This is a genomic window from Flavobacterium fryxellicola, from assembly GCF_900143245.1.
Taxonomy (GTDB): Bacteria; Bacteroidota; Bacteroidia; order Flavobacteriales; family Flavobacteriaceae; genus Flavobacterium; species Flavobacterium fryxellicola.
Genome location: NZ_FRDK01000001.1, coordinates 230,685 through 692,057 on the forward strand (window position 1 = coordinate 230,685; position 461,373 = coordinate 692,057).

At 35.1% G+C, this 461,373-nt stretch carries 407 protein-coding genes, 4 tRNA genes and 6 pseudogenes (2 of these 417 running past the window's edge); 223 read left to right on the plus strand and 194 right to left on the minus strand.

Features of this window, described 5'->3' with window-relative positions; genetic code table 11:
• A protein-coding gene (locus tag BUA03_RS01010; protein WP_082854317.1) for a M13 family metallopeptidase crosses the window boundary here: on the plus strand, positions 1-1,267 show its 3' portion. It extends 779 nt beyond the left edge of the window; the window shows 1,267 of its 2,046 coding nt (coding positions 780-2,046); its start codon lies off the left edge, out of view; its stop codon occupies positions 1,265-1,267.
• A gap of 121 nt (positions 1,268-1,388) precedes the next feature.
• On the opposite strand, the gene BUA03_RS01015 is transcribed toward BUA03_RS01010, so the two are convergent.
• Both BUA03_RS01015 and BUA03_RS01020 read right to left on the minus strand, forming a co-directional pair.
• Positions 1,389-1,898 (minus strand): nuclear transport factor 2 family protein, encoded by a 510-nt coding sequence (locus BUA03_RS01015; protein WP_066079504.1) that lies wholly within the window; start codon positions 1,896-1,898, stop codon positions 1,389-1,391.
• A gap of 13 nt (positions 1,899-1,911) precedes the next feature.
• A complete protein-coding gene (locus tag BUA03_RS01020; RefSeq protein WP_245792543.1) occupies positions 1,912-4,431 on the minus strand; it encodes an AsmA family protein in 2,520 nt (839 codons plus the stop codon).
• A gap of 440 nt (positions 4,432-4,871) precedes the next feature.
• Here BUA03_RS01020 and BUA03_RS01030 point away from each other — a divergent pair, with 440 nt between their 5' ends.
• The gene (locus BUA03_RS01030; RefSeq protein ID WP_066079496.1) at positions 4,872-6,449 is read left to right on the plus strand and encodes a L,D-transpeptidase family protein; all 1,578 of its coding nucleotides are present in this window, start codon (positions 4,872-4,874) and stop codon (positions 6,447-6,449) included.
• A gap of 95 nt (positions 6,450-6,544) precedes the next feature.
• On the opposite strand, the gene BUA03_RS01035 is transcribed toward BUA03_RS01030, so the two are convergent.
• The 8 genes from BUA03_RS01035 to BUA03_RS01070 form a co-directional block, all read right to left on the minus strand.
• Entirely contained in the window at positions 6,545-6,859 is a 315-nt protein-coding gene (locus BUA03_RS01035) for an HPF/RaiA family ribosome-associated protein (RefSeq protein WP_066079491.1), read from the minus strand.
• 552 nt (positions 6,860-7,411) lie between these two features.
• Positions 7,412-9,514: a prolyl oligopeptidase family serine peptidase gene (locus BUA03_RS01040; protein ID WP_394333624.1), complete on the minus strand. Its 2,103-nt coding sequence runs from the start codon at positions 9,512-9,514 to the stop codon at positions 7,412-7,414.
• Between the two features lie 158 nt (positions 9,515-9,672).
• Positions 9,673-10,230 (minus strand): type 1 periplasmic binding fold superfamily protein, encoded by a 558-nt coding sequence (locus BUA03_RS01045; protein ID WP_066079485.1) that lies wholly within the window; start codon positions 10,228-10,230, stop codon positions 9,673-9,675.
• Positions 10,231-10,247: 17 nt separating this feature from the next.
• A complete protein-coding gene (locus BUA03_RS01050; protein WP_066079482.1) occupies positions 10,248-12,632 on the minus strand; it encodes a TonB-dependent receptor in 2,385 nt (794 codons plus the stop codon).
• 75 nt (positions 12,633-12,707) lie between these two features.
• Positions 12,708-13,052, minus strand: coding sequence for a hypothetical protein (locus tag BUA03_RS01055; RefSeq protein WP_066079479.1), 345 nt, complete (start codon positions 13,050-13,052; stop codon positions 12,708-12,710).
• Between the two features lie 155 nt (positions 13,053-13,207).
• A complete protein-coding gene (locus BUA03_RS01060; protein ID WP_066079476.1) occupies positions 13,208-14,203 on the minus strand; it encodes an aspartate-semialdehyde dehydrogenase in 996 nt (331 codons plus the stop codon).
• A gap of 385 nt (positions 14,204-14,588) precedes the next feature.
• Complete coding sequence (gene mscL / locus BUA03_RS01065) at positions 14,589-15,005, minus strand: large conductance mechanosensitive channel protein MscL (RefSeq protein ID WP_066079616.1); 417 nt, start codon at positions 15,003-15,005, stop codon at positions 14,589-14,591.
• A 93-nt stretch (positions 15,006-15,098) separates the two neighbouring features.
• Positions 15,099-17,540: a bifunctional UDP-N-acetylmuramoyl-tripeptide:D-alanyl-D-alanine ligase/alanine racemase gene (locus BUA03_RS01070; RefSeq protein ID WP_066079473.1), complete on the minus strand. Its 2,442-nt coding sequence runs from the start codon at positions 17,538-17,540 to the stop codon at positions 15,099-15,101.
• A gap of 224 nt (positions 17,541-17,764) precedes the next feature.
• On the opposite strand from BUA03_RS01070, the gene BUA03_RS01075 reads away from it, so the two are divergent.
• Positions 17,765-18,370, plus strand: coding sequence for a hypothetical protein (locus tag BUA03_RS01075; RefSeq protein ID WP_066079470.1), 606 nt, complete (start codon positions 17,765-17,767; stop codon positions 18,368-18,370).
• Here BUA03_RS01075 and BUA03_RS01080 read toward each other — a convergent pair.
• The 5 genes from BUA03_RS01080 to BUA03_RS01100 form a co-directional block, all read right to left on the minus strand.
• Positions 18,365-19,066 (minus strand): porin family protein, encoded by a 702-nt coding sequence (locus BUA03_RS01080; RefSeq protein WP_066079467.1) that lies wholly within the window; start codon positions 19,064-19,066, stop codon positions 18,365-18,367. The genes BUA03_RS01075 and BUA03_RS01080 overlap by 6 nt on opposite strands.
• 600 nt (positions 19,067-19,666) lie before the next feature.
• Positions 19,667-19,751 (minus strand) — tRNA-Ser (locus BUA03_RS01085).
• Between the two features lie 60 nt (positions 19,752-19,811).
• On the minus strand, positions 19,812-20,840 hold the full coding sequence (locus tag BUA03_RS01090; RefSeq protein ID WP_066079464.1) for an asparaginase: 1,029 nt from the start codon (positions 20,838-20,840) through the stop codon (positions 19,812-19,814).
• Positions 20,830-21,966: a 1-acyl-sn-glycerol-3-phosphate acyltransferase gene (locus BUA03_RS01095; RefSeq protein WP_066079461.1), complete on the minus strand. Its 1,137-nt coding sequence runs from the start codon at positions 21,964-21,966 to the stop codon at positions 20,830-20,832. The genes BUA03_RS01090 and BUA03_RS01095 overlap by 11 nt, the downstream gene beginning before the upstream one ends.
• 65 nt (positions 21,967-22,031) lie before the next feature.
• Positions 22,032-22,811 carry a TatD family hydrolase gene (locus BUA03_RS01100; RefSeq protein WP_066079458.1) on the minus strand — a complete coding sequence of 260 codons (780 nt, stop codon included), beginning with the start codon at positions 22,809-22,811 and terminating at the stop codon, positions 22,032-22,034.
• 138 nt (positions 22,812-22,949) lie between these two features.
• Here BUA03_RS01100 and BUA03_RS01105 point away from each other — a divergent pair, with 138 nt between their 5' ends.
• The gene (locus BUA03_RS01105; RefSeq protein ID WP_066079455.1) at positions 22,950-23,393 is read left to right on the plus strand and encodes a retropepsin-like aspartic protease; all 444 of its coding nucleotides are present in this window, start codon (positions 22,950-22,952) and stop codon (positions 23,391-23,393) included.
• 106 nt (positions 23,394-23,499) lie between these two features.
• Here the strand turns inward: BUA03_RS01105 and odhB are convergent, their stop codons facing one another.
• Both odhB and BUA03_RS01115 read right to left on the minus strand, forming a co-directional pair.
• The gene (odhB, locus tag BUA03_RS01110; protein ID WP_066079450.1) at positions 23,500-24,729 is read right to left on the minus strand and encodes a 2-oxoglutarate dehydrogenase complex dihydrolipoyllysine-residue succinyltransferase; all 1,230 of its coding nucleotides are present in this window, start codon (positions 24,727-24,729) and stop codon (positions 23,500-23,502) included.
• Between the two features lie 204 nt (positions 24,730-24,933).
• The gene (locus BUA03_RS01115) at positions 24,934-27,708 is read right to left on the minus strand and encodes a 2-oxoglutarate dehydrogenase E1 component (protein WP_066079448.1); all 2,775 of its coding nucleotides are present in this window, start codon (positions 27,706-27,708) and stop codon (positions 24,934-24,936) included.
• A 120-nt stretch (positions 27,709-27,828) separates the two neighbouring features.
• Here BUA03_RS01115 and BUA03_RS01120 point away from each other — a divergent pair, with 120 nt between their 5' ends.
• On the plus strand, positions 27,829-28,371 hold the full coding sequence (locus BUA03_RS01120) for a hypothetical protein (protein WP_066079445.1): 543 nt from the start codon (positions 27,829-27,831) through the stop codon (positions 28,369-28,371).
• Between the two features lie 9 nt (positions 28,372-28,380).
• Complete coding sequence (locus BUA03_RS01125) at positions 28,381-29,712, plus strand: alkaline phosphatase D family protein (protein WP_066079442.1); 1,332 nt, start codon at positions 28,381-28,383, stop codon at positions 29,710-29,712.
• Here BUA03_RS01125 and BUA03_RS01130 read toward each other — a convergent pair whose 3' ends face one another.
• Together BUA03_RS01130 and BUA03_RS01135 are read right to left on the minus strand one after the other, a co-directional pair.
• Positions 29,713-30,063: a hypothetical protein gene (locus tag BUA03_RS01130; protein WP_066079438.1), complete on the minus strand. Its 351-nt coding sequence runs from the start codon at positions 30,061-30,063 to the stop codon at positions 29,713-29,715.
• 189 nt (positions 30,064-30,252) lie between these two features.
• A complete protein-coding gene (locus BUA03_RS01135; RefSeq protein ID WP_066079435.1) occupies positions 30,253-31,227 on the minus strand; it encodes a polyprenyl synthetase family protein in 975 nt (324 codons plus the stop codon).
• Between the two features lie 212 nt (positions 31,228-31,439).
• Here BUA03_RS01135 and BUA03_RS01140 point away from each other — a divergent pair, with 212 nt between their 5' ends.
• The 6 genes from BUA03_RS01140 to BUA03_RS01165 all read left to right on the plus strand — a co-directional run bounded on the left by BUA03_RS01140 (position 31,440) and on the right by BUA03_RS01165 (position 39,408).
• Positions 31,440-31,961: a YceI family protein gene (locus BUA03_RS01140; RefSeq protein ID WP_066079433.1), complete on the plus strand. Its 522-nt coding sequence runs from the start codon at positions 31,440-31,442 to the stop codon at positions 31,959-31,961.
• Between the two features lie 157 nt (positions 31,962-32,118).
• Positions 32,119-32,715, plus strand: a complete 597-nt coding sequence (locus BUA03_RS01145; RefSeq protein ID WP_066079430.1) for a TetR/AcrR family transcriptional regulator — start codon at positions 32,119-32,121, stop codon at positions 32,713-32,715.
• 2 nt (positions 32,716-32,717) lie between these two features.
• Complete coding sequence (locus BUA03_RS01150; protein WP_066079427.1) at positions 32,718-34,058, plus strand: TolC family protein; 1,341 nt, start codon at positions 32,718-32,720, stop codon at positions 34,056-34,058.
• Between the two features lie 4 nt (positions 34,059-34,062).
• Positions 34,063-35,124 (plus strand): efflux RND transporter periplasmic adaptor subunit, encoded by a 1,062-nt coding sequence (locus BUA03_RS01155; protein ID WP_066079424.1) that lies wholly within the window; start codon positions 34,063-34,065, stop codon positions 35,122-35,124.
• 77 nt (positions 35,125-35,201) lie between these two features.
• Positions 35,202-38,369: an efflux RND transporter permease subunit gene (locus BUA03_RS01160; RefSeq protein ID WP_066079421.1), complete on the plus strand. Its 3,168-nt coding sequence runs from the start codon at positions 35,202-35,204 to the stop codon at positions 38,367-38,369.
• Between the two features lie 370 nt (positions 38,370-38,739).
• On the plus strand, positions 38,740-39,408 hold the full coding sequence (locus BUA03_RS01165; protein ID WP_066079418.1) for a hypothetical protein: 669 nt from the start codon (positions 38,740-38,742) through the stop codon (positions 39,406-39,408).
• A gap of 200 nt (positions 39,409-39,608) precedes the next feature.
• Here BUA03_RS01165 and BUA03_RS01170 read toward each other — a convergent pair whose 3' ends face one another.
• The 17 genes from BUA03_RS01170 to aspS form a co-directional block, all read right to left on the minus strand.
• Entirely contained in the window at positions 39,609-40,325 is a 717-nt protein-coding gene (locus BUA03_RS01170; RefSeq protein WP_066079415.1) for a DsbA family oxidoreductase, read from the minus strand.
• A 180-nt stretch (positions 40,326-40,505) separates the two neighbouring features.
• Positions 40,506-41,876 (minus strand): NADH-quinone oxidoreductase subunit N, encoded by a 1,371-nt coding sequence (locus BUA03_RS01175; protein WP_066079413.1) that lies wholly within the window; start codon positions 41,874-41,876, stop codon positions 40,506-40,508.
• Positions 41,877-41,889: 13 nt separating this feature from the next.
• Entirely contained in the window at positions 41,890-43,332 is a 1,443-nt protein-coding gene (locus BUA03_RS01180) for a complex I subunit 4 family protein (protein WP_066079410.1), read from the minus strand.
• A 9-nt stretch (positions 43,333-43,341) separates the two neighbouring features.
• Positions 43,342-45,225 carry an NADH-quinone oxidoreductase subunit L gene (nuoL, locus tag BUA03_RS01185; RefSeq protein ID WP_066079405.1) on the minus strand — a complete coding sequence of 628 codons (1,884 nt, stop codon included), beginning with the start codon at positions 45,223-45,225 and terminating at the stop codon, positions 43,342-43,344.
• Positions 45,226-45,231: 6 nt separating this feature from the next.
• Entirely contained in the window at positions 45,232-45,552 is a 321-nt protein-coding gene (gene nuoK / locus BUA03_RS01190; protein WP_066079401.1) for an NADH-quinone oxidoreductase subunit NuoK, read from the minus strand.
• 1 nt (position 45,553) lies between these two features.
• Positions 45,554-46,066 (minus strand): NADH-quinone oxidoreductase subunit J family protein, encoded by a 513-nt coding sequence (locus tag BUA03_RS01195; protein WP_066079398.1) that lies wholly within the window; start codon positions 46,064-46,066, stop codon positions 45,554-45,556.
• Positions 46,066-46,611 carry a NuoI/complex I 23 kDa subunit family protein gene (locus tag BUA03_RS01200; RefSeq protein ID WP_066079395.1) on the minus strand — a complete coding sequence of 182 codons (546 nt, stop codon included), beginning with the start codon at positions 46,609-46,611 and terminating at the stop codon, positions 46,066-46,068. Before BUA03_RS01200 ends, BUA03_RS01195 begins: the two co-directional genes overlap by 1 nt.
• A 148-nt stretch (positions 46,612-46,759) precedes the next feature.
• Positions 46,760-47,812, minus strand: coding sequence for an NADH-quinone oxidoreductase subunit NuoH (nuoH, locus tag BUA03_RS01205; RefSeq protein ID WP_066079392.1), 1,053 nt, complete (start codon positions 47,810-47,812; stop codon positions 46,760-46,762).
• Positions 47,805-48,854 carry an NADH-quinone oxidoreductase subunit G gene (locus tag BUA03_RS01210; protein WP_066079389.1) on the minus strand — a complete coding sequence of 350 codons (1,050 nt, stop codon included), beginning with the start codon at positions 48,852-48,854 and terminating at the stop codon, positions 47,805-47,807. Before BUA03_RS01210 ends, nuoH begins: the two co-directional genes overlap by 8 nt.
• A 67-nt stretch (positions 48,855-48,921) precedes the next feature.
• Positions 48,922-50,289: an NADH-quinone oxidoreductase subunit NuoF gene (gene nuoF / locus BUA03_RS01215; protein WP_066079386.1), complete on the minus strand. Its 1,368-nt coding sequence runs from the start codon at positions 50,287-50,289 to the stop codon at positions 48,922-48,924.
• A gap of 1 nt (position 50,290) precedes the next feature.
• Complete coding sequence (locus BUA03_RS01220) at positions 50,291-50,821, minus strand: complex I 24 kDa subunit family protein (RefSeq protein ID WP_066079382.1); 531 nt, start codon at positions 50,819-50,821, stop codon at positions 50,291-50,293.
• A 50-nt stretch (positions 50,822-50,871) separates the two neighbouring features.
• Positions 50,872-52,110, minus strand: coding sequence for an NADH-quinone oxidoreductase subunit D (locus BUA03_RS01225; protein ID WP_066079380.1), 1,239 nt, complete (start codon positions 52,108-52,110; stop codon positions 50,872-50,874).
• Between the two features lie 35 nt (positions 52,111-52,145).
• Positions 52,146-52,667, minus strand: a complete 522-nt coding sequence (locus tag BUA03_RS01230; protein ID WP_066079377.1) for an NADH-quinone oxidoreductase subunit C — start codon at positions 52,665-52,667, stop codon at positions 52,146-52,148.
• Positions 52,668-52,670: 3 nt separating this feature from the next.
• On the minus strand, positions 52,671-53,219 hold the full coding sequence (locus tag BUA03_RS01235) for an NADH-quinone oxidoreductase subunit B (protein ID WP_066079375.1): 549 nt from the start codon (positions 53,217-53,219) through the stop codon (positions 52,671-52,673).
• 120 nt (positions 53,220-53,339) lie between these two features.
• Positions 53,340-53,705 (minus strand): NADH-quinone oxidoreductase subunit A, encoded by a 366-nt coding sequence (locus BUA03_RS01240; RefSeq protein ID WP_066079373.1) that lies wholly within the window; start codon positions 53,703-53,705, stop codon positions 53,340-53,342.
• Positions 53,706-53,995: 290 nt separating this feature from the next.
• A complete protein-coding gene (locus BUA03_RS01245) occupies positions 53,996-54,190 on the minus strand; it encodes a cold-shock protein (protein WP_007137066.1) in 195 nt (64 codons plus the stop codon).
• Between the two features lie 132 nt (positions 54,191-54,322).
• On the minus strand, positions 54,323-56,068 hold the full coding sequence (gene aspS, locus BUA03_RS01250; protein ID WP_066079370.1) for an aspartate--tRNA ligase: 1,746 nt from the start codon (positions 56,066-56,068) through the stop codon (positions 54,323-54,325).
• A gap of 227 nt (positions 56,069-56,295) precedes the next feature.
• Between aspS and BUA03_RS01255 the strand changes: the two genes are divergently transcribed.
• The 3 genes from BUA03_RS01255 (at position 56,296) to BUA03_RS01265 (ending at position 58,675) form a co-directional block, all read left to right on the plus strand.
• A complete protein-coding gene (locus BUA03_RS01255) occupies positions 56,296-56,640 on the plus strand; it encodes a toxin-antitoxin system YwqK family antitoxin (protein ID WP_066079368.1) in 345 nt (114 codons plus the stop codon).
• Between the two features lie 901 nt (positions 56,641-57,541).
• Entirely contained in the window at positions 57,542-57,721 is a 180-nt protein-coding gene (locus BUA03_RS01260) for a hypothetical protein (RefSeq protein WP_066079365.1), read from the plus strand.
• An 81-nt stretch (positions 57,722-57,802) separates the two neighbouring features.
• On the plus strand, positions 57,803-58,675 hold the full coding sequence (locus tag BUA03_RS01265; RefSeq protein WP_066079363.1) for an Abi family protein: 873 nt from the start codon (positions 57,803-57,805) through the stop codon (positions 58,673-58,675).
• A 291-nt stretch (positions 58,676-58,966) separates the two neighbouring features.
• Here BUA03_RS01265 and BUA03_RS01270 read toward each other — a convergent pair.
• Positions 58,967-59,046, minus strand: a tRNA-Leu gene (locus BUA03_RS01270).
• A 290-nt stretch (positions 59,047-59,336) separates the two neighbouring features.
• Between BUA03_RS01270 and BUA03_RS01275 the strand changes: the two genes are divergently transcribed.
• The 7 genes from BUA03_RS01275 (at position 59,337) to bioB (ending at position 67,112) form a co-directional block, all read left to right on the plus strand.
• Positions 59,337-60,278: a ribose-phosphate pyrophosphokinase gene (locus BUA03_RS01275; protein ID WP_066079360.1), complete on the plus strand. Its 942-nt coding sequence runs from the start codon at positions 59,337-59,339 to the stop codon at positions 60,276-60,278.
• A 104-nt stretch (positions 60,279-60,382) separates the two neighbouring features.
• Entirely contained in the window at positions 60,383-60,994 is a 612-nt protein-coding gene (locus BUA03_RS01280) for a 50S ribosomal protein L25/general stress protein Ctc (protein WP_066079356.1), read from the plus strand.
• Positions 60,995-61,294: 300 nt separating this feature from the next.
• On the plus strand, positions 61,295-61,969 hold the full coding sequence (gene pth / locus BUA03_RS01285; RefSeq protein ID WP_066079354.1) for an aminoacyl-tRNA hydrolase: 675 nt from the start codon (positions 61,295-61,297) through the stop codon (positions 61,967-61,969).
• Between the two features lie 168 nt (positions 61,970-62,137).
• Positions 62,138-64,174 carry a M43 family zinc metalloprotease gene (locus BUA03_RS01290; RefSeq protein ID WP_169807439.1) on the plus strand — a complete coding sequence of 679 codons (2,037 nt, stop codon included), beginning with the start codon at positions 62,138-62,140 and terminating at the stop codon, positions 64,172-64,174.
• Positions 64,175-64,272: 98 nt separating this feature from the next.
• Positions 64,273-65,202: a bifunctional riboflavin kinase/FAD synthetase gene (locus BUA03_RS01295; protein ID WP_066079612.1), complete on the plus strand. Its 930-nt coding sequence runs from the start codon at positions 64,273-64,275 to the stop codon at positions 65,200-65,202.
• 115 nt (positions 65,203-65,317) lie between these two features.
• On the plus strand, positions 65,318-65,773 hold the full coding sequence (locus BUA03_RS01300; RefSeq protein WP_066079607.1) for a hypothetical protein: 456 nt from the start codon (positions 65,318-65,320) through the stop codon (positions 65,771-65,773).
• Positions 65,774-66,026: 253 nt separating this feature from the next.
• Positions 66,027-67,112 (plus strand): biotin synthase BioB, encoded by a 1,086-nt coding sequence (gene bioB, locus BUA03_RS01305; protein ID WP_066079348.1) that lies wholly within the window; start codon positions 66,027-66,029, stop codon positions 67,110-67,112.
• Positions 67,113-67,174: 62 nt separating this feature from the next.
• Here bioB and BUA03_RS01310 read toward each other — a convergent pair whose 3' ends face one another.
• The 3 genes from BUA03_RS01310 to BUA03_RS01320 all read right to left on the minus strand — a co-directional run bounded on the left by BUA03_RS01310 (position 67,175) and on the right by BUA03_RS01320 (position 80,846).
• The gene (locus BUA03_RS01310; RefSeq protein WP_245792544.1) at positions 67,175-71,032 is read right to left on the minus strand and encodes a calcium-binding protein; all 3,858 of its coding nucleotides are present in this window, start codon (positions 71,030-71,032) and stop codon (positions 67,175-67,177) included.
• A 207-nt stretch (positions 71,033-71,239) separates the two neighbouring features.
• Complete coding sequence (locus BUA03_RS01315) at positions 71,240-76,156, minus strand: T9SS sorting signal type C domain-containing protein (protein WP_066079344.1); 4,917 nt, start codon at positions 76,154-76,156, stop codon at positions 71,240-71,242.
• Between the two features lie 256 nt (positions 76,157-76,412).
• Positions 76,413-80,846 (minus strand): T9SS sorting signal type C domain-containing protein, encoded by a 4,434-nt coding sequence (locus BUA03_RS01320; RefSeq protein ID WP_066079339.1) that lies wholly within the window; start codon positions 80,844-80,846, stop codon positions 76,413-76,415.
• 396 nt (positions 80,847-81,242) lie between these two features.
• Here BUA03_RS01320 and BUA03_RS01325 point away from each other — a divergent pair, with 396 nt between their 5' ends.
• On the plus strand, positions 81,243-81,722 hold the full coding sequence (locus BUA03_RS01325) for a regulatory protein RecX (RefSeq protein WP_066079335.1): 480 nt from the start codon (positions 81,243-81,245) through the stop codon (positions 81,720-81,722).
• A gap of 170 nt (positions 81,723-81,892) precedes the next feature.
• On the opposite strand, the gene BUA03_RS01330 is transcribed toward BUA03_RS01325, so the two are convergent.
• The 4 genes from BUA03_RS01330 to BUA03_RS01345 all read right to left on the minus strand — a co-directional run bounded on the left by BUA03_RS01330 (position 81,893) and on the right by BUA03_RS01345 (position 86,343).
• The gene (locus BUA03_RS01330) at positions 81,893-83,065 is read right to left on the minus strand and encodes a beta-ketoacyl synthase N-terminal-like domain-containing protein (protein WP_066079332.1); all 1,173 of its coding nucleotides are present in this window, start codon (positions 83,063-83,065) and stop codon (positions 81,893-81,895) included.
• A gap of 148 nt (positions 83,066-83,213) precedes the next feature.
• Complete coding sequence (gene bioA / locus BUA03_RS01335) at positions 83,214-84,485, minus strand: adenosylmethionine--8-amino-7-oxononanoate transaminase (protein ID WP_066079330.1); 1,272 nt, start codon at positions 84,483-84,485, stop codon at positions 83,214-83,216.
• A 91-nt stretch (positions 84,486-84,576) separates the two neighbouring features.
• Complete coding sequence (bioD, locus tag BUA03_RS01340; RefSeq protein ID WP_066079328.1) at positions 84,577-85,194, minus strand: dethiobiotin synthase; 618 nt, start codon at positions 85,192-85,194, stop codon at positions 84,577-84,579.
• A 9-nt stretch (positions 85,195-85,203) separates the two neighbouring features.
• On the minus strand, positions 85,204-86,343 hold the full coding sequence (locus BUA03_RS01345) for an aminotransferase class I/II-fold pyridoxal phosphate-dependent enzyme (RefSeq protein WP_066079325.1): 1,140 nt from the start codon (positions 86,341-86,343) through the stop codon (positions 85,204-85,206).
• A 213-nt stretch (positions 86,344-86,556) separates the two neighbouring features.
• Here BUA03_RS01345 and BUA03_RS01350 point away from each other — a divergent pair, with 213 nt between their 5' ends.
• Positions 86,557-87,099 carry a GNAT family N-acetyltransferase gene (locus BUA03_RS01350; RefSeq protein ID WP_066079322.1) on the plus strand — a complete coding sequence of 181 codons (543 nt, stop codon included), beginning with the start codon at positions 86,557-86,559 and terminating at the stop codon, positions 87,097-87,099.
• Positions 87,100-87,144: 45 nt separating this feature from the next.
• On the opposite strand, the gene BUA03_RS01355 is transcribed toward BUA03_RS01350, so the two are convergent.
• From BUA03_RS01355 to BUA03_RS01385, 7 genes are all read right to left on the minus strand, one after another.
• Positions 87,145-87,426: a FoF1 ATP synthase subunit delta/epsilon gene (locus BUA03_RS01355; protein ID WP_066079318.1), complete on the minus strand. Its 282-nt coding sequence runs from the start codon at positions 87,424-87,426 to the stop codon at positions 87,145-87,147.
• A gap of 79 nt (positions 87,427-87,505) precedes the next feature.
• On the minus strand, positions 87,506-89,017 hold the full coding sequence (gene atpD, locus BUA03_RS01360) for a F0F1 ATP synthase subunit beta (protein ID WP_066079315.1): 1,512 nt from the start codon (positions 89,015-89,017) through the stop codon (positions 87,506-87,508).
• A gap of 260 nt (positions 89,018-89,277) precedes the next feature.
• Positions 89,278-90,771, minus strand: coding sequence for an SGNH/GDSL hydrolase family protein (locus BUA03_RS01365; RefSeq protein WP_066079310.1), 1,494 nt, complete (start codon positions 90,769-90,771; stop codon positions 89,278-89,280).
• Positions 90,772-90,805: 34 nt separating this feature from the next.
• The gene (locus tag BUA03_RS01370) at positions 90,806-93,631 is read right to left on the minus strand and encodes a TonB-dependent receptor (RefSeq protein ID WP_066079308.1); all 2,826 of its coding nucleotides are present in this window, start codon (positions 93,629-93,631) and stop codon (positions 90,806-90,808) included.
• A 377-nt stretch (positions 93,632-94,008) separates the two neighbouring features.
• Positions 94,009-95,856: a glutamine--fructose-6-phosphate transaminase (isomerizing) gene (gene glmS / locus BUA03_RS01375; RefSeq protein ID WP_066079304.1), complete on the minus strand. Its 1,848-nt coding sequence runs from the start codon at positions 95,854-95,856 to the stop codon at positions 94,009-94,011.
• A gap of 9 nt (positions 95,857-95,865) precedes the next feature.
• Entirely contained in the window at positions 95,866-97,533 is a 1,668-nt protein-coding gene (locus BUA03_RS01380) for a BamH family beta-barrel-assembly machinery protein (protein WP_066079301.1), read from the minus strand.
• 20 nt (positions 97,534-97,553) lie between these two features.
• Positions 97,554-98,360, minus strand: a complete 807-nt coding sequence (locus BUA03_RS01385; protein ID WP_066079298.1) for a glycogen/starch synthase — start codon at positions 98,358-98,360, stop codon at positions 97,554-97,556.
• A 108-nt stretch (positions 98,361-98,468) separates the two neighbouring features.
• Between BUA03_RS01385 and panC the strand changes: the two genes are divergently transcribed.
• The 6 genes from panC (at position 98,469) to BUA03_RS01415 (ending at position 105,349) form a co-directional block, all read left to right on the plus strand.
• Positions 98,469-99,317: a pantoate--beta-alanine ligase gene (gene panC / locus BUA03_RS01390; protein WP_066079294.1), complete on the plus strand. Its 849-nt coding sequence runs from the start codon at positions 98,469-98,471 to the stop codon at positions 99,315-99,317.
• Between the two features lie 14 nt (positions 99,318-99,331).
• Positions 99,332-99,682 (plus strand): aspartate 1-decarboxylase, encoded by a 351-nt coding sequence (gene panD / locus BUA03_RS01395; protein WP_066079291.1) that lies wholly within the window; start codon positions 99,332-99,334, stop codon positions 99,680-99,682.
• A gap of 223 nt (positions 99,683-99,905) precedes the next feature.
• Complete coding sequence (locus BUA03_RS01400; RefSeq protein ID WP_066079603.1) at positions 99,906-101,054, plus strand: alpha/beta hydrolase; 1,149 nt, start codon at positions 99,906-99,908, stop codon at positions 101,052-101,054.
• Complete coding sequence (gene radA, locus BUA03_RS01405; RefSeq protein WP_066079289.1) at positions 101,054-102,415, plus strand: DNA repair protein RadA; 1,362 nt, start codon at positions 101,054-101,056, stop codon at positions 102,413-102,415. Before BUA03_RS01400 ends, radA begins: the two co-directional genes overlap by 1 nt.
• 337 nt (positions 102,416-102,752) lie before the next feature.
• A complete protein-coding gene (locus tag BUA03_RS01410; RefSeq protein WP_066079286.1) occupies positions 102,753-103,187 on the plus strand; it encodes a hypothetical protein in 435 nt (144 codons plus the stop codon).
• Between the two features lie 194 nt (positions 103,188-103,381).
• Positions 103,382-105,349 (plus strand): transglycosylase domain-containing protein, encoded by a 1,968-nt coding sequence (locus BUA03_RS01415; protein ID WP_066079283.1) that lies wholly within the window; start codon positions 103,382-103,384, stop codon positions 105,347-105,349.
• A gap of 146 nt (positions 105,350-105,495) precedes the next feature.
• Here the strand turns inward: BUA03_RS01415 and BUA03_RS01420 are convergent, their stop codons facing one another.
• The 3 genes from BUA03_RS01420 to BUA03_RS01430 form a co-directional block, all read right to left on the minus strand.
• Complete coding sequence (locus BUA03_RS01420; RefSeq protein ID WP_066079280.1) at positions 105,496-106,533, minus strand: aldo/keto reductase; 1,038 nt, start codon at positions 106,531-106,533, stop codon at positions 105,496-105,498.
• Positions 106,534-106,776: 243 nt separating this feature from the next.
• Positions 106,777-107,718 (minus strand): OmpA/MotB family protein, encoded by a 942-nt coding sequence (locus BUA03_RS01425; RefSeq protein ID WP_066079600.1) that lies wholly within the window; start codon positions 107,716-107,718, stop codon positions 106,777-106,779.
• A 158-nt stretch (positions 107,719-107,876) separates the two neighbouring features.
• Positions 107,877-108,638: an exodeoxyribonuclease III gene (locus tag BUA03_RS01430; RefSeq protein WP_066079277.1), complete on the minus strand. Its 762-nt coding sequence runs from the start codon at positions 108,636-108,638 to the stop codon at positions 107,877-107,879.
• Positions 108,639-108,842: 204 nt separating this feature from the next.
• On the opposite strand from BUA03_RS01430, the gene BUA03_RS01435 reads away from it, so the two are divergent.
• Positions 108,843-110,645: a GNAT family N-acyltransferase gene (locus BUA03_RS01435; RefSeq protein WP_066079274.1), complete on the plus strand. Its 1,803-nt coding sequence runs from the start codon at positions 108,843-108,845 to the stop codon at positions 110,643-110,645.
• A 154-nt stretch (positions 110,646-110,799) separates the two neighbouring features.
• On the opposite strand, the gene BUA03_RS01440 is transcribed toward BUA03_RS01435, so the two are convergent.
• Both BUA03_RS01440 and BUA03_RS01445 read right to left on the minus strand, forming a co-directional pair.
• Positions 110,800-111,081: a TM2 domain-containing protein gene (locus tag BUA03_RS01440; protein ID WP_066079271.1), complete on the minus strand. Its 282-nt coding sequence runs from the start codon at positions 111,079-111,081 to the stop codon at positions 110,800-110,802.
• A gap of 456 nt (positions 111,082-111,537) precedes the next feature.
• A pseudogene (locus tag BUA03_RS01445) lies at positions 111,538-112,476 on the minus strand (2-hydroxyacid dehydrogenase); the annotation flags it as partial.
• A 147-nt stretch (positions 112,477-112,623) separates the two neighbouring features.
• Here BUA03_RS01445 and nhaA point away from each other — a divergent pair.
• Positions 112,624-113,784: a Na+/H+ antiporter NhaA gene (nhaA, locus tag BUA03_RS01450; protein WP_066079597.1), complete on the plus strand. Its 1,161-nt coding sequence runs from the start codon at positions 112,624-112,626 to the stop codon at positions 113,782-113,784.
• Positions 113,785-113,857: 73 nt separating this feature from the next.
• Here nhaA and BUA03_RS01455 read toward each other — a convergent pair whose 3' ends face one another.
• The 10 genes and pseudogenes from BUA03_RS01455 to BUA03_RS01500 all read right to left on the minus strand — a co-directional run bounded on the left by BUA03_RS01455 (position 113,858) and on the right by BUA03_RS01500 (position 123,116).
• A complete protein-coding gene (locus BUA03_RS01455; RefSeq protein WP_066079268.1) occupies positions 113,858-114,247 on the minus strand; it encodes a hypothetical protein in 390 nt (129 codons plus the stop codon).
• 104 nt (positions 114,248-114,351) lie between these two features.
• Positions 114,352-114,948, minus strand: coding sequence for a hypothetical protein (locus BUA03_RS01460; protein WP_066079265.1), 597 nt, complete (start codon positions 114,946-114,948; stop codon positions 114,352-114,354).
• Positions 114,949-114,997: 49 nt separating this feature from the next.
• Positions 114,998-115,174: pseudogene (locus BUA03_RS16820) on the minus strand (Dabb family protein); the annotation flags it as partial.
• A gap of 458 nt (positions 115,175-115,632) precedes the next feature.
• Positions 115,633-116,409, minus strand: coding sequence for a pyrroline-5-carboxylate reductase (proC, locus tag BUA03_RS01470; RefSeq protein ID WP_066079262.1), 777 nt, complete (start codon positions 116,407-116,409; stop codon positions 115,633-115,635).
• A gap of 145 nt (positions 116,410-116,554) precedes the next feature.
• Positions 116,555-117,907 (minus strand): magnesium transporter, encoded by a 1,353-nt coding sequence (mgtE, locus tag BUA03_RS01475; protein ID WP_066079260.1) that lies wholly within the window; start codon positions 117,905-117,907, stop codon positions 116,555-116,557.
• Positions 117,897-118,676, minus strand: a complete 780-nt coding sequence (gene rsmA, locus BUA03_RS01480) for a 16S rRNA (adenine(1518)-N(6)/adenine(1519)-N(6))-dimethyltransferase RsmA (protein ID WP_066079257.1) — start codon at positions 118,674-118,676, stop codon at positions 117,897-117,899. Before rsmA ends, mgtE begins: the two co-directional genes overlap by 11 nt.
• Before the next feature lie 86 nt (positions 118,677-118,762).
• On the minus strand, positions 118,763-119,074 hold the full coding sequence (locus BUA03_RS01485; RefSeq protein ID WP_066079255.1) for a DUF4286 family protein: 312 nt from the start codon (positions 119,072-119,074) through the stop codon (positions 118,763-118,765).
• A gap of 94 nt (positions 119,075-119,168) precedes the next feature.
• Positions 119,169-120,944 carry a tetratricopeptide repeat protein gene (locus BUA03_RS01490; protein WP_066079251.1) on the minus strand — a complete coding sequence of 592 codons (1,776 nt, stop codon included), beginning with the start codon at positions 120,942-120,944 and terminating at the stop codon, positions 119,169-119,171.
• A 126-nt stretch (positions 120,945-121,070) separates the two neighbouring features.
• The gene (gene serS / locus BUA03_RS01495) at positions 121,071-122,342 is read right to left on the minus strand and encodes a serine--tRNA ligase (protein WP_066079248.1); all 1,272 of its coding nucleotides are present in this window, start codon (positions 122,340-122,342) and stop codon (positions 121,071-121,073) included.
• Positions 122,343-122,576: 234 nt separating this feature from the next.
• Positions 122,577-123,116 carry a DMP19 family protein gene (locus BUA03_RS01500; RefSeq protein WP_066079594.1) on the minus strand — a complete coding sequence of 180 codons (540 nt, stop codon included), beginning with the start codon at positions 123,114-123,116 and terminating at the stop codon, positions 122,577-122,579.
• 221 nt (positions 123,117-123,337) lie between these two features.
• On the opposite strand from BUA03_RS01500, the gene BUA03_RS16825 reads away from it, so the two are divergent.
• Together BUA03_RS16825 and BUA03_RS01510 are read left to right on the plus strand one after the other, a co-directional pair.
• Positions 123,338-123,535: a nucleotidyltransferase family protein gene (locus BUA03_RS16825; RefSeq protein ID WP_245792545.1), complete on the plus strand. Its 198-nt coding sequence runs from the start codon at positions 123,338-123,340 to the stop codon at positions 123,533-123,535.
• A 145-nt stretch (positions 123,536-123,680) separates the two neighbouring features.
• Positions 123,681-123,974 (plus strand): annotated as a pseudogene (locus BUA03_RS01510) (HepT-like ribonuclease domain-containing protein).
• A 49-nt stretch (positions 123,975-124,023) separates the two neighbouring features.
• Here the strand turns inward: BUA03_RS01510 and BUA03_RS16585 are convergent.
• From BUA03_RS16585 to BUA03_RS01525, 5 genes are all read right to left on the minus strand, one after another.
• Complete coding sequence (locus BUA03_RS16585; RefSeq protein WP_169807438.1) at positions 124,024-124,194, minus strand: hypothetical protein; 171 nt, start codon at positions 124,192-124,194, stop codon at positions 124,024-124,026.
• A gap of 53 nt (positions 124,195-124,247) precedes the next feature.
• Positions 124,248-124,628 carry a hypothetical protein gene (locus BUA03_RS01515; RefSeq protein ID WP_066079245.1) on the minus strand — a complete coding sequence of 127 codons (381 nt, stop codon included), beginning with the start codon at positions 124,626-124,628 and terminating at the stop codon, positions 124,248-124,250.
• Positions 124,621-124,785 carry a hypothetical protein gene (locus tag BUA03_RS16590; RefSeq protein ID WP_157492196.1) on the minus strand — a complete coding sequence of 55 codons (165 nt, stop codon included), beginning with the start codon at positions 124,783-124,785 and terminating at the stop codon, positions 124,621-124,623. The genes BUA03_RS01515 and BUA03_RS16590 overlap by 8 nt, the downstream gene beginning before the upstream one ends.
• A gap of 13 nt (positions 124,786-124,798) precedes the next feature.
• Positions 124,799-125,110 (minus strand): hypothetical protein, encoded by a 312-nt coding sequence (locus BUA03_RS01520; protein WP_066079242.1) that lies wholly within the window; start codon positions 125,108-125,110, stop codon positions 124,799-124,801.
• A gap of 384 nt (positions 125,111-125,494) precedes the next feature.
• Positions 125,495-125,986, minus strand: coding sequence for a hypothetical protein (locus tag BUA03_RS01525; protein WP_066079239.1), 492 nt, complete (start codon positions 125,984-125,986; stop codon positions 125,495-125,497).
• A gap of 356 nt (positions 125,987-126,342) precedes the next feature.
• On the opposite strand from BUA03_RS01525, the gene metG reads away from it, so the two are divergent.
• From metG to BUA03_RS01555, 6 genes are all read left to right on the plus strand, one after another.
• On the plus strand, positions 126,343-128,400 hold the full coding sequence (gene metG / locus BUA03_RS01530; RefSeq protein WP_066079236.1) for a methionine--tRNA ligase: 2,058 nt from the start codon (positions 126,343-126,345) through the stop codon (positions 128,398-128,400).
• A 288-nt stretch (positions 128,401-128,688) separates the two neighbouring features.
• On the plus strand, positions 128,689-129,591 hold the full coding sequence (locus tag BUA03_RS01535; protein WP_066079233.1) for a DMT family transporter: 903 nt from the start codon (positions 128,689-128,691) through the stop codon (positions 129,589-129,591).
• A 15-nt stretch (positions 129,592-129,606) separates the two neighbouring features.
• On the plus strand, positions 129,607-130,296 hold the full coding sequence (locus tag BUA03_RS01540; protein WP_066079231.1) for an HAD family hydrolase: 690 nt from the start codon (positions 129,607-129,609) through the stop codon (positions 130,294-130,296).
• A 284-nt stretch (positions 130,297-130,580) separates the two neighbouring features.
• On the plus strand, positions 130,581-131,840 hold the full coding sequence (locus BUA03_RS01545; RefSeq protein ID WP_066079227.1) for an OmpA family protein: 1,260 nt from the start codon (positions 130,581-130,583) through the stop codon (positions 131,838-131,840).
• 177 nt (positions 131,841-132,017) lie between these two features.
• Entirely contained in the window at positions 132,018-132,647 is a 630-nt protein-coding gene (locus BUA03_RS01550) for a chloramphenicol acetyltransferase (RefSeq protein ID WP_066079224.1), read from the plus strand.
• A gap of 105 nt (positions 132,648-132,752) precedes the next feature.
• Positions 132,753-133,652: a histone deacetylase family protein gene (locus BUA03_RS01555; protein ID WP_066079222.1), complete on the plus strand. Its 900-nt coding sequence runs from the start codon at positions 132,753-132,755 to the stop codon at positions 133,650-133,652.
• 112 nt (positions 133,653-133,764) lie between these two features.
• On the opposite strand, the gene BUA03_RS01560 is transcribed toward BUA03_RS01555, so the two are convergent.
• Entirely contained in the window at positions 133,765-134,088 is a 324-nt protein-coding gene (locus BUA03_RS01560; protein ID WP_066079219.1) for a single-stranded DNA-binding protein, read from the minus strand.
• A gap of 185 nt (positions 134,089-134,273) precedes the next feature.
• Here BUA03_RS01560 and BUA03_RS01565 point away from each other — a divergent pair, with 185 nt between their 5' ends.
• The 5 genes from BUA03_RS01565 to BUA03_RS01585 all read left to right on the plus strand — a co-directional run bounded on the left by BUA03_RS01565 (position 134,274) and on the right by BUA03_RS01585 (position 140,319).
• Complete coding sequence (locus tag BUA03_RS01565) at positions 134,274-135,803, plus strand: bifunctional GNAT family N-acetyltransferase/carbon-nitrogen hydrolase family protein (protein WP_066079217.1); 1,530 nt, start codon at positions 134,274-134,276, stop codon at positions 135,801-135,803.
• A complete protein-coding gene (locus tag BUA03_RS01570; protein ID WP_066079213.1) occupies positions 135,800-136,147 on the plus strand; it encodes a hypothetical protein in 348 nt (115 codons plus the stop codon). Before BUA03_RS01565 ends, BUA03_RS01570 begins: the two co-directional genes overlap by 4 nt.
• Positions 136,148-136,250: 103 nt before the next feature.
• On the plus strand, positions 136,251-138,560 hold the full coding sequence (locus tag BUA03_RS01575) for a M28 family peptidase (protein WP_066079211.1): 2,310 nt from the start codon (positions 136,251-136,253) through the stop codon (positions 138,558-138,560).
• Between the two features lie 12 nt (positions 138,561-138,572).
• Entirely contained in the window at positions 138,573-139,376 is an 804-nt protein-coding gene (locus BUA03_RS01580) for a Rossmann-fold NAD(P)-binding domain-containing protein (protein ID WP_066079208.1), read from the plus strand.
• A gap of 1 nt (position 139,377) precedes the next feature.
• Positions 139,378-140,319, plus strand: coding sequence for a DMT family transporter (locus BUA03_RS01585; protein WP_245792546.1), 942 nt, complete (start codon positions 139,378-139,380; stop codon positions 140,317-140,319).
• Between the two features lie 54 nt (positions 140,320-140,373).
• Here BUA03_RS01585 and BUA03_RS01590 read toward each other — a convergent pair whose 3' ends face one another.
• Positions 140,374-142,437 (minus strand): M13 family metallopeptidase, encoded by a 2,064-nt coding sequence (locus BUA03_RS01590; protein WP_066079205.1) that lies wholly within the window; start codon positions 142,435-142,437, stop codon positions 140,374-140,376.
• Positions 142,438-142,596: 159 nt separating this feature from the next.
• Positions 142,597-144,660 carry a M13 family metallopeptidase gene (locus BUA03_RS01595; RefSeq protein ID WP_066079202.1) on the minus strand — a complete coding sequence of 688 codons (2,064 nt, stop codon included), beginning with the start codon at positions 144,658-144,660 and terminating at the stop codon, positions 142,597-142,599.
• Between the two features lie 136 nt (positions 144,661-144,796).
• On the opposite strand from BUA03_RS01595, the gene BUA03_RS01600 reads away from it, so the two are divergent.
• From BUA03_RS01600 to BUA03_RS01620, 5 genes are all read left to right on the plus strand, one after another.
• A complete protein-coding gene (locus BUA03_RS01600) occupies positions 144,797-145,462 on the plus strand; it encodes an SCO family protein (RefSeq protein ID WP_066076394.1) in 666 nt (221 codons plus the stop codon).
• 163 nt (positions 145,463-145,625) lie between these two features.
• Positions 145,626-145,868 carry a FeoA family protein gene (locus BUA03_RS01605; protein WP_066076391.1) on the plus strand — a complete coding sequence of 81 codons (243 nt, stop codon included), beginning with the start codon at positions 145,626-145,628 and terminating at the stop codon, positions 145,866-145,868.
• A complete protein-coding gene (gene feoB, locus BUA03_RS01610) occupies positions 145,862-147,964 on the plus strand; it encodes a ferrous iron transport protein B (RefSeq protein ID WP_066076389.1) in 2,103 nt (700 codons plus the stop codon). The genes BUA03_RS01605 and feoB overlap by 7 nt, the downstream gene beginning before the upstream one ends.
• A 122-nt stretch (positions 147,965-148,086) precedes the next feature.
• A complete protein-coding gene (locus BUA03_RS01615) occupies positions 148,087-150,345 on the plus strand; it encodes a TonB-dependent receptor family protein (RefSeq protein WP_066079199.1) in 2,259 nt (752 codons plus the stop codon).
• 236 nt (positions 150,346-150,581) lie between these two features.
• Entirely contained in the window at positions 150,582-152,810 is a 2,229-nt protein-coding gene (locus BUA03_RS01620) for a TonB-dependent receptor family protein (RefSeq protein ID WP_066079196.1), read from the plus strand.
• A gap of 190 nt (positions 152,811-153,000) precedes the next feature.
• Here the strand turns inward: BUA03_RS01620 and BUA03_RS01630 are convergent, their stop codons facing one another.
• The 4 genes from BUA03_RS01630 to BUA03_RS01645 all read right to left on the minus strand — a co-directional run bounded on the left by BUA03_RS01630 (position 153,001) and on the right by BUA03_RS01645 (position 155,501).
• Positions 153,001-153,423 (minus strand): hypothetical protein, encoded by a 423-nt coding sequence (locus BUA03_RS01630; protein ID WP_066079191.1) that lies wholly within the window; start codon positions 153,421-153,423, stop codon positions 153,001-153,003.
• 60 nt (positions 153,424-153,483) lie between these two features.
• The gene (locus BUA03_RS01635) at positions 153,484-154,302 is read right to left on the minus strand and encodes a ZIP family metal transporter (RefSeq protein WP_066079187.1); all 819 of its coding nucleotides are present in this window, start codon (positions 154,300-154,302) and stop codon (positions 153,484-153,486) included.
• A 2-nt stretch (positions 154,303-154,304) separates the two neighbouring features.
• Positions 154,305-154,952 (minus strand): metal-dependent transcriptional regulator, encoded by a 648-nt coding sequence (locus BUA03_RS01640; RefSeq protein ID WP_066079588.1) that lies wholly within the window; start codon positions 154,950-154,952, stop codon positions 154,305-154,307.
• Between the two features lie 165 nt (positions 154,953-155,117).
• Positions 155,118-155,501, minus strand: a complete 384-nt coding sequence (locus BUA03_RS01645) for a Fur family transcriptional regulator (RefSeq protein WP_066079184.1) — start codon at positions 155,499-155,501, stop codon at positions 155,118-155,120.
• 89 nt (positions 155,502-155,590) lie between these two features.
• Here BUA03_RS01645 and BUA03_RS01650 point away from each other — a divergent pair, with 89 nt between their 5' ends.
• From BUA03_RS01650 to BUA03_RS01740, 19 genes are all read left to right on the plus strand, one after another.
• Positions 155,591-155,947, plus strand: a complete 357-nt coding sequence (locus BUA03_RS01650; protein ID WP_066079181.1) for a MerC domain-containing protein — start codon at positions 155,591-155,593, stop codon at positions 155,945-155,947.
• A complete protein-coding gene (locus tag BUA03_RS01655) occupies positions 155,944-157,185 on the plus strand; it encodes a GTP-binding protein (RefSeq protein ID WP_066079179.1) in 1,242 nt (413 codons plus the stop codon). The genes BUA03_RS01650 and BUA03_RS01655 overlap by 4 nt, the downstream gene beginning before the upstream one ends.
• A 285-nt stretch (positions 157,186-157,470) precedes the next feature.
• Positions 157,471-158,088 carry a hypothetical protein gene (locus BUA03_RS01660; protein ID WP_066079176.1) on the plus strand — a complete coding sequence of 206 codons (618 nt, stop codon included), beginning with the start codon at positions 157,471-157,473 and terminating at the stop codon, positions 158,086-158,088.
• A gap of 31 nt (positions 158,089-158,119) precedes the next feature.
• Positions 158,120-159,331, plus strand: a complete 1,212-nt coding sequence (locus tag BUA03_RS01665; protein WP_066079172.1) for a hypothetical protein — start codon at positions 158,120-158,122, stop codon at positions 159,329-159,331.
• A 155-nt stretch (positions 159,332-159,486) separates the two neighbouring features.
• A complete protein-coding gene (locus BUA03_RS01670) occupies positions 159,487-161,748 on the plus strand; it encodes a TonB-dependent receptor (RefSeq protein ID WP_317041080.1) in 2,262 nt (753 codons plus the stop codon).
• Positions 161,749-162,087: 339 nt separating this feature from the next.
• Positions 162,088-162,573, plus strand: a complete 486-nt coding sequence (locus BUA03_RS01675) for a fasciclin domain-containing protein (protein WP_066079162.1) — start codon at positions 162,088-162,090, stop codon at positions 162,571-162,573.
• 61 nt (positions 162,574-162,634) lie between these two features.
• The gene (locus tag BUA03_RS01680) at positions 162,635-163,816 is read left to right on the plus strand and encodes a lycopene cyclase family protein (protein WP_066079159.1); all 1,182 of its coding nucleotides are present in this window, start codon (positions 162,635-162,637) and stop codon (positions 163,814-163,816) included.
• 87 nt (positions 163,817-163,903) lie between these two features.
• Positions 163,904-164,314 carry a BrxA/BrxB family bacilliredoxin gene (locus BUA03_RS01685; protein ID WP_066079156.1) on the plus strand — a complete coding sequence of 137 codons (411 nt, stop codon included), beginning with the start codon at positions 163,904-163,906 and terminating at the stop codon, positions 164,312-164,314.
• Between the two features lie 667 nt (positions 164,315-164,981).
• Positions 164,982-165,962, plus strand: a complete 981-nt coding sequence (locus BUA03_RS01690) for a phosphatidylserine decarboxylase (protein ID WP_082854312.1) — start codon at positions 164,982-164,984, stop codon at positions 165,960-165,962.
• A 182-nt stretch (positions 165,963-166,144) separates the two neighbouring features.
• The gene (locus BUA03_RS01695; protein WP_066079582.1) at positions 166,145-166,657 is read left to right on the plus strand and encodes a hypothetical protein; all 513 of its coding nucleotides are present in this window, start codon (positions 166,145-166,147) and stop codon (positions 166,655-166,657) included.
• 179 nt (positions 166,658-166,836) lie between these two features.
• A complete protein-coding gene (locus tag BUA03_RS01700; protein WP_066079152.1) occupies positions 166,837-167,628 on the plus strand; it encodes a DUF6503 family protein in 792 nt (263 codons plus the stop codon).
• 371 nt (positions 167,629-167,999) lie between these two features.
• The gene (gene trhO / locus BUA03_RS01705) at positions 168,000-169,367 is read left to right on the plus strand and encodes an oxygen-dependent tRNA uridine(34) hydroxylase TrhO (protein WP_066079149.1); all 1,368 of its coding nucleotides are present in this window, start codon (positions 168,000-168,002) and stop codon (positions 169,365-169,367) included.
• Between the two features lie 68 nt (positions 169,368-169,435).
• Complete coding sequence (locus BUA03_RS01710; protein WP_066079146.1) at positions 169,436-170,671, plus strand: peptidase U32 family protein; 1,236 nt, start codon at positions 169,436-169,438, stop codon at positions 170,669-170,671.
• Complete coding sequence (locus BUA03_RS01715) at positions 170,671-170,901, plus strand: ferredoxin (protein WP_066079143.1); 231 nt, start codon at positions 170,671-170,673, stop codon at positions 170,899-170,901. Before BUA03_RS01710 ends, BUA03_RS01715 begins: the two co-directional genes overlap by 1 nt.
• Before the next feature lie 185 nt (positions 170,902-171,086).
• Positions 171,087-172,343 (plus strand): PSP1 domain-containing protein, encoded by a 1,257-nt coding sequence (locus tag BUA03_RS01720; protein WP_066079136.1) that lies wholly within the window; start codon positions 171,087-171,089, stop codon positions 172,341-172,343.
• Positions 172,327-172,806, plus strand: a complete 480-nt coding sequence (locus BUA03_RS01725) for a gliding motility lipoprotein GldH (RefSeq protein WP_066079133.1) — start codon at positions 172,327-172,329, stop codon at positions 172,804-172,806. The genes BUA03_RS01720 and BUA03_RS01725 overlap by 17 nt, the downstream gene beginning before the upstream one ends.
• 9 nt (positions 172,807-172,815) lie before the next feature.
• The gene (locus tag BUA03_RS01730; protein WP_066079130.1) at positions 172,816-175,125 is read left to right on the plus strand and encodes a penicillin-binding protein 1A; all 2,310 of its coding nucleotides are present in this window, start codon (positions 172,816-172,818) and stop codon (positions 175,123-175,125) included.
• A gap of 91 nt (positions 175,126-175,216) precedes the next feature.
• The gene (locus tag BUA03_RS01735; protein WP_066079128.1) at positions 175,217-175,918 is read left to right on the plus strand and encodes a CoA transferase subunit A; all 702 of its coding nucleotides are present in this window, start codon (positions 175,217-175,219) and stop codon (positions 175,916-175,918) included.
• Positions 175,919-175,920: 2 nt separating this feature from the next.
• Positions 175,921-176,580: a CoA transferase subunit B gene (locus BUA03_RS01740; RefSeq protein ID WP_066079125.1), complete on the plus strand. Its 660-nt coding sequence runs from the start codon at positions 175,921-175,923 to the stop codon at positions 176,578-176,580.
• Between the two features lie 241 nt (positions 176,581-176,821).
• Here BUA03_RS01740 and BUA03_RS01745 read toward each other — a convergent pair whose 3' ends face one another.
• The 12 genes from BUA03_RS01745 to hemA form a co-directional block, all read right to left on the minus strand.
• Positions 176,822-178,261, minus strand: a complete 1,440-nt coding sequence (locus tag BUA03_RS01745) for a nucleoside recognition domain-containing protein (RefSeq protein ID WP_066079122.1) — start codon at positions 178,259-178,261, stop codon at positions 176,822-176,824.
• Positions 178,262-178,332: 71 nt separating this feature from the next.
• On the minus strand, positions 178,333-179,046 hold the full coding sequence (locus BUA03_RS01750) for a 3'-5' exonuclease (protein WP_066079119.1): 714 nt from the start codon (positions 179,044-179,046) through the stop codon (positions 178,333-178,335).
• A gap of 94 nt (positions 179,047-179,140) precedes the next feature.
• The gene (locus BUA03_RS01755; RefSeq protein WP_245792547.1) at positions 179,141-179,650 is read right to left on the minus strand and encodes a methylated-DNA--[protein]-cysteine S-methyltransferase; all 510 of its coding nucleotides are present in this window, start codon (positions 179,648-179,650) and stop codon (positions 179,141-179,143) included.
• Positions 179,651-179,828: 178 nt separating this feature from the next.
• The gene (locus tag BUA03_RS01760; protein WP_066079577.1) at positions 179,829-180,215 is read right to left on the minus strand and encodes a c-type cytochrome; all 387 of its coding nucleotides are present in this window, start codon (positions 180,213-180,215) and stop codon (positions 179,829-179,831) included.
• A gap of 40 nt (positions 180,216-180,255) precedes the next feature.
• Positions 180,256-180,765, minus strand: coding sequence for a DinB family protein (locus tag BUA03_RS01765; RefSeq protein ID WP_066079116.1), 510 nt, complete (start codon positions 180,763-180,765; stop codon positions 180,256-180,258).
• Positions 180,766-180,767: 2 nt separating this feature from the next.
• On the minus strand, positions 180,768-181,760 hold the full coding sequence (gene hemB, locus BUA03_RS01770; protein WP_066079113.1) for a porphobilinogen synthase: 993 nt from the start codon (positions 181,758-181,760) through the stop codon (positions 180,768-180,770).
• Positions 181,761-181,853: 93 nt separating this feature from the next.
• Complete coding sequence (gene hemF / locus BUA03_RS01775) at positions 181,854-182,762, minus strand: oxygen-dependent coproporphyrinogen oxidase (RefSeq protein ID WP_066079108.1); 909 nt, start codon at positions 182,760-182,762, stop codon at positions 181,854-181,856.
• Positions 182,759-183,289, minus strand: coding sequence for a GNAT family N-acetyltransferase (locus BUA03_RS01780; protein WP_066079106.1), 531 nt, complete (start codon positions 183,287-183,289; stop codon positions 182,759-182,761). The genes hemF and BUA03_RS01780 overlap by 4 nt, the downstream gene beginning before the upstream one ends.
• Positions 183,290-183,841: 552 nt before the next feature.
• Positions 183,842-184,867 (minus strand): uroporphyrinogen decarboxylase, encoded by a 1,026-nt coding sequence (gene hemE / locus BUA03_RS01785; protein WP_066079103.1) that lies wholly within the window; start codon positions 184,865-184,867, stop codon positions 183,842-183,844.
• A gap of 22 nt (positions 184,868-184,889) precedes the next feature.
• The gene (locus BUA03_RS01790) at positions 184,890-185,573 is read right to left on the minus strand and encodes a uroporphyrinogen-III synthase (RefSeq protein ID WP_066079100.1); all 684 of its coding nucleotides are present in this window, start codon (positions 185,571-185,573) and stop codon (positions 184,890-184,892) included.
• A complete protein-coding gene (gene hemC / locus BUA03_RS01795) occupies positions 185,573-186,499 on the minus strand; it encodes a hydroxymethylbilane synthase (RefSeq protein ID WP_066079098.1) in 927 nt (308 codons plus the stop codon). The genes BUA03_RS01790 and hemC overlap by 1 nt, the downstream gene beginning before the upstream one ends.
• Before the next feature lie 79 nt (positions 186,500-186,578).
• A complete protein-coding gene (gene hemA, locus BUA03_RS01800) occupies positions 186,579-187,835 on the minus strand; it encodes a glutamyl-tRNA reductase (RefSeq protein ID WP_066079095.1) in 1,257 nt (418 codons plus the stop codon).
• Between the two features lie 228 nt (positions 187,836-188,063).
• On the opposite strand from hemA, the gene BUA03_RS01805 reads away from it, so the two are divergent.
• From BUA03_RS01805 to BUA03_RS01845, 9 genes are all read left to right on the plus strand, one after another.
• Positions 188,064-188,939: a helix-turn-helix domain-containing protein gene (locus BUA03_RS01805; protein ID WP_066079092.1), complete on the plus strand. Its 876-nt coding sequence runs from the start codon at positions 188,064-188,066 to the stop codon at positions 188,937-188,939.
• Between the two features lie 130 nt (positions 188,940-189,069).
• The gene (gene hemH / locus BUA03_RS01810) at positions 189,070-190,125 is read left to right on the plus strand and encodes a ferrochelatase (protein WP_066079574.1); all 1,056 of its coding nucleotides are present in this window, start codon (positions 189,070-189,072) and stop codon (positions 190,123-190,125) included.
• Complete coding sequence (locus BUA03_RS01815) at positions 190,126-191,481, plus strand: MATE family efflux transporter (protein ID WP_066079087.1); 1,356 nt, start codon at positions 190,126-190,128, stop codon at positions 191,479-191,481.
• A complete protein-coding gene (locus BUA03_RS01820; protein ID WP_066079084.1) occupies positions 191,468-192,022 on the plus strand; it encodes a CopD family protein in 555 nt (184 codons plus the stop codon). The genes BUA03_RS01815 and BUA03_RS01820 overlap by 14 nt, the downstream gene beginning before the upstream one ends.
• Before the next feature lies 1 nt (position 192,023).
• A complete protein-coding gene (locus BUA03_RS01825; RefSeq protein WP_066079571.1) occupies positions 192,024-193,496 on the plus strand; it encodes an ATP-binding protein in 1,473 nt (490 codons plus the stop codon).
• Positions 193,497-193,506: 10 nt separating this feature from the next.
• Complete coding sequence (locus tag BUA03_RS01830) at positions 193,507-194,289, plus strand: enoyl-CoA hydratase/isomerase family protein (RefSeq protein WP_066079081.1); 783 nt, start codon at positions 193,507-193,509, stop codon at positions 194,287-194,289.
• Positions 194,290-194,719: 430 nt separating this feature from the next.
• Positions 194,720-195,436: a GLPGLI family protein gene (locus BUA03_RS01835; protein WP_066079078.1), complete on the plus strand. Its 717-nt coding sequence runs from the start codon at positions 194,720-194,722 to the stop codon at positions 195,434-195,436.
• A gap of 3 nt (positions 195,437-195,439) precedes the next feature.
• On the plus strand, positions 195,440-198,091 hold the full coding sequence (locus tag BUA03_RS01840; protein WP_066079076.1) for a TonB-dependent receptor: 2,652 nt from the start codon (positions 195,440-195,442) through the stop codon (positions 198,089-198,091).
• Between the two features lie 163 nt (positions 198,092-198,254).
• The gene (locus BUA03_RS01845; RefSeq protein ID WP_066079074.1) at positions 198,255-198,659 is read left to right on the plus strand and encodes a hypothetical protein; all 405 of its coding nucleotides are present in this window, start codon (positions 198,255-198,257) and stop codon (positions 198,657-198,659) included.
• Between the two features lie 349 nt (positions 198,660-199,008).
• On the opposite strand, the gene BUA03_RS01850 is transcribed toward BUA03_RS01845, so the two are convergent.
• The 4 genes from BUA03_RS01850 to BUA03_RS01865 form a co-directional block, all read right to left on the minus strand.
• Positions 199,009-199,320: a GIY-YIG nuclease family protein gene (locus tag BUA03_RS01850; RefSeq protein WP_066079071.1), complete on the minus strand. Its 312-nt coding sequence runs from the start codon at positions 199,318-199,320 to the stop codon at positions 199,009-199,011.
• Between the two features lie 1,004 nt (positions 199,321-200,324).
• Entirely contained in the window at positions 200,325-200,978 is a 654-nt protein-coding gene (locus BUA03_RS01855; RefSeq protein WP_066079068.1) for an HD domain-containing protein, read from the minus strand.
• Positions 200,979-201,059: 81 nt separating this feature from the next.
• Positions 201,060-202,049 carry an acyl-ACP desaturase gene (locus tag BUA03_RS01860; protein WP_066079065.1) on the minus strand — a complete coding sequence of 330 codons (990 nt, stop codon included), beginning with the start codon at positions 202,047-202,049 and terminating at the stop codon, positions 201,060-201,062.
• Positions 202,050-202,059: 10 nt separating this feature from the next.
• Positions 202,060-202,794: a lysophospholipid acyltransferase family protein gene (locus BUA03_RS01865; RefSeq protein ID WP_066079062.1), complete on the minus strand. Its 735-nt coding sequence runs from the start codon at positions 202,792-202,794 to the stop codon at positions 202,060-202,062.
• 124 nt (positions 202,795-202,918) lie between these two features.
• Between BUA03_RS01865 and BUA03_RS01870 the strand changes: the two genes are divergently transcribed.
• From BUA03_RS01870 to BUA03_RS01880, 3 genes are all read left to right on the plus strand, one after another.
• Positions 202,919-203,365 carry a ribonuclease P protein component gene (locus BUA03_RS01870; RefSeq protein WP_066079059.1) on the plus strand — a complete coding sequence of 149 codons (447 nt, stop codon included), beginning with the start codon at positions 202,919-202,921 and terminating at the stop codon, positions 203,363-203,365.
• Positions 203,366-203,472: 107 nt separating this feature from the next.
• The gene (locus BUA03_RS01875) at positions 203,473-205,107 is read left to right on the plus strand and encodes a S41 family peptidase (protein WP_066079056.1); all 1,635 of its coding nucleotides are present in this window, start codon (positions 203,473-203,475) and stop codon (positions 205,105-205,107) included.
• Positions 205,107-205,913, plus strand: coding sequence for an OmpA family protein (locus BUA03_RS01880; RefSeq protein WP_066079053.1), 807 nt, complete (start codon positions 205,107-205,109; stop codon positions 205,911-205,913). Before BUA03_RS01875 ends, BUA03_RS01880 begins: the two co-directional genes overlap by 1 nt.
• Here BUA03_RS01880 and BUA03_RS01885 read toward each other — a convergent pair.
• The 4 genes from BUA03_RS01885 to BUA03_RS01900 all read right to left on the minus strand — a co-directional run bounded on the left by BUA03_RS01885 (position 205,896) and on the right by BUA03_RS01900 (position 210,956).
• Positions 205,896-206,360 carry a GNAT family N-acetyltransferase gene (locus tag BUA03_RS01885; protein WP_066079050.1) on the minus strand — a complete coding sequence of 155 codons (465 nt, stop codon included), beginning with the start codon at positions 206,358-206,360 and terminating at the stop codon, positions 205,896-205,898. The two genes, BUA03_RS01880 and BUA03_RS01885, sit on opposite strands and share 18 nt — an antisense overlap.
• A 35-nt stretch (positions 206,361-206,395) precedes the next feature.
• Positions 206,396-207,307, minus strand: coding sequence for a DUF4837 family protein (locus BUA03_RS01890; RefSeq protein WP_317041081.1), 912 nt, complete (start codon positions 207,305-207,307; stop codon positions 206,396-206,398).
• Between the two features lie 120 nt (positions 207,308-207,427).
• Positions 207,428-209,470 (minus strand): LysM peptidoglycan-binding domain-containing protein, encoded by a 2,043-nt coding sequence (locus BUA03_RS01895; protein WP_066079044.1) that lies wholly within the window; start codon positions 209,468-209,470, stop codon positions 207,428-207,430.
• Positions 209,471-209,768: 298 nt separating this feature from the next.
• Positions 209,769-210,956, minus strand: a complete 1,188-nt coding sequence (locus BUA03_RS01900; protein ID WP_066079041.1) for a phosphoglycerate kinase — start codon at positions 210,954-210,956, stop codon at positions 209,769-209,771.
• 283 nt (positions 210,957-211,239) lie between these two features.
• On the opposite strand from BUA03_RS01900, the gene BUA03_RS01905 reads away from it, so the two are divergent.
• The 4 genes from BUA03_RS01905 (at position 211,240) to recA (ending at position 214,535) form a co-directional block, all read left to right on the plus strand.
• Entirely contained in the window at positions 211,240-212,388 is a 1,149-nt protein-coding gene (locus BUA03_RS01905; protein WP_066079038.1) for a DNA polymerase III subunit, read from the plus strand.
• 4 nt (positions 212,389-212,392) lie between these two features.
• Entirely contained in the window at positions 212,393-212,776 is a 384-nt protein-coding gene (locus BUA03_RS01910) for a DoxX family membrane protein (protein ID WP_066079036.1), read from the plus strand.
• A gap of 51 nt (positions 212,777-212,827) precedes the next feature.
• Positions 212,828-213,337 (plus strand): acyl-CoA thioesterase, encoded by a 510-nt coding sequence (locus tag BUA03_RS01915; RefSeq protein ID WP_066079033.1) that lies wholly within the window; start codon positions 212,828-212,830, stop codon positions 213,335-213,337.
• 190 nt (positions 213,338-213,527) lie between these two features.
• Entirely contained in the window at positions 213,528-214,535 is a 1,008-nt protein-coding gene (gene recA, locus BUA03_RS01920) for a recombinase RecA (RefSeq protein WP_066079569.1), read from the plus strand.
• A 46-nt stretch (positions 214,536-214,581) separates the two neighbouring features.
• Here the strand turns inward: recA and BUA03_RS01925 are convergent, their stop codons facing one another.
• Positions 214,582-215,349: a lysophospholipid acyltransferase family protein gene (locus tag BUA03_RS01925; RefSeq protein WP_066079028.1), complete on the minus strand. Its 768-nt coding sequence runs from the start codon at positions 215,347-215,349 to the stop codon at positions 214,582-214,584.
• A gap of 137 nt (positions 215,350-215,486) precedes the next feature.
• Between BUA03_RS01925 and trpS the strand changes: the two genes are divergently transcribed.
• From trpS to BUA03_RS01965, 7 genes are all read left to right on the plus strand, one after another.
• Positions 215,487-216,464, plus strand: coding sequence for a tryptophan--tRNA ligase (gene trpS, locus BUA03_RS01930; RefSeq protein ID WP_066079024.1), 978 nt, complete (start codon positions 215,487-215,489; stop codon positions 216,462-216,464).
• Between the two features lie 236 nt (positions 216,465-216,700).
• Positions 216,701-218,482, plus strand: a complete 1,782-nt coding sequence (locus BUA03_RS01935) for a hypothetical protein (protein ID WP_066079021.1) — start codon at positions 216,701-216,703, stop codon at positions 218,480-218,482.
• A gap of 16 nt (positions 218,483-218,498) precedes the next feature.
• Positions 218,499-218,900 (plus strand): hypothetical protein, encoded by a 402-nt coding sequence (locus BUA03_RS01940; RefSeq protein ID WP_139255593.1) that lies wholly within the window; start codon positions 218,499-218,501, stop codon positions 218,898-218,900.
• Between the two features lie 1,084 nt (positions 218,901-219,984).
• Positions 219,985-222,714, plus strand: coding sequence for a PAS domain S-box protein (locus tag BUA03_RS01950; protein ID WP_066079010.1), 2,730 nt, complete (start codon positions 219,985-219,987; stop codon positions 222,712-222,714).
• A complete protein-coding gene (locus BUA03_RS01955) occupies positions 222,711-223,109 on the plus strand; it encodes a response regulator (protein ID WP_066079007.1) in 399 nt (132 codons plus the stop codon). The genes BUA03_RS01950 and BUA03_RS01955 overlap by 4 nt, the downstream gene beginning before the upstream one ends.
• A gap of 106 nt (positions 223,110-223,215) precedes the next feature.
• Complete coding sequence (locus tag BUA03_RS01960; protein ID WP_066079004.1) at positions 223,216-223,977, plus strand: LytR/AlgR family response regulator transcription factor; 762 nt, start codon at positions 223,216-223,218, stop codon at positions 223,975-223,977.
• A 96-nt stretch (positions 223,978-224,073) separates the two neighbouring features.
• Entirely contained in the window at positions 224,074-224,484 is a 411-nt protein-coding gene (locus BUA03_RS01965; protein WP_066078999.1) for a response regulator, read from the plus strand.
• A gap of 325 nt (positions 224,485-224,809) precedes the next feature.
• Here the strand turns inward: BUA03_RS01965 and BUA03_RS01970 are convergent, their stop codons facing one another.
• Both BUA03_RS01970 and BUA03_RS17150 read right to left on the minus strand, forming a co-directional pair.
• Complete coding sequence (locus BUA03_RS01970) at positions 224,810-225,052, minus strand: hypothetical protein (protein ID WP_066078994.1); 243 nt, start codon at positions 225,050-225,052, stop codon at positions 224,810-224,812.
• Between the two features lie 55 nt (positions 225,053-225,107).
• Positions 225,108-225,419, minus strand: a pseudogene (locus BUA03_RS17150) (helix-turn-helix domain-containing protein); the annotation flags it as partial.
• Positions 225,420-225,900: 481 nt separating this feature from the next.
• Here BUA03_RS17150 and BUA03_RS01980 point away from each other — a divergent pair.
• Positions 225,901-226,125 (plus strand): hypothetical protein, encoded by a 225-nt coding sequence (locus tag BUA03_RS01980; RefSeq protein ID WP_066078988.1) that lies wholly within the window; start codon positions 225,901-225,903, stop codon positions 226,123-226,125.
• 351 nt (positions 226,126-226,476) lie between these two features.
• Here the strand turns inward: BUA03_RS01980 and dprA are convergent, their stop codons facing one another.
• Positions 226,477-227,577, minus strand: a complete 1,101-nt coding sequence (gene dprA / locus BUA03_RS01985; protein WP_066078985.1) for a DNA-processing protein DprA — start codon at positions 227,575-227,577, stop codon at positions 226,477-226,479.
• 102 nt (positions 227,578-227,679) lie between these two features.
• On the opposite strand from dprA, the gene BUA03_RS01990 reads away from it, so the two are divergent.
• Positions 227,680-228,627: an HU domain-containing protein gene (locus BUA03_RS01990; RefSeq protein ID WP_066078982.1), complete on the plus strand. Its 948-nt coding sequence runs from the start codon at positions 227,680-227,682 to the stop codon at positions 228,625-228,627.
• 518 nt (positions 228,628-229,145) lie between these two features.
• On the opposite strand, the gene chrA is transcribed toward BUA03_RS01990, so the two are convergent.
• The 8 genes from chrA to BUA03_RS02035 all read right to left on the minus strand — a co-directional run bounded on the left by chrA (position 229,146) and on the right by BUA03_RS02035 (position 241,576).
• Positions 229,146-230,276 (minus strand): chromate efflux transporter, encoded by a 1,131-nt coding sequence (chrA, locus tag BUA03_RS01995; protein WP_066078979.1) that lies wholly within the window; start codon positions 230,274-230,276, stop codon positions 229,146-229,148.
• Positions 230,266-230,697 carry a DoxX family protein gene (locus tag BUA03_RS02000; protein ID WP_066078975.1) on the minus strand — a complete coding sequence of 144 codons (432 nt, stop codon included), beginning with the start codon at positions 230,695-230,697 and terminating at the stop codon, positions 230,266-230,268. Before BUA03_RS02000 ends, chrA begins: the two co-directional genes overlap by 11 nt.
• A gap of 734 nt (positions 230,698-231,431) precedes the next feature.
• On the minus strand, positions 231,432-233,699 hold the full coding sequence (locus BUA03_RS02010; protein WP_066078972.1) for a helix-turn-helix domain-containing protein: 2,268 nt from the start codon (positions 233,697-233,699) through the stop codon (positions 231,432-231,434).
• A 297-nt stretch (positions 233,700-233,996) separates the two neighbouring features.
• Positions 233,997-234,611, minus strand: a complete 615-nt coding sequence (locus BUA03_RS02015) for an OmpH/Skp family outer membrane protein (protein WP_394333623.1) — start codon at positions 234,609-234,611, stop codon at positions 233,997-233,999.
• A 245-nt stretch (positions 234,612-234,856) separates the two neighbouring features.
• A complete protein-coding gene (locus tag BUA03_RS02020; protein WP_066078968.1) occupies positions 234,857-235,705 on the minus strand; it encodes a class I SAM-dependent methyltransferase in 849 nt (282 codons plus the stop codon).
• A gap of 141 nt (positions 235,706-235,846) precedes the next feature.
• On the minus strand, positions 235,847-237,718 hold the full coding sequence (mnmG, locus tag BUA03_RS02025; RefSeq protein ID WP_066078965.1) for a tRNA uridine-5-carboxymethylaminomethyl(34) synthesis enzyme MnmG: 1,872 nt from the start codon (positions 237,716-237,718) through the stop codon (positions 235,847-235,849).
• A 142-nt stretch (positions 237,719-237,860) separates the two neighbouring features.
• A complete protein-coding gene (gene ybeY, locus BUA03_RS02030; RefSeq protein ID WP_066078961.1) occupies positions 237,861-238,280 on the minus strand; it encodes an rRNA maturation RNase YbeY in 420 nt (139 codons plus the stop codon).
• Positions 238,277-241,576: a DUF4175 family protein gene (locus BUA03_RS02035; protein ID WP_072675703.1), complete on the minus strand. Its 3,300-nt coding sequence runs from the start codon at positions 241,574-241,576 to the stop codon at positions 238,277-238,279. The genes ybeY and BUA03_RS02035 overlap by 4 nt, the downstream gene beginning before the upstream one ends.
• A 130-nt stretch (positions 241,577-241,706) precedes the next feature.
• Between BUA03_RS02035 and BUA03_RS02040 the strand changes: the two genes are divergently transcribed.
• Positions 241,707-242,735 carry an alkane 1-monooxygenase gene (locus tag BUA03_RS02040; RefSeq protein WP_066078958.1) on the plus strand — a complete coding sequence of 343 codons (1,029 nt, stop codon included), beginning with the start codon at positions 241,707-241,709 and terminating at the stop codon, positions 242,733-242,735.
• Positions 242,736-242,775: 40 nt separating this feature from the next.
• On the plus strand, positions 242,776-244,281 hold the full coding sequence (gene gltX, locus BUA03_RS02045) for a glutamate--tRNA ligase (protein WP_066078956.1): 1,506 nt from the start codon (positions 242,776-242,778) through the stop codon (positions 244,279-244,281).
• A gap of 89 nt (positions 244,282-244,370) precedes the next feature.
• Here gltX and BUA03_RS02050 read toward each other — a convergent pair whose 3' ends face one another.
• On the minus strand, positions 244,371-245,012 hold the full coding sequence (locus BUA03_RS02050) for a hypothetical protein (RefSeq protein ID WP_066078954.1): 642 nt from the start codon (positions 245,010-245,012) through the stop codon (positions 244,371-244,373).
• Between the two features lie 78 nt (positions 245,013-245,090).
• Here BUA03_RS02050 and BUA03_RS02055 point away from each other — a divergent pair, with 78 nt between their 5' ends.
• Entirely contained in the window at positions 245,091-246,077 is a 987-nt protein-coding gene (locus BUA03_RS02055) for an SPFH domain-containing protein (protein WP_066078952.1), read from the plus strand.
• A gap of 28 nt (positions 246,078-246,105) precedes the next feature.
• On the opposite strand, the gene BUA03_RS02060 is transcribed toward BUA03_RS02055, so the two are convergent.
• The 4 genes from BUA03_RS02060 to BUA03_RS02075 form a co-directional block, all read right to left on the minus strand.
• Positions 246,106-246,378, minus strand: coding sequence for a DUF6327 family protein (locus tag BUA03_RS02060; RefSeq protein WP_066078948.1), 273 nt, complete (start codon positions 246,376-246,378; stop codon positions 246,106-246,108).
• A gap of 3 nt (positions 246,379-246,381) precedes the next feature.
• A complete protein-coding gene (locus BUA03_RS02065) occupies positions 246,382-246,732 on the minus strand; it encodes a competence protein (protein ID WP_066079562.1) in 351 nt (116 codons plus the stop codon).
• A gap of 37 nt (positions 246,733-246,769) precedes the next feature.
• Positions 246,770-247,099: a YtxH domain-containing protein gene (locus BUA03_RS02070; protein WP_066078947.1), complete on the minus strand. Its 330-nt coding sequence runs from the start codon at positions 247,097-247,099 to the stop codon at positions 246,770-246,772.
• Positions 247,100-247,403: 304 nt separating this feature from the next.
• Entirely contained in the window at positions 247,404-249,506 is a 2,103-nt protein-coding gene (locus BUA03_RS02075; protein WP_066078945.1) for a glutamine--tRNA ligase/YqeY domain fusion protein, read from the minus strand.
• Between the two features lie 114 nt (positions 249,507-249,620).
• Here BUA03_RS02075 and folB point away from each other — a divergent pair, with 114 nt between their 5' ends.
• Complete coding sequence (gene folB, locus BUA03_RS02080) at positions 249,621-249,980, plus strand: dihydroneopterin aldolase (protein ID WP_066078942.1); 360 nt, start codon at positions 249,621-249,623, stop codon at positions 249,978-249,980.
• A gap of 83 nt (positions 249,981-250,063) precedes the next feature.
• Positions 250,064-250,134 (plus strand) — tRNA-Cys (locus BUA03_RS02085).
• 1,853 nt (positions 250,135-251,987) lie between these two features.
• On the opposite strand, the gene BUA03_RS02090 is transcribed toward BUA03_RS02085, so the two are convergent.
• From BUA03_RS02090 to rnr, 3 genes are read right to left on the minus strand one after another with little or no spacing between them, the layout of a single operon-like run.
• Positions 251,988-252,665 (minus strand): LysE family translocator, encoded by a 678-nt coding sequence (locus BUA03_RS02090; protein WP_066075981.1) that lies wholly within the window; start codon positions 252,663-252,665, stop codon positions 251,988-251,990.
• Between the two features lie 41 nt (positions 252,666-252,706).
• The gene (locus BUA03_RS02095) at positions 252,707-253,375 is read right to left on the minus strand and encodes a head GIN domain-containing protein (RefSeq protein ID WP_066075978.1); all 669 of its coding nucleotides are present in this window, start codon (positions 253,373-253,375) and stop codon (positions 252,707-252,709) included.
• A 5-nt stretch (positions 253,376-253,380) separates the two neighbouring features.
• Positions 253,381-255,570 (minus strand): ribonuclease R, encoded by a 2,190-nt coding sequence (gene rnr, locus BUA03_RS02100; protein ID WP_066075975.1) that lies wholly within the window; start codon positions 255,568-255,570, stop codon positions 253,381-253,383.
• Positions 255,571-255,688: 118 nt separating this feature from the next.
• On the opposite strand from rnr, the gene BUA03_RS02105 reads away from it, so the two are divergent.
• Both BUA03_RS02105 and rpiB read left to right on the plus strand, forming a co-directional pair.
• Positions 255,689-255,922 (plus strand): hypothetical protein, encoded by a 234-nt coding sequence (locus BUA03_RS02105; RefSeq protein WP_066075972.1) that lies wholly within the window; start codon positions 255,689-255,691, stop codon positions 255,920-255,922.
• 742 nt (positions 255,923-256,664) lie between these two features.
• Positions 256,665-257,093, plus strand: coding sequence for a ribose 5-phosphate isomerase B (gene rpiB / locus BUA03_RS02115; RefSeq protein WP_066075966.1), 429 nt, complete (start codon positions 256,665-256,667; stop codon positions 257,091-257,093).
• A gap of 122 nt (positions 257,094-257,215) precedes the next feature.
• Here the strand turns inward: rpiB and BUA03_RS02120 are convergent, their stop codons facing one another.
• Positions 257,216-257,800, minus strand: a complete 585-nt coding sequence (locus BUA03_RS02120; RefSeq protein ID WP_066075963.1) for a hypothetical protein — start codon at positions 257,798-257,800, stop codon at positions 257,216-257,218.
• 203 nt (positions 257,801-258,003) lie between these two features.
• On the opposite strand from BUA03_RS02120, the gene BUA03_RS02125 reads away from it, so the two are divergent.
• The 3 genes from BUA03_RS02125 to BUA03_RS16345 all read left to right on the plus strand — a co-directional run bounded on the left by BUA03_RS02125 (position 258,004) and on the right by BUA03_RS16345 (position 260,618).
• On the plus strand, positions 258,004-260,127 hold the full coding sequence (locus BUA03_RS02125; protein WP_066076062.1) for a Tex family protein: 2,124 nt from the start codon (positions 258,004-258,006) through the stop codon (positions 260,125-260,127).
• Positions 260,128-260,202: 75 nt separating this feature from the next.
• Complete coding sequence (locus BUA03_RS02130; RefSeq protein WP_066075960.1) at positions 260,203-260,406, plus strand: DUF433 domain-containing protein; 204 nt, start codon at positions 260,203-260,205, stop codon at positions 260,404-260,406.
• Entirely contained in the window at positions 260,403-260,618 is a 216-nt protein-coding gene (locus BUA03_RS16345) for a DUF5615 family PIN-like protein (RefSeq protein ID WP_082854258.1), read from the plus strand. Before BUA03_RS02130 ends, BUA03_RS16345 begins: the two co-directional genes overlap by 4 nt.
• A 200-nt stretch (positions 260,619-260,818) precedes the next feature.
• On the opposite strand, the gene tatA is transcribed toward BUA03_RS16345, so the two are convergent.
• A complete protein-coding gene (gene tatA, locus BUA03_RS02140) occupies positions 260,819-260,992 on the minus strand; it encodes a twin-arginine translocase TatA/TatE family subunit (protein ID WP_066075957.1) in 174 nt (57 codons plus the stop codon).
• A gap of 213 nt (positions 260,993-261,205) precedes the next feature.
• Between tatA and BUA03_RS02145 the strand changes: the two genes are divergently transcribed.
• From BUA03_RS02145 to BUA03_RS02235, 19 genes are all read left to right on the plus strand, one after another.
• The gene (locus BUA03_RS02145) at positions 261,206-261,718 is read left to right on the plus strand and encodes a peptidase (protein ID WP_066075954.1); all 513 of its coding nucleotides are present in this window, start codon (positions 261,206-261,208) and stop codon (positions 261,716-261,718) included.
• Between the two features lie 34 nt (positions 261,719-261,752).
• Positions 261,753-263,252: a GH3 family acyl-acid amido synthetase gene (locus tag BUA03_RS02150; protein ID WP_066075952.1), complete on the plus strand. Its 1,500-nt coding sequence runs from the start codon at positions 261,753-261,755 to the stop codon at positions 263,250-263,252.
• Positions 263,249-264,115, plus strand: coding sequence for a carboxypeptidase-like regulatory domain-containing protein (locus BUA03_RS02155; RefSeq protein WP_066075946.1), 867 nt, complete (start codon positions 263,249-263,251; stop codon positions 264,113-264,115). The genes BUA03_RS02150 and BUA03_RS02155 overlap by 4 nt, the downstream gene beginning before the upstream one ends.
• 43 nt (positions 264,116-264,158) lie before the next feature.
• The gene (locus BUA03_RS02160; RefSeq protein WP_066075943.1) at positions 264,159-265,838 is read left to right on the plus strand and encodes a DUF6909 family protein; all 1,680 of its coding nucleotides are present in this window, start codon (positions 264,159-264,161) and stop codon (positions 265,836-265,838) included.
• 8 nt (positions 265,839-265,846) lie between these two features.
• Complete coding sequence (locus BUA03_RS02165; protein ID WP_066075940.1) at positions 265,847-266,839, plus strand: hypothetical protein; 993 nt, start codon at positions 265,847-265,849, stop codon at positions 266,837-266,839.
• 21 nt (positions 266,840-266,860) lie between these two features.
• A complete protein-coding gene (gene rfbA, locus BUA03_RS02170) occupies positions 266,861-267,718 on the plus strand; it encodes a glucose-1-phosphate thymidylyltransferase RfbA (protein ID WP_066075938.1) in 858 nt (285 codons plus the stop codon).
• 8 nt (positions 267,719-267,726) lie between these two features.
• Entirely contained in the window at positions 267,727-268,278 is a 552-nt protein-coding gene (gene rfbC, locus BUA03_RS02175) for a dTDP-4-dehydrorhamnose 3,5-epimerase (RefSeq protein WP_066075936.1), read from the plus strand.
• A complete protein-coding gene (rfbD, locus tag BUA03_RS02180; protein WP_066075933.1) occupies positions 268,266-269,114 on the plus strand; it encodes a dTDP-4-dehydrorhamnose reductase in 849 nt (282 codons plus the stop codon). Before rfbC ends, rfbD begins: the two co-directional genes overlap by 13 nt.
• A 30-nt stretch (positions 269,115-269,144) precedes the next feature.
• Positions 269,145-270,389 carry an oligosaccharide flippase family protein gene (locus BUA03_RS02185; protein ID WP_072675704.1) on the plus strand — a complete coding sequence of 415 codons (1,245 nt, stop codon included), beginning with the start codon at positions 269,145-269,147 and terminating at the stop codon, positions 270,387-270,389.
• 124 nt (positions 270,390-270,513) lie between these two features.
• Complete coding sequence (locus tag BUA03_RS02190) at positions 270,514-270,924, plus strand: hypothetical protein (protein WP_066075926.1); 411 nt, start codon at positions 270,514-270,516, stop codon at positions 270,922-270,924.
• A gap of 20 nt (positions 270,925-270,944) precedes the next feature.
• Entirely contained in the window at positions 270,945-272,231 is a 1,287-nt protein-coding gene (locus BUA03_RS02195) for a hypothetical protein (protein ID WP_066075923.1), read from the plus strand.
• A 2-nt stretch (positions 272,232-272,233) separates the two neighbouring features.
• Entirely contained in the window at positions 272,234-273,442 is a 1,209-nt protein-coding gene (locus BUA03_RS02200) for an O-antigen ligase family protein (protein ID WP_066075919.1), read from the plus strand.
• Positions 273,439-274,530 carry a glycosyltransferase family 4 protein gene (locus BUA03_RS02205; protein WP_066075916.1) on the plus strand — a complete coding sequence of 364 codons (1,092 nt, stop codon included), beginning with the start codon at positions 273,439-273,441 and terminating at the stop codon, positions 274,528-274,530. The genes BUA03_RS02200 and BUA03_RS02205 overlap by 4 nt, the downstream gene beginning before the upstream one ends.
• A gap of 9 nt (positions 274,531-274,539) precedes the next feature.
• Positions 274,540-275,748: a WcaI family glycosyltransferase gene (locus tag BUA03_RS02210; protein ID WP_066075914.1), complete on the plus strand. Its 1,209-nt coding sequence runs from the start codon at positions 274,540-274,542 to the stop codon at positions 275,746-275,748.
• 302 nt (positions 275,749-276,050) lie between these two features.
• Positions 276,051-276,797, plus strand: a complete 747-nt coding sequence (locus tag BUA03_RS02215; protein WP_066075911.1) for an FkbM family methyltransferase — start codon at positions 276,051-276,053, stop codon at positions 276,795-276,797.
• 5 nt (positions 276,798-276,802) lie between these two features.
• Positions 276,803-277,765: an NAD-dependent epimerase/dehydratase family protein gene (locus BUA03_RS02220; RefSeq protein WP_066075908.1), complete on the plus strand. Its 963-nt coding sequence runs from the start codon at positions 276,803-276,805 to the stop codon at positions 277,763-277,765.
• Positions 277,766-278,035: 270 nt separating this feature from the next.
• Entirely contained in the window at positions 278,036-279,019 is a 984-nt protein-coding gene (locus tag BUA03_RS02225; RefSeq protein ID WP_066075904.1) for a UDP-glucuronic acid decarboxylase family protein, read from the plus strand.
• 289 nt (positions 279,020-279,308) lie between these two features.
• Positions 279,309-280,661, plus strand: a complete 1,353-nt coding sequence (locus BUA03_RS02230; protein WP_066076059.1) for an exopolysaccharide biosynthesis polyprenyl glycosylphosphotransferase — start codon at positions 279,309-279,311, stop codon at positions 280,659-280,661.
• A 2-nt stretch (positions 280,662-280,663) separates the two neighbouring features.
• The gene (locus BUA03_RS02235) at positions 280,664-281,437 is read left to right on the plus strand and encodes a glycosyltransferase family 2 protein (protein WP_066075899.1); all 774 of its coding nucleotides are present in this window, start codon (positions 280,664-280,666) and stop codon (positions 281,435-281,437) included.
• Here the strand turns inward: BUA03_RS02235 and BUA03_RS02240 are convergent.
• From BUA03_RS02240 to BUA03_RS02250, 3 genes are read right to left on the minus strand one after another with little or no spacing between them, the layout of a single operon-like run.
• Positions 281,429-282,751, minus strand: coding sequence for a phenylacetate--CoA ligase family protein (locus BUA03_RS02240; RefSeq protein WP_066075896.1), 1,323 nt, complete (start codon positions 282,749-282,751; stop codon positions 281,429-281,431). The genes BUA03_RS02235 and BUA03_RS02240 overlap by 9 nt on opposite strands.
• The gene (locus BUA03_RS02245; protein ID WP_066075893.1) at positions 282,752-283,054 is read right to left on the minus strand and encodes a HigA family addiction module antitoxin; all 303 of its coding nucleotides are present in this window, start codon (positions 283,052-283,054) and stop codon (positions 282,752-282,754) included.
• An 11-nt stretch (positions 283,055-283,065) separates the two neighbouring features.
• On the minus strand, positions 283,066-283,347 hold the full coding sequence (locus tag BUA03_RS02250) for a type II toxin-antitoxin system RelE/ParE family toxin (protein ID WP_066075890.1): 282 nt from the start codon (positions 283,345-283,347) through the stop codon (positions 283,066-283,068).
• A 115-nt stretch (positions 283,348-283,462) separates the two neighbouring features.
• Here BUA03_RS02250 and purD point away from each other — a divergent pair, with 115 nt between their 5' ends.
• Entirely contained in the window at positions 283,463-284,737 is a 1,275-nt protein-coding gene (gene purD, locus BUA03_RS02255; RefSeq protein ID WP_066075886.1) for a phosphoribosylamine--glycine ligase, read from the plus strand.
• 40 nt (positions 284,738-284,777) lie between these two features.
• Here the strand turns inward: purD and BUA03_RS02260 are convergent, their stop codons facing one another.
• Complete coding sequence (locus tag BUA03_RS02260) at positions 284,778-285,008, minus strand: DUF6341 family protein (RefSeq protein WP_066075884.1); 231 nt, start codon at positions 285,006-285,008, stop codon at positions 284,778-284,780.
• 143 nt (positions 285,009-285,151) lie between these two features.
• On the opposite strand from BUA03_RS02260, the gene BUA03_RS02265 reads away from it, so the two are divergent.
• The gene (locus BUA03_RS02265; protein ID WP_066075881.1) at positions 285,152-286,081 is read left to right on the plus strand and encodes a DUF6427 family protein; all 930 of its coding nucleotides are present in this window, start codon (positions 285,152-285,154) and stop codon (positions 286,079-286,081) included.
• Here the strand turns inward: BUA03_RS02265 and upp are convergent.
• Positions 286,076-286,729: a uracil phosphoribosyltransferase gene (gene upp / locus BUA03_RS02270; protein ID WP_066075878.1), complete on the minus strand. Its 654-nt coding sequence runs from the start codon at positions 286,727-286,729 to the stop codon at positions 286,076-286,078. The two genes, BUA03_RS02265 and upp, sit on opposite strands and share 6 nt — an antisense overlap.
• An 86-nt stretch (positions 286,730-286,815) precedes the next feature.
• On the opposite strand from upp, the gene BUA03_RS02275 reads away from it, so the two are divergent.
• From BUA03_RS02275 to BUA03_RS02285, 3 genes are all read left to right on the plus strand, one after another.
• A complete protein-coding gene (locus tag BUA03_RS02275; protein ID WP_066075875.1) occupies positions 286,816-287,421 on the plus strand; it encodes a DUF4254 domain-containing protein in 606 nt (201 codons plus the stop codon).
• A gap of 21 nt (positions 287,422-287,442) precedes the next feature.
• Positions 287,443-289,221 (plus strand): ATP-binding protein, encoded by a 1,779-nt coding sequence (locus tag BUA03_RS02280; protein WP_211266373.1) that lies wholly within the window; start codon positions 287,443-287,445, stop codon positions 289,219-289,221.
• Positions 289,222-289,402: 181 nt separating this feature from the next.
• Positions 289,403-290,410 (plus strand): glycosyltransferase family 9 protein, encoded by a 1,008-nt coding sequence (locus BUA03_RS02285; RefSeq protein ID WP_066075872.1) that lies wholly within the window; start codon positions 289,403-289,405, stop codon positions 290,408-290,410.
• 48 nt (positions 290,411-290,458) lie between these two features.
• Here BUA03_RS02285 and BUA03_RS02290 read toward each other — a convergent pair whose 3' ends face one another.
• Complete coding sequence (locus BUA03_RS02290) at positions 290,459-290,782, minus strand: hypothetical protein (protein WP_245792548.1); 324 nt, start codon at positions 290,780-290,782, stop codon at positions 290,459-290,461.
• Positions 290,783-290,869: 87 nt separating this feature from the next.
• A complete protein-coding gene (locus BUA03_RS02295; RefSeq protein ID WP_066075870.1) occupies positions 290,870-291,922 on the minus strand; it encodes a ferredoxin--NADP reductase in 1,053 nt (350 codons plus the stop codon).
• A 152-nt stretch (positions 291,923-292,074) separates the two neighbouring features.
• Here BUA03_RS02295 and BUA03_RS02300 point away from each other — a divergent pair, with 152 nt between their 5' ends.
• The 18 genes from BUA03_RS02300 to atpG all read left to right on the plus strand — a co-directional run bounded on the left by BUA03_RS02300 (position 292,075) and on the right by atpG (position 307,781).
• Positions 292,075-292,416, plus strand: a complete 342-nt coding sequence (locus BUA03_RS02300; protein WP_066076050.1) for a PadR family transcriptional regulator — start codon at positions 292,075-292,077, stop codon at positions 292,414-292,416.
• Positions 292,417-292,426: 10 nt separating this feature from the next.
• Positions 292,427-293,086: a hypothetical protein gene (locus BUA03_RS02305; protein WP_066075867.1), complete on the plus strand. Its 660-nt coding sequence runs from the start codon at positions 292,427-292,429 to the stop codon at positions 293,084-293,086.
• Positions 293,087-293,088: 2 nt separating this feature from the next.
• On the plus strand, positions 293,089-293,754 hold the full coding sequence (locus BUA03_RS02310) for a hypothetical protein (protein ID WP_066075864.1): 666 nt from the start codon (positions 293,089-293,091) through the stop codon (positions 293,752-293,754).
• Between the two features lie 2 nt (positions 293,755-293,756).
• Positions 293,757-294,428 (plus strand): hypothetical protein, encoded by a 672-nt coding sequence (locus tag BUA03_RS02315; RefSeq protein WP_066075860.1) that lies wholly within the window; start codon positions 293,757-293,759, stop codon positions 294,426-294,428.
• Positions 294,429-294,437: 9 nt separating this feature from the next.
• The gene (locus BUA03_RS02320; RefSeq protein WP_066075857.1) at positions 294,438-295,109 is read left to right on the plus strand and encodes a hypothetical protein; all 672 of its coding nucleotides are present in this window, start codon (positions 294,438-294,440) and stop codon (positions 295,107-295,109) included.
• Positions 295,110-295,434: 325 nt separating this feature from the next.
• Positions 295,435-296,142 carry a hypothetical protein gene (locus BUA03_RS02330; protein WP_066075849.1) on the plus strand — a complete coding sequence of 236 codons (708 nt, stop codon included), beginning with the start codon at positions 295,435-295,437 and terminating at the stop codon, positions 296,140-296,142.
• Between the two features lie 48 nt (positions 296,143-296,190).
• Positions 296,191-297,660, plus strand: coding sequence for a DUF5687 family protein (locus BUA03_RS02335; RefSeq protein WP_066075846.1), 1,470 nt, complete (start codon positions 296,191-296,193; stop codon positions 297,658-297,660).
• Positions 297,661-297,855: 195 nt separating this feature from the next.
• Complete coding sequence (locus BUA03_RS02340) at positions 297,856-298,551, plus strand: ABC transporter ATP-binding protein (protein ID WP_066075843.1); 696 nt, start codon at positions 297,856-297,858, stop codon at positions 298,549-298,551.
• Between the two features lie 427 nt (positions 298,552-298,978).
• Positions 298,979-301,606 carry a type IX secretion system periplasmic lipoprotein PorW/SprE gene (gene porW, locus BUA03_RS02345; protein ID WP_066075840.1) on the plus strand — a complete coding sequence of 876 codons (2,628 nt, stop codon included), beginning with the start codon at positions 298,979-298,981 and terminating at the stop codon, positions 301,604-301,606.
• A gap of 2 nt (positions 301,607-301,608) precedes the next feature.
• On the plus strand, positions 301,609-302,001 hold the full coding sequence (locus tag BUA03_RS02350) for a bactofilin family protein (RefSeq protein ID WP_066075837.1): 393 nt from the start codon (positions 301,609-301,611) through the stop codon (positions 301,999-302,001).
• 31 nt (positions 302,002-302,032) lie between these two features.
• Positions 302,033-302,209, plus strand: coding sequence for an AtpZ/AtpI family protein (locus BUA03_RS02355; RefSeq protein WP_317041085.1), 177 nt, complete (start codon positions 302,033-302,035; stop codon positions 302,207-302,209).
• Positions 302,209-302,589: a hypothetical protein gene (locus BUA03_RS02360; protein ID WP_066075831.1), complete on the plus strand. Its 381-nt coding sequence runs from the start codon at positions 302,209-302,211 to the stop codon at positions 302,587-302,589. Before BUA03_RS02355 ends, BUA03_RS02360 begins: the two co-directional genes overlap by 1 nt.
• Before the next feature lie 136 nt (positions 302,590-302,725).
• Positions 302,726-303,868 carry a F0F1 ATP synthase subunit A gene (atpB, locus tag BUA03_RS02365; RefSeq protein WP_066075828.1) on the plus strand — a complete coding sequence of 381 codons (1,143 nt, stop codon included), beginning with the start codon at positions 302,726-302,728 and terminating at the stop codon, positions 303,866-303,868.
• Between the two features lie 40 nt (positions 303,869-303,908).
• On the plus strand, positions 303,909-304,109 hold the full coding sequence (atpE, locus tag BUA03_RS02370) for an ATP synthase F0 subunit C (RefSeq protein ID WP_031453874.1): 201 nt from the start codon (positions 303,909-303,911) through the stop codon (positions 304,107-304,109).
• An 82-nt stretch (positions 304,110-304,191) separates the two neighbouring features.
• The gene (locus BUA03_RS02375; RefSeq protein ID WP_066075825.1) at positions 304,192-304,683 is read left to right on the plus strand and encodes a F0F1 ATP synthase subunit B; all 492 of its coding nucleotides are present in this window, start codon (positions 304,192-304,194) and stop codon (positions 304,681-304,683) included.
• A 4-nt stretch (positions 304,684-304,687) separates the two neighbouring features.
• On the plus strand, positions 304,688-305,221 hold the full coding sequence (gene atpH, locus BUA03_RS02380; protein WP_066075822.1) for an ATP synthase F1 subunit delta: 534 nt from the start codon (positions 304,688-304,690) through the stop codon (positions 305,219-305,221).
• A 38-nt stretch (positions 305,222-305,259) separates the two neighbouring features.
• A complete protein-coding gene (gene atpA, locus BUA03_RS02385; RefSeq protein ID WP_066075818.1) occupies positions 305,260-306,837 on the plus strand; it encodes a F0F1 ATP synthase subunit alpha in 1,578 nt (525 codons plus the stop codon).
• Positions 306,838-306,920: 83 nt separating this feature from the next.
• On the plus strand, positions 306,921-307,781 hold the full coding sequence (gene atpG / locus BUA03_RS02390) for an ATP synthase F1 subunit gamma (protein WP_066075815.1): 861 nt from the start codon (positions 306,921-306,923) through the stop codon (positions 307,779-307,781).
• Between the two features lie 428 nt (positions 307,782-308,209).
• Here the strand turns inward: atpG and BUA03_RS02395 are convergent, their stop codons facing one another.
• The 8 genes from BUA03_RS02395 to BUA03_RS02420 all read right to left on the minus strand — a co-directional run bounded on the left by BUA03_RS02395 (position 308,210) and on the right by BUA03_RS02420 (position 312,659).
• A complete protein-coding gene (locus BUA03_RS02395; protein WP_066075811.1) occupies positions 308,210-308,491 on the minus strand; it encodes an HlyD family secretion protein in 282 nt (93 codons plus the stop codon).
• Between the two features lie 173 nt (positions 308,492-308,664).
• Complete coding sequence (locus tag BUA03_RS02400; RefSeq protein ID WP_066075808.1) at positions 308,665-309,309, minus strand: CPBP family glutamic-type intramembrane protease; 645 nt, start codon at positions 309,307-309,309, stop codon at positions 308,665-308,667.
• 116 nt (positions 309,310-309,425) lie between these two features.
• A complete protein-coding gene (locus tag BUA03_RS16595; RefSeq protein ID WP_157492182.1) occupies positions 309,426-309,581 on the minus strand; it encodes a hypothetical protein in 156 nt (51 codons plus the stop codon).
• 19 nt (positions 309,582-309,600) lie between these two features.
• The gene (locus tag BUA03_RS16600; RefSeq protein ID WP_175542093.1) at positions 309,601-309,777 is read right to left on the minus strand and encodes a hypothetical protein; all 177 of its coding nucleotides are present in this window, start codon (positions 309,775-309,777) and stop codon (positions 309,601-309,603) included.
• Positions 309,778-310,556: 779 nt separating this feature from the next.
• Positions 310,557-311,318: an HlyD family secretion protein gene (locus BUA03_RS02405; RefSeq protein WP_245792549.1), complete on the minus strand. Its 762-nt coding sequence runs from the start codon at positions 311,316-311,318 to the stop codon at positions 310,557-310,559.
• An 87-nt stretch (positions 311,319-311,405) separates the two neighbouring features.
• Positions 311,406-311,627 (minus strand): putative signal transducing protein, encoded by a 222-nt coding sequence (locus BUA03_RS17155; protein WP_066075805.1) that lies wholly within the window; start codon positions 311,625-311,627, stop codon positions 311,406-311,408.
• Entirely contained in the window at positions 311,624-312,355 is a 732-nt protein-coding gene (locus tag BUA03_RS02415) for a CPBP family intramembrane glutamic endopeptidase (RefSeq protein ID WP_066075802.1), read from the minus strand. The genes BUA03_RS17155 and BUA03_RS02415 overlap by 4 nt, the downstream gene beginning before the upstream one ends.
• 106 nt (positions 312,356-312,461) lie before the next feature.
• Positions 312,462-312,659 (minus strand): hypothetical protein, encoded by a 198-nt coding sequence (locus BUA03_RS02420; protein WP_066075799.1) that lies wholly within the window; start codon positions 312,657-312,659, stop codon positions 312,462-312,464.
• 475 nt (positions 312,660-313,134) lie between these two features.
• Between BUA03_RS02420 and BUA03_RS02425 the strand changes: the two genes are divergently transcribed.
• From BUA03_RS02425 to BUA03_RS02435, 4 genes are all read left to right on the plus strand, one after another.
• Complete coding sequence (locus BUA03_RS02425) at positions 313,135-314,175, plus strand: tetratricopeptide repeat protein (protein WP_066075797.1); 1,041 nt, start codon at positions 313,135-313,137, stop codon at positions 314,173-314,175.
• 87 nt (positions 314,176-314,262) lie between these two features.
• The gene (locus BUA03_RS02430; protein ID WP_066075794.1) at positions 314,263-314,838 is read left to right on the plus strand and encodes a helix-turn-helix domain-containing protein; all 576 of its coding nucleotides are present in this window, start codon (positions 314,263-314,265) and stop codon (positions 314,836-314,838) included.
• A gap of 141 nt (positions 314,839-314,979) precedes the next feature.
• A complete protein-coding gene (locus BUA03_RS16605) occupies positions 314,980-315,156 on the plus strand; it encodes a hypothetical protein (protein ID WP_157492181.1) in 177 nt (58 codons plus the stop codon).
• A gap of 14 nt (positions 315,157-315,170) precedes the next feature.
• On the plus strand, positions 315,171-316,844 hold the full coding sequence (locus BUA03_RS02435) for a S8 family serine peptidase (protein WP_066075792.1): 1,674 nt from the start codon (positions 315,171-315,173) through the stop codon (positions 316,842-316,844).
• A 180-nt stretch (positions 316,845-317,024) separates the two neighbouring features.
• Here the strand turns inward: BUA03_RS02435 and BUA03_RS02440 are convergent, their stop codons facing one another.
• Both BUA03_RS02440 and BUA03_RS02445 read right to left on the minus strand, forming a co-directional pair.
• Complete coding sequence (locus BUA03_RS02440) at positions 317,025-318,002, minus strand: hypothetical protein (protein ID WP_139255595.1); 978 nt, start codon at positions 318,000-318,002, stop codon at positions 317,025-317,027.
• Positions 318,003-318,021: 19 nt separating this feature from the next.
• Entirely contained in the window at positions 318,022-319,002 is a 981-nt protein-coding gene (locus BUA03_RS02445) for a hypothetical protein (protein ID WP_066075786.1), read from the minus strand.
• Between the two features lie 279 nt (positions 319,003-319,281).
• Between BUA03_RS02445 and BUA03_RS02450 the strand changes: the two genes are divergently transcribed.
• The 8 genes from BUA03_RS02450 (at position 319,282) to BUA03_RS02485 (ending at position 327,170) form a co-directional block, all read left to right on the plus strand.
• Positions 319,282-319,725 (plus strand): GNAT family N-acetyltransferase, encoded by a 444-nt coding sequence (locus BUA03_RS02450; RefSeq protein ID WP_066075783.1) that lies wholly within the window; start codon positions 319,282-319,284, stop codon positions 319,723-319,725.
• 10 nt (positions 319,726-319,735) lie between these two features.
• Entirely contained in the window at positions 319,736-320,197 is a 462-nt protein-coding gene (locus tag BUA03_RS02455) for a hypothetical protein (RefSeq protein WP_139255596.1), read from the plus strand.
• 121 nt (positions 320,198-320,318) lie between these two features.
• Positions 320,319-321,785: a lipopolysaccharide biosynthesis protein gene (locus BUA03_RS02460; RefSeq protein WP_066075778.1), complete on the plus strand. Its 1,467-nt coding sequence runs from the start codon at positions 320,319-320,321 to the stop codon at positions 321,783-321,785.
• Positions 321,786-322,010: 225 nt separating this feature from the next.
• Positions 322,011-322,445, plus strand: a complete 435-nt coding sequence (dut, locus tag BUA03_RS02465; protein ID WP_066075775.1) for a dUTP diphosphatase — start codon at positions 322,011-322,013, stop codon at positions 322,443-322,445.
• A 191-nt stretch (positions 322,446-322,636) separates the two neighbouring features.
• Positions 322,637-323,647: a sugar phosphate nucleotidyltransferase gene (locus BUA03_RS02470; protein ID WP_066075772.1), complete on the plus strand. Its 1,011-nt coding sequence runs from the start codon at positions 322,637-322,639 to the stop codon at positions 323,645-323,647.
• 111 nt (positions 323,648-323,758) lie between these two features.
• Complete coding sequence (locus BUA03_RS02475; protein ID WP_066075769.1) at positions 323,759-325,111, plus strand: tetratricopeptide repeat protein; 1,353 nt, start codon at positions 323,759-323,761, stop codon at positions 325,109-325,111.
• On the plus strand, positions 325,108-325,893 hold the full coding sequence (locus BUA03_RS02480) for a lipoprotein insertase outer membrane protein LolB1 (RefSeq protein ID WP_066075766.1): 786 nt from the start codon (positions 325,108-325,110) through the stop codon (positions 325,891-325,893). The genes BUA03_RS02475 and BUA03_RS02480 overlap by 4 nt, the downstream gene beginning before the upstream one ends.
• 59 nt (positions 325,894-325,952) lie before the next feature.
• Positions 325,953-327,170 carry a murein hydrolase activator EnvC family protein gene (locus BUA03_RS02485; protein WP_245792550.1) on the plus strand — a complete coding sequence of 406 codons (1,218 nt, stop codon included), beginning with the start codon at positions 325,953-325,955 and terminating at the stop codon, positions 327,168-327,170.
• A 530-nt stretch (positions 327,171-327,700) separates the two neighbouring features.
• On the opposite strand, the gene BUA03_RS02490 is transcribed toward BUA03_RS02485, so the two are convergent.
• The 3 genes from BUA03_RS02490 to BUA03_RS02500 form a co-directional block, all read right to left on the minus strand.
• On the minus strand, positions 327,701-329,947 hold the full coding sequence (locus BUA03_RS02490; RefSeq protein WP_066075760.1) for an inorganic phosphate transporter: 2,247 nt from the start codon (positions 329,945-329,947) through the stop codon (positions 327,701-327,703).
• A 538-nt stretch (positions 329,948-330,485) separates the two neighbouring features.
• Positions 330,486-331,325, minus strand: a complete 840-nt coding sequence (locus BUA03_RS02495; RefSeq protein ID WP_066075757.1) for a polysaccharide deacetylase family protein — start codon at positions 331,323-331,325, stop codon at positions 330,486-330,488.
• Between the two features lie 8 nt (positions 331,326-331,333).
• Positions 331,334-332,365: a hypothetical protein gene (locus BUA03_RS02500; RefSeq protein ID WP_066075754.1), complete on the minus strand. Its 1,032-nt coding sequence runs from the start codon at positions 332,363-332,365 to the stop codon at positions 331,334-331,336.
• A gap of 732 nt (positions 332,366-333,097) precedes the next feature.
• Here BUA03_RS02500 and BUA03_RS02505 point away from each other — a divergent pair.
• Positions 333,098-335,173: a TonB-dependent receptor family protein gene (locus BUA03_RS02505; RefSeq protein ID WP_066075751.1), complete on the plus strand. Its 2,076-nt coding sequence runs from the start codon at positions 333,098-333,100 to the stop codon at positions 335,171-335,173.
• 22 nt (positions 335,174-335,195) lie between these two features.
• On the opposite strand, the gene BUA03_RS02510 is transcribed toward BUA03_RS02505, so the two are convergent.
• Positions 335,196-335,642 (minus strand): c-type cytochrome, encoded by a 447-nt coding sequence (locus BUA03_RS02510; RefSeq protein WP_245792551.1) that lies wholly within the window; start codon positions 335,640-335,642, stop codon positions 335,196-335,198.
• Between the two features lies 1 nt (position 335,643).
• Positions 335,644-336,768 (minus strand): PQQ-dependent sugar dehydrogenase, encoded by a 1,125-nt coding sequence (locus tag BUA03_RS02515; RefSeq protein WP_066075747.1) that lies wholly within the window; start codon positions 336,766-336,768, stop codon positions 335,644-335,646.
• A gap of 647 nt (positions 336,769-337,415) precedes the next feature.
• Here BUA03_RS02515 and BUA03_RS02525 point away from each other — a divergent pair.
• Together BUA03_RS02525 and BUA03_RS02530 are read left to right on the plus strand one after the other, a co-directional pair.
• The gene (locus tag BUA03_RS02525; RefSeq protein WP_066075741.1) at positions 337,416-337,835 is read left to right on the plus strand and encodes a DUF2452 domain-containing protein; all 420 of its coding nucleotides are present in this window, start codon (positions 337,416-337,418) and stop codon (positions 337,833-337,835) included.
• Positions 337,836-338,838: 1,003 nt separating this feature from the next.
• Positions 338,839-339,939: an alpha/beta hydrolase gene (locus BUA03_RS02530; RefSeq protein ID WP_082854256.1), complete on the plus strand. Its 1,101-nt coding sequence runs from the start codon at positions 338,839-338,841 to the stop codon at positions 339,937-339,939.
• Between the two features lie 232 nt (positions 339,940-340,171).
• Here BUA03_RS02530 and BUA03_RS02535 read toward each other — a convergent pair whose 3' ends face one another.
• The 6 genes from BUA03_RS02535 to rseP form a co-directional block, all read right to left on the minus strand.
• Positions 340,172-340,441 carry a hypothetical protein gene (locus tag BUA03_RS02535; protein WP_066075738.1) on the minus strand — a complete coding sequence of 90 codons (270 nt, stop codon included), beginning with the start codon at positions 340,439-340,441 and terminating at the stop codon, positions 340,172-340,174.
• Between the two features lie 267 nt (positions 340,442-340,708).
• Positions 340,709-341,497, minus strand: coding sequence for an HpaII family restriction endonuclease (locus BUA03_RS02545; RefSeq protein ID WP_066075733.1), 789 nt, complete (start codon positions 341,495-341,497; stop codon positions 340,709-340,711).
• Between the two features lie 3 nt (positions 341,498-341,500).
• Positions 341,501-341,758: a hypothetical protein gene (locus BUA03_RS02550; protein ID WP_066075730.1), complete on the minus strand. Its 258-nt coding sequence runs from the start codon at positions 341,756-341,758 to the stop codon at positions 341,501-341,503.
• Complete coding sequence (locus BUA03_RS02555) at positions 341,755-342,519, minus strand: HNH endonuclease (RefSeq protein WP_066075727.1); 765 nt, start codon at positions 342,517-342,519, stop codon at positions 341,755-341,757. Before BUA03_RS02555 ends, BUA03_RS02550 begins: the two co-directional genes overlap by 4 nt.
• An 823-nt stretch (positions 342,520-343,342) precedes the next feature.
• Positions 343,343-343,416: transfer RNA gene (locus tag BUA03_RS02560), tRNA-Asn, on the minus strand.
• Positions 343,417-343,519: 103 nt separating this feature from the next.
• Positions 343,520-344,863, minus strand: a complete 1,344-nt coding sequence (rseP, locus tag BUA03_RS02565; RefSeq protein ID WP_066075725.1) for an RIP metalloprotease RseP — start codon at positions 344,861-344,863, stop codon at positions 343,520-343,522.
• A gap of 189 nt (positions 344,864-345,052) precedes the next feature.
• Here rseP and BUA03_RS02570 point away from each other — a divergent pair, with 189 nt between their 5' ends.
• The 6 genes from BUA03_RS02570 (at position 345,053) to BUA03_RS02595 (ending at position 354,219) form a co-directional block, all read left to right on the plus strand.
• Positions 345,053-346,120 carry an NADH:flavin oxidoreductase/NADH oxidase gene (locus BUA03_RS02570; RefSeq protein ID WP_066076042.1) on the plus strand — a complete coding sequence of 356 codons (1,068 nt, stop codon included), beginning with the start codon at positions 345,053-345,055 and terminating at the stop codon, positions 346,118-346,120.
• Between the two features lie 365 nt (positions 346,121-346,485).
• On the plus strand, positions 346,486-347,526 hold the full coding sequence (locus tag BUA03_RS02575) for a Gfo/Idh/MocA family oxidoreductase (protein ID WP_066075722.1): 1,041 nt from the start codon (positions 346,486-346,488) through the stop codon (positions 347,524-347,526).
• Positions 347,527-347,744: 218 nt separating this feature from the next.
• Positions 347,745-348,956, plus strand: coding sequence for an MFS transporter (locus BUA03_RS02580; protein ID WP_066075719.1), 1,212 nt, complete (start codon positions 347,745-347,747; stop codon positions 348,954-348,956).
• Between the two features lie 538 nt (positions 348,957-349,494).
• Positions 349,495-352,332: a carboxypeptidase-like regulatory domain-containing protein gene (locus tag BUA03_RS02585; protein WP_066075716.1), complete on the plus strand. Its 2,838-nt coding sequence runs from the start codon at positions 349,495-349,497 to the stop codon at positions 352,330-352,332.
• 10 nt (positions 352,333-352,342) lie between these two features.
• Positions 352,343-353,695 carry a DUF5689 domain-containing protein gene (locus BUA03_RS02590; RefSeq protein WP_066075713.1) on the plus strand — a complete coding sequence of 451 codons (1,353 nt, stop codon included), beginning with the start codon at positions 352,343-352,345 and terminating at the stop codon, positions 353,693-353,695.
• A 62-nt stretch (positions 353,696-353,757) separates the two neighbouring features.
• On the plus strand, positions 353,758-354,219 hold the full coding sequence (locus BUA03_RS02595) for an FKBP-type peptidyl-prolyl cis-trans isomerase (protein WP_066075711.1): 462 nt from the start codon (positions 353,758-353,760) through the stop codon (positions 354,217-354,219).
• A 58-nt stretch (positions 354,220-354,277) separates the two neighbouring features.
• Here the strand turns inward: BUA03_RS02595 and BUA03_RS02600 are convergent, their stop codons facing one another.
• The gene (locus tag BUA03_RS02600) at positions 354,278-356,395 is read right to left on the minus strand and encodes a glycoside hydrolase family 97 protein (protein ID WP_066075709.1); all 2,118 of its coding nucleotides are present in this window, start codon (positions 356,393-356,395) and stop codon (positions 354,278-354,280) included.
• 524 nt (positions 356,396-356,919) lie between these two features.
• Entirely contained in the window at positions 356,920-358,566 is a 1,647-nt protein-coding gene (locus BUA03_RS02605) for a DUF6377 domain-containing protein (protein ID WP_066075706.1), read from the minus strand.
• Positions 358,567-359,442: 876 nt separating this feature from the next.
• On the opposite strand from BUA03_RS02605, the gene hflX reads away from it, so the two are divergent.
• The 4 genes from hflX (at position 359,443) to BUA03_RS02625 (ending at position 365,098) form a co-directional block, all read left to right on the plus strand.
• A complete protein-coding gene (hflX, locus tag BUA03_RS02610) occupies positions 359,443-360,693 on the plus strand; it encodes a GTPase HflX (RefSeq protein ID WP_066075703.1) in 1,251 nt (416 codons plus the stop codon).
• A gap of 379 nt (positions 360,694-361,072) precedes the next feature.
• Entirely contained in the window at positions 361,073-361,705 is a 633-nt protein-coding gene (locus BUA03_RS02615; RefSeq protein WP_139255597.1) for a hypothetical protein, read from the plus strand.
• Between the two features lie 345 nt (positions 361,706-362,050).
• Positions 362,051-362,950: an alpha/beta hydrolase family protein gene (locus tag BUA03_RS02620; protein WP_066075695.1), complete on the plus strand. Its 900-nt coding sequence runs from the start codon at positions 362,051-362,053 to the stop codon at positions 362,948-362,950.
• Positions 362,951-363,940: 990 nt separating this feature from the next.
• A complete protein-coding gene (locus BUA03_RS02625; RefSeq protein WP_157492180.1) occupies positions 363,941-365,098 on the plus strand; it encodes a Gfo/Idh/MocA family protein in 1,158 nt (385 codons plus the stop codon).
• 235 nt (positions 365,099-365,333) lie between these two features.
• Here BUA03_RS02625 and BUA03_RS02630 read toward each other — a convergent pair whose 3' ends face one another.
• The 8 genes from BUA03_RS02630 to BUA03_RS02665 form a co-directional block, all read right to left on the minus strand.
• Positions 365,334-366,443 (minus strand): NAD(P)-dependent alcohol dehydrogenase, encoded by a 1,110-nt coding sequence (locus BUA03_RS02630; protein WP_066075690.1) that lies wholly within the window; start codon positions 366,441-366,443, stop codon positions 365,334-365,336.
• Between the two features lie 390 nt (positions 366,444-366,833).
• Positions 366,834-367,682 carry a DUF3078 domain-containing protein gene (locus tag BUA03_RS02635; RefSeq protein WP_066075687.1) on the minus strand — a complete coding sequence of 283 codons (849 nt, stop codon included), beginning with the start codon at positions 367,680-367,682 and terminating at the stop codon, positions 366,834-366,836.
• Positions 367,683-367,732: 50 nt separating this feature from the next.
• Entirely contained in the window at positions 367,733-368,245 is a 513-nt protein-coding gene (locus BUA03_RS02640; RefSeq protein WP_066075684.1) for a DUF2480 family protein, read from the minus strand.
• 80 nt (positions 368,246-368,325) lie between these two features.
• Positions 368,326-368,649: an SUF system Fe-S cluster assembly protein gene (locus tag BUA03_RS02645; protein ID WP_066075681.1), complete on the minus strand. Its 324-nt coding sequence runs from the start codon at positions 368,647-368,649 to the stop codon at positions 368,326-368,328.
• A 216-nt stretch (positions 368,650-368,865) separates the two neighbouring features.
• Positions 368,866-369,222 carry a GxxExxY protein gene (locus BUA03_RS02650; protein WP_262489195.1) on the minus strand — a complete coding sequence of 119 codons (357 nt, stop codon included), beginning with the start codon at positions 369,220-369,222 and terminating at the stop codon, positions 368,866-368,868.
• 150 nt (positions 369,223-369,372) lie between these two features.
• Complete coding sequence (locus tag BUA03_RS02655) at positions 369,373-369,792, minus strand: SufE family protein (RefSeq protein WP_066075678.1); 420 nt, start codon at positions 369,790-369,792, stop codon at positions 369,373-369,375.
• Positions 369,793-369,815: 23 nt separating this feature from the next.
• Positions 369,816-370,250, minus strand: coding sequence for a hypothetical protein (locus BUA03_RS02660; protein WP_066075675.1), 435 nt, complete (start codon positions 370,248-370,250; stop codon positions 369,816-369,818).
• Positions 370,251-370,269: 19 nt separating this feature from the next.
• A complete protein-coding gene (locus BUA03_RS02665; RefSeq protein ID WP_066075672.1) occupies positions 370,270-371,484 on the minus strand; it encodes an aminotransferase class V-fold PLP-dependent enzyme in 1,215 nt (404 codons plus the stop codon).
• Between the two features lie 201 nt (positions 371,485-371,685).
• On the opposite strand from BUA03_RS02665, the gene BUA03_RS02670 reads away from it, so the two are divergent.
• The gene (locus BUA03_RS02670) at positions 371,686-373,038 is read left to right on the plus strand and encodes a serine hydrolase domain-containing protein (RefSeq protein ID WP_066075670.1); all 1,353 of its coding nucleotides are present in this window, start codon (positions 371,686-371,688) and stop codon (positions 373,036-373,038) included.
• A 73-nt stretch (positions 373,039-373,111) separates the two neighbouring features.
• Here BUA03_RS02670 and sufD read toward each other — a convergent pair whose 3' ends face one another.
• From sufD to BUA03_RS02700, 6 genes are all read right to left on the minus strand, one after another.
• Positions 373,112-374,428, minus strand: a complete 1,317-nt coding sequence (gene sufD, locus BUA03_RS02675) for a Fe-S cluster assembly protein SufD (protein ID WP_066075667.1) — start codon at positions 374,426-374,428, stop codon at positions 373,112-373,114.
• Between the two features lie 81 nt (positions 374,429-374,509).
• The gene (sufC, locus tag BUA03_RS02680; protein ID WP_066075665.1) at positions 374,510-375,262 is read right to left on the minus strand and encodes a Fe-S cluster assembly ATPase SufC; all 753 of its coding nucleotides are present in this window, start codon (positions 375,260-375,262) and stop codon (positions 374,510-374,512) included.
• Between the two features lie 36 nt (positions 375,263-375,298).
• Positions 375,299-375,772, minus strand: coding sequence for a flavodoxin family protein (locus BUA03_RS02685; protein ID WP_066075662.1), 474 nt, complete (start codon positions 375,770-375,772; stop codon positions 375,299-375,301).
• 7 nt (positions 375,773-375,779) lie between these two features.
• Entirely contained in the window at positions 375,780-377,228 is a 1,449-nt protein-coding gene (gene sufB, locus BUA03_RS02690) for a Fe-S cluster assembly protein SufB (protein ID WP_066075658.1), read from the minus strand.
• A 60-nt stretch (positions 377,229-377,288) separates the two neighbouring features.
• Complete coding sequence (locus BUA03_RS02695; protein WP_245792553.1) at positions 377,289-377,537, minus strand: four helix bundle protein; 249 nt, start codon at positions 377,535-377,537, stop codon at positions 377,289-377,291.
• A gap of 224 nt (positions 377,538-377,761) precedes the next feature.
• On the minus strand, positions 377,762-378,091 hold the full coding sequence (locus BUA03_RS02700) for a HesB/IscA family protein (protein ID WP_066075655.1): 330 nt from the start codon (positions 378,089-378,091) through the stop codon (positions 377,762-377,764).
• 168 nt (positions 378,092-378,259) lie between these two features.
• Between BUA03_RS02700 and BUA03_RS02705 the strand changes: the two genes are divergently transcribed.
• The 5 genes from BUA03_RS02705 (at position 378,260) to BUA03_RS16610 (ending at position 383,165) form a co-directional block, all read left to right on the plus strand.
• Entirely contained in the window at positions 378,260-379,120 is an 861-nt protein-coding gene (locus BUA03_RS02705) for an MBL fold metallo-hydrolase (RefSeq protein WP_066075652.1), read from the plus strand.
• 73 nt (positions 379,121-379,193) lie between these two features.
• Positions 379,194-380,816 carry a S8 family peptidase gene (locus BUA03_RS02710; RefSeq protein WP_066075649.1) on the plus strand — a complete coding sequence of 541 codons (1,623 nt, stop codon included), beginning with the start codon at positions 379,194-379,196 and terminating at the stop codon, positions 380,814-380,816.
• 61 nt (positions 380,817-380,877) lie between these two features.
• Entirely contained in the window at positions 380,878-382,749 is a 1,872-nt protein-coding gene (locus BUA03_RS02715) for a M1 family metallopeptidase (RefSeq protein ID WP_066076040.1), read from the plus strand.
• A 23-nt stretch (positions 382,750-382,772) separates the two neighbouring features.
• Positions 382,773-382,985, plus strand: coding sequence for a hypothetical protein (locus tag BUA03_RS02720; RefSeq protein WP_066075645.1), 213 nt, complete (start codon positions 382,773-382,775; stop codon positions 382,983-382,985).
• A 9-nt stretch (positions 382,986-382,994) separates the two neighbouring features.
• Positions 382,995-383,165, plus strand: coding sequence for a hypothetical protein (locus BUA03_RS16610; protein WP_157492179.1), 171 nt, complete (start codon positions 382,995-382,997; stop codon positions 383,163-383,165).
• A gap of 65 nt (positions 383,166-383,230) precedes the next feature.
• On the opposite strand, the gene BUA03_RS02725 is transcribed toward BUA03_RS16610, so the two are convergent.
• From BUA03_RS02725 to BUA03_RS16830, 3 genes and pseudogenes are all read right to left on the minus strand, one after another.
• On the minus strand, positions 383,231-384,436 hold the full coding sequence (locus tag BUA03_RS02725) for an NAD(P)/FAD-dependent oxidoreductase (protein ID WP_066075642.1): 1,206 nt from the start codon (positions 384,434-384,436) through the stop codon (positions 383,231-383,233).
• Between the two features lie 88 nt (positions 384,437-384,524).
• Positions 384,525-385,412: a CPBP family intramembrane glutamic endopeptidase gene (locus BUA03_RS02730; RefSeq protein ID WP_066075639.1), complete on the minus strand. Its 888-nt coding sequence runs from the start codon at positions 385,410-385,412 to the stop codon at positions 384,525-384,527.
• 272 nt (positions 385,413-385,684) lie between these two features.
• Positions 385,685-385,816: pseudogene (locus tag BUA03_RS16830) on the minus strand (NAD-dependent epimerase); the annotation flags it as partial.
• 309 nt (positions 385,817-386,125) lie between these two features.
• On the opposite strand from BUA03_RS16830, the gene BUA03_RS02735 reads away from it, so the two are divergent.
• Both BUA03_RS02735 and BUA03_RS02740 read left to right on the plus strand, forming a co-directional pair.
• Entirely contained in the window at positions 386,126-387,259 is a 1,134-nt protein-coding gene (locus BUA03_RS02735; RefSeq protein WP_157492178.1) for a hypothetical protein, read from the plus strand.
• Positions 387,260-387,279: 20 nt separating this feature from the next.
• A complete protein-coding gene (locus tag BUA03_RS02740) occupies positions 387,280-387,846 on the plus strand; it encodes a DUF6705 family protein (RefSeq protein WP_139255599.1) in 567 nt (188 codons plus the stop codon).
• Positions 387,847-387,949: 103 nt separating this feature from the next.
• Here the strand turns inward: BUA03_RS02740 and BUA03_RS02745 are convergent, their stop codons facing one another.
• Positions 387,950-388,888, minus strand: coding sequence for an L-threonine 3-dehydrogenase (locus BUA03_RS02745; protein WP_066075631.1), 939 nt, complete (start codon positions 388,886-388,888; stop codon positions 387,950-387,952).
• 406 nt (positions 388,889-389,294) lie between these two features.
• Here BUA03_RS02745 and BUA03_RS02750 point away from each other — a divergent pair, with 406 nt between their 5' ends.
• The gene (locus BUA03_RS02750; RefSeq protein WP_066076038.1) at positions 389,295-389,900 is read left to right on the plus strand and encodes a hypothetical protein; all 606 of its coding nucleotides are present in this window, start codon (positions 389,295-389,297) and stop codon (positions 389,898-389,900) included.
• Positions 389,893-393,261, plus strand: a complete 3,369-nt coding sequence (mfd, locus tag BUA03_RS02755; RefSeq protein ID WP_066075628.1) for a transcription-repair coupling factor — start codon at positions 389,893-389,895, stop codon at positions 393,259-393,261. Before BUA03_RS02750 ends, mfd begins: the two co-directional genes overlap by 8 nt.
• 49 nt (positions 393,262-393,310) lie before the next feature.
• Here the strand turns inward: mfd and BUA03_RS02760 are convergent, their stop codons facing one another.
• The 4 genes from BUA03_RS02760 to BUA03_RS02775 form a co-directional block, all read right to left on the minus strand.
• Positions 393,311-393,919: a hypothetical protein gene (locus BUA03_RS02760; RefSeq protein ID WP_066075625.1), complete on the minus strand. Its 609-nt coding sequence runs from the start codon at positions 393,917-393,919 to the stop codon at positions 393,311-393,313.
• 105 nt (positions 393,920-394,024) lie between these two features.
• Positions 394,025-394,681: an aspartate kinase gene (locus BUA03_RS02765; RefSeq protein ID WP_066075622.1), complete on the minus strand. Its 657-nt coding sequence runs from the start codon at positions 394,679-394,681 to the stop codon at positions 394,025-394,027.
• A 106-nt stretch (positions 394,682-394,787) separates the two neighbouring features.
• Complete coding sequence (locus tag BUA03_RS02770; RefSeq protein ID WP_066075620.1) at positions 394,788-395,147, minus strand: YraN family protein; 360 nt, start codon at positions 395,145-395,147, stop codon at positions 394,788-394,790.
• 166 nt (positions 395,148-395,313) lie between these two features.
• The gene (locus BUA03_RS02775) at positions 395,314-396,210 is read right to left on the minus strand and encodes a S66 peptidase family protein (protein ID WP_066076035.1); all 897 of its coding nucleotides are present in this window, start codon (positions 396,208-396,210) and stop codon (positions 395,314-395,316) included.
• Between the two features lie 267 nt (positions 396,211-396,477).
• Between BUA03_RS02775 and BUA03_RS02780 the strand changes: the two genes are divergently transcribed.
• The 3 genes from BUA03_RS02780 to amaB all read left to right on the plus strand — a co-directional run bounded on the left by BUA03_RS02780 (position 396,478) and on the right by amaB (position 400,029).
• Positions 396,478-397,587, plus strand: coding sequence for an endonuclease/exonuclease/phosphatase family protein (locus tag BUA03_RS02780; protein ID WP_066076032.1), 1,110 nt, complete (start codon positions 396,478-396,480; stop codon positions 397,585-397,587).
• Between the two features lie 39 nt (positions 397,588-397,626).
• On the plus strand, positions 397,627-398,157 hold the full coding sequence (locus BUA03_RS02785; RefSeq protein WP_066075618.1) for a 3-hydroxyanthranilate 3,4-dioxygenase: 531 nt from the start codon (positions 397,627-397,629) through the stop codon (positions 398,155-398,157).
• Positions 398,158-398,481: 324 nt separating this feature from the next.
• Entirely contained in the window at positions 398,482-400,029 is a 1,548-nt protein-coding gene (gene amaB / locus BUA03_RS02790; RefSeq protein WP_066075615.1) for an L-piperidine-6-carboxylate dehydrogenase, read from the plus strand.
• An 84-nt stretch (positions 400,030-400,113) separates the two neighbouring features.
• Here amaB and BUA03_RS02795 read toward each other — a convergent pair whose 3' ends face one another.
• Positions 400,114-400,611, minus strand: coding sequence for a DUF6646 family protein (locus BUA03_RS02795; protein WP_066075613.1), 498 nt, complete (start codon positions 400,609-400,611; stop codon positions 400,114-400,116).
• A gap of 42 nt (positions 400,612-400,653) precedes the next feature.
• Entirely contained in the window at positions 400,654-401,379 is a 726-nt protein-coding gene (locus BUA03_RS02800) for a metallophosphoesterase family protein (RefSeq protein ID WP_066075608.1), read from the minus strand.
• A 478-nt stretch (positions 401,380-401,857) separates the two neighbouring features.
• On the opposite strand from BUA03_RS02800, the gene BUA03_RS02805 reads away from it, so the two are divergent.
• Both BUA03_RS02805 and BUA03_RS17160 read left to right on the plus strand, forming a co-directional pair.
• On the plus strand, positions 401,858-402,166 hold the full coding sequence (locus tag BUA03_RS02805; RefSeq protein WP_211266372.1) for a hypothetical protein: 309 nt from the start codon (positions 401,858-401,860) through the stop codon (positions 402,164-402,166).
• Positions 402,163-402,246 (plus strand): Bor/Iss family lipoprotein, encoded by an 84-nt coding sequence (locus BUA03_RS17160; protein WP_211266374.1) that lies wholly within the window; start codon positions 402,163-402,165, stop codon positions 402,244-402,246. Before BUA03_RS02805 ends, BUA03_RS17160 begins: the two co-directional genes overlap by 4 nt.
• 234 nt (positions 402,247-402,480) lie before the next feature.
• Here the strand turns inward: BUA03_RS17160 and BUA03_RS02810 are convergent, their stop codons facing one another.
• The 3 genes from BUA03_RS02810 to BUA03_RS02820 form a co-directional block, all read right to left on the minus strand.
• Positions 402,481-403,620 carry an ATP-binding protein gene (locus BUA03_RS02810; protein ID WP_066075605.1) on the minus strand — a complete coding sequence of 380 codons (1,140 nt, stop codon included), beginning with the start codon at positions 403,618-403,620 and terminating at the stop codon, positions 402,481-402,483.
• 229 nt (positions 403,621-403,849) lie between these two features.
• A complete protein-coding gene (locus tag BUA03_RS02815; RefSeq protein WP_066075602.1) occupies positions 403,850-404,602 on the minus strand; it encodes an SDR family NAD(P)-dependent oxidoreductase in 753 nt (250 codons plus the stop codon).
• Between the two features lie 48 nt (positions 404,603-404,650).
• A complete protein-coding gene (locus BUA03_RS02820; protein ID WP_066075599.1) occupies positions 404,651-405,523 on the minus strand; it encodes an aldo/keto reductase in 873 nt (290 codons plus the stop codon).
• 212 nt (positions 405,524-405,735) lie between these two features.
• On the opposite strand from BUA03_RS02820, the gene BUA03_RS02825 reads away from it, so the two are divergent.
• The 11 genes and pseudogenes from BUA03_RS02825 to BUA03_RS02875 all read left to right on the plus strand — a co-directional run bounded on the left by BUA03_RS02825 (position 405,736) and on the right by BUA03_RS02875 (position 416,214).
• Complete coding sequence (locus BUA03_RS02825; protein ID WP_066075597.1) at positions 405,736-406,740, plus strand: AAA family ATPase; 1,005 nt, start codon at positions 405,736-405,738, stop codon at positions 406,738-406,740.
• A 79-nt stretch (positions 406,741-406,819) separates the two neighbouring features.
• Positions 406,820-407,683, plus strand: a complete 864-nt coding sequence (locus BUA03_RS02830) for a DUF58 domain-containing protein (protein WP_066075594.1) — start codon at positions 406,820-406,822, stop codon at positions 407,681-407,683.
• A gap of 105 nt (positions 407,684-407,788) precedes the next feature.
• On the plus strand, positions 407,789-408,148 hold the full coding sequence (locus BUA03_RS02835; protein ID WP_066075591.1) for a four helix bundle protein: 360 nt from the start codon (positions 407,789-407,791) through the stop codon (positions 408,146-408,148).
• A 100-nt stretch (positions 408,149-408,248) separates the two neighbouring features.
• Positions 408,249-409,880, plus strand: coding sequence for a hypothetical protein (locus tag BUA03_RS02840; protein ID WP_066075589.1), 1,632 nt, complete (start codon positions 408,249-408,251; stop codon positions 409,878-409,880).
• Positions 409,880-410,881, plus strand: coding sequence for a vWA domain-containing protein (locus BUA03_RS02845; RefSeq protein WP_066075586.1), 1,002 nt, complete (start codon positions 409,880-409,882; stop codon positions 410,879-410,881). Before BUA03_RS02840 ends, BUA03_RS02845 begins: the two co-directional genes overlap by 1 nt.
• Before the next feature lie 65 nt (positions 410,882-410,946).
• Positions 410,947-411,327, plus strand: coding sequence for a GxxExxY protein (locus tag BUA03_RS02850; RefSeq protein WP_066075583.1), 381 nt, complete (start codon positions 410,947-410,949; stop codon positions 411,325-411,327).
• Positions 411,328-411,386: 59 nt separating this feature from the next.
• Positions 411,387-412,421, plus strand: a complete 1,035-nt coding sequence (locus BUA03_RS02855; RefSeq protein ID WP_066075580.1) for a VWA domain-containing protein — start codon at positions 411,387-411,389, stop codon at positions 412,419-412,421.
• Between the two features lie 47 nt (positions 412,422-412,468).
• A complete protein-coding gene (locus BUA03_RS02860; protein ID WP_066075577.1) occupies positions 412,469-413,218 on the plus strand; it encodes a tetratricopeptide repeat protein in 750 nt (249 codons plus the stop codon).
• A 20-nt stretch (positions 413,219-413,238) separates the two neighbouring features.
• Positions 413,239-414,987 (plus strand): BatD family protein, encoded by a 1,749-nt coding sequence (locus BUA03_RS02865; protein ID WP_066075574.1) that lies wholly within the window; start codon positions 413,239-413,241, stop codon positions 414,985-414,987.
• A gap of 57 nt (positions 414,988-415,044) precedes the next feature.
• Positions 415,045-415,424: pseudogene (locus tag BUA03_RS02870) on the plus strand (GxxExxY protein).
• A 46-nt stretch (positions 415,425-415,470) separates the two neighbouring features.
• Positions 415,471-416,214: a tetratricopeptide repeat protein gene (locus BUA03_RS02875; RefSeq protein WP_066075571.1), complete on the plus strand. Its 744-nt coding sequence runs from the start codon at positions 415,471-415,473 to the stop codon at positions 416,212-416,214.
• A gap of 31 nt (positions 416,215-416,245) precedes the next feature.
• Here the strand turns inward: BUA03_RS02875 and BUA03_RS02880 are convergent, their stop codons facing one another.
• Positions 416,246-416,749: a CvpA family protein gene (locus BUA03_RS02880; RefSeq protein ID WP_066075568.1), complete on the minus strand. Its 504-nt coding sequence runs from the start codon at positions 416,747-416,749 to the stop codon at positions 416,246-416,248.
• A 143-nt stretch (positions 416,750-416,892) separates the two neighbouring features.
• Here BUA03_RS02880 and BUA03_RS02885 point away from each other — a divergent pair, with 143 nt between their 5' ends.
• The 3 genes from BUA03_RS02885 to BUA03_RS02895 all read left to right on the plus strand — a co-directional run bounded on the left by BUA03_RS02885 (position 416,893) and on the right by BUA03_RS02895 (position 418,979).
• The gene (locus tag BUA03_RS02885) at positions 416,893-417,249 is read left to right on the plus strand and encodes a hypothetical protein (RefSeq protein WP_066075565.1); all 357 of its coding nucleotides are present in this window, start codon (positions 416,893-416,895) and stop codon (positions 417,247-417,249) included.
• Positions 417,250-417,360: 111 nt separating this feature from the next.
• Complete coding sequence (gene pheS, locus BUA03_RS02890) at positions 417,361-418,380, plus strand: phenylalanine--tRNA ligase subunit alpha (RefSeq protein ID WP_066076029.1); 1,020 nt, start codon at positions 417,361-417,363, stop codon at positions 418,378-418,380.
• Between the two features lie 191 nt (positions 418,381-418,571).
• The gene (locus tag BUA03_RS02895; protein ID WP_066075560.1) at positions 418,572-418,979 is read left to right on the plus strand and encodes a hypothetical protein; all 408 of its coding nucleotides are present in this window, start codon (positions 418,572-418,574) and stop codon (positions 418,977-418,979) included.
• Here the strand turns inward: BUA03_RS02895 and BUA03_RS16440 are convergent.
• The 5 genes from BUA03_RS16440 to BUA03_RS02915 all read right to left on the minus strand — a co-directional run bounded on the left by BUA03_RS16440 (position 418,950) and on the right by BUA03_RS02915 (position 422,701).
• Positions 418,950-419,198, minus strand: coding sequence for a hypothetical protein (locus BUA03_RS16440; protein WP_066075557.1), 249 nt, complete (start codon positions 419,196-419,198; stop codon positions 418,950-418,952). The two genes, BUA03_RS02895 and BUA03_RS16440, sit on opposite strands and share 30 nt — an antisense overlap.
• A gap of 6 nt (positions 419,199-419,204) precedes the next feature.
• A complete protein-coding gene (locus BUA03_RS02900; protein WP_066075554.1) occupies positions 419,205-419,420 on the minus strand; it encodes a hypothetical protein in 216 nt (71 codons plus the stop codon).
• A 44-nt stretch (positions 419,421-419,464) separates the two neighbouring features.
• Positions 419,465-420,460 carry an NAD(P)H-dependent glycerol-3-phosphate dehydrogenase gene (locus BUA03_RS02905; RefSeq protein WP_066075551.1) on the minus strand — a complete coding sequence of 332 codons (996 nt, stop codon included), beginning with the start codon at positions 420,458-420,460 and terminating at the stop codon, positions 419,465-419,467.
• 311 nt (positions 420,461-420,771) lie between these two features.
• Complete coding sequence (locus tag BUA03_RS02910) at positions 420,772-421,935, minus strand: iron-containing alcohol dehydrogenase (RefSeq protein ID WP_066075547.1); 1,164 nt, start codon at positions 421,933-421,935, stop codon at positions 420,772-420,774.
• Between the two features lies 1 nt (position 421,936).
• Positions 421,937-422,701, minus strand: a complete 765-nt coding sequence (locus BUA03_RS02915) for a type 1 glutamine amidotransferase domain-containing protein (protein WP_082854255.1) — start codon at positions 422,699-422,701, stop codon at positions 421,937-421,939.
• 86 nt (positions 422,702-422,787) lie between these two features.
• Here BUA03_RS02915 and BUA03_RS02920 point away from each other — a divergent pair, with 86 nt between their 5' ends.
• Positions 422,788-423,684, plus strand: a complete 897-nt coding sequence (locus BUA03_RS02920) for a LysR family transcriptional regulator (RefSeq protein WP_066075544.1) — start codon at positions 422,788-422,790, stop codon at positions 423,682-423,684.
• On the opposite strand, the gene nadD is transcribed toward BUA03_RS02920, so the two are convergent.
• From nadD to BUA03_RS02945, 5 genes are all read right to left on the minus strand, one after another.
• Positions 423,685-424,296 carry a nicotinate (nicotinamide) nucleotide adenylyltransferase gene (gene nadD, locus BUA03_RS02925; protein WP_066075541.1) on the minus strand — a complete coding sequence of 204 codons (612 nt, stop codon included), beginning with the start codon at positions 424,294-424,296 and terminating at the stop codon, positions 423,685-423,687.
• Between the two features lie 110 nt (positions 424,297-424,406).
• Complete coding sequence (gene gmk / locus BUA03_RS02930) at positions 424,407-424,982, minus strand: guanylate kinase (RefSeq protein WP_066075538.1); 576 nt, start codon at positions 424,980-424,982, stop codon at positions 424,407-424,409.
• A 103-nt stretch (positions 424,983-425,085) separates the two neighbouring features.
• Positions 425,086-425,946, minus strand: a complete 861-nt coding sequence (locus BUA03_RS02935; protein WP_066075535.1) for a YicC/YloC family endoribonuclease — start codon at positions 425,944-425,946, stop codon at positions 425,086-425,088.
• Between the two features lie 177 nt (positions 425,947-426,123).
• Entirely contained in the window at positions 426,124-427,011 is an 888-nt protein-coding gene (locus BUA03_RS02940) for a DMT family transporter (protein WP_066075531.1), read from the minus strand.
• Positions 427,004-427,360, minus strand: a complete 357-nt coding sequence (locus BUA03_RS02945) for an arsenate reductase family protein (RefSeq protein ID WP_066075528.1) — start codon at positions 427,358-427,360, stop codon at positions 427,004-427,006. Before BUA03_RS02945 ends, BUA03_RS02940 begins: the two co-directional genes overlap by 8 nt.
• A 76-nt stretch (positions 427,361-427,436) precedes the next feature.
• Here BUA03_RS02945 and BUA03_RS02950 point away from each other — a divergent pair, with 76 nt between their 5' ends.
• A complete protein-coding gene (locus BUA03_RS02950) occupies positions 427,437-427,895 on the plus strand; it encodes a DinB family protein (protein WP_066075525.1) in 459 nt (152 codons plus the stop codon).
• Positions 427,896-428,138: 243 nt separating this feature from the next.
• Here BUA03_RS02950 and BUA03_RS02955 read toward each other — a convergent pair whose 3' ends face one another.
• Complete coding sequence (locus BUA03_RS02955; protein ID WP_066075522.1) at positions 428,139-428,882, minus strand: DUF3298 and DUF4163 domain-containing protein; 744 nt, start codon at positions 428,880-428,882, stop codon at positions 428,139-428,141.
• A gap of 192 nt (positions 428,883-429,074) precedes the next feature.
• Here BUA03_RS02955 and BUA03_RS02960 point away from each other — a divergent pair, with 192 nt between their 5' ends.
• Positions 429,075-430,220: a cystathionine gamma-synthase gene (locus tag BUA03_RS02960; protein WP_066076023.1), complete on the plus strand. Its 1,146-nt coding sequence runs from the start codon at positions 429,075-429,077 to the stop codon at positions 430,218-430,220.
• A 108-nt stretch (positions 430,221-430,328) separates the two neighbouring features.
• Here the strand turns inward: BUA03_RS02960 and BUA03_RS02965 are convergent, their stop codons facing one another.
• The gene (locus BUA03_RS02965) at positions 430,329-431,129 is read right to left on the minus strand and encodes a THC0290_0291 family protein (RefSeq protein WP_066075519.1); all 801 of its coding nucleotides are present in this window, start codon (positions 431,127-431,129) and stop codon (positions 430,329-430,331) included.
• A 276-nt stretch (positions 431,130-431,405) separates the two neighbouring features.
• On the opposite strand from BUA03_RS02965, the gene gdhA reads away from it, so the two are divergent.
• The 8 genes from gdhA (at position 431,406) to BUA03_RS03005 (ending at position 441,388) form a co-directional block, all read left to right on the plus strand.
• The gene (gene gdhA / locus BUA03_RS02970) at positions 431,406-432,749 is read left to right on the plus strand and encodes an NADP-specific glutamate dehydrogenase (RefSeq protein ID WP_066075516.1); all 1,344 of its coding nucleotides are present in this window, start codon (positions 431,406-431,408) and stop codon (positions 432,747-432,749) included.
• Between the two features lie 125 nt (positions 432,750-432,874).
• Positions 432,875-435,163 carry a type IX secretion system anionic LPS delivery protein PorZ gene (porZ, locus tag BUA03_RS02975; RefSeq protein ID WP_066075514.1) on the plus strand — a complete coding sequence of 763 codons (2,289 nt, stop codon included), beginning with the start codon at positions 432,875-432,877 and terminating at the stop codon, positions 435,161-435,163.
• Positions 435,164-435,222: 59 nt separating this feature from the next.
• On the plus strand, positions 435,223-435,936 hold the full coding sequence (recO, locus tag BUA03_RS02980) for a DNA repair protein RecO (protein WP_066075511.1): 714 nt from the start codon (positions 435,223-435,225) through the stop codon (positions 435,934-435,936).
• A gap of 109 nt (positions 435,937-436,045) precedes the next feature.
• The gene (locus BUA03_RS02985; protein WP_066075509.1) at positions 436,046-436,507 is read left to right on the plus strand and encodes a hypothetical protein; all 462 of its coding nucleotides are present in this window, start codon (positions 436,046-436,048) and stop codon (positions 436,505-436,507) included.
• The gene (locus BUA03_RS02990; protein ID WP_066075506.1) at positions 436,497-436,700 is read left to right on the plus strand and encodes a helix-turn-helix transcriptional regulator; all 204 of its coding nucleotides are present in this window, start codon (positions 436,497-436,499) and stop codon (positions 436,698-436,700) included. The genes BUA03_RS02985 and BUA03_RS02990 overlap by 11 nt, the downstream gene beginning before the upstream one ends.
• A gap of 157 nt (positions 436,701-436,857) precedes the next feature.
• Positions 436,858-440,316 (plus strand): isoleucine--tRNA ligase, encoded by a 3,459-nt coding sequence (gene ileS, locus BUA03_RS02995; RefSeq protein WP_066075503.1) that lies wholly within the window; start codon positions 436,858-436,860, stop codon positions 440,314-440,316.
• A 6-nt stretch (positions 440,317-440,322) separates the two neighbouring features.
• Positions 440,323-440,703, plus strand: coding sequence for a TraR/DksA family transcriptional regulator (locus BUA03_RS03000; protein WP_066075498.1), 381 nt, complete (start codon positions 440,323-440,325; stop codon positions 440,701-440,703).
• Between the two features lie 85 nt (positions 440,704-440,788).
• The gene (locus BUA03_RS03005; protein WP_066075495.1) at positions 440,789-441,388 is read left to right on the plus strand and encodes a lipoprotein signal peptidase; all 600 of its coding nucleotides are present in this window, start codon (positions 440,789-440,791) and stop codon (positions 441,386-441,388) included.
• A gap of 62 nt (positions 441,389-441,450) precedes the next feature.
• Here the strand turns inward: BUA03_RS03005 and BUA03_RS03010 are convergent, their stop codons facing one another.
• Genes BUA03_RS03010 through BUA03_RS03020 form a run of 3 tightly spaced genes read right to left on the minus strand, consistent with a single transcriptional unit; the run spans position 441,451 to position 443,225 of the window.
• Entirely contained in the window at positions 441,451-441,648 is a 198-nt protein-coding gene (locus BUA03_RS03010; RefSeq protein WP_066075492.1) for a hypothetical protein, read from the minus strand.
• A 43-nt stretch (positions 441,649-441,691) separates the two neighbouring features.
• Complete coding sequence (locus BUA03_RS03015; protein ID WP_066075489.1) at positions 441,692-442,261, minus strand: 5-formyltetrahydrofolate cyclo-ligase; 570 nt, start codon at positions 442,259-442,261, stop codon at positions 441,692-441,694.
• Positions 442,248-443,225: a succinylglutamate desuccinylase/aspartoacylase family protein gene (locus tag BUA03_RS03020; RefSeq protein WP_082854254.1), complete on the minus strand. Its 978-nt coding sequence runs from the start codon at positions 443,223-443,225 to the stop codon at positions 442,248-442,250. Before BUA03_RS03020 ends, BUA03_RS03015 begins: the two co-directional genes overlap by 14 nt.
• A gap of 137 nt (positions 443,226-443,362) precedes the next feature.
• Here BUA03_RS03020 and uvrC point away from each other — a divergent pair, with 137 nt between their 5' ends.
• From uvrC to BUA03_RS03075, 11 genes are all read left to right on the plus strand, one after another.
• Positions 443,363-445,165 (plus strand): excinuclease ABC subunit UvrC, encoded by a 1,803-nt coding sequence (gene uvrC, locus BUA03_RS03025; RefSeq protein ID WP_066075487.1) that lies wholly within the window; start codon positions 443,363-443,365, stop codon positions 445,163-445,165.
• A 36-nt stretch (positions 445,166-445,201) separates the two neighbouring features.
• Positions 445,202-447,400 (plus strand): patatin-like phospholipase family protein, encoded by a 2,199-nt coding sequence (locus tag BUA03_RS03030; protein ID WP_066075484.1) that lies wholly within the window; start codon positions 445,202-445,204, stop codon positions 447,398-447,400.
• A 183-nt stretch (positions 447,401-447,583) separates the two neighbouring features.
• The gene (locus tag BUA03_RS03035) at positions 447,584-448,747 is read left to right on the plus strand and encodes a homogentisate 1,2-dioxygenase (RefSeq protein ID WP_066075482.1); all 1,164 of its coding nucleotides are present in this window, start codon (positions 447,584-447,586) and stop codon (positions 448,745-448,747) included.
• A gap of 121 nt (positions 448,748-448,868) precedes the next feature.
• Positions 448,869-450,029 carry a 4-hydroxyphenylpyruvate dioxygenase gene (gene hppD, locus BUA03_RS03040; RefSeq protein ID WP_066075479.1) on the plus strand — a complete coding sequence of 387 codons (1,161 nt, stop codon included), beginning with the start codon at positions 448,869-448,871 and terminating at the stop codon, positions 450,027-450,029.
• 292 nt (positions 450,030-450,321) lie between these two features.
• On the plus strand, positions 450,322-451,092 hold the full coding sequence (locus BUA03_RS03045) for a DUF3108 domain-containing protein (protein ID WP_066075476.1): 771 nt from the start codon (positions 450,322-450,324) through the stop codon (positions 451,090-451,092).
• A 2-nt stretch (positions 451,093-451,094) separates the two neighbouring features.
• Positions 451,095-452,030 (plus strand): tryptophan 2,3-dioxygenase family protein, encoded by a 936-nt coding sequence (locus tag BUA03_RS03050; RefSeq protein WP_066075474.1) that lies wholly within the window; start codon positions 451,095-451,097, stop codon positions 452,028-452,030.
• Positions 452,031-452,050: 20 nt separating this feature from the next.
• Positions 452,051-453,271: a M23 family metallopeptidase gene (locus tag BUA03_RS03055; protein ID WP_066075472.1), complete on the plus strand. Its 1,221-nt coding sequence runs from the start codon at positions 452,051-452,053 to the stop codon at positions 453,269-453,271.
• A 184-nt stretch (positions 453,272-453,455) separates the two neighbouring features.
• On the plus strand, positions 453,456-455,114 hold the full coding sequence (gene pgi / locus BUA03_RS03060) for a glucose-6-phosphate isomerase (RefSeq protein ID WP_066075469.1): 1,659 nt from the start codon (positions 453,456-453,458) through the stop codon (positions 455,112-455,114).
• 373 nt (positions 455,115-455,487) lie between these two features.
• Positions 455,488-458,781 (plus strand): TonB-dependent receptor, encoded by a 3,294-nt coding sequence (locus BUA03_RS03065; RefSeq protein ID WP_066075467.1) that lies wholly within the window; start codon positions 455,488-455,490, stop codon positions 458,779-458,781.
• Positions 458,782-458,876: 95 nt separating this feature from the next.
• Positions 458,877-459,311 carry a hypothetical protein gene (locus tag BUA03_RS03070; RefSeq protein ID WP_066076017.1) on the plus strand — a complete coding sequence of 145 codons (435 nt, stop codon included), beginning with the start codon at positions 458,877-458,879 and terminating at the stop codon, positions 459,309-459,311.
• 84 nt (positions 459,312-459,395) lie between these two features.
• Positions 459,396-459,872: a septal ring lytic transglycosylase RlpA family protein gene (locus BUA03_RS03075; protein WP_066075465.1), complete on the plus strand. Its 477-nt coding sequence runs from the start codon at positions 459,396-459,398 to the stop codon at positions 459,870-459,872.
• On the opposite strand, the gene BUA03_RS03080 is transcribed toward BUA03_RS03075, so the two are convergent.
• Positions 459,873-460,340 carry a CYTH domain-containing protein gene (locus BUA03_RS03080; RefSeq protein ID WP_066075463.1) on the minus strand — a complete coding sequence of 156 codons (468 nt, stop codon included), beginning with the start codon at positions 460,338-460,340 and terminating at the stop codon, positions 459,873-459,875. It abuts the gene before it with no gap.
• A gap of 422 nt (positions 460,341-460,762) precedes the next feature.
• Between BUA03_RS03080 and BUA03_RS03085 the strand changes: the two genes are divergently transcribed.
• Positions 460,763-461,373, plus strand: the beginning of a protein-coding gene (locus BUA03_RS03085) for a recombinase (RefSeq protein WP_066075461.1). It continues 1,477 nt past the right edge of the window; the window shows 611 of its 2,088 coding nt (coding positions 1-611); the start codon lies at positions 460,763-460,765; the stop codon falls past the right edge of the window.

Sequence of the window (461,373 nt, forward strand, 5' to 3'; positions counted from 1 at the left end):
TTTAAGCCAACTAATGCCTGATTTTAATTGGACTGCAATGCTTAAAAATGCCGGAATCCTGAATCAAAAAAACATTGTCATCGCACAAGTTGAATACCTAAAATCGCTTAACACAATCATAAAAACAACACCGTTGAGTACTTGGAAAGCCTATTTGAAATGGAGTGTCCTTCATGGAGCCGCAAAATCACTAAATACTGCTCTTGACAATGAAAACTTTGACTTTTATGGCAAAAGCCTTTATGGCATACAAGTACAACAGCCTTTGTGGCGCAGAGGTGTCGACAAAGTAAATAATAACCTGGGAGAGATTGTTGGAAAGGTCTATGTGAAAAAACATTTCTCGCCTGAAGCTAAAGAGCAGGTAACTGTGTTAGTTAAAAACCTTCTAAAAGCCTACGGACAAAGTATTGAAAATCTGGATTGGATGAGCGCTGAGACAAAAAAACAAGCGCTGGACAAACTCTCTAAATTCACTCCAAAGATTGGTTATCCAGATCAATGGAGAAACTACGCCGATTTAAAAGTCGTGAAAGGAGACTTGTACGGAAACCAACAAAAAGCAACAGCTTTTGAATACAACCGACAAATTGGGAAATTGGGAAAACCTGTGGACAGATCAGAGTGGGGAATGACTCCACAAACCGTAAACGCTTATTACAATCCCCCACTTAATGAAATCGTATTTCCCGCCGCCATATTACAGCCCCCTTACTTTGATTTAAAAGTTGAAAATGCCGCAAACTATGGTGGAATTGGCGCAATCATCGGACACGAAATCGGACATGGATTCGATGACCAAGGAAGTACTTTTGATGGCAACGGTGTGATGCGCAATTGGTGGACGCCTGAAGATTTGGCCGCTTTCAAACAAAAAACAAATGCCTTAGTTGCACAGTATAATAGTTTTAAAGTATTTCCTGACCTCAATGTAAATGGCGAATTTACCCAAGGAGAAAACATTGGGGATTTAGGAGGACTTTCTATTGCCTTAAAAGCCTATAAGATGAGTCTTAACGGTAAAGAATCTAGCGTTTTAGAGGGCTTTACCGGAGAACAACGCGTATTCCTAGGTTGGGGACAATCGTGGTTGAACAAATCACGGGAAGAAGCCTTGCGAAACCAAGTCGCAACCGATCCACATTCACCGGCAAAATTCAGGGTGAACGGTGTTGTGCGCAACATTCCTGAGTTTTACACGGCTTTCAATATAAAACCTACCGATTCTCTCTATCTTGCACCCGAGAAAAGAGTGAAAATCTGGTAATGTTGCTTTAAATTATAAAACCCTCTTCTTTTCGAATGAGGGTTTTTCATGTAAAGAAACGCTAAGAATTAATTTTAAACTTTAGACCATTCCACTGCTGATTAGCCTTCGATTAGGTACATTATTGTTTGGATTGCAACTTTCTGATGATTACATCTTCTATGGGAGCCTTCCGTTTGACAACTTCGTTTGAGTTGTCATTTGGTATTGTCATTGATAACACATAATGCTGAATTTTCCACGTTTGGCCTATTTTTACCAAAACTCCTGAACCTCGACAAATTTTCATTTGGGTGTTTAACAACTCATCGAACCACGCGATTTTACCAGTTGCATCAAAATAAATATGACGCTCTAAAGCAGTAAAATTCCACGCTTTCCCCTTATCGAAATGAGGCTTTGCATACGTTTGAAAAGCTCCTTTATTCCAGTTTTCGGTTGCATCTGTACCAATGAAAACTGCATCACCAGTCATTAGATCAAAATAGGCATTGTAATCAGCATCTGCGGCAGCCTTGTGCCAAGCATCAAGTGTAGCATTGATGTTTACTCTTACGCTTGCTTGATTCCCCATCGTGCTTTTGCAACCTGACAAAGCCATAACAATCAGTAAAGTCACTATTTGTTTCATACGTTTTTGCTTTTTATTTATGGTTTTTATTCCATCGGATTTTTATTTTTCCCTCTTCGTCAACTGCAAGTAAATGCAATACAATTCCTTTATTGCGTTTTTCAGCTCTTTCAATTTTGTCGGTGATCATCTCATCTTTTTTAGGATTTCTAAGTGGTATCGTTATAGCCAAATTTGTTCCTCTCCCAAAGGAATAAACACCATTCACATCTAAATTCAAAACGTTAGAGCTTACTTTCAAATCTTTTATCCCTACTAAAGCACCATTTATTTCAAAATTACCAGACAAGTTTCTAAATACGATATTCTTAACGTCTCTAAACGGAAAAGCATATTTACCAATATTGGTGATGGGTTCAAAATCAATCAGCGCTCCTTGGTCTATTTTAAATTTAGCACTTCCAGAAAGTGAATTTGTTTTCAATTGTCCCCCAGAAAGAAGCATCCCTTGTACCGAGGTGGAAGCGGAGAGAAACCCTTTTATATTTTTGGGTTGAAAGGATTGAATTCCAAAATTATTCAACGAAGTCAAAAATCGGGAAATATCTACACGATTAATTTTTGTATTTGACTCTAAAAAGAAAGCGTCGTCTTTTGGGATTAATTTCCCGTCAAAGGAGATTGTGCCGCCAGCACTCTGCACCCAGCCGTTCTTGACGATTAACTGATTATTGACCAATAAAATAGTGGCTTTGGCATTAGTCGCCTCCAGTTTACTATACAGCATCTTATCTGCTTTCAAATTCAGCACCACTTGGCATTTATCAATTACAGCATACAATTCAGATGAAAAATCATCTTTTGTATTTTTCTTTTTCGATGCTTTTTGACCTGAACTAGTAATAATACCCACAAATTGTTTTATATCCAGAAAAGGAGCATAAATATCCCAATTGACAATCATTTTTTCAGGGTTTTCATAATACAACGTCAGAAAATTGTCAATCTTACCCTCCATAAAAACTTTATTCTTACGTTCTTTAAAATTAATTTTTTTTATCAAAAGCGCTTCTTCTGTAAAATCCAGCTCAATATCTGTTTTTACGAAAGTCAAATTTCTTGGGCCGTAATTTACGGTTGCATTTATAACGTCTACATTTCCTGTGAACAATGGTTTTTGTATTTTTAAATCCAAGATGTCAAACTTAAATTCCAGATTCACTTTGGCTTGACCACCAGTAAAATGAATAAAATCTTTAGTCACAATCTCATTCAATCGGGACACATTAAAATCAGATTTAAAACTTCCTGCTGCAGTTGTTTTTTCAAAATTAGAAATAATTCCGATGGGAATAGTAAAAGGAATCGTTTTGTATTGCCCTGAAAAATCGGTCAAGGTAATAGTAGAATTAACATCATTACAACCCGCTCCTTTTTTATATTGGTTGGTGAACGTCGCGTCAAAAGTACAATCTGTAATAATCCCGTCCGGTATTTTGAGTTCATTATCCCTAATGTTTGTCTTTACTATAATTTCCGGATCTCCCTTAGCATTCATATCCCCAATAATAGAGCAGCTCACATTTATAGGGTTTTTCAAGTCAAATTGGTCGATTTTAGAACTGATATTAGCACTCAATAAAGCAGAAGCTTCACGCCACAATATGGAGGTTTTTATGGCAATGTCAAAAGGAGATTTGTTTGCATCCAAACTAAAATGAGCCTTGATATCAAAAAACTCGGGTCCGATTCCAAAATTAGTTGTGGCAATACTAATCTGGTTTTTAGAGTTGGAATAAACAACTGTCAAAACTCCTTCCACTAAACTATTCTTAATAAAACTCCCTCTTTTAGTATTGAAAGCCATGCTTTTAGCTACTGTTTTCAGATACAGGTTCGTATGCCAATTTCCGTCACTAAATGCAATTTTACTTCGTAAAGCAAGAATGTCGAAATCAAACAACTTGTTTCCCAATTGATTTTCAGAAATGAAATGAACTTGATCCATTATGATCTCATCAAAGGCGGACGTTGTAGCGCTTTTTGATTTTTTGCCTTTTGGCTTAGCCTTAAATATATGTGTGTTTACAATTCCATTTCTTCCTTTAAACAAATGCAAAGTTGCTTGCTGAATTTCGATTTTGTTGATGTTAATCTCATTTGAAAGCAAGTCCCAAAGATCAATTCTGATCTCAATTTGTTGTGCTTTAAGCAATGTACGTTTGTGAAAGACCCACAAACTGTCCTTTAATTCAACTTGGCTTAACGACAAGGTCATGTTGGGAAACCCCTTTAAGAATTTATATTTAATTGCTCCAATGTGGATTGTGCCGGTAATATTTTCGTTGATCTTAGCATTGATTTGGGTTACAATTTCTGCTTTATTAGTATTAAAATAAAGTGCCACAACCGCTGAAGATATAAAAATAAGCACAACTAATCCCGCAAAGAAATAACCAATTCTTTTGCTTACTTTCCTGAAACTTGCAGTTTTAAAATAAGTTCTTGTGCCCTGCCAAAATTGATTCATGCGTACTCCTTTACTGTTTAAAATACAAGATACTATAAAAACTAATGCTCCAATTGATTTCAAACTACAAATTACAATTCAAATTTTTACGCAGCAGTTCGAGTGCAGGACTATTAATGATGAAAAACTTGGAAAAATACCTTATTTATTAGCGAATAACAGTTGCTTTAAAAAAGGTAGTATACTCTAAAGTAAGGCTTTACCCTGCAGCCATAAAAGATAAAAACAGCCAAAAATTCACAAAAACGAATACTATTTTTTTCATAATTTTTGGATTAATAAAAAAATTTTTGACGAAAACAATCTGCTTACTTACAAATTTTAAATCGTAAATGTTTTATTATTAACTACTTATACATTTTTTTAAATTATTTGTACTCCTTAATAATAAGTACGTTTCCAATCTTAAATAATACAGCTCCTTTACAACTGATACTACCGTACTTGATTTGATGTATTTTTGTACTGCCAACAATCCATTCTTCACGAATTAAAATTGACTCATGAAAAAATTATTTTCCCTATTATTATTTATTGTTTTTACACTACTGTTTACTCTTGTTTCTTGCAAAAAGAAAAACAAAGAAATTGTGATGGCACCAACGCGTTTAAACGAAATCGAAATACCATTTGACAGTACTCAAATTGGGACTTTCTTTGGTAAATATCCAAAGCTAAAAAACTATCGAGGCGATGTTGAGCAATTGTACCGCAAACATGAATTTCATTATATCTGGTTTGATAAGGACGGCCTAAATGAATTTGCCGGTTTGCTTTACAGCAAAGTGAATAGCATGAATCTGGAAGGAATTGAAACTGCCATTCCGTATAAAGAAAAATTAGACGACATCTACGATAATCCGGATGACAATCAAAAGGCTAGTATTGAAACGGAGTTGCTGAGCTCTGCCCTGTACTTTTTTTATGCTGATAAAGTATATGACGGAATCGACATTCAGAAAACAAAAGATTTAGGATGGTTTTTACCTCGAAAAAGACAATCTTATGTGAGTTACTTAGATTCATTGTTAATCAATCCTGCATTAATTAACAAAGAAGAAAAAGGTGTTTTGAAGCAATATTTCCTTTTAAAAGATGTTTTACAGGAATACCGCAAAATAGAAAAAAAAGGCGGATGGAAAGCAATTGCTCTTGATCCAAATGTTAAATCCTATAAACCTGGAGACAGCGCTGCTGCTGTTGCACAAATCAGAACACGTTTGTTTATCACCGATGATATGTCTAGTGATTCCAAAAGTGCCGTGTATGATTCCGAATTAGCTACTGGAATTTTGAAATTTAAAAAGAGAAGTGGTAATACCCTCAACAAAACGATTTTGCCGGAACATATTAAATATATGAACGTGTCTGTTGCGGAACGCATCAAAACCATTATGGTCAATATGGAACGTTGTCGATGGATATCCAATGATATTACTAAATCTAAAGAATTGATTGTGGTCAACATTCCTGCCTATGAACTGACTTTTTTTAGAGATGGCGAACCAGAGTTGCGTTCTAAGGTTGTAGTAGGAAAAGCAATGCACAAAACCGTAATTTTTAGTGCACCAATGAAATACATCGTGTTCCGACCTTATTGGAATGTACCAACAAGCATTCTGAAAAAAGAAATCCTTCCTGCCATTGAGAAAAATCCAAATTATTTAGAAGAACATGACATGGAATGGAAAGATAGTTATGTTAGACAGCGACCTGGACCCGAAAACTCATTGGGATTAGTAAAATTTTTATTTCCCAATTCGAATGCAATTTATTTGCACGACACCCCATCCAAAAGTTTATTTGGAAAAGAAGACCGTGCTTTCAGCCACGGATGTATTCGTGTAGCCAAGCCAAAAGAACTTGCAGCCATAATTATGAAAAATGATCCAAAATGGAATCCAGAGAAGATAGAGACCGCGATGCATGATGGAGAGGAATATTGGTACACGCTTAAAAACAAAATCCCAGTCTATATTGGTTATTTTACCGCTTGGGTAGATACGGAAGGCGTCATTCATTTTTATGAGGATGTCTATAAAAGGGATGAAACGTTAGCAACATTATTGTTTGACAAATAAGTGTTTGATTTGCTCACAAATGATAACCAAAAAAAATGACACTGCCTTATTTAAAAGTCAGTGTCATTTCTTTTTATTTACCTAAAGGTACTTGTTTAATATGTTTTCTTTTTTTCGAAAGTCGTTTCCAACACTTTTTTAATTTTGTCCAAGGCTCCGTGAAATGCTTTCTCGGTAGTATCGGCGTAATTTGTAACGGCTAAGGGCTGCATATTAATTGGTCTGGCTTCGATAAGACATCGTTTGTCATCGAGTCCAGACTTGGCACTATTTTCGTCTCCAAGATGCACTTCTAAACGGGTAATTTTATCTTCAAAACGTGCTAAAGCAGTTCCTAATTCATCCGAAATATACGCTTTCAATCGTGCGTTCCCTTCTACGTTATTGTCTGTGTTGATTTGTACTGTCATGTTTTTATTTATTTAATGATTGTCTTTCAAATTTAACGAACGAAGAACCAAAAAACGACTGCATTAATAAAACATTGTGAAAATTAAGGACAAAGGAAGTGGATCTAAGGCAGGTTTGGAATTAGGGGATTTGCTTTATTCTATTTTGCAGATACCCCTTTATGATCGCGGAAAAAACATCAGTTGTAACAAGGGCCTCTCTGATATTTGCTATAGTATGGTTTATTTATCTACTCGATTTTTTTAGAAACAGCGCACAAAAAAACACCAATCTTTCGACTGGTGTTTTTGAAAATTAGTGCTGTTATTGAAGAGATATCCTAGCCCTGATGGCAGTGAAACCCCTTATGAATTAGCGTTGTGTTTTTTCTTGGGTTAAAAGAGCGACCAAAGGAAGCTCCTTTTTAGCCTTAGAAAAAACAACGCTAAAAGTAAGGGTGGAGCGTACAGCAGGAAATAGCTCCTCCTAGCCTAATACCCTTTGACTTTCTACTCAGACATTTATCAAAATAGGGTACATCCTGCTATTCCCGAACCTACAGACAGAATGCTCTAGTCCAGCTCAGGCAATAGGACCACTCCCATATTGAATAGCGTGAATGCCTGAATATCGACGTTTTCCTGAATAGTTGCGGCTACAGATTTTCCTGCACCATGTCCTGCATTGATGTCAATACGAATTAGGACTGGATTTGTTCCTGTTTGTTTTTGTTGTAATTCGGCTGCAAATTTAAAACTGTGTGCTGGCACTACTCTATCATCGTGATCGCCCGTTGTAACCATCGTGGCGGGATATTGTATTCCTTTTTGAATGTTGTGTACGGGAGAATACCCTTTAATATACGCAAACATTTCCTTGCTGTCTTGTGCTGTTCCGTAGTCATACGCCCACCCTGCTCCTGCAGTAAAAGTATGGTAACGCAACATGTCCATCACTCCTACCGCCGGCAAAGCGACTTTCATCAACTCTGGACGCTGTGTCATGGTGGCACCTACAAGCAATCCTCCGTTAGAACCACCACGAATAGCAAGGTACTGAGGAGCTGTATATTTTTGAGCAATTAAATATTCTGCTGCTGCAATGAAATCATCAAATACATTTTGTTTTTGCATCTTGGTTCCTGCATCATGCCATTTTTTACCGTATTCTCCGCCGCCGCGTAAATTTGGCACCGCGTAAACGCCCCCGTTTTCCATCCAAACGGCGTTAGCAATACTGAAACTTGGCGTTAAACTCACGTTGAACCCTCCATAACCGTATAGCATTGTTGGATTTGTCCCATCCAGTTTCAAACCTTTTTTATGGGTAATGATCATTGGAATTTTTGTTCCGTCTTTGGAAGTATAAAACACTTGTTTGGACTCGTATTGTTCACTATTGAAATCTACTTTTGGTTTTTGGTACACCGCAGACGTTCCTGCTTTTGGCTCATAGGAGAACGTAGAACCCGGAGTAACATAATTTGTAAACGAGTAATAAAGCGTTTTCTCTTTTTTCTTTCCGCCAAAACCACCAGCAGTTCCTATCCCTGGTAATTGTATTTCACGTACCAATTTTCCAGAGTAATCGTATTGTTTAACTACCGAAACGGCATCTTTCATGTAGTTAGCAAAGAAATATCCTCCACCTGTTGAAGGAGATAAAACGTTCTCGGTTTCTGCGATGAAATCTTTCCAGTTTTCTGGTTTTGGATTGTTCACATCAACAGTAATGATTCGTTTGTTAGGCGCATTGAGGTCGGTTTCTATAAATAATTTAACTCCCTCATTTTCAATTATACTGTTATCGCTTTTGAAATTATCCACAATAGTTACAATAGGACTGTTTGGCTTTGTCAAATCCTTGATATACAATTCGTTTCCATAGGTAGAATTTGCTGCTGTGATCACTAGAAAACAATCATCCTCTGTAACTCCACCCCCTACATAACGTCTTTTTTGATCGGCACCAAAAATAACTTTATCTACTTTTTGTGCAGTTCCTACCTTGTGAAAATACAGTTTGTGTTGATCTGTTTTTGCTGACAACTCGCTTCCTTTTGGTTTGTCATAACTGGAGTAATAGAATCCTTCATTTCCTTTCCAAGAAACGCCGCTGAATTTTACATCGACGATGGTGTCTTCCATAATTTTTTGAGAAACGGCATCCATAATAATGACTTTTCTCCAGTCGCTTCCGCCTTCTGAAATGGAGTAGGCCACTTTAGAGCCGTCTTTAGAAAAGTTTAATCCGCCAAGCGATGTCGTTCCATCTTTAGAGAACGTATTGGGATCGAGGAAAACAGTTTCCGTTCCTTTAGCATCTTTTCGATACAACACCGATTGGTTTTGCAAACCGTTATTTTTGTAATAATAGGTAAAATCGCCCTCTGTGAAAGGAGCCCCTATTTTTTCATAATTCCACAGTTTTTCCATTCTTGCTTTTAGCAAATCCCGAAATGGAATCTGAGCTAAATAGTCATACGTCACTTCGTTTTGCGCTTTTACCCAAGCACCCGTTTCAGCAGATTTGTCGTCTTCGAGCCAGCGGTACGGATCTGGAAGTTTCGTGTCGAAATACACATCAACGGTTTCGCCTTTACTGGTCGTGGGATACGTTAGCGTTTTCGGTTTTTGGTTTTGGCCAAAAGTTGCCAGTGCAGATGATACAGCCATTATTAAAAAAGTTTTTTTCATTAGATTCTGTTTTAGGTTGTTACAAAAATAGGGAATTAGTTAGTCTAGTAGTAGTGGGGATGTCTTAAATAAAACTAAAAAAAGCGCTATTCTTTCGAATGGCGCTTTTTAGAATGGTTGACAAAGAATTGAAGTTCTTATTTAACCTGAACAGGATATGTAATTTGCGCATCTGTTGCTCCACCTGCATTTGTAATAGAACCGGATGAAACTCCATCAGCACTTTTAAGCGGTTCGTGTCTTAAGATTACTACTATATTTCCAGTTGCTGCTGCTGTCCCAGTTTTTAAGGTAAAAGCTAATCCAATAGGTTTATTGTTACTATCTGCATCTGCATAAGTAAATGTTCCTATTGCTGCTGGAGCCTGAAAGAAAAGCTGATGCTCTACACCTTCTGCCTTTATTTCATCTGTGATATTATCAACAGGTGTTACTGATTCGTTTAAAAAACTAACAGCTCCACTATAAGTTGTGTTTACTAACAAATCCCCAGAAACAGTTACCACTGGGGCATTTGGTCCGTCTCCGTCTAAATCTCTTGAAGTCATGGTAACTGTTTGATTTCCAGAAATCAAAGTAGTTGTTACCGTTGTAATTACTTCTTCCTCATTTACTGCAATAGGATCGTCATTGTTACAAGATGAAAACGTGAATACCGATAATAATGCTAGTGCTAAAATTTTTGAATTTTTCATTTTTTTGTGTTTACTTTTTAATAATTGAATTTTAATTGAATTTGAAAGTTTCTACCCATTTCATCAGCAAAAAAACGTTGCCTATTGAGGTAGTCCCTGTAATTAGTGTTTAAAATATTCTGAACAGAAAATGCGATTGTTGTATTAGATTTACCGAAAGTCTTGAATTTCATCTCCGAATAGAAATGCAACAACTGATAGGCTGGCGGAGGAGTACTAATGTCTACTAGAACCTCAGTCAATTCATTATTCACAATAATATTGGTTATGAAATTGTTATCTGGAAACTGATTTTGACGCATTATCATTTCGCTTTTTAATTCGAGTTTGAGATCATTCCACTCCGTTTTTGCAAATTGAATTTTGTTACTCAGATTTAATGGTGGAATATCAATCAAGAATTCGTTGTTAGTCAAATCTCTCCCATTTACATAAGCCAAAGCAAAATCATGCTGCCATTGATTGTTTATTTTCCAATGTGTTTGCACGTCAACTCCTGCTAACCTTGCATTAGTTTGCTGGTATTCCCAAACTGGAAACGAACCGCGATTGTTTTTTTCAAAACCAACAGGCCGTAAGAACATGAAATTGCGAATGCTGTTTATAAAAGGATTAACCTCAACTGAGAAAGCTGTCCATTTTTTTTGCAAGGTGGTCGATAATTTTACCGCTTGTTCTTTGTCTAAAGCTATATCACCGAGCTCGATGACCCCAGTTGAATGATGCAAACCGTCACTAAAAAACTCGGACGGATTTGGGTTTCTGGTTGCCAAACTAACATTAGTGTACCAGTGTAAGTCTTGACCAAATTCCTTGTGAAATCCTGTACTAGCTGAAATATTATGAAAAGTAAAACTAGGCTTTGCCAACCATTGATTGCCTTGCTCGCCCACAATAAAATCAGCAAATTCAGAGTTATAGCCTCTTTCATCCCATCTGGATTTAAAGTAAAACTTAGTGGCTTGTACTTGTGAAAAATCATATCGTAATCCAGCATCTACAGAAAAACTATCTGAAATATCATAGTTTACAATACCATAACTACCAAATTCTATTCTATCGAAATTAGGAATCAATGGTCTTATTTCTGTAGCTGGATTTGCAAAATTGTTTTGAAAAGAGCCATTAAATCCAGACTTTAAAGACCAATCATGCACCGTTTTTTTATAATCTATATTTATGGCATGAGTGGTTAGCGCCAAGTCTAAGGCAGCTAGGTTATTAAAATTTCCTCTACGAACGTCAAACTCGAGACGCTTATTAAACTGAAAAGAATACTGTACCGCCAATGACGCTGTTTGATCAAAATAATAGTTGTAATTCAGTTTTGCTAAATGATGTTGCACTTTTTGTTTAGGATTATTTATGTCATACGTGAAATCATAGACAGCCCAAGGAACTTTATTCTTAATAGCATTGTATAAATCATTGACATTACCTATGTGCGAAGCACTCAAAATTCCAATAGTGGTATTGTAGAAACTGTAATATCCAGAGACATCATATTTTTTTCCAGTAAATTTTATATCGCCAGAAAAATTAGCTTCCCGATTCCCTGAATTAGACAACACATAATCAGGAGCTTCTCTATCGCCTGAATACTTGAATGTTCCTAGTGCGTTCCAACTCCATCCTTTGTCGTTTCCTTTGTGCAAACTAGAACTGATAGAACCGCCTCTTCCATTTGACGCTAGATTCAGGATTGTTTTCCCAAAAAGCGTGTCTCTTTTTACAGAAATAGGCTCGATCACAACTAATCCACCTACCGCGTCACCACCGTATTGCAACCCAGACGCTCCTTTGATAACCGTAATTTTGCCCGCTGCGTTTACATCAAAATTAGGCGCGTGCTCCGTTCCCCATTGCTGATCTTCTAAACGGACATTGTTATTGATGACCGGAATTCTACTTCCAAACAAACCATTGATAACCGGCTTTACCACAGAACTTCCTGTTTTCATACTAGAAACACCTGCAATTTCCTTCAAAATATCACCAAGGGTTTGATTACTGAACTTCTCAATCGTTTCCGTTTTAATCTTTTGTTCTAAAAGAGATTTGTTCAGCGTATTGGCTTTTTGTCTGATGATCACCTCCTGCAACTGTGCAGCATTTTCCTTTAAGGCAAAGTTCAAAACTTGGTCACCCGCTAAATTTACTAAGGTATCAATAGCCTGAAAACCAATAAAAGACACATATACTTTTACGTTCCCTTTTGGCAATCTTTTTATAAGATAGTTACCCGAAACATCTGAGGATACTGTTTTTGTCCCAATGTGTACATGACTTCCTGAAAGAGGTAATCCTTGCTGAGTAGTAATTTTTCCACTAACTGTATTTTGCGAAAAACCAATGGTGCAAAACAAACAGAAGCAGAAAAAAATATAGATTTTTGTTTGCATTTTCTTTGTTCAAAATAGATAAACATGTGAATCATTTCCAAGATTTGAAAATGATATATTGTTTTAAAAAACTATTTAGACTGCTGGTGGAGCACGAAGCGCAAAAAGGCTTCCTTTAAAGAATTGCGTGATTTCTTTGGAATCAAAATCAGCGTTGTTTGGGTATAATTCTAATGATTTTAATTCAAAAGTAGGAAAAACTAAAAATGTAAAGCTGCCTAATTTATAAGCACAGATTCCACAAAAATCAAAATTGTGATGCTGATGCGTTATTTCTGCAGTAGAATTTTTCTCATGAACGCATTGAATTTCAGAAAGTTGTTTTGCTATATGCTCGTATTTATGCACCGACTGAAACAGCATCGAAAGCAATACTGTCAGCGTTAGCACGAGACTAAATATAGAAAATTTCTTTTTCATCTTTGGCAAATATAGCGATACTGAAATAAAAATCCATTTGTTTTTACAAAATATGCATTTCATAAAAACAAATGGATTTAAAAAATTATGCCCAAAAACCAAATTCTAGTTTCTTAAAGAGCAACAAAATAAGGCTGTTTTCAACCTCAAAAGCACTACGCCAATCCCTTTGCAATCAAATATTCAGCAATTTGTATGGTGTTTGTCGCCGCTCCTTTTCTTAAGTTATCCGCTACAATCCACATATTCAAGGTGTTTTCTTGGCTTTCATCCCGACGAATTCTACCTACAAAAACAGCATCTTTTCCTTGTGCATACATTGGCATTGGATACGTATAGGTGTCGTTATTGTCCTGAACTACCACACCATCAGTATGATGCAAAATATTCCTTACCTCATCTACGTCAAAATCATTCGAGAATTCTACGTTTACCGCTTCACTATGTCCGCCTACAATGGGCACACGAACCGCAGTCGCGGTCACAGCAATGGTATTGTCGCTCAATATTTTTTTAGTTTCACGAACCAGTTTCATCTCTTCCTTAGTGTATCCATTTTCTTCGAAAGAATCACATTGTGGAATCGCATTTCTATGAATTGGGTATTTATAAGCCATTTCTCCTGCAACACCTGCGTATTCATTTTCCAATTGTTGCACTGCTTTTACACCTGTTCCAGTAATGGATTGGTAGGTGGAAACAATGACACGTTTGATATTGTATTTTTTGTGCAAAGGAGCCAAAACCAGTACCATTTGGATCGTAGAACAGTTTGGATTTGCAATGATTTTATCTTCTTTTGTTAATTCGCTAGCATTGATTTCTGGCACAATTAATTTTTTAGTTGGATCCATTCTCCAAGCTGATGAGTTATCAATAACCGTTGTTCCTGCTGCTGCAAACTTTGGAGCCCATTCTAATGAAGTTTCCCCGCCTGCAGAGAACAAAGCAATATCTGCTTTCATATCTACTGCTGTTTGCAAACCCACAACTGTAAGCATATCTCCATTATAATCTATTTGCTTGCCAACAGATCTTTCTGATGCAACAAGAATCAATTCGTCATTTTTACCAATGAAATTTCTTTCTGCTAAAACTTTCAACATTACTTCGCCGACCATTCCGGTAGCACCAACAACTGCTATTTTCATAGTATATTTTTAGTATTGAATATTAAATTTGAATCACAAAAGTAACTAATATTGAAATTAAAACAATCAGCTTCACAAAAAATAACAAAATGTTATATTTATAACGTTTAGTAAAAGAAATGAAAATCAGGAGTGAAATTTTTTCAAGGAATTATTTCTTTTTAATTTCAAAATCTTGTTAAATACCGTTTTATATAGATTTTGGAACCATTAAGAAATTAAGAAAATTAAATTTTAAAGTGCCTCTTACTGTATCTTAATTTCTTAATGGTAATAAAGCCGCTACTGTTCTAGAAGAACTTTTAAAGAAAAACCGCCTCAATTAAGAAGCGGTTTAGTCCTGAAACACATTCAGGATAAATTAGAATATATAATGTCACGGCAATTACTTTTTCAATAAATCTCTAATCTGAGTCAACAACTCTTCTTGTGTTGGTCCAGCAACTGCAGCAACCACAACCACTTCTTTTTTCTTCGCTTTTTCAGCAGCTCTTAAAACCACAAAAATGAAGAAAGCAATAATCACGAAATTAATAATGGCTTGTACCAGATTTCCATAAGTGATCACTGCCGCCCCTGCTGCTTTTGCTGCAGGTAAATCAGCATAACTATTACCGTCTAAAGTGATGAATTTCTGGGTAAAATCGATTCCACCAGTTATCAAACCTACAATTGGCATAATGATATCATCCACAGCGGATCCAACAATTTTACCAAATGCACCCGCTATAACAACTGCTGTTGCCAAACTTAAAACGTCTCCTTTCATTAAAGAAGCTTTAAAATCACTGAAAAATTTCATAATTTTCATTTTTGCTTATCCCTATTTTCATTAGTTATTCGCTAAAATAAATAAAAAATTAACATTTGTGTCTTTTATACTGAAAAAATAATGCTATCGAAAGAACACCCGTTTCACCCGTTGCGATATACTAGTAAGAATTTCATACGATATAGTGTTTAATTTTTGAGCCATATATGCCACCGTGGGGCTTTGACCAAAAACTATTACCGCATCGCCCTCTTTACAATCTATTCCAGTAACATCTACCATAAGCATGTCCATACATATACTGCCCAGAATACTTGCTTTCTCATTTTTGATGGTTACAAATCCTACGCCATTTCCCCAGCCTCTGGAAATCCCATCGGCATATCCAATAGGAATGGTAGCTACTTTTGTTGGCTTTTCAGCCATAAACTTCCTTCCATAACCCACACTTTCTCCCGCAGCAATAGTTCTTATTTGCGAGATAACGGATTTCAATGTACCTACATCTTCCAATTGTTTTTGTTCTTCGGGATCATTTGAAATTCCGTAAAGACCAATTCCCAACCGAACCATATCGTACTGTGATTCCTGAAAATTGCTAATACCCGAGGTATTCAAAATGTGTCGTAATGGTTTTATTTGTAATTCAGACATCAATCTAGAAGACAATTTTTCGAATAAAGCAATTTGTGAATGTGCAAAATCCATGTGTTCGAGAGCATCACTCGTCGCCAAATGTGACAAAATACTTTTTATTTGAACTGTATTATTTCCTTTGAGCGTTGCGATAAGCTCTTCTATAGTATTTTCTTCAAAGCCTAAGCGATGCATTCCCGTATCAAATTTAATATGAATTGGAAACTGCTCTAAGTTTTTTTGTTTCGCTATTTTCAAAAAAGCATGCAACCCTTTCAAGCAGTAAATTTCTGGCTCTAACTGATGTTGAATAATGGCTGCAAAACTGGTATTCTCTGGATTGAGAACCATAATAGGTACATTTACACCGCCGTTTTTTAACGAAATTCCTTCATCGGCGAAAGCCACTCCTAAATAATCTACTTTATGATGTTGCAGCAATTTGGCAATCTCTAGTCCGCCGTTTCCATATCCAAAAGCCTTCACCATAACCATAATTTTGACCTTTGGCTTGAGCTTTGATTTAAAAAAATTTAAGTTATAACTGATGGCATTCAGGTTAATTTCCAGAACAGTTTCATGCGTTTTCTCTTCAAGTAAATAAACGATTTCTTCAAACTGGAAAGATCGCGCTCCTTTTATCAAAATAGTTTCATTACTGAAATCCAAGTTTTCAAAATCAGCAATAAATGCAGCAGTATTTTTAAAAGTGATACAGTTCGTAAATTTATCTTTGAACTCCGAAATTGTTTCTCCAATACCAATAACGCGATCTATTTTATTCGAGACAATTAACTGAGAAACTTTGGTATACAATTCGTTTTTAGACAATCCACTTTGGAAAATATCAGACAAAATAATTGTTTTCTTTTCATACTGCTTCTGACTTTCAAGAAAATCCAACGCAATCTTTAGCGATTGAAAATCGGAGCTGTAACTGTCATCGATAATACTGCAATTATTGATTCCGTTCTTGACTTTTAATCGCATTTCGACTGGATACAATAGTTGCATTCGGTTTTGAATGGTACTTATATCGTATTTAAAATACAATAATACCATAAGACACGAGCTTGCATTTTCTACTGATGCCGCATCTTGAAACGGAATTTTTACATCAAAATTTTCTTCTCCGAATTGAACATTCAAAATAGTATCGTCCAAAACCCTATTTTTAACAATAAAAACATCTGCCTCTTTGCTGACAAAACTCCAGGTAAATGCCTTAGTTTTTGGAAAAACAAAAGAATCCACCCTGTTATCGATTTGGAAAATGATGACCTTCGAATTTTTAAAAAGCGACATTTTCTCCTTTATTTTCTCTTCCACATTTAAAAAACCTTGGTCATGTGCTGAACCTATATTGGTAAGAACTCCAACGGTAGGTTTGATAATTTCCTCTAATTTGGCCATTTCTGAACTAGTTGAAATACCTGCTTCGAAAATCCCTAAATTGTGTTTCTCATTGATTGCAATAACAGATAAGGGAACTCCAATTTGGGAATTATAACTTTTTGGACTCCGAATAACATTATAATCAGGACTTAATAAAAAATTTAGCCATTCCTTTACTATTGTTTTGCCGTTACTTCCTGTGAGTCCAATAATAGGAAAATCGAAAAAATCGCGGTAGTTTGCTGCAAATTGTTGCAAGGCTACTAAGGTATCGTCGACAATATAAAAATTAGCTTTAGTTTCACATTCGCTTGGGATGTGCGTCACTACAAAATTGTGAACACCAGTCACAATTAGATTCTTAATATAAAGGTGTGCATCAGTATTGGCTCCTACTAAGGCAAAAAATAAGGTTTGAGGACCATTTTGCAAAGACCGACTGTCAATAGAAACTGCATCTAATGCACTATTGTCTTGGCTTCCTAGGAATGTTGCAGGAATTTTTTGGATGCTATTTAGGATTTTCTGTCTCATGAAATTAGAAGAGATTGTGGTAAATTTCTTTTCTGGAAAGCAAGGGATTTACCGTTTATGCGTTTATAAAAATTTCTCAAAAATACCACTTCTTTTCAAAACGTAGGCTTAGATATACTTTAAATATAAGCAATCGCGTTTGTTTATGAAAAAGAAACAGTGGCAATAGCTTTACTAATTTTAGCAGATTACTTATATTTGTTTTTAGATAAAAATGAGTCCTTTTGAAAAAAATTCTCCCATCGTTTTCCTATATTTTCCACCCGATATTTATACCGGCAATGGCGACGCTGTTTTATCTTTTTTATAATGATGCTGATTTTGTAAGTCATGAAAAAATATTTGTTTTTTTTCAAGTTGTCATCGTCACAGTATTCATTCCCATCCTTGCATTTTTACTATTGCGAGCAACAGGGAACATAGATTCTGTAATGATTTCAAAAATATCGCAACGCAAAATCCCATTAATCATTCACTGTTTTTTGATTATTTTATTGGTTCGCAAGAGCATTACCATTGATCGCTATACCGAATTGCATTTTTTTTTATTGGGAGGACTTTTAAGTACTTTGTTAGCCTTGATTCTATTATTTGCTAATATTAAGGCGAGTCTTCACCTGATCGCCATTAGTTCTTTGACCGTTTTTATTATTGGCTTAAGCCTGCACCTTCGTATTCAGAGTATCTTCACGATTACAATTTTAATTCTCCTCAACGGGTTCATAGCTTCTTCACGGTTAGAAATGAAAGCGCATACCTATAAAGAACTGGTTATCGGTTTTTGTCTGGGCGCTATACCACAATTACTTTTGTTGGTTCTGTGGTTATAAAATGTAAAAAATAATTCCGAAATTTAATGACTTCATGTTAATGGATTCGCCATTTACCTTAGCAGATTGAAACAATGGGTTCAAACCATAATACAAATAAAGATTTATCGTGTTGTATCCTGATGAAACATACGCTCCATACTGAAATTTATTAAAATCTTTATTTCCAGTAACTTCGACTTTACCCGCATTGCTATCAAAAATAGACTTGTCATACAACAAATAACTGAACTTTATTCCGGTGTAAATTCTCCAGAATTTATGACTTTCATAAGTCGAGGTTCGCCACCTGAATTCAATAGGAACATCAATAGAAAGCATGGAAAACTTATTTTTCTTATACTTTGTTTCCTGATCAATAAGGGCATAAAACGGGGTTTCGGCTGTTGAAGAAATAGCCAAGTTCTGATTGTGATTCATGTAAGTAAAACCTATGCCGGAAGCAACAGCTATGGTTCTTTTCTTATTGATAGGCATGTCTCTTAAAAAACCTCCTGAAAATCCTGAAGAAAATTTACTTTGCGACAACCCTGCTGGTTTATCGGTAAGCGTATTGTATGTTATGGCAAAATAAAACTGATCTTCTCGGTACAAGGAATCGACTTTCAAAACAAGTGTATCTTGAGTTATTGTGTTTTCTTGGGAAAAAACAGGAGCAGCTAAAAGCAGCAGAAAACAACTAAGAAAAATTCGCATATTTTGATTGATTTAAATTGCTAAATGATTATTCCAAACACGGTCCGATTCTAATTCACATTATAACAATACAAATATAGGATTTTGACGGTTTTTTAAAGTGGTTTATAGACAAATAAACTTTTACTTTTATACTTTAAAAAAAATCTGATATAAAATGATGGAGATAACTTCTATTAGCACTGGGCAAGGCATTACCTCCGTTGATCCCACATAGGTAGTTTCATAACGAAATCGCTGCTTGGCATTGCATGCCAGATCCTTTTTTGTTTTATAGCGTAGTCAAACTAAAAAGTTTGTAACGCTATTTTAATTTTAAAGTAGGGATTAACTCCGTTGATCCCAGAGTGGGTGTCTCACAATGAAATAAATGCTTATCCTTTCATGCCAGATCCTTTTTTATAGCGTTGTCAAAATAAAACGTTTGCCCTGCTTAAATTAGGGATTAACTCCGTTGATCCCACAGAGGGCGTCCCACAAAGAAATAATGCTTGGCTTTGCAAGCCTGACCCTTTTTTGTTTTAAAGCATAGTCAAACTAAAACGTTTGTCCCGCTTTAAAACAAAAAATGCTCCCCTTTCAGGAAGCATTTTTTCTTTGCAGAGAGGAAGGGATTCGAACCCTCGATATGTTGCCATATACACGCTTTCCAAGCGTGCGCCTTCAGCCACTCGGCCACCTCTCTATTTTATTAAGGCTGCAAAGAACAAGAAAAAAAATGAGTTTCGAAAGTAAAAAATCAATATTATGCGATTTCACCTCGTAAAGAAGTTTCAAAGACGTCTTTAAAGTCTTTTGCTTCTGTTTTTTGACCCAATAAAAACATTAATTTTGTTATTGCTGCTTCGGTAGTGATGTCTTTTCCAGAAATCACTCCTATTTCTTTCATTCCGGTGCTGGTTTCATATTGTCCCATGTTCACACTTCCGCCGGAACATTGTGTCACATTGATTATATGTAAACCTTCGGAGATTGCTTTTTTTAATACGTGTAAAAACCAATCTTCGGTAGGGGCATTTCCAGCTCCATAGGTTTCTAAAACAATTCCTTTAAGACCCGGAATACCTAGAATAGCGGATAAAACGGCTTCGCTGATACCTGGAAACATTTTTATAATAGCCACATTAGTATCTAAGGTTTTATGTACAATAAATTCCCTATTTATATTTTTAGGCAAAAACAATTCTGGATTCAAATTTAAATGCACTCCAGATTCGACCAATTCAGGATAATTTGGAGATGTAAATGCTTTGAAATGTTCCGCATTTATCTTTGTAGTTCGATTGCCTCTGTATAATTTATATTCAAAATAGAGACATACTTCGTTGATAACAGGCCCTTCATTATCTCGTAACGAAGCGATTTGAATTGCAGTGATTAGGTTTTCTTTAGCATCAGTACGCAAGTCTCCAATTGGCAATTGAGAACCCGTAAAAATAACTGGCTTTGCTAAATTTTCGAGCATAAAACTTAATGCTGATGCGGAATAAGACATGGTATCTGACCCGTGCAATACAACAAACCCATCAAATTCTACATAATTATCGGCAATAATAGCAGCTATTTTAGACCATTCTTCAGGATTCATATTGGAAGAGTCGATGGGATTTTCGAACGAAATAGTTTCTATTTCACAGTCCAATTGTTTCAATTCTGGAATTCGCTGTAATAATTTACTAAAATTAAATGCTTTCAGCGCTCCTGTTTCAAAATCTTTCCTCATCCCAATGGTTCCACCGGTGTAGATCAAAAGTATTTTAGCTTTATACAACATCGTGGTATTTTAACTTGTTCACAACTGGATTGGCATACATGGCCAGAAAACCATCCAAAGCCACTGGATTATCATGGTCAATGCGCATTTCTAGTCGGCGTTCGAATAATGATTTTTCATTTTCAGTGTATAAATGCGAACAGCGGTTCGTTTTATGTACGATATCATACGCAATAAAATTGGTAGGCCACAACTCGTAATTCCCTAATATGGCATCATCAATTACTTGTGCTACGGCAACTATCTGCTTATTTGTACTGTCATTTTCGGCTTTAATTCCATCTATTTCAGTATCGAGAACTTTCCCTACATGAATGTGAATTCGTTTCTTTTGCCCTAAGGCACCACTAAGAATAGTCATGAAATCTTCATTTTTTTCTTTGATGTATACTTCATTATTGGCTTCAGCCATTAGTTGTGGCATTTTCAAAGCATCAGTAGGATCATATTCGTATGAAATAGAGACGGGTACAATTTTTATTTTTCTGAAATAATCCATCAAATTCTTTTCATCTGAGCCCATTCCTAGCATTTTTAAAATACCAGGATTGGTTTCGTCTTTGCCATCTTTCGTTCTACCTTCGCGTTGTGCGATCCAAACCGAACGATTTTCGTGAAGTAATAAATCACCAATATATTCGGAGAGCAGCTTTGAACTTTGCAACATTTCCCTTGGCGTTAAGCCCCGCTGCACCAGAAAGTTCCGATTTAGTTTCGCTAATGTATTCAAAAATGATTTTTTGACTAAATTATCTCCAATTGCTGAAGCAGTCATCACTAAACCATGCTCAAAGAGTGCCGTGTTCAATAATGTGGTATCCAAAAGAATATCACGATGGTTCGAAATGAACAAATAAGAGGTGTTTGGCTGTAAGTTTTCAAAACCAGAAGTCGTCAAACCATCAGAGCTTTTTTCCAATACTCTTTGCACGGATTGATAAATGAAATTACACTGAAAATCTCGAATAGAATGTGTTTTTCGAAGTTGCTCTTTCCAAACTTCGTCTGCTACGCCAGGAAAAGTAAAATTCATCAATGCTTTCATCATTGGATGATTAACAACATTCTGAAGTGCTTCGTTTATCTCGGAATTATAAAATGGCCGAATAGCGTCAAATTTCTGCATTGGGGTTCTCAATTTTTATGATGGCAAATGAACAAAAAAAATATCAAAATAATGTGAATTCTGTTTTAAATCCCAAAAATAGCTTTAGAATTCTCCGTAGTTATACTAGCGATTTCATTTTCCGACAGATCATAAATCTGGGATAACTTGGCCACCACTTTCACAATATAACTACTTTCATTTCTTTTGCCTCGATACGGAATAGGAGCTAAATAAGGAGAATCCGTCTCTAGAACAATGTGCTGTAAATCAATTTGCTTCAAGAACTGGTCGATCTTTCCATTTTTAAAAGTTACTACACCGCCTATTCCTAGCTTCATATTATACGAAATCGCCTGTAATGCCTGTTCATGCGTACCCGAAAAACAATGAAAAATACCAAATAATTCAGGTGATTTTTCTTCCTCTAAAATTTCAAATATTTCATCAAATGCGTCTCGACAATGGATAACAATGGGTAATTTATAGTCTTTCGCTAGTTGTATTTGCCTTTTGAAAGCAATTTGCTGCTCCTTAAGATGGGTTTTATCCCAATATAAATCGATTCCGATTTCGCCTATCGCATAAAATTTTCTTTTGGCCAATTCGTTTTCCACATGCTGTACCTCTTCAAGATAGTTATCTTTAACATAAGTGGGATGCAAACCCATCATCAAGAATACAGTATCAGGATGCTTTTTTTCCAAATCATACATCAATTCAGTACAGGTAGAATCGATTGCGGGAATAAAAAAACGCGAAACACCAGCATCAAGCGCACGCTGTATCATTTCATCTCGGTCTTGATCAAATTCTTCGCTGTACAGGTGTGTGTGGGTATCGGTAAGTATTACTTTTGTTTCCAAGTGTATCGTTTAAGGACACAAAATTACAAGAATAAAAGTTGGCGAAAAAATGGTTTTAAAAAGATTCGTTGGATTCCTTCACAAACTCCATGTATCTTTGCGAAACATAAAAAAGTTACTGAAATAAATTCAGCTTAAATGAAAAACCTCCACACTGTCCTTAAAAAGGAAAATTATAAAAAAGTAAAATTTAAAATCACTAAAACACAGCATCTTTTAATAAGAGCAAAAATTAATGGTGTGGTTGGTAATTTTATTTTGGACACTGGAGCGTCAAACAGTTGTGTGGGATTTGAGAGTGTTGATTTATTTCTCTTAGAAGCTAAAAAATCTAAGACTAAAGCTTCAGGAGCAGGTGCAACTGGAATGACCACGCAACTCGCTTTAAAAAATCAATTACAACTTGGTTCATGGAAAGATACAAACTTTGAACTTGTAATTTTTGATTTGTCTCACGTCAATGAAGCGTTAGTGCAACATAAGTCCAAACCAGTGCATGGAATTATAGGAGCTGACATTTTGATGAAAGGCAAAGCGATTGTAGACTATTACAACCATTGTTTGTATTTGTTGAAACAATAGAAATCTCAAAAAATAAAAATCCCAAATTCCAATTTAAGGAGTTTGGGATTTTTATTTGTAAAAAACCTATGAGGTTTCGAAAACCTCATAGGTTTATAATATAAAATTACAATTCGAATGCTTTTTTAGGGTTGTTATCTAACAGCAATTCCATAGGATTCTCTAAAGCTTCTTTCACAGCCACTAAGAAACCTACAGACTCACGACCGTCAATAATTCGGTGATCATAAGAGAGCGCTACGTACATCATTGGGTGAATTTCCACTTTTCCGTTTACGGCAATTGGACGTTCAATAATATTGTGCATTCCCAAAATTCCTGATTGCGGCGGATTGATAATTGGAGTAGACAACATACTTCCAAAAACACCACCATTGGTAATCGTAAAAGTTCCACCTGTCATATCATCAACTGTGATTTGGCCATCACGTGCTTTGATCGCTAATCTTTTAATATCAGCTTCAACGCCACGGAAAGTAAGGTTTTCAGCATTACGAACTACAGGAACCATTAAACCTTTAGGTCCGGAAACCGCAATGGAAATGTCGCAAAAATCGAACGCAATTTTGTGATCACCATCCATCATAGAGTTTACATCTGGAAATAATTTTAAGGCTCTGGTTACTGCTTTGGTAAAGAAAGACATGTATCCTAAACCTACTCCACCATGCTTTGCTTTAAACGCATCTTTGTATTCATTACGAATCAAATTGATTGGGGTCATGTTCACTTCGTTGAACGTAGTCAACATGGCCGTTTCGTTTTTAGCAGCAACCAATCGCTCCGCTACTTTACGACGCAACATAGATAATTTAGTACGCTCCGTTCCACGAGAACCACCTGTAGGAGTTCCCATTGAAGGCACTGCATTTACAGCATCATCTTTAGTTATTCGTCCGTCTTTTCCAGTTCCTGAAAGGGAAGCTGGCGTTATGTTTTTTTCCTCTAATATTTTTCTTGCTGCTGGAGAAGGTGTTCCTGCGGCATAAGTTGCTGCTGGAGCTACTGGAGCCGCTTTCGGTGCTTCAACTTTAGCTTCTGTTTTTGGGGCTTCTGCTTTTGGGGCTTCTGCAACGGCTGCGTCACCTGCGGGTTTAGCTGCGTCGGTATCAATATGACAAACGACTGCTCCTACTGCTACAGCATCGCCTTCTTCTGCTTTCAAAGTAATGATTCCGCTGGCTTCTGCAGGCAATTCTAATGTTGCTTTATCAGAATCAACCTCAGCAATGGCTTGGTCTTTCTCTACATAATCTCCATCTTTTACCAACCAAGTTGCAATTTCAACTTCCTTTATAGATTCCCCCGGTGATGGGACTTTCATTTCTAAAATCATGTTCTATTATTTTAAATTATGAATTTTAAGTTTTAAATTGTTCTGAAACAATCTATGTTTGTTATATGTGCTATTTTTTAGCCCTGATGGCAACGGCATCCTTTTTCTTCCGCTTTTTTCAGCGGAGAAAAAGATATAGTGAACAGCAGGAAATAGCTCCTAAAAATATCTATTTTGATGCGATTGCTTCGTTTACCGCAATGACTATCTGTACAAATTTTTATCAAAAATCATTCGTAAAGCATCTGCCTGACGGCGTTTTGCTCTTGTATAACTTCCTGAGGCAGGAGCTGCGTATGCTTTTAACGATGCTAATCTCCATTTTACTAAATCGAAATTCATCAACATGAAACTATAGGCTCCCATATTTTTAGGCTCTTCTTGTGCCCAAACATAATCGTCAGCATTTGGATATTTAGCAATAATATCTTTTAATTGCTCCACAGGCAATGGAAATAATTGTTCGATTCTGACTACCGCTACATCATTTCTACCAAGATTTTCTCTTTCAGCGGTAATGTCGTAGTAGAATTTTCCGGTACAGAAAACTAGTGTTTTTACCTCCTCTTTATTCACCGTACTGTCATCAAAAGTTTCTTGAAAAGTACCCGTTGCAAACTCTTCAACTGTAGAAACCACTCTTGGATCACGCAACAAACTTTTTGGTGTAAATACAATAAGTGGTTTACGGAAAGTTGTTTTCATTTGTCTTCTTAGCAAGTGATAGAAGTTGGCTGGTGTTGTACAATCGGCAACATACATATTATGTCTGGCACAAAGTTGTAAAAAGCGCTCCATTCTAGCAGAAGAATGCTCTGCTCCCTGTCCTTCATATCCATGAGGCAACAACAAAACAATTCCGTTCTGGTTGTTCCATTTATCTTCTCCACAAGAGATGTATTGGTCAATCATGATTTGGGCTCCATTACCAAAATCTCCAAACTGAGCTTCCCAAATGGTAAGGGTATTTGGATTGGCCAAGGCATAACCATAATCAAATCCTAAAACACCATATTCAGATAAAAGTGAATTGAATATATTAAATTTACCCGTTGCACCTTCTAGGCTACTGATCAATGTTACTTCCTCTTCTGAATCTTCTACTTTAACAACCGCATGACGGTGAGAGAAGGTCCCGCGCTCCACATCTTGTCCGGAAATACGAACATCATATCCCTCTTTTAACAAGGAACCATAAGCTAAATGTTCGGCCATAGCCCAATCCAACTTGTTCGTTTCGAAAAACATTGTTTTTCTATCATTGATCAGTTTTTGAATTTTGCTGATGAATTTTTTATCTGCAGGTAGGTTACAAATAGCATTTGCCACCTCCGTAAGACCAGCTATGGGGAACGTAGTATCTACTTTTTTTAGCATTTCAACATCAGAAACTTGCTCGAAACCTTTCCATTCATTTTTCATGAATGGCGTAATTATGGTTACATCCTTCTTGCGAGATTCTTCTAAATTCACCTCTAATTTTGATTTGTATTCGTGCTCTAATCCTTTTACAAAAGTGTTGTCAATTACTCCATCTGCAAGTAATTTTTCCATGTAAATATCTCTTGGATTTTTGTGTTTAGCAATGATTTTATACAATACGGGTTGTGTAAAACGAGGTTCATCCCCTTCGTTGTGCCCGTATTTTCTATACCCTAATAAATCAATAAACACATCGCGACCAAATTCCATTCTAAAATCCAATGCAAATGACATGGCGTGTACTACGGCTTCAGCGTCATCTGCATTTACGTGCAGCACTGGAGAAAGCGTTACTTTAGCAATATCCGTGCAATAGGTAGATGACCGTGCATCAAGGTAATTAGTGGTAAATCCTACTTGATTATTAATTACAATATGAATGGTACCACCTGTTTTATAACCGTCCAGTTGCGCCATTTGTACAATTTCATACAAAATTCCCTGACCTGCAATTGCGGCATCCCCGTGAACGGCGATTGGCAATACTTTAGAGAAATCATTTGGGAAGTATTTGTCTTGTTTTGCCCTTGTGATTCCTTCGATTACAGCACCTACTGTTTCAAGGTGCGAAGGGTTAGGAGCCAAATTAATATTGATTTTTTTACCTGTACTACTTACTTTATCAGCCGTTAGCCCCAAGTGGTACTTTACATCCCCATCAAAATATTCTTGATCGTAATCTTTACCGTCAAACTCGCCGAAAATGTCTTGCGTTGACTTGCCAAAAATATTGGCCAAAACATTCAACCGACCACGGTGTGCCATTCCCATTACAAATTGTTCTACCCCTTTTTCAGCTGCTTTTTCTATTAAAGCATCCAAAGCTGGAATAATTGATTCTCCACCTTCAAGTGAAAAACGTTTTTGACCTACATATTTTGTGTGCAAAAAGTTTTCAAAAGAAACAGCTTGGTTCAATTTATTCAGAATTGATTTTTTTTCATCTGAAGAAAAATTAGGCTGATTGTCGTTGACCCCTAATTTTTTCTGAATCCATTCTACAATTTCTGGCTTGCGGATGTACATGTACTCCACCCCAATATGCTGACAATATATAGTTTCAAGGTGAGCTATAATTTCCTGAAGGGTACACGGTTGTCTATTAATGGCCTTTGCGGCGTCAAACACAGTGTTCAAATCTGTGGAGGAAAGTCCAAAATTAGTGATTTCAAGTGTTGGCGATGTAGTACGTCTTTCTCGAACCGGATTTGTTTTAGTAAACAAATGGCCGCGGGAACGATATCCATCAATCAATTTCAATACATTGAACTCTTTTTGAAGTTTATCAGAGACCAAGCTTACATCTGTATTATTAGAGGCAAAATTTGCTATTTGTTCGACCGGATTTTCCTCATTGTAAGTCGTCATCCCAAAGTCAAAACCTTGAAAAAAACTTCTCCAACTTGGCTCTACGCTATCTGGATTCTCTAAATATTGATCGTATAATTGTGCGAAAAATTCTGTGTGTGCTGCGTTTAAAAATGAAAACCTATCCATAATGTTTAGTGAATATACCTTTTTTGTTAAAATAGTTTCGCAAAAGTACGATAATACAATAAATTTCTAATTTATTTTAAGATACTTTTACATTGAATATTGTTAAAAAACTAGAAACTTATGACAAAGAATTGCTTTTTGAATTATTCCAAATCATTTTTGGTGATAATCACTGTGTTTTTTTCAAGTTGTCTCTTTGCACAACAAAATGATGTGCCTGTGCAATTGGAAAATCAGTTTTGGAGAAATGTACAATTTGGAGGTGGTATCGGCTTAGGTTTTGGCTCAGGCTATACCGATATTTCAGTGGCGCCAAGTGTCATTTATAATTTCAATGAATATGTCGCTTTAGGTGTTGGGTTACAGTACAAATATTTAAAACAAAAGGATTTTTACGCTTCGCATTTATATGGAGGAAGTGTAATAGGTCTTTTTAATCCCCTACCTGAAATCCAACTTTCGGCTGAACTAGAACAATTAAGAGTGAATGTAAATTTAGATGGATCCAATAGCAATTCAGAAAATTACTGGAATACAGCATTATTTATAGGCGCTGGTTATCGATCTGGAAATGCCACAATTGGCGCCCGTTACAATGTTTTGACGGATAAAAACAATATATACGGCAGCGCATTTATGCCTTTTATCAGATTCTACTTTTAAATACATCCCATGAAAAAAATCATATTTTTACTTTCAATTTTATTTATAAATTTAAGTTTTGCGCAAAACTCTATTTTACAATCTGGCCCTATGGTAGGCTATTGTGAAATGAAAGAAGCTGTCATTTGGCTTCAAACCAATAAAAACGCTACTATCAAAGTAGAATACTCTACAACTGACAATCCGTCTAAAGTCTTTCATTCTGAGAATTACACTAGTTCAAAGGAGGTTGGATATACCTATCATATTATTTTAGACCAATTACAACCTGGCAAAAAATACAAGTACACTGTTTTCATAGATAACAAAAAAATAATCTTGCCTTACGAAACTTCTTTTTCATCAAAAAAATTATGGGAATGGCGCAAGGACGCTCCTGATTTTACAATTGCTTTTGGCAGTTGCATGTATATTAACGAACCCGAACTCGATAGGCCAGGAAAACCTTATGGTAGCGGATACACCATCTTTGAAAGCATTGCTAAAAAAAATCCAGATATCATGATTTGGGGCGGAGACAACACCTATTTAAGAGAATCGGATTGGGACAGTAAAACGGGGATTTATCACAGAAATACACACTCTAGATCGATTAAGGAAATTCAGCCTTTACTAGCAAAAACTCAAAATTTTGCTATTTGGGACGATCATGATTATGGACCAGACAACAGTGACCGTAGCTTTTATAACAAACAAAGTACTCAAAAAGCTTTTAAAGATTTTTGGGCGAATAAATACTACGGAATGAATCCAAATCAAAACGAAGGTGTTTTCTCTACTTTTACATGGGGAGACGCACAGTTTTTTCTAATCGACGGACGGTTTTTCAGGTCACCGGAAGCCCGAATTACAGGAGCTAAAACAATGTTAGGCACCACGCAGTTTGAATGGTTAATTGACGCATTAAGCGCATCGGAGGCGAGTTTTAAAATAGTGGTTATTGGTGGCCAAATTTTAAACACCGTACTCGATAGTGAAAACTACAGCCATTTTCCAGAAGAAAAAGAAAAACTACTCCAAGAAATTACAGCGAATAAGATTAAAGGTATTTTCTTTTTAAGTGGGGACAGGCATTTTGCTGAAATGTCAATGCTACCTAGAAATAACAGTTATCCCATTTATGACTGGACCGTTTCTCCATTAACATCTGGTGTTGCCTCTCAAAAGGTTTTAAGTGAAGATAATAAATACAAAGTTCCCGGAAGTGCCTTTGTACAGCATAATTTTGGTACCATCTCCTTTTTGGGTAACCAAGAAAACCGACAAATGAAACTTACTTTATTTGATGCAAACGGAAGTGAATTGTGGAACAAAACAATCTTAAAAAAGGAATTGCAATAACTAATACTTATTTCTAAACCATACTTTTTGCCATTCTCTTTTCAAAATTAAAAAGGCAACTTGCTCAGCGAGGATAACTAAATCAGAACCGTCTAGTTTTTTTATTTCCTCTTCGGATACATCTATGATATAAAGCAAATTGAGATATTCGGCAAACTTGTACTGAATAAGTCGGTAAATTTTTTCATGCAACTGCATTTTCAATTCCTCTGGAGTACTGCTCAAGGCAAGGTCGATTGCTTCATTAGCCAAATTGAAATCCTTGTTTATTTGTTCAATTAATTTCAAATATAAATTTTCACCTTCAGCTTCGGTAAGCAATAAATCGGTATTTTTTGGAACTATAAACATTTGATTTCAGATTGTAGATTAACGATTGTAGATTTCAGATTTGCATAAATAGCCTTAATTTTTGATTACAGAAACAAGACTATCTATTTAAGTAATGGCTCTTTTTATTAGTGGACTTTTCGATTTGCAGAAATTATTTCTAAATAACAAATGTACTATTGCTGAAATCTAAAGTCAAAAGTCTACAATTTATACTTTTCTTCCCATCAATCTTTGTCCAAACGCTTTTAGCATTTCCTTTTTATCGGCACTAATATTCATTTGATCCAAAGTTTGAAAAGCCTTCAACGTAAAATCTTGTATCGCATCCTGTGTTGCTTTTGAAGCACCCGATGTATCAAACAACGTTTTTACACGTGCTATTTTTTCGGTACTGTCCTCAGGCTGGATAGAAAATAAGTTTTTCAATTCCTCTGCTTCCTCTTGTTTTGAAAAAGCAACTGCTTTAAGATACAAATATGTTTTCTTGTTTTCTATAATATCGCCACCCACTTGCTTTCCAAAGGTTTCTGGATTGCCAAAAGCGTCCAGAAAATCATCCTGCAATTGAAAAGCCAAACCTAAATTCAGACCGAAGTCATATATTAAATTAGCGTTTTCAACAGAAGTTTCAGCAATAATAGCTCCCATTTTCATGGCTGCAGCAACGAGAACGGCTGTTTTATATTGAATCATTTTTAGGTATTCCGCAATAGTAACATCATTTCGTTTTTCAAAATCAACGTCCCATTGTTGTCCTTCGCAAACTTCAAGTGCTGTTTTACTAAATAATTTTGCTAAATCTCTAAAAACAGTTGGTTCATATTGCTCGAAATATTGGTATGCCAAGATTAGCATCGCATCTCCAGATAAAATCCCAGTATTTAAATTCCATTTTTCATGTACCGTTTCTTGTCCTCTTCGCAAAGGCGCATCATCCATAATATCATCATGAACTAAGGAGAAATTATGAAAAACTTCCACGGCCAATGCTGCCGGAAGTGCTTCCTTATAATCTGCATCAAAAATCTCCGCGGTCATTAATGTGAGGACTGGACGAATTCTTTTGCCGCCGAGATCCAAGATATAATGAATGGGCTCGTATAAATTTCTAGGCTCTTTGGTTTCATATTGTGATTGTAAATACGCTGAAAGAAACTCCTGATACTGATAAATGGTATGCATAGAACAAATTTTTCGGCTAATTTACAGTATTCAATTTGCATTACAAACTCCGTTTCAGTATCAAATGTTAAATAAATCAAAATACATTGGAAACTATTTTGGTATTCAAAGTTTCCATCTTACATTTGCATCCGAACTTTACCATTCAAAACCCTAATATTATCTTTTAAGCAAGTGTAAGCATCGTTTACCTTTACTACACCCAACGAATTATGAAAACCAAGTGGACCATTGACTCCAATCAATCTGATGTTTTGATTAAAATGAGACATTCGATAATTGCTTATTTAGCAGGATCAATAAACAAATTTAACGGCCACATTGATATTGAAAACAATGAAATCAAAGATGCCTCGATTGAATTTTTTTTGGATGTCAATACTAAAGATGCTAAACTAGAGCAGATTGACTCTCATTTAAAAATGAAAGATTTGTTTGATGTCACTGCATATCCCATCATTAGCTTTAAATCTACTTCATTCGAAAAAGTAACAAAAAACATAAATTTTTTAAAAGGAAATTTAACGATTAAGAACATTACTAAAGCAGTTGAATTAGACGCAGAATTTATTGGGATAAATGCATACAACGGTGATAAAAAAGCAGCATTTGAAATAACTGGAAAAATTAACCGTAAGGATTTTGACCTAACCTTTAATTCCTTCAATCAAAATAGCGGCTTGGCTTTGGGTCAGGACATTAAACTGATTGCTAACTTGGAATTTACAGTGTAAAGTGACAAGCTTAAGAAAAAGTTAAATAATTACAAATTTATCGGAAACTATTTTAGTGTCTAAAGTTTCCTTTGTACATTTGTACTCTATTTTAAAATTTTAAAGCGTTGAATTTTAACCTAATGAAAAAACACTGAATTTATTTCAGCACAAAAAAATGAAAGAGAAAATTATATTCAAAGCAAAAGAGATGTTTTTGAAATTAGGTTTCAAGAGTATTACTATGGATGATATTGCTAGTGAAATGTGTATTTCAAAAAAAACAATCTATAAATACTTTGCCAATAAAGAATTGTTGATTGAGGAAAGTGTTCAAGTCATTCACAAAGAAGTGCATGAACTTATAGATGAAGTAATTTCTAAAAACTACAATGCTATTGAGGAAAATTTTGAATTCAGGCGCATGTTTGATAACATGTTTAAATCATCGGAAAGCTCCCCAATTTATCAACTAAAGAAGCATTACCCAGAAGTTTACAAAAACAACATTAAGTTTCAAATCGACGAATGTGAGTTTTGTTTTAGACAAAACATCGAAAAAGGAATTGCACAAGGATTGTACAGAGAAGGGCTAAATGTAGAAGCGTATGTAAAGTTTTATTATTACTTAATTTTCAGTATTAACGAAAACACGCCGTCAGAAAGGGAAGCTTACGTACTTGAATATGACGCACTAGAATACCATACAAGGGCAATGGCTACAGAAAAAGGAATTACCGAATTAGAAAAAAACTTACTTAATCCAATTACATAACAATGAAAAAAACAATTCTTTTAATAATTCTTTCATTTGCGCTGGGTGCCAATGCACAAGAAGTAAAATCGCTTACACTGAAAGAAGCCATAAACTACGCCTTAGAGAACAAAGCCGATGCTAAAAAAGCAAAACTCAAAGTAGAGAACAGCGAATATCAAATTCAAGAGGTACGTTCTAGAGCTTTACCTCAAATCTCGGCAAATGGCAATTTGACGTACAACCCTGTACTACAAACAACCGTTATTGATGGAGCAGGATTTGGACAGCCAGGAACTACGATTCAAGCTGCTTTTGGCCAACCTTGGATTTCTACCGCTGGTGTTTCATTGACACAAGCCCTATTTGACCAAACGGTTTTTACGGGTTTGAAAGCGGCTAAATCGACTAGAGAGTTTTACCAAATCAATGAACAATTAACAGAGGAACAAGTAATTGAGCGTGTGGCGAATAACTACTATCAAGTATATGTACAACGACAAAAACTTACGGTTATTGACAGCACGTTTAAAAATACCAACAAAGTAAAAAACATCATCAAAGGGCAATACGATAATGGTCTGGCCAAAAAAATTGATCTAGATCGAATTCTAGTAAAAATTTCAAACATCAGCACGCAACGCCAGCAAGTATTGAATGCCGTACAAATTCAAGAAAACGCGCTGAAATTTTACATGGGAATGCCCATAGAAACTCAAATCGTGATCCCACAAACGGAATTTGAAGTGAGTCCACAATCGTTATCAGAAACTCCCAATACAGCGAACAGATCGGAATTTTTACTTTTGAAAAAGCAAGAACAACTTTTGACCTATCAAAAAAAGGCAATCGAAGCCGGTTATTATCCTACTTTATCATTGAGCGCTGGATACAATTACATTGGTCAAGGGCCTAAAATGCCTATTGGTGGAAAACCAGCTGACGGCGTATATTGGTCTGATTTCTCTTCCATTGGTTTGAATTTAAAAGTACCCATTTTTACAGGATTTGGAACTCGTGCCAAAGTGAGACAAGCTGATGTTGATTTGCGTTCGATAAAAGAAGACTTGGTAGATACTAAATTATCGCTAGACTTGGCTTTCGCCAATGCAAAAACTCAAATTGACAACAGCTTAACGACAATTACTAATCAAAAAGAAAATGCGCAATTAGCCAAGCAAGTTTTGGATAATACAAGAAATAATTATGTACAAGGATTAGCCTCATTGACTGATTTGCTAGACGCAGAAAACGCCTTGACTGAAGCACAAAACAACTATACATCAGCGATATTAGACTACAAACTAGCAGAAATACAATTAATCAAATCAAAAGGAGAATTAAAAACACTTATAAATAACTAACAAAATGAAAAAAAGCATACTAACCATAGTATTAATTGTAGCCACTTTAGGCATCATCGCATACGTTTTAACGAATAACAAAAAGGAAAACGAGGCAAAAACGGCTATCGTTGCAGAGAAAAACGCTAGTATTTCTGTTAAAGTAGCTACGGTAAAAACGGAAGAAGTTTCACTTGATTTTTTAGCAAACGGAAATTTTGCACCGTTACAAGAATTGAGTTTTTCTGCTGAGAAATCAGGAAGAGTAGTCCGTGTTCTCGTTGATGAAGGCGACAGAGTGCGAGTAGGTCAAACTTTAGCGATTGTAAGAAGTGAGCAAATATCAGCTGACTTACAAACGGCACAAGCTTCGTATCAAAATGCGTTGACGGATTTTGGTCGCTTTGAAAATGCCTTCAAAACAGGCGGAGTTACTAAACAACAATTAGACCAAGCTAAATTGAGCTTAGTAACTTCAAAATCAAGATTACAGCAAGCAAAAATAAACATTGGGGATACCAATATCAAAGCCACAATCAACGGAATTGTGAATAAAAAATATGTGGAACCAGGATCCGTTCTTGGCGCTGGAACTCCTTTATTTGACATTGTAAATGTTTCCAAATTGAAACTGCAAGTAAATGTCAATGAAAATCAAGTGGCAGGTTTAAAATTAGGCAATTCAATTCGCGTTACCGCTAGTGTGTATCCAGATGCTCAATTCTCTGGAAAAATTACCTTTATTGCTCCAAAATCAGATTCCAATTTAAACTTTCCTGTAGAGATTGAAATTGCTAATACTGCTTCCAATGACCTAAAAGCTGGAATGTATGGAACAGCTGCTTTTACCGCTAGTCAACAAAGACAATTGTTAATGGTTGTTCCTAGAAATGCTTTTGTGGGAAGTGTAAGCAGCAACGAAATATTTGTAATCGAAAATGGAACTGCTAAACTTAAGTCAGTAACAGCTGGGAGAATTCTTGGTGACAAAGTTGAAATTCTAAACGGCCTTTCAGATGGCGAAACGGTAATTGTTACCGGTCAAATCAACCTTCAAGAGGGATCTAAAGTGGATGTTATAAAATAAGTCTTAAAGCCGAAAGTCTTAAAGTCATAAAGAAACAGCTCAAAGCCTAAAGCTTAAAGCATAAGCCAGATAAAAACATGAAATTAGCAGAAATATCCATAAAACGTCCCTCATTGGTCATCGTGTTATTTACGATACTAACTTTAGGAGGACTGTTCAGTTACAGCCAATTGGGCTACGAATTGATTCCTAAATTTGAAACAAACGTAATTTCGATTGCAACCGTTTATCCCGGTGCATCGCCAAGCGAAGTCGAAAATACCGTTACTAAGAAAATCGAAGACGCGATTTCTTCGTTAGAAAACATAAAGAAAATTGACTCCAAGTCATTTGAAAGTTTGTCAACAGTTGCTATTACATTAACCTCTAATGCTGATGTTAACATTTCGATGAACGATGCACAACGCAAAATCAATGCGATCATAAATGATTTACCAGATGATGCGCAAGCCCCTTCTTTAAATAAATTCTCTTTGAGCGATTTACCAATTATGACTATTGGTGCCAACGGCAAAATGGACGAAGTTGAGTTTTACGACTTAGTAGATAAAAAATTAGCACCCGTACTTTCAAGAGTTCAAGGTGTGGCACAAGTAACTATTACGGGTGGACAAGAAAGAGAAATTCAAGTCAATCTTGATGCGGTAAAAATGCAGGCTTATGGCCTTTCGGTTCCACAGGTACAACAAAATATTTTATCCTCGAACTTGGATTTCCCAACAGGAAATATTCAAACGAGAGAGCAAAAAATATTAATCCGTTTGGCTGGAAAATACAAGAATGTTGAGGAGCTAAGAAATCTAATTGTATCTTCAAAAAACGGAATTCAAGTTCGTTTACGTGAGATTGCCGATGTTCAAGATACGCAGAAAATCACTGAAAAAGTGGCACGTGTCAATCAGAAAAGTGCGATTATATTACAAATCATAAAACAATCAGATGCCAATGCCGTTGCGGTAAGCGAAGAATTGGTAAAAACAATTGCTAAACTAGAAACGGACTATAAAGCCGATGGGTTAAAATTAGAAATAGCAAAAGACAGTACCGTTTTCACTCTTGAAGCTGCAGATGCGGTAGTACACGATTTACTTATAGCCGTACTTTTAGTGGCCTTAGTGATGTTATTTTTCTTGCACAGCATTAGAAACTCGCTGATTGTAATGGTGTCGATTCCAGCTTCATTAATTGCCACTTTTATTGGAATTTATTTAATGGGATATACCCTGAACTTAATGAGTTTATTAGGATTGTCCCTCGTTGTAGGTATTCTTGTGGATGATGCCATCGTGGTTCTTGAAAATATTTACAGGCACATGGAAATGGGTAAAAACAAAGTGCGTGCGGCCTATGATGGTACAGCCGAAATAGGTGGAACTGTAGTATCGATTACACTTGTAATTGTGGTGGTATTTTTACCCATTGCATTGAGTTCTGGTCTGGTTTCTAATATCATTACGCAATTTTGTGTAACTGTAATTATATCTACTTTATTATCGTTGGTTGCTTCGTTTACTATTATTCCTTGGTTGTCATCGCGATACGGAAAACTAGAACATATTGAAGGTAAAAACTTTTTCGGAAGAGTTATTCTTGGATTTGAAAGTTACTTAACCCGTTTCATCAACTGGATTTCTGGATTGTTAACGTGGTCCTTGGATCATTATAAAACAACACTTGCCATTGTTTTAGTTTTATTTTTTAGTTCGGTTGCCTTAGTCCCTGCCGGATTTATTGGTGGCGAATTCTTTGCAGCCTCAGACAGTGGAGAGTTTTTAGTTCAAATCGAAATGCCAAAAGATGCTTCGCTGGAACAAACCAACTTTATGACGCAAAAAGCAGAAGCGTTTTTAGAAAAAGAAGCTTTTATTCATAGCCAGTTTACTATTGTAGGTCAAATCAGTGGTGGGCTTGGCGCTTCGCAAGCAACAGCCTACAAATCAGAAATCAACGTGAAAATGGTTGGATTAGACCAGCGCGATGAACCTGCAAATGTATATGCCGCAAAAACAAAACGAAAATTAGAGAAATTATTAGTTGGTGCAAAAGTTAAAACGGTTCCAGTAGGTATTTTAGGAACGGCTGAAGATGCGACTTTGAATTTGATTGTAACCGGTCCAGATGTAGCCAGTGCAATGCAATTCGCTATTGCTGCTGAAAAAGAATTGCGTACCATTCCAGGAGCGACAGAGATTGAATTATCTGTAGAAGACGGAAATCCTGAGGTAAACGTAAGAGTAGACCGCGATAAAATGGCTGCACTTGGTTTAAGCTTACAAACTGTAGGGATGACTATGCAAACGGCTTTTAGTGGAAACACAGATGGACGTTACAGAGCTGGGGAATACGAATACGACATCAACATAAAATACAATGCATTCGATAGAAAAAGTATTGCTGATGTAAGCAACTTGATTTTCATCAACGACTCTGGTCAACAAATCAAGTTAAATCAATTTGCAACCGTTACGGAAGGTTCTGGTCCAAGCCAATTGGAACGTAGAGACAAAACGGCATCGGTAACGGTAAAAGGGCAAAACGTAGGAGTTGCTGCTGGAACAATTGTTTCACAATGGCAAGAAAAATTAGATCAACTGAAAAAACCAACGGGTGTAAACTACATTTTTGGTGGTGATCAAGAAAACCAGTCAGAAGGTTTTGGAACCTTAGGAATTGCTTTATTGGCTGCTATTATCTTGGTTTACCTTGTGATGGTTTCCTTGTATGACAGTTTTGTGCATCCATTCGTAGTATTATTTGCTATTCCGCTTTCGTTTATTGGAGCATTACTGGCATTAGCCCTAACAAATAACACCTTGAATATCTTTACTATTCTTGGGGTGATCATGCTAATTGGTCTGGTGTGTAAGAACGCGATTATGCTTGTGGATTATACCAATCAACGTAGAGCCGCCGGCGAAACAATTAGAACGGCTTTAATTCAAGCGAATCATGCGCGTCTTCGTCCAATTTTAATGACAACAATTGCAATGGTTTTTGGTATGTTCCCAATTGCATTAGCCGCTGGAGCTGGAGCCGAATGGAAAAATGGTTTGGCATGGGTAATTATTGGTGGATTAATAAGTTCCTTGTTCCTAACCTTGATTGTCGTTCCAGTAATTTACGAAATCATGGAGAAACTAATTGCTAAATTCTCTAAAGGTGAGAAAGTAGATTATGAAGCCGAAATGGTTGCTGATTATGAGCATCGAGAATTGAGTGAAGATGGTTTTACACCAAAGCACTAAGTCCTATTTTTAATAAAGAAACGACCTGTTCATTAGTTTGAGCAGGTTTTTTTATGCCCACTTTTATCACAATTTATTTTGATCTACGCCTTGTAGTTTTCCAAAAATCAGGAAAACGAAACCAAATTCCCATTCCCACTTTATTAAAAAAGTCTTAAAGTCACATTTTAACTAATATTTTTAAATCTTTTTCTAAATTAATAAACGACTGATTTAAAAACAATTAGACGCAAGAACGGAATTCACTATTTAGAAACGCAACATCTTGTTTTACATTTCTGGCATGCTACTTGAATATACCTAATCAAATAAGTAAAAAAAGCGAACGCCGAAACGCTCAAGAGTAGGCAAAATTCAAAATAGAAGTATCATGAAAAAAATTACCTTTTTAGTTGCTAGCATCTTCGTATTAGGAGGTAGCATAGCCAACGCAACAGAAAAAACAGTTTTTTCTGTAACAACAAAATCGCTAGTAGATTTTAGAAATGATGATCCAATTGTGTTCACAGAACGAGGAATTGAGTTTTATGTATTTCCTGACGGACTATTGGATTTTAATACACGTCCAACAAGCAATGGTGACCTGTATTATAGATCAAAAGGAAAAAACGGTTTCAACAAAACGCACGGCGCACCAGGTCAAAACCGCAAAGGAAATTATGGTGTACGAGTGGAGCACGACAACTTAGGTAGAGTAAGACAAGTAGGAAATGTGTTCATTAACTACGATGCTAATGACCGTGTAAAAAGAATTGGCTCTGTTTACATGACGTACAACCGTTATGCTTTAGAGCGCGTAGGAGGCCTAGAGATTATATACAACCGTCGTGGTCAAATTGTGGATATTGTTGGATCAGTAAAAGGAGGCAGAGTTTACGCCTACAACCAAAACAATGATGGACGTAACGATTATGGTTATGGTAACAATCAAAACGACACTGATGATGATTATTACTATTACAGAACAAACGGTACAAAAGCAAAGATTGAAGATGCCAAAGTATCTGGAAATGGTGCCATACGAATAGATAGGAAATAGTTTGTAAGTTTAAGTGGTTTGTTTGAAATTCCTGCTGGTATTCGTATCAGCGGGAATTTTTGTTTGAACTAAATGGCAAAGCCAGTTTAATTTACTTTCTTTCCCGGTTTCAAAAGCGTTATAAACAATGCAAAAAGGCTGCCTTTCTTGGACAGCCTTGCTACATACTAAAAGATTAAAAATATTAAAATAATATTATTTTAATTACAGCCATCAACTCCACAACTGTCACCATCAGTCGTATTTAGCGAAATGGGATTTATTTGAAATTTACCTTCTTCCCAAACTTTCTCTAACGTATTTACAAATGTCTCAACATGTTGTGCGCCAGAAACTGAATATTTATTATCGAACACAAAAAAGGGAACTCCTTGAACACCGATAGACTGTGCTTGAGTGATGTCCTGTTGCACCTCTTTTGCATAAGCATCAGAATGTAATACTTCGTCTATGACTTCAGTTGGAAGTCCTACTTCCATTCCCAACTCTTTCAAAGTACTTAAATCATTAATATTTTTGCCATCAGTTAAGTACGCTTTGAACAATAATTCTTCTAAGTCATTTGCCAAGTTGTGTTTTTTAGCCAAATGCAACAAGCGATGTGCGTTCAATGAATTAGCCATAACTGCCTTTTCAAAATGAAAATCCAAACCTGCCGATTTCGCATTTTGCGTCATATCATCAAGCATTCCTTGCGCCCAGTCACTGTCTTTTCTATATTTCTCTGCTAAATGAGTTACCATATTGTCATCCGGAGAAGCAACAAAACTTGCATCCAACTGAAAACTTTTCCACTCAATTTCAACCGCTTTCTTGTGTTCAAAGTTCTCTAATGCAGCTTCTATTCTTCTTTTGCCAATATAACAAAACGGACACATAATATCCGACCAGATCTGTATTTTCAATTTATTCTCCATCTTCTTTTTTTTAGTACTAATTATATCATTTGTATATACAAATTTACAAAAAACAAACGGAAAAAGAGTAGGTATTGTATTTATATTATGAATTGACAATTTGGATTTGGTTTACATTAGAACATAAAAAAACCATCAACATTGCTATTGATGGTTTTTGGAATATCTTGAAAATTTGGCTTAAACCAATAAATCCAACACTAAAGAAGGAAACAATCCTAATGCGATATTCAAAACAATAGCAACGACAGCCACTGCATAAATTACGAATGGAGTTGGTTTTTTTTCTTCATTTGGCTCTTTGGAATACATGGCCAAAATCAGTTTAAAGTAGTAACCCACACTTATAATAGAGTTAACCACGGCTACGATTACTAACGCTAGATAACCGGCCTGAATCGTTTGGCTAAATAAAACCAACTTAGCGAAGAATCCAGCAAAAATAGGAATACCAGCCATAGAAAGTAAAGAAGCAGTGAGAATGGCCGCTAACAAAGGATTCGTTTTTCCTAAACCATGAAAGTTTACAACATCTTCATTATCTCTATTTTTACAAACGTATAAGATTACACTGAAAGCAGCAATTCCAGATAGCGAATACGCTGAAGCGTAATACAACAAACTTCCTGCTGAAGTAGATAGACTAAGTAATGTCATTAACATGAATCCTGCATGTGAAATACCCGAGAAAGCCAACATCCTTTTTACATTTGTTTGTCTCAATGCCATAATATTTCCTACGGTCATCGAGGCCATAGAAATTACAACTATTACAATTTTGAATGACTCTGAAACATCAGCATTCATTATGGATAATAATTTGTATAAAGTCGCCATAGCAACTACTTTGGCCAACGTACTCATTAGAGCAGTTGTCAAGGCTGGAGACCCTTCATATACGTCAGGAGCCCAAAAGTGGAATGGCACTGCAGCCACTTTAAACAACATTCCTATCGTTACTAACACAATTCCAATAGGAAACCATACCGGCAATTCCGCTGATTGTGACAACTCACTGATTTCAGTCACATCAAAACTTCCCATGGCTCCATAAATCAAACAGATACCAAAAAGAATGATTCCAGAAGCAAAAGATCCCATTAAGAAATACTTCATTCCCGCTTCATTACTTTTAAGATTCATACGATCACTAGCGGCAAGAACATAAAGAGAAATAGACAATACTTCGATTCCTAAAAAGAACATGGCTAGATTTCCAAAAGAAACCATTGCCACCGCCCCAGCCAATAAAAATATTTTTATGGCAATATAATCAGAGATTTTAGATTGGTGATTTTCGTAAAAATTATGTCCTAAAGTCACTAAGAAAATGGTAAGCACAATAAACAAGGACGAAAAAGTACTCGAAAATTTACTCACAACAATCATATTGTTATAGTAACTTTCTGTTGAATTAAATTCAGAGATGGTCAGGCCAAGGACTCCCAACAATCCAATAATTGTAAGTGGTACAATGGCTTTTCTTAAATTAAAAATTTCAAATAAAAGGCATAAAACACCTAATCCTATTATAGCTATTAATGTATTCATTTTTTTACTTGACTTAGTTTATTCGGTTTATTTGAATTAAAATTTCTTCAAGACTTGGTGTGATCAAATCTATAATCGGTTTTGGATACATTCCAAAAAAGAATAACACGGCGATTATTAGTATCAAAGTTATCCCTTCATTACTCGTTACATCCGTAAATATTCGTGTATTGGTCTCTCCTAACATGGCCTGTTGAAACATTTTCAGCATATAATAAGCTCCTAAAATTATAGTGGTTCCGCCTAAAATGGCAAACCAAATATTAATTTGAGAAAGACTGTACAAAACGGTGAATTCTCCAACAAAGTTAAAAGTAGATGGCAACGCAACCGAAGCCACAACCAAGATTAAAAATAGGGAAGTGAATTTTGGAGTCCGTGCACGAATACCGCCCATTTCAGCAAGTACTCTAGTTTCATATCTTCTGAAAATAATCTCCGCAGTATAAAACAATCCAACAACTACAAATCCATGAGCAATCATTTGTAAAACTGCACCACGCAAGCCGTCTAACGTCAAGGTGTAGCTACCTGCAGCAATTAAACCCACGTGAGCTAAGGAAGAATAGGCTAATAATTTCTTTAAATCTTTTTGTTTTAGTGCAACGATTGAACCGTAGATCACACCTGCAATACCAAGCCCGATGAAAATATACATATATTCTTTAGCAGCCAATGGCGCCAGAGGCAATTGCCAACGAATAACGCTATACAATCCCATTTTTAACATGATACCAGATAAAAGCATGGTTCCAACGGTCGGCGCTTTTTGATACACATTAGCCTGCCAAGTGTGAAAGGGAATTAACGGAATCTTTATGGCGTACGCCAAGAAAAAAGCAAGGAATACCCATAATTGCTCTGCAGCAGATAAATTTAGTTTGTACAAGTCCTCTATTAAAAAGCTACCCGCTTTTTGATACAAATAAACAAAGGCAACTAGCATGAACAAGGAACCTGCTAGGGTATAAATAAAAAATTTAACAACTGCTTTTTTACGTTCTTCTGCATCTCCGTTACCCCAGACTAGGGCGATGAAGTAAATAGGTATCAAAGATAATTCCCAAAAGATATAATACAACAAACCGTCTGATGCCAAGAATGTTCCCGCCATGGCAAAAGCCATAAACAAAATCAAAGCATAAAATGACTTGGAATTTTTATATTGGTTCCCAAAAGAAGAAAATATAATGATAGGAGTTAAAACAGTAGTCAATAAAAGCATAGCCATGGACAATCCATCTGCTTTAAGCGCAAAAGATATATTAGGCTGTGTGATCCACTGATTGATGAAACTAATATTTTCACCTAAATTATAATGATTTAATAATACAATAGAAGCGCCTGCAGCAGCTAAGCTAAAGAACAATGCTACTTTTGAAGCTAGTTTATCACCCGCAAGAAAGGTTGCAAAAGCACCAACTAAAAGAATAATTAAAATAAGAGATACGTTCATAATGAAAAATTATTGAGCTAAAAATAAATAAGAAACCATGGCACAAAGGCCTAAAACAAAGGCAAAAAGATACAGACCTATACTTCCGTTTTGAACTTTCTTTCCTTGATAACTTATTTCGTTGGTCAGTTTTCCGAATCCAAATACCAAAGCTGACAAGCCCGTTTCTACAGTATCTCTGAAAAAACGAGACAGTATATTAATCGGTCTTACAAAAATAGCATCGTAAAATTCATCAACATAATATTTATTGTAAAGCACTTTAGAAAAACCTGTAATCGCTGCATCTTCACTAGGAACAGCATTTTGTTTAATGTATTTGGCGTAAGCAATACCAATTCCCACTAATCCACCCACGACAGCAATAGCCATCAAGATATATTCAGTAGTTCCTAAGTGATGTTCTGCGGTGGCTAATTTGGGTAAAATAGGAGTTAAATACTCATTCAACCAACTATTCCCTGGCAAACTGATCAACCCACCGACAGTAGCCAAGAACGCTAAAACAATCAAGGGAATCGTTATTAAAGACGAACTTTCGTGCAAATGATGTTTTTGTTCTGCAGTTCCTCTAAATTCTTGGAAAAACGTTAAAAACAGTAATCGGAACATATAAAAAGCAGTCATAATAGAAGCAACAGACGCCACAATCCATAACGGAATATTGTGATGAAAAGCTACTAATAAGATTTCATCCTTAGAGAAAAAACCGGAGAATAATGGAACTCCTGAAATAGCCAATGAAGCTATTAACATCGTCGCAAATGTAATTGGCATCGCTTTTTTCAAACCACCCATATTACGCATGTCTTGTTCTCCATGCAAAGCGTGAATAACAGAACCGGATCCTAAGAACAAACACGCTTTGAAAAAAGCATGAGTGATAACGTGAAACACGGCTACTTCATACGCACCCAATCCCAAGGCTAGGAACATTAATCCCAATTGCGAAACGGTTGAATAAGCCAATACTTTTTTGATGTCATTTTGGACCAAACCAATCGTTGCAGCTACTAAAGCCGTAACCGCTCCAACTATGGCAATTATATTTTGAACACCGGGAGTCAAATCAAATAAGAAATTTAATCTCGTAATCATAAAGATCCCCGCCGTCACCATGGTCGCTGCGTGAATCAATGCCGAAACTGGCGTTGGACCTGCCATCGCATCCGGTAACCACGTATATAATGGTATTTGTGCTGACTTACCACAAGCTCCAATAAACAAAGCAAAAGCAGCTACAGAAAGCCAATACATATTTAGATCAGTTGCACCAGAAATAGCCGTTTTCAATGTGGCAAAATCTAAAGTAGAAAATAACATCCCTAAAATAAAAATCCCAATCAACAAGCCTAAATCACCAATACGGTTCATAATGAATGCCTTTTTTGCCGCATCATTAAATTCTTGGTTTTTATGCCAGAATCCAATTAACAAATACGAACAAAGACCAACGCCTTCCCATCCTATAAACATTACTAATAAATTGCTTCCAATTACTAGTGTAATCATGAAAAATACAAATAAATTCAAATAAGCAAAATATTTATGCATATTCTCATCATCATGCATGTAACTAATCGAATACAAGTGAATCAACGAACCAATTCCAGTAACGAATAGCAACCATAAAACGGACAATTGGTCCAATTGAAATCCAAAATCAACTTTAAAATTACTGATTTGAATCCATTCAAAAAGTGAAATATGAATCCCTTCTGGTTTTGCAGCAATTGCTCCAAAAAAGTAAAATGTGGTAGCAAACGAAACAGCAACAGCCATTGTCCCGATTATGCCGGAAAGTGTTTTTCCTACACGCAATCCAAAGAAAATATTAAATAAAAATCCTAAAAAAGGAGCTAATAATAAGAGTAAAGCTAAATTCGTATTCATTATAGTTTATCCTTTTAAGTTTTTTAAATTATCGATAGTAATGGAGCCTAAGTTTCTAAAAATAGAAACCAGAATTGCCAATCCTACGGCAACTTCTGCCGCAGCAACTGCCATCGAGAAAAACACAAAAACTTGTCCTTGCGCATCTTGATGATAAGTAGAAAATGCTACAAACAAAAGATTCACGGCATTCAGCATAATTTCTATCGACATAAATACGATAATGGCATTTCGTCTGTACAATACTCCGAAAACACCAATACAAAAAAGTATTACGCTTAGGAATATATAATTTTCAATACCAATGTGGTTTAAAATATTGTTCATCTTATTTTTGCAATTTTTCTTTTTTAGACAATAATACCGTTCCAATCATAGCCACTAAAAGTAGAATAGAAGCAAATTCAAAAGGAACCATATATTCATTCAATAGTACTTTACCCAATACTTTTATAGACTGATAATCTTCGCCAGTAGTTACATATTCTCCAACAATCGGTTTTGAGTTGATGAAGATAGCGATCAATATTAAACAAATTAAGCAAAAAGAAACAATCGCTCCTAACCGCGTAATCCTTGGCCGGTGCACTTCTTTTTCTTCATTCAAATTCATCAACATAATGGTAAAGAGGAACAAAATCATAATGGCTCCAGAATACACAATAACATGAACAATCGCTAAAAACTGGGAATTTAACAAAAGATAATGACCTGCTATCGAAAAGAAACAAATGACTAAATAGATAGCACTATGAATTGGATTTCTACTAAAGATTGTCAAAAAAGCGGTTGCTAAAGTAACAGCGGATAGTACGCAAAAAATTATAAGTATCGTAGACATTAATTAGCGTTTTTAAGTTGAGCATTTTTCATTGCGATATCTAAAGGCATGACTAATTTATCTTTTCCAAAAATAAAATCTTCTCTTTCGTAACTCGAAGGAACTAATACTTTGGAAGTAGTCAAGTAAATCGCATCTTTAGGACAAGCCTCTTCACACAATCCACAAAAAATACAACGCAACATATTAATTTCATAGATAGACGCATATTTCTCTTCTCTATACAAATGTTTTTCGTCGGCTTTGCGCTCTTCTGCCTTCATCGTAATTGCTTCCGCTGGACACGACAAGGCGCACAGGCCACAAGCTGTACAGTTTTCCCGACCTTCTTCATCACGTTTCAACATGTGTTGACCGCGGTAAACCGGACTCATTTCACGTACCTGCTCTGGATATTGAATCGTTACTTTTCTAGTAAACAAATGCTGAATCGTAATTATCAACCCTTTGACAATCGCTATCAAATACATTCTCTCCCAAAAAGTCATCTCCTTGTTAGAGACAAGCTTTTTTCTTCCCGATAAGGATATACTTTCTATACTCATTTTTTATTTTATTTGAAGCTGTTTCCTGCTATCCGTTTCAATCTTTTATTCGCTGCGGCGATTAAAAGGATTTACACTACTATCAGGGCTAGGGCTTTTTCTATCTCAATCTTATTTTACCTTAATACTTAATTCTCCAATTAGGTGGTTAAAAACCAAAATAGGCTGCAATATCCGCTCTTAACATTACAATTCCAGTAATCATAATATTTACAATGGATAATGGAATTAGTATTCGCCAACCCAAATGCATCAACTGATCGTATCTGAATCTTGGAATGGTCCAACGAACCCACATAAAGAAAAATATAAACCCACATAATTTGATAAACAAAGCGCCAAATCCCATCACATTGGCAATATTTACACCCCAATTTTCAACTACCCAACTCATTCCCGGATAATTATACCCTCCAAAGAATAAAACTGCTAAAATAGTAGAGGAGATAAACATATTGGCATATTCAGCAAATAAATAGAATCCCATTTTCATCGACGAATATTCTGTGTGGTATCCTCCAATTAATTCTGTTTCACATTCCGCTAAATCAAAAGGAGTTCTATTGGCTTCTGCGAAAGCACAAATTAAAAAGATAATAAAAGATAATGGTTGGTAAAAAACATTCCAATCCATCCCAGCTTGTTGCGCCGAAATTTCTCTTAAACTTAAAGTCCCAGTCATCATCAATAAGGCAATCAAGGAAAGTCCCATGGCCACTTCATAAGAAACCATTTGAGAAGCAGCACGAACCGCACCAATCAAGGAGAATTTATTATTTGAAGCCCAACCCCCAATCATAATTCCATAAACCCCCACGGACACAACTCCAATAAAGTATAATAACCCAATATTCAAGTCGGTAGCTTGTAATAAAATATCTCGTCCAAACAAGTGCAATCTGTCTCCCCAAGGAATCACCGCGCTTGTCATCAAAGCCGTACTCATTGCAATGGCAGGTCCTACAAAAAACAAAAAACGATTTGGTGTATTCGGTTCAAATTCCTCTTTCGAAAATAATTTTAAACCATCAGCAAGGGGTTGAAACAATCCAAAAGGACCCGCTCTGTTAGGACCAACACGATCTTGAAGCCAAGCGGCAACTTTTCGTTCTGCCCAAGTGGAATACATCGCCATCAACATTGTTAAAGCAAAAACTGCTACAATAATAACACTTTTTTCTATGATAATAGTACTATCCATTATTGCCCAGACTTTTTTGATTTATAATATCTTCTTCGGTCAATGGAAATTCAGCCATGCTTATTTTTTTTCGGTCTTCTTTTCTACCAAGAAGAATATGCGCTTCAGTAGCTATTTCGACTTTTTCTAACTTTCTGTTGTATTTATTTTGGTTGATAACCGAATCTTTTTCAAAAGCTCTCGGTCCTTCAATAATCCAATCTTTAACATCTTTGTGATCAAAGCGACAACCATTACAAATAAACTCATCTACTTCATGGTATTCGTCTTTTCTTCCTGTAACGCGTTGAATTTCATCTCCAAACATCCAAACAGTAGTTTTTCCAGAACATGTAGGGCAATCTCTGTGTGCATTATAAGGCTTACTAAACCAAACTCTCGATTTGAATCGAAACGTCTTATCTGTCAATGCTCCTACCGGACACACATCAATCATATTACCAGAGAATTCATTATCAACCGCTTTTGAAATACAGGTCGAAATATTAGAATGATCTCCTCGATCCATAACACCGTGTACACGATCATCCGTCAATTGATCTGCAACCATCACACAACGGTAGCAAAGAATACAACGGTTCATGTGCAACTGAATATTTGGACCAATGTTTTCTGGTTCAAATGTTCTTTTCTCTTCTACAAAACGAGTTTCTGATTTTCCGTGTTCAAAGCTTAAGTTTTGCAAATCACATTCTCCTGCCTGATCACAAACGGGACAATCTAACGGGTGATTAATCAACAAAAATTCAGTTACTGATTTCCTTGCTTCTTGAACTCGTGGCGATGACTTACTATTCACTTCCATTCCGTCCATACAACCTGTTACGCAAGACGCCATTAATTTTGGCATTGGTCTTGGATCAGCTTCACTTCCTTTAGCAACTTCAACTAAACAGCAACGGCATTTTCCACCGCTTCCTTTTAGTTTAGAATAATAACACATTGCTGGCGGAACTACTTCTCCACCAATCATGCGTGCTGCCTGCAGGATTGTTGTTCCTGGTTCAACTTCTATTGACTGTCCGTCTATTGTTACTTTCATTATTTAACTCTATTTAACTCCTATGGAGTATCTTAATTCTGAAATCAAAAATCGTTAATCAGCACTCTTAAATCAATTCTTTAGCTACTAAATGCTTTACTTTTTCAAAAGGTTCCGCAACAAAATGAGCTCTATTTTTTATTTTTTCTGGAAAACGAATATGGTATTCAAATTCTTCTCTAAAATGACGGATCGCCGCTGCCACTGGCCAAGCTGCTGCGTCACCCAAAGGACAAATTGTATTTCCTTCAATTTTACTTTGAATACTCAAAAGCAAATCAATATCTTCTTCCCGACCGTGACCATTTTCTATGCGATGCAATACTTTTTCCATCCAACCTGTTCCTTCACGACAAGGGGAACATTGTCCACAGCTTTCATGGTGGTAAAAACGAGAGAAATTCCAAGTATTACGAACAATGCAAGACGTATCGTTATAAACAATAAATCCTCCTGAACCTAACATCGAACCCGTTGCAAATCCGCCATCACTCAATGATTCATAAGACATTAAACGATCTTCACCGTTTGCTGTTTTATAAATTAAATGTGCCGGTAAAACAGGAACAGAACTTCCTCCCGGTACAAAGGCTTTTAATGGTCTATCAGAACTCATTCCGCCTAAATACTCATCAGAATTCATGAATTCATACACACTTAAACCCAACTCAATTTCGTAAACACCCGGGTTTTTAATATGTCCTGATGCCGAAATTAACTTAGTCCCCGTAGAACGACCGATACCAATTTTAGCATATTCTGCCCCCGAATTGTTAACAATCCACGGCACAGCGGCTATAGTCTCTACGTTATTTACCACTGTTGGATTAGCCCAAAGTCCTGAAATTGCAGGAAATGGTGGTTTGATACGAGGATTTCCTCTTTTTCCTTCTAAAGATTCAATCAGAGCCGTTTCTTCTCCACAAATGTAAGCTCCAGCACCACAATGAACATAAAGTTCTAAATCGTAACCTGAACCTAGTATATTTTTTCCCAAAAATCCCGCAGCTTTTGCTTCGTTGATGGCTCTTTCTAATATTTTATAAACCCACATATATTCTCCACGAATGTAGATATACGATAGGTTTGCTCCTAATGCATAACTAGAAGTAATCATTCCCTCAATCAATAAATGAGGAATAAATTCCATCAAATACCGATCCTTGAAAGTTCCTGGCTCTGATTCATCCGCATTACAAACTAAATGCCGTGGTTTACCTGATTTTTTATCAATAAAACTCCATTTCATTCCTGCTGGAAATCCAGCACCACCACGACCACGCAACCCCGAAGTTTTCACTTCTTCGACTACCTCGTCAGGTGTTAATGTTTTTAAGGCTTTTTCTACTGAAGCATAACCTCCGTTGGCACGGTACACTTCATAGGTTTTAATTCCCGGAATAGTTACTTTGTCTAATAATATTTTATGTGACATATTATATATCGTGTAGTATTATTGTATCGTTCTTGCAATCTTCAATTAACTGATCTACTTTTTCCTTTGTCAAGTGTTCTTTGTAAAAATCACCTAATTGCATCATAGGCGCATAGCCACAAGCTCCTAAACATTCTACGCCTCTTACTTCAAAAAGACCATCTGGAGTAGGCTCACCTACTTTTACACCTAGCTTTTCGCAAGTATAATCCATTAAATCTTCTACTCCATTCAAACAACATGGTGAAGTTTGGCAAAATTCAAACATGTATTTCCCAATTGGTCTTTGATTGTACATGGTGTAAAATGAAACTACTTCATAAACCTCGATTGGTTTTATTTGAATAATTTCAGCTACTTTATCCATCAATTCGATACTCAACCAGTTTTCATGAGCATCTTGCACTTCATGCAAAACCGGCAATAAAGCCGATTTTCTTTTGTCTTCAGGATAATGACTGATTAACTCATTGATGCGAGACATCAACGCTTCAGTCATGTTTATTTCTTGTTTGTAATGTGTTCTTTCCATTTTTCTTTTAAATCTGAAATCTAAAATCGTTAATCAGCAATCTTAATTCGTTAAGCGTCTAACTCTCCTGCAATAACATTTAAACTCGACAAAATAACAATCGCATCTGAGAGCAAAGCTCCTTTAATCATTTCTGGATACGCTTGATAGTAAATAAAACAAGGTCTACGGAAGTGCAATCGATAAGGAGTACGGCTTCCATCAGTTACCAGATAAAAACCCAGCTCTCCATTGCCACCTTCTACAGGATGATAAACTTCGGCGACAGGGACAGGAACCTCTCCCATTACAATTTTAAAATGATAAATCAAGGATTCCATATTATGGTAAACATCTTCTTTTGGAGGAAGGTAATAATCGGGTACATCAGCATGGAAATCATTTCCTTCCGGCATTTTAGCTAGTGCTTGTCGGATGATGCTTAAACTCTCCCAAACTTCGGCATTACGAACACAAAAACGATCGTACGTATCTCCCGATTTCCCCACAGGAATAATAAAGTCAAAATCTTCGTAAGAGGAATACGGTTGCGATACTCGAACATCATAATCAACTCCTGCAGCACGTAAATTTGGACCTGTAAAACCATAAGCCATAGCTTGTTCAGCAGTTATTGCTCCCACATTTACCGTTCTATCAATAAATATTCTATTTCTTTCGAATAAGTTTTCAAATTCCTTCCAAGCTGCTGGAAATTCTTCTAAAAACGTGTTTAGTAATTCAAATGCCTTCGGTGACCAATCTCTTTCGAAACCACCAATTCTTCCCATATTGGTTGTCAAACGAGCTCCACAAATTTCTTCATAGATTTCGTAGACTTTTTCTCTAAATTGAAACACGTATAAAAACCCCGTGTAAGCACCTGTATCCACACCAAGGATCGAATTACAGATAATATGATCCGTGATTCTTGCCAATTCCATTACTATAACTCTTAAATACTGCGCTCGTTTAGGAACTTCAATATCCAACAATTTTTCTAACGTCATCCACCAACCCATATTGTTTATAGGTGAAGAACAATAATTCATTCTGTCCGTAAGTGGCGTGATTTGGTAAAAAGGACGATTTTCAGCAATTTTTTCGAAAGCTCTATGAATGTACCCAATAGTTGGCTCTGCTTCCAGAATTCTTTCTCCATCCATCAACAAGATATTTTGAAAGATACCATGTGTAGCTGGGTGTGTTGGCCCTAAATTCAAGATCGAAAGCTCGCTTCCATCTTCATTTAGTTGGGCTGCAATTCTTTTAGCATAGCGATGCTCTGGTGGTAATAATAGTTCTGACATTTATTTAATGTGAAAAATTATAATAGTGTGTGTTTTTAATAATTGTCGGTTGTTCTTCCAAAGAAACGATCATCTTTATCCGTTCTTCCGCTATCTTCCATCGGGAATTCTTTTCGCATCGGAAAAGAAATCATTTCATCCATATTCAAAATACGTTTCAACTGTGGATGTCCTATGAAGTTTATTCCGTAAAAATCGTACGTTTCTCTTTCCATCCAATTAGTACTCAAGAAAATATTTGATATTGTTTTTATTTCTGGGTTTTCGCCGTTGATATATGCCTTGATTTTAATCCTTTTGTTTTCGTACCAATTGTGCAAATGATATACGACCGCAAATTGATGATCTACATCATTATCAGGATAGTGAATACCACACAAATCAGTCAAAAAATGAAAACGCAATAGCGGGTCGTTTTTCAAAAAAAGGATTACTGCAGTGATGTTATCAGCTGCTACTTCAAATGAAAAAATGTCTTTTTCCTGATTGAAATCCGAAACAGTTGAACCAAATGTTTCCGTTAGTTTATCTTGAATTTGTATTGTTTCTAAAGCCATTATTTATTTGATGTTATAAGAAGCTAATAATTCTTGGTATTCAGGTGAACTTCTTCTTCTTACAGATTCAGTTCTCACTAATTCCTGTAATTTCATAACACCATCGACTATTTGTTCTGGTCTTGGAGGACATCCAGGGACATACACATCTACTGGAATTACCTTGTCTATACCTTGTAAAACGGAGTAAGTATCAAAAATTCCACCAGATGAAGCACAAGCTCCCACGGCAATAACCCACCGAGGCTCTGACATTTGCTCATAAACCTGACGTAAAATTGGCGCCATTTTTTTCGAAATTGTCCCCATTACCATTAACATATCCGCTTGACGAGGAGAAAAACTTACACGCTCCGAACCAAATCGTGCCAAATCGTAATGTGAAGCCATTGTTGCCATAAATTCAATGCCACAACAAGATGTTGCAAACGGTAATGGCCACAATGAATTTGCACGAGCCATTCCCACAACATCATTTAGTTTAGTAGCGAAAAAACCTTCACCAACAACACCTTCTGGAGGGGCAACCATATTTATATTTGAATCACTCATATTACTTTTAGATTTAAGATTATACATTTTAGCTTGAAAATACTAAAATCGAAATCATTACTTATCTTTTTTACTGCCGATTTGAGAAATCTGAAATTCAAACACTCAAATCATAATTTACTACTCCCACTCTAAGGCTTTCTTCTTGATGATGTAGAAAAAACCCACCAAAAGCAAAAGCATAAAAATTACCATTTTTACCATTCCTTCCATTCCCAACTCCTTGAAATTTATTGCCCATGGATAAAGAAAAATCACCTCAACATCAAACAAGACAAATAAAATCGCAACAAGAAAATATTTCACTGAAAATGGTATTCTAGCATTTCCAACAGACTCAATACCGCATTCGAAGTTTTTATCTTTGTTTTCAGAAGAACGTTTAGGACCTAATTTTCCTGAAACTATTATCGTTCCCACAACAAATCCTACAGCTAAAATAAACTGCATTAAAATAGGAATATAATTTAATTGATCGGATTGCATATAATGGTTTTTTTTGAATAAGAATAAGCGGCAAAGATACCCTTCAAATTATTAAATAACAATTAAAACTGAGAAATACATAGCCACTACATCGATGTAAATTTACAATTTTTATTTATTATAAATAAGAAACGACGGTTCTATTAAGATGTGTTTAACGTTTGTAGAATTTAACAACACTAATAAATTGCAAGATTTTAGACCTTTTAGGATCGAAATAAAACAAAAAAAACGTTTCGAAATAAATCGAAACGTTTTACACATTCTTAGACAAAAAATAAATTTTCTGCTTAGATAACTGCTACTTTCGCAGCAACTTTTCCTTTTCTTCCTTCTTCTTCTTCATAGCTAACTCTATCACCTTCGCGCAATTCTTCCGCGTTGATTCCTGATGCATGAACAAAAATGTCTTTTCCTGTTTCTTCGTCTGTAATGAATCCGTAACCTTTAGATTCATTGAAAAATTTAACTGTACCTGTACGCATTGTAATTGTAATAATAATTTATAATGAGGCAAATGTAATATTTAATATAATACGAAATACTATCTTATGTTTTTATTTTGCAAAAATATTGATATTCAACGTTTTCTAACAAATTTTACCGATAAACAACCATTAAACTAATTTAATATGAAGCTCTTTCAGCTGCGATTCATCAATTTTAGATGGAGCATCAATCATAACATCTCTTCCAGAATTATTTTTTGGAAAGGCAATAAAATCACGAATGGTTTCCTGTCCACCCAAAATTGCGACCAATCTGTCCAGTCCAAAAGCCAAACCACCGTGAGGTGGCGCGCCAAACTGAAAAGCATCCATCAGGAATCCAAATTGTGCTTTGGCCTCTTCCTCGGTGAAGCCTAGATATTTAAACATTAATTGCTGTGTAGCCTTATCGTGAATACGAATAGAACCTCCGCCTATTTCATTTCCATTCAAAACCATATCATAGGCATTCGCACGAACGCTGCCTGGATCGGTCTCCAATAAGTGCATGTCTTCCGGTTTAGGAGACGTAAACGGATGATGCATCGCATGGTAACGACCGCTTTCCTCATCAAATTCCAACAATGGAAAATCAACAACCCAAAGTGGTGCAAATTCTGCTGGATTTCTCAAGCCTAATCGTGTTGCTAATTCCATGCGCAAAGCACTTAATTGGGAACGGGTTTTATCAGCTGGACCAGAAAGCACGAACATCATGTCGCCTGGTTGTGCACCAGTAATCCTTGCCCAATTACTTAAATCCGCTTGGTCATAAAATTTATCTACTGATGATTTGTAAGTACCACCTTCATTGCATTTTACATATACCATTCCTGACGCACCTACTTGAGGACGCTTTACCCAATCAATCAAGCTATCAATTTCCTTACGAGTATAATTACCAACTCCTGGAGCGGCAATTCCAACCACTAGTTCCGCAGCGTTAAATACAGGGAAATCCTTGCTTTTAGCCACGTCATTCAATTCTCCAAATTCCATTCCGAAACGAATATCTGGCTTATCATTACCGTATGTTTTTATAGCATGTTCGTAGGTCATTCTTGGAAATTTATCTACTTCAATACCTTTTATTTCTTTTAGCAAATGGCGGGTCAATCCTTCAAAAACATTCAATATATCTTCTTGTTCCACGAAAGCCATTTCGCAATCTATTTGCGTGAACTCTGGTTGTCTATCCGCACGTAAATCTTCATCGCGGAAACACTTCACGATTTGGAAATATTTATCCATTCCACCCACCATCAACAATTGCTTGAACGTTTGTGGAGATTGTGGTAACGCATAAAATTGCCCTTCATTCATTCGAGAGGGAACAACAAAATCTCTGGCTCCCTCTGGAGTAGACTTAATTAGGTACGGCGTTTCTACTTCACAAAAATCTAAATCCGAAAGATACTTACGTACTTCCATTGCTACTTTATGACGAAAAAGCAAACTGTTTTTTACTGGATTTCTTCTAATATCGAGGTAACGGTATTTCATTCGGATGTCTTCGCCACCATCCGTCTCATCCTCGATTGTAAATGGCGGCGTTAAAGCAGCATTTAGAATATTCAATTCCGTTACTAAAATTTCAATATCACCCGTGGTCATGTTTTTATTTTTAGCTTCACGCTCAATAACAGTCCCTTTAACTTGGACAACGAATTCGCGTCCCAAAGTTTTTGCCAATTCAAATACTTCTTTATTGGAGCGACCTTCGTCAAAAATCAATTGCGTAATTCCATAACGATCGCGCAAATCGACCCAATTCATAAATCCCTTATCTCGAGATTTTTGAACCCAACCGGCAAGTGTAACTTCTGTATTAATGTGTGAGGCATTCAATTCGCCACAGTTATGACTTCTATACATGTTCTGAATTTTAGATTATTTTGTCCTTTGGACACGATTGCAAATTTAGGACTAATTATGAATAATGAATTGCGAATTCACAAATTTTAGTGATTGGTTTTATCGCCTAATTTATTTCGAATGTTAAATTTCATTCCAATGTTACTAAATTGTTAACTAAAAGTTTTTTTATTGTAAAATACTTTTTATATTTGTTAAGCTAATATGAACTTAAAAATCCAAACAACATGAAAAAATATATAATACTAACCGCAATTTTGTTTACGGGCGTACTGTTTGCTCAAGAAAACAATCCAAAACTAGAAATTGTAGGACAGATGGTAAAAACGACGTACTATTTTGAAAATGGAAAAATTCAACAAGAGGGATTCTTTAAAAACGGAAAACTGGAAGGTACTTGGGTCTCCTACGACACCAATGGAAACAAAAAGTCTGTAGGTAATTATGAAAATGGCACAAAAACTGGAAAATGGTTTTTCTGGAGCGGAAACAATTTAAACGAAGTAGATTATTCTAACAGTAGAATTGCATCGGTTAAAACTTGGAAACAAGATGCCTTGGTAAACAACTAAAAAAAACCTTCTTAAAATACATAAAAAGCTTTCGTTCATTCGAAGGCTTTTTTTGTTTGTACTATTTTGATTGGCAAATCTGAGTGGAACAAAATGAGCATTTTTGATCTGACGAATAGTACGGAAAACAAAGTTCTAATTTGGTCGTAACAGGTAACTTAAACCTCCTTATCAATGACTAAACTGTTTCGACTTTGTCATAATAGGCCTGAACTAATTCCTTCATTTCGGCATCCCATTAAAAATCAAATTTGGGATTTCTTGGTAGTTATATGCCTTGATTTATATAGTGATTGTTTTTAAAAGTTAAGGATGAATTCAATCCTAGAAAAACATAGAGAATACAACAGTGTTGACCACAAAAAAGTATTGTACTATTTGTTTTAGGATACAAAGGTAATTCTTGTCTTTTGCCAACCAAACCACTGATTTCCCCTCCTTAATTTTGTTGTTTATTAGCAAACATATCAATAAACACGTTACTTTTTGGAAATATTATTGCTTTCAAAACACTTTGCTTTAACCTACTTTAATCCTTTTAAATTAAATTGCTTTTCCGTAGTATCATAGTCACTTTTTTTTGTAGTTTTTTTCATTGTGGCGGACCCAAGATTGATAAAAAAAATATTGGTTGTAAAATTATTCCGCTAGTAAACAATTGTTTCCAAAGATAAAAGATTAACAATTAAAGCAATTACCTATATAAATTTCATCTAAAGAGTCTCAACTCCCATTTAACAAAGAAGTTGAAGCAATCCTTTTATTAGACAAAGAGCTACAGAAGCAATCTCAAAAATTTCAAAGAACCATTTAAAGAAAATTTGAGTTGGACGAATTGCCTACAAAATTGCAAGGTTAATATAAATTGAGTTTTGCAGAGTTCATTAAAGAACTCGCAAAAATGAAAATAAAATTGAGTTTGTATCAGGAATCAGAATGGAAAGACCAATTTATCCTTGTAAGCAAAAAAGTACTAAAGCTTAAATCTCAAATTGATGCCACAGATAAAGCTAGTGATAAAATGGTTTATGAATTGTACAGTTTGAGTAAAGAGAAGACTGGGATTGTAGAGAAAAGTTAAAAACTCATTTGCATTGTGAATAAGTCATCCTGATTTTATTAACAAATATTCACAACCTTTACCAAATAGAAATTACTAACCATGGGCGGAATATCAACCAGTGTAAAAGAACAAATTCAAAAACTTACCGCTAGAGGAATGGAGTTGGATTATGGCATTGAAAAAACAGAAGAAATATTATTAGATATTGGCTATTACCGACTGGGGTTTTACTGGAATCCTTTTGAAATTGACGGTAAACATAATTTTAAAGAAGGTACTAAATTTTCAGATGTTGTAAATTTATATTATTTGGATGTTGACTTAAAAACAATTTTAGGCAAAGCTTTAAATCGAATAGAAATAAATTTAAGAACACAGATAATTTACAATGTTTCAAATGAGTTTCCGTTACTACCGACTTGGTTTGCGAGCAAAAGGGTAATGCAAAGTAAGTTTGTTGATGAATTTCCGAAGTTTTATAATGACAAATTTAAAGACAAAAATAAATCAATAAAAAAACACCATAGTAACTATCCTAATGATCTTTATGCTCCAGCATGGAAAACATTGGAATTCTTATCCTTTGGCAGTATTTACACCATATTTTACTCGCTAAAAGACGAAAAATTAAAGCGAAAAATTTCGAGTTATTACGGCATTAATTCAGTTCACACTTTACAAAATTTTTTGCAAACGATAATTTTTGTACGTAATATTTGCGCTCATAGTGGTTTGTTATACGATTCCAACACACCAAAAGAAATAAGCACAACGCCCTTTTTTAAATTCAACAATAATAACAAGCATTCACTAGATTCATCTATAAAAGTTATTTTATATTTTCTCGAAAGGATTTCAGCTAATAGAAAAAAAATCATTGAACAGGAAATCGATAGCCTTTTTGATAGCTATCAAAATAATGATGTCGTGATGAAAATTATTACAGAAAAGATAGGATACAGAAAAAAATAAGTTAAAAGTCTTTTTTTAACTGTGCCTTTTTTATACTTTTGTATTCATAGTGCCCAACTATTCATCACGCTTTAGTGCCTGCACTCAAAAATAGTAAACATAACCCAGACTTGCTCTGGGTTTTTTTATGGCATAAAACAACCATATTAACCTTAAACAAAACTGTTCTATTTGTAATTATGTTTGATTAAAAACAATGTAGATAAATTGAGATTGAAAAAAATTAAATCAATAATAGCCACCCTTAAAAAGCAAAAAACCTCTTAATCAAAAGATTAAGAGGTTTTTAAGTACCCGGAGCCGGAGTCGAACCGGCACGGTTTCCCACAGGTGTTTGAGACCAGCGCGTCTACCAATTCCGCCATCCGGGCTTAGCAGACCTGAAATAGCGACAGCTATTTCAACGCAATAAAAGAGATGATTGTGTTTAAATCAACCATCAATTCCTTTAACACGGTGCAAATGTAAAAAATAATATTAAATGTTCAACTAAAAATACTTAATTTTTTCCTTTCAGAGTTGAATAAATTTTATAAATTTGCACCTCGTTAAAAATACAACACACAACTAACTACATTCGAGGCAAATACAAACAACAGGCCGATACAAAATCTAAAAGCCACCTTGTTTGTAGCAAATCGGAATAAAAACAACAAACTAAATGTCACACCTAGAACCAGAAGCTAAAATTTTTGCTTGTTCACAAAGTGTCTATCTTGCTGAGAAAATAGCAAAGGAATACGGAATTCCATTAGGGAGAATCACCATGTCAAAGTACAGCGACGGGGAATTTCAACCTTCGTACGAAGAATCTATAAGAGGATTGCGCGTATTTATTGTTTGCTCTACTTTTCCAACAGCAGATAATTTAATGGAAATGTTACTAATGATTGATGCTGCAAAACGTGCTTCGGCAAGACACATTACGGCAGTAATCCCATACTTCGGTTGGGCAAGACAAGATAGAAAAGACAAGCCAAGAGTTCCGATAGGAGCTAAATTAGTAGCCAATTTGTTAGATGCTGCAGGCGCAACAAGAGTAATGACCATGGATTTGCACGCCGATCAAATTCAAGGATTCTTTGAAAAACCGGTAGACCATCTTTTTGCCTCGACTATATTTTTACCTTATGTGAAAAGTTTAGGTTTAGACAATTTAACGATTGCTTCACCAGACATGGGAGGATCAAAAAGAGCGTATGCCTATTCTAAATTTTTAGAATCGGATGTGGTTATCTGTTACAAGCAAAGAAAAGAAGCTAATATTATCGATACCATGGAATTAATTGGTGAGGTAAAAGGTAGAAACGTAATCTTAGTCGATGACATGATTGATACCGGAGGCACTTTGGCGAAAGCCGCTGATTTAATGATCGAAAAAGGAGCATTAAGCGTAAGAGCGATCTGCACCCACGCTATTTTATCAGGAGACGCCTACGAAAAAATAGAGAATTCTAAATTATTAGAATTAATAGTTACCGATTCAATTCCGTTAAAGAAAGAATCAAACAAAATAAGAGTGTTGAGTTGTGCACCACTTTTTGCTGAAGTAATGCACATGGTACACCACAACAATTCCATTAGTGGGAAGTTTATTATGTAATACAAAAGCCTTAAAGTGGAAGGTCATAAAGGATGAATTCTTAACTTTCTGACACTTAAAGCAATTAACAAGTAATAATATTTATTAACTATATTTTTTTTACAATGAAATCGATTACAATTAAAGGATCAGAAAGAGAAAGCGTGGGTAAAGTTGCGACTAAAGCCCTACGTAATGCTGGATTGGTTCCTTGCGTATTATACGGAGGAAATCAGGCAGTTCATTTCTCAGCAGAAGTTATGGCTTTCAAAAACTTGGTTTACACTCCAAACGCTCACACAGTTGAGATCGATCTTGGAAAAGGAAAATCATTTAACGCAATTTTACAAGACATTCAGGTTCACCCGGTGTCTGACAAGATTTTACACATTGACTTCTTTCAATTATTTGATGACAAAGAAATCACTATGGAAGTTCCTGTTAAAGTTGTTGGAACCTCTAAAGGTGTTCTTGCAGGTGGTGTTTTACGTTTGAACACGCGCAAACTTAAAGTAAAAGCTTTACCAAAAAATCTTCCAGATTTTATTGAAGCTGACATTACTCCGCTTGAAATGGGGAACAAATTGTACGTTACTAAATTAGCTAACGACAACTACAAATTAATCCACCCTGAGAATACGGTTGTTGCTCAAGTAAGAATCTCTCGTGCCGCTATGAAAGCAGCTCAAGAAGCAGCCAAAGCAGCGAAAGCTCCAGTAAAAGGAAAGAAAAAATAATATTTTTTCCTTCAAATCTAAAAGCATCAGTTCTTCAACTGGTGCTTTTTTTATGCTTTATACTTAAATATGTTCTAATAGCTTTAAAAATTAGGAGCACCCATTTTCGTTTTTACCACAACAATTGTCCCGCTTTTCGTTGCAATCTTTTTGCACGCTGAAAAAGCGAGCAAAAAGGATTTTCACTACAATCTGGGCTATGCTACACTTTTTTTATTCTTATGGTAATTCCTTCCCAACATCTGGAAATTATCTAATTATGTAATAGTCAAATCATCTAATTAAGTTTACTTTTGCAGCATGATAAAATGGATTTCAAGTTTATTCTCATCGACAAAAACAGAGGACACTACAGCTAATATGAAACCAGAGGTTCATGAACACAAAAAAAACAATATAGAAAGCGTGAGTAATAAATTTTTAATAGTTGGACTTGGTAATATAGGCGCTGAATACGTCAATACAAGACACAACATCGGATTTAAAATAGTGGATTTCTTAGCCAAAAAAGAAGGAATCCATTTTGAAACTGTCAAACTAGGCGCACTAGCCAAGTACTCCTTCAAAGGCAGAACTTTTCTACTCTTGAAGCCTAATACATACATGAATTTAAGCGGCAAAGCGATTAAATATTGGATGGATCAGGAAAATATTGCCCTAGAAAATATTTTAGTAATTACTGACGATCTGAATCTCTCTTTTGGAACCGTTCGCATCCGGCAAAAAGGGAGCGATGGCGGACACAACGGCCTTAAAAACACCAACCTCGTTCTCAATACCCAGCAGTATGCGAGATTCCGCTTTGGTATCAGCGATGAGTTCAAAAAAGGAAAACAAGTAGATTATGTGCTTGGCGATTGGGATGATACCGAAAAAATAGCCCTTCCAGAAAGACTAGAAGTAGCATCAGAGATCATAAAATCTTTTGGAACCGCAGGATTAGAAAATACCATGACTGCATTTAACGGAAAATAAAAAAGTCTTAATGTTCATCGAAAAGAAAAATTATTTAATTTTATGCCAGAATAGCATTTTTAACTTTATACCAATCACCTACTTGCGTAGAAAAATACAACCATAATCCTACTTAGGATTCTCACATTAATGGAACTAATTTCCTTAAATAAAAAACACACTCACACCATGAAAAAAATTACTTTTCTTTTAGTATTAACCCTCCATTTTATGTTCAGTGCTGCTTTTGCTCAGGTCAGTAATACACAGGAGGTAATGCTTTTTGGCAAAAAGAAAGTAATCAAAGCAGGCTCCATAATTCGATGTGCCACCACGGAATATGAAGACTATTTGAAATCTAAAAATCCTAATAGATTGTCTACTACCGAATTTGAGCAGTGGATTGCGCCAAAAGTCAACTTAGAAAAAAACAAACAAGCAAATTCGTCTAAAGCATTTAAAACAAATGCTGTGATAACCATACCTGTAGTTGTTCACATAATTCATAATGGAGACCTATTAGGTGCTGATGAAAATATATTTGATGAGCAAGCAACTTCTCAAATTCGGGTGCTAAATGAGGATTTTAGAAAAAAAATAAACACTCCAGGCTATAACACCAATCCCGTAGGAGCCGATGTAGAAATTGAATTTGCTCTAGCAAAACGAGATCCTGCAGGCGTTTTGTCAAACGGAATAGACCACGTAAATTTAGAGCAAGAAAGCTGGTCTACAGATGACATAAATACTATTGTCAAACCACAAACGCAATGGGATCCCGAAAAATATTTAAACATTTGGGTAGTAAAATTTACGAATACAGAACTTTTGGGGTATGCACAGTTTCCAAGTGCATCTGGACTGTCGGGGATAAGCGCAGATTCTGGATCAGCTGCTACCGATGGGGTCGTGATTGGGTATGCTTTTTTTGGATCATCCAGCTACTTCCCTGGCGGAACGTATGTAACAAATTATGATAAAGGACGAACTACCTCACATGAAGTAGGACATTGGCTTGGCCTAAGACACATTTGGGGAGACGGAGGCTGCGGTGTTGATGATTTTTGTAATGACACCCCCAATGCAGGACAAGCAAATGAAGGCTGCCCAACAGGTGTTGATTCCTGTCCCGCTTCTCCTGGCTTAGACATGATTGAAAACTATATGGACTACACCAATGATGCTTGCATGAACATATTTACGGCAGATCAAAAAACGCGTATGATAACCGTTATGAATAATTCCATAAGAAGAGCGGTTTTAAAAACCTCTGATGCGCTTATTCCAGGCGTTGTATTTGCCAATGATGCCGCTACAATTGTTCTAAACTTAAATATCATTCCTTGCAGCAATTCCTTTATTCCTGTTATCAAAATAATCAACAAAGGAAGCGCCCGATTAACTGCTGCTTCAATCACTTACGGAGTTGACAATGCGAACTTGCAAACGTACAATTGGACTGGCAATCTTGCCAACAACGAATCGCAAAACATCACCTTAAACAACGTGACTACAAGTGGAGGAAATCATAATTTCACTGCAACTATCACAAGCGCAAATGCAACTACGGATCAAAATTCGAATAACAATAGCAATACGGTAAATTTTGATATTACGAAAAACTACGGTACTAACACGGTCATATTTTCATTACAACTAGACCGTTTTGGAACAGAAACCACCTGGGAACTTACTAATGCAACAGGAACTAAACTGTACCAAGGTGGTCCTTATACTGACACGCCAACAAACAGTCCACTTCCCGCGCCCATAAAAACTAGTTTCAACCTACCTAATAATGGCTGTTATACTTTTACTATTTTCGATACTGAAATGGATGGTATTTGTTGTGATTACGGAGTTGGTTTTTATACGTTATCGACACCATCAGATGAAATTATAGCCACTGGTGGAAAGTTTGGCGAAGTAGAGTCTAAAAGTTTTATAATTGGATCACTAGCTACAGCCGACATAACAAACGCAAAATCAGTCTACTTGTATCCCAACCCCACTTCAAATATATTGAATCTTGTTGTTGAAAATAAATTAGAAACTCCAGAAGCCTATACCATTATCAATAGTTTAGGTCAAATCATAAAAACAAAAAAGATAGAAACGGAGGAGGATCTGCGCATAAACGTTTCCACGTTGTCTCAAGGTATTTATTTTTTAAAATTATCTAAAAATCAAGCCGAAACAAGCACAGTTAAGTTCATTAAGAAATAAAATAACATCTAATTAACTAAAAAGGATTGAAGTTTTCAATCCTTTTTTAGTTATATCAATTGGATACCTTAAATTTGCGCTATTATAAAACACTTGCTTTGAATATTTTTCATTCTATAAACGATTTCAGTTCCACAAAAAAAACAATTATAACGTTAGGAACCTTTGATGGAGTTCACATTGGTCACAAAAAAATTCTGGAAAGAGTAATTCAAAACACTGATAATGAAAAATACGAAAGCTTAGTGCTTACTTTTTTTCCGCATCCCCGAATAGTTCTACAAGAACATTCGGACATACAATTGCTAAACACCATCAATGAAAAAATAGATTTACTAGAGAAAATCGGCATCGAAAACCTTGTCATTCATCCTTTTGATGAAACATTTTCAAGATTGACTGCCGAGGAATTCGTAAAGACGATTCTTGTAGATCGCTTTCACATCCAGAAAATAATTATTGGTCATGACCATAGATTTGGAAGAAATCGAACAGCAAACATTGATGATCTGATTGCTTTTGGAAAACAATATGATTTTGAAGTTGAACAAATATCGGTTCAGGAAATCAATGACATTTCCGTGAGTTCAACCAAAATTAGAAATGCGTTATTGGACGGAGACATGACTTTGGCCAATGAATATTTAGGTTATGATTATTTCCTAACTGGAAATGTTATTCAAGGAAAACAACTCGGAAGAACGATTAATTTTCCAACAGCCAACTTAAAAATCGAAGAAAACTACAAATTGATTCCCAAAAACGGAGTGTACATTGTAAAAAGTATATTGGACCAAAAAACTGTTTTTGGAATGATGAATATTGGATTCAACCCAACAGTTAATGGAGATGTTCAGTCTATTGAAATCCATTATTTCGATTTTGACAAAGACATTTACAACAAATCTATTTGTGTTTCAATACTAAAAAGAATTCGTTCCGAACAAAAATTTGAATCGGTTGACCTCTTAAAAGAGCAACTACAAATAGACAAAAAAAACGCACTTGCCTTTATAAACACTTTGTAATTTCTCAATAAATTCTTTCGTTTTTTGATAAAAAATTCCCTTTTTTTATTTAATTTTGAGTGTCACACATTTTTTATCTAAAAAAAATGATTTTTCAACTTTTAAAACCAGCTTTATGAAAATACCGAAAGAATTAGTAAATGGATTCATTATAGTAGTAGGCATTGGAATTTATTTCTTAATAATGGAACTTTTGGGTCTAGCAGATATTTATCTTTTGCGCCTTTTCAACGTCCTGTTTATTTTTTATGGTACGCATAAAACACTTGAGGAAAATTTTGCTCAAGGGAAAAGGATACTGGTTTCTAATTCCGTTTCCGCACTATTCACAGCATTAACAGGAGTCTTTTTAAGCATTATTGCACTAATTATTTACAGCTATTCTAGAGGTGGAAATGCCTACATTGCATCATTGTCCAGAACGTTTTTATTTGGAGGTGATCCATCTATAATGAGTTATTCCATCTCCTTATTATTTGAAGGAATTGTTTCCGCGGTAATTGTTACCTTTATGCTTATGTTATACTGGGATACCCGTTATACCACAGACAAACACAATACAAAATCTTAAATTAATTCATCCTTAGTCATTTTTTAAAAAAACTTCGTAAAAGCAATATCAAAGTCTTTTACGAGGTTTTTTTATTTATTTATAATTATGAATTAATCCTGTTTAATTAAAAACAGCTTTTTTTAATACAAAAACACTTGTACATCCCTATATAATTATAGCTGAGTAAATTTTTATACTGGGCTTTTCAATACTATTGCATTGGTTCTTTAGAACAATTTAACTACTTTTGACGCATCATAAAATCGTATCGATGAGCATTACAAAACACAACTGGACCAAAGAAGAAATTATCGCACTATACAACAAACCTATGATGGACTTGCTTTATGAAGCAGCTTCAATTCATAGAGAACATCACGATCCTAACGTGGTTCAAGTTTCAACTTTACTATCTATAAAAACAGGTGGATGTCCAGAAGATTGCGGGTATTGTCCGCAAGCAGCACGGTATCATACTGACATTGAAGGAAATGATCTAATGTCTGTTAGTCAAGTAAAAGCACAAGCTTTACGCGCAAAATCAAGTGGTTCGTCTCGTGTTTGTATGGGAGCAGCATGGAGAAACGTAAAAGATGGCCCTGAATTTGATCAAGTTTTAGAAATGGTTCGTACCATTAACAAACTAGATATGGAAGTGTGCTGTACCCTTGGGATGATCACTGAAAACCAAGCACATCGATTGGCCGAAGCTGGTTTGTATGCCTATAATCACAATTTAGACACCTCTGAGGAATATTATAAAGAAGTTATTTCGACACGCGGATTTGAAGACCGCTTGCAAACCATAGCCAATGTTCGTAAAACGAATGTTACCGTTTGTAGCGGTGGTATCATTGGAATGGGAGAAAGCATCGAAGACAGAGCAGGAATGCTAGTGGCGCTTTCTACATTAAATCCACAACCTGAATCAGTTCCAATTAATGCCTTGGTAGCCGTGGAAGGAACTCCAATGGAAGAAGAAAAACCAGTTGAAATATGGGAAATGATCCGAATGGTAGCCACTACCAGAATCATCATGCCGGAAACCCAAGTTCGTTTATCTGCTGGCAGAATGAACATGAGCCGCGAAGGTCAGGCCATGTGTTTCTTTGCTGGAGCCAATTCTATTTTTGCTGGTGATAAGTTGCTTACAACTCCAAATCCTGACGTAAACGAAGACATGAAAATGTTTGAAATGTTAGGTTTAAATCCTCAAAAACCATTTACAAAAGTTTCTCAACCGCAAACCGTTGAAGCTGAAAATTCTCAATTTGCTCCACTTGGTGAAAAACCAAAATGGTCCAGACCCGGACATACTATCGAAAAAAACATTGAGGCTTCTGCTAAAGGAAAATAATAGTTTTTTAAAATCAATACTAAAAACCATCTTGTTGAAGCAAGATGGTTTTTTTATGAAAATTAGTAGCGCACTTTCTTAGTAACAGACAGCCCGTTTTGCATACCTATTTTTACCAGCACTATTTGAGGAGCTAAAAACCAATTTCTTATGGAAAAATCGGTCTTATTTATACCGTTTTTGTGGTATATTTTTTTCCCTTCTAGACTGTAGATTGTAATTTCCTCGATGAATTCCTTGGTTGAATTTATCAGCAATTCTTTATTTTTACATGAAACAAAAAGGGATTCTGTATCCTTTTCCGTATCATTCACACTCAAGATTCTACTTACAAAACGCACAACAAAACGGTCATTAAAAGTTCCAATTGCAGTAGTAAAAGCATAACCTTCCTGGGTTACATCCACTACAGTATTACTCCATTTATCCTCGATAAAAACACTTTGATTTGCTAAAAGCCCATCCATTTCATCGATTTCAATTGTAAAGTTCCCCGCTAGTGCACTAGTAAACCCTAATTTAATTTCATCTGTTGGATCAAAGGGTAAAGCTCTCCCTTGTATCACTAAATTCTTCTCTTGATTAATGCTGTAAAAGTCTAAATACTGATTCCCATCAAAACTCTCTCCATCAATAGCAGGATCAAAATCATTTGTAGCTCCAGTGGCATATCCTATCAAAATCTGTTTGAAAGCTCCTTCGCTATTGGATAAATTGAGCCACATACGATGTTTTTCCATCGCGCTGGATTTGGATTTTTTTGGTGAACTTACTTTATAAAAATTAGTGTTCTGACCCACAAGCCGCATTGTATTATTAAAGACAGCAAAGCCACCGCCATTGCTACTCGTCACAAAAAAAGACTGTCCAGAGGCAATTTTTCCATCTGGTTTCGCATTATTAACTCCTGAATTTAAAGCAGCACTTGTACCTACGCCTCCTAGAAGATTGTATACTGCATAATCATCTGAAGTATATACATTTTTATTAATAGCAGTATTGTGTGTCCAGAAATAAATGGTTCCATCTATAATTCCTTTGTTCCCATTTATAAAGGAATCTGCATTTAGGGCTGAAGGGTAAGGATTACCAATCAAATTCGAACTATCGGTTGCCGCAATTGGAACTGAAACCGAACCATTATTTGGAACTCCTCTAAAAATGGCTTCGTAGTTTGCTGCGGTAGTTTCAGAAAAAGCCTTTGGACCACGAACAATATAACCTTTACCGACGGACATTAAATTAGTTGCACTCTCATTAAACCAGGAATCTCTCAATGCATCAAACGAATAAAATTTATCTAAAGGCGTGTCGGGAGAAACGTCAATCAATTTTTGACTTGAAACGGGTGAGGACCAATACGTATAGTCGGTCACGAGCATAGGAGTTGTTTTTCTTTTCTGCTGCATGGTGCCTGAATTATTGACTTGCTCTTCAGATTGATACAGAGCAGCATTATTTTCTAAAATTAAGGTACCTAAACCCCCGTAATCAAAAGCCAAAACTAAGGTATTTCCATCCAGAACTGTAACTGTATTTCCTGCACTGATAGTACAAGAACAGGAATTTAGGTTACTTGCTGCGGTATAATTTTTGTTAAAAATAAGTGTCTTTTCTGCCGAAGGGATTCCATTGTTCCAAAAAGACCCATCCCAAACAGAGCTATTGGTACAAAGCTTAATCCGAGCCAAACGATGCTTTGCTACACCAGAAACAGAATTAAAATTACCTCCAATCATCACTTTATTACTTGGTGTAAAACAAATACTAAATAACGTATTGTTTAAATTCACACTAAAGGTCGCATCATAGATTCCACTGGAAAGAAGACGCACCATTCGCCTGACTGCTGTTCCATTATAATTTCCAGCAAACGTTCCTCCAATCAACAATCGGTCATCTGGCTGGACAAGAATTGCCCTAATTTCTCCGCTACTAAAACCAGTTCCGGTTGTAAATGACGTATCTAAACTACCATCACTGTTCAATCTCAGGATTCTTTTGGCGGAAACGCCTTTGTAATTTAAAAATACGCCACCCACAATTAGCTTGTTATCTGATTGTAATGCAATTGTGTAGACATTTTTATCAAAACCAACACCTGTTGAAAATTCCGAATCTAAACTTCCATCTGCATTCAACCGAACCATCCTATTGTGAGACACCCCATTAAAAAGAGTAAACTGGCCACCCAAAACAATTTTTCCGTCTGGTTGCAACAAAATACAGTCTACAATAGCATCCGCACCAGAACCAATGGCAAAACCAGAATCCAAAGTTCCATCAGGTAATAATCGAACAATTCTATTGATCAAAATACCATTATAACTGGTGAAATTTCCCGCGACAATTATTTTGCCATCTGGCTGTAACGCCAAAGCATATACCTGATTATTGAAGCCCGTACCAATAGTAAAAGCCGCATCAATTTCTCCATTCGCTTGAATTCTGGCAATTCTAATTCTTACGACACCATTGTACTTTGTAAATACACCGCCAATAATAATTTTGCCATCAGGCTGAACAATAGCAGTTTTTATAGAATTATCTGCTCCCGTAGCAGCAGTATTAAAAGAAGAATCAAGAATTCCTTCTTCGGACAACCGCGTTACTCTGTTGCAAATGGTTCCATTGAATTTGGTGAAATTTCCAAAAACCATCGTTTTATTATCTGCTAAAGCAATTACTTTTAAAACCGAATTATTAAAACCCACTCCAGCGGTAAGGTAACCGATATCTAAAGTTCCAAAAACATCAATTCTAGCTAAACGACCTTGAGTTTGGGAATCAAAAACTAAAAATGAACCACCGATATACCACGAGTTTGCTACATCCTCTGTAAGCGCATTCACTATGCCAGTTGAGGGTCCAGATCCAATATCGAATGCTGGATTTATCACTCCATTAGCCTCTAAAAAGATGATCTTATTAACATCAGTTCCATTATAAGTGTCATTAAACGAGCCTCCAATCATTATAGCACCAGCAGCGCTTACATTAATAATTTCAACTGTACCGCTACTAAATCCTGATCCGGAAATAAAAGAACTGTCGACCGATCCGTTGAAGTTCAACCGAATTATTTTATTAGCCGTAACACCATTAAAATTTAAAAAGGAACCTCCTACCAAAATCTTTCCATCCGTTTGCGTTGTAAGTGCTGATACGTTGGCATCAAAACCCGTTCCTGTAACAAAAGTAGCATCAACAGAACCATTGGAGTTCAATCGCATTATTCTACCACAGGCAACGCCATTGAATGAAGTGAAGGAACCGCCCAACAGAATTTTTCCGTCTTGCTGAATATGGACTTCCTCTACCAATGAGCTGGCACCAACTCCCATTGCGAATGTTAGATCCAAATTTCCATTGGGTAAAATTCTAGCCAGTCGGTTTGCAGTAGCTGAACCATACTTTGTAAAGCTACCAACTATGATAATGCTACCATCAGACTGTAAGGCTAAGTCATACACTATTCCTGTGCCTACTGCAATCGCAGTATCAAAAGTAGGGTCCCGAGAGCCATCAGGATTCAATCGAATTAATTTTCCTGCGCTAGATCCATTAAATGCTGTAAAGTTTCCCCCTACAATTATTTTCCCATCCGGTTGTATTAAAGTACAATACACATTAGCCTGAAAACCGGTACTCAATGTAAAGGAAGGATCTTTGGAACCATCCGGCAGTAATCGACATAAATAGGGAGTTGCACCTCCATTAAAGTTCAAAAAATCACCTCCCACAATCAGTTTTCCATCAGCCTGCAGCGCCGTTGTTCTGACAGTTCCATCAAAACCGTCGCCCTGTAAACCGTCATCATAGGTATTGAATGCTGCATCTACCTTTCCTTGTTGAGAATAAGCGAGATTTAAGGTCGAATAGAGAAATGCAATCACGAAGTAAAGTAGTTTTGTTTTCAAATCTAGAGTGGCTTTAAAAATCTATTAGCAATAGCGATAGTATCAGAACTAAAGTATTTTTAATAAAAGTAAAGACAATCTTTCCTATTCACAATACCCACATTTAGTGATATTTACAATTAAAAAAAAGATTTTTTGTACAAAAAAACCCATTCTGTACTAAACAAAATGGGATACCTATTTGACTTTAAAATTAATTCCTACCTGTTAAAAAATAACTTTTTTTGTGGTCACTTGACCGTTGCTTAAGGTTACTTTGACAATGCCTGCTTGCTTGTTTAAAGGAATATTTGAGGTGCGGAATTCCTGGCTATTTACAGCTTTTTTCTCAAATATTTTTCTGCCTAGTAAATCAAAAACTGCAATTTGAGAAACATTCTCAGTAACAGACTTTACATTTAATTCATTTCGATCTTTAGCAATAAAAACACCACTCACATTTAATTCAAAATCAGCTGATGCTAATGTTTTATCCGTATAACGCAATACAAAACGCTCATTGAAAGTTCCTTTTTCAGTTTGAAAAGAATAAGGATCTTCTTTTAAATTATGAATTACATCTAACACTTTATCTTCTAAATAAATGTTTTGATTGTCTGAAAACAATCCATCTACTTTATCGATGCTTATTGTTGTAGTACCTGAGGCATTTGTACTGTATCCCATAGGAATCCTATCGGTATCTACGAAAGGCAAACTTTTACTTTGAATGGCCATTTTAGACAATCCAATAAAACTATATAATGCAAATACTTGATTTTCGTCATACACATAACTATCATAGCCTGGATCAAAATCATCAGTAGAATTAGACCCGTAACCAACTAATGTACCCGTTACATCTCCGACTCCTTTTTGTAATTTTAGCCAAATTCTATGGCTTTCTTCTACTGTATTTTTGGTCTTCTTCTGTCTGTAAAAATTAGTATTGTTAGCCACAATTCGCATACTATTATCAAAAGTCACATTACCTGCCACATCATTCTCAATAAAAAACCCTTGACCAGATGCAATATATTGACTTGGATCCGTCAAATTACCTGTTCCAGAACCTACTCCAACTCCTCCAAATAAATTATAGGTAGCATAATCCGATGCTAAATAATCATTACCCAACAGCGTATGATTGTGTGTCCAAAAATACAAAGTTCCTGTAATAGTTTGGTTAATTGTTCCAGTCCCTAAAAGATTGGCATTGATAAATGCATCAGCATCAATGGCTGAAGGATAAGGGTTTCCTATTAATCTTTCTCCCACACCATCCGAGGCTCTCACCGTAACTGGAATATCAATTGTCCCATTGTTAGGGACTCCGATAAATCGTAAGGAATCATCAACTGCTGGCATTCCAGGCGGAATCAGCGTTCCTTCTGCTCGAATCGCATATCCAATTCCCGGTGCAAAAACAGTTGTGGCTGCATTCACATTAGCCCAATCATTATTGTACTGAAAATACTTATCGCGTTGGGTATTAGGCGAAAAATCAAGTAATGTTTGTGTACCCTTTGTTGGCGATGACCAATATGTGAAATCATCTACTACAATAGGAGTGGTATTTCTTTGTACGGTAATGCGCCCTGCATTAGTTCCTGTAAAAGTGGTTTGCACTAAACTTGCATTGTTTTTCAACATCATCGTACCTGGAAGAACGACGGTAATGGCATCATCAAGGTTTAAGGAAACGGAATTGTCTACAGTTAAACCCCCATTGTGTACGTTAAATTTATTAGCTACATCTATATCGCTTACAATAGTGTAGCTTCCTGCAATTCCAGAAAAAAGAAGATTGTAATAATTTCCGCCCGCTACAGTTTGACCTACACCATAATAATCTATAGTTCCAGAAGGGAATGATAATCCATTTGAAGCGCCCGAAAAACGTATTGTACCATCCATAGCGTCAACAATAGTGTATGCCAAAGTTCCATTTTTCATATCCAGTACAGCTTCTGCTTCGCTAATATTTAAAATAGTGGATGTTAAATTAAATCCATTCATAGTGAATATCGCCGTGCCAGCAGTTACAATATTTAATTTATTACCGGTAGTAATATTTCCTGATGCTGTTTGAGTTCCAGAAGTGTTTTGCAATTCTAAGGAAGGAACACCATTATAAGTTCCAGCAACAATGGTTTGACCTCCTAAAGGATTATTATAAACTACTGTAGAATTCCAAGTTTTTCCAGCAGGAATTGGCATTGCAGCGTTGTTGGCTGTTAGAATTTGCCCGCTACCTGAATTTGAAAAAGCCCCTCCGCCAGTTAATACAAAACTGGACATATCAAGCACTGATGATGAAATGCTTATGTTTAGCAAATTATTGACTGTAATTCCTATGGCAGCAGTAACCTTTGAAAGCCCATTTGAGTTAGTTAAATTATGGAAAGTAGAAGCTGTTGTTCCTCCTATGACTTGCGGTAAAGTACCATTAAAATTCACAGTACTGCTGTTAGGGACAAAAGTTCCTTTGTTATCCCAATTCCCCCTAACGTTTAAGGTTGTTGTTCCTGTTAGTGATAAAGTTGCTCCACTAGAAATAGTCACATTTCGAACACTTTGATTACTTCCCAATAATGGTTGATTCGTTGATGTTGATGTAATTATCACATCGGTAGTGGAAGATGGCAGTATTCCACCACACCAATTTGCAGCTGTATTCCAATTAGAACTGATATTACCTATCCAAGTGCCTTCGATACAAGAAACATTCACATTTAAAATACCAGTTGTAGTAGAACCAAATCGCACTACACTTCTGTTTGTGGCTTCTGATGCGGTACCACCCCATGATCCGATACTCTGTAATACGGTTCCGAAGGTTAAAGATTGTGCAGAAGAAAATCCTGATGATAATAAGGCAATTGCCGAACTCGTAATTTTTAAATCTCCCATTATGGTTGAAGCGGCTGGGAATGTCTTATTTCCAGTACCACTAAGAATCAAGTTTCCATAAGTTCGTGTAGCAACCGTTTGAGCAGCTCCTCCGTATTCTACTGTACTTAAAGCTGCTAAATTAGTATTGGTAAACAAAGGCAATGTACTTGCAGCAGTAACTCTTAATAATCCACCATTATTTACAGTAAGTAAAGAACCTCCGGACAATTCAAAACCACCATTGTCCAAAGTCGCCCCAGTTGCAATTGTAAGAGGCGATGAAGCGCCAAAAACTTTTGCATCGTTTACTGTTATGATTCCTGTATTCAAAACCGAAACTCCACCCGTTCCTGTAAATGGAGTTCTCCATTCTAATCCTGTAACCTGAGAAGCTGTCCTATTATATTGTAACGTAGCTGTAGAACCATAAATTGGAGCTGCTGAAACGGTTGCGGTCCCTTCCATGGATAAAATTCCATTGATGGTAGGAATCCCAGTTAGTGTTTTTATCCCACTATTTGATACTATCAAATTATGAAACGTTGAGGCTGCTGCCAAGGTTTGTGTGGCTCCATTAAAATTTACTGTTCCCGTTCCAGCTACAAAATTGGCACCTGAACCGTTCCAAGCTGTAGTACTTGTGGCTGTAACATTAAGCCTGCTCGAACCACCGTTCAATATTCCGTTTGATAAAGTTACAATACCTGAAGCAGTATGAACTAAACCTGAACCTAGGTTTAAAGTTCCACCTGATCCATTTATTGTCAAAGCACCTCCGCTCACAGGACCTGTAAAGGTTGCTGTACCTGAAGTTTTTACCATAAATATTGTTCCTGTTGTTGTGAAAGCGCCAATATTTTGTCCTACTGTCCCAGCAATTGTAATACCACCTGTAGTTCCAGTTCCAGTTACACTACCACCGTTATTGACAAGGTCTCCATTTAAAGTCAACACTAAATTAGATAAAAGTAGTTTACCGCCACTGTTTACGGTCAACGGAACTGAATTATTAAACGTTCTGGCTGTATTGAGTGTTATGTTTTGGGTTGTGTTAATCACAACTCCTCCAGATGCAGTAAAAGGAGTTACCCATTCCTCTGGAGTTACTGTTCTTGCGTTTGCAGTATTGTATTCTAATGTTGCATTGGGTCCATAAGTAACAACTCCTGCTCCACTTACAGAAGCAGTTGCTGTTCCAGCTATTGTAAGCTTTCCATTTACTGTAGGTGTCGCTCCAAATGTTTTTTGACCAGTACCTGATACTATTAAATTGTTGTACACAAAAACACCAGCTGCTTGATTACCTCCTCTGTAATATACAACCGTTCCAGTGCCTGGTGCAAATGCCCCTCCTGTCCCTGAAACATTTCCCCCTACTTTTAATGTACTGGAACCGCAATTAAGCGTACCTGCTGATCTTGTCCAAGTACCTGAAAAGGTATGCGTTCCAGATACTAAATCTAAAGTTCCGCCAGATCCGTTAATAGTTAATCCACCTCCACTGACATTTCCAGTAAATGTAGCCACACCACCACCCGTTTTCAGCATACTTACTGTTCCTGTTGTGGTAAAGCTAGGTATTGACTGATTAGCCATACCTGTAAACTGAACTGCTGCCGTGCCTAAAGTAAAAGTTCCTGAATACGCAAAAGCTCCTCCTATTTTTAAAATCCCTGCACCACTAAAAACAAATGAACCTGTGCTTGAAAAGCTACCTGTTGAAACATTCACTTGCCCCGAGGAAAGTGTAAAGACTCCGTTATTAGTAAAATTACCTGTCAACGCTAGAATACCTGTTGTTCCCGTCAACGTTCCGTTATTTACAAAAAATCCAGCGGTAGTGAGTGTTCTATTGGCTATGTTTAGAGTTGCTCCTGCATTAATAGTAACATTTACAATACTAGTGCTTGTTACAACTGTAACTACATTTGCTCCTGTAGTTGCAATAACAACATCATCGCCGGCTACTGGCGCAACACCTCCAATCCATGTAGAACCTGTAGCCCAGGTTCCTCCTGTAGCGGTACTCGTTCTAGTAGCTGCATTAGCCCCTATAAAAGAAAAAAGCAACACAACAAAGAATAGTGTTTTTCGAACTGTAAAACCAAAACGAAACGCACCCAATAGATCACCAAATTCGAAAGGAAAATCAGTATTACTATTACTGTTTTTTTCTATTTTTTGGGTTTGTAATGAAGCTGCAAACTGCGCTAAAAGTATAAATAATGGAGGACGTAATTTTTTAATCATAAGGATGTAGAATTGATTTGCGGGGCGATTATAAAAAAACAACTAAATCTGTTTTAGCATAATAGCTACAAAAGCAAATCATATTCCCCACAATTCAAAATTAATCCGATTAAAGGCAATTTATATAGACCAAGTACATAAAAAGGTGTGTTTCATTTTGAATTTTACATATTAAAAAAATTATAAAGCAAATAAAATCCCATTATATTAAAAATAAAATGGGATTTTTACTCGATACATAAATTTTTATAAAGTGCTAAAAAGCCACTTTTTTAGAGATTACTTGACCAGTAGCCAAAGTCACTTTTACGATTCCCGTTTGCTTAAATAAACTAACATTTGAAGAACGGAATTCAGTTTCATCTAAAGCTTCCTTATCAAATACTTTTTTCCCTAGTAAATCAAAAATAGTCACTCGTTTTATCGTTTCGTTTGCTGATTTTATCTTCAATTCATTCTTGTCCTTAGAAATAATCACTTGATCCTCTAGTTGGTCTAAATCAGCTACTCCTAATGTTTTATCTGTATAGCGCAATACAAAACGATTATCAAAAGTTCCTATTGTAGTTTCAAAAGTATACCCTGATTTCTTAAGATCATGAACAGAGCCATTTAGTTTATCTTCCAAGAATATATTTTGAGACGTAAATAATCCGTCTACCTCATCAATACTGATGGTGAAACCACCTTCAATTGCGGAACTATATCCCAAGGGGACAACATCATTTTCGTCAAAAGGTAACGCTCTTCCTTGTATGGTTAGCGTTTCATCGCCGGTAATACTATAAAAATCAATGAATTCATTTCCATTAAAACTTACTCCATCAAAAGAAGGGTCATAAGCATTTGTAGCTGCTGTAATATAACCCACTAAAAGTTGTTTGAATGCACCTTGCGTATTAGTAAGATTCAACCAAACGCGGTGATTTTCGGAAGTAGTTGTCGCATCAAATTTCTTGTTTGCTGTTCTAAAAAACTGACTATTAGTTCCTGTTATACCACCAACACCTACTCGCATACTATTTTCAAATTTTACTGTACCAGCAACTGCTTTAATTCCCGCAAAAAAAGACTGGCCTGAGGCAATTTTTCCTAAAGGTTTATTTACAATTTGAGTAATTCCTCCCAAAATATTTCCTGTTGCAACTACTGTAACACCTCCAGTCAAATTATAAGTAGCATAGTCATCAGAGGTATAAGCTAAAGCTCCTGATCCTTGGGAACCATTTGTAATGTTTCCTACATCTTGAATTGCCGTATTGTGCGTCCAAAAATATAAAGTTCCTTCTAATATCGAACTGTTATCCCTTAACAACTTGTTTGCATCTAATGCTGATGGATAAGGGTTGCCCAAGAGCGCTGACGACTCTGAATTTACAGCTGTAGAAGGAATTGGAACAGTAATTAAACCATTATTTGGCACTCCAAAGAAAGAGGCTTGATGAAGTCCTGGTGGTATAGGTAATACATACTGAGGTCCTCGAATTATATAACCAACTCCATTCTTCATAATCATATTAGGATCTTCCTGCTTCCAGTCATAAGCAGCTACATCAAAAGAATAAAATTTATCTAAAGGTGTTTGTGCAGAAACATCTCGTAATTTCTGACCTGCAACAGGAGAAGACCAATAGATATAATCAAATGGTTTGTAGGGTGAGGTTTGCCGTTGATAGCTGATTTTTCCTGTATTTGTATTTGTTATAACATCAGCCGTTTGTACCAAACTTGCATTGTTCTCAAAAGTCAATTTACCAGACCCTATAACTTTAACATCATTTGTTACAGTTAAAGTATGCCCCAAAGTAGGATTTATATATTTGAACACAACGTTTGCACCACTATTAACAGTGCAGTCACAACCTATCACATCTTTTGTGGAATTAAAATTTCCAGCAAAAATAATCCTTGAAGTAATGCTTGGTTCTCCATTTGACCAACCACTACCGTTCCATGTGGTTGAGGATTTATCTACTATCGTAACAACTTTTGAAATCACAGATTCACAGGTCCCATTATTGACTGCGAAATAATAATCGCCAGCTACTAAATCAGATATTGTCATTGTTGTAGCCGTGATTGGATAAGATTTAGTAATAAATCCTGTTTGATTCAAGGTTCCCGAAGATGGTAAACCGCTTAATACAACACTACCTCTAGGAACTACACAGGTTAACGGCGTAACTGCGCCTAATATTGGAGGCATAGGATCCATTGTGACCAATATAGGGGTTGAGGTATTTGTAGTACCGCCACAGGTTACGATAGAACGGTAATATGTAGGAACAATTTGTGTTGTTGTAAATGTTGAATTTAAATAGCTAATATTTAAATTATCAATACTGTGCTTATCGTTCAAACCACCAGTACGCGCTGAAAATTTAAATTTCCAATTCGATTTATTAGACGAAAGATAACCTGCTGGCAATGATAAGCCTGAAACTATTGTGGTAGTACCAATTTTAAGTGACAAAAGTCCGTTTCCATCCGTAGACAACAACACATTTCTATATGCTGAATTCCTTAAAGCAAAAGAATTTAGCGTGTTTGAAAAAATTTGTACACCTCCGTAAAAAATCCTGATCTGGCTAGCTGTTGCATTAGTTGTATTATCATAAGAATCAAATTTTATAGTCAAACCGGTTCCTTCTCCCTCTTCTCCACCTCCTTGATTATTTCCCATACTAGATCCATAACTCAAACTCATACCGTCTGCTCCATTTCCATCAAACATTCTATAATCAAAACTAGCAGTAAAAGAATTGATATTAGCCCCAGGAGTCGACTGAACAACATACCCTCCTAACCGTGAAGTTCCAGCTGCAGTCAAAATCAATTCTCCTCCAGTTACTGAGGCGTCTCCATATACATTAGTATTTGCAGGTTGAGATGCGAAATCTGTATTAAAAAAAGGAACAGAAGGAACATTAATCCACGAAATATTATCAACCGAAGTCTGCCACTGATACGCTGCACTAGAGGCAGAAGTATTTTGTAAAGACAAGGTAAAAGGTGTATTCGCACAAACAGCACTTGCTGTTGTAATTGTATTTCCAGGAGGTACACATAAAGGGAGCACTGTTACATTAACAATAGAAGTCCCTGTACATCCTCCGTCAGGATTTGTTGCTGTCACTGTATAAAATGTGCCAGTTGTAGGATTTACAACAATACTACCATTAGACATAGAAGCAGTAGCTGCACCTACAGGTAATCCTGACGTTCCCGTAGGAATAGCTGCCCAACTATAAGTATAAGGAATTGTTCTATTACCCGAAACTGTCACATTATCAATTGCCCAAAACCAATCAAATTGCGCATCGTATTTAAAACGAACATAAAGAGTCGCTTGATTAATATATGAATCTAAATTAATTATTGCCTTTAAAAAATTATTTTCACTACCTTGAGTTGTTGTTGTTGTAGATAGAGTTGTCCACAAAGTACCATTAGTTGATACTTCAACTCTGGAAAAATCTGTACTATCGAAATCAAGATTATATTGGTAGAATTCTAACGAAAGACTCGTATATCCGACGGAATTCATAACTGGAGATTGCAATATAGTAGCTGTCGTCCCACCATTCTGATCAGCACTATTAGATAAATAAAACTGACTGTTATCATTAGAACGAAATGTTCTTGCTGGGTATCCACCGCCATAATTGTAAACATATCCATCTGGTCTCAATTTCCAAGCAGCATCTGCAACTGTTCCTCCTGTTGAATTATTAATTTTATTCCAAGAATTTGTTGCACCATTAAATCCCTCACTTAACAAAACCGTATTTTGAGTGCTTGGAGATGCAGAGGCTGTTAAACTTATATTAGCACCGCTACTTATTGAAGTAGAACTAGCTGTTGCCGTAACTGTAGGAGTTGAATTTAAAGCAAATATGTTCGTACTGGTAGCGATTCCTCCTGGAGTAGTTACTGTTATAGCACCACTAATTACAGTAGCTGGTAATTGAGCTGTTATTTGTGTATTACTATTTACTGTAAATGAAGTTGAAGGCACTCCATTAAAGTTTACAACAGTCGCACCAGAGAAATTTGTTCCAGTAATAACAACTGATGCCCCAGATGCGGCACATGCATTGCTTGGTGTAAAACTAGTTATTGTTGGCAATAAGTACCCTACCAAGGTTGCATTATCAATTATAAATGTTCTACCATTATCTACACCGCCACTTACTTTTGAAATTTCTATTAAAACCTCACTAGAATCATTAGCAGAAATTGGAAAAGCAGAGGTAAAAAGATTATTATTTGAAGTTGTTGGTGTATAAGTTGCTAAAACTGTATCCCAATTAGCTCCTCCATTAGAACTAACTCTAACTAGGAATGTACCAATTGAAATATTATCAGTTCTATTACAATATGAAAACACCATACCACCATACCCTGTTGTATTCACAGTGAAACGATAATAATCGCCAGGATCCCAGTTTCCACCAGAAACCATTCGACTTCCTTGACAAGGGTTTAAAGTTGAATATACTAGTTGACCATTTGGAATTCCACCCGATGAAAAGGCAGGAATTCCCGTTACGTTATCAATATTCGGAGCAACTCCATTTTCAAAATCAAACTGAAAAAGAGTTGTTTGCCCTTTAGACACAATAGACAACAACATAACAAAAGCAAAAAGAAGAAATCTTGTATTTAGGAATAGTATTTTTTTATTCATATTGTATTATTTTATTTGTCTTAACATGACATTTTAAAGCTTTTCTCACTTGAAAAAAATTAAAAAAATTACATAAGATGCAAGTTAGTTTCGGATTTTAAATAACATGCTATTTAATCGACCAAGTGCTAAATAATCGGTTGAAATACGTGTTTTCACAGTTTAAAATTTTTTGTTTTTGACCTTTTCAAAAATCACTTTTTCAGGACTAATTCCCTTTAAAATAAGGTTTATTACCAATAAAATGACAATCTGTTTTTTCGACAAATTCAACAAAATTTAAATTCCTATTTACCACTTGGAGCAATCTCGATTTAAAGGTTTATTTTTGAAATTAAATTATCGAAACCATAAATCAACTTTAAGCTCGATAATTCTGCTGTAAAACCAAAAAAAATGAATCCAATTTATTCCATAAAAGAAGCCACCCACAAAATAGAGCATTACTGTGCCTATCAAGAACGCTGTCACGAAGAAGTAGTACAAAAATTGCGGAGCATGAAAATGGATTCAGATGAGATCGATACTATTCTAGTGCATCTGATCAAAGATAATTTCCTGAATGAAAGTCGTTTTGCCTGCAGTTTCGCCCGAGGAAAACACCGAATCAAGTTTTGGGGAAAAATAAGAATTGTGAATGAATTAAAGTTTCGGAAAATCACGCAATACAACATCAATCTGGCACTCAAAGAAATCTCAACCGAAGAATATTTAGCTACTTTTCATACCGTCGCAGAAAGAAACTGGGAATCCGTACGAGAAACTAATTTGCTAAAAAAACGTAAAAAATGCTGTGATTTCCTGCTTCGTAAAGGCTTCGAAAGCAATTTAGTTTACGAGAAAGTAAAGGAGCTGGAGAATCTGGACACGGATTAGCACCGTTTATTATAATTTCATTGCCAACTGAAACTAGTGTTTATTGGTCATCTCAGTCACGAATAATAGTAACTACCTCGAATTTGTTTGTCCCTATTTTAAAAAGCACTAAAAACTACAGCAATTTCGTGGTTTACTTTTTTTGTCTTTCAATCAGTGCAATTAAATCGTTACAAACTCAAAAGAACACTCACCGCATTTCCACCAAAACCAACCGCATTAATCAACACTTTTCTGATGGGTTTGGTTTGGGTTTGTGCTTTCGCAAAAGGTACTCCGATAAACGTATTGTGTTGCAGCATCAATATAGCAAATTCCAGACTCAAAATTCCTGATGCGCCAAAAGTGTGGCCTATCTTCCATTTATTAGTGGTCAACAAAGGAAGGTTTTTTCCAAATACTTTTTCAATAGCATTATATTCCGTTAAATCCCCTTTGATGGTTCCTGGCGCGTGCATCACGATCACATCTACTTCGGATAATTCGGTATTTTCCAATGCCATTTTCATTGATTTCTGGAAGCAAGTCGCTTCTGCCGAAATGGAAATATTATGTTCCAAAATTTCTGTGGCATAACCAATTCCTTCGATATAAGCCAAAGCATTTTCGGTCGCCCCTATTTCGAGACAACAAACACCGGCACCTTCACCAAGAATCATAGTGCTTCGTTTCTTTTCTAAATCCAGCGCTCGATTAGGCCATTCAATATGCCTCGCTTGCGGATTTTCGCTATCTGCATAAATTTTCAGCGCTCGCATTTGTGCAATCGTAAAATCAGTTAATGGCGCTTCACTGCCACCTATTAAAAATTTATCCGCCATTCCAGCGCGAAGCCAAGCCACGCCGTTCAACAAAGCATGCAAGGCCGTTGAGCACGTTATAGAATGTGAAATTTCAGGTCCTGAACTTTGTAAATCATGAGCCACCCAAGAAGAAATATTGCCCAAAGTCGTCGTAGGTGACGCGAGGGTTTGTGCTTTGCCTGTTTGTAAATAATCCCGATGGTGTTTTTCGAATAAAACTGTCGCACCTCTAGAAGATCCAATATTGATCCCAAAAACGTCATTTTGCGACCAGCCTGCATTTTCAATCGCTTTGCGTGAAGCTGCGATAGCGTATAAAACGGATTTGTCGAGCGCTTTGTATTTGTGATCTGACTCTCGCAACGCAGCCACTGTTTGCTCCGAATCATTGTCTAGCTTGGCTACGAAAGTGTTCTTATGATCCAGAAAGTGCTCAGAAAAATAGTGTTTCCCATTTAGATATTTGTTCCAAATCGTTTTTGAGTCATTGCCTAATGGAGAAATGGAAGCTATTGATGTTATGGAAATTGTTTGTAGCAAAATATGTTGTTTTTTGTTTCACAAAGATTCACAAAGCTTTGCACAGATTCACGAAGAGCATTTTGATTATTTTTATCACTATTCCAATAAAAACGCTGCGAATCGTTACGTTTGTTAACGCCACTTTGCGAAATTATTTTTTGCAAATTTATACTATTTCTAAAGCCTTTTCGACAACTTGATATACTTTCTGCAGTTGCTCTTCGGTAATGACATAAGGAGGTAAAATATAAACAATATTACCCACAGGCCTCAGAATTACTCCGTTTTCGATAAAAAAATCATAGAGTTTATTACGTAATGTGCCATAGTAACTCGCCGTGCTTTCGGTTTTTATTTCTAATGCAAAAATAACTCCCAAAACTCGAGTTGTAACTACTTGTGGATGGTTTTTAACACGCTCTTCAAATTCCAAATGACTTTGATGGACCCGAACGATATTCGCCTGCATTTCATTTGTTTGCAACAATGCTAAACTAGCCAAAGCTGCTGCGCAACCCGTCGGATTTGCCGTAAAAGTATGTCCGTGGAACAATGCTTTGTTAATATCATCATCATAAAAGGCATCGAATAACTCTTGTGTGAAAGTCGTAATGGCCATTGGAATTGTTCCTCCAGTCAGCGCTTTGGACAAACACATCATATCTGGTTTTTCGACTAAATAATCCGTCGCAAAAGTTTTTCCTGTTTTTCCGAATCCCGTCATGACTTCATCGGCTATGGTGAGCACGTTATTTTCCCGACAAATACGCAGCAACACATCTAAAGCTTCTGGCGCATACATGACCATTCCTGCTGCTCCCTGAACCAATGGCTCAAAAATAAATCCTGCGCAGTCGTGCATCTTGATCACCGCATGCAGTGCATCATAGCTTTGTTGCTCCAATCCTTTAACTGGAACTGGAATCCGAACCACATCAATAAACATACCTTGAAAAGCTTCAACAAAAAAGGATATCCCACTGGCTGCCATGGCCCCAAAAGTATCTCCATGAAACGAATCTTCGAAAGCAATTATTGTGGTTTTTTTTTTTCCTTTATTGAAAAAATACTGCAATGCGACCTTAATAGCAATTTCAACAGCTGTAGAACCATTATCCGAAAAAAATATTTTTTGTTGGTTTTTTGGTAAAATTTCCATCAACTTCTCAGCTACCAAAACAGCGGGTTCGTGCGTGAATCCACCAAACAATACATGTTCTAATGTCGTGAGCTGTTTGTAAATGGCATCAGCAATAAAGGTATTCGAATGTCCGTATGGATTTACCCACCAAGAAGCGATGGCGTCGATGTATTCTTTATTGTTTTCATCCCAAAGCAAAGCACCTTTCCCTTTTTTGATAGCAATAGGTACCGCTGCGGTTTTATGTTGGGTATACGGATGCCAAAGGTATTGGCGATCTCTTTCAGTTAAATTCATTTGATTTCAGATTGAAGATTAACGTCCCGACCAGTATCGGGTGTGATTTCAGATTCCCTATTTGAAATTGATTTTGATTTTGATATTACTCCTAAAGTTTCAATAAATTATCTCGGAACAGCTCCGCATATTCCCGAATTACGTTGCCATCAAAATAGGGTTCGTCATCAATTCTTCCTATAAAATTCACTCCCGTTTTATTTAAAATAATTGCTTCAGTAGCTTTATTTTCATTGCCAGAGAAAATGATTCCAGCAACAATAATTTTTCTGTTTTGTAACGCTTCAACGGTTAACAAGGTATGATTGATGCTTCCCAAATAATGACGAGAAACGACAATTACTTTATAACTCGGCAAAATCAAATCAATCACGCAATCTTGTGTGTTTAATGGAACAAAAACACCTCCTGCACCTTCAACAACCAAATGATTTTCTGTTTCAGGCGCTACTATCTGCTTTAAATCAATTGTAACGTTATCCAATTCAGCGGCAAAGTGTGGGCTCGCAGGTGTTTTCAATGCGTAACTATTGGGATGGATTACCGTCTTTTTATTGGATAAAAACGATTTCACTTTCTGACTGTCGGAATTGTCTAAATCTCCCGCTTGAATGGGTTTCCAATAGTCTGCTTCTAGTGCTTCTGTTACAATGGATGATGCAATGGTTTTCCCTACATCGGTTCCAATTCCAGTTATAAATAGTTTCATTTAGCTTTTTTAAAACACAAAAGTAGTCAACAAACGCAACACTTCCGAAATTTCTTCAGTAGAATTATAGCTGTGCAAGCAAATTCGCAAACGCTCTTGTCCTTCGGGAACGGTTGGTGAAAGAATGGCTTTCACATCAAATCCTTCTTGCTGTAGTTGGCTGGCAATTACTTTTACTTTTTCATTTCCGGGAATAATGGCTGATTGTATCGCTGATTTGCTTCGGACAAAAAGCGGCTTTAATCCCAACATATTCTTTTCCTGATTGAAATGAATGATGTTTTCTCGGAGTATTTCTATATTTTTTTTCTCTTTTTCTAAAAATTGATAGGCAATCAAAATCGTGGCAACAGAATGTGGCGAAAGCCCTGTGGTATAAATAAAACTTCGGGCAAAATTTACTAAATAATCCCTCAATTCAACCGAGCCTAAAATCGCGGCTCCATGACATCCCAATCCTTTCCCGAAAGTCATAATTCGGGCAAAAACGTGATCTTGCAACCCCAGCATTTGAACGAATCCTTCTCCTGACGAACCAAAAACTCCCAAAGCATGCGCTTCATCAACAACTAGATAACATTTGTGTTTAGTTGAAACCGAAACCAATTCTTGTAGATTTGGACAATCGCCATCCATCGAAAAAACAGATTCCGTGACGATATAAATAGTGGTGTTGGGATTCCGTACAATCAATTTTTCTAAATCTTCGCAATCATTATGATTGAACTTATAAGCCTTCGCATTCGAGAGTTGAATTCCGTCTCTAATGGATGCATGGCACAATTCGTCGTAAACAATTAAGTCTCCTTTTTGCGGTATCGAACCAAAGAACCCAATATTAGCATCGTAACCCGAATTAAAGATTAAGGCTGTTTCTGCCTGATGAAAAGTAGCAATAAAACCCTCTGTTTCTTGATACAGTTTATGGTTTCCAGATAATAATCGGGAGCCGGTTGCTCCGTTTTGGATGGTTTTATTTTTAATTAAGTACTGATGTGTTTCGTTAAAAATAATTTCCGATTTGGAAAACCCCAAGTAATCGTTTGAAGCAAAATCAATTAAAGTAGCTGGCAAAGGCAATTGTCGCAAAGCGTTATTTTGCTTTCTGATAGCAAGTTTATCGAATAAATTTTTTGGAAATTGTTTCATCGTGCACAAAAATAAGCATCTTTTTTGGTTTATGAATTTCGTGTTCTATTTGTTTGTTTATCTTCTTAAATCAATTCTGTTTATTACTACATAATGACCTGCAAAATTTTTACTTTTACCTTCATCAATTTAAATTCAGACTTTCTACACAATAAAATTTATCGTGAATTAAGAACAGTATTAAGTTAGTACTGCGAAATAAAATTAACTCAAATGACTCCTATACATTACAAAAGAGCTACAACGCTGGACGAACTAGAACAAATCAGAACGCTACAAATACAAAATACTTCACAGTATACAAGTTCTGAAGAGCAGCTTCAAGAAGGATTTGTTACCGTACAACATACCGTTGCCTTATTAGAACAAATGAATTCTGCTTGCGCGCACATTATTGCCAAAGACAATGATTCAGTCGTAGGTTTTGCCTTAGTGATGCTTTCCCTCTTTAGAAACGAAATAAAGGTTCTTATCCCAATGTTTGAACGAATAGACAAATTAGTGGCAGACCATAAAACTTACGTTGTGATGGGCCAAATTTGCGTAGCTAAAAATTATAGAAGACAAGGACTATTTCGGGGACTCTATCATTTCTATAAAACAGAACTACAACATCAATTTGATTACCTAATCACGGAAGTTGCTGCTATAAACCCTCGTTCTATGCAAGCGCACGAAGCTGCTGGTTTCAAAATAATAGCTACTTATGAAGAGGATGGAATTGTTTGGAATATTATAGCTTGGGATTGGACATAAAAAAGCCCCGCAAATTGCGAGGCTTTATAGTGTATTGGAATTACTTTAGTCTACTAAAACAATAACCTTACTGTCTTTCATCTCAATGGTTCCTGATTGGATTGCCAATGTATAATTTTGAGCATCTATCATTGTAAATTTATTTGCTACTTCTTTTGCAAAAGTAAAACTAGCGGCTGTAATTTTCACTACACCTTTTCCCAAAATAGAAACAATCGGTGCGTGGTTATTTAAAATCTGAAAGCTTCCATTAACTCCCGGCAATGTAACCGAAGTTACGTCAGCTGAAAATAATTTTGCTTCTGGTGATACTATTTCTAATAACATAATTTTTCAGTTTAAAGCTTAAAAGTTTAAAGTTTAAAGTTACTTGTGAACCTTAAACTCAAAACTTTAAAACTAATTTTTAAGCTTCCGCTAACATTTTTTCTCCAGCTTCGATAGCTTCTTCAATGGTCCCTTTAAGGTTGAATGCTGATTCTGGCAAGTGATCTAATTCACCGTCAATAATCATATTAAATCCTTTGATAGTGTCTTTGATGTCAACTAAAACCCCTTTTAATCCTGTAAATTGCTCTGCAACGTGGAAAGGTTGAGATAAGAAACGTTGTACACGACGCGCTCTGGAAACGGCTAACTTATCTTCTTCAGATAACTCTTCCATACCAAGGATCGCGATGATATCCTGTAATTGTTTGTATTTTTGTAAAATCTCTTTTACTCTTTGTGCACAATCATAATGCTCATCACCTAAAATTTGAGGAGTAAGTATTCTTGAAGTTGAATCCAATGGATCTACTGCAGGATAAATACCTAATTCAGCAATTTTACGTGACAATACAGTTGTTGCATCAAGGTGAGCAAACGTTGTTGCCGGAGCTGGATCCGTTAAATCATCCGCAGGTACGTAAACCGCTTGTACAGATGTAATAGACCCTTTGTTTGTTGAAGTAATACGTTCTTGCATCGCACCCATTTCTGTCGCTAATGTTGGTTGGTATCCTACTGCAGATGGCATACGACCCAAAAGTGCCGAAACCTCAGAACCCGCTTGTGTAAAACGGAAGATATTATCAACGAAAAATAAAACGTCTTTCCCTTGATCTGTTCCTGCTCCATCACGGAAATACTCCGCAATAGATAATCCAGAAAGTGCTACACGAGCACGAGCTCCTGGTGGCTCATTCATTTGACCGAAAACGAAAGTAGCTTTAGACTCTCTCATTCCCATCATATCCACTTTAGATAAATCCCATCCTCCATTTTCCATAGAGTGCATGAATTCATCTCCGTATTTTATAATTCCAGACTCTAACATCTCACGAAGTAAGTCATTTCCTTCACGTGTTCTTTCTCCTACTCCTGCGAACACGGAAAGTCCACCGTGACCTTTTGCGATATTGTTAATCAACTCTTGGATCAATACTGTTTTACCAACACCTGCACCACCAAACAATCCAATTTTACCTCCTTTAGAGTAAGGCTCAATTAAATCGATTACTTTAATACCCGTGAATAAAACTTCAGAAGAGGTAGATAAATCTTCGAATTTTGGTGCTTGTCTGTGAATAGACATTCCGTTTTCACCTGTTTTTGGCAAATTACCTAAACCGTCAATTGCATCTCCAATTACGTTGAATAAACGACCGTACACATCGGCACCAATTGGCATTTGGATAGGATTTCCTGTTCCAACAACTTCATAACCTCTACTCAAACCATCTGTTGAGTCCATCGAAATGGTACGAACGGTATTTTCACCGATGTGAGATTGTACTTCAAGTACTAATAAAGTACCATCTTTTTTTGTGATTTCTAACGAATCATAAATTTTTGGAAGTTCTACATCTTTACCGTTGAAAACTACGTCAACTACTGGTCCAATGATCTGGGCAACTTTTCCTATTACTTTTGACATTACTTATGTGTTTATTAAATAGCTATTTAGGTTTATGAATTAGTACCAACCGAAACGTATCGATTGAATGCCTTTTTCAGAGCGCAAAGATAATTTTTTAAAATAAAAAATCAATGCCTTTTACGATAAAAAAAGGATATTTTTCATAGCTGGTATAGAAATGACGTAGAAATGGACAAAACAGCGAAATATCCACAAAAACAAACAACCACCACGTCAAAAGACGGGTGGCTATTTATTTAAAAAAAAACGAATTTTAATTATTGGATTGTCGCTGGATATTGAATTCCATATAAACCTAAGTCAACCCCTTTAAGATTAGAACCGTATTTAGCATTAATCGCTTCTATGAATTTATTCGCAATCAGAGCATAACCTCTAGGACTTGGATGAACTCCGTCCAGAGAAAAAGTACCTCCAGTCACATAAGCAGCAGTCATGTGAAAATTACCAAAGCGAATTCCGCCATTGTTCAACTGATTCAAAATGGAAGCAGTGTCAACGAAAGCCAACCCATTAGATTCTGCAGCAGCTTTAATTGTTATATTATAGGCATCTGTAGCTACTTTTATCTCCAAAACCTCAGAAGCGGTTAAAACTCTATTGTCTTGTAAAGGATAAGTCACCCCAACAGTATTAAAAGGAGCCGGAATTCCAGCTTGTGGCGTTCCAATAACGGTTCTGGTAGTCAGTAATATAAAATCTTTATTAGCCACATTTGCACCGCCATTAGCATGACGTGCCTGCCCATACAAACTACCCATTACGCCTGCTTGACCAGCAGGAACTCCGGCAGCTATTAATGCACCAGTAATTTGAGCACTATAATTCACTAAGGTTTCATCTCTAATCAATAATGGATTTGTAGCCGAAGCAGTTAATGTTTTAATTCTAGTGCCCGCACCCAAAGCCGTAAGAATTTGTTTTACAGGCCCCAGCAACTGCGTGTTCAGCTGTGTTGCTGTAGCTGCATCTAATGGTACTGGATTAAAAGGAACTGTTGTAAAAAACGGAAGGTTATTGATATACGGTAAGTTTGCAACAACCCCTTTTCTACCTCCAGTAGCAAGAGTAGTCGCTAAGGCATTATAAGCGGCATTAAAAGTACCTGCAGGTGTAATGTCATTCCCTAAAACAGGATCTTGTGACGTTGGCACACCCCCATTAGTTGCATATCCTAAAACATCATTTCCACCTATAAATAAGGAGAAAAAAGTTGGGTTTTGATCTGTAGCATCTTTAAGCACGCTTGACATTGCCGTTTTAGCAAATCGTCCAAAATAGGGATTTGCTTGACCGTAACCTGCTACTCCTAAATGGATTGCTTTTGCACCCGGAACACCCATATTACTGTAATATCCAGAGATACTAGCTCCAAAAACAGTCCCTGAAACACCAGAAACATTTACCGGTCCAGCTCCATTAAAATACAAACGCGTCGGAAATTGAGGGATTTGATTCCCACCAATAGAAAAACCTCCTCTATTGTCCTCTGCCATGAATGGATTTGTAAAAGCACCTCCACCCACTAAAGCAAACTGCTGAGCCATGATGTTTGGATACGAATTTTTTTGACCTGCTTTAAAAAGCGCACCATCACTGTATCCAGCTGCAAATGAATCTCCTAAGGCAACAAATTTAGAAAAATCTGCTGTACCAGCTGTTAACGGCTCTTCGACAACTACGTCATCGTCGTTATTACATGCTGCGAAGGTTAGCGAAATCAACAACAGCCATTTGAAATTTTTTATCATAATATATTTTTTAAAATTATTGACCTTTTTAGTTTTATGGGTTGATTGTCCACGAAGCAAACCATTGTTGACCTATAGCACCCGCTCCTATTACTTGAATGTAATCCTTTCCACCAATATTAGTAGCCCCTACTTTAAGCACTGATTTTAATTTAGGAAAACCATAATTAATTTGAGCATCTAACACTGTGTTTTCTGGAACAATTCCATCAGCAAAAGAAGACTGCCATAAATACTCTGTATTGTATCTAGCGTTTATATTGAACCCAAAGTTTTCAAATAAGCTAGCATTTCCAAGTGAAGCTTTCACTCTGTGTTTTGGCGTATTGAAACCAGCTACAAAGCTAGGATCTTCTTCTTGGTTGAAATTAAATTCAGCATAATTGTAATTCACGCCTAATTCAAAATCTTTATATACCTTTTTAGATAAACCTAATCCAAAACCTAATGAAGTAATTTTTGCAGTTGTATTAGTATAAACTTGATAAACTCTTCTGTCACCATTTCCTAAAGCGGATAGTGTAGCCAATGTAGCTGGATTGCCAAAGTCAAATACTGTGTTGACATCTCCATAATACGGGCTGATTACTCTTGAAGTATTCATGAAATCATTGTAAATATTATAGTACCCATTCACATCAATTGATAAATCGTTGTTTACAACAGAACGATACCCCAATTCGATTGCTTGTACCTCTTCTGGTTTAACTAATCTAGGATTAGCCGTTTTCAATAAAGCTGCTGCTGCAGGAACATTTGTTGGGTTGGCGGCAATGGCAGCACTAAATGCTTGTACCGATGTCAAAGTATATGAATTATTGTATGCATTTTGACCTGTTAATGTCAAAGTTGAAGGTATTCCCAATGCTTGACCAGCAGCACTAACACCTCTAACCTCTGTGAAACGATCTAAATTCTCAGGAGCAGAACCAATCAAAGCAAACGGTCCTAAGTCAAGACCAATGTACTGATCTTGTGTTGTAGGATTTCTAAATCCTGTTTGATATGAAGCTCTAAAATTGTGTCTTTTAGCTTCCCCAGCAGAATACACCAAGGATACACGTGGCGAAATGTTTCCGTTAAAATTTTGACTTTTATCGTAACGCGCTGATCCTGTAAATTTCAAGCGGTCTTCCATGAATTTTTTAGTCAATTGCCCGTAAGCACCATATTCATTATATCGTAAAGGACCATCAAAATCAGTAAAGATTGTTCCTTGAGAATTCATTTCATATTGTCTGAATGAACCTCCTAATTGAATCTCAGCAAATTTTACTAAATCTTTAAAATTATAATTCACATCTGAATGATAAATTTTTGACTGATCAATAAATTTAGCACCTTTTGTTAGATCTGGCTCAGCAATTGCTGCAGCTAAAGCATTCTTAAATTGGATAGAACCTGGCTCAAATCTTGCACTTCCCGCTGGAGTTGGTAAAAAAGGCAATCCTGTTGGCTTAATATTAAAATCGGCATAATTTCTTGCATTTGCAGCTGATTGCTGTGCGTTAGTACCCAATACAGCACCCGAAAGTTGGTATGCCGTAGCATAGTTCGTAAACCATTCTGTATCTGATTTTGCAGCTCTGTTAACATTCCAAGCAGCAAAACGCATGTCATAAGAATTTCCCGCGTCCTCGTCAGTCACATATCCTCTAACAAAGAAATTTTTTCCTTTTATTTCTAATTTAGATTGCTGCATGAAGAAATCGCCTAATGCATATCTATTTGCTCCTTGGTATATTGTACTACCTAAACCTATTTTATGTTGTAAAATAATTTCAGTTTCCCCTTCCCAAGGTTTAAAATGCAAAGAAAAATCAGCCTTTACACTTCTTACTTTGTTGTCATTCAAATCTTGCTCACGGTATCCCGTTCTACTTACTTGACCTACATTAGTTATGAAGGTTGTCACCTCATCACCATACAAGTTCAAACCATCATAATTTTGATTATTAGCGTGCCCTACGGAACCGCCAGTAATACTTCTTTGATCAGCAGCAATCCACTCTGTCGCTCTCAAAAAATTAAAATTTCCTTTAGCAGCAAAATGCTTACTAAACGCTTTGGCAGCTCTTAATCCAAAATCAAAATAATCATTAGTACCCGCAGCCTGTTGCGTGGTCTGACCATATTTTACATACGTACTAATCCCTTGGTTTGTGAAAGGATTTTTACTGTTCATAAACAAAATACCATTAAAAGCATTTGCACCGTAGAGCGCTGAAGATGCTCCTGGGAGTAATTCCACACTAGCAACATCGATATCCGATAGTCCAATTAAATTCCCTAATACAAAGTTCAAAGCAGGTGATGAATTATCCATTCCGTCCACCAATTGCATAAAGCGCGTATTTGCCACACTAGAAAATCCCCTAGTGTTAATCGATTTAAATGATATACTACTTGTATTAAAATGCACCTCTTTAAGATTCTCTAAACCATCATAAAATGTAGGTGCAGTAGTGTTCTTAATTTGTTGAATACCCATTCTTTCAATAGTAACCGGTGACTCAATCACTCTTTCAGGAGTTCTTGAAGCTGAAACCACAATCTCGTCTAGCTTATTCTCCTCATCTAAAAGCGTTACAGCAATTTTTTGATTATTTGAAGAAATTGCAATTTTTTGGGATCGGTATCCCACACTAGTAACCTCAATTGTAAAAGGTGGCTTTGCTGTAGATTGCAATGTAAATGCACCATCTAAATCGGTAGTTGTACCCGAAGAATCTCCAACAATCTTAATGTTGGCTCCAGGAATAGGTTGGTTGCTACTGTCTGTAACAATACCAGAAATTGAGTTTTGAGCAAAGGTTAGGCTACAAAAAAACAATGACAAAAAAAGTAAATACACTCTCATTGGGTTATAATTTGTTGGTTTATGAAGCCAAAGTACAAATATTTTTGATATTAATAAAAAAGCACCTTAAAAATTTCATATTTATCAGTTAATTTGCCTCATTTGCACTTATTCTATATTTGAATTTAATTATTTAATGTTAAAATTTGCATCAAAAAAACAGAATATCACTATGCGCGCATATAAAAAATACAGATATCACAAAATTTTTATTAATTTTTAGATATTTGATAAAAGTGATAAAACCGTAAAAATTTATCATTTTTTTGTCACTATCGCCAAGTATCAGGGCTTTACCGTGCCTCGAAAAAACAAAGCATAAAAAAGCCCCGAAAAGAATATTCGAGGCTTTAGTATAAAAATAGAATACTATAAATTTACTCTACAGTAACTGACTTTGCTAAATTACGGGGCTGATCTACATTACATCCGCGCATAACAGCAATATGATAAGACAAAAGCTGTAAAGGTATTGTGGTAATCAATGGCGATAGCGCATCTGATGTCTCTGGAATTTCTATCACATAATCCGCCAATTCACGCACTTGTGTATCACCCTTGGTTACTACTGCTATGATTTTTCCACTTCTGGATTTAATCTCTTGGATATTACTTACAATTTTATCGTAGTGTCCTTGTTTTGGCGCAATTACAACTACTGGCATGTGCTCATCGATTAATGCTATCGGTCCGTGTTTCATTTCTGCTGCAGGATATCCTTCAGCATGAATATAGGAGATCTCTTTTAATTTCAATGCACCTTCCAGAGCTACAGGAAAATTATATCCTCTACCTAAATACAAACAATTAGGGGCATCTTTAAAGACAGCAGCTATTTCTTTTGCTCTGTCATTTGTTTCTAAAGCCTCTTTTACTTTTTCAGGAATAATTTCTAATTCTTGCAAATAGCTGTGAAAAACAGAATTCGACAATGTCCCTTTGGCTTTAGCCAAACGCAAAGCAATCATAGTCAAAACAGTAATTTGAGTGGTAAAAGCTTTAGTGGAAGCAACACCAATTTCAGGTCCTGCATGCGTGTAAGCACCGGCGTGCGTTTCTCTTGAAATAGAAGAACCCACTACATTGCATACTCCAAAAACAAATGCACCATTTTCTTTAGCCAATTTTATTGCAGCCATCGTATCCGCCGTTTCTCCTGATTGCGAAATAGCAATAACAATATCTTTACTATTTATAATTGGATTTCTGTATCTAAATTCAGAGGCGTATTCTACTTCAACTGGAATTCTCGCAAACTCCTCAAAAACGTACTCCGCAACTAAACCAGCATGCCATGAAGTACCACAGGCAACAATAATTATTCGTTCTGCGTTTAGGAATTTTTCTAGATTATCTTCAACACCTGCCATCTGAATTAAACCTTCATTTGCATGAAGTCTTCCACGGTAGGTATCCTTAATAACACTAGGCTGCTCATAAATTTCTTTCAACATAAAATGATCGTACCCTCCTTTTTCAATTTGCTCCAAGTTCATTTGAAGTTCTTGAATCGTAGGATTGACCAAAGAATCATCTTTAATCTTACGTACTTTCATTTGTTTATGCAATCGAATGTTTGCCATTTCACCATCTTCCAGGTAAATTGCATTGGCCGTATATTCTATGAATGGTGAGGCATCTGAAGCTATAAAAAACTCTCCTTCTCCAACCCCAATTGCCAGCGGACTGCCTAAACGTGCCGCAACGATTTCGTTTGGATTTTTTTTATCAAAAACAGCAATCGCATAAGCTCCTACTACTTGATTTAAAGCTACCTGAACAGCTTTACCCAATTTTAGGCTGTCTTTTTTCTGTACTTCTTCAATAAGATTTACAAGAACTTCTGTATCTGTATCCGAATGAAAAACATACCCTCTTTTTATTAATTCTGCTTTCAAAGGAGCATAATTCTCGATAATTCCATTGTGAACAATAGCCAAATCACCCGAATTCGAAATGTGTGGGTGTGAGTTTACATCATTTGGAACACCATGAGTGGCCCAACGTGTATGACCAATTCCAATGCTTCCATTGATCGTAATTTCTTTTGAGGCTCGCTCTTCAAGATCGGATACTTTCCCCTTTGTTTTACAAACTTTTAAATTTTCACCATCGTACAACATCACACCAGCACTGTCATAACCTCTATATTCCAGCCTTTTTAATCCTTTAATTACAATAGGATAGGCTTCTCTGTATCCAATATATCCAACGATTCCACACATAGTCTTGGTTTAATTAGGTTTTGTATAATAAATTTCAAGTTTCAATCTCTTCTCCACAGGAACGGTAGATTTTCCGCTATATAAAATAGTCCCTAAAGGATTCATCACAGAGGCTTTTGGAGCCTGAGAAATAAAAGCATTTGGCGTTTTTACTTTATAAGATGCTATTATACCAATATCTTCAGTAACAACAAGTCCTAGTTTAACATTAGTAGAATCTTTATTGTTTATAAGATTTCGTATCTGATTTGTAATTCTAATTTTATACGTAACCCCTCTTTTAGTGGTTGCATCCTTTTTAATCATACCGTCAAAAAAAGCTTTGGATTTCTTTGGATTAGTGCTATTAGAAGTCGGATCTAAGGAGTAATCTACTAATGGTCGGCTATTTTTAAAATCGTATAGATAAATTCTTTGCGGCTCATTACTGGACGACATCGCATCGGTATCGATATGAAAAACTAAATTTGCTTCGTTTACCAATAGCTTTTTACCGTCTACTGGATTTCTTAAATCATCTAATTCATCGGAGACTCCATTAGGACCTGTAAGAACCCCGTTGGCATCGTACCCTTTTAAATCTTTAGGATCAAAAAGCTGCAGCACCGCTACGGAACCTTCTCCCCCTTTTAGAAACAATTTATCATCACCGCCTGTTGTATTTCCAGTACTTGGCAAAGCAGCATAAGCAGCACCAGCGGTGGTAAAATCATTGTTCAACAAACTAACCGTATTTCCTGTTAAGTTAAGTTCAATAGTCTTTTTTACTCGGGTAGTTGTTGTAACACCAGCAGTTGTAGACACTAAATCTTCATTGTACTTAATTGTAATTTTTCCAGCTCTAAAATTCAACATCGCTAAATTTCCAGCGCTGCTTCCTGATTTTTCCATTTTAAAGTAAAGCCCTCTAAAATAATTTTTGAAAACATCATTTGAGGCTAATTTACCACTATTAACGGCATCAATAATTCTGGTTTTAAAGTAGTCTCTGTTTAAATTCAACTTCATACCTGGTGGCGTGTAAGCCGTAGATTTGGCACTTGTAACTGAATCTGTGGTTACAACAACATGTTCCTCAGGATTAAAGAAAAATTCCTCATTTTGAGACTTATCTGAACTGTCATTTAAAAGTGTAGCCTTTTTCAAATTATCAAACTCAGCATTTTGATCTGTGTAATATTTTTGCTGCTGCTGAAAACCGAAATCAGGGTCTGAATCTCTCATGAAGTAGCCTGATTCATAGATACTCAATTTCATTTTAGCCTTGTCCACTCCGTAAATTGAATCTAGGACATATAGTCGGCTACCATCTGCATTTACTTTAGTTTGCAATGGATCCGTATAATAAGGAATCGTTAAAACAACACTTTCAACATGAGGCCTTGTACTTACAACCGTTGTCAAAACTGGAAGAGTCAACTGGGTATTAAAATTCGCAGTGGTTTGTCCAAAATTTGCGTTGCTATAAATTCCCAATGGATTTACTTCAAGATTATTAGATTGAATTGGACCTGTTTTTTGATTGTAACCTAAAACACCGTAAGAGGCTTTATTGAGGTCAAAATTGTTCTCACCAATCAAATCACCACCAACCTCATTGTAATCTTTATCACATGAATATAAAAACACAACAGTGGCCACTATCAGGATTTTCTTAAAAAAAGAATTATTGTACATATTTATTAAAAAAGTTTAATTTAAAGAACCTCGTTTATGTAAAAGTTAGTATACGCTTCTGCGAATGCATCTTTCGGAGCGAAAGGTAAAAAAGGTTTTCCTGAAGATTCTATAAATTTTGTTAAACTTGAAGAGAGGTTTTCTGAGGCAATAATCACGGCATCAGAATGCTTTATAGTAGCCTTTATAATATTTTCATAATCTGGTATAGCCAAGTCCGAAATTGCATCAGCGGGAACTCCATCAAACTTCACTTTATTGATCATTTCCACATTCAAAGTTCCTTCAAATGACTGACTGTAAACAGAAGTAACAATCTTTGTTTCAGAAAACAAGGCTTCATTTTTATAAAAATGCTTCATGTAAATAGGCAACATCGCGGCCATCCATCCATGAACATGTATAATATCAGGTACCCAATTGAGTTTTTTAACGGTTTCAACAACTCCTTTAGCAAAGAAAATAGCACGTTCGTCATTGTCAGGATACATCACTCCTTCTTCATCCGCAAAGGTGGCTTTTCTTTTAAAATATTCATCGTTATCAATAAAGTACACTTGAATTCTTTCTTTTGGAATAGAAGCTACTTTTATAATCAATGGCATATCCAAGTCATTCACTACCAAATTCATCCCCGAAAGTCTAATTACTTCGTGCAATTGGTGTCTTCTCTCGTTAATATTTCCATACCTTGGCATAAAAATTCTTATCTGTCCACCTTGATCATTAATCATTTTTGGCACGTCATAAGACATTAAAGAGACCTCGTTTTCAGCGAGATAGGGCACCACTTCAGATGATACATATAATATCCTCTTATCTTTCATATTGTAATTTACTTTATTTATTGGCAATAAAAACCATGCAAAATTACAAAAATTTATGCAGTTATTAACTAAAATAGTAAGTTTGCATTTAATTTTAATAAAACTGCCATGCCTATTTTCTACGGAAAAGCATCTTTAATGGATTATTTGAAATCAATAAAAACAATCCATTCCACCCTTGGATTTGTCCCAACAATGGGCGCTTTGCATCAAGGTCATTTGGCTTTAATGCAAAAATCATTGGCGGAAAACACAAATACTGTAGTGAGTATTTTTGTAAATCCTACCCAATTCAACAATCCTGAAGACCTGGCAAAATACCCAAGGACATTAGAAGAAGACGTGAAAAAACTTACAGATTTGGATCCGAATATTATTTTATATGCCCCTTCAGTTGCAGATATTTATGACGGACAACCTGTTTCTCAATCATTTGATTTTGATGGCCTCGAAAATCCAATGGAAGGCAAATTCAGACCCGGACATTTTAATGGTGTAGGCACTGTGGTCAAACGCCTTTTTGAGATCGTGGAACCTACACATGCTTATTTTGGAGAAAAAGACTTCCAACAATTGCAAATTGTAAAAAAGATGGTAGCTAAAAATAATTTAAAAGTAGTTATCATTAGCTGTCCCATCTATAGAGAAGCTAATAATTTAGCCATGAGTTCTAGAAACGAACGCTTATCCGCTCAGGAAAGAGATAAAGCAGCAGTTATATATCAAATATTGACTTCTGTCAAAGCTAAATTCCCGACAAATAGCGCGGCAAAAATCTCAGAATGGGTTCAAAAATTTCTTAAAAAAAACCCTCAATTTACGCTGGAATACTTCACCATTGCCGATGAAGCAACACTTACATCGTGTAACCGGAAAAATAAAAATAAAAAATACCGCGCTTTTATCGCCGTATTAGTCAACAATATCCGTTTGATTGACACGATTTCATTAAATTAATTTACTTTTGTATCATGCAAATTCAAGTTTTAAAATCAAAGATTCACCGAGTTAAAGTAACAGGTGCCGATTTAAATTATATCGGATCCATCACTATTGACGAATCATTACTAGATGCCTCAAATATTATTGAAGGCGAAAAAGTCTCCATTGTAAACATCAATAACGGGGAACGTTTTGAAACCTATGCCATTAAAGGCGAAAAAAATTCTGGGACCATTACACTCAACGGTCCTGCAGCAAGAAAGGTTCAAAAAGACGATATCATCATCATCATTTCCTACGCAACCTTAGATTTTGAAGAAGCTAAAACCTTTAAACCATGGGTGATTTTTCCAAATGAAAACGACAATTCGTTGACATAATTTCCACACAAATAAAACCAAATCTATTTTTTTGCCACTAATGCTCTGATTTTTCATTTCAAAATCAGAGCATTAGTGGCAAATTTTTTAAACGCTGGTTCAGCCCTTGAAATTGAACCACTATATTAACATTTACTGGTGCTCATTTTCAATTAAAAGTAATAATGTTTATATTGCTAGCTCTTATTTAGAGCATTCTATAGATTCTAAAACAAACCAAATCATGAAAAAACTAATACTTATATTACTCTTTTCTATTTCTGCATTTTCACAAAAAACCGCAATGGCTTTCGATTCTGAAGTGCTTGGTGAAAGCAGGGAAATCATCATTGGTCTACCGCCCTCTTTTGCTAAAAACCCAAATAAAAAATACCCTATTCTTATTTTACTGGATGGCGATTATCTGTTTGATCCATTCTACGGAACCTTAAATTACGGAGCCTACTGGGATGATTTACCAGAAACGATTGTCGTAGGCATTAGCCAAAATAAAAATAACGAACGATTTGACGACAGTACTTATGATGAAGCAGACGGTGTTCCGTCAGGAAAAGGGGCGAAATTTTTTGAGTTTATCGGCACTGAATTACTTCCCTACATTGAAAAAAAATACCCTGTAGCTCCTTTTCGAATGATTGCTGGCCATGATATTACTGCCGGTTTTTTAAACTTTTTTCTCTACAAAGACAATCCCATTTTTAATGCCTATATCTCTTTAAGTCCAGAACTAGCTCCAGATATGGAAAACCGCATTCCTGAGCAACTATCAAAACTGAAACAACCCATTTATTATTACCAGTCTAATGGCGATGGAGACATAAAAAAACTACAAGCCGCTATCAATAAATTAGACACTAATATAAAACAGGTTACCAATCCGTTACTGAATTATAAGTTTGATAATTTCAAAGGCGCATCTCATTATTCACTGGTTTTGTATTCGATTCCAAATGCTTTGTACCAATTTTTCGACACGTACAAACCCATTTCTTCTACTGAATATTCGCAAAAAATTGCCGTCCTTCAGTCTGGTTATGTGGATTACTTAACTAACAAATATGATGTGTTATCCAAAAATTTAGGTTTGAAAATAGCCATTCGCGTCAATGATTTCAAAGCGATTGAAGCGGCCATTCTAAAAAACAAAGCATACGCTGAATTGGAAAAATTAGCAGAAATTGCCAACAAAAACTATCCCAAGTCAATGCTTGCCGACTATGAATTGGGTTTGATGTATGAAAAAATGGGCGATCCAAAAAAAGCAGCAAAACGCTATCAAAGTGCTTCCCAATTAGAAGAAATTGGCGACCTTAGCAAAGATAGTATGATGGAAAAATACGATGATATGATCAGTCAAACACCACAAAAATAATGACAAAAGTAAAAACTACTTTTTTTTGCCAAAACTGCGGAGCACAATACGCCAAATGGCAAGGGCAATGCAATTCTTGTAAAGAATGGAATACAATTGCAGAGGAAATTATCCAAAAACAAGAAAAAACAGCATGGAAAAGTGAGACTTCAACTAGCAGTAAAGCACCAAAACCTTTACGAATAAACGAAATTGATTCCGCTCAAGAAATCCGAATGGATACTACTGACGCTGAACTTAATCGTGTGCTGGGTGGTGGAATAGTTCCGGGTTCCTTGATCCTTTTGGGTGGTGAACCTGGCATTGGAAAAAGTACCCTTTTGCTTCAGATTTCTTTAAAGCTGCCTTATAAAACATTGTATGTTTCTGGTGAAGAGAGTCAGAAACAGATAAAAATGCGTGCCGAAAGAATTACGCCCAGCGGTGACAATTGCTATATTCTGACGGAAACCAAAACACAAAACATCTTCAAACAAATTGAAGCCATACAACCGGAAATTGTCATTATCGATTCCATCCAAACCTTGCATACGGATTATATTGAATCCACTCCTGGAAGCATTTCTCAAATCCGTGAAACGACGGCTGAACTGATCAAATTTGCCAAAGAAACCAATATTCCTGTAATTTTGATTGGTCATATTACCAAAGATGGAAATATTGCTGGTCCAAAAATATTGGAACACATGGTCGATACCGTTTTACAATTTGAAGGCGATAGAAATCACGTGTACCGCATTTTACGATCGTTGAAAAATCGATTCGGTTCTACTGCCGAAATTGGTATTTATGAAATGCTAGGCAATGGATTGCGCGAAGTTTCGAATCCATCCGAAATATTGATTTCGCATAAAAATGAGGAATTATCCGGAACCGCGATTGCCTCCACATTAGAAGGCATGCGACCGTTGATGATTGAAATTCAAGCCTTAGTAAGCACTGCAGTTTACGGAACACCGCAACGCAGCACCACAGGTTACAATGCCAAACGGCTGAACATGATTCTAGCAGTTTTAGAGAAAAGAGCTGGCTTTAGGCTTGGCGCCAAAGATGTATTCCTGAATATAACGGGAGGAATTTCAGTAGACGATCCTGCAATAGATTTAGCTGTTGTTGCCGCTATTTTATCCTCTAATGAAGATATTGCCGTAAATAAAGACTTTTGCTTTGCAGGTGAGGTCGGACTTTCTGGTGAAATCCGTCCCGTAAATCGTGTAGACCAACGCATACAAGAAGCAGAAAAACTAGGTTTTTCAACCATTTTTGTATCCAAATACAATAAAATCGCCTTGAAAAACACCGGAATAAAAATCCGATTGGTTGCCAAAATTGAAGATGTGGCGAGTGAGTTGTTTGGATAATTTTAAAAACCATATAAAACTAAACACCCTCATTTTAGTTATTAACGACCTTCTTTACTATTTACAATAAATACTCTAAATCATGAAAAGGGCTTATTTTTTTTTGTAACTTTATGTCTTACAATACATTAAGATGCAAAAATGAAGCATTTACACCATCCTATGAATCCTTTATCCGAACACTTCGGTAAAGTGCTAAGTCTAGAAATAAGTAGAGTCATAGCCCGCTCCTTTCTCAAAAAAATAAAGCAGACCAAGTTCTACTCAAATCACTGTGCCTGATTCTTTTGCATTAAAATAGTAAAAAACAATCTACTTTAACTTAAAAATCAAAGACATGAAAAGACAAACTGGCATTTGGATCGATTCTTCAAAAGCGATAATTGTTGTTCTTGATGGTGATACAGAACAAATTACTGAAATAGATTCTGAGGTTGAAAATAACGATTATCATAATAAAGAAGGCAATAAAGGGACGTTCTCTGGAGCTCATCATGGCAATAGTGACAAAAAATTTGAAGAAAGAAAAAAACAAGAGTTGGATTATTTTATAAAATCAGTCCTTTCGTACGTTAAAAAATCAGATGAACTTATTGTCTTTGGTCCAGCACAAACCAAAATTAAACTGGAACATAAATTATTATCAGAACATTTAATAGAACCTGGAAAACTAAAAGCAGTCGAACCAGCAGATAAAATGACGTTAAACCAAATTGTAGAAAAAGTGAGACGCTATTATAATCCTTCCCAATTTAAAGCACCAAAGCCCTAACACGTTAGAATTCTCGTCACCGCAAAATAATCCAGAAACTACAACGCCTTCTCCGTTGTAGTTTTCTTATTTAACACCATCAATTTTAAACCAAAATATTAAAGAAACCTATAAAAATCTTTCCTTTAGTATTATTTCCTTTTCTTTATGGCCAGCATGCCAAGCATTGTATTTTATACTTAACTAAATTGTTTATGAAAACTGGAAAACAAAAATTACTTATCGCATCAAAAGTACTTTTTGTATTGTTTGTCGCTTTAGTTATTGCTTTTTATATATTTCGAGATGCCGTATTACAGCAAACAATAGCCAAAGTTTCCAATGAAATGCAAGTCGAGTACAATAGCTCTTTTACCATAAAAAAAGCTTCCTTTAATGGACTATCAGGACTGAATCTTTCAGAGATTATACTAGTTCCTAAAAATGCAGATACCCTTTTTAAAATACAAAAACTAAGAACTAGTGTCAATTTATGGCATCTCCTAACCGGCGATGTGCAACTGGGAACTTTGGAAGTCCAAAATGGATTTGTTCAGTTGGTAAAAAAAGGCAAAGTGAGAAATTTTGATGCTTTTCTAAAAAAAGACAATCAAACAGAACTGCGGGACGAAAAAAGAGATTACGCCCAATTCGCCTACAGAATCATTTCAAAAGCACTAAATCTTATCCCTACTGATATGATTTTAGGTAATCTGTCTTTTAGACTCGATGATAATGGGAAAAAAGCAACTATCAATTTCCAAAAACTGCGGCTGATTAACAAGCAACTCGAAACTTCGATACAAGTTCAAACCAATACCGTTTCACAACAATGGAAAATAAAAGGATTTGCAGATCCACGAAGTAAAAAAGCAGATATCCGACTTGTGAATATCGATACTGGAGCAATCAAAATACCCTATTTAGACGAGCGTTTCAACTTAAAATCCAGCTTTGATTCCATCCGGTTGAGCATTCAAAATATTGAAAGAGATGGTGATGAATTGCATATTGATGGGTTTATGGCTATTGCCAATTTAAAACTCAACCACCCAAAAATTGCTAGTAAAGATGTCGTTCTCAAAAACGCAAAATTTGATTACCGTTTCCTACTAGGCTCTGATTTCATTTCTATCGACAGTAGCTCGACTGTTCTGTTGAATAAAATAAAATTTCATCCTTATGCCGCATACGAAACCGGAGAAGACACCATTTATAAGCTCAAAATAAACCTCCCAAAAATGAAAGCGCAAGATTTTATCATTTCGCTTCCTGATGGTTTGTTTACGCATTTTCAGGGGATGGAAGCGACGGGCACTTTTGATTACAAATTAAATTTTGCTTTCAACCAAAACAGACCCAATCAGCTGGTTTTTAAAAGTAATTTGAAAAAAGAAAACCTGAAAATAACGAAATACGGTGCAGCCAATCTCAATAAACTCAGCGGTGAATTTATGTATCGGGCACTTATAAAAAGTGTATTGCAGCGCGCCGTTTTAGTGGGTGCAGCCAATCCAAATTATACGCCACTAGAACAGATTTCACCCTATTTGAGAAAGTCGGTTTTGACCACAGAAGACCCTTCCTTCTTTTCGCACCGTGGTTTTATCACCGAAGCATTTAAACAATCCATAGTCAAAAACATAAGAACCAAAAAGTTTTCCCGCGGTGCTAGCACAATCAGCATGCAATTAGTAAAAAATGCATTCCTGAGTCGGGAGAAAACGGTTTCTCGTAAACTAGAAGAAATTTTATTGGTTTACATTTTGGAAAACAACCGAATTGTGAGTAAGGAACGGATGCTCGAAGTATATTTTAATATTATCGAATGGGGTCCAAACGTTTATGGAATTGGCGAAGCAAGCCGGTTTTATTTCCAAAAAACACCTTCGGAATTATCGTTGAACGAATGTTTGTATCTCGCCCGCATTATTCCAAGTCCCAAGAAATTCATGTATCAGTTCAACGATCAAGGGATGTTGAAAGACTTTGCGATAAAACAAGAATCGTTCTTGACCAGCATAATGTTTCGAAGAGGACTTTTGACGCCTGAAGATACTATTTACAAGTCGTTACCCATATTAATTTCAGGACCTGCAAAATCTTTTATCAAATTCAAAATACAAGATTCAACACTAATAAAAGTAGATTCTTTAGCTAATGATGATGAGTTTGATCTTTAACACACACTTTTAAATCACAAAGCTCACTAAGAAATCACCAAGTTCACAGGGTTTATATTTACTATTATATCGTCATTCCGACAAGGGAGGAATCTCACCTAATGAGTTTCCTCCCTTGTCGGAATGACAAATAATGGTTTCTTACTTTACGGAGCGGGATCAGGAATAACAGCCTGCACCTCATCAATCGCTTTTAGAATTTCTTCTGAAAGTGTTACTTGAATCGTGTCTATATTTTCTTTTAACTGTTCCAATGAGGTTGCACCAATGATGGTACTGGTTACAAAAGGTTGTTGGGCTATAAATGCCAGTGACAATTCTGTCAGAGTCAGTCCGTTTTTTTTAGCGATTTCCTGATACAATCGGGTAGCCTCTGTACATTGCGCACTGTTGTATCTCGAATACTGTGGAAACAAAGTAAGTCTAGCATTTGGATGTACTTCGCCCGATAAAAACTTACCCGATAAAACGCCAAAAGCCATTGGTGAATAGGCCAATAACCCAACATTTTCTCTCAAGCAAATTTCAGCAGAACCATTTTCAAAAAGCCTATTCAATAACGAATACGGATTTTGAATCGTTTTTACCCGTGGCAAATCATTGTATTTGCTTTCCTCCAGAAAACGCATGATTCCCCAAGGATTTTCATTTGAAAGACCAATGTGTTTTATTTTTCCTGCTTTGACAAAACCGTCCAATGTTTCTAATACATCATGAATATTATCTTCCCAAGTATCCTCCTGCACTTTAAAACCACGCTGTCCAAAATAATTGGTTTTGCGCTCCGGCCAATGCAATTGATACACGTCTAGGTAATCCGTTTGTAGGCGTTGTAAACTTTGGTCTAATGCAAACTTGATGCTAGCTGGTGAAAAATCTAACTTGTCTCTCATGTAACCAAAATTAGGATTGGGTCCAGCAATTTTGGATGCCAAAACCACTTCTTCTCTTTTTCCTGATTTTTTGAACCAAGTTCCAATAATTTTCTCAGTACTTCCGTACGTTTCCTGACGACCTGGAATCGAATACATCTCAGCAGTGTCAAAGAAATTGACTCCATTTTCTAAAGCATAATCCATTTGGGCATGACCCTCCGCTTCTGTGTTTTGCTGTCCAAAAGTCATGGTGCCTAAGCAAATCTTGCTGACTTTTAGAGCTGTATTGGGTAAAGTAGTATATTTCATGTATGGGAAGTTGTATTTTATTTTGAACGCAAAGATAAATTTTTTTGTTATTTAGCTTGTCACTTAATAGAAAATTGAGAAACGTTTATTTAAGACTAAATCGGATATTTAAAAAGATAAAACCGCTAATTCGCTAAGTAAAAATCTCCAGTCAATAGATAAAATTAGCGAATTTGCGGTAAAAAATTTATTGTAACAAAAAGGTCCAAAGCATATCCTTTGAACCTTTCCTTCTTTTAATCCTTAATTGATGTCCTTTAGCATTTCGGCAATTTCATCTAATCTTGGTGTTAGAATTATTTCGATTCTACGGTTTTTAGCTTTTCCATCCGCTGTTGAATTGCTTGCTAATGGTGAAAATTCTCCTCTTCCCGCAGCGGTTAGACTCTGTTTATTAATTTTCTTGTTTTCACTCAAAATCGCAACTATTGCTGTGGCTCTTTTTGTGGATAAATCCCAGTTGTCAGCAATAGGTCCTGCTGCCGTAAAAGCATCATCATCCGTATGACCTTCAATTAGTACGGATATATCAGGATTATCGCCCAGAACTTTACCAACTTCAATTACTGCTTTTTTCCCTTCGGCACCAACGGCCCAACTTCCCGAATTGAATAGTAGTTTGTTCTCCATAGAAACATATACTTTCCCGTTTTTTTGCTCGACTGTCAATCCTTTTCCTTCAAAACTATTCAAGGCGTTTGACAAGGTCTCTTTTAATTTTTTCATGCTGGCTTCTTTGGCAGCAATCAGATCTTCCAATTCCTGCAAACGCTGTGCACTTTTGCTCAAGCGCTCTTGTTCTAGTGCCAATGCTTTTCCTTTTTCGTCCAATTGCTCTAGCAAATCACGATTTTTTTTCATGTTGCTTTGAAGTGCATCACCACTGTTTTTTTCTAAAGCCACATACGAATCTTGCAGGACTTTGAACTTGTTTTGAGCCGCAGCGTACTCTGCTTTCAACTTATCTAGTTCTGATTTAGACCTGCTTAAATTGGTTTTTAAGCCATCACGGTCTAATTCTAATTGGTTTTTAGATTTTAGCAAATCGGCATTTTCATCTGCTAAACCTCTATTTTCTTTTTTGGACTCCGCGTACTTACTTTCTAAATCGTTGTATATTTTTTTGGACACACAAGAGGTTGAAAGTGCTACGACTACTAATCCGATGGAAATTCTTTTAATCATTCTTTTTGTATTTAAGTTGTTTCTACTCTTGTTTTGATGCACAAGTTCAAATTGTTTGGATATACCCTAGCCCCGATAAAAGTGAAAATCCTTTTTGTCAGCCTCTTCGGCAGACCAAAAGATTGTAAAGGTTAGCGGGAAATAGCTCCAAAAAAAATTTATTCTAACTCCACTAGCACAGGACAATGATCTGAATGCACTGCATCTGACAGAATAACGGCTCTTTTGAGTTTATGTTTTAAGGAATCGCTTACTAAATTGTAATCAATGCGCCAGCCCTTGTTGTTTCCCCTTGCTCCCGCCCGGTAACTCCACCACGAATATTGGTGCGGCTCACTGTTGAAATGCCGAAAACTATCCACAAATCCAGACTTCATAAAGCCGTCAAGCCACGTTCTTTCTTGCGGTAAAAACCCAGAAACATTTTTGTTGCGCACCGGATCATGAATGTCAATGGCCTCATGGCAAATGTTGTAATCCCCACATATTATAAGATTCGGAATCTCCTTTTTCAAGTCTGCTATGTAATGCTGAAAATCGTCCATAAACATAAATTTATGATCCAATCGATCCATATTAGTTCCTGATGGCAAATACAAACTCATAACAGAAAAATCATCAAAATCAGCCCGAAGGTTTCTTCCTTCAAAATCCATGTGATTAATTCCAGTACCTTGAACAACAAGATTGGGTTTGATTTTAGAAAGAATCGCTACCCCGCTATAGCCTTTTTTAGTCGCTGAATAATAATATTGATACGGGTAGCCTGCTTTGGCGATCTCTTCTACCGGAATCTGATCCTCGCTGGCTTTAATTTCTTGCAGACAAATAATGTCTGGATTTGCGTGTTGCAACCAGTCGATAAACCCTTTTGAAATGGCAGCTCTGATTCCGTTGACGTTGTATGAAATAATTCTCATTAAAGTGTTTTTTTTTAATTTCTTCCAAAAAATTAATCTATTCCTATCGGTATCAGGAACCTACTTTTTTGTTTTATCTGAAAAAAATTATATTGTTTTTATGTGGGTTTCAAATGTAATAAAAAAGGAGAAGTTTGATTGAGAAAAATAGAGAAAATGGAGTTTTTTGCTATCTTTGTTTCTTGCTCTAAAAACAAAAAATAAATGGGTTTAGTAACCGCCAAAGAAGTTGCAAAAGCAATAAATGTTGATAAATACGGAGTTCTTGGAACTTTTTCCGGATGGATGTTGATGAAGGTGCTAAAAATTTCTACCTTAAATAAAGTATACAATAGAAACAGGCATCTCAAAGATGTGGCCTTTTTGAATGGAATATTAGATGATTTACAAATAAAATTTGAAATTCCCGAAGAGGATTTAAAACGATTACCAAAAGAAGGTGCCTATATCACGATTTCAAACCACCCATTAGGAGGTATTGATGGGGTTTTACTTTTAAAATTAATGCTTGAAAGAGAACCTAACTTTAAGATTATAGCTAATTTTCTTTTGCACCGCATTAGACCTCTAAAAAAATACATCATGCCGGTAAATCCTTTTGAAAATCACAAGGATGCTAAATCAAGTGTGGTAGGAATAAAAGAAACTTTGCGCCATTTAAGCGACGGAAAACCACTAGGTATGTTTCCTGCCGGAGAAGTTTCAACGTACAAAGACGGGAAATTAGTTGTTGACAGAGCTTGGGAGGAAGGTGCTATTAAAGTCATTCGAAAAGCGCAGGTTCCTGTCGTTCCCATTTATTTTCATGCTAAAAATAGCCGTTTGTTTTATCTGCTTTCTAAAATAAGTGGGACTTTTAGAACTGCAAAACTACCTTCGGAAGTGTTTAGCCAAAAAAGACGTGTAATCAAAGTACGTATCGGCAAACCCATTTCGGTAAGTGAACAAAACGAACATACAACACTAGAAGAATATTCTGAATTTTTAAGAAAAAAAACATACATGCTGGCGAATCCTTTTGAAAAAGAAAGCCCTTTCTTGCCATCACCAACCTTAAAAATCCCTAAAAGCCCTAAGAAGATTGTTACTGCCGCTAGTCAAGACAAAATGATCAAAGAAGTAGACGCCCTACGAAGCACGGATTGTCGGCTGTTACAAAGTAAAAATTACGAAGTTTTTTTTAGTGAAGCGGCTAAAATTCCAAACATACTGCACGAAATAGGACGACTTCGAGAAATCACGTTTCGGGAAGTAGGTGAGGGAACAAATGAATCTATAGATTTAGATAAGCACGATCAATATTACCACCACCTATTTTTATGGGACAATGAAGCTCATAAAATTGCTGGTGCCTACCGAATGGGATTGGGTTCTGAGATTTACCCGAAATATGGAATAAATGGTTTTTACCTTAATGATCTTTTTCGCTTTGAACCGGAATTGCATGATATGATGCACAAATCAATAGAGATGGGTCGTGCTTTTATTATTAAAGAGTACCAGCAAAAACCGATGCCCCTGTTCTTACTTTGGAAAGGAATTATGCACACCACACTGCGGTATCCTGAACATAAATTCTTATTAGGAGGCGTGAGCATTAGCAATCAATTTTCTGATTTCTCAAAATCGTTGATGATCGAATTTATGAAATCAAATTATTACGATCCGTATATTGCGCAATACATTCACCCAAAGAAAGCCTACAAAGTAAAGCTGAAAGATGCAGACAAGGATTTCATTTTTGATGAAGCAGAATCCGATTTGAATAAGTTTGATAAAATTATAGACGAACTAGAACCGGGAAGTTTACGTCTACCGGTTTTAATTAAAAAGTACATTAAACAAAATGCAAAAGTAGTTGCTTTTAATGTGGATCCGCTATTTAACAACGCCGTTGATGGCTTAATGTACATCCGAATTGCAGATATTCCCGAAAGTACCATGAAACCTGTGATGGAAGAATTCCAGAAAGAACTGGAACGTAAATTAGCAGATAAAGAGGATTGATTTGTTATCAAAACTTTCTGAAAATCAACACGATTATAAACCGAACAAAGCCACTACTTTCAAAAATCAAAATCCTTTAAATGATTGGTTTTTTTGAACGTAGTGGCTTCTTATTTGTTAAAGTATAGCTGTTAAAAATCGCTTATTTCATCCTTTAAAACCACGCTTTTTTATTTAGTTGATACGTAGTATAAAATTCCTCATCTGATTTTGTCAAGTAAATTATTCCTTCGATAATACCTAGTATATAAGTAACCGTACCACACGTAAAAAGACTAATCACTAACCAGATAATTCCTTCTGTTGTGTATCCTAAAAGGAATTTATGAATTCCAAAAGGTCCCAAAAGTATGGCTAAAATCCCCGCTGGAAGTTTTTTGTTGTTTTTACGAATTGGCGTTGGATTGTTCCAAGCTTCAAACTTTGCGTTTTCCATAAAAGGTGGTGTTAGGTTATTTTTTTGATGATAAATTTAAAAATTCTATTATAATGCTGCATCTATTGGCTCCCAGAGTTCGATTTTATTTCCTTCGATATCAAGTATCCAACCAAATTTTCCATACTCATAAGTCTGCACATCACCTACAACTGTTACACCTTCATGAACTAATTCTTTCAACAAGTTCTCTAAATTTCTAACTCTAAAGTTTTGCATGAACTGTTTCTCGCTTGGAGCAAAATAAGTAGTATCTGTGGCAAAAGGCGACCACTGCGTAAAACACTCATTTCCCGCATCATCTTTCCACTGAAAAGTTGCGCCATAATTATCTGTTTTTAAACCTAAATGTTTGGCGTACCAGGCAATCAATTGCGTCGGATTTTCTGCTTTAAAAAAGAAACCGCCCATTCCTGTAACCCGCTGCTCTGGCTTTATTTCTTTGGCATGACCAAAATATTTTGCTTTTATTTTATCAACGATTACTTGTGCTAAGCGCTCGTGGCTTTCACATGTCCAGCCAGCAATATGTGGTGTCAGAATTACATTCTTTGCTTTAAGCAAGTACTGAAAAGCCTCAGGAGTATGTTTATCGTGAAAAAGGGTTTCAAAAGACAATTTTTCATATTCCAAAACATCCAAACCAGCGCCTAGAATTTTCCCAGTTTGCATGGCCGCTACTAAATCAGCAGTAACAATATTCTTACCGCGAGAGGTATTAATTATCCAAAAAGGCTTTTCAAACCCATTAATAAACTCGCTATCAACCATTTTATCCGTTTCTGGCGTCCAAGGTATGTGCAAACTAAGCACATCCACTTTTTGCTGCAATCCTTTCAAGGAAACCTGCTTTGCATTGACGTCACCTATATTTTGCTGAATATCATAACACAGCACTTCTACGTCAAATCCACGAAGTTTTTTAGCAAACGATTTTCCCATATTCCCATAACCAATAATTCCTATCGTTTTACCATCTAATTCGAGACCACGATTGCTTTCCCGGTTCCAATGCCCCGAGCGTATTTCGCTATCGGCTGCATTTAATTTGTTGAAAAGGGACAAAATCATGCCCAAGGTATGTTCCGCAACAGCATTTCGATTTCCTTCCGGCGCAGCGATAAGCGTAATTTTTTTTGAGGCTGCATAGTCACAATCAATACTTTCTAATCCAGCGCCTACCCGCGCTATAAATTGTAAATTAATAGCTTTATCCAAAAAAGTTTTGTCTATTTTGAAACGACTCCGAATAACAATTCCTTGATAATCTTGAATTTTAGTTTCAATTTCTTCTTTTGAAGACTTAAAATCACTGTGGTTTATAAATCCCGACTGCTGTAATTGATTCCAAAGCAGGGGGTGATTGCTATCGATGTGAAGGATTTTGATATCCATAATTATTCTTTTTTTTGATCCTTCAAATTAACAAAAAAAATACGATTTATTGCTTTAACAAAAGAAAATAGAGTGCAATTTTGTAAATTTGCTGCTTCAATTTTTTTTACAAATCGAACCATGGTAAAAAAAAAAAAAAACATAATAATGAAATTAACTAAAACATTTAAAGCTTTTTTTGAAAGCGAAAAATCTGGTGGTCTTTTACTACTTTTTGTCACAATAGTCTCTCTTTTATTAGCTAACTCATCCATTCAAACCGAATATATTGCATTTTGGGCAGCCAAATTAGGGACCCATTCTCTAACCGAATGGATAAATGATGGTTTAATGACAATCTTCTTTCTTTTGATTGGTTTAGAATTGGAGCGAGAGATGTACCAAGGAGAATTATCCAGCATAAAAAATGCAGCTTTACCTATTTTTGGAGCCTTTGGAGGAATGATTATCCCAGCAGGTATCTTTTTAGTATTGAATTTTGGAACTATCACACAAAATGGTGCTGGAATTCCAATGGCAACTGATATCGCATTTGCTATTGGTATTTTATCATTATTAGGGAATCGCGTCCCTACCTCACTCAAAGTATTCCTGACCGCACTTGCTGTAATAGATGATTTAGGTGCCATTATGGTAATCGCTATATTTTATACAGAGTCCATTGCCTACCTGAATTTGTTTATTGCTTTGGCCATCATGGGCGGGCTGTTCATTCTCAATAGAAGAAAGGTTCACAATCTTATCCCCTATCTCATTGGCGGTGTTGCAATGTGGTATTTTATGCTAAATTCTGGAATACACGCTACGATAACCGGAGTATTACTGGCCTTTGTGATCCCGTTTGGTAATGGAGGTAAGAAAACCTCCTCCTATAAATTACAGCATTTTTTACACAATCCAGTTGCCTTTTTTATTCTTCCTCTATTTGCTATAGCCAACACAGGCATCGCTATTGGAAGTGAATGGTACGAAGGATTGAATCATCCCAACACAATTGGAATTATTCTTGGTCTAGTCATAGGAAAACCATTAGGGATTTGGTTATTTTCATTTATTGCTGTGAGTTTAGGAATTTGTACGCTTCCAAGAGATTTAAAATGGAGTGGCATCCTGGGTGCGGGGATGTTGGGCGGTATCGGTTTTACGATGTCTATTTTCATTACGCTGCTTGCCTTTAAAAATGATGGACAAGAAGTTATTACCTACTCTAAAATAGCGATTCTGATTGCTTCTTTTATTGCTGGTACAATTGGTTTTATATGGCTGAAGTTTAACTTAAGGCCCGCAAGAAAAAAAGCGACTAAGTAACCTCCGCTATATTCATAAAAATGCCTCGTTTACAAAACTGTAAACGAGGCATTTTTTTTGGTGAGAATTGCCATTAACTTGATTGGGTTATTCCAAAACTGTTTTCAAAATTACTTTTCCTGACATAAAAAAGTGGTATTAAATTTAGTATCAGGAGTGGAGACAGTTTTTGAAGTATTGCGAACTGAATAACGATACCCGTCGCAACTATTCCTATCATTATTCCTCGTCCAAGGTTAAAAGTACAGCTGGGGTTGATGATCAATACCTTTGTTTCTCCCGCTTTCAGGACTACTTCTTCTTTTTGAAAATAAATTTCATTACCAATTTCAACACTGTGCTTTCCGGGTTGAACGAGAAATTCTTGTCGGTTGTTTTTGAAGTTCATTTCGCAAGCTGTTTCATCAGCCACGCGCACTAAATACGTATTTGCCTTATTATAAATACCACTACTTTTAGACATCCTAACTATAATTGTACCTTGATTCATAAGTAAATGGAGTACCTGATTAGTCTGATGATAAGTACTTCATTATTAGTTTCCGTTACAATTTCAAAATGCTTTTTCTAAAAAGCATATCCAATTGCTAGCTGTAAATGAAGTATATACTGGTTTCTATTATAGTCCTCATCCACATTTGTCGCATTACCATCAAAAGAATCCTCCTTTACATATACTACACGATAACCAACTCCTACAGCAGTTTCATAGGTAAAATGAGCCCCTATTTGACGTTTCAATCCCCAAGTAGGGACAATCGCTAAATCAGCCGTTTTAGTTATATTATCGTCTAAATTAAGAACAAACCAATCTGGATGGTAACTAGTTCTAACCGAAACATAATTGCCGCTGTTATTATTTGTTTTTTTACCGTTTGAATTCCTTTTCTCCAAATTATAATAATATCTTGGTTCTAAGGATACTATGGGCTGCAAAATAAAACCAGCACCTTCATAATGAGTTCCTACTGTATAATCATTTTCAAGACCAATTTCACTTCTTAAGGCAATGCTATTGGTCAACTTCGTTTCATTGTTCAACCAAATCCCTGCACGTGTTCCAAAACCGACTTGGATTCCAAAAATGGATTTTTCAACACCTATTTCTTGAGCGTTTACGTTTAAATTAAATACTAAGATCAGAATTACTGCTACTTTTTTCATTTACGATTCTATTGTTGTTGATTTTTCAAATTTACTAGTGACTTTCATTCTACTTATTAGTCCAATAATCCACCACGGTTGCTTTATCTGGAGCCGGATTCAAAAGAGCTAAAAAAGCTTTATGATCGGAATGTGTAAGATAAACATCTCTATCTGTTTCACTGTTGAATGTGATTGTAAAACAGTGCGTAAATCCGTTACTTAAGTTCTCAGGACTGTTATTTACTCCCCATTCAAAAGCCTAAATTAGTTCTATTTTATGTTCCAAATTCCTGAAAGCAGTCACCACCTTGTCAATAGTTGCTAGCTTCGTTTCTTCTTTCCATCCAAACAATACAACATGACGGAGTTGTGGTTTTTGCGATTCTTGTTACGCATGTACTTCATAGCTGCTTGATACTAAAATTAGCCACAGCAATACTACTTTTTTCATCGTTTTTTTTCCAAATATACTACATTAATTAATCTTTTTTCGTCCTCCCTTATTTGTACCAATAATTGCTGTTAAAAATAAAAGACAACGGTACCTCATCGTTTCGCATAACCTGCCATAACTCTTAGGAAGGTAGCAGTACCAACCCCTCAAACCGGAACGGCGTGCACTACAGCATATCAAAAAAAAGCCTTCTCAACAATTTCGCTAAGAAGGCCCTTTTTATGAGGGTGGATTACTATATGTGGATTTTATCCCTTAATTTGTTTCAAAGAAGTTTTGATGCCACGTATCAAAGACGAACTAAATCCGTGCATCTCCATTTCATTCAAACCAGCAATCGTACAGCCTTGCGGTGTTGTAACACGGTCAATCAATTGTTCTGGATGAACTTTTTCCTCCAGCAGCATTTCGGCAGCACCTTTCACGGTTTGTGCAGAAATTGCCAAGGCAGTCTGCCAGTCGAATCCTATTTCGATTCCAGCTTGCATCGATGCTCTAATGTAACGCAATGCAAAAGCAGTTCCACTAGCTGCCAGAACAGTTGCTGCATCCATTAATTTTTCGTCAATAATGGGAGCAGTTCCTAAACTCTGAAAAAGAGCTACCACATCTTGAGCCTTTTCTTTGTCTTTTTCATTAAAGGCAATACAGGTAGCTGACGCGCCAAACTGAGCAGCGATATTGGGCATGATTCGAACTGCACTATTAGAAGTTCCAATCTTGTTTTGTAAATTTTCAATGGACAATCCACTCACTGCTGAAGCTATAATTTTATTGGTTATTGCTGGAAGGATTTCTGCTAAAACGGTATCTACTTGATACGGTTTTATAGTCAGAACAATGATATCAGCTTCCTGAATCTGGTGAATATTAATAGTGGAAACCGTCACGCCTAATTTTTCGAGATAGAGAATACTGGCTGTATTTCTTCTGGTTATCGTAACTTTACTATCTGGTGAAAATTTTGATAATCCAAGTGCGATGGAAACGCCTAGGTTTCCCCCGCCAATGATGTGTACTTTCATTTTTTATTTTTTTTCTGCCACAAAGAGGCTAAGGCACAAAGTTTTACTTAAACACTATTTTTATAAGCAATAAACATACAAGAAATCTTCTTAAAGTGCTTTGAACTCGTTTTTCTTTGCGAATTTGTGTCTCCATGGCATTTGTTTAAAATCCTAAAATCATTTTGGCAATCGAAAAATAAATCAAAATACCACAAATATCATTGCTTGTAGTAATAAAAGGCCCAGTGGCTAGCGCTGGATCAATACCAAATTTATCGAGCAGTAACGGAATAAATGTTCCTATCAAGGAAGCGATAATAATTACCGAAATCAAGGCAGTAGTAACGATTACACCGATAATAATTTCGACATTCAACAGAAAATGGCTTCCTAAAAACAATATCGTCGCTAGAATCACTCCATTTAACAAACTCAAGGACACTTCTTTAACCAATCTATTAAACAAGGACCCACTCAAGGTGTTGTTGGCTAAACCTTGCACAATAATTGCTGAGGATTGCACCCCAACATTTCCTGCCATAGCTGCAATAAGTGGCGTGAAAAAGAATAAATTACCATGTTCGAGCATCGCGCCTTCGAACAAACCCAACACTTTTACGGAGATAAAACCACCTAAAAGCGCCAAAACCAACCAAGGCAAGCGTGCCTTTGTGTGTTCAAATATGCTATCGTCGGCTTCAACGTCTTGTGAAATACCCGCTGCCAACTGGTAATCCTCATCGGCTTCATCCTTGATTACATCCACAATGTCATCAATTGTTATGCGACCCACTAACCTTCCTAATTCATCTATTACCGGAATGGCTTCTAAATCGTATTTCTGCATAATTCGAGCTACCTCAACGTCCTCGGTATCCACCTTAACCGAATTTAATTTTCGGATATAAACGTCATTTATTGGCGTTCTGGACGAAGTAGTCAATAGATCCTTGAGCGACAAACGGCCTTTCAATCGGTCTTCGTCATCCACCACATAAATAGAATGAACTCTAGAGATGTTTTCTGCCTGAATGCGCATTTCTTTGACACAGGTCAGTACATTCCAATTTTCATTGACTTTAACTAATTCCTTGTGCATAATTCCACCAGCGGTGTCTTCGTCATAACGCAACAAATCCACAATATCTTTGGCGTGCTCTACATCCTGAAGCTCTGATATTACTTCTGCTTTCAAATCTTGTGAAAGCTCGGCAATAATATCGGCTGCATCATTCGTTTCCAACTCGTCTAACTCTTCCGCAATTTCCTTTGGCGAAAGCCTGCTCAATATATTTTCCCGTAAATCATCTTCCAGTTCCAGAAGAATTTCAGCGGTTTTTTCACTGTCTAAAACTTTAAAAATATAGGTCGCTTCATTAAAGTCCAGCTCATCGAGAATTTCGGCAATATCAGCGTGGTGCATATCATTCAATAAAACGCCCAATTGCTGGTCGTTTTTATTTTGAATAAGTTGCTCTAATTCTTGAATTAGTACTTTGCTGATTTTAAACTCCATCGGCTTCTATTTTTTGGGTAAGTGCAATGAACTCTGCTACATTTAATTGTTCTGGGCGAAGATCAAAGATTTTATCTTCTCGCAAACTATCTGTCAAATTTAAGGTTTTTAAACTGTTTCGTAATGTTTTACGACGCTGTTGAAAAGCAGTTTTGACTACAGTGAAAAATAATTTTTCGCCGCACGGCAAGCTAAAGTCCTTCTTTCTGCGCAAGCGCAAAACACCTGATTTCACTTTTGGTGGCGGAATAAAAACATGTTCATCTACCGTAAATAAATATTCAGCATCATAGAAAGCCTGCACTAAAACGGAAAGAATTCCATAGGCCTTAGTTCCCTTTTTCTCACAAATACGCTGCGCTACTTCTTTCTGGAACATTCCTGCAAATTCAGGAATCTGATGGCGGTATTCCAAAGCTCTAAATACAATTTGCGTCGAGATATTATAAGGAAAATTCCCAATGATTGCGAATTGTTTCCCGTCGAAAATCTCATTTATATTGTACCGCAAGAAATCTTTAGAGATGATTCGGTCCTTTAATTTTGGATAATTTTCATCTAAATACGTCACTGATTCCGCATCAATTTCTATCACGTACGTATTTATTGGTTTATCCAATAAATATTTGGTCAAAACTCCCATTCCGGGACCTATTTCTAATATATCCTCATATCCTTCCAGATTCAAGGTGTCTGCAATATCTTTTGCAATACTTTCATCTTTCAAGAAATGTTGTCCGAGGTGTTTCTTGGCTTTTACTTTTTCCATTTTATTTTTTTCTCGCAAAGGCGCAAAGGCGCAAAGCAATTATTTTATCTTTTTTACTCCTAAAAGCGATCGAAAAGAGATTTCTACTAATAATCTGCAATCAATTCTAGCTCTGTTCTAAAAGCCAGCATTTTGTCTCCAAATAATTTTAATCCTTCTTCACGAAAACCCGGGGCGTCTTCTTGGTAATATTTTTCTAAGGTAGCCTTGCTATCTGTTGTGTATTGAACTGAGTAAGTCACTCCTCCCATTTCCTCTTCAATCAAAACACGCACCATTCTTGCTGCTGAGAATTTTCCTGTAGCCAAAATTTCAGGAATGTGTTTGTGTTGCATCCAGATCATCCATTGATCGTGAACGCTTTCATGTATGTTTGTTGTAACGTTGTATATGATCATTTTATGTTTTGTATTATGAATGTAAAATATATTATAGAATTTTCTTTCTTAAAACTGAAATCTAAAATTGTTAATCATCAATCTAAAATCCTATTTAAAGATTTGTATCCCCCCGTAATTGCCTGAATTTCTTCCTGGCTTCCACAAAATAAATACTGTCCTCGTGACCGAAAATTATCTTTTCGTATAGGGGTTTCGCCTTCTCCGGTACCGCTTGTTTGTTATAAATTTCTGCTGCAAAATACAAAGCTTCGTCTATGTAAATACCATCATTATGCTTTTCAATTATCGTCTGATATTGGCTTAAAGCCAAAGTAAAATCACCTTTATCTTCATATATTTTGCCTAATCGCAACAAGGTAACTGCCTCAATTTCTTTTCCTTTGTGATTTTTAAGTATGGTTAGAAATTGTGTTATAGCCTCCTCATTCCTATTTTGAAACAGCAGGTAATCTCCTTTAGCAAACTGTTTTAAAGCGGTTTGTGTCGAATCCGCAACGGTATTGTCATTGATTAGCAAAAAATACGCTAAGGCATCATTAGCAATCAATTGTGTATTAGCTGATTTTAATTCCTTGAACTGTTTCAAGGCCCACACAAAATCGGTTTTAAAATAACTCGTTTTGGCTGCTTTCAAACTGGCTTCATGCGCCATGACATCGTTCTTTACATCCATTTCAATCTGTGAATAATAAATCAAAGCTTGATTGAATTTCTCTTCGTACAGCAAAATATCTGCCAGTTCCATTTTGGCATTAGCCTTTTCATAATCATTCAGTTGCAGCTCTAATGCGCTCTTGACAATTGCCTTCCCTTCCTCGGGTTTTTTTAACTTAAAAGCCGTGAAATGTGCCTGAATCAGCTGCAAAGATAAGGTAAAAGGACTTATTTCAAATTGTTTCAACAAATCCTCTAATTCTTTGCTGATGGTTACATAGTCATTATGAGTTGCTTTTTCGATTTTCATTTCTATCAGATACGTATTGGCTTGGATAAGTAACTCTAAATCTTGAGTGTTTTCCAATACAAAACCAAGTATTTCCTTAGCCGCTACCTCATTTTCCTCTTCAATAGCCAGTTGCCCTAAATTCACAATATTAGCAAGTGATTCTGAGTTGCGTTTGTAAATGGCTTTCTCTTGAATAAAGGCTTTTTCGAACTCTTTTTGTTGTACATAAAACCAACTCAAATAATGGTTCCAGAAAATATCTTGATTTTTCTGGGTCCTTAAAATTAAAGCCTTACGCAGGAGTCCATTAAAATTAGCATCGCCTTCGTCCACCATAAAACGAACCAATTGGTTCTGGATTCTAATTGAATTTTGAGGATTTGCAAACGCTTCGTCTAGAAAAGTAGCAATCATCATTTCCATATTAGCCATTTGACCGTACAGCAATCCTATTTGATAGTTAAAATTAAAATTCTGGTCTGATCCTGAAGCTGTTTGATAGGATTTTAGTGCGTATTCGAGCAGCACTTTTCTCTCAAAAGCGTTGGCGATTCCGTACACTTCATTTGGATTTTTTTTAATTCGTTCTACTGCCTGCTCGTAGTATATTTTAGCTGTGGCATCGTTTTTTTGCAGCTGGAAATTATACCCTAATTCCACCAGAAGATTGCCTTGCTGGTATTTCTCCAGTCGCTGTTGAATGGCTTTTTCGGCACTTTCAAATTGCAGTAATTGTTGCGCGCAGTCAATCGTTCTAAGGAAATACTGAGAGTTTTGAGGAATCTCTTTGAGCAGTTCTTCATAGCTAATTTTTGCTTTTTCAAAATCACCTTTATCGTAATAATACTGCGCTAATTGCTCGTTTTGGGAGAAAGCAAATAATGAGAATGACAAAGTAATATAGAGAAAGAGCTTTTTCATTATCTGTTTTTTTAGTCGCAAATTACTACTTCATCACGCTTTTGTTTAACCACAAATTCGCCAATTTTTTGTTTTTTAAATAATAAAAAGTAGGAAATTTGCAGTTAATAAAAAACAGATTGTAATTTAATCTATAATGTCAAATCCACAATACGGACGTAAAACTTCAGGAATTACAATTCCTTGTGGAGTTTGATAGTTTTCCAAAATTCCGGCCAACACTCTTGGCAAAGCCAATGCACTTCCGTTAAGGGTGTGTGCCAATTGGTTTTTTCCGTCTTTGTCTTTGAAACGCAATTTCAAACGATTGGCTTGAAAAGTTTCAAAATTAGAAACCGAACTAATCTCTAACCAACGGTCCTGCGCTGTAGAAAACAGTTCAAAATCGTATGTTAATGCTGCTGTAAATCCCATATCACCACCACAAAGGCGTAAAATACGATAAGGCAATTTTAGCTCTTGCAAAATACTTTTCACGTGTTCTACCATTCCGTCTAAAGCTTCATACGATTTATCAGGATGTTCTACACGTACAATTTCGACTTTGTCAAATTGATGCAAACGGTTTAATCCGCGAACATGCGCTCCATAAGAACCTGCTTCACGACGGAAACAAGGTGTGTATGCCGTAGTCAAAACAGGTAGTTCACTTTCATTTAAGATCACATCACGAAACAAGTTGGTTACGGGAACCTCAGCCGTCGGAATCAAGTACAAATCATCGGTTTTGTCATGGTACATTTGCCCTTCTTTGTCTGGCAATTGTCCCGTTCCATAAGCCGAAGCTTCGTTTACCATGTGTGGCACCTGTACTTCGTTGTAGCCTGCTGCCGTATTTTTATCCAAAAAATAATTAATCAAGGCCCGTTGTAATTTGGCTCCTTTTCCTTTATAAACTGGAAATCCTGCTCCTGTAATTTTTACCCCCAATTCGAAATCGATGATGTCGTATTTTTTCACTAATTCCCAGTGTGGTTGTGCCCCTTCGTGCAAAAGTGGAATATCCCCTTCTTCAAAAACGTTTAGGTTTTCCTCCGGTGTTTTCCCTACTGGAACAATAGCGGCAGGAAGATTGGGTAACGAATATAATTTTTCTAAAAGTGCTGCTGCAAGTACATCAGCATTTTCAGCTAACTTTTTACTTTTCTCTTTTAATAAAACGGTTTTTTCTTTTAGAATAGCTGCTTTTGATTTCTCTCCGCTTTTCATTAATTCGCCAATATCTTTGGATAATTTATTAGATTCGGATAGAATTCCGTCTAGCTCCACTTGTGTTGCGCGCCGTTTTTCGTCCAGTTGTACCACTTCTTCGACAATACTTTTGGCATCCATATTTCTTTTTGCCAAAGCATTGATTACTTTTTCTTGATTCTCTCTAATAAATGCGATTTGTAACATAGCTTGATTTTTTTTGCGCTAACTTGTATAATAATGGAAGCAAATTTAAGGAAATGTTTGATAGAAATGGGACAAAGTTTACCCAAAAGTCGGAAGTCTTAAAGTCTTAAAGTAAAATGTACCTGTCATCAGCCGATTATTATCGCATCTGATTTACAATCAATAGAATAAAGTCAGAAACGAACTAAACACAATAAGAATGAGACTTTAAGACTTACAACCTTTGACTTTCTTCTACTCTCTTTTTATCTCGCGCACAACAAATTCCTCTAAAACTGCAAACATATCGTCAACAGAAAGAGCTTCGAAATCTGGATGTGATTTTAAGAAATCAGCATTCAAAGTAACGAGATTTTCTTCAATCTCATAAAAAGTGTCATTGTTGAGCAAATCACGCGTTGGATTTACGCCATCTAATTTTCCTTTCAGAAATTTATTCAACTTTACGCTGCTGATTAATTTAACTTTTTTGGATTGCTGTTGGAACAATTCTAAATGTTTTTCGGCACCAATTAATGCCAAAGCTTCTTCTAATAATTCATTTAGTTCTTTATCCCAGCCTGAATTATAGACAAACTGCGCAAAATTGCCTTCTGCGTATTGAGAAGTGTAGTAATCGAGATAGTAACTCATCAACGCATCTTCATGAATCAAATCATCATCAATTTTCTCCTCGCGCATCAAGTTAATTACCGAAATATTAGAGTTAATAACATCTTGTGGGTTTTCGCTATTCATCGCGGTTTCTGAAATAATTATTCTACCGAATTCCATGGGAGTTGTGTTTAAGGAGTTTACGGCAAATTTCGTTTTTTTTGCCACAGATTACACGCATTAAAACGGATTTTTTTTGTAGTTTTTTACCGGATTGTTTTTTAACCGCAGTTTACACAGATTAACATTAATTTTTTTTAGTCACAGACAATCGTTTACCAGTCGCATAGGACAATGAATAACCGAATAATTTATTCTCAAAAATAAGTTATCTTGGCATCATGAAAACGATAGAGTCAATACAAACTAAATTAGCTGAGTTTTTAATATTATGCAAAAATCATAATGTTAAAAATATTTACGCTTTTGGCTCTGCCGTGACAGAAAATTTCAATGATGAAAGTAGCGATATTGATTTACTAATCGAAATCGACACTGAAGACCCTATTGAACGTGGTGAAAACCTGATGAATCTTTAGGACAAACTGGAAGATTTTTTTCAAAGAAAAGTTGATTTATTGACTAATTCATCCATTAAAAATCCAATTCTCAAAAAAAAAATAGACACTACAAAAATTTTACTTTATGACGGAAAAGAGCAAAAAGTATCTTTCTGATGTCTTGATGGCGATAACCTTAATTCGCGAATTTACTATTGAAACTGCTGATTCCAGCACCTATGATAAAGACAGAAAAACTCAAAGTGCTGTTGAAAGACAGTTGGTAATTATTGGAGAAGCGCTGAATAAATTAAGATTGAGTAAAGATGAATTCATTATTAAAAATGGCAATTAAATTATCGGTTTTCGTAATCGTTTGGTTCATGCTTATGACAGTATTGATAATTCGATAGTTTGGGCTATTTTAAAACGTCACTTAGAAAATTTAAGAATTGAAATCGAAAATTTAGAAAATTAAAGCCTTTTTCAAGCCAAATTTCACAAATTAGCACAGATTGTTTTGAAATTTATCTGGCGTCTGATTCCTCAATATTCTTTTGCTGATTCATTTTTGCAACTAAAGCTTTCAAACGCAAGGCTTTTTCTTTTTTCTCGTCTTGAAGTTTAGCCTTTTTCCGATTGAGCAATTTAGTATGCAAAGCTTTGTTTTTAGTATTTTTTTCGGGTCCTTTTGCCATGGTTATTAATTTGATTTAGTATCGTTTACAAATCGATAACTGAAGTTTTTATTTTAAACATCTTGTAAACCTTCTTCTGAAAGCCTTACGCCTTTCTTATTTTCACTAAAATAGAACGTTAAGCCACCCAGAAAATATAAAATTACGTCTACCCAGTCTGCTGTGTATCTCGAGTTAAAACTTGGCAGATAATATTCGAAATAAAAGGAGTAATAACTCGATAAAAGAATAACGAAGCCTATTGGAAATTTAAAATATTTGTCTTTCTTCAAACGGCGGATTGTAAATTCCATAGCACCTAGCACTAGTGGAAGACAAAACAAATCATTTGCGTAATTATTGATTACAGATGGTAATGGCAAGCTAAGCTGCTGCAGGACGTAAATTGTCAAAGCGATTATAAACATCAAGACGTAAATTACTATTCTAAACATACAAAATGTCGGCTATCCAAGCGAAGATCACTGCTATAAGCGCACCAATACTCCAAAAGAAACTAAACGCTTGCGCTATTTTTTTGATTATCGCTTTCTTATTGTTAGACCCTTTTTCTAGGAAAGATCTATTCTGATTTTGTTTAAATATTTTCATTTCTCGCTTTATTTTAACCGGCTGCTGCGGCTGTAACCAAGGCAACAATACCTCCCACTAGGACTGCAAAGAAAAGCCAAATGGCGTAACCTGCTTTAAAAAAAAATCGAATTATAAGGTTCGAATGTTCTAAACCATTTGTTAAAAAAGCTTCCACTTTATTCGGTTTTATATTTTTTTGTTGCTCTATTTTTTCTTGGATTTTACTTTCACTTTCAAGTTTACGCTTCAAAACTACATCTAGAATAGCGCCGCAATTACTACAATACTCCTGATTCAAATTAACAGTATTGCATTCTGAACACTTTATATACGATTTATTCATTAGGCTTATATTTAATCTGTATTTCCAACTTAGCTATTAACATAGTTTGCCTTCGTACTGAAGTGCTTTTCAGAAAACTATGGAAAATGGAATTAGAGAAAGACGCTAAAGCAGTTGTACAATTTCGATTGTTTGAAATCAAAGTTATGAAAATTTAATTGTTTCGTACACTGGTTCCTATTTAAACTGAGAAATTAGAGGTTCCCAGAGCGAAGTTTTTTATTCTAAAATCAATACATTATACCATTTAACATTCACAATCTAATACTTTTTCCGAGCAATAAGAAATGTCATCAAAAGAAATGCAGAATCAAGATTGTTTAGCTTGTCTTGCTAAACAGTCTATTCCTCCATCTATAAAATAAAAAGAGTGTGGCTTCGTTTTTATAACTTATTAAAACTATTAATATCCCTAATTACCTCAGTTAACGCGTCCATTTTCTGGGTTCCCACTAGCAATTTTTTACCATTTTTTAATTCAATTGCAAGTCCTTTATTGCCTTTTGTATTATAAACGGTTCCGTATTTTGTAAACAATCGAATTCCCCAACCGCCAACAAAACCATAATTCAATACCTGCGCAGACTTTACATCCTTCCATTCCACTATTCTATTTGCTAAAGGAAAAAATTGAATTCGGATTTCTTTTGTATTAATTTCGGTTTTTAGTTTAAAGAGCCAAAAAAGCATTACGATTAAAAACATAACTATCGCAAAAATAGTCAATCCGACATCTGACATAGGTTTGTCTCCAAAAATTTCTCCTAGAAAAATTTGCTTGTAAATTCCATATACAGGAAATAGCGCTATGCCAATTAAAATTAGCCATAGCCACCATTGAGTAAATTTTTGTTCTTCTTTAAATTCGGTTTTCATAATCACTAGTTTCTTTAACTCACACCAAATGTAGCGTTTTCTTAAAAAATTTAACACTAAATAAGCATACTTTTTCGCTTTGCTAGTGCTTCGCTTGTTCGTTTAAAGTCTCGAGTACGAGGAACGAGGAATCACTTATCAAATTCACAAAATTTGACCTACTTCATGAGATTCCTCCTTCGTCGGAATAACAATTTAAACATATTCCACTAGCCCGGATAGCAGCGGCATCCTTTTCTTGCTTTCTTTAGGCAAGAAAAGATACAGCGAAGAGCGGGAAATAGCTACTAATCCTTCGGCCTCATTAAAAATGACAATAAATAATTCCTTATTTTTGCATTCAATAAAATTGAATCATGACACAGAATCCAAAAAGATATACCATTACAGCGGCATTGCCTTATACGAACGGACCCATTCACATTGGCCATTTGGCGGGGGTTTACGTGCCTTCTGACATTTATTCCCGTTACTTGCGTTTGCAAGGTAGAGATGTTTTATTTGTTTGCGGAAGCGATGAACACGGTGTGGCTATTTCGATGAAAGCCAAAAAAGAAGGTAGTACACCGCAAGAAGTCATTGATAAATATGACGGAATTATTCGCAAATCATTTAGTGACTTTGATATTTCGTTTGATAACTATTCCAGAACTTCGGCTAAAATTCACCATGATACGGCTTCGGAGTTTTTTAGGACTTTATATGAAAAAGGCGATTTTATCGAGCAAATAACCGAGCAATTATACGATGCAAAAGCCGATCAGTTTTTGGCAGATCGTTTTGTGGTGGGAACTTGTCCAAAATGTGGCAACGAAGAGGCCTACGGTGACCAATGCGAGAAATGTGGATCGACGCTAAACGCTACCGATTTAATTAATCCAAAATCTACTATTACGGGAGAAACGCCTATCATGAAATCAACGAAACACTGGTTTTTACCTTTGGATCGCTATGAAGATTTCTTGAAAGAATGGATTCTTGTGGGACATAAAAACGATTGGAAACCCAATGTTTACGGACAAGTAAAATCTTGGATTGATGGCGGGTTAGAACCTCGTGCAGTAACGCGTGACTTGGATTGGGGAATCGATGTTCCGGTTGAAGGTGCCGAAGGAAAAAAATTATATGTGTGGTTTGATGCGCCTATTGGCTATATTTCTTCTACTAAAGAATGGGCATTGCGCGAGGGGAAAGAGTGGGAACCGTACTGGAAAGATCAAGATACAAAACTGGTTCACTTTATAGGGAAAGACAATATCGTTTTTCACTGTATCATTTTCCCAGCAATGCTAAAAGCAGAAGGAAGCTATATTTTGCCAGATAATGTTCCTGCAAATGAGTTCTTGAACTTGGAAGGAAATAAATTATCGACGTCTAAAAACTGGGCGGTTTGGCTGCACGAATATTTAGAAGATTTCCCAAACCAGCAAGATGTTTTGCGTTATGCACTGACATCGAATGCGCCAGAAACGAAGGATAATGATTTTACTTGGAAGGATTTCCAGGCGAGAAATAATAACGAATTGGTAGCGATTTACGGGAATTTCATTAATCGTGTGGTGGTGTTGACCAATAAATATTACAACGGAGTTGTTCCAAGTCCTAACGAATTATCAGCAGTGGACGAAGCCACTTTAACAGAATTAAAAGCCTATCCAGCAGTGATTTCGAGTTCGCTAGAACGTTACAGATTCCGCGAAGCGTTGAGCGAATTGATGAATGTGGCGCGTTTAGGAAATAAATATTTGGCCGATGAAGAGCCTTGGAAAGTCATTAAAGATAATCCAGAGCGCGTGCAAACACAAATGTATGTAGCGTTACAAATTGCTGCTGCCTTGAGTTCCCTTTGTGAACCGTTCTTGCCTTTTACCGCTAAAAAATTATCTAGAATCTTAAAAATAGAGTTTCCATTATCATGGGCTACTATTGCAGAAACTTCAGATTTGTTAAGGTCTGGACACCAAATTGGAGAAGCAGAACTGCTTTTTGCCAAAATTGAAGATGAGGAAATCCAGAAACAAATAGACAAATTGGAAGCAACAAAAACAGCGAATAAAGCCGAAAACAAGGTGTCCGAACCACAAAAAGAAGCGATTCAATTTGATGATTTCGCCAAAATGGATTTGCGCGTTGGAACCATTCTAGAAGCAGAAAAAATGCCAAAAGCCAACAAGCTTTTGATTTTGAAAGTAGATACTGGAATTGATGTTCGCACGATTGTTTCTGGAATTGCAGAGAGCTTTAAACCAGAAGATATCATTGGAAAAAAAGTAACTGTTTTAGTGAACTTGGCACCAAGAAACCTGCGCGGCGTAGAAAGTCAAGGAATGATTTTGATGACTACAAATGCAGAAGGAAAATTAGTTTTTGTAAATCCAGATGCTGAAGCAGCGAATGGGGAGACTATAAATTAACCCGTTGGGTGTAATTAGTATTTAATGATCATTTTTCGTCAGTTCAAGTGATTTTCTCCCGAAGCCTTGGGAAGAAAATCGTATCGAGAACAAGAAAAATTAGTAGTAAAAACGATTCTCGATACATTTTTTGTTCCATTTCATTGCACAAAAAACACTCGAACTGACGTTTTTGAAAATTGCACCCAACAGATTATAAATTAAGAAAATATACAAACACCTATTTCACTAATTTTCACCAATTTATTCGTGTAAATTGGTGAGATTCGTATTTTTAATAGCTGGAAAATGACCAACGCCAAACCAAGATTAGCTTTAGCCTTTGGAATACTTTGTATTTCTATTTTTCCAATATTGGTAAAACTCAAGCTTACTCCTGGATTAATTTCTGCATTTTACAGAATGGCCATTGCGCTAATGTTGCTTTTACCTTATGTACTTATTACAAAAAAATTTAAACTTCCTCAGAAAAAATACTTGCTTTTGGCTGTGATTTGCGGCATATTATTTGCCTCCGATGTTGCGGTATGGAATGTTGCGATTCAGCATTCAAGTGCTACTCAAGCTTCTTTATTGACCAATTTATCTCCTCTTTGGGTGGGGATTATTTCGTATGTGTTTTTAAAAACTAAACCGGCAACTAATTTTTGGATTGGAACGATAGTGGCTTTGTTTGGAATGGCAATGTTAGTAGGTTTTCAGTTTTTTTTGGAATTGGATTTTGACACTGCTTTCCTTTTGGCGGTATTGTCAGGAGTATTGTATTCAATCTATTTATTAGTGAGTAAAAAAGCCCTTTCCCAAATAGATGTACTTTCCTTTATGACCGTTAGTTTATTGGCATCCACCCTATATTTAGCGATAGTTTGTATATTCATGAACGAACCTTTTTCTGGTTTTTCTGATCTGGGATGGTTCGTTTTACTCATTCAAGCAGTGGTTTGTCAATTGATGGCATGGCTCTCTATTAGTTTTGCGACACAACATATGCGACCTACAAGAGTTTCGCTAAGTTTGTTAGGACAAGCAGTTATCACCTCGCTATTGGCATGGGTATTTCTGGATGAAAAAATCAGCTTGAATATGATTATTGGTGGTCTTATTTTGCTGTTGGGTATCCGAATTACCTTTTACACTAAAAACCCTTTTGATAAAAAAATAGTAAAAAACACTAAGAACATTCCTCTTTGATTCTAAAAAAATAATATGAAAAATATAAAAGTAATCGCTTTTGATGCGGACGACACTCTATTTATAAATGAAACTTACTTTGCTGAAACCGAAGAAAAATTCTGCAGTTTAATGAGCGATTACCTGTCCAATCAAGGGATCTCTAAAGAACTTTTTAAGGTCGAAATTGATAATTTGCGATTATACGGTTACGGAATCAAAGGGTATATTCTTTCCATGATTGAAGCAGCAATGTCCATTTCTAATCATACGTTGCCAATTGAAATGATCGCAAAAATTATCCAATACGGCAAAGAATTATTAGAGAAACCAATTGTATTACTAGACGGTGTTGAAGAAACTCTAGATGCTTTACACGGAAAATATAAATTAGTGGTGGCTACCAAAGGTGATTTATTGGACCAACGAAGAAAACTACACAATTCTGGTTTGGGGCATTACTTTCATCACATTGAGGTGATGTCAGACAAACAAGAAGTAGATTACACCGATTTGATAAAACGTCTAGAGATAGAGCCGTCAGAATTTTTTATGATTGGAAATTCTTTAAAATCGGATGTTTTACCGGTTTTAGCCATTGGTGGACACGCAGTACATATTCCGTTTCACACGACTTGGGCACATGAAAAAATTGCTCATAAAGTCGTTCATGCTAATTTTAGTGCTTTAGAAAAAATCACAGACGTTTTAAAGCGATTGGAATAAGTATTTTCAATAGCAAAACAGAAGGAGATAAAATTTTATACGATTGTTTAGTATCCCTATTTGAAATAAAATCTTTCGTTCAACTGGTTTTTGAACATAAAAAGACAAAGAGTCTAAAATTGAAAAAAGCACTAAAATTATCAAAAATCTGACAATAATTTCTATAAAAACGCACTGAACAGTGTGTTTTTATAGAATTAAAACGAATCGTTATATAATTTACGCTTTAAAATTTATCATCAAACTTTGTGCTGTAGTTTTGTAAAAAATTAAAAAATTACCACATGAAAAGAATCATACTTAGCCTAGTTTTTGGTGCAGCTATTAACACAATGAGTGCACAAACTGAACCTGTAAAAAGTAGTGAAATGGATTATAACAAATGGTCTATTGAATTTGCGGGCGGTGTCAACAAACCACAGCAACCAATGACTCCTGGATATTTTACGTCTACACCAAGTGCTTTTGTAGCAGATCTTGGCGTTAGATACATGTTCAACAACAAATTTGGTTTGAAAGCGGATATAGGATACAATAGCTTCCAAGCAAAAAAAGAATCTATTGATTTCGAAACAAATTATTACAGAGCTAATTTACAAGCCGTTACTAATTTAGGAAGAATTTTGAATTTTGAGAGTTGGACCAAATCAATTGGTTTGTTATCACATACTGGTTTTGGGTATGCACAGTTAAGAAATAAAGACAATGAAATCCAAGACAAGATGGGTAACTTTATTACTGGTGTAACTGGACAAATTAAACTAAGCAACAGACTGGCATTAACCGGAGATTTTACTACGATTGTTAATTTCAGCCAAGGAACTGCTTTTGACGGAGCGAGCCTTACGCCTGAAGCACGTGGTTTTCAAGGAATTCTTTTTAACGGTACGGTAGGTTTAACCGTTTATTTAGGTAAAAACGAAAAACATGCGGACTGGGTGATTGACAACGAAAAAGAAATCGAAGAGTTAAGACAAAAAATTACTGCCATCGAAACTTCGATGTTAGACACTGATAAAGATGGCGTAGCTGATTATTTAGATCAAGAAGCAAATACACCTGAAGGAGCGCTGGTTGATACCAAAGGAAGATCAATTGATAAAAACAACAATAATGTTCCAGACGAAACTGAAGCTTACATCTTAAAGAATTATGCTAGCAAAACTGGGAACAGTACAGTAGTTTATGATAACGAACTAATTAAAAGTTTAATTAATGGAGGTTATGTTGCTGTTTATTTTGACTTTAACAAAACTACTCCAACTAATGTTTCTACAGAAGGAACTGATTTTATCTTAACCTACTTGAGAAACAATCCTTCCGCTTCCGTGGACATTATTGGTCATGCTGACGAATTAGGAAGATCTGCATACAATGACAAATTATCTAATGCAAGAGCTAAAAATGTTAAAAACACGTTAGTAAAAGCTAATATCGATGCATCAAGATTGAATTTAATTGCTGCTGGTGAAGATACTTCAGTAAACAAAGATTCTGAAAGTGCTAGAAAACTGGTTAGAAGAGTTACTTTCACAGTAAAATAATTTACTTTTTAGTACAACAAAAAGCCCTAAAGGAATTTTCTTTTAGGGCTTTTTTTGTACTTAATTTATAGTTTAGTAAAATCCTAATTTACATTTGTAGGCCTAAAAAGTTCCTGAAATGAATTTCGGGTTTAAGAAGATTAGAAGTACTTTTGAAAAAATTAAAATCCTATCCTCTTGAGAACACTTTTAGACCTAGAAAATTGGAACAGAAAAGAACATTTTCAATTCTTTAAACAATTCGAAGAACCTTTTTTTGGTGCCACCGTCGAAATTGATTGCACCAAAGCTTATGCTTCTGCGAAAATCTTAAAGACCTCCTTTTTCAGTTATTATCTATACCAAACTTTAAGAGCAGTAAACACAATTGAATCTTTTCGGTATCGAATTGCAGATGATCAAATATACGTTTGTGATCAAATCAATGCTTCGGCTACTATTGGCCGCGAAGATGGCAGTTTTGGATTTTCTTTAATGGAATACAATTCTGATTTTTCAGTTTTCGCAGCAAGCAGCACCAAAGAAATAGAACGAATCCAGACCACGACTGGACTCTTTACCCGAAACTTTGACGATGATAATGTCATTCACTTTTCGGCGATTCCTTGGCTGGATTTCACCTCGTTATCGCATGCCAGAAGTTATACATTTCCGGATAGCTGTCCTAAAATTTCTTTTGGAAAAATGAAAATTGCTGATAACGGAAAAAGAACCATAGCAATGTCTGTTCATGTGCATCACGGCTTGATGGATGGTTTCCATGTCGGTCAATTTGTGGATTGTTTCCAAGAGTTGATGAATCAATAAAAAATAGGTTGGAATACGCTACCAAATTAACTTTTAAAAGCGCGTACACACCCGCGTTTTTTTCACCTGCGTCGAAGATGTAACTTTAATAAAAAGATTTTCTTTATGTTTCCAATAGCATTTCATCCTATATATCAGCATCCGTTACCAGAGGGACATCGTTTTCCCATGTTGAAATATGAATTACTACCGCAACAATTAGTGTTCGAAGGGACCGCTTCACCATCCGATTTTTATGAACCTGAAGAATGTGATTTAGATTCTGTTTTAGCCATTCACAAACCAGACTATGTAAATGATTTGTTGCATCTGACCTTACATGCAAAGGCAGCAAGAAAAATTGGATTTCCATTGTCTAAAGAACTAGTGCAACGCGAACTAATAATTGCACAAGGAACCATCACTGGTGCTCAAAAATCATTTGACACAAAAGTGTCTTTTAATATAGCAGGCGGAACGCATCATGCGTACGCTACTCATGGAGAAGCTTTTTGTTTGTTAAATGACCAAGCTATTGCTGCTCAGTTTTTGTTAAACCACAAACTAGCCAAAAAGATCCTAATCATCGATTTAGATGTACATCAAGGAAATGGAACGGCTGCCATTTTTCAGAACAATCCGCATGTATTTACTTTTTCTACGCATGGCAAAACAAATTATCCTTTCAAAAAAGAAACCTCTGATTTAGATATTGCTTTCGACGATGGTGCAACGGATGAGGAATTCCTCCATACCATTGCAAGTGTAATTCCGAAATTGATAGCAACTCAAAAGCCCGATTTTATTTTTTATTTAGCGGGAGTTGATATTTTAGCTACTGATAAATTAGGGAAGCTAGGCTGCTCCGTGGAAGGCTGTAAAAAAAGAGATGAACTGGTTTTTGAACTTTGCTCAAAACACCAAATTCCTGTGCAGGTTTCTATGGGTGGTGGCTACTCTCCTGATATAAAAACGATTATTGAAGCCCACGCCAATACCTTTAGAGCTGCAAAAGATATTTTCTAAAATATTTGAACGATCAGAAGATGTAGTCTCAAATTCAAATATTTCCTTGCTTAGGTGCAAAAAAAATGCACGAACTTCCTTCGGAGAAATCCGTGCAATTAAAAGATGGATTCTATTTTCCTAAAAGCAACACTTCATTAGCAACGATTTCAGTTACATAGCGTTTTTCGCCGTTTTTATCGTCATAACTTCTGTGGGTTAGTTTTCCTTCGATACCAATTTCCTTTCCTTTAGATACATATTTTTCAATAATATCCGCTGTTTTCCCCCAAGCAGTAACCCGATGCCATTCGGTTTGTTCTACTTTATCGCCGTTCTCTTTGTAATAGACATCATTTGTGGCGATGCTTACGGTGGCTAATTTTTTTCCTCCTTCTAATGTTTTTACTTCAGGATCTTGACCTACTCTTCCGATTAATTGTACTTTGTTTTTCATGGCGTGTAAATTTATATATTAGTGTTTATAGTTTGTTTGTTAAAACGTTCTTTCGAATCAACAGGGCAAAGATGCAACAGGTTCAAATCTTTATTCGGTTGCTAACTATTTACTTTCGGTTGTAACTATTTGTAACCGTTTGTAAATGGATTAATTTAGTTATATTTGTTAAAAATCATATTATTATGCAAGCCAAAATAAACAAGGTAGAATTACGAAATCTGAAAATTGATGACTACAAAGAGCTAAAAAAATCTATGGTAGAATCATATCCAGAAATGGTTGGTTCCTACTGGAGAGAACACCATATAGAAAAATTATTAAGCATTTTCCCTGAAGGGCAGTTAGTAATTTTAGTAGATGGAAAAGTAGTAGGTTCTGCATTATCCCTAATTGTTGATGAAAGTTTAGTCGACAAAAATCATAACTATTCAGATATAACTGGAAAATATACTTTTTCGACACACAATTCAAAAGCAGATGTGTTATATGGTATAGACGTTTTTATACACCCTAATTACAGAGGACTGCGTCTGGGAAGACGATTGTATGACGCCCGAAAAGAATTATGTGAACAACTCAATCTTAAAGCCATTGTCTTTGCTGGAAGGATTCCTAATTACGGTCAACATGCGGATACACTCACTCCCAAAAATTATATTGAAAAGGTAAAAAGAAAAGAATTACATGATCCCGTTCTTTCGTTTCAGTTGAGTAATGATTTCCACGTGATCAGAGTGATGAAAAATTATCTAGAAGGCGATACCGATTCTAAGGAATTTGCAGTTTTACTAGAATGGAATAACATTTATTACGATGAAAGTCCCAAATTGATAAACCTAGAAAAAAGTGTTATTCGATTGGGGTTGGTTCAATGGCAAATGCGTCAACTGAATAATCTGGAAGCTTTATTCGAACAATGCGAATTTTTTGTTGACGTCGTTTCTGGTTATGGAAGTGATTTTGCATTATTTCCAGAACTTTTTGCCGCGCCTTTAATGGCCGATTACAACCATTTATCTGAAGCAGAAGCAATACGAGAACTGGCCAAACATTCAGAACCAATCCGCAAACGCTTTCAAGAATTAGCCATTTCGTATAATATCAACATCATCACGGGAAGCATGCCATATTTAGAAAACGGCACGCTATACAATGTAGGCTTTCTATGCAAAAGAGACGGAACATCAGAGATGTATGCTAAAATTCACGTGACTCCAAATGAAGTTCAACATTGGGGAATGACGGGCGGATCACAAATCAGGACTTTTGACACCGATTGTGGAAAAATAGGCATTATGATTTGTTATGATGTGGAATTTCCTGAACTATCCAGATTAATGGCTGATGAGGGCATGAATATTTTATTCGTTCCCTTCTTGACAGACACCCAAAACGCCTATACCAGAGTCAAGCATTGTGCCCAAGCCAGAGCTATAGAGAACGAATGTTATGTAGCCATAGCTGGCTGTGTCGGAAATCTTCCTAAGGTGAACAATATGGATATCCAGTATGCGCAATCCGCTGTGTTTACCCCTTCGGATTTTGCATTTCCAAGTAACGGAATCAAGGCAGAAGCCACTCCAAATACCGAGATGACGCTGATCGTAGATGTAGATTTAGATTTACTAAAAGAACTTCACGAGCATGGAAGCGTTCGAATTCTAAAAGACCGCAGAACAGATTTGTACGATATCAAAAAAATAAATCCATGAAAACCTGCTTAGAATGCGGAGAGAAAATTGTAGGCCGCGAGGACAAAAAGTTTTGCACCGACGGTTGTCGCAATGCCTACAATAATAAAATAAATAAAGACAGCACTAATTTTATGCGCAACATCAATAATAAGTTGCGCAAGAATTACCGCATTCTATCTGAACTAAATACCGAAGGAAAATCAAAAACTACAAAATCAAAACTTTTTAGCAAAGGGTTTGATTTTCAGTTTTTTACAAATATCCTACAAACTAAAACAGGGAACACTTACTATTTTCTCTACGATCAAGGGTACATGGTTTTGGATAATGATTTCTATATGCTAGTCAAAAAAGATATTTAATGTTGTAATTCCAAAATCTACCCCACTAAAAATGAAAAAAGATTTTTCCTCCATTTTCGTCCTTCTGTTCCTCTCCATAATTCTAGGACTGCTTTTCTTTACGATGCTGCCACAATGGACTTCTGATACCGAAGGTTCTCTTACTGATTTTTCGACTAAAAGAGCCACGAACCTAGTAGCAGCCATTTCAAATAAACCACATTATGTAGGTTCACAAAATCACGAAGTGGTCGCCAACTATCTCATTAGAGAGCTCAAGAAGTTAGGATTACAAACTTCCATTCAGGAAGGATATACGTTAAGTGATTGGGGAAACCTCGTGAAGTCAAAAAATATTTTGGCTCGCATAAAAGGCTCCAATAATTCCAAGGCCTTATTATTGCTTTCCCATTATGACAGTGCTCCGCACTCCTACTCTCCAGGAGCAAGTGATGCTGGCTCAGGTGTTGCGACAATTTTAGAAAGTGTTCGCACCTTTCTATACAACAAGACTGCACATAAAAACGATATCATTATTCTATTTTCGGATGCTGAAGAATTAGGATTAAATGGTGCTGCTCTCTTTGTGACGCAACATCAATGGGCAAAGGAAATAGGTTTAGTTCTAAATTTTGAAGCCCGTGGCTCTTCTGGACCGAGTTACATGCTGATGGAAACCAACAAAGGGAATGCAGGATTAGTTAAAGAATTCGCTGCTGCAAAGACGACTTTTCCAGTTTCAAACTCGCTGATGTACAGCATTTACAAAATGTTACCTAACGATACTGACTTGACCGTTTTTAGGGAGCAAGGTAACATTCAAGGCTATAATTTCGCATTTATAGATGACCATTTTAATTATCATACCGCACAAGACAACCTCGATCATTTAAACAAAAATACCTTAGCGCATCAAGGTTCTTACTTGATGCCATTGTTACTTTATTTTTCGAATACCGATTTAAACGCCACACAAGCCAGCGAAGATTATGTTTATTTTACCCTTCCATTCACGTTTATAAATTATCCCTTCAGTTGGGTTTTACCAATGGTTCTGTTGGCCTTAGTCTTATTTATTTTTCTATTATTTTTAGGAAGAGCCAAACGCATTCTATCGTTGCGAGAAATTGGAAAAGGATTTATTCCACTTTTTGGCTCACTAATTGTAAGTGGACTAATCACTTTTTTTGGATGGAAAGGCCTACGGATTGCCTATCCACAATACAACGATTTACTCAACGGATTTACCTATAACGGGCACGCTTATATTGCCGCTTTTGTGTTGCTTGCTTTAGCGATAAGCATGGCTTTTTATCATTTATTTTCACAACGGCGGGTAACCATCAATCACTTTGTAGCTCCTTTACTTCTGTGGATTATCATCAACGGAATTGTCGCCTTTATAATACCAGGTGCGGGATTTTTGATTATTCCCATTTTCTTTGGCCTTTCTATTTTTGGTCTTTTTATTGTGACTCAAAAATCGAATAAAATAGTAAATCTGTTTTTAAGCATTCCTGCGCTACTCATCATCGCGCCATTTATCCAAATGTTCCCCATTGGTCTGGGCCTTAAAGTATTGTTTGGAAGTGCTATTCTTACCGTTTTGACTTTTGGACTATTGCTTCCCGTTTTTGGGGCTTTCGCCAAAAAGGGAATCTGGGCTTTGGTATTTTTGGTGCTCTCCATTGGCTTTTTTGTGAAAGCACATTCTGAATCCAGCTATGAATTTGGTAAAGCGAAATCAAACAGTTTAGTATACCTTTATAATGCAGACACGGACAAGGCCAGTTGGGCCACTTATGACACCAATCTGGACTCCTGGACCAAAAACTACTTAGGCGAAAACCCTAAAGAAGCAGCCGCTTTAAATGAAATTCCGTTATTCAGTAAATACAATTCTGGGTTTACCTATGCAGCAGTAGCGCCTAAAAAAGAGCTTCAAAAACCGACTATCGAATTCCTAGAAGACCGATTGATAGGCAATCAAAGGCATTTGAAAATACGAATTTCTCCAAATCGAAATGTCAATCGGTATGATATTTTTGCGAATGAAAAAATGACCATTCATAATTTCAAAGCAAATGGCGTAAGTACTTTAGGACAGAAAAATTCACTGTATGAACGTAAAGGAAAAAAATTATTGAGTTATTATGTGGTTGGAAATACACCTTTGGAAATGCAATTTAGCTGTAATGCTTCAACGGTTATAGATATGGAACTACTGGAAAGTTCTTTTGATTTAATGTCAAATCCTTTATTCGAAATAATTAAAAGAGAAAACTGGATGATGCCTACACCTTTTGTATTAAACGATGCCGTGGTCATTAGACAAAAATTAAAGCCCAGTACGGTAATAGTGGACAATAGTTTAAGTCCTTCGCTTATAAATCCTACTTCAAAAATTGTAAAAGACAGCTCAACAATCCAATAATTAAAGGTAATAATGACAAAAATTAGTATTTTAGGTTGCGGTTGGTTGGGTTTACCTTTGGCGAAAGCCTTACTACAAAACAACTTTTTAGTAAGTGGATCAACGACCTCCGAGGATAAATTAAAAGTTTTAGATCAGCAGGGGATCAAGCCTTTTTTAATTGCACTTTCAGAGAATAAAACTACTGGAAACGTGACTGATTTTCTGGAAAATTCCGAAATTTTAATTATCGATATCCCGCCAAAACTTCGTGGTTCAGAGAACGAGAATTTTGTTTCCAAGATTAGGAATATAATTCCGTTTATAGAAAAATCAGTTGTTACAAAAGTACTTTTTATAAGTTCTACTTCTGTTTATAATGATACTGCTACACTAGTTACGGAGGATACAATACCGCAACCAGATACTGAAAGCGGTAAGCAATTACTGGAAACAGAAGAGCTTTTGCAAACAAACATCAATTTTAAAACAACTATAGTGCGTTTTGGCGGCTTGATTGGCAAAGACCGTCATCCTGTAAAATTTTTAGCTGGACGTGCAAATTTAGCTAATCCAGAAGCTCCAATCAATTTGATTCATCAAGAAGATTGCATTGGTATCATTCAAAAAATTATAATTACAAATGCTTGGAATGAAACTTTTAATGCGGTGGCGCCCTTTCATCCCTCTCGTGAAAAGTATTATACACAAAAAGCTGTTGATTTGAATTTGCCCCTACCAAAGTTTACTTCTTTCACTACTTCTGTTGGAAAAATAATTTTGGGTGATCGCGTAGAAACGGTTTTAAAGTATACTTTTGCGAAACCAAATTTGTAAAGTGAAAACTAAAATTAAGAATGTTGTTTCGTCGAAAGTTAGCGCTATTGGACTGCCTGTATTGGCTTTGTGCTGGGTTAGTTTTTTTTGGGGCACCACCTGGATTGCTTCCAAAGAAGGAGTAAAGCACATGCCTGCCTTGCAACTTGTAGCCATTAGACAGTTTCTAGGCGGTTTCCTTTACATTTCCTATTTTCTATTTAAAAAAGCGCCTTGGCCAAAAGGAAAGCAATGGAAAACGATCATCATTTTAAGCATCCTTAATTTTGTATTAAGTAACGGATTAAGTACTTGGGGAGTTAAATACATAAGCAGCGGTCTTGGCGCCATCATAGCAGCGATTGTTCCTTTGTGGATTGTTATTATAACGTTCTTTAGAGGAGAGCGTTTGTCCAAATTATCCGTTGTAGGTTTAATTATCAGCTTTGGCGGTGTTTGTGTCATTTTTTACGACCATTTAAGTGACTTTTTAATTCCAAGTTTCAGATTTGGAATTATAATTTCGTTAATCTCTACTTTAACTTGGGCATTTGGAACTTTATACACCAAGAAAAAAGCAGCCACTTTTAATCCCTATTTTAGTTTGGGTTTACAAATGTTCTTGTCTAGTATTTTGATTTTTGCGTATACTGGCGCCACCGGAATATCTGTACCTTTAAGCGAAATTCCAGCGATTTCGTGGTGGTCGATTGCGTACTTAGTACTCTTTGGTTCTATTCTTACCTTCATCGCTTTTATTTATGTTCTTCAAAATCTTCCTGCAGCCGTCAGCACTGTTTATTCTTATATTAATCCAATTGTTGCCGTTTTGTTAGGCGCTTTAATTTTTGGAGAAACCCTAAATGTGGCTATTGCAATAGGAGGAAGCGTTACTTTGTTTGGATTGTATATGGTTAATGTTTCGTTGAGAAAACAACGAAAAACAAGTACTGAAAAGCTCTAAAAAAAAATCCCATTTGTCGCAACAAATGGGATTCTTCAAAAGTATTAAATTGTATTACCAGATTCTAACTCTTTTTTCTGGAGCTATGTACATACCGTCATTCGCTTTGATATCGAACGCTTTATAGAACGTATCAATGTTTTGTAAAGGTACATAAGCACGGTACATTCCTGGAGAATGGGGATCCGTTTTTACTTGGTTTTTCAACGCTTCATCACGCATTTTTGAACGCCAGATGGTGGACCAAGAAATAAAGAAACGTTGTTCTGGAGTATAGCCATCAATTAATCCTGGATTACCGTTTTCTTTCAAATACAATTGTAAACCATCATAAGCTGCATTTACACCACCTAAATCTCCAATGTTCTCTCCTAAAGTAAATTTACCATCTACAAAGGTTCCAGGTATTGGTTCTAAAGCGCTGTATTGAGCTGCTAGAGCTCCTGTTAAAGCTGAGAACTGTTTCAAATCATCAGCTGTCCACCAGTCTACTAAGTTGCCTTCTGCATTGTATCGTGATCCTGAATCATCAAAACCATGTGATATTTCATGCCCAATTACACCACCAATTCCGCCATAATTTACGGCTTCATCTGCTTGGTAATTGTAAAAAGGCGGCTGTAAAATCGCTGCTGGAAATACAATTTCATTGTTGGATGGATTGTAATACGCGTTCACCGTTTGTGGTGACATTCCCCATTTTTCTTTATCAACTGGCTTGTTTAATTCGGCTATGTTTTCGTCAAAACGCCATTGAGCCATGTTTTTAGAATTTTCAAAATACGTTCCGCCCTCCTCTGGACTTTTAATAGTCAAGGCTGAATAATCTTTCCATTTGTCAGGATAACCAATTTTAATTCTTGATTTATGCAATTTAGCTAGCGCGCTTACTTTTGTTTCTGCAGACATCCAAGACAAATTATTAATTCTATTTTCGAAAGCTAAGAAGATGTTTTTGATCATTTTCTCCGCTTTGGCTTTGGCTTCAGCCGGAAATTTTTTCTCCACATACAACTTACCTAAAGCTTCTCCAACCGTACCGTTGATCGTTTGCAAGGCTCTTTCATCGCGCGGTCTTTGACTTACTGCACCGGTTAACGTTCTTCCGTAAAACTCCCAATTTGCATTTTCAATCTCAGTTGACAATTGACTAGAAGCTCTGTTTAGTAAACTCCAGCGCATGTACGCCTTCCAGTCTTCTACTTTATTTTCTTTAAAAATAGTTTCTAAGGCCATCATGTATTTGGGTTGGGACACGATTACGGTATCAACTTTAGCCAAACCAATTTTGGTAAAATAAGCATTCCAATTAATGGAAGGCGTTAATTTACTCAAATCACTCAATGTCATAGGATTGTAAGACTTACGACGGTCTCTGCGCTCTACTCTGTCTAACCTTGGTTTGGACATCTCTGTTTCAAGAGCTAGAATTTTCTCCGCGTTTATTTTAGCAACGGCTGGTTTATCACCAAGATATTGCAGCATTTTAGCGACGTGCAAAACATACTTTGCCCGTTTCTCTTTAGAATCGGCATCATCAGAAACATAATAATCTCTGTCTGGTAAACCTACGCCTCCAGGACCTAAATTAATCACGTTTCTACTGCTGTTCTTTGCATCTGTTCCCACTCCAGCACCCATAAATCCAATACCCCCGATAGGCTCCATTTCAATCAGTAAAGCCTCTAAATCCTTAGTATTTTTAACGGCCTCAATTTTCTTTAAATACGGTTTTAAAGGGGCAATACCCATCTTGTTTCTTCCTACGGTATCCAATATAGATTTGTATAAATTTACCGCTTTACCTTGATCTGTATTCGATTTGTAACTTGGATTTGTCGCAGCTTCTTTTAAAATTGCTAGAGCATCCGCATCGGTTCTTTGACGTAATTCATCAAAACTACCCCAACGGGTTCTATCTGCTGGAATTGCCGTATTATCCAACCAAGTTCCATTCACATAACGGAAGAAATCATTACTTGGTTCTACCTTTTTATCCATGTAATTTACATTGATACCCGGTTCCTTAGCTGCAGGAGTGGTTTGCGCTTGACTCACTGCAAAACCCATGATTGCGGGAATCACAAAAAGCAGGCGCTTATTACTGTTTTTCTTCATTTTTTTTAGTTTTTTAGTTAACCTTACAAAGCTATCAATAAATTATTTAAGTTTTTGTTAAATTTCGTTTTTCAAAAATTCATTAATTGACATAAAAAAATCCCATTTGCTCGGAAATCAAGAGCAAATGGGATTTTTTGATTCCTCTCGTTGACACGACTACCAAATTTTTACGCGTTTGTCTGGTTGAATGTACATTCCATCACCCGATTTTACGTCAAAAGCATCATAAAATGCATCTACGTTTTGCACAGGTACATACGCACGGTACATTCCAGGAGAGTGTGGATCCGTTTTTACTTGGTTTTTTATCGCTTCATCACGCATTTTAGTGCGCCAAACTGTTGCCCAAGAAATAAAGAACCGTTGTTCTGGGGTGTAACCATCAATTAATTCCGGCGTTCCGTTGGCTTTTAAATACATTTGCAAACCATCGTACGCGGCATTAACTCCACCTAAATCCCCTATGTTTTCTCCCAAAGTAAATTTCCCATCGACATGAATTCCAGGTAATGGTTCCAAGGCGCTGTATTGGTCTGCCAATGCGGTTCCTAAAGCTGTAAATTGTTTTAGATCCTCTGCAGTCCACCAGTCTACAAGATTTCCATCCGCATTGTAACGCGCACCAGAATCATCAAATCCATGAGAAATCTCATGACCAATAACAGCTCCAATTCCGCCATAATTTACCGCTTCATCCGCCTGATAATTGTAAAAAGGAGGTTGTAAAATAGCGGCAGGGAAAACAATTTCATTGTACGAGGGATTGTAATAGGCATTCACCGTTTGCGGTGACATTCCCCATTCTGTTTTATCTACTGGTTTGTACAATTTGTCCAAGTCTTCTTTAAAGGACCAACGAGAAAGATTTTTTACGTTTTCAAAATAGCTTCCGCCCTCCTCTGTACTAGCAATTGTCAAAGCCGAATAGTCTTTCCACTTATCAGGATATCCAATTTTGATGGCAATTTTATTTAGCTTCTCAACGGCTTTCACTTTCGTTTCCGCTGACATCCAAGACAAGTCATTTATTCTATTTTGGTACGCCAAAACTACATTTTTGATCATTTTTTCCGCTTTTACTTTGGCTTCAGCCGGAAACATTTTGGCTACATATAACTTTCCTAACGCCTCTCCAATAGTACCATTTACGGTTTGTAAAGCACGGTCTTCACGCGGTCTTTGCTTAATGGCTCCGGTTAATGTTTTTCCATAAAAATCAAAATTAGCCACTTCTATGTGAGATGATAATTGATTAGATGCACCTCGCAATAGCGTCCATTTCATGTATTCTTTCCAATCCTCTATTTTATTTTGTGTCAAAATAGTTTGCAAAGCTTTCATATATCGCGGCTCAGTTACAATCACCGTATCTAGCTTCGTAAAACCAATGCTTGTGAAATACTGCTTCCAATCCAGCGCTGGTGTTATTTTTTGCAAATCTGAAATGGTCATTGGATTGTACTGCAATCTGCCGTCCCTTTGTTCCACACGATCTAATCTTGGTGCCGACATTGCCGTTTCCAACGCTACAATTTTACGAGCACTTTCCTTAGCTTTTGTTGGGTTTTCACCAATGAACTGAAGCATTTTGGCCACATGCAATTCGTATTTTTCGCGTTTCTCTTTAGAATCTTTATCATCCGCCGAATAGTAATCCTTATCAGGTAATCCTAATGATCCTGTACCTACATAAAGCGAATTTTTACTGCTATTCTTGTCATCTGCCCCAACATAAATTCCAAAGAAACCAATACCGCCGATTGGTTCCATTTCACTTAAGACTTTTTGCAAATCTTTGGTGTTTTTGATGGCGTCAATTTTAGCCAAATACGGTTTCAAAGGATTAATTCCCTGCTTGTCTCTCGCAACAGTATCTAAAATTGATTTGAAAAGATTGATTGCTTTTCCTTGATCTGTGGTGGATTTATACATTGGATTTCTAGATGCTTCCTTCAAGATATCCATCGCATCTTTATCCGTTTTTTTCAATAATTCATTGAAACTTCCCCATGAAGTTCGATCACTTGGGATTTCAGTTTTGTCCAACCAGGTCCCGTTTACATATCTAAAAAAGTCATCGCTTGGCTTCACTTTTTTATCAATGTTCATCACATTAATTCCCGGTTCTTTAGCAGCCGGCGTGGTCTGACCTTCACTTACTGCAAAACCCATGATTGCGGGAATCACAAAAAGCAACTGCTTATTACTTATTTTCTTCATTATTTTAAGTTATTTAGTTAACCTCACAAAGCTATTAATAAAAAAGCGAATAAGAATATACTTTACTTGGAATAAGATTGTGTTAATTTGAATTAAAATAAATCGCGTTTTCGTATTTTTACATCAAAATAGTACCATGTCAGAGTTTTTAAAAAAATACCGTCTCTTTTTAGGCGTTTTCATTGTTTTTTCAATCATTGTTTTATCCTTATTTTATTCGGCTTTAAAGCCAAAAAAAACACTTCCCATTTTCAATCCAGCTGATGTAAATCCGGAATTAGTGGACAGTACTGTTCAATACAAAAGCAAGTACCACACTATTGCTGATTTTTCCTTTATCAATCAAAATGGAAAAACTATTACTCAAAAAGATTACGAAGGCAAAATATATGTTGCCGATTTTTTCTTTACTACTTGCGGATCGATTTGTCCCAAAATGACAACCAATTTATCTGAAATTCAAAAAGCTTTTGCCCATAATCCAAAAGTAAAATTGCTCTCACATACTGTTTTTCCGGAAACGGATAGCGTTCCAGTTTTGAAAGCTTACGCCAAAAAACATAAGGTTGATGCTTCCAAATGGAACTTAGTAACCGGCGACAAAAAAGAAATTTATACCATGGCTAGGAAATCTTATTTAGCTGTAAAACTAGGAAAACCTAGTGAATTGTACGATATGGTTCATACCGAAAACTTTGTTTTAGTAGACACTAAAAGGCGAGTGCGTGGTTTTTATGACGGAACTAACAAAGAGGATATGAAACGATTAATTGAGGACATTACTTTTTTAAGTAACGAATAACATGCTTCCACATTCACCCATCATTTAATCAGAATTAGCAAGGGCAAACCCTTTATTTTAAGCTTGATTCATTTGCTTTAATTACTTTATAAATGTGATATATATCATTTGTGTTTGCTTTAAAATGTGTATTTTTGCAATCTTAATTCAATCTAAATAAGTTTTGCAAACAACGATCCATTCTCTCAAAAAAGGTGAAAAAGCCATTATAAAAGACTTTGACATCGATGCCGTTCCTTTAAAATTATTGGAAATGGGATGTTTGCCTGGCAATCTGGTAGAATTACTTCAAATTGCTCCTTTTGGTGATCCTCTGTATTTGAATATTAATGGTTCGCATGTTGCAATTCGGGTGGAAACTGCCAAAGAAATTGAAGTTGACATTATAAAAACCAATGTATGGTAAGCAAACAAAACATCAACGTCGCTTTGATCGGGAATCCTAATGTAGGCAAAACTTCTGTTTTTAATCAGCTGACCGGGTTAAATCAACAAGTAGGAAATTATCCTGGAATTACGGTTGAAAAAAAGATCGGTTTTTGCAAATTACCCACTAATATTAAGGCGAATATTCTAGATCTACCTGGAACATACAGCTTAAACGCCAGTTCGATTGATGAAAATGTAGTCATTGAATTATTGCTGAACAAAAACGACAAATTGTATCCTGATGTAGCACTTGTTGTTACCGATGTGGAAAATTTAAAACGGAATTTATTACTGTTTACCCAAATAAAAGACCTCGAAATTCCAACTATCTTAGTCATCAATATGGCAGATAGAATGAAGTTCAAAGGGATCACACTGGACATTCCGTATCTGGAAGAGCATTTAAAAACTAAGATTGCACTCATTAGTTCCAGAAAAGGATACGGAATTGAGGAGTTGAAAAAATTGATTGTTAGTTACCGAACCATTTCAACGGAACCTTGCTTGAATGCCTCCGTAATCGATCCAGATTACTTCAATAGCTTGCGCAAAGCATTTCCCAATCAACTGCTTTATAAGTTGTGGTTAGTTATTACACAAGACGTTAACTTCCTGAATTTAGAACGAAATGAAATTAGAAGTTCTTTTACTAAATCACATTCTGATTTAAAACGACTTCAGCAGAAAGAAACCATAAAACGCTATCAGTTTATCAATGATGTTTTGAAACAAGGATTGAAAATTGATGCTTCCGTTGCTAAAGATTACCGCAGCAAATTAGATCGCGTGCTTACACACAAAGTCTGGGGATACGTTATCTTTTTTTTAATCTTATTTGTTATTTTCCAATCTATTTTTGAATGGTCTAAAATTCCAATGGATTTTATCGATAGTGCTTTTGCAGCATTGAGCACATTAGCCGCAGAAGAATTACCAGCTGGCGTTTTAACGAATTTAATTTCACAAGGAATTATACCTGGAATCGGCGGAATTTTAATATTTATTCCACAAATTGCTTTTTTGTTTATGTTTATCTCCATTCTAGAGGAAAGCGGTTATATGAGCCGTGTGGTTTTCCTAATGGATAAAATCATGCGAAAATTTGGTTTATCTGGCAAAAGTGTTGTCCCACTTATTTCTGGCACAGCCTGCGCAATTCCAGCAATAATGGCGACACGAAATATTGAAAACTGGAAAGAACGTTTAATCACTATTTTAGTAACTCCTTTTACCACCTGTTCTGCTAGATTGCCCGTTTATGCCATTATTATCGCCTTAGTAATTCCTGACAATCGTGTTTTTGGATTTTTGAATATGCAAGGAATGACCTTGATGCTATTGTACCTTCTCGGTTTTGGAATGGCAATTTTCTCCGCATATATTTTGAATAAAATTCTTAAAATAAAAGGGAAAACCTACTTTGTGGTTGAAATGCCGAATTATAAATTACCCCTTTTCAAAAACGTGGGAATCAATGTGATTGAAAAAACTAAAGCGTTTATTTATGGCGCAGGAAAAATTATTCTTGCTATTTCTATCGTATTGTGGTTTTTAGCTTCTTATGGGCCAGGAGAACGATTTAATAATGCAGAAAAAATCGTTATTGAAAACAACCAAAACAAACCGCTGCCACCAGCCGAGTTCGAAAATGCTGTCGCTTCGCAAAAACTAGAAAACTCGTACATTGGAATCATGGGAAAAGCAATTGAACCTGCTATTTCACCGCTAGGATACGATTGGAAAATAGGAATTGCAATCATAAGTTCCTTTGCCGCGAGAGAGGTTTTTGTAGGTACATTAGCTACGATCTACAGCGTCGGAGGGAGTGATAATGAGGTCACCATAAAAAATAAAATGGCTGCCGAGGTCAATCCGGTTACGGGAGAGAAAATTTTCAATTTCGCATCAGGCATATCCTTATTGCTGTTTTATGCTTTTGCCCTGCAATGTGCCAGTACACTTGCCATCACTAAAAAAGAAACCAATTCCTGGAAATGGCCTGTGGGACAATTACTTTTCATGAGCGGCTTTGCTTACGTAGTGGCGCTCATCGCCTATCAGATTTTGAAATAATTGATCCCTAGCCGGACGGCTAACCGGTCCACAAACGTTAAATTTAATAATTTCACTATTTTTAATTTGTCTAAATAAGATTTGTGTTTTACTTTTGCACCGTAGAATCAATCTAAATAAAAATGAGGAATAATTTAATCGTAGCTTTTTTATTAGTTACAACCGTTGTGTTTGCACAAGAAAAAGAGCTTTCACAAACCCAAAAAGACAGTATTAAAAATTTAAATGCAACTGTCATAAATTTACAAAATGTCGCTATAACGCCACTACAACAAAGCCCTGAAAGACAACCTGAAATAAAGGGTACCGTACTTTTTTCTGGCAAAAAAAATGAAGTCTTAAAACTATCTAGTTTCACTGCTAATTTAACCACTAATAATGCACGCGAAGTTTTCTCTAGAGTTCCAGGCGTCACTGTATGGGAAAATGATGGTTCAGGAATTCAGATTAATATCGGCGTTCGTGGGTTAAGTCCAAATAGAAGTTGGGAATTAAACACCAGACAGAATGGTTATGATATTTCATCTGACGTTTTTGGATATCCTGAAGCTTATTACAATCCGCCATTGGAAGCAGTTGAAACTATTGAATTGGTTCGTGGTGGTGCTTCTTTACAATTTGGACCACAATTTGGTGGAATGATAAACTATGTACTAAAGCGCGAACAAAAAAAGCCCTTCACCTTTGAGACTCAAAACACGTTAGGCAGTTATAACTTGATGAGTAGCTATAATGCTATTGGCGGCAAGATCAATAAATTTTCTTACTATGCTTACAATCATTCTAGAAGTGCTGACGGCTGGAGAGAAAATAGCAAATATAAGGTAAGAAATTCGCATCTGTTTATGGAATATGCTTTTACAAAAGATACTAAACTGTCCGCAGAATATACTAGTATGGATTACAAAATGCAGCAAGCTGGTGGCTTAACTGATCAACAATTCAAAGACAATCCAAGACAATCATTACGAGAAAGAAACTGGCTTGGTACGCCATGGAACTTATTTTCTCTAAACTTTGACACCAAAATATCTAATAAGCTCACCTCTAATACTAAGCTATTTGGATTAATTGGAGAAAGAAATAGTGTCGGTTTCACTGCCACACCTAATATTGCTGACGCCATTAAACCCTCTACTAACGATTACGCTAATAGAAGAGTAGATCGCGATTTTTACAAAAATTTTGGTATCGAAAACAGAAATATCTTCAGCTATACCATTGGTAAAAACATAAACAACTTAGCTTTTGGAGTACGCTATTACAAAGCTGATACTCGAAGACAGCAAGAAGGTACAGGAACAACACGATCTGATTTTAATTTAGAGACTTTAAGTAAATATCCACGAGATTTAAACTTTAACACGGAAAACATTGCTTTATTTGCCGAAAATCAGTTCAAATTGACCGATAATTTTAGTGTCATACCTGGTGTTCGTTATGAGTATATTAGCTCAACTGGAAATGGAAGATTTGGGATCAGCTCTGGAAATGATATTCCATTTCAAAATAACAAAATTACCCGCAACCAACCATTATTTGGGCTTGGAATGGAATACAAAATAGGTAAAACGAATATATATGGGAATATTACACAAGCTTTCAGACCCGTATTATTCTCAGATATTACCCCTCCTGCCGTTACGGATGTAATCGATCCTAATCTAAAAGATGCTAGCGGTTACAACGCAGATCTTGGTTATAGAGGTACGATTAAAAATTACCTGAATTTTGATTTTAGTTTGTTTTATCTGAGCTATAATAATAGAATTGGTGGCGTCAGACAATTTGTTAACAACGACCCCAACCAAGGCACTTTCCTATACAGAACTAATTTGGGCGAAACTGTAAATAAAGGGATTGAAGGTTTTGTAAACCTAAATGTTACACGGTTTTTAGAGATTGAAAACACTATTGGGAATATCGATATTTTCTCTACCGTTAGTTTTATTGACTCTCGTTATACCGATTTCAAAATTAATTACGCCACTGGAACTGCACCAAATGTTGTCATTTCGGAAAGAAATCTCTCTGGAAATAGAGTAGAAAATGCGCCACGATACATACACAATTTTGGAATAAGTTGGAGCAAAAATAATTTTTCATCCACTCTTCATTACAAAACATCTGGTAAGATTTATACTGATGCTAATAATACTACAGCACCTTCTGCAAATGGAGTAACTGGTTTACTAGACGGTTATCGAGTGCTTGACTTATCTGCTGAATATAAGTTCCTTAAAAATTACAATATTAGATCTGGAATTAATAATTTAACAAATGAAGCATATACCACCAGAAGAGCTGGAGGGTATCCTGGACCTGGTATTTTACCTGGTGAAGGGCGAACATTCTTTATCTCTATTGGAGCAAAATTATAAGACTAAAAGTGAACTACCAACAGTAACGTGTTTGAAAATTGAATAGTATTAAAAGGAGTATAGCAAAAGTTTATACTCCTTTTTTTTTGGTTAATAAGTACACAATCAATATCATTCAAACGCAAATGATATTAAACTTCGTCGACAAAAGTTAAATATCGCATATATGTTATTTTTAATTTGTCTAAATAAGATTTGTGCCTTACTTTTGCACCGTAGAATCAATCTAAATAGAAATGAAAAATAATTTACTTGTAGCTTCTTTATTAGTTACATCCGTTATGTTTGCGCAAGAAAAAGAACTTTCAAAAACTCAAAAAGACAGTATTGAAAGTTTGAAAGAAGTTATCGTTACCACTGATGCTATTATAGGAAGTAAGTTCAAAGCTAAAAACAAAGCAGGCTCTACTTATTTTATTTCTCCAAAAGAATTAAAAACCTTCAACTACGACGATGTTTCCCGCATCCTACGAACAGTTCCCGGTGTTACAATTCAGGAAGAAGACGGTTTTGGATTGCGACCAAACATAGGTATGAGAGGAACTAGCCCTAATCGAAGCGAGAAAATCACTTTAATGGAAGATGGAATTCTTATTGCTCCAGCACCCTATTCTGCTCCAGCAGCGTATTATTTCCCAACTGTAAGCAGAATGCAATCCTTTGAAATATTAAAAGGGGGCAGCCAGATTCAATACGGACCCTACACTACAGGCGGCGCCATTAATATGGTTTCTACCCAAATTCCGAGAAGTTTATCAGGACGTGTAGTAGCCAGTATAGGGAGCTTTAACACGAAGAAGACGTACGTAAATATTGGTGATGAACGTAAAAACTTTGGTTACGTATTAGAATACAACAACCGAAATTCAGATGGATTTAAGAAAATTGATAATAGCTCCCGGAATGCAGGTTTCCAAGCCAATGATTATGTGGCAAAATTCAGAATCAATACCGATGCTGATGCAAAAGTATATCAATCTTTGACTGCTAAAATTCAATACAGCGAAGACTTAGCTAACGAAACCTACCTTGGTTTAACCGATGAAGATTATGCTAAAAATGCTTACAGAAGATACGTAGGATCAAACGAAGATTTCATCGATTCAGAACATAGTCAAATCATGTTGACGCACTTCATAAGACCTACTAAAAACTTTAGCATAACCACTAAAGCGTATCAAAACGAATTCGCAAGAAACTGGTATAAATTAGACGCTTTAAAACTAGGGTCATCAAAGGTGAGCATCAATAATATCCTGACAGATCCTGCAAAATACAATGCAGAATATCAAGCCGTAACTGGAGCTGAAAATACTAGCGACAATGCTTTGCTAGTAAAAGCCAACAACCGTAAGTATGAAGCTAAAGGGATTCAAACCGTTGGGAACTACACTTTTGAAACTGCAAAAGCAAAACACGATATTGATTTTGGTATTCGCTACCACGAGGATTATGAAGATCGCTTTCAATGGGTTGATGGATATGCGATTCAAAATGGGGTAATGAACAGAACCAGCAATGGAACTCCAGGAACCGATGCCAATGCTATCGTTAAAGCAGAAGCTATTGCAGCACATATTCTTTACAATTTGACTGTTAATCAATTCACTTTTACACCGGGACTTCGTTATGAAGACATCAAACTGAACTCCTTAAATTACGGAAAAAATGATGTTAGCAGATCAGGTACCGCTTTGGCAACAGCCAATAATAATATCAATGTATGGATTCCTGGCATGGGAATTCTATATAAAATCAATGACGATTACAACCTATTTACCAGCGTACATAAAGGCTTTTCACCTCCAGGTGTGAAAGCAGGCGAAGATGCTGAAAACAGCTTGAACACAGAATTGGGTTTTCGTTTCAACAAAAATGCAGTACAAGGAGAGATCATAGGATATTATAACAATTTTTCAAATCTTCAAGGATCGGATTCGATGTCAGGAGGAGGAGCTGGAACTGGAGATTTATTCAATGCCGGAGAAGCCATCGTAAAAGGGATTGAAATATTGGCTACCTATGAGGTAATTAACAACCGAGAAAAGGGCTTTAAAGTACCCGTTACTGTTTCTTATACATTGACCGACACTGAACTGAAAAATAATTTCAACAGCACCATTTGGGGCGCGGTAGAAAGCGGTGATGAAATTCCATACATTGCAAAAAATCAATTTGCCATCACCACGGCATTTGAAACCGAGAAATTCAACTTTGCCGTTAGCGGAAAATATGTAGATGCTTTTAGGACCGTCGCTGGTACTGGAACTATTCCAGCAAACAACAGAGTTGCCTCTAATTTTATTATCGATTTTTCGGCAAAATACAACCTGAACGAGCACATTAGCGTAATGGGAAATATAATCAATTTGTTAGATAAAGAATATGCAGTTTCAAGAGTTCCTGCGGGCTTAAGACCAGGGCAACCTTTTGGAATCAACTTTGGAATTATGGCACAATTGTAAAAAATTGTCATTAGTTTAACTCAAAAAAGCAACCGGTATCGGTTGCTTTTTCTTATTTTTACATTATGGATATTCAAGAAATTTTAGCCTTTGCCGCACTAGCCGTCGCACTAGCTTTTCTAATTAAAAAATTCTTTTTCAAAAAGAAAAAATCTGATAAAAATTGTGGAAGTGGCGATTGTGGTTGCAGTTAATCCTGTTTATAATAGCCAATTTTTAGGCAATACTCTTTGGAATCAATTTTCTTTCCTTCTTTTGGATACGGCAACACCTGCATGGTTTTTATCTTCTTCTGTTTCCTTGGTAAGTATTTAGCAAACCACTCTTTATTTTCTTTTTCATTTTTCATTGCGAATAGCAACGTTGCATCTTCAATTAATTTTGAATCTTTATACACCGAAACAACCGCGGTTACTTCTCCGGCCCAAATGCAAGTTACCCCTTCCGGACAACGGGAATCCGTAACAATCGATTTTAAAACTAATTGAAAATCTTTTTGATTGGAACATACTTTTTGATCTATCATTACGTATTTGAGCTTTTGAGCTTGCATGCTTTGCGCCAAAGCAAAAGTGCTGAAAAGAATAAAAAGAAATTGGATTGACTTTTTCATAAGCTGATTTTATACTATAAAACTACGCTTTCTTTTGCTGACAATCTTAAAAAAAGATTTCTAGCCTAAAGCCACATCCAAAACCATCATCACGATGAAGCCACCAACGAATCCGAGCGTAGCAATATCTGTGTTTTTATCTTGTTGTGTTTCTGGGATTACTTCTTCAACCACTACAAAAATCATGGCTCCTGCGGCAAAAGCTAAAGCGTAGGGTAAAATTGGCGTAAAAAAGGTAACTGCAAAAGCCCCTAAAACAGCTGCAACCGGCTCTACCAAAGCGGAGGATTGTCCGTACATAAAACTTTTCCATCTACTCATTCCCATGCGTCGCAACGGCATAGCAACCGCAATCCCTTCGGGAAAATTTTGAATTCCAATTCCAATCGCTAAAGTAACAGCTCCCGCAATAGAAGCTTCTGGAATACCTGCGGCTACCCCTCCAAAAAGAACTCCAACAGCCAGACCTTCTGGAATATTGTGCAGCGTAATAGCCGAAACCAGCAATGTAGTTCGTTGCCAAGGGGATTTGATTCCTTCACTAACTTTAAAATTGATGTGAATGTGGGGCAATACTTTATCAATTCCAAAAATAAATAACGCACCAAGAAAAAAACCAAAAGCTGCAGGCAACACCTTTGCAAAACCTTCACCCCCTGTCATTTCTATGGCTGGAGCCAATAAACTCCAGAAACTCGCGGCCACCATAACGCCCCCTGTAAAACCGAGCATTCCATCAAGCACCGTTCGGTTCATGGTTTTAAACATAAAAACAAAAGAAGCTCCTAAAGCAGTAAGAAACCAAGTGAACAAACTCGCATACAAAGCGGCTAATATTGGGTCAATACTCGTGAAATAATCAACTATTGATTGATACATAATTACTTGATATATAAATTACTGGCTATTTTATTTGAAATCGTTATTTCTTTGGTTCCCACCCGAATTCTAAAAGAGGAATCAAAACTTTCTTTTTCTATAATTTCAATTTGGGAACCCAAAGCGATTTCTTGCTTGTCTAAATATTTTAGAAAATCAGAAGAAGTGTCTTTTACTCCCACACAAATCCCAACTCGGTTTTTCTCCACTTCAGAAAGTAGCTGTTTTTCTATTTTTGTGATTCTTCCACTAGCATCGGGAATAGCATCTCCATGAGGATCTTCAGTAGGATTTCCTAAAAAATTATCCAACTTATTGATTAATTTTTCCGATTTAATATGCTCCAGTTGTTCCGCAAGATCGTGTACTTCATCCCATGAAAAATCTAGTTTTTCGACTAAAAAAGTTTCCCAAAGTCGGTGCTTTCTAACAATCATTTTTGCCGCTAATTGTCCTTTCTCGGTAAGAGAAACACCTTGGTATTTCACGTAATTAACCAACTCTTTTTCGGCTAATTTCTTAAGCATATCGGTAACAGATGATGCTTTTGTCTCCATTTTTTCAGCAATGGAATTAGTACTGACATCAGTGTCCGAAACCGCTGTGAGATGATAAATGGTTTTGAGATAATTTTCTTCTGAAAAAGTCATAGTGTGTTTTGATATTTCCCCTACACCACATGATGATGTAGAATATAAAATGTATTGCGCCAATTATTAATCAATTAAAATTGCAGCACAATTACAGCAACAAATATAAACAAAAAAGAATACCAAAAATATTTTTTTAGTCCGGTCTAAAAAATAAATAAATAACTATAAACAGTTCGGACAAAAACCTGAAAGCGTAAAATTGACTTCTTTAACCTGATAATTGGGTGGTAGCTTAAAAGTAGGCTCGACATTTTCTAAGCACGTTACTAAGTGACATTTCTCACAACTAAAATGAATGTGATTGTGGGTATGCTCTGCGTCATTATGAACATGATGGCAACTCGCATATTTTATCGTTCCGTCTAAATTTACAATTTTATGAATTACATCTTCTCCCACTAAGCGATCTAAAACCCTGTAAATAGTAACTCGGTCACATATATTGTTGCTTAAAGTCTGAATTTCAGTATGCGATAAAGCCACATCTGAATGTTTAATAATTTCTAAAATGGTGGTTTTTGCGGTGGTATTTCGAGTAGTTTTCATAATCACATAAAAATAAAACGCAACTGTGTTGCATTAATAAAAATAATTATATATTTGCAACACAATTGCATTAAGCAAATATACAAGAAATGAAGAACAGTACAACCAAGCCGTATGATATTTTAGGTATTTCAAGCGCAACTTTGTGTTTGTTGCATTGTATTGTGTTTCCGATTTTGACTGTAATTCCTTTTGGATTTTCGGACAATGCTTTTATCGATGCCATTTTTGCGTGCATTGGAATGTTTGTGGTCTCAAAAGTTCTGATGAGCCCAGCTACTAATAGGGTAAAATGCATTTTAATATTTTCTATTATTCTAATAATTACGAGTGTTATTGTAGAATTGCTTTTTGACTTGCATACCGAACTTATATTAGTTGGTGGAATAGGGATGATAATTGGGCATCTACTCAATTATAAAAATCATAAAAATAAGTCCCTATGAAAAAATTACCCGTAACGGTATTATCAGGCTTCCTTGGTGCAGGCAAAACCACCTTGCTCAATCACATTCTTCACAACAAAGAAGGACTGAAAGTGGCTGTAATCGTAAACGATATGAGCGAAGTGAATATTGATGCCAACTTGATAAAAGCAGAAAATACTTTATCGCGTACTGAAGAGCGTTTGGTAGAAATGAGCAATGGTTGTATATGCTGTACTTTGCGTGAAGATTTAATGATGGAAGTCGAAAAATTAGCCAAAGAAAACAGGTTTGACTATTTACTAATTGAAAGTTCTGGAATCAGTGAACCCATTCCTGTGGCGCAAACTTTTTCATTTGTCAATGAAGAGGAAAATATTGATTTATCCCGTTTTAGTTACATCGACACAATGGTAACTGTAGTGGACGCATTTAACTTTTTTAAAGATTTTGGCTCAGCCCAAACCCTCCAAGATCGAAAAGTATCTGACATTGAAAATGACAACCGTACAATTGTGAATTTACTAGTGGATCAAATTGAATTTGCCAATGTTATTATCTTGAACAAAACCGACTTAGTTAGTGAAAAAGATTTATCCCTTTTAAAAGCATCGATTACTAAGTTAAATCCTGTGGCAAAAATTGTCACCTCAATTCTTGGAAAAGTATCGCCAAGTGAAATATTAAATACAAAATTATTCAACTATGAAGAAGCGGAATCCTCGGCTGGTTGGATGCAAGAACTGGAAGGAATTCACACGCCTGAAACCGAGGAATATGGTATTTCTTCGTTTGTTTTTAGAGACGAACGACCATTGCATCCACACCGTTTTTGGCAGTTCATCACCGCTGATTTTCCGCAAAACATCATTCGAAGTAAAGGATTGTGCTGGATTGCTTCTCGACCAGAACAAGCCATAAACTGGAGTCAAGCAGGTGGGTCTATGAAAGCCGAAGGAGCAGGCGTTTGGTGGGCAAGTATGCCGCTAGGAGAACGAATGACTTTCAACAATTTTGTCGAATTCCAAGATATTATTGAAGAACGATGGACTGCAAATTTTGGCGACCGCTTGAACGAAATCGTATTTATAGGACTGAAAATGGAAGAAAAATTAATCCGACAACAACTCGAAAAATGCCTTTGTAACCCAGATGAGATTATGGATTTACAAGATGGCTTTTTCTCGAGTAAAGATTCATTCCCAATTGCAAGAGCACACCACACCGATGCAGCAACAGTTGTATTTAATGAAGTGTAAAAATTTATAAATCCCGATCGTTTTGGTTAATTATTGGGTGTTGAAACGGTTCATTGTCATGATGAATCGTTTTTTTTTAAAGTAATTAAACACAAATATCAATAGCTTAAAAAGTAACCCAAGAATTAAACTCTTTTTTCATTATAATTTTAATGCAACATTATTGCGTTAATGAATAATATTTTTATATTTGCAACTTAATTGCATTAGCAAAATAAAACAAGTTTCTATTCAAAATTATCTGGGTTTAATGGACAAACTCAATTCAAAAAAATATTAAAAATAATGAAATTTCAAAGTAAGAAAATTAAAATTTCACTCTGCAAAAACGCTACAATATGTAGCTTGTTATTGTTAGTCATGGTAACCTTCTCCTCTTGTACTAACGATGAAAACATTGAACTTTCGCCAGTAAATGAAGGCGAATTCATTACAACGGTTAGACTCGTCTTTACTCCTACTACAGCTGGAAAAAGTGTGACTCTTGAATTTAAGGACTTAGATGGCGAAGGTGCAAACGCTCCTGTTATTACAGTAAGTAGCCCTTTTGACCAATCAAAAACCTATAATGGCGTAATAACATTTAGAGATGATTTAGCAAATCCCGCTATTGATATCACTCCTGAGATTATTGAAGAAGCGTTAGAACATCAAATGTTTTATCAAACTACAGGCAATCTTAATCCACTAAAGTATGCCGATACCAAATCTAACTTTGACAGCAAGGGCAAACCTCTAGGATTGCAGTCTGTATTTAAAACTACCACCGCTGCTTCAGGCCTATTGCGCATAAGTTTGCGACACGGTCCTAACAAAAACGGTTTAAATGTGGCTAGTGGCGATATAACTAACGCTGGTGGCGCTACAGATATCGCAGTAGATTTTAATATCACCGTAGAATAAAAAAACTTCAATTAAATTTAAATATTAAAAAATGAAAATTACTTTATCCCGCATTTTATTGCTTCTTACCCTATCTATTTTTTTTCAATCCTGTTCTAATGACGATGCACCTGCAACAGTTGACGAAGCACTTACAGAATACAAACATTTGCGCATTTTAGTATCTGATGAAACGAGCACTGCTTTGACTTTAGTAAATCCTTTTCTAAGTACAACTACATCTTTTCAGGCTAGTTTTCCAAAATCAGCTATATACACTACTGATTCAGGACGTTTTGCTGCAATTTTACATAGAGACAATGACTTAACTCAAACTTTTGATACAGGTTTAGAGTTTCATGGCGATCACGTAGATATCAAAGGCACACCAAAATTTGGCGCATTAACTGGCACTTCCTCTAAACCGACTCACTTTAAAAGTAAACTAGGCGAAATACTAACTTTTAATGATGGAGATGGCACATTATCTATTGGAAACGAGTCAGCAGTTCACTCAACTGCTGCAAAAATGACAACTGTAAATGCGGGATTAAGAGCACATCATGGTGCAATGGCTGTTTTTTCTAACGGTACTTATGCTATTACCGAAAAAGATAATTCAATTCCAGGTGCGTTACCAGAGCGTGTAAAAATTATTGATAAAACGGGAAAAGAACTTTTTGCTTCTACTATCGCAACCAGAGGTATTCACGGTAATGCTACTGATGGAGAGTACTGTGTTTTTGGATCGGCTAGCGGTATTTTAGTAGTTGATAACAAAGGAAAGCAAGAATTAATTGCTCACCCAGAGGGTTTCGGGACAATTTGGTTCGGAACAATATTAGAAACAGCTGAAAAAGGAAAATTTGTAGGTTACACTGGTTCTAAAGGCGCCTATTTGATAAATGTACTTACCAAAACAGTGAGACCAATTTTTGAAAGTGCTGATATCATGCAGTGTAAAGCTAGTTATGATAACACAAAATTGGGGATCTTGTTGCATTCTGGAAATTTTATTTCGTTTGATTTATCCTCGCTTGCGATTGCTTCTAGCGATAGAAATGTAATAGCTGCAACTGCCAAAGATTCTAAACAAAAACCTCAAATGGAATTTTCACAACGTTTCATCTATATTACTGCCCCAACAACAGGTGAGTTGCAAGTGCTTAATATCAAGAATAGTGCTGATGTTAAAAAGATAAAAGTTTCCAACACTCCATTTAGATTGACTATCATGGGTTTTGAAAACAGTGGTAATCACTAAAAATTTAGTTCATTGCTAAATAAAAGGCATGCAGTAATGCATGTCTTTTTTTTTATCACAAAAAATAAATGTAGCTACGTGCTACGTCATGATACAATTTAATATTGTAAATCTAAAATAAATTTTTAGCTTTGTCTAAATTTAATTTAAGTACAGTGGAAAACTTATACGCCATGTTTATTTTCTTGACGGTTCATTTTGGCTACAGCCAAGAAAAAGCGAGTCTTTCAGGATTTATTTCATCTGATAAAAAGCAAGTGTCAGAGGCACGTGTTTTTTTGATTGGAACAAAGTACACAACCCAAACCGATAGTTTAGGGCATTACACAATCGAGAATATTCCGCAGGGAAATTATAAAATTCAAATTGTAGCAACTGGTTTTGAAACTTTAAAAAAGAATATAACAGTTTCAATAAACGAAAACCCGATTTTAGATTTTGAACTTTCAAGTGCTGAGAATCTATTAAACGAGGTGGTAATCTCTGGAACCCTAAAACCGGTAAGAAGATTAGAAAATCCTGTGCCTGTAGAAATAATAACGACAACCTTTTTAAAACAAAACCCAACTGCAAATATCTTTGATGCGTTACAAAATGTGAATGGCTTGCGACCACAAAATAATTGTAATGTTTGTAATACTGGCGACATCCGCATCAATGGACTAGATGGTCCGTACACGATGGTAACTATTGATGGTATGCCTATAGTTAGTGCCCTTGGAACGGTTTATGGTTTGTCAGGAATCCCCAATTCTATGATCGATAGAATTGAAGTTGTGAAAGGCGCTGCTTCAACTTTGTACGGCAGCGAAGCGGTGGGCGGATTAATAAACATAATAACTAAAAGACCAAAAACAGTTCCTGTTTTTACCGCTGATGTTTTTTCAACTTCGTGGTTGGAAACTAATATTGATTTGGGTTACAGAGCAAATTTCGGTAAAAACGTAGATGCGCTAATTGGAGTAAATTATTTTACGTACAACAATCCAATTGATAATAACAATGACAACTTTACTGATCTCTCCTTACAGAATCGCTTTTCGATTTTTAGCAAATTAAATTTCAATAGAAAATCTCAAAAAGAGTTTAGTTTGGTTTCGCGGTATTTATATGAAGATCGTTGGGGCGGCGAAATGCAATGGAACAAAAGTTTTAGAGGCGGAAGTGATGTATATGGTGAAAGTATCTATACTTCTCGGTATGAATTTCTGGGAAAATATGAACTTCCTGTTCGTGAAAAAATGTATTTCCAATTTTCAGTAATTGGTCACGACCAAAATTCTGTCTATGGTAATTCAACGTTTCTAGCCAATCAAAAAATTGCTTTTGGGCAACTGCTATGGGATAAAAATTGGAATAATCACTCGGTGCTTTTTGGAAGCGCATTTCGATACCAATTTTACAATGATAATACGCCAGCTACATCCACCTCTGATCATTCTAAAATTTACAGTGCCTTTGCACAAGATGAAATCACTTTTTCTGAGAAAACAAGTGCACTGCTTGGACTGCGATATGATTACAATTCGGCGCATGGCTCTATCGTCACGCCGCGTTTTGCCTTTAAATACAAACCATCTACAAGTGACATAATACGTTTAAATTTCGGAACAGGTTTTAGAGTAGTGAACCTTTTTACGGAGGATCATCAAGCGTTATCAGGAGCAAGAGAGGTGATTTTAACTTCTAATCTAGAACCCGAAACGTCGTATAATTTAAATTTGAATTATTTAAAAAAATACAATATAACAAATGCTGGTGTCATTAATGTAGAACTTTCTTCTTGGTACACGTATTTTACAAATAGGATTTTTGCTAATTATGATTTGAACCCCAATCAGATTATTTATGATAATTTGAATGGTTATTCTAGAATTTTTGGGCTTAGTTCCAATGTAGATTGGATTACACCATTTGGCTTAAAAGCAACCGTTGGCGCTAGTTATTTTGATCCAATAACTGAACAGGACGACCAAAAGTTTGTGCCTTTATTTACTGAAAAATTCTCGGTAAACTGGGCGATAAGTTATGAAATCCCGTCATGGTTTTTAGCTGTTGATTATACAGGAAACCTGACTGGCCCAATGCGTTTACCGCTTCTTGGCGCACTTGATCCTCGACGTGAAATTTCAAGACCGTTTAGTATTCAAAATATCCAATTTACGTATAAAAAGATCCATAATTTGGAAATCTACATTGGTGTAAAAAACTTGTTAGATTGGACACCCAATCGCAGTAATCCTTTTTTGATTGCGCGAGCAAATGATCCTTTTGACAAAAATGTGCAATTTGATCCTAGCGGTAATGTTGTGCCAACTGCTGATAATCCTTATGCGCTGACATTCGATCCCACTTATGCTTATGGACCCAATCAGGGAATACGAATGTTTGTTGGGCTTAGGTATCATATTGATTAAAATTCCTGTTTTGGAACTTCATTTTAAAGCTAAACTATTAATTTTTAATTATTCATCTTATAATTTGAAGGTTTTTTAGTAAAAAAAAGAAGTATAAAAGCGATACTGTTGCATTGTTTTTTATTAATTAGTTGCGATTTTAACAAAAATACAATCTAGAAAAACAGCGTAATCACTTATGGTATAACTGTAAATCAGTGATTTAAAATTTAAAAGTTTGAGAAATTAAGAGTAAACGGTAGTTAAACTTATACAAACTGTCATTAGTACGTTTTAGAACCACCGTAATTTTATCAAAAACAAACACCTTATGAAAACAAAAAAAAATTATCGTCAGCAATTCTAGCAATTGCACTTTTTACTGGTTTTAGCTCTTTTGCACAAAATGTAGTAGAAGTAGCTGTAGGTTCTGCAGACCACACCACATTAGTAGCTGCTGTTACAGCTGCAGGTTTAGCAGAGACTTTATCGGGAACAGGACCGTTTACCTTTTTTGCACCTACGAATGCTGCTTTTGATAAATTACCTGCAGGCACAGTTGACAGTTTATTAGAGCCCGCAAATTTAAAAACACTGCAAGGTATTCTAACTTATCATGTTGTTGCTGGTAAAATTGATAGCAAAGCAGTTGTTGCAGCTATAGAAGCAGGAAAAGATAAAGCTGTTTTAACGACATTTCAAGGCGGAACATTAACAGCGTCATTGAAAGGTAAAAATGTGATTGTTACCGACGAGAAGGGCGGAGTTGCTACAATTACGGCTGTAGATTTAAACGCATCCAATGGTTTAATTCATGTAATCGACACTGTTTTAATGCACAAATAGTATTTTCTTACTTTATGATTGATTAATAAACCACGTCAAAGCGTGGTTTATTCTTTTAAAAATGCTTCTAAAAAATTATATTTGCAATGTGAAACATTACGATTATATTTTTACCGGCGCAGGATTATCGGCTTTGATGACCGTATATAAAATGGTACAATCCGGCTCATTTGCCGATAGCCGTATTTTGTTATTGGACGAAAATACCAAAAAAACGAATGACAGAACGTGGTGTTTTTGGAAAACGCAGGTCTCCGTTTGGGAACCATCTATCTCTAAAAAATGGGATTTAGCATTGTTTGCCAATGAAAATTTTCGCCGCGATTTACACTTGAAACCGTATCAATACAATATGGTAAAAGGGCTCGATTTTTACAACCAAGTGTTTGATTTGCTTTCCAAACAAGACAACATCACTTTCCTCCATCAGAAAGTAATGGCCATCGAAGAATCAGAGACCATAATTCTGATACAAACTGAAAAGGATAGTTTTTCGTGTTCCAAATTATTCAATAGCGTTTATAACAACCAAAAAGCCGCAAGTCAGACTAAATATCCTTTGCTTCAGCAGCATTTTATTGGCTGGTTTATCAAAAGCGAACAGCCACTTTTTAATCCAGAGCAAGCTACTTTCATGGATTTTTCAGTGGAGCAAAAAGGGAATACCCGTTTTATGTACGTATTACCAACATCTAAAACAGAAGCGTTATTAGAATACACCTTGTTTTCGCACCAGCATTTAAAAAAAGAAGAGTACGAAAACGAGATCCAGCGCTACATCGAAAAATTGGGTATCACAAAGTATGAAATCGTAGAGAAAGAACAAGGCAGCATTCCCATGACGTGTTATCCTTTTTGGGAGGCGAATACAAAAAACGTACTGAACATAGGGACTTCTGGCGGATGGACCAAAGCAAGTACGGGCTATACTTTTAAAAATTCTGATAAAAAATCATCTGAACTTGTGGCCTTTTTGCAAAGGGAAACCGACTTTAGAAAATTTCATAAAAGAAGCAAATTCTGGTTTTATGATCTCCTACTATTAGATATTTTAGACCGAAAGAATGAATTGGGTTCTCACATCTTTTCTTCAATGTTCAAAAAAGGCAATTCCAACTTGATTTTTAAGTTTCTAGATGAAGAAACTTCAATTATAGAAGATATTAAAGTGATTTTAAAATGTCCTAGAACACTATTTATTAAAGCTATTTTTCATGTGATTTTTAAAACAATGAAACTATAACAAAACTTTATAATGCTACGTCATTTCTTGAAAGTAAACTTTGTAACTTTGCAAATCAAAACAGTATTTATTTAAAATAAAAAAGATATGTATCCAGAAGAAATGGTAAAACCAATGCAAGCGGAACTAACGACTGCCGGTTTTCAAGATTTACATAGTGCTGAGGCAGTAGAAAATGCAATGAAATTAGAAGGAACAACCCTTGTGGTGGTGAATTCGGTTTGTGGTTGTGCTGCAAGAAATGCACGTCCAGGAGCAAAAATGAGTTTAGAAGGTGGTAAAAAACCAGATCATTTAATCACGGTTTTTGCAGGAGTTGACAAAGATGCAGTCGATGCTGCAAGACACCACATGTTCCCTTTTCCTCCATCATCGCCAAGTATGGCTTTATTCAAAAATGGAGAATTAGTCCACATGCTAGAGCGTCACCACATTGAAGGTCGCCCAGCTGAGTTAATTGCTGAAAACTTGAAAGATGCTTTCAACGAGTATTGCTAATCTAAAAAAGAGTCAAACTAAAACCACGTTCATTCGTGGTTTTTTTATTTGGAGCTGTTTCCTGCTTTCCGTTGCAATCTTTTTTCCCGCTAAAGAAGCGGATAAAAAAGGATTTTCACTGTAATCAGGGCTAGAAATGGTCTGGATTAAAATTACTATCCTTGATAATTCCTACGACCCTCTGCTATAACTCCGTTTTACTAATCAACTTACCAAATACCATTTAGTGCCAAAAAGAAGTCTATATTTGGTGGAATCTACACTTTATGTGCAAATTTGAAACGAATAATCATGAAAATTCTTTTTATTAGTACGTTATTTATACTTGGAATTGATGTGATAAACCCCCAAGAGCATATTTCACTTGAAGCAAACATAAACTTAGAATCTCCCGAACCTTGTGGAGTTTGTTTGTAAATCTTTGCTAATAGATTCCGATTTTCCCTCAAAACGTAGCCACAAAAAAAAAATATTTTTAAATAGCATACTTCCATATTTAGATACTAAAGTAAACACGTGTCAATCTTTACAGGTGTGAATTAAAAATCCGCGTTATCTTTGCATAAGCATATGGAGAGAATAATTCCAAACCGAGGAAAAAGAGAACGAAACGTTGGCAGAAAAATTTTGACTGCATAACCACCAGAAATAAAAAGGAAAGGCAAGCATGAAAATTACAAAAACTAAAAAAAGCTGGGGTATCATTTTGTTACTATTGGTAATCATTGCCTTATTGGCTTTTTATCCGGTGCCGCCACAAGCTCCCATCCAATATTATGATAGGGAAACTGGGGTATTAAAAACAGAAAAAGTGGCCGCAGAAAAGTGGCTGGTTTGGTTGTATAATAATCCTGTAGGTGAAGCAACATTGTGGACACTAGTTAAAAGAAAGTTGGTTTCTTCTCTTTATGGCGCAATGATGGATCGTCCTTCATCGACTAAAAAAATACAACCCTTTATTGCAGAATTTGATATCGACAGGAGCTCCTTTCAGAAACAAGACTTCAACTCTTTCAACGATTTCTTTACCCGGAAATTAAAGAATAATGCCAGACCAATCGATACCACGGCAACTAGTACAGTATCGCCGGCGGATGGAAAAATATTGGCCTATGCCGACATCAGCAACAGCGATTTTATTATCAAAGGGTACCGCTTCGACATTTTATCGTTTTTAAATAATGCTACACTTGCTAAAAAATATATTAATGGTGGCTTGGTGATTATTCGGCTTGCTCCTGCCGATTACCATCGTTTTCATTTTCCCATTAGCGGAAGCGTTTCATCAAACACTCGGATTGATGGTGAGTATTATTCAGTTAACCCACTTGCTTTACGCAAAATGACTGAAATATTTTGTTTAAACAAAAGAGAATTTACAATCGTTACAAACCCTTTGTTTGGCGATGTTGTCATAGCCGAAGTAGGCGCAACTATGGTAGGAAGTATAGTCCAGACTCATAAAGGAGATTTTGTAAATAAAGGGGACGAGAAAGGGTATTTCAAATTCGGGGGATCCACGGTAGTGCTGCTGTTTGAAAAAAATAAAATCCGTATCGATGCCGATCTCTTACTTAATACTTTAAAAGGACATGAAACTTCCGTCAAAGTAGGAGAAAGAATTGGTGTTTCGATGATTAGACCCTAATTTCCCGCTATACAAAGTCTCCCAACTTCGAACACATTCCCATTGACACTAAAACAAATCTATTAAATCCTTACATTTACCTTTAAAATGAACAAGTAAAAGGCAGCGACTTCCTTTTATCGAGACGATTCCAAAAACGACTGGTAGTGGCAAACCGCTTTCGGAAATTAAAAAAAAACAGCATGGACAAATACCTACGGCAATTGATTACAATAGAGTTTGACGACAAAAAAGAAATTTTTAGCGGCTTTCTAATTGATTGGACTGAAGATTGGATCTTACTTAAAAATAACCCTGTCGATTTTATAATTGATGGTTACACCATATTGAAAAACAAAAATGTAAAGGCCATTATCCAAGATAAAGATCACGAATTTACCGAAAGAGTAATTAAACTAAAAGGATTAAAAACAAGCGCCTCCGAAATAATTCCGCTTAAAGACGTGTTTTCCATTATCTATTTTGTAGCAAGTAGATATGAGATTTTTCACATTGCAACGAAGTCTGAAAAGGCACTTTATCTTGGTAAACTCATAGAAATGGATGAGGAAGAGGTCGTAATAGACTTTTTAGGAACCGAAGGAAAATTTGAAGGCGAAATGAGTTTTAAGCCAAGCAAAATAAGAGTCATAGAATTTGATACCGATTATATCAATTCTTTGAAATTAATTGTTGAAGAAGAAAAGCAAAAGTAAAGACCAAATCTCCTTGCTTGCTAGACACTACCAATAATCAGAATACGGAACTCCAACCAGCGCAAAATTCATTTCTAAGTCATTCTCTTAAAATCAGAAAGGAATAATGGTTAAGTAAAGATTTTGTAAAACCTAAAAATAGTATGACTGTTCTTCATAAAATTTGATACTTTTAAAAAATGAAAAAAAATCTAATATTGCTTTGCGTTTTGACGGTACTTTTATTCTCTTGTAACAAGAAAAAGGATATTAATGAAGCAACTGGCAACAACGACACCCTTGTAACTGAAAAAAAATTCTCAAAAGCAGATTCTATAATTAATCAAGCTATCGAGGCGCACGGCGGAAAATTATATAAAACTGCCGATTACTCCTTCATTTTTAGAGGAAAAAAATATCGTTTTGAGAATAACGGAGCTACTTATACGTATTCTTCTGAAATTCAAAAGAGAGATTCGCTGATTAAAGACATGCTAACTCCTGATAAATTTGAAAGAACAATCAACAGCACTTTACAAACTTTAAGTAAAGAAGATGCTGAAAAATACTCTGAATCTTTGAATTCGGTTATTTATTTTGCAACGCTTCCCCACAAGCTTCAAGATATTTCCGTAAACAAAAAATTTATTGAAGAAACCACAATCAATGGAAAGAAGTACGATGCAATAAGCGTCACTTTTGGTCAAGATGGTGGCGGAAAAGACTTTGATGATGAATATCAATACTGGATAAACAAAGACACGCACAAAATGGAATACTTGGCATATAATTACCGAGTGAATAAGGGCGGTGTACGCTTTAGAGTGGCCTTTAACACGCGAGTAATTGGTGGCGTAATTTTTCAGGATTACATTAATTATGAAGCCCCTTTGCAAACTTCTTTGAAAGACTTACCTGAATTATACGAACAAGGAAAACTAAAAGAAGTATCTCAAATACTGACGGAGAATGTCGTTAATAATCACAAGTAAGCAACTGAATTGCAAAATCTACGACCCTTAAGAATTTATCATTCAGAAAAAGGAAGAACACTCTGAAAACACGCACCAAGCGGCAATTTCTATTACAAAAGAATAACGACATAAGAGCAAAATATTCGATTAATCCCAACTACCCTAGCCCAGATTGCAGCGGCATCCTCTTGTTGTAGCGCTAGCGAAAACAAGAGATATAGCGAAAAGCTGGAAGAAGCTCCAAGAAAATTAAACCATCAAGACAGTAAGGCAAATTAAACCTACAGTGTTGATGATTGTAAACCTTAGTTCCTTGAAAACTTTGCTCCTCTGAACCTTTTTACCTATTTTTGCAAAAAATATATTTCTCAACTTAAACTGTTTATAGCATGCAACTGTACAACACCTTAAGCGCAGAAGAAAGAGCCATCATGATTGATGATGCCGGAAAACAACGTCTTACGCTGTCTTTCTATGCTTATGCGCAAATCTCAAATCCAACACAATTTCGTAACGAATTATTCCTGGCGTGGAATCCTCTTGAGGTTCTAGGCCGAATTTATGTAGCCAGTGAGGGAATTAACGCCCAATTGTCCTTGCCTGCGGATCATTTTTACGCGTTTAAAGATACTATCGAAGTGTATGATTTCATGAAAGGAATCCGATTAAATATAGCCGTGGAACATGACGACCATTCTTTTTTGAAACTGACTGTTAAAGTACGTGACAAGATTGTGGCTGACGGATTAGTGGACGAAACATTTGATGTGACTAACATAGGGATTCACCTTAAAGCAAAAGAATTTAACGACTTGCTAGAAGATCCCAATACAGTTGTGGTAGATATGCGCAATCATTATGAAAGTGAAATTGGGCATTTTAGGCAAGCTATCAAACCAGATGTGGATACTTTCCGTGAAAGCTTACCTATCATCGAGGAACAACTTGCAGACCACAAGCATGATAAAAAACTGTTGATGTATTGCACCGGCGGAATACGCTGTGAAAAAGCCAGTGCTTATTTCAAACACAAAGGTTTTGAAAACGTGTACCAACTGGAAGGCGGGATTATAGAATACACCCGACAAGTAAAAGCCGAAGGTTTAGAAAGTAAATTCATTGGGAAAAATTTTGTTTTCGATCACCGCTTGGGCGAAAGAATTACAGACGATATCGTTTCACAATGCCATCAATGCGGCGCACCTTGCGACGTCCATACCAATTGCGCAAACGAAGGCTGTCATTTACTTTTTATCCAATGTGATTCTTGCAAAGAAAAAATGGAAGGCTGCTGCTCTACAGAATGTGTCACTGTTATTCATTTGCCAGAAGAAGAACAAAAAGCGATTCGAAGAGGTGTAAAAAACGGCAATATGATCTTCAAAAAAGGAAAATCAGACGTTTTGACGTTCAAAAACAACGAGGAAACGCATGGGGTTTTTGTAGCTGAAAAACCATCGAAAAACGCTAGAACTGGCATTAAAAAAGAGGTGAAAATTAAAAAACAATACATCGGGAAAGGAACTCATTTTTTTCCAAAACCAAGTATCGGTCAGTTTTTAATTGAAGAAAATGAGATCAAAATTGGCGATACGATTCTAATCAAAGGTTCCACAACTGGCGAACAAAAAATAGTAATCGAAGAAATGCTGGTAAATGATTTAGTTCAAGAAAAAGCCTTTTCAGGAGATACATGTACTTTCAGATTACCATTTAGAATCCGATTGTCTGATAAATTATATAAAATCTTAACATAGTTTTCCAAAAATTCAACCATCAATTTTATCAAAGTTTTGAACTTTGATAAAGCGTAACGCAACATAAAATGACACAAAAAATCGAACTCATGGCTCCGGCTGGAAACTTTGAGTCGCTGCAAGCTGGTTTAGACAATGGTGCCGATTCCGTTTATTTTGGCGTGGAACAACTAAACATGAGAGCCAGAGCCTCTGTGAATTTCACCATGGATGACTTAACCGAAATCGCTAAACGTTGTCAAGAAAAAAACGTAAGAAGTTATCTTACGTTGAACACCATCATCTATGATCACGATCTATCAGTGGTTAAAACCTTATTAAATAGAGCCAAACAAGCCAAGATCACCGCAGTCATTGCTTCTGACCAAGCCGTCATCGCGATGGCAAGAGGCATAGGTATGGAAGTCCATATTTCGACACAACTGAATGTAACCAATATCGAAACCATAAAATTCTACAGTCTTTTTGCTGACACTATGGTTTTGAGCCGCGAACTGAGTTTACGTCAAGTGAAAAGCATAACCGAACAAATCAAAAAAGAAGCAATTAAGGGACCAAGTGGCAATTTAGTTGAAATCGAAATTTTTGGGCATGGTGCTTTATGCATGGCGGTTTCAGGCAAATGTTATTTGAGTTTACACTCGAATAATTCATCAGCAAATCGCGGTGCTTGTAAACAAAATTGTCGTAAAAAATATACCGTTATCGATCAGGAAACGGGTTTTGAAATCGAAGTAGACAATGAATATCTTATGTCACCTAAAGATTTATGCACACTTGATTTATTAGACCAAGTGATCGATTCTGGTATTCAGGTTTTGAAAATTGAAGGTCGCGGTCGTGCGCCCGAATATGTTGCCACAGTAATAAAAACGTATAGGGACGCTATTGATAGCTATTATAATGGAAGTTTTTCCAAAGAAAAAATAACGCTTTGGATGGAAACTTTAAACACCGTTTACAATCGCGGTTTCTGGTCAGGATATTATCTTGGACAGGAATTAGGCGAATGGAGCGATGTTTCGGGATCGCTGGCGACACAGAAAAAAGTGTATATAGGAAAAGGAATGCATTTTTTTCCAAAAGCAGCCATTGGACAATTTAAAATTGAAGCCTACGATATAAAAATTGGAGATAAAATTTTAGTTACAGGACCGAGCACTGGCGCTCAAGAAATGGTCATAAAGGAAATGTATGTGAATGATACCGTTGCTAAAAAAGCTACGAAGGGAGACGATTGCACGTTGAAATTGCCGTTTCGTATCAGAACATCAGACAAATTATATAAAATTGTTGAGGCTTAATGGTTATTATAACACTGCAAAGGGATAAATGCATTGGCTGTAATTATTGTGTAGAGATGGCACCCGTTCAGTTTCAAATGTCAAAAAAAGATGGGAAATCAGTGTTGCTTAAAAGTGTAAATAGCAAAGGATTTTACACTTTGAAATCACCCGATCATACCATAACCGCAAGTTGTGAACTTGCCGCCAAAGCGTGTCCCGTAAAAATAATTCAGGTGAAAGAAACTTAGATTACCAGCCATTGTATATTAAAAACCAACCGATTACGACGTCGATCGTAATGGGTTTTTTATAAAAAATTTATGATTTATTGGTTCAGATAGGCGTTGTGCCGTAAAATTAAAAAATACTATCTTTACACATTAAACATTTTAAGAACTTAAGTTGTGCTCGTCGCAACACTACATATAAGATTATGGCATGTACAAGTTGTTCAACTTCTGATGGTGGCGCACCTAAGGGTTGTAAAAATAATGGGACTTGCGGCACCGATAGCTGCAATAAATTAACGGTTTTCGATTGGCTTTCTAATATGAGTTTGCCTAATGGCGAAGCTCCTTTTGACTGTGTTGAAGTTCGCTTTAAAAACGGTAGAAAAGAGTTTTATCGCAATACCGAGAAACTGACTTTAAGCATGGGAGACATTGTTGCTACGGTTGCCTCACCCGGTCACGATATAGGAATTGTTACGCTAACAGGTGAATTAGTAAAAATTCAAATGAAGAAAAAGGGAGTAAATCATTTGAGTAATGAAGTTCCAAAAATCTACAGAAAAGCATCTCAAAAAGACATTGACATTTGGTCTACTGCTCGCGATAAAGAAGAGCCGATGAAAGTTAGAGCGCGGGAATTAGCGATTGCTCAAAAACTAGAAATGAAAATTTCAGATATCGAATTTCAAGGTGATGGATCAAAAGCTACTTTTTACTATACAGCAAATGACAGAATTGATTTTCGTGCCTTAATTAAAGATTTTGCAAAGGAATTCAGCACCAGAATTGAGATGAAACAAGTAGGTTTCCGCCAGGAAGCAGCTCGTTTAGGGGGAATAGGTTCTTGCGGTAGAGAATTATGCTGTTCTACTTGGTTAACGGATTTTAGAAGTGTAAATACTTCGGCAGCACGCTACCAACAACTGTCTTTGAACCCGCAAAAACTGGCTGGACAGTGTGGGAAATTAAAATGTTGTTTGAACTATGAGTTAGATACTTACATGGATGCGCTGAAAGATTTTCCAGATTTTGAAACCAAATTAGTCACGGAAAAAGGAGATGCTATTTGTCAAAAGCAAGACATATTCAAAGGATTAATGTGGTTTGCTTACACCAATAATTTTGCAAATTGGCACGTCTTGAAAATTGACCAAGTCAAAGAAATTGTTGCAGAAAATAAACTAAAAAACAAAGTTTCTTCATTAGAAGATTTTGCAATAGAGATTCTTGTAGAGCCAGAGAAAAACTTCAATAATGCCATGGGACAAGAAAGCTTGACTCGTTTTGATCAACCTAAAGCAAAGAAGAAACCAAATAAAAAACGCAAACCTGCAGGCGAAAATACTATTGTAGCTAACAACAATAAACCGGCAAACAATAACCGTCAGACTCCACATGACAAGAAGCCCACGGAGCCAAGAAAACCAATAATTATTACTAAAAATGTGGATAAAAAATAGCGCTTTACTTCTTTTGCTTGTAATCCTCTTTTCTTCATGTGATAAAAAAAGAGTTTTTGACCAATATAAGTCTGTTGGACCTACTTGGCACAAAGACAGTATTGTAATCTTCAATTTACCAGAACTGGACTCGACAAAACGATATGATTTATTTATCAATTTAAGAGCGAACAATGATTATCAGTACAATAATTTGTTTTTAATTGTGGCTTTGGAATTACCAAATGGTTTTACAAAAGTGGACACTCTAGAATACCAAATGGCAGATCCGCAAGGAACCTTATTAGGAGAAGGATTTTCAGATATTAAAGAAAGTAAACTCTTTTATAAAGAAAATGTTAGGTTCCGCTCTAAGTACAAGGTTCACATCAAGCAAGCGGTTAGAGAAAACGGTAAAGTTTCTGGCGTAAAAGCGCTAGATGGAATTACCGAAGTCGGTTTTAGAATAGAAAAAAAAGAATAAAATAGTATTATGGCTATCAAAAAAAATAATAACCCAGCAAGAGGTAATGGAAAAGACATTACACACTACCAAAAGAAATTTTGGAAAATATTCTTTATAGGCTTAGGAAGCGTCGGTTTGTTTTTCTTATTTGCTTCTTGGGGAATCTTTGGCTCCATGCCTTCCTTTGAAGATTTAGAAAATCCCGATTCCAATTTAGCTACTGAAGTTATTTCCGCTGACGGAGTCGTGATCGGTAAATATTTCGAAAAAAACAGATCGCAGCTAAAGTATTCAGACTTGCCAAAAAACTTAGTACAAGCATTAATTGCCACGGAAGACGCTCGTTTTTACGAACATTCCGGCATTGACGGAAGAGGTACTTTAAGAGCTATTTCGAGTTTAGGAACTAGCGGTGGTGCGAGTACATTGACACAGCAATTAGCCAAACAATTATTCCACGGGGAAGGATCGAAATTTTTACCTTTTAGAATTGTTCAAAAAATAAAAGAATGGATCATTGCCATCCGATTAGAAAGACAGTATACTAAAAATGAAATTATTGCCATGTATTGCAATGTCTATGATTTTGGAAATAATTCGGTTGGAGTAAGTTCCGCAGCAAAAACTTATTTTTCAAAAGAACCAAAAGACCTTACAATAAGTGAGTCTGCTATATTGGTAGGAATGTTTAAAAACTCAGGCTTATACAATCCAATACGAAACCCAGAAGGCGTAAAAAACCGAAGAAATGTCGTGCTTTTACAACTGGAAAAAGGAAAAATAATTTCGAATGAGGAAAAAGAACGACTACAAAGCTTACCGATCAAATTAAACTTCAAATTAGAAACGCATAAAGACGGAACGGCAACCTATTTTAGAGAATACCTTCGTGATTACATGAAAAAGTGGGCGGAAGAGAATAAAAAATCAGATGGCTCAGATTATGATATTTACAAAGATGGTTTAAAAATCTACACCACTATAGATTCTAGAATGCAGTTGCATGCAGAAGAAGCCGTTACATCGCACATGGCGAACCTTCAAGAAGAATTTTTCAAGCAATCTAAAGACAATAAAAATGCTCCTTTTGTAAATATTTCTGCGGTAGAAACACAACGAATCTTAAATCAAGCCATCAAATCATCCAATCGCTGGGCAGTAATGAAATCAATGGATAAAACCGATGAGGAAATTGTAAAATCGTTCAGCGAAAAAACAAACATGACTGTTTTTTCTTGGAAAGGAGAAAAAGACACCATTATGACACCCTTAGATTCTATCCGCTACTACAAACACTTTTTACAATCTGGATTAATGGCCATGGAACCACAAACGGGAAATATAAAGGCATGGGTAGGCGGAATTAACTATAAATATTTCCAATACGATCACGTAGGACAAGGAGCGAGACAAGTGGGCTCAACATTCAAACCATTCGTTTACGCAACGGCCATCGAGCAACTCAATATGTCCCCTTGTGACTCGATTATTGATGGCCCTTTTATGATTCGCAAAGGTCGTCATAACGTCACCGAAGATTGGGAACCAAAAAATTCAGATAACAGGTACCGCGGAATGGTAACCTTGAAAAGGGGTTTAGCCAACTCTATTAACACCATATCTGCCAAATTGATGGATAAGGTAGGACCAGAAGCTGTAGTTGATCTAGCGCATAAATTAGGGGTGAAATCTGAAATTCCTTTGCAACCATCCATTGCTTTAGGAGCAGTAGAAATAACGGTTGAAGACATGGTTGCTGCTTACAGCACTTTCGCTAATCAAGGGGTTTACATGAAACCGCAGTTCATATCTAAAATTGAAGATAAAAGTGGCGTGATCATCTACGAACCAATCCCTGAGTCGCATGATGTTTTAAATAAAGATATCGCTTACGCAGTTGTCAAATTGCTTGAAGGTGTAACCGAAGGTGGATCGGGAGATCGTTTGCGAACCACTGGTGGCGGAAGCGGAGACAACCGTTGGACTGGGTATCCATACCAATTCAAAAACCCTATTGCAGGAAAAACAGGTACAACACAAAACCAATCCGATGGTTGGTTTATGGGAATGGTTCCTAATCTTGTCACAGGAGTTTGGGTAGGATGCGAGGATCGTTCGGCTCGTTTTAAAAGCATTACCTACGGTCAGGGAGCTACAGCAGCACTGCCAGTTTGGGGTTATTTTATGAAATTATGTTATGCTGATACTGCCCTTAAAGTTTCCAAGGGGACCTTTGAAAGGCCTGTAAATCTTTCTATAAAAGTAGACTGTTACGTTGCTAAAAAAGTAATAGACACCACTGCTGTAGAGCAGAACACTGATGAATTTGAATTATAAACTCCCTACTTCTCGCAGCCAAAATACGGAGGAATTTCAACAAATAATTTGATCTTTTTAAAATATAATTAGACCATAGCAACTCATTTTTATGATTAACAAAAAAGTAAACAACGTTCAAGACGCCCTTCAAGGAATTCAAAACGGGATGACTATTATGCTTGGCGGTTTTGGATTATGTGGTATTCCAGAAAATTCCATCGCCGAATTAGTAAAAAAAGAAACGACCAATTTAACCTGTATTTCAAACAATGCAGGTGTTGATGATTTTGGCCTTGGCTTGCTTTTGCAAAAGCGTCAAATCAAGAAGATGATCTCTTCTTATGTAGGTGAAAATGCCGAATTTGAACGCCAAATGCTCTCTGGAGAATTAGACGTAGAGCTGACTCCACAAGGAACGTTAGCCGAAAAATGCCGTGCAGCTCAATCCGGAATACCCGCATTTTTTACTCCAGCTGGCTTTGGAACAGAAGTAGCCGAAGGAAAAGAGGTGCGTGAGTTTAACGGAAAAATGCACATCATGGAATTAGCCTATAAGGCTGATTTTGCCATCGTAAAAGCATGGAAAGGTGATGAAGCAGGAAATTTGATTTTTAAAGGAACTGCACGCAACTTTAATGCAAGTATGGCTGGTGCTGCCAAAATCACCATAGCTGAGGTAGAACAATTGTTGCCTGCGGGAAGTTTAGATCCTAACGAAATTCATATTCCAGGAATACTTGTAAATAGAATTTTTCAAGGAGAGAAATATGAAAAAAGAATTGAACAAAGAACCGTGAGAAAAATTTTCTAATTATGGCTTTAGACAAAAATCAAATTGCAAAACGCATTGCAAAAGAATTAAAACACAACTATTACGTGAATTTAGGAATAGGAATTCCAACTTTAGTAGCGAATTATATTCCAGAAGGGATTGACGTTGAATTTCAAAGTGAAAATGGCATTCTTGGAATGGGTCCATTTCCCTTCGAGGGCGATGAAGACGCTGATTTAATCAACGCAGGAAAACAAACCATAACAACACTACCAGGAGCTTCCTTTTTTGACTCCGCAATGAGTTTTGGAATGATTCGATCACAAAAAGTAGATTTAACCATTCTTGGCGCTATGGAAGTAGCCCAAAACGGAGATATTGCCAACTGGAAAATCCCAGGTAAAATGGTTAAAGGAATGGGTGGCGCAATGGACTTAGTCGCTTCTGCCGAAAACATTATCGTTGCAATGATGCACGTGAACAAAGCAGGAGAATCAAAAATTCTAAAAAAGTGTAGTTTGCCACTAACTGGCGTAGGATGCGTTAAAAAAGTCGTTACTGAACTTGCCGTTATGGAAGTGACTCCAGCAGGTTTTAAGCTATTAGAGCGCGCTCCAGGGGTTTCGGTGGAGCATATCATCGCATCTACTGAAGCAGACTTGATTATTGAAGGCGAGATTCCAGAAATGATTATTGATTAAAAGTCTACTTTAAAATAACAAAAGTCGGAATTTCTACTATTGAAATTCCGACTTTTTTTGTCAATTAAAATTGTGGACTTGCTTTTTGAAGCCAAGCTAAAAGACACTACTATTTCACCTTCTGTTAGCGCTAACTTATTCTTTAAAATTGCCTACTGATTTTGTTTCACAGGCAATAACTCCAGTTACAAAGTTTGCGAACCAACAAAACGTAGCCTTCGGAATTGATCCTTAACTACTACTAAAAAAACCACGTGGCAACAAAAATTGCTGTAATCACACAAATCAAATCAACTAGAAGCATTGTTCCTAAAGCATAACGTGTATTTTTGATATTAACGGAGCCAAAGTAAACTGCAATCACGTAAAAAGTACTTTCGGCACTACATTGAAAAATACTACTCAATCTTGCCGTTAACGAATCGGCTCCAAAGGTATTCATCGAATCAATCAAAAACCCTCTTGATCCCGCAGAACTAAAAGGACGTAGTAATGCCACTGGCAGAGCATCAGTAATTTGCTTATTTACGCCCATTTTAGAAAAAATGAAAGCAATCCAATTGCTAATAATTTCAAATAATCCACTGTTTCTAAATAACGAAATAGCCACCAACATTCCCAAAACATAAGGAAAAATAGTCACGCCTGTTTTTACTCCATTGTTGGCTCCTACTACAAAAGAATCAAACACCGTTGTACTAGCAGCAGTAAATTTCTTTTCGTTAAAGAATGAAAAAATCAAAGTAAAAGCAATAATTCCTATCAAAATTAAAGCCGAAAGATTAGAGGTAAAATAGTTTTTACCAATCAAATCCAAATGATTCACGTACATCAACAATCCAATTATTCCTGCTATTAATGTAATCAGTACAAGCACCAAAGAAGCACTTTTGAAATTGATTTTTTGTTTGATACCTACAATAAGAAAAGCGGCAATCGTACCAATAAAAGAAGTGATAATGCAAGGCAACATGACATCAGCCGGATTGCTTGCATTTGCGGCAGCGCGATACCCAATAATAGAAGTAGCAATCAAAGTAAGACCCGACGCATGCAAACACATGAACATAATTTGGGCATCACTGGCTTTGTCTTTATCCGGGTTTATCTCTTGTAAACTTTCCATGGCTTTTAGGCCAAAAGGAGTCGCAGCGGAATCCAATCCTAAGAAATTGGCAGCGAAGTTTAACGTCATATAAGAGATGGATGGGTGGTTTTTAGGAATACTCGGAAATACTTTAACAAAAACAGGACTCAATCCTTTGGCTAACTTTCCAGAAGCTCCTGAAATGATCAAAAGTTCCATCAAACCACAGAAAAAAGCCAAATAAGCAATAAGCGGAATGATTAAATCCAGCAACGTACTTTTACAGGTTGGCAACAAGCCATCTGATTTTTGAACACCACTGTATATTTTTACAGTTTTATTTTTATAAACATACGTCGTGTCCGCATTTAGCGTATCGCGATTGATATTCATGGTTTGATCTGGCGCTTTTTTGATGCTGTCTTTAATAAAGGCAGGAAGCTGTTCCGCAAATTTCTCCGAAATTAAAATAGGATCATCTTTCTTTCCATTCAATACATAATCAATAGTATATGTATTAGCAGTAAACAAACTGAAAACGATAAAAATAATTGAAGAAATAAAAATAACTAACCAAAATCTACTCAATACCATAATTTATAATTTTTGTAAATGTAATACTAATTACCCTTTCAGGGTTTGAAACCCTGAAAGGGTTTGGTAATCTAAACATGAATAATCTCTTCCTCAATCAACAAATCTTCTCTGCGCAGCCGAAGAAAAATTTGTGCCACAGCAATAGTGTCTTTCTCACAATAGGTTACAATTCGATCCATATCTTTATCTACATAAAAAACATGACCTACTTGACTGCCGTCGATATCGCCTTTTGGAGAAGGAATTCCAAGCACTTTACACATCAATTTTAAGGAAGTATAATGTTTATAATCACCAAATTTCCACAACTCTAAAGTGTCGAGATGGGGAATTTCCCATGGTTTTTTTCCAAATAAATTCAGCTTGTTGGGAATCGCAATTTGGTTGATAATCATCCGTCTGGCGAGGAAAGGAATGTCAAATTCCTTGGCATTGTGACCACACAAGACATGTTGTGGCTGGTTGAAATGATTATTTAGAAGATTATTAAAGTCAAGCAGCAATTTCTTTTCTTCTCCAAAAAAAGAGGTCACTCGAAAATTTCGTATATCGCCTTTGATGGTAAAATAACCCACAGAAATACAAATAATTTTTCCAAATTCGGCCCAAATCCCAGCGCGATCATAAAAATCTTCGGGCGTATATTCGTCCTTGCGTTGGTATTGGGTTTTGTGTTCCCAAAGCGCTTTCATTTCTGCGTCTAATCCATCAAAATCCTCCGATTCCGGAACGGTTTCTATATCTAAGAAAAGAATGTTATTGAGGTTTATTTTTTCGATCATCCTTTTTTTTTGACCACAAATTACACAAATTTTCACAAATTAAAATAGCTTAAACTCTATTTAGTGCAAATTCGTTCAATTCGTATTTATTTTATTAAAACAAACTTTGTTGAGTAACTGGATTTTCATGTTCTAATAACCATTTCTTGCGCCATATACCGCCAGCGTAGCCAGTAAGCGAACCATCTGATCCAATGACGCGATGGCAGGGGACAACAATCCACAACGGGTTTTTACCGTTGGCGGAAGCCACAGCCCGTATGGCTTTGACATCTCCTAAACCTTTGGATTGCTCCAGATAGGTTTTTGTTTTTCCAAACGGAATGTTTACTAATGCCTTCCAAACTTTTTGTTGGAATTCAGTTCCTTTGGGATTGCGTTTAAAAGTGAAATTGGTTCTTTTAGAATCGAAATATTCTTGGAGTTGCTGCACTGCAATTTGTAAAAAAAGAGGGATTTCAGTTGAAACAATTCCTTCATCTGAAACTGAAATTATGGATACTCCATTTTCATCGCCAGTAATTGCGGCTATTCCTAAAGGTGTTTTGATGTACGCTGTTTCTAATTGCTCAACATAAAAAAAATAATTTGATTGTTTTATCAAGATGGAAGTACCTTGATATTGTAAAAGGCAAGTCGCCCTCTAGCAAAAAAAAAACCATTCCCAATTAGGAATGGTTCTTGTATTTTAGCCCCGATAAAAGCGGCATCCTTCTATTTCCGACACAGCGGACATAAAGAATAGAGCGGTTAGCGGGAGATAACTCGTAATAAAACTACGCTTATTTCAAACTTGAATATACATAAGCTTCTAAAGCTTGCAACTCTTGATCCGACATTGCTTTTGTAACGACGAAGTTTGTTTTCATAACTTCGTACTGACTTGGATCAACAATCGGCTCGCCTTCGCCTTTTAAAAACGCAACCATATTTGCATTTTTGTCTTTGTAAATCGTGGCGATATTCTGCAAGCTCGGTCCTATCACTTTCTCAGCCATTTGATGGCAGGCTACGCAATTTCCTTTCCCATTAAAAATTTCTTCTCCTAATTGGACTGGAGTTTGAACTATTTCTTCAGCTGTGGTTGGGTACAAGGGTTCTTCTTTGACTTCTTCTTTTTTACAAGAAGCGAATGCTAAAAACGCAAATAAAAACAAAGTCTTTTTCATGATATTTTCTATTGATATTATGCTGTAAGTTACAAAATAATTACCAACCCACATACTTTGGCGGTTGAATTTGATTCAGATTCAAATAAATTAAAATTTGCGCACGATGATGGGTAACATGATCTTGCATGAGATTGAGTATTTGCAATTTTGACTTTGGACCAGCAAAAAAGTCTACTTTTTGAGAAAGCTCAGCCTCCTTTATGTTTTGGATCCGAGCTTTTGCAGCATCAAATGAAGCTATGATATTTAAGATTATTTGCGCTTTTGAAAGCCCTTTAACCACCTCTTTCTTATCGTATTTTATTTCAGAAAAATGCGTTATACTTAACCAATTCACATTGTCTTGAATATGAAACAATTGCTCTCTAAACGACATTTCACGTGCTGTGGGCTTGTAATCGTATTTATCTTCAGGCATGGCTTGAGCTACCGCTACAAGATAATCCTTGGAATTATCCCATTTTTCTACAAAAGTGGAAACTACCTCAACTTGAGCAAAAATGAAGTTTGATACCAATAAAATCAATAATAATATCGGCTTTTTCATGTTTATTTATTTAATAGTACTGCGGCTTCCTTGGCAAAATAAGTCGAAATTAAACTTGCTCCCGCGCGTTTGATACACATTAATTGTTCCATCATAATCCTATCGTGATCTAGCCAACCTCTTTCAGCAGCGGCTTTGATCATCGCATATTCGCCTGAAACATGAAACACCGTTACGGGAACATTTACCGCATTTTTGACTTCGCGAACAATGTCTAAATAGGCAATTCCGGGTTTCACCATAACCATATCAGCGCCTTCTTCAACGTCCCACAAAGCTTCTTTGATGGCTTCGATGCGGTTGGCATAATCCATTTGGTAGGTTTTTTTGTCTTTGGGAATAGCTGCAGAATCCACTGGCGCGCTGTCTAAAGCGTCTCGAAAAGGTCCGTAAAACGCCGAAGCATATTTGGCAGAATAGCTCATGATGCCTACGTTATGGAAACCGGCAGCGTCTAGACCTTCACGCAAACGCAATACGCGTCCGTCCATCATATCACTTGGCGCGACAAAATCGGCACCAGCCTGGGCATGAGAAACTGCCATCTTAACTAAAGCTTCGTTGGTGGAATCATTCTCTACATCTCCGTGCGTTATAATGCCGTCATGACCGTAAATCGAATACGGATCTAAAGCCACATCTGGCATTACAATCATTCCCGGACAAGCCGCTTTGATGGCACGGATTGCATTTTGCATCAGTCCGTCTATATTCCAAGCTTCTTTTCCTGTGTTGTCTTTTAGGTTTTCACTGACTTTTACATATATATTCACCGCACGAATTCCTAAAGCATAAATTTCTTGTACTTCCTTCAAAGTTAAATCAATCGAACGACGAAAAATTCCCGGCATGGAAGATATCTCTACCTGAACATTTTCGCCTTCAGCAATGAACATTGGAAACATAAAATCACTTGGACTTAATGTGGTTTCGCGAACTAAAGAACGAATGGATTCATTAACGCGTAATCTTCTACCTCTTTGTAATGGGAACATATAAATTTTTGATTTTAGATTAAAGATTGCTGCGTTTTGATTTTAAAACAAGTTGCTGATTCCAAAAAATCTGAAATCAAAAATCGTTAATCATCAATCTGCAATCCATTCAATCGGATTTTCTAATACGTTTACTAATTTTTCTTCTTTACTTCCCGCTTCTGCATGATGGTCGTAAACCCATTGCACATGTGGCGGTAAACTCATCAAAATACTTTCAATTCTGCCATTGGTTTTTAAACCAAACAACGTGCCTTTATCATGAACCAAATTAAACTCAACATACCGACCTCGACGAATTTCTTGCCATGTTTTTTGCTCTGGTGTATAGGACAATTCCTTTCTTCTTGATGCAATTGGAACATAGGCTTCTAGGAAACTATTTCCCACTTCGCTAACAAAGTTAAACCAATTTTCCATAGACATATTCTCAGTCGCTTTGCAATAATCAAAGAATAATCCTCCAATTCCACGTGCTTCATGACGGTGTGCATTCCAGAAATAAGCGTCACATTGTTTTTTATATTTAGGATAAAACTCGGGATTGTGTTTATCACAAGCGGTTTTACAAGTCTGATGAAAGTGTTTTGCATCTTCTTCAAACAAATAATAAGGCGTTAAATCTTGACCTCCGCCAAACCATTGCTGGATCACATTCCCATTAGCATCGTACATTTCAAAATAGCGCCAATTGGCATGAACGGTTGGTACCATTGGATTTTTTGGATGTAAAACCAAACTCAATCCACAAGCATAAAAATCAGCTTCGCCTACATTGAACATTTTCTGCATGGCTTCCGGCAATTTACCGTGCACTGCTGAAATATTTACTCCGCCTTTTTCAAAAACTTTGCCGTTCTCAATAACGCGGGTCCTTCCGCCGCCGCCTTCTGGACGATCCCAAAGATCTTCACGGAATTTGGCTTGACCATCGACTGCTTCAAGCCCTGCGACGATTTGGTCTTGTAGGTTTTGTATGTAGGTATAAAATTGTTCTTTCATCTTGTTAATTCATAAAGTTCCATATCTATTGGTGCTTCATTCGTTGGCGTAAATTCGTTTAGCAAGGTTTTTTCCCAAATAAAACCATTATTTATAGCAACTTTTACACTTCCTAAATTAGTTATATGAGCAATGATTTGAAGTGTTTTTAACCCTAATTCACTAAGAGCAAATTTAGTTATTTCTTTTACTGCAAATGATGTTAATCCATTTCCTTCCTGTTCTAAACCAATAAAATAGGCAAGTTCACCTTGATTATTAACCCAATCAATTTTTTTAATAATGATTAATCCTGCAATTTGAGTTGTCATTTTATTTCTAATTGCAAAAGTGTAACTGGTTTTTTCTTCAATCTCTTTATTCTTTGTGGCAATATATGCTATAGTTTTTTCTAGTTTTGCATTATTTACTAATGTAACTGGAAAGTAATACTTTAAGCGTTCTGTATTGTCAACCATAAATTGATACAATTGATTGGCATCGGTTGAGTTCAATTTATCAATAATGAAATTCTCTGCTATGATCATATAATATCTGCATTCCAGTCCTTCTCGACAAGAGAAGGATAAAGGATTTTTTTTAAATATTGGCTTTTGCCAAAGTTATTTCATTGTTAATCATAGAGCATCTAAGCTCATGTACTTATTCTTTAAATCTCCAATACTTAACCTCACTTTCTTCAGAAGTCATTACAAGGGTGTCTACTAAAAAAGATACTTTACCTTCATAAACATAATCGGGATAAGTAATTGTAATTTTATTTCCGTCTAAAAAATATTTATAATTTGCAAAATCTTAAATATAATAAAAAGTTTCTCCATCTATTTGAAAATCAGCATTTATAAAACCTTCACTTGTCCAAATTCCAAATAGTTTTTTAGCCAATTGATCCGATTTCTTATCTAAAACTTGTTTTTTTTCTAATTTTTTTTCTGTTTTGTTAATATCAGGTATATTCCGATTTTAAAAACTACTCTCATTTCGTATACAACTCAATAAAATTATATTAACTACTAGTAATAAAAAACTTTTTCCCAGAAAATTCATAGATTATCGAAATAATATTGACCACACCTCTTTTACAGACCATACTCCTTCACAGCATCAATAAACGCTTTCGCATGATCCACAGGAATATTGGGTAAAATACCGTGACCTAAGTTTACGATGTATTTGTCTTTCCCAAATTCATCAATCATTTCGTGTACCATTTTCTTGATCACCGGAATAGGAGATAACAATCTTGATGGATCAAAGTTACCTTGTAAAGTGATGTTTCCACCAGACAAATATCGTGCGTTTCTTGGAGAACAGGTCCAATCTACTCCAAGTGCCGATGCTCTACTTTTACCCATTTCGCCTAAAGCAAACCAGCATCCTTTTCCGAAAACAATTACTGGCGCATCATCAGCTAAAGCTTCGATGATCTGGTTGATGTATTTCCAAGAGAATTCCTGATAATCAACTGGAGATAACATTCCGCCCCATGAATCAAAAATTTGAACGGCATTTACTCCCGCTTTTACTTTTTCTTTTAGGTATGCAATAGTAGTATCGGTGATTTTTTGTAATAAAACATGTGCTGCTTCTGGATGTTGAAAACAAAATCCTTTGGCCATATCAAAACTTTTAGAACCTTTTCCCTCTACCGCGTAACACATAATGGTCCATGGTGAACCTGCGAAACCAATTAATGGCACGGCATCATTCAACATTTCTTTAGTCAATTTAATAGCCTCAAAAACATATCCTAACGTTTCATGTACATCTGGAACGATTACTTTTTCTACATCTTGAATCGTGCGAATAGGATTGGGTAAATACGGACCAAAATTAGGTTTCATCTCAACCTCAATTCCCATCGCTTGTGGTATTACAAGAATATCGGAGAATAATATGGCAGCATCGGGAGCGATTCTACGAATAGGTTGCACGGTGATTTCGGCAGCTAATTCCGGTGTTTGACATCGCGTAAAAAAATCATATTTATCGCGTAATGCGATGAATTCAGGTAAATATCTTCCTGCTTGACGCATCATCCAAACTGGTGGACGTTGTACGGTTTCTCCTTTTAATGCTCTTAAAAATAAATCGTTCTTGATCATGTATTTAATTTTTTGCAGATTGCTAAATGCCCTCCGTTTTATAATATTCAATAACTTCCTCGATCACCTCTTCAATGGTTGGTGTTTCGGCAATTACAATGTTTTTAACTTTATTTAACTCTAATGTTTTGGCGGTAGTGTTACCCACGCAAAAACACACTTCCTTTTTGATTTTGTTATTGGTCAAATAACTCTCAACAGCAGAAGGACTAAAAAACAGAATTCCATCAAATTTTTCTTGATCGGATATTTTAAAAGGCGCTAATTTAGTTTGATAGACTTCGATTTCATTAAAAGTTATCCCTTCGCTTTTTAACGCTTGTGGTAACGTTTCCTTGCGTAAATTTCCGCTCAAAAAAGTATAGCTTTCTTTGTTGTAAATTAACGTGATAATTTCTGCTAATTCTGAAGCGTAATCCATATACACATCCACTTTAAAACCGTTAAGCTCGAGCAATTCTTTAGTTTTAATGCCCACGCAAAATACAGTTTTCGTTTTAAGAGCTTCCCATCCATTTTGCTCCATTAAACTTAAAACAGCATTTTGGCTACTGAAAATCAAATTAGCATTGATCGTATTTAATTCAAAAAGATTATTTTTAATTTCGATAAAATCTTGTTCTAAAAGATCGAAATTTGCGTCAAGAAATACTTGTCTTTGTCCATCAGACAAGGTTTTGGTTGATAAAATGCTTATTTGATCCATTATTTCTTCAAATTATTTTTAATTTCCATCATCAATTTCGTTCCACCATTATTCAAAACTTCTTGAGCAGAATAGAAACCTAATTTTTTCCATTCTTCTATAGGAACCACTTTATCCACTTCTATTTTTTCTTTTCCGTTAAGCGAAAATAGAACTCCTTGAAAATGAATGGTATCTTCCTTTTCGTTATAACGTGCTAAAGCTCCGATAGGTGCCGTACAGCCGCCTTCCAAAGTTTTTAAAAACTGACGTTCTATATACGTCACGATTTCGGTTTCAATATCATTTAACTGCGATACAGCGTCTAAGGTAAACGCATCGTCTTGCATGGCAACAACGAGCATGGCTCCTTGTGCCGGTGCGGGAATCATCCAATCTAAATCAATGTAATTCTCTGGTTTTAAATTGATTCTTTCTAAACCAGCCGCAGCAAAAATAGCACCGTTCCAGTCTCCTTCGTTTAACTTTTTCATACGCAAATTTACATTTCCACGTAAGTCAACTACTTTATGTGTTGGGTACTTGTTTAACCATTGAGCTTGACGACGCAAACTTCCTGTAGCAATAGTTCCTGACTCATTAAGAAAATCAAGATTGCCTTTATGCACTAAAATATCTAAGGTATTGGCTCGCTCTAAAACTGCTGCTTGCACAATCCCTTTTGGTAAAGCCGTAGGAACATCTTTCATCGAATGCACTGCAATATCAACATCGCCATTTATCATAGCTACATCGAGTGTTTTAGTAAAAATCCCTGTGATTCCTAATTCGTAAAGTGGTTTGTCAAGAATGATATCTCCTGTAGATTTAACCGATATAATTTTAGTTTTATACCCTAAATCGTTTAGTTTTTTTTCTACTGTGTGTGCCTGCCAAAGTGCGAGTTCACTGTCTCTGGTACCAATTCGTATTGTTTTTTCAGCCATTTTTATATTTTGATTTCGTAATGGTTATAAAAAATTAAAAACCATTACGAAATTAAGATTCATTGAGTTTTATATAAATTTATTTCGCTGCAAGTCCTATTTTAAAAACTTTCTCAATCCATTCGATACTTTCATCCACCATGGTATTATCGTCTTTTAAATGATTGGCAAAATGAGTTGTGATTTTTTGGATAATTCTATTACTGATTATTTCAGCTTGTTCTTCATTAAAGTTTGAAATTTTCCTACTTTGGAAATCCAATTCTGAAATTTTTATCGCATTTAATTTTGCTTTCAATGCATGGATTGTTGGAGCAAATTTACGCCCTTTGGTCCAGGTGATAAATTCTTCTTTTATTTCTTCGATGATGGCTTCGGCAGCAGGAATGTGTTTTTTCCTGTTTTCTAAAGTTTCGTCCGTTAATTGAGACAAGTAATCCATGTGAACAAGTGTAACACCTTCAATTTCTTCCACATTTTCATTTACATTTTTCGGAATAGATAAATCCAAAATCAATAGTGGTTTTTTCAGATTCAGAATGGCTTTGTCTATCGTTGGATTTTGAGCGCCGGTAGCGACTACAACAACATCTGCTTTTTGCAGTTCCAAATGCAGTTCCGAATAATCTTTTACAATTAGATTCAATTTCCCGGCTAATTTCTCCGCTTTTTCTTTGGTACGGTTAATTAGCGTAATGTGCTCGTTTTTGGTATGTTTTACTAAATTTTCACAGGTATTTCTACCAATTTTTCCTGTACCAAACAATAAAATATTTTTGTTTCCAATGTCTTCTACATTTTTGAAAATGTATTGCACTGCGGCAAAAGAAACCGAAGTAGCACCAGAGCTAATCTCCGTATCGGTTTTTATTTTTTTACTGGCCTGGATTACAGCATTCACCAATCGTTCGATGAAAGCATTGGCTAAACCCAAAGATTTGGATTGTGAAAAAGAATTTCTTATCTGTGAAATAATTTCAAAATCACCTAAAATCTGACTATCTAAACCGGTTCCTACACGAAACAAGTGATTGATTGCTTCTTGATTTTTATAGACAAAACCTACCTTTTGAAATGCTTCGACAGAGCCTTGACTATTCTCACAAATTAATTTGATTAACTGAAATGGATGTTCTGCATAACCATATATTTCAGTACGGTTGCAGGTTGAAGTAACTATTAAACTCTCTATTCCTTCACTCTTAGCTTGTTCTAGTAAACGCGTTTTTGCAGCGGCATCTAAACTAAATTTTCCTCTAATCTCAGCATCTGCTTTTTTATAGCTCAGTCCAACTGCGTAAAAATAGTGATGCTTTAATGTGTTCTTGTTTTCCATATTTGCACTTTTCCAGAAAGTGGAACAAAATTATCACTATACTATTTATAAAAGTAACGCTAGAAGTTCTTTTTGTATCGCTATGTGATTTTTTAGTTCTAATTGCGTATTTTACGGTAAAAAATTCTATTTTTGTAGTGAAACCAAGTTGTTTGACTGCATCTATTTAGAGTTATTCTAAATAAAAAGGTTTGATAAATATCATTTTTATATTAAAAAAATATCGCTATGGGTTCTCAGGAAATTATAAAAATTGAGGATGATTTTACGCTCATTCGCTTTCAAAATGACGGAATTAATACCTTTATTGCGCAACGTGAAGGAGGCAGCGGATTAATTCAGTTTCACTTTGGATTAAAAGGAAGCGCCAAATTCATCTTTAATCAAGGCAATTACGCTTTAGAACTGAAAGAGGAAAAATCACTGCTGTTGTACAATCCACAAAAAGAATTACCCTTATATCTAGAATTGGCACCAAATTCGTGGGTAATTTCTGTGATTATTTCCATCAAAAAATTCCACGCTTTATTTTCGACCGAAGCAGATTACATCACGTTCTTAAGCGCTGATAATAAAGATAAAAAATATTATAATGAGGGAAATATCAGTCCATCAATGGCTATTGTATTGTCACAACTGTTTCATTATAGCTTGCATCCTTCCATAAAAAACCTGTATTACAAAGGAAAAGGGTACGAGTTATTAAGCCTATACTTCAACAGAACCGAAGATCCCAACGCAGAGCAATGTCCGTTTTTAATTGATGAGGATAATGTCATCAAAATTAAGAAAGCCAAAGAAATCATTATTGCAAACATGGCAGAACCTCCTGGATTACAAGAGCTAGCTGATCAAATTGGTTTGAATTTAAAGAAGCTAAAAATGGGTTTCAAGCAAATTTATGGTGATACGGTCTATGGATTTCTATTTGACTATAAAATGGATTTTGCTCGAAAGTTACTCGATAGCGGTTCCTATAACGTAAACGAAGTGGGACTGAAAATTGGCTATAGTACTGGAAGCCATTTTATAGCAGCATTCAAAAAGAAATTTGCTACCACGCCAAAGAAATATTTGATGTCCATCAACCCAAATATGACGTAATCCATTGATTTCTTATATTAAACAATAAATAAAAAATAGTTAATCGGACTTTATAAAAAAGTAAGTTTAAGTACTTTTGTACCAAGATTCCTCATTCTTCAGAATGACAATAATGAAAAAAATATCAATTATGAAAGGTGTATTATTAGTAAATTTAGGTTCCCCAGAAAGTCCAACAGCAAAAGACGTAAAACCGTATTTAGATGAATTTTTAATGGACAAGTACGTGATTGACGTTCCATTTTTGTTGCGAGCCTTATTGGTTCGTGGAATCATTTTGCAAACAAGACCTAAAAAATCAGCTGCAGCTTACGCCAAGATATGGTGGGATGATGGGTCTCCGCTTGTCGTTATTTCTAAAAGAATGCACGAGAAAGTACAAAAACTAGTTGATGTTCCAGTATCACTCGCCATGCGTTACGGAAATCCATCTTTGCTATCTGGCTTGCAAGAATTGCATGATAAAGGAGTAACTGAAGTGTTGCTTTTTCCCTTGTATCCGCAACATGCAATGGCTTCAACCACTACTATTTTAGAACTAGCAGAAGAACACCGTAAAAAATATTTCCCAGAAATGAAATTTACAATTGTTCCTGCTTTTTATAATAAGCCCGATTACTTACAAAACCTAGCCGACTCGATCAAAGGGCATTTAGAAGGGTATGATTACGACCACCTGTTATTCTCTTACCACGGAATTCCAGAGCGTCACATTCGCAAGACAGATATTACCAAATCACATTGTAAAATTGATGGCTCATGTTGCAACACGCCCTCACCAGCGCATGAATTTTGTTACCGCCACCAATGTTACGAAACCACTAAACAAGTCGTTAAATTATTGGGCATACCAGAAGGAAAATACAGCCAAACTTTTCAGTCGCGTTTAGCGGGCGACAAATGGTTGACGCCATATACTGATGTACAAGTAAACAAAATGCCAGAGAAAGGCATAAAAAATCTTGCGGTGGTAACGCCTGCCTTTGTTTCTGATTGTTTAGAAACATTAGAAGAAATTGCGATGGAAGCCAATCACGAATTTAAAGTTCACGGAGGAGAAAACTTCAAAGCGATACCCTGCTTAAATGACGGTGACGATTGGTGTAAAACAGTAAGCAATTGGATTTCTAATTGGTCAAATGCCTCTTCAATCAGTAAAGTTGATGTTGAAAAAACAGTCGCTTAAATGGCTGTTACCGCCGATGAGTTAGGAACTCAGGATATCAAAAAACTGTTGATCAAACAAGCAGTTCCCTCCTCGATTGGCATTTTATTCATGTCGGTTAATATTTTAATCGACACCATTTTTGTTGGGCAATGGATCGGTTCCTTGGCTATTGCTGCCGTAACCGTGGTTTTGCCCATCACCTTTTTGATTTCTTCACTAGGGATGGCGATTGGTGTAGGCGGAGGTTCTGTACTTTCTAGAGCATTAGGAGCCAATGACAGGGAAAAAGCATTGCATATCTTTGGCAATCAAATCATGATGACTGTTTTATTGGCGTCTGTTTTTGTATTATTTGGCCTTTTTTTCAGCGATGAAATGCTGATGCTTTTTGGTGCCAAAGGTGCGATTGTACAGCCAGCAAAAGAATTTTTCATTCCAATTATCATCAGCGTTCCCTTCCTAGCCCTTTGCATGATGGGCAACAATGTGATTCGCGCCGAAGGCAAAGCTAAATTTGCCATGGTAGCCATGATCATTCCTGCTTTTGTCAATATTGCATTGGATATTCTTTTTATCAAATACTTAGATTTAGGAATGTTTGGCGCTGCTTTGGCCTCAGCCATATCCTATTTTACCTGTTTCTTGTTTGTGTTTTGGTTTTTTGTTTTTAAAAGTGAATTAAGGATAAAAATAAAACATTTTAAATTTCAATTTCCTGTTGTAAAGGAAATTTCAGAGTTGAGTTTTGTGACTTTCTCTAGACAAGGCGTCGTAGCTATTTTATCAATTATTTTAAACCACACCTTGTATACCTACGGCGGCGAGCATTCGGTAGCTATTTATGGAATTATCAGCCGGATGTTGATGTTTGCTTTATTTCCTATTCTGGGAATTACGCAAGGATTTTTGCCCATCGCAGGATTTAATTATGGTGCAGAAAATTATGAAAGGGTCAAGGAAACGGTGCAACTTTCGATAAAATATGCGGCTGTTTTGGCTACGCTGATTTTTGTGGTTATTTTAATTTTTGCCAAACCAATTGTCGCTGTTTTTACCAGTGACTCTCACGTGATTGACCAGACTCCTAATGCATTACGCTGGGTTTTTGCAGCTTCGCCCGTTATAGCCATACAACTTATTGGAGCCGCTTATTTTCAGGCAGCTGGAAAAGCTAAAAAAGCATTACTTTTAACGTTGAGCAAGCAGGGATTTTTCCTGATTCCATTAGTGCTGATTCTACCCAATTTTTTAGGTATTTTTGGCGTGTGGATCGCCTTCCCCATTGCTGATATACTCTCAACAATACTCACTGGTTATTTTCTGAAAAAAGAAATGAACACAAAATTGAACAAAACGAACGATGGAATATTATAATTACCTAAAATCCTTACACCTTATCTTTGTCATAACTTGGTTTGCTGGGCTATTCTATATTGTACGCCTGTTTGTGTACCAGATTGAAGCAGCAGATAAACCCTCTCCAGAAAAAGAAATTCTTCAAAAGCAATACAAGATAATGACCTATCGCCTGTGGTACATCATCACTTGGCCATCAGCCGTACTAGCCAGTATATTTGCTTTCTGGATGTTGTTTTTTACGGATTTAGGAAAAGCTTGGTTGCAGATGCCTTGGATGCATGTAAAACTTGGCTTCGTATTTGCCCTGTATTTGTATCATGCAAAATGCCAACAAATATTCAAGCAATTGCAAAATGACGAAGTAAAATATACCACAACTTTCATGCGCTTATGGAACGAAGGCGCGACAATTATTCTTTTTGCTGTCGTATTTTTAGTAATTTTAAAAAATGCTGTCAATTGGATCTATGGCGTGCTTGGCATCTTCTTGTTTTCCATTTTGATTATGCTTGGATTTAAATTTTACAAAAGAATTAGAGAAAGAAATCAATTTTAATATGTTTAAAAGCTTCAAAATAGCAACGCTCTCGTTACGAATCAGGATTTTCCTTTCGATGATTGTATTGATATTAATGGCTTCTGTAATCCTCGCTTCCATTTCTATTATCCAATTTAAAAATGAAGCCAAAGAATACCACCAAGAGCGCTTGGAACGAAATGAAAACGCTGTAAAACAACACATTAATTTTATCTTATCCACCACGACCTATCCGCTGACCTCTGGAAATTTAGACCTGATTTTTAAAGACAAAATTCACGAATTAGCCCACATTCACAACATTGAAATTAATATCTATGGTCTGGAGGGACAGTTACTAAAATCCTCTAAAGAATCCTTTTCTGTTGATAAAGTGGCGCCCCCGATTCCAAAGTACATCCTGAAACTCGTCCGCTCTTCGATTGAAAAAAGATACGTAGACATCAAAACTATTGATGGCAAAAAAAACCGTTCCGCTTTTAGCCAGATCAAAGATGACAAATTTAAACCCTTAGGAATTTTAAACTTACCTTATGTAGAAGATGACGGCTACTATGAAAATGAATTGAAAAGTTTTCTAATTCGTCTGGGTCAAGTGTATACCTTCATGCTTATTATAGCTTTTGCGTTTGCTTATTTTCTATCGTCCTACATCACCAAATCCTTAAAAACGATTTCAGACAAACTAAGTGAAACAAGCTTGAATCAGAAAAACGAAAAAATAGTTTTGGAAGCCAGCAGTAAAGAGATCAATCTTTTGATCAATTCATACAACGGAATGGTGGATAAGCTGGAGAAAAGCGCCATAAAACTGGCTCAAAGTGAACGGGAAGAAGCGTGGCGCGAAATGGCAAAACAAGTGGCACATGAAATCAAGAATCCGCTTACACCAATGCGATTAACGGTGCAAAGTTTTCAGCGAAAATTTGATCCAATGGATCCTAACGTCAAACAGAAAATGAACGACTACTCCGAAACTTTAATTCAGCAAATTGATACAATGAGTGCGGTGGCTTCCGCATTTTCAAATTTTGCTTCGATGCCAGCGCAACAAAATGAAACCTTGAATGTGGTGGAAGTAGTAGAACTAGCGATGGATATTTTTAATGAGGAGTATATTGAATTTAAAAGTGATTCTCCCGAAATTATTTCGATAATTGACCGCACACAGCTCATTCGGATTATCACCAATCTAGCAAAGAACGCTATTCAGTCTATTCCGGAGCAGCAAGAAGAAAAATCCGTTGTGGTACGCATTCGCAAAGAAGCCAACAATGTCTTAATCACGGTGGCAGACAACGGAATTGGCATTCAGCCTAAAGACATCAGCCGCATATTCGAACCAAAGTTTACTACCAAAAGTAGCGGAATGGGTCTTGGCCTTGGAATTATAAAAAACATTATCGAAAATTATAAAGGAACAATTACCTTTGAATCTGAATTTGGAAAAGGAACGACTTTTATCGTCTCTCTGCCTATAACAAACACTTAAAAACAGACTTATGAACTACGAAAATATTTTAATTGCTACCGAAAATAACATTGCAACGGTTACTATTAATCGTCCAACAAAATTAAATGCTTTGAATGTTGCCACTATTTCTGATTTGAACAAGGCTTTCAAAACATTAGCCGCAAACGATGAAGTTCGTGTAATCATACTAACTGGAAGTGGTGAAAAAGCATTTGTAGCCGGTGCTGATATTTCAGAATTTGCTCATTTCTCCATTGCAGAAGGAGCGCAATTAGCAGCCGAGGGACAAGAAAAATTATTTGATTTTATAGAGAATCTTAAAACGCCAGTTATTGCAGCCGTGAACGGATTTGCTTTGGGTGGTGGATTAGAATTAGCGATGGCGTGTCATTTTAGAGTCGCCTCAGAAAATGCAAAAATGGGATTACCTGAAGTTTCCTTAGGCGTAATTCCGGGTTACGGAGGAACACAACGCTTGCCGCAATTAATAGGAAAAGGCCGTGCGATGGAAATGATTATGACCGCCGGAATGGCAAGTGCGCAAGATGCCTACAGAATTGGACTTGTGAATCACGTAGTTCCTGAAACAGAGCTTTTAGATTACTGTATAAGCGTGGCTAACAAAATAATAAAAAACTCACCCTACGCCATTGGCAAAGCCATAAAAGCTGTTAATGCCAATTTCAAAGAAGGGAAAAATGGGTATGAAACCGAAATAAAAGCTTTTGGACAATGTTTTGGTACTGAAGATTTTAAAGAAGGAACAACAGCTTTCTTGGAGAAAAGAAAAGCGGTGTTTACAGGGAAATAAGTCAATTAAGATAATTTTAACATTTTTTATTAGGAATTTGTCCCCCCCCCCCCCGCAGTAAGTCTGGTTATTATTAACAAATAAAACCTTATTTATAAAAAAATTATTATTTATTACTGTAGTATTATTAATCAGTGTAAATGGATTTGCAAACTCAAAAGAAAAAATAACAAAAGAAAATCCTAAAGTGAACGATCTTAGTTCTTGTTGTACTGCAACTCTAACTTATAATGGTATATATGTAGATCATAGAGAAGTTTGCGGTATGATAATAACAGGCGATAATTGTAACGTTGCTACAGAACAACTTTTAGCGGCTCATCCAGAAGTTCCAAGGCTTACAGCAGAATAACTCAAGAACTAAAAAATAATTGAAATAATAACAGTAACGCTCCAAAGCGTTACGGTTTAATCCTTTTAACAATTGAATATGTTTAAGTATATCACACTCTTTTTCACCTTTTTTTCATTTGCTCAAAACAAGCGATATCATATAGTATACGATTATACCCTTAACTCAAAAGACATAGGTTTGATAACTAACCTTAAAAGTTACTTGACGGGAGATGGCAAAAAATCTATTTACGAAGAGGATTTCATGAAATCAAAATCACAAGCAGCTGATGATAATTCATTCTCGATTCCCACAAAGAATAACCCTGCATTTTTCAAAGAGATACACAGCAAAATAGTTACCTATAATGATCATATACAAATGAAGTTTTTTGATGTTACTGATGTTCATCCAAGTTTTGATTGGAAAATAGAATCCGATACAAAAATTATTTTAGGTTATACTTGTCAAAAGGCGAACATATATTTTAGAGGAAGAGATTACACTGTTTACTTTACTACCGACATACCTTATTCCGATGGACCTTGGAAATTTTCAGGATTACCAGGAATGATACTAGAAGCTACCTCTGATGACGAAACTGCAGCGTATTCAATGATAGCAGAAAAAGTAGAATTAAAAGAAACAACAAATAGCATACAAAATCCATATCTAAAGTCAAATTTGATTACCTATCAAGATTATTTAGATAAATATAAACTAAAATATGATGAGTCTCGCAGCAGAATGGATACAAATGGATATTCCAGAGGTATGAATAAAGGAGCTAAAGAGGTTTATATAACATATTAAAAAGTGAAAAAATTAATTCTATTATTATTTTTTCTAATCAGCCAGTACTCTAATTCGCAAATTATAAAAGGAACTATTTTAGATTCAAATGGAAATCCTGTTACCGCAAATATTTTAATAAAAAAACCACAAACACCTCAGCTCATTTATCAATTTGCAACGACTGATTCTCGAGGCGACTATTTTGTAAAACTAAAAGAACCGTTGGACAGCGTAATAATTGCTGTAACCTCTTATGCCTACGAAACAAATGAAAAACACCTTAAAATCCTTAAAAATAGCGAAACAATTATATTAGACTTTGAACTACAAACAAGAATAACTGCATTAAAGGAGGTTGTAATCACTGAAAACAAAAAAATAACACGAAAAAAGGATACTATAGTTTACGATTCTGAAAAATTCAAAGATGGTTCGGAAAAAGTAGTTGAGGATTTATTAAAAAAATTACCTGGCATAAAAATTTCTGAAAATGGAGAAATAAAATTCAATGGAAAGTCGATAAAAAAAATGCTTTTAGATGGAGATGATTTATTTGATAATCAATACATTGTTGGGTCTAAAAACATGGATGCTGCTCTACTTGATAAAGTAGAAGTAATCGAAAAATACAGTGAAAATTCATTACTTAAAGGAATATATGACAGTGAAGATGTTGCCATCAACCTAAAATTAAAAAAAGGGAAAAGTGAGTTTTCCGGAAATTCAAAACTAGGATTAGGATATAAAAATAAATACGATTTTAATACTACAGGGATTATAATAAATGCCAAGATCAAGGGTTTTGGAGTTGCAACATACAATAACGTGGGTTTAAATAATTCTCCGTATGACTTTTACTCCAACAATGTATCATTTGAAGATCTTAAGGAAAATAATTCAACAGCTAAGTCTTTAATAAATCAAGGTAATTTCTATTCTCCATTAGAAGATAAATTTCACCGTATAAATAAAACTTTTTACTCTAGTTTCAATTCACTTTATAAATTATCAAAAAAAACTATTTTAAAAGTGAATTTAGGTATTTATGACGATCAATTATCCCGCAACAACAAAGAGGAAACAACTATTACAGCTAATAATGAGACCTTTACTTTCTATCAATCAGAAAACAACGTCAAATCGCCCAAATTGTACGATGGGAATATTCATTTTGAAAATAAAGAAAAAGAAAAGTTACATTGGGAATATTCAGGAAAACTAAAATATCAAGAAATTAATTTTTGGTCTAATTCAATAAACGAATCTTTAAAACAGAATAACCAAATTACTTCCATAAATCGGTACGAGAAACATCACTTTAATTTAACTAAAAAAATAAGTGATAAAAGTGCTTTTACAACACAAACAAATTTCATAAAAAGTTCAGCACCTCAACAATTTACTTTATCGCCCGGCATCAGTATTAATGAAAGCGATGATTCTTATGTACAACAAAACAATCAGGACAGTCGTTTTGATAAAATAACTTTTTCAAGTACCTCTAATTATTTGCACACATTTAATTCATGTACATGGCAAGTACAAGCAGGATTTTTTTCGATACAAAATAAATTAAAAAGTTTATTAAGAACAGTTAGTGAAAATGAAGAAGCCTTTTCCAATATTGATTATAGTAACGATTTAAAATACAATCTCAACTTCCCGTTTTTTAATACAAATTGGTCTTACAATAAAAACAAAATTGGTTTAAGAATAAACTTAGAATCAAAATATTTCACTATTAATATTGAAGATTTGATAAGACAAAAAACTGTTTTTGAAAACGAAATGATTGTTTCGCCAAGCTTACAGTTTATTTACAAGTTTTCGCAAAACACACAGATAAATTCAAGTTATAGCTTTAATCAAAATGCACCAATGGAAAACAATCTTTTTGTAGGAATAATTCAAACGGGGTATAGAAGCTTCCTAAATAATGAATTTAATCTTGGTTTTTTAAAAACACATGCTTACGGTATAAATTTTAATTACAATGACTTGTATCATCAAAACCGATTATCAGTACAACTTCAACACAACCAAAGAGACAATAATTATTTTATAAGATCCTTAATTAATAACGAAATTAGCACAACCACGGCTTTTTTATTAAATAATGGTAATCAAGACTATAGTGCTACTATAAACGCAGAAAAATACATTCATTCTTTGAGAACTACTTTTGAATTTAATACCCGTTATTCTATTTCATATACTAAAAACAGCATCAACGCTGCAGCGATTAGAGACATTGTATCTCGAAACACTTTATTCGACTTTTCAATGAGAATAAAGCTGGATAAAAATACTTTTGTAGAGAACAAATCTTATTTCATGCATTACGCAACAGTAGTTCAAGGCGGGAATGAAAATCGTTTTAGCTCACTAAAAAACGCACTAAAACTAGTTTATAATTTAGATAAAAGAATTAAAACTGCAACGGTTTTAAATTTCATAAGCCCAGATTTGTCAGTTGAAAATAACTACTTGTTTCTAGATACTGAAATAACATTCAGCTCAAAAAACAAGAAAATAGAGTATTCTCTACTAGGAAGAAATTTGACTAATAATAAAAATTTTGAAACTATCTCTATTTCAGACTTTTCAAGATCTATTTCCTCTCACAACCTTATCAATAGATTTGTAATGGTTAGTGTAGGTTTTCGATTTTAGATGCCAAACTGAAAGATTCTGGTTAATGTGTACTAGGATTACAACTATTGCATTGGTGTAAAGCAATTGATTTATCCTGAAAATTATTTCGTTCAGTTGATACATTCTTCGCAAACAAAACCTAATTTTGTAAATTAAATCTAATTTTTAATACTAAGAACCAATGTCCTTCCAACCTGTATTTGCACTTTTCTGGGAAAATGTAAAAAAAAGCATTCAAAATGGCACTTACGCCAAATTAACACTTGCCAAAACGATAGGTGACACCGAGTTGAAAAACATCTATGTTCGTCCCGTTTTATTAGAAAATGATGTTTTTAGTCTTTCCCTTACTGCAAAGTACAAAACGGAAGAAATAGAGTCATTTCATACCTTAGACGAAGCTTTCATGATATTGGCTCCTTTTATGAATAATCCTTTTTTAACGGCCCTTTTATTTACTACAGAAAATGACATCACCTTTAAACTCAATAAAAAAAGAGTAGCGAGTATTATTGAACAAGCGCCAACTTTTAAAAACGCATCAGATGTGATTATGGAAATGCAATCGAAAGGGATTTCGATTTAAGATTTTTGATCATCTTTTCACTTTGTCATTCCGGAGGAATCCGGACATAAGTGTGATTATTCTTTATCACCAAGCGATGGGACGCTTCCAGCGTGACAAATTGGACTGGAAAAAGCGGATTGAGAAAATTATACTAAACTAAGTACTAAAACTATCTATTTAATTTGTCATTCTGGAAGAATCCCTACAATAGTGTGATTTTACTTTATTAGCAAGTGATGAGACGCTTCCAGCGTGACAAACTGGATTGGAAAAACTGGACTAAAAAAATCGGGTGTTAAATTATCTACTAACTTCGTCATTCCGGAGGAATCACTGCACTACTATGATTTTGAGATTACATTAAAAACTACTCAAAATGAGAATTCAAGAATTTCATTTCTGGATTAAATTCTTGAATTAGATTTAATTTCAATTCTCTCCGCATGTCTTTGATTTCCTTTTCTCTAGCAATGGCAAGCTGAATCCATCCGAAATGTTCATAATAAATCAAAAACTCGACATTGTAACGAGCAGTAAAACTACTAGCATTAATGTGGTTCTTATGCTCATTTAGCCTGCGTTTTAAATTATTGGTAACACCAGTATATAAAACAGTTCTGTTTTTATTCGTTATCATGTAAACATAAAAGTTGTAGATTCCTTCTGTATATTCAATCATTTTTTTAAGATAAAACTAATAAATATTTTGAGAAAGGCAAGTGCTTTATCCTAATTTGTCATTCCGGAGAAATCCCTACAATAGTCTGATTATTGTTTAGTACCCGGCACTGAGACGCTTCCAGCGTGACAAACTAAACTGGATAATTGGACTGGGAAAACTGGACTAGGAAAACTGGACCAAGAAAACTGGATTAGGAAAACCAAGTCATAAAACTACCTACTTACATTGTCATTTCTGAGGAATCCCGACAATAATATGATTTTGCTTCGGCAGCAACCGATGAGACGCTTCCAGCGTGACAAACTAAACTGGATAATTGGACTGGGAAAACTAGACTAGGAAAACTGGATTAGGAAAACCAAGTCATAAAACTACCTACTTACATTGTCATTTCTGAGAAATCCCTACAATAATATGATTTTACTTTAGCTGCAAGTGATGAGACGCTTCCAGCGTGACAAACTAAACTGAATAACTGGACTAGGAAAACTGGACTAGGAAAACTGGACCAGGAAAACTAAGTCATAAAACTATCTATTTGATTTGTCATTTCTGAGGAATCCCTACATTAGTGTAATTTTACTTTAGCTGCAAGTGATGAGACGCTTCCAGCGTGACAAACTAAACTGGATAATTGAACTGGGAAAACTGGACTAGGATAACTGGACTAGGAAAACTGGACCAGGAAAACTAAGTCATAAAACTACCTGCTTACTTTGTCATTCCGCAGGAATCCCTACAATTGTGTGATTTTACTTTAGCTGCAAGTGATGAGACGCTTCCAGCGTGACAAACTGGAGTGGAAAAACTGTGTTGGAAAAATTAGCCCGAAAAAACAGGTAATAAAAATTATTAATTTGTCATTCCGGAGGAATCCCGACAATAATATGATTTTACTGTAACAACAAACTGTGAAACGCTTCCAGCGAGAAAAATAGGATACCAAATCACTGCTAAGCGGAAAACAGATAACCGATAACTAAAAAACTGAACGCGAAATACTACTTCTCCCCTTCCCACTCCGCGTAAAACTGAGCTAGAAAACCTTCCATATAGCAGTGTCTTTCTTTTGCAATTTGTTTTCCCGTTGCGGTATTCATCTTATCTTTTAAGAGTAATAATTTTTCGTAGAAGTGATTGAGCGTTGGCGAATCATTATTTTTGTATTCTTCCTTGGTCATGCTTGAATTTGGCGCTATTTCGGGATCATACAGCGTTCTATTTTTAAAACCGCCATAATTGAATGTTCTGGCGATTCCAATCGCTCCTATGGCGTCTAAACGGTCCGCATCCTGAACCACATTCAATTCTATCGAAGTAAATTTCTTCTCAAAATTCCCGCCTTTGTACGAGATGTTTTCAATAATATTTACCACGTGTTCGATTATTTCTTCATCAACATTTTCGGATTCTAAAAATTCTCGAGCTACTCTTGGACCAACGGTTTCGTCACCATTGTGAAACTTACTATCGGCAATATCGTGTAGCAAAGCGCCAAGTTGCACTATTGCAGTATCACAAGCTTCATTTTTAGCAATCAACAACGTGTTTTTGTACACGCGCTCTATATGAAACCAATCGTGTCCACTTTCAGCGTTTTCTAGTTTTTCTTTTACAAAAAGAATTGTTCTAGGTATTAAATCTGGATTAATCATTATATATTTACTTAAAAAAAATGTTGAATTTCAAAGTTCTTCAACTTCAAAATCCAACATTTTTATTCTTTATTTAGAAATCTATCTTGCCAAAGCAGGTTCCACCCATTTGAAAATATGCGACTCTTGCGGAATTACCAATCGCTCTGAAATTCTTGCCATTCTGCCTGGTAATTTCATTAAGTACTCACGGGCTTTCTCAGCTTCCTCTGTCAAACCGGTAATTTTGTCAATTTCCCATTTTTCGATTAGTTTCTGCATGATATCTACATAATCGGCTGCGGTGTAAACCCCAATACGTTGTGCCGAATCAGAAAACTGTTCGAATGCCGTGCTTATTTTCTCACCTGATTCTCTCAAGAAATGCGCTGGCATCACAATTTTTGCTTTCATCATGTATTGAAAAGCAAGCATCATTTCGCTTGGATCCACCTGAAAAATACGAGTTACAAATTCACTGTACGCATGATGATGACGCATTTCGTCACCAGCAATCATTTTACACATTTTAGATAATTTGTTGTCTCCATATTTCTTAGCCATTTGCGCCACTCTGTTATGAGAAACGTACGTTGCTAATTCTTGAAAACTAGTGTACACAAAGTTTTTGTAAGGATCTCTTCCGGTTCCAATATCAAAACCATCGTTGATCAAGTGCTGTGTTGTCATTTCAACTTCACGCATGTTCACACGACCTGACAAATACAAATATTTATTCAGCAAATCACCATGACGATTTTCTTCACCAGTCCATTGTCTGATCCATTTAGACCAGCCATTTCTTTCGACGTTATCAATTCCTTCGACGTCCATTAACCAGGACTCGTAAGTTGGCAACGCTTCCTCAGTAATGGTATCTCCTACTAAAGTTACCCAGAAATCGTATGGTAATTCTTTTGCAATTTCACGCAATTCTTTGACCTCATCAAAAAAAGTATCACTTTGAGAATTAGGCAAAAAATCAGTTGGTTGCCATATTTTTTCTACTGGAATTAGATACTGATCGACAAAGCTGTCTACGTTTTTTTCCAAAAACTGCATTACTTCTAATCGAATGTTTTTTATTGACATTATATATAAATTAAATTTTTATTCCTTGAACTACTGCTGCTTCTGTCTTTTCCATCAACTGCGCAAAATCATACGCTGCAACCGCTAACGGTTTATGAACTACAAAGGTAAGGCGATTTCCTAGACCTAAGGGAAAAAACCCGTATTTAACTATTTTCCAAGAATTGTTTATGCTTATAGGAACCACGAATGCTGAAGGAGCATTTTTGCACAATATTTTCAATCCCGTTTGAGAAAACTCTTTTGGCTTTCCGGTCTTACTTCGTGTTCCTTCTGGAAAAATAACGGCTGAACGGTTGTATTTTTCAATGTATTCTGCCAATCCTTTAATGGCAGGAATGGCTTGTTTAGGATCCTTACGATCGATAAGCACTGAACCGCCATGACGCAAATTAAAAGACACACTTGGAATACCACTTCCTAATTCTTTCTTACTAACAAATTTACAATGAAAACGGCGAAAAAACCAAATCATAGCAATAATATCGTACATGCTTTGGTGGTTAGAGACAAAAATCAATGGTACATTTTTTGGAATATTTTCAATATTTTCAAACTTGTACGTTGTTCCTAACAGATTTGTGCATTTCACTAAGAAAAAGTTCAGATAATCAACACTTTTTTTATGGGCTTGATACCCAAATCCATGGAAACAAACCCACTGTATCGGATGAAAAATAACTAAAGTAAGACCGAAACATAAATAATAAATAACGGAAATGGGATACGAAATCAGTTTTTGCATGCTTAAAAATTTAACGCAAAAGTAAGAAATATATTTTTAGCGGTATTTAAATCGGAAACAATATACAGGCTCAACGTTTAATCGTAACTTTGCCAATCAAAATTGACGCCATTTCTCTACTAAAATGAATTTCACATACCCCAAAAACGAAAAGCTAAAAAGCAAAATAACCATTGGACTCTTGTTTACTGAAGGGAAATCAGTATCCAAATATCCGTTGCGATTGGTGTATAAAGCGGGTTCTTTTGGCAAACCCGAATCAAGTCCCGGAGGATCGGGATCGGGGACGGGAGAAAAAATAAAAATGGGCGTTTCGGTTTCTAAAAAGAATTTCAAGAAAGCCGTAGATCGCAATTATTTCAAACGGGTGTTGCGCGAAACCTATCGCCTGAACAAACACTTATTAGTTGATCATCTGGACCAACCGTATTCCTTTATGTTTTTTTACCAAACAAAAGACCGCTTGTCCTATCAGGAAATCAACACCAAAACCATTCAGTTATTTGAGAAGTTTATTGCTCAAAACATTAAAAAACCAGAGTCAGAAATCGATAGCAATTCGAAAATTTAACTTTTTACTTGCACCACGTAAACATAATTGCCATTAGATTCTGTCCTGCACTATTATTTCATGATTTATACCTATTTTAGTGGCTTCAAATTAAGCCTACTAAATCCATGAACCTTCTCAAAAAAAAATTCATCATCCCAGTTGTCGCTTCAGCATTTCTGCTAGTTGGAACTAGTTTCAAGGATGATTTTTTCGAAATTGCCAAGCAAATCGAGATATTCACCACGCTTTTCAAGGAATTGAACCGCAATTATGTTGATGAAACTAATCCTGGAGAGTTAATGGACAAGGCCATAAAAGGGATGTTAGCAAATTTAGATCCGTACACGGTGTACTTTAATGAGCAAGATGTAGTGCGTTTCAAGATAAACAATACCGGTGAATACACGGGAATAGGCGCTTTACTGACCCGGAAAGAAGACAAATTAATCGTTAAGGAACCCTATAAAGATTTTCCTGCCGACAAAGCGGGATTGAAGGCTGGTGACGAAATTATTCAGGTAGGCGATGTGCTTTTATCTGAATTTAAAGAGGAAGCTTCTCAACTCTTCAAAGGTGCTAAAAACACTAAAATCGATATCAAATACATCCGTCAGGGAAAAGTAAGCGCTACTCAGATTGTTCTTGACGAAGTCGAAATAAAATCGGTTCCCTTCTTTGGAAAAATAGACGACAAAACAGGCTACATTGTATTGTCCCATTTTAATAAAAAAGCATCGATAGAAACTAAAGAGGCACTGGAACAGCTAAAAAAAGAAGGTGCAGAACGCATTATCCTAGATGTAAGAGATAATCCTGGAGGACTCTTGAATGAAGCAGTAAATATTTGTAATTTATTCCTTCCAAAAAATGAGATTATTGTGACGACAAAATCGAAAATAGAGAAACACAACAGCACTTATAAAACAACCAAAGATCCCGTAGACACTGAAATCCCATTAATCATTCTAGTCAATGGCCGCAGTGCCTCGGCATCAGAAATCGTCGCTGGCGCCTTGCAGGATTTAGACCGTGCGGTAGTGGTAGGAAGTCGTAGTTTTGGGAAAGGACTTGTACAAAGACCCGTAGATTTAACCTTTGGGACGCAATTAAAAGTAACTATTTCTCGTTATTACACACCATCTGGCAGATGTATTCAAGCATTAAATTATTCTAAAAAAGACAAAAATGGAATTGCTTTAAAAACCGAAGAGAAAAACTTCAATGCCTTTAAAACTAGAAAGGGAAGAACCGTATATGACGGTGGCGGAATCCAACCTGATGTGGAACTGGAAGAAACAAAATCGAGTCCCATCACAAATGCTTTGTTGCGTAATGACGGAATTTTTAACTATGCCACAACTTATTATTATAAAAATCCGAGCTTAGGAAATCAGATTCCGGTACTCTCGGATGCTGATTATGCTGATTTTAAACAATTTTTGAAAGCGCAAAAATTCTCTTTTGACACAGAAACGGAGTTGGCGTTAAAAAACACTTTGGCTGTAGCCAAAAAAGAAAAATTAGAGGAATCCATTCAGTTAGAATACCAACAATTACTTACCGCTCTGCAAAAAAGTGAAAATGCATTATTGGATAAAAATCAAAAAGAAATCAAAAAATTGATAATTGATGAAATCATTAAGAGATACCAATACCAAGAAGGACTGTATCAATATTACACCAAAAACAATTCAGAAATTAAAAAGGCAGCCTCTATTTTGAGTGATAATCCAGCGTACCGATCTATTTTAAAAATGTAATGAAACAAGCCTTTTCCATACTACTGCTTCTTTTTACGAGCTATTTATTCGCTCAAGCAAGACCTGTGGAAACAGTTTATTTTGAATTTGACAAATTCACACTATACAATGATCAAGTACAAACGATAATTGATTTCATAAAATACGCAGATACGACCAAAATCGAATCGATACAAATTTATGGCTATTGCGACGATCGAGGCACCAATGATTACAACTATGAATTATCAAAAAATAGAGTTCTAACAGTCCAAAAAATACTCACGGATCATGGTTTTGATAATAACAAAATTGTTATTATTGAAGGTAAGGGCCGCGTAATATTGCAAAAGGATTTGATGGGAAATCTATCAGAAACGCGTTCAAAGAATAGGCGTGTCGACTTATTTATTGTCAAGAAAAACAGTTTTGGGAAGGGTATTTATAATTCATTTCAGGAAAGCCATAAAGTAGGTGATCGAATTTATCTGGAAAATATTCTTTTTGAACTTGGCAGCAGCAAATTGACGGAGCAATCCAAGAAAGAATTGGATGCTATTGCACTTCTTTTGCAACAGCAAAAAACAATGGAATTCGAAATCAGAGGACATGTATGTTGCACGCCCAATTCTTACCAAGATGCCATAGATAAAGACACACAGGAACGGAAACTATCCTTGAATCGGGCCAAAAACGTCTACCGCTATTTGATAAATAAGGGCATAAACAGCCTTAGAATGCACTATGTGGGAAGTGGAAACAAATTTCCTTTAGGTCAAGGCGAAGCAATAGATCGCAGAGTAGAATTTCTAATTTTGAAAATCTAGTTCTCCTCTTTTCATTTCAATATGTGGAATATCATCTTCCAGATACATTTCACTGGTTTGCACAAAACCATGACTTTCATAGAATTTTTTCAAGTACAATTGCGCTCCAATGGTAATTTTTATTTCGCCAAAATGCTGCTGAATTCCGGCTATAGATTCTCGCATCAAGTCGTGTCCCCATTTTCTATCTCTATAATTGGGATCTACGGTTACCCTTCCTATGGAGGCATTGCCAAAACTTATGCCCGGTTTAAACAATCTGGAATGAGCGACAATTTTACCTTCAAACATACCAATAAGATGCAATGCTACTTTGTCTTTTCCGTCGAGATCCAAATAAACACAGTGCTGCTCCACCACGAAAATCTCGCTTCTTAAACGCAGTAAATCATAAAGTTCGTGCACCGTCAGGGCATCAAATGCCTTAATTTCCCATTGTAATGTCATGCCTAATTGTTTTATAAAATGCAAATTAAAGAAATTTAAGGCACTCTTTTAACAACAACTACTGATTTTATGATGGATTCGAGTTCATGCATTAAATCCCTTTTATCTTTTGAAGGCGCATAACAAAACCCTTCCAAAACCAAAATTCGGTTATAATCAGCATCCACAATAGCGTAATTGATAAAAGGTCCGGACATAAAATCGTTGTTTAATTGCCAAGTTCCCTTGGTTTCATAAGTATCTTTTCCGTCAAGATTGATCTTAAATAGATAAGGCGCGTACGCCTCTTCCGTCATCATGTTTGTATCTGGTTCTTTTCCGCTTATGTACAAATGACCTATGGAATCCCGCATTTTTATAATACTAGTACTTAAATCGGTATCTTTATTAATCGCCTTCAAAGGTACTTGATATAGTAACAAGCTGGTATTCCCGCCTATAATTTCCTTTTTTAGCCACATAAAATTACTTTTTTGAAGCACATAGGCATATCCTGAGGGGATTTGCAGACCAATGTGAAACTTGTTCTCTATTATTTTAGGATCTATTAGGGACAGGCTGTTTATTCGTTGGCTCCCGGCAATTTCAGCTTGTTTGATGATTTGAATCATTTGCAGCGCATTTTTTTCAATGCAAGCGAGAATATCGGTATTGGTTTTTCCAGAAATATGGAATACATTTTGAGGGGAAGCGTATTGATTTTTTCGAATTTCAAACTTGTTTTCATCTGCCTTTTTTACCACTATAATCGCTCGTGTATCCGTCATAAATCCTTCCAAAAGCTTGACTGGATATTGATTGATATTAAATAGTGGTTCCTCTTGTGGTAAACCAATCACTGGAGATGCAAACTTGTTCCGAATGCTATCACCAATATCCCCGTTCCACAACTGATCATCGATAATTACAGAAATCGTGTTGATTTTACCCGTTGTTTTACGTGGCATAAGATTATTCTCTTTTTTACAAGAAAATAAGAGCAGAGAAACAAAAAGAAATAAAAAATGGGCTTTATTCATTACGATTCGATTATAAAGTAAAACCCAAATTTATAGAAGTTAATTGATTTATCCGTTAATTTTTAACTTCATTCCAGGCTTGAGCTCTTCACTGCTAATACCGTTCCATTTTTTTAAGTCAGAAGTGGTTACGCCTGGATATTTTTTAGCTATGCTAAATAAAGAATCTCCTTTTTTGACATAATAATTAGAAGGTACTTTTTTAGATGATGCCGTTATATTTGATTTACTCTTGAAGAAATCAACAGTAGCTTTATCAGTGACAATGGCGATTTCATCTTTGGCAACGATTAATGTTTTTCCAATAGTAATCGTATTGTCTGGCAACTTGTTCCAGTGTCTTAAATCCACGACGGAAGCTCCAAATTTACCGGCAATAGCTCCTAAATTATCTCCTTTTAAAACGATATATTCAACATCTTTGCGTTCTGGGTTCAGCGCTAATTCTGGTTTAAAATCCGGTCCGTTATTCGATATTTGCACGGAAGCCCCTATTTGAACTGCATCGCTCGAAAGCCCGTTCCAAGCTTGAAGATCTGCTACTGTAACCTCATATTTAGTAGCAATGCTGCCTAAGTTATCTCCTTTTTGAACCAAATAAAGTTTTGCTTCATCCGTTGTAGAACCACTTGAAGCACTATTTGCTTTTTCTTCTTTATTGCTTTTTGTTTCAGCGGCCAATACCATTTGGCTTTTTAAGATGCTAGTATTTCCTTTAGGTTCTGCTGTTGTTAATTTAATTAAAGACTGACCTGTAATAATCTTCAAGTTTTTGCCATAAGCAAGCGCATTACTATTAAGGTTGTTCCATTTCTTTAATTCGGTAATAGAAACACCATATTTAGAAGCAACACTAGTTAGATTATCTCCTCGCTTCACTTTATAGTACGCTATTTTAGCATCTGTACGGCTTTGAATAACGGTATTTGGAGTGTTTTTAACCACTGCTTTTAAAGTTGGAAATGGTCGTTCTCGCTGGTCTAATTCATATTGCGTGTAGGCATAGATCTGATCCTCATTAGACGCAAAAACGGCTATTTTTTCTTGTGGTAATCTCAAATAATGATTTTCATCATGATAAAATGGAATCACATTCAACTTATACGATGGATTCAAAACCTGCAATTGTGCCACAGGAACATCTAGTAAATCAGAAATTTGTTTGAATGTCATTTGCTGTTTGATCATTATGGTATCCGTGGCAAAATGTTTTACTCTTGCTTTTTCAGGAACAATTCCATGTTCCTTATGATATTCGTAGATGTACATAGTAGCAAGGAAAGCGGGAACATATCCTTGCGTTTCCTTTGGTAAATTTTTTCTAATGTTCCAATAATTTTGCTGTCCGCCAGACCGCCTGATTGCTTTTGAAACATTCCCTGGTCCTGCATTATACGAAGCTAAAACCAAATCCCAATCACCAAATATTTTGTACATGTTGCTCATGTATTGCGTTGCAGCTTGGCTTGCTTTTAAGGGATCACTACGCTCATCTATGTAAGAGTCAATTTTTAATCCATATTGTTTTCCGGTTTGATACATGAATTGCCACAATCCCGTGGCGCCCATTTTAGAGACTGCTTTTGGATTTAAAGCAGATTCCACAACAGCTAAATATTTAATTTCTAAAGGAACATTTTGTTTAGCTAATGCCTCTTCAAATACAGGAAAATAATATTCAGAGACCGCCATTAAACGTTCAAAAGATTTCTTCCTGTACTTCAAAAATGATTTGATGATATTCTCTAAGCCTTGATTGTACTCAATATTAAATGGAGATTTAGCATCCATCGCCGCCAATCGCTCTTTTAATAGCTCTGTAGACAACTCATACTCTATCTTTTCATCAATATTTACATTTTTAATATCCTCCGAAATGGTATTGTACAAATCTAAATTAGTTAATTCCTTCATCCATAAGCTATCCACGCAAGATGCTAAGTCATCTTTTACGAAAGTATTCTTAATGGAATCTAAATAAGATAATTTTATTTCAAATTTTGAAATTTCCTTATTTTCATGAGTTTCTTGGGAAAACAATTGCACTGATAACAGTAGCAAGAGTGATAATGTGGTATTTTTTATATTCATATTTTTACGATCAAAGACCTATATTTCAAATGATTACAAAGCTTGTTTTTACAAACTTAATAGGTTTAAACTAAAAATTTGTTTAAATATTGTTAAAAATGCAATCTTTCCTTGATTTATAAAGAATTTTCATGGCTTTAATAGGCAAAAGTCCCTTTAAAAAACATATTATGAAATCTATAAAAAAACCTTAGCAATAAATATTATCGCTAAGGTTATACTTGTAATCTTGATTCTTGTTTTATAAGGGTATTACACTAAAATTCCAACTGTTTCCCGCAACTTGGTTGTAGCAGAATTAGTCTAGAATTGCTGCAATTCCTGGCAATGTTTTGCCTTCCAGCATTTCTAGCATAGCGCCACCACCAGTAGATACGTAACTCACTTTATCTTCCAATCCAAACTGCTTTACTGCTGCAACAGAGTCGCCTCCACCTACCAACGAGAAGGCTCCCTTTGCAGTAGCTTCTGCAATAAAATTACCCAAAGCAATTGTTCCGTTTGCAAAATTCTCCATTTCAAAAACACCTAGTGGTCCGTTCCACAGAATCGTTTTAGAATCCATAATTACTTTTTTGAAATTTTCTAATGATTTTGGACCTGCATCCAATCCTTGCCATCCGTCTGGAATTTCTTTTACATCCACGATTTGAGTTTCAGCATCATTTGAGAAAGCGTTGGCTGCAATAACATCAACAGGAATGTGAATTTGAACCCCTTTTTCCTTCGCTAATCTCAAGATTTCCAATGCCAATTCTTGTTTGTCATCTTCACAGATAGAATTTCCAATTTTGCCGCCTAAAGCTTTTACGAAAGTAAACGTCATTCCGCCACCAATAATCATGTGATCCACTTTATCTAAAATATTCTCGATCACGGTAATTTTAGAAGACACTTTTGAACCTCCTAAAACGGCGGTCACCGGTTTTTCACTATTTTTCAAAACTTTGTTTAAACTCTCAATTTCTTTAGCCAATAATAAACCGAAACATTTTTTATTTTCAAAAAATTGGGCAATAATGGTAGTTGAAGCATGCGCTCTGTGTGCGGTCCCAAAAGCATCATTTACGTAAATATCACCAAGTGACGCTAGCTCTTTTGCAAAAGCAACATCTCCAGCTTCTTCTTCGCTATGGAAACGCAGATTTTCTAATAATAATACTTCTCCTACTTGCAGTTTTTCAGCAGCTTCTTTGGCTTCAGATCCAACGCAGTTTGAGGCAAATTGAACAGGAACTCCCAGAATTTCCGAAGTCGTTTTCAAAATGTGTTTCAATGAGTATTTTTCTTCAATCCCTTTTGGTCTTCCTAAATGTGACATTAAAATTACGCTTCCTCCTTGCGCAAGAATTGCATCTATCGTAGGTTTTGCTGCTTCGATACGAGTGGCGTCAGTTACTTTGAAATTTTCGTCCAATGGCACATTAAAATCAACCCGTATTATGGCTTTTTTACTTTTAAAATCGAAATCGTTTACAGTTTTCATCAGTATGTTTTTTAGTTTATTTTTTTTGAAAGAATAACAAATATAGAACTTTTAAATTATTAGTAAATTAGGGAAAAACATCTAAAATAAATTTTACGCAACGAAATCGATGTAAATTAACAAATAATGTTCCTTTTTACTATTTTATTTGTTTTTTAGTTTAAATTAAGACAAATCAAAATTTACAAATTAAACCGCTATTTGACTTATTTTGAATCTTGCCCGTACCAAAACTTTGCCCCGTAAAATTTTAGACTACACCATTTTCTGCTATCTTTGCTTCATGCAATTTTCAGAAATTTTAGGGCAAGAACACATCAAAAGTCATTTGACAAAAAGTGCTAATTTGGGTAGAATTCCACATGCGCAATTGTTTGTTGGCCCTGAAGGAAGCGGCACTTTACCTATGGCTATTGCGTATGCACAATATATTATTTGCAGCAATCAAAATGGGGAGAACGTAGGGTCAAACGAGGCGTGCAATCTCAAATTTCAGAAAATTTCACATCCAGATTTGCATTTTATTTATCCAACGGTAAGTACCGAAGAGGTAAAAACCAAACCTAAAAGCATTGATTTTATTACGGAGTTTCGTCAGTTTTTAGAGCAAAATCCCTACGGAAGCTTATTTGATTGGTATCAAATATTAGGAGTTAAAAACAAACAAGGGGAAATCAGGGTTGATGATGCGCAAGAAATCTTAAAATCTTTGGCTTTAAAATCCTACGAAGGAGGATACAAATTAATGATTATTTGGATGGCCGATAAATTAAATATCGCTGCTTCCAATAAATTATTGAAATTGCTAGAAGAGCCGACCGACCGAACCGTTTTTATCCTCATCTCACAAAATGAAGAAGATATCATTCAAACCATTCGTTCCCGGTGTCAGGTATTGCATTTCAATGGCCTAACCGAAACCGTTATTGCCGAAGCCTTAGTTTCAAGAGAAAATATAGAGCCTAAAACAGCCTTAAAAATAGCCCATCAGGCACAAGGAAATTTCAACAAGGCACTGCAATTAGTACAACCGGATAGTGAATCTGTTTTTTTTGAAAAATGGTTTGTTGACTGGGTTCGTGCCGCCTTTAGAGCCAAAGGAAATGCAGCAGCCATCCAAGATTTGATTCAGTGGAGTGAGCAAATTGCTGGTTTGGGAAGAGAAACTCAGAAAAAATTTCTTCATTTCTGTATTGAGATGTTTCGTCAGGCATTGTTGCTAAATTACCAAGCAGCAAGCTTGGTATACATGGAACCTCAAGTAGAGAAATTCAAGCTCGAGAATTTTGCGCCTTTTGTAAATGGAAACAATATCAGTGCAATTTTTAAAGAACTGTCAGACGCTATGTATCACATTGAGCGCAACGGAAATCCTAAAATTATTTTAACCGATTTATCAATAAAACTAACCCGTTTAATTCACCAAAAATAAAAAAATGAACAACATTACTTCAATTCTGATTTTAATTTTCCTCGCCATTACTTTTCTACAATCCGGTTATGACAAGCTGTTTAACTGGAAAGATAACGTAGATTGGTTAAAAGGGCACTTCGCTAAAACACCATTAAAAAATCAAGTGCCTCTGGCTTTACTAAACATTTTAATTTTAGAATTAATTTCTGGGATTTTATGTGTGGTGGGTTGCATCGAATTACTGGTAAACAACGGAAGAATTTTTGGTTTCTATGGAGCTGTTTTCTCTTGTGTCACACTATTAATGTTGCTATTTGGTCAACGATTAGCTAAGGACTATGACGGCGCGAGAACCATTGTAATCTACTTTATCCCTGCGATATTAGCCGTATATTGGTTGAGTTAAAAAATAAAAAGTTTCCGCATACAACAAAATAATATCCATTTAAATAAAAATATGAGTCCAAAGCATCCTTCTGAATCCTTAACCACACTGACCGATTTAGTTTTACCAAGTGAGACTAATCCTTTGAATAATCTTTTTGGTGGCGAATTATTGGCCCGTATGGATCGTGCGGCCAGCATTGCGGCAAGGAGACATTCCCGCAGAATTGTAGTTACGGCATCTGTAAACCATGTTGCCTTTAACAGAGCCATTCCGCTAGGAAGTGTTGTTACGGTCGAAGCCAAGGTTTCCCGAGCATTCAAAAGTTCGATGGAAATATACATTGACATTTGGGTGGAAGACCGCGAATCGGGTAATAAAACCAAAGCCAACGAAGCGATATATACTTTTGTTGCAGTTGACGATACTGGAAGACCAGTAGAAGTGCCACAAATAGTACCTGAAACCGACTTGGAAAAACAACGTTTCGAAGCCGCACTGCGACGCAAACAGCTGAGTTTAGTTTTGGCTGGAAAAATGAACCCACATGATGCAACCGAGTTAAAAGCCTTGTTCCTTTAGCAATCCCAATTAGGTTGTTATTTTTAATTTAAAATATTCCTGAAAGAGAAATTTTTGATTAAAAAAAGAAGTATTTTTACGAAAACAAATGTTCTTACACAATTGAAATTTTCAGGACAATGAGTCATCCTGTCAGTTTCTTACAGTTATAAAATAATACAAATAGATGAAAGAAAAGGTAAAAGAGAAGATGAGTACAGAGAAAGAATCTAAATTAAAAGCGCTACAACTTACGCTGGACAAACTAGACAAAACCTACGGAAAAGGTACGGTAATGAAAATGGGCGATAAAGCCATTGAAAAAGTAGAAACGATTTCTTCAGGTTCATTAGGTATCGATTTAGCCTTAGGAGTTGGTGGTTATCCAAGAGGAAGAATTATTGAAATATATGGTCCAGAATCCTCTGGAAAAACAACCCTTACATTGCACGCTATTGCCGAAGCTCAAAAAGCGGGTGGAATTGCTGCTTTTATTGACGCAGAACACGCTTTTGATAGAAATTACGCGGAGAAGTTAGGAGTAGATATCGAAAATCTAATTATTTCACAACCTGACAATGGTGAACAAGCACTTGAAATTGCGGAGAACTTGATTCGCTCAGGAGCAATTGACATCGTTGTAATTGACTCGGTTGCTGCTTTGACTCCAAAAAGTGAAATTGAAGGTGAAATGGGAGATTCAAAGATGGGTCTTCACGCCCGTTTGATGTCGCAAGCTTTACGTAAACTAACAGGAACCATTAGCAAAACACATTGTACAGTATTCTTTATTAACCAGTTAAGAGAGAAAATTGGAGTTATGTTTGGTAATCCAGAAACAACAACTGGAGGAAATGCATTAAAGTTTTACGCATCAGTTCGTTTGGATATCCGTCGTTCCACACAGATTAAAGATGGTGATAATGTTCTTGGGAACAGAACCAAAGTAAAAGTGGTAAAAAACAAAGTCGCACCACCCTTTAAAATCGCTGAATTTGACATTATGTATGGGGAAGGGATTTCAAAAACTGGCGAGATTTTAGATCTAGCAGTAGAATTTGAAATCATCAAAAAAGCGGGATCTTGGTTCAGTTATGGTGAAACCAAATTAGGACAAGGTCGCGATGCTGTTAAGTCTTTGATTAAAGACAATCCAGAATTAGCCGATGAATTAGAGGAAAAAATTAAAGCTAGAATAAAAGAATTAGCAGAAGCATAAAATTACAAAGAGTTCACCAAGGTGAACTCTTTTTTTATAATAATTTTTAAAAAGCAAACTTATTTTCGTCTTCAGTGTTTTCGAATTCTTGTAATTGAGAATAAATGATAGCTCTTACTTCTTCCCGAATTACTTTTCTATCCTCGCCTATTTTTCCTAATGTTTCAACATGAGAATGAATTTTGACTCTCATAACACCAGGGCTTCCACTAAAAAAAGTGTAGGAAAATCTTTTTTTATTATCCGCAAATGTAATGGGAACAATAGGAATTTCGTGTTCTATCGCCAAGCGGAAGGCACCATCTTTAAAAGTATCCAATAGTACCGATTCATCATCCGGAACACCACCTTCTGGGAATATACAAATGCTTAATCCTTGATTTATTCTTTTTTGCGCCCGATTAAATACCGCCATTCGGCTTTTTGAACAACTTCTGTCTACCAAAATACAGGTTCTTTTATAGAAAAATCCAAACAAAGGAATATTTGACAATTCCTTTTTTCCGACAAAAACGAAAGGATTTTTTACAGTGGCAAGCATTAGCATAATATCGACCATTGAGGTGTGATTGGCTACAATCATGTAACTTTTGTCAGACTGCAGGTCTTGATTTTTGTCAATTTTATAATAAAAACCCATTCCAAAAAGAATGAATTTGGCCCAAATTCTAGCCATCTTAAAAAAGTATGGATAACCGCTTTCCGTCAAAATGGAAAGCACTAAAAAAGGAAACATAACCAGTATGGGAATGGTCATTAAAACATAAAACCATATGCGCCAAAGTGTCCAAAATATAATTTTTAATCCTCTCATAGGGCCAAAAGTAAGAAATCGAATGGAAATAGCAGTAAAAGAATTAAATTTGGCGACTTTACAGTTAGAAAAAATTACAATCCGTGCGAACTTTGCGAAATACTTTGCGAACTTTGCGGTTAAAGTTAAAAATTACAATGGCAAAAATACTTACAGGCGTTCAAAGTACAGGAACACCACATTTAGGCAACTTAATTGGCGCAATCATCCCCGCAATAGCATTATCAAATAAACCTGAAAACGAATCCTTTCTTTTCATTGCCGACTTGCATTCGATAACGCAAATAAAAAACGGAGAATTACTAAGAACCAATACCTACAGTACTGCAGCAGCTTGGTTGGCTTGTGGATTAGACGTAAACAAAGTCGTTTTTTACCGACAATCGGATGTACCACAAACAGCAGAATTGTCTTGGTATTTGAGTTGTTTTTTCCCTTTTCAACGGTTGACCCTAGCACATTCTTTTAAAGATAAAGCAGATAGATTAGAAGATGTAAATGCAGGTTTATTTTCATATCCAATGTTGATGGCTGCCGATATTTTATTATATGATGCTGAACTAGTTCCTGTAGGGAAAGATCAGTTGCAACACCTTGAAATTACTCGCGATGTAGCCTCAAGATTCAACCATCAGATGGGTGAAACTTTTGTAATTCCCGAAGCGATAATACAAAAGGACGGTATGCTTATTCCCGGCACTAATGGTGGGAAAATGAGTAAATCAGCCAATAATATCATCAATATATTCCTAGACGATAAAGCCTTGCGCAAACAAGTCATGAGTATCGAAACGGATAGCACGCCACTAGAAGATCCTAAAAATCCAGATACTTGTAATGCCTTTGCTGTTTATAAATTATTGGCCAATGAAGAACAATTAGCCACAATGACTGCTAATTACCTTGGTGGAAATTATGGTTATGGTCATGCCAAACAAGCTTTGTTTGAATTGATTACAGAAACATTCAAAACCGAAAGAGAAAAATACGAGTATTACATGAATAACCTCGCCGAAGTTGATGCGTTATTGAAAATTGGTGCCGAAAAAGCGGCGGCAGTGGCCAATGGTGTTCTGGCGAGAGTAAGAGAAAAATTAGGGTTTGAAATGCAATAACCTATAATTCTAGACTTGTAAAAATGAACCGCAGATTCGCAAATTATTAAAATCCTCAATAATAAGCTATGCCTTTTTAGTCACCATTCATTCCACTTATCTCCTTCAGGGTTTAAAACCCTGAAGGAGATTTTTTTTAAAATATCACTAAAAGTGGGTATTTCATTTATAACATATTTTCTATACGTTTGGTAAAGTCTATTTGAATGAATAGTATTAACTTTATAAACCAAACGATGAAACAAACCACAAACCACAGACCACAAAGCTTCATTAGCAAATTTTTTCTTCTTTTTGTCCTAGCATTCTCGATGAGCGATTGTCAGCTTGAAAATGAAGAAGCAAAGGATTCTCAAAATGCAAAAATGACTACTGAAAACATTTCCAAAGATCAATTACTTAATGAATTAAAAAAGATTGAAATTATTGAATTTGTGGCTAATATTAAACACTTAACAAATTCAGACGAACTGTTAAAAAACAATAAAATCACTTTATCTAGTTCTAAAAATTCCATTTTCCAAAAAATAACTAAACCTAATGAGTATATAACTTATTCTTTAAGGCTAAATTCATATACATCTTTAACGCCCTATTTTAAATATTTCATAATTAATAAAGAAATATCAGGAATCGAAAAAGCAGGTTTTGTAAAATACATCCCAACATTACCTACTTATAATTTGGATGTTGATAATTTTACCGGCATTATTGAAATATACAATACTAATAATGAGTTATTTGCAAAAACTGTTTTTTTAAAAGGACAACCAGTAATCGATAGTTCTAAAAAAAATAACAATAAAACTTCTAGTTGTTACAATACAAGTTATGTTGTTGCGATTCCTTGTTCGCATGGTGGTGGACACATGCCAGGACAATCTTGTGACAATGGCTTAACAAATGATGCGTATTATGAAATTAGAACTACTGTCGTTTGTGTGGATACAATTAAGAGTATAGTTCCGCCCGATACTTTCGGTGGCGGTGGTGGCGGTGGTGGCGGTGGTGCTACTATTTTAAATTTACTAAATGTTCCTGAGCCATATGAAGGAGAACCAAGTTTCAGTAATGAGAGTTATATGTTTTACCATCAAATTTATAATTTTTTGAGATTAAACCCCGCCTATAATAATTTGGTAAACCACAACTATTCTAATGCAAATTTAATAAATGATTGGTTAGTTCCATCAATTGTAGATTATTTTCGCTATAATGACTTTAACGAACAGCAGAATCAAATAAATGCTATAAATGCAATGAATATGTTTACAACATTTCTTTCTTTTGAAAGTAATCTATTCAATTTTGAAGAAATGTTAATAAATAAATATCAAACTTTTCAAGTCTTACTTCAAAATAGTCAATGGCTATCAAGCCAAACAAATCAAACAAAACAAGAAATTTTTAACTATCTCTTGCAAAACCATTTGAATAATGAGACTAGAGAGTTTACTCAACAGCTAATCAATTCAATGTTAAATAATGATGGCTACTCAGCAGATGGGTTTATGGGCGATTCTGATAACGATAATATTGATTATACTGGTCCAAAACAATTGATTCCAAATAGTATTATTCTGAATGATGGTTCTACATTGAGCATAACCTTTGGAACCACTCAAAGCGATAATAAAAATTCAAACAATGAAGTTGCTGTAGATTTAGTAAATAGTATAATTTTTGCAATAAATTTAGCAAACAGCAAATTAGACAATTCTAATAAAATTAACTCAATATATATTGCGGCAACTACAAATGGTATCCATTCCTCTACAAGTAATCACACAAGGGGCACTGCTGTTGATATTAGTAGAATTAATGGCATAAAAATGATTAATTTAGGGAATAATATTCAAGTAAAAGCCCTGCAAGATGCTTTTGATGATTATTCAAAAATCAGAGAGAATTTTGGTCCTTCTTTTAAACACAAGACACTACCTAACGGATCTGTGAATCTAAATTGGCCTATTGGCGGACACCAAGACCATATTCATGTATCTGTTCAAAGTTATTAATCCTTAAAATATAATTATGAAAAATATTATTTTAATACTATTTATTATGACAACCGTAAGTTGCAAATCTCAAAACTTAGAAGCTAAAGAGTTAAAAAATTTTAAATTAAAAAATTTAATTGGAAATATAAATTATTTTCAATCTTACACTTTAGTTGACAATTTAGTTAATATTGTTATCATCAAAAACCCACCGGGTAGTGCAAAAAACGAAGAATCAGGTGAAGTTTCCAATAATTTGTATTTATCAAAATGCGAATTTGGAGAACTGCCAATTTGCAAATTATATTTATTGGAGAATTTTATCAATATAAATATTGTAAAAGTATATGAGGATAAAAAAAACATTAAAATTGATATTACATCTGGAAATTTTAATCAACGTAAATCTAATACAATTTTAATCTCACTAAATTAATATATTAAATATTAGGTTTAAAGTCCAAAAAAGTTGAAGAAAACTTTTCTGGGTACTATTAAATATAATGTTCCAAAAAGTTGATTGATATCCGTTTCAATCAACTTTTTTTAATTTAAATAAATTCAAAATAAAGTGTTACCCACCGTGTAAAAAGTCAACTGATAACCCAAATATTACTCTACATTCCATGATAAAAAACAAGCGAAAATTACATTATTAGGTTATATAAATGTTGGTATTAAATTGGGAGTACTAGAATTTGGTATAAAACAAAGGAAATTAATTGGATTATTAGTAAATAAAGTAACTGGCAAAATTTGCTGTGTCTCAGTAAAAAATATTAAAAATAAATAATTATAGAAAAGATTTTGGAAGTAGTCGTAAGTTTAATACCTCGCCTAATGGAGGCGTTAAATCGATAAGAATTTGGATTTTAAATTAAATACTCAACATTATGACTTTGACAAAAAATATAATTCTATTCATCACTTGCATATTTAATTATTCTATTTATTCTCAAGAAATATTTCATAGCGAACAAATTGAGATCGGTAAATTCAAATATACACTTGGAATTTCTGAAACATATTTCCTTTATGAAGAAAATACAAATGTAATTAATTTTGAATTACGTTTTAAAAATAAATATCAACTACTAGGTAGCAAAATTAAATGAATTCCAATTACTTTTTAACGCAAATTTGCAGAAGAATTGTAGTTCAACTTCGCAGCAGAAATAACTAACACTCTTTTAACGGAAATTGGAAAAGAGTGATTGTATCTTGTAATAACTGAATTTTTATCACCAAACTGCTATACATTTCAAAAGGAACCTAAACGCAATATGTTCCTTTTTAACTCACTTATCCTTAAAAACCCACTACTTATTACTTTTAACTTTCTCTTTGGAAAAAATTAGCTATTTTTCATTTACTTAGAATTATTTTTTAAATATTATTTTATTGACGCATATCAAAAATTAACGCTCTTAATTAAAATTAAATACAAACCTATATTATTAATTTAGTCAAAGTAGCTTAGAGTTTCAAAATCAAATACCACAAAAAATAAACTACATCATATGACAACTAAAATAGTAATTTTAGAAAGCGCCACTATCGAGTTTAGTTTGATTACATATGAACTAGATTGTACTGGTTTTAGCTACGCAGCTGAAAGTATTAAAACAATCAATGAATTGGAGAAAGCAATGCATAATTCCCAACCTGACATTATACTTTCTGGATATTCTTTAACTTATGCTACTGCAAATGATGTTATACGAATTACAAATATATATCCTCCAATCCCTTTTATACTTATTGCAGATAAAATAGAGGTAGAAGATTGTATTGAACTACTCAAACAAGGTGTGTCGGATATCGTATTAAAAAAAAACATATCTTCTCTAGATCAAAAAATTTCCAGAGCTTTAAAAGAAGCTTCGCAAATAAAATATAACGTTGTCCTTCGGCAAAATGAAGAGAATCTTAAGGATGAACTATGGCGAAATGAGTCAAAATACCGTAGTTTAATCGAGAGCAGTTTGGACGCTATTCTTCTCACGGTAAAGGATGGACAAATACTGGAGGCCAATTCTGCTGCTTGTGGAATTTTTCAAATGACCAAAGAGGAGATTTGCAAATCTGGAAGATCTGCTATTGTTGACCTTACAGATTCTCGGTTACCTGTACTCTTAGAAGAGCGCAATCTTACGGGACGTACAAGGGGTGAACTTACCTTTAAACGCAAAGATGGCAGTTTTTTTCCCGGAGAAGTAACCTCAGCAGTATTTAAGGACGTAAAAGGCTTTGAAATGACTTCGATGACCATTAAGGATTTGTCTGAACATAAAAAAGCGGAACAGCAAAAAGCAAATACAGCCGCAGAGTTACAAGAAGCCCTAAATGGTCTGCATAAAATAATGAACGCTTCGATGGATCTAATTTGTTCCATTGATGCAGAAAAAAGGATTATGCAGATTAACGCAGCTTCTAAAAGTATTTGGGGATATGAACCGCATGAATTAATAGGTAAAAAATATAGTGATTTTATACATCCAGAAGATCAAGAAACTATATTTAATATTGATCAAGATGTCAGAAATGGCAATCCTGTAAAGATATTCGAAACTAGAATTATTCATAAAAATGGATTTATTGTGTACATTATGTTGAGTGCTCAATGGGATGACATTGACAAATTGATTTATTGTACCGCCAAAGACATCTCAGAGAAAAAAAAATTAGAAAAAGCCTACCTAGTAGAGAGACAACGATTTCTAGACATTTACGAACAGTCACCTTCTTTTATCGGAATTTTAAAAGGTCCTGAGTATGTCTATGAATTGGCAAATCCTTTGTATTTAAAATTAATTGATAAAAAAGACATTATTGGTAGAACGGTAATGGAAGTGCTACCTGAATTAAGGAGTCAGGGCATTTTTGAAATTCTGGATGCCGTATATACTACAGGCAAACCGTTCAGCGCTAACGAAATGCTGTTTAAATTCGATTCTCAAGGCAATGGAAACCTTGAAGATAAATATCTTAATATTCTATACCAAGCGCACCGCGACATTGACGACACAATTGATGGTATTTTATTTTTTGGGATAGACGTAACCGAACAAGTATTGTCACGTATGAAAATTGAAGAAAGTGAAAAACTATATCGGGATCTTATACGAGAATTGCCTGTGGCAGCATATGCTTGCGATGCCGATGGAAAAATAACAATTTTTAATAAGGCAGCTGCTGCATTGTGGGGCAGAGAACCGGAAATAGGAAAAGAGTTGTGGTGCGGCTCGTGGAATATTTTAAACAACGATGGACAAGTAATCCCTTTACATTTGTGCCCCATGGCAATCGCCTTGAAAGAAGGCAGAACTATATCTGGTATGGAAATCATTATCGAACGTGCAAATGGCGAAAGGCGCGATGTAATTCCTCATGCTGTTCCCTTTATTAATTCCGTAGGCAAAGTTACAGGCGCTGTGAATGTGCTAACGGATATCACTGAAAACAAAGTGGCACAAAAGGCATTGGAACTTCGTAACAAAGAACTAGCCTTACAACACGAAGATAAACAAAAACAAGCCGCAGCATTAATCCTAGCTAATACGGACCTGCTTAAGACAAACAAAGAATTAGACCGTTTTGTATATAGCGTTTCTCACGATTTACGTTCCCCGTTAACGTCAATTCAAGGACTCGTTTCAATCATCGAGGACGAAAGTAACGAACCGGAAACGCTAGAGCATGTCGAGATGATAAAGATTAACATCAATCGTCTTGATGAATTTATCAGAAAAATTTTAAGTTATTCACAAAATAATCGGACAGGTATAGAATTACAAATATTCCCAGTCAAAAAAACCATTTTAAATATTGTTCATGCCCTTCAAAATATATCCCATGCCAAAGGGATTCATTTTGAAATTGACATTCAGGAGCATACTTCTTTTTGTACGGATAAGATGCGCTTCAATACTATAATAGAAAATCTTATTTCCAATGCCATTAAATATCATAAACCTATCGATACCAAAAGATATATTAAAGTGACAGGAAAGATAGAGGAAGAAATGCTTCAGCTCACAATAGCTGATAATGGAATAGGTATTGCAACAAAGTATCAAGATAAAATATTCGATATGTTTTTTCGAATATCAAGTAAATCAGACGGTTCCGGCATTGGTTTATATATTGTAAAAGACACGGTAGAAAAATTAGAAGGTACTATTGAGGTCCATTCACAAATTAATGATGGTACCACTTTTGATATTACTTTAAAAAATTTTAGATTATGACAGACAAAAAATCAAAATTTCATAGAGTGATGCTTATTGATGACAATACTATTGACCTCTATGTTACTTCTAGAATAATGACAAAAAATAATTTTACAGAGAAAATTGACCAATATACCTCTGCTATAAAAGCATTGGAGTTTTTAAAGGAAAATCAGGGTAATTTTACGGAATTGCCCCAAATAATTTTTGTAGATATCTATATGCCTCTAATGTCAGGATTTGAATTTATGGAAAAATATGATAAACTCTCCTCCGCTCTAAAAAAACAATGCAAAGTTTATATAATTTCGTCTTCTATTGATGAAAACGATATTAAACGAGCAAACGATGATGTAAATGTTGTTGCTTTCCAAGTAAAAACGATTACAAAAGAATTTCTCGACAGCATGTAGTCAGATAAAAATAATCGCTATTTTTCCTTCAAAAAAACCCAAAATAATAAAGAAGAACTGAGCGTTACTGCGATATTCTGTAGAAATAAAAATTGAAAACAAAAATATGATTCAAATCAATGCCATAATTATTAGCAAGAATAAAGAGACTTTAACACTTTTAGAAAAATTTGTTGAAGAAAACTTTATGATTATGAAAATAATTGGGGATGCGACTTCGGTAAATGAGGGAATAAACTTGATTAAATTAAAAAAACCGGAAGTCATATTCGTAGACTTATTATTTAAAGATGATTCTTTTTTTGAAATGCTAAATCAACTGATGTTCAATACTCCAAAACTGGTATTCATATCGGAACATGAACATTATGCCGTAAAAGCGTTCAAATACAATGCTATCGATTTTATATTAAAACCAATAGAATTCAACAACGTTATCTTGGCCATTTATAAAGTGATTAGAATAATTGAAATGGAACGCAGCTATCAGGATCAAAAAATAAACAATATCAATATTCTGAATGCACAAAGCCAGAGTAATGAATTTGTCGCCGTTGCATCACTAGACAAAATTGAATTGATTCGCATGTCAGAAATTATTTTTTGCAAAGCAGATGGAAAATATACCTGCTTTCATCTTATTGATGGAAAAATAATAATGTCAAGCAGAAATTTAGGCGAATATAGTGCCATTCTCGATAACAATTATTTTTTTAGAATTCATCATTCCTACATTATTAATCTTAGGCAGATTGCCAAAATTTCCAAAAAAGACGGGTATTTTTGCGAATTTTCAAATGGAATTATTTTACCTGTTGCAAAAAGACGACAAGAAGATTTTAACAAATTTATAAAGCTTAAAGATTAGAACTCAAAGATAAATAGTTTAAATAGTGCAGGGTTTCATTCAAATTCTTTCAAAAAAAGCTATTCTAATTACCTATTAAAAAAAAAAAAAAAAATCATGATAGAAGAATTAAAATCAAAATTTGAAAGAGTGATGATCATAGATGACAACTTTACTGATCTCTACATATCATCACGCATCATTATTAAAAATAATTTTGGTAAAAAAGTTTTAGAATATTCCTCTGGAAAAGAAGCATTAAAATACTTGCAGGACCATCAGGAAAATATTGCATTATTACCAGAGGTGATTTTTATAGATATATACATGCCATTAATGTCAGGATTTGAGTTTTTGGAGGAATACAATAAACTTTCCCCTACTTTAAAAAGATACTGTAAGGCATTCATTATTTCATCAACAATTGATGATTTTGACATTGTACGGTCAAGCATAGATCAAAACGTTGTTTTTTTTCAGGTAAAACCAATTACTAAGGAATTTCTTAAACTTATTAATGCACATTAAAAACTAAGTTCTCCCAATTAAGCAATGGTTAAAATTTAATGTCGTATTTTTTTCCAAAATTGTTAAAATAAAATTTAAGTTTTCCTTTATATTTTGAAATGACTAGTAAGCCTCAAAACCCAGTTATTGCTATTTTGTTCGTATTCATAGTATTTCTTTAAGTTTAACTCGAACGAGTACGGAGACAAAAAATAAATCAACACATCTATTTATTTCCATTATTCAATTTTAACCATAAATTTTTTTGATTTATGTATTGGAGAATTATCAAGAATTACGACTGTTTTTCTAACTGTTTTTGCTACAAAACGATCCATAAAACAGATTAATCTGTCAGAATTAAAAGTGCTTTCAAGTATTTCAAAATAAGCTTATTTTTACGAGTCATCATTCCAACCACATTCAAATATTTCCCTTTAGAGGCGGGTAATAATATTGCATTTTCTATAGTTTGCCAAGCATAAGGAACATTTGGAGTCAATCGAAAATGACTTTGATCACCAAAATACAAATCGATATATCCATCATTTTCCAAACTCTTTAAAGTTTCTATTTGTATTAGTTTCATTCGAAATTGTTCTTAATTACGTTTATTTTTTAAAGAGAGTCGCACCCGTTTCCAGCTATAGCCCAGTATCTTTTAAGAAATTCTGCAATGTTTTTTTGCAGATTATAATATTGTGTTTTTCTTCAAAGTAATTCAATACATTTTTTAAATTTCTATTATGAATTTCTAGTTGCTCAGAAACCTCTTTTGAATACTCTTTTAAACGGGTTTTCGCACCTCTCCCTTCGGCTACAGCCAAGGAATCAATTCCGATTTCTTCCCATTTATCAAACCAGCGTTCAATCGTTCTACGGCTGACATTAAAAACGAAAGCAAGATCTTTAATGTTGTGTTTCTGATTTGATAAAATAATGCAATGACTGCGTTTTCTAACAGTATAATTAGGGCTATTTTAATGCAAGTGTTTCAATACCGCAATATCTTCTATTTCACTGTTATATCTCTCTCTCAAACGAAAAATATCACAAGTAGACAACATAAGACGGCATTATTTTATTCCAATTACTTATGTTTAAAAAATGATTTAAAAAAACATCTTTTTTAAACAAAATATATATTTATTTTAAATGCCTGCCTACCTGTATTGTGATTATACACAAATTTTACCAAATTAAGAAGTATTTATTTTCCTAATAACTGCACTAAGGAGCCATTTATCCCCTCACAGTTTCAATTGCTACTTCTAGTTGTACACTTAAAAAAAAATCCTCGTAATTTGTTATTAGTTTCCAATGATTAGAACTTTGTGCTTGGAAATAAACAATGGTAGTAGCTAGTGCCGCATATTTATTCCATGATTAGTATTTAATATAAGCACACTAATTATAGATTGAACTTTAATATCAGATATGAAAAAATCAAACAATTTCGGAAATTACAGAACCGGTTTATTCCCAGCCCTCTTATTTTTATCAAATACTAAAGTTTTTAGTTTTAGTTTTGTTGAAACGCCACCAACTCCTGTTGGAATAGAGGAACCACCGGCCTTAAATTTAGGAAATTACATGATTCCTATGATGGTTTTTACAGTTTTACTCGCTTTTTATATCCTAAAAAAAAATAATGGAAATTAAAAATTTGGTTTTAGTTTACCTCAAATATATATGATTTCATGTGAAAATCGTACTCTACAAAAATCACACTTCTATTCAAATAGATAGTTGACCACAATCGGTTGGATAAGTACTAAATTTATCGTGCACGGATAGCGCTTAAGAGCAATCTAATAGATTCATTTCAAGCTTGACAAAATTAGCAAATTGGCGCTGAGAAAGCGGTGGCTGTTGCCACTGGCGTGCTGGCTCGAGTAAGAGAAAAATTGGGGTTTCAAGTATAGCAATCTATTTTTTCAACATATAAGTCACGTAAGTTTTTTTAAGTTTACTGTTATTTCACAAAAGCTTTCATGACTTATATGTTTACAATCAAATCGCCTCAAACAATTTCCCCGGCAACGGCCGAATAACACCTTTCAGCTCCATGTTCAATAGCATGCCTGATATTTTATAAATGGGGAAATCACATCGCAAGGCAATAATATCCATTAATTCTTTGCCTGTTTTTAACAAATAATCGTAGACCTTTTGTTCGTCTTCCTCCAAAGTGACAAACAATTGTTTTTGTATGGGTTTTGAGTCTTTTTGAATATCCCAATTCAGTATGTAAATCAAATCCGCAGCGCTAGTGAGCACATTTGCTTTTTGAGTTTTGATTAAGTTGTTGCAGCCTTGGCTGTATTTATCGGTTACACGACCTGGAACGGCAAAAACATCGCGGTTGTAGTCGTTTGCCATATTTGCCGTAATCAATGAACCACCGCGATCCGCAGATTCAATTACGATTGTCGCTTCTGACATTCCTGCTACAATGCGATTTCTTCGAACAAAATTTTCTTTATCAGGATTGGATGAACTCCAAAACTCGGTCATAAAACCCCCATTTTGCTCGACTTTAGCAACATATTTTTTGTGGGTTTTCGGGTAGATTTGGTTTAAACCATGGGCCACTACTCCTACCGTTTGTAGGTTGTGTTCCATGGCAAGTTGATGCGCCACAATATCTACTCCGTACGCAAAACCGCTAACGATTATGGGGTCGAGCGGTGCCAAATCTTCAATCAATTTTCGACAAAACTCCATTCCGTAAGAGGTAATCTGACGCGTTCCTACAATGCTAATTATTCTTCTGTTTTGTAAGTTGATGTTCCCTGAGGTGAACAGCAATAACGGTCCATCAATACAATGTTTCAGTCGTTCTGGATAATTTTCATCTTGAAAGTAAGCGACATTAATTTCATTGTTTTTTATAAACTCCAGTTCCAAAGTTGCTTTTTCAAAAACAGACTTGTCTTTTAAATTTTTTAGCAAAATGGATCCCACTCCATCAATGCCAGCAAGTTGTGAAGCCTTGGTATCAAAAACAGCTGCTGCAGAGCCAAAATGCGTCAGCAACTTTTTGGCCATGATGTCCCCTACTCCTTCAATTCTTTGCAATGCCAATAAATAAAATAAATCCTGCTCTTTCATGCTAATTATTTGAAGGTGAAATGTATAAATTTTTATGCGGATTGTTAATAAAAATTGTGAATAAAATTTTGATAACTATTTTCGTTGTATAACTTTGTAACTATGAAAATCGAACTATACATCGCGCAGCTTTTATACCGTTATCAATGTGTAACCGTTCCGGGTTTTGGAGCTTTTTTAACCGAAATCCAATCGGCTAAACGAAACGAAAGTTCAAATTCGTTTTCTCCTCCTAAAAAAATGATCGCTTTCAATGCGAATCTAAAGAATAATGATGGTCTTCTAGCCAATCATATTGCCTTAGCGGAGAAAACATCGTATGAATATGCTGTAAGCGCGATTCAGTACGAAGTTTTTAATTGGAAAAAAGCCTTAGAAGAAAACGAACTTTTTTCTATAAAAAATGTGGGAGATCTTCGTTTGAACGCGGACAAAAACATCGTTTTCACTCCCTACGATCAAACTAATTATTTGACAAGTTCTTTTGGGTTGGCTCCTTTTGTTTCTCCACTAGTAAAAAGAGAAATCTTTGAAAAAGAATTTGCAGCACTAGAAGAAAAAGAAATCCTCACTATGATTCCTGAGGAAACCAAATCAGCTAATTCCTATTTAAAATATGCCGCTATTTTTGTGTTAGGATTGGGAATTGCAGGAAGTATTGGGTACCCAATGTATCAAAACCAAATCGCCTCAGAAACCATTCTGGTTGAAACTGCCGTTCAAAAACAAGTACAAAACAAGATTCAAGAAGCTACTTTCTTTATTGAAAGTCCCATTCCGGCGGTAACTCTAACCGTAAAATCGACTGCCGAAATAAAAATGCCGTACCACATTATGGCAGGCGTTTATCGAGAAGAGAAAAATGCCAATAAAACGTTGCGCATTTTAACGCGCTTAGGATATGACGCCAAACGCATTGCTCCCAACAAAAACGGTTATTTCCCTGTCTTATACGGAAGTTACGCTACTTTTGCCGAAGCTGAAAAAGCGAAACAAGAAATCAATGAAAAGCACAATCCAGAAGCTTGGATCCTGATTCAATCCTTATAAAAAAATAAAATCTTCGTGATTAAGACGGTCCCCAAAAAGTGAAAGCGATTTGGGGATTTTTTTTAGGAGCTATTTCCAGCTATCCGCTATATCTCTTGTAGTCTCGTTAAAAACGAGACTACAAGAGGATGCCGCTACTATCTGGGCTAGGGAATTGATCTAATTTAAGCGTTTTACGTACTATTTGATGAGTTTTTAAGTAGCTTGCGAGTTGATTATATTTCCCCAAGAGAAAAGTTTTTTTAAGGATTAATGGCGTTGTAAAAACACATTTTTGTATTTCTTATAAAAGTCCTTCAATGCTAACGATTTAATCCTTTTTTCGCTTTATAAAGCAACGTTGCAAAAGCCAGGTTATGTAGTTTTGATAAAAGTAGAAATTTGTTACAAAAAGAGTAAACGCGATGCTACTTCCTACACTATTGATAAGTAGTAAAGCTGTTGAATCAATTATTAAACCGGAACTTTTGTCAAAGCGATGTGGTGCATTAGCCCTTCTTTTTCTAGCGCACTAGATTTCATAGCAATGACAGTAAATAACCAATAAGTGAACCACCTAAAACAACAAATGCATTATTCAATTTCTTAAAACGAAATGTTGATACAATACTTAAAACCGCAATGAATATTGTCCGCCAATCTGTAATTGTGTCTTTCCCCATATCTAAACAAACTGCTATAATGATTGCTACCGAAGCCACATTAACAGCATCCAAAAATGCAGAGAATAGTTTTGAGTTCCGCATTTTATTTACCAATGGATTGAGTAATGCAACAAAAACAAATGATGGTAAAAAAATTGCGACTGTGGAGACGATTGCTCCTGTAAAACCGTTGATTTGATAACCAATAAAAGTTACAGAAGAAAAAACGGGTCCAGGCGTAAATTGCCCAACCGCAATCGCATCAATCAGTTGTTGTCTTGTTAAAAGTCCTGTTGATACTAATTCTGTATCAAGAAATGCAAACAAAACATAACCGCTCCCGTAAAGTATCGCGCCAATTTTTAAGAAAATCCAAAATAAGTTTACATTAATTGCAGAAGTTATTTCCGTGTTTGTGATTTGCAATATTGTTAATGGAAGCAAATTTTTTACACTGTTTTGCTTATTATTACGCACATAAGCCAAAAAAAGGGCAAACAATCCTGCTCCAAACATTAGATAAATTTCATTAATGTGAAGCAAAGAACTAACCAAAACAATCATTCCGATTATTATTAATTCTGTGGATTTCAACGATTTTTTCGCTAAAGGGTATATTGCCACTAGTATAATGGCAATAATTGCCGGTTTTATTCCGTAGATAAATGGTTGCACTTCGGGCAATTGACCATATTGTTTGTAAAGCCAGGCAAAAATACCTGTGATGAATACGGCTGGTAAAATAAAACAAACACCGGCTACAATTAGACCTTTCCAACCGCCTTTTTCGTGTCCGATATGAATTGCCATTTCTGTGCTATTTGGGCCAGGTATTAAATTTGTCGCCCCAATTAAGTCAAGAAAATGTTGTTCAGTGAACCATTTCCTTTTTGAAACTACTTCGCTTTGCATCATTGCAATATGTGCCGCAGGACCCCCAAAACCAATAACGCCTAATTTTAAAAAAAGCTTTGCTAACTCTTTTAATTCGGCTTTACTTTCCATTTTTCATTAGCTTGTTATCTATTGACCATCTGCCACCGCCTTTGATTAAAAGAAAATTACTGCCTAAAAGCATAGCCCAGTCTGTTCGGCTTCCATGAAGCATTCTCCAAAATCCTTCTTTGGCTAAAACTTCGGTTTTGGTTGTTGCGATAGCAACAAGCATAATAATGATTAACAGAATGCTTCCAAAACGAGTGAATAGTCCAAGTAATAGCAATGCACCACAAAGTATTTCTACAGTGCCCACAAAACTTCCTAAGAATTCAGGGGATGGCAAACCGATTTTTTCAAAGCGTCCAGCACCTAATGTTTCAGAGAAAAGAAATTTTTGTATGCCTTCAGAGAGAAAAACAGCTCCAACCATCAAACGAATTAAAATACTTGTTTTTGAGTTGTCTGTGTGGATAAATTTTTGAAACATAATTATTTGCAAATTGGTGATTGTCTGTCTGTTGGAATTTTTACAGTAAAGAAAGGCACTTTCTCCAATGCGTGGCAACGATTACAGTTGATTATTAAGGTTTGAAAATCTTTATTGAAAAGGGCTGTGTCTTTCCATTCTAACGATTTTTTCATTTGTGGCAATACATAAGTCAAAAAGTGTTTTGCTAATTTTGCTCTTTTAGCTATTCGTTCAAGTCCGTTTTCAATTGCGATTTTTATTTTTTCTAATTGATAATTGGCATAGTCCCAATTCTGGTCTTGTCATCCCTAATACAATTCTTGGTAACGATAACCCATTTCCAACATAGCATTATCAAAACCTCTGACTTGTTTTTCAATAGTTTTCATTTGCTTCGTTTTACTACCTTTTATCTACTCACATGATATATTTTCAATTTCTTTGTGTTGATTGCAGGCAAAAATCCTAGCGTCACAATAAAAATAAATAGTTTTTCATTTTTTATCATTTCATAGTTTATAAGCTCGCTATTTTGTTAGGTCTGAAAAAAGCCTTAGTATGTCATTATTTCAAATATAGAAAAAATATATTTATATGCTACTACTAGTTATAAAAAACAGGAATAATGATGAACACCAAAGCAGTGGAAACGCTTTTCTTTTAATCTTAAAAAAAGAAAAGATTAGAACATATAGCGCAAAGATTCATTCTTAAAAACCACAACCACTCTGCTGTCAGAATAAATAATAATCCTAATTCAAACTCGCTTTATACATCCTCGCCTCTTCCCAAGAGAATTTTTGTCCGTGTTTTTCCATTAAGGCATTGAGCGATTCTTCTCGGTATCCTGCAAAGGCCGCTGCCAAATTCTGCAGTTTATCTTCTGGTAAAACTTCCGAGATAGCTACCGCTTTCGTCTGAATCAATTTAACGAAATGCGAGTAAATCGTTTGTTTGGTTAACACTCTGATGGTGGCGATTTCAGCAATAGATTTTTTTTCGACCCATAATTCATAGGTTTCCTGAACGGTTGATTTCTTGGTTACCGCTGTTTTAACCTTTTTTGCGGTGTATCGCTGCACGTCTTTATCGTCATCAATCAAGGTAATGTTTAGTTCTTTGAACTGATTCTGAATCGCTTCTGTTTTTCGGCTAATGTATTTCTTTATTTCTGAGGATGTTAGCTTTTCTTTCGAAATGGTTTCTCCGGCAACCACGGTTTCTATCAGTAATTTGGCTTTCATCAAGCGCAGGACGGCTTTGGTCTGCAGTTCTTCGAGAACAATCAATTCATCATAAAATGCTTTTACTTTCTTGATGCGTTTTACTTCTTCAATTTTCCAAAGGATTTCAAAGACCAATTCATCCATTGGCTTCAAGAAATAAGTGAAAGCAGCACCAATGCGTTCTGAAATATGATTCAAATCAACCGTTTCCTGACCAAATAGTTTGTTCAATTGCGATATAAATTTTTTGGATGGATCCAAAAGCTGTTCGATAACTTCTGTTTGCTTTTTGGCCCAAGTTGCATGTTTCGACTTTTCAGAAATTTCAGATTTTTCACTGTAACTGAATTTGTGATTGCGCCATTCTTGTGCTAAATCACTCCAATCAAAAGTATTGATAAGATAGTTGTGGATGAAATTTTTAGTTTCAAAATGCAAGGCACTGGCTAAAAATGAATCCGAAGCTTTGTTCAACGCATAATCCATCACATCTTGGTCGTTTGAAATGCCATTCATACGCAATGGAGAAAGCAAAATAAGCCCTTCTAAAGACCGCAAACGCGATAATGCCACGTATGCTTGTCCTGGCAAAAAAACTTGCGATACGTCGAGCGCCGCTTTATCAAACGTTAAGCCCTGGCTTTTATGCACGGTAATAGCCCACGCCAATTTGATGGGATAATGCACAAAAGTGCCCAAAACTTCTTCTTCAATTTCCTTAGTAGTTGCATCTACTTTATAGCGAATGTTTTGCCATTCGTATTTTTCGACTTCGATAGTTTTGTTTTCTTCGGGAAAATGCACTAGAATTTCTTGACTTCCCAACGATTTGATCAGACCCATTTTTCCGTTGAAATAGTGCTTGTCAAAAGACAAATCATTTTTAACAAACATCACCTGTGCGCCTACTTTTAGCTTTAGCTCTTGTTCCACCGGGAAAATTTTATCTGGAAAATCACCTGTTATTGCAGGATTGTAGGACACTAATTTTCCATCTAAATCTTGTAATGCCTGAGCATTCATGGAATCGGCTTTGTTGTTGTGTGTGGTTAACGTGATGTAGCCCTTGTTAGCTTTTAAATCAAAATCAGGCTTTACATATTGGTTTAACGTTTGGATATCTTCCTGTGAAATCTGGTTGTTGCGCAGGTTATTCAAAACCGAGATAAACGTATCATCCGTCTGGCGAAAAATTTTGGATAATTCAATGTACAACGGTGGATTTTGTTGCACCACATGCGAATGGAAAAAGAATTTTCCTTTGTAATAGGTTTTCAGCGTACGCCATTCCTCATCTCGAATTACCGGCGGAAGTTGCAATAAATCGCCAATGTACAAGACTTGCACACCACCAAAAGGAGTGTTTTTTTTACGAACCGATTGCATCATGTAATCCATGGCATCCAGCAGATCAGCACGCAACATACTGACTTCATCAATCACGAGTAATTCCATATTGCGAATCACGGATTTCTTCAAACCACTCATTTTGAAATGCCTGCGCAAGGTCGCTTTGGTTTCAAATTTAGTGCTTTCAGAAAATTGAGGCGATGAATTATCCGGAATAAACCCTCCAAACGGCAACTGAAACATCGAGTGAATCGTCACTCCACCTGCATTAAGAGCGGCAATTCCCGTGGGTGCTACAACCACCGTGTTCTTGTGCGTCGTTTGAATAATTTCCTTTAGAAGGGTAGTTTTACCTGTACCTGCTTTTCCAGTAAGGAACACAGATCTATGGGTTTGATTGATGAATTGTAAAGTGTAAGCAGCGGCTTCTGAGATAGTTTGCATTAGGCGTGTATATATAAAGCTAAAGTATTGAAAATTAGTAATATTCCTTTAATTTTTGGAAAACATTTTAGGTTTATAATTTGACTTTATTTTAGCCCCGATAGCAGCGTAAATCCTCGAAATTTAGAAAGTGATTGTTTTCTGGCCGGAAAAGAGCGACCAGCGGAAGCTCCTTTTATGGGTAAGAAAAAACACTTTCTAAACGAGAGATCGAAGCGGATAGCGGGAAATAGCTTCAAAAAAAATGCCTTCAATCTAACTATAGACGAAGGCAATTTTTTGAATTAATATAAAATTTTATTTTTTAACTGCTGCTTTTTCTTCCGTTTTTGCAGGTGCTTTGTATTTGTCGTTCAAAGCTTTGATGATTTCTTTTGTGATATCAAATTTGTCTTCAGCGTACAAAATTGAAGCTGCATCGCCTGTACCGTAGATGTATGCATAGCCTTTTTCTTTGCCGTATGCTTTGATGAATTTTTTAACACCAGATACTAAAGAATCCATTTCTTTTCCGCTTTCGGCTTGCAATTCTTGAGATAATGCCTGTTGCGCATACCCTAATTGTTGCTCTCTTTTTTGCAATTCAGCCCCTTTTTGTTGAGCCCATGCTTGACCATTCGCTTGTGCTTGTGCTTGAAAGTTTGCCGCTTCTTGTTTGAAACGATTGATTTCAGCTTCTAACTGTTTTCCTTTTTCTTCGGATTTTGATTTATACTTTGATTCAAGATCTTTTGCCTCGGTATATTCTTTCATTAATTCAGAAGTATCTACGTAAGCCGTTTTTACTTCTTTGACTGCTTCAGCAGGTTTGTTACAAGCAACAATTGAAATTGATAATGCGATTAGTACTAATGCTTTTTTACTTCTATTTTTAAAATTGCTTTTTTGGTATTCTTGGATCATTGATTTCATTTTGATGAATTTCTAGTTTTAAGTATTATTGACAAAAATATAAAAAAATAGACAGGATTGACGTAAAGTTCAAAAAATGGTACTTTTTTTATGATATAGAATTTAATTATTATTAATGATTCAACTATAATTCGAGACTATTAAAAACGGCTTACATATCTTTTAAATAACGAATCTTTTTAAAAATCCCTATAATTAGTCCCAATTACGCAAAAACTCGCCTTTAGATGCTTTTAAAATAACTTTTACTTATTTTTTAGCATGTAAATGTGTGAAGAATACTCAAAATTCTGCTTTGCTTTCCAGTTGGACTGCAATCCTACAAAAAAGGCTTTTACGTAATTCATTTTTCCTGTTTTGTATTTTTCCGACAGCAAGCTTACATAAAAAGAGTCAAATTTCATTGGAAGTACTTTCACCAATTTCAATTCTTCTTTTTCGAAAATTTTTTTTATGGCCGTTTTCGAAAAATGCCAAAAATGAATGGGAACATCATAAGCAGCCCAAAAATTTCCGTAATGTTGCGCATCGAAGGATTTGAAATTTGGAACCGCAATAATAAGAGTACCGTTCGGTTTTAATAATCGCTTCAATTCTGTAATTTGGTTTTCTAAATTAGGAACGTGTTCCAGAACGTGCCACATCGAAATCACATCAAAAGAATGCTTTTCTAATTCGCTCGTGTCACCCACAAATGAAATGCCTTTCTTTTTTGCGATCGTTTTTGCTTTTTCGCTTGGTTCCACTCCTATCGTATGCCAACCGTTTTCTTTGGCTACTGATAGAAAATCCCCAGTTCCAGCGCCAATATCTAAGAGGCTGCCTTTCCCGGATTGCAATGAATTAATTAAATCTAACTTGTTTTTAAGTGCAATGCTTTTTACAAAATGATAGGCTTTTTCAAATAAAGACCTTTTGCTATCCGTATGAGAAATGTAATCCACACTTTCGTAATACTTCCCTAAATTCTCTAAACTGGGTTGCGGATACGTGATCAACATATCCAACTCTTCGTCGTGATATAAATCGAATGTTTCTTGGGAAACAGAATAATCTTTAACGGTTAAAAAATGTTTTTTATTTGAAATATCCATAGTGTTAGTTTTCAGTTTTCAGTAGCAAGATGCAGCTGAATCCCTTTATATGTAATGCGAATTTGGTTGTGTTTCACGTGGAACGTATTGTAAAGTGTTCGTTTTTTTACTGAACACTGATACTGCTAACTGATTACTTTCTTATCTTCCCATGTAAATCAACAACACCGATACATCACTTGGAGACACACCGCTTATTCTCGATGCTTGAGAAATGGTTACAGGACGAATCTTGCTTAATTTTTGCTTTGCTTCTATCGACATGGATTTGATTTTCTCATAATCAAAATTCTCTGGAATTTTCACATCTTCAAGTCGAAGCAATTTGTCGGCGTTATTTCTCTCTTTTTCAATATAACCAGAATACTTTACTTGAATTTCCGCTTGTTCCAAAATTTCTTGATCCACTTGATTATTTGCAATATAATCCACCACTTTTTCAAACTTCATTATGTCTTCCAAATCAATTTGTGGTCGAGAGAATACTTTAAACATTTTATCGCCTTGCGTAATTAACGCCGTAGCTTTTGATTCCAATATCGGATTTGCTTCTGCTACAGAAACGCTTGTTTCCTTGAAAAAAGCAACCATCTTTTCAGACTCATTTAATTTGTGTTCCATTCTTCGCAAACGCGCTTCTGAAGCCAAACCAATCTCATGCGACATGGGCGTTAATCTAAAATCGGCATTATCTTGACGCAACAACGTTCTGTATTCCGCACGAGATGTAAACATTCGATACGGCTCTTCCGTTCCTTTTGTAATTAAATCATCAATTAAAACACCAATATACGCTTCATCTCTTTTTAAGATTAAAGGTGCCTTTTCGTGCACTTTTAAATGCGCATTGATTCCGGCCATTAATCCTTGCGAAGCCGCTTCTTCATATCCTGTAGTTCCATTTATTTGTCCAGCAAAATACAATCCTTCAACCAATTTAGTTTCCAGTGTATGTTTCAATTGTGTCGGCGGAAAGTAATCGTACTCGATTGCATAGCCAGGGCGAAAGAATTTCACCTTTTCAAAACCCACCACCGAACTCAATGCTTTAAATTGAATATCCTCTGGAAGCGACGTCGAGAATCCATTAACATAAACCTCACACGTATTCCATCCTTCAGGCTCTACAAACAACTGGTGTCTTTCTTTATCGGCAAAACGGTTAATCTTGTCTTCAATAGAAGGGCAATATCGTGGACCGATACTTTTTATTCGGCCATTAAACATTGGCGATCGATCAAAACCTTCTCTCAAAATATCGTGAACGTCAAGAGACGTATAGGTCATGTGACAAGATCTCTGATGGATTAACGGAGAAGTTACATCTGAATATGAAAACTTGTCCGGCTTAGCATCTCCTTTTTCTTCATTCATTTTGGAATAATCCAAAGACCTTCCGTCAACTCTTGGAGGAGTTCCTGTCTTCATGCGTCCTGCTTCAAAACCTGCCGCTATTAAATCCTCAGTAACTCCATGGGATGCGCTCTCTCCTGCTCTTCCTCCACCAAATTGCTTTTCGCCAATATGAATCAAACCGTTCAAGAAAGTTCCGTTAGTTAATACAACTGATTTGGAACGAATTTCAAGTCCAAGTGAGGTTTTTATACCTAATACCTTTCCGTTCTCAATTATCAACCCTTTCACCATCTCCTGATAAAAATCAAGATTTGGAGTTCCTTCTAGCATCATTCTCCATTCTTCGGCAAATCGCATGCGGTCACTTTGAACTCTCGGAGACCACATCGCAGGACCTTTAGACTTGTTCAGCATCTTAAATTGGATTGCCGTTCTGTCTGAAACAATTCCTGAATACCCACCCAAGGCATCAATTTCCCGAACTATTTGTCCTTTAGCGATACCTCCCATAGCGGGATTACAAGACATCTGCGCAATATTTTGCAAACTCATGGTTACCAATAAAGTTTTGGATCCCAAATTTGCAGCAGCAGCAGCAGCCTCAGAACCGGCATGTCCCGCACCAACAACAATTACATCGTATTCCTCTAAAAACATCTTCTTGTATAATTTAACCCATCTTAAGGGTTCTGATTTTGAAATCTATATTTTGTTCCACGTGAAACAACAATCAATTTGCTTAAATAAAATTTAATCTTGTTCCACATGGAACAACAAGATAGCGCAAGAGCATTAATCCCTACTGTTCCACGTGGAACAGTGCGATTTTTTCGTCTTCTTTATTGCGCATTATAAGCTCTTCCGCTTCTCCTTTGTCTTTATAACCACAATAGTGTAACATGCCATGAACTAAAACCCGCTTCAATTCGTCTTCAAAAGAAACATTGAAATCACCTGCATTGTCTTTCACCCGTTCAACAGAAATAAAAACATCACCGCTAATTTCATTTCCCATTGTGTAATCAAAACTAATCACATCGGTTAATGTATCGTGGTTTAGGTATTCTACATTTATCTTGTGAAGGTATTCATCATCACAAAAGATGTAGTTTATCTCCCCTTCTTTCTTCTTTTCTGAAATGATAACCGCAGAGAGCCAGAAAGCAATCGCTTCTTCGTTGTCTAAATTAAAGTCGGTTTCGTAATTAAAATTGATCATTTTTTATTAAAATATTCTTGAACCTTTTGATTAAAATTCGAGCGCAAAGGTAAGGATTGTCTATTTAATATTTCTATGCTATTCAAATAATCTAATAAACCTGCTGGCAGTGCATTAGATTGATTGTTAAACTGCTTTTTATTAGTCTCAGATTGACGTTTATTTTCCTCTCCCTGTTGCTGCACGGCTGAATTTAATTTCAGTAACTCTTGTTTTACATTCAGAATTTTTTGCAACGTTTCATTCTTGAAACCCTTGTTTAATACTTGCTTTTCAATATGCTTCATTTGTTCCAAAGCACTTTGTCCATTACCTCCCAGTCCGTGTTTGTCTAATTCCTTTTGCAACGCCTCGCGCAGTTGCTTTTGCTCTTTATAAATCTCCAGTATCGCTTGGGCATCACCTTCTCCTCCTTCACCCTCTTGACTTCCATCACCAGACTTTCCTTGCGTACCTTTAGATCCTTTTTCGCCTTCGCCCGGTTTTTCCCCTTTCATTCCTTCTTTCATTTTATCACCCAATCCTTCTTGTTTTTTTATGATATCCGGCAATTGCATACCCTGTCCTTGTCCAGGTTTGGGCTTGCCAGAGGCCATCCCTGACATCTGCATTTGCATGGAATTGAGCATATCACTTAGAAAATCCGCTAATTTATTAGCAGCCGCTATAGTGTATTGCTGGTGCGATAATCCTTTGGGAACTTGAGCATCAGTTAAACTGGACAGCGACTTATCAACGTTATAAATCACATTCCCAATTTCCTTAGTAATATCCTCTGCGATTTTTGGATTGCGCAATGACATAGCAAACAAACTGTCGTCCACATACTTGAATTGCTGCTTTAAATCCTGCTGAATTTTGATGTTTTTATTAAACGCAGGAGATCCTGATTTATACTTTTTGAATTGCTTCATCAAATCTTCTTGAGACAATGAAAAGGCTAATAAGTTATCCAATATTTGTCTCATCATTGCAACATCCTCCTGAAGCTGTTCCATCTCAGCTCCCTCCATACTCTGAGCCATCTTCTCCGACATCTCTTTCATCTTTTTCGAAGCGCTTTTTTGACTGGGTTTCGCTTGTTCTCTTTTTCCACTCTTTAATTGTTCAGCAGCTTTCTTCAAATCATTCTTAATACTTTCTTCTTTGGCCGACTCATTAGGTATTTCTAATGGGGATTTCAGTTCTTTATTTTCCTTCTCTAAATCATTTAACTCTTTCTGAATGTTATCAAACTCCGTATTAATGTCATCTTGTTTATCCCCGTTATTTTCCTTTTCCTCATTAGCTAATTTATCCTGCTTTTCTGCCAGTTTACCTAATTTATCTCCCAACTGTTCGGCTTTCTTTTCCACATAAAACCGCTTTGTCAGCTCTACTAACTGTTCTAAGTTCTTCGTTTGGTTTTTACTGTTTTGTTTATACTTATCTAACTTAGACAACAACTCCTCATTCTGAATTTTATCGTTCAGCTCTTTCAGCTCATCTAATAGTTTTTGGTTTTTTTCCAATTCCTTCTCGGCTTTATCCATACGCTTTTGCAGCTCTTCTTTTAATTCATCTTTCTTATCGGTTTTGAAGTGTTCCAAATTGTCATTCATCTTTTTGGTAAATTCCTTCATCATTTCCTCTTGCTTCATTTGACGCTTGATAAAATCATTCACTTTTTGCTGATCCTTAAAATCTAAATTTTCTTTTTCTTTACCTGTCTTTTGAAGCTTCTCTATTTCAGAAATTTGTTTGTCTTGGTTCTTTAAAGACTTCTCTAAACCACTAATATTCTCATTTTGCTGCAACAAAATTTGATCTTCCTTTTCATCTTGAGTAGCAACACGATTTGTAAAAACTGCAGACTTGGTGCTTTTGAAATTATGAATGACATCATTGTCAAAAACTTCAAAATAATAATCATACGATACGCCTTGCTCTACTGCAAGATTACTAGGAAATGAAAACACAAATTGATCAAATGCAGCTTTTTTAACGGCGATTGTTCCACGTTTGGCAGCTTGTGGCCGCTCTCTTTCGTAATACACAACCTGTACTTTAGACAATCCATAATCATCAGCAATTTGAGCTACGATATAGTTCTTAGCCACCTTCAAACTATCTGGCGGATGGTTTACATTAATTGTTGGGAACTGATCCTTGACAATAGATAGCTTATAATTCAATTTTTCGTGGTTTTTTACCTTCTCGTTTGAAGTAAGAATTTGATAATCTGTTTCTTGCAATATACTTTTTGACAAGAAGAAATTATTTACGGCTTTAGAAAAAGTAACTTTAGATCTTTCATCCTGCCAAACAACACTCTGAGTGGCTTGCGTACTCATTTTCCACGTTACAAGCGTTCCTTCTGGAATAACCGCATTTCCTGTGCCTTTGATTGTTTCCTGTTTTTTATTCAAATACGATGGGAAATTTAATTGCATTTCAAAATTAGCGATAGTTGGAACAGTAATCACTTTCAATTCATACTCTGGTGAAGTGATCGCGTTCCCCTCTACGTGGAACAAAAAATTTGCTGCTGGTTTAACCATCTTAAATTGAAACTCTCCAGCCTTAGAAGATTCCATGAAGTAACTTTCGTCGTCAATAAATATCATGGCATTCTCAGGAACTATTTTACCTTCGGTTTTGATTCGCAGGATAAAGTCCTTTCCCTGATCGGTTTGTAAATCGGTATTCAAAACAATAAATTTAAAGGGAGCGGGTGGCAAAAACGCAGAATTGAAATGTACGACTCTATTTAAACTTTGAGAGATCATGCTACTGTTTCCAGAGACAAAGAAGAAAGCCAAAAGCAGTATTGGAATAACTGCTAAAGGAAAATACTTTTTGTTACCCCCGTAACTAATTGCATTTCCAAAAGGGATTGGCTGCAATGCACTGGCTTTTTGTTCAATGGATGCCACTAATAATTCTGATTTTTCTTGCTGTTCATTCGAATTAGCTAATTGTAAAAAATTAGTTAGCTTATCACTCACCTCCGCAAAATGGCTTCCTATAATTGCTGATGCTTGATTGTACCCTATCCCCTTTTGCAGCTTAAACAGTTTGAATAGTGGAAACAAAATAAAACGAAACAACAGATACACTTCTACTCCAATGAAGGTCCAGAATAAAATGGTTCTTCCTATTGGCTTGAGCCAAAGAAAATATTCAACAAAAAGCGTTAGGAGAAAATACAATAATCCTAAACCGACAAAGAACATAGTTCCCCGCATCAATTCGTTAATGTAAAACTTCCTGATGAACGCTTCTAATTTGTGATAAATAAGCTGTTGGTTTTCCAAAATTTACAATCTTTTTAATAACCACTAAATGTAGTAATTTATATTTAGTGCAACTTGTTAAATAAATGTTGTTATTATTTATGATTATATATGCAAAACGTTTTACTAATTTTATAGAAAAACACTGACTATGAAATATTTATTCGCTTATAGTATTCCTGTTATTGGTATGATCGGAATATATTTTGGAGGATTCTGGACCTACGCTGCTTTGGTATTTGCCTTTGTCATGATTCCACTATTAGAATTAGTATTGCCCATTGATGAAAGAAATTACGATAGTGAGACCATCTCAAAACGCTTACACAATAAATTTTTTGATGTTTTACTATTACTCAACGTCCCTATAGTCTACGGAGCGATGCTGTTTAGTTTGTATCGCATTACGCAACACCAACTACCGCTATACGAAATTATTGGGATGACGATAAGCTTGGGAATTATTTTGGGCGCTAATGGGATAAATGTTGCCCATGAATTAGGTCATAGAAAAACAATGTTTGAAAAGGTAATGGGGAAAATACTTTTAATTCCCAGTCATTATACTCATTTTTTTATCGAACACAATCATGGGCATCATTTGCATGTTTCCACACCCGAAGATCCTTCAACGGCGAAATACAATCAGAGCTTGTATTCTTTCTGGTTTCAAACCGTGACTGGCACTTATTCAAAAGCATGGCAAATACAAAAAAAGTTAAATAAAATAGAGAATCGCTCTTTGCTTTCTCTTAAAAATGATATGTTTTGGTTTGCTGTCATTCAAGTAACTTACCTCCTTACTATTTATTATTTCTTCGGGTTTACTGGATTATTCTTTGCTATATTTTCAGGAATCGTGGGATTTCTGCTGCTGGAAACCATTAATTATATCGAGCATTATGGCTTAAAAAGAAATCAACTTGTCTCCGGTAGATACGAACGGGTGACCGAAAAACATTCTTGGAATTCAAACCATGTCCTTGGCCGAATTATACTATATGAACTTACCAGACATAGCGATCACCACTTTAAATCTCAAAAAAAATATCAAATTCTAGAATACCATGATGTGTCACCTCAAATGCCTTATGGATATCCTACATCAATGGTTTTATCGTTTTTTCCACCCCTTTGGTTTGCTGTGATGAACAAACGAATACCTGTAAATATGAAGTAATCTATGGAAATAGAATTATATTTGCCAAAAATCAACAATAATGTCTAAACAAGTTCGGGTGCGTTTTGCACCAAGTCCAACTGGACCTTTACATATTGGCGGCGTTCGTACCGCTTTATTCAATTATTTATTTGCCAAAAAAAACAATGGGGTTTTCTTCCTGAGAATTGAAGATACAGATCAGAACCGTTTTGTTCCTGGTGCCGAGGCATACATCATGGAAGCACTCGAATGGTTAGGCATTGCGCCAGATGAAACCATTGGTAAAAATGAAAAATTTGGTCCCTACCGTCAAAGCGAAAGAAAAGATTTGTACCATCAATATGCTACCGAATTAATCAATTCCGGTAATGCCTATTATGCCTTTGATACAGCCGAAGATCTGGATACAGCAAGGAAAATAGAAGAAGAACAAGGAAAAACCTTTATTTACAATCATACTAACAGAGAAAAACTAGACACTTCTTTGGTTATTTCTACTAAAGAAACTGCTAACCGAATTGCTAACGGCGAACATTATGTCATCCGTTTTAAAACTCCCGTTAATGAAACCTTGCATTTAATTGACATCATTCGTGGTGAGGTGAAATTTGACACTAACTTATTAGATGACAAAGTACTGTTTAAAAGTGACGGAATGCCCACCTATCACCTAGCCAACATTGTGGATGATCATTTAATGGAAACGTCACATGTAATTCGTGGTGAGGAATGGCTACCATCAATGCCATTGCACGTTTTGTTGTACCGAGCTTTTGGTTGGGAAGCACCCCAATTTGCGCATTTACCATTGATTATGAAACCTATTGGCAACGGAAAATTATCCAAACGTGACGGTGATAAAATGGGATTTCCTGTTTTTCCATTGGATTGGAACACAGCCGAAGGCGTTTCATCAGGCTACAGAGAAAAGGGATTTTTCCCAGAAGCAGTCATTAACTTTTTGGCTTTGCTGGGCTGGAATGATGGCACAGACAAAGAAATATTTTCACTAGAAGAATTAGTGGAAGCATTCGATTTGGATAGAGTTCACAAATCTGGGGCAAAATTTGATCCTGAAAAAAACAAATGGTTCAATCACCAGTATTTGATCAAGCAAGAAGACGCCACTTTGGCGAAAGCCTATGCTCCTATTTTGGCTGAAAAAGGGTTTTATGTAGATGAAGCCGTTCTAACCAAAATAGTTTCTTTAATCAAAGAAAGAGCGCATTTTGTTTCTGAATTTTGGGAAATGAGTGATTTCTTTTTTATAGCTCCAACAGTTTATGATGAAAAAGCAAGTAAAAACTGGAAAGCAGAGACACCAGCGCTGATGCAGGAATTAATTTCTATTGTGGAGGAAATTACTGATTTTACTTCTGTCAACATTGAAACGATTGTCAAAGATTGGATGACCAGAAACGAAATTGGAATGGGTAAAGTAATGCAGCCGTTCCGTTTGAGTTTAGTTGGTGCGCTCAAAGGTCCTCACCTATTTGATATCGTTGAAGTCATTGGAAAAAACGAAACCATTAGCAGAATTCAAAAAGCAATAGCTACTTTATAATTTTTAAACACAAAGTTCACAAAGAAGGCTCAAAGTTCACTAAATTTAGTGAACTTTGAGCCTTCTAATTTTATTCATTATGTGATTGGTCATAAATAAATAATCAAATTTCCGTTTAGTATTCCAGGACTTCCTTTAAAATTGACTCCTAAATTCTTGTTGTTCAAATTTTCCAGCATGTTATTGACTCCATATTGATACGAAACATTGGCTCTAAAATGACGAACTCCAAATGTGAGACCAACTGTTGGATAAAAATTAAAATTAGAAATAGCTTTAATATCTTTGGCTAGCAAAGTTGTTCCATAAATGACGTTGTTTTCTTTACTACTATCCAAATTTAATTTGCCATTGACTTGAACAATAGGTCCAAACTCAATACTCAAATGACTTTGGATAATAACATAACTGGCCAATAAAGCTATTTGTCCAGAAGCCAATTTATAAGCAACATCTTCTCTACCGCTGGACGAATTAATTGTGGCAACAGAAAAATTATTCTCACTAAATTGCATCGAATAAACCATTTCCCAATTGTTATAGAAATTTCCCCGCATAGAAAGTCCCGCATTCCAACCCAAGCCTGGTTTCGCATCAAAATTGTTAGTATTTAAGGAAAATTGATTACCTCCAAAACTAATTCCAATCCTATTTGAATCCCTATATCTATATTGGGATAAGGCGGATACGGATACTAAAATAAAAAATAAGACAAGTGTTAACTTTCTCATATAATTAAGATTTACGAAGACAAACCTAAAGTTTTTTTGTAAATTGTGAGATAAATTTTAACTAAAAACAAAAAAATTATGAATATTGCGTTAATTATCCTGCTGGTCTTTGGGTTCTTTATCTTACTATCCTCCTTTTTTACAGTAAAACAGCAAACGGCTGTAGTTGTAGAACGATTTGGGAAATTTTTAAGCATCAGACAATCAGGCTTGCACTTAAAAATTCCCTTAATCGATAGAATTGCTGGGCGTGTCAATCTAAAAATCCAACAATTAGATGTTATTATTGAAACAAAAACTAAAGACAATGTTTTTGTGAAACTTAAGGTTTCCGTTCAATTTATGGTTATTAAAGAAACCGTTTATGATGCCTTTTATAAACTAGAATATCCACACGATCAAATAACTTCCTATGTATTTGATGTTGTGCGTGCTGAAGTTCCAAAATTAAAACTAGATGATGTCTTTGAACGAAAAGATGATATAGCCATCGCAGTAAAAAGAGAATTAAATGAAGCCATGACTACGTATGGGTACACTATTATCAATACATTGGTAACGGATATTGACCCAGATATTCAAGTGAAAAATGCAATGAATAGAATAAATGCTGCTGATAGAGAAAAAACAGTCGCTGAATTTGAAGCAGAAGCATCCCGAATTAGAATTGTAGCCAAAGCAGAAGCAGAAGCAGAAAGCAAACGATTACAAGGACAAGGTATTGCGAACCAAAGAAGAGAAATTGCTAAAGGTTTAGTAGAAAGTGTTGATGTTTTGAACAGAGTGGGTATAAACTCCCAAGAAGCTTCAGCATTAATTGTAGTAACACAACATTATGATACGTTACAAGCTATTGGCGCTGACGCCAATTCAAATCTGATTTTATTACCTAATTCGCCACAAGCCGGAAGCGACATGCTCAACAACATGATTGCATCGTTCAGCGCTTCCAATCAAGTAGGTGAAATGATGAAAAATAAAAATGACAGAAGAAGTACTCGAAAAGAAAATACAACCGATTATCAATTGCCAGAAAACCCAGAAACTCCAGATAATGAGGAATAAATACTTTAATAATCATAAAAAAAGAGGCTTAAACGCCTCTTTTTCTTTTTGCAAACCAATTTTTAATAAATGGAACTGCTTTGTTTAGTATAAAAGGCACCGCTGTGGAAACGATCGCTCCATAAGGAATTGCAGCGCTATAACTGCCTATTAAGTCGCTTACAATATTTTGAGGTGTAAAACTTTCTTTTGTTTTCTTTACTCCAAAAACTAATTTTTGATAACTAATCTCTTTTTCAATTTGTAAAATTTCTAATTCTCGATCTATTTGAGCATAAGAGGAATATTTTTTTGCTTCCATAATTTAATCGTTAAAAAATATTTCAGAAAATCTCTCTAGTATTGGTCCTTCAATAATTTTATCTTTGATTAAAAACAAAAGGCTTGTAAGCACAAGGTATATTCCACCAATTATTAAAAATCCCATAGGATAACTTTCTAAAGATTTACCTATAGCCATGGCTCCCGCAATGGAACAAAATAATAAAACCATACCCAAACACAAAAAAATCAAAGAAAATTTGAGAATCATCGTTGTCGATTTCATCGCAACTTTGAAACCCCATAATTTATAATAGGATACATTACTTTGTATATAAGCATGAATCTGATCTTGAACTTCCTCTGTATTCTCTTTTAATTCTTCAAAAGCCATGTAGTTCGTTTTAAGATTTAGTAGATGGGTAATACCATTATTTTTGAAGTTTAGCATTCTGCCTTTTTAACTCCGCTAATTTTTCTTCTAAAAAAGAAATTACCTCTTCGGTTTTGTGACTCATATTGGAAATTATCTCCTCGTATGTTTCTTCTAAATCAAATTTAGCATACGTCAACTTATCATTAAATTGTGAAGAGACCGTGTCAAATTTATTTTGTAAATCGTTTTTGGCATCATCATAGCCATCTTTTATTTTTTCTCTGGTTTTAGATCCTTTATCGGGTGCATACAAAATTCCCAATCCAGCTCCGATAACTACTCCAGTTAAAACGGCCACTAATGTATTACCTGTACTATTCGACATAATTCTAAAGTTTAAAAGTTTGTTTTATAAAGATACAAATTTATTAACAACATCCCGTTAACAACTCGTTAAAGTGCAAATTTACAGGGTAAAAATCAAATAAAAGCGCGCTAAACAACCTTTGTTTTGATTTTATATCTACTTATTTAAATCCAAAAAAGTGAGCTTAAAATCAATTTATACGTCTCGTTTTTAATTGGAAAATACTATGAAAAAACCAACTGTTATAAGAATTTAAAATAATAGAAAAAGCTCTCTAAAAAGAGAGCTTTTGATTAATAAAACCTATACTTATTCGTGTTCTTTATATTTTAAGATTGTTTAATAATTGCAGCACTTTTTCATTTTTCTCCTTCGTTTTTAGCTCTATAAGCTGATGCTCTAAAAGACTAAAATGATTCAAGTCATTTTGTAAATTTTCAATGGCTAAAATTCTAACGGCAGCCAATTGACTTTTCAAAGACATGGAATATAATTTAGTCAACACTTCTTCTTCAATATCTTTCACTTTTACTTTATCGGAATAATACAAAATCAAATTAGAAAACAACAAGGCGTTATTATCATTCTTAACATTTTTGACGATGGTGTGAATAATTAAACTGTAATTATCGATACTTTTTATGCTAGCAACAATCGTGTTTAATATTAATTTAGCATTATTCTCCTCTTTTTCCTTTACATATTTATTGACTTCTTTTTGGGTATTCATCAATACATTTTCTTCTTTCTTGCCTTTTTCTTCCCAAGCGTCTTTCAATCCTACGGTTTGATTAAAGACAATTTTACCTTCGTGTGTATCGCTATCTACATTGAAATAACCCAAACGTTGAAACTGAAATTTCTCTCCAGGTTGTACCGAAGCTAAACTTGGTTCTACAAATCCATTTACAATTTGTAACGAGCTAGGATTCATAAATTCTAAGAAATTTTTCTCCTTATGACTGTCTGGTGCTTCATCAATAAACAAACGATCATAAAGACGCACTTCCACTTCTAAAGCGTGTTGAATTGAAACCCAATGCAAGGTTCCAGACACTTTTCGTTGACTCGCTTCACTCCCACTCCCACTTTGACTGTCTTCATCATACGTTACATGAATCTCAGTGATGTTTCCCGCAGCATCTTTTATAACACTTTCTCCTTTGATAATATAGGCGTTTTTAAGCCGTACTTCTCGACCTAAACTCAAGCGGAAAAATTTAGATGGTGCTTCTTCTAAAAAATCTTCTCTTTCGATGTATAATTCTCTTGAAAAAGGAACTTTTCTAAATCCTGCACTTTCATCTTCTTGATTATTTTCGGCTTCGAGCCATTCTACTTTATCTTCTGGATAGTTGGTAATTACGATTTTTATAGGATCTAAAACAGCCATCACTCGTAACGCCGTTTTATTCAAGTCCTCACGCAAACAAAATTCCAGTAACGAGAAATCAATGCTGTTTTCTCTTTTAGCAACACCAATAATATCACAAAATTTCCGAATAGAATTAGCGGTATATCCTCTTCTTCTCAATCCTGAAATTGTAGGCATTCTTGGATCATCCCAACCATTTACAATTTTTTCTTGAACCAATTGCAATAGTTTTCGTTTACTCATTACGGTATAATTCAAATTCAAACGAGCAAATTCATATTGATGTGGCCTAACTTTAGACTCCACATAAATTTGGTCCAAAAACCAATCATAAAGTTCCCGATGCATCACAAATTCAAGTGTGCAAATGGAATGCGAAATTTGTTCAACGTAATCACTTTCACCGTGTGCATAATCATACATTGGATATATGTTCCAATCCCTCCCGGTTCTATGATGCTCCCGGTGTAAAATACGATACATCAATGGATCGCGCATCAGCATATTAGTGGATTTCATATCTATTTTAGCACGCAAAACATGGCTTCCCTCTGGAAAATCTCCATTTTTCATTCCTTCGAATAAAGTAAGATTTTCTTCCACTGAACGGTTTCTATACGGACCATCAACTCCAGGTTGTGTTGGTGTTCCTTTTTGAACAGCCATATCTTCAGAAGATTGACTGTCAACGTAAGCCTTACCATTCTTAATCATAGCAAGCGCCCAGTCGTGCAATTGTTGAAAATAATCAGAGGAGTACAATTCTTCGGTCCAATTAAAACCCAGCCATTTTAAATCTTCTTTAATTGCGTCTACATATTCCTGCTCTTCTTTGGCTGGATTAGTATCATCAAAACGAAGGTTTACTGGTGCGTTGTATTTTAATCCTAAACCAAAATTTAAACAAATCGATTTAGCATGTCCAATGTGTAAATACCCATTAGGTTCTGGCGGAAAACGAAAGCGTAATTTATCTTGCGGAAAACCATTGGATAAACTGTCCTCAATAATTTGTTCTATAAAATGGAGTGATTTTTCTTCAGTTGACATTTTTTTGTTTTATTTTAGCAAAGATAAAAAAGTTTACAGTTTTCAGTTTACAGTTTTCAGTTTTCTTTAGAACTGCATTCAGAAAATGATTACTCTCACTAAAACAATAAAAAAATGGGCATTATAAAACTTAAAAATATCAGAACCTACTCCTACCACGGTTGTTTAATTGAAGAAGGTAAAATTGGTTCTGATTACACCGTAAATTTAGAAGTTAAGACCGATCTGAGAAAATCCAGCCTTTCGGACGATTTAAAAGATACAGTAGATTATGTACTTTTAAATACCATTGTTGTAGAAGAAATGGCCATTCGTTCTGATTTGTTAGAACATGTGGGACACCGAATTGTGACTCGGATTTTTGAAGAAATTCCTGAAATTTCCAGAATTATTGTAGCAGTTTCTAAACTGAACCCACCTATTGGTGGTGATGTTGAAGCAGTTACTATAGAAATGGAGGAGTATAGAAGTTAGATTAAAAATTTTTTTTAAAATTTTTAATCTTTAATCTTTAAAACTCTAAACTTTTTGAGTACTTTTGCCGTCCATCCAACGATGGCGTCGTGGCCGAGTGGCTAGGCTGGGCTCTGCAAAAGCTCCTACTCCGGTTCGAATCCGGACGATGCCTCTAAAACCTTCAAAGCAATTTGGAGGTTTTTTTTGTGCCTAATTTTTAAGAAAAATTAAATAAAGTTATGGTTCGAATCCGGCCAATATTCTTAATCCTTCAAAGCAATTTGGAGGTTTTTTTATCCCTAATTTTTAAGAAAAATTAAATAAAGTTATGGTTCGAATCCGGCCAATATTCTTAATCCTTTAAAGCAATTTGAAGGTTTTTTTTATGCCTAATTTTTAAGAAAAATTAAATAAAGTTATGGTTCGAATCCGTCCCGAAGCTTCGGGAAATACCTTTAAATCTTCAAAACAATTTGGAGGTTTTTTTTTAGGTCTAATTTTTAAGAAAAATTAAATAAAGTTATGGTTCATATTCGTCACGAAGCTTCAGGAGATGCCTCTAAATCTTCAAAAGAATTTGGAGGTTTTTTTTATGCCTAATTTTTAAGAAAAATTAAATAAAGCAATGGTTCGAATCCGACCACAAGCTTCGGGAAATGCCTCTAAAACCTTCAAAGCAATTTGGAGATTTTTTTTTAGGTCTAATTTTTAAGAAAAATTAAATAAAGTTATGGTTCGAATCCGGCCAATATTCTTAATCCTTTAAAGCAATTTAAAGGTTTTTTTTTGTGACTAATTTTTAAGAAAAATTAAATAAAGTTATGGTTCGAATCCGGCCAATATTCTTAATCCTTTAAAGCAATTTGAAGGTTTTTTTTATGCCTAATTTTTAAGAAAAATTAAATAAAGTTATGGTTCGAATCCGGCCAATATTCTTAATCATTCAAAGCAATTTGGAGGTTTTTTTTATGCCTAATTTTTAAGAAAAATTAAATAAAGCAATGGTTAGAATACGTCCCGAAGCTTCCGGACGATGCCTCTAAAACCTTCAAAGCAATTTGAAGGTTTTTTTTATGCCTAATTTTTAAGAAAAATTAAATAAAGTTATGGTTCGAATCCGGCCAATATTCTTAATCCTTTAAAGCAATTTGGAGGATTTTTTTAGTCCAAATTTTTAAGAAAAATTAAATAAAGTTATGGTTCGAATCCGGCCAATATTCTTAATCCTTCAAAGCAATTTGAAGGTTTTTTTTTAGGTCTAATTTTTAAGAAAAATTAAATAAAGTTATGGTTCGAATCCGTCCACAAGCTTCGGGAAATGCCTCTAAAACCTTCAAAGCAATTTGGAGGTTTTTTTTGTGCCTAATTTTTAAGAAAAATTAAATAAAGTTATGGTTCGAATCCGGACGATGCCTCTAAAACCTTCAAAGCAATTTGGAGGATTTTTTTTGTCCAAATTTTTAAGAAAAATCAAATAAAGTTACAGTTCGAATACGGCCAATATTCTTAATCATTCAAAGCAATTTGGAGGTTTTTTTTTAGGCCTAATTTTTAAGAAAAATCAAATAAAGTTACAGTTCGAATACGGCCAATATTCTTAATCATTCAAAGCAATTTGGAGGTTTTTTTTTAGGCCTAATTTTTACTAAAAATTAAATAAAGTTATGGTTAAAATCCGTCCCGAAGATTCGCAAAATACCTCTAAATCTTCGAAACAATTTGGAGGTTTTGCCTGTGTAATTTTTAATAAAATCGCATAATTTTCTATTATGAACGATTGAGAAATTAAGATAAATCAAGTCTTAAGCCTTAATGAAACGCACGTTCTTAATGGTTTTATAAATAGTATCTAATTACTACGTTAGCAATTAAAACTTATAACACTTATATGTTAAAGATCTCAAACACTGTACGAACTAAATTTTCGATTATATTGCCGCAGCGCTACCTAGTTTAAATAAAAAAGCCTTGATTCTAATTGCTTTAGAGTCAAGACCATTTCTATTATTCAGTAACTAAAATCTATTACTTATCTATTTTATCAAATGCTTTTTTAACCATTTCTTTTTCTTGAGGAAACCACCCTTGCGTGATTAAAACGATACCAAAAACCATCATTACCACACTAATTCCTTTTTTAATTTTTAAAATGTTTACAGGTGTAAGTTTTGTTTTTAACTGCTTCGCCAAAAGTATTTTTACACAATCAACAAACAGATAGGAAAAAATTACCGATATAAAAAAAGTGACCATTCTAGAGGTTTGCATTTCGAGTTTTGGACCTACAGAAATAATAATTGCCAACCAAAAACCAAGAACCCCAATATTAATGATATTCAGTAGAAAACCCTTTATAAATAGGCTTAGGTAGTTTTTTTTTACTATTTCCTTGTCGATACTATCTGTATTAACTTTCTCTTCCTTTTTTAATTTTATAAAAGAAATTATACCATAAACTAGCATTAAAACACCTCCAAAAATGAAGAGAGCTGGCTGGTCCTTTAAACTTTGAATCAGTCTATAACTTCCTAAATAAGCAATTCCAATGAAAACAATATCCCCTAAAATAACTCCTAAATCAAAAACTAAAGCAGCTCTAAATCCTTTTATAATACTTGTTTCCAGTAAAATAAAAAAAACAGGACCAATCATAAAACTTAAGAAAATTCCCCAAGGAATGCCAGCTAAAATGTCGTTTATCATTAAAAATTTAAATTTATTGCTCTAAAATCCAAACCAAAGTACTAATTTTTTTCTAAAATCGTACCACCAATAAAAACTTCTTTGTTAATTTGTTTGGGTTTACCGTAGATAAAAATAGAACCTCCTGCCTTTACTTTTGCATCTACCAATGTACTTGCCTGTATTTCTGATTTTCCTCCTGCAGCAACGCTTATAGAGGTCTGAGAAGTCTGTAAATCCTTTGCATTTAAAATTCCACCGGAAGTAATAACAACATCTTGATTTATCGCTTTTCCTGATAAAGTAATGATTCCACCAGCATTGGCCTTCACATTTACTTTATCAACATTTATATCCAACATAATTTCTCCTCCAGATTTTGCATTCAAATCCAAGCTTGTTTGTTTAAAATCAGTTTCACTTGAAACATAACTTCCTTCACTAACCGCAATACTTTCCAGGTTCTTAAAATACAATTTTACGGTGATATCCTCACCAGATAATAATTGTGGAAAGGGCATTCTAATTTTTAATTCTCCATTTTTATTAACCGTTTCGACCTCATTGGCTCGTGCTCCTGTAACCACAATTTTATTTTCAGATGCAGGAACTAATTTGACATTGATTTTATCAAATACTTTAACTTCATCAAAATCCCCTAAGTTTCTAGTTACTTGTGCCTGTATTATTTGACTTAAAAATACAAAAGCAATAATCACTAAATTTCTCATTTTATTTATTTTAATGGTTCTTCAATTCTTCTTAAAAAATTAAAATCCAATTGTTTTTTAACTAAATCGGCATTTTTTACTTTAACGTAAATTTCATCTCCTAATTGCAATAACTTACCAGAAGTTGCGCCAGTTAATGCATATTGCTTTTCATCAAACGTGTAATAATCATCTTTAATATCGCGTATTCTGCACATTCCTTCACATTTATTCTCGATAATTTCCACATAAATTCCCCATTCGGTTACACCAGAAATCACGCCTAAAAATTCCTGATCCTGATGATCTTGCATGTATTTTACCTGCATGTATTTGATAGAATCTCGTTCCGCATTAGTGGCTAAACCTTCCATTGTTGAGGAATGTAAGCACTTGGTTTCATAGGTTTCTTCATCAGCAGATTTTCCGCCATCGAGATAATATTGTAACAATCGATGCACCATTACATCAGGATAACGACGAATTGGCGAAGTAAAATGAGAATAATATTCAAAAGCCAAGCCGTAATGTCCTATGTTATCTGTAGAATATTTGGCTTTACTCATACTTCTAATAGCCAGTGTATCAATTAGATTCTGCTCTTTTTTACCATTTACATCTTCCATTAATTTATTCAAAGCTTGTGAAATAGAACCTTGTTTAAAATCAATTTTATGTCCAAACTTAGCAATAACAGCTTGCATCGCAAAAAGTTTATCCTCATTTGGCTCATCATGAATTCTATAAATAAAGGTTTTCTTTTGTTTTCCAATGAATTCTGCTACTTTTTTATTTGCCAAAAGCATGAATTCTTCAATCAAATGATTGGCATCTTTTGAAACTTTAAAATAAACCCCTTGAGGTTCACCCGCTTCATCTAAATTAAATTTTACTTCTACTTTATCAAAAGAGATGGCACCATCAGCCATTCTTCTTTTTCTCATAATTTTGGCTAATTCATCCATTTTTAGCGTCGCAGCAACAATTGCTGCTGAAACTTGATAAGAACTTCCTGTAATCGAAATTTCTTCCGGAATCACATCGTCTTTAGTTTCTATGATGTACTGCGCTTCCTCGTAAGCAAAACGCTGATCGGAATAAATTACTGTTCTTCCAAACCATTGATTGATTACTTGAGCGGTTTCAGTAATTTCGAAGATAGCCGAGAACGTATATTTTTCTTCCTTTGGACGTAAAGAACATGCAAAATTTGATAATACTTCTGGTAACATTGGCACTACTCTATCCACTAAATACACCGATGTTGCTCTTTGATAGGCTTCATCATCCAAGATTGTTCCTTCTTGAAGATAATACGAAACATCGGCAATGTGAATACCTATTTCATAATTTCCATTTTCTAATTTTTTGAATGAAAGTGCATCATCAAAATCCTTAGCATCTTTTGGATCAATAGTAAAAGTCAATGTATCTCGCATGTCGCGACGTTTGGCAATTTCACTTTCTTCTATCGAGGTATCTATCTTTTGTGCAAATGTTTCTACTTCGATAGGAAATTCTGAAGGCAAACCGTATTCAGCTAGAATAGCATGAATCTCTGTATCATGTTCTCCTGGTTTCCCTAGAACTTTAATTACAGAGCCAAAAGGACTATCCGCTCGCGCGGGCCAATCTTCGATATGCACTAAAACTACATCTCCTTGCGATGCCTCGCCTATTTTATCCTTTGGAATAAAAATATCAGTATACATTTTTGGATTTGCAGTAGAAACAAAAGCAAAATTAGCTTGGATGTCAATTACACCAACAAAATCTGTTTTGTGTCTTTCAATTACTTCAATGACTTCACCTTCAGGTTTTTTACCACTTCTTTTGTTATAAACATACACTTTGACACTATCTTTGTCCAAAGCATGATTCAAATTATTGGTCGGAATAAAAACATCATCATCTAAATCAGGACATACAAAATAGGCTGTTTTACGACCGGTCATGTCAATTTTACCTTCGTAATAATCTTTGCTGATTGCTTTAATTAAATATTTCCCAGGTTCTGATTCTATAATTTTGTTTTGCGACGCCAGAATCTTCAAATCTTTTATAATTTGGTTTCTGCTCTCTGTATCATCGAGCTCCAGCTTTGCTCCTATTTGTTTATAATTGAATGCTTTATTAGCACTTTGCGATAATATTTTTACTATTTTTTCAGAGAAGTCTTTCCCTTTTTTTACCGGCTTTCTTAATCTTTTACTCATAAATCTGTTCTTAAAAGTCTAAAATTACAAAATACTAAACTGTTATCCGTAAAGAGTTCACAGTTTTAAAGAAAATATAACTTTAAAGAATAATCGTATCTTTATAAAAAGTATCAAAATGGAAGACTTTAAAACAGTTGCAATCTTTAATTATTCGCATGAAATTGTTGTTCTTAAACATTTATTGGAACAAGAGCAAATAAATTATTTTTTTGAAAATGAAACTTTAGTTTCCATAGATCCTTTTGCCAGTTTTGCTTATGGTGGAATCAAACTTAAAATTCATTTCAATGATTTTGAAAAAGTTCAGGAATTACTAGACAACCTAAATAATAAATTGAAGATTGTTTGAGGAAAGAGTTCCTCTAAAATTATATTTTAAATAGATTTATTTTTTGAAAGTTGTCAACATATATTAATATAAACAAAAAGAAAAATTAAATTTAAATTATTTTTTGGTTGTTATTATAGCTTGTTAATAGTGGCAATAAAATATTTTAAAAATGTGTTGAAATCAACTTAAAAGAGGTTGTTGTGAGTTATCAACATACTTATTTAAAGATAAAGCATTCGTTTATAAGGGTTTTTATATTTTAATTAACAATGGTTGATAACATCAAAACAAGTGGTTTTGTAAATAACTTGACTCCGTGTTTTTTGTTAACAACCTACTCTAAACTATTAATAACTATTCTAAAATTTTATCAAACTAAATTAGGTTTTAAAAAACAGGTTTTGGATTACTTATTTTTATTCAACTACCCAAAAAAACTTCTAAAATTCTATCCGAACTTATCAACATTTTATGTTAACTTAAAGTGAACTGAATATCAAGCAATTAGATTTCGCTATTAACAATTTAAATTTTTAACATTTAAAGTAGGTACTTTATATTGATTTACAGCTATTTATACAGATAACTCAATTGTTGATAACTGCTAATGGTATCATGGTCTGTTAGTTATAGCGTTGGTAACTTCTTTTATATTTAATACCTATAGAAAATATAAAAATCTATCAAAGAAGCGAAATTTAATTTCCTTATACTAGATTACTTTATTTAAATTTGCAGCGCACAACTAAATACAAATATTATGAAAATAGCAATAGGAAATGATCACGCAGGCCCAGATTACAAAAAAGCAATTGTTGAGATGCTTCAATCCAAAGGACATGAAGTAACTAATTATGGAACAGATGCCACTGATAGTGTAGATTACCCTGATTTTGGACATCCAGTGGCTACTGATGTCTCTGAGGGAAAAGCTGATTTTGGAATTGTCATTTGCGGAAGCGGAAATGGAATTGCAATGACCGTGAATAAACATCTAAAAGTGAGAGCTGCTTTATGCTGGACGAAAGAAATTGCCGTTTTGGCACGTCAACATAATGATGCAAATATTATTAGTGTTCCTGCTCGATTTACTTCCATTCCACAAGCTGTTGAGATGGTGGAAGCTTTCTTGAATACTGAATTTGAAGGGGGAAGACACCAGAACCGAGTGGATAAAATTTCCTGTTAGTATTATCCTTTGCAAATGTTGTACTTTAACACTGATAAAGAGCAAATTCCAATCTTGAAAAAAACGTGTTCAAGATTGGAATTTTTTGGTTAAAATGGCTTTGGGTTAATAAACCATAGCGCCTATTCATCAAAATTTAAATTAGAAGGTTCGATAACTTTTTCTGCTTTTTCAATTTTTTTCCCAGTGGTCGCCACACTGTTATCTACTATTTCGAAGCTTAAATTGTCAAACCAAATCTGTCCGGTGCCTTTCACTAAAGCACCATACGAAATTCTTGACGCCCCTACAGGAACATCCAACACAATTTCATATTTTTTCCAATCATTCGTTCCGGTTATAGGTCGTTTATTCATATTATCAAATGCCAGTATTTTTTGCGAATTGGCTTTCTCCACTCGCAACCAAAAACAAGCTTTTCCAGCAATCTCTTTTGTTTTAACATAACCTGAAAGGCGGATTCTTTTTCCCAAGTATTTTTCAGCTATAAAACTTTGCATAAGAGTACCAAAACCCGAAACGGTAGGTGCGATGGATTTGATTGTAGCCGCATTTTTCCCGTCATAACCTGCACCTTTTTCAATCCTCATGTCATAGCTGTTTGGCTCGCTTCCAGATTTAAACCAGCCAGAAGGCAATTCAAAGGACAATAAAGTTAAAGCCAATAAAATCAGCAAAACTTTTTTAATAGTAGTTGTAGTTTCCATATCTGTGAGGTATTAATTTAGTACTTACTTTTTAGTGTTAGTAGGTTTTAATATCTGTAAATCAAGGACTTATAAAATTAATAAAAAATTTGGATTCCACAACATGAAAATTCAATTTTATTTTAACAACCTTAAAAATTAGATAAAAAACGATGTATTTTTGTGTAAATAATAAATCAATATCCGCCTAAATGGTCAGCATCATGACAAACATCATTTTTATCAAACAACAGGTTGCAACACTTGCAATTAACATTCAAAATACCGTGCAATTATTACAAGACGATTGCACCATTCCATTTATTTCGCGCTATCGTAAAGATACAACTGGCAATCTTGATGAAGTACAAATTGAGCAAATTGCCAAACTTCAAAAGGAATATGAAATTATAGTAAAACGCAAAGAAGCCATTTTAAAATCAATTCAGGAACAAAAAGCAGGTAGTCCTGAACTAGAAAAAAAGATTCAACAAAGTTTCGACTTACAAGAACTGGAAGATTTTTATCTGCCTTTCAAAAAAAAGAAAAAAACCAAAGCTGATGTTGCTCGAGAAAATGGATTAGAACCATTAGCCAAAATCATAATGGCACAAAATAATGAGGATATCGATTTTATTTCGACGAACTATTTGAATGAAAATATTAATAATGAAGAGGAAGCCTTACAAGGTGCTAGAGCTATCATTGCCGAATGGATTAATGAAAACATCTTTGTTCGAAAACAATTGCGACGCTTGTATCAAAGAAAAGCGAGCATTAGCACTAAGGTGGTTAAAACAAAAAAAGACGATGAAACGGCCCAAAAATTCAATCAATATTTTGATTGGTCAGAACCTCTGAGCAAAACGCCTTCCCATCGATTATTAGCAATGCTTCGCGCTGAAAATGAAGGCTTTGTTAAAATTAAAATTGAGGTAGATACTGACGAAGCCTATGATTTAATTGATGAATTAGTTTTGAAAAAACAAAGTAGTTCTACCTCTCAGTTGCAACTTGCTATTGAAGATAGTTTTAAACGCCTATTAAATCCTGCTATTTCAAATGAGACTTTGCATGAAGCGAAGGTTAAGGCAGATGCCAATTCCATTCAGGTTTTTGCTAATAATTTAAGCCAATTATTACTGGCGCCACCACTGGGAGAAAAACGAATTCTAGCGATTGATCCCGGGTTTAGAAGCGGTTGTAAAATTGTTTGTCTGGACGAAAAAGGGGATTTATTGTACAATGAAACGATTTACCCACATGCGCCTCAAAAAGAGGAAGCTATGGCGATGAAAAAAATCCGTTCGATGGTCAATTCGTATAAAATAGATGCGATTTCGATAGGAAATGGAACCGCTTCGCGAGAAACCGAATTCTTTATCAAGAAAATTGCTTTCGATAAGCCGGTTCAGGTTTTCATTGTGAGTGAAGCGGGAGCATCCGTTTATTCGGCTTCTAAAATTGCACGTGAGGAATTTCCAAATTACGATGTAACGGTACGAGGCTCGATTTCTATCGGACGCCGATTGTCTGATCCTTTAGCTGAATTGGTTAAAATTGATCCAAAAGCCATCGGTGTAGGCCAATATCAGCATGATGTGGATCAAAATAAATTAAAAGAGGAACTCGATAATACCGTTATTCGCTGTGTGAATTCGGTAGGAATCAACATTAACACGGCAAGTAAACATTTATTGAGCTATGTAAGTGGAATAGGAGAGAAGCTTGCTGCAAATATTGTGCAATACCGTTCAGAAAATGGTCCTTTTACGGACAGAAAGCAACTCAAAAAAGTACCGCGTTTAGGCGAGAAAGCCTATCAACAAGGCGTAGCTTTTATTCGAATTTCGAATGCAAAAAATCCCTTAGATAATTCAGCAGTTCATCCGGAAGCGTACGGAATTGTGGAAAAAATGGCAAAAGATTTGAAATTGACGGTGCATGATCTGATTGCCAATACAGAAAAAACGGCTATAATAAATCTAGAAAATTATAGTACACCCCAAATTGGTTTATTAGGATTGAAAGACATTATCAAAGAACTTGAAAAACCGGGACTAGACCCCAGAAAATCAGCGAAAGTATTTGAATTTGATCCCACTGTAAAAACCATAAAAGATATAAAAACCGGAATGATTTTACCAGGAATTGTAAATAATATTACCAATTTTGGTTGTTTCGTGGATGTAGGCGTGAAAGAAAGCGGCTTAGTTCACATTTCGCAACTCAAAGCAGGTTTTGTCAGTGATGTAAATGAAGTAGTGAAACTGCACCAACACGTTCAGGTAAAAGTGACTGAAGTGGATGAGGATCGAAAGCGAATTCAGCTGACGATGGTTATTTAATGAGGAATCAAAAAAATTGATTAAATTCGGATAGCAAAAAAATTAATTATGGTAGATTGACAAAAATATATCAGCATGAATCCAGAAATCAGAAGTGGAAAACCTTGTGTTTCTGGCACCAGAATTACCGTTTTGGATGTGTTATCTTATTTAGCAGCAGGAATGTCGATGGAAGAAATCATTTCAGATTTTCGAGCCTTGGATAAAGAAAAAATTATTGCCACACTTTCATTTACAGCTTATCGAGATAAGATAACTACAATTGCTTTTGCATCGTGAAGTTATTATTAGATAAAAATTTGTCTTGGCGAATGATAAAACAGCTCACCCCAATTTTCTCAGAAGTTATTCACGCAGCAGAATTAAAAATTAAACAACCTGCAGATGATATTTCGATTTGGGATTATGCTAAGAAAAATGGATTTACAATCATCAGTAAAGACGACGATTTCGATAAAATTGTACTTTTAAGAAAAGCACCACTAAGCTAATTTATCTTAAAACCTATAATTTAGATACTAAAAAATTAGTCGATTTGATTCTGGAAAATAGAGACAAAATAATCAAATTTATTAATTCTGATGAAAACTACATTTTCGAAATTTATTCCAATTAGATTAATAATAAAGTTCTCAACTAATGAGAATTTAAACCATAAAAAAAGGCTTTTCATAATTGAAAAGCCTTTTTTTTATTTCGTTTCTTCTTCTTTTTTATCAGCTGGCTGGCCGTCTTTAGCAGCGTTTTTGAATTCTTTGATTCCGCTTCCTAAACCTTTCATCAATTCCGGGATTTTTTTACCACCAAAAAGTAATAAAACAATCGCTAATATAACAAGGATTTCTGTAACACCTAATCTTCCCATGATAGAATAATTTATTGCCGAAGCAAATTTGTACTAAAACTAGAAGCAAAGGTATATAGAATTAGTTAACGGGAACTCATTTTAATGCATTTATTTGGTTTCAAAAGCGTTAAAAATTTGCTAAAAATAAATTTACGTTAAGAACAGTGACGGCAATAATAGGGAATACAAGCAATGACAATAATTGTTATATTTGTTCAATAATCAAATTAGATGTCCAAGAAAAGACAAAAACGCAAAGTAATTAAGGAAAACCTATTCAATAAAAGGCGTTTAATAATTCTAAACGAGGATACTTTCGAAGAAACTTTTTCGTTAAAACTTACCTTAATGAATGTTTTTGTGGTAGCGACTTTAGGAGCCATAATCATTACAATTGTCACTACATTTATCATAGCTTTTACCCCGTTACGAGAATTTATACCAGGCTATTCGTCGTCAAAATTAAAGAGAGATGCACTGGAACTCGCTTTAAAGTCAGATTCTTTGTCCAAAGCCCTGCAGCGCAATGAAGCTTATATTCAATCAATTCAGAAAGTGTTAACCGGTGAATTAGAATATGCAAAATTCAATAAAGATTCTATACTTTCGGCAGCTGATGAAGTGGTACCGCAGGTTAATTTATCTGCTTCAAAGCAAGAAATGGAGTTGCGAAAACAAGTAGCGGAGGAAGATAAAAATGCAGTCTCAAACGCCGCTAAAAGAGGGAGCGAAAACCCGAAATAAACGTATCTTTTCATTTTTAAAGAATAAAAACAAAATGTCAATAAAATCAATTGCGGCAAAAATATTTGCACAAAAAATATACAAGAAAACACAACTTTGGGCTACTAATCCTATTGTAACTCAAAAAAAGGTGTTAATGGAATTAATAGCAGCTGCAAAAAACACTCAATTTGGTATAGACCATCATTTTGAAACAATAAAAAACGAGAAGGATTTTGCAAAACAAGTTCCTGTACGCGATTATGAAGCGTTGAAACCGTATGTAGATCAAGTAGTTAAAGGGCAAGAAAATATTCTTTGGAAAGGCAAGCCCCTTTATTTTGCTAAAACTTCTGGAACTACTTCAGGAGCAAAATACATTCCGCTGACTAAAGAATCCATGCCTTTTCATATTGAGGCGGCTCGAAATGCAATTTTACACTATATTCATGAAACTGGAAATGCTGCTTTTGTGGATGGAAAAATGATTTTCTTGCAAGGAAGCCCTTTATTAGAAGAAAAAAACGGAATTAAATTAGGTCGCTTGTCTGGAATTGTAGCTAATTTTGTTCCGAAATACCTTCAAAAAAACCGAATGCCTTCATGGGAAACCAATTGTATTGAGGATTGGGAAACCAAAGTAAATGCGATTGTCGAAGAAACTTTTGATAAAAACATGACTGTAATTTCGGGAATCCCTTCTTGGGTACAAATGTATTTTGAAAAAATACACCAAAAAGGAGGAAAGCCCGTCGGCGAAATCTTCAAAAACTTTAATTTATTTATTTACGGTGGTGTTAATTACGAACCGTATCGCGCTAAATTTGAAAATTTGATTGGCCGGAAAGTTGATAGCATTGAGTTATTTCCGGCATCGGAAGGATTTTTTGCGTATCAGGATTCACAGAAGGAACGCGGCATGTTACTGCTTTTGGATTCGGGAATTTTCTATGAATTTATAAAAAGTGATGAATTTTATTCTGAAAATCCAGAGCGGTATACTATTGGTGAAGTGGAATTAAATGTAAATTATGTTTTGATTATTTCTACCAATGCAGGGCTTTGGGGTTATAATATTGGTGATACGGTTCAGTTTGTTTCTTTGAAACCGTATCGAATTATCGTTTCTGGAAGAATTAAACATTATATATCTGCTTTTGGCGAACATGTGATAGGTAAAGAAGTGGAAAGTGCGTTGCAGGAAGCTATTCGCGGAACGAATATTCGGATTAATGAATTCACGGTGGCGCCACAAATTAGTCCACTAAACGGATTGCCGTATCATGAATGGTGCATCGAATTTGAGAACGAACCAGAAGACAGCGTAACTTTTGCGGAAGCGCTGGACGATGCTATGCGAAAACAAAACATGTATTATGATGATTTGATTGTGGGCAAAGTATTGCAAAAAGTGGTCGTTACAAAGGTCGTTAAAAACGGATTTCAGGATTACATGAAATCGATTGGGAAGCTGGGTGGACAAAATAAAATTCCAAGACTTTCGAATGATCGAAATATAGTAGATCAATTGGAAAATTTACCAATTATAAAATGAGAAAATTAACGCTGCTTTTACTAGTTGTTAGTAATTCTATTTATTCACAATTTAAAGGAATTGTTCTTGATGAAAGTAATAAACCCATTTCCTATGTTAATATTTGGGTTGAAAATGAAAATATAGGAACGACTTCTAACGAGGATGGAGAATTCTTAATTAATACAATCAATGAAAAGATTTTGGTTTTTTCAGCAGTAGGTTTTGAAACCAAGAAAATTAAAATTTCAAATAATGATAAGGTGGTTTTGCAGACCGCCATTTATAATCTTGAAGAAATTGTAATCACTAAAAGCAAAGGATCAATAGAAAGAGAAATTGGAAATTTTAAAAAATCTATTGGAAGCCATCTTTCAGGTTCTGTACCCTGGATTTATGCTAAACGATTTGAATTTGATGGGGTGTATAAAAAAACTCCTTTTTTGAAAAATGCAATCGTGTTTACAAAGAGCAAAATTAAAAATGCTAAATTCAAATTGAGAATTTTTTCAGTGATGGAAAATGGTTTCCCAGGAGAAGATTTATTGAAAGAAGATATTATAGTTGTTGTAAAATCAGGAAAAATTAAAAATGTAATTGACTTGTCCAAATTCAATATAATTTTCCCAGATAATGGAATTTTTATAGCTTATGAATGGATGATAATCGAAGAAAATAAATATTTATATAAATCTTTTTCCAAAGAATCTTCAAATACGTATTCTATAACTTACGCTCCCGCTGTCATGGTGCATAAAGTTGAAACGGAAAATACAGTTGCGTATCGAGAAGGGAAATGGATTTCAAGAAAAGGTTCTTCGTTAAAAGAAAACACGAATAAAGTAGTTATCGAGCCCGCAATTAATCTTACGTTAACAAATTAGAAAATAAAAAAACTACCTTTGCAGGTTAGAAAATAGTTAGAAAATGAAAGAAACAAAAAATATATCACGCTCTAGAGCACAAGAATCATCGGCAGCCATTGAAAAAATGTACATCACCATGCGTCATCTTTTCAACAGGGGATTTTACAAGCCAATGGGTATTTCTGGCGATACGTTGCGGGAAGCATTATTAGCATTACGACCAGAAATTTATGGAAATATTGCTGAAGAAAAAGTCGAATTGAACGGGCTTTTATATGTAATTGAGCGTCTTCCAGTAGGAATTGAGGAATGTCGGTTTATTAATTTAACTTCAGAAGAAGGATATTCTAAATCTCATTTTAAAGCAATTGTCCCTCCTAAAAGAAAAAGAAATTGTTACCGTATCGATGAAGAGCAAATGAACGTGGAGATTACTCGCGGGCGTTCCGATATTTATGATATTTTGACGCATTTGACTTTTATTTTCATTGAATCACACAAGATTAGAAACCGAGTTTTACTGGATGATGCCGGGGAAGTTTCGCGCGATTGGTTTAAACTGGAACAAGCAGTTTCACAAAATAAAAAACTGACTCAGGTAGAAAAAGAGAAAGCGATTTCACATGCAGCGAACATTCTTGGACGAACTTTTGAAGAAGTTTTGGACATTTATGATGCTTTTGGTTCAGCAGTTGCACCGGATCGCTTTTTGCATGTTATATTTTGGTTGGGGAAACTAGCCATTGAAGAAATTGTAGATGATAATAAGAGAACCATTACCTTCAGTCCTATTTTAAGAGAACGATTGGGGCACCACATTCACGGGGAGATTTGGGCGACTAGCATCAAGGAGGTTTTGAAAGAAAACGAACTTTTAGACCGTCCCATTCACGTAATAAGTGCAAACATGCACAGTGTGATGAACTCTATTTTTGCGACAGAAGTTTTAAAAACCAAGTTCAAAGACAAATCCGATTTCTTTATTTATGAGGAATTGAGTAAGTCTGGTGCGAATGCCCTACGAAACCAAGTAGAAGAAGTAGCTTTAAAAAGCGGTATGATTTCGATTCCAGACACCTCTGGGACTAATATAGATGTTCAAATTTTTGACACTGCCAAAATGGATTGGGCAAAAACATCTTTTCCTAAAGCAAATACCGGAGATAAAAAACCAGTGCTTATTGTTATGGATTATGCATTTGGAGAACAAGCCTATGAAACCATTGATGAGCTGTTGAAACCGTTTAAAAAAGATACATTATTAAATGTAGAATCGGTTTCTATTATGGGGAAAGCAGGAATTCTGGAAGGTGGAAAAGGAGATATTATGATTCCAAATGCACATATTAATGAAGGAACAGCGGATAATTATTTTTTCGAAAATGAATTAACAGCTGCTATGTTTGAAGGAAATGATATTGCTGTTTTTGCAGGTCCAATGGTTACTGTATTAGGAACGTCATTACAAAATAGGGATTTATTGAAGTTTTTCCACGAATCAACTTGGGGAATTATTGGGTTGGAAATGGAAGGATCCTATTATCAAAAAGCCATTCAATCTGCTTCCAAAATTAGAAAGAGTGTACCTCACGATGTCAAGGTAAGATATGCCTATTATGCATCAGACAATCCCTTAGAAACAGGAAGCACACTGGCTTCAGGCGGACTGGGAACAACCGGTGTAAAGCCAACTTATTTGATTACTATTAAAATATTGGAACAAATTTTCAACACAAAATAATACTATAAATGAGTACAAACGTGCCCAATAATTCAGAAGAACAAGAAATAGATTTAACTCAAATTTCAAAAAAAATTGGCAATTTGCTGCAAGATTTTAATACTTTCTTATTCAGCTGCATTGGGTTTTTTGTAAAGAATGTGAGAGTAATTTTGATTTTGTTTGTAGTTGGTCTTGCTTTAGGACTGTTTATAGACCACAGAAATAAGAGTTATAAAAGTGAGGTTATTGTAGCTCCTAATTTTGGCAGTACGGATTATTTATATTCGAAAATTGATTTATTAGCAGCAAAAATAAAAGAAAGAGATACTGTTTTTTTGAAATCAATCGGTATTCTAGAGCCAACGAAAATAACAAAAATCTCTATTGAACCCATTGTTGATGTTTATAGCTTTATCAATAACAGCGATCAAAATTTTGCACTGCTAAAGTTAATGGCAGAAGATGGAGATTTAAAATCCATTGTGAAGGAAACGACCACTAGTAAGAATTATGCTTTTCATACCATTACTTTTTTAACAAAGGGAATAACTAATAATGAAAAGGGGATACAACCAATTTTAAACTATTTGAACACGAGCGATTACTATAATAAAATTCAGAAAGTGTCCGTGAGTAACATTCAAGAAAGGATAAAGACCAACCAAGGAACTGTTTCTCAAATAGACGGAATCTTAAACGAGTTTTCAAATGCTACAGCTGGAAACAATCAAAAAAGTGATAAATTAGTATACTACAATGAAAATACGCAGTTGAATGATGTCATTAAAACAAAAGAAGCCTTGCTTACAGAGATTGGAAACTTAAAAATTACGTTATTAACTTCGGATAAAATCATAAAAGAGAATAGCACCGCGATAAATATTGAAAATACAGCCTCTATTAATGGCAAGATGAAATTAATACTGCCATTTTTATTTATTTTTATTTTCATTTCTATTTCATTTTTCATCGCTTTTTATAAAAAACAAATGTTAAAGGCAGAACAAAAAGCAATATAATTTAAACTAAAATTGCAATCTATGAAAGGAATAATATTAGCAGGAGGATCAGGAACCCGTTTGCATCCACTGACATTAGCTGTAAGCAAGCAATTGATGCCTATTTATGATAAACCCATGATTTACTATCCACTATCATCCTTGATGTGGGCAGGAATTAGAGAAATACTTATTATTTCTACACCCCATGATTTACCACTATTTAGACAATTGCTGGGTGATGGGTCTAAGTTAGGCTGTCGTTTTGAATACGCCGTGCAGGAACATCCAAACGGTTTAGCAGAGGCCTTTATCATAGGCAAGGATTTTATTGGCAAAGATAAAGTAGCTTTGGTTTTAGGAGATAATATTTTTTACGGAACGGGTTTGTCAGGCTTGTTGCAAGCTAATAATGATCCAGATGGCGGGATAATTTATGCGTACCATGTGAATGATCCGGAGCGTTATGGCGTGGTTGATTTTGATGCCAATGGTAACGTACTTTCTATTGAAGAAAAGCCTTTGGTACCTAAATCGAACTATGCAGTACCGGGTATTTATTTTTATGATAATGACGTTGTTGAAATTGCAGCCAATATTAAACCGAGTCACCGCGGAGAAATTGAAATTACGGATGTGAATAAGGAATATCTTAGAAGAGGAAAATTAAAAGTCAGTATTCTGGATCGAGGAACAGCTTGGTTTGATACCGGAACCTTTAATTCTTTGATGCAGGCATCCCAGTTTGTACAAGTTATTGAAGAGCGCCAAGGACTTAAGATAGGCTCTATCGAAGAGGCTGCTTATACCATGGGGTACATCAATGCCGAACAGTTAAAAGCAATAGCACAACCGTTACTAAAAAGTGGCTACGGCACGCATTTGTTAGATATCATTTAAAATAATTTATGGAATTTATACCTACTACACTCGAAGGATGTTATATTATAGAACCTAAAATCATTAAAGATGAAAGGGGCTATTTTATGGAAAGTTTCAACGAGAATACCTTTCAAAAAGGAGTCCATCAAGACGTTCATTTTGTTCAGGACAACCAATCCTTTTCAACTAAAGGCGTACTTAGAGGATTGCATTATCAAACCGGAATCCATGCACAAGCTAAATTAGTACGCGTTTTACAAGGCGAAGTTTTAGATGTTGCGGTCGATATTAGACCGGATTCTTTGACTTTTGGACAGCACATTTCGGTGGTACTTTCTGGCGAAAATCAAAGGCAGTTTTTTGTACCAAGAGGTTTTGCGCATGGATTTTTAGTATTGAGCGAAACAGCCACGTTCTTTTATAAATGTGATAATTTTTACAACAAGGATTCAGAAGGTGGAATTATGTATAATGATGAGCAACTCAATATAGATTGGCAATTTCCAGCAACGGAATTAGTTATTTCTGAAAAAGACCACCTATTGCCAACCTTAGAGAACGCAAAATGCGCCCAGTAGTGCTTGTAACAGGTGCGAATGGACAATTGGGGCAATCCCTTCGATTTGTTGCCGATAAATACTCTCAAATTGATTTTGTTTTTTGTGATTCTAAAGCACTCGATATTACTTTAAAAGTAGAAATAGCGTCCGTTTTCAACACAATTAAACCTGATTTTTGTATTAATACAGCTGCGTACACGGCCGTTGATAAGGCCGAAAGTGAACCAGATAAAGCAACTGCAATCAATGTGACCGGTGCCAAAAATTTGGCGGAAGCCTGCAAAGAGTTTAAAACCAAATTAATTCATGTTTCTACGGATTTTGTCTTTGATGGAAACGCAAAAACACCGTACACAGAAGAAGCAATTCCAAATCCACAAAGCGTTTATGGACAAACTAAATTAGATGGAGAAGAAGCGATTCAAAGCATTTTACAAGACTATTTTATCGTAAGAACATCCTGGGTTTATTCACAATTTGGGAATAATTTCATGAAAACAATGTTGCGATTGGCCAGAGAAAGAAACGAATTAGCGGTGGTTGATGATCAAATAGGAACCCCTACACATGCGGTGGATTTAGCGAATGTATTGGTACAGATTATTTTGTATACTTCTAAAAATCCAGAAATTAACACTTACGGTATTTACAATTTCAGTAACGAAGGAGCATGCAGCTGGTTTGATTTTGCCCAAAAAATATTTGAAGTTAACAACATCAAAATTGATTTACAACCAATACCAAGCTCAAAGTATCCAACCCCTGCACACAGACCTCGCTACAGTGTTTTAGATAAAAGTAAGATCAAAAAGACATTTGATATTGAAATTAAAACATGGGACGAAACAATTTAGTCTAAGGAAACACAACTAATTTGAAAGTAAATGTGGAGAAAAATATACCTATCATTAAGTAATGAAGTCGCACATAACTTCTTTTATTTTAGCGTTATTAAGTTTACCAATATACTTTCAAAGTATATCTTGTTGGGTTATTTAATAAGGACTTTAGGAGAACATGGTTATGGCATTCTTACTTGGGTTGATTCCTTTACGCAATACTTTTTAATACTGGTTAATTTTGGGTTTGACATGTATGTGGCAAAATATATTGTTGAAAACAAACAAAATAAGGCTAAAATTGACGAAATTATTTCTGCCATTTTCACTATAAAAACAGGATTATTTGTCTTTGGTTTTGTGCTTCTGGGTTTATTTTCTTTCAATGATGAAATAGCGAAAGTTATCCACCTGCTATTTTTTATGTTACTGATGGGAATTGGAGAAATTTTATTTCCAATTTGGTATTTTCAAGGAATCGAAAAAATGAAACCCATTGCCATTGTTAGCGTTATTTCAAGATCTTTATTGGTTATTCTTACAATACTGTTTGTAAAAAATGCTAGTCATATCTTAGTCTATATATTTATTTTGGTACTTTCGAACTTAGTTTGGGGAGGATTGGGATTTTATTTCCTGAAAAAAGTATCCAACTTTAAATTCATAGTCGTTCCTCTAGCGACGCTGAAATTGTACCTAAAAGAAGGATACTTATTTTTTTTAGGACGATTTTCAACACTTTTTTTAAATTTCGGGACCATCTTTTTGATTGGTTATTTCTGTTCTAAAAATTTAGTCTCCGGTTTTGACATTGCGTCTAAAATAATTTTCGCTTTCATTTTTCCATTTGAAGTCATTCAACAAGCTGTTTTTCCTTCTATTGTTCGCACTAGGAATAAACTATTCTTACAAAAAATAGTTCTTTTTACTATCTGCTGCTCTTTGTTGTTTGCAGGAAGTATTTATTATTTTTCCGAAGAATTAATGGTGTTTTTTGGTGGGATTTCCATGGGGAAGTATGCCTATTTACTGAAATCATTGGTAGTATTGATACCAGTGATCAGTAGTTCCATTATCATAGGAAGTTGTTCATTGATTGCTTTTGGGGCATTAAAGCACTATAATTATGCTCTTGTTTTTTCTTGTTTGATTTATATTTTTGTAGTATTACTGCTGTACTTAATGGGACAAATGAGTTTTAAAAATTTGGTGATTCTTCGCATTAGCGTAGATATAATTATGGTTTTGCTTATTTTTTATTTTGCTGTTAAAAAGAAAACTTTGTTATAATTAGAGCATAAAAATAAGATACAGGAAACGATAGTAAAAGGTGATGATTATAATGTGATTTAATAATGAAAATTAAAAATAGCTACTATATTTGTGCAAAATCTGATTTAAAAAAAACTAAAAAATGAAAAAGTATATTTGTTTGATATTTGTTTTAGCGTTGGTTGTATCCTGTAAAGAAGAGGAAAAGAAAACGGATTCTTTCAGTTTAAAAGAAGTTGTAAACAAACAAAAATATCAAATGGAACTCTACCAAGTAGAGGCTAATGAGTATACTTTAGTAGTTTTAAACCGGTTAACAGGAAAAGTATTTGTAGGAAAGAATGCTTCTGGATGGTATGAAGCTACAAATGCCGATAGTATTCCGGTTTATAAAACACCAACGTATTCTATTAAAGTATTCAAAGGACCAGAATCCAGTCCTCAAATTTCCTTAATGGACGAGAAAGAGGGCGAGCTCTACATGTATATTGTAGGGCATACAGCCAATTTTTACAATACAAACGCTGCAATTAAAGCACTCGAAAGAAGCTAGTATTTCCAAAATATAGAGTGATGATTGTAATTTTATTTTTTTTGTTCTTGCTGGTAGGGATGCTCTATTGGAAGCGAAAAATATTTTTGCTGTCTCCAGTTGATGTTTTTCTGTTGTTCTTTATCGGAGTTTTGGTATCGACGGTTTTGTATCATAATTTCTATCCTAGGCATGAGAAATTTAATTTTTTTCAATTTGATTTTATTGGAAATAATAAGTTTAACCGAACCTTTTTAGTTTATATCAAAATGCTTTTGCTGTTTTTGATAGGCGTTTTTTTATATTCCAGTTTTAATAAATCGTATTTCAATGTCGCTAAACAGCGGATCAAGATCATAAACGTTCAAAATATAAAGCTCAATACCAATCAAATTTCCATCGCACTATTTGCGATAGCTATTGTTTGCATCGTTTTGGTTTACATTGATTATGGGTCGTTGTTGTTCTATCGGGTCGAATACATCCCTAAGGATAATTCAATTTTTAAAATTATCTATCAAAATTTATTTATTGTTCTGTGCCTTCTTTCAGGAACGCTTTACAGGCAAAATAGATCACTTGCGCTAGCGGCTTTTTTTATTGCTATGACTGTTGGGATAGGAGTGGGGAGTAGGTCTGCAACAATTTATCTAGTAGCATTTGGATTAAGTTATTCGGTATTTTTGAATTATAAGCGTGCCAAAAGATTTTTTGTTTTCTTTATTCCTTTTGTTATTGTTTTTTTTGGGTATAATATTTCGCTGCGATTGGAGTCCAACACGCATGGGCTTATTCCCTATTTGAAGGCAACGGTTTCTAAACCGGAGATTCTGTTCAAGTATACAATCATGAATATTTATTATACGTTTATTTTTGGATTTTATGCGACTTCGGAGACCATTCACCTTTATAAAAATGCTTCTATACGTAATTTAGTCACCACATTAAACCCATTACCTGGAAGGTTGACAAACTGGTATGCAATTGCCTCAAAACTCAGGATAAATGAAATCGCTCCCTATACAGCCATAGGTGAACTGGCTAGATACCCACTTTTCAGTATTTTTTATTATTCGGTATTGGGTTATTATTTTGCTGCAGTAGATTTTTTTATAAAAACCCAAGTCCTTCATAAAAAATACTTTTGGGCAGTACTCCAATTTTTGGTATTAGCTTTATATGTAGTTCATAGTTTTGAATACAACCTTAGGTCTTCCCATCGCTTTATCTACTATTCGATGGCGCTTTATGTGCTTTATTTTATTTTAAAAAGAGTTAAAATTAAAATGCCTCTTAAAACAAATTCTAGTAATTTCCAGAAACAATGAGGATGAAAATAAAAGATTTCACACTTGAAAAAATAGGGACTTATGTTGCTTTTTTTTGTGGTTTATTCGTTTTATTGCCTTTTAAACTAAAGCCTTTAACGGTATTTGTTTTTTTTGTTTGGAGTCTTTTTTCGCTTTTTAAAAACAGAAAAACCATTAAAATTGAAATAAAAACGCTAATTATAGGCAGTATTTTCTTCATTAGCTATGCAGTCAGCCTACTGTTTTCGGAAAATATTCAAAGGGGTTTTACAATTATAATTCGGTGTATTCCCATTGTCCTCATTCCACTTGGATATTCTTTTTTGACTTTGGAAACAAAAATTATTTTTAATAAACTATTCCGGAAAACGTTTATTATTGCTGCTAGTATTTACTCAAGTCTGCTATTTATTTATTTATTCCAATTGGGTTATTCTAGCCAAAAACTGGATTTGTATACTTACTATTCCTATATAACGTATGAATTTTGGGGTTTGAATGAACATCCTATTTATAGCTCCATCTTTTTTTCAATCGCCTTGTTTTTTATTTTGATAGAAGGATTCAAAAACAAGATTTTCAATTCTATTTTGTTTTTGATTTTAATTTTTGGACTTTTAATACTATCTAGGAAAGGTGTAATCGCTTCCTTTTTTGTTCTATCCGGAATTTTTTTATTCCTTAAAAAGGATAAAAAATACACGGCTAAATTGGTGTTTGTTTTTATCGGATTATTTCTTTTATCACTTTGTGTTACTGAAATCAGAGGCCGTTTTTTAGAACTATTCGACAGCAGTAAAGTGGTAAATAACAAGGAAACATCCACTGGAATTCGGTATATTCTATGGAATACAAGTGAAAAGGTAATTCAAAATTCAAATTATTTGGGATATGGCATTGGAGATGCCCAAGAAGTTTTAAGCAAACAATTGGCTTTGGATGGTTACGATTTTTTATCCAAAGAAAATTATAATGCGCACAATCAATTTCTTCAAATAGCGATCGCTACTGGTGTTATTGGTGTTTGTTTGTATTTCTTTTCGTTACTTTATTTCATTCAAAAGTTTATTAAACGAAAGAATCCGGAAGCAATCGTTTTTTTATTATTTTTTATTTTTGTTTTTCTTTTCGAAAGTGTTTTGGAACGGCAAAACGGAATAATCATTTACTCCTTTATTAGCAGTATGTTTATTTACAGTTCAGAGTTTGATAAAAACAGTTCAAAATGAGACAGAACGTGCTTATCATTGGCCCTTTTCCAGGTCCACCAAAAGGAATTAGTTTGTCGAACGAAGTTGTTGCAAATGGCTTGTCCAAGAGGGGTTGGAATGTAAAAAAAATAAATACGGAACTTTCAGATGCTGTCAATAGCGCCATTGGTGATTTCTCGTTTGAGAAGTTGTCCTTCCTAAAGACTTATTTTCAGAGCTACAAAATTTTTACAGCTGATGCTGTTTATATCACGATTGGTATTACATTTTTTGGCGTTGTAAAATACGCACCTTTCATCATTTTGGCGAAAATTCTAAACAAGAAGACACTCCTTCATTTGCACAGCAACCATCTAAAAAAAGAATATCAGTCATTACATGGAATAAAAAAAGCCCTTTTTTTTAAACTCATTGCTTCATTCGATACAGGAATCGTACTTTCTAATTCATTAAGAGATAATTTGACTCCATTTATTGCGGAAGATTCTGTTTGTGAATTGTATAATTTTGTGGAAGATAAATTATTGCTTTCTGAGAAAATAGTGTTGCAGCAAAAAGATTTTTCAGCAATACGACTTTTCTTTTTAAGTAATCTATTAGAGGAAAAAGGGATAAACCTGTTGCTTAAAGTGATAAAAAGACTGAATGAAGAGGGTCTATTTCTTGAAGTTAAAATCGCAGGAAATAAAATCAAAGACAATAATGTAGATGCATTGCTGGCAGAATTAAGTAATGTAGCCTATCTGGGAATTGTCTCCGGCACAATCAAGCAAGACTTGTTGATTTGGGGAAATGTTTTTTGTTTACCCACTTTTTTCAGTATGGAAGGACAACCCATTAGTATTCTGGAGGCAATGGCTTTCAATTCCTTAATAATTACTACAAAACATGCCGGAATTCCAGATATTTGTTCAGAGGAAAACGCTATCTTTTGCATCGAAAAAAGTGAAGAAGATCTGTATTCAAAATTGAAATACGCAATTTCAAATTGGGAGGAATTGCAAAAAAAAGCAATAGCAAACGGCGCGTATGCTAGGCTTAGGTTTACTGAAACTAAATTTATTTCTACTCTAGAAAGTATAATTTTAGAAACAATAAGGAAATAAACGGCACCTATGAAAATTACTATAATTGGGCATAATTATTTTCCAGAGGACAGCGGGATTGGTTTATACACTACAGGTATGGCCGAATTTTTGGCGCTCAAACATGAGGTTAGCATTATAACTGGCGTTCCTTATTATCCGCACTGGAAGGTTCATGCTGATTATGTTGATAGCCCCCTTTTTTCGAAAGAAACGATAAACCATGTCACGGTATATAGATTCAAGCAATACACGCCCGCGAAACCAACTTTTTTTAAGAGAGTCCTTCAAATGGTTCATTTTTTTATTGGTTCTCTTGTTAATGGTTTAAAAATAAAAAAATCAGATGTGATCATTGTCGTTGTGCCTTTCACAGTTTCCATTATCTTGGGTTGGTTTTTAAAAATAAGTACAGGAGGTATGTTATGGATTCACATTCAGGATTTTGAATTTGATGCCGCCTTTAAGACTAAGATGCCGTCGAAGCATCAGATCACCTCTACGATTTTATTTCAAATTGAAAAATGGACATTAAACCGAGCGGACTGTAGCAGCACCATCAGTAAAGGCATGATGATTAAATTAGCGCAAAAATCTAAGGTTAATCCAATTTACTTTCCTAATTGGATCGATTATTCTATGATAAATCCTGAAACTGCCCAAGAGAACAAGACCTTTAGTAGTCCTACTACGTTCAACATTCTTTACTCTGGTAACATTGGTGAAAAACAAGACTGGGATTTCTACATGGAGTTTGTAACAGCAATGCAGGTTCATCCTGAATTCCATTTTTATTTGGTTGGTGAAGGAGCAAAACGAGAGGAGATTGTGGGGCAGTTGCAACGCCTTGGGAATTTTACCTATTGTCCACCAGTACCTTACAATCAGTTAAATGATTTGTTGTGTCATGCAGATGTTCATGTATTGTTCCAAAAACCAGAGTTCAAAGACCTAGTGATGCCTTCAAAAATTTTGGGAATGATGGCAAGCGCAAAGCCTTCCATAGTTACTGGACATGGAGATTCTGAGATAAAAAATAACTTTGAGCATTCTCAAGGTGGATTTTATTTCCATGAAAACAATATTGAAATCATAAAACAACTATTGTTTAGGATAAAAAAAAATCCAGAAATGGCAAAATCAATGGGATTAAAAGCCAGACAATACGTGGTAGAAAATTTTGCTCTCGAAAGTATATTGCCGCAGTTTGAGAAAGATTTGATAAAAAAAAGGAATTAAGTTTCTTGATGTATTTTTAATTTATTTATAAAATGTACCATCAACTTCCAGCCGGTCCCTAATAAATTTTTCATAGAATCCGTTTTCTAATGCTCGTAAATGGAACCCTAAATGCTTCAATTGATCTTTTATTTCTTGATAAACCACACAATATTTATAGCAGTAAACCCTTAAAATCAGTGGGTATCTTTAATTAAACAATAAAAGCAAAATAGTAGTGTTAAACAGGATATTGTTTAGGTTTTATTTTACCTTGCACTATTAAAATTAAGTTAATAGAAGCGCTAGACAATTAAAAAATAATGAGGTATTCTACACTGATCAAACAGCTATTTATTGTTGCAAAATCTAAATGGGCTTTACAATTAGTTAAAGGAAAACTCTTTTCTATAGCTTCTTTTGAAGTAGTTTCTAATTTAAAAAAAATGGTACCCCAATTGGATACGATTATTGATGTAGGTTCTAATTCAGGCCAGTTCTCTAAAGTCGCTAGCCATTTTTATCCTAACGCAGAAATAAACGCCTTTGAGCCATTACCAGATTTGTATTTAAAAATCGAAAAATTATTCGATTCCAATAAAAAAGTCAAAACATACAACCTTGCTCTAGGAAACGAAGTGGGTGTAATCAATTTCAACAAAAACAAATACGGTCATATTAGTTCTATATTGGATATCAGCTCGGACAATATTCACTACCCAAAACAAGAGAATGACTTATCGCAGATTAAGGTAGAAATAAAAACACTAGATTCTCTTTTATTAACAAACAGTTTAAAGGCTGAAATTACGTTGTTGAAATTAGATGTTCAAGGTTATGAATTAGAAGTATTAAAAGGGGCTGAAGAATCATTAAAAAACATAGATTATATTATAATTGAAGCTAATTTAGAGCAACTTTATACAAATCAACCTTCGTTTACTGAAATGAACACGCATCTCATGAGTAAGCATTTTGAACTTTCTGGAATGCTTGATTTTAATTTAGGACATAAAAATAAATATATTGAAGTTGATTTATTGTATAAAAAAACAACAAAAAAGGATTAATTCTAATGGTTAAGATTCTAGTAACAGGAGGTTCAGGTTTTATAGGTTCAAATCTTGTTGAATATTTGAGCTCAAAAAACCATCAGGTTATCAATTATGACATTAAAAAACCCAGAAATAAATCATTTATAAAAAACTGGGTCAAAGGTGATATTCTAAATCAAAAAGATCTTGCAGCATGTTTTGAGTCGTTTAACCCGGATTATGTGATTCATCTAGCAGCGCGAACAGATTTAGATGAAAAACAATCCATTGTTGGTTATGCCACAAACATTGAAGGTGTCGAAAATGTAATCGACCTCATAAATAAATATCCAACAATCAAAAGAACGATTTATGCCTCTAGTAGAATGGTGTGCAGAATAGATTATGTGCCTGAATCATTTGACGATTTTTGTCCTCCTAATTTATATGGAGAAAGTAAAGTGATTGGAGAAAAAATAGTAAAAGAAAAAGCCAACCATGATTTTGTAATTGTCCGACCTACTTCTATTTGGGGACCATATTTCGAAATTCCATACCGAACTTTTTTTGATGCTGTTCGAAAAAAGATATTTTTCATTCCCCGAAACCATAACCCTAAAAAATCATTTGGCTTTGTGCATAATACGACTTTTCAAATAGAAAAAATACTATTTGCGCCAAAAGAAAAGGTTGACCAAAATTACTATTTAGCGGATTATCCAGCCTTAGAATTAAAACTATGGGCTACTATGATTGCTGTAGAATTTAATCAAGAACAGATAAAAACGATACCCATGTTGCCCCTAAAAATAGCTTCTAAAATGGGCGATGCGCTTCAAAAGGTAGGTTGGAAAAATCCACCGTTGACGACTTTTAGATTAAATAATTTAATCACAAATATGGTATATGATACTGCCTCATTAGAAAAACTATGTGGAGAGTTGCCTTATAAATTAAAGGAAAGTGTCGCAATAACGACTTCTTGGATGAAAAATAATTTTTAAAGTTGATTCCATTCATGATACTTTTTATTAAGTAAGACTGAAGTAAAATGGATACCCATTTTGCCTTTGCTAACCAAAAGTTAAATTAACCAAAGCTTTAAAATCAGCATGAAATGAAACGGTTTCATACTGACCTATTTATTTCACGCTTTCATAGGTACGGATTTTAAGTTGCCGTTACAGTTTTTGAAAAAAGAGGGCGTAATATAATTCTATAATTCGCTCTTAAAAACGAGCATTTTTTATATATTGCGGGCACAAAATTATATTATGAAAAGAATACTTATCACTGGAGCAGCCGGATTTTTAGGATCACATCTTTGCGACCGTTTTATTAAAGAAGGTTATTTTGTCATTGGAATGGATAATCTCATCACCGGAGATTTAAAAAATATTGAACATTTATTTAAACTGGAGCATTTTGAATTTTATCATCATGACATCACTAAGTTTGTTCATGTGCCAGGTAACTTAGATTATATCTTGCATTTTGCTTCACCGGCAAGTCCAATCGATTATTTGAAAATCCCAATTCAAACCTTGAAAGTAGGTTCATTAGGAACGCACAATCTTTTAGGATTGGCTAGAGTAAAAAAAGCCCGAATTCTTATCGCCTCTACTTCTGAAGTTTATGGAGATCCATTGGTGCATCCACAAACCGAAGAATATTATGGTAATGTTAACACGATAGGACCACGAGGCGTTTATGATGAAGCCAAACGGTTTCAGGAGTCAATTACCATGGCCTATCATACGTTTCACGGTGTAGAAACCAGAATTGTGCGCATTTTCAATACCTACGGACCAAGAATGCGACTCAATGATGGACGTGTGATTCCAGCATTCATTGGTCAGGCAATTCGTGGCGAAGATTTAACAATTTTTGGTGACGGAATGCAAACGCGCTCCTTTTGTTATGTCGATGATCAGGTAGAAGGTATTTTCAGATTACTGCATTCAGATTATGTTTTTCCAGTAAATATTGGAAATCCTGACGAAATTACGATCAAGGATTTTGCAGACGAAATCATAAAATTAACGGGAACCAATCAAAAAGTGGTTTATCATCCGTTACCAATAAACGATCCTTTGCAGCGCCAGCCGGACATTACTAAAGCTAAAAATTTATTGGGTTGGGAAGCCAAAGTAGGTAGGGCCGAAGGAATGAAAATTACTTACGATTATTTCAAATCCTTATCTAAAGAAGAACTGTCTAAAGAAGAACACAAGGATTTTTCAAAATATATTTTTTAAAGTCATGATTTAAACGCAAGAATAATTTGTCAGCAGCCAGGTATGTTTTTAGTATACACTGTTTAATTTTTTTTGGTACTAATATAAACCACCTTTACACACTGCATTGTGAACGATAAATGAGGAATGAATGAATTTAAAATTTAGCCAACCCACTGCGTTATTTTTGTTTTAAAAAGTATAATTTAGGTATGAAAATAGTGCTTTTTACAGCCACTTATTATTGGCGTCGGAGTGTAATCATAGTAGTAAAAGAAAAGTAGCATGACTTTTCTAATTGTATAAAATAGTGAAAACCAAAACGGGAAGATATTCAGGCTATATTCGCCCTTTTTCATTTGTCATAGACTTAATTGTTATCAATGTACTTTCAGTATACTTGACCGACTTTCCTGTAGATAAGATTTTTTATCCTTTGTTTATCAGTGTCAGTTGGTTTGTCATCGCTGCAAACCTTGGCTTTTACGAAGTTTACAGATATACTAAAGTGATATCAATACTAAACTGCGCCCTAAAGCAAGGTGTTTTGTTTACTCTTTTTTGTCTCGCCTTAGCTTTTTTTGATTCGGAAAATTCTAGTTTTAAAAAAGTTGTCCTTTTTACTACGCTATCACTTGCAGTAATCTTACTGGTTAAATTATGTATTTATTACTTTCTAAAGAAATTCAGAGTTCTTTTCGGTGGGAATTTCAGAACGGTTATCTTATTAGGAACAGCTAAAAGTATTGAACCCTTACAGCATTTCTTTACGGAGAATCCAGATTATGGATATAAGTTAGAACGTGTTTTTGATCTTGAAAAGGATAAGACCCGCATTCTTCGAGAGAGTTTTGACTATGTTTTAGAGCAAAAAATAGATGAAATGTATTGCTCGATGCGTGATTTAACACAAAATCAGATGAATGAGATCGTTTATTTTGCTGATAATAATCTGAAGACGTTAAAGTTCATTCCTGATGAAAAGCAAATTCTTTCTCGAAATTTCACTTTTGAATATTACAATTACATCCCGGTAATTTCGTTGAGAAATATCTTGTTAGATGATACTTTGAATAAGATAATCAAACGCGTTTTTGATCTTTTGTTTTCGGTCGTAGTCATATGTGGTCTGCTTTCTTGGCTAAGTATAATTCTTGCAATTTTAATTAAGTGGGAATCGAAAGGACCTTTGTTTTTTATCCAAAAGCGAAACGGATTAAATTACAAAGAATTTAGCTGCTACAAATTCAGATCGATGGAGATTAATGAGGAGGCACATTTAAATCAGGTTTGTAAAAATGACATTCGCGTTACTAAAATAGGGCGCTTTATACGAAAGACAAGTATTGATGAACTTCCACAATTTTTCAATGTATTATTTGGAGATATGTCTGTTGTTGGGCCTAGACCGCACATGGTAAGTCATACCCACATGTATGCCCTGAAAATTGATAAGTTTATGGTGCGTCATTTTGTTAAACCAGGAATTACGGGGCTTGCTCAAACTAAAGGATTTCGCGGTGAAGTAGAAACAGATGGGGATATTATCAACCGCGTCAAGTTTGACATATTTTACATGGAAAATTGGTCTATTTTATTAGACATAAAGATCATTTTTGTCACAATATACAACACTTTAAGAGGTGACAAAAAAGCATATTGAAAATGGAAAAACCACTTGTATCAATAATCACACCCTCTTTTAATTCTGAAAAATTCATTGCAGAAACGATCCAATCGGTGCAAAATCAAACCTACTTGAATTGGGAAATGATCATCGTCGATGATGCCTCTAGTGATAAAACGGCTTCGATTGTTACCACAATGGCGCTACAGGATCAAAGAATTCGTATGTATCAACTTCCCACAAACTCCGGCACAGGAATTGCCAGAAATACGGCTTTATCAATGACTAAGGGACGCTATATTTCTTTTCTGGATGCTGATGATTTGTGGAAACCTACGAAGTTAGAAAAACAAATTAATTTTCTCATAAACAACAAGGTGCCTTTTACTTTTTCATTTTATGATTGCATCGACGAAGCAGGAAAACCTTTGAACAAAAGAGTAGAAGCACCGTTAAATCTTTCCTACAAGCAACTATTTTTTTGTAATTATGTTGGTAATCTTACGGGTATTTATGATGTCAATTATTTTGGGAAGATAAGTATTTCAGCGATCAGAAAACGCCAAGATTGGATGCTTTGGCTCACCATTCTCAAAAATATTAAAAAGGCAAGTCCCCTTCCAGAAAGTCTGGCCTTTTATAGGATTCGAAAAAATTCGATTTCGGCCTCTAAAATCGATTTAGTAAAACATAATTTTGCGGTTTATAGAAAATTTCATCGCTTTAACGTGCTGAAATCCCTGTTTTGTATGATTGGTTTTTTATGCACGCAATTCCTCCTGAAACCGCGGTACATCAAACCATTAAAGTAGAGAGGTAAACTGTTTTAATTTTCCACGATTGCTTCTCTTTAAAGTGTTTCTACGGATAAATTTAAAATGTAAATTGGGTTCTAAATACAGGGCAATCGCCTGTTCTATTTTTTGAATTTGTTCCCAATTTAATTCGTTTTCACTAACGTATTCAATATCAAAAGAATCAATTTTTGTTTGTTTGATCAGGAATTCTTTGACCTTTCCATCATCTTCAATAATGCTTTTTGTCACGTAATAAAAGGTCAATCCAGGAGCTTTTTTGCCGCTGGGTAACACAGCCACATCATTGGTGCGGCCCACTAATTTCTTGAGAATCGGTTTTTGTAACGTGCTTTTTTCATCCAGAAGCCCAATATCACCAATATCATATCGTATAAACGGATGTGCTTTGTTGAACAATGAAGTAATCACGATACGACCTTCTTGACCGTAAGGTAACACTTGATTATTTTCGTCTAAAATCTCGACAAATAAGGTTTCTGAATTCACTTGCCATTCGCCTTCTGTCCCGACGCTTCGGGATTGAAAAGCAATCAAATCCAATTCTGAAGCGCCGTATTCATTGACAATAGGAATGCCAAACTGTTTTTCTAAAAGGATTTTATCTGCTTCAAAAAGCATCTCAGAAGTGACCATGCATACTTTCAAACTAGGACAAATTGTTTTTAACACGATGTTTTTTTGTTGCAAAAACTTAGCAAATAAAACAATAGAACTAGTGTACCCGTTGATATAATCAAATTTTTTAGTTTTAAAATGATTTAAAAATCCTTCTAAGACAACATCCGATAAATCAAAAATCGAAAATCGAAAACGATGACTTAAAAAGTCCTTTAACCGTTCTTTTTTGTTGCCGATGAAATCCATGGGAATGCCATAAAACCGTGCTTGATACGAAGTGTTAAAATCAATATCGTACCAGCTAAAACGGTACATATTGGAAGCCCAAGTCAGCGCATGACAGTATTTGTCTTTGGCAAAAATGAAAGGAGTTCCGCTTGAACCAGACGTTTTATTTACGTAACATTGTTTTAAAGAATACTCTTTTGAAATCCTTTCCTGTAGTGGTATTTGTAAGTTTTTTTTATTTAAAACCGGTACGTCTTCCCATCTTGTAAAAGGGTTCATTCCAAATAAATTGCTGTAAAAAGGATTGTTTTCCAAATGGTAATTAACAATTTCTTGTTTTTTATAGGCTACAAATTCGGCGTGTTCTTTTTCAGTAAAGGTGACAATTTTGCGTATTTCGGCTTTAGCTTTTTTCATCTGGAAGCCATTTAAGTGCAGCGATAAGTCGAAAAGTGGAAACATCTAAGCTGTTTTTTGAGTATTAAAACGTTTGATAGATTGCAGTTCTTGTGCTTTATTTTCTTGTTCCTCTTCAATATCAAAATCATCCTGAAGTCCTAACCAAAATTTTGCAGAATTACCAAAGTACTGACTCAAACGCAAAGCGGTATCAGCCGTAATTCGTCTATTTCCCTTAATGATTTCTGAAATTCGGGTTTGCGGTATCTTCAAATCTTTAGCCAAACGGTACGCCGTTATTTCCAGAGGAATAAGAAATTCTTCCAATAAAATTTCACCAGGATGTATGTTTTTTAATTTTTCCATTTTCAGCACATTTAATGGTAATCTACAATTTCGACATTAGCAACGTTTCCATTTTCCCAAATAAAAATAATCCGCCATTGGTTGTTAATTCGAATGCTGTAATAAGCATTCAAGTTACCTCTTAATTTTTCTAATCTGTTGGATGGGGGAATTCTTAAATCTATTAAATTGGTAGCGTTGTTAAGCATTCTAAGCTTTCTTCGGGCTAGTTGTTGTATCTCTAACGAAGGTTTTTTTACGACAATTCCATTCCATATTTTTTCAGTTTCTTTAGATCCAAATGAAATTATCATATCCTTTGCGTTACTAACGTCAAAAGTAAGTATAAAAAATTATTATTTCAGCATAAAACTAACTATTTTTGCACCATCCTCAAAAAGGCGGATACGCAACTAAACACAACTACACATGATAATTTTACTACTGGGTTCGGGCGGAAGAGAACATGCTTTTGCATGGAAAATGATTCAAAGTCCGCAATGTGACACACTTTTTGTAGCGCCAGGAAATGCTGGTACGGCTTCTATAGCGACTAATGTTGCGATGAGTCCAACCGATTTTGAGGCTATAAAAACGTTTGTAATTCAGGAAAAAGTGGACATGGTTGTGGTAGGACCGGAGGATCCTTTGGTAAAAGGGATCTATGACTTTTTTCTAAATGATCCAGCCTTAAATCATGTACCAGTTATTGGTCCGTCAAAAATAGGTGCTCAATTAGAAGGTAGTAAAGAATTTGCCAAAGAATTTTTAATAAAACACAATATTCCAACGGCTGCTTACGATAGTTTCACTGCTGAAACGGTCGAAAAAGGCTGTAAATTCTTGGAAACATTGCAACCACCGTATGTGTTGAAAGCAGATGGTTTAGCTGCCGGAAAAGGAGTGCTTATTATTCAGGATTTGGCAGAAGCTAAAGAAGAATTACGGAACATGTTAGTACATCAGAAATTTGGTGCTGCGAGTTCTAAAGTTGTAATCGAAGAATTTCTTGACGGTATAGAATTAAGTTGTTTTGTTCTGACTGACGGGAAAAACTACAAAATATTACCTACGGCAAAAGATTACAAGCGCATTGGTGAAGGTGATACAGGATTGAATACAGGCGGAATGGGAGCCGTTTCTCCAGTTCCTTATGTTGATGCCGTTTTGATGGAAAAAATAGAAACGCGCATTGTAAAACCCACTATTGAAGGTTTTCAAAAAGACGGAATTTCCTATAAGGGATTTGTTTTTATTGGTTTGATTAATGTCAATAATGAACCCATCGTAATTGAATATAATGTAAGAATGGGCGATCCGGAAACGGAAGTCGTGATTCCTAGATTGAAAACAGATTTAGTCGAATTGTTTTTGGCTGTAGCCAATGATAAACTGGATGAAATCACATTAGAAATTGACCAAAGAAGCGCCACTACAATTATGGTCGTTTCTGGAGGTTATCCAGAGCATTTCGAAAAAGGAAAAGTAATTTCTGGATTAGAAACTATTGAAGATTCGATTGTTTTCCATGCCGGAACCAAACTGGATAACGGAACGGTAGTGTCAAATGGCGGAAGGGTTTTAGCGGTAACGTCCTATGGAAATGATTTTGAAGAGGCCATAAAAAAATCTTACCAAAACATAGCTAAGCTAAATTTTGATAAGATGTATTTTAGAAAAGATATTGGAAACGACCTTAAATAATGTAAGCACCTTTTTATTCCCCCTCGGGGGTTAGGGGGCTTTATTTTAAGAAAGAGTGAGCGGTAGTATCTTGCTTCTCTGTTCCAGCGTCTTCAAAAATTTTCAATTGTTTGATCCAATACACCATGGCAGAGGCACAAATAATCATGAAAATCCAGTTGATTGTATTAGCAACAAACCAAGAAGATAGCTCCAATGAGCGTAAAAAGTCTAGAGGAGCAAATAAAATATTTACAAATAAGTATTCTATTCCTTCGAAAAATGCTTTCATAATGTATAAAATTAATTTTATTAATTGTTTTTGAGGAACTCTGGGAAGTAAAAAGACTTATTTAAAAGAATCTTTTTGAACTTGCACGGTTTACTTTTTAAACAAGTATTATATTTACGAACACAAAAGTATAAAATATCCTTATGATAACAAGCGTTTTTAGAAAATCTACACCATTAAATTTTTCATTGGTCGTAATTTTAATGCTGATTTTCTTTTTACTGTTTCAAATTCAAGATTTGTCTTGGACCAACTCCTTTTTATTATTGTTAAAAAAGGGTGGATTGTTGTGTCTTTTATTGGCTTCCATTTTCATTACAGATTTTGTAGCTAAGAAGAACGGATTGAGTAAAGACAGTACCTACACGATCTTTTTTTATTTTTTATTGTTGCTTTTTTTTCCATCCGTATTGGATAATTTAAGCCTGATTTTGTCTAATTTCTTTATTCTATTAGCACTACGCCGATTGATTTCGTTACAATCTTTGAAAGCGTCCAAAGAAAAAATATTTGATGCTTCCTTATGGATTTTTCTGGCAACATTATTTCATTTCTGGAGTATAATTTTTATTGTGTTGGTTTTTATATCTATAATTTTCCATGTTTCCAGAGATTATAGAAACTGGATACTGCCCTTTATTGCTTTTTTTATTACTTCAATTATTTTCTTGGTGTATAGTACAGTTTTCAATGTTAATGTAGTGGAATACATATCTAAAAGTGTGACAACGAACTTTAGCATTGATTATTTTACCAGTAATTATCAAAATGCGGCCTTGTCAATCTATGCTACAATCGCTTTGTTTTTTCTAGTTTCCATGTTTGCCACATTATCAGGCAGGCCGCAACTATTGCATACTTCTTTCAAAAAAATCATTGCTTCTTTTTTTATTGGAGTACTTATTTTCCTGATTTCATCTAATAAAAGCAATGACCTGCTAATTTTTACGGTTGCGCCTTTAGCAATAATGGCAACTAGTTATATCGAAATACCACAGCTTAAATTGAAGCAAGAGATGGTACTTTCGGTGCTTATTATCTGCAGTTTATTCACCTTTTTTAGCCAGTTATAGCTTATTGCCATAGGCAAGATCACCTGCATCACCTAATCCTGGAACGATATAACGGTGTTCATTTAATTTTTCGTCTAAGGAAGCCACCCAAAGATGACAGTGTTCTGGCAAATGTTCCTCAAGATAAGCAATTCCCTCTGGCGCGGCAATCACAACTGCAATGTGAATTTCTTTTGGTGTCCCATTTTCCATTAATTTATTATAAACAGCAACGATGGATTGACCTGTGGCAAGCATCGGATCTACCAGTAATAAATTTTTCCCATTGATGTCAGCGATGGCTTGGTATTGAACTAAAATATCAAAGTAATCATCCTGATTAGGATGGTGTCTGAAGGCAGAGACAAAGCCGTTTTCAGCATTGTCAAAATAATTCAAAAAACCTAGATGCAAGGGCAAGCCAGCCCGTAAAACAGAACATAAAACCAATTGATCCTTAATCTCGGTTGTTTGTTTTATGCCCAATGGTGTTTGGATTTCAATCGTTTTATAATGCAATTGTTTACTTAACTCGTATGCCATTATCTCGCCAATACGCTCAATATTTCTTCTAAAACGCATGCTGTCCTTATGAATAGTTATATTCCGTATTTGACCTAGAAAATGATTTAGGACGCTATTTCCTTCTGATAAATAATGAATTTGCATGTTTTTATATTTGTAATTAAACTTCTAGTTATTTTTATATGGTATAAAAGTATAAAAAGTATCTTTGTCTTTTAATATATAAAGATATGTTTTCAAAATTAGCTTACTCCGTATTTGAACAAAGCATCAAAGATTATCATCAGTTTGATAACGTTGATCAGCCTATTAATAATCCTTTTCCAAAGGATAAATTTGAACATTTGTTGTACCACAAAAACTGGATTGATACGGTTCAATGGCATTTTGAGGATATTATCCGTGATCCAAATATTGATCCTGTTGCTGCTTTGACCTTAAAAAGAAGGATTGATGCTTCTAATCAAGAACGTACGGATATGGTGGAATATATTGACAGTTATTTTCTTCAAAAACACAGTCATGTGAAAGTAAAAGACAATGCGAAAATTAATTCTGAAAGTCCGGCTTGGGCCTTTGACCGATTGTCAATTTTAGCTTTGAAAATTTATCACATGAAGGAAGAAGCCAATCGTAATGAAGCTTCCCAAGATCACAGAGATAAATGTCAAGCAAAATTGAATATTTTATTAGAACAAAGATCTGATTTGTCAACCGCAATAGATGATTTGTTAACAGACATCGGAAACGGTGATAAATTCATGAAAGTGTACAAGCAAATGAAAATGTACAACGATGATGATCTGAATCCTGTTTTGTATCAGAATAAAAAATAATTTTTAGAATTGAATTTGTCTATGATAACAATTGATATTTTAAAAAAACTCAAAGAGTCAGAAGACAAAGTTGAATTTAAAAAAGGTGAAGGAGGTAATATATCCTACGATGGCGGTTCTAAACCTAAACCAAGTGATAGGAGAAGGTGTATTTTAGGATATGTTACTGCTTTTTGTAATGAAGGAGGCGGTTATTTAGTTATTGGAATGAGTGATAATTATCCTCATGAAGTAATTGGTACAAAACAAAATCTAGGTGCTGTTGGGGAGTTAGAAAGTAAAATATATGCTGACACGGGTATTAGACCAAAATTATATGAACTTTACGAAAACCAAAAAAGAGTATTGGTTGTTGAAGTTCCTTGCCGTCCAGCTGGAAAAGTTTTTAAATTTGAAGATGTTGCTTTAATGAGGGTGGGTGAAGAATTAAAGCCTATGTCTGATGAAGTTTATTTAAAAATTATTCAAGAACAAGAGCCTGATTTTTCACAACAAATATGTGAAGGCTTAACTATTTCTGAATTAGATGATCGCGCTATATTTTTACTAAAAGATAAATATTCAATAAAACAAAATAATCCAAAGTTCAGATTATTACCAAACGAGCAAATTCTTTCTGATTTAGAGCTTTATAAAAAAGGAAAACTAACGAATGCAGCACTAATTCTTTTGGCAAAAAAAGAAATTCTACAAAAAAGACTACCGCAGTCTAAAGTAATGTTGGAATTTAGGAATTCTGAAAGCCAAATACCTTTTGATAACAGAATAGAATTCGTTGAACCTTTTTTTCTTTTGATAGATGATCTTTGGAAGACTATTAATATAAGAAACGGTAGTGTACCCATTCAAGATGGAGCATACATTTTTAATATTTCCTATTTTAATGAAGAAGTTATTAGAGAATCTGTAAATAATGCAATAACTCACAGAGATTATAGAAGAAGTTCAGAAATTGTCATTAAACAGTTCCCACAAAGACTCGATGTGATTAATGCAGGAGGATTTCCTGTGGGGGTAACTTTAGAAAATTTGATCAAAACACCAAGCACGCCTAGAAATCGATTATTAGCCGAGATTTTACAAAAAACTGGAATTGTTGAACGTTCAGGTCAAGGAGTTGATAAAATTTACTTTAATACACTTTCTGAGGGAAAGGCTGAGCCAGATTATTCGAAGTCAGATAATTTTCATGTCAATTTAAAATTATCGGCAGTTATTGAGGATCGTGCTTTTGCTCTATTTATAGACCAAGTTCAGAAAGAATTACCTGAAAACGAAAAATTATCTGTTTTGGAGATAATTACACTGAATAATATTAAAAAAAATTGTCCTAAAAAAGATTTAGATTCAGAACAGGTAAGTAAGTTGTTGGATAAAAAGTTAATTGAAAAAAAAGGTAAAACAAATGCTGTTTTTTATATTTTATCTAAAAATTATTTTGATTTTACGGATGAAAAAGCAAAATATTATAATCTTCAAGAAATCGATGATAATCAGGTATTAAATACTATTTTATCTTTTTTATCCAAAGAAGAAATAGCTAAAATGAAAGATTTTGTAGGGCTTTTTGAAGATAAATTATCTAGAAGACAAGTTCGATTTAGAGTAGATAAATTAGTTTCGAATAAAATATTAGAGCAGCAAGGAGAAGGCTCTACTTCAATCTATAAGTTAAGTGATGATTATATTAAGCAGATTGAAGTATTGTCAGAAGCTTTACATATTGGAATGAAGGAAATGGAGAAGAAACAAAATCCGCAGAATCAAATGTCCAAAGAAAGGCCAAAGAAAAAGGAGTGAATTGTTAAAAACTAAAGCTGTTTGTTAATAAGTATTATTCTAACCTCTTTATTTACAGTGTTTTTTTTTAATATGAAATGGCCAAAGAATGGCCAAAGAATGCCACATTTTATAATTTTTCGCCAAATTTCTAAATATTAAGATCTAAAATTTGAATCCGAAACACAAACACATAGCCATCATGAGACTTTCCGCAATGGGAGATGTCGCCATGACGGTTCCTGTTTTACGCGCTTTTGTCAATCAGTATCCAGAGGTGAAAATCACCGTTATTTCTAGGCCTTTCTTTAAACCTTTTTTTGATTCTATCCCCTCAGTTACTTTTTTTGCTTTCGATGAAAAAGGGAGGCACAAAGGATTTAGTGGATTGTTGCGTTTGTTCCAAGATTTAAACGGACTTTCTATCGATGCTTTTGCCGATTTACACAATGTTTTGCGGTCTAAAATTATCAGATCGCTTTTTGCCTTGAGCGGAAAAAAAGTTGCCGCGGTCGATAAAGGGCGTCAAGGTAAAAAAGAACTCACTCGTGCCGAAAATAAAGTGTTTCAGCAATTGCCCACTATGTTTGAAAGACAGGCAAAAGTTTTTGAAAAGCTGGGATTTCCAGTAGATTTATCCCATCCTAAATTTCCTCAAAAAGCAGTTTTAAACCCAGAGATTTTAAGCCTAAGTGGATTTCCAAATCAAAAATTAATAGGCATTGCTCCTTTTGCACAATACGAAGCTAAGGCGTATCCAGTAGATTTAATGCACAAAGTGATTGATCAATTAGCTGGAAATAATTCCTATACCATTTTACTATTTGGTGGTGGAAAAAAAGAAATCGAAATTTTAGATACGCTTGCTAAAGCTCGTAAAAATGTTGTAAATGTAGCCGGAAAAATCAAACTGCAGCAGGAATTACAGCTGATTAGCAATCTGGATGTCATGCTTTCAATGGACTCTGGAAACGCCCATATTGCTGCCATGTTTGGTGTAAAGGTGATTACACTTTGGGGTGCTACACATCCATTCGCGGGATTTATGCCTTTCAATCAACCGATGGAAAACGCTTTGGTTTCAAATAGAAATCAGTTCCCGAAATTACCTACCTCTGTTTACGGAAATAAAGAAATAGAAGGATATGAGGAAGCGATGAGAACTATTTTACCAGAACAAATAGTATTAAAAATCCAGTCAATGTTGTAGATGTGTAGTTTTTTACAACTTTATATAATGTGAATTCTATTGTTAGATTCAAAGCCAAATTCCATTTTCTCTACATCTTACAATCAAAAAACGCTTTAAATTAGAAATTGATGCTTCAAAATCAGGTTGTTCAAGTCCAAAACGTAGAAATTCTTTTTGTTGTTTTTCGGTTTCTTCACATGCTTTGATAATTTCTTTGAGTATATCAAGCATAATCAATTGTTTGTTGTCGTTTTGTTGGAACTTCAAATCAACCAATTCATCTTGTAGTTTTTCGCAATAATCTAAAAGTTGTTCGACTTCTATTTCTTCCAAAAGATGCGGTTTGTTTTTAAAAAGTTCGCGAGGTTTTTTCATAGGATTTGATTTCAAAATTAAAAATTCCAAGTTGGATATTCAAAATTAAAAAGGTTGAATATCCAACTTGGAACTTAGAACACAAAATGAATTCAGGGAAACCTATACATCATCATAATCTACATAAATCGACTCTGATGTTGGATGCGCTTGACAGGTAAGAATCAAACCTTCGGCGATTTCTTTATCGGTTAAAATCGAATTTTTAGTCATTTCGGCTGTTCCAGACGTAACTCGAGCCAGACAGCTGCTGCATATTCCGCCTTGGCAAGAATAAGGAGCATCAATACCTTGTTTTAAAGCAGCATCCAGAACGGTTTGTTTTTGAGACATTTCAAAAGTGGTTTCTTCATCATCGACCATAATGGTGATTTTAGAATGTCCACCTAATGATTTTTCTATTTGATTTTCTTTTGTAGAAGCAGCAAACAATTCAAAATTAATGTTAGATTCTTTAACGTTATGTTCCTTTAAAACGCCAGTAACCAGATTAATCATTTCCTCAGGACCGCACAAATAGAATTTATCAAATGCTAGCTCTTTGTGTTTGTTATTCAAAACAAAATTTACTGTTGATTTCTCGATGCGTCCAAATAAGGCAGTATCTACTTTGGTTTGACTATAAACATAATGCACAAAAAGGCGACCCACATAGTGCAATTGTAAATCGTGTAATTCTTGTTGAAAGATCGTTTCTTCGGGAGTTTTGTTACCATAAACCAATACAAAAGAACTTTTAGGTTCGTTTTTTAATACTGATTTTAAGATGGACATTACTGGAGTAATTCCACTTCCAGCTACAAAAGCGGCATAATTTTTTTGACGCTCTGCTTGTGGATCAAAGGTAAATTTTCCTTCTGGTGTTCCTACTTCTAATGCATCACCAACTTTAAGTTTTGTGTTTGCAAACTGAGAAAAAGCCCCGTTTTTTACATATTTTACTGCAATTCGCAATTCACCGCTATCGGGCGAAGAACAAATCGAATAGGCGCGACGAATTTCTTCACCATCAAGCGTTAATCTCAAATTTAAGTATTGGCCTGCAATAAATGCATAGTTGGCTTTTAATTCTTGAGGAACGTTAAAAAGTATGGAAACAGCATCTTTGGTTTCGCGTTTTACTTCTTTTATAATTAATTTTAAAAAGGATGACATCTGATTATTTTTTTACAAAGATAGGAAACACATTAGGTTTCTAAAAAAATAAAAAGAGCGAAATTTACATACCTAATGAAGTTATGTATAAGAATCTTATGTATATTTGTGTATCAATAGGAGATTGCTTCGTGTCTCGCAATGACAAAACCATGAAAAATTCACAATTATATAAGGGAAGTCTTAATACCATCATCATGAAATTGCTAGAGGAAAACGGCAAAATGTATGGATACGAAATCACCCAAAAAGTAAAAGCGATCACGCTAGGTGAACTTAATATTACAGAGGGCGCGCTGTATCCAGCCTTGCATAAACTAGAAGCCGAAGGCATACTAGACGTGGAAATGGAGAAAGTAGACAACCGCATGCGCAAATATTACAAACTCACGGAAAAAGGAACCACTGAAACCGTAAACCGATTATCAGAACTAGAAGATTTCATACGTAACATGCAAAGTTTAGTAAGCCCAAAACCGAATTTAGAATTTTAATTTTTTTACGATGAAATTAACTCAAGAACAAATAATATTTATAGATTCGATTTTAATTTTGAACGGTATTAAATTCGATGATATAAAATTGGAGATGATGGATCATATTGCTTCAGAAATAGAAATTTTAATGGATGAAAATGAACTTTCATTTGATGAAAATTTTAAACTTGTTTTAGAAAAATGGTCCGAAGAATTGCAACCTTCTAGCTCTTTTTTTACAGGAATTAACGTAAGCTATCCAAAGATTATTTTAGAGAAAAAGCTTGTGCTTGTAAAGAAACAAATGTTGTTTGGTTTTTTATCAAGTATAGTAGCTTTATTAGTTTTTATGAGTCTAACTGAATTTTTTGATGCCAAAATAATTACAAATAATTTTCAAGTTGGGGCTCGTTATGTATTTGTCATTGGATATTTACTTCTGATTTTTAATACAATAAGGATTTGGAGATCTAAATTAAACACTTCATTTTATATGAATCATAAATCTAGATTGACGGTATACATATCTATGATTTATCCTTTTTGTTTTATAAACACCACGCCAACGCTGTTACATAATCAGGTTTTATTCGTTGTATTAAGCACTTTTATGCTTTTTCATTTGTTATTTAGCTCACAACTGGCTCTGAAACATTTTCAATTTGAAAAAAAATTATCAAATAGTTAAGGATGAAATTAACTCAAGAACAAATAACGCAAATAGAAGAAACTTTAGTTTTAAACGGTCTTAATTATGACGATTTAAAACTGGAAGTTACGGATCATATGGCCTCAGAAATAGAAATTCTAATGGATGAAAACGACCTTTCATTTGAAGAAAACGCACGAATGGTTTTTGAAAAATGGAAGCCACAATTACAGCCTTCTTTTTCATTTTTAATTGGTTTTACGAATCCTAAAATAATGACTTCCAAATGTCATGAATTAGTAAAAAAGCAGTTGTTAATTGTAATTTCTGTAGCTGCTTTGATTGCAAGTTCAGTACTGATATTAGTAAGAAATTCAAGTTTTATAACCGTTCCCACCAACATTGAACAAGTTTTTAAATCTTTTATTCTTGTCGAATTTTGCTTGGTTATTTTAGTTTGGGCTTTAATTTGGAAATCAAAGAGACAAACAACGTACAGTTATTTGATGAAGAAGAAAAGCGCTGGTCTGATCATTTTTCTTCTATTGCTAGGAATTGGCGGATTTCCAATTCGTTTGAACCATCCAGACACGAAAATTGCTTTTGTATCTATTTTTTTTGCAATAATTTACGTTTTATTAGCGGGATTTTATTTGCAATTGGCGCAGAAACACTTTCAATTTGAAAAAAAACTATTCAATACGTAAGCATGAAATTAACTCAAGAACAAACCGATTATATTTTTAACTACGTTGCTTCATTTGATATTAAATGGTATGAATTGCAAGTAGAAATTACGGACCACATGGTTTCTAGAATGGAAGGAATTTGGGAAAAAGATCCAGAGCTTACTTTTCACCAAGTTAAACAATATGCTGAGAATGAATTTGGACGTAATGGTTTTAAAGCTATGGAGGAGCAAAGAAAACGTATTTTACAAAAAGAATACAATAGAAGTCAACGAAAAATGGTATCTCAGTTTTTAAAATTTCCTAAAATTATAGGAAGTATTTTGTTGGGATTTCTAGCTTATCAAGGTTCTTTTTTATTCGAAAATCTTAATACATATATTTTAGTTTTGTTTGCATTACTGTTTTTATTTATAATTCCGGGTTTTTACCAGTGGATTAAGAATCGCAAGATTCAAGGCAAACGTTTTTTAGCAGTAAATTATCCTTCCTTGACTTTAACAAGTTTATTGCTATTCCCTCAATTAGGAATGAACTTAACTAGTGTTTTTAAAGAGGAAATCGCAAAGAATCATCTATTACTAATACCATTTATTTTTCTATGGGTTTTTGGAGTTCTATTTTGTGTCACAGGAATACATCTCGACACAAAAAATGTATCGAAAATCAAAAAACAATACCAACTTTCATAAAAGTATACAATGAAACTAACTAGCCAACAAATAGAAATCATAACAAATTATATTGCTTCTCGCGAAATCAAGTGGTATGAATTGCAGGTTGAATTCACGGATCATGCAGTTTCGAGTGCGGAAGATTATTTTTCAGATGAAACGCAACTTAATGACCAACAGTTAATAGATTTTACAGGGAGTGAGTTAAGAAAGACAGGTTTTTTATTAATGGAAGAACAACGAATAAAAATCTTAAGAATGGAACATAAAAAAAAGCAATCTAAAATGGTTGTAGAATATTTTAAATTACCAAAAATTCTTTTGAGTTTATTAGCGGTTTTTTTGGTTTATAAAGTTTCTTTCTACTTTGATGATGACGTATTTTATGTTAGACTATTGTTTGGAATTTTACTCGGATTGTCAGTAATTTCAATTTTAAATTGGTACCGCTTTAGAAAGATAAACGAGAAACGATTTCTAGCTTTAGAAGCGGCTTATGTATTAAATAATAGCACAATAATGCTTTGCATGTATGCAATAATGATGGCAGAAATTGTCCAAGAATGGATTGGAGATAGTCCAACGTTTATTCTTTCTTTTTGTTGCATTTGGGTATTAGGTATTTTAGTTCAAATGTGCGGTAGGCACCTAACAAATATGTTGATTTTTGATATTAAGAGAAAATATCAATTAATCTAGAATTTTAATTATTTTATAACAACACTTGTAGCGATTTTTGTAGTAGGTTTATTGCAGTTACTTCCTTTTAGAAAACTAATAAAAAGAGAAGGGCTTTTTATTTTGAAAACCCAATCAATCTTTTTGTATTTTAACCTGTTGATGGTAGGCATGCATATAAATAATGCTTTGGCAATTATGGGTAAAGACGTGATAGATTTCCAAAATGTATTTATCAGAATCTTTATGGCTACTGTATTCACTTGCACGTTAATGACCTACTTCATATTTATGAAAATGCGAAAAACAACCCTCCTTGAACTTAAACAACAAATTTTTGCCTAACATGAAACTAACCGCTTCACAAATTGACCAACTTTTTACTTTCACCCGCCAGCATTACGTGGAATGGTATGATTTGCAATCAGAATTGGTGGATCATTTAGCAAATGCTATTGAAACGCAATGGCAAGAAAATCCCAAGCTCATTTTTGACGAGGCTTTAAATCGAGAATTCAAAAAATTTGGTGTCTTTGGCTTTATGGATGTGGTCGAAAAGCGACAAGCCGTTTTGTGTAAAAAATACAACGGTTTGGTTTGGCAACATTTTAAAATTTTTTTTGGCATTCCAAAAATTGTATTGACAATCGCCATGATGCTAGTTTTGTACAGTATTCTAAAAGTAAGCACTTACAGCGAATGGATTGTTATAAGCCTATACTTTATTTTAATAGGTTTTACGTTTTACGAACTTTTCAAAAACAATAGAATCAGAAAAAGAAAAAAGCAAACCCAAGAAAAAAGATGGCTTTTTGAAGAAATAATAAATCAATATGGCGGTTTTTCAGGGGTTGTTATTTTTCAGTTTAATATTTTCGTCCAAATATTTAATCATTCCGAAAAGTATTTAAGCAATGATTATTGGATGATGGGATTGAGTTTCTTTTCAGTGGTGGTCATCTTAGTGCTTTTTATCATTTTTAAAATCATTCCAGCCAAAGCCGAGGAATATCTACAAACAACTTATCCAGAATATAAAGTAGTAAAACTGTAACGTTTTCCTACTTTCAGTTACTTACTATTAAACCAAAATAACCAAACTATGATTCAAAAATTTCTTTATCTCGAATGGAAAGCATTTATAAGATCGGCTTCTTTCGCTACGAATTTGGCTCTAAAAATCCTGATGGGTTTTGTTGCTGCTTATTTCATTCTGATTTTCTTAGCATTGGGAGTATTAACTTTTTACATCCTGAAAAAAGAAAATTTCGACCCCATTGTTACCGTAAATAAATTCTTGATTTACTATATATTAATCGATTTAGTCATCCGATTGCTGCTGCAAAAAATCCCGGTGATGAACATTCGCCCAATGCTAGTTTTCCCAATCAAAAAATCGACAATTGTGCATTTCTCTTTGGGGAAAACTATTTTGTCTTTTTTTAATTTAGTGCATGGTTTTTTCCTAATTCCATTTTGTGTTGTACTAATCATTGAAGGCTACGATGCGTTGTCAGTAGTACTTTGGTTTACAGCCGTGTATTCGTTGTTGTACTGTAATAATTTCATTAATATTATACTGAGTAATAAAGATAATTTATTTGCCATTTTCTTAGGAATAGTAGCCGTTCTAGGTGGATTACAGTATTATGGCTTATTTAACATCACGGATTATACCGCTCCATTTTTCAATGCAATTTTCAACACCTATTGGGCTTTTGCTATTCCGATACTCGTTTTATTTGCTTTCTATTATGTTACTTTCCACTATTTCAAAAACAATTTATACTTAGATGCGGGCTTGTCTAACAAACACGATATTGCAACAACAGAGGATTTGACTTGGTTGAACCAATTTGGAACTATAGGAACCTTCCTTAAAAATGATATTAAATTAATCAAAAGAAACAAACGTTCTAAAACTACAGTAGGATTAAGTGTTATGTTTTTATTTTATGGCTTTTTGTTCTTTACTAATGGGATCGCAATGTACAACAATCCAGTAATGCACATCTTTGCTGGTATTTTTGTCTCCGGTGGATTCTTAATCACTTTTGGGCAGTTTGTACCGAGTTGGGACAGTGCCTATTACCAGCTGATGATGACACAAAACATTCCGTACAAAGGCTACTTGAGTTCGAAGTGGTGGCTGATGGTAATTGCTACGGTAATTACAACAACGATTGCGTCTTTCTATCTTTATTTTGGCGTGCAGGTGTATTTAACCATTGTTGTAGGGGCTCTTTATAATATTGGTGTCAATTCACATTTGGTTTTATTAGGTGGAGCATATACTAAAACACCTATCGATTTGAGTTCTGGAAAAGGTGCTTTTGGAGACAAAAAAGCCTTTAATATCAAAACCATGCTAATATCAATTCCGCAATTGTCCTTGCCTGTTTTGTTGTATTGGCTAGGTTCTAAATATGGGAATCCTACTGTTGGACTAGCCTTAGTGGCTTCGGCGGGAGTAATTGGTTTTGCATTCAAAGAGAAAGCGTTCTCCGTAATTGAAAAAATATATAAATCAGAGAAATACGCGACCATTGCCGCCTACAAGCAAAAAGGATAAGTAGCAGTGGGGTAACCGGCAAGGCTAACACTGACAACAATTTTTAGACTTAAAAAACTGGAACTATTAAGTCATTAAGGTTCAATACCCCTTGATTTTTCTTAAAACAGTACTGGTTTAAAAAATGGTTTCAAATTTTTTTAAACTTAAGCACTAAGTAACCAATAACCAATTAAACGAATAATCTTTTCAAACATGATCAAAGTAAACAACCTTTCGAAAACATACAACGGAACAACCGTATTAAAAATAGATACTTTAGAAATAAAAAAAGGCGAAAGCTTTGGATTAGTAGGTAATAACGGCGCCGGAAAAACTACTTTTTTTAGCCTTTTATTGGATTTAATCCAGCCTTCCACAGGAAATATTGTCAACCAGGGCGTACAAGTAAATACCAGCGAAGGTTGGAAACCTTTCACTGCGTCTTTCCTAGATGAGAGTTTCCTGATAGGCTACTTGACTCCCGAAGAATATTTTTACTTCATAGGTGATTTACGCGGACAAAACAAAGCCGATGTCGATGCATTATTAGCCACACACGAAGAATTTTTTAATGGTGAGATCCTGAAAAACAAGAAATATTTACGTGATTTATCTAAGGGAAACCAAAAGAAAGTGGGAATTATTGCCACACTGATAGGAAATCCCGAAGTAATCATTCTAGATGAACCCTTTGCAAATCTAGACCCAACTACCCAATTTCGTTTAAAGAAAATAATCAAAGACCTAGCCGATAATCCAGAGGTGACCGTACTAGTTTCCAGCCACGATTTGCAGCACACCGTTGAGGTAAGCGATAGGATTGTTGCCATGCACAAAGGCGAAGTCGTTAAGGATATTCAAACATCACCAGAAACATTAAAGGAATTAGAATTGTTTTTTGCCGTTTAAAAAAAAGTTAATTTAGACTGCTGATTCGCTGCTTTTAGTAATCATTTCAATCAAAAAAACAGCGGTTTTAAGCTACTGATTATTCCTTTTGTCACGCTGGAAGCGTCTCTAAACTCGAGAGTAACTTAATTGAGATGCTTACAGCATGACAAATTAATGGGAAAGGAATACTGTAAAACCTTTAAAATCCATTAGAAATTTAAGTTTTATTTGGGCGTGACCCTTCGTGAAAAACTTCGGGTCGGGCTGTACGCTGTATCTTTATTTTCTTAAAGAAAGAAAATAAAGGATGCCGCTTCCATCCCTCACGCACGCGAAAGAGTCAAATAAACCCGGATAATTTTCACGATGTCAAAAAGAAACGTATTTTTACCAGTCAGTATACTAAAAAGCATATTTAAAAGTTAATTGATAAAAACGTTTCCCCTTGAAAATCAATATATTTAAAACATTACCCTTCTTGTTGTTTTTTGCTTTTTTGGTAGCTTGTTCTACTAAGAAAGATACTTTTTTGGCACGGAATTCTCATGCCTTGAGTACCAAGTATAACATTTTATACAATGGTAAAGTAGGCTTAGACAAAGGTGTTCAAACCTTAAAATCCAATGATGATGATGACTTCTGGCAACTTTTACCTCCAGAAAAAATGCAAATTGTAGAGGACTTCACCGCTACCACAAAACCAATAAATGCTGATTTTGAATTGGCTGAAACCAAAGCGACCAAAGCCATTCAGAAACACTCCATGAATATTGGAGGTAGAGAAAAAAACAGTCAAATCGATGAAGCGTATCTCATGCTTGGAAAAGCGAGATATTATGACCAACGGTTTGTGCCGGCTCTCGATGCATTCAATTACATTCTCTATAAATACCCCAACAGCAGCAAGATTTACGAAGCTAAAATATGGCGAGAAAAAACCAATATGCGTCTGGGAAATGATGCTTTAGTCATAAAAAACATTAGTAAATTATTAGAAGAGCACCAAGTGAAGAAACAGGTTTTTGCAGATGCAAACGCCCTTTTAGCGGCCTCTTTTTTAAACTTGGAAGAAAAGGATAGCGCCGTGGCCAAAATAAAAAAAGCCATCGCATTCACTAAAATAAATCAGGAAAGAGCGAGATACCGTTTTGTATTAGGACAATTGTATCAAGAGCTCGGGTATAAAGACAGTGCTGTCGCAGCATACCAACAGGTAATTAATATGAACCGAAAAGCGGAGCGAAAATTTGTCATTCAAGCACATGCTAAAAAAGCGGAGTTGTTTGATTACCAAATTGGAGATACGATTTCTTTTGTAAAGACCTTTAATAAACTGATGCAAGACCGGGAAAATCGTCCCTACAAAGATTTGATTTTTCATCAAATGGCGGTGTACCATGACAAACAAAACAATTGGGAAACGGCAATGGATTTATACAACGCCTCCTTAAAAACGAATTCGAAAGACAGCTATCTAGTAGCCTCAAATTATAGAAATTTAGGAAACATGTATTTTAGAAACGCGAAATATCCGTCGGCGGCAAAATACTATGACAGTACTTTGGTCAAGCTAAATAAGAAAACAAGAGAATTTGGTAAAATTCAAAAAATTAGAAGCAATCTCGATGAGGTGATTTTATACGAGGCATTGGCAAAGCGAAATGACAGTATTCTAAATGTAGTGGCAATGAATCCTGCTGACCGAATAGTCTATTATGAAAAGTACATTACTACACTGCAGAAAAAAGAAGAACTAAAAAGGCTCTTAGACGAAAAAAATAAAGCGATACAAGAAAATAGCGCGCGTAACAATGCACCATCTTCTATTGATCCCGTTTCTACTCAAGATCCGATAAGACCAAACCGCAAATCAACACTGACTCCACCTACAATGGCGTCTGTTAATTCGCAGGCTGCAGCGAGTACATTCTACTTTTATAATTTTACAACCGTAGCTTTTGGTAAATTAGAATTTAAAAAAACATGGGGAGACAGAGTTCTAAATGGCAATTGGAGACTTTCATCAGGAAATATAAATGCAGCAGTTGCTGATTCTTTGACCGCGGATAAGAACGGTACAGCAAAGGAATCGGCCAGCATCATAGTTGCAGAGCAGTACACCACGGATTATTATTTAAAACAACTTCCTACAAAGCAAGTAGAACGAGACAGTATTCATAAAGAACGCAATTTTGCCTACTATCAATTGGGGATTATTTACAAGGAAAAATTCAAGGAAAATGATTTGGCAATTGCCAAACTGGAATACCTATTGAAAAATAATCCAGAGGAAAAACTGATTCTTCCTGCTATGTACAATTTGTACAAGTTATATCAAATCAGCGATACCAACAAAGCAGAGGCGATGAAAAACAGAATCGCAACTCAATATTCAGATTCCCGCTATGCCCAAATTATAAATAACACCAATCCAAGTGCGATTTCAGCAATTGATTCGCCAGAAAGCGTCTATAACAAGTGGTATAAACTGTTTCAACAAGAGCAATTTGTTTTGGTTTTAGAGAATTCCGATGCACTTATTGCTCAGTTTTCGGGCGAAGAGATAGGATCTAAATTTGAACTACTCAAAGCTGCTGTAATAGGCAAACTAAAAGGGGTTACCGCTTACAAAAACGCGCTGCAAGTGGTTGCAGATAATTATCCAAATAGTGAAGAGGGGAAAAATGCCCTGTTGATATTGAATGATCAAATTCCGTTTTTAGAAAAAATGGAATTCGTTACAACAGATTCAAATAACTGGAAAATTTTATATCAAGTGGGTGCGCGCGATGCTAAAAATACCAAAGCGCTAGAAGAAAAAATTAAATTATTCCTGGCTAGTGAAAACCTGCAAAAAATGTATTATTCGTATGATATTTACACGGATAAAGAAAATTTCATCACGATACATGGAATACAATCAAAGGGTTACGCAGCGGATATTGCATTGGTGTTAAATGAAAACATAAAATATAAAATTAGTGATGCTGCTATAGTAGTTTCTGGCGAAAACTATAAAGTAATCCAAATCAAGAAAAATCTTGAAACGTATTTGGCCTCTAAAAAGCAATAATTATGTTTGATAAAAAAAAGAAACCGTATACAGATCTATTGGGGAAAACCAACCGAATTGTAGAGGGAACAAAAATAAAAGGGGATATTATTTCAAAAGCTGATTTTAGGCTTGATGGAGAATTGATTGGCAATTTTGAAACGAGTGGTAAACTTGTTATAGGGCCAGCGGGAATTGTAACTGGAGATATAATTTGTAATAATGTGGATATAGAAGGGAAGTTTAGTGGCATTGTTCAAGTCACAGAATTGCTTAATGTAAAAGCAACTGCTAGCGTAAAAGGCGAAGTTAAAGTAGGGAAATTATCAGTAGAGCCAGGCGCTGATTTTAGTGCAATCTGTGTTATGAGTACTACCGAGAAACAAACAATTGCAGTCGATGAGCAAAAACAATAATTTAAAACAAACTAATAAATGGCTGGTGATGATGAATATTCCTTTTCAAATGGGAATCATTATTTTTTGCTTTACTTACTTGGGAATTTGGTTAGACGAAAAGTATACCAATTCCTCAATTTTCACTATTATTCTATCACTTTTTGCAGTTTTTATAGCATTATATAATGTTATTAGGCAAGTCAAAAACTTAAACAAAGACGATTAATGCAGCAATTTTATAAGTTTTCAATCATTATAATTCCGATTTCTATTATATTATTTTTCATACAAAATTTAACTATTGGCGTATTTTTTGAAAATACTTCTTTCTTTTATTCTACTTGGATCATTTATGTTTTTCATCTTATTTTGACTTTAATAAGCTATGGTTTTCTACTATTTGTAAACAAAACATTTGCTGATAAAACAGGATTTGCCTTTATGGGTTTCAGTCTTCTTAAAATGTTGGCCGCAATTGTTTTTTTGATTCCGCTTCTCCAGTCGGATGTGGTGAGCAAAATTCCTGATGTAAGCGCGTTTTTTATTCCGTATTTTCTATTTTTATTTACAGAGACATTTTTCGCTGTTAGATTATTAAATAAATAATAAACGATAAAACAGTTTATTGGTTTTTTAATTAGAATTTAATGGTTAAAAAGAAAATGATAAATTTTCAGTTCTGAATAATTTATGTACCTTTGCAAAAAATTTTGAAACGTAGAATTAGACACACAATTTAAGAATGGTATTTTCAAATAAACTTGTTCAGTTCGTATTAGTTGCCTTAATAGCAAGTATTCCTTTTTTTGCATTTGCAAATCCTGAAACTGCTAATGTTTCTGTTGCTAATGAAGCGGTGACAGATTATAAAGCAGCAGCAGATCATGAAAAAGAAGCATTCAATGCTACTGAATTGATTAATGATCACATTGGAGATTCGCATGAATTTCATATTGCCGATTGGAATGGACATCCCATTACTTTTTATCTTCCTGTAATTTTGTGGACAAACAATGGTTTGGAAATTTTCTCTTCTGAAAAATTTCATCACGATAACAAAGCCGAACATGTAGTGGATCAAAATGGTCAAAAGCTAGTTCGAAATAATGAAATTATTTTTTACGCAGATAAATTTGAAACTCTAACTCAGGATCAAAAAGATCTTGGCGCATTTGAATTTGATGCAAGACCGTTAAACTTTTCCATAACAAAGAATGTGTTTTCTATGTTTATGTCGGCTATTATAATGTTTTTATTATTTTTAGTGGTGGCACGATCGTATAAGAAAAATCAACTGGCACCAAAAGGTATTGCTGGTTTTCTAGAGCCACTCATTACATTTGTTAGAGATGATATTGCGAGACCAAACATTGGAGAAAAAAAATACGCACAGTATATGCCGTATCTTTTGACTATCTTCTTCTTTATCTGGATTAACAACTTGATTGGTTTAATTCCGTTTTTTCCTTTTAGTTCAAACTTGACTGGAAATATTTACTTTACTTTTGTTTTGGCTTTTATTACTTTTATTGTTACCACTTTAAGCGGAAACAAAGAATATTGGGGACATATTTTTAACACACCTGGAGTTCCAGTTTGGTTAGCGCCTATTATGATTCCAGTTGAAATTATCGGAATCTTAACAAAACCTTTTGCATTGATGATTCGTTTGTTTGCTAACATTACAGCAGGTCACATCATCATATTAAGTTTAATTTCATTGATTTTTATATTTGAGAGTGTAGCGGTTTCTCCTATTTCTGGAGCTTTCGTAGTTTTCATGACAGTATTAGAAATGTTAGTTGCTGCCTTGCAAGCGTATATTTTTACGCTGCTATCAGCATTATTTATTGGTCAAGCTGTAGCAGAGCACGATCATCATTAATTTGAGTTTTATTAATTATTAACTATATAAATTTATTATTATGGTATTAGCTGGAATCGGAGCTGGATTAGCAGTAATTGGAGCAGGTCTTGGAATTGGAAAAATTGGTGGATCTGCTATGGATGCAATTGCTCGTCAGCCAGAAGCTGCTGGAAAAATCCAAACTGCTATGATTATCGCTGCTGCACTTATTGAAGGTGTTGCACTTTTCGCAGTAGTAGTTGCTTTAATTGCAAAGTAATTAAAAATTAAAATTTCCTGTAGCGGTTGGCTGCAGGAAGTTTTTATTTATAAAATGAAAAAAATATTTTAAATATACCTATATGAATCTTACAGCACCGGAGAGTTTAATTTTTTGGACAACGATCATTTTCTTTGTTTTCTTTCTACTTTTGAGAAAATTTGCTTGGAAACCAATTTTGGGAGCCGTAAAAGGTCGGGAAGAATCGATTAATAATGCTTTGGCATCAGCCGAATCAGCGCGTAGAGAAATGCAGAATTTAACTGCTGACAATGAGCGTATCTTAAAAGAAGCGAGATTAGAGCGTGACAACATGCTCAAAGAAGCGCGTGAAATGAAAGATAAAATGGTTGCTGATTCTAAAAAAGAAGCACAAGTTCAAGGCGAAAGAATGATTGCGCAAGCAAAAATTGCAATTGAAGCTGAGAAAAATGCAGCGATGGCTGAATTGAAATCACAAGTTTCAACCTTGTCATTGAGTATCGCAGAAAAATTATTGAAAGACCAATTATCTAATAAAGAAGCTCAAACAAAATTGATTGAGAATATGTTAGGTGACGTAAAATTAAACTAAAATTATGTCAGGAACTAGAGCAGCAATTCGGTATGCAAAAGCATTTTTAGATTTAGCTATTTCTGAGGGAAATGAGCCAGATTTTTATAAAGATATGGCTTTGATTTCGTCCACGATAAACAGTAATGAAGAATTGAGCGGTTTTATTCAAAATCCAACAATTTCTGTTAGTGTGAAACAAAGTGCCTTGGCAGAAGTTTTTGCAAGTACAACAGCATTGACTAAAAGTCTTTTCCGTTTATTATTTGAAAACAAGAGATTTGAAATTTTATCAGATATTGTTTCGCAGTACATTGTTATGTCCGATGAAAACAATGGTTTTCAAGTTGTTAAAGTGACAACTGCAATTGCTATGGATGCTGCGCTTGAAGCTAAAGTTTCTGCAAAAATAAAAGAATTTTCAGATAAGAAAATCACGATAGTAAATACAATAGATCCAGCTATTATAGGAGGATTTATTTTAAGAATAGGCGACAAAGAGTATAATGCTTCAGTTGCTAATAGATTACAAGTATTAAAAAGGGAGTTAAGTAACTAGTTATATTGCACGTTAAAGTGTCTAAATTATAAATTAAGATGGCGGAAATTAAACCTGCTGAAATATCAGCAATATTAAGAAAGCAAGTAGAAGGTTTTGAATCTGGCGCAACGCTAGAGGAAGTAGGAACGGTACTTCAAGTTGGAGATGGTATTGCTCGTGTTTACGGGCTTTCAAATGTTCAATACGGTGAGTTAGTAGAGTTTGACAATGGTCTTGAGGCAATTGTTTTGAATCTTGAAGAAGACAATGTGGGTGTGGTACTTTTAGGACCATCTACAGGAATCAAAGAAGGTTCAACTGCTAAAAGAACACAACGTATTGCTTCTCTCAAAGTAGGAGAGCAAATGGTGGGTCGTGTAGTAAACACTCTGGGTTTTCCTATTGATGGAAAAGGACCAATAGGTGGCGATTTATACGAAATGCCTTTGGAAAGAAAAGCTCCTGGAGTTATCTTCCGTCAACCCGTTACTGAGCCATTACAAACCGGTATCAAAGCAGTAGATGCGATGATTCCAGTGGGTAGAGGACAGCGTGAGCTAGTTATTGGTGACCGTCAAACAGGTAAATCAACTGTTTGTATTGACACCATCTTAAATCAAAAAGAATTTTACGATGCAGGGAAACCAGTGTTTTGTATTTATGTTGCCATTGGACAAAAAGCGTCAACGGTAGCAGGAATTGCAAAAATGTTAGAAGAAAAAGGAGCAATGGCATATACCATTATTGTTGCTGCTAATGCTTCTGATCCAGCTCCGATGCAAGTGTATGCTCCTTTTGCAGGTGCAGCAATTGGAGAATATTTTAGAGATTCAGGTCGTCCGGCTTTAATTGTTTATGATGATTTATCTAAACAAGCGGTGGCGTATCGTGAAGTTTCTCTTTTATTGAGAAGACCACCGGGACGTGAAGCATATCCTGGAGACGTTTTTTACTTACACAGCCGTTTATTAGAGCGTGCTTGTAAAGTAATTGCTGATGATGGAATTGCTAGAAACATGAATGATTTACCAGATTCATTGAAATCAATTGTAAAAGGAGGTGGTTCATTAACGGCTTTACCAATTATTGAAACCCAAGCTGGTGACGTTTCTGCATACATCCCAACAAACGTAATTTCGATTACAGATGGCCAAATTTTCTTAGATGGAGATTTGTTTAACTCAGGGGTTCGTCCAGCAATTAACGTAGGTATTTCGGTATCTCGTGTTGGAGGAAATGCACAAATTAAATCAATGAAAAAAGTAGCAGGTACCTTAAAACTAGATCAAGCACAGTTCCGTGAATTGGAAGCGTTTGCTAAGTTTGGTTCTGATCTTGATGCGGTAACATTGAACGTAATTGAAAAAGGGAAAAGAAACGTTGAAATCTTGAAACAAGGTTTGAACGATCCGTATACTGTTGAAGACCAAGTTGCAATTATCTATGCTGGTTCTAAAAATTTGTTGAGAAATGTTCCGGTAAATAAAGTTAGAGAATTTGAGAAAGATTTCTTGGAATTCTTGAACAACAAACACAGAGCAACTCTTGACGCGTTAAAAGCAGGAAAATTAACAGATGAAATCACAGATGTAATTGAAACTGTAGCAAAAGAATTATCAGCGAAATATAACTAAAAAGTACTAAGTAAGAAGTATTAAGTATCAAGATTTTTTGAGTGCTTAATACTTCTTACTTACATCTTCATACTTACAAAAAAATGGCAAATTTAAAGGAAATCCGTAATAGAATTACTTCCGTTTCATCGACGATGCAAATTACATCAGCGATGAAAATGGTTTCTGCAGCAAAGCTAAAGAAAGCACAAGATGCAATCACAGCAATGCGCCCTTATGCCGAAAAATTAACGGAACTATTGCAAAATCTTTCTGCTACGCTTGAAGGTGATGCAGGGGGTCAATTTACAATACAACGCGAAGTTAAAAAAGTGTTGCTTGTTGTAATAACTTCTAATAGGGGTTTGGCTGGTGCTTTTAATACCAATGCCATCAAAGAAGCCAGAAGCCGTGCAGAATTTTATGCTGGAAAACAGGTGGATGTTTTTGCTATCGGTAAAAAAGGGAATGATGTGTTGAGTAAAACGTTGTCAGTTGTAGAGAATCAAAGTGCTGTTTTTGACAATTTGACTTTTGATAATGTAGCTAAAATTGCTGACCTGCTAACGGAGAAATTCGTTTCTGGTGAATACGATAAAATTGAGTTGATTTACAACCAATTCAAAAATGCGGCAACACAAATCGTTCAAACCGAACAATTTTTACCATTGGCACCAATAAAATCAGATCTTACAGTTTTAACGGGAGATTATATTTTTGAACCTTCAAAAGAAGAAATCGTGTTGACTTTGATTCCAAAATCATTAAAAACACAATTGTATAAAGGGATTCGTGATTCATTTGCCTCAGAGCACGGAGCGCGTATGACTGCCATGCACAAAGCAACGGATAATGCAACTGAATTGAGAAATCAATTGAAATTGACTTACAATAAAGCGCGTCAGGCTTCGATTACTAATGAGATCCTAGAGATTGTTGGTGGTGCTGAAGCATTGAATGGATAGGAAGGTATCTGAATTTATATAAAAAGGCGATTGAAAGTAGTTTCAATCGCCTTTTCTGTGTTTTTATGTTTAGTTTTATACGAATCCTTGTTTCTGCCATAAATCACAGTATTTCCTTTTTTGTTTTAACAAAAAATATGCTTTCCGCTTTCTATTATTGTTCCATTCTCCATCACTAAAATTGTATCATCGTAAGAAATAATATCTTTATCATACAATTGTTTATTACGGTCATAAGCAATTTTAGCTTGGTTAATTTTACTTCGTAGTTCTTATTTTTTATTGGCATGGCTGAACCATTCCTGTTGAATTTCTGGAGTTTGTAGTGATCTGCTATTACCACGAACCACAATTGCTAAATCGCTTATGCGGGCTTGTAAATCGTTTGACAATTCCTGGTTGGTTGCTTTCTCGGTATCTAGGTTTTCCTAAGTGAGTTTTACAAGCGTGTCACCTTGTTGTATAGCTTGATTGTTCTTGAGGTGTACAAAAGTTACTTTGCCATTGACTAAGCTACTATGGGGTACATTATCAGTAGTAGAACGAATTATTCCTCGACTTTGACTGCTTATGTCTACTTTAATTATTGGCAAGCCTATCAAGAAAACAAGCACAGCTAAAATAAGTGCGAAGTAAATAGAAAAACTCTTGGTTTTGTTTTTAGAGATAAGATTTTCTAGGGTATTTATGGGGTCTTCGGAGAAGGTCATGAGTATCTATTTAAGGACTAATTAATCGATTATGTCGATCTCTTTTAGTAACTTTTTTTTTGAAAATAATATAATTTGATAAATACAATTGCTATTAAAAATCGATAACATCTGTAAAACCAAATATTAATAATCCATATAAATAATTCATGCGCACAATGTTTGTCAAATAATTATTTATTTACGAAATATTGATAACAAATTACCATTAAAAAAGGAATGATATTATTTACGCAATGCATTAGTATTGAATACATAATGCCATACTTATTGGCAATATAGCCAAGGTAAAATCCACCTAATATTCTAGGCAAAATTTTTAATACTGTATGGGTGTCTAGTGTTTGATAATTTGTTAAATGTAGAAATCCAAAAACAACAGAAGTCAAAAATAAAAAAAGTAAGAAATAATTTGATATGAAATGATTGAAAGCTTGCCTAAATTCAAAATTATAAAATAATAATAGACTTAAAGCGACTATTCCTAATAGTATTGGCATTAAAACCCAACGTTGTGAAATAAAGGTAAATAAAATTACAATTAAACAGACTGTCCATAAAATAATATTTAATTTATTATTTATAACAAACAAACCTCTCATCGAAAATTCTTCTATAATGGGTATTATTATAACAAATATCAGTAGTTTTTCAGGCGTTCTTAAAAGTTTTAAGTCATCTGCATCAAATAATGGTTTATTAAATATCAGATACGTTGAAATTAAAAAAGCAAAACTTAATATAGTAACAATTAAAAAAAGGTATATAAAATCGAAAACAAAGTCTTTTTCTTGAAATTTATTGCAAAATATTTGCATAGTTAGTGATTATTATTAGAAATCATTGTATTGTTAGTAGTGGTCAATATATTACATTACATAATAGACTGCGTTCACCTTAAGTGACGCAGCCCTAATTTTAGTAATGCTATTATTTAATCGAACCAACCAGATACTGTCTCTACAACTGTATTATATGCTTTTTTGATAGCGCATCCAACAGCATGAACAGCGTATCCTACATCTTCAACTAAACCGCCACCATTAATAGTGATCATTTCAACATGCGTCAACTCTATAAGATTTTTCATGATATTTATTTAATATTTGTTAACAACCACAGTTACCGTAAGAATTGTATCCGTCCATAAATCTTTTTTTGAGATTATCCCAATTTTTATCTAAGTCTTCTAAAGCTTTTTGGGCATCAGCAATCCAGCCACCCCCATCAACTTCTTGTACTTCCTGAGAATTAAGCTCTACTAAATTCAAACTATCTAAATTCATTTTTTTTAGTTTTTAAGACCTGTTTATAGAATGGCAAGATTACACATTTATCTAAAATTAAAAAGTTTCTCGAGAACTTTTGTGCTTGTTTTTGTAGAGACTATAGCTTTAAAACTCTTTGCTCTGTTTTTTTGAAAGGGTCACAGTGCAGCTGAAGCAATCCCTAGTGCTTTGTTTTTTGAGGAACAAATAGCTTTACCTAAAACCTCATACTCTGTATTTTTGAAAGGGTTACGATACAGCTGAATTATTCCCTTATGCTTTGTTTTTTGAGGAACAAATAGCTTTACCTAACCTCTTGCTCTGTTTTTTTTAAAGGGTTACAATACAGCTGAATTATTCCCTTATGCTTTGTTTTTTGAGGAACAAATAGCTTTACCTAAAACCTTATGCTCTGTATTTTTGAAAGGGTTACAGTGCAGCTGAATTATTCCCTTAAAATTGGCCAATTAATTTTAGAAAGTAATCGACATTTAAAAGTAACGTCTTACTCCAAACACTCTAACTTTCTTGAGGCCAAAACTAGAGTAGTAATTTGCATTGTGCAAATTGTTGTTAACGGAATTCACGGAATTCCGAGTTGTAATTCCGTGAATTCCGAGATCTAATATTCTAAAAGATTAAAAATAAGCATGTTAATAAACAAGCAAAAATCTTATTATTTACTACTAATTATTCGAGATACTGCATTTTTACACCAAAACAAACTATAATAACTAACCTACAATTCATGAAAATAATGCTTTTGGTACTGTTTCCGTATTTTTTATGGTCGCAAACTAAAAGTAGGATTTAAAATGATTTGGTAAAACTGAGCTTTCTACAATTAGTTTGTCTGTAGCCGAAATGGTAGCAATAGACTGCGAAGCATTCAAGAATGAGCCGTTTTGAATTCCCGAGAAATTCTCGATTGTTCCTGTTAGCGGTGCAATAATATAATAGTTTTGAGCTTCCACTTTTATTTTTTGTAGCGTTCCGTTTAAGTTTTGGAGTTGCATTTCCAGTTCTTGTTTGTTGTTTTGCCAAAGGCTGCGTTGGCTTTTCTCTAAACTAGAAAGCGCTTGTTTTGTATACGTATAATCAAAACTGTATTTCTCGAATTCAGCCTTGGCAATTATTCCTTTGTCGTGTAACTGCTTGTTGCGGTCGTACACTATTTTAGCTTGTGCAATTTTACTTTGTAACTCTTCTTTTTTACTACTGTAGCTAAGCCACTCTTGCTGCATAGCTGACGTTTTTAAGCCTTCAGCACTGCCTTGTGCAACTTGAGTTAAATCATTAATTTGATCTTGAATAGTAGCTGCAGCCACTTGATTTGTAGCTTTCTCGGTATTTAAGTTTTCTTGTGTAATAGCAACTAAGGTATCGCCTTGCTGTACCACTTGATTGTTCTTGAGTTTTATAAAAGTCACTTTACCATTGACTAAACTACTTACAGGTACATTATCAGTAGTACTGCGGATAATACCGCGACTCTGACTGCTAATGTCTATTTTGATAATAGGTAATAATGCCAGAAAAATAATTGTAGCCAGAATCAATACCAAGTAAATAGAGATACTCTTGGTTTTGTTTTTGGTGATAAGATTTTCTAGGGTATTTATGGGGTCTGAACTTAGGTTCGTTTATTACAGATTATTATTGTTATAAACATCTATAATCTTTTTTGATTTTTCAAAATCGCTCTCATTAACCTTTAAAGTGGAATTCATATATCCACCAGAATTAACTATCCAAGGCGCTAAAGTAGACATTATTTGATTTTCTATGAATGAGATAATACCATTCTCTTTTAATAAATTATGTAACATTAATATTTTGTAATGTTCATCAGTATATAGATTTATCATTTTCTAGTTGTATTTGAAATAAATATATGTTTTACTTTGCTATATAAGAAAAAAAGTATTGTAAGCGTAACAATTAAATTAATTATAAAAAACAACCCTAAATACATGGAATTATTAAATTCGATTAAGATTAACCGTCCAATAAAACCAAATAAATTGACGAAAAAATGAAGTATAATAGTTACTGCTATATTAAAATCTTTAGAAAAAATAAATCCAAAATATAGCCCTATAAAAAGACCTAAAATAATTTGTTGTAAATTTACATGTATGAGCGCAAAAATAAATGCGGATATAATAATTGATTTTTTACTACTATATGTTTGCAGAAGTGATTTTAGTAAAATATTTCTAAAAAGAATTTCTTCAAAAATGGGGGCAATCAATAAACCAGCAAGAATGGATGATATATTTAATTTTGAAGTCTCAATAGGAAAAAAATAAAATCGTATCGGAAGTAAAATAACCACACTTAATAACCACACCATAATTACCGAAAACAATAATTTTTTGTAGTCGATAGGATAAAATTTATAACTTGTTTTATTCTTTTTAATTCGATTTATTATATGATAAATTGCGATAAATAATGTGTAAAAAATTATTGAGAAAATTAATACTTTTTGATTACCCTTACTATACTTATCTAATATATATATAAAAGGAGAAGAAATTAAAATAGCTAATAGAACAAGAAATATAAAATGGAAAATATTTTTTGGGAACATAAACTAAAATTTAAAAAAACATGTGTAAATAAATAATTATTTACACATGTTTGATATTATATATTCATATCGCGATACTTAATCAGCAATATGTTTTTGAGGAAACTTAAAATTGATTGGCAATCCATGCTGAACCATTAACTGCCATAACACCCAAGTTCCATACTGCTTCGCCAGCATATTGTAATTCATTATCAGTTCCAGACCAATAAAGACTATAATATCCATATTTATCTGCACCACCATCAACTTTACTTGATTCTTGAGCATTAAGCTCCACTAAATTTAAATTATTTAAATTCATAATTTCTATTTTTTAAAATCAAACATTTATTGTTATCACAAAAGGAGTTTCTCGAGAACTTTCTTTCTAATACATTCTTTTTTATCGGCAGCTGTATTTTCCGTATTGCTTTGTTTTTTTTTAAGGAACAAATTAGCTTTACCTAACCTCACGCTCTGTTTTTTTTTGAAAGGGTTACAGTACAGCTGAATTATTCCCTTGTAATTGGCCAATTGGTTTAGGAAAGGAACCTACATTTAAATAACGTCTTACTCCAAACGCTTTCACTTTCTTGATGCCAAAACTAGAGTAGTAATTTGTGTTGTGCAAATGGTTGTTGTCGGAATTCCGTGAATTCCGATACTGAATTCGCTGAATTCCGACTACTACAATTTTTAAACACTATTAAATCAGTAGATTACAGATTTATCAAAAACGAAAATTTTTACTACAAAACTCCTTAAAATACAGTAATTTTGCACCAAAACAAACTAAAATGACTAACCGACAATTCATAAAAATAGTATTTTTGGTACTTTTTCCATTTTTTTTATGGTCGCAATCTTCTCAAAAAATTATTCAAACCGATTATTATGAGGATTTAAAACAAGCATTTATTAAGAGCCATGGCAATGATAAAAAGCAATTGCATTATGCTAATGCCTACATCAGAAGGGCAATAATAGAAAAAAGTAACATAAACCTTTCAAGGGGTTATTTTTTACTATCGCATTTATTTGAAGGAGCAAAATGCATACAGTATTTAAATACTTCCATTAAGTATGCTACAAATACAAATGATATAAAATTTCCAGCATTATCTTATTCCAAAAAAGGATATGAACTAAAAAAGCAGTTTCGATTTGATGAAGCATTAGCTAATTTTTTTATGGCTGAAAAGTATGCAAAAAAGAATAATTTAGATTTTTATTACAATGTCAAACATTCTATTGGAATGCTTCGTTCTGAAGAATTAGGTCAGGTCGAAGAGGCGCTTGTCCTTTACAGAGAATGTTTTAATTACTATAAAGGGAAAAATGTTAGGTCTCCTGAGTATGCAACTGAATATCATAATGTTTTATTCGCTTTAGCTGATGCTCACAAATCATTAAAAAATTTAGATTCCACAAGTTTTTATAATAAAATGGGTTATCAAGAGTCGAAAGCTACCAAAGACCAATACTATATTTCTTATTTCATTTTAAATGAAGGAGCTAATCAAGTATTAAAGAAAAACTATAAAGCTGCTTTAGATAGTATAAATAAGGCATTACCTCAAATAATATCAGATAAAAATTATGGCAATATACTTGCTTCCTACTTTTATTTAGGAAAGTCTTACGCTGGTATGGGTAATGAAAAAAAAGCGATTCAAAATTATATAAAAGTAGATTCAATGTATGTTATAAATAAGAGAATCATACCTGAATTCGTTGGTGGTTACTCTTATTTAATTGAGCATTATAAACAAACTGGAGACAAAGAAAAGCAGTTAAAATTCTTATCTAAATTTATGAAAATAGATAGTCTTTTGTAACGCGACTACAAACAACTAAGTAAAGTTTTACTCAAAGAATATGATACCCCTCATTTATTTGCAAAAAAAGAATCCTTGATACAATCCTTGCAAAAAAAACAATCGGCCTCTTCGACCTGGATTTTGATTTTAATAGGTAGTCTCGGTGGGTTGATAGGTTATCAATATTATTTGAAAAAACAATATCGTAAACGATTTGAGGCTATTATTCATCCTGCTACACCTATACTAGCAAGTGGTACTACAGCTGAAAAAAGCGATAGTGCAGCAGAGGAAAATAAAATGCAAGAGCAACAGTGGCTTCCAGTAGAGGTAGTTAATCAGTTATTAGAGAAGTTAGCCCAATTTGAACTTAACAAAGGATTCTTAGAAAAAACTATTTCCATTCAAAAAGTAGCTTTACAGTTAAATACAAACACCAAATATTTATCTAAAGTCATTAACGAACAAAAAGGAAAAATGTTTGTGCATTACATCAATGAACTCAGAATAAATGAAGCTGTGGTTCAATTGCAGGCCCAATCCATTTTGCGTAATTATACTATGCCATACTTAGCTAATGAATTTGGTTTCAATTCTGCGGAAGCTTTTTCTACCGCTTTTTTTAAAAAATATAAAATTAAGCCTACTTTTTTCATCAAAGCACTAGAAAAAGAAAATTAATTGTAATAGCTTTGTTTTTAAGGTATTGTGTTTTTTTTGACTATCGGAATTCCGTGAATTCCGAGAACAACTTTTAATTTTTATAGTAACAGTCAGCATAACCTTATACTTTTGCACTTCAATAATCAAAAACTGTATAAAATGAAAGCCGAAAAAAAACAAAAAGAAAACAAATCAAAGTTTAATTTAGAAAAAATGAAAGTAGCCCAATTGGATAATTTACATTTGATAAATGGTGGTGATAGTGCTGCTATTGCAAATGGAGGCGATGATAAAACTATTACTCAGTCAAATAAAACAATGACTACAACCTTTTAGTTTTTTACAAAATTATGAAATCATTGATTCTATCTTTTTTATTACTTGCTATTTTAATAAGTTGCAGTTCGAGCAAAACTAATACAGACTTAAATTTAATTAAAGACAACGAAGTTTCCAGTTATAAAAATTTAGATTCTTTGAATTGGTTTCATAAAGAAATAGATAAAAATGGTAATACAGGAATGTTTCTCAGCAAATGGAAAATGCAGAACATCCAAAAATTGCGATCCAAAGAAATTATTGTTGCGATTATTGATTCACCTGTAGATGTCAATCACGATTTAATAAAGAATAAATTATGGATAAACAAAACTGAAATTCCTAATAATGGACAAGATGATGATAAAAATGGTTACGTAGACGACGTTAATGGTTGGAATTTTATTGGAACAAAAGACAATGGATATTTAGTTTTTTCCAATTTTGAGTTTGTAAGGATCTTAAGAAAATGGGGGGATTTGCAAACCGACCAATTAGTTAAAAACGAAGCTGGAAATGAAAAGGAATATGATCGAGCACTAAGAAAGTTTAGAGAACAGCATGTTTATTACGAAAACTGGCTAAAATCATTAAAATATAGTGTAAAAACTTATCCATCCGCCAAAGATAGTCTAAGGCATTATTTTCCGAACGAGGATTATACCTATCAACAACTAGATAGCATGTATAAAAAACACAAAATCAATGATAAGACCTTCAGACAAAGAAGGGAAGATCTTGATTTTGATCTGGGTACAATGATAGCTTTTATGAAAGCAAGACTCGATTTTGGTGAAAAGTCATTAAAAGATGTGGAAGATAGCAAGCAAGAGGTGGACTCCATCTTAAATAAATCCTTAAACTTTAAATTCGATGAGCGACTTTTAATAAAGGATAGCTCTGGTCAATTTGAGAAAGGATATGGTAATAATACACTTTCTAAAAACAGTACAGGAAAAACAACTACATATAGTCACTCTACGAAAGTTTCTGGAATAATTGCAATGATTGTACCTTCAAACGTAAAGATAATGCCATTGGTAATAGCGGCTAATGGTGATGAACACGATCAGGATATTGCGATGGCAATTCGATATGCGGTAGATAATGGTGCTAAAATTATTAATATGTCATTCGGCAAAGAATTCGCTTTGAACAACGATTTGGTTTACTCAGCTATGAAATATGCCGCTGATCACAATATTTTATTGGTACATGGAGCAGGAAATGATCAATTTAATGTAGATGAAAATCCGTACTATCCAACAGATATTGATTACAATACTGAAGCTAAAGAAGTTTGTAACAACTTTATAAATGTTGGTGCATCTAGCTCTAAAACCGATACCACATTAGTAGCATCATTTTCTAACTATGGCAAGAAAAATGTAGACTTATTTGCACCCGGTGATCAAATTTATACCTCAGTTGGAGGCAACAGCTATGGATTTGACTCAGGAACTTCATTAGCAGCACCAATGGTTTCAGGAACAGCCGCTCTAATCTGGTCGTATTATCCAAAACTTTCTGCAAAACAAGTCAAACAAATTATTTTAGAGTCTGGAACGGCGTATGACATTGACGTTTTGGTTCCCGGAGGCGAAGGTAAAAAAGCAAAGTTTAGTGAATTGTCTAAATCAGGAAAAGTTCTCAATGTTTATAATGCGATGCAACTAGCTGAAAAAGTAAGTAAAAGCAAAAGATAGTGTTAGCCTATACCATTAAGCCTTTTTCGCAATATGTATTGCGAACACGCTTATTGCCACTTTCTTTTTACACCAAAATTATGGAAAAGGAAGCGGTGACTTATGTTTTTGAAGTCCTGAAAGATCCTCTAATTTATGAAGCCATAAGGCTGGCTTCTCCCGATTTGAGTGGGATTTTCGTTAAAACCCCACAACCTCAAATTTGCCATTACTGATGCTATGTAGCAGCATTCCATTATCATAAACTTGCAAATTTATTTGGCCTTTGGTTACTTTTAGACCGTTTATAATCAAGTGTTCTTTTATGGTATAACTACCTGATGTTTGAAATTTTTTCCAGTCTTGGGGACGAATCCATAATAATTGAGTGGCTCTAAAAATTCCAATATATTGTTCTAAATCGATTCGGTTTTCTAGACTGTTCTGTTCAAAAGCATAAGTTCCTTTATCTAAATTCCATAAGTCCTTACTAGATTTGATGATGGCGCGGTATCCGTTAGTTGAAAGAAAAGAAAATTGGTAAGGGTTTGTTTTTAAATTTGGATCATGGGAAGCACAAGGTCTATTAGTAAAAAAAATTAAGGTGTTTGTTGTAAAATTTAATTGTGATATAAACGTATCGCACTTTATAGACTGGATATCATTAATAGTTACAACTCCATTAATTTTTTTTCTCGGTTGATTTTTATCTAAGGAATTAAAATCAGTTTCTACTTTTAATAGCTCACCTTCATACTCAAAATGCAGATACTTTTTGGCTTCATCATATTCAAAGTTAGAAACAGTTAATAATCCATCTGTTTTAAAATCAGGCGTTTCGTAAGGATTGTTATTAAAACGATAGTCGAATAATTGTACATTTCCAATTCCGCCATTTTTCAAAAGGTTAATCACTATTGTAAAATTTTCTTCAGCAGATTTGTCCGACTGTACACCCACAGAAATCCTTTCGCAATTTTCAATAGCACCTACTGAGCCATTGGTAAATTTAAATTGGTCATTATCGATTTTAATTTCGAAAGAACTTGTTATTTCCTCTTTCTCTATGTCATCCTTATCGCAGGAAATAAATAGTAGTAAAACACTTAAAAATATAACTTTGATTAAAAACCGCCCAAGGTTGTTGCTTTGAACGATTGTGTTTGTTTTGTTTATCATTTTCAACCTTTGATTTTCGTTAAAACCCCACAACCTCAAATTTTCCATTACCAACAGTATAAAGCAGCATTCCATTGTCATATACTTGCAAGTTCATTTCGCCTTTTGTTACTTTTAGACCATTTATCATAACCTGTTCTTTTATGGTATAACTGCCTGATGTTTGGAATTTTTTCCAGTCGATGTCTCTGACCCATAATAATTGAGTCGCTCTAAAAATTCCAATATATTTTTCTAAATCGATTCGGTTTTCCAGCGTGTTCTGTTCAAAAGCATAAGTTCCTTTATCTAAATTCCATAAGTCCTTACTAAATTTGATGATGGCGCGGTATCCATTGTCAGAATAAAACCTAAAATCATACGGATTTACTTTTAAATTAGGATCATGTGATCCAGCGTGGTGGTTAGTGGAGAAAGTATAGGTATTTGTTTTAAAATTTAAGTCGCTAATAAAACTAGTACAAGTTGTAGCTTTTAACTTATTTACGATAATTTTCCCATTAATTTTCTTCCTTTTTTGGGGCTGATCCAATGAAGCAATGTTCGTTTCGACTTCTAGGAGTTCTCCGGAAAAATCAAAATTTAAATATTTTGTTGATTCGTCGTACACAAAGTTATTAACTGAAAGTAAACCTCTCAAATTAAAATCTGGAGTGTCAAATGGTTTAGTGCTCTCACCAAATCTAGTGTAACTAATTTTTCTGACAATTCCTTTCTTGGTAATAGATAATTCAAAAATAAAATGAGGCTCATTTTTCCCTCGATCATAAATAAAGGAAACAAAAATAGTGTTGCAGTTTTCATTTACAACAAAAGATTCATTTTCTAATTTAAATTTTTCATTTTCAATTTGTAGTTCGATAGATTGCTCTATTACCTTATCGATTGTTTCTTCTTTCTCACACGATAATAAAAACAAGAAGAGAACTAGAGAAGCTATTTGCATTAAAAACCGCGAAAGGTTCGTAGTTTGAGCGATTGTGTTTGTTTTATTTGTCATTGAACTTGTATTGCTTGAAAAAGCATTTTTAATTTCTGATCCCAAAACTAGATAATTCAGAATTATTTTACGAACACTTGTTATCGTAATTCCGTGAATTCCGATAAATTGTTATACAAAAAAGCCTTTTTAGGCAATTTTTATGTTTCAAAAAAAGGTGGTAAGTAGCATTTGCATCCTCTTTACAAAAATAGTAGCCCATGGTAAAAATGAGTTCTCCCTTCTTTCTTTTTCTATTCCAGCGATTTTTTCTTTAATTTTACCCCTTTAAAATCAAACATGGCACTACAAATAATAGAACTCACCACAAAACAAGAAATGCTGGCGCAATACAACGTCATGCAATATTTATATACCAATTTCAGTTTAGATAAGTACGAGTCATATCTCGCTGAAATGATTCCGCACAATTACAAACAAATTGCCGTATTTGAAAATGAGGTTTGCGTAGGGCTGTCGGGATTGTGGTCTGGGACTAAACTGTGGTCGGGAAAGTACCTGGAAATAGACAATTTTATTGTTCATCCGGATCATCGCATGAAAGGCATTGGCAAAATGTTGACTGATTATGTCGATGCCAAAGCCAAAGAGTTGGGCTGTACGATGATTGTTTTAGACGCTTTTACGGGAAATTATACCGCGCACCGTTTTTATTACAACCAAGGCTATGTGCCGAAAGGATTTCACTTCCTTAAGATTCTAAACGAAGAGGGATTAAGCTAAATTAGATAAAATGAAAAGATATAAATTAATTGGTTTTTTATTGATCACTGCAATATGCCTTACTTTTTGTGCTATGAAACAAGAATTGCAAACGGAATTTCCTCAGGAAATACAGTCGGTTTTTTATCAGAAAGTGGAAAACGGTAAAGAAAGCAGTAAAATCAATTTTTATATCGAATTCAAAAATCCACTGTCAGCCAATATAAAATTGGAAAAAATCTATTTTCACAATCAAGAAGCTCCTCTTGAAGAAATTACACCAAAAGACTTTAAAGCTTCTTTTTTGCAAAGCATTACAAAAGAAGATTTGATTATGGATAGTAATCCTGCCAAGGAATATGGCAACAAAGCGCCCGTCCTAAAAAAGGCTATATTTGATTTAAACCCCAACGAAGCAGTGTTAGAATACAAACAAGATAATAAAACCCACTTTTTTAAAATAACCAATGTTATCGAAAAACCATTGCGATAATTTTTATGAAGACAATTGCTTTTATCACTGATTGTGCTGTTTTAAAACAAAGCGGTACTTCAGTAGATTAAATCAACTAATTAGTTATTTTTGTTTCCTTAATTTTAATTGACACACCATTTTGGGATTATATAAAAATCTTTTTAAACAGACTGCTATTTATGGATTGGCAACAGTAATTCCGAGGATGTTCAGTTTTTTATTGGTGCCCTTGTACACAGACTTACTTCCTAAAGCCGAATACGGAAAGATTTCGATCATTTTTGCCTACATGATTTTTTTCAATGTTATACTTGCCTTCGGAATGGAAACGGCCTTTTTCCGATTTTATAACAAAGAAACCAATAAGAATGCCGTCGTAGAAACCACCTCTGTTTCTATTTTTTGGACTTCCATCTCCTTTTTATTTATATCCTTATTGTTCCGCAACACCTTGTCACTTTGGTCCGGCATAGACGAGCAATACATAACCTATACCATTTGGATTTTAGTATTCGATGCGCTGGTGATCGTACCATTTTCTAAGTTAAGAGTCAATCAACAACCTATACAATACGCCATTATTAAAATAGGAAACGTAGTTGTAAATTTATTTCTAAATATATTCTTTCTAAGTTACTTGCCTGATATAGCCAAGTCGACTCCAGATCATTTGGTAAGCAATTTATACATTGAGGATTTCCAAATAGGCTATATTTTCGTATCTAATATTGTGGCGAGCCTACTCACATTTTTAGTTCTCTCCCCTAATTACTTTAAACTAAAATGGCGCTTTGATTACGCTCTTTGGAAACGAATGATGCAATACGGCATGCCTATAATGGTGGCTGGAATCGCATTCGCCATCAACGAGCAATTTGACAAAATTTTATTGGGTAAGCTACTTCCGGCGGATATCGCCGATGCTGAGGTTGGAGTCTATTCCGCCTGCTACAAATTAGGTTTATTCATGGTGTTGTACCGCACGGCGTACACGTTAGGAATCGAACCCTTCTTTTTCAGTCATGCCGCAAGCAAGGACGCCCCACAAACCTACGCTACCATTACTAAGTATTTTGTCATTTTTGGTTCTTTTATTCTACTTTCGGTAATCGTTTTTGCCGATGTGCTCAAAGTGATTATGATTCAAGACGAATCCTACTGGGAAGCCATGAAGGTAGTGCCTTTGATTATTTTGGCCAATTTCTTCCTCGGCATTTACACCAACCTTTCCGTGTGGTACAAACTGATTGACAAAACGTATATTGGCGCCTATATTTCTATAGTAGGAGCCGTCATCACGCTAGGACTCAATTATTTGTTAATTCCTACCATGAGTTATTACGGCTCGGCAATTGCCACCATTGCGGCCTACGGTAGCATGATGAGTATTTCCTATTATTTCGGAAATAAATATTATCCCATTCCGTATGACATCAATAAAATCGTCCTGTACCTCTTGCTTTCGATAGGATTTTCAGCGATTTCATTTTACGGTTTTAGAGAGAATTATTTCGTCGGAATTCCGTTATTACTAGTATTCCTGTATTTTATATACCACAACGAAAAAGAATTATTAATCAAAATTTTAAAACGAAAACCAAGTTAGACACTAATTTTTAGGAGCTTATCGCGCACTCCGTTTCAAGCTTTTTCCTAAAATTGCTTTTTTCTAAGGCTAAAAAGGAGCTTCCTGCGGTCGCTCTTTTTATCCTAGAAAAAAATGCAATTTCATAAAAAAAGGCTTTTCACTGCGGTCACGGCTAGGACTTAGCATAATAAACACATAATCACTGTGGAGAACTCGTTTTTTCATTCCCTTAAAAACAGAAACATGACCATAAACATCATCAACAAATCGCAACATGCCTTGCCTAACTATGAAACCATAGCTTCCGCAGGAATGGATTTGCGCGCTAATTTAACAGCATCCATAACCTTAAAACCGCTGGAAAGAGCCATCGTAAAAACAGGCTTGTTTCTAGAATTACCTATTGGTTATGAAGCGCAAGTACGTCCAAGAAGTGGTCTGGCTGCCAAAAACGGAATTACAGTCCTGAACGCTCCCGGAACAGTAGATGCAGATTATCGCGGCGAAATTGGAGTTATTTTAGTAAATTTATCCAATGAAGATTTTGTAATCCAAAACGGAGAACGCATCGCCCAACTCATCATTGCAAAACACGAACGCGCAACGTGGATTGAAGTACAAGAATTAACGGAAACCGTGAGAGGAGAAGGTGGTTTTGGTAGTACGGGAGTGAAGTAGTGTTCAGTAATCAGTGTTCAGTAGTGTAGAGCTCAGTAGCAATCATTATTTTATAAACGAGCTTGTATTTCGCACCAAAGTCATTTTAAAAATCCGTGGAAATCGGTGTAATCTGTGGCAAAAAAAGCAAAAAAAATCTTCGTGAACTTTGCGAAAATCTTCGTGAACTTTGCGGTTAAAATCAATAATATATGAAAATAATTGTCCCAATGGCAGGCCGTGGATCGCGCCTTCGCCCACATACTTTAACCATTCCAAAACCATTAATTCCTATCGCTGGAAAACCAATCGTGCACCGTTTGGTCGAAGATATTGCAGGCGTATTGAATCAGGATATTGAGGAAGTTGCCTTTATTATCCATGAAACTTTTGGCAAAAAAGTTGAAGAGGAACTACTTGCTATCGCTCACAAACTAGGTGCCAAAGGCACTATTTACTACCAAAACGAAGCGCTTGGAACAGGTCACGCCATTATGTGTGCCAAGGATTCTTTGAGTGGACCCGCAGTTATCGCGTACGCTGATACGTTAATTCGGGCTGATTTTGATTTAGATAAAGAGGCTGATAGTGTTATTTGGGTTAAACAAGTCGACCAACCAGAAGCTTTTGGGGTAGTGAAATTAAATGATGCTAATGAAATTGTCGAATTGGTAGAGAAACCAGCCACATTTGTGTCGGATCTTGCCGTTATCGGAATTTACTATTTTAAAGATGTTGCCGTATTAAAAAACGAATTGCAGTTAGTGCTTGACAATAACATTATCCATGGTGGCGAATACCAAATCAATGACGGGATTAAACAAATGATGGCCAAAGGCATGAAATTTGTTCCTGGTAAAGTAGATGAATGGATGGATTGTGGCAACAAAGAAGTTACCGTTGAAACTAATTCTAGAATGCTAGGCTTCTTGCATAGCGATGGAGAACATTTAGTAGACTTTGATGTCACATTAAAAAATTCGAAAATTATTCCGCCGTGTTACATCGGTAAAAATGTTGTTTTGATTAACACAACTGTTGGCCCAAATGTTTCCTTAGGGGATGGATGTCATGTACAAGACAGCACGCTAAAAAACAGTTTGGTACAAACCCATTCTAATATAAAAAATGCGAATTTGGACAATGCAATGATTGGAAATCACGCCAGTTTTGACGGTAATTTTACAAGTATAAGCATCGGAGATTATTCCGTTTTAGAATAAAATTCTGCCACCGATTCACCGATTTTTAAATTTGTTTTCAATCTGTGAATCTGTGGCTAAAAATTAAATTTTTTTTATAAAAATTCTATACAATTGGGTTTAAATAAAAACATGAAAAAAAGCGCTTTCATAATTTTATTTCTCGTTTTGCAATGCAATTCGGCTTTGCTATGGGCACAAACGGAACCTGAGGAAATCAAGCTGGATGCGGATCAATTTCAAGAACTTTTTTACGAATCTTTGCTTCAAAAAGGGATTGAGAATTATGATAAAGCCATCACAGCTTTGGATAAAGCAAATAAAATAAAGCCCAATGATGCCACAGTTTATTTTGAATTGGGAAAGAATTATTTAGCATTAAAAGACTATAAAAACGCCTATAATTTCTTTGAAAGCGCCTCTAAAATAGATCCGAAAAACAAATGGTTTTGGATAGGGATGTACGATGTGAGTTACGAAACTAAAAATTTTACACAGGGAATTGCCACCATTACTAAATTAATTGAGTTTGATCCCAAGTACAAAGAAGACTTGACTTCCCTTTATATGGGGACCAATCAATATGAAAAAGCGTTGGCGTTGATTCAGGAACTTAATGAAACCATTGGAAAAACGGACCGCAGGGAATTGTATAAAAGCCAAATTTTATCGGAAGGTAAATTTCAGAATATTGAGATTACCAATTTGGTAGCGTTAATTGCTAAAAACCCGCAGGAGGAGGCTAATTATATCAGTTTGATGTTTTTATATTCCAAGAATAACGAAGAAGAGAAAGCTTTTGAAACGGTCAAAAAACTAGAGAAAGCAATTCCAGATTCGGAGTGGGCGCAAGTGAGTTTGTTCAAGAATTATTTGGATACTAATGATGCGCCAAAAGCCATCAAGTCCATGAATGTCGTTTTGGGAAGCGCCAAAATAGATTCGAAAATTAAACATAGAATACTGAATGAGTTTTTAATTTTCACGGAGAAAAACCCCCAATATGAAGCTGATTTAGAGAAAGCAGTTGGGTACTTCGAAAATGATAAATTGGTTGATGTAGCTAAGGAAATTGGAACCTTTTTTCAGGTCAAAAAGCAATGGAGCCAAGCCATCAAATACTATGAAAAATCGTTGAATAGTAGAACAACGGACACCGTAGAAACGAATTTACTTTTGCTTCAAGCGCACACAGAGTTGAAACAATTTGATAGAGTATCGATAAAAGCGCTGGAAGCAATAGAGACTTTTCCAACGCAGCCCCAGTTTTATTTTTATGCAGGTTTGGCTAACAATCAGTTGAAACAATTTAAAAAAGCGAAGGACCAACTAGAAATGGGCATGGATTATGTAGTAGACAATAGGGAATTGGAAATAAATTTCAATATCCAACTTGGAGAAGCGTATAACGGCCTGGGAGATTTCAAGAAAAAAGACTTGTTTTTTTCTAAAGCCAGCCAATTATTAAAAGAAAAAAAACAATGAAAAAATTAGCACTATTAGCAGTACTTACTGTTTTTATGGTATCGTGTAAATCGAAAGCCATTGCGGTTGCAGCAAATAATGAAGCCATTGCTCCGGCAACCTATATGACGGCCAAAAAAATAATAGAAAATCATTACAACAATAAAAATGAATTTTCTACATTATATATTAAATCAAGCGCCCGTTATGCTGATGACAAGCAAACGCAAAACGTGACCGCCGAGATTAAAATCAAGAAAGATGAGCAGATTTTAGTAAGCATCCGTTTTCTAGGAATAACGATGGCCAAAGCTTTAATTACGCCAAATTCTGTGAGTTATTACGAAAAGATCAATGGCAAATATTTTGAAGGCAATTTCAGTAGTTTAAGCCAATGGCTGGGAACGGATTTGGATTACAATAAAATTCAGAACATGTTATTAGGACAAGCCATTGATGACTTAACTAAAGGAAAATATTTAGAAACTTTACTGGAACAAACGTATCGCTTAGATGATACGTCCAATAAAAACACTAAAAAATCTTTCTTTTTAGATGCAGATAAGTTTTTAGTTCAAAAGCAAGAAATCACGCAAACAGCCGAAGAACGAATGATCAAAGTGGCGTATGCTGATAACAAAATATATAATGAAACAACCTTGCCCACTAGTGTTGTAATTAATACGTTTCAGAAAAAAGGAAACACGGAAATTAATCTGGAATACAACTCCGTATCTTTCAATGAAGAACTTTCTTTTCCATATAGTGTTCCAAATGGGTACAAAAGAATTATAATTAAGTAAATTAGCAAAAATATTTTTTCGATATGCCAAAATTTCTCCTAAGCCTAATTTTTATCTGTATGACTTCCTTGTTGTGGAGTCAGGAATCACAACAAGAAAAATTAGAAGAACGTAAAGCTCAAATTCAAAAAGAAATTCGAGAAAATGAAAAGTTATTACAATCGGTAAAGAAAAAAGAAAAATCCGCGGTCAACGTGGTTATCGTTCAAAGCACTAAGATAAAGCTGAAAGAAAAATTAATAAGCACCACTGAAAAGCAAACTAAATTGCTTAATAATGACATGTATGTCAATCAGGTACAAATTAACAAACTCAAGAAAGAGTTAGCGGACCTCAAAGAGGATTATGCTGAAATGATTGTCAAATCCTACAAAAGTCGCTCTGCTGAAAGTCGCGCGATGTTCTTATTGTCGTCTGAAAACTTTTTGCAGGCTTACAAAAGGGCGCAGTATATGAAGCAGTACACCAGCTACAGAAAGGCACAAGGTGAAGAGATAAATATTAAATCCAATAAGCTTACGGATTTTAATCAAAAGCTGGATGTGCAGAAAACAGCAAAGAAAAAACTGATTGCTGAAAACGAAAAAGAACGCCTTTCACTCGAAAACGAGAAAAGAGAGCAATTGAAACTGGTTAGCGTACTCAAGAAAGATAAAAACAAGATTTCTGTAGAAATAAAGAAAAGACAACAAGAATACAGAACAATTGACAGACAAATCAATAAATTAATTCGAGAAGCAATTGCTGCGGCCAATAGAAAGGCAGCCTTGGAAAAAGCAAAAGCCAATCCAAGTGCTCCCGTTTCAAGAGCAGCAGTTTCCTCTTCAAAAATAGAATTGACTCCAGAGTCAAAAATAATTGCAGATAACTTTAGATCGAATAGAGGAAGACTGCCTTACCCTGTGGAAAAAGGGTACATATCATTAGGATACGGAAACCAAACACATCCTTTATTTAATACCATAACGGTGCACAATAGCGGTGTAGAAATCACTACAGACAGCGGAGCAAGTGCAAGAGCTGTTTTTGGTGGAGAAGTCACCAGCGTGATTGTTTTGTCACCAGTAAACAAAGCGGTAATGATACAACATGGAGATTTTTTCACCGTGTATCAAAATTTGAGTTCGGTAAATGTGAGTAGAGGGGATAAAGTGAGTATTAAGCAGAGCCTTGGAAAAGTAAGAACCAATGGTGAGACGGGAAAAACAATTATTAAATTTTTAATCCTTCAAAATACCACTTACAACGATCCTCAGAGTTGGTTGTCACCAAGATAAAAACAGTTGTTTTCATAAAATAAGCACTATCGATTCTAAGGAATGTGATAGTGTTTTTTTTTGTGAAACCTGTCTCTACCATGAAAAAAAATCATAAGCAAGTAAAAAAGTATAGGAATTAGCCATTTTTTGCCGCTGTATTCTGCAATCTATTATTAGTTTGAAAGTATCCTAATGGCGATTTTTATCGCTGTATCAAAAGTTCGTGAGACACTACCTTGCGCTGCATATCGTGCTGATTTTTTGTAACGGAATGTTTTGTACCAGCAGTGGTTTTAGAAAGAAAAAGAACGGAAGGGGTTTTATAAATTGCCACTATAGCTTACCTGCTATTTGATGAAGCTAAAAACTCAGAAAACTGCGCCTTTACTTTAAAATGGATAAAATCAGTAGAGAGCTGCAAAAGAAAGCGCACACAAACCGTCGTTTATTCCTATTGTTGTAAGCTATCAGTAAGCATCACGCTAAGACTATTTCAGGAATTAGAACCTTTGTAGAACAACGTTTCCCATTTTTTTGCAGCGCCTGAACTACTCTTTATTGAGTTTATTAAATTCTTTGAATAATTCCAATAAGTTCATAATAGATTTTATTAAATCATTCGTTTCTAATAACAAAGCGAAGTATAACTTACTGTTTTTAGGACTCGTTTCTGTGGTTCTTATTCTTATTATTTGTTTTGATATTAATTCAGAAACCGTGTCTAAAAGAACTTGTTTGTCATTTAATATAAGGTCAATCTTATAAAAATCCTCGGTCTTAAAACTGTCTTCTAACAGTCGCAACAACTGCTGTAATTGTTCGTCAACTGTTTTCAGGTCTCTAATTTGATTGAATTTTAATTGCTTGTGATTATTATTAACGTGTGAATAACTATTGGTTGTTATAAAATCAATGGATTGAACCATATCTTGCAAATAACCCAAAATCAATATGTAAAATTTACTCGCTTCAACTGAATTGTCGTCCAGGTTTTTAATGAAGTAAAAAACGTTACTTTTTAATTCGTCAATTTCTTTTTCTAATTTCTTTTGGTCTTTTTTGTTCTCTTTTAATTTAGCCAAATCTTGTAAACTTAAATTGTCAATCAAATTACCGTATAATGCACTAGTTTTGCGAAATACTTTGGAAATTTGCGCAGAGCTTTCCGTAATCATTTCTTTGACAGTTCCAATATCTTCCTTCCGCAAGCTCTTTATTTCTGCTTCACTTTGCACCTTTTCTTTATGCTTTCTAGAGCTTCTATATAACATGATTCCTAGTAAAAGTAATAAGCCGACAAATGCGAAAACTTCTCCGATTTTTAAAATATAAGCAGTTATAAAAGCCAATATAAAAGCGACAATTGCGGTAAAAAACCAACCTCCAATTACTTTAAAAACGCCAGCAATTCTATAAACCGCGCTCTCCCGATCCCAAGCTCTATCAGCAAACGAGGTTCCCATGGCAACCATAAATGTTACATAAGTGGTGGATAGGGGTAACTTTAAAGAGGTTCCTATGGCGATTAAAATACTAGCTACCATTAAATTAACCGAAGCTCTTACCATATCAAAAGCGGGCTCATCATCTGTTTTCTTTGTAGGCTTCAATACATTTTCAAAGCGTCTGTCAATTTTTATTTGTAATTTTTTTGGTAAAAAGAAATTGATGCCTTCGCCAATATACAAGCCCAATCTAACGATAAATCGCGAAGCTGTATTTGGTGCGAATTTTTCAATACCATCACCTTGTCTGGATAAATTAACTCCTGTTTCTATAACACTTTTTGCTTTCTTTGAGGTCCAAAGGGTGATCACCATAATAACACCAGCTAATAATAAAAAGTAAAAGGGTGCTACAATATCATCATTCGCTAAAGCGCCCATCATAAACGCATCTCCTGAAACACCACTGCCTTGGAAAATTTCATAAGAGTTGAACGCCGCAATGGGCACTCCAATAAAGTTGACCAAATCATTTCCTGCAAAAGCCAGTGCTAAAGCAAAAGTTCCTACAAGTATAATAACACGTAAAATATTGACTTTAAAGTAACTTATTAGGACTTGAGACAGTACTAAAAAAACAAGAAAATTTAAACCTAGAATCATAAATTGATGCTCATTGATCCAGTCAAATTGTTCTTTGGAGATAAAGGAAACTCCTTTCAATCCTTTAATTAGGATAAAAAAAGTAATTGCTGTAATGGCTATTCCTCCGAAAATAGCACCAAAATATTTTAACTTTTTTTCGTAATGAAAAGTAAAAATTAATCGGGAAATATATTGGACAAGACTTCCTATAGAAAAAGACAGTAGCACAGAAAGTAAGATGCTATACACTATGGTAGAGGCTTTCTTTGTATTAATGTACATTCCTAAATTGTCGATAGTGTCATCGGTCGTATATATTTTGTATAGGGCTAAACAAACTGCAGCTCCTAATAACTCGAAAATTATGGAAACAGTAGTGGAGGTAGGTAATCCAAGGGAATTAAAAACATCTAAAAGTAAAATATCAGTAATCATAACCGCTAAAAAAATGATCATGACATCGTTAAAACTAAACATGCTTGGAACAAAAATACCACTTCGTGCTATTTCCATCATCCCACTTGAAAAAAGGGCTCCAATTAAAACTCCAAGACTTGCGACAATCATGGTCGTTTTAAATGAAATAGCTTTTGAACCTATGGCAGAATTTAAAAAGTTTACTGCGTCATTACTCACGCCAACCATTAAATCAATGATAGCTAAGACACCTAACGCAATCAACATAATTACATAAATCTGTTCCATATTAATTTGGGGTTTAATTTTGTACAAAAGTCCTGTAACGACTTTGTTTTCATGTTAACTTAATGTTATTAAAACCAGAAAAGTTGAAATAGGGTAAAAAATCAGTACGTTAAATTAAAATTACGAATTAATGTTCAATGATGTTCAAATAAAATCAATTGATGTTGAGTGTATTGCGAAAAAAGAACAATCAAAGTCCAGCTTTATTTTTTCATTACCTATCGCCGTTGCCTCTTTTTTTTTGGAGACCCAAAGCACAAAATCAGGTGGTTTTTAGAAATAGGGACCTCATTTCCACTTTTAAATGGAATAGGGTTGAAGTTTTCAGGAGGCACGTAGCGGGATTGGTCCGCCATTGGAACAACGACAGCAGTTCAAAAAGTAGAAAAGCACTATCAGACTTCTTAGGAATGATAGTGCTTTTTTATAGGCATTCTTTTCGTTCAAGAATGCCATAAATACAGTTAAAAATGGCATTACCTGAGAACAAAGTAAGATTAATGTTTTTAATTGGTTCGTTGCAATTACACTAGTCAGCTTATTTAAAAGAGGAGTCAATAGATCGCATCATTCCTTCCGTAGACCAAGTTCCAGAAACGATTATTCGTCTTATAGTATAAAGTGGATCTGTAGTATCTCTTTTGGTAGACAAAATATACCCCATTTCGTAACCGCTTTTCTTAATTTCAGGAATTGCTGCCGTATTCCACAATCCAAATGGATAGGCGAAATCCTTAACTGGTTTCCCAATGATTTCTTCTAATTTTGCTTTTGGTTTTACCAATTGTACATTCCAGTCGTCTCCTGTATATTTCGTAACCATGTGATGATCCCATGTGTGCGCTGCCACCACATTGCCACTATCTGATAAGCTTTTAATTTGCTCTTTGCTCAGGTATCCGGGACGATTAATGGAAACCGTCATAATGAAAAACACGCCTTTGAAACCATATTTTTTCATTTCGGCTGCGCCAATGGTGAATTGTTCTTCGCGGGTATCGTCAAAGGTAATGAGGATTGGTTTTGCGGGTAATGGGCCATCAAAAACCAAATAGTTATACAGTTGTTCTGGTAAAATGGTTTGGTAACCGGCGTCGGCTAAGGCTTTCATTTGCTCTGCAAAAGCAGGCGGTTTTACGGTATATACTTTGATGTTTCCACTTGCACTGGCGCTAAAATCCCGAATGTTATGGTAACATAAAATGGGCACTTCTTTTTTTGAAAGAACGGTTGCGGCATGATTGGCTGTTTTTTTTGCGGCTACTATTTTCGCAGGAACAGCAACCAGAGGAACTTCCGGTACTATTTTCCGGGGTTCTGATTGGCAACCCAGTACTAATAAAAATCCTAGACAAAAACAGGAAAGAAGATTTTTCATAACTTAAATTATTGGTACTGAATGTAAATTGGTTTTGGAGTGAATTTCACTAACTCTTCCGGGCTGTACATTTTCCAATCGTTTTTATTGTCATTTTTATAAAACAATTTAAAACCGGAAAAGTGTACGGGTTCTTTAAAAATATAAGCCTTATAAGAATCTTTTTTTAATACTTTGCTACCAAAACCATCCATGTCCATTACGATTTGCACCTCTGGAACTTTTTTGATTTCTTTATAGTTTTTAACCATTCCTTGTGTAAAGCGATGCACGACAAGGACCTTTGGAGTCAGCTTGTTTTTGCGCACAATGTCTGCTAAAATGTCTATGGCATCATTGATATCAGCCGCAGTAAAATGTCCAATTTTTGACCCTGGACGTTCTCCATTTTTCATTGAAAATTCAGGATCAATCCCAAGATGCACATTTGGCATAGCAAGGTATTTTTCCAGTTCGGCTACCTCAGATTTAACCGTACTGTGTCCTACCTGAATGTCTAAAAACACTAATGCATTGATGGGCTTTGCCCAGCTGATAATAGTATCAATTTGTTTGAAAGGCATGCGAAGGCGGTGCATATTATTTTTTCCAGGTGCGCCCTGAGCGGTAACAGCAATGTAATGCAAAGCAGGAATTGTTTTTACAGTTGAATCTGCCGCTTGCCACTTGGCTACTTCCCCTTGTAGTTTTGCCAACATTTCTTTTCGAGGTATTTCCCCCAATATTCCCATTCGAGTCGAATATAAATTTCCGTAATACGCAATTATTCTGTTGTATGGCAAAAGCGCTCCTGGTAAGGGATAAGGCGTTTTTACAGGCCATCGACCTGTTGTATCATTATTGCTTAATGCAATCATTCTTTTATTGTAATCCACCGTGTCAATGGTAAGAACTTGCTTTTTCTCTGTTGAATCCACTACTTTTACGGTTGCCGTTTCCTCTGTTTCTTTTTCAGTATCAGCTGCTTTGCCACGATTGCAGGCCAAAGTACTTAACAACAATAAGGGAAGTGTAATAAATGCAATTGCTGATTTTTTCATAGGTAGATAATGTTGGTTTTAAAATATAAGAAGAAGGCTATTTAAGTTTGTTTTAACGCTTGATCGTAATGCAAAGATATGATTTTTAAAGAACGTCTTTTCTGCTAAAGTAGTGCCTTGGAGCGGTATTTTTTATATAATTTACGGTTTAACAAGACCTTTACCTATTTTAATCCTTTTCAAAATTATATCTTCTTGCGCAGCACTAAAATAAATAAAATTTTAATGCAAGTTGAGATGGAAACACTATTTTTGTTTTTAGCTACGATTTTATAAATTTTTTTTGGAAGTAGAAAGAAAAAACTAACTTTAACCCGTTGGGTGTAATTAGTTTTTAATGGTGATTTTTAGTCAGTTCGAGTGATGTTATCCCGAAGCCTCGGGAGGAAAATCGTATCGAAAACACGAAAAATTAGGAGCAAAAACCATTCTCGATGCATTTTTTGTTCCATTTCATTGCATAAAAAACACTCGAACTGCCGTTTTTGATACTTGCACCCAACGGGTTAACTTTATCAATCGTAAGGCATTCTTGGTAATAACGGTACTTTGATTTTTTTTGCTATTCAAACGCAATGATAAAGTTGGAGCGATTTTTTTGAATTTTATGGAATTTGCGCCACAATTCGTCGCTGCGAATTATTCGAATCGTTCAGGAAGGACTAACTTAAAGCGAATACTCCTAGCGTACAAACTTTAGCACTATTTTTAAACCTATAAATACACTTTCAATTGTTCAAAAATACGCTTTCTTTCTTGCTTTTTTTAGGTAGTGTTACTGCTGTTTTTGGACAAATAAAAAAAGATACAATTGCACTCTCGGCAGTCATCTTGACGGGTTCGCCTATTAAGAACGTACTCCAAAATACGGCTGCTTCCGTTTCTGTGATAACTACTGCGGACCTTGCTAAGAGCGATGGGATTATAGTAACTCCAGTTTTAAACAAGATTCCCGGCGTAACCATGCAGCAAGGCGCTTTGAATACCAATCGGATTACTATTCGAGGGATTGGTGCCAGATCGCAATTTGGCACTACTAAAATTAAAGCCTATTTTGATGGAATTCCGTTGACTTCTGGCGAAGGTGAAACTACAATTGATGATCTTGATTTGGCTACTATCGAAAAAATAGAAATTATAAAAGGACCCAATTCCACGAGTTTTGGTTCTGGATTGGGCGGCGTGATTCAGTTGTTTTCAAAGGAAACCCCTTTGCAAGAATCCTTTGGGAAAGCAACGGTTACTTTTGGAAGTTTTGGTTTGTTGCAACAACGACTTTCCGCTGGTTATAGTGATGTCAAAACGAACTTGTTCAGCAGTTACACGGATTTAGAGACGGATGGGTTTCGAGCCAACAGTTCGTACAAACGGCAAACATTCAACTTACATGGCCAACAAAAAATAAGTTCCAAAGGGAATTTATCTTTTTTAGGCACGTTCACCCGTTTAAAAGCCTTTATACCAAGTTCGATTAATGAAACCGATTTTAAAAATAACCCAGAAAAAGCTGCCAGTACTTGGGCAGCGGCACAAGGTTTTGAATCGTATGACAAATTCCTGCTTGGGCTTGGTTACGATCATCAATTTTCTGAAAAATGGTCTTTACAAACCAGCCTTTTTTCAAATTTAAAAGACGCTTACGAACCCCGACCTTTTGATATTTTAGAGGATAAAACTAGTTCGGTTGGGATTCGTTCCAATGTCAATTATAAAGAGCATTTGTTTTCTCTGCCCTTTGAATTGAGTTTTGGCACTGAATTGCTTACGGAACAATACGAGTACACGCTGTATCGCAATTTATATCAGTCACAACCGGGTCAGGGAAGTCTTCAAGGTGATGCGTTCAGCGCCATCAAACAAAACAGGAAGTATAGCAACTACTTTTTACAAATGGAACTTTGGCTCTCTCAAAAATTACATTTGGAAAGCGGACTGGCATTGAATACGACTTCCTATTCTTTACAAAATGTTTTCGAAAATCGCACAGCCACAAAAGAACCGTTTACTTTTGGTGCTGTCTGGTCCCCACGAGTTGGTTTATCCTATAAAGTAGGTACTGATAAGAACATTTTCGCTTCCATCAGCAATGGATTTTCGGTTCCTTCAGTGGCGGAAACCTTGACGCCTGAGGGCCAAATAAACACCGATTTGAAACCAGAGATGGGTTGGAATTATGAACTGGGTTTCAAAGGGAATTGGCTTCAAAACAAATTATATACGGAAGTAGCACTTTACACGACGCAAATCACCAATTTATTAGTGGCTCGGCGAACCGCTAATGATCAATTTGTAGGCATTAATGCAGGAAGCAGCTCGCATTCAGGTTTAGAATTTGCAGTCAATTACAAACTATTAGAACAGCCGCAACTTCAAATCATACCTTATTTTTCAGGAGCAGTAAACAATTTTAAATTCAAAGAATTCATAGACGGTGAGGCGGACTATTCAGGAAATCAATTAACAGGCGTTCCCGAAACGCAATTTAATTTTGGTGTGGATTTAAATATAAAAAAGGGCTTGAGTTTGAACGCTTCTTTCCGAACCATGGGTAAAATTCCGTTGAATGATTCTAATATCAATTACAGTGAACGGTATTCGTTACTCGATATTAAGTCGACTTATATTTTTACAATTGGTAAAATCCTAAAAGCGGAGCTGAATGCCGGGATTAATAATGCACTGGATAGGAAATACGCCGCTAACATTTTGCCTAATGCAGTTGGTTTTGGCACTGCTGCTCCACGTTATTTTTATCCAGGAAATCCAGTGAATTACTATGGAGGTTTTTCGGTTGCGTACTATTTTTAAAGGCGAATTCTAAAACAGATTCTTACTTTTTGATGGCAGTGACCTCTTTCTGGGTAACGACTTTCGATTGTTTATTGCTCCAAGAGGTCATCACATAATTCATCACATCAGCCACTTCCTCATCCGAGAGTCCCATAGCTGGCATGCTGCTGTTGTACTTTATTTTATTGACTGTTATTTCGCCACTTTGTCCATATTTTACTGCCGCTATACTTTGATTTCTCTTGGTTATTAGCCAATCGGAACCATCAAGAGGAGGGAAGTTTTTTGCATCTCCTTTACCATTAGCACCATGACATTGCATGCAAAAATCAGCGTAGATTTCCTTACCCGGCGTTTGATCTTTTGAATTTACGGTCGTTTGGGTACTAAGGTCGGTATAGTTCTTTGAGTAAAATGGTCTTTCAAAAGAAAATCCACCTAGTAAAAGTATTCCAAAACCTAAAAATAATTTTGTTGGTAGCATCATTTTAATTCGGTATTATTTTGACAATTCCTTTTCCTTCAACACCCATATAAATATAGCCGTCTGGACCTTGCGCCACGTTCCGTACGCGACCTACGCCAGTGGCGATTTTTTGTCTGTCGATCACTTCACTTCCTTTGAGTTTAAGCAATTCAAGATATTGGAATTTCAAAGATCCTACAAGCAAATGTCCTTTCCAATCTGGATATTTGTCGCTGGTAACAAAAGTCATTCCGCTTGGCGCGATGGAAGGCAGCCAATAATAAATTGGTTTTTCAATTCCTGGCTTTTCATTTTCTTTGCTAATCGTTGTTCCGTCGTAATCGATGCCGTAGGTAACCACTGGCCATCCGTAATTGACTCCTTTTTTAATGATGTTGATTTCATCGCCACCTTGAGGACCGTGCTCGTGGGCCCAAATTGCTCCTGTTACAGGATTTTTTGCCATTCCTTGTGGATTGCGATTCCCATACGTATAGATGGCTTCTTTCACTCCAGCCTGTCCTACAAAAGGATTGTCTTTAGGAATGCTTCCGTCATCATTCAAACGGTATATTTTGCCACCATCGCGTTTTATATCTTGAGGGTTTACAAAATGTTCTCCACGCTCTCCAATGGAGAAATACAAATAGCCGTCGTTGTCAAACACAATTCGGGATCCAAAATGCTGACCTTTTGTAGTATTCGGAGTGGCTTTATAAAGCGATTCTATTTGTGTCAGACTTCCGTCTACTAATTTTGCTCGAATAAGTTTTGTGTGACCACCGGTTCCTTCCCCTTCATCCGAAGCAAATGTCATGTAGATCCAGCCGTTTTTAGCATAATCAGGATGTAAAGCAATATCTAATAAACCGCCCTGCCCGCGAGAATATACTTTAGGAACATTTTTAATTTCAGTTTTTGTACCGTTTTTGATATGGTAGAGCACGCCACTTTTTTCAGTAACCAACATTGTGCCGTCTGGCAACCAAGTCATTCCCCATGGAATGGCAATATCGGAGGCTACGGTTTCTAGCGTGTAGTTTTTTACTTCGTCTTTGATAGCGATGTCGTTCGACTTAACTTGTGCATCGCAACCAAAAGAAAGGAACGATAATAATGAAAGTGAAAAGAATGTGATTTTTTTCATAAGTCTGATTTTTAAGCTGTAGCATAAACATAATCTTTTTTAAAGATAGTAAAAGCGGAATAAAAAGAGCCCTATCGCTTTTAATTTTGCTTAGAATTAACAATTTTAGGAACAAAAATACGTTCTTGTTGTTTATTATAAAAAGCGAAGTCCTATAAGTTTTTAAAAAGTGTTCTGTTGTACTTGCATTCCCAAGTGGATCAAAAACCTTAATTTTTCTTCATTTCTGATTTGTTTAAAAATCATCCACCAATAGTATTTAACTTTTTTTGAGGCGCTCAGTATTTTTATAAGTGATTTATTCTTATTTCTTTTTAATGCTATACTTTGCAGTTCTTGCCTCTTTGATTTTTCCTTTTCAATTAACTTCAAAGCCAAAACAAGGTGCCTTTTACCTAAGCAAAAAAGCAAAAGTAGCAAGACCTTTCTCTATCCGATACCAATTGCATGAAAAACTTAGATTTTTTGTTTAACTTTGCAACCAAACTTTTAAACAAAAGTAATTTTAAAGGAACAAATAGGTGATAGGTAAAAACTTTGGCGCAAAGCAAATCACTATTAATTCCTGTAAAATTGTATAAAAAATCGAAATGATATTTGGTATTTCTTTAGAATACAAGAAGTACTTTAAATTAAAATAAAATCACATGGAAAGTAAAAAACCCGATAATGTTGTTTATTCTGCTGAGGAAGGATTCAACGCTAATGTTTTGCCATACGCAACTAGTGTAGGAGCACCCGTAATTCGAGTTGATGATGTGGTGTCCTGGAAAAGTAGGGGAATCGATAACGTAAACAAAGAGCTTGGTAATAAGTTTAATGAACTCAGGTTGCAGTACCAAATTTTAATGCAGGAATACGAATGGAACGAATTAGTGTATAGTGCTAAGTTTTCATTTGAACCTGTGATTGGCGAAATTTATCATTTGTACAGAGATGCCGAAGGAGTAAATTTCCTCTCTTTAATTGGACCTAATGAGTGGAACAAAGAACATATCGGAACCTTTAAACTCAACAGCGATAAAAAATGGATTTGTCTTAATGGGAATGAGGCTTATTTGTTTTAAAGTTCACGTACGGTACTGAATAACCCGTTGTGTGTAATTAGTTTTTAATGGTGATTTTTCGTCAGTTCGAGTGATTTTTTTCCCGAAGCCTCGTGAACAAATCGTATCGAGAACACCAAAAATTAGTAGCAAAAACGATGCTTGATACATTTTTTGTTCCATTTCATTGCACCATAAACACTCGAACTGACGTTTTTGATAATTGCACCCAACAGGTTGTTGTATAATTAAATTATAGCTGCTTGGGCTTACCTACGTTTTAATCAAAAGGAAACAAATGCAAATAGAGGCTTTAGTTATTTCCGCCTTATACTGCAATTCTAGTTTTAAATCCCATTTACCCTAAAAATTAGCCCGCTTATGATCCCTAAATGGTGCTTATAGTTGCTGATCAAAGTGGGTCGATAGTTTCCATCTGGATGACGCTATTGAGGTAGCTAAGTTGTTTTAATTTAGTAAAATTATTGCGAATGCAATGTTCTTTATGACCGTCCGCCTTTAGGACTACCTTTCTTTTTTTGCCACAGATTTAGAGTATTTTTACGGATTTCTAATACATCTAATTCGATTTTTCTTTAATGTGTGTAAATCTGTGAAATTTGTGTCAAAAAATAGTATTGGCACCACTTACGGATAGTCATCCTGTTCCTTTAATGGGTTAAAGTTTCTACATCATGATATTTTAACGGTCTCTTAATGGATAAGTTACGGCCAATATACTCCTGTTTTATTTATTGAAAAATTTGTTTGTAAGAATAATAAGTTTCTTTAACTTTTGATTGCCTAGTAAAAGTACTTCTTTTCAAAATTTGTTAGCTATTTATAGTAATACTGTGTTTTTATTTTAATAAATTTATAAGTATTTAAATCGCTCATAATCAACAAATAAGAAGTTGTTTTTCAAATTATACGTCAAAAAATGTACAGTCCCTAAAAATGAAAGTGCAACTACACTACGTACTTCAAGCACCAATAAAAACGGCTTCAACTTAAACTCACTAACATGAAAACAATCTCAATTTTAAAGCGAACAGCAGGATTTTTTTGTATCGCATTCGCGCTATCATCCTGTAATAAAGCAGCTAATTTGTCTAATGAAACTAAAAAAGAGAATATGGGAACTACAACAGAAACTATGGAAGTGCACGATTTTGCAACAGATCCCCATCTGGACGAAGGGACGAAGAAATTTTTGAAAGTTTTAAATACGGGTGGAACGCCTGTGGAACAACTTTCTAAAGAAGACGCACGAAATGTTCTGGTAAAAGCACAAGCATCCGTGAAAGTTGATGTTTCAGGAATTGATGAATCAGAAAAAACTATTACGGCAGACGGGCATACTGTAAAATTAAATATTGTGCGTCCTGCAGGCGTCACAGAAAAATTACCGGTATTCCTATTTCTTCATGGGGGCGGTTGGATATTAGGGGACTATCCTACTCATAAAAGATTAGTTCGTGACTTAGTTGTGCTCTCCGGATGTGCCGCAGTATTTGTTAATTACACACCATCACCAGAGGCTAAATATCCAAAACCGCTCAATGAAATCTATGCGGCGACTAAATGGGTGGCCGAGCATGGGGATGAAATAAATGTTGATGGTAAAAAATTAGCTATTGTTGGGAATAGTGCAGGAGGGAATATGGCAATCGCTACTGGTTTGATGGCTAAAGAAAAAAAAGGTCCAGAAATAAAACTGATGGTGTTGCTTTGGCCTGTTGCCGATTCAGGATTTGATACGGACTCGTATAAAATGTATGCCAAGGACCGATTTTTAACCGCACCGCTAATGAAATGGATGTTTGACCAATATACCACTGATCCTAAAGAGCGCAAAGAAATATATGTATCGCCCTTACAGGCCACAATTGCACAGTTGCAAGGACTTCCTCCAACAACGATTCACGTGGCCGAAAATGATATTCTACGGGATGAAGGAGAAGCCTTAGGCAGAAAACTCGATGAAGCAGGTGTTGCTGTCACCACCATACGATACAATGGCGTTATTCACGATTTTGGACTGCTAAATGCCCTTGCTGAATTGCCTACCACTCGCATCATGCTTGAAAACGTGGCGGCGAAACTCAAAAAAAGCCTAAAATAATTAAGTATATTGTGGCGCCTTTTTGGCGCCATAATTTTATGAAGAAGGAGTTGTAATTCAAAAATCCACTATTGTAGTACAGTTAGATAGAAACCAGCGCTGCGCTGGTTTTTTTATTTTAGCTCTTTTCGAAGTGATTGCTGCTTCTGGCAAGGCTATATGTTTATCCAACTCGTTCTGGATTTCAGTAGACCAGAATTCTATTACAATTTGACATATTCCTTATAAAAAGTTATCCATTCTCTAAATAATCATTAATAAAGTCGTTTTCTGCTTCAAATTCAGCTTCAAATTTCATCACAAATCTCGATGTTAATATTTCTACCCAACTTTGTATTTCTTCTTTTGAGTTTAAATCATTTAGGAAAAATAATTGCGTATTGTTCTCCGAGAAATTGTCATCAAAAAACAGGATAATATCTGATTTAAAACTATTAGCGAAATTTTCTGCAGGCTGATTTAGCACTTGTTCTAAGTGTTCTATTTTTTTAGATAGAGTCATTGTATGGATAGAAGTAATTATATTTTTTAAACTACAACTTGCTATTTTTTTGAGGCCTAGTTGTTACTGTTTATATTTAATAATTTTTTATTTTAAATGTGGGGTTTGATTTTTAAAAACTATTTTGTTGTTTTTATTATAGCGGTAACTAAGGTTTTACTAAGCTGTGGTGAAACGGATTTCGTACTTTATGATGTTATTGTGATTGGCAGCCATAATTTTGGAACATTGAGCGGGTGTGATACAATCCCTAATAATTCCAATTATTTATTTTATAAATCTAATTTGTAAATTAAGTTTTAAAAATAATTCGCCATTTTCCTCATAAATCCAACTATACTTATAAGGTTTAGTCTTTGAAGTGTTTGTTGAAAAACCTGGATTAATCTCGTCTTCACTTGTGGCAGCTTGTTCAAACTTAGTGTGATTAATCAAATAATCTTCAAATTCATTCTTATTATAAATATGATAACAAACTAAATCACTATTATCCTTTACAACAATAATACCGCCCGTTGCGTCATATTTACCTGTCCAAACTTTTTCGGGGGTCATTCCTAAAGCACTTTCAGTGAGAAATTTTTTTATTTTATATTCATAAAAAGGATGTCCTTTTGATATGTCAAATCCCAATGGATTTTGTGATTTTATTTTTTCTAATAAATCTGTAATTTTTGATTTACCAAATTTGTATTTATAATAAACCAAATATGATATTATTTCAGGCAATTGCGAGTCTATTAATTTTAAATTAAGTTGTAAGTTATCTGATTGAACTTTTTTAAATTCTATTTTACAGCCTAAATTATCTAAATTATTTAATCGTAAAGCAATTTTAGAACTTTTAGTCCCATTAGTGACTTGTAAAGTTTCAGTATTGATTTTTTCTAAATCTAAAATTAAACCCGCAGGCTTTGTTATTTTGAAAATAAAGTTGTTTTCTGTATTACAACTAGCAAATGTGTATTCCTTTTCATTTACAATTTTTATCTTAGAACTTAAAAGTTTTTCTTTAGATTTCAAATCTGAATAATCTGATGAAGTTAAATTTATCATAATTTAAAATTTATAATAGTTCAAATTGCAATTCTCAAAATATTCACCCAGTTCACGCTCATTTTCAAAACTAATTTCACATTCAAATTTATTATCAAAAAAATTCAAAATATCAAGAATATTATTGAAAACGCGGAAATGCCATCCTTCATAGTTATAAACATATACTATTCTCTTTTGTGTTGAATTTTCTAATAAAATAGTTTCAATTGTTCTTGAAGGACGTAAATAATTTATTTCAATTGCGGAATAATTGTTCATTTAATAAAAATATTTTGATGATGATATTCTAAAAAATCCTTCGATGGAAGAAATTTATCGGGTAAAATGATAGATTGATTTTCAAAATTTAAAAAGAAATCTGTTACAGCGTTTTCTTTTTTATAATCATTTAAATATTTAGAAATTTTAATTTTATAATCAGTTGTAACGGTTAAAAAACCTTTATCAAAAGCCTTATCATGAATTGAATTTATACACAATCCATTGTGAGGATTTAATCTATTTTTTTGGTCTTTTGACCATGGTATAATATGACTTGCCACTAAAAAGTCTGGAATAGACAACCCAGTTATACAACATTTCAAATTATATGATGACAGAATTGTTGAACGAAAAAAATTTTGATTAACCCTAGCTTTTATTACCGTTTCTCTTTCTCTTCCTAAAGGTAAATTATCAATATTTATCTCAGAAGTTTTTTCAATTGGTTCATTAGAAAAATTAGAAATTAATACTTCGCTTTCATATGCAAGATTTTCCCAGTTACTATTGAATTCATTCCAAATAATCTCATCCATTTTACTAGCATTAGATAATCCAACAATCCCTCTCTTTTTTAATTCTGGGTCAAAACTTCCAAAATTTCCAATTTTCATTTTTACTGAATTTGGACTTCTTCCAATTATTTTTGCAATCCGAATAATGTCTGGATGATTAGATCCAACTTTATTAAAAGGAATTTTACAATAAAGATTTAGTGCTACAATAGTTTGTTCTCTTGTCCAATTTTCTCTTGCCATTTTATTTCTTTCAGAATTATAATAAAAATATCTAATGAAAAATACATTAAAATACTTGTCGTTTATTAGCCCGTTTATTTTGTTGTGAACAAATGTAAATATTTATAATTGAGATTTCACAAAACTATTTTAATGTTGAATTTTGTACAACAGGTTATAAGTTACATTCGAGATATTGGATAAATGCTCAATAGAGATTTCTTTTTGTTCTCTAAGTAATTTTACCTTTTGACCAAATTTTTCTTTAATATTCATAGTTTATAAAATTAGATTTACGCCTACAATTGACCCGCCTACAGTTGTAGGCGAAGCAATTGTTTTTGTGAACAAGTTATCAGCGTCTTGAAACGAAGATTTTTAGCTCTTCATATGTAAGTAAATACCAGTCAATCTGCTTTTTTGAGGGTCGGGTTTTGGAAGTCGTTCTCAAATAATTAAAAATAATTCTCATGAAACCCAATTCCCCTAGCCCTGATCGCAGTGAAACTCCTTATGAACTAGCCTTGAATTTTTTCTTTGGCTAAAAGAGCGACCAAAGGAAGCTCCTTTTTGGCTGTAGAAAAAACAAGGATAGGAATAAGAGTGGAGCGAAGAGCGGGAGTGGCTCCTAATTAATTTGGAGGGTGGATTGCTTTAATGCAAAAAAGCCCACCGTTTCCGATACTCTTTTACGAAATGTGTACAAAACAAAAAAGACTTTACATCACTGTAAAGTCTTTTTAAAAAGCTCCGGCTCTTGGACTTCCCGAAAAAATTCGGGATAAACCTCTCGCCAAAATTGTCCACAAAAAAACCCGATACTTTCGTATCAGGTTTTGTTTTGCTCCCTCTCTTGGGCTCGAACCAAGGACCCTCTGATTAACAGTCAGATGCTCTAACCAACTGAGCTAAGAAGGAAACTGAGCGATAAAAAGTAACTTTCGTTACATCTCTAAAGCGGTGCAAAGATAGGCTATCATTTGGTTTGTGCAAATAAAAATCAAATTTTTTTTAATTTTTTTTACTTCCCTAGAATTGCCTTGTAAATGTCGTTTCCGTTAGCAAATAGTAACAGTGTTATAAGTAATACGAAACCAACCATTTGTGCGTTCTCTAGGAATTTATCACTTGGTTTTTTACCGCTGATAATTTCGTATAATAAAAACATCACATGACCTCCGTCAAGCGCTGGAATAGGCAATAAGTTCATTACCCCAAGCATAATTGATAATAAAGCCGTGATATTCCAAAATACTTCCCAACTCCATGTATTAGGAAAAATATCAAATATGGCTTTAAAACCACCTACTTGTTTGTAAGCGCCGGTACTTGGACTGAAAATCATTTTTAATTGCTTGCCATATCCTACTAATTGATCCTTTCCTTTTGTAATTCCAACAGGAATCGATTCTATAAGGCTAAATTCTTGTTTGCTTACTTTGTAGTATCCTAGTTTTTCTAATGAATCCATGTTTAATCCTCCTACAGCAATCCCTAATTTCCCATCATTAGAAATAAGTACTGGAACCTGAACTTCTTTTTGATTTCTTAAAACAGTAGCAACAATCGTTTTGTTTTTGTTGTTTTCCAAAATCGTTTTTGCTTGATCAAAATATTTGGCAGGCTGCCCGTTTAGCGTCAATACAATGTCTTTAGGTTGAAGTGCAGTATTTTTAGATCCTTCAGCAATAGCTCCTACTACAAACGGCATTCGGATACCTAACAACTGTACTTTTTCAAATTTTGATAATTGGTCTACAAAATCAATTGGCATTTTTAGAGTCTGCTCCGCTCCATTTCTTTTAATAAGAACCTCTTTTGCCATAATAACCTTCATGTTGATGTCGTTGTCAAACTTCAACACTTTTTGATTGTCGACAGATAGGATGTTGTCTCCAGTTCTAAATCCTACGTTTTGCATGGCTTGATTCTCTATTAATAAGCCATCTTTCAAATCAGCCGTAGCGATATAAGTATCACCATAAGCAAATGCCATTCCGATATAAATAATGAAAGCCAAAATAAAATTAACCGTTACGCCGCCTAACATGATAATTAATCTTTGGTAGGCTGGCTTGGATCGAAACTCCCAAGGTTGCGGTGGCAAAGCCATTTGTTCCTTGTCCATGCTTTCGTCAATCATTCCAGATATTTTAACGTAACCACCTAGAGGCAACCAACCAATTCCGTATTCGGTTTCGCCAATTTTCTTTTTGATAAGGGAATATTTAACATCAAAAAATAAGTAGAATTTTTCGACTCTGGTTTTAAACAGTTTAGCAGGAATGAAATGTCCTAATTCGTGAAGTATAATCAGTAATGATAAGCTCAATAAAAATTGAGAAAGCTTTATAAATATGTCCATTGTTTAATTTAAGTTCTTTTATAACTCACAAAAGTAAGGTTTTCTATTTGTTTATTTTGCAATAATTGTTCCATACCGTTTTAAATGTTTGTTAATTATTGGAAATTCAATCCCTCTTTTGGCCGGTGTCCCTTAACTTTACTTTTTGAAACGACTCGTTCTCGTTTCGGTCACTTTAAAATCTATTGTATGTCTTCAAAATTATTTTCTCCTCTTTCCATAAAAAGCATTACCCTTAAAAATAGAATTGCCATTTCTCCGATGTGCCAATATTCAGCTACTGATGGCTTTGCCAATGATTGGCATTTGGTACATTTGGGCAGTCGTGCCAGTGGTGGTGCGGGATTAATTATTCAAGAAGCCACTTCGGTTTCTCCTGAAGGTCGAATTTCACCGGAAGATTTAGGTCTTTGGAAAGACGAGCAAATCGAAAAAATGCAACAAATTAACCGTTTTATTGTCAGCCAAAACGCCGTTCCCGGAATCCAATTGGCGCATGCCGGCCGAAAAGCCAGCGCAGCATCACCATGGAACGGAGGTAGGAAAGTACCCATTGCGGAAGGGGGTTGGGATTCGGTGGCTCCAAGTGCTGTGGCGTATCACGAAAACGAAGAAACGCCAATTGCGCTAGACAAAGTAGGCATCCAAAAAGTAATTGCTGATTTTAAGTCGGCTACGAAAAGAGCACTTCAAGCTGAGTTTCAGGTGATGGAAATTCATGCGGCGCACGGGTATTTGATGCACCAATTTTTATCGCCACTGTCTAATTTTAGAACCGATGAATACGGAGGAAGTTTTGAAAACCGAATCCGATTAACGCTCGAAGTGGTCGACGCAGTTCAAGCAGGATGGCCAGACAATCTGCCTTTATTGGTTAGAATTTCGGCAACGGATTGGGCAGAAGGTGGTTGGAATATCGAAGAATCTATACAGCTTTCTAAAATTTTAAAAGAAAAAGGAGTGGACTTGATTGACGTTTCCTCGGGTGGAGCGGTTTCACACCAACAAATTCCGCTACGACCAAATTACCAAGTTCCTTTTGCTGAAAGCATTAAAAAAGAAGTTGGAATCCTAACAGGAGCTGTAGGTTTAATTACAGAGGCGACTCAAGCCGAGGAAATCATTGCATCTGGAAAAGCCGATTTGGTTTTATTTGCTCGAGAATCCTTGAGAAATCCCAATCTCGGACTGACATTTGCCCATGATTTAGAAGCAGAAATAGTTTGGCCAAAACAATACGAAAGAGCGAAAAAATAAAATTTTAAAACATATAAGTCATTTAAGTTTTACTTTTAAAAGATTAGAGTTGTACTCTATAAAAACATTCCAATTCTTTGGTGAACTTACAGTACTTACGCGTTTGAGAGTTGTGCAGTGAAAAGCTTTTAAACCATTAAGAAATTAAGGTTCTAGTTCTATTTTGAAGATAAAGCAAATCGATTTTTTTAAAAACTTATAGGACTTATAAGATTAAAAGATTTGGTCACAGTAAATTTTTGAAACCATTAAGAAATTAAGAAAAGGTAAGGTCGTTTTTTAACGGTTACTTTAAGCGAAATAATTTTTAAAAACTTAGATGGCTTATATGTTAAAAAAACCATCCTTAATATAAAACCTACCTTATGCAAAAAATAAAAACCGCCTTACTTTCTTACGGAATGTCTGGCAAAGTATTTCACGCTCCGTTTATAAATTTTCATGCAGGATTTGAACTTCTTGGTTCGTGGGAACGAAGTAAACAATTAATCCATCATGATTTCCCAGAAGTGAAAAGCTATGCTACAATAAAAGAGTTGTTAGATGATGAGGTCGATTTGGTAATTGTAAATACGCCTGTCGAGACTCATTACGATTATGCGAAACTAGTCTTGCTCGCAGGGAAGCACGCCATTGTTGAGAAAGCATTTACTACAACCGTGGCACAAGCTCAGGAACTGGCGGCTATTGCCAAAGAAAAAGGAGTAAAACTAGCGGTGTTCCAAAACAGAAGATGGGATAGCGATTTCAAAACAGTGCAAAAAATTATAGGAGAAAAGCTCTTAGGCGAAATCGTGGAAGCTGAATTCCATTTTGATCGCTACAATCCGCTGTTGAGTCCAAAGCAACATAAGGAAACCGTAAATTCAGGTGCGGGAATTCTGAAGGATTTAGGGCCACATTTAATAGATCAGGCACTGTGTTTGTTTGGTTTGCCGCAATCGGTTTTTGCTGATATTCGGATTACTAGAGAGCATTCGTTGGTAGACGATTATATTGATATTTTACTGTATTATTCTAGTTTCCGAGTGCGATTAAAAGCCGGTTTTTTTGTTCGCGAAGCCATTCCGGCGTATGTCATTCATGGAAAAAAAGGGTCGTTCTTGAAGCCGCGTGGGGATGTACAGGAAGACGAATTAAAAGCAGGAAAAAAACCAGGCGCAGCTAATTGGGGCACCGAACCCATTGAGAAAAGCGGATTGTTACACACCGAAAGTAACGGTGAAACGGTACAAGAAATTAGTACCACACTTCAAGGCAATTACTACGACTTTTTTGATGGGGTTTATCATTCGATTGCAAATAACGCTATAGAACCGGTGACGGCTCAAGATGGTGTTCAGGTAATGCAAATTATTGAAGCGGCTATTCAAAGTAGCGCTCAGAAAAAAGTAGTTGATTTGTAACAAGTCTCTATCACAATAGAAATTGAGCCACTGATTCACAGATTTTAATCTTTATAGAATCAGTGCATCAGTGGCGTTCTTTTTAAAACCTACCGCAAATTCGTGGTAATTACTTTTTATAAACAATAACTTTGTATTTCGCCTGACCTTGGCGGTTTTGATACAACCAACGATTGCTTTTTGTAATTTTGGCGTGTTGAATTCTAAAATAAATCATTTTGATAGATTTAAACTTTTTAGGAAGGTTAAGAACGAAAGGCAAGCTAAAGAAATCGTATAAGGATGCTAAGATTTCCTATCTGAACCGAATTCGCTGGGCAGTTTCGATGTTTTATTTTGGTATGGGTTTGTGTTTTGCCACTTGGGCCAGCCGGATCCCAGATATTAAAACGACCTTGCATTTAAGCGAAGGCGATTTAGGAAGTATTTTATTCGCTTTACCATTGGGACAACTAGTAATTATGCCCTTTTCAGGAAAATTAGTGACCCATTTTGGTAGCCACCGCATCTTGCTATTTTCTCTATTATTATACGTTTTTAGCATGACCAATTTAGGCTTGGCTACAGCGGCTTGGCACCTATCATTAGGACTATTTGTTTTTGGAATCTTTGGGAATCTATCTAATATTGCCGTCAACACGCAAGGTGTTTACACTGAAGTACTGTTCAAAAAAACAATCATGTCTTCTTTTCATGGAATGTGGAGTTTTGCCGGATTTATGGGAGCACTTGTGGGATTAGGAATGTTAGCTTTTGAGCTCTCTCCTTATACGCACTTTCTTATTGTGGCTGGCATCGTATTTTTGATGATCGCTTTCAACTATAAATTTTTAATCAAAGCCAAAGAAACCAAGCAAACAGAAAAGAAAAAGTTATTCTCAAAACCAGATAGTGCTCTTATATGGTTGGGTGTAATTGGGTTTTGTTGCATGGCTAGCGAAGGCGTCATGTTTGACTGGAGTGGCGTTTATTTCAAAGATGTCATCAAAGCGCCGGGACCATTAGTGATTTTGGGGTACACCTCTTTTATGATTATGATGGCCGGTGGTCGCTTCATAGGAGACGGTCTGATTCAGAAATTTGGTCGAAAAACAGTCCTGCAAATCAGCGGAATTATGATTTCGGCGGGACTATTTACCGCCGTATTTTTCCCGTTTGTTATTCCCGCAACTATCGGATTTATGCTAGTTGGTTTGGGTGTTTCTACAATTGTACCCACCGTGTACAGTGTGGCTGGAAAAAACCCAAATGTTTCGCCCAGCGTAGCCTTAACGACCGTTTCCAGCGTTAGTTTTCTGGGTTTTTTGATGGGGCCACCTATAATTGGATATATTGCGGAGCTGTCTAGTTTGCGCTTTTCGTTTGCCTTTATCGGGGTTTTTGGGATATTTATTGCCATAATGGTATCCCGCATCAAAGCAATAGCGTAATATTTTTTTCAGGAGCAACAGCAGTATTTTTCATAATAAAGTGATCTCCCGCTGTTCGCAGTATCTTTTTTTAAACGCATTTCGTGTTGTTTTCAAGAAGTTCAATTCTCCATGCGTTTATAAAAAAAGGATACTTGCTACCATCGCGGCTATACAGTTCGTATGTTTTGCTAAGAACTTTTCCCCAAAACAGTTGCTAAAATTACTGCACTAAAATAATTTACTTGAAAATCAATATGTTAGTATTTTTTGCATACATTTAACATTAGAATTCTTTCATGCTTTAGTACAATTGGATGCTGAATAGTAAATACCACTTTTTGCAGCAGCATCTTATTTAGGGTTTATACCACTTTTCCAAAATTCACTTTTAATTATTTAAAGTTGCTATCCTTTTTTGGATACCCTTCTTTATGCTTTTAGTTCAATCTTTAAGGTTTCTCTTAGGGGTTGAACTTCTTGCATAAGAGAAGCAAAGGAAAGCAAAGTCTCAATTACTGTCAATTTTATTAAATATGAACCCTCATCTGTTGAATACATGAATAAATTTTACGTTGTTTTCTTTCTTCTCTTTCAACTAGGAGGTATTAATGCACAAAATGACACTGGAATTTTTGGAAGAGTAGTGGATTCCAAAACCCAAAATCCATTGGGTTTTGTAGTTGTGAGTATTCAAAATTCTTCATTAATGCAACTCACAAAAGCCGATGGAAATTTTAGTTTTGATTCCCTTCCCCCAGGAAATATCTTGCTTCTCGTACACAGTCAAGGATTCCAAGACGGCCTGTATCCTATCGAAATTACTGCGGGAATAAGGCTGGATTTAGGAACAATCGCGCTGGAAGAAGACCAATCTATCGAACAGCAAAGCAGCATTATCACACTTATAGAAAGCGATTTTGGCGAAGACAACAGCAGTTCCGAAAGTACATCTGGTCTTCTACAATCCTCGAGAGATGCTTTTTTGCAAGCTGCCGCCTTCAATTGGGGACAAGCCCGTTTTAGAGTTCGCGGATTAGACAGCGAACATTCTACGATGATGATCAATGGCGTTGTAATGAATAAAATCCTTGATGGAAGGCCACAATGGGGCGAATGGGGAGGTTTAAATGATGCCCTGCGCAATCAGGAATTCACCTTAGGAACAGCGCCCTCGGATTATACGTTTGGTGGAATTCTAGGAACACAAGAAATAAATACCAGAGCTTCTATTTATAGGCCTGGTTCCCGAATTTCATTTTCAGGAACCAATACCAATTACAGTTGGCGTACTATGGCAACACATGCTTCGGGGATGAACGCAAGAGGTTGGGCTTTTGTAGTTTCAGCAGGAAAGCGCTGGGCGCAAGAAGGCTATTTTGAAGGAACCAATTATGATGCGAATTCCTTTTTTATAAGCATCGAAAAAAAATTAAGCGAGCAGCATTCCTTGAATCTAACCGCACTGTATACGCCGAATTCCAGAGCTAAAAACTCCCCAAATACGGCAGAAGTGACCCAGTTGACGAACGTAAAATACAATTCCTATTGGGGTTTTCAGGATGGTAAAAAGAGAAATGCCCGCATAAAAACGATAGAAGAGCCTACGATAATGTTGAATCATTATTTTAAAATCAACGATAAAGCCAATTTGAATTCGAGTGTACTGTATCAGTTTGGTAAAATTGCCAATAGCAACATCGATTTTCAAAATGCAAATAGTCCAGATCCTGCGTACTACAGAAAAATGCCTAGCTATTACACCTCGCTCTATGCGCGGGATAACGGAGAATTTTCGGGAGCTTTTACACCTGATTTTGAAAATGCGGAGAAAAGTAAAGCAGCATTTCTAGCCAATCCACAAGTGGATTGGAAGGCGTTGTATGAGGCCAATCAAAATCCTGTTTTTGATTCCAATGGACTAATTACAGGCTATGAACCCACAAAAAGTAAGTATGTTTTGTACGAAGATCAAGTCCAAGACCAAACAGTAGTAGCAACAACAAATTTGAGTGTTCTTCTTTCAGAGCATATCGCTCTAAATGCAGGAGCGTTTTTTAAAAAACTACAATCACAGAATTCGCAACAACTTTTGGACTTACTGGGCGGTTCTTATTTTGAGGATATAGATGCATTTTATGGCGGGAATCAATCCCAATCTGATTTGAATAATCCAGACCGTCAAGTGGTGGTTGGCGATACGTATGGATACAATTATAATTTTTATGCCAATACTTTAGATGCTTTTACACAGTTTAAGTTTACTTTTAGTAAGGTGGATTTTTATTTGGCTCAAAGTTTTTCAAAGAGCAGTTATCAAAGAGAAGGATTGTATAAAAACGGAATTTATCCCAGCAATTCCTTCGGGAAAAGTGAGAAAGTGGTCTTTGAAAACTTTGGCTTCAAAGCCGGATTGAATTTAAAAATTTCGGGAAAACAGTTGGTAACTTTCAATGCGGCACATTTGACGAAAGCACCATCATTACGCAATACTTTTGCAAATTCAAGAGTGAATAATTCAATTGCTGACGGGATCGAAAGCGAAAATAACAGCAGTTTGGATGCTAGTTATGTGTACCGATCCCCAAAATTTAAAGCCCGACTAACTGCCTATTATGCTTTACTTAAAAATGCCACTCAGATTTCCTTTTTTTATGCCGAAGGAATTTTTGATGATGGCGCAGGCTATTTAAATACCGATGCTTTTGTGAGTCAAACTTTAACACAATTGAATAAAAAGAATATCGGAGCAGAATTCAGTTTGGAATACCAACTAAGTCCTACCTTTAAAACCACTTTTTCAGCCGCATTTGGCGAATATACGTATGACAGTAATCCAAAAGTGACGTTGATTAACGATGCGCAAGCTTCAGTGGAAAATACGAGTCCGGTTTTCGATTTTGGAACCGCGGCACTCAAAAAGTACAAGCAAGCGGGAATGCCACAACGGGCCTATTCCGTAGGGGTGGAATACCGAGACCCCAAGTATTGGTGGATTAGCGCCAATATCAATTACCTGACCAATAGTTACATTGATATTTCTCCGATTTCCAGAACCGAAATATTTTATAGAAATCCATCCAGCGGTTTTAATTTTCCAGAGGCGACGGAGGAACGGGCAGCACAACTGCTTCAACAAGAAAAATTTGCTCCAACTATGTTGCTTAATCTAGTGGGCGGAAAATCGTGGCGAATCTATGGAAAGAATGTTGGAATTTTTGCCAGCATCAATAATGTACTCGATGTTACTTATAAAACAGGCGGTTACGAACAAGCCCGAAACGCTAATTTCAGAGAAAGAAACCAAGATATTTCCAGCGGCAGCCCTTCTTTTGGACCCAAATATTTCTACGGATACGGTCGAACGTATTTTGTGAATCTGTATATCAATCTTTAAATTAAAGTATATGAAATCAACATTTTACAGCGTCTTTTTATTTTTGCTGATGCCATTCACATTCAGTAATTGTGTGACAGATGATATTCCAGCGCCAAAACTGCTATGTACCCAACCAGATTTAGTACCCAATAAAACAGTTGGTGAAGTTCAGTCCACTGCAAATGCCATTGTCACACAATACAAATACGATGATATTATCGAGGCGTATGTAGTTTCCAGTGATGAATCAGGGAATTTTTTTAAGTCGATTTCCTTTCAAACTTTGGCAACAGCCACAACGCCGGCTGTAGGTTTTAGTGTTCCCGTGGACGCGACCAACTTATATATTGATTACAGATTGGGCAATAAAGTATACTTAAAATTAAAAAACCAGTACACCGATATTTCCTTTGGCGGACTGCGTATTGGAAGCATTTTTGTGAATTCCTACAATGAAGGTGGGGTAGGGCGACTTTCGCAAAATGATTATAAAAAGGTGTTGAATGCGTCTTGTACCAATGTAAAAGAGGAAGTTTTAGTGCGGTCCTTGTCGATGTCAGAAGCACTGCATGATTCCAATTTGAATACCTTAGTCGAGCTGTCGGATGTTCAATTTTCAGCAGCCGCAATAGGTCGTCGGTATTTTGAGGAAACCAATAATGTGGGTGGCGCGACCAATTGGAGTTTGCTGGATAAATTGGGGAATCAAGTTTATTTTAGAACCAGTAGTTTTTCTGATTTTGCCACAAAAGTAGTGCCCGATGGCAGCGGTAAAGTAAGAGGAATTTTGACTAAATACGGAACGGACTATCAATTACTTCCCCGATCCGAAAAAGATGTGGTGATGACCGGAAACCGAGCAGTTCCTTTTTTCTACGAAGATTTTGAAACAGTAATAGATAAATCGAAATTAAATTTACCCGGTTGGGCTAATTTGGTTCAAAAAGGAACACTTTTCTGGAAAGGAACAGTATATTCTGGTAACGGTTATGCCGAATTTAACATCACAGGAACTAAAGTTGTTTCAAATGTAGCTTGGTTGATTTCTCCCAAAATTGATATGGACGTTCACTCAAACGAAGTGCTGACTTTTAGAACCGCGCAGCATCATTTAGACGTTGACTCGCCATTAAATGCATTGGACGTTTATGTTTCTACTAATTTTGATGGATTGAATGTGACCGCTGCCACATGGATTCCTTTAGTTGTAAAGTTGCCCAGTCAGGCTACGCCTTGGTATCAATTTATAGGTAGTGGCGCCATTGATTTATCATCGTATAAAGGCAAAATCAATATCGCTTTCAGGTACACTGGATCGGGTAAAAATTTGGCTTTGGATGGTGCTTTCCAAATAGATGATGTTCAGGTTTTTGGGGATTAATAATTTTTATAAAAGACAAGAGTTGAATTCACTATATTTGTCCCTCTTAAAAAAAACACATCATGAAATCTACTTTATTAGCACTTGTTTCTTTATTATTTGTTTCTTGTTTATCGGATAACGAAGCATCTAAACCTGTTGATTACACGATTCAAAACGAAAAAGAGATCGTGGATTACATTGCCAAAAATAATTTGACTGCCACAAAAACCGATTCAGGTTTGTATTATGTGGTTAATGAAGCGGGAACTGGAACTCAACCAACAGCTTCATCTAATGTAACGGTAGCGTACAAAGGGTATTTTACTAATGGAAATACTTTTGACCAAAGTAATGCTTCAGGAATTTCATTTGGTTTAAACCAAGTGATAAAAGGATGGACAGAAGGCATTCCGTATTTTAAAGAAGGTGGAAATGGAGTTCTTTTAATTCCTTCTCATTTGGGTTATGGAAGCACTGGTAGCGGACCTATTCCAGGCGGATCTGTACTTGTTTTTGATGTTAAACTGATTAAAGTAAATTAGTTCGAGGTTATTATAAAATCAAAAAAGGCTGTCTTCACGGACAGCCTTTTTTGATTTATTACTTTTTGATTTCAATAATGCTTATCGCATAACCGCCACCTGGAGCACTAAGTTGTGCCAGTTTTGATTTGTTGGTTACTGTTATTTTACGAATTGTATACGCTTGCGGATTGGTTTTATAATGCGCATCTTTTGCATCAGCATAAATCGTAGCCTCATATTTTTTTCCTTTTTCTAAGAAATTAAATTTGATTGTTGAGGTACGAGGCGTGTCTCCATTAACATTACCAACGAACCAATTGTTCGTTCCTTTTGCTTTACGGGCTACGGTAACGTATTGACCAGGTTCTGCTTCAAGGTATTTGCTGTCAGACCAATCTATCGCTACATCTTTTATAAATTGGAAAGCATCTAGGAAACGATCATAATTTTCTGGAGTATCAGCTGCCATTTGCAGTGGGCTGTACATCGTTACATATAATGCCAGTTGATTTGCTAGGGTACTATTTACATGCGAGTTGTTGTCTTTGTTCATTTTGCTCAAGTCCATTTCAAAAATACCTGGCGTATAATCCATCGGTCCACCTACCAAGCGGGTAAACGGCAGCACCGTAACGTGATTGGGTTTGGACCCACCAAAAGCTTGGTACTCCGTTCCTCTCGCTGCCTCGTTACCAATTAAATTTGGATACGTTCTAGCAATTCCTGTAGGGCGAACCGCTTCATGTGCGTTGACCATAATTTTGTAATCGGCTGCTTTTTCTATTGCATATTGATAATGATTGACAATCCATTGGCTGTAATGATTTTCACCTCTTGGCATAATATCACCCACATACCCACTTTTTACAGCGTCATACCCGTTGTCTTTCATAAACTGATACGCTTTATCCATGTGGCGCTCATAGTTACGCACTGATCCAGATGTTTCGTGGTGCATCATCATTTTTACCCCTTTCGCTTTAGCATATTCATGCAATCCTTTGACATCAAAATCAGGATAAGGTGTCAAAAAATCAAAGACATAATCTTTAGAATGTCCAAACCAGTCTTCCCAACCTTCATTCCAGCCTTCGACTAACACAGCATCAAAACCGTGTTTAGCTGCAAAATCAATGTATTTTTTCACATTTGCATTGTTTGCTCCGTGTTTTCCATTGGGTTTTGCTTTTGAAAAATCAGTAATGCCAAGTTGCACCGCAGGAAACTCATCCGTGTACGCCCATGAGCTTTTTCCAGTAATCATTTCCCACCAAACACCCACATATTTCACCGGTTTTATCCACGAAGTGTCGTCAATTTTGCTAGGCTCATTCAAGTTCAATGTCATTTTTGAAGCTAGAATTTCTCTTGCATCATCGCTTACAATTATAGTTCGCCAAGGCGAGTGATGTGGCGCTTGCATATACCCTTTGTCTCCTTTTGCATCTGGCGTTAACCAAGATTCAAAAATCATGTTTGTATCATCTAAATTCAAATGCATACAGGAATAGTCAATCAATGCCGCTTCATGTAGGTTAATGTACAATCCATCGGCTGTTTTCAGCATTAGCGAAGTTTGAACTCCTGTAGTAGAAAATGATTTTTGAGAAACATTGGCGGTTGTTGCCTTTTCAGACAAACTTCTAATTTCAGATAACTTGGAGGTAGTATAATCGTATTCTTGCGTGTCATAATCGCCTGGAATCCAGAATGCGGTGTGGTCGCCCGTCATGGCAAACTGAGTTCGCTCCTCTTTGATAACAAAATACGTTAGGTTTTTTTGCGAAGGAAATTCATAACGGAAACCCAAACCATCATCAAATAATCGGAACCGAATCACAATTTGTCTGTCGGTTCCTTTTTGATTTAAGGTCACGGCCAATTCATTATAATGATTGCGAATTGAGGCTACTTCTCCCCAAACTGTCTTCCAATTTTCATCAAATGTGGTTGCCTTTGTATCAATAACAGTAAAGTCATTTAGCAATGATTTTGTATCATTTTTCAGTTCCAAACCCAATTTACTAGGTTTCACCACAGCTTTATTTTTGTAATTTAAGCTGTAGCTTGGGGTTCCGTCGTTTTGTAAAGCAAATTCCATTACAAATTTTCCGTTTGGTGATTGTACCTTTTGTGATTGTGCAGGGCTAAAAAACGCGAGCCATGCTAGGGCTGTGAAAAGAAATTGTTTCATTGTAAAATATATAAGTTAATAATTAATCCAAGTTTGATGTTAAAAGCTCCTTAAGATGCCTTTACGAAATCGATTTATTCCGAAAAAGTAAAAGTAAACCCTTTGGACACTACATATATTGCTGATTAAAAAAAAGTAGATTTTATTTCTGTATTAATAATGCAAGTTAATTAAAATCAGCATATTGTGTAAAAAAAGCAATAAAAAAAAGTAGTGAATTTATACTGAGTTCTAATGTAAAGTAATTAAAACGGACTGGGTTAGCATACTAGTATTCAGGTGGGCGTATCCCTTCGTAAAAACTGCGGGTCGGGCTTTTGGCTCTATCTTTATTTTTTTAAAGAAAAAAAATAAAGGATGCCGCCGCAATCCCTTACGCAAAGAAATCGATCTGTATTATTAAAATGTTTGTTGACGAACCGTTTAGAAACCTCCTTAAAAAGTCAAGTAGATTTTTTTTTGCACAGTATAATGGGTTAATATATTTCTAATTTTCTTTGACGAATAGCAAGAAGCGCTTTTTTCTAATGCAAATGAGTTCCGATGTGCATGACTTGACTTTCAAAATCTTCTCGTGGACCCGCAGCTTTGTTTTTGAGTTGCGAACGGTAATTGTAAATTGTAGAAACGGAATACCGCAGGAAAGTTGCAATTTTAGCACTGTCCTTGATCCCTAACCGAATGAGCGCAAAAATTCGCAATTCAGTATTGAGCAGTTCGCCATCTTTAAGTTGTGTCGCTTCATCATCAATTAATAAAGCATTAAATTCTGTTATAAATGTGGGGAAAAGTTGCAAAAAAGTATTGTCGAAAGCAGTGAGAAAAGCAGCGAGTTCATTTTCGACAAATTCTTTTGATTTTACGGCACTAATTAGGTCGTTCATTTTTCCTGACGTAGCCATGACATTCAACTTGCGGCGGTATTCATCTAATTTTCCTATGTAATGGGAGCATTGATCCATGTAGCGACCAATGTATATTTCCTTTAAAAGGTTGGCTTCCGTCAACGTATAATTTGTATCATTCAACTTCTCATTAAAGGTGTTTAATTCTTGATTCAATTCAGAGAGTGTTTTGTTTGCTAAACTGATTTCCTGCTTCGCTTTCGACAATTTTTTCATTTGTTTAAAAAGTAAAAAAAGCAGCGCTAACAAGAACACGGATAACGTACTCACACTTATTAAAAACAGAATTAACTGAAAACGATTGGTTTCATTTTGTTTTTGATACGCCTCGTTAATAATGGGCAACATCTTCGATATTTCATAGGTTCGTAGGCGTGCATTACAAAAAAGGGCGTCTTCAAGCGAGCGTTTGATATAGGTAGTGGCGCGGTCGATATCACCGTTTTCATATTGTAAAAAAGCCAAAGACCGCAACGAAATGTATTCTTTTTTGGCCAACTGCAAATCGGAAATAGCTGAAATAGTCAACCATTTTTGCTCCTGATCGAGGCTCTTTTGCTGGCGATACGCCTGTGAAATAATATAGGCAATAACCGCACGATCAGCACTGCTGTTTTCAATTTTTGGAAAATAGGGTAGTAATAATGCCAGTGTTTCTTTGTGTTTTCCCGCATCAAGAAAAGCGCTGGACTTTGCCATAACGTAAGCGCTGGACTGCGGTTTATAATACTGTAATGAAGAATCACGGTACTTTTGAGTCAGTGTGATATACTTTTTTTTCTCTTGAACAGAGGCGGCGTAATCCGACATGTATCCATAGACGGTACTGTTTACCGTAAAATAATAGCCGCGTAATTCAGGGGAAGTCTTGATATCAATTCGATTCAATATATCGGTAGCTTCTTTATACATTCCTAACGTTCCCATGATGGAAGCGAGGTTCAACTGAGCATCATTTATTTTCTTGACATCCTTTACCACTACTGCTATTTGAAAACTCTTTCGGGCATACATTAATGCGGAATCTGACTGATACGATTTGTATTCGGCATATAATTTTCCGTACAGCGTGTATTTCTGAAGGTCGGTTTTTGTGTACGAAATACGGTTTTTTAAAATATTGATTTTCTCCTCTTTTTTATTCGAATACAGCGCATAATCGGCTACCGTTTGATCTAATTCCTGTGCCAATTCCTGTGAATTATTTTGAGAAAAAAGAAAAAATGGAAACAGTAAGGCAGTAAATAATTTCAAAAATCGATTCATTCCAATGGGGTTAAAGAGGTGTAAAAATAATTAAAAATTTAGAGCAACCACTAATGAAGTAAGTCAAACGTAGGAAGTTCCAAAATGAAAGCCTATTTGCCGATTCTTTATTATAGATTGTTAGCATTAATTGGTCTAAATCGGCATCTAAAATTATAAAAATAGTTCCCGGATGAAACGGATTCAGCGGATTGTCGCTGATTACGCTTACCAGAAATATTTAAAATCCCTTCAATCTGTGGCTAAATTTTTTAAAATCGTGTCTCACACAAGAAACGTATTCAGCAGATTGTCGCTGATTATTAGTAGAAATATTTATGATTCTTACAATCTGTGAAAATTTGTGGAATTTGCGGTAAAATTTTACTTCATTCTTTAAAATAATAGATCCTAACGAGAAAAATCCTTTCAATCTGTGGCTAAATTTTTTAAAATCGTGTCTCACATAAGAAACGTATTTAGCAGATTGTCGCTGATTATTAGTAGAAATATTTATGATTCTTACACTTTGTGAAAATTTGTGGAAGCGGCGGTGAAATTTTTAATTTAGATGTAACCGATACGTTAAGTGACTAAGTATCCGTTTAATCTGTGCTAATCTGTGGCTAAATTTTTTAAAATCGTGGTCAAAAATGAAACGGATTTAGCGGATTATCACTAACCATACGTACCATGAATATTTGAAATCCTTTAAATTTTTGGTTATCAGTGGCTGAACTTTTTATACGCGGCCCTACACCTTAATGCTGAATAATTTGCTATAACCCTATTTATTGTGCATTTAAAACTATCAATATTTACGGCTTCTAGTTTTTTATAAAGCCATAACTTCATAAGTACAAAGCAAATCATTAAATTTGTAGCTTATTCAAAGACATGTTAGAAAAAGAAGTAATAAATTTCGAAAAAACGGCTATTGTAGGGATCGTAACTCAAAATCAAAGTGAGGCAAAACTAAACGAATATCTTGACGAATTAGAGTTTTTGACTTTTACAGCAGGAGGCCAAGTGGTGAAGCGTTTTTCACAAAAAATGGAACGCCCAAATCCCAAGACATTTGTGGGAACAGGAAAAATTGAAGAGATTCACCTGTTTGTAAAAGAGAACGACATTTCGACTTTGGTATTTGATGATGAATTGTCGCCATCCCAACAAAAGAATATTTCAAAAATCATAACCGAATGTAAAATCCTAGACAGGACGCACCTGATCTTGGATATTTTTGCACAACGTGCCGAAACTTCGTATGCCAGAACGCAAGTAGAACTGGCGCAATGCCAATACTTGCTGCCAAGACTTTCCGGAATGTGGACGCACTTAGAACGTCAAAAAGGGGGAATTGGAATGCGTGGACCTGGAGAAACGGAAATTGAAACCGACAGACGTATTGTGCGGGACCGAATCGCGTTATTAAAAGAAAAAATAAAAACTATCGACAGGCAAATGGGCGTGCAACGCGGGAATCGTGGCGCTATGGTTCGTGTGGCTTTAGTAGGATATACTAATGTTGGGAAATCAACCTTGATGAATGCAGTAGGGAAAAGTGATGTATTTGTGGAGAACAAACTGTTTGCAACACTAGATACCACCGTTCGGAAAGTAGTCATCAAGAACTTGCCTTTCTTACTTTCTGATACCGTAGGATTTATCAGGAAATTGCCAACACAACTAGTAGATTCTTTTAAAAGTACGCTGGATGAGGTTCGCGAAGCCGACTTGCTTTTACACGTGGTTGATATTTCGCATCCAGAGTTTGAAGATCATATTGCCTCTGTAAACCAGACTTTATTAGACATCAAAGCCAATGACAAACCAGTTATTATGGTATTCAATAAAATTGATGCTTACAAGCCATTGACCATAGATGAAGATGATTTAATGACCGAAAAAACACCAAGACACTTCACTTTAGCCGAATGGAAATCCACGTGGATGAGCCGGGTAGGAGAGCAAAATGCGTTGTTTATTTCGGCCACCAACAAAGAAAATTTCGAGGAATTCAGAGAACGCGTGTACGAAGCCGTACGACACATTCACATCACCCGTTTCCCATATAATAAATTCTTGTATCCAGATTATAAGGATGCTGTGGAGAAAGAAGTAGATGAAGACACGGAAGAGGAATAAGCAAATCCTTTTTTATACAACACCTAATCCCTTTTGAATTTCAAGAGGGATTTTTTTTTGGGCATGACCCAGCTTTCACTAGCGTTACAGCTGGGTCGGGCTGTCCGCTGCAATCTTTTGTGTAGTCCCGAAACTTCGGGACTACACAAAAGGATTTTCACTACCATCCCTCATGCGAAACGAGTACGATCTATCCTACTTGAATTGCGAACAGCAAAAAAGCATTTTGTGATTTGTAAGAATTTTTTAATATATTTGAATGAAAAATAAAATGGAAAAAACCTGCTTCAATCTACCTGGAAATGGGTGCATGTGCGAAGTTTTTTTCGCAGATATACAATTTAGCTGAATTTAAACAAAAGTCAAATTAATTCTTTAAATGAAAAAAATAATACTCACGTTCTTTTTTATTTCGTCATTATGTATAAAAGCTCAAGAATATAAATTTGACACTATGACTTTATACGCTACTAAATACAAACAGATTGAGTTTAAACAACAAAATTACACAAATTCAAATATAAAGTCTTATTCCATGAGAATATCAGTATATGGTGATTACATTGAAGCAAAAATTTTTGATTATAAAAGCAGAAAAACTCATTACTTCAAAATAAATGATATAAAATCGAAAAATGAAATTACTTTAAATTTCACATATCAAAATAGCTATAATTTAGATACACGTGAAGGATTTTACCCAAAATATGTATATGATTTTGAAACTGTTGAAGAAAATACTGATTTTAAAAAAGTTAAATTAAATGCCTATAAAAATTCAAAAAGTAAAAAATCTATATTCTATTTTGATTTAAAATTAAAACCAAATGATTCAAATTTATTTCATGCCTTTAGATTAAGTTGCATTCATGGATTTGAATTCATAGAAAAATTTGACATCAATGAAAATTATATCGTTGAAAGTGCAAAAAGTGTAACACACGATGGTCAAATAATTGAACATACATTATTAGAATGTAAAAAAATAGATTTGACCTTAAAGGTTAAATAAAACCGTCAGCTAACAGTAAAGGCTTAGTTTCGTTAGGCGAGGTTAACGAACAATGAACCCGCAGTTGAATCCTCTACGGCGGACAAGCTGTTTCCGGCTGAGGGTTCATCAATACTACGCAATTATCGTAAAATTATCAGAACGATTTTGAAGAAGTAAGAACGCCTCTTTTTTTCGATTAAAATGTGTGGGATTTTTATCGTGATTTCATTTGCTTTTTTGTGCAAAGCAAATCAACTATATTTATCAAGTAGTTAATGTTTTTTGCGAACTTTGGAGGTTTTTAGACGAAGTGACATTGTAAGCAATACTCAAAAATTTAAAGTAATATTTTATTAAATCAAGATGAACATTAACTTTTTTTCTAACTTATTGCTTTGGCTATTATTAACAATTTTACCAGAAATGGTGTTTTCTCAATCGACCGACTTTACCATAAAAGATGTAAAGTTTATAAGTGAGGGCGTTACTCTTGTAGGTTCAGTTTTAACGCCTAAAAAAATAGTTGCAGCAGTTGTAATTGTTCATGGATCTGACCCAGTAAAAAGAGAAATGGAGTTCGCAAAACGTCTTGCTAAAGAAGGTATCGCTGTATTGACCTATGATAAACGTGGAGTTGGAGAATCTGGTGGTGTGTATGCAGGACCATCTGTTGGCACAAATAATATTGACACTACTAATCTTACTTTATTAGCTCACGATGCAAGTGCAGCGGTAAATACATTTCGAACCTATCTGAAAGATAAGAAAATATCAATCGGATTAATAGGTTTCAGTCAAGCAGGATGGATAATCCCAATTACTGCAATCAAAAATCCACAAATCAAATTTATGGTTCTTTTTAGTTGTCCTACTATTACAACATTAGAACAGCTTCGATTCCAGTTTTATACTAATGGAAACAATAATTTTTGGGAAAATCATACAGAAGCAGATGCTCGTGAGCACATCAAAAATGATGTTGATCGTTATCAATTTACAGCAACTGATCCAAAAATTTTTCTAAACAGTATCTCAATCCCAGGTCTCTGGCTTTTTGGTGAAAAAGACATACAGATTCCAGTCAACTTGTGTATCGAGCAACTAAATACATTGAAAGCTCAAGGTAAGCCTTTCGAGTACGCTTTGTTTTCTAAATTAGGGCATAATACTGCCAGTGATGGTAATACAGTTCCTTTTGATATTTCGATTCAATGGATAAAGCAGAAAACTTTAAATAGTAAAAAGTCTAAACCATCAAAATAAAGTAGTGCCTAAAAAGGGAAGGGATTGTTGCGTTCGACGCGGCGAACGAATACCCGAGCGATAGCGAAAAAACAAATCAATTAACTCGCGGTTGAATCCTCCTCGGCGGTCAAGCTGTAACTGGATATATGCCGTTAGCACTTATCATGTTATCATAAAATTTTCAGAAGGATTATCAACAGGCAATCACGCCTCTTTTTTTTGCAGTAGATTTAGTGTTTTTCCACTGCTTCTCTTCATTTGCAAAGGGGGAAACCTTTAAACATTTTTATGTCATTTTTAAATTCTTAATTTTTTGGTACCACTTTATTAAAAAACTATCTTCAAGTAATTTAATTATTTTACACGCTTTTAATTGTTTTTATATCCACATTATAAGGACGCAGAGGAGAAAGAAATAGAAACATACAACGAGGAGGAATAAGCAATTCCTTTTTTATACAACACCAAATCCCTTTTGAATTTCGAAAGGGATTTTTTTTGAACAAGCTGCAGATTTTGTTATGTTTCAGCATTTTGTGGAGTTGGTGTACTAATTACGATTATTTATTAAAAAAATCTATATATCTGTTTTTTAGATAATTAACATAAAAAAACGTATATTTATATGGACGCAAAGTATTCCTGAAAATGGGCTTGCGTTATGGTATTTTGTTTATTGTATTCTGTTCATAAACAAATACCAAAGATTCACAACTATAAGCAAGAGCGTATAAAAACATAACTCTTCTAAGCAATATAAAAAAGATTTACATCACCAATAGTGTCTAAATTTCCTATAAAGATTTCCTGTCAATTACCTATTTAAATCGGATAGTATCATTTGGTATGTTTTTAAATGCTTGATTTATATTTTGAATAGTAATTGTTGAAATTCCAGAAGGTTCCAGGATACTTTTGTAACGGAAAATATTTCGTCAAAAAAAAGTATAATTTCTTACTTCTAGGTTACAAGTCAAAAAAAACATTTCTAATTAAAACGAACGCTATTTGAATTTTAAATTAAAAAACAACGAAATTATAAATAATAAGATGACTAGTAAATTAAACATAGGAATTCTTGGCGCTGGTGGTTTTGCAAATTTTGCTGCAAAATCATTCTTAAAAGTAGAAGGAATAAAAATAATTGCTGTTACAGATATCAATGAATCGGCTGCAAAAGCAACTGCAAATGATTTGGATGCCAAAGTGTACAAGAATTATCAAGACATGCTACAGGACGATACCATAAATCTTATCTATATTGCAACGCCCCCGTTTTTGCACTATTCGCAGTCAAAATTAGCTCTTGAAGCAGGGAAACATGTTATTTGTGAAAAACCTGCCGCCTTAAAAGCAGAAGAAGCAGAGGAATTGGCAGCGTATGCTAAATCAAAAGAATTTTTGTATGTGGTCAATTTGATGCAACGTTACAATCCATTATACAAGATTGTCGATCAAATAATAAAAGAGAACATCTTAGGGGAATTTCTACATGGTTTTTTTGAAAATTATGCCAGTGACGAAAAATTAACAAAGGAACATTGGTTTTGGGACGAAGATAAAAGTGGTGGCATTTTTATAGAACATGGAGTTCACTTTTTTGATATGTTCGAAGGTTGGCTAGGTTCTGGCAAGCTGGTAAGCGCAATACAATCGCAGCGAGCAAATGTATCACAAAAAATAGTCGATCGCGTGCAAGCAACCGTGAGTTACAAAGACAGTTTTGTAAATTTTTATCATGGCTTTAATCAACCACAAATTTTAGACCGTCAAGAATTGCGGTTACAATTTGAAAAAGGAGATATTACGCTTTTTGAATGGGTTCCTGTAAAAATGAGAATTAATGCTTTATTAACTCATCAACAAAGAATAGATTTAGAAAGCAAACTCGAATATTGTATTTTGGAACAACACAATCCAGCCGGGCAAGAAAATCAAAAAGTAGTTGGGAACTTTAAAACTATTTGTTTCGATGAATTTGTAACGATTGATTATGGAACTGCTGCTGAAAAGTCGAACCGATATGAAGAAATTGTTATTGCAATGATAGTAGATCAATGGAAATGGATTAAAGACAAATCGCATTGCAGAATAATTACCGAAGACAACGCGGTAAAATCTTTGCAAATAGCCGAAGCCGCAGCAAAAGCGGCCACTTTTATTTAATTACTACAGCCATTTTTAATTAATAATTATAGCATAAGTAATTAGGATTGTTCAAACAATGTTTGCAAGGGTAATAAAATGACAAAAGGTGTTGCTGTAAATGGATTTCTACTATGCTAATCTGTAGTATCCTAGACGCAAACAAATACCACAGATTATAAACAGCAATTAAAGTTCACCTAATTAAAATATAACTCTTCTCGCTTACCAAAAAGAGTTATATTTAAAACAGAGTCTAATCATTCTGTATAGATTTCATATCAATGACATATCTAAATCGGATATCTTGATTTTTGATATGGTCAAATGCTTGATTTACATCTTGAATTTTAATTATTTCTACATGAGGTAAAATTTGATGAGTAGCACAAAACGCCAATACTTCTTGTGTTTCCGCAATACCACCAATTAACGATCCCGCAATTGATCTCCCGTATTTAGCAACGTCCATATTATTGGTAGCGGTCTCATAAGGCCCTAAAAGACCTACAGTGATAATAGTTCCACGTGGTGACAACAAGTTGATGTACTCATTAATATCAAAACTAGTAGGGATGGTACAAAGTAAAAAGTCAAAAGTGCATTCTTTTGCTGTCATATCCGCTGCATCATCAGAGAGTAGCACGTAATCAGCGCCAAGTTGCATCGCCGCATCTCGTTTGTCCTCGCTTGTTGTAATAGCGGTAACGGTTGCACCCATGGCTTTTGCAATCATAACAGCCATATGACCCAAGCCCCCTATTCCAATTATTCCAACAGTATCACCCGCTTTTACTCCCCAATGTTTTAATGGCGAATAGGTAGTTACGCCAGCACAAACGATTGGTGCAGCGCTAGAAATCTCAAGTTCAGAGGGAATGGATACTAAAAAGTTTTCTTTGACAACAATGTGACTTGAAAATCCTCCAAAAGTATTAAATCCTGAACCGTCCGCTTTAAAATAACCATTATACGTCATGGTTGGACCTACAAGACTCAAGCAATATTGTTCTTCTCCTGCTTCACATGATTTACAATGTTGACAAGAATCAATCATGCAGCCTACACCAACAATATCATGTAATGCGTAGTTATGCACGCCTGAACCCGTTTGGATAATTTTTCCTATAATTTCATGACCTGGCACACACGGATAAATGGTGTTATTCCAATCGTTATTTACTTGATGGATGTCGGAATGACAAATACCACAAAACAAAATTTCAATTAAAACTTCATCTGATTTAGGTAGATTTCTTTCAATCTCCATCTTTTCAAGAGTTTTTCCTCCGATAAAACTACCTGACGCTCCGTAGGCTTTGGTTGTAATTTTTTTTCCTTCATCATTTACAATTGTACTTTCCATAACTAAAAAATTTAAATGTTACTATGCTATTAAAAGTAAGGATATTAGAAAAAGAATTTATTATACTATTTATTTAGTTTCTTGCAAAATTTAATGATTTTAATAGATTAGAAATGTGCTGGTTACATGTTTTTTAGCTGTTCATTAATTCTAAGTTTGAGCAATCATTTAGGAAGGTAAAAAATCAAAAAGACTTGCGCACTATTGGCTTTCACTTGGCCACTTTCTCTGCGGTATATCTGTGTTGAGTCCAAATTTAAATATAATGATAAACTTTAGCATTTGGTAAGTAGTAAGTTGGTAATGATACTATTTAAAAACGCGTATAAAATGATAAAATCTCTTTTGAAATCTATTTCAAAAGAGATTTTTTCTAAAATGTAACTTTAATTAGAATCCATAATTAACCCCCAGTCCAAAAACCTCTCGTACTTGAACGGCTTGTATGGAATTATCGTCATAGATAGCTTGTACCGCAACATTAGCCGATAAGTATTTGTTGATTTTCAGAAACAAATTCATTTGGTAATCAACATCAACATTTTGTGGGTTGTCTAAATAGTTTGAATACAAATTCAATCGATTTTCGACAGACACATTAGTCATTACATTGAACTTGTAATAAGCAGTAATGCTGGCTCCAAATTCAATTCGGCTTGAATCGCCTTGCAAGACCCCAAAAGAAGGGCCAAATTCCGTAAAATGAGGGTGAACGATAATAAGTTTAGCCGTCGCAGGAGAAAAATTGACGTTTATGTTATCGCTTTTTTTCCACCAAATACCAGGTCCAAATTGGAAATAAGCAGGAGAAAAGAAATGAGAAATCTTCCGATCATCTTTGTCTAAACCAGTGTCCATTTGAGTTTTGAAATTAAAAAAAATGGAATAATACCATTCTCCTGTAGCTTTTTTACCCCAAAGTGAATTTAGTTCTAAACGATCATCTGTTTTTGCAGTTTTTTCATCTCCTTTTATTTTGGTTAAACCATAAGCCAAAATAAATTTGTTATCCCACGCGATAGCGCCTTTTTTATAGTTGAGGTCGTAATTCAGTCCAAAATTTCCTGCCACATTCGATGTTCCGCCACCCAACCATTGCTTGTTGTACGCCGATTGATTGAAAAGTAACGAAATGGTGCCTTTTTTGGTCCAAAACTGAATAGTGTCTGTTGCTGTTTCTTGCGCAGTAACAGAAAGTAGGGCAAAAAAAAATACTAAAGAAAGAGCTGTTTTTTTCATGACTTTATGTTTTAAATTCCACAACTAAAGTATAAAAAAATCACAATAAATTATCCTTTCTTTATCGCTTTGTACAAGGGCACGGCAGAACAAGCTTCGCCATACATTATGCTTCGTGCAAAAGGGTATAAATAACTAGAAGATAACACATAAGCTCGCATCGGAACCGGTTTTCTGGAGCATCCTTTTATAATAACAGGTTTGTTTTCATATACGGAATAGTCAATTTTTGGCAATAATTCTTCATAAAGAGACGCCTCTAAATCTTCTATCGTTCCATTGATGATTTTCTTTGCAAATGGGGCTAATTGAATCGCAACCAAAATGGATGCCCATGCCGGAACAATGGCATCAGTGCTGCAATGAATCGCTACATACTGATCTTGATATTGGGACCAATCATGATTTTTAAGTTCCGCTCTAAAGTCTTTTTCTCGTAATAAAAAGCCTTCCAAAAGCCATTGCGAAATATCGATTTGCGCCCGAATTCCGTTAGGATAATAATCCTCGAGATCGAAAACTATCAAAACACTATTGGCTACTTTATTTATGATTTCTTCCATTTCTGAAGTCTTAAAGTCAAAGGTCGAAAGTCATAATGTCAGCTATTTTCCAACTTTACGACTTTCAACGTTGGGACTAATTACAGCATTCCTAATTCTAATTTTGCTTCCTCGCTCATTAAGTCTTTGCTCCAAGGCGGATCAAAAGTGATTTCTACTTCAGCATCTTTTACATGCTCAATTGATTTTACTTTTTCTTCTACTTCTCTTGGTAAACTTTCTGCAACTGGGCAGTTAGGAGAGGTAAGTGTCATTAAAATCTTTACTTCGTAATCCGTATTGACCATTACGTCATAAATCAGTCCTAATTCGTAAATATCTACAGGAATCTCTGGATCGTAAATAGTCTTTAATATTTTTACGATTGATTCTCCTAACTCAGTGGTGTCTATTTCTTGTTCCATTTTTTTCTATTTATTTTGTGACTTTTTTATTAACATATAAGTCATTTAAGTTTCTTCTTTTAAGTAATACGAAAGTGAATATAAGTTTTTTGTTCAGTTTCTATAAATTTTTATCTTATATGACTTATATGTTTAAATCGTTTTTTCTATTAAAGTTTTTTATTCAGTGTTTGTAAATTTTTGACTCATATGACTTATCTGTTTAAATCGTTTTTTCTATTCATCTCGTTTACGATAAAACTCGTTTACCAAAGTTTTTTGGCCTTCGAAGCAAATGTTCTTTACATTAAAGTTAATTAACAAACCTATAGGTGCATTCAATAAATTCATATAAGTAAGTAATTGCGCTTCAAAAATAGGGTTTATTTCGTTCACCGATTTTAATTTAACTACGAGAGTATTTTCTATAAATAAATCACATCTTAATTTAGATTCTAACTCATGTCCTTTATATTTTAGAGGAACCAATAATTCAGACGAATACATTATTTTTCGTAATTCTAATTCTTTTTTGAGACATTGGTGATAAACGCATTCCAAAAGTCCGGGACCAATGCTTTTATACATTTCAATTGCTGCTCCATTAACCTAATACACTAAATCCTTAAGATAACTTCTTGTTATGTTCATTATTGTCAAGTTTAGATTATACTAGGTTAGTGTTTGTTTATCATAATTAAAAAACTTACATGACTTATATGTTTAAAACTATTAGTTCATAAATTAATTCTTCGCATTGAACGCCAATGCGTACATTTTTATGTTCTTTATCATCGATACTAAACCGTTTGCACGGGTAGGCGACAAATGTTCTTTCAATCCTATTTCGTCAATAAAACCCATTTCGGCTTCCAGAATATCAGATGCTTTTTGATTGGAGAAGGTCCGAATCAATATGGCGATGATTCCTTTTGTTAAGATGGCATCACTATCAGCGGTGAAAACAATTTTGTCAGCTGTTTGCTCCCCTTGCAACCATACTTTCGATTGGCAACCTTTAATGATATTATTTTCGGTTTTGTATTCTTCTTTGATTAGCGGCAGTTTTTTTCCTAATTCGATGATGTATTCATAGCGTTCCATCCAGTCGTCAAACATGGAAAATTCATCAACGATTTCGTCTTGTATTTCTTTAATTTTCATAATTAGCTGATTTTATTTCCGTGTTATTCTTTTTTAACAAATGAATTTATCTTAGCAACGAATTTCTTTATTTCCTTTGGCGGAAAGCCATGATCAAAACCTGTTGTTTCATAGCTTTTGTCTTTGTAATTGATTTTCAAGTTAGCGATGGCTGCACCATCATGAAAACGCTTTTCAGTTGGTGCTTTCAATTCGGATAACCGATCTAATTCTAACTCTTTGAAACAAGCAACGACTTCTTTCCAATCGGCATCATTGATTTTGATGGGTGCCGTTTTATCATTTCCATCTCTGTCTTTGGAGACCGTGATTGTTTGATTTTTGAGGATAATTTTTTGATAAAACCCTCTGGTATTGGCAGTATATTCAATACTTACATTTTCCATATCTTGAGCCTTAGCACTATCGCAACTGTTGCCTAAGAAAATGGTAAGGAGTAAAATAGATAGTATTTTCATGTGGCTTTAATTTTGGTTTTTAAGATAACATAAGTTGCGCTTTTTTAACTGCCGCAACCATGAGATCAATTTCTTCTTTGGTATTATAAAAAGCAAATGAGGCTCTTATCGTACCAGGAATGTTAAAGAAGGTCATAATTGGTTGGGCGCAGTGGTGGCCTGTGCGCACCGCTATTCCTAATTTGTCAATTATTGTACCAATATCGTATGGATGAATTCCCTCAATGTTGAACGAAATTACGGAAGTTTTTTCTTTGGCAGTGCCGAAAATTTTCAACCCTTCAATTTCTAGCAAACGTTTGGTACCATAGTCTAGCAATTCTTTTTCTTGCTGTTGAATATTATCAAAACCAACTTCATTCATATAATCAACTGCAGTTCCTAGGGCAATTCCCCCAGCAATATTTGGTGTTCCGGCTTCAAATTTATGGGGCAATTCGGCATAAGTTGTTTTCTCGAAACTCACTTCCTTGATCATTTCTCCTCCACCTTGATACGGCGGTAATTTATTCAACCAAGCTTCTTTTCCGTATAAAATTCCGGTGCCTGTTGGTCCACATAATTTGTGTCCTGAAAAAACGTAGAAATCACAATCCAGTTCTTGAACATTTGGTTTCATGTGCGGAACGGCTTGTGCTCCATCAATCAAAATTGCTGCTCCCACTTCATGTGCTTTATCAATCATGTATTTAATAGGATTGACAGTTCCAAGGGCATTTGAAATGTGATTTACCGTTACGATCTTCGTTTTATCCGATAGCAATTTATCATAGTCTGCCATGATTAATTCGCCTTCCTGATTCATAGGTATTACGCGTAAGACAGCTCCAGTTTTTTCGCATAACATTTGCCAAGGCACGATATTACTGTGGTGTTCTAGTGCTGAAACCAAGATCTCATCACCTGGTTTTAAGATGGAAGCAAAGCCATTGGTAACCAAATTAATTCCGTGTGTGGTTCCCGAAGTAAAAAGCACTTCATGAGCGAATTTTGCGTTGATGTGATTTTGAATTTTACCACGAGAAGTTTCATACGCATCGGTGGCCAATTGGCTTAACGTGTGAACACCGCGATGAATATTGGCATTAATTTCTTGGTAATATTTTGATATCGCATCAATGACCACTTGTGGTTTTTGAGTAGTAGCCCCGTTGTCAAAATAAACCAACGGTTTTCCATTTACTTTCTGAGAAAGAATTGGGAAGTCGGCTCTAACTTTATGTATGTCTAACATGTACCTGTGTGTTTTTATTGTTTTTTCAGATAAATCAATGGAATATTACCGCTCCATTATTTAGAATTTTTCTAAATACAAAAGTAGTGAAATTGGAACTAATTTGTAGCAAACAGATGTTAATTAAACCTCATTTTCTCATTCCATAATTAGTGCAAAAAAGTGATTCCTTTTTATTAAATTGCTTCAAAATAATTCTTTATGAAAAAATTCTTCCGGTTTGTTGCCCTTGCCGTTGTGGCGGGGATCATTTATCTTGGTTTCACAACCTATCCTAAATTAGATTTAATTTCAGGCTTTTCAGCCAAAAGTATCGCTTCAGGACATTTTATCGATCATCGTTCGCAAGGCATGATTGAAAAAGGGGACAATGATATTGATATGATTGACTTGGCCAACAACACAATTGAAGATGCTGGACAGTTTGCCGTTGCCTCAGTTTATGGTTTGAAGGAAAGAAAAGCGATTTACCGTAAAGGTCTAGGAGCCACTTTGATCAACGATGATTTTGATGTTTCAAAACCGTATTTGGTTCCTAAAAGAAGTATGCCGGACAACACAATTCCTTTTCCTTATGGAAACAAAGAACCAAAAGATACGGTTTTTACGAATGTTGATTACACGAACTTAAACGGGGCTGTCGCCAATGCTTTTGATAAAAAAGGAGAATTAAATAAGAGAACTCGGTCGCTGTTAGTGATTTATAAAGACAAAATTATCGCTGAAAAGTACGATACTGGATTTGACAAAAATAGTAGAATATTGGGGTGGTCCATGACAAAAAGCATTACTAGTGCCGTTTTTGGAGTTTTAGAGAAACAAGGAAAATTTGATGTGGATGCTCCAGCTCCAATTCCAGAATGGGCAAATGACAAACGAAAATTGATTTCCACAAGTGATTTGCTCCACATGAATTCTGGTTTACAGTGGGTGGAGAATTACAGCACAATCTGTGATGCTACTAAAATGCTTTTTCAAGCAGAAGATATGACGCGTTCCCAAAGAGACAAACCAGTGGAACATAAACCCAACACACGGTGGAATTACTCTTCAGGAACAACCAACTTACTTTCTGGAATTTTGCGAAAGCAATTCAAAACGCATCAGGAATATTTAGATTTTTGGTACACGGAATTGATCGATAAAATAGGGATGAACTCTATGGTAATTGAAACCGATATGGCAGGAAATTACGTCGGTTCTTCCTACGGTTGGGCTACAACGCGAGACTGGGCAAAGTTTGGGTTGTTGTATTTGCACAAAGGATATTGGAACGGAGAACAAATTTTTAACGAAGGTTGGGCAAAATACTCTGCAACTCCAACCAATACGTCAGATGGAAGATATGGAGCTCATTTCTGGCTTAATGCCAGCGGTTTTTTCCCAGATGTTCCCAGAGACATGTGTTATTGCAGCGGGTTTCAAGGTCAAATGATTTTGATTATTCCATCACTTGATTTAGTTGTGGTTCGAATGGGTTTAAAAGAATCTCCAGAATTTAATTTTAATGAAATCATGAAGGGGATAATCGCTTCCATAAAGCATAGTAAGTAAAATAGCAAAAGGCGCAAAGTTATATTAACTCTGCGCCCTTTTTGTATAGCTTTGTGTCCTTTGCGGTTAAAAACTACAAATCAAATCCCATTTTAACGCCTAATTTTGTAGCGATAATTTTGGTGATTCGTTGTTTTAATTCCGGTATTTTGATGTTTTCGATAACGGCATTGGAGAACGCATACATCAATAATGCTTTGGCTTCTTTCTTAGGGATTCCACGTTGTTGCATATAGAATAGCGCGGTTTCATCTAATTGTCCAACCGTACAACCATGCGAACATTTCACATCATCCGCAAAAATTTCCAGTTGAGGTTTGGCATTTATGGTCGCTTTATCGCTCAATAAAATGTTGTTGCTTTTTTGGAAGGCATTCGTTTTTTGCGCTTCTTTTTCTACGTACACTTTTCCGTTGAAAACTCCCGTAGAACGATCTGAATAAATTCCTTTATAATCCTGAAAGCTTTCGCAGTTTGGAGTAGAATGTTTCACCAACGTATAATGATCTACGTGTTGTTTTTCGCCAATGATAGTGATTCCGTTTAAGGTACTTGTCAATCTTTCGCCAAAATGATAGAAATTTAAGTTGTTTCTAGTCAAGTTTCCTCCAAAAGAAAAAGTATGAACTGAAACGTGACTTTCCTGTTTTTGGGAAACATAGGTGTTGTCAATTAAATTCGCTTCAAGTGTGTCATTTTGTATTTTATAAAAATCAACGATAGCGCGTTTTTGAGCAAAAATCTCCGTAACGGAATTCGTTAACACTGGATTTTCATTCAAGCTTTGATGGCGTTCTATGATTTGAACATGAGAATTCTCTCCAACAATCACCAGATTTCTTGGCTGCACCAGTAGCGCCGCTTCGTTTCCTGTAGAGAAATACATGATTTCAATAGGTTTATCTGCTACTTTGCTTTTTGGTATGTGGATATAGGCTCCTTCCATGGCAAAAGCTGTATTCAACGAAGTCAAACTATCGTCTTTGTTAGCGATTTGGTTAAAATAAGCATCAATAACCATTTTGTATTTTGGCTTGGTCAATGCTGATGACATCAAGCACACATCAATTCCTTCATGCGTTGTTGCCGATAAATGGGAACTGAAAACACCATCAATAAACACTACTTTATAGGTGTCTATCTCGTGTAAAAAGTATTTTTTTACATGGTTGAATTCAATTGCATTTTCTTTTTTTGAAAAAACGGTAAAGTCATTTTTTAAGATGGCGTTTAGCGAAGTATATTTCCAAGATTCCTCTTTTTTAGTTGGGAACCCTTTATCTTCAAAGTTTTTTATAGCGGAAGTTCTTACATCATGAAGTTCTGAATGAACATCGATGCGTTCTTCGAAAGCCATAAAAGACGATAATAATTTTTCTTTTAAATCCATTACTTTATTGTTTAAAGTTTAAGGTTTAAGAGTTTAAAGTTATCACGAGGCAACTTTAAACTATAAACTTTAAACAAATTACTAAGCTTCTTGTTCTTGTTTGATCCAATCGTATCCTTTTTCTTCTAGCTCTAAAGCCAAAGAAGCGTCTCCAGATTTTACAATTTTACCGTTGAGTAAAACATGAACAAAATCAGGAACGATATAATCTAACAAACGTTGGTAGTGCGTAATGACTACAATAGCGTTTTTATCGCTTTTAAGTTTGTTTACTCCGTTTGCAACAATGCGCAAAGCATCAATGTCTAAACCAGAATCGGTTTCATCAAGAATAGCCAATTTTGGTTCTAACATGGCCATTTGAAAAATCTCGTTTCGTTTTTTCTCTCCGCCAGAAAAACCTTCGTTTAGAGAACGAGACAAAAATTTACGATCAATTTCTAATAATTCTGATTTCTCCCGAATCACTTTCAGCATTTGGTTGGCAGGCATTTCTTCCAGACCATTTGCTTTACGCGTTTCGTTGATTGCCGTTCTCATGAAATTAGTCACTGAAACTCCTGGAATTTCTACCGGATACTGAAACGAAAGGAAAACGCCTTTGTGGGCTCTTTCTTCAGGAGCCAATTCACTAAGATCTTCTCCATCTAGAGTGATTTCACCTTCGGTTACTTCGTAGTTTTCGTTTCCTGCAATGATGGACGCAAGGGTACTTTTTCCAGCACCGTTTGGTCCCATTATAGCATGAATTTCTCCTGCTTTTACCTCAAGGTTGATTCCTTTTAATATTTCTTTGTCCCCAATGGAGGCGTGTAAATTTTTTATACTTAACATTTGTTTCTTTAATTTTAAAAGGATTTAAATTCTCTTTTATTCTAAAATACTATTTAGATGTTCTTGGTCTTTTATTGTTTGATAGGATAAATGCTTTTCTCCTAAATATTCTGCGGATAATCGGAAGGGCAAGTGAAAATCATAATCTAATGTATCATCATCAGAATTTGAAATCACAAACATATTTTTACCTCTTAATTTTCGACCTAATTCTTTTTCAATTCTAATTAAATCAGAAAAGCGATCAAAAAATACTTTCATTATCCCACTCATGCTATACCAGTAAACGGGTGTTGCGAAAACCAGTGTGTCATATTTTTCAATAATTGAAGCTAGTAAAGGCAAAAAATCATCGGCTCTATTATGACTTTCATAATCATAATAGGAAATCGAATAATCTCTTAAATCAATAATATCGGCATTTATCTGTGTGGAAATTTTATCAACTATTTTTGTAGTATTTCCATTGCTTCTGGAAGAACCGACAATAATAACTTTGTTGTTTCCCATATTCAAATTATCCAACACTTCCCTCAAGAGAAATTTCCAATAATTTTTGAGCTTCTACAGCAAATTCCATTGGCAATTTATTCAACACATCTTTACTGAAACCATTTACGATTAAAGCGATGGCTTTTTCAGTTGGGATTCCACGTTGGTTGCAATAGAAAACTTGGTCTTCGCCAATTTTACTTGTCGTAGCTTCATGTTCTATTTTGGCCGAAGGATTTTTGCTTTCGATATATGGGAACGTATGCGCGCCACAATTATTTCCCATTAAAAGTGAATCACATTGTGAAAAATTTCGGGCATTATCAGCATTTGGCGAAATGCGCACTAAACCACGGTAACTATTTTGAGATTTTCCAGCAGAAATTCCTTTGGAAATAATAGTCGATTTAGTGTTTTTGCCTAAATGGATCATTTTTGTTCCTGTATCGGCTTGTTGGAAATTGTTAGTCACAGCGATCGAATAAAATTCTCCAGTTGAATTATCTCCTTTTAAAATAACCGAAGGATATTTCCACGTTATAGCAGAACCTGTTTCTACTTGTGTCCAAGAAATTTTTGCGTTTTTCTCGCAGATTCCTCTTTTGGTTACAAAGTTGAAAACCCCACCTTTTCCTTCTTTATTCCCAGGATACCAGTTTTGTACCGTAGAATATTTGATTTCGGCATCGTCTAAAGCAATTAATTCTACGCAAGCAGCGTGCAATTGATTTTCATCACGACTTGGAGCGGTGCAACCTTCTAAATAACTTACATAACTTCCTGCATCTGCAATTAGTAAAGTTCGCTCGAACTGACCTGTTCCCGCTTGATTTATTCTAAAATAAGTAGAAAGTTCCATTGGACAACGAACTCCTTTTGGAATATAACAAAAAGATCCATCAGAGAAAACGGCTGAGTTTAATGCTGCATAAAAATTATCTTTTTGAGGAATAACAGTTCCTAAATATTTACGAACTAACTCTGGATGTTCTTTGATGGCTTCAGAAATACTCATAAAGATGATTCCCTTTTCGCCTAATGTTTTCTTGAACGTTGTCGCTACAGAAACGGAGTCGACTACGATATCCATCGCTACATTATTCATCATTTTTTGCTCATCGACAGAGATGCCTAACTTTTTATACATTTCTAAAAGTTCAGGATCTACATCGTCCAATGTTTTGTTGGGATCTACCGCTTTTGGAGCTGAATAATAGGAAATGGCCTGAAAATCAGGTTTTGTATAATGTACATTGGCCCATTCTGGCTCGGTCATTTGCTCCCAAGCACGATATGCCTCAAGACGCCAATCAGTCATCCATTGTGGTTCTCCTTTTTTGTGCGATATCGCTCGAACGATATCTTCGTTTAAACCAATGGGAAATGTTTCCGATTCCAACTCGGTGTAGAATCCGTATTCGTATTCTTTAGTTTCGAGTTCGATTTTTAAGTCGTCTTCTGTATATTTGCTCATGTTATTAATTTAAAGATTGAAAAATTTAAAGATTGAAAAATTCCTTAAATACTTTCTAAATCATTTATTTATTTCCAATTTAGAATTTAAATACTTAATGAAACTGGAAATATTTTGAGAAATTTCAACACTCAAAATAAAGCTTTCCTGAATTTCATTTTTAGAACAAAACTCTAATTCTCTTGTTAGAACTAGCATGTTCCTAACTTCTGCGCAACTGCCTTTTGCGATCTTCAAATAACGAATAAATTGTTTATTGTTATTGTATTCGGGTCCTTCAGCGATGTTATTTGTAATTGAAATTACCACTCTTTTTATTTATTCCTTAGAACCAAAGTACTTTTCAAGTTTGGTTTTGGTCAAAAGTTTAAAGATCAGCTTGGTCAATTCAATCCCCTTTTTATGAACTTCAAATTCTTCAAAAAATTTAGTCCTATTTTCTTAATTTAAAGATTCAAAGATTGTTGCTTCGTAAAAACGTATCGACGCAATTAATCATTCAATTATTCAATTTTTTAAATCTTTCAATTAATTTACAGAGAGAAACTCTCTCCACAACCACAAGTTCTATTGGCATTTGGGTTATTAAATACAAACCCTTTACCATTTATTCCTCCTGAAAATTCTAATATTGTTCCGGCTAAGTACAGAAAAGATTTTTTTTCTACAGCAATTGTTATATCGTTGTCGATGAAAATTTTATCGTCTTCGTTTTTTGTTTTATCAAATTTTAAATCATAAGACAATCCAGAACATCCGCCGCTTTTTACACCAACTCTTACGTAGTCGATTGCAGCATCAAAACCATCATCTTTCATGAGATCGATAATTTTTTTTCTTGCAGTGTCAGAAACTTTTATCATAGCTTATATTGATTTTGTCTAAATTAATGACAAAGATACTATATAAAATGCTTGTTCCATAATTCATAACATTTTTATAACTAATTGTAAAATAGAAAAAAGCTATTTGATTCAACTAAAAGGATTTGAATTCCTTAACTTTGGCTCCTATCAAAAAACACAAAAAACATGAAATTATATCCCATAGAAACCGGAAATTTTAAATTGGATGGCGGCGCCATGTTTGGTGTGGTGCCAAAAACAATTTGGAGTCGAACCAATCCCGCTGACGAAAATAACTTGATCGACATTGCCGCTCGCTGTTTATTGATTGAAGACGGCAAACAATTGATTTTGATTGATACTGGAATGGGAAATAAGCAGTCCGATAAATTTTTTGGGTATTATTCGCTGTGGGGAACCCATTCGATGGACAAATCTTTGGCAAAATATGGTTTTCATCGGGATGATATTACAGATGTTTTTATGACACATCTGCATTTTGATCATTGTGGGGGAAGCGTACAATGGAATGCTGATAAAACCGGTTATGAAGTCGCATTTAAAAATGCTAAATATTGGTCTAATGAAGATCATTGGGAATGGGCAACCAAACCTAATGTTAGAGAAAAGGCTTCTTTTCTGTCTGAAAATATTTTACCGATGCAGGAAAGTGGGCAGTTGAATTTTATCAAAAGATCAGAAGGCGACTTTCTATCTACCTCTGAGTTGGGGTTTGGCATCTTCTTTGCTGATGGTCATACCGAGAAACAAATGCTTCCACACATTCAATATCAAGATAAAACGATTGTTTTTTGTGCTGATTTGTTGGCTACAGCCGGACATATTCCCATTCCATATGTAATGGGCTATGATACTAGGCCGTTATTGACGATGCCCGAAAAGGAAAAATTCATGAATGCTGCCGCGGATCAGAATTATTATTTGTTCTTGGAACACGATGCACATAACGAAATCATTACGGTGGAACGAACGGAAAAAGGAGTTCGGTTAAAAGAACGTTTTTCCTGTAACGAAATCCTAACATAGTGTTAAGGACGGCCACATTTGTAACAAAAAAAATTATTTTAGACAAATATTTCAAAAACTTAATAGAAATCCAATGAATACCATTAAACCTATTTACATTTCTGCTTTTGCCTTTTTGGTATTAGTAGGATGCGGAACTTCAAAACAAGTAGTAAACACTACTGGACTAGTTGCCATAAGTGCACCTTTGAACATTTCAAAAAAGGCGCCAATTACTGAAAACGACCTACAGCGCTGGAGTCATTTAGATATTGTAACGGATACCATTCCGGGGATGAGCGTTGACAGAGCGTATACTGAATTATTAAAAGGTAAAAAAGGCGTGCCAGTTATTGTTGGAATTTTAGATTCTGGAGTCGACATTGAACATGAAGATTTAAAATCGGTGCTTTGGACCAATACCAAAGAAATCGCTGGAAACGGAATTGATGATGACAAAAATGGATATATTGATGATATTCACGGTTGGAATTTTCTTGGTGATATCACCAAAGAGAATTTAGAATACGAAAGAATTATAAAAGACAAAACCTTAGTCGATGAAGCGACGTATCAAGCCGCAAAAGCACTGAATGATAAGAAAGTTGCTGATGCTGTTGCGGGAAAAACACGTTCCGAGCAAATGTTAGAAGCTATTGTTTCAGGAGATGCTGTTTTGGTAAAACATTTTGGTAAACCAGTCTATACTATTGAGGAAGTAACGGCAATTGTTTCGCAAGAGCCTGCAACCCAAAAGAGTAAGGCAACGATGCAACAAATGCTTTCTTATGGTTTGCCAATAGCAGATTTAAAAGTTGCTGTTCAAAAACAATTAGAGGAACAGGTTGCACTTATTAATGGCGATCACCTTAAAACAGACTACCGTAAAGTGTTAGGAGACAATCCAAATGATATTACAGATACAAAATACGGGAACAACAATGTGATGGGACCAGACAAGAATGAAATTCTTCATGGAACGCATGTTGCCGGAATTGTTGCGCAAACCAGAAACAATACTTTAGGTGGAGATGGTGTTGCTAATAATGTTCAAATTCTTACGATTCGTGCCGTACCAGATGGTGATGAGTATGACAAAGATATTGCACTTGGAATTCGTTATGCAGTTGATAATGGCGCCAAAGTGATCAATGGAAGTTTCGGAAAAAGTTTTTCTCCACACAAGCAATGGGTTTACGATGCTATCAAATATGCGGAGAAAAAAGATGTTTTGTTTGTTCATGCAGCTGGAAACGATGCTAAAGACATTGATTATGCAGAAAATTTCCCTAACGATTCTGAAGATAAAGTAAAGGAGTTTGCTGATAATGTACTTACAATTGGTGCGCTAAACTATGAATACGGAAATAAGGTTGTAGCCCGTTTTTCTAATATTGGAAAAATTAATGTAGACGTTTTTGCTCCTGGAGTAAAAATATATGCTACCACTCCAAACAACACGTATAAGTACTTACAGGGAACGTCAATGGCGGCGCCAAATGCAGCGGGAGTTGCTGCTTTAATTCGTTCTTATTATCCAAAATTATCTGCTAAACAAGTTAAACATATTTTGATGGATTCAGGGATTGCCATTTCTACAGATGTTATTGTGGGTGGAAAAGCAACAGATACACGTTCATTTAGCACTTTATCTCAATCAGGAAAGATCATAAATGCTTACAATGCTTTTTTGATGGCAGAAAAAATGTCTAAGTAATATTTAATGCATTCTTTATATGGAAGGACAATTTGTCCTTCCATTTTTATTTAAATCAAACATGAAAAAACTACTATTATTTTATTTTCTTACTTTAAGTTTTGGAAGTCTATGGGCTCAAAACACAGGATATTGGCAACAGCACGTAGATTACAAAATGGACGTGACTATGGATGTATCCACTTATAGATACAAAGGCACACAGGAACTGGTCTATACTAATAATTCTCCTGACACTTTAAAAAAAGTGTATTACCACCTTTATAACAATGCTTTTCAGCCGGGAAGCGAAATGGATGCCAGAATCCAAAACATAAGAGATCCAGATGCTCGAATGGTCAACAAGATTAAAGTTGGTCCAAATGAAAGGAAACAAAGCCGTATCAAAATGTTGAAACCTAACGAAACAGGGTATCTGAACATTACTAATTTTAAGCAGGATGGCAGCACTGCTTCGGTAGAAACAATAGGAACGATTCTGGAAGTTACTTTGGCTAAGCCAATAGTTCCCAACTCAAAAACCACGTTTACTTTAACTTTTGATGGTCAGGTTCCAATTCAAATTCGTCGCTCTGGAAGGAATAATGCCGAAGGAGTAGCACTGTCAATGGCACAATGGTATCCTAAAATGGCCGAATTTGATTTTGAAGGCTGGCATGCCGATCCCTATATCGCTAGAGAATTTCATGGCGTTTGGGGAAATTTTGACGTCAGCATTACAATCGATAAGGATTACGTTTTAGGAGGTACTGGTTATTTGCAAAACAAAAACGAAATAGGTCACGGGTATCAAGATTCAGGCGTTGTCGTAACTGTTCCTAAAAAAGCAAAAACGTTGACGTGGCATTTTAAAGCGCCAATGGTTCATGATTTTACTTGGGCTGCAGATAAGAACTACATTCACGACATTGTACAAGGACCTAACGGCGTTGACTTGCATTTTTTGTATAAAGACAATCCAAAATACATTCAAAACTGGAAAAATCTGCAACCAAAAACGGCTCAGTTAATGGAGTTCTATAACAAAACGGTTGGCGATTATCCCTATAAGCAATATTCTGTGATTCAAGGGGGTGATGGTGGAATGGAATATGCCATGTGTACCTTAATTTTAGGACAAGGAAGTTTTGATGGATTATTAGGAGTAACTGCTCACGAAATGGCACATTCTTGGTTTCAGCATGTCTTAGCTAACAATGAATCAAAACATGGGTGGATGGATGAAGGATTCACCTCTTTTCTAGAAGACCTGGGAATGAATGAAATAGCCGATAAAAAAGTAGAAAATCCATTTACGGGAGCGTATGCAGGTTATTTTTCAATGGTGAATTCCGGTAAAGAATTACCGCAAACTACACATGCAGATCGTTTTGATGAAAACAGAGTATACAGCATTACTTCGTATAGTAAAGGAGAACTTTTTCTAACACAATTAATGTATTTAATAGGGAAAGACAATCTAATGAAATCCTTAAAAAAATATTACAGCGATTTTAAATTCAAGCATCCAACACCCAATGATATCAAGAGATCAGCGGAAAAAATCTCTGGAGCAAATCTCGATTGGTATTTAACCGATTGGACACAAACAACCAACACAATTGATTATGGGATCAGAGAACCAAGAGCTGTTGGAGATAAAACTATTGTTACTTTAGAAAGAATAGGGAGAATGCCAATGCCTATTGATTTGTTAGTGGAGTATACGGATGGAACAATGGAAAGTTTTTATATTCCCCTACGCATGATGAGTTTCAAAAAGGAAAATCCAAATCCCGCATTAAAAAGAACAGTTTTGGGTGATTGGGCTTGGGCATATCCTACCATGGAATTTATGATTGCTAAACCTAAAAGCACCATCAAAAAAATCACCATCGACCCAAGTGGTTTAATGGCGGATATTAAGAAAGAAAATAATGTTTATAAGCAATAGATATTTAGTTAAAATGTAATTTTATGGATATTAAATACAATCAAACTACTGCATCAATTGAGATCAAAGATGGTTTGAAAAATCATTTTTTTATCGTGAAATTGCTATTGATTATAACTTTCATCAATGCAGTTTTAAATTTATCGAATGCACAGGTAGCTTTTGGATTTATGAAAATAATTTGGTTGTTTATTGGTATGGTTGCTGCTTTTGGATTACGAAATTATTTTTTTTAAAAAACGGGTATGGATAAAATTCCAGTAGTTCAAATAGAAGGAATTGAAGAACGTGTTTCGTTCAGTAAAAAAATATATTTTGTCCAACTAAAAAATGGAAAAACAAGAGACCTTTTAGAAGTTAAATCGGAATCACAGTTTAAAGAAGTAAAAAAGCTGCTAGCAGATATTAAATTATAATTATAGAAAATGCCGCAAAATCATCTTTTGCGGCATTTTTACATAAGGTAGAAAGAGGTTTAAAATTATCTACGAAATTTAAAATAGTCCGCTAATGGATGTTTCTTGTTTTTTAGCATTTTAGAAACGAGCTCCATTCCAATGACTGAAAAAGTAATGCCGTTTCCTCCAAATCCCAATACAAAATAAGCGCTTGGAAAATTAGGGTGTTTCCCTATATAAGGCAAACCATCTTTAGTTTCGCCAAAAGTACCAGCCCATACAAAATCCATTCTGAAATCATAGTGGGGTAAAATTTTCTTCAGATATTTGGTCAATTTTTCCGATTTAACATTTAATAAGGAATCTCTTTTTTGAGCATCTACAAAATCTTCATCCTCTCCACCAATAAGCAAGCGATTGTCATCGGTGGTTCGCATGTACATATACGGTTCCGCTGTGTTCCAAAAAAGGGTGTCGTTCAGCTTTGACTGGTCGTCTTCAAGCCGTTCTCCAACCATAGCGTAGGTCGACAGTAATTTTACAAAATCATCTTTTATGATTTCTGTACTTTCAAAACCATTGCAGTAAATTATTTTCTTGGCAGTAATAGTAGTGCCATGTTCCGTTAGAACGGTAACGCCGTTTTGCTGATAGGTAACTTTTTTAATATCGGTTTTATCGAAAATCTGCAATCCTTTTTCGTGATTGTACGCCAGAATATCGTGAGCTAATTGGAAAGCATCTATACTGCCGCCTTGTTCTGATAAGATTCCGCCATGCGAATGTTTGATGTTAAACTTTTTATCAATTGCATCGGCTTCAAGCCATTTTACAGGAATTCCAATTTTTTTTCGCGCTTCAAATTCTTTTTTTAACCCACTCACATCTTTCTTTAAAGCGGCAAAATAGAGCGACTCTTTTTTCTTGAAACCACAATCTGATTGTACTTGTTGGACTATTTTCTTTAAATCATCAATCGATTTATAGCACGCCCAATAACTTGCAATTGCAGCCTTTTCGCCAATTAATTCTATAAGTTGGTACAAAGGAACGTCAATCTCATATTGCAACATGGATGTCGTGGCCGATGTACTTCCGTGACCTATTTCTCGTCGATCTAGCAACGCCGTCTTGTAACCGTCGTTCATGCATTGATGTGCAATGAGACTACCCGTTATTCCGCCTCCCACAATTAGAATTTCCGTTTTTAAGTCTGCTCTTAAGGACGGATAGGAGTTGATAATTCCATTTTTGACTAACCAAAAAGGTTCACTTGATTTTAGTTTCATAGTGCGGAGGTTTTTATCAAATTTAATAAAAAATGAGTTGAGGAATTACTAATATTAATTTTAGATAAGAAAATAATTTGTTGCTATCTCACTTGATTAGAGCAGTTTTTCTCTCTGGCAAGGCTGTTTTTAGTTTATTTTCAAAGGACATATAGAGAATCCCGATTGCTATAAGTTGAAAAATCAAGGATAGTATGGATCCTTCAAACCCAAAATCACCTCCATTCCAGATGGAGGCTAACTTGTAATCGGTTTGAATGATGGAATAGTTTTCTATACCACTAACATTAAAGCCAAAAATTGTTCCTTGAAAAAAATTCCAGCTAAAATGCAAAGCAATGGAAAACCATAAATTTTTAGTGTATAAGTAAGGTAATCCCAGTAGTATCCCAGCTACGAAAAGATCAATTAAGCCGAAAAAAGTAATGTTAGGATTACCGGCATGCAACAAACTAAAAACCACGGAAGATAGGAGTAAGGCTGTTACTTTATTAAAAGATTTCATTAAGTTATTTAAAACAAATCCTCTCAATAAAAGTTCTTCGGAAATAGCTACACATACATAATGTAATAAACTTAATACGATCAATGGCAAGTTGAAATTGAGACTTCTAAAATGTATTTCGTCAAAAAGCAGTAGGCTTACGAAACCAATTAACATAATTATTAATCCATAATATATTCCGCGAATAGTGTCCTCTTTGATCGATTTTTTTTCAAATCCTAAGCTTATAAATGGTTCTTCGACTACATATTTCATAAAAAACCACAGTGCGGTAATTGTGCCAGCTAGTGATGCGAATGATATAATCAAGGTCTGATGGGGACTTCTAGGAATTGACTGAGAGTTCATGAAATCGATCCCTGTTATGCTATAGCCAATAATTTGAAAAATTCCAACGATTAAAAAATACGGTAGAATTATTTGTAAAACATTTTGCCATCCTTGGTGTTTGTTTGAAATCCTTATTGTCATGAAAGCAGTCTGTATAAATAAATGGAAATTTACAAGTAATTGTATAACATCTTACTCGATTTTGTTGAGATAGCAGAAATAGATGAATTCGGCTACAAAGAGTAAAGTAAGTACTAAAGTTCCTGTCACTGAAATTTTATAATCCAAATATAAGAATTATTTTATAAAAAAAATATTGCTTTATAAAGTGAAATTAAATTTTCACCCTTGTTATAATTCAAAAAAAAACTGAAATAGGACATCATAAAAAAGGGTTTTAAAAAATCAGATCACTATGCTTTTTTGGCACTCAGATTTTTCAACATTTCTATAGTCATACTTGCTAAATCAAATTTATATTTCCATCCCCAATCTTCTCTGACTTCATCATCATTGATACTTGCTGGCCAACTGTCGGCTATTTTTTAATCATTCTTTTAAAATATCACTAAAAGTGGGTATTGTTCGTTGTAAAACTTTGGTTATTTTTATGAAATATTAATTAACAAAAAAAAATATGAAAACAAACATACAAACAAACGAGTGACTTAAGACGCAAAATTATATTGCTTTTTATGAGTTGTACTCTTTCTTTTATGCATTCTTGCAGTCTCGACGATGCATTAATACAAAAAGATTCAAATATTCAAACCGTATCAAGAGAACAGGCGATTCAGTTTTTACAACAAAATCTGCTAAAAGGTAGCGGTAACAAAACATCCAAAACGACTACTTTGTCTAATTATGATGCGATAACGCTAGAAAAAATAACAAATAGCGATCAATTGTTAACTGTAATTCCTTTGCCGTATAATGACAAACAACAAAACAGTAGAGTATTATTGCTTACAGTAAACGACACATTAAAAAGTGCGGTTTTTACAATGTATCCTGATGTTGCCCAAAGCACAAAAGAGTTTTCAGGTCGAGTAATAATCACTAGTATGAACGGTGACTTTTTTAAGGGATTTAGAATGAAAAACGGATACATTATCTCAAAATTCATAAAAAAGTCATCTGCCTATACAACAAATAAAATAGAAAGCAGATCCGCACTAACATATGCTACCGAGCCAATACAACTGCATGAAGTAATAATTCCTGCAAGAAAACCCGTTCAAAGCCTAACCGTGGCTTATCTGTACGTTTATTCTTACGAAATAGAATCAAGCAATGTTTCTCTTCTTAATTGGGGTTTTAGTGGCGGTGGCGGTGGTGGCGGTGAAGAAGAGGAAGTTGCAGATCCTTGTCTAAAAATAAAAGCACAAATTGATAATGTCGTAATTAAAGCAAAAATTGACGCTTTAAAAGGTAAAACTGCCAATAAAAATGAAGCTGGTATAGTTCAAAAGAAAGATGGTACTTTTGCCGATATGATAGCCGCTACAAATTCTAACGAATTAAACATGCCTCCTGGTACCGATTTTACTGGGAGTATGCATACTCATCAAGACCCTTATTCAAGTGGCAGGTTTCGAGAAAATGGAACTCCGATAATGCTTAGACCAATACTAATTTTTTCACCCAAAGATGTTGTTCATTTTTTAGAGTTTTTAAACAATACTAAAAAAAATAATGCCCCAATTACAGAGGTATATAGCACAATGATTTCTAGTTCTGCGGTTTATCAGTTAAGATTTACGGGTAATATTACTGATGTAAAAATAGATTGTGATATTTCAGATTTAAATATTAAGTATGTTAAAAGTATAAAAGATAATGGTAACGACAAGAAGTTAGGCTTTTTAAAGTTTTTAGAAGATAATATTGGTATTAAGGGAATAGAATTATATGAAATCAACAGTGATAACTCTACTGTTAAAATAACACTAGATAACAATAAAATAAGTAATATACCATGCAAATAAAAACACAAAAAATAAAAAACATGAAAAATATAGTTATAATATTATTAATATTATTCAATTTACAATGTAAAGCTCAAACAATTATTCCTGTTGAAAAAGTAATTGATTACATGGGTTCAAGTATAAGTTTCCCAGCAGGTTCTTATATAAAAGATGTTAATCATAAATTAGATGTTTTTACTGGTACTTGGAAAGGAGTGCATGGTGATAAAATATATTCTTTCACTATTTCAAAATTCACTGATATCCGTTCAAATGTTAAAGAAGATATACTTATTATTCGTTATCTAATAACAAATACTAATGGATATATTTTGGAAGATACAAGATCTTTACCTGATCTAAACCCCTATCTTATTCAAGGGTATTATTTAGAACAAACTACTTATGCATTAACTTACAGTGGTAAAAATGCAAAATGCGGACAAACAGGTACGATATTCATAGATTGGCTTAAAGGTAGTAATAATACTAAAATGACTTTATTTCTTGAGCCTGAACAAATGATAATTTCTTCTCGAGAATGTCCTAATGGTAGAGCAGAGCAAATTATACCACATGAACAAATTATTTTAAGTAAAGAATAATATTGTTAATTAAATGCAAAGAAGCATATTCAATTAAAAATGAATCGTAACCAAAAAAAGCCGCAAAACTTAAATTTTGCGGCATTCTTTGTGCTTAATATTTTTACTTCAAATGTTCCAGCATATTAGTAGTCATGCTCTCTAGATCAAACTCATGTTTCCAGTTCCAGTCTTTTCTAGCTTCAGCATCATCAATACTTGCTGGCCAGCTGTCGGCTATTTTTTGACGAAAGTCAGGATTATAAGTAACTGTAAATTCAGGAATGTGTTTCTGGATTTCGGCAGCAATTTCTGTGGGTGTAAAACTCATCGCGGCTAGATTGTACGAAGATCGAATTTTGATTTCTTCAACGGGAGCTTGCATGATTTTTATAGTCGCAGCAATCGCATCATCCATATACATCATTGGCATTTTAGTTTCGGAGGATAAAAAACATTCGTAAGTTTTATCAGCAAGTGCTTTGTGAAAAATATCAACTGCATAATCCGTAGTTCCACCACCAGGAGGCGATGACCAGCTGATTAAACCCGGATAACGGATGCTTCTTACATCTACACCAAAAATATTATGGTAGTATTCACACCATCTTTCGCCCGCTTGTTTGCTGATTCCGTACACCGTTGAAGGCTCCATAATCGTGTATTGAGGCGTATTTTCTTTTGGAGTTGTGGGTCCAAAAACGGCAATACTCGAAGGCCAAAATATCTTTTTTATTTTTCCGGCTTTCGCCAAATTCAAAACGTGAAACAACGAATTCATATTTAAATCCCAAGCAAAGGCTGGGTTTTTCTCTGCTGTCGCTGATAATAAAGCAGCCATCAAATATACATCGGTGATTTGATGCAATTCTACTAAATGTTCAATTTGATTAAAATCCAACGCATTCACCACTTCAAACGGTCCGGAATTAACGACATCGATATTCAATTTTCTGATGTCCGAAGCAATTACATTTTCGGTTCCGTAAATGGAGCGTAACTTTTGCGTTAGCTCCGTTCCTATTTGGCCACAAGCGCCTATAATCAATATTTTAGTACTCATTTTTATCTGTTTTGAAAAACAAAGATAACGTTTTCGCAAATACCATAATTTTGATAAAAATGATGATAAATATCTTAAAATAATGATAATAATTTAGATGATTTATTAATTGTGCTTTTTTTTAAATATAAAAATTGCTGCCGTACTATTAATTTAATAGTCCAAAATGTGAATTTTAAATCAAGATTAATTTCGTCGAAATATTTTGGTATGAATTATAAAATTGCTTTGGTGTAATTCCTTATTTATTTTCAGAGACAATACCTTTTTTGACACCTTTATTTATAGATTGTTTATCCTAAAATAAAATACTTTTTTAGGAGGTAAAAAAGCATAAAGCATTCCCATTTCTGGAATTCGTTATTGTAGATTTACTTCGTAACTTTGTGCTTTAATGAAATTAAAAATGAAATACAAATTCGCCGTTTTCTTTTCTCTGGTTTTTCTATTGTTCTCTTGTAAAAATGAGGATGAAAAACGCATTGCGGAGAATGAAAAAGAGATCCAAAGAAGAGAAATCATATTTACTAATATACAGAAAGGATGGGTTTTTTACGACACTCCGGTAACAGAAGCTTCTGAAAACAGTGTGGCAACTTGGAGTGAGTGGCGAATTTTTTTAGCAGAATTAGCGCAAAAACCCAAAAAAACAATTGGTGCTTTTCAGCAAAAATCAAAGTCGCTTACCAAAAAAGCAATGGCTTTAAATGATAACATTCCTTTTGAATTTAGTAAACCACAGATAAAAAGCAGGATTTCGACCTTAATTACTAAAGTTCAAATGCTGGATTTATTCCTTAATCTAGATACTATTCCAGATAAAAAAGTGACGCAGTTAGTTGCTGAAATTAATTTGGAACTCGTTTCCTTACAAAGACAAATGGACAAAATTGTTGACAAAAGTAACATTCCAGTCGAAGAAGGAGAATCTGACTTGTTGAAAATGATGGATACCACAAGAGCCATTCCCAATACACCAATCATAGATCCAAATATTCCACGCGTTGAGTAAAACAGCCTTATACACTACCTACGATAATTCGCCTAAAACCAAGCAAATTGTTGCCTGTCTATTAGAGAATAACCAAGTTAAGATGCACCTTTCGGGACTACTAGGTTCTGCACTTTCATTTGTAATGCGGTCACTTTTTAAAAAATCAGAGCTCCCTTTTTTAATCGTTGTAAATAATAAAGAAGAAGCAGCCTATTATTTGAATGATTTAGAACAAATGATTGGTGAGCAAGATGTACTTTTTTATCCGGGCTCATTTCGCCGTCCGTACCAAATAGAAGAAACCGATAATGCCAATGTGTTGCTTCGTGCTGAGGTGCTAAACAGAATCAATTCCCGCAAAAAGCCGGCCGTTATTGTTACGTATCCCGAAGCCTTGTTTGAAAAAGTGGTCACTCGAAAAGAATTGGACAAAAATACACTGAAAGTAACTGTTGGCGATAAGATTTCGATTGACTTTATTAACGAAGTATTATTCGAATACGAGTTCAAAAGAGTCGATTTTATTACGGAACCTGGAGAATTTTCGGTTCGCGGAGGAATTGTCGATGTGTTTTCGTTTTCAAATGATAATCCGTACCGAATCGAGTTTTTTGGCGATGAAGTGGAAAGTATTCGAAGTTTTGATGTTGCGACTCAATTGTCAATTTTACAACAGAAGAAAATCACGATCATCCCAAATGTGGAAAACAAAGTTTTTCAGGAAAATCGAGAAAGCTTCTTAGATTATATTTCGGAGAAAACCGTTATTGTAATTCAAAATACGGAAGATTTTCTATTACAACTGGACAAACAATTTGGCAAAGCCGAAGAAGCTTTTGCAAAGTTATCTCAGGAAATCAAGCGTTCATCGCCGGAACAATTGTTTTTAAACCAAGCGGAGTTTATAAAAAGAGCCTTGGATTTTTCGATTGTCGAGTTGAGTTCGAAAGCTATTTTTAGAACAAACAAAAAATTCGAATACTACATTCAGCCACAACCGTCGTTCAACAAACAATTTGATTTATTGTTGAATAATTTGAGCGAGAATCATTTCAATGGATACAAAAATCATTTGTTTTGTTCTAATGATGCGCAAGCCAAACGATTTCATGATATTTTTGAAACCTTGGATGAAGCCAATTCCGAGAATATTCGCAAGCAATACCACACCGTTGTTTTGCCTTTGTACCAAGGATTTATCGACGAAGAAAACCAAATTACCTGCTATACGGATCACCAGATTTTTGAACGCTATCATAAATTCAACATTAAAAACGGTTATTCTAAAAAACAAAATATCACGTTAAAAGAACTAACAACTTTAGCTGTTGGCGATTATGTGACGCATATTGACCACGGAATTGGACGTTTTGGAGGTTTACAAAAAATACAAGTCGAAGGCAAAACACAAGAAGCAATCAAGCTCGTTTATGCCGATAATGACATTGTGTATGTAAGCATTCATTCGCTGCATAAAATTTCGAAATACAACGGAAAAGATGGAACGCCGCCCAAAATTTACAAGTTAGGGTCGAATGCTTGGAAGATTTTAAAACAAAAAACCAAGGCGCGTGTTAAACATATTGCCTTCAATTTGATTCAATTGTATGCGAAAAGACGATTAGAAAAAGGATTCCAGTTTGCGCCGGATAGTTACTTGCAAAACGAGTTAGAAAGTTCCTTTATCTATGAAGATACGCCTGATCAAACCAAATCAACGGCAGAAGTCAAAGCCGATATGGAAAGTGATCGGCCAATGGATCGCTTGGTATGTGGTGATGTAGGTTTTGGTAAAACCGAAGTCGCTATTCGTGCCGCTTTTAAAGCAGTGGACAACAGTAAACAAGTGGCAATTTTGGTTCCTACAACTATTTTGGCCTACCAACATTACCGAACTTTCACCGAAAGATTAAAGGATATGCCGGTTTCTATTGGCTACTTAAATCGTTTTAGAACGGCCAAACAAAAAGCAGAAACTTTAAAATTATTAGCCGAGGGAAAACTCGATATCTTAATTGGAACCCATCAATTAGTTAATAAAAATGTCGTTTTTAAAGACCTTGGATTGTTGATTGTAGATGAAGAACAAAAATTTGGCGTCAACGTAAAAGACAAACTCAAAACTATTGCGGCTAATGTGGACACCTTGACATTAACAGCAACCCCAATCCCAAGAACATTGCAGTTTTCGTTGATGGCAGCACGCGATTTATCAGTAATAACAACGCCTCCGCCCAACCGTTATCCGATAGAAACGAATGTCGTTGGCTTTAGCGAAGAATTGATACGAGATGCGATTTCGTATGAAATTCAGCGCAACGGACAAGTTTTTTTCATCAATAACCGAATCGAAAATATTAAAGAAGTGGCTGGAATGATTCAGCGTTTGGTTCCTAATGCAAAAGTAGGAATTGGTCACGGACAAATGGAAGGAAAAAAACTAGAGGAACTGATGCTTGCTTTCATGAATGGCGAGTTTGATGTTTTAGTGGCCACAACGATTATCGAAAGCGGATTAGATGTTCCCAATGCCAATACGATTTTTATCAATAATGCCAATAATTTTGGATTGTCTGATTTGCATCAAATGCGAGGTCGAGTAGGACGGAGTAACAAGAAAGCGTTTTGTTACTTTATCTGTCCGCCGTATTCTGCCATGACTGATGATGCCAGAAAACGAATTCAAGCTTTGGAGCAATTCAGTGAATTGGGAAGCGGTTTTAATATTGCTATGAAAGATTTAGAGATTCGCGGAGCCGGGGATTTATTGGGTGGTGAACAAAGTGGTTTCATTAACGAAATAGGTTTCGATACGTATCAAAAAATCATGAATGAGGCCATTGATGAATTGAAAGAAAATGAATTCAAGGATTTATATCCAGAAGAAAATAACATAGAAACTAAAGAATACGTTAAAGACCTGCAAATCGATACCGATTTTGAATTATTGTTTTCGGATGAATACATCAATAATGTAGCAGAGCGATTGAGTTTATATAACGAATTAGGAGCGGTAAAAAATGAAGAAGAGCTTGTCGTTTTCCAAAACAAATTGATTGACCGTTTTGGTCCAATGCCGCCACGTGCCAAAGCCTTGATGAACAGCATCCGTATCAAATGGATTGCAACGCATATTGGAATCGAGAAATTAGTGATGAAACAAGGCAAAATGATCGGTTATTTTGTATCAGATCAACAATCCGCTTATTACCAGTCCAAACGTTTCAATCAAATGATACAATTTGTAAAAAAAAACAGTGCTATTTGTAAAATGAAAGAAAAACAAACCCCAGCAGGATTGCGTCTTTTATTGACTTTTGATAATGTAAAGAATACCAGAACAGCACTAGAATTGATGGAAATGTTGGGAGGTAAATAGGACATTACTAAAGCTTCCAGCCTTCAAAGCTGGAATATTTCTTTTAAATTTACTCGATAATTAAATCCTCAATTTCATCAAAATTTTGATTAATCGTATGGTAATATTTAAAATTTTCTAAATCATTAAACGATTTTATTACTTTGTCTCTTTGCAATTTGGTGTTTTTGGTTGAAATTACTGTTCCATAAGAAGTCCAAGGATATTCTACGATGTGTTTTGTAAACTTATGATGAACAGGATTATTGTGGATATAAAAAACAAGTTTTTGGAAATAAGTTTCAGAAGTAACCACTTTTCGTCTAAAGTTTTTCTCAAACAAACTACCTGTCCTTTTATATCGCTTATTCATCGCTAAAGTATAAGCGTTAAATAAATTTGAAAACTGTTTTGAAGCACTAACCATTTTTGGTTTATCAGTTGAAGAGTATTCTAATTTTGTAACATCAATTTCTCCGGTTTCTTTGATATAAACTAGAATGTGAAAATGATTTTTCATCAAACACCAAGCGTAAGTTTCGGCGATGGGGTCAATGTATTTCTCGTATAACCTCAAGAAATGTTTGTAGTTCTCAATTTCATAAAACAAATCAATTCCATTATTACCTCTATTATAAATATGATAATATTTACCGTTTTCAAGAGGAATTGGATTCATAATGTGTTTTTTTAGTTTAAAAGCTTCCAGCCTTCTAAAGCTTCCAGCCTTCTAAAGCTTCCAGCCTTCAAAAGGCTGGAAGCTTTCTATATAATAGAATTTTTATTAATTCTTCAAATCCTTTATAACCTTAAACGCTACGTCTACTTGTTCTTCACTCACTAAAATCGTAAATTCATTCGAGGTCGAAATTACCTCATTGATAATAATTCCTTCCCACGCCAAACGTTGAAAAATGAAATAGTAAATCCCAGGAACGACAATATTTTCCTTTGGTAATTTTACGGTTATTGAGGCTAGATTATCTAGTTTTTGAATCAGTTTTTCAGTAGCAAAATGCTTGTCAACTAAGTGATTGATGCTGTTGCTTACCACAATGTTGGTTTCGTTTACTCCTCTGGATGAGGTGTAAAAAATATCAGGAAGTGAGTTAATATCCGTTATTAAATCGGCTTGTTTGTTTAAAACAGTGTCAGAGGCAGCAAAAGTGTAGTCCGTCAAAGCGGAGCGAACAGTGATTTCCCCGATGTTTTTTATGACTTTATTAATTTTATGATTTAACCTAAAATCTAGTTCTTCGGTTAATCTTTTTAAAGCCATAACAACAGCTCCTTGTTTTACTTCCTTGCCAAATTCACTTTCTAATTCGGTCATTATGTTTCTAGATAATGAGGTCAAATTAATAATACCTAATGATAATGCATTTAGTAAAAAGGGCTTTGTTTTGATGTAATTTTCAACAATGGAAGAAACAGTTTTCATGATTTAATTTTTAGTGGTTGTTATTTTACGTGTAGTTAGTGTGTAGATAGGACGCAAATATAAATAAAAAACAATTTGTTACAAATATAACAACGATAAAAAGCAACTAAAAATGATAAAAAGCGTCGATAAGATGTTCAATAACAAATGATTTGCCTTCTTTGTTGATGGCAATGATATCAAATCGCACCTCAATATCAAGATTTCTTTCGTTCACAAAAGCATCAACGGCCTTGACTAATAGCTGGATTTTTTTTGACTTTACAAAATCCTGAGGTAAACCAAAATCAAGAGAGGAGCGCGTTTTAACTTCAACTACTGCGAGTGTATTTCCTTTTCGGGCAAGAATATCTATTTCTGCTTTTTGGAACGTCCAATTGGTTTCTAAAATGATATAACCCTCTTTACTGAGAAATTCGACCGCCATTTCTTCTCCTAATTTTCCAAGCTCGTTGTGTTCTGCCATAAAAAAGTTTTCAGTCGTGGTGTTCGTTTAATAAACCTATGAAATTAATCCCTACACTTCAGAACATTAATTTATAATTAAAAATCCAAAACAATATTCAGTATTACAAACAATTATCCTGAGTCTACTTCGTTTAGTCTCTCCCTCCGAAGGAGGGAGGAAAGCTCTACTCAAAAACTAACGTACTGCATTTTTCATTGACATTAATTGTCACATTATTTCCTAAAATCAAGGCTCTATTGTCTTGAATATGACCTGCAGGGAAATTGTACATAATAGGGATAGAATACTTTTTTGTAACATCTTCTATAATTTCGATGGCATTTTTCCCCCAAGGAATATCATTATCCTTCATTTTTGTCATGCTACCCACAACAATGCCTTTGATGCTTTCTAGACATCCGTTGCGCTTTAAATTCATCAACATGCGGTCAATATGGTATAAATATTCGTCTAAATCTTCTATAAACAAGATTTTGTTGGAACAATCAATTGCGGAGGGCGAACCAAACAAACTGTAAAGAATGGATAAATTCCCGCCTACTAATTCACCCGAAGCTTTGCCCGGTCTATTCATCAGGAACGGATCGATGTCATAGGAAAGTTTTTCGCCAAATAAAGCAATTCGGAGTGTTTCGATGGCTTGAGGAGTTGCTCTTGGAGCGGTGATTGGCATAATACCGTGAATGGATTTATAACCCATGGTATTCAAATGATTGTGTAAAACAGTCACATCACTAAAACCAACAATCCATTTCGGGTTTTTTTTAAAGGTAGTAAAATCCAGTAAATCAATTATTCTAACGGTTCCGTAACCCCCTTTTACACACCAAATGGCTTTGATATTTGGATTGTCCAATTGATGCTGAAAGTCGGCAGCACGTTGTTTGTCTGTCCCCGCTAATTGATCATTGTCTAAACCTATAGTACTGCCTATAACCACTTCTAAACCCCAACTCTTCAATAAATTAATGGCAGGTTTCAAGTTATCCTCTGTATTTTTTCGGGCTGTAGCCAAAATAGCTACAGTGTCGCCTCTTTGTAAACTAGGTGGTGTGATCATTTGGTGTTGGGCTTGGCTGTTAAAAGATTGTAAAACAAAAATAAGCAATAGAAATTGATATAAAATGAGATTGCGGATGTTTAGAGGAAATTGATTTTGGGTCATGCTGTATTGCTTTACTGAAATAATTCTAATTAGAAAGTCTTTTTGGGACAAAAACAAAGATAGACAATTAGAAAATAAGTCTAAGTTCGCCGCAAATGACTATTTTTACAAGAAACAGATTCTGAAATGGAATCAAATTAACGGCGTTAATATAGGATGCTTATGAGGATTACATATTGGGTTCTTCTTTTATTTTTATTTTTTCCAATAGCAAAATCTATTGCACAGCAGAAAAAATATGTGATTCATACTGTTGCATTTTATAATTTTGAAAATCTTTTTGATACCATAAACGACCCAGATACTTTCGATGAAGAGTGGACACCAAAGGGTTTGCAGCGTTGGACATTCGATAAATATGAAAAAAAACTAGGGAACCTAGCCCGTGTTTTAGCTGAAATAGGATCTGCTGAAAATACAGATTCTCCCACATTTATTGGTGGATGCGAAATAGAAAACAGAGGCGTGCTGGAAGATTTAGTCAAACAACTCAAACTAATTGAGAAAGACTACGGAATCATCCATTTTGATTCGCCGGACAAAAGAGGAATTGATGTGGCGTTATTGTATCAAAAAAAGAAATTTCAACCTACCAGCTATAATAATATTCCCTTATATATTTATAAAGAAGGACTTGCTATAAATGAAAGTTCTAAAGCCAGTGCTGAAGAAAAAACAGATGACGAATTAGAGGTAAGTACAAAAAATTATCGCGTTTACACTAGGGATCAATTATTAGTGACCGGATTTTTAGATGGAGAGGAAATTAATATTATCGTGAATCACTGGCCGTCCCGATCAGGTGGAGAGAAAAAATCAAGTCCATTCCGGGAAGCCGCTGGAGCATTAAACCGAAAAATTATCGATTCGCTACAACGCATCAATCCAAATGCAAAAATCATTACGCTCGGGGATTTGAATGATGGTCCGTATAATAAAAGCGTCAAATTAGGGCTGGGCGCCAAAGCTAAAAAAACAGAGGTCCTTCCCCTTGGGATTTACAACCCATTTGAAGAGATGGCCAAAAAGGGATTTGGAACTATCGCTTTTCGAGACGCTTGGGATGTTTTTGACCAGATAATGGTTTCTGAAACCTTATTGAAAACAGATTATACAAGTTTTAGATATTGGAAAGCAGGAATTTATAACAAGTCATTTTTGATACAAACCAGTGGACAATATAAAGGGTATCCTTTACGGCATTCCACAACAGAAATTGGATTCAGTGATCATTTTCCAGTTTATATTTATTTAATAAAAGAAAAAAAATAGCATTTATAAATTCATAACTTTACCTTTAAAATATAAAAGATGGCAGTAGCAAAACCTTTCAACCTCAATAAATGGATTGACGAAAACCGTCATCTGCTTAAACCGCCCGTTGGGAACAAAAATTTATATACGCAATCTGGAGATTACATTGTGATGGTAGTTGCGGGTCCAAACGCCCGAAAAGACTATCATTATAATGAAACAGAGGAGTTGTTTTACCAACTTGAAGGAAGTATTAAAGTAATCATTCAAGAAGATGGTGCGCGAAAAGAAATGGAACTTCATGCCGGCGACATGTACCTGCATCCTGCTAAAACACCACATTCACCCGTGCGTTCCGAAAATTCTATAGGGCTCGTAATCGAGAGAAAACGTGCTGGTTTAGGTTTTAAAGATGGCTTATTGTGGTTTTGTGATAAGTGTAATACTAAATTACATGAAGTCTATTTTGAGCTTTACGACATTGAAAAAGATTTTCTTCCTCATTTCAAACATTTTTATAGCTCCGAAAAATTGAGAACGTGCACAAAATGCGGAACCGTAATGCAAGTTGATCCTAAATTTATTTAAACTGAATTTTAAATTTCCGTAGGGAGTAGCCTACTATGGGTTTCATCTTTTGTCTCTAAAAAACAAAACAAAAGAAAGTCACTTCGAATTACAGGCAGGTCAGGACAAAAAATATGTGGTTTGTAGAATTATTTTTTAATTCGAAGAGAGAAACAATCCCAAGCCATCGCCGATTTTCATAAGTTTTAAGATAGATTAATAGGACTAGTATTTTACTGATTTTTAAGTTTAAATAAGCAAAAATAAAAGCGATACTTTTTATTATTTCACGTTTAATCGGTATGTTTGTAGAAAAATATAACAATTTTTAATAAAAAAGTTACAATGATAACAATAGCAGATCAATTCGGAATCAAAGAAGCCCTTAAGCAATTAGGTATTGAAGCCATAAATGAGGGAACATCGACTGGAGCAGCTAATTTTGCCAACGGAAAAATCATCGAAAGTTATTCGCCAGCAGATGGAACTTTAATTGCAAAAGTGAAAACATCTTCTAAAGAAGATTATGAAAAAGCGATGCAAAAAGCATCAGAAGCATTTTTAGAATGGCGCATGGTTCCAGCTCCTAAAAGAGGAGACATCGTACGTCAAATGGGAGATGAATTAAGAAAATTCAAAGAGCCTCTTGGAAAATTGGTCTCTTATGAAATGGGGAAAAGTCTTCAGGAAGGATATGGTGAAGTGCAGGAAATGATTGATATCTGTGATTTTGCGGTTGGATTATCACGCCAATTGTACGGATTAACAATGCATTCTGAAAGACCTTTGCATCGCATGTACGAGCAATACCATCCAATAGGAACGGTTGGAATTATTTCGGCTTTTAACTTTCCAGTAGCGGTTTGGAGTTGGAACGCCATGATTGCATTAGTTTGTGGTGATGTTGCCATTTGGAAACCGAGTTCAAAAGTACCTTTGTGTGGCATTGCGTGTCAGAATATTATCAAAACCGTTTTAGAAAGAAATAACGTTCCTGAAGGGGTGAGTTGTTTAGTAACCGGAAATGAATCAGGAGATTTAATTAATAACGACAAGAGAATCTCATTGGTTTCTTTTACAGGATCAACAAGAATTGGACGTCATGTATCAAAAACGGTTGCAGAACGTTTTGGAAACACCATCCTTGAACTAGGTGGAAACAACGCCATTATTGTTTCGGAACATGCTGACATTAGTATGGTTCTCGTTGGAGCTGTTTTTGGAGCGGTAGGAACAGCAGGACAGCGTTGTACGTCAACTAGACGTTTGATTATTCACGAAAGTGTGTATGACAAAACCATCAACGTTTTGAAAAATGCGTATGGTCAACTGCAAATTGGAAATCCATTGGACGAAAACAACCATGTTGGGCCGCTTATCGATAAAGGAGCTGTTCAGGATTATTTGAATGCTATTGAAAGTGCCAAAAAAGAAGGCGGAAAAATAATTGTTGAAGGTGGTTTGTTAGAAGGGAATGGGTATGAAAGTGGTTGTTATGTGAGACCCTGTATTATTGAAGCGGAGAATCATTTAGACATTGTGCAAACAGAAACGTTTGCTCCTATCTTATATGTAATGAAATACAGTACAATTGAAGAGGCCATTGCTTTGCAAAACGGAGTTCCACAAGGACTTTCTTCTTCTATTTTTACTAATAGCATGAGAGAAATGGAATTGTTTCTTTCTCAGTCTGGTTCTGATTGTGGAATTGCCAACGTAAACATAGGAACTTCTGGCGCAGAAATTGGTGGTGCTTTTGGCGGTGAAAAAGAAACTGGTGGTGGCCGTGAATCTGGTTCTGACGCTTGGAAAGCGTACATGAGAAGACAAACAAATACGATCAATTACGGAACGCAATTGCCTTTGGCACAAGGAATCAAATTTGATTTGTAACGTAATTTAGAATTAAATATAAAAAAGGCAATTTGAGTATTTCAAATTGCCTTTTTTTATTTAATTCGCAGAATTGGGTTTGCGCTATAGATTGAACGAAGCGCCAATATTAAAGGTAAACTGGTTGTTCAATTTATCAAAACCTATTGGATTTGTTTTGTAACTGGCAATTGGAATTCCAGCTTCGGTGAAAAATCCAAAACCTTCTGTAAAGAAATAACGGAATCCTAAGTGCGCACCAAAATTACGCAATCCTAAATCCAATCCTGGGTATAAATCCATTTTTGGATCTAATTTAAAAACATTCCCCAAGTTGGCATTAAACCGTCCTTTTAGATCCACTCTATCACCAAAATCAGGTTTGTTTCCCAAATCATCGTTGGAGACTGATAACAAGTAAGAAGTGGCAAATCCAAATGACATATTTTCTCCCAATCCAAAATCAGAAGAAACACGGATTCCAGATCCTCCATTTTGAAAGTTCGCTCCTATGTCAAATTTCACATCGCCTTTTCCTTTGAATGCTTGGGCATTGATTAAGCCGACCGTCAATAATACTAGTACTGTAGTGATTTTTTTCATGTCTTAATTTTTTTAAATGGTAGTAAAAGTAGTTCAATAAATCTAATTTCTGCCTCTCTCGTCAAAATACAATTGATTCAAAGGCTCACTTTGCCAAAATTCCTTGGTGTCAACATCCATAATAGTTAAGGGGCCTTTGAAAGCGGCTCCGGTATCTACATTCCAAACATTTGCCTTTTGTACGGGCGTTGTTTCCCCTATTCGAGTAACCGGTGTGTGACCAATATAGATTTCGTCATACAAAGTAAAACGCTTTGGATAAAACGGGTGATTGCTTTTCATTGTTGTATCTAATGCCAAAGCCGTTTCCCATAAAGTTCTGTCCCAATAAAAAAGTCCTGGAAAATATTCAAAATCAACTCCATTCATATTGGTGAAACCAGCGTGCACAAACAAACGCCGTTGCGCATCCAGATAATAATTGTCTAAAGATTTTAGAAAATCAATATGCTGCTGCTTGGTTTCTACACTTACGGACTCATAAGCAAGTACGGTCGCTTCCCCGCCATGTTTGTACCACAATAAGTTGTCTTTACTTTCATCAAGCCATTCAAGTAAGAGATCATCGTGATTCCCGCGGATGCAAATACAGTTTTGATTGGTTTTTAAATCAATTATAAAGTCAAGTACCTGAGGAGATTGACTCCATCCGTCAACATAATCTCCTAGAAAAATCAGGGTATCGCTTTTAGTAACTTTGGCTCTTTCTATAATTTGGTGCAGCGCTCGCAAACCACCGTGGATATCGCCTATAACAAGTGTTCTCATGTACAAATTGTTCTTTTTATTAATGCAAAAATAGCAGAAAATAAGCACTATTTTTCAATTTATAAAATTAAGTAAAAGAGCGATGAACCAGACTTTTTTAGTTTGTTTTTTTTAATTATTTTACAGCATGATTATTTTATTTTGAAACTGAAATATCACTGTTTTAGGTGATTGTTTTATTTGATTTTTCAGATTAGTTTTACCAAAAATAAACACCGCTATTATGACCGCAATTATTGATATTACACTATTCTTTGTTCATGTGATTTGTAGTTTGGTAAACGATATTTTACTTGGGTAATAGTTTACCTGCGTTTAACTTGCTAGTAGATTTTGCTGCGGAGAATAGATTTGTAAAAACTGAAATCAATTTCTAAACAAAGAATGTCTTCCGTATTGAGGTATTCAAAGAATGCACTTATATCTGTTTTTCACGCAGGTAATAGTAAAAAAAGACATTGTATCCTTTGTTACGTAAATGAAATATTTAATTAAGATCGCACAGCATGTTTTTAAAAAGGAATGTACAAGAGTAATTGAATACATTAATTGTTTAAAAAAGAAAAAGAAAAAGAATAAAGAAACAATTAAGAGGGTAACGGTAGTTTTTTCAGTTTCTGTACTGTTGACATCTTGTTTCTCTTACACAAGTGTTGTGGGTAAAGGAAGTCAAGGGAATTCAAGCGTTACAAAATGGAATCACTATGTTGTTGTTGGATTTGCAACAGTTGGAGTGTCAGACTCTAAAGAAACGCAGCAGGAGCAACAGATTATACTGTTTTTATAAGACAATCATTAGTAAATGGTCTTATTGCTGCAATTACTTTTAGTATTTATACGCCAACAACGACTACCGTAACTAAATAATTAAATAAAATGGCTTAGGTGTTTTTTTACCATCATCAAATTTTAAAAAAACGAAAAAAATATTGTTTTTTATCTCAGGTATAATCGCACTCTATTTATTGTTTATTTTTTTAAACATTTTTATAGATCATTATCAAAAACTAAATAATCTTGGTTTTGGATTCCTTTTTGGAAAGATACTACTTTTATTATTTGTTGGATATTCTACCTATAAATTGAGAAAGAGTTTTTAATTTACTGCACATCATATTTCATTTTTCTCAAAATTCGCAACGCTTCTTTAAAAGATAAATACACTTGATTGAATGGTTTTAATAACGCTTTGGCATCAATCAATCTTTGTTTTGCCTCATCAAAACCGTTGAGGTAACAAATCATAAAAGTAGAGGGTAAATTTTCTAAATCTTTCCTTTCCCGCTCGGATAACGAAATTTCTTTTTGGAGCTTTTTTAGCAAAGCAATATTGGAATTATAAATGTGAAAAAGCATTTTCTTGTTGAATTCCGGTGGCTTAAAAAGCATCTCACTGGCAATTTTGTAATAACCGTTATCATGAAAATGAATGGTTTGCTTTTCTAGAGGATAGTAGCTCGTTTTGTCGTTCAAACCCAAGGGAACATATTCAATTATGGTAAAAGTGTCCTCGTCAAAAGTAATTTCAACCACATCTTGTGCGGAATAGAATAGCTTGATTTGTTCGTTGATCAGTTCAATATCTACTCGGGATAAATAGGTTTTGTCACGGGATTTTTTGCCAATTCCTGCCCAGCAAATCACAAATAACTCTTTAAACACTTTGTATTTTGGTGCCATATCCTTGTGTCGGAAATTCATAAAATCAATCACGCCATCGAGTGTGTATTCGATGCTGTTTCGGGAGTTGTTTTCAATGCCTATTACCGTTTCCGTGTTCTGGTAGTTTTTTTCTATTTCGCCCTCCACTGGTATCGTGTTGCTGCCGCGTCGTATAAAAATACTGTTGGCTGGAATTGTGTGAATCCCTTTTTTGAAATGGGAAGTTTTGCTTTTTGGCTTGACCGTAACTAAACCTATCACCTTGTCCTTGGGTAAATTTGGAAAGGGCACATTTTCGTATTGAATCTTGGGAGGATTTTCTAGATAGGCATTTACTAAATTCTGAATCCGGCTATCGTCAAAAAAGTCGTCGCCTACAATAGTGTTGTCTTGATCCTCAACACCCACCACAATATAGGAATTGTTTGAAGGATTTGAATTAGAGAGTGCACAGATGTGTTTTAAAAATTTGGCTTTTCCTTCCCGAGTGTGTAAATTCAACTGCCGCTTTTTATCATAAAAACTGCTCTCATCATTGTGAGCCAGCAGGTTTTTAATAAGTATGCGTTTGTTGATCATACGTGTTTATTATTGTACAGCAAGGGTGCCTATTTATTAGTTCTGCTTTGAACTTTTTGAAGCAGAAAGTACCCCAGATTCGCAGATAATAAAATTAATTAAAAATCTGTGAATCTGCGGTTGTTTTTTTTTGTTAAAATTCTGGTTTAGCACCATTTTGAAAAAGAATTGTAATTCACCCTATTCGAAGGTTAAATAAATAATAATAGAAATAAAAAATTAACAATAATCAATCTCTTTTTAAAATAGTTGCTGATGCTTGTGCCGTTGGTAAAACCATTAAATCGGCAATGTTGACGTGATAGGGTCTGGAGACAACAAAGTGAATGATGTCAGCAATGTCCTCTGGATGTAATGGTTCAAAACCTTTGTACACATTGGCGGCTTTGTCAACATCTCCTTTGAAACGCACTTCGCTAAATTCAGTTTCAACAGCACCAGGATGAATAGCGCCCACCCGAATTCCAAACGGATTCAAATCCATTCGCATGGCTTGGTTTAAGGCGTCAACAGCATGTTTAGAGGCGCAATAGACATTTCCGTTTGGATATACTTCTTTTCCAGCGATGGAACCAATGTTGATAATATGTCCCGATTTCCGTTCAATCATTTGTGGAATTATAGCTTTCGAAACATATAAAAGTCCTTTTACGTTGATGTCAATCATGGCATCCCAATCGTCTAAATCTCCGTTTTGAATGGAATCTAAACCATGTGCGTTTCCGGCATTATTAATCAAAATGTCAATTTTGGAAAAGGACTCTGGTATAGAATTTATGCTTTCGAAAACTGCTTTTTTATCCCGGACATCAAAGGATAAGGTATGCACTTCAGTGAATGCTGAAAGTTCGTTTTTTAGTTCTAATAACCGGTCTTCACGGCGTCCGCAGAGAATAATGTTATAGTTGTTTTTAGCTAATATTTGTGCTGTTGCTTTTCCAATTCCGCTGGTAGCTCCAGTCACTAAGGCTGTTTTATTCATAATTTTTTTCTGTTTTTTTTCTAAATTGAGTGCATTGGAAATTAATGCTTAGGCAACATCACTTCCCATGCTCGCGGACCAAATGGCAAACCAATCTTCTTGGTCTAATACTAATTCGACCGCTTTTGTCAGTGCTTGAATTCGAGCTACATTTACTGTTCCGGCAATAGGAATTACGTGGGCAGGATGTTTTAAAATCCAGGAAAGTAAAATCGAATCGGAGCCCAAATGGTATTTCGAAACTAAGGTAGCCAATAGTTTTTTCAATCGCCTGGTTTGTGGAATGTCTTCTCTAAAAACCGATCCCAGCGGATTCCATGACATGGGCTGGATGTTGTTGGCTTGCATGTAATCAAAGCTTCCATCCACCATAGGTTCAAAATTAGTGGCTGAAAATTGTATTTGATTGTACAAAACTTCTGTTTTTTGACGAATCAGTTCGGTTTGTGATGAGGTGAAATTCGAAAGACCAAAATCGATGATTTTCCCCTCTGATTTGAGTTGTAAAACCGCTTCGGCAATTTCATCGGCATGCATCAATGGGCTGGGTCTATGGAGTAACAGCACATCCAAATAATCGGTGTGTAGGTTTTTTAATGAATTTTCAACAGACCAGATGATGTAATCTTTGGAATATTCGTAATGTTTTAAGTTGTTTTTACGGTTCTCGGTAACCATTTGGATGCCACACTTGGAAATTAATTGCATCCTTTCCCTAGCAATTTTGCTGGAAGCGAAAGCTTTTCCAAATTCAGATTCAGTAGTGTAATCTCCATATATGTCGGCATGGTCAAAGGTGGTTATTTTATTTTCTAAACACACGTTAATCATGTTTGCCATTTCTTTGGTGTTGAGATTTTTATCCCATATTCCCCAATTCATAACACCTGCTACAATCGGTGATAATTTTGTTTTATTCATGGTTTTTATTTTTTGTTGAAATTGATAATTGTGCTATTTCGAAGTGTATTTGTCAAAGTTCTTAAAAATATAAAAATTGTATCATAATTCGTCCTTAAAATTAGGGCTTTTATTGAAGTTTTAACCATTTTTTAACATCTTACTTCTAAAAAAAAATTCAATTTGCACCTTCAAAATAAAGGCAATCAATTCAAGGTTTTAAAAATAATAAAATGGAAGAAAATACAGCGACTTTAGACATTAGAGCAATCAATGAAAAAATTGAAAGAGAGAGTGCTTTTATAGACCTTCTCACTATGGAAATGAATAAAGTTATCGTGGGTCAAAAGCACATGGTAGAGCGTTTACTCATCGGGCTTTTGGGCCAAGGACATATTTTATTAGAAGGTGTTCCCGGTTTAGCAAAAACATTGGCAATAAATACGCTAGCGCAAGCTGTTCAAGGATCTTTTAGCCGCATCCAATTTACTCCTGATTTATTACCGGCGGACGTTGTGGGTACCATGATTTACAATATCAAGTCTAATGAATTTTCAATAAAAAAAGGACCTATTTTTGCTAATTTCGTTTTGGCTGATGAGATTAACCGAGCGCCTGCCAAAGTGCAATCGGCATTGTTAGAAGCGATGCAGGAAAAGCAAGTAACTATTGGTGATACTACCTTCAAACTAGACCGACCGTTCTTGGTTTTAGCCACTCAAAATCCAATTGAGCAAGAAGGAACGTATCAACTGCCGGAAGCGCAAGTCGATCGTTTCATGTTGAAAACGGTGATCGATTACCCAAAAATGGAGGACGAGCGTTCCATCATTCGTCAAAACTTAAAAGGAAGCTATGAGAAAGTAAACGCGGTGGTTTCAGTAGAACAAATTTTACGCGCACAAGAAGCCGTTCGGGAGGTTTACATGGATGAAAAAATAGAAAAATACATACTTGACATTATTTTTGCCACGCGTTATCCAGAGAAATACAAATTGGCTGATCTGAAACCATTAATCAGTTTTGGAGCATCACCACGTGGAAGCATCAATTTGGCTAATGCCGCAAAATGCTACGCTTTTATCAAACGTCGCGGGTATGTAATTCCAGAGGATGTCCGTGCTGTAGTTCATGACGTATTGCGTCACAGAATAGGCGTAACATACGAAGCGGAAGCCGAAAATATTACCTCGGTGGATATCATTAACAAAATTGTAAACGAAGTAGAAGTGCCTTAAAAAGATTTAAGATTTTTGATATGTGATTTAAGATTTTAGATCTGAAATCAGCAATCGTTAATCAACAATCAACAATCAAATGGATACAAAAGACCTCTTAAAAAAAGTACGTAAAATAGAAATAAAAACCCGAAGGTTGAGCGATCATATCTTTTCAGGAGAGTATCATACGTCTTTTAAAGGACGTGGAATGACGTTCAGTGAAGTGCGTCAATACCAGTACGGTGATGATATTCGTGCCATTGATTGGAATGTAACTGCACGGTATAACGAAGCACACGTAAAAGTTTTTGAGGAAGAACGCGAATTGACCATGATGTTGATGGTTGATATTTCGGGTTCCGAGAGTTTCGGTTCAAAGAACCAATTCAAGAAAGACATTGTTACGGAGATTGCTGCCACGATGGCTTTTTCGGCGACTCAAAACAATGATAAAATAGGTTTGATTTTGTTTTCCGATGATATCGAATTGTATATTCCGCCAAAAAAAGGAAGGTCGCATGTGTTGCGAATCATTCGAGAATTGATCGAATTTCAGCCTAAAAGTCGTAAAACTGATATCGGGCAAGCCTTGAAATTTCTATCGGGAACCCAAAAAAAGAAAGCGATTGTGTTTGTGATTTCTGACTTCATGTCGGAAGATTACGAGCAAACCTTGAAGATAGCATCAAAAAAACACGACATCACAGGGATTCGCGTGTATGATATTCGGGAGGAGAAAATGCCAGATTTAGGTATGGTTTCTATGCTCGATGCTGAAACTGGCGCCATCGAATTGATAAATACCGGTTCGAAAGCGGTGCGAATGAATTATGAAAAAAAGTACCACGATAAAGTCAACTATTTTAAAGAAACATTTAGCAAGTCAGGTTCTGGTGTTGTCAATACCAGAGTTGATGAAAGTTATGTGACAAAATTATTAAGTTATTTTAAATCGAGATAAAGAAGTTAGATTGTTGATTAACGATTTTTGATTTCGGATTTTTTTTTAAAAGGCAAGTGATTTCACATTTAATACTGAAAAATAGAATTTGTAAAAATATTCAAAATGAACAAGCAGGAATTAGAAAATAGATTGATAGATTTTGCTGCCACAATAATAATTGCTTCAAGTAAATTTGAAAAAAATTATGCTGGAAATCATCTCGCTGGACAAATAATTCGTTCTGGAACTTCACCGGCTTTAAACTATGGAGAAGCGCAAAGTGCAGAGAGCACTAAAGATTTTGTTCACAAAATGGGAATATGTTTGAAAGAATTAAGGGAACGTTTTGTTTGTTTGAAAATTATTGAAAAATCAAATTTAATGTCAGATTTAAATAGTTTATCGATTGCAAAAACGGAGGCCAATGAGTTAATTTCTATTTTCGTGGCAAGTATTAAAACCGCTAAAACAAATTTGAAATAATTTAGATTATTGATGGTAAACGAGTAGAAGTAGCGACGGAAATCTGCAATCAAAAATCGTTAATCTTCAATCAAAAATCAAAAGGGTTCAATAATAAAACATGAAAAAACAATTACACCTACTATTACTACTGCTTTCTACAGCTGTTTTTGCACAACAAAAGCAAGTGGTTACTAGCATTGATACTACTAAAAATAAAATTGGCGCCGAATTTAAACTGTCTATAAAAACTACTGTTGATACTTCGGCTAAGGTGATTTTTCCAAAGTTGAGAAATGTCGGGGCTTTAGAGGTGATTCAGTCGTATCCAGTTGATACGGTCAAAATGGAAGGCCGTTATGAATTAATCAAAAAATACGGTTTGACCCAATTTGATTCTGGTCGCTATGTTATTCCGAGCATCAAGATTTTTATTAATAGCAAACCGTTTATGACGGATTCCCTTTTAGTAGAAGTAGCCAATGTTCAAGTGGATACTTTAAAGCAAAAAATGTTCGACATCAAGGACATTGCACCTGCGAATAACCCAATTGGAGGTTGGTGGAAATACGTGCTCATTGTTGCGTTGATTTTGGGTATTGGAGCCTTTATTTATTGGTTTGTTAAAAAACGTCAGGAGAAAAAACTAAAAGAAGAAATTTATAAAACACCAATCGAAAAAGCAACTAGTTTACTGGATACTTTAGAGAAAAAGGAACTTTGGCAAAAAGGAGAGGTCAAAGCATACTATAGTGAATTGACGGATATCGCAAGAAATTATATTGAAGAAGCGATAGAAATACCGGCGATGGAAAGTACTACATCGGAACTAATTCAAGGGCTAAGAGCGGCCTCAGTCAAAAAGAAAATGACACTTTCACAGGAAATTATTGAAAATCTAGAGCGCGTTTTAAAACAAGCCGATTTAGTGAAATTTGCCAAATCGAAACCATTGGATTTTGAGATTACGGAGGATCGAAATAAGATTCAAAAGGTAATCCTCACATTAGACAACTCAATTCCTGTGGAGATTCCTGTGGAGGAAGACATGCTCTTGAATGAAGCGCAAAGACAAAAACAGATACAAATCCAATTGCGCAAACAAAGGAATAAACGCATCGTTACGGCAGTGGTTTCAGTTGTATTTTTATTAGCAGCGACCACCACCTTTTTTATCGTTACCAAAGGTTTTGATTACGTAAAAGACAATATAATAGGGCATCCAACCAAAGAATTATTAGAGGGCGAATGGGTGAAAAGTGAGTACGGAAACCCGGGAATTGTTATAGAAACACCAAAAGTGCTAAGGAGAGTAGACTTGACAAAAACCCTTCCTAAAAATGGGATGGCTTTGATTAAAGAAATGCAGTCTTTTGCCTATGGAAGTGTTTTGGATCGTTTTTATGTTCTGGTTTCTACTCTAAAATTCAAAGCAGAAACTCAAATTGACCTGTCTAAATCTATGGATGGTGCCTTACAGTCACTTGAAGCGCAAGGTGCCCAAAATATGATTGTTAAGCAGGAAGACTTTGAAACTAAAGAAGGGGTTAAAGGAATGAAGGCCTATGGAACATTCTCACAAGTTGATAGTGACAATAAGACTACTGCAAAAATGTATTATGAAGCATTACTGTTCAGTCAAGAGGGCGGTTTGCAACAAATTTTATTATTCCACGAAGAAGGCGACAAATATGGTAATGAAATAGCAGAACGAGTCTTGAATGCGGTCGAATTAAAACAAGCAAGTAAATAATGGAGAAAATAACTTTTTTAAACCCAGAATTTTTTTGGTTGTTTCTGCTGATTCCGGTTGTAATTCTCTGGTTCATGCGAAAAAAAAACCATCAATCACCCACATTAAAAATAAGTTCGTTAGATGGATTCAAAGGCACAGGATCATACGTAACAAAGCTAAAACCAATTTTAAACGTATTTCGCGTATTGGCTTTGTGTTCCTTAATAATTGCCATGGCCAGACCAAGAACGGTTGATGTGAGTAATAAAACCAAAACCACAAAAGGGATTGATATTGTAATGGCAATTGACGTTTCTGGAAGTATGCTTGCCAAAGATTTGAAGCCAAACCGTATGGAAGCACTCAAAAAGGTAGCTGCTGATTTTGTTGAAGAGCGACCAAATGACCGAATTGGATTAGTAGTTTACGCTTCTGAAGCCTATACAAAAACGCCTGTAACTAGCGATAAAGCAGTTGTTTTGGAGGCAATCAACAGTATAAAGTACGACACTGTTCTACAGGATGGAACCGGAATAGGAATGGGATTAGCAACCGCTGTAAATAGATTAAAAGACAGTCAGGCAAAGAGCAAAGTAATTATTCTATTGACAGATGGAGTAAATAATGCCGGATTTATTGAGCCCGAAACTGCCTCTGATATTGCCAAGCAATACGGAATTAAAGTCTACACAGTAGGAATTGGTACCAACGGAATGGCGATGTTTCCCTATGCTGTTGCGCCAAATGGAAAGTTTTTATTCCAAATGATGAAAGTGGAAATTGACGAAAAATTGATGAAAAATATCGCCAGAAAAACAGATGGAAAGTATTTTAGAGCGACGAGCAACAGCAAATTAGCAGAGATTTATGCCGCTATCAACAAATTGGAAACGACAGAAATCGAAGAATTAAAATTCTATGATTATGATGAAAAATTCAGGCCATTTATATGGTTTGCCGGTTTTTTATTATTGCTGGAGGTAGGATTAAGGAATACGGTTTTTAAAAGCTTTATTTAAATTTAAACACGAAGAGCACAAAGAAGTCACACTGATCACTAAGTTTTAATTCAAATTAATAAAACATGGATGAAAACGAAATATCAAAAATTGTTTTTGAAAGCGCATTAAAAATTCACAGAGCATTAGGACCTGGATTACTGGAAAGTGCTTATGAAGAGTGTTTGTTTTATGAACTTAAAAAGCAGGGCTTAAAGATAGAAAAACAAAAAAAATTACCTTTAGTTTACGAAGAGATACAATTAGATGTTGGTTATAGAATTGATATAATAGTTGAAGACAAGTTTATTGTTGAAATAAAATCGGTTGAAGCTCTTACGGATGTTCACTTAGCGCAACTGTTGACTTATTTAAGATTATCAAATTGTAAATTGGGACTCTTGATCAATTTTAATGTTAGTTTACTAAAAAATGGTGTTAGAAGAGTAATTAATGGAACTTTATAAATACATATTAATTTGTGCACTTTGAGAAAAAACTTAGTGACCATTGTGGTTAAAAATATATGGAATTAGACGAAAAAAAATATTTATACCTTCTCTTTATACTGCCTTTAGTTGTGGTTGTTTTTCTAATTAATTTATATTGGAAAAGGAAAAAACAACGGGAATTTGGAGATTTAGAAATGGTAAAAAAACTGAGTCCTGAAAGCTCCGTTTTTAAACCTGTTTTAAAAGTAGCAGTATTGCTTTTAGGGTTACTGGGACTTATACTTGGCCTGGTCAATCCAAAGATAGGTACTAAAATGGAAACGGTAAAGCGAGAGGGAATCGACATTGTTTTTGCTATGGATGTCTCCAAAAGTATGCTGGCGGAGGATGTAGCCCCAAACCGATTGGATAAAAGCAAGCAGATTGTCTCGCAAATCATCAATCAGTTAGGAAGCGACAGAATAGGAATTGTAGCGTATGCAGGAAGCGCTTTTCCAGTGTTGCCTATCACAACAGATTATGGAGTGGCCAAAATGTTTTTGCAAAGCATGAACACGGATATGGTTTCGTCTCAGGGAACGTCGCTAGATGAAGCTATAAAATTATCGTCAACCTATTTTGATGATAAAAGTAAAACTAGTAAATTATTGATTCTGATTTCGGATGGAGAAGATCATTCTGAAGGCGCGGAGGGTGCTGCCGAAGAAGCCAATAAGTTGGGAATGAAAATTATCACCATAGGAATTGGAACTGAAAACGGAGGAACAATTCCCTTAAAAAGGAATGGAATTGTGGAGCGTTTTCAAAAGGACAGTAACAATGAGGTGGTCATCACTAAATTGAATAAAACCAGCTTGGAAACCATTGCAAAAGCCACTAAGGGTGGATATGTAAACGGGAATAATACTAAAGAAGTGTTGGAATATATCAAGAATGCTTTGGATAAAATCCAAAAAACAGAATTTGAGGCGACAGAAATGGCTGATTTTCAATCCCAATTTCAATGGTTCTTAGGTTTTGCTTTTTTATTCTTGTTCGTAGATGTTTTTCTATTAGAAAGAAAAACTAGCTGGGTCAAGAAATTAGATTTATTTAACGAGAATAAATAATTATTTCTAAAAGGCTTCAAAACCTTTTGGATGTATAGATACAATAAATGAAAAGATTTAAAATCACCATACTAACCTTTTTGATATTTGCTTTCTCAGCGACAGTCAGATTGCATGCGCAACAAAAAGATCGAATTTTACCCAAAGCAAATCAGGAATATGCTGACAGTAACTTTGTAGAGGCAGAAGCAAACTATAGAGTTTCGGATTCTAAATTTCCTAATAAAGCTGTTGCGCCTTTTAATCTTGGAAACGCAATATACAAGCAAAAACAGTCTTCTGAAGCTAAATTTGCTTATGGTAAAGCCTTGAGAAATTCAAAATCTAGACCTCAAAAACACCGTGCTTTTCACAATTTAGGTAATGTGTTTATGAATGAAAAAGACTATTCACAAGCAGTAGAGGCCTATAAAAACGCGTTAAGAAACGATCCTACAGATGAAGAGACACGTTATAATTATGCTTTGGCCAAAAAGATGCTGAAGGATAATCCTCCAAAAGACGACAAGAAAAAAGACGAGAAAAAAGAGCAAGAAAAGAAGGAAGATAAAAAAGACAGCGAAAAAGATAAGAAGGACGAAAAAGATAAAAAAGACGACAAAGGCGATCAGGATAAGCAAAATAAAGATCCTAAACCAAATGACAAAGGAGCGCCAAAACCAGCACCGGGAGGAATTTCTAAAGAACGTCTAGAAAATCTTTTGGATGCGGTAAATAAAGAGGAAAAGAAGGTTCAAGATAAGGTAAATGCCCAAAAAGTAAAAGGAAAACCAGTTAAAACAGAGAAGGATTGGTAATTCAATTAGATAGTTTGAAAATGAAAAAATATATAGCGGCAATTGTTTTATTGGTATGCGGCACACTCAGCGCTCAGGTTCAATTTGAGGCTAGAGTAAGCAAAACGACGCTAGGCTTGAATGAAAGATTGCGTATCGATTTTATGATGAATGTAGATGGCGATAATTTTGTTCAGCCGTCTTTTGAAGGATTCCGAATTATTGCTGGACCAAGTCAGCAGGTAAGTCAATCGTGGATAAACGGCAGAAGTTCGTTTGAAAAAGCCTATTCTTATATTCTTTTGCCAAATAAAAAAGGAACATTGTTCATCAAGGCGGCAGCTATAGAATACAATGGCCAAATTTATAAAACGGCTCCTGTAAAAATCAATGTTACTGACGCACAAGAACAACCACGAGATCCTAACGACACGCCAATAACTGCCGATGAAAACCTGTACCTAGTTGCTGATGTGTCTAAAGTTAATCCGTATGTTAATGAACCAACGACAGTAGTTTATAAATTGTATTTTGCAAACATTGGAATCTCAAATTTTAGAGAATTAAGTAAACCAAAGTACAATGATTTTTGGAGTCAAAATATAGAAATAAAACAACTTGTAGCAGAAGAAGGTCTGTTCAAAGGACAAAATTACAGATACATAGTGCTAAAGAAAGTGGTGCTGTATCCGCAAAAATCGGGAAGACTTAAAATAGAACCGTTATCCTTAGAAATTGATGTGCAATTGCCAACAAATCGTCGGGATATGTTTGGTAGAATGGAGCTTACTGAAACCAGCAAAAGAGTTTCGGCAGGAGGAAAGACTATCACTGTTAAACCTTTGCCAGAAGCAGGCAAACCAGAAAATTTTAATGGTGCAGTTGGGAACTTTGACTTCAAAGTGACACCTTCAAAAACCAACTTGAAAAATGGAGAAAGTCTTGACTTGGTTGTGAGTGTAACCGGAAAAGGAAATTTAAAATTGTTCAGTTTACCTAAGCCCGTAGTCCCTAATGCGCTGGAAATGTATGATGCCGTTCACAGTGAGGAAATCAGTACGCCGCTGTCAGGAATGAGTGGAAAAACGTCTGACAGTTACACCATAATTCCACAATACAAAGGGAATTATCCGGTAAAACCACTGCAGTTTTCTTATTTTGATTTGGGATCAGGGACGTATAAAACGTTACGTTCTCCACAGATCATGGTTAACGTTCTTGAGGGTCCAACGCCAGTAGATTCAACAGCAACTGACGGAAACAAAAATAAAATCACAGCGGTTGAAGAATTCAAATTTATCAAGTCAAAAACCAAACTAGTAGCAATCAACAAACATGATTTCTTTGGTTCTACTTTATTTATAGGATTACTGCTGCTACCTTTTCTACTAGTGCCTATAATTGTATTGTTCAAGAAAAAGAAAGAGGCTATGGACGGGGATATTTCTGGAAATAGAATCCGCATGAATAATAAGTTGGCTAAAAAATATTTATCAGAAGCAAAGAAACAAATCAACAACAAAGAACTGTTTTACATTGCGTTGGAAAAAGCGATGCATAATTTCCTGAAAGCAAAATTACACATTGAAACTTCAGAAATGAGTAAAGATAATGTTCAGGAATTATTGTTATCTCGAAATGCAAAACCAGAAGCTGTAAACGATTTTATTGCGCTTACTGAAAATTGTGAGGTGGCGCGTTATGCACCTTCGTCAAGTGTTACGATACAACAGGATTTTGATAAAGCGGTATGTATCATCTCTGAATTAGAAAAACAGATTGCTTACTAGTTTGCTTAACCACAAAGTGCACAAAGAAGGCACAGAGAACAGTAGTATTTTTAATAAATGACTGAAAACGAAATATCAAAAATTGTATTCGAAAGTGCTTTGAAAGTACACAAAGTTTTAGGTCCTGGATTACTGGAGAGTGCTTATGAAGAGTGCTTGTTTTATGAACTTAAAAAAGTAATCTAAAAGTACAAAAGCAGAAAGCGCTTCCTTTGATTTATGAAGAAGTAAAACTTGATGTGGGGTACAGAATTGATATGATTATTGAGGATAAGTTTAATGTTGAGGTAAAATCGATTGTAGCTTTGACAGATGTTCATTTGGCTCAATTGCTAACGTATTTGAGATTGTCGGGTTGCAGATTAGGATTGCTAATTAATTTTAATGTAAAATTGCTAAAAGAAGGAGTAAGACGAGTTATAAATGGAGCGCTTTAAATAGTGATCTTTGCGACTTCCTTGCGACCTTTGTGTTTAAATTTTTATGAAAAATATACTATACATACTTTTACTTTCAACTCAGGTTTTCTTTGCCCAAAATGGCTTTGAAAAAGGGAATGCGTACTATGAAAAAGGACAGTACGCTGATGCTGTAGCAGCTTATGAAAGTGTTTTAAATGACAAGCAGCGCTCCTCTGAAGTGTATTTTAATTTGGGAAATGCGTATTACAAATTAAATAAAGTAGCGCCTTCTATTTATAATTATGAGAAAGCATTGGTTCTTAATCCAAGCGATAAGGAAAGCCTAAACAACTTGAAATTTGCTCAAAAGCGCACTATCGATGAAATAAAAGTAATTCCAAAAGTGGGTTTCGCAAAGTTGGTTCGTGATTTTACCGGAATATATCATTACAATACTTGGGCGTGGATTTCTGTAGGACTAGCGGTAGGCTTCTTACTTTTTTTCATAGGGTATTATTTTTCACAAATTACAGGTTCAAAACAAATTTTCTTTTTTGGAATGTTTGTAGCTGTTCTTCTGATGCTAATCAGTATTTCATCTGCAATTTTTGAAAAAAGCCATTTTGATACGGAGAAACCTGCTATAGTTTTTGCCGAAATGACCGATTTTAAAAGTGAACCTAGAAATGGGGGTAAACCACTTTTTGTGCTCCATGAAGGTACTAAGGTTTTTGTTTTTGAAAGCATAGGAGAATGGAAAAAAATCCAACTTACAGATGGAACTGAAGGTTGGATTGAAAGCAGTGCGATTAAGGAAGTGAAGTAATATAAGTATTCCATACTGCTGCAAAATCGTATTATTCCTTCTTCATCTTTTCATACCAATGCTTGATTGAAGGAAATAGGTATCCAGCCGTTTTTTGAATGGGATTGTAAAAAAGAGAATTGTCTAGTGTTTCTTTCTTGGCTAAATAATTATGGAAGTTTATTTTTTCGAATACTGCGAAAATAATACCTAGAATAAGCACCGTTTTGAGTACTCTAAAAAAGCCACCACCGAGCTTGTTCAACCAACCCAAGAAAGCAAAATCAGCTATTCCAGTGAGGAATTTGCCTAATAAGGAGACCACAATCACCACGGAGATAAAAGTTAGTATAAAGGCAACAATTTGAATTGTATTGGGATTCCACTTCACATATCCTACTAAAATATCTCGCATAAAGGAGGAAAATTTGACAGCAAAATAAATTCCAGCCAATAGTGAAACTAACGAAGCTAGTTCTATAAAAAGTCCATTTCTGATTCCTTTATAAAAAGCGAAAGCTAGTAGTACTCCCAAAATAATATCTAAAAATCCCATAAATAAAAAATAAACACAAAAGAACAAAGATAAAAGAATATTCTAAAGTCAAAAACGGAGTACCTATCTTTGCCAAAATAATTTTGATTATAATTTTTGAAAAGCTACAATCAAAAATCGTTAATCTACAATAAAAATCAAAAATGTCAAGAGACACGCAACTTAAAGAACGCTGGGAACAGCTTGTAAATATACTTTCCAATCAATTTTCACAAGGAGAAGACTTAGATTTAGACGCCATTATATATTTAATTGGAGTTCAGGAACTCGGGAAAGTACACAGTGAATACAAGAAAGATGAAAAATTAAACTTGATGCACATTGCCATTTGCAGATTATTAGAGCCTTACGGTTTCTATGAATTTGAATTTTTTGATGAAGATGGATGGCCGCATTACAAAGTAAAAGAAGAGTTGCCTCCACTAAAAGCTGGAGAACAATCTGTTTTAATGAAAGAAGCTATTGTGAACTATTTCTTAGAACGCGAAGTGATTGAATAGCGTATTAAACGAAACTTCTTTAGATAAAAGTCTAATGCAATAAACTTGAAACATTAAACGTGAAACTTGGAACAAATTTCTTAAATTTGCACTCTCAATTATAGAATGAAAATGATAGACAAGATAAAAGAATATATTGGTGAAGCGCAGGCTTTCTCAACTCAAAATGCTGCTGATTTAGAAACATTCCGAATCAAATTTTTAGGAAGCAAAGGACTTTTGAAAGAGCTTTTTGCTGAATTTAAGAATGTTCCTAATGACCAGAAAAAAGAATTTGGACAAGTAATTAACTTGCTTAAAACTTCTGCGGAAGAAAAGGTAAAAACCATCCAGGAAGCTTTAGAAAGTAAAGAAGAAAGTAAGGGTTTTTATGGCGATTTAACCCGCTCGGCGGAACCCATTACGATCGGCTCTCGTCATCCTATTTCATTGGTAAAAAACCAAATTATAGATATCTTTTCGAACATCGGTTTCAATGTTTCTGAAGGACCAGAAATCGAAGACGATTGGCATAATTTTACCGCATTAAACTTACCGGAATACCATCCAGCACGTGACATGCAAGATACTTTTTTCATACAAACGAATCCTGATATTTTACTTCGTACGCATACGTCATCGGTGCAGGTGCGTTACATGGAGAACAACAAACCGCCTATAAGAACGATTTCTCCAGGAAGAGTTTTTCGTAATGAAGCCGTATCGTCCCGTTCACATTGTATTTTTCACCAGGTGGAAGGATTGTACATCGATAAAGACGTTTCTTTTGCTGATTTGAAGCAAACGCTTTTGTATTTCACCAAAGAAATGTTCGGAAAATCAAAAATCCGCCTACGACCGTCTTACTTTCCATTTACGGAGCCAAGTGCTGAGGTTGATATTTATTGGGGTTTAAAAACCGAAACTGATTATAGAATCACTAAAGGAACCGGTTGGTTAGAAATCATGGGTTGCGGAATGGTTGATCCAAATGTTTTGAAAAATTGTGGGATCAATCCTGATGAATACAATGGTTTTGCATTCGGAATGGGAATCGAAAGAATCGCAATGTTACTCTATCAAATTGGCGATATCCGCATGTTCTATGAGAACGACGTTCGTTTCCTCGAGCAATTCAAATCCAGTATATAAAGAATTATAAATTATATTTTTAGGAGCTATTTCCAGCTATCCGTTGCAATCTTTCTTGAGGCGAAAAGCCTCAAAAAAGGATTTTCACTGCTATCTGGGCTAGGCATTTCGGTTCACAAGAAAATTAAGTTTTTGAATAGTACATATTAATTAATAAGGAATGAAGAGATTGCTTCATTCTATCCATCGACATGAAAAAAGACATCATCATCCCCGAAGTAGAAAACGTTTTCCTAGCTGCAGTTCAAGAATGGAGCGACGATTTTATGGAAAAAGTATGGTACGCCTATTTGATAAATGACAGTGATTTTCTAATAGAAAGTGTAATGGTAGTTTCCAAAGCTTTTGGGACTATAGAGGGCGAAATGAAAAAAACATCGCTGTTGCGCCATGCTTTTGTGGCATTACCACCCGTGTCGCTTGTAAAAATCGAAATGATTGAAAAAAGTGTTTTGGCACTCAACAATGAGTTTATGCTTACCTTTTTCATGGATGGAAAACTTTACGATAAAAAGTTTACTTTCAAAGCAAATTCTATAAATGAAACTAACGTTGAAGAAGTGCCAATTTTATTCGTTGATGGGGTTATCGTGAGGTAACTCTGGAGTACGCTCTCGTTTAATTTTTTTCTTCCAAGTTGAATATCCTACAATAAATATTCCGGCCAAAACAAAATAAAGCGTTCGGAGTAGCTTTTCTTGGGATAAAAAAGCATCTTCAAAAGATATTTCGAATAGATCAATAATCGCAATGCACAAGGAAATGATGAATCCCCAAATTCCACCATTCTTAATCTGAAATTGCCATCTTTCACTCATACTAATTTATTTTGTTTGTCTTTTTATTTTGGACTTCCAAGAGGAGTACCCCAAAACAAATATTCCTAGTAGAATATAAGCAACTGCTTTAAAATAAAAAAAAGGTTGACTGACTTGATCAATAAAAGAGACCTCTTTAATTTCAAATAAAATCATAAAAACAATCATAAAAATACCCCATGGCAAACCTGTTTTAATCTGATATTTCCATCTTTCGCTCATAATAATATTGGTATGGGTTTAAAATTGGCTTTGTATTCCTTACTTTAATCCAGCTGATCCGTAAGATTCTTAAAAACAGTTTTAGCATCTTTTCCTTCATATAGAATCGTATAAACAGCATCAATAATAGGAGTATTGGCACCATACGCCTGATTTAGTTTATAAGCGCTTTTCACAGCGTAGTATCCTTCGGCAACCATGCTCATTTCCATCATTGCTGATTTAACAGTATAGCCTTTTCCTATCATATTTCCAAACATTCTGTTTCTAGAGAAAATAGAATACCCCGTCACCAATAAATCGCCTAAATAGGCTGAGTCATTAATATTACGCTTCATTTTATGCACTTTCTTAATGAATTTTTTCATCTCCCGAATCCCATTACTCATCAAAACCGACTGGAAGTTATCCCCGTAGCCTAATCCATGTGCCATTCCTGCTGCAATAGCGTAAATATTTTTTAACATTGCGGCATATTCTGTACCTATAATGTCATCTGTGATTTTGGTCTTAATATAATTTCCTGATAAATTCTTTGCAACAATTTTAGCTTTATCGGGATCACCACAAGCAATTGTTAAGTAGGAAAGACGCTCCATAGCTACTTCCTCAGCGTGGCAAGGACCAGTAATCACCCCAATATTGTAATAAGGAATATCGTATTTTACATGAAAATGCTCGCCCACAATCAAACTTGTTTCGGGAACTATACCTTTTATTGCTGAAAAAATAATTTTATCTTGTAGCGAAACAGTTAGTTTTTCTAATTCGGCATCTAAAAAAGCGGATGGAATAGCAAATATAATATAATCAGCATATGCTACAGCTTCATTGATGTCGTTAGTCAGTTTTAGTTTTGTGGTATCAAATTCAACTGAACTTAAATAATTTGGATTGTGTTTGAATGTTTTAATGTGCTCTATTGCAGCAACGTTGCGCATATACCACGAAATTTCGGTAAGGTTTACACATAACATTTTTGCTATCGCTGTCGCCCAACTTCCACCACCAATTACTGCAAATTTTATATTTTCGGCCATTTTTTTATTGAATTTAATCAAAAGTACTTAAAAAACTATTAATCGAACAAATTAAATTAAAACGTGAAACCTACTGTCTGCCCGGTTTTAAAATAAAATTACGCAACTATTTTGACTTTTAAATAATTATTTTTGATTATCTGTGCAATATAAGGATCGGTATTTCGTTCTGTTTAAACATAATTTATGTTTTTAACAAAACTTCGAGAATTGATTTAGTTAGTTATATTTTAGAATTTTAAAAGGCGTCTCCATAGATAGGAAGACGCCTTTTTTATTTTATGCTGCTGCAAGTATTTGTAGTACTAAAGTTAATAACTCATTTCCACAATTGATTTTACCTTTTCCAAAGTGACATTTTGTTTTTCTCCTAATCCTAACCAGCCTCTTTCTTCAAAACGGTTTACAATGAAGTCAGCAGTTTTATCAAAATCTTTGGTGTAGTCTGATAATTTAGTGTCCATTCCCATCGTATGGAAAAATTCAACTGTTTTGTTGATAGCTTCATTTGCGATTTCGTCCTCAGTTCCAGTTAAATTGAAAATACGTTTTCCGTATTGTGCTAATTTTCCTTTTTTGGTTTCAAACATCACGCGGTATAAATTTGGACCAACAACCGCTAAAGTTCTTGCGTGATCGATTCCGTACAAAGCCGTTAATTCATGCCCAATCATGTGTGTTGCCCAATCCGAAGGAACTCCTTTTTGGATTAATCCATTCAACGCCATGGTACAACTCCACATAAAGTTAGATGCTAGAGCATAATCTTTTGGATCTTCCACAACTTTTGGTCCTACTTCAATTAGCGTTTGTAAAATTCCTTCTGCAATTCTATCTTGCAAATATCCTTCATGCGGATAAGTCAAATACTGCTCTAAAACATGCGTGTAGGCATCAACAACTCCATTTTGTAACTGTCTTTTTGGTAATGACTCAATTACTGTGGGATCGCAGATAGAGAATTTTGGAAACAAAGCACTTCCTCCAAACGCTAATTTTTCTTGAGTAGATTGAATCGTTACTACTGCTCCAGAATTCATTTCGCTTCCTGTAGCTGGTAACGTTAAAATGGTTCCAAAAGGGATCACCTTTGACAAGTCCTTAATCAACAGTCGTTTTTGTAGAATATCCATTGGATTTCCATCAAAATGCGCTGCTGCCGAAATAAATTTCGTCCCATCAATTACTGATCCGCCACCCACTGCAAGAATAAAATCAATTTTTTGCTCCTTTACAATTGCTACCGCTTTCATTAAAGTTTCAAAATGAGGATTGGCTTCGATACCAGCAAATTCAATTATTTCAAAACCTTTTAGATTTTTTACTACTTGGTCGTGAATCCCATTTTTAAAAATGCTTCCACCACCGTACGCCAGTAATATTTTTGCTCCTTTGGGTACAAGATCTCCTAATTTGTCTATCTGGCCCTTACCGAAGACAAGATTTGTAGGGTTATATAATTCAAAGTTTAACATCTTATTTTTTTGTGTTTAATTGTTGTAATAATTTTTCTGCTACTAGTTTAGAAGAGGCAGGATTTTGACCTGTAATTAACAAACCATCTTCAACGGCATAAGGCTGCCAATCTCCTACTTTTGAATAGGTCGCTCCATTGGACTGTAATGCATCTTCTAATAGAAACGGAACAACTTTAGTTAAGCCTACTGCTTCTTCCTCTGTATTAGAGAAACCAGTTACTCTTTTACCTTTAACTAAGTATTCACCAGCTACTTTCACGTTTTTCAGTGCTCCAGGGGAATGACAAACAAATGCTACTGGTTTTTTATTGTTATAAAAAGCTTCAATTAATGCAATTGAGTTTTTATCCTCAGCTAAATCCCATAGTGGACCATGACCTCCAGGATAAAAAACTGCATCGTAATCTGCTTGCTTTATGTCAGCTAGTTTGTGCGTTTTACTCAGTTTAGCTTGTAATTCGCTGTCCTTGTCAAATCGTTTAGTGTCTTCTGTAGCCGAAGAAGGATCTGAACTTTTTGGATCAATTGGTGGTTGTCCTCCAAGTGGTGATGCAATATCAATAAGTACTCCATTATCTGCTAACTCATAATAAGGAGCTGCAAATTCTTCAATCCAAAATCCTGTTTTTTCTCCTGTGCTCCCAAGTTTATCGTGACTTGTGAGAACAAATAATACTTTTTTCATCCCTTTTTTATTTTGTGCAGTTGTCGTCATACAACTTACGGTTAATGCTATAATAGTAAATAGTGCAATCTTGTTCATGTCTTATTGTGTTTGTACAAATTTAATGCGAATATGTCATTAGTAAAAATAATTTAAATTATGTTTGTGATAAATATATTTATATCATGGTTAATCTGGAATGGTACAGGACGTTTAAATCAGTTTATAAAAACAGTAATTTTTCTCTGGCTGCCAAAGAATTATTTATTAGTCAACCGGCTGTAAGTCAGCAAATATCGATGTTGGAAGCGCATGTAGGGTACAAACTTTTCAATCGAAAGTCTAAAGGCGTTGAACCAACAGAGTACGCTAAGTTACTCAATAATTTAATCATTGAGGCTTTAGACCGATTAGAAAATGTAGAGACCGGTTTTAGAGCTAAAGCGGTGAATGCGAATCGCTTAATTTCTGTAGGAATTTCTAAACACTTGTTTAGCAGCATTGCGAGTTCATTGCTTTCCAAATTCGATTATATTGATTTTAGCTTTCATGAAAACGAAATACTTTTTGATTTGGTTAACACCAAGAAATTAAATTTTGCCATTGTTACTAAAAAGTATGACACTTTTGATACCATTCAAAAAAAATTGGGTGAAATCAAACAAATCATTGTCGGTTCTACAAATATTGATGCTTCCGAAGTAAAGTCCAAAATCAAAGGCAAAGAGTTTACAGAAGTAGAACATTGGTTAAACAAACAAGTATGGTACAATCATGATTCTGGGATTCCTCATGTAAAATTATTTTGGCTACATGTTTTTAATAAAAAGAGGCCATCGATGGTTTCTAATTTTATTATCCCATCTGAATATGAAATGCTGGAGGCGCTTTCTAAAAACAAAGGCGTTTCTGTAGTTTGGAACTGCAACGCTGCGTCGTTTATCAAGGATAAAAAATTGCAGGTACTTTGGAATAGTAATCAAATGCCAAGCACGGAGGTTTTCTTGCTGTCAGGAAAAAATGATACGCTTGCCGTCGCTTTTCAAGAGATTGAAATGGAATTGAAAAAGATATTGCAGTGATTATTTCTTGTAAAAATTATTATGATCAATATATTCCCAGACCTTAGCAGGTAAAAGAGGTTGAATGTTTTTTCCTTCTTTAATGTTTTTTCGGATAAAAGTTGAGGATATTTCTACTATCGGAGCATCAATCAAATGCACTTTTGGGTGATTCTTTAAATTTAGATTTTCCGCTTCCGCTGCAACTGATTCTCCTGTTTGCTCCTTTGTATCCAGACGAGGATAAACATAAATAGCATGGTTTTTTAAAAGAACTTTATAGTTTTTCCATTTATACAATGATTTTAAGTTGTCTTCTCCCATAATTAGCGAAAAATCATGATGAGGGAATTTCTCGTCCAAGTAAATTAAAGTATTCACTGTATAGTTGGGCTGTGACAAATGGAATTCTATATCGCAGGGTTTCAATTTTGGAAAATCTTCTGTTGCCAGATGCACCATGTGTAGGCGATGGGAGTCATCCAGCAAGGTGCTTTTTTTCTTAAATGGATTGTGTGGTGTAACCACTAGCCAAACTTGATCTAAGTTCGCATTTTCAGCCATGTGATTGGCAATGATCATGTGTCCCACATGAATGGGATTAAACGTTCCGAAATAAAGACCTATTTTCATTTTATTTTGTTTCGCAAAGATTCACAAAGACTTTCAAAAGATGCGCAAATGGCATAGAAAATTTTCGTTTGTCTTTGTGTTTTTTCTTAGTTCATCTTTGTGTTGTGTTTTTAATCCTTCACAAAATCCTTCACTAGTTGATAGGCTTCTTCCAGAGCAACTGGCAAATCATAATTTTTGATAATCACATCAAATTGCGGTGCGGTGGCAAGCTCTACTGAAGCTTTTGCAATACGCATATTGATTTTATCATCACTTTCGGTGGAGCGTTCTTTGAGTCTTCTTTTGAGTTCATCTACGCTAGGTGGCTTTACAAAAACAGCCAAAGTTTCATTGGGGAACTTGTGTTTGATTCGCAATCCACCAGAAACATCAATATCAAAAATCACGTTTTTTCCTTTCGCCCAAATGCGTTCCACTTCACTTTTTAGCGTACCGTAAAAATTGTCTCTATAGACTTCTTCCCATTCTAGGAAATCCTCTGCTTTTATGTGTTTTTTAAACTGCTCAGTAGACATGAAATAGTAATCGGTACCGCTTACTTCTTCGCCTCTTGGCGCTCTTGAAGCTGCAGAAATCGAGAATTCTAGATTCAAGTCTTCTTGGTGCAATAAATGCCTAACGATAGTCGTTTTTCCTGATCCTGATGGTGCTGAAAAAACAATTAATTTTCCTCCTATGCTCATTCTTGTGTTGTTTATGCTTTCCTGTAAAGTTTTTAAAACAGTGTAGGTTCTTAATTAGACAATGCAAAAAAGACGCTATTCATCGCGTCTCTACCTGTAAATATTACAATACGTTTAATACTTGTTCTTTTATTTTCTCTAATTCGTCTTTCATTTGAACGACTAATTTTTGCATTTGTGCGTGATTGGATTTCGATCCCATCGTGTTGATTTCTCGTCCCATTTCTTGGGTAATGAATCCTAATTTTCTACCGTTAGCTTCTGATCCGTTGATGGTTTCTAGGAAATAATCCAGGTGATTGGTCAAACGCACTTTTTCTTCGGTGATGTCTAATTTTTCTAGGTAATAAATCAATTCCTGTTCAAAACGATTTTCGTCTACATTTACTTTCAATTCTGAGATGGCAGTTTGCAAACGGTCTTTTATTGCCTGAACGCGTTCTGGATCAAGTGCTAAAGCCTCGGTCATGTATTGACGAATATTCCCGATACGCAACTGAAATTCTTTTTCTAAAGACATTCCTTCATCTTTTCTAAAAGTCAAGATGTTTTGCAGCGCTTCTTCGATAACGGTTTGAATTTGAACCCAGTCGTTTTCATCAATTTCGTCGCGCTCTATTTTTAATGCATCTGGCATTCTGATTGCCATTTTCATTAATTCGGTTTCGTATCCTTCGTTACAAATTTCTTTGAGTTGATCCATATAGGCTTTTACAATCGGCACATTCACTCTTGTAGAAGTTTGCTCCGCAGTACTTTCTATAAAAACAGAAAAATCTACTTTTCCTCTTTCTAGTTTTAAGGCGATTTGGTTGCGTAAACCCAATTCCATTTCACGGTACATAGAAGGCATTCGCACATTCAGATCCAAACCTTTACTATTTAAGGATTTTACTTCTACTGTTATTTTTTTGGTTGGTAATTGCAAAGTCGCTTTACCAAAACCTGTCATTGATTGTATCATATAATTTTCTAAAAGAGGTCAAAGATACTAAAAAAGTGGTCAGAGGTCAGTTTTTAGTATTCAGTGATTTTGTTTAAAATGAGTTTATTAGTTGCTGGAGATCAGTTTTAATAAAAATGTGATTACTAATTTAAAAGGCAATGTTTTCAAATTTTTCGGCTGAACACTAAAAACGGCTTACTGAACACTCTTTTTTTGAGTTACCAAATAAACCCCAAGAAAGATCAAAACTGCCGAGCCAATTTTCACTAAGCTCAATTCGTCTTTCCCCAAGCTAATAGCAAAAATAGTAGCGAATAATGGTTGTAGATAAATGAAAACAGCAACTGTGGTTGGTTTCAATTCTTTCATCGAAAGTAAATTCAACAAATACGTTAGAAAGGTCGAAAACACCACTACAAATCCTATTTTCCAACAGATATCCATAGGAACTACAGCCCAGTCAACCGTTTGGAATTGGCTCCAGCCAAAAGGCAAAACCATTATAAAACCGAATAAATAAATCCATTTTACAAACGTAAAAGCATTGTATTTATCCATTAATTTCTTAACAATAATCAGGTAAAAACCATAAGAAATAGCGTTGACCAAAACCAGAAAATTCCCCAATCCTGCATTGGTTGCGTTACCAATAGATTTCCCGTAGAGGATAAGAAAAGCAGTTCCTACCAGCCCTAAGACAATCCCAAAAACTTTTCGTTTTTGCATGCGTTCCTTCATAATTATTGCCGAAAGTGTCAATACAATCATCGGAGTCGAAACCATGATCACCGCAGCACTAATGGGAGAAGTAAGGCTTAATCCTTTAAAAAAAGTAAGCATATTAAAAGCGACACCAAAGAAAGCCGCCGCAATAATCCGAGGGAAATCGCTTAGAACAATCTTCTCTTTTGGCATAAAAAGCCAGATAAGCCAAAACAAAATCACGGAACCACCTACGCGCAACAATATAAAACCGTAAGCGTCAATATACCTTGGCATGACATCTTTGGCAATGGTAAAAGTTACGCCATAAATTAGGGAGACAATTGTTGCGCCAATGAGCGCGAGATTTCGTTTAGACATTTGCAAAAGCGAGCATTACTTGATGCATGTTTTGTTGCGTGTTGCCAATGTAGATTTTGTCTTTGATGATAAAAACAGGCCGACTCAAAAACGTATACTGTTCCAGGATGTATTTTTTATAATCCTCTTCAGTCAATGTTTTATTCTTTAAGTCCATCGATTTGTACAACTGTGCTTTTTTGCTAAAAAGCGCTTCGTAACTCCCTGAAAGTTCTCGCATTTGCTCTAGTTGTTCCACTGTAATTGGATCTTGTTTAATGTCGTGAAACTTCAGGTTATGATTTTTCGGTAATGATTTTATGATTTTTCTGCAGGTATCGCACGAAGCGAGATAGTATATTTTGTCCATGTAAATAGCTATTTCTTTGTGCAAAGAAAATTCATTTGAGACGGAAAATGATTATTTTTAGCAAAAAATTAAAAAAATGAATCAATTATTTGACGTTAGCATAACAAGCAGAAATATGGTTTCAAAATTCCTATCAGGATATTCGCTGGACCAACTCAATACGATTCCAGAGGGATTCAACAATAATTTGATTTGGAATATTGGTCATATTATCGTGTCACAACAAGTGTTAGTGTACAAACTTTCGGGTTTGCCCATGTTGGTTTCTGATGAATTGGTCGAGAAATATAAAAAAGGGACAAAGCCAGAACACGACGTTTTACAGGCTGACGTAGACGAGCTTAAAGCGTTGTTGTTCTCCACCATTCAACAAACTAAACTGGATTACGACACTAAATCTTTTCAAAACTACACTGAATACACCACATCAACTGGAAATCATGTCTTGCGAAATGCTGAGGATGCCATGGCTTTCAGTAATTTCCACGAAGGGCTTCATATTGGGATTATGACTATTATTCGTAAGTTTATTTAGGAGCTATTTCCCGCCATACGTTGCAATCTCTTAACCACAACCCTTTTTTTCTAAGTCATAAAAGGAGCTTCCTGCGGTCGCTCTTTAATGCCAAGAAAAAATAGGGTTTTGGTCAAGAGGATTTTCACTGCTGTCGCGGCTAGGGAATATTTTTGGGGCGACAATTTTAGTGAAAAACCCCCCTTTGTCAAAGTCCAAAACTTTGTAAAAGGGGATCTCAATTATCGGTGTTAAACGCGTACTTTATCTCAGCTGCAAATAATCATTGACTTCTACATAAGATAGCAACAGTTCTTTTGGTCCATCAGCATACGAAGCCGCTTCGTAGGAATTGTAATAAAGGAGTAAACCTTTATGGGTATAAAAAATGTTTTGGGGCAATTGGAACTTTTCTTTTTCAAACATCAAACCCGTTGCATTGATTGATTTGTTGGCAGGAATTTTATACTTAGCTCTGAATTTTTTTTCGGCGAAAGCCTTGAAAGCAACTTTATCAGTAAACAATTCATCATGCGAGATCGACTTGCCTGTACTTGGATCAAACAGTAAAGAGCGCAGGCCTTGGTATCCGTGCGCGCCTCCAGTGTAGGTGTAATGTTTGATTTCAATATTCAGTACGGCATCTGATTGGTATTTTACGCTTCCTTGAATTTCAGCTTCCCAACCAAATTTGTCTTCTGGAAATTCTTTCTGGAGTTTTTCGTAGGACCCAATAAATGAATTTAATAACCCATTATAATCCGTAGCGGAATAGGGTTTTTCACCAAAATAAATAATCTCTTTTAATACCGAAAACACTTTTTTGTTAATGCTGTCTGCCACGATTGGGACGGCATTTGCAACAGGTATTTTTACACGAATTGAGGGACAATCTTCTTTACAAGGCAAACTTGTCGTTTTTTGAAAAGATTCCTCTTCAAAAACTAATTCGTTAGAACATTGAGCTACCGAAAAAAGAAGTAACGTATAAATTACAATGTGTTTCATCTCAAAATTGTTAATTAAATACAAAGGTATCACTTGTGGCTTGGTTAAAATAAATTAAAGGGTAAATTTGTAGAACAATTTTGCAGTTGAAAATTCAATTTACCAAATTGCCATTACTAATTTTGCGGAATCGAACACCTATAAATAAAAGTGCGATTCGATAGAGCACCGCTTAAAATAAATTTTACCGATATGAAATTCAATACTAAGGTTATTCATGGTGGACAGCACCATGATCCAAGCACAGGAGCTGTCATGCCTCCTGTATATCAAACATCTACATTTGTGCAAACTAGTCCGGGCCAACCAATAAACCCAGATTATGAATACAGTAGAGCAGCAAATCCAACTAGAAGCGCCCTTGAAAATGCCTTGGCGAGTATTGAAAACGGAACGCGCGGATTGGCTTTTTCATCAGGGTTAGCAGCCACAGACTGTGTTTTGCGTTCCTTCAAAGCAGGGGACGAAATAATTGCCATGGATGATTTATATGGCGGAACTTATAGAATGTTTACGCGTATCTATAAAGACTCCGGAATAAAATTCCATTTTATAGATATGAATGATTTGGATAAATTCAAGTCTTTAATCAACGAAAACACAAAGCTAGTTTGGGTAGAAACACCTACAAATCCTTTGATGAAATTAGCCGATATTCAGGAAATTGCCAAAATTACCAAGGAAAACAACATCCTTTTTGCAGTTGACAACACTTTTGCTACACCTTATCTGCAAAAACCATTAGACTTAGGCGCTGATATTGTAATGCACTCGGCTACCAAGTATTTAGGAGGTCATTCTGATGTAATAGCGGGAGCTTTAATTGTAAAAGACGAAGCGCTAGGTGAACAATTGCATTTTCAACAATTTGCAACAGGAGCCACCCTTGGGCCAATGGATAGTTTTTTAGTTCTTAGAGGAATTAAAACCTTGCATTTACGGGTGCAAAGACATTGTGAAAATGGAGGAAAAGTGGTAGAATTTTTGAACAATCATCCAAAAGTGAAAACCGTATATTATCCAGGATTACCAAGTCATCCGTATCATGAAATTGCAAAAAAACAAATGAGCGGTTACGGAGGAATGGTATCTTTTACCTTTGTTTCCGGTAAAAAAGAGGATGCGATTGCATTCCTAGAGAATCTAAAAGTATTCACCTTAGCGGAATCATTGGGCGGGGTAGAATCATTAGCAAACCATCCTGCTTTAATGACACATGCCTCTATCCCAGAGGAAAAACGCAAGGAAATTGGTATTACAGACGACCTCGTTCGTTTGAGTGTAGGGATTGAAGATGCTGCGGATTTAATCGAAGATTTAAAGCAAGCTTTAGCATAATACAAAAAACAGCAAATCCTTCTTTCTCGATGAGCTAGGTTGTGATAGTAAAAAAGCTCCAATTCTAAAATTTTAGAATTGGAGCTTTTTTTTAAATTTATACCGGCATTATAGGTAATAAATATAGCCCACATTAAACCAAACCAGCCAGTCGTTTGCTTTGTTTTCTTTGTAAATTTCAGGATTTGGATTTAAACCGTCAACCCAATTGGAAAAGAAATATTGAAATCGTAAATCGACCATTAGATCTGATAATGGAGTTAATTTATAACGGGTTCCTACACTAGAAACAACAGACCAAACCGTGCTGCTTTCGGTAGAAAAACCGTAAGGTCTTCCATCAGTTGGGGTTAAATATTTTGGAAAAGTAGTTAAAGGAGTTCCTAGTGGACCTAGCGTTGATGAAGCTTTAGCATTGTAGTAACTAAACTGACCTCCAAGACTCACAAAAGGACCTAAGCTGCCTGTTCTTGCTGTGAAATCACGAATACTCCAGGGGAAAAATTCCAGTTGCATTCCTAAATTTGTCACCGCTGTGCTTCCGGTCATAGCTTTCAATTGCTCTTTTCCTAGTGAAGGTTTTCCTTCGACGTATTCTCCAAAATGGTGTAATTCGGTAGTGTTGTAAGAAAGCTCTGATCTTAATTTAAAATGGTCATTAAAATATGTTTCCGGCGTATAGCAATTACAATCGGCTTTATAGGAAAAGTTTAGATAATGTATAAGTCCAATACCTACTCCTGTGTTTCCGGCGTTAGTTGACAGGTCATAACGCTCTCCATAATCAGATTGAAAAGCAACCGGCCCAGCAATTACTCCAACTTCATGCGAAAACCCGCCGAATTGAGCATGTGAATCAGTAGAAAACCCAATAAAGATTAGTAAAAGTGGTATTATCTGTTTGATCATTAGGGGTAAAATTTTCAAATCCCGACAAATATATAAAAACATCATTTATTAATTATATAAAATAAAAATTAAAAATAAGCAGACAAAATCTTATTTACTTACGAAAGTGGTGGTAATTCGCTTTAAAAGGGTATATCTTAAACAGAATTGTTTGTGAATGGATATTAAAAAGATAATTCTATTGATAAATAAAAAAAACTACGGCCGAATATTTTTATAAAATGTATCTTTGTGCATAATAACGAAATCGTTTTCTTAATTAATAATTTATAATCTATGTTACTAAAAGTAAATGATTTTATGGCTCAAGTTGAAGCCAAGAATCCAAATGAACCTGAATTTATTCAAGCTGTTAGGGAATTTGCAGAAACTGTAATTCCATTTATTGCAGAGCAAAAAAAATACGACGGAAAAAACTTGCTATTAAGAATAACTGAGCCAGAACGTTCAATTATATTTCGTGTTCCATGGGTAGACGATATGAGTGAAATCCAAGTTAATAGAGGTTTCAGGATTCAAATGAACTCTGCAATTGGGCCTTACAAAGGCGGAATTCGTTTTCATCATACCGTAAATTTATCGGTACTAAAATTTTTAGCATTTGAGCAAGTATTCAAAAATAGTTTGACCACTTTGCCAATGGGCGGAGGAAAAGGAGGATCTGATTTTGATCCACAAGGAAAATCTGATGGTGAGGTAATGCGTTTCTGTCAGTCTTTCATGACAGAATTGTGCAGACATATTGGGCCGCAATTAGACGTTCCAGCCGGAGATATTGGAGTTGGAGCTAGAGAAATTGGTTATTTATTTGGTCAATACAAAAGAATAAAAAACGAATTTACTGGAGTTTTAACAGGTAAAGGGTTGGCATACGGAGGTTCCTTAATTAGACCGGAAGCTACAGGATACGGCGTGGTTTATTTTGCAGAACAAATGTTAAAAACGATTGGTCAAAGTATTAAGGGCAAAACCGTTGCGATTTCTGGATTTGGAAACGTGGCTTGGGGAGTAGCACTGAAAGTGAACGATCTAGGAGGAAAAGTAGTTACTATTTCAGGACCTGATGGTTATATCTATGACGAAGAAGGAATTTCTGGCGATAAAATTGATTTTATGCTTGAAATGAGAGCAAGAGGTGATAATAGAGCGGAAGCTTATTTAGAAAAATATCCAAAAGCAGTTTTCCACAGAGGCAAAAGCGTTTGGGAAGTTAAAGTAGATATTGCAATTCCTTGTGCGACTCAAAATGAGTTAAACGAAGAAGATGCAATAAACTTAATTGCAAATGGTGTTATTTGTGTAACTGAAGCTGCAAATATGCCTTGTACGTTAGAAGCTATCAAGCAATTCTTGAATGCTAAAGTGCTTTTTGCACCAGGTAAGGCAGCAAATGCTGGTGGTGTAGCAGCTTCAGGATTAGAGATGACTCAAAACTCTATTCGTTTGAACTGGACTAGTGAAGAAGTGGATGGTAGATTAAAAGAAATCATGGTTGGCATCCACAATCAATGTAAAAAATACGGTACAGACGAGGAAGGATATGTGAACTATGTAAAAGGGGCAAATATTGCCGGATTTGTGAAAGTAGCTGATGCTATGTTAGCGCAAGGAGTGGTGTAAATCAACATTATCTATAATTTAGAATGCCTTCAGCCAATGTTATTGGTCGAAGGCATTTTTTTTATGTAACAAAAGGCTAAGACTTTCGTTTGTTCTATATTTGTAAACTAATATTTAGGCAAATAATGAAAAATAATGTACTCTATTTTTTACTGCTCCTTTCTACGCAAATAGGGTTTTCGCAAAACAATTTGTTATGGCAGGGTTATTTCTCCTATACCGAAATCAAAGATGTCTCAGAATCAGCAACGGCAGTTTTTGCGGCATCTGAAAATGCATTATTCTCTAAAAACACAACAACAAACGGAATTAAAACAACGAATACTATTGATGGACTTTCAGGGCAAACCATTTCTGCGGTGTACCACAGCGTGAAATTCAATAAAACAATTGTGGGTTATGAAAATGGATTAATAATAGTGATTAATGAAGTGGATGGTAGCCTGTTGAATGTAGTCGATATTGTGAGCAAACAACTTCCATCAGATATAAAAAAAATCAATCACTTCATGGAATTTGAAGGCATTGCTTATGTTTCTTGTGACTTTGGGATTGTTCAATTCAATCTGAATACGCTGCAATTTGGAGACACTTATTTTATAGGGGATAATGGTGCAGAAATAATAGTAAATCAAACCACACTTTTTAATGGGTTTATTTATGCGGCTACTAACCAGGGAATAAGGAAAGCGTCAGTTTCCAATGTAAATTTAATCGATTTTAAGCAGTGGACAACCATAGCAACAGGAAGCTGGTCTAGCGCTACCACTTTTGGTACAGATTTATATGCCATAAATAACTCTGGATTCATTCATAAATTTAATGCGGTTTCTAATTCTTTCAGTGGAATTATCCAGCTCTTTCAGCCTGCATTAGACCTGAGAGCAACAGCAGGATATTTGATTGTAACAACCTTGAATAGTATCTATATGTACAACAGTCAAATGGCCTTGGTACGCCAGATAAATACAAGCCAAATTTCGGAAAGTAATGTGGCATTCACGTGTGCCACCATAGTAGGGGATGCGATTTTTATTGGGACAAAAGAAAACGGATTGATTACAGCTTCACTTTCTATAGCTTCAAGTTTTGAGAATATAACGCCTATAGGTCCTTCAAGAAACAATATATTTGCCCTTCAAGCTACACCTAACGTCCTTTGGGCAGTATATGGAGATTATTCAGCTGATTATAATCCCTATCCTTTGAATAGTTATGGAGTGAGTAAGTTCAATGAAAGTGGATGGTTGAATATTCCGTATGAAAAAGTTTTTGGTGCGCAATCAATCACCAGAATTACGATTAATCCAAGTGATGAAAACCAAGTATACGCCAGTTCTTTTTTTTCGGGATTATTAAAAATTGAAAATGACGAACCCAAAATTTTGTATAATCAAACTAATAGCGGTTTAGAGTCTTTGACCTTTGTAGGTCCCAATTATATTGATATAAGAGTGAATGGGACCGCGTTTGATAAATCTGGAAATCTCTGGGTTACTACCAGCCGAATAAAAAATGGACTGAAAGTATTGAAAACAAATGGACAATGGCAAAGCTATGCAATGGACGTTATTCTAGAATCAGCCATAGATAATAATTTTGGCACAATCGCCATCGATAAAAATGGTACAAAATGGCTCTCCACTAGTGGAGATGGCGTTATTGGTTTTAATGAAAGCACTTCTAAATTCAAGAAAATAACAACAGGTCCAGATGCTGGAAATTTGCCAATTTCTAATGTCAGAACAGTTGCGGTCGATGCTAGAAACCAACTTTGGATAGGAACTACAAAGGGATTGCGGGTTTTACCCAATGTAGGGAGTTTTCAATTAGAAGATCAAATGACTGCTAATCCAATCATTATTTTAGACGATAATCTGGCTCAAGAATTATTGTACGAACAGTTTATTACTGATATTGCTGTAGATGGAGCCAATAATAAGTGGATAGGCACCGCTGATTCAGGGTTGTTTTTAGTTTCGCCAAACGGACAGGAAACGAAATACCATTTTACGATAAATAATTCTCCTTTGCCTAGTAATGTTATCAATGATATTGATATTAACAGTACCACCGGGGAAGTTTTTATTGCAACTGCTAAAGGTTTGGTTTCCTTTAAAGGCACTGCAACTTCGGCAAATGATGATTTAAGTAAGGCGTATGTGTATCCAAATCCAGTGCGACCGGAATATACAGGAACCGTTAAGATTGCAGGTTTAATAGATAGAGCGAATGTTAAGATTACGGATATTGGAGGAAATCTGGTTTATGAAACCACTTCGCAAGGAGGCACAATAGAATGGGATACCACCGCTTTTGGTAAATATAAAGTGGCATCGGGTGTGTATATGATTTTTATTTCGGCGCAAGACGGTGTAGAAACCAAAGTGAAAAAAGTTATGATAATCAGGTAATTGACAAGGGTGGACTTACTTTTTCAATCTTTAAATTTTTTAATCTTTAAATTAAAATTGTGCAAGTTAAAACAAAAGCGATAGTTCTCTCCTCCTTAAAATTTCAGGAAAAAAGCTTGATTGTCAAATGCTTTACTTTATCTCATGGTTTGAAATCCTATTTTGTGCGAGATGCTTTTTCGAGCCGAAAAGCCAATCAAAAAATAGCCTATTTCCAGCCGTTGACGATACTCGAAATCGAAGCAGTTCATAAAAACAAAGGCACTTTGGAAAATTTTAAAGAGATAAAAATCGCTTCGGCTTTTCATTCCATTCACTCGGATATTTATAAAAGTACGATTGTGATGTTCATCTCCGAAATGCTGCACCATTCCATCCACGAAGAAGAGACAAATGAGGCACTTTTTAATTTTCTTGAAGCCGCTTTAAATTGGTTGGATAATCATGATGAAATTGCTAATTTCCACTTAATTTTATTATTGGAAACAACAAAATATTTAGGTTTTTATCCGGACACTTCGGATATGGATATGCCTTTTTTCGAAATGAATGAAGGTGTATTTACTCCTTTTCACGCCATCAGTTCCCTCACAGAGCACGAAAGTAATTTACTTAAAAAACTGATTGACTTAAAATTCGATAACAATCAAAAAACATTTCATGTCCTCGAAAGACAAATCGTTTTACGAATTCTTATTGATTATTACAGTTTTCATTTGGATGGTTTCAAAAAACCAAAATCTTTGGATGTTTTGAAAGAAGTTTTTTCTTGAAGATAAATAGTAATTAAAATTTATTTTTTTATTTCAAAAAGTAAAGTATATTTGTCTTTTAATCAAGTTTGTTGTTCTTTATGGAAAACCAGCTTAAACAAAATTATTTATGGAACTAAAATCAAAACAAGAAAGAGATATTGAAAAAATCAATAAATTTACGGGTTATCAACTTTCAAATAAATTTAAAATTATTGGTTTAGGATTATCGATTATTTCGCTGGTTTCAATTGTGATGAATGCAGCCTATTTGGAGAACACAAAATACTACTATTTATTTGACAGAATAGCTTTGACCACAATGGTTTTGGGATTTCTTGTAATTTCATTATCTAAAGAAAAAATAGAAGATGAGTTAATTGCACAAATCCGTATGCAGTCTTTTAATTATGCTGTTATAGGGACAGTAATTATTTACTTAACAATGCCATTTATTAATTATATCCTTTATTTTAAATCCTTAGTAGGGCGTGAAATCGAAGGAAGTAAAGACGTTGCAGTATTAGGACTTTTATTAACGATTCAGATTCTTACTTTCAGGAAGTTAAAAAAAGCATACAATGAAGAATAGACTAAAAGTAGAGCGTGCTATTTTGAATATAACTCAAGAAGAATTGGCAGAGCGTATAGGTGTTTCTCGACAAACTATTAATTCCATCGAAACCAATCGATTTGTGCCTTCAACTGTCTTAGCTTTAAAATTGTCAAAGTTGTTTGGTAAATCTGTCAATGATTTTTTTGAATTAGAATCAGACGAAAAGTAAGTGATGAATTGGTCTAATTTATAAAAATAGTTGAGCAAAGTAGTTTTTCTGATTTTTTTGTCTTTAACAGCGCGATAAATTCGTGAAAATTAGTGAAATTCGTGTGCAATAATTCAAAATTCCTTACTTTCGCACTTCGATTAAAGAAAAGGATAAAATGAGCACAAAATTTACTGAATACAAAGGACTTGACTTACCTACTGTAGCGTCAGAAGTACTAGATTTTTGGAAAAAAGAAAATATATTTGAAAAGAGTGTAACCACTCGTGAAGGAAACCCACCATTCGTATTTTTTGAAGGTCCGCCTTCGGCAAATGGATTACCAGGAATTCACCACGTCATGGCACGTGCTATTAAAGATATTTTTTGCAGATATAAAACACAAAAAGGATTTCAGGTAAAGCGCAAAGCAGGCTGGGATACGCATGGTTTGCCTGTAGAATTGGGTACTGAAAAAGAATTAGGGATCACCAAAGAAGATATCGGGAAAACGATTACCATAGAAGAATACAACGAAGCGTGTAAAAAAACCGTGATGCGTTATACCGATGTGTGGAATGATTTGACCGAAAAAATGGGATATTGGGTAGATATGGAAGATCCGTATGTGACTTATAAATCCAAATACATGGAAACAGTTTGGTGGATTTTGAAGCAAATCTACAACAAGGATTTGATGTACAAAGGCTACACAATCCAACCGTATTCACCAAAAGCAGGAACTGGTTTAAGTTCTCACGAAGTCAATCAACCGGGAAGTTATAGGGATGTAACGGATACGACTGTTGTGGCACAATTTAAAGTGATTGATGCGCACAAAGACCTATTGTTCTCCAAGTTTTACGATTACATCAGTTCGAATAATTTACTGCATTATAAGTTAGAGGCTTTGGATTTAGACGAAGTTTTTATCTTGGCTTGGACTACTACACCTTGGACATTGCCAAGTAATACCGCTTTGACTGTAGGTCCAAAAATCGAATATGCTTTAGTAAAAACATTCAATCAATATACGTTTCGTCCGGCAACATTGATTTTGGCTAAGAATTTAGTTGGAAAACAATTCGGGAAAGGGTTCTTCGAAAGTTCAGATCCTGCTGATTTTGAAAATTTCAAAGAAGGAGATAAAAAGATTCCTTATCAAGTTTTAGCGGAATGCAAAGGAGCGGATTTAGTTGGAATTAAATACGAACAACTGATGCCATTGGTACTTCCATATCAGAATGCTGAAAATGCTTTTAGAGTAATAGCAGGTGATTTTGTTACTACGGAAGATGGAACAGGAATTGTACACACTTCGCCAACTTTTGGAGCAGATGATGCTAAAGTGGCAAAAGAAGCATCACCAGAAATCCCACCAATGTTAGTTTTAGACGAAAATGGAAATCCAGTTCCTTTAGTAGATTTGCAAGGTAAATTTGTTCAAGGACTTGGGTGTTTGTCTGGGAAATACGTAAAAAATGAATATTATAACGTAGGAGAAGTTCCAGAAAGGTCAGTAGATGTTGAAATTGCCATTCAGTTAAAAGAAGAAAACAAAGCATTTAAGGTAGAAAAATACGTACACAGTTATCCGCATTGCTGGAGAACAGATAAGCCTATTTTATATTATCCTTTAGATTCTTGGTTTATAAAAATCACAGAAGTAAGAGATAGAATGTTCGATTTGAACGAAACCATCAACTGGAAGCCAAAAGCTACTGGTGAAGGTCGTTTTGGGAATTGGTTGAAAAATGCCAATGACTGGAATTTATCCCGTTCTAGATTCTGGGGAATTCCATTACCAATTTGGAGAACCGAAGATGGGACAGAAGAAATTCTAATAGGTTCAGTTGAAGAATTATACAACGAAATAGAAAAATCAATCACTGCTGGCCTCCAAAAAGAAAATCCTTTTAAAGGCTTTGAAATTGGAAATATGGCCGAATCAAATTATGATTTAGTTGATTTGCATAAAAATGTGGTGGATGAAATTATTTTGGTTTCGCCTTCTGGAAAACCGATGACTCGGGAAGCTGATTTAATTGATGTTTGGTTTGATTCAGGTTCCATGCCGTATGCACAATGGCATTATCCTTTTGAAAATAAAGATAAAATTGACCAAAACAAAGATTTCCCAGCTGATTTCATTGCTGAAGGGGTAGATCAGACACGAGGATGGTTTTATACGTTGCATGCCATTGGAACTTTGGTTTTTGATAAAGTTGCGTACAAAAATGTAGTTTCAAACGGATTGGTTTTAGATAAAAACGGACAAAAAATGTCTAAACGTCTAGGAAATGCCGCAGATCCATTTGAAACATTAAAAGAATACGGTCCTGATGCGACGCGTTGGTATATGATTTCCAATGCCAATCCTTGGGATAACTTGAAGTTTGACTTAGAGGGAATAGCTGAGGTCCGTAGAAAATTTTTCGGGACATTATACAACACCTATTCGTTCTTCAGTTTGTATGCTAATATTGACGGTTTTAAATTTGAAGAAGCGGAGATTCCAGTAAACGAAAGACCGGAAATTGACCAGTGGATTATCTCAGAATTGAATACGTTGATTAAAGAAGTAGATGGTTTTTATGCGGATTACGAACCAACAAAAGCGGCTCGTGCGATCTCTGAATTTGTTCAGGAAAACTTGAGTAACTGGTACGTTCGTTTGTGCAGAAGACGTTTCTGGAAAGGGGAATATGCACAGGACAAAATCGCCGCGTATCAAACTTTATATACCTGTTTGTTGACCATAAGTAAACTCGGTGCACCTATTGCTCCGTTCTTCATGGACAAACTTTACAGAGACTTAACGTTAATAACACGGTCAGAAAAGTACGACAGTGTACATTTGGCAGAGTTTCCAATTTCGGTTGAAAACTATGTTAATAAAATGTTAGAGAGTAAAATGCAGAAAGCACAAACCATTTCGTCATTGGTTTTATCACTTCGAAAAAAGGAAATGATAAAGGTGCGTCAACCCTTGCAAAAGGTAATGATTCCGGTACTTGACAACAATCAAAGAGCTGAAATTGAAGCCATTTCTGAGCTGGTAAAAGCAGAGGTAAACGTGAAAGAAATCGTACTTTTGGATGACGCTTCGGGTATTTTAGTAAAACAGATTAAACCTAATTTTAAAGCGCTCGGACCCCGTTTTGGAAAGGATATGGGCTTGATTTCTAAGGAGATACAAGGTTTTTCAAAAGAGCAAATCGGTCAGTTAGATAAGGAAGGAAGCCTAGATATTGTTATTGCAGGAAATAACGTAACTTTAACATTAGAAGATGTAGAAATTACATCACAAGATATTGAAGGTTGGCTGGTAGCCAGCTCAAATGGAATAACGGTTGCGCTTGACATTACAATTTCAGAAGTCTTGAAACAAGAAGGAATTGCTAGAGAATTGGTAAACAGAATTCAGAATATCCGTAAAGATTCTGGATTTGAAGTTACGGATAAAATTAAGGTGCAATTGAAAAGAAATGGACATTTGGAAGAAGCGATTCTTAAAAATGAAGACTATATTAAATCGGAAACATTAACGAGTGATTTAGTTTTTGTTGATGTCTTAGAGTTGGGTATAGAAATAGAATTTGACGATATAAAAACAATGCTATTAATTTCTAAATAATATAAAATGGTAGATGAAGCTACAAGATACTCTGATGCTGATTTAGCGGAGTTTAAAGTGATAATACTGAACAAAATACAAAAAGCACAATCCGATTTAGATTTGATTAAAAGTGCTTACATGAACGATTTGAATAATGGTACAGATGATACGTCTCCAACATTCAAAGCTTTCGAAGAAGGTAGTGAAAGCATGTCAAAAGAGGCAAACTCTCAACTGGCGATTCGTCAGGAGAAGTTTATTCGTGACTTGAAAAATGCCTTGTTCCGTGTAGAGAATAAGACCTACGGCGTTTGCAAAGTGACTGGAAAATTGATAGGGAAAGAAAGATTAAAAATCGTTCCTCATGCTACGATGAGTATTGAAGCAAAGAACTTGCAACGATAAACCTTCTGTTAAACAAGATTTAACGCTCCATTGGGAGCGTTTTTTTTGATTAAATTGTTATTTTTGCGCCATTAAAATTTATAAAATGTCATTACGAAAAGCGTATCTCCTTATTTTTATCTTATTGCTTGTTGATCAAGTTTCTAAAATTTACATTAAAACCAATTTTATTTTAGGAGAAGAAGTGGAGGTCTTCAAATGGTTCAAAATTCTATTCATTGAAAATGAGGGAATGGCCTGGGGAACTAAAATCCCTGGAACGTATGGTAAATTGTTCCTGACGCTTTTTAGATTGGTTGCCGTAGGGGGAATTGGGTATTGGTTGTGGGATTCTGTGGAGAAAAAACACAGCTCAAATTACTTAATTGTGGCAATATCTTTAATTTTTGCAGGTGCTTTTGGTAATATTATTGACTCTGTTTTTTACGGTGTTATTTTTGACGATAGTCAACAACAATTGGCTACTTTGTTTTCAGATCAACCTTATGGGACTTGGTTTCATGGTCAAGTAGTCGACATGTTTTATTTTCCTTTTTGGCACGGAACTTTGCCAAGTTGGTTGCCAATTTGGGGCGGAAAAGAATTTACTTTTTTCAACGCCATCTTCAATATTGCCGATATGGCGATTTCTACCGGAGTGGGAATCTTGATTTTCTTTAATAAAAAAGCATTTCATCACGATTAGATTCAACGTTTTTTGCAACATACAAAAAAAGACCTGTTCATGATTTGAACAGGTCTTTTTTGTTAATTTTTATTATGTCCCGGTGCGTAACGTTTAGCGCTTTTCCCACCGTATATTTTTTTAGCTTGACCTGGTGGAAGTTTTTTAGCTTTGTAAGTAGATCTGCTAGTTCCGGTGTGAATGCTGCAGTTTGAAAAGGAGACTGCAAATAGAATGACCATAATGCTTACCGCTACTCTTGAATTTTTAAATGTTCTCATAACTTAATTAAATTTTATCTCGTGCGAAAGTACAGATTAAAAGTTAAAACGAGTAGACTCTATCCGGAGTTACACAATAATTTAATGCTATATCACCCTCAAAAACACCTTCAATCAGTTCTTCAGCTTCAAAAAACGAAAGACCTATTTTGATTGCATCGGGTTTACATTCGGATAGAAATTTATCATAAAATCCTTTACCATAACCCACACGATGTCCTTTTTTGTCAAATGTTAAGAGGGGGACAAATACAACTTCGATTTTAGTTGAAGGAATTTCAATTCCGTCGACTGGCTCGGGGATATTATACTCATTTTTCTTGATTTTTGTGTTGTCTGTCAGTAGAAAATGAGTCATGTTTCTCGTCGCAAAATCACTTTTAGAAATAATAATGTCCTTGTCTTTTCCAGAAAGCAAATGTAAAATAAATTCGGTGTTGACTTCTTTGTGTTCGGAAATGGGCAGGAAAATATGAAAATAGTTTTTCCCCCAAATCGGAATGGTGAGCAGCTTATTGGCAACAGCCAAGCTCATTTCTTCCACTTGATCTTCAGAAAGGTTTTGTCGAAGTTTTTTGTATTTTATTCTTAATTCTTTTTTAGTACTTTGCATTTAAAATGGTCTTTGAAATGTGATAAATGGCATCGCCTTGATACACAATTGGAGCTTGGTTTCCGTTGATGATAAAGCCTTCATTTGGAGCTTTTATTTTGCGTTCAAATTTTCCAAATGGATCAGTTATTGTCGCCAATACGGTGCCTTTTGCTACAAATAGACCTATAAAGCCGTTGTCATGAAGTAAGCCTGAGCATTTTGCACGGATCCAGGCTGATTTTTGAATGTAAATGGTCTTTTTTTCTGGACTCTTGAGAACATGATTTTCATCTAACATGTTAAGATGTGCAAGAAAGCGTTTAGTACCTTCAACACCAACATGGGCAACTGGATAATCTATGTGTAGTGATTTTCCACCTTCAAAAAGGAGCATTTTTACAGCTAGCTTTTGACTGGCAGTTCTAAAGCTTCCTGCAATATTATTTGAAAATAAAGTGAAGGGAGCATTAAAGACATCGGCTAAGTCTTTAAGCGCCTCGTTATTTGGAGCTAACCTGATTTGCGGAGCATTAAAACGACTGGCGCCACCAGCATGAAAATCAACGGCATAATCTATAATTGGCATTATTTCAGTTAGAATGTGATACGCAAATCGACTCGCTAAAGAACCTTTTTTACTTCCTGGAAAGACTCTGTTCAAATCTCTACCGTCTGGAAATTCCCTAGATTGATTGACAAAGCCAAACATATTAATTACGGGAATACAAATGATAGTACCTATCTTTGGTTTATTTATTTTTTTTGTGATTAGCTGCCGTACAATTTCAACTCCATTTATTTCATTACCATGAATTCCTGCTGAAAAGAGTACGGTAGGTCCTTCGATTTTTGACCGTTGAACAATTATAGGGATTTTGAGTTTTGTGGCACTGTGTAGTTTCGCAATTTCCATGTAAATAGTTTTGCTTTGTCCAGGCAAAATAGATTCTCCTAAAATACTAATGGTTTTTGAGTTTTTCATATTGAATTAAAAGCTAAAAATAGAAATAATTATTTTGAATTTGTAAATTTGAAACGAAATAAATAAAGGTTTGTAAAATTAACAGCCATGCTATAGAAAGTGGCATAAAACAACACTTTTTTTGAAATAAATACACGATGCAAAACCCAACTCTTGAACTTCAAATCCAAACTTTACCAGACAATCCTGGGGTATACCAATATTATGATAAGGAAGGGAAAATTTTGTATGTGGGCAAAGCCAAAAATCTAAAAAAAAGAGTTTCTTCATATTTCAATAAAATTCATGATACGGCCAAAACCAATGTGCTCGTAAAGAAAATTGTAACCATCAGACATATCGTTGTTCCTACAGAAACGGATGCGCTTTTATTAGAAAATAACCTCATAAAAACGTTGCAACCGCGCTATAATGTATTGCTGCGGGATGATAAAAGTTACCCTTGGTTGTGTATTAAGAAAGAACCTTTTTCGCGCATTTTTGCCACACGCAGAATGGTCAAAGATGGGTCGGAATATTTTGGTCCTTACACCAGTTTTAAAACCGTCAGTACTATTTTGGAACTCATTAAAGAGTTGTATCCGTTGCGAACTTGCAATTATGATTTAAGTCAAAATAATATTGAAAGCGGTAAATTCAAGGTATGTCTCGAATATCATATAGGCAATTGCATGGGGCCTTGTGAAGGTCATGAGACTTTAGAAAACTACCAAAAGCAGGTGGATGCAATACGGGAAATCTTGAAAGGGAACTTTAAGGAAAGTATGAAGGATTTTAAGCGTGTCATGACCGATTTGGCTGCCGATATGCATTTTGAAGAAGCTCAAAAAATAAAAGAAAAAATAGAAATTCTGGAGAATTATCAATCGCGATCCACGATTGTTAATCCAAAAATTACCAATATCGATGTGTTTTCAATTGTCTCGGATGAAAGTGCGGCATACGTGAACTTCTTGCAAATTTCCCACGGTTCGATCATTCGTTCTCATACGATGGAAATCAAAAAGAAATTGGATGAAAGTGACGAGGAATTACTAGAATTGGCGATAATAGAACTGAGAGAACGTTTTCAATTACTGTCTCGAGAAGTAATCGTTCCGTTTCATGTGGATTTGGGCGAAAACATCAAAATTACAATCCCGCAATTGGGAGATAAAAAACAAATTCTGGACTTGTCCGTTCGCAACGCTAAGTTTTACCGAATCGAACAGTTAAAACAACTTCAAATTGTAGATCCGGATCGCCATACCAAAAGAATTATGGCGCAAATGCAAAAAGACTTGCGGTTGCCTGTCGAGCCAAGGCACATAGAATGTTTTGACAACTCGAATATTCAAGGAACAAACCCAGTCGCTGCTTGTGTAGTTTTCAAAGATGGTAAACCCAGTAAGAAAGATTACCGTCATTTTAATATTAAAACGGTTGAAGGACCGGATGATTTTGCTTCTATGACCGAAGTAGTGTTTAGAAGATACAAACGATTAGTAGAAGAAGAGCAGCCTTTGCCACAATTGATAATTATTGATGGAGGAAAAGGGCAATTATCATCCGCGTTGAAGAGTATAGATGCATTGGGTTTAAGAGGGAAAATTACCGTTATCGGTATTGCCAAAAGGTTAGAAGAGCTTTTCTATCCCGGCGATTCCGTTCCTTTATATTTGGATAAAAGATCGGAAACCCTAAAAATAATTCAACAATTGCGAAACGAGGCGCACCGTTTTGGGATCACGCATCACCGGGATAAAAGGAGTAAAACGGCACTGAATTCGTCGATAGAATCTATTCCGGGAATTGGAGAAAAAACAATGTTGGCTTTGATTCAGCACTTTAAAAGTGTTAAAAGATTAAAATTAGCAGCAGAAAAAGAAATTTCGGACGTTATAGGTATGTCTAAAGCCAAAAAAATTGTCGAATTTTACAAGACGACGAATGAAAGCTAATACGACCTAATTCAACTACGAGACTAATTGCTGCTTATGAAGAAAATCGCATTATTATTGATTCTTTTTGCCAGTTTGACGCTATTTTCACAAGAGCAAAAAAGACCTAAAATAGGTTTAGTTCTAAGTGGTGGTGGTGCAAAAGGATTTGCTCATATAGGCGTTTTGAAAGTACTAGAAGAAGCAGGAGTCAAGATTGATTACATTGGCGGGACCAGTATGGGTGCTGTTATCGGGGGTCTCTATGCTTCGGGCTATAACGCCGCCCAAATCGATTCTATTTTTCAGAATACAAATTTTAATGAGCTATTAAACGATTTTATTCCTAGATCTTCAAAGAATTTTTATGAGCGCAGAAATGATGAGCTATATGCTTTAGTTTTGCCGTTTAACAGAATGAAAATTGGAATTCCGGAAGCCTTGTCTAAAGGAATGTACAATTATAATTTATTAAGTAGGATTACCAGAAACACAAGGGATGTTAAGGATTTTAACCAACTACCTATTCCCTTTTTGTGTATTGGTACCAATGTTGAAACCGGTGAAGAAGTACTCTTGAACAAAGGAAATTTGGCGCAGGCCATGATAGCCAGTTCTGCTTTTCCCTCTTTATTTTCCCCTGTGGAAATTAATGGAAAAATTTTGGTAGATGGTGGAGTAGTCAATAATTATCCCATTGAAGAGGTGCGAAAATTAGGTGCGGACATCATTATAGGTGTTGACGTTCAAGATGGTTTATTAGATCGAACGCAACTTAAAGATGCTACTAAAATTTTAGTGCAAATCACTAATCTTCATTCTATAGAACGGATGACGAAAAATATTGCGAATACGGAGATTTACATAAAACCCGATATTTCACAATATGGTGTGATCTCCTTTGATAAAGGGAAAGAAATAATTAAAAAAGGGGAAGAGGCTACATTTGCTGTTTTTGAGGAACTAAAAAAACTAGTTGATGAATCTAATCCTTACATCAAGCCAAAACTTAAACTACATTCTGACAGCTTACAAATTAGTGCTATAAACAGCAACGAGTTAGATAATTATACTAAAGAATATATCATTGGGAAATTAAGATTTAAGCCTGGAGCAAAAATTGGTTATGATGACTTGTTAAAGGGAATTAATAATATCAATGCCTCACAAAATTTTAGCGCCATCACTTATTCCTTGGAATCTAATCAAGAAGCTGTAGACTTGAATATTAATTTAAAGGAAAACGAGACAAAAACCTATTTAAAATTCGGACTGCATTATGATAATTTGTTTAAAAGCGGTGTACTAGTAAATTTGACACGTAAAAAAACACTTTTTAAAAACGACATCGCCTCTTTGGATATTGTTTTGGGAGACAATTTTAGGTACAATTTAGATTATTATATTGAAAATGGATTTAATTTGAGTTTTGGTTTTAAATCACATTACAACCAGTTTAATAGAAATGTAGCGAAAGAAATAAGCAGTATCGCTTTCAATAATCCCAATCTTAACACTGTCAATGTTGATTTTAGTGACATGACCAACCAAGTGTATTTTCAGTCTTTATTTGTTCAGAAATTCTTGATTGGAGGTGGTGTAGAGCTTAAATATTTAAAGATAAAATCGGAAACATTGGCCAATGTGAATCCAACAATTGACAATAGTAACTATTTAAGTCTTTTTGGTTATTTAAAATTTGATTCTTTTGATAACAAATATTTCCCCAAAAAAGGTTGGTATTTTGCAGGTGATGTCCAATCTTATTTGCTTTCTTCTAACTATACGGGCGATTTTCAACCGTTCTCTATCGCCAAAGGTGACTTTGCAGTAGCGGCAACTTTATTTAAAAATACCACTGTCAAATTTCAAACTGATGCGGGTTTTTCTTTTGGTCAAGAAAGTGTTGCTTTTTTCAACTTTATTTTGGGCGGTTACGGATACAATCCACTTAATAATTTCAAATATTTATATGGTTATGATTATTTGAGTTTGGTCGCTAATAGTTATATAAAATCAACAGGCACGGTCGATTATGAGTTTTATAAAAAGAATCACATCAACTTTTCAGCAAATTTTGCTAATATTGGAGATCGAATTTTTGAGACCGTGGATTGGATTTCTATCCCAAAATATTCTGGATATGCTGTTGGTTACGGTTTAGAAACGGTGATTGGACCAGTAGAAATAAAATATTCGTGGTCCCCAGAACAGCCTAAAGGATTTACCTGGTTTAGTATTGGCTTTTTGTTTTAAATATAATTTATTTCAATAATAATTCCGATATTTGTTATAATGAAAACAAAATGGCTAGGTTTATTAGAGTATCTTCAATTCCTTATCAAGAGAAATCCGGAATAAGGACTCTTTTTTTGATTTAGCATAGCACATAATAAAGTAATCTATACTTTAATTTGTTACACTTTTAAACAAAAAATCATGCCTTTATACCACAAATTGGGGGATTTTCCCCAAAAAAGACACACACAATTCGAAAAACCAAACGGAGGTTTGTATTACGAACAACTTTTTGGGACTGAGGGTTTTCACGGTCATTCTTCCTTATTATATCACGTACACAGACCAACACAAGTAAAGGAAATTCTAAAATCCTATTCCGTTGAACCAAAAATTGCCATCGGGAAAAATATTAAATCTTTGCTGCTTAAAGGCTTTGAGCTTAAGCCCGAAGATGATTTTCTAGACAGTCGCAAAGCCATGTTAGTCAATAAGGATTGCACGATAGGATTGGCAGCCCCGAGACAATCGTTGCGTACCTATTTCTATAAAAATGCCGATGCTGACGAAATGATTTTCATCCACAAAGGAAAAGGAAAATTGCGCACCATGATGGGTAATATCCCTTTCGAATATGGAGATTATTTGATTATTCCTCGCGGAATGATTTACCAAATTGATTTTGATACTCTAGAAAACAGATTGTTTTACGTAGAATCATTCGCTCCTTTTTATACACCAAAACGCTATAAAAATGAATCGGGTCAACATCTCGAGCATTCCCCGTTTTGTGAACGCGATTTTATTTTGCCAAACGAGTTAGAAACACACGATGAAAAAGGGGATTTCCTGATCAAAATTAAGAAGGAAGGGATGATGCATGAAGTGGTTTATGCCACGCATCCTTTTGACGTCGTGGGTTGGGACGGCTACAATTTTCCTTATGGATTTAGCATTCATAATTTTGAACCTATAACGGGGCGCGTTCATCAGCCGCCACCAGTGCATCAAACCTTCGAGACAGCAACTTTTGTGGTTTGTTCTTTTGTTCCAAGGTTGTACGATTACCATCCAAAATCTATTCCAGCACCATACAATCATAGCAATATCGACAGTGATGAGGTTTTGTATTACGTAGATGGCGATTTTATGTCACGCAACAATATCGAGCAAGGACATATTACTTTGCATCCAAAAGGGATTCCGCATGGGCCTGCGCCCGGGGCGATGGAGCGTAGCATAGGCCATAAAGAAACCCACGAATTAGCAGTAATGGTGGATACTTTTCGTCCGTTGATGGTAACCGAAGAAGCGATGGGACTGGACGACGGTCAGTACTACAAATCTTGGGTGGAAGCCCCCTAACCCCCAAAGGGGGAATTAGAAAACCTAAATTTTATCTAAGAAATTAAGCACAAAAATAATTTTAACTAAAATCCTATTGACCCCTAATAGGAATTCCCTCTTTAGGGATTAGGGGCTTATTATGTCAAAAGAAGTAAAATCAGTAGAATACGGACTAGAAAAAATATTCGAAGGAGCACAAGACTTCCTCCCTTTATTAGGAACAGATTACGTTGAATTCTACGTAGGAAACGCAAAACAATCGGCTCATTACTATAAAACGGCTTTCGGTTACCAATCTTTGGCGTATGCCGGATTAGAAACGGGAGTAAGGGATAGAACTTCGTATGTTTTGAAACAAGACAAGATTCGTATTGTATTAACCACGCCATTAACACAAGATTCTCCTATTCACGACCATTTGAGAAAACATGGTGATGGAGTAAAAGTGGCCGCTCTTTGGGTAGAAGACGCTACTAGTGCCTATGAAGAGACCATGAAACGTGGCGCTCGCTCTTTTATGGAACCAACGATTGAAAAAGATGAATTTGGAGAAGTGGTGCGTTCCGGAATTTATACTTACGGCGAAACGGTACATATTTTTGTAGAACGCAAGAACTACACTGGTGTTTTTTTACCGGGATATAAAGAATGGAAATCCGATTACAACCCGGAGCCAACAGGTTTGAAATACATAGACCACATGGTGGGAAATGTAGGTTGGAATGAAATGAATACTTGGGTTAAATTTTATGAAGATGTCATGGGATTTGTGAATTTCCTATCTTTTGATGACAAACAAATCAATACGGAATATTCAGCCTTGATGAGTAAGGTAATGTCTAATGGAAATGGAAGAATCAAATTTCCAATCAACGAACCTGCAGAAGGAAAGAAGAAATCACAAATTGAGGAATATTTGGACTTTTATGGCGGACCTGGAATTCAGCACATCGCTATTGCTACGGATGATATTATCAAAACAGTGTCGCAATTAAAAGCAAGAGGAATCGAATTTTTATCTGCTCCACCGCACACGTATTACCAAGCCATTCCAGAACGATTGGGTGACCACATGAAAATGATGAAAGAAGACCTGAATGAAATCGAGAAATTAGCCATTATGGTTGATGCGGATGAAGAGGGCTATTTACTGCAGATTTTCACTAAACCGGTACAAGATAGGCCTACCTTGTTTTTTGAAATTATTCAAAGAATGGGTGCCAAAGGTTTTGGTGCAGGGAACTTCAAAGCGCTTTTTGAATCAATTGAACGAGAACAGCAATTGCGAGGAACGTTGTAAATAGGTGTTATTTTTACACATTGTGAAAAAATAACCGATGAACAACCTATATTTTTGTAAATGTTGTGTTAAACTTTTTTTTTAACAAATATAACTAGTTTTGTTAACTACCTTTGCACTCGCAAAAAGGGAAGGGGTGGTTTCCTTCCTGATTTCATATAAATTTCATAGTTTATAGTTTTTTGGTTAGTTAATAGCATAAAAACTCAGTCATTATTTGACTGAGTTTTTTTGTTTTGATATATTTGGAATAAAATTTGCTAGTACAGTCCATAAATAGACAAATCAAGTAATGAAAAAACTATTCTTATTCTTTTTATTGATTATAACTGTAAGTAGCTTTGATTCCCCTCAGGAAGATGCTTATGCTGTTGGCGAGTGGTTCAAATTTAGAATCCATTACGGAATAGTAAATGCGGGTTATGCCACGCTAGAAGTCAAAGATGCGACAATAAATAATAAAAAAACGTTTCATGTTGTCGGTAAGGGATACACTACCGGAATGTCTCGATTTTTCTTCAAGGTTGACGATTTATACGAAAGTTATATTGACAAAGAAACCAGAAATCCATATCAGTTTGTTCGAAAAATTGATGAAGGAGGGTACACTAAAAATCAAGAAGGTTTTTTTAATCAATCCAGCAATAGAGTGGTTGTAAAAGATTATAAACACAAGACAGAAAAAACGCTTTACATTCCAAAAAACACACAAGATATTTTATCCACTTTTTATTATTTAAGGAATCATCCTAATATTGATAAGTTAAAAATTGGCGAAGCGGTGGCCATTGATATGTTTTTTGATGATGAGACGACAAAATTTAAGCTAAAGTTTATGGGGCGCGAAAATATTACCACTAAATTTGGCATTGTTCCAGCGATGATTTTTAGACCTTTAGTACAATCAGGTCGTGTTTTTAAGGAGCAAGAAAGTCTTACCGTTTGGATTTCGGATGACGATAATAAATTGCCACTTAGAATAAAAGCTAGTTTAGCTGTAGGTTCAATTAAAGCAGATATTGATGCATACAAAGGATTAAAGACTCCTTTTAAAACAAAATAATAATGAATAATAACGAGAATTCAGAAGCTATCTTAAAAGAAATTGAGCTTAAATACAATGCAATAAATCAAAAAACAGAGACGCAGTTAGAAGGATTGCTTTGGTCTAAACCTATTACGTATTGGGATTATATTCAAACAGACGCTTTGTTAAACCTTCAAATCCAAAGAACGACGCTTCCTGATGAAATGGTTTTCATCATGTATCACCAAGTAAATGAATTAATATTCAAAATGATTCTGTGGGAAATGCAGCAGATCTCTTATTGTAAGGAGATCAATACAGTGTTTTTTACAGAAAGATTGATGCGAATTAGTCGTTATTTCGATATGTTAACCACCTCCTTCAGTATTATGGGCGATGGGATGGAAGTTGAACAATACATGAAGTTTAGAAATACGTTAACTCCTGCTAGTGGTTTTCAAAGCGCACAATACCGTCTGATAGAATTTTCGTCCACAGACCTAATAAATCTGATCGATCATCGTTATAGAGATTCAATTGATAGAAATACACCTTACGAATTTGCCTTAGAGCATTTGTACTGGCAAGCAGCGGGAAAAGAGTATCATACCGGAAAGAAATCTTTTCTATTAGAGGAGTTCGAAAGAAAATATAAAAAGATATTCTTATCACACATGGAAGAATACAACACCATTAATATTTGGCAAAAATTCAAGCAATTGCCTGAATTAGATCAAAAAAATCCAGAGCTAATTCAAGCCATGCGTCAGTATGATCATACGGTCAATATCACTTGGGTAATGCAACATTTGAATACGGCAAAAAAATATATTGATCAAAGCGGAAAAGGAGATGGCGAAGCTACGGGTGGAAGTGATTGGAAGAAATACATGCATCCTAAATACCAAAGAAGAATTTTCTTCCCGGATTTATGGAGTAGCCATGAATTAGAAAATTGGGGAGTAGAAATGTAGGTTGAACTAAAAAACAAGGTTTGAAACAAATATTTATAGTTGTTATAGCGCTATTTTCTTTAGTATCATGTAAAAAAGTAGAGAAAATAAAGGAGGAAAAGATCGTAAAATTAGTCCCTAAAAAAAGTGAGTTTGGGTTTGTGTATGCTGATTTTAATGTAGTTCAGGACACTGTGAAAAGAGGGGACACTTTTGGCACGTTGCTAGAAGAGCAAAATATTGGAGATCGAAAAGTATTTGATATTGTCGCTAAAGTAAGAGATAGTTTTGATGTAAGAAGCATCAGGATAAATAAGCCTTTTACATTGCTTCGGTCCAAAAATAAAAAGAATGACTTACAGGTTTTTATATATCAACCGGATGCGTTAACCTATTACGTAATTGATATGCGAGATAGCGCAGTGGTTGTTTACAAAAAAATAAAACCCATTACGATTAAACGCCGAACCATTGGCGGAGTTTTAAAAGAATCATTGTCTGAAACCTTAGGCAATGCAAAGATAGAAGGAGCGCTAGCCAGCAAAATTGCTAAAATTTATGCCTATTCTATTGATTTTATGAAGCTCAAAAAAGGCGATCGGTTTGCAATAACTTTTACGGAACGATTCATAAATGATAGCATCTATGACGGCGTGGAAGAGTTGGAAGCTTCCTTTTTTGAATACAGAGGTAAAATTATCTATGCATTTCCTTTTGCGAAGAATCTAAATTCAGATAAAAAAGAGTACTATGATGAGCAAGGAAAAACCCTAAAAAATTTCTTTCTTAAATCACCCATCAAATTCAGCAGAATTTCGTCCCGATTTTCATCCAGTCGCTTTCATCCAGTGCAACACCGATGGAAAGCGCACAAAGGAACGGATTATGCTGCTCCACGAGGTACTCCTATTACGACCACTGCGGGAGGGATTGTAGAGCAAAGCGGTTTTACTGCTGGGAACGGAAATTTTGTAAAAGTGAAACATAACGGCACCTATTCTACTCAATACCTGCACATGTCTAAAATATTAGTAAGACGTGGGCAACGGGTCAATCAAGGACAAGTTATAGGTTTAGTGGGAAGTACAGGTCTCGCTACTGGACCTCATGTGTGTTATCGATTCTGGAAAAATGGCAGGCAAGTAGATGCCCTTAAGCTTAAATTACCAACCGGAGAACCGATGAGTGGTGCCAGTAAAAATCGTTTTATTAAAGCAATTACGCCGTTGAAATTTGTATTGGACAGTGTTGCCAATTTATAATTGGGGCCTTTTTTCTAGACTTTGGATTGTTTTTGCTTATAAATCACCATCCTTTGGTTTATTTCGTACTTCACAAATTAACTGTTTTGCCACAAAATTGTGATATAATTCAAAACTCATTTTTCATTAAAACTAATTTGAGTATTTTTGGCAGAATTTAAATACTACTACAAATCCTTTATAAATGGCTTTAAATACGATAAACCCGACGGAAACAATTGCTTGGAAGAAACTAGAAATGCATTTCAACAAGATGCAAAAAGTGTCTATGCAGGAATTATTTCAACTGGATCCTACGAGAATTGATAAATTTAATCAGCAGTGGAATGATTTTTTACTTGATTATTCTAAAAATTGTATTGATCAGGAAACCATGCAATTATTAATAGAACTAGCTGATGAAATGGGGCTTAAATGTGCTATTGCGGATTATTTTGATGGTGCCATAATCAATCAAACTGAACACCGAGCCGTATTGCATACTGCCTTGCGTGCTAAGGAATCAGCGGTTGTTACTGTTGATGGAATTAATGTAATTTCTGATGTGTATAATGTAAAACGTAAAATAGAGACATTTACAAACGAAGTTATCTTAGGCAGTAGAACCGGTTTTACAGGGAAACCGTTTACAGATGTTGTGAATATAGGTATTGGCGGTTCAGATTTGGGACCCGCTATGGTGGTAGAGGCATTACAGTTTTATAAAAATCATTTAAATGTTCATTTCGTTTCCAACGTTGATGGTGATCATGTCAATGAAATCATTAAAAAGTTAAATCCTGAAACAACCTTGTTTGTTATTGTTTCTAAAACGTTTACCACACAGGAAACCTTGACTAATTCTGAAACCATTAGAAAATGGTTTTTGTCCCCAGATTTTGGAACAACTCAAGCGGATGTAGCGAAACATTTTGTTGCGGTTTCCACCAATATGGATAAAGTAACTGAATTTGGTATAAATCCAGACAATGTTTTTCCCATGTGGGACTGGGTTGGAGGTCGATTCTCATTGTGGAGTGCAGTTGGCCTTACGATAAGTTTAGCGGTAGGATACGATAGTTTTAATGATTTGTTGAAAGGAGCAAATGAGATGGACGAACATTTTAAAACAGCCGATTTCGATAAAAACATGCCCGTGATTTTAGCTTTGTTAAGTGTTTGGTACAACAACTTTTATGGTGCCGAAAGTGAAGCTTTGATTCCGTACACACAATACTTGCAAAAATTAGCACCTTATTTGCAGCAAGGAACAATGGAAAGCAATGGTAAAAGTGTGGGTCGTGATGGCAAGCCGGTCCACTATCAAACCGGAACTATTATCTGGGGAGAACCAGGAACGAATGCACAACATGCTTTTTTTCAATTAATGCATCAAGGAACAAAATTGATTCCAACTGATTTTATTGGATTTGTGAATCCTTTATATGGAGATGAAGATCATCATAATAAGCTGATGTCTAACTTTTTTGCGCAAACCGAGGCATTACTTCATGGTAAACCGGAAGCACAAGTACAAGCGGAATTTGATAAGCAAGCGCTTGCAGCAGAGAAAGCTAAATTTCTTTTGCCTTTTAAAGTATTCGCAGGAAACAAACCAACGAATACTATTTTAATTCAAAAACTAACACCAGCAACCTTGGGATCTTTAATTGCGTTGTATGAACACAAAATTTTTGTTCAAGGTATTATTTGGAATATTTTTAGTTTTGATCAATGGGGAGTCGAGTTAGGTAAACAATTGGCAAACTCTATACTAGAGGAAATTAATACGGAAAAAGTTCAAAGTCATGATAGTTCTACGGCATTTTTATTGAATCATTTTTTAAGAAATAAAAAGAACTAGAAAATTTATATTTTTCATAAATTTTCACATAATTTGAATTGATAGCTCTTTTTAGAGCGGTAAATATAGTTTTTAAGGCCCTGATTGGAGTGAAATCAGGGCTTTTTTATGGCTAAGTGTCTCTTTTTTAATAGTTTTATTGATTTTTTTGAGTTTTTTTTAATGGTTGCAATTTGATAAATAGTGACAATAGTTTAATAAAAACAGGTATTTATTGATACAAAACCTTTTTATTGTTAAAAATACCGATAGAATTATTTTTAATTGAATTCCTCATTTTTTCAAAAACAGGAATTCTTAACGTTGTATTAACTTATTAAACTAAAAATGTTATAATTTTGCCAAATATTTTTAAACTAAACAAAAAACAAAAATGAAAAGAATTATTTTTATTTTGATTATTTTTTTATCAGTTGTAGGTCATTCGCAGGTTACTAGTTCTGCTATGTCTGGTACTGTTAAATCAAATGCTGGAGAAACTCTTCCGGGAGCTTCAGTTGAGGTTGTTCACAAGCCAACAGGAACTAAATACTATTCTACTACGGATGGTAATGGACGGTATGCAGTGCAAGGAATTAGACCAGGAGGTCCTTATACAGTAAAGGTGACTTACGTTGGTTACAAAACAACAGAAATCACAGAAATTACCGCTCCTTTAGGTAATAACTTAACTGTAAATGTTGTTGTAGAAGAAGAATCAAATGCTTTGAGTGAAGTAATTGTTTCTACAAAATCAAAAGGTAATTTCAATAAAGGAAGAACCGGAGCTTCTCAGCAATTTTCTAATAGAGAAATAACAGCGGTGCCAGTAACAGGTGCACGTTCTATAAATTCAATCACAAAGTACAATGCCAATGCAGGTAGTAATGGTACTTTTGGAGGACAGGATTCAAGATTAAATAACTTTACTATTGATGGTTCTGTATTCAATAATGGTTTTGGTTTAGGTAGTGATTCACAAGCAGGAGGTAGAACAGGTTCTACAGCAATCTCTTTAGATGCTATCGAACAATTACAAGTAAGCATTGCTCCTTATGATGTGCGTCAATCAGGATTTTTAGGGTCTGGAATAAATGCCGTTACAAAAAGTGGAACAAATGAAGTAGAGGGATCAGTATATAATTCATTCCGTAGCAATAAAAAAGATTTTATTGGTACTAAAGCGGGAGAAAGAGTTATTGTTCCTGGAAAATTTGAAGAAAAAATCTGGGGTGCTAGAATTGGAATGCCAATCATTAAAGATAAATTGTTTTTCTTTGGAAATTTTGAAACTGTAGAAAATTTAAGCCCAGCTACAACATGGACATCTACAGGTTCTCCTCAGCCAAGTGCTCAGGTCTCTCGACCTACTTATGCGCAAATGGAAACGCTTTCTAATTTCTTGCAAGAGAAGTTTAATTATACAACTGGACCATGGGAGAACTATGATGCAGAAAGACTTTCAAAAAAATACCTTGCTAGAATTGACTGGAATATTAATGCCAATCATCAATTAACAGCACGTTATGTTCATCACGATTCTAATTCTGATGAGCTAACTTCAAATTCAAGATCATTAGGTTTTGGTGACAGAAGAACAAGTCCATTAGCAATGTCTTTTAAAAATAGTGGTTATGTTATTCAAGATAACACAAGATCAGTTGTTTTAGAATTGAATAGTAAATTAAGCAATTCTTGGTACAATAACTTTATCGCAGGATATGACAAACAAATTGAAGATAGAGCTTTACAAGGTGGAGGTTTGTTCCCGACAATTGATATATTAGACGGATCTACTACTGCTATTTCAGCTGGTTTAGATCCATTTACGCAAGGAAATAAATTGTCTTATTCTACTTTGCACTTTACCAACAATCTGACTAAAACTATAGGGAAGCATTCATTATTATTCGGTAGCAATTTTGAATATTTTAAATCAAGTAACTTGTTTTTCTCTGGGTCGAACGGTGTTTACATATTTAATTCGTTAAATGATTTCTACGCTGCAGCAAATCAATCAGCTAATAGTGGAGGGATGCCATCAACTACGGCTCTTCCTGCACGTTTCCAATTTAGATATTCAGCTTTACCGGGTGCTCAAGAGCCATTACAAATATTTAAATCAAATAAACTTGATTTATATACGCAAGATGAAATGAAATTGAGTGACAGATTCAAATTAACAGTAGGTATTCGTGCGTCAGCAGTTTGGTTTGCTGATACAGCTCTTGAAAATCCTGCAGTTACTGCATTGACATTTGCACAAGGACAAAAGTTCAATACAGGTGACATGCCTGACACACAATATTTATTTGAGCCTAGAGTTGGTTTCAACTTAGACTTAAATGGTGATGCATCTACTTTACTTCGTGGAGGTAGTGGTATATTTACAGGTAGAGCCCCTTCAGTTTATTTGTCCAACGCTATTGGAAATAATGGAGTACTTACAGGTTTTGTTGATGTTAGTGGACCTGCATTATCAGCTGGTGGATATGGTTTTACTCCTAATCCTAATGATTATTTTATTCCAGCTACTCCAACTCTTCCTACTACGTTTGAATTGGCTTTTTCAGATAAAAAATTTAAGTTTCCTCAAGTTTGGAAAACAAATATAGCTGTTGATCAAAAACTTCCTTTAGGTTTTGTTGGTACAGTTGAAGGAATTTTTCAAAGAAACATTAATGCAATCAATTATTACAATGCTAATTTTGATGCTCCAGTTGGAACTTTTAGTGGACCGGATAACAGACCTAGATATGCTCGTAACGATGCGGGTGTACGTGTAAATGATAATGTTTCAAGTGCAGTAGTTTTGAGTAATACAGATAAAGGATATTTTTATTCTACCACTTTTAAATTAGAGTATCCATATAAAAAAGGTCTTTGGGGATCTTTCGCATACACGCACTCAAGTGCTAATGATTTATTATCTGCTGGTTCTATTGCTTCTGGTTCATGGACTGGTGCCAGATCAGTAAATGGAAATAACGATTTGCCATTAACATTATCTAACAATAATACACCACATAGATTAGTAGGTATCGTAGGTTATAAAATTGAATATGGTAAAAATGTAGGAGCAGCTACTTCAATCAACTTAGGATACATAGGTGAGCAATCAGGACCGTTTTCATATTCTTATGGAGGTGATATGAATGGGGACCGAGTGTCGAACAACGACTTGATTTATGTTCCAAACAGCGCTACTGAAATTCGTTTCCAACCACTGTCAGTAACAAATGGAACTGTTGTGACAGCTTACACAGAAGCGCAACAACAATTGGCTTATGATGCTTACATCAATCAAGATAAATATCTTTCTACAAGAAGAGGACAATATGCTGAAAGAAATGGAGGAGTTTTGCCAATGTTACATAGATTAGATTTATCTGCAACTCAAGATTTTTATATTACGATTGCTGGTAAAAAGAATAACTTCCAATTTAGAGCTGATATTTTAAACTTTACCAATTTTATCAATAAAGATTGGGGTGTAACGCAAAGAGTTACTAATGCGAATGTTTTAAATTACAGAACTACGACATCAAATGTTCCTTTTTACCAATTAGCAACTCAAGTAGAAGCTAACGGAACTAGAGTTCTAATTAAAGATACTTTTCAGAAAAATGCGTCAACATTTGATGTTTGGCAAGCACAGTTTACTTTGAGGTATATTTTTGGAAAATAATATTTTAAGATTTTGAATATTTTAAAAACCACGTTGAGAGACGTGGTTTTTTTATGCCTTTTTTTGTTATATTTGTTAAAACAAAAATAATAAATATGTACGATTTTATTCAAAAATTTCATTCTGGCTGGGCTTATTTGGCACTTCTAGTATTGGTGGTTGCGGTGGTAAATTCCTTAATTGGAATGTTTTCTAAAAAAGAATTTTTTTCCAAAGATCGAAAAATTGCCTTGTTTGCCTTGATTGCAATTCACATTCAATTTTTAGTGGGTATCATTTTATATTTTGTTTCTCCTAACGGATTAAATATGATAAAAGCGGTGGGAATGGGAGGTTTAACAACGGAAAGCCGATTGTTAGCGCTCGAGCATCCGTTAATCAATGTTATTGCTATTGTATTAATCACTATAGGTTGGTCTAAACATAAAAAATTGATGACTAGTGAGTCAAAGTTTAAAACCTTTTCTATTTTCTATGGTTTGGGATTATTGCTTATATTGAGTAGAATTCCATGGAAAATATGGTTATAAAAAACCTAATAAAAAGCTCTAGAAATAGAGCTTTTTTTTTCTAGGTATGGTTTTTGTAAAATAGGTTTAACTAACACAAGATATATGAAAAAATCAATTACTTTATTTTTTTTACTGGTAATAATTTGCGCAGCTTATAGTCAAAGTTCAGTAAGACAGAAAACCTTAGTTCAAAAAGACTCCATCAAAAAGAGTAAAATGGGAATTCAAATTGAGGAAAAAAAATTGGATTCTTTAGTAACGGTATTGGGCGTTTTTAAGCCTTTCAAAAAAGCAGCCCATGCTTCTTATTATGCAGATAAATTCAACGGAAGACGCACTACTAGTGGTACAAAATTTGACAATAACAAATATACGGCTGCACATAAAAAACTTCCTTTTGGGACAAAAGTTAGAGTCACTAATGAAAAAAATGGAAAATGGGTAATTGTGGAAATCACAGATAGAGGACCTTTTGTAAAGTCTAGGGAAATTGACCTCTCAAAACGGGCATTTATGGATATTACTTCTAATAGAGGGAGTGGAGGAATGCTGGTAACTATTGAAGTGTTGAGCAAATAATCACCATTTCTGGAAGGGAATTTTGCTTAAATAAGCATTGTAATAGCGGATATCACCGGTTACTTCATCACCAAGCCATTCTGGTTTATCAAAAGAATCCGTCTCAGCGTTAAGTTCGATTTCTGCAACAATTAACCCTTCATTTTTACCGTAAAACTCATCTACCTCAAAAGTGTGATTCCCAGATTTTATTTCAAAACGGGTTTTCTCAATGACGCCTTCTTCACATAATAGTAGTAATGCTTTAGCCTCAGCAATAGGGATTTCTTTTTCCCATTCAAATCGGGACATCCCTGTTTTATTTGAATTCCCTTTTATAGTCAAAAATCCTTTGTCACCTTTGATGCGTATGCGAACCGTACGTTCGGGAACGGAACTCAAATAGCCTTGCGCAATAGGATTCTGAGCAAAAGCGAGTGCCTTGAACGATATATTTTTAACCAAAAATTTTCTTTCTATTTCAATCATATCGTTTTGAGTTTTTACTGCTTGCAATTGTTTGTTTGGTCAGCAATAGTAAGTTTATTTGCTGAAACAGATATTTCCTAATATTCTTTTTACTATTAAAAAAAAACAGCTTTAGTATTGGAAGATTTTCTTTGTTATTGTTTCTAATCTCAGAATTCAAAGGTATTAAATATTTTTACTTTAGTCGGTTTCTATCTTTTTACTGCAAACGAATTGCTACTTTAGTTTGTAGATGCGAAGTTGCGTTTCATTTACTAAGGTTGTGCAGCACTATAATTATAATCTCGAAAATATAAAAGAAGGCAATTCAAAAAAGTAATGGTATTTATTTACTTTTTTGCCCTTACGTATCAATTTTTTATGAATAAGTTCGCTGAATTTGTTTGGCCTATTTGTATTTTTACAAAAATTGAACTAAAAGAATGAAGGAATTTTTCAAAGCGAAGCCTAAGGCCACTATTGCAGGACTTTTAACTGAATTTTTTGGTGAGGCACAATCTTGGCGCGAGACAAACGACAGCTTGGAACCTTTAGTTGAGTTAATTCGTCTGATACGCCCTTTAAAAGTCAAAAAGGGACAAAAGGTAGATTTGCAAGAAATTATTTCTTTTTTAAAAGAAAATTATGCGTGTAGGAAACAGTTTTCTATCTACCTCAAAGAGATCTTAAAAGACAGGAAATTTAATAAAATTCTTTCTGATGCTGCTATTTTGCAAGATGTAGATTTTCTTTTTGAAGTAAAAAAGAGAATTTTCGCTAAGTTCTTGCCTTATCAGCCACAGATTGATACTTTAGAATATGTGCTGAATCAGGTTTTTTATCTTGCCAATGATGGGATTTGGATTAACCAAATACCATTGAACCAATTAGGTGAAGTTTACGATCTTTTGGGATTCAAGTCGATTTATGAAAGTGCGGAGCCTGATTCTATTATGTCGGAGTTATTAGTTGCTATGCATTTGATTACGCAGCGCATCAGTGGTCGCGCTATGGAAACGGATGTAATCAAAATGGTGCCCGAATTTGATGATCT

Bases quoted from the DNA above. Each gene is read 5' to 3' on its own strand.
- BUA03_RS01015 (WP_066079504.1), bottom strand. From the start codon at position 1,898: ATGAAACAAATAGTGACTTTACTGATTGTTATGGCTTTGTCAGGTTGC.
- BUA03_RS01030 (WP_066079496.1), top strand. From the start codon at position 4,872: ATGAAAAAATTATTTTCCCTATTATTATTTATTGTTTTTACACTACTG.
- BUA03_RS01035 (WP_066079491.1), bottom strand. From the start codon at position 6,859: ATGACAGTACAAATCAACACAGACAATAACGTAGAAGGGAACGCACGA.
- BUA03_RS01040 (WP_394333624.1), bottom strand. From the start codon at position 9,514: ATGGCTGTATCATCTGCACTGGCAACTTTTGGCCAAAACCAAAAACCG.
- BUA03_RS01045 (WP_066079485.1), bottom strand. From the start codon at position 10,230: ATGAAAAATTCAAAAATTTTAGCACTAGCATTATTATCGGTATTCACG.
- BUA03_RS01050 (WP_066079482.1), bottom strand. From the start codon at position 12,632: ATGCAAACAAAAATCTATATTTTTTTCTGCTTCTGTTTGTTTTGCACC.
- BUA03_RS01055 (WP_066079479.1), bottom strand. From the start codon at position 13,052: ATGAAAAAGAAATTTTCTATATTTAGTCTCGTGCTAACGCTGACAGTA.
- BUA03_RS01060 (WP_066079476.1), bottom strand. From the start codon at position 14,203: ATGAAAATAGCAGTTGTTGGTGCTACCGGAATGGTCGGCGAAGTAATG.
- mscL (WP_066079616.1), bottom strand. From the start codon at position 15,005: ATGAAATTTTTCAGTGATTTTAAAGCTTCTTTAATGAAAGGAGACGTT.
- BUA03_RS01070 (WP_066079473.1), bottom strand. From the start codon at position 17,540: ATGAGACAGAAAATCCTAAATAGCATCCAAAAAATTCCTGCAACATTC.
- BUA03_RS01080 (WP_066079467.1), bottom strand. From the start codon at position 19,066: ATGCGAATTTTTCTTAGTTGTTTTCTGCTGCTTTTAGCTGCTCCTGTT.
- BUA03_RS01090 (WP_066079464.1), bottom strand. From the start codon at position 20,840: ATGTTGTATAAAGCTAAAATACTTTTGATCTACACCGGTGGAACCATT.
- BUA03_RS01095 (WP_066079461.1), bottom strand. From the start codon at position 21,966: ATGCAGAAATTTGACGCTATTCGGCCATTTTATAATTCCGAGATAAAC.
- BUA03_RS01105 (WP_066079455.1), top strand. From the start codon at position 22,950: ATGAAAAACCTCCACACTGTCCTTAAAAAGGAAAATTATAAAAAAGTA.
- odhB (WP_066079450.1), bottom strand. From the start codon at position 24,729: ATGATTTTAGAAATGAAAGTCCCATCACCGGGGGAATCTATAAAGGAA.
- BUA03_RS01115 (WP_066079448.1), bottom strand. From the start codon at position 27,708: ATGGATAGGTTTTCATTTTTAAACGCAGCACACACAGAATTTTTCGCA.
- BUA03_RS01120 (WP_066079445.1), top strand. From the start codon at position 27,829: ATGACAAAGAATTGCTTTTTGAATTATTCCAAATCATTTTTGGTGATA.
- BUA03_RS01125 (WP_066079442.1), top strand. From the start codon at position 28,381: ATGAAAAAAATCATATTTTTACTTTCAATTTTATTTATAAATTTAAGT.
- BUA03_RS01130 (WP_066079438.1), bottom strand. From the start codon at position 30,063: ATGTTTATAGTTCCAAAAAATACCGATTTATTGCTTACCGAAGCTGAA.
- BUA03_RS01135 (WP_066079435.1), bottom strand. From the start codon at position 31,227: ATGCATACCATTTATCAGTATCAGGAGTTTCTTTCAGCGTATTTACAA.
- BUA03_RS01140 (WP_066079433.1), top strand. From the start codon at position 31,440: ATGAAAACCAAGTGGACCATTGACTCCAATCAATCTGATGTTTTGATT.
- BUA03_RS01145 (WP_066079430.1), top strand. From the start codon at position 32,119: ATGAAAGAGAAAATTATATTCAAAGCAAAAGAGATGTTTTTGAAATTA.
- BUA03_RS01150 (WP_066079427.1), top strand. From the start codon at position 32,718: ATGAAAAAAACAATTCTTTTAATAATTCTTTCATTTGCGCTGGGTGCC.
- BUA03_RS01155 (WP_066079424.1), top strand. From the start codon at position 34,063: ATGAAAAAAAGCATACTAACCATAGTATTAATTGTAGCCACTTTAGGC.
- BUA03_RS01160 (WP_066079421.1), top strand. From the start codon at position 35,202: ATGAAATTAGCAGAAATATCCATAAAACGTCCCTCATTGGTCATCGTG.
- BUA03_RS01165 (WP_066079418.1), top strand. From the start codon at position 38,740: ATGAAAAAAATTACCTTTTTAGTTGCTAGCATCTTCGTATTAGGAGGT.
- BUA03_RS01170 (WP_066079415.1), bottom strand. From the start codon at position 40,325: ATGGAGAATAAATTGAAAATACAGATCTGGTCGGATATTATGTGTCCG.
- BUA03_RS01175 (WP_066079413.1), bottom strand. From the start codon at position 41,876: ATGAATACATTAATAGCTATAATAGGATTAGGTGTTTTATGCCTTTTA.
- BUA03_RS01180 (WP_066079410.1), bottom strand. From the start codon at position 43,332: ATGAACGTATCTCTTATTTTAATTATTCTTTTAGTTGGTGCTTTTGCA.
- nuoL (WP_066079405.1), bottom strand. From the start codon at position 45,225: ATGAATACGAATTTAGCTTTACTCTTATTATTAGCTCCTTTTTTAGGA.
- nuoK (WP_066079401.1), bottom strand. From the start codon at position 45,552: ATGAACAATATTTTAAACCACATTGGTATTGAAAATTATATATTCCTA.
- BUA03_RS01195 (WP_066079398.1), bottom strand. From the start codon at position 46,066: ATGTCTACGATACTTATAATTTTTTGCGTACTATCCGCTGTTACTTTA.
- BUA03_RS01200 (WP_066079395.1), bottom strand. From the start codon at position 46,611: ATGAGTATAGAAAGTATATCCTTATCGGGAAGAAAAAAGCTTGTCTCT.
- nuoH (WP_066079392.1), bottom strand. From the start codon at position 47,812: ATGGATAGTACTATTATCATAGAAAAAAGTGTTATTATTGTAGCAGTT.
- BUA03_RS01210 (WP_066079389.1), bottom strand. From the start codon at position 48,854: ATGAAAGTAACAATAGACGGACAGTCAATAGAAGTTGAACCAGGAACA.
- nuoF (WP_066079386.1), bottom strand. From the start codon at position 50,289: ATGTCACATAAAATATTATTAGACAAAGTAACTATTCCGGGAATTAAA.
- BUA03_RS01220 (WP_066079382.1), bottom strand. From the start codon at position 50,821: ATGGAAAGAACACATTACAAACAAGAAATAAACATGACTGAAGCGTTG.
- BUA03_RS01225 (WP_066079380.1), bottom strand. From the start codon at position 52,110: ATGTCAGAACTATTATTACCACCAGAGCATCGCTATGCTAAAAGAATT.
- BUA03_RS01230 (WP_066079377.1), bottom strand. From the start codon at position 52,667: ATGGCTTTAGAAACAATACAAATTCAAGATAAACTAACGGAAACATTT.
- BUA03_RS01235 (WP_066079375.1), bottom strand. From the start codon at position 53,219: ATGAGTGATTCAAATATAAATATGGTTGCCCCTCCAGAAGGTGTTGTT.
- BUA03_RS01240 (WP_066079373.1), bottom strand. From the start codon at position 53,705: ATGCAATCCGATCAATTAAATTATATTCCTATTTTAATGCAGTTTATT.
- BUA03_RS01245 (WP_007137066.1), bottom strand. From the start codon at position 54,190: ATGCGTACAGGTACAGTTAAATTTTTCAATGAATCTAAAGGTTACGGA.
- aspS (WP_066079370.1), bottom strand. From the start codon at position 56,068: ATGTATAGAAGTCATAACTGTGGCGAATTGAATGCCTCACACATTAAT.
- BUA03_RS01255 (WP_066079368.1), top strand. From the start codon at position 56,296: ATGAAAAAATATATAATACTAACCGCAATTTTGTTTACGGGCGTACTG.
- BUA03_RS01260 (WP_066079365.1), top strand. From the start codon at position 57,542: ATGAAAATAAAATTGAGTTTGTATCAGGAATCAGAATGGAAAGACCAA.
- BUA03_RS01265 (WP_066079363.1), top strand. From the start codon at position 57,803: ATGGGCGGAATATCAACCAGTGTAAAAGAACAAATTCAAAAACTTACC.
- BUA03_RS01275 (WP_066079360.1), top strand. From the start codon at position 59,337: ATGTCACACCTAGAACCAGAAGCTAAAATTTTTGCTTGTTCACAAAGT.
- BUA03_RS01280 (WP_066079356.1), top strand. From the start codon at position 60,383: ATGAAATCGATTACAATTAAAGGATCAGAAAGAGAAAGCGTGGGTAAA.
- pth (WP_066079354.1), top strand. From the start codon at position 61,295: ATGATAAAATGGATTTCAAGTTTATTCTCATCGACAAAAACAGAGGAC.
- BUA03_RS01290 (WP_169807439.1), top strand. From the start codon at position 62,138: ATGAAAAAAATTACTTTTCTTTTAGTATTAACCCTCCATTTTATGTTC.
- BUA03_RS01300 (WP_066079607.1), top strand. From the start codon at position 65,318: ATGAAAATACCGAAAGAATTAGTAAATGGATTCATTATAGTAGTAGGC.
- bioB (WP_066079348.1), top strand. From the start codon at position 66,027: ATGAGCATTACAAAACACAACTGGACCAAAGAAGAAATTATCGCACTA.
- BUA03_RS01315 (WP_066079344.1), bottom strand. From the start codon at position 76,156: ATGATTAAAAAATTACGTCCTCCATTATTTATACTTTTAGCGCAGTTT.
- BUA03_RS01320 (WP_066079339.1), bottom strand. From the start codon at position 80,846: ATGAATAAAAAAATACTATTCCTAAATACAAGATTTCTTCTTTTTGCT.
- BUA03_RS01325 (WP_066079335.1), top strand. From the start codon at position 81,243: ATGAATCCAATTTATTCCATAAAAGAAGCCACCCACAAAATAGAGCAT.
- bioA (WP_066079330.1), bottom strand. From the start codon at position 84,485: ATGAATTTAACTGAAAGAGATCGCCAATACCTTTGGCATCCGTATACC.
- bioD (WP_066079328.1), bottom strand. From the start codon at position 85,194: ATGAAACTATTTATAACTGGAATTGGAACCGATGTAGGGAAAACCATT.
- BUA03_RS01345 (WP_066079325.1), bottom strand. From the start codon at position 86,343: ATGAAACAATTTCCAAAAAATTTATTCGATAAACTTGCTATCAGAAAG.
- BUA03_RS01350 (WP_066079322.1), top strand. From the start codon at position 86,557: ATGACTCCTATACATTACAAAAGAGCTACAACGCTGGACGAACTAGAA.
- BUA03_RS01355 (WP_066079318.1), bottom strand. From the start codon at position 87,426: ATGTTATTAGAAATAGTATCACCAGAAGCAAAATTATTTTCAGCTGAC.
- atpD (WP_066079315.1), bottom strand. From the start codon at position 89,017: ATGTCAAAAGTAATAGGAAAAGTTGCCCAGATCATTGGACCAGTAGTT.
- BUA03_RS01365 (WP_066079310.1), bottom strand. From the start codon at position 90,771: ATGATAAAAAATTTCAAATGGCTGTTGTTGATTTCGCTAACCTTCGCA.
- BUA03_RS01370 (WP_066079308.1), bottom strand. From the start codon at position 93,631: ATGAGAGTGTATTTACTTTTTTTGTCATTGTTTTTTTGTAGCCTAACC.
- glmS (WP_066079304.1), bottom strand. From the start codon at position 95,856: ATGTGTGGAATCGTTGGATATATTGGATACAGAGAAGCCTATCCTATT.
- BUA03_RS01380 (WP_066079301.1), bottom strand. From the start codon at position 97,533: ATGTACAATAATTCTTTTTTTAAGAAAATCCTGATAGTGGCCACTGTT.
- BUA03_RS01385 (WP_066079298.1), bottom strand. From the start codon at position 98,360: ATGAAAGATAAGAGGATATTATATGTATCATCTGAAGTGGTGCCCTAT.
- panC (WP_066079294.1), top strand. From the start codon at position 98,469: ATGCCTATTTTCTACGGAAAAGCATCTTTAATGGATTATTTGAAATCA.
- panD (WP_066079291.1), top strand. From the start codon at position 99,332: ATGCAAATTCAAGTTTTAAAATCAAAGATTCACCGAGTTAAAGTAACA.
- BUA03_RS01400 (WP_066079603.1), top strand. From the start codon at position 99,906: ATGAAAAAACTAATACTTATATTACTCTTTTCTATTTCTGCATTTTCA.
- radA (WP_066079289.1), top strand. From the start codon at position 101,054: ATGACAAAAGTAAAAACTACTTTTTTTTGCCAAAACTGCGGAGCACAA.
- BUA03_RS01410 (WP_066079286.1), top strand. From the start codon at position 102,753: ATGAAAAGACAAACTGGCATTTGGATCGATTCTTCAAAAGCGATAATT.
- BUA03_RS01415 (WP_066079283.1), top strand. From the start codon at position 103,382: ATGAAAACTGGAAAACAAAAATTACTTATCGCATCAAAAGTACTTTTT.
- BUA03_RS01420 (WP_066079280.1), bottom strand. From the start codon at position 106,533: ATGAAATATACTACTTTACCCAATACAGCTCTAAAAGTCAGCAAGATT.
- BUA03_RS01425 (WP_066079600.1), bottom strand. From the start codon at position 107,718: ATGATTAAAAGAATTTCCATCGGATTAGTAGTCGTAGCACTTTCAACC.
- BUA03_RS01430 (WP_066079277.1), bottom strand. From the start codon at position 108,638: ATGAGAATTATTTCATACAACGTCAACGGAATCAGAGCTGCCATTTCA.
- BUA03_RS01435 (WP_066079274.1), top strand. From the start codon at position 108,843: ATGGGTTTAGTAACCGCCAAAGAAGTTGCAAAAGCAATAAATGTTGAT.
- BUA03_RS01440 (WP_066079271.1), bottom strand. From the start codon at position 111,081: ATGGAAAACGCAAAGTTTGAAGCTTGGAACAATCCAACGCCAATTCGT.
- nhaA (WP_066079597.1), top strand. From the start codon at position 112,624: ATGAAATTAACTAAAACATTTAAAGCTTTTTTTGAAAGCGAAAAATCT.
- BUA03_RS01455 (WP_066079268.1), bottom strand. From the start codon at position 114,247: ATGTCTAAAAGTAGTGGTATTTATAATAAGGCAAATACGTATTTAGTG.
- BUA03_RS01460 (WP_066079265.1), bottom strand. From the start codon at position 114,948: ATGAAAAAAGTAGCAGTAATTCTGATCTTAGTATTTAATTTAAACGTA.
- proC (WP_066079262.1), bottom strand. From the start codon at position 116,409: ATGAAAGTACACATCATTGGCGGGGGAAACCTAGGCGTTTCCATCGCA.
- mgtE (WP_066079260.1), bottom strand. From the start codon at position 117,907: ATGGAGTTTAAAATCAGCAAAGTACTAATTCAAGAATTAGAGCAACTT.
- rsmA (WP_066079257.1), bottom strand. From the start codon at position 118,676: ATGGAAAAAGTAAAAGCCAAGAAACACCTCGGACAACATTTCTTGAAA.
- BUA03_RS01485 (WP_066079255.1), bottom strand. From the start codon at position 119,074: ATGATCATATACAACGTTACAACAAACATACATGAAAGCGTTCACGAT.
- BUA03_RS01490 (WP_066079251.1), bottom strand. From the start codon at position 120,944: ATGAAAAAGCTCTTTCTCTATATTACTTTGTCATTCTCATTATTTGCT.
- serS (WP_066079248.1), bottom strand. From the start codon at position 122,342: ATGTTACAAATCGCATTTATTAGAGAGAATCAAGAAAAAGTAATCAAT.
- BUA03_RS01500 (WP_066079594.1), bottom strand. From the start codon at position 123,116: ATGGAATTCGGTAGAATAATTATTTCAGAAACCGCGATGAATAGCGAA.
- BUA03_RS16825 (WP_245792545.1), top strand. From the start codon at position 123,338: ATGAAAACGATAGAGTCAATACAAACTAAATTAGCTGAGTTTTTAATA.
- BUA03_RS16585 (WP_169807438.1), bottom strand. From the start codon at position 124,194: ATGGCAAAAGGACCCGAAAAAAATACTAAAAACAAAGCTTTGCATACT.
- BUA03_RS01515 (WP_066079245.1), bottom strand. From the start codon at position 124,628: ATGTTTAGAATAGTAATTTACGTCTTGATGTTTATAATCGCTTTGACA.
- BUA03_RS16590 (WP_157492196.1), bottom strand. From the start codon at position 124,785: ATGAAAATATTTAAACAAAATCAGAATAGATCTTTCCTAGAAAAAGGG.
- BUA03_RS01520 (WP_066079242.1), bottom strand. From the start codon at position 125,110: ATGAATAAATCGTATATAAAGTGTTCAGAATGCAATACTGTTAATTTG.
- BUA03_RS01525 (WP_066079239.1), bottom strand. From the start codon at position 125,986: ATGAAAACCGAATTTAAAGAAGAACAAAAATTTACTCAATGGTGGCTA.
- metG (WP_066079236.1), top strand. From the start codon at position 126,343: ATGACACAGAATCCAAAAAGATATACCATTACAGCGGCATTGCCTTAT.
- BUA03_RS01535 (WP_066079233.1), top strand. From the start codon at position 128,689: ATGACCAACGCCAAACCAAGATTAGCTTTAGCCTTTGGAATACTTTGT.
- BUA03_RS01540 (WP_066079231.1), top strand. From the start codon at position 129,607: ATGAAAAATATAAAAGTAATCGCTTTTGATGCGGACGACACTCTATTT.
- BUA03_RS01545 (WP_066079227.1), top strand. From the start codon at position 130,581: ATGAAAAGAATCATACTTAGCCTAGTTTTTGGTGCAGCTATTAACACA.
- BUA03_RS01555 (WP_066079222.1), top strand. From the start codon at position 132,753: ATGTTTCCAATAGCATTTCATCCTATATATCAGCATCCGTTACCAGAG.
- BUA03_RS01560 (WP_066079219.1), bottom strand. From the start codon at position 134,088: ATGAAAAACAAAGTACAATTAATCGGAAGAGTAGGTCAAGATCCTGAA.
- BUA03_RS01565 (WP_066079217.1), top strand. From the start codon at position 134,274: ATGCAAGCCAAAATAAACAAGGTAGAATTACGAAATCTGAAAATTGAT.
- BUA03_RS01570 (WP_066079213.1), top strand. From the start codon at position 135,800: ATGAAAACCTGCTTAGAATGCGGAGAGAAAATTGTAGGCCGCGAGGAC.
- BUA03_RS01575 (WP_066079211.1), top strand. From the start codon at position 136,251: ATGCTGCCACAATGGACTTCTGATACCGAAGGTTCTCTTACTGATTTT.
- BUA03_RS01580 (WP_066079208.1), top strand. From the start codon at position 138,573: ATGACAAAAATTAGTATTTTAGGTTGCGGTTGGTTGGGTTTACCTTTG.
- BUA03_RS01590 (WP_066079205.1), bottom strand. From the start codon at position 142,437: ATGAAGAAAAACAGTAATAAGCGCCTGCTTTTTGTGATTCCCGCAATC.
- BUA03_RS01595 (WP_066079202.1), bottom strand. From the start codon at position 144,660: ATGAAGAAAATAAGTAATAAGCAGTTGCTTTTTGTGATTCCCGCAATC.
- BUA03_RS01600 (WP_066076394.1), top strand. From the start codon at position 144,797: ATGTCAGAGTTTTTAAAAAAATACCGTCTCTTTTTAGGCGTTTTCATT.
- feoB (WP_066076389.1), top strand. From the start codon at position 145,862: ATGGTAAGCAAACAAAACATCAACGTCGCTTTGATCGGGAATCCTAAT.
- BUA03_RS01615 (WP_066079199.1), top strand. From the start codon at position 148,087: ATGAGGAATAATTTAATCGTAGCTTTTTTATTAGTTACAACCGTTGTG.
- BUA03_RS01620 (WP_066079196.1), top strand. From the start codon at position 150,582: ATGAAAAATAATTTACTTGTAGCTTCTTTATTAGTTACATCCGTTATG.
- BUA03_RS01630 (WP_066079191.1), bottom strand. From the start codon at position 153,423: ATGAAAAAGTCAATCCAATTTCTTTTTATTCTTTTCAGCACTTTTGCT.
- BUA03_RS01635 (WP_066079187.1), bottom strand. From the start codon at position 154,302: ATGTATCAATCAATAGTTGATTATTTCACGAGTATTGACCCAATATTA.
- BUA03_RS01640 (WP_066079588.1), bottom strand. From the start codon at position 154,952: ATGACTTTTTCAGAAGAAAATTATCTCAAAACCATTTATCATCTCACA.
- BUA03_RS01645 (WP_066079184.1), bottom strand. From the start codon at position 155,501: ATGAAAACTACTCGAAATACCACCGCAAAAACCACCATTTTAGAAATT.
- BUA03_RS01650 (WP_066079181.1), top strand. From the start codon at position 155,591: ATGAAGAACAGTACAACCAAGCCGTATGATATTTTAGGTATTTCAAGC.
- BUA03_RS01655 (WP_066079179.1), top strand. From the start codon at position 155,944: ATGAAAAAATTACCCGTAACGGTATTATCAGGCTTCCTTGGTGCAGGC.
- BUA03_RS01660 (WP_066079176.1), top strand. From the start codon at position 157,471: ATGAAATTTCAAAGTAAGAAAATTAAAATTTCACTCTGCAAAAACGCT.
- BUA03_RS01665 (WP_066079172.1), top strand. From the start codon at position 158,120: ATGAAAATTACTTTATCCCGCATTTTATTGCTTCTTACCCTATCTATT.
- BUA03_RS01680 (WP_066079159.1), top strand. From the start codon at position 162,635: ATGCTTCTAAAAAATTATATTTGCAATGTGAAACATTACGATTATATT.
- BUA03_RS01685 (WP_066079156.1), top strand. From the start codon at position 163,904: ATGTATCCAGAAGAAATGGTAAAACCAATGCAAGCGGAACTAACGACT.
- BUA03_RS01690 (WP_082854312.1), top strand. From the start codon at position 164,982: ATGAAAATTACAAAAACTAAAAAAAGCTGGGGTATCATTTTGTTACTA.
- BUA03_RS01695 (WP_066079582.1), top strand. From the start codon at position 166,145: ATGGACAAATACCTACGGCAATTGATTACAATAGAGTTTGACGACAAA.
- BUA03_RS01700 (WP_066079152.1), top strand. From the start codon at position 166,837: ATGAAAAAAAATCTAATATTGCTTTGCGTTTTGACGGTACTTTTATTC.
- trhO (WP_066079149.1), top strand. From the start codon at position 168,000: ATGCAACTGTACAACACCTTAAGCGCAGAAGAAAGAGCCATCATGATT.
- BUA03_RS01710 (WP_066079146.1), top strand. From the start codon at position 169,436: ATGACACAAAAAATCGAACTCATGGCTCCGGCTGGAAACTTTGAGTCG.
- BUA03_RS01715 (WP_066079143.1), top strand. From the start codon at position 170,671: ATGGTTATTATAACACTGCAAAGGGATAAATGCATTGGCTGTAATTAT.
- BUA03_RS01720 (WP_066079136.1), top strand. From the start codon at position 171,087: ATGGCATGTACAAGTTGTTCAACTTCTGATGGTGGCGCACCTAAGGGT.
- BUA03_RS01725 (WP_066079133.1), top strand. From the start codon at position 172,327: ATGTGGATAAAAAATAGCGCTTTACTTCTTTTGCTTGTAATCCTCTTT.
- BUA03_RS01730 (WP_066079130.1), top strand. From the start codon at position 172,816: ATGGCTATCAAAAAAAATAATAACCCAGCAAGAGGTAATGGAAAAGAC.
- BUA03_RS01735 (WP_066079128.1), top strand. From the start codon at position 175,217: ATGATTAACAAAAAAGTAAACAACGTTCAAGACGCCCTTCAAGGAATT.
- BUA03_RS01740 (WP_066079125.1), top strand. From the start codon at position 175,921: ATGGCTTTAGACAAAAATCAAATTGCAAAACGCATTGCAAAAGAATTA.
- BUA03_RS01745 (WP_066079122.1), bottom strand. From the start codon at position 178,261: ATGGTATTGAGTAGATTTTGGTTAGTTATTTTTATTTCTTCAATTATT.
- BUA03_RS01750 (WP_066079119.1), bottom strand. From the start codon at position 179,046: ATGATCGAAAAAATAAACCTCAATAACATTCTTTTCTTAGATATAGAA.
- BUA03_RS01760 (WP_066079577.1), bottom strand. From the start codon at position 180,215: ATGAAAAAGACTTTGTTTTTATTTGCGTTTTTAGCATTCGCTTCTTGT.
- BUA03_RS01765 (WP_066079116.1), bottom strand. From the start codon at position 180,765: ATGAAAAAGCCGATATTATTATTGATTTTATTGGTATCAAACTTCATT.
- hemB (WP_066079113.1), bottom strand. From the start codon at position 181,760: ATGTTCCCATTACAAAGAGGTAGAAGATTACGCGTTAATGAATCCATT.
- hemF (WP_066079108.1), bottom strand. From the start codon at position 182,762: ATGAAAGAACAATTTTATACCTACATACAAAACCTACAAGACCAAATC.
- BUA03_RS01780 (WP_066079106.1), bottom strand. From the start codon at position 183,289: ATGATCATAGCAGAGAATTTCATTATTGATAAATTGAACTCAACCGAT.
- hemE (WP_066079103.1), bottom strand. From the start codon at position 184,867: ATGATCAAGAACGATTTATTTTTAAGAGCATTAAAAGGAGAAACCGTA.
- BUA03_RS01790 (WP_066079100.1), bottom strand. From the start codon at position 185,573: ATGGATCAAATAAGCATTTTATCAACCAAAACCTTGTCTGATGGACAA.
- hemC (WP_066079098.1), bottom strand. From the start codon at position 186,499: ATGGCTGAAAAAACAATACGAATTGGTACCAGAGACAGTGAACTCGCA.
- hemA (WP_066079095.1), bottom strand. From the start codon at position 187,835: ATGGAAAACAAGAACACATTAAAGCATCACTATTTTTACGCAGTTGGA.
- BUA03_RS01805 (WP_066079092.1), top strand. From the start codon at position 188,064: ATGGGTTCTCAGGAAATTATAAAAATTGAGGATGATTTTACGCTCATT.
- hemH (WP_066079574.1), top strand. From the start codon at position 189,070: ATGAAAGGTGTATTATTAGTAAATTTAGGTTCCCCAGAAAGTCCAACA.
- BUA03_RS01815 (WP_066079087.1), top strand. From the start codon at position 190,126: ATGGCTGTTACCGCCGATGAGTTAGGAACTCAGGATATCAAAAAACTG.
- BUA03_RS01820 (WP_066079084.1), top strand. From the start codon at position 191,468: ATGGAATATTATAATTACCTAAAATCCTTACACCTTATCTTTGTCATA.
- BUA03_RS01825 (WP_066079571.1), top strand. From the start codon at position 192,024: ATGTTTAAAAGCTTCAAAATAGCAACGCTCTCGTTACGAATCAGGATT.
- BUA03_RS01830 (WP_066079081.1), top strand. From the start codon at position 193,507: ATGAACTACGAAAATATTTTAATTGCTACCGAAAATAACATTGCAACG.
- BUA03_RS01835 (WP_066079078.1), top strand. From the start codon at position 194,720: ATGTTTAAGTATATCACACTCTTTTTCACCTTTTTTTCATTTGCTCAA.
- BUA03_RS01845 (WP_066079074.1), top strand. From the start codon at position 198,255: ATGTCCTTCCAACCTGTATTTGCACTTTTCTGGGAAAATGTAAAAAAA.
- BUA03_RS01850 (WP_066079071.1), bottom strand. From the start codon at position 199,320: ATGATTGAATATACAGAAGGAATCTACAACTTTTATGTTTACATGATA.
- BUA03_RS01855 (WP_066079068.1), bottom strand. From the start codon at position 200,978: ATGATTAATCCAGATTTAATACCTAGAACAATTCTTTTTGTAAAAGAA.
- BUA03_RS01860 (WP_066079065.1), bottom strand. From the start codon at position 202,049: ATGTCAATAAAAAACATTCGATTAGAAGTAATGCAGTTTTTGGAAAAA.
- BUA03_RS01865 (WP_066079062.1), bottom strand. From the start codon at position 202,794: ATGCAAAAACTGATTTCGTATCCCATTTCCGTTATTTATTATTTATGT.
- BUA03_RS01870 (WP_066079059.1), top strand. From the start codon at position 202,919: ATGAATTTCACATACCCCAAAAACGAAAAGCTAAAAAGCAAAATAACC.
- BUA03_RS01875 (WP_066079056.1), top strand. From the start codon at position 203,473: ATGAACCTTCTCAAAAAAAAATTCATCATCCCAGTTGTCGCTTCAGCA.
- BUA03_RS01880 (WP_066079053.1), top strand. From the start codon at position 205,107: ATGAAACAAGCCTTTTCCATACTACTGCTTCTTTTTACGAGCTATTTA.
- BUA03_RS01885 (WP_066079050.1), bottom strand. From the start codon at position 206,360: ATGACATTACAATGGGAAATTAAGGCATTTGATGCCCTGACGGTGCAC.
- BUA03_RS01890 (WP_317041081.1), bottom strand. From the start codon at position 207,307: ATGCCACGTAAAACAACGGGTAAAATCAACACGATTTCTGTAATTATC.
- BUA03_RS01895 (WP_066079044.1), bottom strand. From the start codon at position 209,470: ATGAATATAAAAAATACCACATTATCACTCTTGCTACTGTTATCAGTG.
- BUA03_RS01900 (WP_066079041.1), bottom strand. From the start codon at position 210,956: ATGAAAACTGTAAACGATTTCGATTTTAAAAGTAAAAAAGCCATAATA.
- BUA03_RS01905 (WP_066079038.1), top strand. From the start codon at position 211,240: ATGCAATTTTCAGAAATTTTAGGGCAAGAACACATCAAAAGTCATTTG.
- BUA03_RS01910 (WP_066079036.1), top strand. From the start codon at position 212,393: ATGAACAACATTACTTCAATTCTGATTTTAATTTTCCTCGCCATTACT.
- BUA03_RS01915 (WP_066079033.1), top strand. From the start codon at position 212,828: ATGAGTCCAAAGCATCCTTCTGAATCCTTAACCACACTGACCGATTTA.
- recA (WP_066079569.1), top strand. From the start codon at position 213,528: ATGAGTACAGAGAAAGAATCTAAATTAAAAGCGCTACAACTTACGCTG.
- BUA03_RS01925 (WP_066079028.1), bottom strand. From the start codon at position 215,349: ATGAGAGGATTAAAAATTATATTTTGGACACTTTGGCGCATATGGTTT.
- trpS (WP_066079024.1), top strand. From the start codon at position 215,487: ATGGCAAAAATACTTACAGGCGTTCAAAGTACAGGAACACCACATTTA.
- BUA03_RS01935 (WP_066079021.1), top strand. From the start codon at position 216,701: ATGAAACAAACCACAAACCACAGACCACAAAGCTTCATTAGCAAATTT.
- BUA03_RS01940 (WP_139255593.1), top strand. From the start codon at position 218,499: ATGAAAAATATTATTTTAATACTATTTATTATGACAACCGTAAGTTGC.
- BUA03_RS01950 (WP_066079010.1), top strand. From the start codon at position 219,985: ATGACAACTAAAATAGTAATTTTAGAAAGCGCCACTATCGAGTTTAGT.
- BUA03_RS01955 (WP_066079007.1), top strand. From the start codon at position 222,711: ATGACAGACAAAAAATCAAAATTTCATAGAGTGATGCTTATTGATGAC.
- BUA03_RS01960 (WP_066079004.1), top strand. From the start codon at position 223,216: ATGATTCAAATCAATGCCATAATTATTAGCAAGAATAAAGAGACTTTA.
- BUA03_RS01965 (WP_066078999.1), top strand. From the start codon at position 224,074: ATGATAGAAGAATTAAAATCAAAATTTGAAAGAGTGATGATCATAGAT.
- BUA03_RS01970 (WP_066078994.1), bottom strand. From the start codon at position 225,052: ATGAAACTAATACAAATAGAAACTTTAAAGAGTTTGGAAAATGATGGA.
- BUA03_RS01980 (WP_066078988.1), top strand. From the start codon at position 225,901: ATGAAAAAATCAAACAATTTCGGAAATTACAGAACCGGTTTATTCCCA.
- dprA (WP_066078985.1), bottom strand. From the start codon at position 227,577: ATGAAAGAGCAGGATTTATTTTATTTATTGGCATTGCAAAGAATTGAA.
- BUA03_RS01990 (WP_066078982.1), top strand. From the start codon at position 227,680: ATGAAAATCGAACTATACATCGCGCAGCTTTTATACCGTTATCAATGT.
- chrA (WP_066078979.1), bottom strand. From the start codon at position 230,276: ATGGAAAGTAAAGCCGAATTAAAAGAGTTAGCAAAGCTTTTTTTAAAA.
- BUA03_RS02000 (WP_066078975.1), bottom strand. From the start codon at position 230,697: ATGTTTCAAAAATTTATCCACACAGACAACTCAAAAACAAGTATTTTA.
- BUA03_RS02010 (WP_066078972.1), bottom strand. From the start codon at position 233,699: ATGCAAACTATCTCAGAAGCCGCTGCTTACACTTTACAATTCATCAAT.
- BUA03_RS02015 (WP_394333623.1), bottom strand. From the start codon at position 234,611: ATGAAATCAATGATCCAAGAATACCAAAAAAGCAATTTTAAAAATAGA.
- BUA03_RS02020 (WP_066078968.1), bottom strand. From the start codon at position 235,705: ATGGATATTTCAAATAAAAAACATTTTTTAACCGTTAAAGATTATTCT.
- mnmG (WP_066078965.1), bottom strand. From the start codon at position 237,718: ATGTTTTTAGAGGAATACGATGTAATTGTTGTTGGTGCGGGACATGCC.
- ybeY (WP_066078961.1), bottom strand. From the start codon at position 238,280: ATGATCAATTTTAATTACGAAACCGACTTTAATTTAGACAACGAAGAA.
- BUA03_RS02040 (WP_066078958.1), top strand. From the start codon at position 241,707: ATGAAATATTTATTCGCTTATAGTATTCCTGTTATTGGTATGATCGGA.
- gltX (WP_066078956.1), top strand. From the start codon at position 242,776: ATGTCTAAACAAGTTCGGGTGCGTTTTGCACCAAGTCCAACTGGACCT.
- BUA03_RS02050 (WP_066078954.1), bottom strand. From the start codon at position 245,012: ATGAGAAAGTTAACACTTGTCTTATTTTTTATTTTAGTATCCGTATCC.
- BUA03_RS02055 (WP_066078952.1), top strand. From the start codon at position 245,091: ATGAATATTGCGTTAATTATCCTGCTGGTCTTTGGGTTCTTTATCTTA.
- BUA03_RS02060 (WP_066078948.1), bottom strand. From the start codon at position 246,378: ATGGAAGCAAAAAAATATTCCTCTTATGCTCAAATAGATCGAGAATTA.
- BUA03_RS02065 (WP_066079562.1), bottom strand. From the start codon at position 246,732: ATGGCTTTTGAAGAATTAAAAGAGAATACAGAGGAAGTTCAAGATCAG.
- BUA03_RS02070 (WP_066078947.1), bottom strand. From the start codon at position 247,099: ATGTCGAATAGTACAGGTAATACATTAGTGGCCGTTTTAACTGGAGTA.
- BUA03_RS02075 (WP_066078945.1), bottom strand. From the start codon at position 249,506: ATGTCAACTGAAGAAAAATCACTCCATTTTATAGAACAAATTATTGAG.
- folB (WP_066078942.1), top strand. From the start codon at position 249,621: ATGGGCATTATAAAACTTAAAAATATCAGAACCTACTCCTACCACGGT.
- BUA03_RS02090 (WP_066075981.1), bottom strand. From the start codon at position 252,665: ATGATAAACGACATTTTAGCTGGCATTCCTTGGGGAATTTTCTTAAGT.
- BUA03_RS02095 (WP_066075978.1), bottom strand. From the start codon at position 253,375: ATGAGAAATTTAGTGATTATTGCTTTTGTATTTTTAAGTCAAATAATA.
- rnr (WP_066075975.1), bottom strand. From the start codon at position 255,570: ATGAGTAAAAGATTAAGAAAGCCGGTAAAAAAAGGGAAAGACTTCTCT.
- BUA03_RS02105 (WP_066075972.1), top strand. From the start codon at position 255,689: ATGGAAGACTTTAAAACAGTTGCAATCTTTAATTATTCGCATGAAATT.
- rpiB (WP_066075966.1), top strand. From the start codon at position 256,665: ATGAAAATAGCAATAGGAAATGATCACGCAGGCCCAGATTACAAAAAA.
- BUA03_RS02120 (WP_066075963.1), bottom strand. From the start codon at position 257,800: ATGGAAACTACAACTACTATTAAAAAAGTTTTGCTGATTTTATTGGCT.
- BUA03_RS02125 (WP_066076062.1), top strand. From the start codon at position 258,004: ATGACAAACATCATTTTTATCAAACAACAGGTTGCAACACTTGCAATT.
- BUA03_RS02130 (WP_066075960.1), top strand. From the start codon at position 260,203: ATGAATCCAGAAATCAGAAGTGGAAAACCTTGTGTTTCTGGCACCAGA.
- tatA (WP_066075957.1), bottom strand. From the start codon at position 260,992: ATGGGAAGATTAGGTGTTACAGAAATCCTTGTTATATTAGCGATTGTT.
- BUA03_RS02145 (WP_066075954.1), top strand. From the start codon at position 261,206: ATGTCCAAGAAAAGACAAAAACGCAAAGTAATTAAGGAAAACCTATTC.
- BUA03_RS02150 (WP_066075952.1), top strand. From the start codon at position 261,753: ATGTCAATAAAATCAATTGCGGCAAAAATATTTGCACAAAAAATATAC.
- BUA03_RS02155 (WP_066075946.1), top strand. From the start codon at position 263,249: ATGAGAAAATTAACGCTGCTTTTACTAGTTGTTAGTAATTCTATTTAT.
- BUA03_RS02160 (WP_066075943.1), top strand. From the start codon at position 264,159: ATGAAAGAAACAAAAAATATATCACGCTCTAGAGCACAAGAATCATCG.
- BUA03_RS02165 (WP_066075940.1), top strand. From the start codon at position 265,847: ATGAGTACAAACGTGCCCAATAATTCAGAAGAACAAGAAATAGATTTA.
- rfbA (WP_066075938.1), top strand. From the start codon at position 266,861: ATGAAAGGAATAATATTAGCAGGAGGATCAGGAACCCGTTTGCATCCA.
- rfbC (WP_066075936.1), top strand. From the start codon at position 267,727: ATGGAATTTATACCTACTACACTCGAAGGATGTTATATTATAGAACCT.
- rfbD (WP_066075933.1), top strand. From the start codon at position 268,266: ATGCGCCCAGTAGTGCTTGTAACAGGTGCGAATGGACAATTGGGGCAA.
- BUA03_RS02185 (WP_072675704.1), top strand. From the start codon at position 269,145: ATGTGGAGAAAAATATACCTATCATTAAGTAATGAAGTCGCACATAAC.
- BUA03_RS02190 (WP_066075926.1), top strand. From the start codon at position 270,514: ATGAAAAAGTATATTTGTTTGATATTTGTTTTAGCGTTGGTTGTATCC.
- BUA03_RS02195 (WP_066075923.1), top strand. From the start codon at position 270,945: ATGATTGTAATTTTATTTTTTTTGTTCTTGCTGGTAGGGATGCTCTAT.
- BUA03_RS02200 (WP_066075919.1), top strand. From the start codon at position 272,234: ATGAAAATAAAAGATTTCACACTTGAAAAAATAGGGACTTATGTTGCT.
- BUA03_RS02205 (WP_066075916.1), top strand. From the start codon at position 273,439: ATGAGACAGAACGTGCTTATCATTGGCCCTTTTCCAGGTCCACCAAAA.
- BUA03_RS02210 (WP_066075914.1), top strand. From the start codon at position 274,540: ATGAAAATTACTATAATTGGGCATAATTATTTTCCAGAGGACAGCGGG.
- BUA03_RS02215 (WP_066075911.1), top strand. From the start codon at position 276,051: ATGAGGTATTCTACACTGATCAAACAGCTATTTATTGTTGCAAAATCT.
- BUA03_RS02220 (WP_066075908.1), top strand. From the start codon at position 276,803: ATGGTTAAGATTCTAGTAACAGGAGGTTCAGGTTTTATAGGTTCAAAT.
- BUA03_RS02225 (WP_066075904.1), top strand. From the start codon at position 278,036: ATGAAAAGAATACTTATCACTGGAGCAGCCGGATTTTTAGGATCACAT.
- BUA03_RS02235 (WP_066075899.1), top strand. From the start codon at position 280,664: ATGGAAAAACCACTTGTATCAATAATCACACCCTCTTTTAATTCTGAA.
- BUA03_RS02240 (WP_066075896.1), bottom strand. From the start codon at position 282,751: ATGTTTCCACTTTTCGACTTATCGCTGCACTTAAATGGCTTCCAGATG.
- BUA03_RS02245 (WP_066075893.1), bottom strand. From the start codon at position 283,054: ATGGAAAAATTAAAAAACATACATCCTGGTGAAATTTTATTGGAAGAA.
- BUA03_RS02250 (WP_066075890.1), bottom strand. From the start codon at position 283,347: ATGATAATTTCATTTGGATCTAAAGAAACTGAAAAAATATGGAATGGA.
- purD (WP_066075886.1), top strand. From the start codon at position 283,463: ATGATAATTTTACTACTGGGTTCGGGCGGAAGAGAACATGCTTTTGCA.
- BUA03_RS02260 (WP_066075884.1), bottom strand. From the start codon at position 285,008: ATGAAAGCATTTTTCGAAGGAATAGAATACTTATTTGTAAATATTTTA.
- BUA03_RS02265 (WP_066075881.1), top strand. From the start codon at position 285,152: ATGATAACAAGCGTTTTTAGAAAATCTACACCATTAAATTTTTCATTG.
- upp (WP_066075878.1), bottom strand. From the start codon at position 286,729: ATGCAAATTCATTATTTATCAGAAGGAAATAGCGTCCTAAATCATTTT.
- BUA03_RS02275 (WP_066075875.1), top strand. From the start codon at position 286,816: ATGTTTTCAAAATTAGCTTACTCCGTATTTGAACAAAGCATCAAAGAT.
- BUA03_RS02280 (WP_211266373.1), top strand. From the start codon at position 287,443: ATGATAACAATTGATATTTTAAAAAAACTCAAAGAGTCAGAAGACAAA.
- BUA03_RS02285 (WP_066075872.1), top strand. From the start codon at position 289,403: ATGAGACTTTCCGCAATGGGAGATGTCGCCATGACGGTTCCTGTTTTA.
- BUA03_RS02295 (WP_066075870.1), bottom strand. From the start codon at position 291,922: ATGTCATCCTTTTTAAAATTAATTATAAAAGAAGTAAAACGCGAAACC.
- BUA03_RS02300 (WP_066076050.1), top strand. From the start codon at position 292,075: ATGAAAAATTCACAATTATATAAGGGAAGTCTTAATACCATCATCATG.
- BUA03_RS02305 (WP_066075867.1), top strand. From the start codon at position 292,427: ATGAAATTAACTCAAGAACAAATAATATTTATAGATTCGATTTTAATT.
- BUA03_RS02310 (WP_066075864.1), top strand. From the start codon at position 293,089: ATGAAATTAACTCAAGAACAAATAACGCAAATAGAAGAAACTTTAGTT.
- BUA03_RS02315 (WP_066075860.1), top strand. From the start codon at position 293,757: ATGAAATTAACTCAAGAACAAACCGATTATATTTTTAACTACGTTGCT.
- BUA03_RS02320 (WP_066075857.1), top strand. From the start codon at position 294,438: ATGAAACTAACTAGCCAACAAATAGAAATCATAACAAATTATATTGCT.
- BUA03_RS02330 (WP_066075849.1), top strand. From the start codon at position 295,435: ATGAAACTAACCGCTTCACAAATTGACCAACTTTTTACTTTCACCCGC.
- BUA03_RS02335 (WP_066075846.1), top strand. From the start codon at position 296,191: ATGATTCAAAAATTTCTTTATCTCGAATGGAAAGCATTTATAAGATCG.
- BUA03_RS02340 (WP_066075843.1), top strand. From the start codon at position 297,856: ATGATCAAAGTAAACAACCTTTCGAAAACATACAACGGAACAACCGTA.
- BUA03_RS02350 (WP_066075837.1), top strand. From the start codon at position 301,609: ATGTTTGATAAAAAAAAGAAACCGTATACAGATCTATTGGGGAAAACC.
- BUA03_RS02355 (WP_317041085.1), top strand. From the start codon at position 302,033: ATGAATATTCCTTTTCAAATGGGAATCATTATTTTTTGCTTTACTTAC.
- BUA03_RS02360 (WP_066075831.1), top strand. From the start codon at position 302,209: ATGCAGCAATTTTATAAGTTTTCAATCATTATAATTCCGATTTCTATT.
- atpB (WP_066075828.1), top strand. From the start codon at position 302,726: ATGGTATTTTCAAATAAACTTGTTCAGTTCGTATTAGTTGCCTTAATA.
- atpE (WP_031453874.1), top strand. From the start codon at position 303,909: ATGGTATTAGCTGGAATCGGAGCTGGATTAGCAGTAATTGGAGCAGGT.
- BUA03_RS02375 (WP_066075825.1), top strand. From the start codon at position 304,192: ATGAATCTTACAGCACCGGAGAGTTTAATTTTTTGGACAACGATCATT.
- atpH (WP_066075822.1), top strand. From the start codon at position 304,688: ATGTCAGGAACTAGAGCAGCAATTCGGTATGCAAAAGCATTTTTAGAT.
- atpA (WP_066075818.1), top strand. From the start codon at position 305,260: ATGGCGGAAATTAAACCTGCTGAAATATCAGCAATATTAAGAAAGCAA.
- atpG (WP_066075815.1), top strand. From the start codon at position 306,921: ATGGCAAATTTAAAGGAAATCCGTAATAGAATTACTTCCGTTTCATCG.
- BUA03_RS02395 (WP_066075811.1), bottom strand. From the start codon at position 308,491: ATGACCTTCTCCGAAGACCCCATAAATACCCTAGAAAATCTTATCTCT.
- BUA03_RS02400 (WP_066075808.1), bottom strand. From the start codon at position 309,309: ATGCAAATATTTTGCAATAAATTTCAAGAAAAAGACTTTGTTTTCGAT.
- BUA03_RS16595 (WP_157492182.1), bottom strand. From the start codon at position 309,581: ATGAAAAATCTTATAGAGTTGACGCATGTTGAAATGATCACTATTAAT.
- BUA03_RS16600 (WP_175542093.1), bottom strand. From the start codon at position 309,777: ATGAATTTAGATAGTTTGAATTTAGTAGAGCTTAATTCTCAGGAAGTA.
- BUA03_RS17155 (WP_066075805.1), bottom strand. From the start codon at position 311,627: ATGATAAATCTATATACTGATGAACATTACAAAATATTAATGTTACAT.
- BUA03_RS02415 (WP_066075802.1), bottom strand. From the start codon at position 312,355: ATGTTCCCAAAAAATATTTTCCATTTTATATTTCTTGTTCTATTAGCT.
- BUA03_RS02420 (WP_066075799.1), bottom strand. From the start codon at position 312,659: ATGAATTTAAATAATTTAAATTTAGTGGAGCTTAATGCTCAAGAATCA.
- BUA03_RS02425 (WP_066075797.1), top strand. From the start codon at position 313,135: ATGACTAACCGACAATTCATAAAAATAGTATTTTTGGTACTTTTTCCA.
- BUA03_RS16605 (WP_157492181.1), top strand. From the start codon at position 314,980: ATGAAAGCCGAAAAAAAACAAAAAGAAAACAAATCAAAGTTTAATTTA.
- BUA03_RS02435 (WP_066075792.1), top strand. From the start codon at position 315,171: ATGAAATCATTGATTCTATCTTTTTTATTACTTGCTATTTTAATAAGT.
- BUA03_RS02440 (WP_139255595.1), bottom strand. From the start codon at position 318,002: ATGATAAACAAAACAAACACAATCGTTCAAAGCAACAACCTTGGGCGG.
- BUA03_RS02445 (WP_066075786.1), bottom strand. From the start codon at position 319,002: ATGACAAATAAAACAAACACAATCGCTCAAACTACGAACCTTTCGCGG.
- BUA03_RS02450 (WP_066075783.1), top strand. From the start codon at position 319,282: ATGGCACTACAAATAATAGAACTCACCACAAAACAAGAAATGCTGGCG.
- BUA03_RS02455 (WP_139255596.1), top strand. From the start codon at position 319,736: ATGAAAAGATATAAATTAATTGGTTTTTTATTGATCACTGCAATATGC.
- dut (WP_066075775.1), top strand. From the start codon at position 322,011: ATGACCATAAACATCATCAACAAATCGCAACATGCCTTGCCTAACTAT.
- BUA03_RS02470 (WP_066075772.1), top strand. From the start codon at position 322,637: ATGAAAATAATTGTCCCAATGGCAGGCCGTGGATCGCGCCTTCGCCCA.
- BUA03_RS02475 (WP_066075769.1), top strand. From the start codon at position 323,759: ATGAAAAAAAGCGCTTTCATAATTTTATTTCTCGTTTTGCAATGCAAT.
- BUA03_RS02480 (WP_066075766.1), top strand. From the start codon at position 325,108: ATGAAAAAATTAGCACTATTAGCAGTACTTACTGTTTTTATGGTATCG.
- BUA03_RS02485 (WP_245792550.1), top strand. From the start codon at position 325,953: ATGACTTCCTTGTTGTGGAGTCAGGAATCACAACAAGAAAAATTAGAA.
- BUA03_RS02490 (WP_066075760.1), bottom strand. From the start codon at position 329,947: ATGGAACAGATTTATGTAATTATGTTGATTGCGTTAGGTGTCTTAGCT.
- BUA03_RS02495 (WP_066075757.1), bottom strand. From the start codon at position 331,325: ATGAAAAATCTTCTTTCCTGTTTTTGTCTAGGATTTTTATTAGTACTG.
- BUA03_RS02500 (WP_066075754.1), bottom strand. From the start codon at position 332,365: ATGAAAAAATCAGCAATTGCATTTATTACACTTCCCTTATTGTTGTTA.
- BUA03_RS02510 (WP_245792551.1), bottom strand. From the start codon at position 335,642: ATGATGCTACCAACAAAATTATTTTTAGGTTTTGGAATACTTTTACTA.
- BUA03_RS02515 (WP_066075747.1), bottom strand. From the start codon at position 336,768: ATGAAAAAAATCACATTCTTTTCACTTTCATTATTATCGTTCCTTTCT.
- BUA03_RS02525 (WP_066075741.1), top strand. From the start codon at position 337,416: ATGGAAAGTAAAAAACCCGATAATGTTGTTTATTCTGCTGAGGAAGGA.
- BUA03_RS02530 (WP_082854256.1), top strand. From the start codon at position 338,839: ATGAAAACAATCTCAATTTTAAAGCGAACAGCAGGATTTTTTTGTATC.
- BUA03_RS02535 (WP_066075738.1), bottom strand. From the start codon at position 340,441: ATGACTCTATCTAAAAAAATAGAACACTTAGAACAAGTGCTAAATCAG.
- BUA03_RS02545 (WP_066075733.1), bottom strand. From the start codon at position 341,497: ATGATAAATTTAACTTCATCAGATTATTCAGATTTGAAATCTAAAGAA.
- BUA03_RS02550 (WP_066075730.1), bottom strand. From the start codon at position 341,758: ATGAACAATTATTCCGCAATTGAAATAAATTATTTACGTCCTTCAAGA.
- BUA03_RS02555 (WP_066075727.1), bottom strand. From the start codon at position 342,519: ATGGCAAGAGAAAATTGGACAAGAGAACAAACTATTGTAGCACTAAAT.
- rseP (WP_066075725.1), bottom strand. From the start codon at position 344,863: ATGGACATATTTATAAAGCTTTCTCAATTTTTATTGAGCTTATCATTA.
- BUA03_RS02570 (WP_066076042.1), top strand. From the start codon at position 345,053: ATGTCTTCAAAATTATTTTCTCCTCTTTCCATAAAAAGCATTACCCTT.
- BUA03_RS02575 (WP_066075722.1), top strand. From the start codon at position 346,486: ATGCAAAAAATAAAAACCGCCTTACTTTCTTACGGAATGTCTGGCAAA.
- BUA03_RS02585 (WP_066075716.1), top strand. From the start codon at position 349,495: ATGAATAAATTTTACGTTGTTTTCTTTCTTCTCTTTCAACTAGGAGGT.
- BUA03_RS02590 (WP_066075713.1), top strand. From the start codon at position 352,343: ATGAAATCAACATTTTACAGCGTCTTTTTATTTTTGCTGATGCCATTC.
- BUA03_RS02595 (WP_066075711.1), top strand. From the start codon at position 353,758: ATGAAATCTACTTTATTAGCACTTGTTTCTTTATTATTTGTTTCTTGT.
- BUA03_RS02600 (WP_066075709.1), bottom strand. From the start codon at position 356,395: ATGAAACAATTTCTTTTCACAGCCCTAGCATGGCTCGCGTTTTTTAGC.
- BUA03_RS02605 (WP_066075706.1), bottom strand. From the start codon at position 358,566: ATGAATCGATTTTTGAAATTATTTACTGCCTTACTGTTTCCATTTTTT.
- hflX (WP_066075703.1), top strand. From the start codon at position 359,443: ATGTTAGAAAAAGAAGTAATAAATTTCGAAAAAACGGCTATTGTAGGG.
- BUA03_RS02615 (WP_139255597.1), top strand. From the start codon at position 361,073: ATGAAAAAAATAATACTCACGTTCTTTTTTATTTCGTCATTATGTATA.
- BUA03_RS02620 (WP_066075695.1), top strand. From the start codon at position 362,051: ATGAACATTAACTTTTTTTCTAACTTATTGCTTTGGCTATTATTAACA.
- BUA03_RS02630 (WP_066075690.1), bottom strand. From the start codon at position 366,443: ATGGAAAGTACAATTGTAAATGATGAAGGAAAAAAAATTACAACCAAA.
- BUA03_RS02635 (WP_066075687.1), bottom strand. From the start codon at position 367,682: ATGAAAAAAACAGCTCTTTCTTTAGTATTTTTTTTTGCCCTACTTTCT.
- BUA03_RS02640 (WP_066075684.1), bottom strand. From the start codon at position 368,245: ATGGAAGAAATCATAAATAAAGTAGCCAATAGTGTTTTGATAGTTTTC.
- BUA03_RS02645 (WP_066075681.1), bottom strand. From the start codon at position 368,649: ATGGAACAAGAAATAGACACCACTGAGTTAGGAGAATCAATCGTAAAA.
- BUA03_RS02655 (WP_066075678.1), bottom strand. From the start codon at position 369,792: ATGAAAATTAAAGAAATACAAGACGAAATCGTTGATGAATTTTCCATG.
- BUA03_RS02660 (WP_066075675.1), bottom strand. From the start codon at position 370,250: ATGAAAATACTATCTATTTTACTCCTTACCATTTTCTTAGGCAACAGT.
- BUA03_RS02665 (WP_066075672.1), bottom strand. From the start codon at position 371,484: ATGTTAGACATACATAAAGTTAGAGCCGACTTCCCAATTCTTTCTCAG.
- BUA03_RS02670 (WP_066075670.1), top strand. From the start codon at position 371,686: ATGAAAAAATTCTTCCGGTTTGTTGCCCTTGCCGTTGTGGCGGGGATC.
- sufD (WP_066075667.1), bottom strand. From the start codon at position 374,428: ATGGATTTAAAAGAAAAATTATTATCGTCTTTTATGGCTTTCGAAGAA.
- sufC (WP_066075665.1), bottom strand. From the start codon at position 375,262: ATGTTAAGTATAAAAAATTTACACGCCTCCATTGGGGACAAAGAAATA.
- BUA03_RS02685 (WP_066075662.1), bottom strand. From the start codon at position 375,772: ATGGGAAACAACAAAGTTATTATTGTCGGTTCTTCCAGAAGCAATGGA.
- sufB (WP_066075658.1), bottom strand. From the start codon at position 377,228: ATGAGCAAATATACAGAAGACGACTTAAAAATCGAACTCGAAACTAAA.
- BUA03_RS02700 (WP_066075655.1), bottom strand. From the start codon at position 378,091: ATGATAAAAGTTTCTGACACTGCAAGAAAAAAAATTATCGATCTCATG.
- BUA03_RS02705 (WP_066075652.1), top strand. From the start codon at position 378,260: ATGAAATTATATCCCATAGAAACCGGAAATTTTAAATTGGATGGCGGC.
- BUA03_RS02710 (WP_066075649.1), top strand. From the start codon at position 379,194: ATGAATACCATTAAACCTATTTACATTTCTGCTTTTGCCTTTTTGGTA.
- BUA03_RS02715 (WP_066076040.1), top strand. From the start codon at position 380,878: ATGAAAAAACTACTATTATTTTATTTTCTTACTTTAAGTTTTGGAAGT.
- BUA03_RS02720 (WP_066075645.1), top strand. From the start codon at position 382,773: ATGGATATTAAATACAATCAAACTACTGCATCAATTGAGATCAAAGAT.
- BUA03_RS16610 (WP_157492179.1), top strand. From the start codon at position 382,995: ATGGATAAAATTCCAGTAGTTCAAATAGAAGGAATTGAAGAACGTGTT.
- BUA03_RS02725 (WP_066075642.1), bottom strand. From the start codon at position 384,436: ATGAAACTAAAATCAAGTGAACCTTTTTGGTTAGTCAAAAATGGAATT.
- BUA03_RS02730 (WP_066075639.1), bottom strand. From the start codon at position 385,412: ATGACAATAAGGATTTCAAACAAACACCAAGGATGGCAAAATGTTTTA.
- BUA03_RS02740 (WP_139255599.1), top strand. From the start codon at position 387,280: ATGAAAAATATAGTTATAATATTATTAATATTATTCAATTTACAATGT.
- BUA03_RS02745 (WP_066075631.1), bottom strand. From the start codon at position 388,888: ATGAGTACTAAAATATTGATTATAGGCGCTTGTGGCCAAATAGGAACG.
- BUA03_RS02750 (WP_066076038.1), top strand. From the start codon at position 389,295: ATGAAATACAAATTCGCCGTTTTCTTTTCTCTGGTTTTTCTATTGTTC.
- BUA03_RS02760 (WP_066075625.1), bottom strand. From the start codon at position 393,919: ATGAATCCAATTCCTCTTGAAAACGGTAAATATTATCATATTTATAAT.
- BUA03_RS02765 (WP_066075622.1), bottom strand. From the start codon at position 394,681: ATGAAAACTGTTTCTTCCATTGTTGAAAATTACATCAAAACAAAGCCC.
- BUA03_RS02770 (WP_066075620.1), bottom strand. From the start codon at position 395,147: ATGGCAGAACACAACGAGCTTGGAAAATTAGGAGAAGAAATGGCGGTC.
- BUA03_RS02775 (WP_066076035.1), bottom strand. From the start codon at position 396,210: ATGATCACACCACCTAGTTTACAAAGAGGCGACACTGTAGCTATTTTG.
- BUA03_RS02780 (WP_066076032.1), top strand. From the start codon at position 396,478: ATGAGGATTACATATTGGGTTCTTCTTTTATTTTTATTTTTTCCAATA.
- BUA03_RS02785 (WP_066075618.1), top strand. From the start codon at position 397,627: ATGGCAGTAGCAAAACCTTTCAACCTCAATAAATGGATTGACGAAAAC.
- amaB (WP_066075615.1), top strand. From the start codon at position 398,482: ATGATAACAATAGCAGATCAATTCGGAATCAAAGAAGCCCTTAAGCAA.
- BUA03_RS02795 (WP_066075613.1), bottom strand. From the start codon at position 400,611: ATGAAAAAAATCACTACAGTACTAGTATTATTGACGGTCGGCTTAATC.
- BUA03_RS02800 (WP_066075608.1), bottom strand. From the start codon at position 401,379: ATGAGAACACTTGTTATAGGCGATATCCACGGTGGTTTGCGAGCGCTG.
- BUA03_RS02805 (WP_211266372.1), top strand. From the start codon at position 401,858: ATGAAATATTTAATTAAGATCGCACAGCATGTTTTTAAAAAGGAATGT.
- BUA03_RS02810 (WP_066075605.1), bottom strand. From the start codon at position 403,620: ATGATCAACAAACGCATACTTATTAAAAACCTGCTGGCTCACAATGAT.
- BUA03_RS02815 (WP_066075602.1), bottom strand. From the start codon at position 404,602: ATGAATAAAACAGCCTTAGTGACTGGAGCTACCAGCGGAATTGGAAAA.
- BUA03_RS02820 (WP_066075599.1), bottom strand. From the start codon at position 405,523: ATGAATAAAACAAAATTATCACCGATTGTAGCAGGTGTTATGAATTGG.
- BUA03_RS02825 (WP_066075597.1), top strand. From the start codon at position 405,736: ATGGAAGAAAATACAGCGACTTTAGACATTAGAGCAATCAATGAAAAA.
- BUA03_RS02830 (WP_066075594.1), top strand. From the start codon at position 406,820: ATGGATACAAAAGACCTCTTAAAAAAAGTACGTAAAATAGAAATAAAA.
- BUA03_RS02835 (WP_066075591.1), top strand. From the start codon at position 407,789: ATGAACAAGCAGGAATTAGAAAATAGATTGATAGATTTTGCTGCCACA.
- BUA03_RS02840 (WP_066075589.1), top strand. From the start codon at position 408,249: ATGAAAAAACAATTACACCTACTATTACTACTGCTTTCTACAGCTGTT.
- BUA03_RS02845 (WP_066075586.1), top strand. From the start codon at position 409,880: ATGGAGAAAATAACTTTTTTAAACCCAGAATTTTTTTGGTTGTTTCTG.
- BUA03_RS02850 (WP_066075583.1), top strand. From the start codon at position 410,947: ATGGATGAAAACGAAATATCAAAAATTGTTTTTGAAAGCGCATTAAAA.
- BUA03_RS02855 (WP_066075580.1), top strand. From the start codon at position 411,387: ATGGAATTAGACGAAAAAAAATATTTATACCTTCTCTTTATACTGCCT.
- BUA03_RS02860 (WP_066075577.1), top strand. From the start codon at position 412,469: ATGAAAAGATTTAAAATCACCATACTAACCTTTTTGATATTTGCTTTC.
- BUA03_RS02865 (WP_066075574.1), top strand. From the start codon at position 413,239: ATGAAAAAATATATAGCGGCAATTGTTTTATTGGTATGCGGCACACTC.
- BUA03_RS02875 (WP_066075571.1), top strand. From the start codon at position 415,471: ATGAAAAATATACTATACATACTTTTACTTTCAACTCAGGTTTTCTTT.
- BUA03_RS02880 (WP_066075568.1), bottom strand. From the start codon at position 416,749: ATGGGATTTTTAGATATTATTTTGGGAGTACTACTAGCTTTCGCTTTT.
- BUA03_RS02885 (WP_066075565.1), top strand. From the start codon at position 416,893: ATGTCAAGAGACACGCAACTTAAAGAACGCTGGGAACAGCTTGTAAAT.
- pheS (WP_066076029.1), top strand. From the start codon at position 417,361: ATGATAGACAAGATAAAAGAATATATTGGTGAAGCGCAGGCTTTCTCA.
- BUA03_RS02895 (WP_066075560.1), top strand. From the start codon at position 418,572: ATGAAAAAAGACATCATCATCCCCGAAGTAGAAAACGTTTTCCTAGCT.
- BUA03_RS16440 (WP_066075557.1), bottom strand. From the start codon at position 419,198: ATGAGTGAAAGATGGCAATTTCAGATTAAGAATGGTGGAATTTGGGGA.
- BUA03_RS02900 (WP_066075554.1), bottom strand. From the start codon at position 419,420: ATGAGCGAAAGATGGAAATATCAGATTAAAACAGGTTTGCCATGGGGT.
- BUA03_RS02905 (WP_066075551.1), bottom strand. From the start codon at position 420,460: ATGGCCGAAAATATAAAATTTGCAGTAATTGGTGGTGGAAGTTGGGCG.
- BUA03_RS02910 (WP_066075547.1), bottom strand. From the start codon at position 421,935: ATGTTAAACTTTGAATTATATAACCCTACAAATCTTGTCTTCGGTAAG.
- BUA03_RS02915 (WP_082854255.1), bottom strand. From the start codon at position 422,701: ATGAACAAGATTGCACTATTTACTATTATAGCATTAACCGTAAGTTGT.
- BUA03_RS02920 (WP_066075544.1), top strand. From the start codon at position 422,788: ATGGTTAATCTGGAATGGTACAGGACGTTTAAATCAGTTTATAAAAAC.
- nadD (WP_066075541.1), bottom strand. From the start codon at position 424,296: ATGAAAATAGGTCTTTATTTCGGAACGTTTAATCCCATTCATGTGGGA.
- gmk (WP_066075538.1), bottom strand. From the start codon at position 424,982: ATGAGCATAGGAGGAAAATTAATTGTTTTTTCAGCACCATCAGGATCA.
- BUA03_RS02935 (WP_066075535.1), bottom strand. From the start codon at position 425,946: ATGATACAATCAATGACAGGTTTTGGTAAAGCGACTTTGCAATTACCA.
- BUA03_RS02940 (WP_066075531.1), bottom strand. From the start codon at position 427,011: ATGTCTAAACGAAATCTCGCGCTCATTGGCGCAACAATTGTCTCCCTA.
- BUA03_RS02945 (WP_066075528.1), bottom strand. From the start codon at position 427,360: ATGGACAAAATATACTATCTCGCTTCGTGCGATACCTGCAGAAAAATC.
- BUA03_RS02950 (WP_066075525.1), top strand. From the start codon at position 427,437: ATGAATCAATTATTTGACGTTAGCATAACAAGCAGAAATATGGTTTCA.
- BUA03_RS02955 (WP_066075522.1), bottom strand. From the start codon at position 428,882: ATGAAACACATTGTAATTTATACGTTACTTCTTTTTTCGGTAGCTCAA.
- BUA03_RS02960 (WP_066076023.1), top strand. From the start codon at position 429,075: ATGAAATTCAATACTAAGGTTATTCATGGTGGACAGCACCATGATCCA.
- BUA03_RS02965 (WP_066075519.1), bottom strand. From the start codon at position 431,129: ATGATCAAACAGATAATACCACTTTTACTAATCTTTATTGGGTTTTCT.
- gdhA (WP_066075516.1), top strand. From the start codon at position 431,406: ATGTTACTAAAAGTAAATGATTTTATGGCTCAAGTTGAAGCCAAGAAT.
- porZ (WP_066075514.1), top strand. From the start codon at position 432,875: ATGAAAAATAATGTACTCTATTTTTTACTGCTCCTTTCTACGCAAATA.
- BUA03_RS02985 (WP_066075509.1), top strand. From the start codon at position 436,046: ATGGAACTAAAATCAAAACAAGAAAGAGATATTGAAAAAATCAATAAA.
- BUA03_RS02990 (WP_066075506.1), top strand. From the start codon at position 436,497: ATGAAGAATAGACTAAAAGTAGAGCGTGCTATTTTGAATATAACTCAA.
- ileS (WP_066075503.1), top strand. From the start codon at position 436,858: ATGAGCACAAAATTTACTGAATACAAAGGACTTGACTTACCTACTGTA.
- BUA03_RS03000 (WP_066075498.1), top strand. From the start codon at position 440,323: ATGGTAGATGAAGCTACAAGATACTCTGATGCTGATTTAGCGGAGTTT.
- BUA03_RS03005 (WP_066075495.1), top strand. From the start codon at position 440,789: ATGTCATTACGAAAAGCGTATCTCCTTATTTTTATCTTATTGCTTGTT.
- BUA03_RS03010 (WP_066075492.1), bottom strand. From the start codon at position 441,648: ATGAGAACATTTAAAAATTCAAGAGTAGCGGTAAGCATTATGGTCATT.
- BUA03_RS03015 (WP_066075489.1), bottom strand. From the start codon at position 442,261: ATGCAAAGTACTAAAAAAGAATTAAGAATAAAATACAAAAAACTTCGA.
- BUA03_RS03020 (WP_082854254.1), bottom strand. From the start codon at position 443,225: ATGAAAAACTCAAAAACCATTAGTATTTTAGGAGAATCTATTTTGCCT.
- uvrC (WP_066075487.1), top strand. From the start codon at position 443,363: ATGCAAAACCCAACTCTTGAACTTCAAATCCAAACTTTACCAGACAAT.
- BUA03_RS03030 (WP_066075484.1), top strand. From the start codon at position 445,202: ATGAAGAAAATCGCATTATTATTGATTCTTTTTGCCAGTTTGACGCTA.
- BUA03_RS03035 (WP_066075482.1), top strand. From the start codon at position 447,584: ATGCCTTTATACCACAAATTGGGGGATTTTCCCCAAAAAAGACACACA.
- hppD (WP_066075479.1), top strand. From the start codon at position 448,869: ATGTCAAAAGAAGTAAAATCAGTAGAATACGGACTAGAAAAAATATTC.
- BUA03_RS03045 (WP_066075476.1), top strand. From the start codon at position 450,322: ATGAAAAAACTATTCTTATTCTTTTTATTGATTATAACTGTAAGTAGC.
- BUA03_RS03050 (WP_066075474.1), top strand. From the start codon at position 451,095: ATGAATAATAACGAGAATTCAGAAGCTATCTTAAAAGAAATTGAGCTT.
- pgi (WP_066075469.1), top strand. From the start codon at position 453,456: ATGGCTTTAAATACGATAAACCCGACGGAAACAATTGCTTGGAAGAAA.
- BUA03_RS03065 (WP_066075467.1), top strand. From the start codon at position 455,488: ATGAAAAGAATTATTTTTATTTTGATTATTTTTTTATCAGTTGTAGGT.
- BUA03_RS03070 (WP_066076017.1), top strand. From the start codon at position 458,877: ATGTACGATTTTATTCAAAAATTTCATTCTGGCTGGGCTTATTTGGCA.
- BUA03_RS03075 (WP_066075465.1), top strand. From the start codon at position 459,396: ATGAAAAAATCAATTACTTTATTTTTTTTACTGGTAATAATTTGCGCA.
- BUA03_RS03080 (WP_066075463.1), bottom strand. From the start codon at position 460,340: ATGATTGAAATAGAAAGAAAATTTTTGGTTAAAAATATATCGTTCAAG.